422 protein-coding genes, 7 tRNA genes, 3 rRNA genes, 1 other RNA gene and 2 pseudogenes (2 of these 435 only partly in view) are annotated in these 461373 nt (G+C 61.4%); 171 read left to right on the plus strand and 264 right to left on the minus strand.

The window, feature by feature from the left end; genetic code table 11:
• Both J0W34_RS14415 and gpmA read right to left on the minus strand, forming a co-directional pair.
• Window positions 1-430: the 5' end (the start) of a murein hydrolase activator EnvC family protein gene (locus J0W34_RS14415; protein ID WP_230969251.1), read on the minus strand. The gene continues 800 nt to the left of window position 1, outside the view; only the first 430 of its 1230 coding nucleotides appear in the window; its start codon is at window positions 428-430; its stop codon lies off the left edge, out of view.
• Window positions 431-435: 5 nt separating this feature from the next.
• The gene (gene gpmA, locus J0W34_RS14420) at window positions 436-1185 is read right to left on the minus strand and encodes a 2,3-diphosphoglycerate-dependent phosphoglycerate mutase (RefSeq protein ID WP_227817174.1); all 750 of its coding nucleotides are present in this window, start codon (window positions 1183-1185) and stop codon (window positions 436-438) included.
• A 138-nt stretch (window positions 1186-1323) separates the two neighbouring features.
• On the opposite strand from gpmA, the gene J0W34_RS14425 reads away from it, so the two are divergent.
• The 6 genes from J0W34_RS14425 to J0W34_RS14450 are packed head-to-tail and all read left to right on the plus strand — an operon-like array spanning window position 1324 to window position 4330.
• Entirely contained in the window at window positions 1324-1635 is a 312-nt protein-coding gene (locus J0W34_RS14425; RefSeq protein ID WP_230971685.1) for an ArsR/SmtB family transcription factor, read from the plus strand.
• 22 nt (window positions 1636-1657) lie between these two features.
• Entirely contained in the window at window positions 1658-2077 is a 420-nt protein-coding gene (locus J0W34_RS14430) for a rhodanese-like domain-containing protein (RefSeq protein ID WP_227817175.1), read from the plus strand.
• Between the two features lie 2 nt (window positions 2078-2079).
• Window positions 2080-2352 carry a glutaredoxin 3 gene (grxC, locus tag J0W34_RS14435; RefSeq protein ID WP_230969252.1) on the plus strand — a complete coding sequence of 91 codons (273 nt, stop codon included), beginning with the start codon at window positions 2080-2082 and terminating at the stop codon, window positions 2350-2352.
• 39 nt (window positions 2353-2391) lie between these two features.
• A complete protein-coding gene (gene secB, locus J0W34_RS14440; protein WP_227817177.1) occupies window positions 2392-2850 on the plus strand; it encodes a protein-export chaperone SecB in 459 nt (152 codons plus the stop codon).
• Window positions 2850-3299 (plus strand): SH3 domain-containing protein, encoded by a 450-nt coding sequence (locus J0W34_RS14445; protein WP_227817178.1) that lies wholly within the window; start codon window positions 2850-2852, stop codon window positions 3297-3299. The genes secB and J0W34_RS14445 overlap by 1 nt, the downstream gene beginning before the upstream one ends.
• 47 nt (window positions 3300-3346) lie before the next feature.
• Window positions 3347-4330, plus strand: coding sequence for an NAD(P)H-dependent glycerol-3-phosphate dehydrogenase (locus J0W34_RS14450; RefSeq protein WP_230969253.1), 984 nt, complete (start codon window positions 3347-3349; stop codon window positions 4328-4330).
• A gap of 19 nt (window positions 4331-4349) precedes the next feature.
• On the opposite strand, the gene J0W34_RS14455 is transcribed toward J0W34_RS14450, so the two are convergent.
• The 3 genes and pseudogenes from J0W34_RS14455 to J0W34_RS22235 form a co-directional block, all read right to left on the minus strand.
• Window positions 4350-4814 (minus strand): tRNA (cytidine(34)-2'-O)-methyltransferase, encoded by a 465-nt coding sequence (locus tag J0W34_RS14455; RefSeq protein ID WP_230969254.1) that lies wholly within the window; start codon window positions 4812-4814, stop codon window positions 4350-4352.
• Between the two features lie 33 nt (window positions 4815-4847).
• Complete coding sequence (locus J0W34_RS14460; RefSeq protein WP_227817267.1) at window positions 4848-5321, minus strand: ComF family protein; 474 nt, start codon at window positions 5319-5321, stop codon at window positions 4848-4850.
• A gap of 45 nt (window positions 5322-5366) precedes the next feature.
• Window positions 5367-5585, minus strand: a pseudogene (locus J0W34_RS22235) (double zinc ribbon domain-containing protein); the annotation flags it as partial.
• 36 nt (window positions 5586-5621) lie between these two features.
• On the opposite strand from J0W34_RS22235, the gene bioB reads away from it, so the two are divergent.
• The 3 genes from bioB (at window position 5622) to J0W34_RS14480 (ending at window position 8246) form a co-directional block, all read left to right on the plus strand.
• Window positions 5622-6608: a biotin synthase BioB gene (bioB, locus tag J0W34_RS14470; RefSeq protein ID WP_407941174.1), complete on the plus strand. Its 987-nt coding sequence runs from the start codon at window positions 5622-5624 to the stop codon at window positions 6606-6608.
• A 103-nt stretch (window positions 6609-6711) separates the two neighbouring features.
• A complete protein-coding gene (gene bioC / locus J0W34_RS14475; protein WP_230969255.1) occupies window positions 6712-7596 on the plus strand; it encodes a malonyl-ACP O-methyltransferase BioC in 885 nt (294 codons plus the stop codon).
• On the plus strand, window positions 7596-8246 hold the full coding sequence (locus tag J0W34_RS14480; protein WP_407941098.1) for a pyrimidine 5'-nucleotidase: 651 nt from the start codon (window positions 7596-7598) through the stop codon (window positions 8244-8246). Before bioC ends, J0W34_RS14480 begins: the two co-directional genes overlap by 1 nt.
• 90 nt (window positions 8247-8336) lie before the next feature.
• Here the strand turns inward: J0W34_RS14480 and hemB are convergent, their stop codons facing one another.
• Window positions 8337-9338 carry a porphobilinogen synthase gene (hemB, locus tag J0W34_RS14485; protein WP_230969256.1) on the minus strand — a complete coding sequence of 334 codons (1002 nt, stop codon included), beginning with the start codon at window positions 9336-9338 and terminating at the stop codon, window positions 8337-8339.
• A gap of 205 nt (window positions 9339-9543) precedes the next feature.
• Window positions 9544-10176, minus strand: a complete 633-nt coding sequence (yihA, locus tag J0W34_RS14490; protein ID WP_230969257.1) for a ribosome biogenesis GTP-binding protein YihA/YsxC — start codon at window positions 10174-10176, stop codon at window positions 9544-9546.
• A gap of 122 nt (window positions 10177-10298) precedes the next feature.
• Between yihA and J0W34_RS14495 the strand changes: the two genes are divergently transcribed.
• A complete protein-coding gene (locus tag J0W34_RS14495; protein WP_227817185.1) occupies window positions 10299-10925 on the plus strand; it encodes a c-type cytochrome in 627 nt (208 codons plus the stop codon).
• Between the two features lie 79 nt (window positions 10926-11004).
• Window positions 11005-11460, plus strand: a complete 456-nt coding sequence (locus tag J0W34_RS14500; RefSeq protein WP_230969258.1) for a c-type cytochrome — start codon at window positions 11005-11007, stop codon at window positions 11458-11460.
• A 49-nt stretch (window positions 11461-11509) separates the two neighbouring features.
• Here the strand turns inward: J0W34_RS14500 and J0W34_RS14505 are convergent, their stop codons facing one another.
• On the minus strand, window positions 11510-12319 hold the full coding sequence (locus J0W34_RS14505; RefSeq protein ID WP_230969259.1) for a ferritin-like domain-containing protein: 810 nt from the start codon (window positions 12317-12319) through the stop codon (window positions 11510-11512).
• 13 nt (window positions 12320-12332) lie between these two features.
• Entirely contained in the window at window positions 12333-13691 is a 1359-nt protein-coding gene (gene ffh, locus J0W34_RS14510; RefSeq protein WP_227817188.1) for a signal recognition particle protein, read from the minus strand.
• A gap of 38 nt (window positions 13692-13729) precedes the next feature.
• Between ffh and J0W34_RS14515 the strand changes: the two genes are divergently transcribed.
• The 15 genes from J0W34_RS14515 to argB all read left to right on the plus strand — a co-directional run bounded on the left by J0W34_RS14515 (window position 13730) and on the right by argB (window position 28449).
• Window positions 13730-14557 carry a cytochrome C assembly family protein gene (locus J0W34_RS14515; protein ID WP_227817189.1) on the plus strand — a complete coding sequence of 276 codons (828 nt, stop codon included), beginning with the start codon at window positions 13730-13732 and terminating at the stop codon, window positions 14555-14557.
• Between the two features lie 64 nt (window positions 14558-14621).
• Complete coding sequence (locus J0W34_RS14520; RefSeq protein ID WP_227817190.1) at window positions 14622-15890, plus strand: HlyC/CorC family transporter; 1269 nt, start codon at window positions 14622-14624, stop codon at window positions 15888-15890.
• Window positions 15891-15988: 98 nt separating this feature from the next.
• Window positions 15989-17707 (plus strand): type IV-A pilus assembly ATPase PilB, encoded by a 1719-nt coding sequence (pilB, locus tag J0W34_RS14525; protein ID WP_230969260.1) that lies wholly within the window; start codon window positions 15989-15991, stop codon window positions 17705-17707.
• Window positions 17708-17723: 16 nt separating this feature from the next.
• Complete coding sequence (locus J0W34_RS14530; RefSeq protein WP_230969261.1) at window positions 17724-18959, plus strand: type II secretion system F family protein; 1236 nt, start codon at window positions 17724-17726, stop codon at window positions 18957-18959.
• Between the two features lie 16 nt (window positions 18960-18975).
• Complete coding sequence (locus J0W34_RS14535) at window positions 18976-19827, plus strand: prepilin peptidase (protein WP_230969262.1); 852 nt, start codon at window positions 18976-18978, stop codon at window positions 19825-19827.
• 101 nt (window positions 19828-19928) lie between these two features.
• A complete protein-coding gene (locus J0W34_RS14540; protein WP_227817194.1) occupies window positions 19929-20207 on the plus strand; it encodes an FmdB family zinc ribbon protein in 279 nt (92 codons plus the stop codon).
• 7 nt (window positions 20208-20214) lie between these two features.
• Window positions 20215-20847, plus strand: a complete 633-nt coding sequence (locus J0W34_RS14545) for a DUF502 domain-containing protein (RefSeq protein WP_227817195.1) — start codon at window positions 20215-20217, stop codon at window positions 20845-20847.
• A 50-nt stretch (window positions 20848-20897) separates the two neighbouring features.
• Window positions 20898-22694 (plus strand): aspartate--tRNA ligase, encoded by a 1797-nt coding sequence (gene aspS, locus J0W34_RS14550; protein ID WP_230969263.1) that lies wholly within the window; start codon window positions 20898-20900, stop codon window positions 22692-22694.
• Between the two features lie 121 nt (window positions 22695-22815).
• Window positions 22816-24441, plus strand: a complete 1626-nt coding sequence (locus J0W34_RS14555) for a response regulator (RefSeq protein WP_227817197.1) — start codon at window positions 22816-22818, stop codon at window positions 24439-24441.
• Between the two features lie 53 nt (window positions 24442-24494).
• The gene (locus tag J0W34_RS14560; RefSeq protein WP_227817198.1) at window positions 24495-24899 is read left to right on the plus strand and encodes a ribonuclease domain-containing protein; all 405 of its coding nucleotides are present in this window, start codon (window positions 24495-24497) and stop codon (window positions 24897-24899) included.
• Window positions 24896-25306, plus strand: a complete 411-nt coding sequence (locus J0W34_RS14565) for a barstar family protein (protein ID WP_230969264.1) — start codon at window positions 24896-24898, stop codon at window positions 25304-25306. The genes J0W34_RS14560 and J0W34_RS14565 overlap by 4 nt, the downstream gene beginning before the upstream one ends.
• Entirely contained in the window at window positions 25299-25742 is a 444-nt protein-coding gene (gene nudB / locus J0W34_RS14570) for a dihydroneopterin triphosphate diphosphatase (RefSeq protein ID WP_230969265.1), read from the plus strand. Before J0W34_RS14565 ends, nudB begins: the two co-directional genes overlap by 8 nt.
• A gap of 75 nt (window positions 25743-25817) precedes the next feature.
• Entirely contained in the window at window positions 25818-26231 is a 414-nt protein-coding gene (locus tag J0W34_RS14575; protein ID WP_227817201.1) for an Hsp20/alpha crystallin family protein, read from the plus strand.
• 83 nt (window positions 26232-26314) lie between these two features.
• Window positions 26315-27463, plus strand: coding sequence for a right-handed parallel beta-helix repeat-containing protein (locus J0W34_RS14580; protein ID WP_230969266.1), 1149 nt, complete (start codon window positions 26315-26317; stop codon window positions 27461-27463).
• A gap of 89 nt (window positions 27464-27552) precedes the next feature.
• Entirely contained in the window at window positions 27553-28449 is an 897-nt protein-coding gene (gene argB, locus J0W34_RS14585; protein WP_230969267.1) for an acetylglutamate kinase, read from the plus strand.
• A 64-nt stretch (window positions 28450-28513) separates the two neighbouring features.
• Here argB and cysN read toward each other — a convergent pair whose 3' ends face one another.
• Window positions 28514-30421 (minus strand): sulfate adenylyltransferase subunit CysN, encoded by a 1908-nt coding sequence (gene cysN, locus J0W34_RS14590; RefSeq protein ID WP_230969268.1) that lies wholly within the window; start codon window positions 30419-30421, stop codon window positions 28514-28516.
• A complete protein-coding gene (gene cysD / locus J0W34_RS14595) occupies window positions 30421-31320 on the minus strand; it encodes a sulfate adenylyltransferase subunit CysD (protein WP_227817205.1) in 900 nt (299 codons plus the stop codon). The genes cysN and cysD overlap by 1 nt, the downstream gene beginning before the upstream one ends.
• Window positions 31321-32269: 949 nt before the next feature.
• Between cysD and cysQ the strand changes: the two genes are divergently transcribed.
• Both cysQ and J0W34_RS14605 read left to right on the plus strand, forming a co-directional pair.
• Complete coding sequence (gene cysQ, locus J0W34_RS14600; protein ID WP_230969269.1) at window positions 32270-33031, plus strand: 3'(2'),5'-bisphosphate nucleotidase CysQ; 762 nt, start codon at window positions 32270-32272, stop codon at window positions 33029-33031.
• Window positions 33032-33064: 33 nt separating this feature from the next.
• Window positions 33065-34792: an SLC13 family permease gene (locus tag J0W34_RS14605; protein WP_230969270.1), complete on the plus strand. Its 1728-nt coding sequence runs from the start codon at window positions 33065-33067 to the stop codon at window positions 34790-34792.
• A gap of 55 nt (window positions 34793-34847) precedes the next feature.
• Here J0W34_RS14605 and J0W34_RS14610 read toward each other — a convergent pair whose 3' ends face one another.
• The 4 genes from J0W34_RS14610 to J0W34_RS14625 form a co-directional block, all read right to left on the minus strand.
• Entirely contained in the window at window positions 34848-36278 is a 1431-nt protein-coding gene (locus J0W34_RS14610) for a PEP-CTERM sorting domain-containing protein (RefSeq protein ID WP_230969271.1), read from the minus strand.
• Between the two features lie 102 nt (window positions 36279-36380).
• Window positions 36381-37241 (minus strand): hydrolase 1, exosortase A system-associated, encoded by an 861-nt coding sequence (locus J0W34_RS14615; RefSeq protein ID WP_230969272.1) that lies wholly within the window; start codon window positions 37239-37241, stop codon window positions 36381-36383.
• Window positions 37238-38056, minus strand: a complete 819-nt coding sequence (locus J0W34_RS14620) for a hydrolase 2, exosortase A system-associated (RefSeq protein ID WP_230969273.1) — start codon at window positions 38054-38056, stop codon at window positions 37238-37240. Before J0W34_RS14620 ends, J0W34_RS14615 begins: the two co-directional genes overlap by 4 nt.
• 10 nt (window positions 38057-38066) lie before the next feature.
• A complete protein-coding gene (locus J0W34_RS14625) occupies window positions 38067-38315 on the minus strand; it encodes an acyl carrier protein (protein WP_227817211.1) in 249 nt (82 codons plus the stop codon).
• A gap of 165 nt (window positions 38316-38480) precedes the next feature.
• Between J0W34_RS14625 and J0W34_RS14630 the strand changes: the two genes are divergently transcribed.
• The 6 genes from J0W34_RS14630 to J0W34_RS14655 all read left to right on the plus strand — a co-directional run bounded on the left by J0W34_RS14630 (window position 38481) and on the right by J0W34_RS14655 (window position 45952).
• Window positions 38481-39719, plus strand: a complete 1239-nt coding sequence (locus tag J0W34_RS14630; RefSeq protein WP_227817212.1) for a glycosyltransferase — start codon at window positions 38481-38483, stop codon at window positions 39717-39719.
• Window positions 39716-40411, plus strand: a complete 696-nt coding sequence (locus tag J0W34_RS14635; protein ID WP_227817213.1) for a GNAT family N-acetyltransferase — start codon at window positions 39716-39718, stop codon at window positions 40409-40411. Before J0W34_RS14630 ends, J0W34_RS14635 begins: the two co-directional genes overlap by 4 nt.
• Window positions 40412-40495: 84 nt before the next feature.
• Window positions 40496-42085 carry an acyl-CoA ligase (AMP-forming), exosortase A system-associated gene (locus J0W34_RS14640; RefSeq protein WP_230969274.1) on the plus strand — a complete coding sequence of 530 codons (1590 nt, stop codon included), beginning with the start codon at window positions 40496-40498 and terminating at the stop codon, window positions 42083-42085.
• A gap of 8 nt (window positions 42086-42093) precedes the next feature.
• Window positions 42094-43338, plus strand: a complete 1245-nt coding sequence (locus tag J0W34_RS14645) for a pyridoxal-dependent decarboxylase, exosortase A system-associated (RefSeq protein WP_230969275.1) — start codon at window positions 42094-42096, stop codon at window positions 43336-43338.
• Between the two features lie 35 nt (window positions 43339-43373).
• Window positions 43374-45176: an asparagine synthetase B family protein gene (locus J0W34_RS14650; protein ID WP_230969276.1), complete on the plus strand. Its 1803-nt coding sequence runs from the start codon at window positions 43374-43376 to the stop codon at window positions 45174-45176.
• Window positions 45177-45208: 32 nt separating this feature from the next.
• Complete coding sequence (locus J0W34_RS14655) at window positions 45209-45952, plus strand: tetratricopeptide repeat protein (RefSeq protein ID WP_230969277.1); 744 nt, start codon at window positions 45209-45211, stop codon at window positions 45950-45952.
• Here J0W34_RS14655 and J0W34_RS14660 read toward each other — a convergent pair.
• The 26 genes from J0W34_RS14660 to J0W34_RS14785 form a co-directional block, all read right to left on the minus strand.
• The gene (locus J0W34_RS14660) at window positions 45915-46739 is read right to left on the minus strand and encodes a sulfotransferase family protein (RefSeq protein WP_230969278.1); all 825 of its coding nucleotides are present in this window, start codon (window positions 46737-46739) and stop codon (window positions 45915-45917) included. The genes J0W34_RS14655 and J0W34_RS14660 overlap by 38 nt on opposite strands.
• A gap of 94 nt (window positions 46740-46833) precedes the next feature.
• A complete protein-coding gene (locus J0W34_RS14665) occupies window positions 46834-48306 on the minus strand; it encodes a lipopolysaccharide biosynthesis protein (protein ID WP_230969279.1) in 1473 nt (490 codons plus the stop codon).
• A 57-nt stretch (window positions 48307-48363) separates the two neighbouring features.
• A complete protein-coding gene (locus tag J0W34_RS14670; RefSeq protein ID WP_230969280.1) occupies window positions 48364-49839 on the minus strand; it encodes a sulfotransferase in 1476 nt (491 codons plus the stop codon).
• A 55-nt stretch (window positions 49840-49894) separates the two neighbouring features.
• Window positions 49895-50767, minus strand: coding sequence for a glycosyltransferase family A protein (locus J0W34_RS14675; protein ID WP_230969281.1), 873 nt, complete (start codon window positions 50765-50767; stop codon window positions 49895-49897).
• 136 nt (window positions 50768-50903) lie between these two features.
• Window positions 50904-52097 (minus strand): SMP-30/gluconolactonase/LRE family protein, encoded by a 1194-nt coding sequence (locus J0W34_RS14680; protein WP_230969282.1) that lies wholly within the window; start codon window positions 52095-52097, stop codon window positions 50904-50906.
• Window positions 52094-53554 carry a polysaccharide lyase gene (locus J0W34_RS14685; RefSeq protein WP_227817223.1) on the minus strand — a complete coding sequence of 487 codons (1461 nt, stop codon included), beginning with the start codon at window positions 53552-53554 and terminating at the stop codon, window positions 52094-52096. Before J0W34_RS14685 ends, J0W34_RS14680 begins: the two co-directional genes overlap by 4 nt.
• On the minus strand, window positions 53554-54516 hold the full coding sequence (locus tag J0W34_RS14690) for a polysaccharide deacetylase family protein (protein ID WP_230969283.1): 963 nt from the start codon (window positions 54514-54516) through the stop codon (window positions 53554-53556). Before J0W34_RS14690 ends, J0W34_RS14685 begins: the two co-directional genes overlap by 1 nt.
• Window positions 54513-55787: a putative O-glycosylation ligase, exosortase A system-associated gene (locus J0W34_RS14695; protein WP_230969284.1), complete on the minus strand. Its 1275-nt coding sequence runs from the start codon at window positions 55785-55787 to the stop codon at window positions 54513-54515. Before J0W34_RS14695 ends, J0W34_RS14690 begins: the two co-directional genes overlap by 4 nt.
• On the minus strand, window positions 55780-57162 hold the full coding sequence (locus J0W34_RS14700; protein WP_230969285.1) for a phenylacetate--CoA ligase family protein: 1383 nt from the start codon (window positions 57160-57162) through the stop codon (window positions 55780-55782). Before J0W34_RS14700 ends, J0W34_RS14695 begins: the two co-directional genes overlap by 8 nt.
• Window position 57163: 1 nt before the next feature.
• Window positions 57164-58426 carry a glycosyltransferase gene (locus tag J0W34_RS14705; protein ID WP_230969286.1) on the minus strand — a complete coding sequence of 421 codons (1263 nt, stop codon included), beginning with the start codon at window positions 58424-58426 and terminating at the stop codon, window positions 57164-57166.
• The gene (locus J0W34_RS14710; protein ID WP_230969287.1) at window positions 58423-59385 is read right to left on the minus strand and encodes a hypothetical protein; all 963 of its coding nucleotides are present in this window, start codon (window positions 59383-59385) and stop codon (window positions 58423-58425) included. The genes J0W34_RS14705 and J0W34_RS14710 overlap by 4 nt, the downstream gene beginning before the upstream one ends.
• 26 nt (window positions 59386-59411) lie before the next feature.
• Complete coding sequence (locus tag J0W34_RS14715; protein ID WP_230969288.1) at window positions 59412-60728, minus strand: nucleotide sugar dehydrogenase; 1317 nt, start codon at window positions 60726-60728, stop codon at window positions 59412-59414.
• A gap of 11 nt (window positions 60729-60739) precedes the next feature.
• A complete protein-coding gene (locus tag J0W34_RS14720) occupies window positions 60740-61936 on the minus strand; it encodes a TIGR03087 family PEP-CTERM/XrtA system glycosyltransferase (protein WP_230969289.1) in 1197 nt (398 codons plus the stop codon).
• Window positions 61936-63855, minus strand: coding sequence for an asparagine synthase (glutamine-hydrolyzing) (gene asnB / locus J0W34_RS14725; RefSeq protein ID WP_230969290.1), 1920 nt, complete (start codon window positions 63853-63855; stop codon window positions 61936-61938). The genes J0W34_RS14720 and asnB (J0W34_RS14725) overlap by 1 nt, the downstream gene beginning before the upstream one ends.
• Before the next feature lie 9 nt (window positions 63856-63864).
• Window positions 63865-65079 carry a TIGR04063 family PEP-CTERM/XrtA system glycosyltransferase gene (locus J0W34_RS14730; protein WP_230969291.1) on the minus strand — a complete coding sequence of 405 codons (1215 nt, stop codon included), beginning with the start codon at window positions 65077-65079 and terminating at the stop codon, window positions 63865-63867.
• Entirely contained in the window at window positions 65076-66989 is a 1914-nt protein-coding gene (locus J0W34_RS14735; RefSeq protein WP_230969292.1) for an XrtA/PEP-CTERM system amidotransferase, read from the minus strand. The genes J0W34_RS14730 and J0W34_RS14735 overlap by 4 nt, the downstream gene beginning before the upstream one ends.
• Window positions 66990-66993: 4 nt before the next feature.
• A complete protein-coding gene (locus tag J0W34_RS14740) occupies window positions 66994-68181 on the minus strand; it encodes a TIGR03088 family PEP-CTERM/XrtA system glycosyltransferase (protein WP_230969293.1) in 1188 nt (395 codons plus the stop codon).
• The gene (gene xrtA / locus J0W34_RS14745; RefSeq protein ID WP_230969294.1) at window positions 68178-69713 is read right to left on the minus strand and encodes an exosortase A; all 1536 of its coding nucleotides are present in this window, start codon (window positions 69711-69713) and stop codon (window positions 68178-68180) included. The genes J0W34_RS14740 and xrtA overlap by 4 nt, the downstream gene beginning before the upstream one ends.
• An 8-nt stretch (window positions 69714-69721) precedes the next feature.
• The gene (locus J0W34_RS14750) at window positions 69722-70759 is read right to left on the minus strand and encodes a FemAB family XrtA/PEP-CTERM system-associated protein (protein ID WP_227817269.1); all 1038 of its coding nucleotides are present in this window, start codon (window positions 70757-70759) and stop codon (window positions 69722-69724) included.
• 19 nt (window positions 70760-70778) lie between these two features.
• The gene (locus J0W34_RS14755; RefSeq protein WP_227817236.1) at window positions 70779-71612 is read right to left on the minus strand and encodes an XrtA system polysaccharide deacetylase; all 834 of its coding nucleotides are present in this window, start codon (window positions 71610-71612) and stop codon (window positions 70779-70781) included.
• Window positions 71609-72766, minus strand: a complete 1158-nt coding sequence (gene wecB, locus J0W34_RS14760) for a non-hydrolyzing UDP-N-acetylglucosamine 2-epimerase (protein ID WP_230969295.1) — start codon at window positions 72764-72766, stop codon at window positions 71609-71611. The genes J0W34_RS14755 and wecB overlap by 4 nt, the downstream gene beginning before the upstream one ends.
• The gene (locus J0W34_RS14765) at window positions 72763-73857 is read right to left on the minus strand and encodes an XrtA/PEP-CTERM system-associated ATPase (RefSeq protein ID WP_227817238.1); all 1095 of its coding nucleotides are present in this window, start codon (window positions 73855-73857) and stop codon (window positions 72763-72765) included. Before J0W34_RS14765 ends, wecB begins: the two co-directional genes overlap by 4 nt.
• A 3-nt stretch (window positions 73858-73860) precedes the next feature.
• On the minus strand, window positions 73861-75327 hold the full coding sequence (locus tag J0W34_RS14770; RefSeq protein WP_227817239.1) for a TIGR03016 family PEP-CTERM system-associated outer membrane protein: 1467 nt from the start codon (window positions 75325-75327) through the stop codon (window positions 73861-73863).
• 49 nt (window positions 75328-75376) lie between these two features.
• Complete coding sequence (locus tag J0W34_RS14775) at window positions 75377-76321, minus strand: XrtA-associated tyrosine autokinase (RefSeq protein WP_230969296.1); 945 nt, start codon at window positions 76319-76321, stop codon at window positions 75377-75379.
• Window positions 76322-76330: 9 nt separating this feature from the next.
• Complete coding sequence (locus tag J0W34_RS14780; RefSeq protein WP_227817241.1) at window positions 76331-77875, minus strand: XrtA system polysaccharide chain length determinant; 1545 nt, start codon at window positions 77873-77875, stop codon at window positions 76331-76333.
• A gap of 66 nt (window positions 77876-77941) precedes the next feature.
• Entirely contained in the window at window positions 77942-78565 is a 624-nt protein-coding gene (locus J0W34_RS14785; RefSeq protein ID WP_227817242.1) for an XrtA/PEP-CTERM system exopolysaccharide export protein, read from the minus strand.
• A 478-nt stretch (window positions 78566-79043) separates the two neighbouring features.
• On the opposite strand from J0W34_RS14785, the gene J0W34_RS14790 reads away from it, so the two are divergent.
• Window positions 79044-79637 (plus strand): N-acyl amino acid synthase FeeM domain-containing protein, encoded by a 594-nt coding sequence (locus tag J0W34_RS14790; RefSeq protein ID WP_227817243.1) that lies wholly within the window; start codon window positions 79044-79046, stop codon window positions 79635-79637.
• 15 nt (window positions 79638-79652) lie between these two features.
• Here J0W34_RS14790 and J0W34_RS14795 read toward each other — a convergent pair whose 3' ends face one another.
• Both J0W34_RS14795 and J0W34_RS14800 read right to left on the minus strand, forming a co-directional pair.
• Window positions 79653-80963 carry a DUF1302 domain-containing protein gene (locus J0W34_RS14795; protein WP_227817244.1) on the minus strand — a complete coding sequence of 437 codons (1311 nt, stop codon included), beginning with the start codon at window positions 80961-80963 and terminating at the stop codon, window positions 79653-79655.
• A gap of 10 nt (window positions 80964-80973) precedes the next feature.
• On the minus strand, window positions 80974-81723 hold the full coding sequence (locus tag J0W34_RS14800; protein WP_227817245.1) for an ABC transporter ATP-binding protein: 750 nt from the start codon (window positions 81721-81723) through the stop codon (window positions 80974-80976).
• A gap of 43 nt (window positions 81724-81766) precedes the next feature.
• On the opposite strand from J0W34_RS14800, the gene J0W34_RS14805 reads away from it, so the two are divergent.
• On the plus strand, window positions 81767-82537 hold the full coding sequence (locus J0W34_RS14805) for an outer membrane lipoprotein-sorting protein (protein WP_227817246.1): 771 nt from the start codon (window positions 81767-81769) through the stop codon (window positions 82535-82537).
• Window positions 82538-82608: 71 nt separating this feature from the next.
• On the opposite strand, the gene J0W34_RS14810 is transcribed toward J0W34_RS14805, so the two are convergent.
• From J0W34_RS14810 to J0W34_RS14825, 4 genes are all read right to left on the minus strand, one after another.
• Window positions 82609-83739 (minus strand): porin, encoded by a 1131-nt coding sequence (locus J0W34_RS14810; RefSeq protein WP_227817247.1) that lies wholly within the window; start codon window positions 83737-83739, stop codon window positions 82609-82611.
• Window positions 83740-83916: 177 nt separating this feature from the next.
• Window positions 83917-85593, minus strand: coding sequence for an autotransporter assembly complex protein TamA (locus J0W34_RS14815; protein WP_230969298.1), 1677 nt, complete (start codon window positions 85591-85593; stop codon window positions 83917-83919).
• A gap of 92 nt (window positions 85594-85685) precedes the next feature.
• Complete coding sequence (gene putA / locus J0W34_RS14820) at window positions 85686-89351, minus strand: bifunctional proline dehydrogenase/L-glutamate gamma-semialdehyde dehydrogenase PutA (protein ID WP_331001521.1); 3666 nt, start codon at window positions 89349-89351, stop codon at window positions 85686-85688.
• Between the two features lie 151 nt (window positions 89352-89502).
• Window positions 89503-90504, minus strand: coding sequence for a class 1 fructose-bisphosphatase (locus J0W34_RS14825; protein ID WP_230969300.1), 1002 nt, complete (start codon window positions 90502-90504; stop codon window positions 89503-89505).
• Window positions 90505-90629: 125 nt separating this feature from the next.
• On the opposite strand from J0W34_RS14825, the gene J0W34_RS14830 reads away from it, so the two are divergent.
• Window positions 90630-91901, plus strand: coding sequence for a D-amino acid dehydrogenase (locus tag J0W34_RS14830; RefSeq protein WP_227817251.1), 1272 nt, complete (start codon window positions 90630-90632; stop codon window positions 91899-91901).
• On the opposite strand, the gene J0W34_RS14835 is transcribed toward J0W34_RS14830, so the two are convergent.
• Window positions 91892-92374 carry a hemerythrin domain-containing protein gene (locus J0W34_RS14835; RefSeq protein ID WP_230969301.1) on the minus strand — a complete coding sequence of 161 codons (483 nt, stop codon included), beginning with the start codon at window positions 92372-92374 and terminating at the stop codon, window positions 91892-91894. The two genes, J0W34_RS14830 and J0W34_RS14835, sit on opposite strands and share 10 nt — an antisense overlap.
• A gap of 169 nt (window positions 92375-92543) precedes the next feature.
• Here J0W34_RS14835 and J0W34_RS14840 point away from each other — a divergent pair, with 169 nt between their 5' ends.
• Window positions 92544-93743, plus strand: coding sequence for a glycosyltransferase (locus tag J0W34_RS14840; RefSeq protein WP_230969302.1), 1200 nt, complete (start codon window positions 92544-92546; stop codon window positions 93741-93743).
• Between the two features lie 31 nt (window positions 93744-93774).
• Here the strand turns inward: J0W34_RS14840 and J0W34_RS14845 are convergent, their stop codons facing one another.
• The 9 genes from J0W34_RS14845 to dnaX all read right to left on the minus strand — a co-directional run bounded on the left by J0W34_RS14845 (window position 93775) and on the right by dnaX (window position 101986).
• Window positions 93775-94230 carry a ClpXP protease specificity-enhancing factor gene (locus J0W34_RS14845; RefSeq protein ID WP_230969303.1) on the minus strand — a complete coding sequence of 152 codons (456 nt, stop codon included), beginning with the start codon at window positions 94228-94230 and terminating at the stop codon, window positions 93775-93777.
• A gap of 48 nt (window positions 94231-94278) precedes the next feature.
• Entirely contained in the window at window positions 94279-94875 is a 597-nt protein-coding gene (locus tag J0W34_RS14850; RefSeq protein WP_227817255.1) for a glutathione S-transferase N-terminal domain-containing protein, read from the minus strand.
• A gap of 101 nt (window positions 94876-94976) precedes the next feature.
• Complete coding sequence (locus J0W34_RS14855) at window positions 94977-95702, minus strand: cytochrome c1 (protein ID WP_407941099.1); 726 nt, start codon at window positions 95700-95702, stop codon at window positions 94977-94979.
• Between the two features lie 11 nt (window positions 95703-95713).
• On the minus strand, window positions 95714-96988 hold the full coding sequence (locus J0W34_RS14860; protein WP_227817257.1) for a cytochrome b: 1275 nt from the start codon (window positions 96986-96988) through the stop codon (window positions 95714-95716).
• Between the two features lie 3 nt (window positions 96989-96991).
• Window positions 96992-97582: a ubiquinol-cytochrome c reductase iron-sulfur subunit gene (gene petA, locus J0W34_RS14865; RefSeq protein ID WP_230969305.1), complete on the minus strand. Its 591-nt coding sequence runs from the start codon at window positions 97580-97582 to the stop codon at window positions 96992-96994.
• Window positions 97583-97800: 218 nt separating this feature from the next.
• Window positions 97801-98994 (minus strand): CaiB/BaiF CoA transferase family protein, encoded by a 1194-nt coding sequence (locus tag J0W34_RS14870; protein ID WP_230969306.1) that lies wholly within the window; start codon window positions 98992-98994, stop codon window positions 97801-97803.
• Window positions 98995-99055: 61 nt separating this feature from the next.
• A complete protein-coding gene (recR, locus tag J0W34_RS14875; RefSeq protein ID WP_230969307.1) occupies window positions 99056-99658 on the minus strand; it encodes a recombination mediator RecR in 603 nt (200 codons plus the stop codon).
• 20 nt (window positions 99659-99678) lie between these two features.
• Complete coding sequence (locus J0W34_RS14880; RefSeq protein WP_227817261.1) at window positions 99679-100002, minus strand: YbaB/EbfC family nucleoid-associated protein; 324 nt, start codon at window positions 100000-100002, stop codon at window positions 99679-99681.
• A gap of 34 nt (window positions 100003-100036) precedes the next feature.
• Window positions 100037-101986 carry a DNA polymerase III subunit gamma/tau gene (gene dnaX / locus J0W34_RS14885; RefSeq protein ID WP_230969308.1) on the minus strand — a complete coding sequence of 650 codons (1950 nt, stop codon included), beginning with the start codon at window positions 101984-101986 and terminating at the stop codon, window positions 100037-100039.
• Window positions 101987-102347: 361 nt separating this feature from the next.
• Here dnaX and J0W34_RS14890 point away from each other — a divergent pair, with 361 nt between their 5' ends.
• A complete protein-coding gene (locus J0W34_RS14890; RefSeq protein WP_230969309.1) occupies window positions 102348-103262 on the plus strand; it encodes a ZIP family metal transporter in 915 nt (304 codons plus the stop codon).
• Window positions 103263-103329: 67 nt separating this feature from the next.
• Here J0W34_RS14890 and ffs read toward each other — a convergent pair.
• The 3 genes from ffs to rnr form a co-directional block, all read right to left on the minus strand.
• Window positions 103330-103428, minus strand: an RNA gene (gene ffs, locus J0W34_RS14895) — signal recognition particle sRNA small type.
• A gap of 44 nt (window positions 103429-103472) precedes the next feature.
• Complete coding sequence (gene rlmB, locus J0W34_RS14900; RefSeq protein ID WP_230969310.1) at window positions 103473-104234, minus strand: 23S rRNA (guanosine(2251)-2'-O)-methyltransferase RlmB; 762 nt, start codon at window positions 104232-104234, stop codon at window positions 103473-103475.
• Window positions 104227-106503 (minus strand): ribonuclease R, encoded by a 2277-nt coding sequence (gene rnr, locus J0W34_RS14905; protein ID WP_269144624.1) that lies wholly within the window; start codon window positions 106501-106503, stop codon window positions 104227-104229. Before rnr ends, rlmB begins: the two co-directional genes overlap by 8 nt.
• Window positions 106504-106510: 7 nt before the next feature.
• On the opposite strand from rnr, the gene J0W34_RS14910 reads away from it, so the two are divergent.
• The 3 genes from J0W34_RS14910 (at window position 106511) to J0W34_RS14920 (ending at window position 107121) form a co-directional block, all read left to right on the plus strand.
• Window positions 106511-106852, plus strand: a complete 342-nt coding sequence (locus tag J0W34_RS14910) for a hypothetical protein (protein WP_230969311.1) — start codon at window positions 106511-106513, stop codon at window positions 106850-106852.
• A tRNA-Leu gene (locus J0W34_RS14915) sits at window positions 106831-106917 on the plus strand. Before J0W34_RS14910 ends, J0W34_RS14915 begins: the two co-directional genes overlap by 22 nt.
• 117 nt (window positions 106918-107034) lie before the next feature.
• A tRNA-Leu gene (locus J0W34_RS14920) sits at window positions 107035-107121 on the plus strand.
• Window positions 107122-107235: 114 nt separating this feature from the next.
• Here J0W34_RS14920 and J0W34_RS14925 read toward each other — a convergent pair.
• From J0W34_RS14925 to J0W34_RS15005, 17 genes are all read right to left on the minus strand, one after another.
• On the minus strand, window positions 107236-108546 hold the full coding sequence (locus J0W34_RS14925) for an adenylosuccinate synthase (protein WP_230969312.1): 1311 nt from the start codon (window positions 108544-108546) through the stop codon (window positions 107236-107238).
• Window positions 108547-108553: 7 nt separating this feature from the next.
• The gene (locus tag J0W34_RS14930) at window positions 108554-109708 is read right to left on the minus strand and encodes an ATP phosphoribosyltransferase regulatory subunit (RefSeq protein ID WP_230969313.1); all 1155 of its coding nucleotides are present in this window, start codon (window positions 109706-109708) and stop codon (window positions 108554-108556) included.
• Window positions 109709-109716: 8 nt separating this feature from the next.
• Window positions 109717-109905 (minus strand): DUF2065 domain-containing protein, encoded by a 189-nt coding sequence (locus tag J0W34_RS14935; RefSeq protein WP_227817994.1) that lies wholly within the window; start codon window positions 109903-109905, stop codon window positions 109717-109719.
• A complete protein-coding gene (gene hflC / locus J0W34_RS14940; protein WP_230969314.1) occupies window positions 109902-110792 on the minus strand; it encodes a protease modulator HflC in 891 nt (296 codons plus the stop codon). The genes J0W34_RS14935 and hflC overlap by 4 nt, the downstream gene beginning before the upstream one ends.
• Window positions 110792-112051 carry an FtsH protease activity modulator HflK gene (gene hflK / locus J0W34_RS14945; protein ID WP_227817996.1) on the minus strand — a complete coding sequence of 420 codons (1260 nt, stop codon included), beginning with the start codon at window positions 112049-112051 and terminating at the stop codon, window positions 110792-110794. Before hflK ends, hflC begins: the two co-directional genes overlap by 1 nt.
• A gap of 11 nt (window positions 112052-112062) precedes the next feature.
• On the minus strand, window positions 112063-113217 hold the full coding sequence (hflX, locus tag J0W34_RS14950; RefSeq protein WP_230969315.1) for a ribosome rescue GTPase HflX: 1155 nt from the start codon (window positions 113215-113217) through the stop codon (window positions 112063-112065).
• Between the two features lie 41 nt (window positions 113218-113258).
• Window positions 113259-113504 carry an RNA chaperone Hfq gene (gene hfq, locus J0W34_RS14955; protein ID WP_227817998.1) on the minus strand — a complete coding sequence of 82 codons (246 nt, stop codon included), beginning with the start codon at window positions 113502-113504 and terminating at the stop codon, window positions 113259-113261.
• A gap of 86 nt (window positions 113505-113590) precedes the next feature.
• Window positions 113591-114919 (minus strand): ribosome biogenesis GTPase Der, encoded by a 1329-nt coding sequence (gene der, locus J0W34_RS14960; protein WP_230969316.1) that lies wholly within the window; start codon window positions 114917-114919, stop codon window positions 113591-113593.
• A 15-nt stretch (window positions 114920-114934) separates the two neighbouring features.
• Window positions 114935-116083 (minus strand): outer membrane protein assembly factor BamB, encoded by a 1149-nt coding sequence (gene bamB / locus J0W34_RS14965; protein WP_230969317.1) that lies wholly within the window; start codon window positions 116081-116083, stop codon window positions 114935-114937.
• The gene (locus tag J0W34_RS14970; protein ID WP_230969318.1) at window positions 116080-116733 is read right to left on the minus strand and encodes a YfgM family protein; all 654 of its coding nucleotides are present in this window, start codon (window positions 116731-116733) and stop codon (window positions 116080-116082) included. The genes bamB and J0W34_RS14970 overlap by 4 nt, the downstream gene beginning before the upstream one ends.
• A complete protein-coding gene (hisS, locus tag J0W34_RS14975; protein ID WP_230969319.1) occupies window positions 116720-118015 on the minus strand; it encodes a histidine--tRNA ligase in 1296 nt (431 codons plus the stop codon). Before hisS ends, J0W34_RS14970 begins: the two co-directional genes overlap by 14 nt.
• A 29-nt stretch (window positions 118016-118044) precedes the next feature.
• On the minus strand, window positions 118045-119289 hold the full coding sequence (gene ispG / locus J0W34_RS14980) for a flavodoxin-dependent (E)-4-hydroxy-3-methylbut-2-enyl-diphosphate synthase (RefSeq protein WP_227818003.1): 1245 nt from the start codon (window positions 119287-119289) through the stop codon (window positions 118045-118047).
• Between the two features lie 2 nt (window positions 119290-119291).
• Window positions 119292-120308: a RodZ domain-containing protein gene (locus tag J0W34_RS14985; protein ID WP_230969320.1), complete on the minus strand. Its 1017-nt coding sequence runs from the start codon at window positions 120306-120308 to the stop codon at window positions 119292-119294.
• Between the two features lie 5 nt (window positions 120309-120313).
• Window positions 120314-121126, minus strand: coding sequence for a type IV pilus biogenesis/stability protein PilW (gene pilW / locus J0W34_RS14990; protein ID WP_230969321.1), 813 nt, complete (start codon window positions 121124-121126; stop codon window positions 120314-120316).
• Window positions 121123-122220, minus strand: coding sequence for a 23S rRNA (adenine(2503)-C(2))-methyltransferase RlmN (gene rlmN / locus J0W34_RS14995; RefSeq protein ID WP_227818006.1), 1098 nt, complete (start codon window positions 122218-122220; stop codon window positions 121123-121125). Before rlmN ends, pilW begins: the two co-directional genes overlap by 4 nt.
• Window positions 122221-122297: 77 nt before the next feature.
• Window positions 122298-122723 carry a nucleoside-diphosphate kinase gene (gene ndk, locus J0W34_RS15000; RefSeq protein ID WP_227818007.1) on the minus strand — a complete coding sequence of 142 codons (426 nt, stop codon included), beginning with the start codon at window positions 122721-122723 and terminating at the stop codon, window positions 122298-122300.
• Window positions 122724-122830: 107 nt separating this feature from the next.
• The gene (locus J0W34_RS15005; RefSeq protein ID WP_227818008.1) at window positions 122831-123838 is read right to left on the minus strand and encodes a TRAP transporter substrate-binding protein; all 1008 of its coding nucleotides are present in this window, start codon (window positions 123836-123838) and stop codon (window positions 122831-122833) included.
• Between the two features lie 91 nt (window positions 123839-123929).
• On the opposite strand from J0W34_RS15005, the gene J0W34_RS15010 reads away from it, so the two are divergent.
• Together J0W34_RS15010 and J0W34_RS15015 are read left to right on the plus strand one after the other, a co-directional pair.
• Window positions 123930-125897 (plus strand): sensor histidine kinase, encoded by a 1968-nt coding sequence (locus J0W34_RS15010; RefSeq protein ID WP_227818009.1) that lies wholly within the window; start codon window positions 123930-123932, stop codon window positions 125895-125897.
• Window positions 125894-126547: a response regulator transcription factor gene (locus J0W34_RS15015; RefSeq protein ID WP_407941100.1), complete on the plus strand. Its 654-nt coding sequence runs from the start codon at window positions 125894-125896 to the stop codon at window positions 126545-126547. The genes J0W34_RS15010 and J0W34_RS15015 overlap by 4 nt, the downstream gene beginning before the upstream one ends.
• Window positions 126548-126620: 73 nt before the next feature.
• Here the strand turns inward: J0W34_RS15015 and J0W34_RS15020 are convergent, their stop codons facing one another.
• Window positions 126621-126989 carry a hypothetical protein gene (locus tag J0W34_RS15020; protein ID WP_227818010.1) on the minus strand — a complete coding sequence of 123 codons (369 nt, stop codon included), beginning with the start codon at window positions 126987-126989 and terminating at the stop codon, window positions 126621-126623.
• Window positions 126990-127225: 236 nt separating this feature from the next.
• Here J0W34_RS15020 and J0W34_RS15025 point away from each other — a divergent pair, with 236 nt between their 5' ends.
• The gene (locus tag J0W34_RS15025; protein WP_227818011.1) at window positions 127226-128152 is read left to right on the plus strand and encodes a hypothetical protein; all 927 of its coding nucleotides are present in this window, start codon (window positions 127226-127228) and stop codon (window positions 128150-128152) included.
• Here J0W34_RS15025 and tilS read toward each other — a convergent pair.
• The 26 genes from tilS to J0W34_RS15155 all read right to left on the minus strand — a co-directional run bounded on the left by tilS (window position 128131) and on the right by J0W34_RS15155 (window position 156189).
• Window positions 128131-129462, minus strand: a complete 1332-nt coding sequence (gene tilS / locus J0W34_RS15030; RefSeq protein ID WP_227818012.1) for a tRNA lysidine(34) synthetase TilS — start codon at window positions 129460-129462, stop codon at window positions 128131-128133. The genes J0W34_RS15025 and tilS overlap by 22 nt on opposite strands.
• A 4-nt stretch (window positions 129463-129466) precedes the next feature.
• Window positions 129467-130435, minus strand: a complete 969-nt coding sequence (locus J0W34_RS15035; RefSeq protein WP_227818013.1) for an acetyl-CoA carboxylase carboxyltransferase subunit alpha — start codon at window positions 130433-130435, stop codon at window positions 129467-129469.
• Between the two features lie 77 nt (window positions 130436-130512).
• Entirely contained in the window at window positions 130513-131679 is a 1167-nt protein-coding gene (locus tag J0W34_RS15040) for a glycosyltransferase family 4 protein (protein ID WP_227818014.1), read from the minus strand.
• On the minus strand, window positions 131676-133616 hold the full coding sequence (gene asnB, locus J0W34_RS15045; protein WP_230969322.1) for an asparagine synthase (glutamine-hydrolyzing): 1941 nt from the start codon (window positions 133614-133616) through the stop codon (window positions 131676-131678). Before asnB (J0W34_RS15045) ends, J0W34_RS15040 begins: the two co-directional genes overlap by 4 nt.
• Window positions 133617-133619: 3 nt before the next feature.
• Window positions 133620-134486, minus strand: a complete 867-nt coding sequence (locus J0W34_RS15050; RefSeq protein WP_230969323.1) for a glycosyltransferase — start codon at window positions 134484-134486, stop codon at window positions 133620-133622.
• A complete protein-coding gene (locus tag J0W34_RS15055) occupies window positions 134483-135274 on the minus strand; it encodes a class I SAM-dependent methyltransferase (RefSeq protein WP_227818017.1) in 792 nt (263 codons plus the stop codon). The genes J0W34_RS15050 and J0W34_RS15055 overlap by 4 nt, the downstream gene beginning before the upstream one ends.
• Window positions 135271-136221, minus strand: a complete 951-nt coding sequence (locus tag J0W34_RS15060; protein WP_230969324.1) for a glycosyltransferase family 4 protein — start codon at window positions 136219-136221, stop codon at window positions 135271-135273. Before J0W34_RS15060 ends, J0W34_RS15055 begins: the two co-directional genes overlap by 4 nt.
• Window positions 136222-136373: 152 nt before the next feature.
• Window positions 136374-137390, minus strand: coding sequence for a glycosyltransferase (locus J0W34_RS15065; RefSeq protein WP_230969325.1), 1017 nt, complete (start codon window positions 137388-137390; stop codon window positions 136374-136376).
• A 145-nt stretch (window positions 137391-137535) separates the two neighbouring features.
• Window positions 137536-138345, minus strand: coding sequence for a class I SAM-dependent methyltransferase (locus tag J0W34_RS15070; RefSeq protein ID WP_230969326.1), 810 nt, complete (start codon window positions 138343-138345; stop codon window positions 137536-137538).
• A gap of 3 nt (window positions 138346-138348) precedes the next feature.
• Window positions 138349-139368 (minus strand): glycosyltransferase family protein, encoded by a 1020-nt coding sequence (locus J0W34_RS15075; RefSeq protein ID WP_230969327.1) that lies wholly within the window; start codon window positions 139366-139368, stop codon window positions 138349-138351.
• A gap of 36 nt (window positions 139369-139404) precedes the next feature.
• Window positions 139405-140328: a hypothetical protein gene (locus J0W34_RS15080; RefSeq protein ID WP_230969328.1), complete on the minus strand. Its 924-nt coding sequence runs from the start codon at window positions 140326-140328 to the stop codon at window positions 139405-139407.
• Window positions 140329-140332: 4 nt separating this feature from the next.
• Window positions 140333-140965, minus strand: coding sequence for a class I SAM-dependent methyltransferase (locus tag J0W34_RS15085; protein ID WP_230969329.1), 633 nt, complete (start codon window positions 140963-140965; stop codon window positions 140333-140335).
• On the minus strand, window positions 140958-141863 hold the full coding sequence (locus J0W34_RS15090; protein ID WP_230969330.1) for a sugar nucleotide-binding protein: 906 nt from the start codon (window positions 141861-141863) through the stop codon (window positions 140958-140960). The genes J0W34_RS15085 and J0W34_RS15090 overlap by 8 nt, the downstream gene beginning before the upstream one ends.
• Window positions 141856-143616, minus strand: a complete 1761-nt coding sequence (locus J0W34_RS15095; protein ID WP_230969331.1) for an ATP-binding cassette domain-containing protein — start codon at window positions 143614-143616, stop codon at window positions 141856-141858. The genes J0W34_RS15090 and J0W34_RS15095 overlap by 8 nt, the downstream gene beginning before the upstream one ends.
• Complete coding sequence (locus tag J0W34_RS15100) at window positions 143613-144548, minus strand: hypothetical protein (RefSeq protein ID WP_230969332.1); 936 nt, start codon at window positions 144546-144548, stop codon at window positions 143613-143615. The genes J0W34_RS15095 and J0W34_RS15100 overlap by 4 nt, the downstream gene beginning before the upstream one ends.
• Window positions 144545-145423: a hypothetical protein gene (locus tag J0W34_RS15105; protein ID WP_227818025.1), complete on the minus strand. Its 879-nt coding sequence runs from the start codon at window positions 145421-145423 to the stop codon at window positions 144545-144547. The genes J0W34_RS15100 and J0W34_RS15105 overlap by 4 nt, the downstream gene beginning before the upstream one ends.
• Window positions 145420-145962: a GNAT family N-acetyltransferase gene (locus tag J0W34_RS15110; protein WP_227818026.1), complete on the minus strand. Its 543-nt coding sequence runs from the start codon at window positions 145960-145962 to the stop codon at window positions 145420-145422. Before J0W34_RS15110 ends, J0W34_RS15105 begins: the two co-directional genes overlap by 4 nt.
• Window positions 145962-146708 (minus strand): glycosyltransferase family protein, encoded by a 747-nt coding sequence (locus J0W34_RS15115; RefSeq protein WP_227818027.1) that lies wholly within the window; start codon window positions 146706-146708, stop codon window positions 145962-145964. Before J0W34_RS15115 ends, J0W34_RS15110 begins: the two co-directional genes overlap by 1 nt.
• A 10-nt stretch (window positions 146709-146718) precedes the next feature.
• Window positions 146719-147864: a DegT/DnrJ/EryC1/StrS family aminotransferase gene (locus tag J0W34_RS15120; RefSeq protein ID WP_227818028.1), complete on the minus strand. Its 1146-nt coding sequence runs from the start codon at window positions 147862-147864 to the stop codon at window positions 146719-146721.
• 9 nt (window positions 147865-147873) lie between these two features.
• Window positions 147874-148911 carry an SDR family NAD(P)-dependent oxidoreductase gene (locus J0W34_RS15125; protein ID WP_227818029.1) on the minus strand — a complete coding sequence of 346 codons (1038 nt, stop codon included), beginning with the start codon at window positions 148909-148911 and terminating at the stop codon, window positions 147874-147876.
• A 316-nt stretch (window positions 148912-149227) separates the two neighbouring features.
• On the minus strand, window positions 149228-150208 hold the full coding sequence (locus J0W34_RS15130) for an L-threonylcarbamoyladenylate synthase (RefSeq protein WP_230969333.1): 981 nt from the start codon (window positions 150206-150208) through the stop codon (window positions 149228-149230).
• Entirely contained in the window at window positions 150201-151367 is a 1167-nt protein-coding gene (locus tag J0W34_RS15135) for a 5-(carboxyamino)imidazole ribonucleotide synthase (RefSeq protein ID WP_230969334.1), read from the minus strand. Before J0W34_RS15135 ends, J0W34_RS15130 begins: the two co-directional genes overlap by 8 nt.
• A 4-nt stretch (window positions 151368-151371) precedes the next feature.
• The gene (gene purE / locus J0W34_RS15140; RefSeq protein ID WP_407941101.1) at window positions 151372-151875 is read right to left on the minus strand and encodes a 5-(carboxyamino)imidazole ribonucleotide mutase; all 504 of its coding nucleotides are present in this window, start codon (window positions 151873-151875) and stop codon (window positions 151372-151374) included.
• Window positions 151876-151877: 2 nt separating this feature from the next.
• Window positions 151878-152756: a bifunctional methylenetetrahydrofolate dehydrogenase/methenyltetrahydrofolate cyclohydrolase FolD gene (folD, locus tag J0W34_RS15145; protein WP_227818032.1), complete on the minus strand. Its 879-nt coding sequence runs from the start codon at window positions 152754-152756 to the stop codon at window positions 151878-151880.
• A 96-nt stretch (window positions 152757-152852) separates the two neighbouring features.
• Entirely contained in the window at window positions 152853-153500 is a 648-nt protein-coding gene (locus J0W34_RS15150) for a response regulator transcription factor (protein WP_227818033.1), read from the minus strand.
• Entirely contained in the window at window positions 153475-156189 is a 2715-nt protein-coding gene (locus J0W34_RS15155; protein ID WP_227818034.1) for a PAS domain-containing sensor histidine kinase, read from the minus strand. The genes J0W34_RS15150 and J0W34_RS15155 overlap by 26 nt, the downstream gene beginning before the upstream one ends.
• Before the next feature lie 199 nt (window positions 156190-156388).
• On the opposite strand from J0W34_RS15155, the gene J0W34_RS15160 reads away from it, so the two are divergent.
• From J0W34_RS15160 to lpdA, 4 genes are all read left to right on the plus strand, one after another.
• The gene (locus tag J0W34_RS15160) at window positions 156389-157570 is read left to right on the plus strand and encodes an ABC transporter substrate-binding protein (protein WP_230969335.1); all 1182 of its coding nucleotides are present in this window, start codon (window positions 156389-156391) and stop codon (window positions 157568-157570) included.
• A 426-nt stretch (window positions 157571-157996) separates the two neighbouring features.
• Complete coding sequence (gene aceE, locus J0W34_RS15165; protein ID WP_230969336.1) at window positions 157997-160678, plus strand: pyruvate dehydrogenase (acetyl-transferring), homodimeric type; 2682 nt, start codon at window positions 157997-157999, stop codon at window positions 160676-160678.
• A gap of 16 nt (window positions 160679-160694) precedes the next feature.
• A complete protein-coding gene (gene aceF / locus J0W34_RS15170) occupies window positions 160695-162317 on the plus strand; it encodes a dihydrolipoyllysine-residue acetyltransferase (protein WP_230969337.1) in 1623 nt (540 codons plus the stop codon).
• A 12-nt stretch (window positions 162318-162329) separates the two neighbouring features.
• Window positions 162330-164165 carry a dihydrolipoyl dehydrogenase gene (lpdA, locus tag J0W34_RS15175; RefSeq protein WP_230969338.1) on the plus strand — a complete coding sequence of 612 codons (1836 nt, stop codon included), beginning with the start codon at window positions 162330-162332 and terminating at the stop codon, window positions 164163-164165.
• Window positions 164166-164802: 637 nt separating this feature from the next.
• Here lpdA and J0W34_RS15180 read toward each other — a convergent pair.
• Both J0W34_RS15180 and J0W34_RS15185 read right to left on the minus strand, forming a co-directional pair.
• Window positions 164803-165258 (minus strand): SecDF P1 head subdomain-containing protein, encoded by a 456-nt coding sequence (locus tag J0W34_RS15180; protein ID WP_230969339.1) that lies wholly within the window; start codon window positions 165256-165258, stop codon window positions 164803-164805.
• Between the two features lie 836 nt (window positions 165259-166094).
• The gene (locus tag J0W34_RS15185; RefSeq protein WP_230969340.1) at window positions 166095-166805 is read right to left on the minus strand and encodes a hypothetical protein; all 711 of its coding nucleotides are present in this window, start codon (window positions 166803-166805) and stop codon (window positions 166095-166097) included.
• Window positions 166806-167164: 359 nt separating this feature from the next.
• On the opposite strand from J0W34_RS15185, the gene J0W34_RS15190 reads away from it, so the two are divergent.
• Window positions 167165-167641 (plus strand): RcnB family protein, encoded by a 477-nt coding sequence (locus J0W34_RS15190; protein WP_230969341.1) that lies wholly within the window; start codon window positions 167165-167167, stop codon window positions 167639-167641.
• Window positions 167642-168013: 372 nt separating this feature from the next.
• Here the strand turns inward: J0W34_RS15190 and J0W34_RS15195 are convergent, their stop codons facing one another.
• Window positions 168014-168505 (minus strand): hypothetical protein, encoded by a 492-nt coding sequence (locus J0W34_RS15195; RefSeq protein ID WP_227817575.1) that lies wholly within the window; start codon window positions 168503-168505, stop codon window positions 168014-168016.
• Entirely contained in the window at window positions 168489-168854 is a 366-nt protein-coding gene (locus J0W34_RS15200) for a tlde1 domain-containing protein (RefSeq protein ID WP_230969342.1), read from the minus strand. Before J0W34_RS15200 ends, J0W34_RS15195 begins: the two co-directional genes overlap by 17 nt.
• Window positions 168855-169006: 152 nt before the next feature.
• Here J0W34_RS15200 and J0W34_RS15205 point away from each other — a divergent pair, with 152 nt between their 5' ends.
• The 5 genes from J0W34_RS15205 (at window position 169007) to J0W34_RS15225 (ending at window position 174782) form a co-directional block, all read left to right on the plus strand.
• Entirely contained in the window at window positions 169007-170416 is a 1410-nt protein-coding gene (locus J0W34_RS15205; protein WP_230969343.1) for a TonB-dependent receptor, read from the plus strand.
• Between the two features lie 243 nt (window positions 170417-170659).
• Window positions 170660-171364: a PEP-CTERM sorting domain-containing protein gene (locus J0W34_RS15210; RefSeq protein ID WP_230969344.1), complete on the plus strand. Its 705-nt coding sequence runs from the start codon at window positions 170660-170662 to the stop codon at window positions 171362-171364.
• A gap of 167 nt (window positions 171365-171531) precedes the next feature.
• On the plus strand, window positions 171532-172923 hold the full coding sequence (locus J0W34_RS15215) for an ethanolamine ammonia-lyase subunit EutB (RefSeq protein ID WP_230969345.1): 1392 nt from the start codon (window positions 171532-171534) through the stop codon (window positions 172921-172923).
• Window positions 172920-173702 carry an ethanolamine ammonia-lyase subunit EutC gene (eutC, locus tag J0W34_RS15220; RefSeq protein WP_230969346.1) on the plus strand — a complete coding sequence of 261 codons (783 nt, stop codon included), beginning with the start codon at window positions 172920-172922 and terminating at the stop codon, window positions 173700-173702. Before J0W34_RS15215 ends, eutC begins: the two co-directional genes overlap by 4 nt.
• 138 nt (window positions 173703-173840) lie before the next feature.
• Window positions 173841-174782, plus strand: a complete 942-nt coding sequence (locus J0W34_RS15225) for a DUF533 domain-containing protein (RefSeq protein ID WP_230969347.1) — start codon at window positions 173841-173843, stop codon at window positions 174780-174782.
• Between the two features lie 51 nt (window positions 174783-174833).
• Here J0W34_RS15225 and J0W34_RS15230 read toward each other — a convergent pair whose 3' ends face one another.
• The 3 genes from J0W34_RS15230 to J0W34_RS15240 all read right to left on the minus strand — a co-directional run bounded on the left by J0W34_RS15230 (window position 174834) and on the right by J0W34_RS15240 (window position 178287).
• Complete coding sequence (locus J0W34_RS15230) at window positions 174834-175109, minus strand: hypothetical protein (protein ID WP_230969348.1); 276 nt, start codon at window positions 175107-175109, stop codon at window positions 174834-174836.
• Window positions 175110-175288: 179 nt separating this feature from the next.
• Window positions 175289-176518: an MFS transporter gene (locus J0W34_RS15235; RefSeq protein ID WP_230969349.1), complete on the minus strand. Its 1230-nt coding sequence runs from the start codon at window positions 176516-176518 to the stop codon at window positions 175289-175291.
• A gap of 44 nt (window positions 176519-176562) precedes the next feature.
• A complete protein-coding gene (locus J0W34_RS15240; RefSeq protein ID WP_227817585.1) occupies window positions 176563-178287 on the minus strand; it encodes a tetratricopeptide repeat protein in 1725 nt (574 codons plus the stop codon).
• A gap of 324 nt (window positions 178288-178611) precedes the next feature.
• On the opposite strand from J0W34_RS15240, the gene J0W34_RS15245 reads away from it, so the two are divergent.
• The 5 genes from J0W34_RS15245 to J0W34_RS15265 all read left to right on the plus strand — a co-directional run bounded on the left by J0W34_RS15245 (window position 178612) and on the right by J0W34_RS15265 (window position 185158).
• Complete coding sequence (locus J0W34_RS15245) at window positions 178612-179967, plus strand: NAD(P)/FAD-dependent oxidoreductase (protein ID WP_227817586.1); 1356 nt, start codon at window positions 178612-178614, stop codon at window positions 179965-179967.
• A gap of 92 nt (window positions 179968-180059) precedes the next feature.
• Window positions 180060-181769: an OPT family oligopeptide transporter gene (locus J0W34_RS15250; protein ID WP_230969350.1), complete on the plus strand. Its 1710-nt coding sequence runs from the start codon at window positions 180060-180062 to the stop codon at window positions 181767-181769.
• A 222-nt stretch (window positions 181770-181991) separates the two neighbouring features.
• Window positions 181992-182999 (plus strand): TRAP transporter substrate-binding protein, encoded by a 1008-nt coding sequence (locus J0W34_RS15255; protein WP_321573676.1) that lies wholly within the window; start codon window positions 181992-181994, stop codon window positions 182997-182999.
• Window positions 183000-183112: 113 nt separating this feature from the next.
• Window positions 183113-183793, plus strand: a complete 681-nt coding sequence (locus J0W34_RS15260) for a TRAP transporter small permease (RefSeq protein WP_227817588.1) — start codon at window positions 183113-183115, stop codon at window positions 183791-183793.
• A 3-nt stretch (window positions 183794-183796) separates the two neighbouring features.
• Window positions 183797-185158, plus strand: coding sequence for a TRAP transporter large permease (locus J0W34_RS15265; RefSeq protein ID WP_227817589.1), 1362 nt, complete (start codon window positions 183797-183799; stop codon window positions 185156-185158).
• Between the two features lie 129 nt (window positions 185159-185287).
• On the opposite strand, the gene J0W34_RS15270 is transcribed toward J0W34_RS15265, so the two are convergent.
• The 8 genes from J0W34_RS15270 to J0W34_RS15305 all read right to left on the minus strand — a co-directional run bounded on the left by J0W34_RS15270 (window position 185288) and on the right by J0W34_RS15305 (window position 191877).
• Window positions 185288-186106, minus strand: a complete 819-nt coding sequence (locus J0W34_RS15270) for a substrate-binding domain-containing protein (protein ID WP_230969351.1) — start codon at window positions 186104-186106, stop codon at window positions 185288-185290.
• A complete protein-coding gene (locus J0W34_RS15275; RefSeq protein WP_227817591.1) occupies window positions 186088-186807 on the minus strand; it encodes an ATP-binding cassette domain-containing protein in 720 nt (239 codons plus the stop codon). Before J0W34_RS15275 ends, J0W34_RS15270 begins: the two co-directional genes overlap by 19 nt.
• Window positions 186804-187508, minus strand: coding sequence for an ABC transporter permease (locus J0W34_RS15280; protein WP_227817592.1), 705 nt, complete (start codon window positions 187506-187508; stop codon window positions 186804-186806). The genes J0W34_RS15275 and J0W34_RS15280 overlap by 4 nt, the downstream gene beginning before the upstream one ends.
• Window positions 187509-187514: 6 nt before the next feature.
• Window positions 187515-187817 (minus strand): hypothetical protein, encoded by a 303-nt coding sequence (locus J0W34_RS15285; RefSeq protein ID WP_230969352.1) that lies wholly within the window; start codon window positions 187815-187817, stop codon window positions 187515-187517.
• 2 nt (window positions 187818-187819) lie between these two features.
• The gene (gene thiS, locus J0W34_RS15290; protein ID WP_230969353.1) at window positions 187820-188071 is read right to left on the minus strand and encodes a sulfur carrier protein ThiS; all 252 of its coding nucleotides are present in this window, start codon (window positions 188069-188071) and stop codon (window positions 187820-187822) included.
• Entirely contained in the window at window positions 188068-189438 is a 1371-nt protein-coding gene (locus J0W34_RS15295; protein ID WP_230969354.1) for an NAD(P)/FAD-dependent oxidoreductase, read from the minus strand. Before J0W34_RS15295 ends, thiS begins: the two co-directional genes overlap by 4 nt.
• 113 nt (window positions 189439-189551) lie before the next feature.
• Entirely contained in the window at window positions 189552-191399 is a 1848-nt protein-coding gene (locus J0W34_RS15300; RefSeq protein WP_230969355.1) for an aldehyde ferredoxin oxidoreductase family protein, read from the minus strand.
• A gap of 13 nt (window positions 191400-191412) precedes the next feature.
• Entirely contained in the window at window positions 191413-191877 is a 465-nt protein-coding gene (locus J0W34_RS15305; RefSeq protein WP_230969356.1) for a 4Fe-4S dicluster domain-containing protein, read from the minus strand.
• A 350-nt stretch (window positions 191878-192227) separates the two neighbouring features.
• On the opposite strand from J0W34_RS15305, the gene moeA reads away from it, so the two are divergent.
• On the plus strand, window positions 192228-193481 hold the full coding sequence (gene moeA / locus J0W34_RS15310; RefSeq protein ID WP_230969357.1) for a molybdopterin molybdotransferase MoeA: 1254 nt from the start codon (window positions 192228-192230) through the stop codon (window positions 193479-193481).
• Between the two features lie 64 nt (window positions 193482-193545).
• Here moeA and J0W34_RS22290 read toward each other — a convergent pair whose 3' ends face one another.
• From J0W34_RS22290 to J0W34_RS15325, 3 genes are all read right to left on the minus strand, one after another.
• Window positions 193546-194079, minus strand: coding sequence for an OmpA family protein (locus J0W34_RS22290; RefSeq protein WP_331001522.1), 534 nt, complete (start codon window positions 194077-194079; stop codon window positions 193546-193548).
• Between the two features lie 170 nt (window positions 194080-194249).
• A complete protein-coding gene (gene icd / locus J0W34_RS15320) occupies window positions 194250-195494 on the minus strand; it encodes an NADP-dependent isocitrate dehydrogenase (protein WP_230969358.1) in 1245 nt (414 codons plus the stop codon).
• A gap of 251 nt (window positions 195495-195745) precedes the next feature.
• Window positions 195746-197974, minus strand: coding sequence for an NADP-dependent isocitrate dehydrogenase (locus tag J0W34_RS15325; protein WP_230969359.1), 2229 nt, complete (start codon window positions 197972-197974; stop codon window positions 195746-195748).
• A gap of 434 nt (window positions 197975-198408) precedes the next feature.
• Here J0W34_RS15325 and aceK point away from each other — a divergent pair, with 434 nt between their 5' ends.
• From aceK to J0W34_RS15365, 8 genes are all read left to right on the plus strand, one after another.
• On the plus strand, window positions 198409-200196 hold the full coding sequence (gene aceK, locus J0W34_RS15330; protein ID WP_230969360.1) for a bifunctional isocitrate dehydrogenase kinase/phosphatase: 1788 nt from the start codon (window positions 198409-198411) through the stop codon (window positions 200194-200196).
• A complete protein-coding gene (locus tag J0W34_RS15335) occupies window positions 200193-201158 on the plus strand; it encodes an MBL fold metallo-hydrolase (RefSeq protein WP_230969361.1) in 966 nt (321 codons plus the stop codon). Before aceK ends, J0W34_RS15335 begins: the two co-directional genes overlap by 4 nt.
• A gap of 17 nt (window positions 201159-201175) precedes the next feature.
• Complete coding sequence (locus J0W34_RS15340; RefSeq protein WP_230969362.1) at window positions 201176-202279, plus strand: YeeE/YedE family protein; 1104 nt, start codon at window positions 201176-201178, stop codon at window positions 202277-202279.
• 133 nt (window positions 202280-202412) lie between these two features.
• On the plus strand, window positions 202413-202790 hold the full coding sequence (locus J0W34_RS15345; RefSeq protein WP_230969363.1) for a polyhydroxyalkanoate granule-associated phasin: 378 nt from the start codon (window positions 202413-202415) through the stop codon (window positions 202788-202790).
• Between the two features lie 171 nt (window positions 202791-202961).
• Window positions 202962-203270 (plus strand): hypothetical protein, encoded by a 309-nt coding sequence (locus tag J0W34_RS15350; RefSeq protein ID WP_230969364.1) that lies wholly within the window; start codon window positions 202962-202964, stop codon window positions 203268-203270.
• A gap of 54 nt (window positions 203271-203324) precedes the next feature.
• Complete coding sequence (locus tag J0W34_RS15355) at window positions 203325-204167, plus strand: M23 family metallopeptidase (RefSeq protein ID WP_230969365.1); 843 nt, start codon at window positions 203325-203327, stop codon at window positions 204165-204167.
• 12 nt (window positions 204168-204179) lie between these two features.
• Complete coding sequence (locus tag J0W34_RS15360) at window positions 204180-204617, plus strand: GNAT family N-acetyltransferase (RefSeq protein ID WP_230969366.1); 438 nt, start codon at window positions 204180-204182, stop codon at window positions 204615-204617.
• A gap of 9 nt (window positions 204618-204626) precedes the next feature.
• Window positions 204627-205217 carry a GNAT family N-acetyltransferase gene (locus J0W34_RS15365; protein ID WP_230969367.1) on the plus strand — a complete coding sequence of 197 codons (591 nt, stop codon included), beginning with the start codon at window positions 204627-204629 and terminating at the stop codon, window positions 205215-205217.
• Between the two features lie 18 nt (window positions 205218-205235).
• Here the strand turns inward: J0W34_RS15365 and J0W34_RS15370 are convergent, their stop codons facing one another.
• The 9 genes from J0W34_RS15370 to J0W34_RS15415 all read right to left on the minus strand — a co-directional run bounded on the left by J0W34_RS15370 (window position 205236) and on the right by J0W34_RS15415 (window position 213489).
• On the minus strand, window positions 205236-206405 hold the full coding sequence (locus J0W34_RS15370; protein WP_227817609.1) for a response regulator: 1170 nt from the start codon (window positions 206403-206405) through the stop codon (window positions 205236-205238).
• A 174-nt stretch (window positions 206406-206579) separates the two neighbouring features.
• Entirely contained in the window at window positions 206580-208304 is a 1725-nt protein-coding gene (gene soxB, locus J0W34_RS15375; protein ID WP_230969368.1) for a thiosulfohydrolase SoxB, read from the minus strand.
• Window positions 208305-208401: 97 nt separating this feature from the next.
• Window positions 208402-209010, minus strand: coding sequence for a sulfur oxidation c-type cytochrome SoxX (gene soxX, locus J0W34_RS15380; protein ID WP_227817611.1), 609 nt, complete (start codon window positions 209008-209010; stop codon window positions 208402-208404).
• 10 nt (window positions 209011-209020) lie between these two features.
• Window positions 209021-209821, minus strand: a complete 801-nt coding sequence (gene soxA, locus J0W34_RS15385) for a sulfur oxidation c-type cytochrome SoxA (protein ID WP_230969369.1) — start codon at window positions 209819-209821, stop codon at window positions 209021-209023.
• An 86-nt stretch (window positions 209822-209907) separates the two neighbouring features.
• Complete coding sequence (soxZ, locus tag J0W34_RS15390; protein ID WP_227817613.1) at window positions 209908-210219, minus strand: thiosulfate oxidation carrier complex protein SoxZ; 312 nt, start codon at window positions 210217-210219, stop codon at window positions 209908-209910.
• 29 nt (window positions 210220-210248) lie between these two features.
• Complete coding sequence (soxY, locus tag J0W34_RS15395) at window positions 210249-210716, minus strand: thiosulfate oxidation carrier protein SoxY (protein ID WP_227817614.1); 468 nt, start codon at window positions 210714-210716, stop codon at window positions 210249-210251.
• Between the two features lie 28 nt (window positions 210717-210744).
• Window positions 210745-211782: a c-type cytochrome gene (locus tag J0W34_RS22295; RefSeq protein WP_331001523.1), complete on the minus strand. Its 1038-nt coding sequence runs from the start codon at window positions 211780-211782 to the stop codon at window positions 210745-210747.
• Window positions 211766-213100: a sulfite dehydrogenase gene (soxC, locus tag J0W34_RS15410; RefSeq protein ID WP_230969370.1), complete on the minus strand. Its 1335-nt coding sequence runs from the start codon at window positions 213098-213100 to the stop codon at window positions 211766-211768. The genes J0W34_RS22295 and soxC overlap by 17 nt, the downstream gene beginning before the upstream one ends.
• 35 nt (window positions 213101-213135) lie before the next feature.
• The gene (locus J0W34_RS15415) at window positions 213136-213489 is read right to left on the minus strand and encodes an ArsR/SmtB family transcription factor (RefSeq protein ID WP_227817616.1); all 354 of its coding nucleotides are present in this window, start codon (window positions 213487-213489) and stop codon (window positions 213136-213138) included.
• 234 nt (window positions 213490-213723) lie between these two features.
• Here J0W34_RS15415 and J0W34_RS15420 point away from each other — a divergent pair, with 234 nt between their 5' ends.
• Both J0W34_RS15420 and J0W34_RS15425 read left to right on the plus strand, forming a co-directional pair.
• Window positions 213724-214023, plus strand: coding sequence for a c-type cytochrome (locus J0W34_RS15420; protein ID WP_407941102.1), 300 nt, complete (start codon window positions 213724-213726; stop codon window positions 214021-214023).
• 16 nt (window positions 214024-214039) lie between these two features.
• On the plus strand, window positions 214040-215320 hold the full coding sequence (locus tag J0W34_RS15425) for an NAD(P)/FAD-dependent oxidoreductase (protein ID WP_227817617.1): 1281 nt from the start codon (window positions 214040-214042) through the stop codon (window positions 215318-215320).
• 94 nt (window positions 215321-215414) lie between these two features.
• On the opposite strand, the gene J0W34_RS15430 is transcribed toward J0W34_RS15425, so the two are convergent.
• Genes J0W34_RS15430 through coaBC form a run of 4 tightly spaced genes read right to left on the minus strand, consistent with a single transcriptional unit; the run spans window position 215415 to window position 218208 of the window.
• The gene (locus J0W34_RS15430; RefSeq protein WP_230969371.1) at window positions 215415-216029 is read right to left on the minus strand and encodes a c-type cytochrome; all 615 of its coding nucleotides are present in this window, start codon (window positions 216027-216029) and stop codon (window positions 215415-215417) included.
• Between the two features lie 51 nt (window positions 216030-216080).
• The gene (locus J0W34_RS15435) at window positions 216081-216536 is read right to left on the minus strand and encodes an NUDIX hydrolase (protein WP_230969372.1); all 456 of its coding nucleotides are present in this window, start codon (window positions 216534-216536) and stop codon (window positions 216081-216083) included.
• Window positions 216537-216538: 2 nt separating this feature from the next.
• Window positions 216539-216988 carry a dUTP diphosphatase gene (dut, locus tag J0W34_RS15440; protein WP_230969373.1) on the minus strand — a complete coding sequence of 150 codons (450 nt, stop codon included), beginning with the start codon at window positions 216986-216988 and terminating at the stop codon, window positions 216539-216541.
• A 23-nt stretch (window positions 216989-217011) separates the two neighbouring features.
• Entirely contained in the window at window positions 217012-218208 is a 1197-nt protein-coding gene (coaBC, locus tag J0W34_RS15445; RefSeq protein WP_230969374.1) for a bifunctional phosphopantothenoylcysteine decarboxylase/phosphopantothenate--cysteine ligase CoaBC, read from the minus strand.
• 53 nt (window positions 218209-218261) lie between these two features.
• Between coaBC and radC the strand changes: the two genes are divergently transcribed.
• The 3 genes from radC (at window position 218262) to rpmG (ending at window position 219465) form a co-directional block, all read left to right on the plus strand.
• Complete coding sequence (gene radC, locus J0W34_RS15450) at window positions 218262-218936, plus strand: RadC family protein (protein WP_227817622.1); 675 nt, start codon at window positions 218262-218264, stop codon at window positions 218934-218936.
• Window positions 218937-219035: 99 nt separating this feature from the next.
• Window positions 219036-219272, plus strand: a complete 237-nt coding sequence (gene rpmB, locus J0W34_RS15455) for a 50S ribosomal protein L28 (RefSeq protein WP_227817623.1) — start codon at window positions 219036-219038, stop codon at window positions 219270-219272.
• Between the two features lie 25 nt (window positions 219273-219297).
• Entirely contained in the window at window positions 219298-219465 is a 168-nt protein-coding gene (rpmG, locus tag J0W34_RS15460) for a 50S ribosomal protein L33 (protein WP_227817624.1), read from the plus strand.
• 175 nt (window positions 219466-219640) lie between these two features.
• Here the strand turns inward: rpmG and J0W34_RS15465 are convergent, their stop codons facing one another.
• Window positions 219641-219844, minus strand: a complete 204-nt coding sequence (locus tag J0W34_RS15465) for a cold-shock protein (RefSeq protein ID WP_173766489.1) — start codon at window positions 219842-219844, stop codon at window positions 219641-219643.
• A 382-nt stretch (window positions 219845-220226) separates the two neighbouring features.
• Here J0W34_RS15465 and clpS point away from each other — a divergent pair, with 382 nt between their 5' ends.
• The 4 genes from clpS (at window position 220227) to aceA (ending at window position 225016) form a co-directional block, all read left to right on the plus strand.
• Window positions 220227-220535: an ATP-dependent Clp protease adapter ClpS gene (gene clpS, locus J0W34_RS15470; RefSeq protein ID WP_227817673.1), complete on the plus strand. Its 309-nt coding sequence runs from the start codon at window positions 220227-220229 to the stop codon at window positions 220533-220535.
• 2 nt (window positions 220536-220537) lie between these two features.
• Entirely contained in the window at window positions 220538-222820 is a 2283-nt protein-coding gene (clpA, locus tag J0W34_RS15475) for an ATP-dependent Clp protease ATP-binding subunit ClpA (RefSeq protein WP_227817625.1), read from the plus strand.
• Window positions 222821-222924: 104 nt separating this feature from the next.
• Entirely contained in the window at window positions 222925-223404 is a 480-nt protein-coding gene (rraA, locus tag J0W34_RS15480) for a ribonuclease E activity regulator RraA (RefSeq protein WP_227817626.1), read from the plus strand.
• 298 nt (window positions 223405-223702) lie between these two features.
• Window positions 223703-225016 carry an isocitrate lyase gene (gene aceA, locus J0W34_RS15485; RefSeq protein ID WP_227817627.1) on the plus strand — a complete coding sequence of 438 codons (1314 nt, stop codon included), beginning with the start codon at window positions 223703-223705 and terminating at the stop codon, window positions 225014-225016.
• Window positions 225017-225114: 98 nt separating this feature from the next.
• On the opposite strand, the gene J0W34_RS15490 is transcribed toward aceA, so the two are convergent.
• A complete protein-coding gene (locus J0W34_RS15490) occupies window positions 225115-226128 on the minus strand; it encodes a sensor domain-containing diguanylate cyclase (RefSeq protein ID WP_227817628.1) in 1014 nt (337 codons plus the stop codon).
• Between the two features lie 251 nt (window positions 226129-226379).
• Between J0W34_RS15490 and J0W34_RS15495 the strand changes: the two genes are divergently transcribed.
• Entirely contained in the window at window positions 226380-227489 is a 1110-nt protein-coding gene (locus J0W34_RS15495) for a methyl-accepting chemotaxis protein (RefSeq protein WP_230969375.1), read from the plus strand.
• A gap of 246 nt (window positions 227490-227735) precedes the next feature.
• On the opposite strand, the gene J0W34_RS15500 is transcribed toward J0W34_RS15495, so the two are convergent.
• From J0W34_RS15500 to alkA, 6 genes are all read right to left on the minus strand, one after another.
• Complete coding sequence (locus J0W34_RS15500; RefSeq protein WP_230969376.1) at window positions 227736-229265, minus strand: glycerol-3-phosphate dehydrogenase/oxidase; 1530 nt, start codon at window positions 229263-229265, stop codon at window positions 227736-227738.
• A complete protein-coding gene (gene glpK / locus J0W34_RS15505) occupies window positions 229255-230745 on the minus strand; it encodes a glycerol kinase GlpK (RefSeq protein WP_230969377.1) in 1491 nt (496 codons plus the stop codon). The genes J0W34_RS15500 and glpK overlap by 11 nt, the downstream gene beginning before the upstream one ends.
• 120 nt (window positions 230746-230865) lie before the next feature.
• Complete coding sequence (locus J0W34_RS15510) at window positions 230866-232080, minus strand: DnaJ C-terminal domain-containing protein (protein WP_230969378.1); 1215 nt, start codon at window positions 232078-232080, stop codon at window positions 230866-230868.
• A gap of 37 nt (window positions 232081-232117) precedes the next feature.
• Window positions 232118-233041 carry a DMT family transporter gene (locus tag J0W34_RS15515; protein WP_230969379.1) on the minus strand — a complete coding sequence of 308 codons (924 nt, stop codon included), beginning with the start codon at window positions 233039-233041 and terminating at the stop codon, window positions 232118-232120.
• Window positions 233028-233498, minus strand: a complete 471-nt coding sequence (locus tag J0W34_RS15520; protein ID WP_230969380.1) for a methylated-DNA--[protein]-cysteine S-methyltransferase — start codon at window positions 233496-233498, stop codon at window positions 233028-233030. The genes J0W34_RS15515 and J0W34_RS15520 overlap by 14 nt, the downstream gene beginning before the upstream one ends.
• Entirely contained in the window at window positions 233495-234925 is a 1431-nt protein-coding gene (gene alkA / locus J0W34_RS15525) for a DNA-3-methyladenine glycosylase 2 (protein WP_230969381.1), read from the minus strand. Before alkA ends, J0W34_RS15520 begins: the two co-directional genes overlap by 4 nt.
• 355 nt (window positions 234926-235280) lie before the next feature.
• Between alkA and J0W34_RS15530 the strand changes: the two genes are divergently transcribed.
• The 5 genes from J0W34_RS15530 to arsN2 all read left to right on the plus strand — a co-directional run bounded on the left by J0W34_RS15530 (window position 235281) and on the right by arsN2 (window position 237551).
• A complete protein-coding gene (locus tag J0W34_RS15530) occupies window positions 235281-235577 on the plus strand; it encodes a DUF3144 domain-containing protein (RefSeq protein WP_230969382.1) in 297 nt (98 codons plus the stop codon).
• 201 nt (window positions 235578-235778) lie between these two features.
• Window positions 235779-235979 (plus strand): hypothetical protein, encoded by a 201-nt coding sequence (locus tag J0W34_RS15535; RefSeq protein ID WP_230969383.1) that lies wholly within the window; start codon window positions 235779-235781, stop codon window positions 235977-235979.
• Window positions 235980-236112: 133 nt separating this feature from the next.
• Window positions 236113-236595, plus strand: a complete 483-nt coding sequence (locus J0W34_RS15540) for a DUF4124 domain-containing protein (protein WP_230969384.1) — start codon at window positions 236113-236115, stop codon at window positions 236593-236595.
• Window positions 236596-236640: 45 nt separating this feature from the next.
• Window positions 236641-237117 carry a GNAT family N-acetyltransferase gene (locus J0W34_RS15545; protein WP_230969385.1) on the plus strand — a complete coding sequence of 159 codons (477 nt, stop codon included), beginning with the start codon at window positions 236641-236643 and terminating at the stop codon, window positions 237115-237117.
• Window positions 237114-237551 (plus strand): arsenic resistance N-acetyltransferase ArsN2, encoded by a 438-nt coding sequence (arsN2, locus tag J0W34_RS15550; protein ID WP_230969386.1) that lies wholly within the window; start codon window positions 237114-237116, stop codon window positions 237549-237551. Before J0W34_RS15545 ends, arsN2 begins: the two co-directional genes overlap by 4 nt.
• Window positions 237552-237574: 23 nt before the next feature.
• Here arsN2 and msrA read toward each other — a convergent pair whose 3' ends face one another.
• The 5 genes from msrA to bufA2 all read right to left on the minus strand — a co-directional run bounded on the left by msrA (window position 237575) and on the right by bufA2 (window position 240575).
• Window positions 237575-238078, minus strand: coding sequence for a peptide-methionine (S)-S-oxide reductase MsrA (gene msrA / locus J0W34_RS15555; RefSeq protein ID WP_230969387.1), 504 nt, complete (start codon window positions 238076-238078; stop codon window positions 237575-237577).
• Window positions 238079-238525 carry a peptide-methionine (R)-S-oxide reductase MsrB gene (gene msrB, locus J0W34_RS15560; protein ID WP_227817642.1) on the minus strand — a complete coding sequence of 149 codons (447 nt, stop codon included), beginning with the start codon at window positions 238523-238525 and terminating at the stop codon, window positions 238079-238081.
• A gap of 117 nt (window positions 238526-238642) precedes the next feature.
• A complete protein-coding gene (locus tag J0W34_RS15565) occupies window positions 238643-239392 on the minus strand; it encodes an HvfC/BufC N-terminal domain-containing protein (RefSeq protein ID WP_230969388.1) in 750 nt (249 codons plus the stop codon).
• The gene (gene bufB, locus J0W34_RS15570) at window positions 239389-240243 is read right to left on the minus strand and encodes an MNIO family bufferin maturase (protein ID WP_230969389.1); all 855 of its coding nucleotides are present in this window, start codon (window positions 240241-240243) and stop codon (window positions 239389-239391) included. Before bufB ends, J0W34_RS15565 begins: the two co-directional genes overlap by 4 nt.
• Window positions 240244-240299: 56 nt before the next feature.
• Window positions 240300-240575, minus strand: coding sequence for a BufA2 family periplasmic bufferin-type metallophore (gene bufA2, locus J0W34_RS15575; protein WP_227817645.1), 276 nt, complete (start codon window positions 240573-240575; stop codon window positions 240300-240302).
• A 152-nt stretch (window positions 240576-240727) separates the two neighbouring features.
• Between bufA2 and J0W34_RS15580 the strand changes: the two genes are divergently transcribed.
• From J0W34_RS15580 to J0W34_RS15595, 4 genes are all read left to right on the plus strand, one after another.
• The gene (locus J0W34_RS15580) at window positions 240728-241588 is read left to right on the plus strand and encodes a DMT family transporter (protein ID WP_230969390.1); all 861 of its coding nucleotides are present in this window, start codon (window positions 240728-240730) and stop codon (window positions 241586-241588) included.
• An 85-nt stretch (window positions 241589-241673) separates the two neighbouring features.
• Window positions 241674-242030: a SpoIIAA family protein gene (locus J0W34_RS15585; RefSeq protein WP_227817647.1), complete on the plus strand. Its 357-nt coding sequence runs from the start codon at window positions 241674-241676 to the stop codon at window positions 242028-242030.
• Window positions 242031-242040: 10 nt separating this feature from the next.
• Window positions 242041-242889 (plus strand): sulfurtransferase, encoded by an 849-nt coding sequence (locus J0W34_RS15590; RefSeq protein WP_230969391.1) that lies wholly within the window; start codon window positions 242041-242043, stop codon window positions 242887-242889.
• 195 nt (window positions 242890-243084) lie between these two features.
• On the plus strand, window positions 243085-243414 hold the full coding sequence (locus J0W34_RS15595) for a hypothetical protein (protein ID WP_230969392.1): 330 nt from the start codon (window positions 243085-243087) through the stop codon (window positions 243412-243414).
• A 6-nt stretch (window positions 243415-243420) separates the two neighbouring features.
• Here the strand turns inward: J0W34_RS15595 and J0W34_RS15600 are convergent, their stop codons facing one another.
• Window positions 243421-243921, minus strand: a complete 501-nt coding sequence (locus J0W34_RS15600; protein ID WP_230969393.1) for a TspO/MBR family protein — start codon at window positions 243919-243921, stop codon at window positions 243421-243423.
• Window positions 243922-244091: 170 nt separating this feature from the next.
• On the opposite strand from J0W34_RS15600, the gene J0W34_RS15605 reads away from it, so the two are divergent.
• Both J0W34_RS15605 and J0W34_RS15610 read left to right on the plus strand, forming a co-directional pair.
• Complete coding sequence (locus J0W34_RS15605) at window positions 244092-244388, plus strand: hypothetical protein (protein WP_230969394.1); 297 nt, start codon at window positions 244092-244094, stop codon at window positions 244386-244388.
• A gap of 10 nt (window positions 244389-244398) precedes the next feature.
• The gene (locus tag J0W34_RS15610; RefSeq protein ID WP_230969395.1) at window positions 244399-244992 is read left to right on the plus strand and encodes a hypothetical protein; all 594 of its coding nucleotides are present in this window, start codon (window positions 244399-244401) and stop codon (window positions 244990-244992) included.
• On the opposite strand, the gene J0W34_RS15615 is transcribed toward J0W34_RS15610, so the two are convergent.
• The 3 genes from J0W34_RS15615 to queG all read right to left on the minus strand — a co-directional run bounded on the left by J0W34_RS15615 (window position 244981) and on the right by queG (window position 247479).
• Complete coding sequence (locus J0W34_RS15615) at window positions 244981-245403, minus strand: ABZJ_00895 family protein (RefSeq protein ID WP_230969396.1); 423 nt, start codon at window positions 245401-245403, stop codon at window positions 244981-244983. The two genes, J0W34_RS15610 and J0W34_RS15615, sit on opposite strands and share 12 nt — an antisense overlap.
• Before the next feature lie 120 nt (window positions 245404-245523).
• On the minus strand, window positions 245524-246333 hold the full coding sequence (gene murI, locus J0W34_RS15620) for a glutamate racemase (RefSeq protein WP_227817654.1): 810 nt from the start codon (window positions 246331-246333) through the stop codon (window positions 245524-245526).
• A gap of 48 nt (window positions 246334-246381) precedes the next feature.
• Window positions 246382-247479, minus strand: a complete 1098-nt coding sequence (queG, locus tag J0W34_RS15625) for a tRNA epoxyqueuosine(34) reductase QueG (protein ID WP_230969397.1) — start codon at window positions 247477-247479, stop codon at window positions 246382-246384.
• Here queG and tsaE point away from each other — a divergent pair.
• Both tsaE and J0W34_RS15635 read left to right on the plus strand, forming a co-directional pair.
• Window positions 247462-247971 (plus strand): tRNA (adenosine(37)-N6)-threonylcarbamoyltransferase complex ATPase subunit type 1 TsaE, encoded by a 510-nt coding sequence (gene tsaE, locus J0W34_RS15630; protein WP_227817656.1) that lies wholly within the window; start codon window positions 247462-247464, stop codon window positions 247969-247971. The genes queG and tsaE overlap by 18 nt on opposite strands.
• Complete coding sequence (locus tag J0W34_RS15635) at window positions 247932-249272, plus strand: N-acetylmuramoyl-L-alanine amidase (protein ID WP_227817657.1); 1341 nt, start codon at window positions 247932-247934, stop codon at window positions 249270-249272. The genes tsaE and J0W34_RS15635 overlap by 40 nt, the downstream gene beginning before the upstream one ends.
• A 66-nt stretch (window positions 249273-249338) precedes the next feature.
• Here the strand turns inward: J0W34_RS15635 and egtD are convergent, their stop codons facing one another.
• Complete coding sequence (gene egtD, locus J0W34_RS15640) at window positions 249339-250307, minus strand: L-histidine N(alpha)-methyltransferase (protein WP_230969398.1); 969 nt, start codon at window positions 250305-250307, stop codon at window positions 249339-249341.
• 5 nt (window positions 250308-250312) lie between these two features.
• Window positions 250313-251599 (minus strand): ergothioneine biosynthesis protein EgtB, encoded by a 1287-nt coding sequence (egtB, locus tag J0W34_RS15645; RefSeq protein WP_230969399.1) that lies wholly within the window; start codon window positions 251597-251599, stop codon window positions 250313-250315.
• 230 nt (window positions 251600-251829) lie between these two features.
• On the opposite strand from egtB, the gene J0W34_RS15650 reads away from it, so the two are divergent.
• Genes J0W34_RS15650 through ispH form a run of 5 tightly spaced genes read left to right on the plus strand, consistent with a single transcriptional unit; the run spans window position 251830 to window position 257510 of the window.
• Window positions 251830-252792 carry a bifunctional riboflavin kinase/FAD synthetase gene (locus J0W34_RS15650; protein WP_227817660.1) on the plus strand — a complete coding sequence of 321 codons (963 nt, stop codon included), beginning with the start codon at window positions 251830-251832 and terminating at the stop codon, window positions 252790-252792.
• Window positions 252785-255580 carry an isoleucine--tRNA ligase gene (ileS, locus tag J0W34_RS15655; RefSeq protein WP_230969400.1) on the plus strand — a complete coding sequence of 932 codons (2796 nt, stop codon included), beginning with the start codon at window positions 252785-252787 and terminating at the stop codon, window positions 255578-255580. The genes J0W34_RS15650 and ileS overlap by 8 nt, the downstream gene beginning before the upstream one ends.
• A gap of 45 nt (window positions 255581-255625) precedes the next feature.
• Window positions 255626-256123, plus strand: coding sequence for a signal peptidase II (gene lspA / locus J0W34_RS15660; protein WP_227817662.1), 498 nt, complete (start codon window positions 255626-255628; stop codon window positions 256121-256123).
• The gene (locus J0W34_RS15665) at window positions 256120-256548 is read left to right on the plus strand and encodes an FKBP-type peptidyl-prolyl cis-trans isomerase (RefSeq protein ID WP_227817663.1); all 429 of its coding nucleotides are present in this window, start codon (window positions 256120-256122) and stop codon (window positions 256546-256548) included. Before lspA ends, J0W34_RS15665 begins: the two co-directional genes overlap by 4 nt.
• A gap of 14 nt (window positions 256549-256562) precedes the next feature.
• Window positions 256563-257510: a 4-hydroxy-3-methylbut-2-enyl diphosphate reductase gene (ispH, locus tag J0W34_RS15670; protein WP_230969401.1), complete on the plus strand. Its 948-nt coding sequence runs from the start codon at window positions 256563-256565 to the stop codon at window positions 257508-257510.
• Window positions 257511-257575: 65 nt separating this feature from the next.
• On the opposite strand, the gene J0W34_RS15675 is transcribed toward ispH, so the two are convergent.
• Window positions 257576-258682 (minus strand): aromatic ring-hydroxylating oxygenase subunit alpha, encoded by a 1107-nt coding sequence (locus J0W34_RS15675; protein WP_227817665.1) that lies wholly within the window; start codon window positions 258680-258682, stop codon window positions 257576-257578.
• Window positions 258683-258816: 134 nt separating this feature from the next.
• Between J0W34_RS15675 and J0W34_RS15680 the strand changes: the two genes are divergently transcribed.
• Genes J0W34_RS15680 through folE2 form a run of 4 tightly spaced genes read left to right on the plus strand, consistent with a single transcriptional unit; the run spans window position 258817 to window position 262672 of the window.
• Window positions 258817-259044, plus strand: a complete 228-nt coding sequence (locus J0W34_RS15680; RefSeq protein WP_227817666.1) for an exodeoxyribonuclease VII small subunit — start codon at window positions 258817-258819, stop codon at window positions 259042-259044.
• A complete protein-coding gene (locus tag J0W34_RS15685) occupies window positions 259041-259937 on the plus strand; it encodes a polyprenyl synthetase family protein (RefSeq protein WP_230969402.1) in 897 nt (298 codons plus the stop codon). The genes J0W34_RS15680 and J0W34_RS15685 overlap by 4 nt, the downstream gene beginning before the upstream one ends.
• Window positions 259938-259944: 7 nt before the next feature.
• Window positions 259945-261816 carry a 1-deoxy-D-xylulose-5-phosphate synthase gene (gene dxs / locus J0W34_RS15690; protein WP_230969403.1) on the plus strand — a complete coding sequence of 624 codons (1872 nt, stop codon included), beginning with the start codon at window positions 259945-259947 and terminating at the stop codon, window positions 261814-261816.
• A gap of 58 nt (window positions 261817-261874) precedes the next feature.
• Window positions 261875-262672, plus strand: coding sequence for a GTP cyclohydrolase FolE2 (gene folE2 / locus J0W34_RS15695; protein ID WP_230969404.1), 798 nt, complete (start codon window positions 261875-261877; stop codon window positions 262670-262672).
• A gap of 277 nt (window positions 262673-262949) precedes the next feature.
• Here folE2 and rrf read toward each other — a convergent pair.
• The 6 genes from rrf to tyrS form a co-directional block, all read right to left on the minus strand.
• A 5S ribosomal RNA gene (rrf, locus tag J0W34_RS15700) occupies window positions 262950-263063 on the minus strand.
• A 116-nt stretch (window positions 263064-263179) separates the two neighbouring features.
• Window positions 263180-266069: ribosomal RNA gene (locus J0W34_RS15705) — 23S ribosomal RNA — on the minus strand.
• A 329-nt stretch (window positions 266070-266398) separates the two neighbouring features.
• Window positions 266399-266474, minus strand: a tRNA-Ala gene (locus J0W34_RS15710).
• Between the two features lie 12 nt (window positions 266475-266486).
• Window positions 266487-266563: transfer RNA gene (locus J0W34_RS15715), tRNA-Ile, on the minus strand.
• 77 nt (window positions 266564-266640) lie between these two features.
• A 16S ribosomal RNA gene (locus J0W34_RS15720) occupies window positions 266641-268180 on the minus strand.
• The 16S, 23S and 5S rRNA genes sit together here with 2 tRNA genes alongside, the layout of an rRNA operon.
• Before the next feature lie 327 nt (window positions 268181-268507).
• On the minus strand, window positions 268508-269707 hold the full coding sequence (gene tyrS / locus J0W34_RS15725; protein WP_230969405.1) for a tyrosine--tRNA ligase: 1200 nt from the start codon (window positions 269705-269707) through the stop codon (window positions 268508-268510).
• 82 nt (window positions 269708-269789) lie between these two features.
• Here tyrS and J0W34_RS15730 point away from each other — a divergent pair, with 82 nt between their 5' ends.
• Entirely contained in the window at window positions 269790-271121 is a 1332-nt protein-coding gene (locus J0W34_RS15730) for a M23 family metallopeptidase (protein WP_227816503.1), read from the plus strand.
• Between the two features lie 64 nt (window positions 271122-271185).
• Here the strand turns inward: J0W34_RS15730 and erpA are convergent, their stop codons facing one another.
• The 3 genes from erpA to rplM form a co-directional block, all read right to left on the minus strand.
• A complete protein-coding gene (gene erpA, locus J0W34_RS15735) occupies window positions 271186-271536 on the minus strand; it encodes an iron-sulfur cluster insertion protein ErpA (RefSeq protein WP_227816502.1) in 351 nt (116 codons plus the stop codon).
• A 195-nt stretch (window positions 271537-271731) separates the two neighbouring features.
• Window positions 271732-272124 (minus strand): 30S ribosomal protein S9, encoded by a 393-nt coding sequence (gene rpsI / locus J0W34_RS15740; RefSeq protein ID WP_227816501.1) that lies wholly within the window; start codon window positions 272122-272124, stop codon window positions 271732-271734.
• Between the two features lie 14 nt (window positions 272125-272138).
• On the minus strand, window positions 272139-272567 hold the full coding sequence (rplM, locus tag J0W34_RS15745; RefSeq protein ID WP_227816500.1) for a 50S ribosomal protein L13: 429 nt from the start codon (window positions 272565-272567) through the stop codon (window positions 272139-272141).
• A gap of 494 nt (window positions 272568-273061) precedes the next feature.
• Here rplM and J0W34_RS15750 point away from each other — a divergent pair, with 494 nt between their 5' ends.
• Entirely contained in the window at window positions 273062-273490 is a 429-nt protein-coding gene (locus J0W34_RS15750; protein ID WP_227816499.1) for an OsmC family protein, read from the plus strand.
• A 50-nt stretch (window positions 273491-273540) separates the two neighbouring features.
• On the opposite strand, the gene coq7 is transcribed toward J0W34_RS15750, so the two are convergent.
• From coq7 to J0W34_RS15765, 3 genes are read right to left on the minus strand one after another with little or no spacing between them, the layout of a single operon-like run.
• Complete coding sequence (coq7, locus tag J0W34_RS15755) at window positions 273541-274161, minus strand: 2-polyprenyl-3-methyl-6-methoxy-1,4-benzoquinone monooxygenase (protein WP_230969406.1); 621 nt, start codon at window positions 274159-274161, stop codon at window positions 273541-273543.
• Between the two features lie 32 nt (window positions 274162-274193).
• Window positions 274194-274733: a CNP1-like family protein gene (locus J0W34_RS15760; protein ID WP_230969407.1), complete on the minus strand. Its 540-nt coding sequence runs from the start codon at window positions 274731-274733 to the stop codon at window positions 274194-274196.
• A gap of 45 nt (window positions 274734-274778) precedes the next feature.
• Window positions 274779-275294 carry an RNA pyrophosphohydrolase gene (locus tag J0W34_RS15765; RefSeq protein WP_227816496.1) on the minus strand — a complete coding sequence of 172 codons (516 nt, stop codon included), beginning with the start codon at window positions 275292-275294 and terminating at the stop codon, window positions 274779-274781.
• 161 nt (window positions 275295-275455) lie between these two features.
• Here J0W34_RS15765 and J0W34_RS15770 point away from each other — a divergent pair, with 161 nt between their 5' ends.
• Genes J0W34_RS15770 through J0W34_RS15785 form a run of 4 tightly spaced genes read left to right on the plus strand, consistent with a single transcriptional unit; the run spans window position 275456 to window position 279660 of the window.
• Entirely contained in the window at window positions 275456-277165 is a 1710-nt protein-coding gene (locus tag J0W34_RS15770) for a proline--tRNA ligase (protein WP_230969408.1), read from the plus strand.
• Entirely contained in the window at window positions 277162-277803 is a 642-nt protein-coding gene (locus tag J0W34_RS15775; protein WP_230969409.1) for a lytic transglycosylase domain-containing protein, read from the plus strand. The genes J0W34_RS15770 and J0W34_RS15775 overlap by 4 nt, the downstream gene beginning before the upstream one ends.
• Window positions 277804-277805: 2 nt before the next feature.
• Complete coding sequence (locus J0W34_RS15780; RefSeq protein WP_230969410.1) at window positions 277806-278579, plus strand: hypothetical protein; 774 nt, start codon at window positions 277806-277808, stop codon at window positions 278577-278579.
• 7 nt (window positions 278580-278586) lie between these two features.
• A complete protein-coding gene (locus J0W34_RS15785) occupies window positions 278587-279660 on the plus strand; it encodes a PA0069 family radical SAM protein (RefSeq protein WP_230969411.1) in 1074 nt (357 codons plus the stop codon).
• On the opposite strand, the gene J0W34_RS15790 is transcribed toward J0W34_RS15785, so the two are convergent.
• The 5 genes from J0W34_RS15790 to J0W34_RS15810 all read right to left on the minus strand — a co-directional run bounded on the left by J0W34_RS15790 (window position 279655) and on the right by J0W34_RS15810 (window position 287607).
• Window positions 279655-280404: a type IV pili methyl-accepting chemotaxis transducer N-terminal domain-containing protein gene (locus J0W34_RS15790; protein WP_230969412.1), complete on the minus strand. Its 750-nt coding sequence runs from the start codon at window positions 280402-280404 to the stop codon at window positions 279655-279657. The genes J0W34_RS15785 and J0W34_RS15790 overlap by 6 nt on opposite strands.
• 180 nt (window positions 280405-280584) lie before the next feature.
• Window positions 280585-281397, minus strand: coding sequence for a type IV pili methyl-accepting chemotaxis transducer N-terminal domain-containing protein (locus J0W34_RS15795; protein ID WP_227816490.1), 813 nt, complete (start codon window positions 281395-281397; stop codon window positions 280585-280587).
• Between the two features lie 108 nt (window positions 281398-281505).
• Window positions 281506-282951 carry a metalloprotease TldD gene (gene tldD, locus J0W34_RS15800; RefSeq protein ID WP_230969413.1) on the minus strand — a complete coding sequence of 482 codons (1446 nt, stop codon included), beginning with the start codon at window positions 282949-282951 and terminating at the stop codon, window positions 281506-281508.
• A 39-nt stretch (window positions 282952-282990) separates the two neighbouring features.
• A complete protein-coding gene (locus J0W34_RS15805; RefSeq protein WP_230969414.1) occupies window positions 282991-283806 on the minus strand; it encodes a carbon-nitrogen hydrolase family protein in 816 nt (271 codons plus the stop codon).
• Between the two features lie 9 nt (window positions 283807-283815).
• Complete coding sequence (locus J0W34_RS15810) at window positions 283816-287607, minus strand: YhdP family protein (protein ID WP_230969415.1); 3792 nt, start codon at window positions 287605-287607, stop codon at window positions 283816-283818.
• Between the two features lie 258 nt (window positions 287608-287865).
• Here J0W34_RS15810 and glnE point away from each other — a divergent pair, with 258 nt between their 5' ends.
• A complete protein-coding gene (gene glnE / locus J0W34_RS15815) occupies window positions 287866-290565 on the plus strand; it encodes a bifunctional [glutamate--ammonia ligase]-adenylyl-L-tyrosine phosphorylase/[glutamate--ammonia-ligase] adenylyltransferase (RefSeq protein WP_230969416.1) in 2700 nt (899 codons plus the stop codon).
• A gap of 61 nt (window positions 290566-290626) precedes the next feature.
• Here the strand turns inward: glnE and J0W34_RS15820 are convergent.
• The 4 genes from J0W34_RS15820 to J0W34_RS15835 all read right to left on the minus strand — a co-directional run bounded on the left by J0W34_RS15820 (window position 290627) and on the right by J0W34_RS15835 (window position 293761).
• Window positions 290627-290703, minus strand: a tRNA-Pro gene (locus J0W34_RS15820).
• 28 nt (window positions 290704-290731) lie between these two features.
• The gene (locus J0W34_RS15825) at window positions 290732-291700 is read right to left on the minus strand and encodes a polyprenyl synthetase family protein (protein ID WP_227816485.1); all 969 of its coding nucleotides are present in this window, start codon (window positions 291698-291700) and stop codon (window positions 290732-290734) included.
• Between the two features lie 57 nt (window positions 291701-291757).
• On the minus strand, window positions 291758-292513 hold the full coding sequence (locus J0W34_RS15830; protein WP_230969417.1) for a glycerophosphodiester phosphodiesterase family protein: 756 nt from the start codon (window positions 292511-292513) through the stop codon (window positions 291758-291760).
• Between the two features lie 3 nt (window positions 292514-292516).
• A complete protein-coding gene (locus tag J0W34_RS15835) occupies window positions 292517-293761 on the minus strand; it encodes an extracellular solute-binding protein (RefSeq protein WP_230969418.1) in 1245 nt (414 codons plus the stop codon).
• Between the two features lie 122 nt (window positions 293762-293883).
• Between J0W34_RS15835 and J0W34_RS15840 the strand changes: the two genes are divergently transcribed.
• Window positions 293884-294267 carry a hypothetical protein gene (locus J0W34_RS15840; RefSeq protein WP_230969419.1) on the plus strand — a complete coding sequence of 128 codons (384 nt, stop codon included), beginning with the start codon at window positions 293884-293886 and terminating at the stop codon, window positions 294265-294267.
• A gap of 32 nt (window positions 294268-294299) precedes the next feature.
• Here the strand turns inward: J0W34_RS15840 and J0W34_RS15845 are convergent, their stop codons facing one another.
• From J0W34_RS15845 to J0W34_RS15855, 3 genes are read right to left on the minus strand one after another with little or no spacing between them, the layout of a single operon-like run.
• Window positions 294300-296111 (minus strand): GGDEF domain-containing phosphodiesterase, encoded by a 1812-nt coding sequence (locus J0W34_RS15845; protein ID WP_230969420.1) that lies wholly within the window; start codon window positions 296109-296111, stop codon window positions 294300-294302.
• Window positions 296108-297661 carry an HD-GYP domain-containing protein gene (locus J0W34_RS15850; protein WP_230969421.1) on the minus strand — a complete coding sequence of 518 codons (1554 nt, stop codon included), beginning with the start codon at window positions 297659-297661 and terminating at the stop codon, window positions 296108-296110. The genes J0W34_RS15845 and J0W34_RS15850 overlap by 4 nt, the downstream gene beginning before the upstream one ends.
• A 40-nt stretch (window positions 297662-297701) precedes the next feature.
• Window positions 297702-298739 (minus strand): NADP(H)-dependent aldo-keto reductase, encoded by a 1038-nt coding sequence (locus J0W34_RS15855; protein WP_230969422.1) that lies wholly within the window; start codon window positions 298737-298739, stop codon window positions 297702-297704.
• Between the two features lie 86 nt (window positions 298740-298825).
• Between J0W34_RS15855 and rlmM the strand changes: the two genes are divergently transcribed.
• The 3 genes from rlmM (at window position 298826) to J0W34_RS15870 (ending at window position 303390) form a co-directional block, all read left to right on the plus strand.
• Window positions 298826-299908 (plus strand): 23S rRNA (cytidine(2498)-2'-O)-methyltransferase RlmM, encoded by a 1083-nt coding sequence (rlmM, locus tag J0W34_RS15860; RefSeq protein WP_227816478.1) that lies wholly within the window; start codon window positions 298826-298828, stop codon window positions 299906-299908.
• A 198-nt stretch (window positions 299909-300106) separates the two neighbouring features.
• Window positions 300107-301525 (plus strand): DEAD/DEAH box helicase, encoded by a 1419-nt coding sequence (locus tag J0W34_RS15865; RefSeq protein WP_227816477.1) that lies wholly within the window; start codon window positions 300107-300109, stop codon window positions 301523-301525.
• A 200-nt stretch (window positions 301526-301725) separates the two neighbouring features.
• Window positions 301726-303390, plus strand: coding sequence for an EAL domain-containing protein (locus J0W34_RS15870; RefSeq protein ID WP_230969423.1), 1665 nt, complete (start codon window positions 301726-301728; stop codon window positions 303388-303390).
• Window positions 303391-303466: 76 nt separating this feature from the next.
• Here the strand turns inward: J0W34_RS15870 and J0W34_RS15875 are convergent, their stop codons facing one another.
• From J0W34_RS15875 to J0W34_RS15915, 10 genes are all read right to left on the minus strand, one after another.
• On the minus strand, window positions 303467-304840 hold the full coding sequence (locus J0W34_RS15875) for an NAD(P)(+) transhydrogenase (Re/Si-specific) subunit beta (RefSeq protein ID WP_227816475.1): 1374 nt from the start codon (window positions 304838-304840) through the stop codon (window positions 303467-303469).
• The gene (locus J0W34_RS15880; protein WP_230969424.1) at window positions 304841-305140 is read right to left on the minus strand and encodes an NAD(P) transhydrogenase subunit alpha; all 300 of its coding nucleotides are present in this window, start codon (window positions 305138-305140) and stop codon (window positions 304841-304843) included.
• Window positions 305141-305155: 15 nt separating this feature from the next.
• A complete protein-coding gene (locus J0W34_RS15885) occupies window positions 305156-306280 on the minus strand; it encodes an NAD(P) transhydrogenase subunit alpha (protein WP_230969425.1) in 1125 nt (374 codons plus the stop codon).
• 239 nt (window positions 306281-306519) lie between these two features.
• The gene (locus J0W34_RS15890) at window positions 306520-307326 is read right to left on the minus strand and encodes a PP2C family protein-serine/threonine phosphatase (protein ID WP_230969426.1); all 807 of its coding nucleotides are present in this window, start codon (window positions 307324-307326) and stop codon (window positions 306520-306522) included.
• 150 nt (window positions 307327-307476) lie between these two features.
• Complete coding sequence (locus J0W34_RS15895) at window positions 307477-308334, minus strand: HDOD domain-containing protein (protein ID WP_230969427.1); 858 nt, start codon at window positions 308332-308334, stop codon at window positions 307477-307479.
• Between the two features lie 101 nt (window positions 308335-308435).
• Window positions 308436-309668, minus strand: a complete 1233-nt coding sequence (gene glcF, locus J0W34_RS15900; RefSeq protein WP_230969428.1) for a glycolate oxidase subunit GlcF — start codon at window positions 309666-309668, stop codon at window positions 308436-308438.
• A gap of 3 nt (window positions 309669-309671) precedes the next feature.
• Window positions 309672-310736: a glycolate oxidase subunit GlcE gene (glcE, locus tag J0W34_RS15905; RefSeq protein WP_230969429.1), complete on the minus strand. Its 1065-nt coding sequence runs from the start codon at window positions 310734-310736 to the stop codon at window positions 309672-309674.
• Complete coding sequence (locus J0W34_RS22245; RefSeq protein ID WP_265332732.1) at window positions 310733-310858, minus strand: hypothetical protein; 126 nt, start codon at window positions 310856-310858, stop codon at window positions 310733-310735. Before J0W34_RS22245 ends, glcE begins: the two co-directional genes overlap by 4 nt.
• An 11-nt stretch (window positions 310859-310869) precedes the next feature.
• Window positions 310870-312381, minus strand: a complete 1512-nt coding sequence (locus tag J0W34_RS15910; RefSeq protein WP_230969430.1) for an FAD-linked oxidase C-terminal domain-containing protein — start codon at window positions 312379-312381, stop codon at window positions 310870-310872.
• Window positions 312378-313145: a FadR/GntR family transcriptional regulator gene (locus tag J0W34_RS15915; RefSeq protein WP_230969431.1), complete on the minus strand. Its 768-nt coding sequence runs from the start codon at window positions 313143-313145 to the stop codon at window positions 312378-312380. The genes J0W34_RS15910 and J0W34_RS15915 overlap by 4 nt, the downstream gene beginning before the upstream one ends.
• A gap of 143 nt (window positions 313146-313288) precedes the next feature.
• Here J0W34_RS15915 and J0W34_RS15920 point away from each other — a divergent pair, with 143 nt between their 5' ends.
• From J0W34_RS15920 to J0W34_RS15945, 6 genes are all read left to right on the plus strand, one after another.
• Window positions 313289-315019 (plus strand): SulP family inorganic anion transporter, encoded by a 1731-nt coding sequence (locus J0W34_RS15920; RefSeq protein ID WP_230969432.1) that lies wholly within the window; start codon window positions 313289-313291, stop codon window positions 315017-315019.
• Between the two features lie 42 nt (window positions 315020-315061).
• Window positions 315062-315373 (plus strand): 50S ribosomal protein L21, encoded by a 312-nt coding sequence (rplU, locus tag J0W34_RS15925; protein WP_227816465.1) that lies wholly within the window; start codon window positions 315062-315064, stop codon window positions 315371-315373.
• Between the two features lie 18 nt (window positions 315374-315391).
• On the plus strand, window positions 315392-315655 hold the full coding sequence (gene rpmA / locus J0W34_RS15930) for a 50S ribosomal protein L27 (protein ID WP_227816464.1): 264 nt from the start codon (window positions 315392-315394) through the stop codon (window positions 315653-315655).
• 73 nt (window positions 315656-315728) lie between these two features.
• On the plus strand, window positions 315729-316808 hold the full coding sequence (gene cgtA, locus J0W34_RS15935) for an Obg family GTPase CgtA (RefSeq protein WP_230969433.1): 1080 nt from the start codon (window positions 315729-315731) through the stop codon (window positions 316806-316808).
• Window positions 316805-317926: a glutamate 5-kinase gene (proB, locus tag J0W34_RS15940; protein ID WP_230969434.1), complete on the plus strand. Its 1122-nt coding sequence runs from the start codon at window positions 316805-316807 to the stop codon at window positions 317924-317926. Before cgtA ends, proB begins: the two co-directional genes overlap by 4 nt.
• A 186-nt stretch (window positions 317927-318112) precedes the next feature.
• Window positions 318113-318982, plus strand: a complete 870-nt coding sequence (locus J0W34_RS15945) for a class I SAM-dependent methyltransferase (protein WP_230969435.1) — start codon at window positions 318113-318115, stop codon at window positions 318980-318982.
• 65 nt (window positions 318983-319047) lie between these two features.
• Here J0W34_RS15945 and J0W34_RS15950 read toward each other — a convergent pair whose 3' ends face one another.
• The 5 genes from J0W34_RS15950 to J0W34_RS15970 form a co-directional block, all read right to left on the minus strand.
• A complete protein-coding gene (locus tag J0W34_RS15950; RefSeq protein ID WP_227816460.1) occupies window positions 319048-319992 on the minus strand; it encodes a PEP-CTERM sorting domain-containing protein in 945 nt (314 codons plus the stop codon).
• Between the two features lie 201 nt (window positions 319993-320193).
• On the minus strand, window positions 320194-321405 hold the full coding sequence (locus tag J0W34_RS15955; RefSeq protein WP_230969436.1) for an ABC transporter permease: 1212 nt from the start codon (window positions 321403-321405) through the stop codon (window positions 320194-320196).
• 2 nt (window positions 321406-321407) lie between these two features.
• On the minus strand, window positions 321408-322637 hold the full coding sequence (locus J0W34_RS15960) for an ABC transporter permease (protein ID WP_230969437.1): 1230 nt from the start codon (window positions 322635-322637) through the stop codon (window positions 321408-321410).
• Window positions 322634-324256, minus strand: a complete 1623-nt coding sequence (locus J0W34_RS15965) for an FAD-binding oxidoreductase (RefSeq protein WP_230969438.1) — start codon at window positions 324254-324256, stop codon at window positions 322634-322636. The genes J0W34_RS15960 and J0W34_RS15965 overlap by 4 nt, the downstream gene beginning before the upstream one ends.
• Window positions 324249-324926: a hypothetical protein gene (locus J0W34_RS15970; protein WP_230969439.1), complete on the minus strand. Its 678-nt coding sequence runs from the start codon at window positions 324924-324926 to the stop codon at window positions 324249-324251. The genes J0W34_RS15965 and J0W34_RS15970 overlap by 8 nt, the downstream gene beginning before the upstream one ends.
• Window positions 324927-325165: 239 nt before the next feature.
• Between J0W34_RS15970 and J0W34_RS15975 the strand changes: the two genes are divergently transcribed.
• The gene (locus J0W34_RS15975) at window positions 325166-325909 is read left to right on the plus strand and encodes a PEP-CTERM/exosortase system-associated acyltransferase (protein WP_227816455.1); all 744 of its coding nucleotides are present in this window, start codon (window positions 325166-325168) and stop codon (window positions 325907-325909) included.
• 65 nt (window positions 325910-325974) lie between these two features.
• Here the strand turns inward: J0W34_RS15975 and J0W34_RS15980 are convergent, their stop codons facing one another.
• Genes J0W34_RS15980 through J0W34_RS15990 form a run of 3 tightly spaced genes read right to left on the minus strand, consistent with a single transcriptional unit; the run spans window position 325975 to window position 330166 of the window.
• Entirely contained in the window at window positions 325975-327888 is a 1914-nt protein-coding gene (locus J0W34_RS15980) for a propionate--CoA ligase (protein ID WP_331001543.1), read from the minus strand.
• A gap of 58 nt (window positions 327889-327946) precedes the next feature.
• Window positions 327947-329149 carry a GGDEF domain-containing response regulator gene (locus tag J0W34_RS15985; RefSeq protein ID WP_227816454.1) on the minus strand — a complete coding sequence of 401 codons (1203 nt, stop codon included), beginning with the start codon at window positions 329147-329149 and terminating at the stop codon, window positions 327947-327949.
• A 21-nt stretch (window positions 329150-329170) separates the two neighbouring features.
• The gene (locus J0W34_RS15990) at window positions 329171-330166 is read right to left on the minus strand and encodes an oxidoreductase (protein WP_230971689.1); all 996 of its coding nucleotides are present in this window, start codon (window positions 330164-330166) and stop codon (window positions 329171-329173) included.
• A 139-nt stretch (window positions 330167-330305) separates the two neighbouring features.
• On the opposite strand from J0W34_RS15990, the gene J0W34_RS15995 reads away from it, so the two are divergent.
• The 3 genes from J0W34_RS15995 to J0W34_RS16005 all read left to right on the plus strand — a co-directional run bounded on the left by J0W34_RS15995 (window position 330306) and on the right by J0W34_RS16005 (window position 332717).
• Window positions 330306-331169 (plus strand): HDOD domain-containing protein, encoded by an 864-nt coding sequence (locus J0W34_RS15995; protein ID WP_230969441.1) that lies wholly within the window; start codon window positions 330306-330308, stop codon window positions 331167-331169.
• Window positions 331170-331246: 77 nt separating this feature from the next.
• Window positions 331247-331822, plus strand: a complete 576-nt coding sequence (locus J0W34_RS16000; RefSeq protein WP_230969442.1) for a LemA family protein — start codon at window positions 331247-331249, stop codon at window positions 331820-331822.
• A 7-nt stretch (window positions 331823-331829) separates the two neighbouring features.
• Window positions 331830-332717, plus strand: a complete 888-nt coding sequence (locus J0W34_RS16005) for an EF-hand domain-containing protein (protein WP_227816451.1) — start codon at window positions 331830-331832, stop codon at window positions 332715-332717.
• 9 nt (window positions 332718-332726) lie between these two features.
• Here the strand turns inward: J0W34_RS16005 and J0W34_RS16010 are convergent, their stop codons facing one another.
• Window positions 332727-334622, minus strand: coding sequence for an ATP-binding cassette domain-containing protein (locus J0W34_RS16010; protein WP_230969443.1), 1896 nt, complete (start codon window positions 334620-334622; stop codon window positions 332727-332729).
• Between the two features lie 110 nt (window positions 334623-334732).
• On the opposite strand from J0W34_RS16010, the gene J0W34_RS16015 reads away from it, so the two are divergent.
• The 6 genes and pseudogenes from J0W34_RS16015 to J0W34_RS16040 all read left to right on the plus strand — a co-directional run.
• Window positions 334733-334807, plus strand: a tRNA-Arg gene (locus tag J0W34_RS16015).
• A 204-nt stretch (window positions 334808-335011) separates the two neighbouring features.
• Entirely contained in the window at window positions 335012-336643 is a 1632-nt protein-coding gene (locus J0W34_RS16020) for a ShlB/FhaC/HecB family hemolysin secretion/activation protein (RefSeq protein ID WP_230969444.1), read from the plus strand.
• 17 nt (window positions 336644-336660) lie between these two features.
• Complete coding sequence (locus J0W34_RS16025) at window positions 336661-337473, plus strand: peptidyl-prolyl cis-trans isomerase (RefSeq protein ID WP_230969445.1); 813 nt, start codon at window positions 336661-336663, stop codon at window positions 337471-337473.
• A 12-nt stretch (window positions 337474-337485) separates the two neighbouring features.
• Window positions 337486-342345, plus strand: coding sequence for a two-partner secretion domain-containing protein (locus tag J0W34_RS16030; protein WP_230969446.1), 4860 nt, complete (start codon window positions 337486-337488; stop codon window positions 342343-342345).
• A 750-nt stretch (window positions 342346-343095) separates the two neighbouring features.
• A complete protein-coding gene (locus J0W34_RS22325; protein WP_227816512.1) occupies window positions 343096-343395 on the plus strand; it encodes a barstar family protein in 300 nt (99 codons plus the stop codon).
• Window positions 343396-343574: 179 nt separating this feature from the next.
• A pseudogene (locus J0W34_RS16040) lies at window positions 343575-343807 on the plus strand (helix-turn-helix domain-containing protein); the annotation flags it as partial.
• A 79-nt stretch (window positions 343808-343886) separates the two neighbouring features.
• Here J0W34_RS16040 and J0W34_RS16045 read toward each other — a convergent pair.
• From J0W34_RS16045 to J0W34_RS16075, 7 genes are read right to left on the minus strand one after another with little or no spacing between them, the layout of a single operon-like run.
• The gene (locus tag J0W34_RS16045) at window positions 343887-344654 is read right to left on the minus strand and encodes a S1 family peptidase (RefSeq protein ID WP_227816446.1); all 768 of its coding nucleotides are present in this window, start codon (window positions 344652-344654) and stop codon (window positions 343887-343889) included.
• A gap of 12 nt (window positions 344655-344666) precedes the next feature.
• Window positions 344667-345581 carry a transglycosylase SLT domain-containing protein gene (locus tag J0W34_RS16050; RefSeq protein ID WP_230969447.1) on the minus strand — a complete coding sequence of 305 codons (915 nt, stop codon included), beginning with the start codon at window positions 345579-345581 and terminating at the stop codon, window positions 344667-344669.
• Window positions 345582-345588: 7 nt separating this feature from the next.
• Window positions 345589-346872 carry a nucleotide sugar dehydrogenase gene (locus tag J0W34_RS16055; RefSeq protein WP_227816444.1) on the minus strand — a complete coding sequence of 428 codons (1284 nt, stop codon included), beginning with the start codon at window positions 346870-346872 and terminating at the stop codon, window positions 345589-345591.
• Window positions 346873-346926: 54 nt separating this feature from the next.
• Window positions 346927-349713 carry an XrtA/PEP-CTERM system TPR-repeat protein PrsT gene (prsT, locus tag J0W34_RS16060; protein ID WP_230969448.1) on the minus strand — a complete coding sequence of 929 codons (2787 nt, stop codon included), beginning with the start codon at window positions 349711-349713 and terminating at the stop codon, window positions 346927-346929.
• Between the two features lie 5 nt (window positions 349714-349718).
• A complete protein-coding gene (prsR, locus tag J0W34_RS16065) occupies window positions 349719-351080 on the minus strand; it encodes a PEP-CTERM-box response regulator transcription factor (protein ID WP_230969449.1) in 1362 nt (453 codons plus the stop codon).
• On the minus strand, window positions 351077-353152 hold the full coding sequence (gene prsK, locus J0W34_RS16070) for an XrtA/PEP-CTERM system histidine kinase PrsK (protein ID WP_230969450.1): 2076 nt from the start codon (window positions 353150-353152) through the stop codon (window positions 351077-351079). Before prsK ends, prsR begins: the two co-directional genes overlap by 4 nt.
• Before the next feature lie 44 nt (window positions 353153-353196).
• Window positions 353197-354579 carry a TIGR03013 family XrtA/PEP-CTERM system glycosyltransferase gene (locus J0W34_RS16075; protein ID WP_227816440.1) on the minus strand — a complete coding sequence of 461 codons (1383 nt, stop codon included), beginning with the start codon at window positions 354577-354579 and terminating at the stop codon, window positions 353197-353199.
• Between the two features lie 306 nt (window positions 354580-354885).
• Here J0W34_RS16075 and J0W34_RS16080 point away from each other — a divergent pair, with 306 nt between their 5' ends.
• Window positions 354886-356034: an HD-GYP domain-containing protein gene (locus tag J0W34_RS16080; protein WP_230969451.1), complete on the plus strand. Its 1149-nt coding sequence runs from the start codon at window positions 354886-354888 to the stop codon at window positions 356032-356034.
• A gap of 6 nt (window positions 356035-356040) precedes the next feature.
• Here J0W34_RS16080 and J0W34_RS16085 read toward each other — a convergent pair whose 3' ends face one another.
• Window positions 356041-356991 carry an alpha/beta hydrolase gene (locus tag J0W34_RS16085; RefSeq protein WP_230969452.1) on the minus strand — a complete coding sequence of 317 codons (951 nt, stop codon included), beginning with the start codon at window positions 356989-356991 and terminating at the stop codon, window positions 356041-356043.
• Window positions 356992-357355: 364 nt separating this feature from the next.
• Entirely contained in the window at window positions 357356-358543 is a 1188-nt protein-coding gene (gene pobA, locus J0W34_RS16090) for a 4-hydroxybenzoate 3-monooxygenase (RefSeq protein ID WP_230969453.1), read from the minus strand.
• A gap of 219 nt (window positions 358544-358762) precedes the next feature.
• Here pobA and J0W34_RS16095 point away from each other — a divergent pair, with 219 nt between their 5' ends.
• A complete protein-coding gene (locus tag J0W34_RS16095; protein WP_230969454.1) occupies window positions 358763-359566 on the plus strand; it encodes a helix-turn-helix domain-containing protein in 804 nt (267 codons plus the stop codon).
• 47 nt (window positions 359567-359613) lie between these two features.
• On the opposite strand, the gene J0W34_RS16100 is transcribed toward J0W34_RS16095, so the two are convergent.
• The 9 genes from J0W34_RS16100 to J0W34_RS16140 form a co-directional block, all read right to left on the minus strand.
• Window positions 359614-360609, minus strand: coding sequence for an aldo/keto reductase (locus J0W34_RS16100; RefSeq protein ID WP_230969455.1), 996 nt, complete (start codon window positions 360607-360609; stop codon window positions 359614-359616).
• Window positions 360610-360679: 70 nt separating this feature from the next.
• Window positions 360680-361636 (minus strand): Gfo/Idh/MocA family oxidoreductase, encoded by a 957-nt coding sequence (locus J0W34_RS16105; protein WP_230969456.1) that lies wholly within the window; start codon window positions 361634-361636, stop codon window positions 360680-360682.
• A 120-nt stretch (window positions 361637-361756) separates the two neighbouring features.
• Entirely contained in the window at window positions 361757-362611 is an 855-nt protein-coding gene (locus J0W34_RS16110; protein ID WP_230969457.1) for a class III extradiol dioxygenase subunit beta, read from the minus strand.
• Window positions 362612-362693: 82 nt separating this feature from the next.
• On the minus strand, window positions 362694-363134 hold the full coding sequence (gene ligA, locus J0W34_RS16115; protein ID WP_230969458.1) for a protocatechuate 4,5-dioxygenase subunit alpha: 441 nt from the start codon (window positions 363132-363134) through the stop codon (window positions 362694-362696).
• A gap of 15 nt (window positions 363135-363149) precedes the next feature.
• The gene (locus J0W34_RS16120; protein ID WP_230969459.1) at window positions 363150-364079 is read right to left on the minus strand and encodes an amidohydrolase family protein; all 930 of its coding nucleotides are present in this window, start codon (window positions 364077-364079) and stop codon (window positions 363150-363152) included.
• Window positions 364076-365017, minus strand: a complete 942-nt coding sequence (locus tag J0W34_RS16125) for an NAD(P)-dependent oxidoreductase (RefSeq protein ID WP_230969460.1) — start codon at window positions 365015-365017, stop codon at window positions 364076-364078. Before J0W34_RS16125 ends, J0W34_RS16120 begins: the two co-directional genes overlap by 4 nt.
• Window positions 365018-365190: 173 nt before the next feature.
• Complete coding sequence (gene ligK / locus J0W34_RS16130; RefSeq protein WP_230969461.1) at window positions 365191-365874, minus strand: 4-carboxy-4-hydroxy-2-oxoadipate aldolase/oxaloacetate decarboxylase; 684 nt, start codon at window positions 365872-365874, stop codon at window positions 365191-365193.
• A 16-nt stretch (window positions 365875-365890) separates the two neighbouring features.
• A complete protein-coding gene (locus J0W34_RS16135) occupies window positions 365891-366916 on the minus strand; it encodes an amidohydrolase family protein (RefSeq protein WP_230969462.1) in 1026 nt (341 codons plus the stop codon).
• Between the two features lie 33 nt (window positions 366917-366949).
• A complete protein-coding gene (locus J0W34_RS16140) occupies window positions 366950-367627 on the minus strand; it encodes a substrate-binding domain-containing protein (protein WP_230969463.1) in 678 nt (225 codons plus the stop codon).
• Window positions 367628-367904: 277 nt separating this feature from the next.
• Between J0W34_RS16140 and J0W34_RS16145 the strand changes: the two genes are divergently transcribed.
• Window positions 367905-368804, plus strand: coding sequence for a LysR substrate-binding domain-containing protein (locus J0W34_RS16145; RefSeq protein ID WP_230969464.1), 900 nt, complete (start codon window positions 367905-367907; stop codon window positions 368802-368804).
• Between the two features lie 5 nt (window positions 368805-368809).
• Here the strand turns inward: J0W34_RS16145 and J0W34_RS16150 are convergent, their stop codons facing one another.
• Window positions 368810-369973 (minus strand): ABC transporter substrate-binding protein, encoded by a 1164-nt coding sequence (locus J0W34_RS16150; RefSeq protein WP_230969465.1) that lies wholly within the window; start codon window positions 369971-369973, stop codon window positions 368810-368812.
• 471 nt (window positions 369974-370444) lie between these two features.
• Here J0W34_RS16150 and J0W34_RS16155 point away from each other — a divergent pair, with 471 nt between their 5' ends.
• Window positions 370445-372145 (plus strand): methyl-accepting chemotaxis protein, encoded by a 1701-nt coding sequence (locus tag J0W34_RS16155; RefSeq protein ID WP_230969466.1) that lies wholly within the window; start codon window positions 370445-370447, stop codon window positions 372143-372145.
• An 18-nt stretch (window positions 372146-372163) separates the two neighbouring features.
• Here J0W34_RS16155 and J0W34_RS16160 read toward each other — a convergent pair whose 3' ends face one another.
• From J0W34_RS16160 to J0W34_RS16175, 4 genes are all read right to left on the minus strand, one after another.
• Window positions 372164-373132, minus strand: coding sequence for a PDR/VanB family oxidoreductase (locus tag J0W34_RS16160; protein WP_230969467.1), 969 nt, complete (start codon window positions 373130-373132; stop codon window positions 372164-372166).
• The gene (locus J0W34_RS16165) at window positions 373129-374187 is read right to left on the minus strand and encodes an aromatic ring-hydroxylating dioxygenase subunit alpha (protein ID WP_230969468.1); all 1059 of its coding nucleotides are present in this window, start codon (window positions 374185-374187) and stop codon (window positions 373129-373131) included. The genes J0W34_RS16160 and J0W34_RS16165 overlap by 4 nt, the downstream gene beginning before the upstream one ends.
• Window positions 374188-374263: 76 nt before the next feature.
• Window positions 374264-375031: a GntR family transcriptional regulator gene (locus J0W34_RS16170; RefSeq protein WP_230969469.1), complete on the minus strand. Its 768-nt coding sequence runs from the start codon at window positions 375029-375031 to the stop codon at window positions 374264-374266.
• A gap of 251 nt (window positions 375032-375282) precedes the next feature.
• Window positions 375283-377094 carry a sigma-54-dependent Fis family transcriptional regulator gene (locus J0W34_RS16175; protein WP_230969470.1) on the minus strand — a complete coding sequence of 604 codons (1812 nt, stop codon included), beginning with the start codon at window positions 377092-377094 and terminating at the stop codon, window positions 375283-375285.
• 457 nt (window positions 377095-377551) lie between these two features.
• On the opposite strand from J0W34_RS16175, the gene J0W34_RS16180 reads away from it, so the two are divergent.
• The 8 genes from J0W34_RS16180 to J0W34_RS16215 all read left to right on the plus strand — a co-directional run bounded on the left by J0W34_RS16180 (window position 377552) and on the right by J0W34_RS16215 (window position 388962).
• Window positions 377552-379027, plus strand: coding sequence for a benzaldehyde dehydrogenase (locus J0W34_RS16180; RefSeq protein ID WP_230969471.1), 1476 nt, complete (start codon window positions 377552-377554; stop codon window positions 379025-379027).
• A gap of 74 nt (window positions 379028-379101) precedes the next feature.
• Window positions 379102-380736: a DUF1302 domain-containing protein gene (locus J0W34_RS16185; RefSeq protein ID WP_230969472.1), complete on the plus strand. Its 1635-nt coding sequence runs from the start codon at window positions 379102-379104 to the stop codon at window positions 380734-380736.
• Between the two features lie 21 nt (window positions 380737-380757).
• Window positions 380758-382101 carry a DUF1329 domain-containing protein gene (locus J0W34_RS16190; protein WP_230969473.1) on the plus strand — a complete coding sequence of 448 codons (1344 nt, stop codon included), beginning with the start codon at window positions 380758-380760 and terminating at the stop codon, window positions 382099-382101.
• Window positions 382102-382219: 118 nt separating this feature from the next.
• Window positions 382220-383320: a YCF48-related protein gene (locus J0W34_RS16195; RefSeq protein WP_230969474.1), complete on the plus strand. Its 1101-nt coding sequence runs from the start codon at window positions 382220-382222 to the stop codon at window positions 383318-383320.
• A gap of 44 nt (window positions 383321-383364) precedes the next feature.
• Entirely contained in the window at window positions 383365-385830 is a 2466-nt protein-coding gene (locus J0W34_RS16200) for an efflux RND transporter permease subunit (RefSeq protein ID WP_230971691.1), read from the plus strand.
• Entirely contained in the window at window positions 385799-386755 is a 957-nt protein-coding gene (locus J0W34_RS16205; protein WP_230969475.1) for an alpha/beta hydrolase, read from the plus strand. Before J0W34_RS16200 ends, J0W34_RS16205 begins: the two co-directional genes overlap by 32 nt.
• A gap of 68 nt (window positions 386756-386823) precedes the next feature.
• Window positions 386824-387933, plus strand: coding sequence for an NAD(P)-dependent alcohol dehydrogenase (locus tag J0W34_RS16210; protein ID WP_230969476.1), 1110 nt, complete (start codon window positions 386824-386826; stop codon window positions 387931-387933).
• Between the two features lie 21 nt (window positions 387934-387954).
• Window positions 387955-388962, plus strand: coding sequence for a zinc-dependent alcohol dehydrogenase family protein (locus J0W34_RS16215; protein ID WP_230969477.1), 1008 nt, complete (start codon window positions 387955-387957; stop codon window positions 388960-388962).
• A gap of 37 nt (window positions 388963-388999) precedes the next feature.
• Here the strand turns inward: J0W34_RS16215 and J0W34_RS16220 are convergent, their stop codons facing one another.
• Window positions 389000-389458 (minus strand): MarR family winged helix-turn-helix transcriptional regulator, encoded by a 459-nt coding sequence (locus J0W34_RS16220; RefSeq protein ID WP_227816412.1) that lies wholly within the window; start codon window positions 389456-389458, stop codon window positions 389000-389002.
• 78 nt (window positions 389459-389536) lie between these two features.
• Here J0W34_RS16220 and J0W34_RS16225 point away from each other — a divergent pair, with 78 nt between their 5' ends.
• From J0W34_RS16225 to J0W34_RS16240, 4 genes are all read left to right on the plus strand, one after another.
• Window positions 389537-390373: a p-hydroxycinnamoyl CoA hydratase/lyase gene (locus J0W34_RS16225; RefSeq protein WP_230969478.1), complete on the plus strand. Its 837-nt coding sequence runs from the start codon at window positions 389537-389539 to the stop codon at window positions 390371-390373.
• Between the two features lie 82 nt (window positions 390374-390455).
• The gene (locus J0W34_RS16230; RefSeq protein ID WP_230969479.1) at window positions 390456-390659 is read left to right on the plus strand and encodes a hypothetical protein; all 204 of its coding nucleotides are present in this window, start codon (window positions 390456-390458) and stop codon (window positions 390657-390659) included.
• A 14-nt stretch (window positions 390660-390673) separates the two neighbouring features.
• Window positions 390674-392542, plus strand: coding sequence for a feruloyl-CoA synthase (locus J0W34_RS16235; protein WP_230969480.1), 1869 nt, complete (start codon window positions 390674-390676; stop codon window positions 392540-392542).
• Window positions 392539-393405: an amidohydrolase family protein gene (locus tag J0W34_RS16240; RefSeq protein ID WP_230969481.1), complete on the plus strand. Its 867-nt coding sequence runs from the start codon at window positions 392539-392541 to the stop codon at window positions 393403-393405. Before J0W34_RS16235 ends, J0W34_RS16240 begins: the two co-directional genes overlap by 4 nt.
• A gap of 412 nt (window positions 393406-393817) precedes the next feature.
• On the opposite strand, the gene J0W34_RS16245 is transcribed toward J0W34_RS16240, so the two are convergent.
• Window positions 393818-393904: transfer RNA gene (locus J0W34_RS16245), tRNA-Leu, on the minus strand.
• Between the two features lie 47 nt (window positions 393905-393951).
• Here J0W34_RS16245 and queA point away from each other — a divergent pair.
• The 6 genes from queA (at window position 393952) to J0W34_RS16275 (ending at window position 399804) form a co-directional block, all read left to right on the plus strand.
• Complete coding sequence (gene queA, locus J0W34_RS16250) at window positions 393952-394983, plus strand: tRNA preQ1(34) S-adenosylmethionine ribosyltransferase-isomerase QueA (protein WP_230969482.1); 1032 nt, start codon at window positions 393952-393954, stop codon at window positions 394981-394983.
• Window positions 394984-394985: 2 nt separating this feature from the next.
• The gene (gene tgt / locus J0W34_RS16255) at window positions 394986-396101 is read left to right on the plus strand and encodes a tRNA guanosine(34) transglycosylase Tgt (RefSeq protein WP_230971692.1); all 1116 of its coding nucleotides are present in this window, start codon (window positions 394986-394988) and stop codon (window positions 396099-396101) included.
• A gap of 58 nt (window positions 396102-396159) precedes the next feature.
• A complete protein-coding gene (yajC, locus tag J0W34_RS16260; protein WP_227816406.1) occupies window positions 396160-396486 on the plus strand; it encodes a preprotein translocase subunit YajC in 327 nt (108 codons plus the stop codon).
• A gap of 82 nt (window positions 396487-396568) precedes the next feature.
• Window positions 396569-398416, plus strand: a complete 1848-nt coding sequence (secD, locus tag J0W34_RS16265; protein ID WP_230969483.1) for a protein translocase subunit SecD — start codon at window positions 396569-396571, stop codon at window positions 398414-398416.
• Between the two features lie 48 nt (window positions 398417-398464).
• On the plus strand, window positions 398465-399397 hold the full coding sequence (gene secF, locus J0W34_RS16270; protein ID WP_227816404.1) for a protein translocase subunit SecF: 933 nt from the start codon (window positions 398465-398467) through the stop codon (window positions 399395-399397).
• A gap of 35 nt (window positions 399398-399432) precedes the next feature.
• Entirely contained in the window at window positions 399433-399804 is a 372-nt protein-coding gene (locus J0W34_RS16275) for a hypothetical protein (RefSeq protein WP_230969484.1), read from the plus strand.
• A gap of 47 nt (window positions 399805-399851) precedes the next feature.
• On the opposite strand, the gene J0W34_RS16280 is transcribed toward J0W34_RS16275, so the two are convergent.
• The 10 genes from J0W34_RS16280 to J0W34_RS16325 all read right to left on the minus strand — a co-directional run bounded on the left by J0W34_RS16280 (window position 399852) and on the right by J0W34_RS16325 (window position 410473).
• Window positions 399852-400169 (minus strand): DUF2322 family protein, encoded by a 318-nt coding sequence (locus J0W34_RS16280; protein ID WP_227816402.1) that lies wholly within the window; start codon window positions 400167-400169, stop codon window positions 399852-399854.
• A gap of 61 nt (window positions 400170-400230) precedes the next feature.
• The gene (gene purB / locus J0W34_RS16285; RefSeq protein ID WP_230969485.1) at window positions 400231-401601 is read right to left on the minus strand and encodes an adenylosuccinate lyase; all 1371 of its coding nucleotides are present in this window, start codon (window positions 401599-401601) and stop codon (window positions 400231-400233) included.
• A gap of 120 nt (window positions 401602-401721) precedes the next feature.
• On the minus strand, window positions 401722-402102 hold the full coding sequence (locus J0W34_RS22300; protein ID WP_331001524.1) for a pilin: 381 nt from the start codon (window positions 402100-402102) through the stop codon (window positions 401722-401724).
• 204 nt (window positions 402103-402306) lie between these two features.
• Window positions 402307-404664 (minus strand): GspE/PulE family protein, encoded by a 2358-nt coding sequence (locus J0W34_RS16295; RefSeq protein ID WP_230969486.1) that lies wholly within the window; start codon window positions 404662-404664, stop codon window positions 402307-402309.
• Between the two features lie 156 nt (window positions 404665-404820).
• The gene (locus J0W34_RS16300; protein WP_227816399.1) at window positions 404821-405588 is read right to left on the minus strand and encodes a 3',5'-cyclic-nucleotide phosphodiesterase; all 768 of its coding nucleotides are present in this window, start codon (window positions 405586-405588) and stop codon (window positions 404821-404823) included.
• Window positions 405589-405691: 103 nt separating this feature from the next.
• Window positions 405692-406471: an FHA domain-containing protein gene (locus J0W34_RS16305; RefSeq protein WP_230969487.1), complete on the minus strand. Its 780-nt coding sequence runs from the start codon at window positions 406469-406471 to the stop codon at window positions 405692-405694.
• Window positions 406472-406497: 26 nt separating this feature from the next.
• Window positions 406498-407220, minus strand: coding sequence for a Stp1/IreP family PP2C-type Ser/Thr phosphatase (locus J0W34_RS16310; protein ID WP_230969488.1), 723 nt, complete (start codon window positions 407218-407220; stop codon window positions 406498-406500).
• Between the two features lie 302 nt (window positions 407221-407522).
• Window positions 407523-408416 (minus strand): succinate--CoA ligase subunit alpha, encoded by an 894-nt coding sequence (gene sucD, locus J0W34_RS16315; protein WP_227816396.1) that lies wholly within the window; start codon window positions 408414-408416, stop codon window positions 407523-407525.
• A 12-nt stretch (window positions 408417-408428) separates the two neighbouring features.
• Window positions 408429-409589, minus strand: coding sequence for an ADP-forming succinate--CoA ligase subunit beta (gene sucC / locus J0W34_RS16320; RefSeq protein WP_230969489.1), 1161 nt, complete (start codon window positions 409587-409589; stop codon window positions 408429-408431).
• A gap of 263 nt (window positions 409590-409852) precedes the next feature.
• Entirely contained in the window at window positions 409853-410473 is a 621-nt protein-coding gene (locus J0W34_RS16325) for a DUF2889 domain-containing protein (RefSeq protein ID WP_230969490.1), read from the minus strand.
• Between the two features lie 127 nt (window positions 410474-410600).
• On the opposite strand from J0W34_RS16325, the gene J0W34_RS16330 reads away from it, so the two are divergent.
• Window positions 410601-412868: a type IV pilus assembly protein FimV gene (locus tag J0W34_RS16330; protein ID WP_230969491.1), complete on the plus strand. Its 2268-nt coding sequence runs from the start codon at window positions 410601-410603 to the stop codon at window positions 412866-412868.
• Between the two features lie 20 nt (window positions 412869-412888).
• On the opposite strand, the gene J0W34_RS16335 is transcribed toward J0W34_RS16330, so the two are convergent.
• Window positions 412889-413638 (minus strand): Nif3-like dinuclear metal center hexameric protein, encoded by a 750-nt coding sequence (locus J0W34_RS16335; RefSeq protein WP_230969492.1) that lies wholly within the window; start codon window positions 413636-413638, stop codon window positions 412889-412891.
• A 62-nt stretch (window positions 413639-413700) separates the two neighbouring features.
• Here J0W34_RS16335 and J0W34_RS16340 point away from each other — a divergent pair, with 62 nt between their 5' ends.
• Entirely contained in the window at window positions 413701-414861 is a 1161-nt protein-coding gene (locus tag J0W34_RS16340) for a Do family serine endopeptidase (RefSeq protein ID WP_230971693.1), read from the plus strand.
• A 78-nt stretch (window positions 414862-414939) separates the two neighbouring features.
• Here the strand turns inward: J0W34_RS16340 and tatC are convergent, their stop codons facing one another.
• From tatC to hisB, 10 genes are all read right to left on the minus strand, one after another.
• Complete coding sequence (gene tatC, locus J0W34_RS16345) at window positions 414940-415704, minus strand: twin-arginine translocase subunit TatC (RefSeq protein ID WP_230969493.1); 765 nt, start codon at window positions 415702-415704, stop codon at window positions 414940-414942.
• Window positions 415701-416213: a Sec-independent protein translocase protein TatB gene (gene tatB / locus J0W34_RS16350; protein ID WP_230969494.1), complete on the minus strand. Its 513-nt coding sequence runs from the start codon at window positions 416211-416213 to the stop codon at window positions 415701-415703. The genes tatC and tatB overlap by 4 nt, the downstream gene beginning before the upstream one ends.
• An 82-nt stretch (window positions 416214-416295) precedes the next feature.
• The gene (tatA, locus tag J0W34_RS16355) at window positions 416296-416520 is read right to left on the minus strand and encodes a Sec-independent protein translocase subunit TatA (RefSeq protein ID WP_227816389.1); all 225 of its coding nucleotides are present in this window, start codon (window positions 416518-416520) and stop codon (window positions 416296-416298) included.
• Window positions 416521-416540: 20 nt separating this feature from the next.
• Window positions 416541-416888, minus strand: coding sequence for a histidine triad nucleotide-binding protein (locus J0W34_RS16360; protein WP_227816388.1), 348 nt, complete (start codon window positions 416886-416888; stop codon window positions 416541-416543).
• Between the two features lie 5 nt (window positions 416889-416893).
• The gene (locus tag J0W34_RS16365; protein WP_227816387.1) at window positions 416894-417220 is read right to left on the minus strand and encodes a phosphoribosyl-ATP diphosphatase; all 327 of its coding nucleotides are present in this window, start codon (window positions 417218-417220) and stop codon (window positions 416894-416896) included.
• Window positions 417217-417615, minus strand: coding sequence for a phosphoribosyl-AMP cyclohydrolase (gene hisI, locus J0W34_RS16370; protein ID WP_227816386.1), 399 nt, complete (start codon window positions 417613-417615; stop codon window positions 417217-417219). The genes J0W34_RS16365 and hisI overlap by 4 nt, the downstream gene beginning before the upstream one ends.
• Window positions 417612-418370, minus strand: a complete 759-nt coding sequence (gene hisF, locus J0W34_RS16375) for an imidazole glycerol phosphate synthase subunit HisF (protein ID WP_227816385.1) — start codon at window positions 418368-418370, stop codon at window positions 417612-417614. Before hisF ends, hisI begins: the two co-directional genes overlap by 4 nt.
• Before the next feature lie 4 nt (window positions 418371-418374).
• The gene (gene hisA / locus J0W34_RS16380) at window positions 418375-419118 is read right to left on the minus strand and encodes a 1-(5-phosphoribosyl)-5-[(5-phosphoribosylamino)methylideneamino]imidazole-4-carboxamide isomerase (RefSeq protein WP_227816384.1); all 744 of its coding nucleotides are present in this window, start codon (window positions 419116-419118) and stop codon (window positions 418375-418377) included.
• Between the two features lie 54 nt (window positions 419119-419172).
• Window positions 419173-419811, minus strand: coding sequence for an imidazole glycerol phosphate synthase subunit HisH (gene hisH / locus J0W34_RS16385; RefSeq protein ID WP_227816383.1), 639 nt, complete (start codon window positions 419809-419811; stop codon window positions 419173-419175).
• 44 nt (window positions 419812-419855) lie between these two features.
• On the minus strand, window positions 419856-420443 hold the full coding sequence (gene hisB / locus J0W34_RS16390) for an imidazoleglycerol-phosphate dehydratase HisB (protein ID WP_230971694.1): 588 nt from the start codon (window positions 420441-420443) through the stop codon (window positions 419856-419858).
• A 113-nt stretch (window positions 420444-420556) separates the two neighbouring features.
• Here hisB and hisC point away from each other — a divergent pair, with 113 nt between their 5' ends.
• A complete protein-coding gene (gene hisC / locus J0W34_RS16395; protein WP_230969495.1) occupies window positions 420557-421612 on the plus strand; it encodes a histidinol-phosphate transaminase in 1056 nt (351 codons plus the stop codon).
• Window positions 421613-421674: 62 nt separating this feature from the next.
• On the opposite strand, the gene hisD is transcribed toward hisC, so the two are convergent.
• The 12 genes from hisD to J0W34_RS16455 all read right to left on the minus strand — a co-directional run bounded on the left by hisD (window position 421675) and on the right by J0W34_RS16455 (window position 430707).
• Complete coding sequence (gene hisD / locus J0W34_RS16400; RefSeq protein ID WP_230969496.1) at window positions 421675-422976, minus strand: histidinol dehydrogenase; 1302 nt, start codon at window positions 422974-422976, stop codon at window positions 421675-421677.
• Window positions 422973-423617, minus strand: a complete 645-nt coding sequence (gene hisG, locus J0W34_RS16405; protein ID WP_227816380.1) for an ATP phosphoribosyltransferase — start codon at window positions 423615-423617, stop codon at window positions 422973-422975. The genes hisD and hisG overlap by 4 nt, the downstream gene beginning before the upstream one ends.
• A 39-nt stretch (window positions 423618-423656) precedes the next feature.
• Complete coding sequence (gene murA / locus J0W34_RS16410; protein ID WP_227816379.1) at window positions 423657-424913, minus strand: UDP-N-acetylglucosamine 1-carboxyvinyltransferase; 1257 nt, start codon at window positions 424911-424913, stop codon at window positions 423657-423659.
• A gap of 3 nt (window positions 424914-424916) precedes the next feature.
• A complete protein-coding gene (locus J0W34_RS16415) occupies window positions 424917-425174 on the minus strand; it encodes a BolA family protein (protein WP_227816378.1) in 258 nt (85 codons plus the stop codon).
• A gap of 53 nt (window positions 425175-425227) precedes the next feature.
• Window positions 425228-426001 (minus strand): ABC transporter permease, encoded by a 774-nt coding sequence (locus tag J0W34_RS16420; RefSeq protein ID WP_227816377.1) that lies wholly within the window; start codon window positions 425999-426001, stop codon window positions 425228-425230.
• Window positions 425994-426893: an ABC transporter ATP-binding protein gene (locus J0W34_RS16425; protein ID WP_230969497.1), complete on the minus strand. Its 900-nt coding sequence runs from the start codon at window positions 426891-426893 to the stop codon at window positions 425994-425996. The genes J0W34_RS16420 and J0W34_RS16425 overlap by 8 nt, the downstream gene beginning before the upstream one ends.
• The gene (locus J0W34_RS16430) at window positions 426890-427168 is read right to left on the minus strand and encodes an STAS domain-containing protein (RefSeq protein ID WP_230969498.1); all 279 of its coding nucleotides are present in this window, start codon (window positions 427166-427168) and stop codon (window positions 426890-426892) included. Before J0W34_RS16430 ends, J0W34_RS16425 begins: the two co-directional genes overlap by 4 nt.
• The gene (locus J0W34_RS16435) at window positions 427165-427755 is read right to left on the minus strand and encodes an MlaC/ttg2D family ABC transporter substrate-binding protein (protein ID WP_227816507.1); all 591 of its coding nucleotides are present in this window, start codon (window positions 427753-427755) and stop codon (window positions 427165-427167) included. The genes J0W34_RS16430 and J0W34_RS16435 overlap by 4 nt, the downstream gene beginning before the upstream one ends.
• Before the next feature lie 64 nt (window positions 427756-427819).
• Window positions 427820-428614: an MlaA family lipoprotein gene (locus tag J0W34_RS16440; RefSeq protein WP_230969499.1), complete on the minus strand. Its 795-nt coding sequence runs from the start codon at window positions 428612-428614 to the stop codon at window positions 427820-427822.
• 34 nt (window positions 428615-428648) lie between these two features.
• Entirely contained in the window at window positions 428649-429119 is a 471-nt protein-coding gene (mlaD, locus tag J0W34_RS16445) for an outer membrane lipid asymmetry maintenance protein MlaD (protein ID WP_227816373.1), read from the minus strand.
• On the minus strand, window positions 429119-429892 hold the full coding sequence (gene mlaE / locus J0W34_RS16450; RefSeq protein WP_230969500.1) for a lipid asymmetry maintenance ABC transporter permease subunit MlaE: 774 nt from the start codon (window positions 429890-429892) through the stop codon (window positions 429119-429121). Before mlaE ends, mlaD begins: the two co-directional genes overlap by 1 nt.
• A complete protein-coding gene (locus J0W34_RS16455; protein WP_230969501.1) occupies window positions 429889-430707 on the minus strand; it encodes an ABC transporter ATP-binding protein in 819 nt (272 codons plus the stop codon). The genes mlaE and J0W34_RS16455 overlap by 4 nt, the downstream gene beginning before the upstream one ends.
• Window positions 430708-430842: 135 nt before the next feature.
• On the opposite strand from J0W34_RS16455, the gene J0W34_RS16460 reads away from it, so the two are divergent.
• The 12 genes from J0W34_RS16460 to J0W34_RS16515 all read left to right on the plus strand — a co-directional run bounded on the left by J0W34_RS16460 (window position 430843) and on the right by J0W34_RS16515 (window position 445184).
• Entirely contained in the window at window positions 430843-432282 is a 1440-nt protein-coding gene (locus J0W34_RS16460; RefSeq protein ID WP_227816370.1) for a sigma-54-dependent transcriptional regulator, read from the plus strand.
• Complete coding sequence (locus J0W34_RS16465; protein ID WP_227816369.1) at window positions 432279-433775, plus strand: ExeA family protein; 1497 nt, start codon at window positions 432279-432281, stop codon at window positions 433773-433775. Before J0W34_RS16460 ends, J0W34_RS16465 begins: the two co-directional genes overlap by 4 nt.
• 115 nt (window positions 433776-433890) lie before the next feature.
• The gene (locus tag J0W34_RS16470; protein ID WP_230969502.1) at window positions 433891-435555 is read left to right on the plus strand and encodes a pilus (MSHA type) biogenesis protein MshL; all 1665 of its coding nucleotides are present in this window, start codon (window positions 433891-433893) and stop codon (window positions 435553-435555) included.
• Window positions 435552-436697, plus strand: coding sequence for a tetratricopeptide repeat protein (locus J0W34_RS16475; RefSeq protein ID WP_230969503.1), 1146 nt, complete (start codon window positions 435552-435554; stop codon window positions 436695-436697). The genes J0W34_RS16470 and J0W34_RS16475 overlap by 4 nt, the downstream gene beginning before the upstream one ends.
• Window positions 436694-438403, plus strand: a complete 1710-nt coding sequence (locus J0W34_RS16480; RefSeq protein WP_230969504.1) for a GspE/PulE family protein — start codon at window positions 436694-436696, stop codon at window positions 438401-438403. The genes J0W34_RS16475 and J0W34_RS16480 overlap by 4 nt, the downstream gene beginning before the upstream one ends.
• A 1-nt stretch (window position 438404) precedes the next feature.
• Window positions 438405-439607: a type II secretion system F family protein gene (locus J0W34_RS16485; RefSeq protein ID WP_230969505.1), complete on the plus strand. Its 1203-nt coding sequence runs from the start codon at window positions 438405-438407 to the stop codon at window positions 439605-439607.
• Complete coding sequence (locus tag J0W34_RS16490; RefSeq protein ID WP_230969506.1) at window positions 439607-441100, plus strand: hypothetical protein; 1494 nt, start codon at window positions 439607-439609, stop codon at window positions 441098-441100. Before J0W34_RS16485 ends, J0W34_RS16490 begins: the two co-directional genes overlap by 1 nt.
• Window positions 441097-441678, plus strand: coding sequence for a hypothetical protein (locus J0W34_RS16495; protein ID WP_230969507.1), 582 nt, complete (start codon window positions 441097-441099; stop codon window positions 441676-441678). Before J0W34_RS16490 ends, J0W34_RS16495 begins: the two co-directional genes overlap by 4 nt.
• Window positions 441675-441992 carry a hypothetical protein gene (locus J0W34_RS16500; RefSeq protein ID WP_230969508.1) on the plus strand — a complete coding sequence of 106 codons (318 nt, stop codon included), beginning with the start codon at window positions 441675-441677 and terminating at the stop codon, window positions 441990-441992. Before J0W34_RS16495 ends, J0W34_RS16500 begins: the two co-directional genes overlap by 4 nt.
• Window positions 441989-443179, plus strand: coding sequence for a hypothetical protein (locus J0W34_RS16505; protein WP_230969509.1), 1191 nt, complete (start codon window positions 441989-441991; stop codon window positions 443177-443179). The genes J0W34_RS16500 and J0W34_RS16505 overlap by 4 nt, the downstream gene beginning before the upstream one ends.
• 8 nt (window positions 443180-443187) lie before the next feature.
• Entirely contained in the window at window positions 443188-443829 is a 642-nt protein-coding gene (locus J0W34_RS16510; protein ID WP_230969510.1) for a type II secretion system protein, read from the plus strand.
• A 17-nt stretch (window positions 443830-443846) separates the two neighbouring features.
• Window positions 443847-445184: an adenylate/guanylate cyclase domain-containing protein gene (locus J0W34_RS16515; protein WP_227816359.1), complete on the plus strand. Its 1338-nt coding sequence runs from the start codon at window positions 443847-443849 to the stop codon at window positions 445182-445184.
• Here the strand turns inward: J0W34_RS16515 and J0W34_RS16520 are convergent.
• Window positions 445176-446882, minus strand: a complete 1707-nt coding sequence (locus J0W34_RS16520; protein ID WP_230969511.1) for an ATP-binding protein — start codon at window positions 446880-446882, stop codon at window positions 445176-445178. The genes J0W34_RS16515 and J0W34_RS16520 overlap by 9 nt on opposite strands.
• Before the next feature lie 207 nt (window positions 446883-447089).
• On the opposite strand from J0W34_RS16520, the gene J0W34_RS16525 reads away from it, so the two are divergent.
• Window positions 447090-447743, plus strand: a complete 654-nt coding sequence (locus tag J0W34_RS16525; protein ID WP_227816357.1) for a prepilin-type N-terminal cleavage/methylation domain-containing protein — start codon at window positions 447090-447092, stop codon at window positions 447741-447743.
• On the opposite strand, the gene J0W34_RS16530 is transcribed toward J0W34_RS16525, so the two are convergent.
• Window positions 447744-449714, minus strand: coding sequence for a monovalent cation:proton antiporter family protein (locus J0W34_RS16530; RefSeq protein WP_230969512.1), 1971 nt, complete (start codon window positions 449712-449714; stop codon window positions 447744-447746).
• Between the two features lie 105 nt (window positions 449715-449819).
• On the opposite strand from J0W34_RS16530, the gene J0W34_RS16535 reads away from it, so the two are divergent.
• The 5 genes from J0W34_RS16535 to J0W34_RS16555 all read left to right on the plus strand — a co-directional run bounded on the left by J0W34_RS16535 (window position 449820) and on the right by J0W34_RS16555 (window position 453771).
• Complete coding sequence (locus J0W34_RS16535) at window positions 449820-450809, plus strand: KpsF/GutQ family sugar-phosphate isomerase (protein WP_227816355.1); 990 nt, start codon at window positions 449820-449822, stop codon at window positions 450807-450809.
• Complete coding sequence (gene lptC, locus J0W34_RS16540) at window positions 450810-451379, plus strand: LPS export ABC transporter periplasmic protein LptC (protein ID WP_230969513.1); 570 nt, start codon at window positions 450810-450812, stop codon at window positions 451377-451379.
• Between the two features lie 2 nt (window positions 451380-451381).
• Window positions 451382-451978 carry a lipopolysaccharide transport periplasmic protein LptA gene (gene lptA / locus J0W34_RS16545; RefSeq protein WP_227816353.1) on the plus strand — a complete coding sequence of 199 codons (597 nt, stop codon included), beginning with the start codon at window positions 451382-451384 and terminating at the stop codon, window positions 451976-451978.
• Between the two features lie 20 nt (window positions 451979-451998).
• Window positions 451999-452775 (plus strand): enoyl-CoA hydratase, encoded by a 777-nt coding sequence (locus J0W34_RS16550; protein ID WP_230969514.1) that lies wholly within the window; start codon window positions 451999-452001, stop codon window positions 452773-452775.
• A gap of 423 nt (window positions 452776-453198) precedes the next feature.
• Entirely contained in the window at window positions 453199-453771 is a 573-nt protein-coding gene (locus J0W34_RS16555; RefSeq protein ID WP_227816351.1) for a phasin family protein, read from the plus strand.
• Between the two features lie 247 nt (window positions 453772-454018).
• Here J0W34_RS16555 and J0W34_RS16560 read toward each other — a convergent pair whose 3' ends face one another.
• The 6 genes from J0W34_RS16560 to lnt form a co-directional block, all read right to left on the minus strand.
• Window positions 454019-454756 carry a lysophospholipid acyltransferase family protein gene (locus tag J0W34_RS16560; RefSeq protein ID WP_230969515.1) on the minus strand — a complete coding sequence of 246 codons (738 nt, stop codon included), beginning with the start codon at window positions 454754-454756 and terminating at the stop codon, window positions 454019-454021.
• Window positions 454757-454762: 6 nt separating this feature from the next.
• Complete coding sequence (gene gmhB, locus J0W34_RS16565) at window positions 454763-455296, minus strand: D-glycero-beta-D-manno-heptose 1,7-bisphosphate 7-phosphatase (protein WP_227816349.1); 534 nt, start codon at window positions 455294-455296, stop codon at window positions 454763-454765.
• Window positions 455297-455315: 19 nt separating this feature from the next.
• Window positions 455316-457400, minus strand: coding sequence for a glycine--tRNA ligase subunit beta (glyS, locus tag J0W34_RS16570; protein ID WP_230969516.1), 2085 nt, complete (start codon window positions 457398-457400; stop codon window positions 455316-455318).
• The gene (glyQ, locus tag J0W34_RS16575) at window positions 457400-458332 is read right to left on the minus strand and encodes a glycine--tRNA ligase subunit alpha (RefSeq protein WP_230969517.1); all 933 of its coding nucleotides are present in this window, start codon (window positions 458330-458332) and stop codon (window positions 457400-457402) included. Before glyQ ends, glyS begins: the two co-directional genes overlap by 1 nt.
• A 93-nt stretch (window positions 458333-458425) precedes the next feature.
• The gene (locus J0W34_RS16580) at window positions 458426-461149 is read right to left on the minus strand and encodes a cation-translocating P-type ATPase (protein WP_230969518.1); all 2724 of its coding nucleotides are present in this window, start codon (window positions 461147-461149) and stop codon (window positions 458426-458428) included.
• Window positions 461150-461210: 61 nt separating this feature from the next.
• On the minus strand, window positions 461211-461373 hold the final stretch of the coding sequence (gene lnt, locus J0W34_RS16585; RefSeq protein ID WP_321573661.1) for an apolipoprotein N-acyltransferase. 1304 nt of this gene lie beyond the right edge of the window; only the last 163 of its 1467 coding nucleotides appear in the window; the start codon falls outside the window, past its right edge; its stop codon occupies window positions 461211-461213.

Raw genomic sequence — 461373 nt, forward strand, 5'->3', positions numbered from 1 at the left:
GCTGGTTGGGATCGCGCGCACTGAGCAAATGCCCCACCCCGGGCTCACCGCCGTGCTGGTAGTAACGCTTGAGCCACTGCCCCAGTGCCTCACGGCCAGCGTCGATCTCTGTCCGGGTTCGAGCCTGGTCCGCCCGCACCTCATCGAGCGCCGCCTTGACCTCGGCCTGCGCCTTGCGCAGCTCGCGCAACTTGCGCTTTGCGCGTGAGACAGCCTGATCGGCCGATTTGAGTGCCTTGTCGGCCTCGGCACGCAGCTTCTCCGTATCGGCGGCGGCGGCCTCGGCCTCCTTGCGACGTGCCTTGATGTCGTTCAGTTCGGCGCGCGACGATGCCGCATCATGCTGCGCATGCGCCGGCTGATGAAAAACGGCGCCGGCGATCACCCACAGGGTCGCCAGCGCCACCGGCGCCAGTAAGCGTCGGAACACGTCGATCAGGCCTTGGCCTTGCCCTGGCTGGCAACGGCCGCCTGCGCTGCCTTGATGGTGTCTTCGTCGGCAAGGTAGTAATGCTTGATCGGCTTGCAGTTTTCGTCCAGTTCATAGACCAGCGGCTGCGCCGTCGGGATGTTCAGCCCGACGATTTCCTGATCACTCACGCCATCGAGATACTTGATAAGGGCACGGATGCTGTTGCCGTGCGCTGCGATCAGGATGCGATCACCGGAGAGGATGCGCGGCACGATCACCGTTTCCCAGTAGGGCACCACTCGGGCCACCGTATCCTTGAGGCACTCGGTGCGCGGGAACTGACCAGCTGGCAACGAAGCATAGCGCGGATCTTCCGGCGTCAGGCGCTCGTCACCGTCTTCCAGCGCCGGTGGCGGCGTATCGTACGAACGGCGCCACACCAGGACCTGATCATCACCGTATTCGGCGGCGGTCTCGGCCTTGTTCAGCCCCTGAAGCGCGCCGTAGTGGCGCTCGTTGAGGCGCCAGGAATGCTCGACCGGCAGCCACAGGGCGTCGAGCTTTTCGAGCACGATGTTGAGCGTCTTGTTCGCACGCTTGAGCACGGACGTGAAGGCAACATCGAACGCGAAGCCTTCGCTGCGCAGCAGCTCGCCTGCTGCCTTGGCTTCTTCATTTCCCTTCTCGGTCAGGTCGACATCCGTCCATCCGGTGAAGCGATTTTCCTTGTTCCAGGTGGATTCGCCGTGTCTGAGCAATACGATCTTGTACATGAGAGACTTCTACTCGCTTTCGTGAAAAATTCGGTCGTTCCGGCACCATGCCCGTGCAGCGCTGCGCCGGCAAAAGGTGGTATTTTATAGCACTCAGTCAACTTCTATCGATCATCGATCGTGATTAGCCATCCCGCCATGGATCTGGTCGGCAAGACCGAACAGATTGAAACCGCCGCTCGTGCCCTCAAGGCCATCTCGCATCCGCTCCGCCTGTCCATTCTGTGCGTGGTTGGCGCTGGCGAGGTGTGCGTCCAGGATATTGTCGAAGCTGTCGGCACGTCCCAGAGCAACATTTCCCAACATCTGGCAATCTTGCGCGACAAGGGCGTCCTGCTCACACGCAAGGATGCCAACCGCGTCTATTACCGTGTCGGCGACCAACGCACACTTCAGCTCATTGCACTGATGAAGGAAGTGTTCTGCGACGAACCGCCGAACAAGGCGTAACACAACATCTAAGGAAGTATCCGTGGAGTTTTTGCAGGACAACTGGTACTGGGCAGCACTGGCGGCCTTCAGTGGCGGCTTTTTGCTGTTTGACAGCGCCCGCGCCCAAGGGGACAAGACGAGTCTTTCCCCGGTGCAAGCAACGCTCAAGATCAACCGCGAGGACGCAATCGTCGTCGACGTTCGCGAGCAGAAGGAATTCGCCCAGGGACACATTCCAAACGCGAAACACATTCCGCTCGCGGCCATTGAGCAGCGCGCCGGCGAACTCGATGGCCACAAGAACAAGCCGGTGATTCTCTGCTGCGCCATGGGCTCGCGCTCGTCAAGCGCAGCCCAGAGCCTGCGCAAGCTGGGTTTCGAACAGGTATTCAACCTGCAAGGTGGCATGTCAGCCTGGCAGCAGGCCGGCCAGCCCGTCAGCACCAAGCGGAAGAAGTAAGCATGAGCGCGCTCGTCAAGATGTACGCTACCCGGACCTGCCCCTACTGCATTCGTGCCGAAGCACTGCTTATTCATAAGGGTGTCACGAACATCGACAAGATTCTCGTCGACGCGGAACCGGCGCGTCGCGACGAAATGGAGGCCGCCAGCGGCGGCGGTCGCACCGTTCCGCAGATTTTCATCAATGGCTCACACGTAGGCGGCTGCGACGACCTGTACGCGCTTGAACATGCCGGCAAGCTCGACGCACTGCTGGCCGCTGGCGCCGACTGAACGGCCCTTCTCACAACATAGACTGACCAAGGTAAATTCATGACCGAGAACACCCAACCCGTCTTCACCATCGAAAAACTCTACATTCGCGACCTGTCCGTCGAAGTGCCCAATGCACCCAAGGTCTTCCTGGAACGCGAAAATCCGCAGATCAACGTGCAACTGCGCAACGATGGCAAACAGATCGACGATGGCGTGTACGAAGTCGTGCTGACCGTCACCGTGACGGCAAAGATCGGGGAAGACAAAACCGTTTTCCTGGTTGAAGCGGCCCAGGCCGGCATTTTCCAGATTCGCAACGTGCCTGAGACCGACATCGAGCCCATCATGATGATCGGCTGCGCCAACATCCTGTTTCCGTATGCCCGTGAAGCAGTCTCTGACGCCGTCACCCGTGCAGGCTTCCAGCCGGTCCTGCTGGCTCCGGTGAACTTCGAAGCCATGTACCAGGCCCGTCAGCAGGCTGGCGAAGGCGCCGCCGAAGCCACGGTTCAGTAATGGCTCGTCGCGTTCTGACGCGCCTGGCCCTGATCGCCATCCTGGGTGCGCTCAGCGCACCTTCGATGGCGCTCGACTATCGGGCCGCCGCCAAGACGAGCGTGCTGTATGACACGCCGTCTCCGGCGGGCAAAAAGCTCTACATCGTCAATGCAGACACACCACTTGAAGTCGTGGTGACACTGGAAAAATGGATCAAGGTGCGCGCACGCGACGGCAAGCTTGCGTGGATTGCGCGGAACGACCTGGCCGACTACCAGTCGGTCATGGTCACCACCGAGCAAGCGGCCGTCCGGAGCGAGGCTCGCGACGATGCACCGCCCAGTTTCATGGCCGCCAACAGTGTCCTCCTGCGCGTCACCGGCCCTGCCCAAGGCGCCTGGCTACCTGTCCGCCACGCAGATGGCCAGACCGGCTTCGTGCGCAAGGTTGACGTCTGGGGCTATTGAACGCGGCATGCGCAACCCAACGATTCTGCGGGTCTGGAAGTCCAAGCATGAAAATCACTGTCTATGGTGCCGGTGCCTGGGGAACAGCCCTGGCCATCGCCTACGCGCCCGACCACGATGTGGTCATGTGGGGTCGCGACGCGGATGCGCTTGCCCTGTGCGAGCGAAATCGCGTCAATCAAGCCCTGCTCCCTGACCGCCCTTTCCCGGCAGCACTTCGCCTTGAGGCTGACCTTGCCAAGGCCGCTGCGCACGCCGAGCTTCACCTGATCGTCACCCCGGTGGCGGGCTTGCGCGCCATCTGCGAACACCTGGCATCAACCGGCAACGCCATGCCCGTACTCTGGGCCTGCAAGGGCTTCGAGAGCGGGACCGGTCTGCTGCCACACGAGGTGGTTGCCGACACACTGGGTGAAACCCACCCGTGCGGCGCGCTGACCGGTCCAAGTTTCGCCGCAGAGGTCGCCGCCGGACAACCGACGGCCATTACGCTGGCGGCGCGCGACCTTGCCCAGGCAACCCTTTGGGCAGACGCCCTGCACCGCCCTCGCCTGCGCCTCTATGCCAACGACGATCTGATCGGGGCCGAAATTGGCGGCGCCATCAAGAACGTCATGGCAATCGCCGCAGGGGTATCCGACGGCCTCGGATTCGGCCTGAACAGTCGCGCTGCGCTCGTGACGCGGGGGCTGGCCGAAATTTCACGACTGGGCCTCGCCCTGGGGGCCCGCCAGGAAACCTTCATGGGACTGGCCGGTCTGGGCGATCTGGTTCTGACATGTACGGGTGACCTGTCACGGAATCGCCGTGTGGGGCTGATGCTCGCCGAGGGCAAACCGCTTGCCCAGATCCTCAAGGAGCTGGGCCACGTCGCCGAAGGCGTGCTGACCACACGAGAGACCGTCGCACGTGCTCAGCGCCATGCAGTTGACATGCCATTGGCGCAAGCCGTAGATGACCTGCTCTCTGGCCGCATGAGCGCGGCCGAGGCAGTGAATGATCTGCTCGCCCGTAGCCCGAAGATTGAATAATGGGTCCTTCGATCACCAGTCAGATGCCGCTCTCGAAATCGAGCTGACGCCAAGCCTCATACAGCACCACTGCGGTTGCGTTGGACAGGTTCATGCTCCGTGACTGGGCCACCATGGGGATACGAATACGCTGTGACTCAGGGATTTCCTCATGCAACCATGCAGGTAGTCCGCGCGTCTCGGCGCCGAACAGCAGGATATCGCCAGCCTCGTACCGTACTTCATCGTAGCGACCGCCCCCCCGGGTCGTCAGTGCAAACACTCTCGGCGACGGGCAAACCACCCTGAATGCAGCCCAGTCTTCGTGCACGGTCACATGGGCCATCTGGTGATAGTCCAGCCCCGCTCGCGCCACAGCCTTGTCGGACAGGACAAATCCCAAGGGCTTGATCAAATGCAGCCGCGCACCGGTGTTCGCCACCAGGCGGATGATATTGCCCGTGTTCGGCGGAATTTCAGGTTCGAAAAGTACGATATGAAACATGGAGCGGGATTGTGCCGTCGCCCCCCGCGCAGATCAACGCCCGGATGGCGTTCGCGCACACACCAGGTTGATGACGCGCGCAGCCCCCGCCTGCTTCAGGGTTTGCGCCAACCGGTCCAGAGTCGCCCCCGAGGTCATCACGTCATCGACCACAAGCACCCGCTGCCCGTCGAGGCGGCCTGAGACATCGAAGGCATGGCGCAGGTTTCGGCGTCGCTCCTTGAGGTTGAGACCCGCTTGTGGCGGTGTTTCGATGACTCTGCGGACACATCCTGCATTAATTCGACAACGATGCAGATGCGCCGTTTCACGCGCAAGCTCGATGGATTGATTGAAGCCACGCTCGGCCAACCGACGTCGGTGCAACGGAACCGGTATCATGCAGTCAAAACTCAGATATTGAGATCGCGTGGCCATGTGATGACCAAGGGCGCGCGCAACGGCGAGATCGTGGCCGTATTTCAACGCATGAATCAACCGGTCAACCGGGGCGCCATACCGAAACACGGCAACGGTGTCATCAAAGGCAGGGGCTCGAGTGAGACAAGCACCACATACGCCAGGACTGGGCAGTTCCGAAGCGCATATCCTGCACGCTGCGCCCAGCCGGGGTAGATCGCTGACACAGCCGTCACACAGGCCCGTTGGCCAGCCTTCGCGACGGCACAGGACGCAATGCATCGGCAAAAACCAGTCGAGCAGACGCGCAGGTAAGCCCCGCCGCCTGGCTGGCTGGTTTGACAAGGGCTTGAGCGATCTAGGATCATCCATAATTTTGTATTACAGCGCAAAAAGCACATCATGACAATGACATCTACCGCAGCGCCCACCACGGCGCAAACGACAGCACCCACCGCCCAGGCCACCCCTTGGCGCGTTGCCGATGTCGAAGCCCTTTTTGCCATGCCGTTCAACGACCTGTTGTTCAAGGCGCAACAGGTCCACCGCGAGCATTTCGATCCGAATGCCGTTCAGCGGTCAACACTGCTTTCGATCAAGACCGGTGGCTGTTCTGAAGACTGCGGCTATTGCTCCCAGTCGGCCCGCTACGACACCGGCCTCGAACGCGAGCGACTCATGCCACTGGACGAGGTGCTGGAGAATGCCCGCGCAGCCAAAGCCAAGGGCGCCAGCCGCTTCTGCATGGGCGCAGCCTGGCGCGGCCCCAAGGACAAGGACCTCGAGCCGGTGCTCGACATGGTCCGCGAGGTCAAGGCACTCGGCCTCGAAACCTGCGTGACCCTGGGTATGCTGAACGACGGCCAAGCCGAAAAACTCGCTGAAGCCGGCCTCGACTACTACAACCACAACATTGATACCTCACCCGAGTTCTACGGCCAGGTGATCACCACGCACACGTTGCAGGACCGGCTCGACACGCTCGGCCGAGTGCGCGATGCGGGCATCAACGTGTGCTGCGGCGGCATCGTCGGTCTGGGCGAAGGCCGCAAGAGCCGCGCCGCCCTGATTGCCCAGCTCGCCAACATGGACCCGCAGCCCGACTCCGTCCCCATCAACAATCTTGTGCGGATCGAAGGCACGCCCCTGGGTGAAAACGAAGCCGTGGACCCGATCGAGTTCGTTCGCACCATCGCCGCTGCTCGTATCACCATGCCCAAGGCCTATGTGCGCCTCTCTGCCGGCCGCCAGCAGATGAGCGACGAAATGCAGGCCCTGTGCTTCCTGGCAGGCGCCAACTCGATGTTCTACGGCGACCGTCTGCTGACCACCGACAACCCGGAAGCCGATCGGGACGAAACCCTCTTCGCAAAACTCGGACTCAACGCCGTTTGATCAGCGAGGGGGCTCAAAGCCCCCTCCAGTCATCAGTCGCCAAGTCAGCGGCGATTGTGTATCGTTCGGGCGGCCGCGCACTGATTTGCGGCACACATGAGCCATGCCTGAAAGTTTCCAGATCAATTCCCGCCATGTCCGGCGCCAGTTCGAACGTGCCGCAGCACGTTACGCCGAGGCCGACGTGCTGGCGCGCGTCACCGCCGAACAGATGCTAGAGCGCCTTGAGGGTATCAACCACACCCCTGCACGCATACTCGAGCTGGGATGCGGCCAGGGACGCGACATCGATGCCCTCGCCAAGCGCTATCCAGACGCGCGTATTCATGCCATGGACGTTGCGCATGCCATGGTCAGACAGATCGAGCCCACCAAAGGCCTGCTGACGCGCCTGTTACGCAAAACCCCCGTCATTGACCGCCTTGTTGGCACAGCGACAGCGTTGCCGCTGAAGGCAGGCAGCGTCGACATGGTGTGGTCCAACCTGATGCTCAATTGGCTGGACGACCCAGCCCCGGCATTACGGGAAGCTCACCGGATCATGCAAGTGGGGGGCATGCTGATGTTCTCAACGCTCGGCCCTGACACGCTCAAGGAACTGCGTGCAGCCCTCGGGGAGGCCGGCAGTGCTCATGTCCACCCCTTCATCGACATGCACGATCTGGGCGACGCGCTGATCAAGGCCGGCTTCGCCGATCCGGTGATGGATATGGACACCCTCACCCTCACCTACGCCGACTTCGACGGCTTGATGGCGGACCTGCGTCTGTCAGGCAGCACCAACGCATCCGAGCAGCGCGCACGAGGCCTTGGCCAGCGCACCGTATGGCTTACTGCCCGTGAGCGCTACGAGCAAGCGCGCCAGGACGGTCGCCTGCCCGCCACGTTCGAGGTGGTGTATGGGCACGCCTGGAAGCCCGAGCCCAAAACCATCGACGACGGGCGCGACATCATCCGTTTCCAGCCCTATCCGGGACGAGGCGCCTGATGAGTTCCCCCGTCTGGCTCTTCGATCTGGACAATACGCTGCACAACGCCAGCGCTCACATCTTTCCGCACATCAACGCGTCGATGACCGCCTACATCTGCGAACAGCTGAACGTGGATGAAACACAAGCCAACCATTTGCGCATGCAGTACTGGCAGCGTTACGGCGCCACCCTGCTGGGGCTTGTCCGCCATCACAACGTGGATCCGGCGCATTTTCTGGCGGAAACGCACCGCTTCGATCGACTGCACGACAAGGTCGTGTTCGATCGCGCGCTGCGCCACCGGCTCGAGCATCTTCCGGGGCGGAAAATTGTCTTTTCGAACGGCCCGTCAGCCTACGCACGATCCGTTTTGTCCATCATGGGCATTGCGCGATGCTTTGACGACGTGTTTGCAGTCGAGAACATGCGCCTGCAGCCCAAACCACAGACCGGTGCATTCCGCCGTCTGCTGCGCGCCCATCGGTTGCAGCCGAAGGCCTGCATCCTCATCGAGGACAGTCTGGAGAACCTGCGGGCCGCCAAGCGCCTGGGCATGAAAACCGTCTGGATTGACCGCAGCCATGGCAAGCCGGCGTATGTGGACATGAAGCTATCCAGCGTCCTTCAGTTACCACGAGCTGCGAGCAAATTGCGTTCGACATCATGAAAAAAAGCGCCATCAGAGGCGCTTCTTTCACTCGCTGGCTGCACGATCACCCGAGACGGGACCGCCCGGGGGCAAGTGCATGGGTTCGGCTTACGCCTTCAACCAGCGCGCAGCCTCGAGCGCGTAGTATGTCAGCACGCCATCAGCGCCGGCGCGCTTGAACGCCACCAGTGCTTCCAGCGCACACGCCTTTTCGTCCAGCCAACCATTGGCCGCAGCAGCCTTGAGCATGGCGAACTCTCCGCTCACCTGATAGACGAAGGTCGGCACCTGCAGCTCATTCTTGACGCGACGCACAATGTCGAGATACGGCATACCCGGCTTCACCATGAACATGTCGGCGCCCTCGGCAATGTCGAGGCTCACCTCGCGAATCGCCTCGTCACTGTTGGCGGGGTCCATCTGGTACGTGTACTTGTTTCCGCCCGCAAGGTTCCCGGCAGAACCCACCGCGTCACGGAACGGGCCGTAATAGCTCGACGCGTATTTCGCCGAATAGGCCAGGATGCGCGTGAGGATATGCCCGCCAGCGTCCAGCTCAGCGCGAATTCGCGCTACCCGACCGTCCATCATGTCCGACGGAGCCACGACATCGGCCCCTGCGTCAGCATGACTTCGAGCCTGTTTGGCCAGGGCTTCCAGCGTCTCGTCATTCATCACGTAGCCACTGGCATCGATCAGGCCGTCCTGACCATGACTGGTGTAGGGATCGAGCGCCACATCGGTGATGACGCCGAGTTCGGGAAAGCGGTCCTTGAGACCCGCTACCACGGTTGGCACGAGTCCCTCCGGGTTCCACGCCTCTTCGGCGCCTTCGCTCTTTTTGTTCGCTTCAATCACAGGAAACAGCGCCAGCGCCGGCACGCCGAGCGAGAGCGCCTCTTCCGCCACTCCATAGAGCAGGTCCAGCGAAACGCGCTCGACCCCGGGCATGGACGCAACCGTCTGGCGCTGCCCCTGGCCTGGCAGGACAAAAACGGGATAGATCAGATCATTGGCCGTCAGCACATGCTCGCGCATCAGGCGGCGGGAAAAGTCATCTCGACGCATGCGGCGCATGCGAGTGGCGGGAAAGACGGGAGTGCGGTTCATGGAAAATACGTCCTGAGAGATTCAGTCACAAAGTCAGGTTCATTGTGCCGGGAACTTTGGCTCCCTGCATTGATCTAGGAGAAAGACGGTGAGGATGTCTCCTCGCTGTTTAACCTCCCTGAGCGGGCGCCCTACCCCATGAAGTAGGGCCTTCAACCCCCGGCTTTCTCCCCTTTGGCCGGGGGCTTTCTTTTGTCTGCCCGCTTCACGCATCCGGTGCGGCGTCGGTGTATCCCCCGAGCGCCGACTCGAGCCAGGGCCCCACCGTCTTTTCGACTTCGTCCATACCGGTCTTCTTGAGACTGGAAAAGAGCTGCACCGACACCTGGTCGCCCCACTCGGCAGCGACCTGCTTGCGCGTGGCCGCCAGCGTTTTCGCCGCCTCACTGCGGGTGAGCTTGTCCGATTTGGTCAGCAGACAGTGCACCGGACGGCCGCTGGGCGCGAACCAGTCGAGCATCTGACGATCAAGCGGGGTCAGTGGCCGACGCGAATCCATGATGAGCACCAGCCCCACCAGATTCGGGCGTTCGGTCAGGTAGATCTCCAGCAGGCGCTGCCACTGCTTGCGGATCTTCTCCGGCACCTCGGCATAGCCGTAGCCGGGCAGATCAACCATCACGGCACCGTTACGCAGTCTGAAGAAGTTGATCAGTTGCGTCCGACCAGGGGTTTTGGAGACGAAGGCAAGTCGGGTGTGTGCAGCGAGCGTATTGATTGCGCTCGATTTACCGGCGTTGGATCGCCCCGCAAATGCCACCTCTGGCCCGTTGGGTGCCGGCAGCCCTTTGGGCTCGGCAATGGAGATTTCGAAAGTCGCGTGACGAAACAGGGACATTGGGTGGGACCGGACGCACAGATGAAAAATGGCCGGGTGTTGCGTCGCGCAAACCGGCCTTGGTGTTATAGAATAGCAGGATTCAAAAAATTTCGACCATTGCTTCCAAGGACTTTGTGATCATGCTGAAGCGTTCCCTGTTGATCTCACTCCTGCTCGTCGCAGGTTCCATCCAGGCTGAAGAAGCCGCTCCGAATACGGAGAAAGCCAAGCAGATCGCCACTACGCTCTGCGCCGGCTGCCACAACCCTGATGGCAACAGCCAGTTGGCCGCCAATCCGAAGCTGGCAGGCCAGATTCCGGAGTATCTGTACAAGCAGCTGAAGAACTTCAAGGGTGCTGAGGGCGCTACGCCGGAACGCGTGAATGCCACCATGAACGCCATGGTTGCCGGCCTGTCCGACGAAGACATGAAGGGTCTGGCACACTACTTTGCCGGACAGACACTCGAGCCGTCCGTGGCCACCAATGGTGCGCTCGTTGAGATGGGCCAGAAGATCTGGCGCGCTGGCGACGCCTCCAAGGGCCTGCCTGCCTGTGCCGCCTGTCATGGTCCGGCCGGCGCCGGCCTGCCGGCTCAGTTCCCGCGTATTGCGGGCCAGTTTGCCGAGTACACCGAAGCACAGCTGAAGGCCTTCCGCGCTGAAGAGCGTGCCAACGATCCGGCCAAGATGATGCGCATGATCGCGCTCAAGATGACCGACAAGGAAATCAAGGCAGTAGCCGATTACGCTGCCGGCCTGCGTTGATCGTCTGGTTGATTGCTTCACGAACGGGGTGGCTCAGGCCACCCCGTTTTTCTTTCTGCCACCAGATACAGAGACATTCATGAAAAAGCCGCTGCTCACCATACTCTCGTGCCTTGCGGTCACAACAGCACTCGCCCACCAGCAAACCGGCGATGACCGGGTGGACTACCGACAAGGCGCCTACAAGATCATGGGCTGGCACATGGGGATCCTCGGAGATATGGCACGCGGCGAAACTGCTTTTGACCTTGACCGTGCGCGCGAAGCGGCCCGCCACCTTCAATGGGCTGAGCGATTGACGGCTACCACCTACACCCCGGACACGAAACAGGCACACAAATCTCGCCTGCTGCCCAAGGCGTGGCGCGATATGGATGCCTTTGCCGACCGCGGCAAAGCGCTGAAAAACAAAATCGACGCCCTGGAAAGCGACCTTGAGGCGGGAAACGAAGGCGCCGCCCGGCAGCGCATCGGCGAGGTCGGCAAGGCTTGCAAGGCATGCCATGACGATTTTCGGGAAAAGATGAAGCACTGAGGGCCGTCGAGTGGCCAACACGACGGGGCGATTGATCGCCCCGTTTTTTTCATCGTCGGGGTCTTGGTTGTGCCAGCACCTCAAGCTCGGCCGGACTAAAGCCTGCCGCAAGGCGCGCCGGTCGATTCAAAGGCGGCCTGGGCCATGGCGCGTCAAACGCATCAATGAGCGAACGATAGTGCGCTTCGGGTTCCAGACCGCGCTCGCTGCAGAAATACCGAAACCAATGATCCCCGAGCGCGACATGCCCGATTTCGTCACGCAGAATGATGTCGAGAATCGACAAGGTTTTCTGGTCCCCGATGGCACGCAATTTCGCCATGATGGGTGGCGTCGCATCCAGCCCCCGGGCCTCCAGCACACGCGGCACCAGGGCCATGCGGGCGAGCGGATCATCTGCCGTCTTGACGGTCATCTGCCATAGCCCGTCGTGCGCGGGGAAATCACCATACTGGGCACCCAGTTCAAGCAGCCGCTCACGCACCAGTGTGAAATGGCAGGCCTCTTCGGCAGCCACATCGATCCAGCCACGATAGAAATCGTCTGGCAAGCAACGGAATCTGTAGGCGCAATCGAGCGCCAGATTGATGGCGTTGAACTCAATGTGCGCGATGGCATGCAGCAGCGCGGCATGGCCATCCTGCGCGCCCAGACGGCGATTTGGCACCCCGGCTGGCGCCACAAGTACCGGGCGTTCGGGGCGTCCGGGTTCCGTTACCGTCAGCACAGGGGCGTCAGTCGCCGACTTGAGCCGACCTTCGTCGCAGTCGCGCTTGAGCTGAACGACCGCTTCGCACTTTTCCTGCGGATCGCAAACAAGCAAGGCCGCAAGCGCGGCCTTGTGAAGAGAGTGACTCATTGTCAGCCGACGCTCAGCGCATCATCCCGGGCATCATGCCCTTCATGCCACGCATCATCTTGGCCATACCGCCTTTCGAGAACTGCTTCATGACCTTCTGGGTCTGTTCGAACTGTTTGAGCAGGCGGTTCACTTCCTGTACCGGCACCCCTGCACCTGCCGCAATGCGACGCTTGCGCGAGGCCTTGATGATGCCCGGATTTGCCCGCTCCTGAGGCGTCATGGAGTTGATGATGCCCTCCACGCGTCCGACCATCTTCTCTTCTGCACCGCCCTGAAGTTGCCCGGCCGCCTGCGCGAACTGGGCGGGCAGCTTGTCCATGAGCGCGCCAATGCCACCCATCTTCCGCATCTGGCCAATCTGGTCCTTGAAATCGTTCAGATCGAAGCCCTTGCCGCTCTTGAGCTTCTTGGCGAACGCCTTGGCCTGATCCTCGTCGACATTGCGCCGGGCTTCGTCCACGAGGCCCAGAATATCGCCCATGCCGAGAATACGGGACGCCATCCGGTCGGGATGGAACTCTTCCAGGCCTTCAAGCTTTTCAGCCACCCCCGCAAACTTGAGCGGCTTGCCCGTGACGTGGCGAACAGACAATGCTGCCCCCCCACGCGAATCGCCATCGAGCTTGGTCAGCACGATGCCGGTGAGCGGCAGTGCTTCATTGAAGGCCTGGGCCGTGTTGACCGCATCCTGACCAAGCATGGCATCGACCACAAACAACGTCTCGGACGGATTGACCGCCGCGTGCAGGTCCTTGATCTCGCCCATCATGGCTTCATCGATCGCCAGACGGCCCGCCGTATCGACCAGCAACACATCGATGAAGTGCTTGCGGGCATAATCGACCGCCGCACGCGCGATATCGACCGGTTTCTGAGTGGTTTCGGACGGGAAGAAATCGACACCCGCCTGGGCCGCTACCGTCTTGAGCTGTTCGATGGCCGCCGGGCGATAGATATCGGTGGAGACCACCAACACCTTTTTTTTCTGCCGCTCGCGCAGCATCTTCGCCAACTTGCCGGTGGTTGTGGTTTTACCTGCACCCTGCAGGCCCGCCATGAGCACGATGGCCGGCGCGGCAACTGCCAGATTGAGGCCTTCATGCTGGCCGCCCATGAGCGCCCGCAGTTCATCATGAACCACGCCCACCAGTGCCTGCCCCGGGGTCAGCGAGCCGATCACCTCCTGCCCCACGGCCTTTTCCCGCACCTTGGCCACAAAATCCTTCACCACCGGGAGGGCAACGTCGGCTTCAAGCAAGGCCATACGCACTTCGCGCATGGCATCCTTGATGTTGTCTTCGGTCAGTCGCGCCTGGCCGCGAATGGTCTTGACGACTTTAGTCAGTCGATTGGTCAGATTATCCAGCATGATTGGTTCGGCAAACGGCCTTGGAGTAAACTTGGGTAATGCCTTCAATTCTACTGCATCTGATCCCGGCCTCCATGTATGCCGCTCTCGGCGTGCATTTCTGGCGTTCTCGCTGGCACGCGGGCAACGCCGCACCACGCCGCGGGCTGTCCACGTGGGAGCGTGCCGCCTTGCTCATGGCCTTGCTTGCCCACGGGTCTGTGCTGCATCGGGAGCTGTTTCCGGGCGAAGGCATGCATTTCGGCTTCGGCACGGCGCTGTCGCTCATGGTCTGGCTGGCGGTGCTGTTTTACTGGATCGAGAATTTCTTTTCGCGCCTCGACGGCTTGCAGACCTTCGTGATGCCCGCAGCTGCCGTCTGCGCCTTCCTCCCCGCGCTGTTCCCTCCACCCCACATGCTGGAGCAAGCCAGTTCGCCCGCGTTCAGGGCACATTTCATCGTGGCCATGCTGGCTTACAGCCTGTTTACGCTGGCGACCTTGCATGCGGTCCTGATGTCCGTGGCCGAGAAACGCCTGCACCACGCCAGACTGTCAAGCGTCTTCGCAAGCCTGCCGCCGCTGCTCACCATGGAGAAGCTGCTGTTCCGTCTGATCCGGATTGCCTTCGTTCTGCTCACGCTCACGCTGCTGTCAGGCGTGCTGTTCTCCGAAGCCATGTTCGGGAAAGCGTTTCAGGTGGACCACAAGACGGTATTTGCCTTCATCTCCTGGATTCTGTTTGGCGCCCTACTCCTCGGTCGCCGTCTCTGGGGCTGGCGAGGCAAAATGGCGCAGCGCTGGACCATGGCAGGTTTTGCCGCCCTGATGCTGGCCTATGTGGGCAGCCGGTTTGTGCTTGAAGTGGTTCTGCACCGTGCGGCCTGAGTTTCATTGACAAGCGCATGGCCTGCCGGAATACTCGAACCACCTTATAAACCCCGCTCCCCACGTGCCTGAATCCCCCTTGGCCTTGCAGCTGGCCACCCTTGGATTGCTGCTGGTGTTCTCCGGACTGTTCTCCATGTCGGAAACCACCATGATGGCGGCCAACCGATATCGTCTTCGTTCCATGGCATCCAACGGTCACCGGGGTGCGACATTGGCCCTGGAGTTGCTGAACCAGACCGAAAAACTCCTCGGCGTCATCCTGCTGTTCAACAACCTCATCAATGCAGCCGCAGCCACGCTGGTGAGCGTGATTACCATCGAACTGTTTGGCGACGAGCGCTGGGCGCTTGGTGCGGGCACCTTGCTGGTCACCTTTCTCATTCTGGTATTTTCAGAGATCACGCCCAAGGTCGTGGGGGCTCGCTACGCCGACAAGCTGGCTGTCATGTTCGCCTTCCCGCTGGCCTTCCTGCTGCGGATCACCTACTTCATCATCTGGTTCATCAACCTTTTTGTCGAGTTAATCCTCCGTATCATTCGGCTTCACCCGAAGGATGGTGATCAGTCAGACGCGCTGTCGACCGAGGAACTTCGCACCATGGTGCTTGAAGCCGGTCATGTCATTCCCCACAAGCACCGCAGCATTCTGCTGAACATGTTCGAGCTCGAAGACATCACCGTGGAAGACGTGATGACCCCACGCGGCGCGATCGAAGGGATTGACCTGTCTGATCCGATCGAGGAAATCGCCCAACAGCTGGGCACCAGCTACCACACACGCCTCCTCGTTTTCGATGGGGAAAACGACGATGTAATCGGCATTCTTCATCTGCGACGGCTACTCGGCCATTCGCTCGATAGCGTGCTCGACCATGACACCCTGCGCACCATGGTTGCCAAGCCGTACTTTGTGCCGGCCGAAACCCCGGTGTATTCCCAGTTGCAGTTCTTTCAGGAGAACAAACAACGAATGGGGCTCGTGGTGGACGAATACGGTGAATTGCTGGGATTGGTCACCATTGATGACATCATTGAAGAGATGGTGGGCAAGTTCACCACCAGCTCACCCGACAGCGCCGACCGCCTTAAATGGAACGAGGATGGCAGCGTCCTGATCGATGGCGGACACAACCTTCGGGACATAAACCGCAAATTGGGGCTCAACCTTCCGGTTGACGGGCCGAAAACCTTAAATGGGTTGATCGTGGAATATCTGCAGGACATTCCCGAGACGGGATTGTCGATCCGGGTCGGTGACGTTCCCATCGAAGTGATCCAGACGCAGGATCGTCTGGTGAAGATGGCCCGAATTTTCAAACCCACGGAATAGTACAAACTTAACAGTCGCTTGCCGCGCTTGCTTTACAAGGCACTTCAAGCGATGCAACATGTCATGTCGGTTCAATATCGGACCCGAAAACTTGCTCTATGGCCGCTAATCCTCAAGTCGCACTGTCTGGGCTCGCCCGGGCCCTGATCCAGCAAAACCGCATTTCGGAAGCGGACGCTGTCGCGTGTACGACCGAGAGCAAGGACAAGGTGAACGGCTTTCTCCTCGAGGCGGCAAAACGCGGGATCATGAGCGAGCAGGAGGTCGCACGGTTTGCTGCAGACACCTTCGGCTATCCCTTACTCGACATCGGCGCACTGGACCCCCAAGCCATCCTGAAAGGCGCGATCGATCAGAAGCTCGTCATCAAACATCACGTGCTTCCCGTGGGCAAGCGAGGCAATCGAATCACGGTCGCGTTGGCCGACCCGACAAACCTGCGGGCGCTGGACGAAATTCGCTTCCAGAGCGGCTTGTCTGTCGATGCAGTGGTGGTTGAGGCCAGCAAACTCGAGGCTGCGGTTGGCAAACAGAATGAATCGACCGCCGACACACTTGAATCGCTCACCGGCGACGACTTCGACATGGACCTCCTCGACCAGGAGGGCGCAAACGAAAGCGAGAGTAATGACGATCTTCAGGGTGAAGTGGATGATGCACCGGTCGTGCGCTTCATTCAGAAGGTACTGGTCGATGCCATCAACGAAGGCGCGTCGGACATCCACTTCGAACCCTACGAAAAGTACTACCGCATCCGGTTCAGAACCGATGGCATTCTGCGTGAGATCGCCCAGCCCCCACTGATTCTCAGAGAAAAGATCGCCGCGCGGATCAAGGTCATTTCCCGTCTCGACATCTCGGAGAAACGCGTCCCCCAGGACGGCCGGATGAAACTGGTTCTGTCGAAGAACAAGGCCATTGATTTCCGGGTCTCCTCCCTGCCGACCCTGCATGGCGAAAAGATCGTCATGCGTATCCTGGATCCGTCGTCGGCCATGCTGGGTATTGACGCGCTCGGCTACGAGCCGGACCAGAAGAAGGCACTGCTCGAAGCCATCGAACGCCCCTACGGCATGATTCTGGTCACGGGCCCGACCGGGAGCGGTAAAACAGTCTCGCTCTACACCTGCCTGAATCTGCTGAACAAGGGTGACTCGAATATCTCGACAGCTGAAGATCCGGCCGAGATCAACTTGCCTGGGATCAATCAGGTCAATGTCAACGAAAAGGCGGGCCTCACCTTCTCTGCCGCACTCAAGGCGTTTCTGCGGCAGGATCCGGACATCATCATGGTGGGCGAGATCCGTGACATCGACACTGCAGAAATCTCCATCAAGGCAGCGCAGACCGGCCACCTGGTGTTATCGACCCTCCACACCAATGACGCCCCGACCACCCTTGAACGACTGCGCAATATGGGTGTCGCCCCGTTCAACATCGCCTCCTCCGTCATTCTCATCACGGCTCAGCGGCTTGCACGCCGGCTGTGCAAATGCAAAGAGCCCATGGACATCCCCCATGAAGCGCTCATTGATGCCGGCTTCACCGAGGACGAGCTGGACGGCAGCTGGAAACCGATGGGCCCCAAGGGCTGTGACGCATGCGGGGGCAGCGGATACAAGGGGCGCGTCGGCATCTACCAGGTCATGCCGGTTTCCGAAGAAATGCAGCGCATCATCATGAGTAACGGCAATTCAATGGATATCGCTGCACAGGCTGAACTCGAAGGGGTCTCCGATCTCCGACGCTCGGGACTGAGAAAGGTCAAAGCCGGCATGACGTCCTTGACCGAAGTCCTCGCAACCACCAACGAATAATCCAAGGCTGACGATCATGGCAACCGCGACCCGAACTGCACAAAGAACGGCAAAAGCCAAGGAAGAGGCCCTCTACGACTGGGAGGGCAAGGACAAGAAAGGCAAGATCATCCGCGGCGAAATGCGCGCGGGCGGTGAGGCGGTGGTGCAAGCCACGCTGCGTCGCCAGGGCGTGATGGTCTCCAAGATCAAGAAACGGAAGCTTGCCCGCGGAAAGAGAATCACCCAGAAGGACATCACGCTCTTCACTCGCCAGCTGGCGACCATGATGAAATCCGGCGTTCCCCTGCTGCAAGCATTCGACATCACCATCAAGGGCGCCAGCAACCCGTCTTTGGGGCGACTGCTGAACGATGTCCGCAATGACGTTGAGACCGGCAGCAATCTGTCCCAGGCATTCCGGAAGCACCCTGTTCATTTCGATCAGCTGTTCTGCAACCTCGTCGCGGCAGGCGAACAGGCCGGTATTCTGGACACGCTGCTGGATCGACTGGCGACATATAAAGAAAAGATGCTTGCGATCAAGAGCAAGATCAAGTCCGCGCTTTTCTATCCGGCATCCGTGATTGTTGTTGCAGGTATTGTGATCTCCGTCATGATGCTGTTCGTTATTCCAGAATTCAAAAACGTGTTCACCAGTTTTGGCGCTGACCTCCCAGGGCCAACACTTGTCGTGATCGCCATGTCCGATTTCATGGTGGCTAACTGGTACATCGTTTTCGGCGCCATTGGTGCGGCTGTCGTCGCGCTTTCCATGGCCTATAAACGCAGCGAGAAAGCCCAGAACACGATGGACAAACTGATTCTTCAGTTTCCCGTCATTGGCGACGTCGTGCGAAAAGCCACAATCGCACGCTGGACACGTACGCTGTCGACCATGTTCATGGCCGGCGTTCCACTTGTCGAAGCGCTCGATTCCGTGGGTGGCGCCTCGGGCAACCATGTCTATCGTCAGGCAACGAAGCAGATCCAGGCCGACGTAAGTACAGGAACAAGTCTCACGATTGCCATGCAGGGCGCCAAGGTTTTCCCAACTATGGTGGTACAGATGGTGTCGATCGGCGAAGAATCGGGACAGCTTGACGGCATGCTGAGCAAAGTGGCCGATTTCTTCGAACAGGAAGTCGATGATGCCGTGGCAGGTCTGTCGCAATTGCTTGAGCCCATGATCATGGTTTTCCTGGGGGTGGTGATCGGCGGCCTCATCGTTGCCATGTATCTTCCGATCTTCAAGATCGGCCAAGTCGTCTGAGACAGACTCTCGAAACGTGTCTTTTCTCGATATCGAACCGGTCGTACTGGCAGCGATCGCAGGCGTCCTCGGTCTGTTCGTCGGCAGTTTCCTCAATGTCGTTATCCACCGTCTTCCCATCATGCTCGAACATGAATGGGAGGACGAGGCGGCAGATCTCAAGGGCGAAGAACCTCAGACGAGACCTCGTTTCAATCTCGCGACACCACGCTCACGCTGTCCGCACTGCGGTACGCAGGTATCCGCGATCGACAACGTTCCGGTACTGAGCTTTCTGATTCTCAGAGGGAAGTGTCGCCACTGCTCGGCGACCATCAGTCACCGCTACCCCGCAGTGGAAGTGCTGACGGCCGCCCTGTCTGCCGCAGCCGCCTGGCACTTCGGTCCTACACTGGCGACAGCAGGGGCATTGGTCTTCATCTGGGCCCTGATTGCTTTGACCTTCATCGACCTGGACACCCAATTGCTGCCCGACAACATCACACTGCCTTTAGTGTGGCTCGGCCTGCTCTTCAACCTCGTCGGAACCTACGCCACGCTCAACGATGCAGTGGTCGGTGCGGTTGCCGGATACATGAGCCTCTGGCTCGTGTTCCAGCTTTTCCGTCTGGTCACGGGCAAGGAAGGGATGGGTTATGGCGACTTCAAACTACTGGCGGCCATCGGTGCCTGGCTGGGCTGGCAAATGTTACCGGTGACCATCTTGCTCTCATCGGTCGTTGGTGCCGTCGTCGGCATCAGTCTGATGGTGTTCACCAAGCACGGGCGAGACAACCCGATTCCTTTTGGTCCTTATCTGGCGGCCGCCGGTCTGCTCGCCCTGTTCTTCGGGCGTGAAATCAACACTCAATACCTCGGCCTCCTTTAAATTTCCGAAATTGCCCCAAATTCAACGACTGTGCGGTGTATCGGCTTCCGCCGGAAACGCCGATGCGCTAGACTTACGCGCTTGATTTTTGGGAGCTTGTCATGCCTATCTACGCTTATCGCTGCACCAGTTGCGGGTTCGAAAAGGAACATCTGCAGAAGATGAGTGATGCCCCGCTGACGGATTGTCCTGAGTGCGGCAAGGGCACCTACGCCAAGCAGCTGACCGCTGCCGGTTTTCAACTGAAAGGGTCGGGGTGGTACGCCACCGATTTCAAGGGCGGTAGCACCACCACCACTGCAGCCAAGAAAGCAGACAGCGCCGGTGGCAACAGCAGCGGCGGGGACGCGCCATGTGGTGGTGGCTGCGCCTGTCACTGACCCCTGAATGAAGAAGTATTTCATCACCGGTCTGCTGATCTGGATTCCGCTGGCCATCACCTTCATGGTGCTTGCCTGGATCGTCGGCACGCTGGACCGGATTCTCCTGCTCATTCCCGAAGTCTGGCAGCCACGCACCCTGCTGGGCGTGAACATTCCGGGTATCGGCGTCGCCGTCAGCCTGTTGATCGTGCTGCTGACCGGCGTGATCGGGGCCAACGTTCTGGGCCAGCGACTCGTTCAGATCTGGGAGGCGATGCTCGCGCGCATCCCAGTGGTGAAGTCCATCTACTATGGCGTCAAGCAGGTCTCTGATACCCTGTTTTCGAGTTCGAGTCAGGCCTTCCGCAAGGCCCTGCTCGTTCAGTACCCCCGTCAGGGTGTATGGACCATCGGTTTCCTCACCGGCAAACCGGGAGGCGATGCCGCCAACCATTTGCCCGGCGACTTTGTCAGCATTTACGTGCCGACAACCCCCAACCCCACGTCGGGGTTCTTTCTGATGCTACCCCGGGCCGACGTCATCGAACTTGACATGAGTGTGGACGAAGCGCTCAAGTACATCATTTCCATGGGCGTCGTCGCGCCGGTTAAACGGACCGGTAAAGCCACCGCCAGCGTACCGGCAACAGAACATTAATGCAGCGGCAGCCCGCAAGGCTGCTTGAAGAAGAAACGGAAAATCGACTTATGCGTACTCACTACTGCGGCCAGGTTACGGCGGCCGACCTCGACCAGATCGTCACCATCAGCGGCTGGGTCCATCGTCGTCGCGACCACGGAGGCGTGATCTTCATCGACCTTCGCGACCGGGAAGGCCTGGTCCAGGTGGTTTGCGATCCCGATCGCCCCGACATGTTCGCCATCGCCGAATCCGTGAGGAACGAGTTCGTACTCAAGATGACCGGCAAGGTGCGCCGCCGTCCGGAGGGTACCGAAAACGCCAATCTGACCTCAGGCGAGATCGAAGTACTGTGCCACGAAATCACGGTGCTCAACGCCTCCGCCACACCCCCGTTCCAGGTGGACGACGAAAATCTCTCCGAGACGACGCGTCTGGCCAACCGCGTCATCGATCTGCGCCGCCCCTACATGCAGCGCAACCTCATGCTCCGTTACAAGGTCAGCATGGCCTTCCGTCGCTTCCTGGACGCGAACGGCTTCATCGATGTCGAGACCCCCATGCTCACCAAGAGCACGCCAGAAGGCGCCCGCGACTACCTCGTGCCGTCGCGTGTCCATCCGGGCCAGTTCTTCGCCCTGCCCCAGTCTCCGCAGCTCTTCAAGCAATTGCTGATGGTTGCCGGGTTTGATCGGTACTATCAGATCACCAAGTGCTTCCGCGATGAAGACCTGCGAGCTGACCGCCAGCCCGAATTCACCCAGGTCGATATCGAGACCTCCTTCATGGAGGAAAACGACATCATGAACCTGATGGAATCGCTGATTCGCACCGTGTTCAGCGAGGCGCTGGATGTGGCACTGCCGAACCCGTTCCCGCGCATGCCCTACAGAGAGGCCATGGCCCGTTTCGGTTCAGACAAACCCGATCTGCGCGTCACGCTCGAGTTCACCGATCTGACCGACGTGATGAAGAACGTCGAGTTCAAGGTCTTTTCCGGACCGGCCAGCAGCGGCGGTCGCGTCGCGGGCCTGCTGATCCCGGGTGGCGCCGAGCTTTCACGCGGCGAAATCGACGAATACACCAAGTTCGTGGGCATTTACGGTGCGCGTGGACTGGCCTGGATCAAGTTCAATGAAGTGGCCAAAGGCCGCGAGGGCATGCAGTCGCCCATCGTCAAGAACCTGTCGGACGACGCCCTGGCCGCGATCGTTGAACGCTCAGGCGCCAAGGATGGCGACCTCATGTTCTTCGGTGCCGACAAGGAAAAGGTCGTCAACGATGCGCTCGGCGCTCTGCGCGTGAAGATCGGCCACGAAAAGAACCACCTGAATGGCGAGGCATGGATGCCGGTCTGGGTGACCGACTTCCCCATGTTCGAGTATGACGAAGACGACAATCGCTGGACGGCCTGCCACCATCCGTTTACGTCCCCCAAGGACGAGCATGTAGCGTTGCTGGAGACGGATCCGGGCAAGTGTCTCGCCAAAGCCTATGACATTGCGCTCAACGGCTGGGAGATCGGGGGTGGCTCGGTCCGTATTCACCGCGCAGACGTTCAGGAGAAGGTGTTCCGGGCCCTCAACATCGGTGACGATGAAGCCAAACTCAAGTTCGGCTTCCTGCTTGACGCCCTGAAGTTCGGTGCGCCTCCCCACGGTGGGCTGGCCTTTGGCCTGGACCGCGTGGTCACCTTGATGACCGGAGCGGATTCGATTCGTGACGTCATCGCCTTCCCGAAGACCCAGCGTGCCCAGTGCCTGCTTACCGATGCGCCCGGCGAAGTGGACGAGACCCAGTTGCGCGATCTGCATATCCGCCTGCGCAAAAAGGTGGAAACAGCGGTGGAAGTCGACAAGGCCTGACTTCAGGCGGCAAAGACAAAAGGCGGCCTTGGCCGCCTTTTTTCATACCAGATCGATTCAAGATCGGCTCATACTGGCCGAAATAGGAACAGATACCTACGCCCGGGCACCAAAACCTCTTATGGCAGATCTGTCATCACTCTCCGCCCTGCTGATCGAAGCACACCCGAACATGCGCACCCAGTTGCGCAACATGCTCGGCGAAGTTGGCATTCAGAAAGTCCACATGGCGGTCTCTGCCGGCGCCGCGGTGCGCAAACTGCGCGAAATCACCTTCGACCTCATCCTGTGCGAGTACCACATTGGTGACGGCCAGGACGGCCAGCACCTGCTCGAAGACCTTCGCCACAACAACATCATTCCACTGCGAACACTGTTCATGATGGTGACCGGGGAGCGTCAGTACGAAAAGGTGGTCTCGGCCGCCGAACTGGCACCCAACGATTACCTGCTCAAGCCGTTCGCGGCTGACTCGCTCTTCTCGCGCATCTCAAAGGCCGTCATCAAACGCGCTGCCTTTCTGCCCATCTATGCCTTGATCGAGGATGACGACACCCCCGCCGCAATTCGCGCGTGCAAGGAAGCCGAACAGATTTACCCCCAATACCAGATCGACTTCATGCGCCTGAGGGCCGAACTTCACATCGCAGCCGGCGAGGCAGAGGCGGCAGAAGCGCTCTACAAAGAAGTGCTGGAAATGCGCGCCGTGCCCTGGGCTCGCCTTGGTCTCGCCAAAGCCCTCTACATGAAAAAACAGTTTGGCGAAGCCGAAGACATTCTTGAAGGCCTGGTCGAGGAAAACGAGCAATTCATTGACGCCTACGATTGGCTCGCCCGCACCCGGGAAGCGGCAGGCCAACTCGAAGCGGCCAAGGATGTGCTGCTTCGCGCCACCGCGGTGTCGCCACATCGACTGAGCCGCCTGCGCCGTCTCGGCGGCATTGCGCTCGACATGGGCGACGCCAAAACGGCCGAATCGGTGCTCGCTGAGGTTGTACGCAAAGGCAAGTATTCCGACTTTCGCGATCCGGAAGATCATGTCTTTCTGGTTCAGGCCCAGATTGGCAGCGGTGATATCGAGGCCGCTGCCGCGACCTTGCGAGATCTCGACAAGACCATGAGTAGCACCGAAGCGGGCAAACTCTGCACATCGCTATCAGCCGCCATGCTTCACAACAAGGTGGGCGATAGCACCAAAGCAAGGGCCGCCGTCGAACGGGCGCTTGGCGAATCCCGACGACTGGGCAAGATGTCGCTTGGCATGAAACAGGAGCTGGCGCGCGCCTGCTTCGACAACGGGATGGAGGAAGAGGGCAAGGATGTGGTCCTCGATATCATGAGGACCGCCGAAAATCCTCGTGCCGTTGAAAAAACCCAGCAGATGCTGACGGAACGCGGTCACGGCGATCTGGCTCAGAATCTCGCGCGCCAGGTTCATACCGAAGTGCGAGCACTCGTTGCTGCCGGAGCACAGAAGGCCAAGGCCGGCGACTTCGACGGTGCTGTGACCGAGATGCTCAGTGCCGTCAACAAGATGCCGAATAACACCCACGTCCTGTTCAACGCCGCCCTCGCCCTGCTGCGCCACATCGAAAACTGTGGCTGGAACGACAAGTATTCAACGCAGGCACGCTCACTGATCGAGCGCGTGCGGCGTCTTGACCCCGGCAATCAGCGGCTTCCTGCCTTGACGGATCTGCACAAGAAACTGCAGGTCAAGTTCGGTATCGGCGAACTCCACGCCTGAGCTCGGCGCAATCCGTTGTTAAACTCGGGGCATTCACGCAACGAGTCGAATCGATGAAGGGTCTGAACCACGGTCTGCTGGCGCTATTGACCGCCTGCGCTGTTCTGGTCGGATGCAATGACGCCCCTGAAACACCCCGCCTTGCGTCCGCCCAGCAACACACAGCCAGTGCCCGACAACTGGACACCCGCGGACTGCCACCTGAGGCAATCGACGTTCTGACGACCATCGAACATGGCGGCCCTTTCCCCTACCGCAAGGACGGCACCACCTTTCAGAACCGTGAAAAGCGACTACCGGAACGCCCCCGTGGGTACTATCGCGAATACACCGTCCCCACCCCGAACGAGCGCACCCGGGGCGCGCGACGTATCGTCACCGGCGGCAAACCACCCGAGGTGTTTTACTACACGCCCGACCACTACCGCAGCTTCAAGAAAATTCCGGAGCAACAATGAGCCCTGAGACGCTCGACACGTTCCTGTCCGGCGAGAACGGGATGCACTTTATCGACGCCGACACCACCACCTGCAGCGACCTGCTGGCCGGGAAGCACGACGCACTTCTCGTTCACGCTCAACTCGGAGAGCACGCCAGCAGGGACACGGCGCTCACCGAGCTGGCCAGAGCGTTCGATATGCCCCGATGGTTCGGCCACAACTGGGATGCGCTTGAGGACTGCCTGACGGATCTCGAGTGGCTGCCCGAGCAGCCCATCGTCCTGTGCCTGATCGGCGCGCTGGAAGACGCAACCGATCGCGACACGCTGCTCGACATCCTTCAAAGCGCCTGCCAGTACTGGCAGGACGCGCAGCGCAAGTTTCACGTCCTCATGGACCTGCGACTCAAACACGACAATGACTGAGCCTCAGGTTTTCAAACGCCCGGAATCAGTCATCGTCGCCCTTTGCACGCACGGTGGCCAAACCCTCGTTCTTCACCGACAGGCCCCTGCCCGGTTCTGGCAGTCCATCACCGGCAGCCTGGAAATCGGCGAAACGCCCCTTGAGGCAGCCCTTCGTGAGATCCAAGAAGAAACCGGGCTAGTGATCGCCCGCGACGCCGTGCGTGATCACCGCATGACCAACCGCTACGCCATTCCCGAAAAATGGGCAGCACGGTATGCGCCGGGCGAACGCCACAATACAGAACACGTCTTCAGCGTCTGCCTCCCTGAGCCTGTCGATGTGCGTATCGACCCCTCTGAGCACAGTGACGCCCAATGGTGCAGTCTCGACGTTGCGATCGACCGGGTCTGGTCGTGGACGAACAAGGACTTGCTCACACTCCTGCTGACTTGACAGGGGGGACTTGAAATTTCCTCAGCTGTCCCGACATGGGTAACAGACGAGTCACTGTCCAACAAGGAGGATGTCATGAGCAATGTTGTTCGTCGTGATCCTTTTGAGGATCTGTTTCGAGGTTTTTTTGTTCGTCCGGTCGAGTTCGGTGCTCAGGGCGAAGCGCCTCAGTTGCGCGTGGAAGTGAAAGAGAATCCGGAAAACTACACGGTACATGCCGAATTGCCCGGCGTCGCCAAAGATGACATTCACGTGCACATTGATGGCCCTGTGGTGTCCATCAGCGCCGAACGCAAGGAAAACCGTGAGCAGAAGGAAGGCGAGCGTGTGCTGCGTAGCGAACGCTACTACGGCAAGGTGTCTCGTAGCTTCCAGCTCGGTCAGGACATTGACGAAGCGCAGTCGGTCGCGAAGTTCGTCGATGGGGTGCTTGAACTGACGCTGCCGAAAAAGGCCGAGGTCCAGGCCAAACGACTGAGTATTCAGTAATACCGGACACAGTCATGCGCTTCGTTTGAACGAATCCACCAATTGATCAAGAATGGCGGGCATCCAGGTGCTCGCCATTTTTCATGCTCAGACATCTTGTCGCCTTCGCTGCGGCGCTTCTTCTATCGACGCAGGCCACTGCTGCCTTGATCCGCGTCGGCCCGACCGAAGCGATCAAACGCGTTTCAGTCGCCGCACGCCTTGCCCAGAGCGGAGACGTCGTCGAGATCCAGCCCGGCACCTATGTCGGCGACGTTGCGGTATGGCGACAAAAGGAACTCACGATTGTCGGTCTGGGCAATGGCGCCATCCTGGTCGCCCATGGTCAGGCGGCCGAGGGCAAAGCCATCTGGGTGATTCCCGATGGCAAGTTCCATATATCCAACATCTCGTTCCAGGGCGCCAGAGCGCCCGACCGGAACGGTGCCGGCATTCGCTTTGAAAAAGGCCATCTCGAACTCGTCAATTGCCGCTTCAGGGATAACCAGATGGGTGTGTTGACGGCACACGACCCGAACGCCGTGCTGGTCATTCGCGACAGCCTGTTTGCCGAAGCGCCGCACCAGAAGGATGTACTCCCCCACTTGCTGTACATCGGCCGTATCGGTCGCGCAGAGATCTGGGGGAGCCGCTTCGAGCGCGGGTATGCGGGCCATCTGATCAAATCACGCGCCCGCGAAACTGGGCTCTACTACAACATGATCAATGACGGCCCGGACGGCAGCGCATCGTATGAAGTCGACCTGCCCAACGGCGGCGATGTCACCATGCTTGGCAACATCATCGTTCAGGGTGAGAACACGCAGAATCCGGTCGTCATTGCCTACGGGGCCGAACACGCCCAATGGAGCAAGAACCGGCTCCGTCTGTCGCACAACACGCTGGTCAATGCGCGCTGGACGGGTGCCTGGTTCCTGCGGGTCTGGAAAGAAAAACTGCCTGAAGCCCAGGTGCTGGCTGTCAATAACCTGACCGTCGGCGCGGGCATCCTGAGCATGACAAATGCCGGAGAATTTCAGGGAAACTATCCAGCGCTCCTGTCCATGCTCGATGATCCTTCTGAGATGAACTACAGACTGGCCACGCCGGGCATCTATGCAGGACTGATATCACCCGCTGCGGAATTGGGCGCCGATCTCGTGCCAGCCATGGAGTTTCAACCTCCAAGAGGCACGCGCCCCATATCCAAACCCGAGCGCTGGTCGCCCGGCGCTTTGCAGCCGGGAAATTGAATGAGCGCTAAAATAGTGCGGATTTGATCGAGCCCCAAGGCAGGTTGATCGCAGTTCATCGACACACGCTTTTGACTTTCAGGACCACCATGACTCAAACGCACGAATCCATCACGCCCGCACGCAAGGCCGAGATCCTCGCCGAAGCCCTGCCCTACATCAAGCGCTTCTTCGACAAGACGATCGTCATCAAATACGGCGGCAACGCCATGACCGACCCGAAGCTCAAGGATTGTTTCGCGCGCGACGTGGTGCTGCTCAAGCTGGTGGGCATGAACCCTGTGATCGTTCATGGTGGTGGCCCGCAGATCGAGAACCTCCTGAGCCGCGTTGGCAAGAAAGGGGAGTTCATTCAGGGCATGCGCGTGACCGATGCCGAGACCATGGAAGTGGTCGAGATGGTGCTCGGCGGTCAGGTGAACAAGGAAATCGTGAACCTGATCAATCAGCATGGCGGCAAGGCGGTTGGTCTCACGGGCAAGGATGCCCGCTTCATCCGTGCCAAGAAACTGCTGATGCAGAAGAAAGATGCGCCTCCGGGCGACGTGGTCGATGTCGGTCAGGTGGGCGAAATCACCCAGGTCGACCCCAGTCTGATCGCGTTTCTCGACCAGGGCGACTTCATCCCGGTCATTGCGCCGATTGGTGTCGGTGAAGAAGGGGAAACCTACAACATCAATGCTGACGTCGTGGCGGGCAAGCTGGCGGAAATTCTCAAGGCCGAGAAGCTGGTGCTGCTGACCAACACCCCCGGCGTACTGGACCAGGCGGGCAAGCTGCTGACCGGCCTGACCCCGAAGGACATCGACGATCTGGTCGCCGACGGCACGCTCTCGGGCGGCATGCTACCGAAGATCGCCTCTGCACTGGATGCGGCCCGTAGCGGCGTCAATTCCGTTCACATCATCGATGGGCGGGTCGAGCACTGCCTGCTGCTCGAGATCCTGACGGATCATGGCGTCGGCACCATGATCAAAAGCCGCTGAGTCCGCGGCAGCACGCAAAAAAAGCGCCGCATCGCGGCGCTTTTTTGTTTCATGGTCAGACGGTTCAAACGTCCAGCAGACCGCGCTCACTCAAGACTTCAATGATGTAGTCTGCCGCTTCCTCGGGGCTCATCTTCGCCGTGCTGACACGAATCTCCGGCTCTTCCGGCGGCTCGTACGGCGAATCGATCCCCGTGAAGTTCTTCAATTCACCACGACGCGCTTTCTTGTACAAACCCTTCGGGTCGCGCTCTTCCGCCACAGCCAGCGGCGTGTCGACGTGGATCTCGATGAATTCGCCCTCCTGAACCAGGGCCCGTGCCATGCGACGCTCGGACTTGAACGGCGAAATGAAGGCCGTGATCGCAATCAAGCCAGCATCCACCATCAGCTTGGCCACTTCGGCCACCCGCCGAATGTTCTCGACCCGATCGGCGTCGGTGAAACCGAGGTCCTTGTTCAGACCGTGGCGCACGTTGTCCCCATCGAGCAGGTAGGTGTGACGGCCCATCGCATGAAGCTTCTTCTCGACAATGTTCGCGATCGTCGACTTGCCGGCCCCCGAAAGACCCGTCAGCCACAGCAGGCACGGCTTCTGCCCCTTGATCGAACCACGCGCCGTCTTGTCCACATCCACGTGCTGCATATGGATGTTGTGGGCGCGTCGCAGGGCGAAATGAATCAGCCCAGCCCCCACCGTGTTGTTGCTCAGGCGATCGATGAGGATGAAGCCCCCCGTGTCCGGGTTGTTCTTGTACGCATCGAAAGCGATCTGACGATCCAGGCTCAGGTTGCAGACGCCGATGGCGTTCAACTCAAGCTTCTTCGCCGCCGTGTGATCGAGCGTATTCACGTTAACCTGGTGCTTGATCTCGGTCACCGTGGCCGTCACCGTCTTGGCACCAATCTTGAGCAGATAGGGGCGCCCGGGGAACATGGGCTCGTCGTGCATCCAGACCAGCGTCACTTCGAACTGATCGGCAGAACCACACGGCTCATCGACCGTCGAGATGACGTCGCCGCGGGAGATATCAATCTCGTCCGCCAGGGTCAGGGTGACGGACTGCCCCGCAATGGCTTCGGGCAGATCGCCGTCGTGCGTCACGATCCGCGCCACCGAGCTTTCCTTGCCCGAGGGCTGCACTCGCACCTTGTCGCCGACCTTCACCGCACCGGAAGCAACTGTACCGGCAAAGCCACGGAAGTCGAGATTGGGGCGGTTGACCCACTGAACCGGGAGTCGGAACGGCAGAGACTGCAGGCGCTGCTCGTCGATCTCCACCGTTTCCAGGTAAGCCATCAGTGTCGAACCGTGATACCACGGCATGCGATCACTGGGCTCGGTGATGTTGTCGCCCTTGAAGGCAGACATGGGGATGAAGGTCATCGACTCAAGGCCGATCTGCGCAGCAAATTGGCGGTAGTCCTCGACGATCTTGCGGAACACGCTCTCCTGATAGTCGACCAAGTCCATCTTGTTGATGGCCACCACGATGTGACGGATGCCGATCAGCGACACCAGATAACTGTGGCGCCGGGTCTGGGTCAGCACGCCCTTGCGCGCATCAACCATCAGCACGGCCACATCGGCAGTTGAAGCGCCGGTGACCATGTTGCGGGTGTATTGCTCATGCCCCGGCGTGTCGGCAACGATGAACTTGCGCCGGTCCGTGGAGAAGAAACGGTAGGCCACGTCAATGGTGATGCCCTGCTCGCGCTCTGCCGCCAGACCGTCGACCAGCAAGGCGAAATCCAGTTGCTCGCCCTGAGTACCGAATTTCTTCGAGTCGGACTCGACCGCAGCCAACTGATCTTCGAACAACATCTTGGATTCGTACAGCAGCCGGCCGATGAGCGTGCTCTTGCCGTCATCCACGCTGCCGCAGGTAATGAAGCGCAGCAGGCTCTTGTGCTCGTGGGCCTTGAGGTACTGCTCGATATCGCTGGCGATGAGATCGGATACGTGTGCCATCAGAAGTACCCCTCCTGCTTTTTCTTTTCCATGGATGCGGCAGAGTCGTGATCGATCACGCGTCCCTGGCGCTCGGAGGTTTTAGTGAGCAGCATTTCCTGGATGATGGCCGGCAAGGTGTCGGCCTCGGATTCGACTGCACCGGTCAGCGGATAGCAGCCCAGGGTGCGGAAGCGCACCTTGCGCATCATGGGCACTTCGCCCGGCTTCAGCGGCATGCGCTCGTCGTCCACCATGATCAGGGTGCCATCGCGCTCCACCACCGGGCGCTCCGCCGAGTAGTACAGCGGCACGATGGGGATGTTTTCCAGGTAGATGTATTGCCAGATGTCGAGCTCGGTCCAGTTCGACAGCGGGAACACCCGCATGGACTCGCCCTTGTGCTTGCGCGCGTTATAGAGCTTCCACAGCTCGGGGCGCTGGCTTTTCGGATCCCAGCGATGCTGGGCCGTGCGGAAGGAGAAAATACGCTCCTTCGCACGAGACTTTTCCTCGTCCCGGCGGGCACCACCGAAGGCCGCATCGAAGCCGAACTTGTCGAGCGCCTGCTTGAGGCCTTCGGTCTTCATGATGTCCGTGTGAATGGCCGAACCATGGGTAAAGGGGTTGATGCCCTTCTCCTTGCCCTCGGGGTTAATGTGAACCAGAAGATCCACACCCAGTTCCTTGGTGATCGTGTCGCGAAACTTGTACATCTCGCGAAACTTCCATTGCGTGTCTACATGCAGCAGCGGAAACGGCGGCTTGGCGGGGTAGAACGCCTTCATGGCCAGATGCAGCATGACCGCACTGTCCTTGCCAATGGAATAGAGCATGACCGGGTTGTCGGCTTCGGCGACGACCTCCCGCATGATATGAATGCTTTCGGCCTCGAGCCGTTGCAGATGGGTCAGCGTCATGGGCGTCCTCGTGACGTTTTCTGGGTTCTGATGCTTCACTGATTCGCGAGCGTTCAACTCACGAATCGCATGTTTTGTGGAAGTGCCCGCAGGAGGCACAAAATGCAGTTCCAAATTGTTCCGATGTTCGTTCAGCCAGCCTTGCACATCAGCGACTTGGCTCAGATCCGCCCCGCACCACAGCAGGTGGACCTTGCGTCCCGCCGTGGCATGCAAGCGCGACATGAAATCTTTTATGGCCTCACTGGTCACCGGGCTCGGCACGATCAACCAGTAAAACTTTCCACGCCGGGTCTGCGCGTAGATCAGCTCACATCCTTCACCGACCGAACTGACCGCGCCCCACATGAGCCGCGAACCTTCGCGGCGGGAATGCGATGCCAATGGCTCGAAGACAGCAGAGCGCCAGCCGAGACCGGATGCATCCTGACGCTCGCTCTGGGCTGCCTCCAAATCGGCCATCTGAAGCCCCCAGCGCACAGCCTGCCGGGTCAGTGTTCGCGGCGTCAGTGAAAGCCCGAATTTTTCTTCGATCCAGACGCTCAGCGCGGCGAAATTCCACAGGCAGCAGTCGATCGCACCCACTTCTGGTGATGTTTTCAGAATCGCATCGCGCACTTTTGCCGCCTGCTCCGCCGGAACGCTCGACCCGCTCCCCGCACGACGACCCCGCCGCGCAACGTCGACGGCAGCCCAGCCACCGTGCTCATAGGCTTTGCACGCAGCGATGATCGTCGGAATGGACAACCCGGTTGCCCGCGCTACGTTCTCGAGCGTACGCCCCTGCTGACGCAACTCGACCGAGCGGCGACGTGCAGCGTTAAGGCTGGAAACAGTCCTGGGCGTCAAATTCTTCGCATCCAATACATTGGCATGGTGTTATATTAAACCAACAATTTTGAATTGCATCCATTAAATATTTATCGGCTCATTTGCACGGAGACCCCTCATGACTGATCGCGCCGCGCTGCTCGACGCCCTCATCCCCGTCATTCGCCAAGCTGGCAACGTGATTCTGGACATTTACAAAACCGACTTCGACGTCCGTGGCAAAGACGATGCTTCGCCCGTGACCGAAGCCGACGAGAAGGCAGAAGCCCTCATCCTCCCCGCCCTGGAGGCCATTTTGCCGGGCGTGCCCATTGTTGCCGAGGAGGCCGTAGCCGCCGGCAACATTCCGGACGTGGGCGAGCGCTTCTGGCTCGTCGATCCGCTCGATGGCACCAAGGAGTTCATCAACCGTAATGGCGAGTTCACCGTCAACATCGCTTTGATCGAACATGGCGCACCGACGGTCGGCGTCGTGCTGGCGCCTGCACTCAACCGGCTGTTCTGCGGCGCGGTCGGCGTGGGTGCGTGGATCGAGGACGAATCCGGTCGGCGCGACATCGCTGTGCGCACACCACCGGAAGCCGGAGTCACCGTGGTAGCCAGCCGCTCCCATGGCGATGCCACCGCCCTCGACGCGTTCCTGGCACCCTACAAAGTGGCGGAGCTACGCAGCGCGGGTTCCTCACTCAAGATCTGCCTGGTGGCCACCGGCGAAGCCGACCTTTACCCTCGTCTGGGCCGCACGATGGAATGGGATATCGCGGCCGGACACGCCGTACTTTCCGCTGCAGGCGGAACGCTGACGACGATCGACGGCAACGTGCTGAGCTATGGCAAGCCCGGATTCGACAACCCGCATTTCGTTGCCAAGGCACAGTAAGACTCTCGACCAACTGCGCTACGACTCCCGCTCATGGCTATTGTTGTTCTGATCTCGCTGGGCCTCATGCTGGCCGTGCTGATACACGGCCGCATTCCGGCGATGGTGGTCTTCTCCGCCTGGGCCGGCGCATATCATGTGCTCGGATTCATCAGCCAGGACGACCTGCTGTCAAGCTACGCGAATCCCGGGCTGGCGGTTCTCGTCTTGCTGATGATTGTCTCGCTCGCCCTGGAGCGGGCGCCAATTCTTGATCTGGCGTTCAGGCATCTCATCAAGGGCCGCCCCCGAGGCGCCATCCTGCGCATGTCGGTCGTCACCGCTGCGGCCTCCGCGTTTCTGAACAACACGGCAGTGGTCAGTGCCCTGCTTGGAACCATCACCAACCAGAGCACGCACTCGCCGTCACGACTGCTGCTACCCCTGTCCTATGCTGCCTTGCTGGGCGGCATCACCACGCTCGTGGGCACGTCCACGAATCTGGTGGTCAATTCGTTTGCCGTTCGCGCAGGTCTCGAACCCATTTCCATGTTCCAGATGGCCTGGGTGGGCATTCCCGTGGCCTTGTCGTGCATCGTCGTCCTGGCCGTTGTGTCTCACTGGCTTCCGGATCGCGAGCCAAAACGAAACGGCAAGTCCGGGAACGGCTATTTCCTTGAGGCGCGCGTCGCAGCGGACTCTCCACTGATTGGCAGAAGCATCGAAGACAATGCACTGCGCAACCTCGAGGGGCTGTTCCTGGTCGAAATCGTCCGCAACAACCGCCTCATTTCCCCCGTCACTCCAACCGAGGTCCTCGAATCCGGCGACACGCTGATCTTCACCGGTGAAATGTCGAAGATGCACGTCCTTGAACGCTTTGCCGGGCTGCAGGTGTTTGGCAACCAGGCGGACACCTTGTTGCGATCCAATCTGGTCGAGGTCGTGATTTCCAATGAATCCGAACTGGCGAATCGCACCTTGCGGGATGTCGATTTCCGAACCATGTTCGACGCAGCAGTTGTCGGCATTCGCCGTGGAGAGAAACGCCTGACCGGACAACTGGGCCGTATCCCCCTGCGTATCGGTGACGCCCTCCTGCTCGCGGTCGGCAAGGATTTCACCCAGCATCGCAATCTGACACGCAATTTCCACGTGGTCGGGGGTGCGCCGCTTCACCCCAAACTATCGTCACTTCAAACCGTTCTGTCCCTGTCGGGTTTCGCTGCGGTGATCGGGCTCGCAGCCACTGGCGCACTGCCGCTACTGGCGGGCTTGCTGATCTTGCTCAGCGCATTTGTGGCGGGCCGACTGCTCAGCCCGGGTGAAATCCGCCGACGCTTCCCTTTCGAACTGGTCCTGACCGTCGGGGGCGCGCTTGCCGTCGCCCGCGCCCTGGACGCCTCTGGTGCGGCCACGCTGCTCACCGACGGGATTCGTTTCGCATTCAATGATCTCGGCGTCTGGGGTGCTTTCATCGGCATCTACATCATGACGGTGATCCTGACCGAATGCGTTACCAACAATGCGGCAGCGGCCCTGGCGTTTCCGATCGCGCTCAACACCGCACGGGCTTTTGGCGCTGATCCAACACCGTTCGTGATGATTGTGGCGTATGCCGCGAGTGCGGCCTTCCTGATACCAAGCGGCTATCAGACGCACCTCATGGTGTATTCGCCCGGACGATACCGGACGCTGGACTTCATTCGTATTGGCACGCCGGTGAGCCTCATCTACGGCATCGTCGCGGTTTCACTGACTCCTTACGTCTTTCCGTTCTGACAAAGAAACGCCCCGGCACAGCCGGGGCGTTTCTCTTGAGTGCGGCATCAGCAGGTCAGAGTCGGCGCCGAATGGTTCCACCCACAATGGCCAGACCGGCCAACAGCATGGCGTACGTGCTGGGCTCAGGCACCGCGGTCACCGCCTGCCAACCGGTTGGCTTGTACGCCCACACATTGCCGTCCACCGCATTCTCCAGCGCGATGAAGACGTCAAGATCCTCGGCGTAATGCCATTTCCCGAGCACACCGTTGAGGAAGGTTGCGTTCGGGCCACCCGTCGCGCCATCGAACAACTCGGTAATTACCCACGGCTGGCTGAGGTCATCAGGAATTTCCAGCGCCCAGACATCGCTCCCCCCCCAGATCAGAAACTGGTTACGCACAGGATCGAAATCGAGCCCCAGGTTGGGATTCATCTCGAAATCTTCAGGGGCAATGAAGCTGGCTCTCTGATTCTTGTTGCTGCTTGCCGTCGAACTCAGATCCCAGTAAATGAAATTCTGGACGGAAAGATTCCCCGTACGAACGTACAACTGACGTTCCGGGTCATAGCCGGCGGTCCCCTTGGTTGAAACGCCATTCCAGTCGACGCCAACGAGTTCCCAGCTATCGAGCGAGGCGTCCTCTGGGTCCACGACGGTGTAACGATACAAGTCCGAGCGGGTTCCCCCGCCGCTGCGTGCGGTCACATAAACCACGTCATACAGGCCCGTCGAATCGACAGCAGTCGTTCCATTGATGAAGCTGCGCCCCTGAGCAAAATCGCTGTCGCGATTCGACCACATGTAGCCGCCTTCCGCCGGACCACTGACACGCTGTACGTTCGAGCCGTCACTGCCCCCGACCTTGGTGCCGTCAGCCTTGTTCGGATCAAACAGATAGGGGCCGGTCGCTCGCACGGTTCCGTCTGACTGCAGCAGCCTGTAACCGCCCCCACCGTCAGCGGCCGCACCGCCGAAGGTCATCATCCGGTCAGCGTTCTTCAGAAACAACGAGTTATCGTAGGTGTGGGCCGACTGCGGCGCGTACTGCGCGCCATCGACGGGCAGATAGTTGCTGTTACCGACCTTCACGACCTCGCTGGGCAAGGACACGTTTTCCCAGGTCAGGGTCGTTCCACTGAATCGATAGACTTCATTTCCGGTGTAGTTCGCGTGCCCACCGCCATACAGCAGCAGATCGCTCCTGTTCGAATCCCAGCTGAACGAACTCCAGGCACTGATGAGCTTGGACGGTGGCGCGTTGGTCAGCCCGCGAAGCGGCCGGTCATCCGCATCAACCCAGGCGTCCGAATACGAGTTGAGATTCAACTGAATCCACGTGTTTTCGTTCGCTGCGGCAATCCGGTCATAAATCGCGCTGGCGCTAGCGAGGCCGGGCATGGCGATACAGGCAAACGCGACGTTGGCTGCGATTGCAGTCTTGATAAAAGGGGTTCGAGTCATGCTGGCTGCTCCATAAGGCTTACCCAACCCGATAAGCATGAAACATACCAGTCAAATAAGACGTTGTTTTTATACGGAGCAGGTTAAACCAAATGAAACAATGCGTCTCTAAATGTAAAACATCCCGACACTTCGGAGGCTTCACGCCTGCAATCGATCCGTCACCCACCGGGCTGTCAATGCAGCCACTTGATCACGCGCAATGGCATTTGAGAACGTGTGATCACACTCGGTCAATCGCTCAAACGTGCAGTTCGGGCGCTCGAAGCAACTGCGCCATCCACGATCAGACTGGAGGAGTTCATCGAATTCGTTGGCGACATAGTCCCTGCCGCTCAACACGATCAGGATCGGCATATCCGGCGCAGAGAGCGCTTCGCGCATGCGCTCCAGCCAGGGCTTTTGCGTATCGGGGCTATCCACCGGGCCTTCCGCACGCCGGGATTTGCGCGCCGTCCCCAGCAACTCCATCAATGACGCGAACGGATTGACTCGTGCGGAGAACAGTTTTCGCCAGAAAGCGGGCGACACCAGCCGTTGCAGATAGTAGTGCTTCAGCATGGTCTTCGCATGTCCCGCCTCGGAGCGCACCCAAGGATTGAGCAGGACAAGCCCCTTGATCCGGTCGTCGCGCGTCCCGTAGAGGCTGGCCGCTGTTGCGCCATCGCACAGCCCCCAGAGCACAACACCATCCAGTCCCGGTACTTGCGCCATGAAATGGTCAACGGCGGCCGCAATGTCGAAATCGGAGGCATCGAAACTTGACGGCGCGCCGGTGGCGTCCCCCATGCCGCGAAAATCGAAACGCATGCACGGGATGCCTTCAGTAGCCAGCGCCCTGGCCAGCAGGGCGAACTGCCGATGAGCACCCACCCGGTATTGAGGCCCCCCCACCACCACCAGCACACCAAGCTTGAGCGGCACTTCGCCCGGCCCTGGCACTGAAGTGATGGCGATCAGGGTTTCCCCCTCGCAGGAAAACGTCGATGCAATATCGGTCATGCTTGCTTCAGGCCGGCCAGTGCGTCGAGCGAGGCCAGCATCAGGTTCGGTGCAACTTCGATTTCGAGTGTCTGCCAGAAGGCAGGTCCGGCAACCACCGCCGTCTTGACAGACGCATCGCCCGCGGCGGTTTTTTCGACCAGTCTCGAGACCGCCGGACTCAAATTGAGTCGATCTTCACCGGCCAGTTCGATGACGTGAGCGCAATCCAGCGTTTCGAGTTTGGCGGCGTTCATCCCCGAGGCCAGAGCTGGATTCAGGGTATAGCCCGCCACTTCGACCGCCTCGCCAGCCGCCAGCGCTTCTGCCAGTTCGCGAGGCGTCGACTTCGCATCGCTTTCGCTCAGCATGTCTGCCGCGGATTTGAGCCTCAGAAACTGAGTCAGATGCTGTTTGCCATTGGTTACGGGTTGCCACATCAGACAGGGTCGCGCGATAGCGGCCCTGGCGTTCCACTCACCCGCAAGCAGGGCACCGGCGCGTAGAGCCCAGAGAATGACCGGCTGTTGCCCCCGGGTTTCGACCCAGCGAATCGTCGCATCAAGGTCTTCAATCCAGTGCGCCCAGGTGGCTTCCCCGAAATCACCCGGACTGTCTCCGGTGCCAAACAGATCAAGCTGCACCACCTGCCAACCGTCTCGAGCGAACGCATCGGCCGCCAGCGCACACATGCGGCGCGACTTGTTGAGCTCTTCGGCAAAAGGAGGAATGAAGACGATGGAACCCCGAATCGCGCCGGTGGGGCGCGTCACCAGGGTGAATCGCGCCCCACCGGGGGTATCGACAAAGAACGCATCGCGCTCGACAGCGGGCACGACGGCGGATTCAGGCGACTTTCGAGTCGACGAACTCGACCAGGGTGCCAACAGTCTCGAAGGTGGAACCGTCCACCTCATCGTCCTCGACAATGACACCGAAGCGTTCTTCGATCATGTTGATCAAACCGACGACCGCCATGGAATCGAGCTCAGGCACGGCGCCCAGCAGCGGCGTATCCATCTCGAATTCGGCGGAGCGTCCCTTCAGGCTCAGAACCTCGTCGAGGATCTCAAGCACTTCCTTTTTCGTATCCAAAAGCTGCAACTCCCGTGAGCAATTACCTGTATTTCGCGACCTATTCTATCGTGGGCGCCCAAACCGGTTGATATTATATGCGCCCGTCAGGCACGCAAGTGTGACCGAGTACAGACCTGACGCCAACCTCAGAACTCCGCCGTTCATGGGCCAATGACAGAATCATTGAAAAAATCCGTACTGATGATCGCCTACCACTTTCCGCCCATTCAGGGCAGCAGTGGCGTTCAGCGCACCCTGCGTTTTGCGCGCTACCTGCCTGAATTCGGGTGGCGACCGATCATACTCTCGGCCCATCCGCGCGCCTATGCGAGCACCACCAACGACCAGCTCGACGACATTTCGCCCGAGGCCGTCGTCATTCGCGCCCCCGCCTGGGACACCTCGCGACATCTTTCCATCGGCGGACGCTATCCCGGATTCCTGGCACGGCCGGATCGCTGGCTCAGCTGGTGGCTGGGCGCGGTCCCCTCTGGCCTCGCTGCAATCCGCAAGCATCGCCCGTCCGCCCTATGGTCGACCTACCCCATTGCGACCGCTCACATGATCGGTGCGACGCTCCAGTCCAGAAGCGGCCTCCCCTGGGTCGCCGATTTCCGTGACCCAATGGCGCAGGATGGCTACCCGACCGACCCGGCAACCTGGGAAAGTTTCTCCCGGATAGAACAACGCGTTGCCCGTCAGATGAACTTTGGCACGCTCACAACGCCCTCGGCCCTGGCCCTGTATCAGCAGCGCTTCCCGTCGGCGGCCGAGCGCTTCAAACTGATCGAAAACGGCTACGACGAAGAGACCTTTGCGGGTGCGCAAGGTGGTGAAGCACTCAATCCGGGTCTTGTCACCCTCGTCCACAGCGGCATCGTCTATCCAAGCGAGCGGGATCCGAGCGCCCTGATCGCCGCCTTGGCCCAGCTGCGCGACACTCACCCGGAGGCATACGCGCGCCTGCGAGTCCGGTTCCGCGCGCCCGTCCATGACACGTTACTCGATGAACTGGCCCGTGATGCCGGTGTGCGTGAAGCCATTGAGCTGTGTCCGCCGATTCCGTACCGCGAAGCACTCGCCGAAATGCTGCGCGCCGAGGGTTTGCTGATTCTCCAGGCTGCCAACTGCAATGCCCAGATCCCGGCCAAGCTCTACGAATACTTCCGCGCCGGGCGACCGATCATCGCCCTGACAGATCCTGCCGGCGATACGGCGGCAAGCTGCCGAAACGCCGGTGTCACGGCCATCGCCCCGCTGGACAGCGCGGCCAGCATCGCCGGGCTGCTTCAATCATTCCTGACCGATCCGGAATCCGGTACCCGACCGACGTCCCAGGCGGTCGAGCAAGCCTCCCGACGGGGGCGAACCCAGCAACTCGCGGCCCTGCTTGACCAAGCCGCACAGGGCCGCACGACATGAGCCTCGGTGGTGTGCGCAAGACTCTCAGCCAACTCGGACTGGGTAACGGGCTCGCTTACCTGTCGGGGCGGCTGCTCGCATCCGCCACAGGGGGACGCTGCAAGATCGTGCGCTACCGTTTTGTTGCGCAGCCCATCCCGGCAGACGTCACCCCCCTGCCTGAGGGTGCCACCGTCATCAAGTCCGTTGATGCAACCCACCCACTGGTGCCGACCTTCCCCCGCCCGGCCCACGTCATCGAGCGCCGGTTCCGGCAAGGCGACACCTGCTTTCTGGCCACCAGCAAAGGCGCATTTGCCGGATTCCTCTGGCTGGCGCACGGCGCCTATGACGAAGACGAGGTCCGGTGCCGCTATGAACTGACCGACACCACCCGGACGGTCTGGGACTACGACGTTTATATCGAGCCGAAATACCGTCTCGGCAGAATGTTCTCCCGACTGTGGCAGGCCGCCAACCATGCGCTGGCGAGTGAAGGGGTTCGATGGAGCATTTCGCGGATCTCGACCTTCAATCCGGATTCCATCGCGGCGCACTCGCGCCTGGGTGCGCAAACACTGAGCCATGCCACGTTTGTGGTCCTGGGGCCTGCTCAGTTGGCCCTCGTCTCGCAAGCGCCTTACCTGCATGTCTCGCTGAGAGCAGCGTCAGCGCCCACCGTGCGCCTCAAGCCCCCCGCGGGCAATGTGTAGGACAAGGGACTATGTCGCATTTGCGGCAGAACGAATCAGTTAGACTCTGCGGGCCAGATGGGCCGTGATCCACACCGAGACGATATGAACGCAACAACCCTGCTCCACGAACTCATATTTGCTTCCGCGCAATCCACGCCGGATGCGGGCGCCCTGACCGCGGGACAAGTCACGCTCAGCTACGCCGAACTCGGTCATCGTGTCCGGCAATTCGGCCAGGGCCTGGCTGCGCTCGGTCTTGATCGTTCCGAGCGCGTCGCCGTTTTCCTGGACAAGCGAATCGAAACCGTCGAGGCCATTTTCGGCGCCACCTGCGCCGGTGGCGTGTTCGTGCCGATCAACCCCATTCTCAAGCCCGAGCAGATTGCCTATATCCTGCGCGACTGCAATGTCCGGGTCCTGGTCACGTCAAAAAGCCGATTGACCCTGCTTGAGTCGGTGCTGCACGAATGTCACGACTTGCGCCACGTGGTGCTGATCGACGCGCTCGACGAAACGCCCACGGTCGAAGGCTGCACCGTCCTCACCCGCGAGGCTATGCTCGCCGCCCAGGCACCCACGCATCGGGTCATCGACGCCGACATGGCGGGCATTCTCTACACCTCCGGCAGCACCGGGCGCCCCAAGGGCGTGGTGCTGTCCCACCGCAACATGGTCGCCGGCGCGAAGAGCGTCGCCCAATACCTCGGCAATCATCGCGAAGACACCTTGCTGGCAGCACTTCCGCTGTCCTTCGATGCCGGCTTCTCGCAGCTGACCACGGCCTTTCATTCGGGCGCGCGCGTGGTGTTGCTCAACTACCTGATGCCGCGCGACGTCATCAAGGCCATGGAGCGCGAAGGCGTCACCGGGCTGACCGCCGTACCGCCGCTGTGGATTCAGCTGGCCCAGCTCGAGTGGCCCGAATCGGTGGCCCAGCGCCTGCGCTATATCGCCAACACCGGCGGACGCATGCCGCTCGAGACCCTTAACCGGCTCCGCTCGCACCTGCCTACGACGAAGCCCTTCCTGATGTACGGGCTCACCGAGGCGTTCCGGGCCACCTTCCTGCCGCCCGAACAGGCAGAGCAGCGCCCTGACTCCATCGGCAAGGCCATTCCCAACGCTGACGTGCTCGTCTTGCGCGAGGATGGTTCCGAATGCGCGCCGAACGAACCGGGCGAACTGGTTCAGCGTGGCGCCCTGGTCGCCATGGGCTACTGGAACGACCCGGAAAAGACCGCCGAGCGCTTCAAGCCCCTGCCCAATACAGCCCCCGGGCGCCAGCAGGGTTTGGTGCTCCCCGAGATCGCGGTATTCTCGGGCGACACCGTGCGACGCGACGAGGAAGGCTACCTGTACTTCATTGGCCGCCGTGACGAGATGATCAAGACATCGGGCTATCGGGTCAGCCCCACCGAAGTCGAAGAGATTCTGTACAGCACGCAGCTTGTGGGCGAGTGCGCCGCATTCGGCGTCGCCCACGAGAGTCTCGGTCAGGCCATTCACGTGATCGCGACCGGCCCCCAGGGCGGCGCCCTCGACGTGGATGCCGTGCTCGCTGCATGCCGCGCCAAAATGCCAGCGTACATGGTGCCTGGCACCATCCAGGCTCATGAGGGTGCCCTGCCCCGCAACCCCAACGGCAAGATAGATCGCAAGACCTTGTCGAATTCGATTCAGAACAAGGACTGAGAATACCGATGAGTGCCGAACGCACGCCCCCCGTTCACGCCCCCATGGACCAGTTTAAGGTCACCGATGGCCAGTTGGTGATTGGCGGCCAGCCCCTGTCACGCCTTGCGGCGCGCGTTGGCCAGACGCCGTTTTACGCATACGACCGTCAGCTGCTCACCGATCGCGTGGCCGCACTGCGCAGCGCCTTGCCGGCCGGCATCAAGCTGCATTTCGCCATGAAGGCCAACCCCATGCCTGCCCTGGTGCAGCACATGGCGGGTCTGGTCGACGGCATTGACGTCGCCTCAGCGGGTGAGTTGCTGGTCGCGCTGGACGCAGGCGCCAACCCTGAAGAAATCAGCTTCGCCGGTCCGGGCAAGCGCGACATCGAGCTTCGCCAGGCCGTCGCCTCGGGCATTCTGGTGAACGTCGAATCCTTCCGCGAACTGGCGCCGCTGGCCAAGGCCTCGCAAGAGCTCGGTCTTCCGGCGCGGATCGCCGTGCGCGTCAATCCCGACTTCGAACTCAAGGCGTCCGGCATGAAGATGAGCGGCGGCCCGAAACAGTTCGGTGTCGACGCCGAGCAGGTCCCCGAACTGCTCAAGCAGATCGGCCAGCACCCGGAACTGAGCTTCGAGGGCTTTCACCTCTTTGCCGGCTCGCAGAACCTCAAGCCCGAGGCGATCATCGAGGCTCAGCAAAAGAGTTTCGAGCTGGCGTGCGAGCTGGCCAGATCCGCGCCGGCGCCGGTGCGCTTCCTCAACCTGGGCGGCGGCTTCGGCATCCCCTATTTCCCGGGTGAGACGCGTCTCGACCTCGCCCCGATCGGCGACAACCTCGCCCGCATCCAGAACGAAGCAAAAACACGACTGCCCGAAGCCAGCATCGTGATCGAGCTGGGACGCTACCTGGTCGGCGAAGCCGGCATCTACGTCTCGGAAGTCATCGATATCAAGGTTTCCCGCGAACACACCTTCATCGTCACCAATGGCGGCCTGCATCACCATCTGGCAGCCTCCGGCAACTTCGGTCAGGTGATCCGCAAGAACTATCCAGTGGCCATCGGCAATCGCATGGATGAAGCGCCCGTCGCACCGGCAAGTGTCGTCGGACCGCTGTGCACACCGCTCGACATTCTGGGTGACAAGATGCGCCTGCCGGCCGTCCGTGAGGGCGATCTTGTCGTCGTTTTCCAGTCGGGGGCATACGGCCCCAGTGCCAGCCCCCAGCGTTTTCTCGGGCATCCGGAAACGCTCGAAGTGCTCGTATAACGCAAGCACGCTTTGACCCTATCCCTGCTCGAAAGATGACGCCTAACCACCAAAACAGCCACATTGCGGGGCAGACCGCCCACGTTTCATCGCGATCCGACGGCCGCGAGACGCCGGCCCGCCAGATTCGCCTGGCGTCAGGCGTCATTTCGCACTCGGACCAGTTCGCCGAAGCGCAGCGCGGCGATTGGCTCTGTCTCAGTACCGGCGCTCCCGTGTTTCCGGGAGACACACCTGCAGATCGCGCCGACGCCTCGCAGCGCTGGCTTGAGCTGTTCGAACAGTACGGCCCCTCTTGCGCCGCGCGGGTCAAAGGCCGCTTCGGTGTCGTCTTTTTCCATTGCAGCCGAGATGAGGTCGTGCTCGTCACCGATCGCTTCGCCACCTATCCCTGGGTCTGGCAATGTCAGGACGGCGGTTTCTCCTTTTCGGATCGTACCGAGCAGCTCCCGGGCACACCAGACATCGACCTCGATGCGATCTACAGCTATCTGTTCTTTCATGTCATTCCCTCGCCCCTGACCATCTTCAAAGGCGTCGAGCGACTCGAACCCGCCTGCGCCCTGCATTTCACCTCAGGCACGGTCGAGTGCAGCCGCTACTGGAGGCCGCGCTTCGACGAACAGCCCGTGCGCGACCGCAAGGCGGAAAAACAGCGCTTTCTGGACATCATCGAAAATGCCGTGGCGCGCGATGCCGTTGGCGCGCAAACCGGTACCTTTCTGTCAGGCGGCACCGACAGTTCGACCGTCACCGGCATGCTGTGCCGCATCCAGGGCCGCCCGGCCCGCGCGTTCTCGATCGGTTTCGACGCCGACGGTTACGACGAGATGGAATATGCCCGCATCGCGGCCACGCACTTCGGCGCGGACCACAAGGCCTATTACGTCACGCCCGACGATCTCGTCACCGCCATCCCGCTGGTCGCAACCCATTATGACCAGCCCTTCGGCAATTCGTCGGCCGTGCCGGCCTGGATCTGTGCGGCACGTGCGCGGGAAGACGGCATCGAACGTCTGCTTGCCGGCGACGGTGGCGATGAGCTGTTCGGCGGCAACACCCGCTACGCCAAACAGAAGGTTTTCGGCGCGTATGACGTGATTCCTTCGGCACTCCGCCAACGACTGATCGAACCCATGTGCCGCGCCCTGCCCCTTGATCGCATTCCGGTCGTCAAGAAAGGCGCAAGCTACGTCGAACAGGCATCCGTGCCCATGCCGGACCGGTTGCAGATGTACAACATGCTGATCCGGCTGGGACACGACAATGTGTTCGAGCGCGCCTTTCTCGATCGCGCCGACATGCAGCGCCCTTACGAACTGCAGCGCGACGTCTGGCAGCAGTCGGAGGGTGCATCGCTCGTCAATAGAATGCTTGCCTTCGACTGGAAGTTCACCCTCGCGGACAACGATTTGCCCAAGGTCGTGGGCACAACCGGCCTCGCCGGGCTGGATGTGGCCTTCCCGCTGATCGACGATGATCTGATGGATCTATCGCTTCATTTACCCACCGACGAGAAGCTTCACGGCCTCAAGCTGCGGTGGTTCTTCAAGGAAGCACTGACCGGTTTCCTGCCGGACGCGATCCTGACGAAGAAGAAGCACGGCTTCGGGCTGCCGTTCGGGGTGTGGGCAACCTCCCACGCGGGCCTCAAGAGCCTGGCCGACGACGCCCTCGGCTCATTTGGCGCGCGTGGTGTGGTCCGCAGCGACTTCATCCGTGACCTGATCGAACGCTGGTTGCCGGCATACCCCGGCTACTATGGCGAGATGGTATGGATCATCATGATGCTCGAGCACTGGTTGCGCGCCAACCGGCCCGACTGGAAAGCGCAGTAAACTTCCCCGTGCGCAGCAAGGCAGGACAAGACATGACGCAGCAGACAACTCGACGACTCACGACAGCCTCCGCCCTCATCGGATTGGCCGCCACCCTGGCATTGGGTGCAGCCCCCGCCGTGGCCCAAGTGGGCGCCTGCGGCTCGCTCGACAATGCGTACGGGCCTTACGACTATCGCCTCGAAGCCTACGGCAAGATTCAGGTGGTGGAGCGTTTTCACTTCACCCCCGACATCGAAGCCTTGCAGCGCCCCAAGAACGGCACGGTCGGCGGCAACCTGGATTACACCCTCAGGGCCTCACCCAATCACCCGCGCGCGCTCATGACCCTGGTCCGCGCCGCGATGCGCGAGAAGACCAGTCGCGTTTCGAACATGCCATTGCCCGTCGCATGCTATTTCGAGCGGGCACACCGCTTCACACCCGATGACCCGATGGTCTCGACCATCGAAGCCACCTACCTGCAGAAGATCGGGCAGTCCGCCGCCGCGCGCGAGGCACTTGTCAAAGCACGCGAACAGGCGCCGAACAACCCCAACATTTTCTACAACCTGGGTCTGGTGAGCTTCAAACTCGGCGACTACGACGACGCACTCGAATTCGCCCACAAGGCCTACAGCAAGGGTTTCCCACTGCCGGGTCTGCGCAACATGCTCAAACGTGCCGGCAAATGGACCGAGCCGCCCCCCGAGCCCGAGGCGACTGCGACCGAGGCCGAGCCCACAGAAGCGGCGGTGACTACCCCTGACGCGCCCGAGCCGCCTCAAGCCGACTGAACAGGTCGTCACACAGTTGCCGGGCGCACGCTGAAATATCGGACGGCGCCCTGGCCTTGCCGATCGAGGATGCGAACACCCGTTTGTGAGCCCATGGGGTGAAACGCACACCGGCGAAATCGAAAATGCGGCGAAACTGCTCGGCCGGTTCGCTGACGAGCGTTTCGTAGTTCACCAGCAGAACGTCTTCCTGATCCGCCAGCCCCAGCTCGAAGAACAGCTGGTTGCGGGCATACCAGAACAAGGCAATGGCACTGTTTGGACCATCCATGGGGTCGTGGCACGCCTGCAGCTGGGCGTGAATGGCGTCGGTAAGACCACGAACACGCCAGTCACCGTGATTCTGGCGATTCACCATGGACTGCACGGAGGCCGGCAGACTCGCAAACGACTTGCGGCCCGAATTGACCATGTCGCTGTAGTGCCGGTAAATCCAGACGATACGCGCAGGCGCCAGCAAGGCTTTGAGCTCATGGAGCCGATCGAGCTCGCAGAGCGTCTTGATCACGAACACCGGTGCTCTGGAGGCTGCCTTGAGCGCTCTGATCGTCTCATGGTCACGCATCAGGTAATCGTCGAAGGCGCGCGGGTCCGTCTCGTGAAAGACATCGGCGTCCGCACTGCGCTCCAGCACATCCATCAGCATGTTGGTGCCGGAACGTTGAACGCCTGCGACCAACACGCTCGGGCGCGATGCCGACGGACGCAGTCGCCACGCCAGATCCTTTCTCGCCAGCCAAGCCGCATCTTCGATTCGGTGGGTCAGTCTTTGAATGAGTTTGCTCATGTGATTACCAGGTTCAAACCATGAACTCGGGGGCTCGGACCTGCGCCCAAGTGTCCTTCGACAGCAGCCCTGCCGCCTTTGCGAACCCGAAGATTCATGACGTCTTCTTGCGCGCGCGCCGTAGCGAGCGCAGTTTGGAAAGGAGGTACGATTCGGCGCCCTGTGGCCGACCCGAGATCCACCACAGCGCCACCACACTCAGCACGTAGGCAAGCGCCCCGATCACGACCTTGGCAACGAGGCTCACGTACGGATTCGCTGGCAAGAGGGCCGCCACGTAATCGACGGCAAGCACGAGACACACCGCACCTGCGATGGGTCTAAACAGCACGCCCAGCAGCGAACTCCACCGCATCAGGGGGAGCGTTCGCACCAGCACGAACAACAGCCCGGCCAGCGTCACCAGCACGGTCGCCAGACGAATCTGGGCAATCTCCAACGCACCGGCGGTGGGCATGATCAGTACGGCAACCGAAACGAAGGCCACCAACTGACACCAGGCGACCACCGCATTGAGGCGAACGTAGCCCAGTGACATGAGGACATAGCTGGGCGTACTTGTGATCGACGGGACCAGGTACGCCAGCGTCAGAATTTCGATGAATGCGGTCGCCGACAGCCACTTTTCCCCCAGCAGCACCAGCACCGCCTCGTGGGCCACCGCGCCCAGGCCGACACAGGCAGGAATGGCCACCAGTGCCTGCACCCCCAGGGCGAGCAGCACCAGCCGATTGAGCTCTTCGGGGTCTTCCTTCGCGCGGACAAAGGCAGGGAACAGCACCCGGTTGAGCGGGCTGATGATTTCGGTCCCCGGCATCTGGGCCACATCGTTGGCAAGCGAATAGGCCCCCATCTGGGCCGTGCTGCCACGCCCCCCCACCAACAGGCGGTGGACGTTGTTGTTCAGATAATTCCCGATGTTTCTCACCAGCATCCACTGCGCGAAACCGAAGATGGAGCCGAATTCGGCAAGGCTGAACCGGGGTCGCATCGGATGCATGCGATAGCTGACGAGCACGCCCACCATGCGCCCCCCGATCGCGCCGGCAACCATGGCCCAGTAACTTTCCCAGAGAATCGCGAGCGTGACCGTGATGAGAAAACCACTGAGCCGCTTGGTGAACATGAAGCGGAAGTCGAGCCCGAAACGCATTTCCTTCTGGAAATTGACCACGCCAATGTTTTCGCACCCGGCAACGATCAAGCCGAGGCTCATCACCTGCAACACCGGCACGACGCGGGCATCGCCGAAATACTCACCGGCCGTCGGCGCAAGCAGGAGGATGGCCACTGACGCCAGCGAAAACTGAGCCAGGCGGATCGTCCACGCGGTGTCATAGTGCCGCTGCGTCGCGTTGGCATTCTGGATCAGGGCAGATGCGACGCCCATGTCGGTCAGCACATCGAGCAACCCCACCACCAGCGATGCCTGAGCCACCACACCAAAATCGTCGGGTACCAGCAGACGCGCCAGGATGAGCGTGCTGACCAGACCGATGAGCCGATGCGTCCAGCGCATGGCAATCACGAGCGCGGCCCCCTTGGCCACGGACACGGGTGCACTCATTTCAATCCGGCTTCCGTCTCAGGCCGGCGCGGCACAACACCGTCGACATCGATCGCTTCATAGACGGTAGCCGGGGTCGTACCAGCGCGTATCGTTGTGCGCGCACTGGCGCTCGAAGGCCGCCGTTTTCTCTGCATCCCAATCGTCGGCGGACATCAGCCGATGGCGGCTCTCGGCCACATTCTCGACCTTGACCACCTCACGCCCGAGCCGATCAACCCCCAGAAAGTCGAAAATGGTCTCGGTCTGGGCGCTCAGTTCCTCGAGCCGGACGAACAGTCGCCGGGATTCGGGCAGGTTTCTGAGCGATGCTTCGATCTGGCTGTTCCAGCGGTTCCAGTACCAGCAGTTGCGCTCGAAAGCGGTCATGCTTCGCCATGCGGCAGGATCAAGCTCGCCGGTCTTGTCAGCACGCACGCGATACTGGCTGAAAATGCCCCGGTACAGCGGCTCCGCGGCCAGATCATCCACGTCTTCGGGGAACATCTCGGCATCCGAGAACCATCCACGCGAACAGGTCGAGTTCACCGTGTCACGCGCGTTTCGCAACAGCCAGATGAATTTGGCCTGGGGAAACAGCTCGGCCAGCAGCGGCACCATGTTCGAGAACTTCTGGTCCGACTCCCCGTAGCAGCCGGGCGGCATGACGGAAGCCTCGACATACAGCTGGTGCAGTTCGGCCTTCACCTCATCGGCGCTCTTCTGGCCATGGGCAAACTCGGTGGACAGGCGCACAAGCTGCAACTTGGGCTCATGTCGGCAATCGACATCGGGATGCCGTGACAGCGCCCGCGCGATTGTCGTGCTACCGCTGCGGCCGGTGCCAAGCACGAAAAAGAGTTGCGCCCCTTTCTCGGCGGCGTTCTGATGGAAGCCCCGGACCGCGGAGACGGGCAAGGGCATACCGGACGAGCCGCCAAAGGCGGACAGCTCACGCAGCCGGTCGTAGTGCGGCATGTCGCGCGACTCGATCTGTTCAAAAGCACCGGCACCGATGACGGCGCCGGCCGGAATGTCGCCATGCACGACGGCCCCCATCCCGAGAATGGCGCCGTCCCCCACCGTGGTGCCCGGCGCGATGCTCACGTTCATGCCGATCCAGACGTTCTTGCCGATGACCACGGGCCGGTCGCGATACTGGTGATCGTAAGGCAGGGCCATGCCTACATATTCGTGATTGGCGGTGTAGATGGTGACATTGCGGCTGATGTGGGTGTTGTCGCCAATCGTGAGGCCGCCTCGCGTCATCAGATAGGCATTGTCCCCGATGTGCACGTTGTTACCCAGAACGAGACCTCGGGGGTCAGTGATGCACACTCGACCTCCGAAACACACCCCCGCGCCGAGATTGGGCAAACCCGCGATGAGTCGCTCGTTCGTGCTGCGCACATGCCGTTCGGAAAGGTAATCGAGAATCTCGGGCTTTTCATTGACCAGCTGCTCGAGCGCACGCACCACCAGCGATTTGATCGCGGTATCGCAGCCTGAACGGCGCAATGCCGTCTTGAGGAATTGTTTCAGCTTGGAACTCATGGATTTGACGGGTTCGTGCTCCGACCATCGGCGATGGCGATGCCTCTCGCGCGGCTCAGAAAAGCAGATGACGGGTGAATGGGGCGTAGCGCCATCCGTGGGGGTGCAGCAGACTCTTGAGATGGTGACGCCATGCCTGTTCCTTGCGGCCGGAGCGCAGATAATGCGAGGCAAGATAATGATGCGAATCCACCAGGCGACGCCGCAGAATCCGCGCCACGTCCTCACGGGGTCGAAGGGCAAGCATGCGTTCGACCAGAACAACACTTGTCGCCTTGTAACTGTCGGACTTGCTCTGCGATGTGGCAGAGTCGTGGATTCTGAAGCTGGGCCGGCGGTCGATCAACACCGGAATGCCCCGGTGACTGACGACGAAGGCAACCCAGGTCCAGTGAATGTGACGCGGCAGGTCTTCGAAGATATCGGCATCGACCAGGCGGGTCCGGTAGAGGCCGCCACATGAGGCGAGCCAGTTGCTGTCCATGAGCCCCAAGAGTGGATCGCTGTCCAGCAAGGGCGGCATATCGAGCGCGGGCTCGTCACCATCGCCCCGGTTTCGATGCCCGTTGGTCGCCACAACACCGATCGCCGGATTCGAGTCCATCCCCTCCAGGCGCATGTCCAACGCCCCCGGCAGGTATTCGTCGTCGTCGTCGAGGAAGGCAAAGAATTCCGTTTCGACCCGTTGGCGCCCGGCGCTGATACCGGCAATCGTGGCCCCGGTCTCCACCTGAGCGACCGTGATGTCAGGCTGAGCGTCCAGCCACGCGACCACGTCGGGATCGAAACGGTTGCCGTTGACCGCGGCAATGATCCGCACCGGCCGGGTGCTGGAGGCTCGAATCGATTGCACCGCACGCGCAAGGGATGCCTTGCGGCACGCATCGGCAAGTGTCGGGATGATCACACTGACTTGCTCAACTGCCATGTCGTTCTTTCAGTTTCCTTCGGCCTGATCGATGGATGCCACCTGCATCGAATGCCCAGCATTACCCCATATTGCTGGGAATTTGCATAGGCACTCTTTCATACTTGTCACCAATGCGCGCCTGAGCCGGGGTCCCTCAGTCGCCCGGGCGGTAGGCCCAGACGCGACGCCCATCAATCACGACCAGCACCTGGTCCCGATGATCGAAATAGGCCAGCATGCGTTCGCCATCCGGCATGGGCGGGCCGTCGGGATCGAGCGCCTTCCACTCGGAGCGATCCGGGTCGAACGCGTGAATTGATGGGTTCGACAGATCAACCAGCAGCCCCCTGCCCGTCGCGCTGTCGAATAAGAACACATTCCGCGCGTCATGCCCACCAGGCAGCGTCGGCGGACTCCCCTTTTCGTCTCGGACGGACGTCCAGACACGTGCCTTGGGATCAAAGCGGAAAGTACGCTTGCCAGCCCGACAGATCAGCAGTTCGCGTTGTGGATCGAAGTAACCGACCAGCTCCCGGCCGGGTGCATTTCGCGAAAACGTCCGGTCACCCTTCCTGGGCAGAAGCCTGAGCCAGGTATCGTTGGCGGAGTCCAGCCACCAGGTGCCACGGAGCTGCCAATCGTTGCCGTGATAGATGGCGCCCCCCCCTTCGGGATTGAATTCCAGAAGCGCGCCATAGGCCGGCGGCGGCTGTGGGGTGCCGGTTTTCAGATAGGCCCAGCGTTTCTGCTCCGGATCGAAGGTCCACATGGGCAAGGATGAATCGATCTCGTCTGCGGAGTGCTTCAGACGCGCCGCAATCTGATTTCGATTGGCCGGCCAGGCGTTCATGAACAGCACTTTGCGCCGTGCAGCATCGTAGGTGACCGACGACCATCCGTGTCCGATGATGGCCGGCCCACCGCGCCGGGTCATCAGAACGCCATCGTGCAGGACAACATCGCTGGCGTCATCGCCCAGACCCCGGTAGTCGCGTGGCAGATCAGGCGCATACAGCAAGGTCCATTCGAGCGCGCGCAGATCGAAGGACCACACATCGTTGAGTCGATGCGGCTTGCCATGGTTGGCCCCAAGGTAGATGGCCTGATGCCGCTCGGGTGCCCATACCATCTTGAGCGAGTAGTCCCGACGAAGGGGCCCGGTGTGATCCAGATCGAACCGCCGGGCCACCTCGTTGAAATCGCCCACGACCTCCGCATCGCCGAGGTACACCGCCTGATTCGGCGCAAGGCCGGCAAGCGCGGCGACCACCTCATCGGGCGCCCCGTGAGCTGCGCCGGCCAGGAGCAGCGCGCTCAGAATCAGGCCACGGAACCGCAACGCGCTCACTGCCCTCTCATGGGTCCGATGTAGCGATCGCTGATGACGACATTGTCGATGTACAGACTCATGTCCTTGGCCGGTTTGGCCAGACCGCCGTGATAGACGTTCATCCACACCGACTCGATATGCAACTGGTCGATGTCGCGGAAACGGTAGTCGTCGCGCCGGAAGACCAGTTGGCCGTCGATCCAGGCCTCTAGCACCCCATCGGCCAATCCCGGGGTGTTGAGCTTGACGTGCTGCTCGACCGAGTACCAGCGGTTCTTCTCCAGCGAGCCGGTCGGCCCCAAGGACCATCCGAGTGCATCCCCGGATGGCTGTTCCATACCTGCGTGATACACATAGGAACCGATCGAGCGGTTCGGGCCTGCTTCCGGCCCTCGCCACTGAAAGAACGCGCCACGCGCGGACCAGCCATTGAGGCCGTCGGATCGACGCATGCCCCATCCGGCGCGGTTGTAGGTACCTGAAATACCGGGCAACTTGCCGCCATCCACGGTCGGATCCCAGTTGTTGCCCAGGCGCAGGTAGTAGCGGAAATAGATTTCATCCGGCTCTTGCTGCCGCCCCTGGCGGGCAAAGCGGTAATGGGCATTGAGCCCCATGTTCCGGCCCCGCCTGAGCGTGACCTTGAGGGCGCGACCATCCAGCGGCACAAAGCCGGCTTCGTCGGGATCGGAGACCAGATCGAAGGACTCGTTGCCGCCGTGCTCCCAGCGCTCGAGCCAGTCTGTATCGTCGAAGCGCTCGACCATCCAGACATCGCGGCGCGACTCAAGCGCCTGCTCGGTGGCTGCCGTTGTGGCAACGCCGGACACAACCACGGTATTGCGATTCTCAACCAGCGGCACATCAAAGCTGCCGACCCCGGTCTGGCCGGAGTACTGCTTGTCGCTGACCATGATCAGACGGGCCGCAACGACCCTGACGGATTCTCGGGGTTTGAACGGAAACACCAGGATGGCACTGGAGTCGTTGCCCACCTTGAGAATCGGCAGATCGCCGCGCGTGCGACGTGCGGAACAGGAGATGTAGGTATCGGAGCTCGGACTCAGACGATCGACCCTGCCGTCGCTCCATTCGACGCGCAACGTCGGCCGGTCAACCGAGCGTTCGGCCTCAAGGCTGGCGAAGTTGACGATGCCGCTGACCCTGTCGTCCACGCGAAGCATCAGTGCGCCGCTATCGGAATCGCGATGACTCCAGGCATCCACGATACCCGTCACGTCCCACTGGACAATCTGGGGCGATTTGAGGCGCGGAATGGTCTCGGTCGAATAGGCCGCCGGGCCATGCCTGACGCCGTTTCGATCAACCCAGTCGCCGCCAGGTGCCTCCCACGACTGCCGTGCCGTCGACTGGCGATATTCGCAGGAGGCTTGATCCGCATCCAGCGCCTGCGCCGGACTGGCCAGCAGCATGCCAGCCAGGCACCACGAAGCGGGATGCAGGCGCACCGACATCAGACCCGCTCCCCGTCTCTGCGCAGGTTATGGGTCAGCCGTCCGAGGAAGCGCAGCTGAGTGCGATCCCAGGGTGTGAATCGTGGCAACTGGAACAGGTCGCTATCCGGGCGGGAAGCCCCGGCGGCGGTGGTGACCGCCGCGCCATACCCGGCCGCCTCCACCAGATCGCGGTCGCGCCGGGTGTAGTCGCGGACAGGTTTTCCGTTGGGATAGGCAAACAGGTTCATTGGCTTTCCGATGATCTCTTCCAGTGCGCGCTTGCCATCACCGATTTCGCTGGCGGCCTGCACCGAGGTCAGCGAAGCGAGAATCGGATGGCTGACGGTATGACCGCCAATGGTCATGCCGGCCTCGGACATCTGGCGAAGTTCGCTTGAGCTCATCATCAGGTCATTGGGCAACTCGACGTCGGCTGCTGCTGCCACATCGTCGACCGCGTTTGCACGTTCCACAGGGGGGAGATGCTTGATCCGGGTCAGAATGCTGTCGATGCAATGACGTCTCGCCGAAGCGGAGTCCAGCAAGAATTCACCCAGCCCGATCTTCTCCAGGTTCAGCGAATCCTGACGCGCGGCGCGTACGCTCTCGATGACCGTATCGTTCCACATCCGCCCGCCGTCGAGAAAACCCGACGCAACAAAAAATGTCGCGTGCAGCCCATGGCGCTGAAGTATCGGCATGGCAACACGGGCGTTGTCGGCATAGCCATCGTCGAAGGTGATGCTCAGGGCACGCGAGGGCAGTGACGCATGTTGAAGGCCGTGGACCGCTTCTTCAAGCGGGATGACACGGTAGGTCTGCTTGATCCAGCGCAGCAAGGTGTCAAAACGGGCAGCATCCGGCTCTTCCGGGAACAGCGGATCGGGCCGGGGCAAGACGCGGTGAAAGATGAGAATCGACAACTTGCCGGCTGCACCGGCAGGCGACATCATCGACGCGAGCATCCTGACCGGCATCATGCGAGCACTTCCCGGCCTGTCGGCACTGTTTCATTTGCTTTCTTCTTTTCGTTCTCGAGCCAGCGCCTCGTCACCACAAGCATCACCATCACGTTGTAGGGCAAATCGAAGTACGCGAGACTCAGGAACGCACCACCGACACCGAATCCGATCAGCACCACCTGGATCATCCCGGCCAGATGAAAGACCCACTCGTGCTCGGGATTGCCCCGGGACTGGCGCCTGAGCTTGACCGCTTCGCGCCAACTCAGCCAGCCCAGCAGAAGGTAGATGAACAGGCCGGGCCAGCCATGCTCGCCGAGCACCTGGAAGTAGATACTGTGAGCCGCACGCACGATACGCGGGTCGGGGGCGTATGACTGATAGACGATCGGGTCATACATCTCGAAACCGCCGCCCGTCACCCGGTCGTTCGCCAGATTGACGGCCGTCTGCCAGGCATTGATACGCCCCATCGCCGAACTGTCTTCTTCATAGGTTTCGATGGTGCTCATGCGGTCGTGCCAGCTTTGCGGCATGAACGCGAACAAGCCGGCCGCGGCAACCACGATGACGACACCGGAGACGATCTTGCCGCGGCTGCGTAGCCAGAGAATACCCCCCATGGCGACAATGGCCAGGAAGGCCCCGCGCGATTGCGTGCCGAGCACGGCCACGGTGGTCATGAGCATCATCACGAACAGGCCGCGCTTGATCCACTTGTTATCGTTCGTCAGCGTCAGGTAGTACATGAGCGGAATGGTGATGAGCATCGCCAGACCGATCTCGTTGTTGCCGCCGATGAATCCGCCCGGCCCCCAGACGCGACCACCGCCGCCCGTCATGATGGTGTAGACCCCACCCTTCAGGCCGAAGAAACCGATGGACAGGACGTTGATCCAGACGAACAGCTGGATGTGCTTCTTGTCCTGCAGGACGGCCAGCGCCAGCAGTGTCATCACCTGGATTTTCATCACTTTCTTCAACTGATCCAGAGACTCACCGGGGAAGAAGCCGAACGCGGTCGTCACGCACATCCACAGAATGAAGATGATGAGCACCGTCACGATGCCGGATCGCGGCATCGACACCTTGTCCTTCGTCGTCATGAGGGCGATGAACGTGGCGCCGGCCGCCGCGGCCGCAAACGGCAGATCGTAGGCAAAGCCCCAGGTGAGCCGGTGGGGGTTCATGACACTGATCCAGGTCCATAGCAGCACGCCGATATAGGCATGGCGAAAGACCTGCGGCAGGAAGAACAGGAACAGCCCGGTAATAGCCAGATCACGCATGAGCGGAAACCTCCTGGCGCATGCCCGGCTGCACCTTGCTCACGACATAGCGGAATTTGCCCGATTTTTCGGCGGGGATTTCGTCAACAAATGACACACCGATGGTGACGTGTTCGCCGAGGCGTCGTTTGAAGTCGGTGACGATGCGCTGCTCAGCGCCTTGCTCCCAGCGCGAATCGGCAACAATGAACACGTCGGTGTGATCCAGACTCTCCTGGGCGATCTTGAACTTGGCCACACCGGGCAGGTCGCGCACGGTGTAGATGAGCGCAAGCCCGTGCATGACGGTGCCATCGGCAGCCACGATGAAGTCAGTCGTGCGACCCTGGACATCGGCCAGGATCGGCAGGGTCCGTCCACAGGCGCACCCCGAGCCCCCAAGCACGCCCACATCCCCGGTGCGATAGCGGACAAACGGGAAATCGCGCGTGGCCAGATGGGTCACCACGATCTCACCTGCCTCGCCCGCGGCCACGGGCTGCCCGTCGGCACCGATGGTTTCGACGATGATGTCCTCTGCACTCAGATGCAGATTGCCGGACGGACACGCGTGCGCGATGAAACCCGCATCACGCGCACCGTAGCCATTGGCGACCGGCGCACCGAAGACCCCCTCGATGGTTTCCTTCTGATGATCGTAGAGTCGCTCCGAGGTCACGAACACCACCTTGATGCCAAGGCGGTCCATCGCCCGCCCCTGCGCCTTTGCATGGGCCGCGATCATGGAAAGGCTGGACGGATAGCCAAACAGCATCTTCGGCCTGACGCGCTCGATGGTCGCAACGAAACGATCAAGGTTTTCACGGGACATTTCAAAGGCTGGCAGCAACTCGCTGCGGAACAGGCCGTCCCGGATCTGTCGAACGCGATCCTGCGCCCCCAGTTCGACCGGCGACCCCCACACCACCAGTTCGGGGTCGCCGATATCCACGCCCCACCAGCGCGTGGCGCGCCACTTGGCGGCCACATCATGGCTCTTGCGTCCGAGCCCCGTGTAGAAGATGAGCGGCTCGCCCGACGAACCACCAGTGTTGTATCGCGTGATCGGACCGTGATCGGCCGCCTTCATGCGCTCGCCCTGAGCACGGATGACGGCCTTGTCCAGCAAGGGCAGGCGCTCGAGTGCGCGGACGCTGTCGACTACCTGCGGATCGAAACCCGATTCATCAAAGAGATCGCGGTAGTAAGGCACCTGTGTGCCGATGTCACAAAGAAAGGCCTTCAGGCGCTCGACACGAACCGCCTCGAGTTCATCGGCATTGGCATATTGGGTGGCTTCGAGCGATTTGAGTCGCGCCACGGAATCGTGCTTCTTGAGCCGTTCATGCAGCGGAAAGAGGACGCCGGAAACCAGGCGGGTATACAGAGAGCTCACGCTAGCGGTGCTCCACAATGGGTTTGCGCTTTGCGCGCATGGCGACAAATGCAGCAGTCAGTTGATCGATGCGATTGTCCCAGGTGTTGTCCCGGGCATAGGCCAGAATGGCCTCTCGGGACCACGGGCGATCGAGGCTATCGATGAGGGCATCCCTCAGCGCATCGTGGTCGCCGAATGGCACGATATGACCGAGTTCAGGGCGGCACACGACCTCAGCATTGCCCCCCACGTCGGTTGTCACGACCGGCAAACCGCAGGCCATGGCTTCAAGGAAGACGTTGGCCCAGCCTTCGTTTCGTGTCGACAGCACGAAGACGTCGGCCGCGCTCAGCTTCTCCGCCAGCTGTGCCGGCGCCACCGGGCCGGTGAAGAGCACCCGGGATTCCAGACCGAGCGTGCGGACCTGAGCCCTGAGCTGCTCGCTCATGTCCCCTTCCGGACTCCCGCCACCGATGATCACATAATGCACATCAACATCGTTCGCGATGATTTCGGGCAGGCAGTCGATGACACGATGAAAGCCTTTGCGCTCAACCAGCCCGCCCACGGTCACCAGTACCTTGGCATCGACTGGCAAGCCAAGACGACGACGCGCTTCAGCCTGCTCGATCGGCGAGAACTTCTCGACATCGACACCATTGCCGATCACCTGAATCTTGTCCGCCTCGCCACCTGCGTCGCGCACCAGTCGCTTGAGTGAATCAGCGACGCTGACGACCATGTCGGCGTCGCGTACCGCACGCAGCACCTGCTCGGCGAGCCCCGGGGTGCGCAGCTGGCGGGTCTCGGTGCCCCGTAACGTGATGCTCACTGGCAAACCGAGCCAGCGGCCCAGCAGGGTCGCCGCCTTGCCACAGGGGTAGGCGAAATGCGCATCGACGATGCCTTCGCCAAATCGACGCTTGAGCCGCCGCATGAGCGGCCAGGTGCACAGGGCCATCGACCAGCCGTCCAGCCCCCGCAGCACGCCGGGCAAGGCCAGAAATCGCGGGAAGAACACCTCGGTGCCGTCCTGAATCTCGTGATGGGCGGTTTTGACGCGGTAACCGGGTCTGAACTTCTGGATCAAGCCCTGAAACGGAAACCACGGCTGGGGCGACACGACCACCATCGGGCCGTGTGCGCGGACCCGAAACATGCGTTCGCGGATGAAGAGCCCTGCGTTGGGCTGTGCGGCATTGGGAAACAGCGATGAGTAGACAAACACGGGCCCAACCTCTCGGGTGCCCTGTGCCATCGCAGGCGCATCGGCAGGCTTCACGTCACACGCTCCCAGTGGGATGAAACCAGCGAAACAATGCCGATCAGGAGTACTGCAACGCCAAGCCATCCGAAGATCTTCAATCGCGTACGCAAGGCAGCCAGTGCGTCACGGGTGTCCGGGTCGGCGTCGGGCAACAGGCGCAATCGTGGATACTGCTGCCACAGGATGGCAGCGAGCTGCTCGACCGGGCGGCCAAAGCGACGCGCCGTTGTCACGACCGGGTGACTGTCAAGCGCCATCACTGCATTTCCCCACCACATGTACCACTGCGCGGCACCCCGCCGGTAATAGTCCAGCGCCTTCTCCGGGTAGACATATCCGGGCGGCGCATCGGGGTGAACGCGCTCGCCATGGAATGCTTCGCCTGAAATGAGGTGATGCCGGAACTCCATCGCAGAGAGCGGTTGACCGTCGGCCCCGAGAAAATACTGGTTGTTGTAAATATCGATGAGCCCCCAGCGCTTGCGCTGGCGATCCCAGACTTCGCTGAGAATGTGTCCATGCCCGCCGTAGCCATCGAATGAGAAGGCCCATGGGCGGGAGAATACCCCCGCCGCGTTGAGCAAGGCCGTGAAGACCTCCACTACGTCGCCACAATAGCCCTCACCGTGCTCACGGATGCGCGCATAGCTCTCCGCCAGCGAGGCTTTGATGGGATTGTTCGGGCGCATGTCATCCGGCAGGAGATGGCGCCCCACGCCGAGCGCGGCAGCCCAATCGTCGCCGGTGGTATGCAGCGCATGGTCTGCCACCACACGCGCAAACAGCGGATGCACGGGACCCGATTCGACTTTGAAGTCCGCGGGAACACTTTCAGGCGACCACTGATGACTGGCGGGCGCGTCTTCAAGAAGCAACGCATTGCGCAGTCGAACCAGCTCGGCTCCGTTGCTCAGGTGTCGCACAAACGACAGCCCGAGCGCCCCCCAGACGAGCAAGGCCAGCAGAAACAGCACGGTTCAGGCTCCCCGTGGGCCCGGGCTTACCAGCACAGACCGGTGATCTTCGCCTTGATACCTGAATCGGAACCCACACCCACCAGATCAAACAGGTGTTGATCGGGGCGGGCCCTGGCGACAACCGCCTCGCGGATGATGGGTGAGGCGGAACCGAGCACCAGCACTTCCGAGTCGGCAACAACCGCCTCGATATCGTCCTGGAGCATCTCGCCGATATGAGGCAGATGACGTTCGATGAAGCTCTTGTTGGCACCGAGCAGACGTGACAGATGCACTTCCGGGTCATACACGGACAACTGGACACCTTTGCCGATCAGTTGCTCGGCCAGCGTGACCAGCGGACTTTCCCGCAGGTCGTCGGTCCCGGTCTTGAACGACAGGCCGAGAAAGCCGATCTTGCGCTTGCCGGTGGCCAGAATCTGTTCGATCGCCAGATCCACATGGTTGCGGTTCGATGCCAGGATGTTGCTCAGCATCGGCAATTCCACATCGTGCATCTTGGCCAGGTAGCTGGTGGCGCGCAGGTCCTTGGGCAGGCACGAGCCGCCAAAGGCAAAACCCGGCTTCAGGTACGCCTTGGAGATGTTCAGCTGGGTGTCCTGGCAGACCAGGTCCATGACCTCGAAGGCATCCACGCCCAGTGCGTGACACAGACGCGCCGTCTCGTTGGCGAATGTGATCTTGAGCGCGTGGAAGTTGTTGCAGCAGTACTTCATCATCTCTGCGGCGCGCACCGAGGTGCGCAGGAAGCGGCACGGCAGATGACCAAACAGGCCTTCGAGTCGCGTGTAGGCGTCTTCGTGGTTGGCACCGACCACCGTGAACGGCGGCTTGTCATAGTCGCGAATGGAGGAACCTTCACGCAGGAATTCCGGCTGGAAGCACACATGGAAGCCCTCGCCATCCTTCTTGCCCGAGGCCCGCTCGATGATCGGTTTGAGTGTGTCTTCGACCGTCCCCGGCACCAGAGTGGAGCGAAACACGAACACATGTGCGTCTGATTTATCCTGGAGCGCGGCCCCTAGGTCTTCGGCGATCCGCAGGACGGCGCCCTGATCCTGGCTGCCGTTGGGGGCCGAGGGCGTGCCCACGCAGATGAGCGACATGTCCGAATCACGAACGGCCTGACGCACATCGTCGGTCACGGTCACCCGACCGCTGGCCACCACCTGCTGCATCAAATCGACCATACCCTCTTCCACGACCGGGGTCTTGCCCTCGCGAATCAGGTTGAGCTTGGTCGGATCGATATCGACACCAATGACGTCATGCCCATCACGCGCCAGGCAGGCGAGCGAGACCGCGCCAACGTATCCGAGACCGAAGATGCTGATTTTCACTGGTGAATTCCTTATTGCTTGGCAAATTCCGAGAGGCATCGCTCCACGATGCCGTCGAGGCGTTCCATCGATTTGGGCCAGTCGTGGTGCGACAACATACGCTCACGCCCAGCAATGGCAAGGCGTTCACGCTCGGCGGGATTTTCGACGATGCGCAGTATGGCGCAAGCGTACTCGTCTGGCGTATCAGCGACGAGGAAATGGTTCTCATCTTCTGCATCAACGCCGCCAGCCGCCACTTTGCTGGTGACCACGGGCACGCCCATGGCCATGGCTTCAAGAATCTTGTTCTGCGTCCCGCGAGCGATATTCAGCGGCGCCACCATCAAGGCAGAGCGCAGGATATACGGTCTGACATCCGGCACGGAACCGGTCACCGTCACACCGTCGAGTTCCTCAAGCTTGCGCACGGCCGGGATCGGGTCGGCGCCGACGATCACCAGCTTGAGCGACGGTCGTCGGGCCTTGAGCAGCGGCCAGATACGCTTGCAGAAGTCGAACATGCACTCCTGGTTCGGGTAGTAGTCCATGCGCCCGATGAAGGAAATCAGGTCCGGGTCGTAGCCTTCGCCGTCCGGCTTGAAGAAACCGGCATCGACGCCATTCGGAAACCAGCCCGTGGACACACCGGTTTCGTAGGATTCAAGCGTTTCCCACTCGGCCCGCGTCGTGGCGGTGCACATGTTGAAACGCGTGGCCAGACGGCGCTCGGCGCGCTCCATCTTGGTGCCCTCGAGCCAGTACCCCATGTTGAGCGGAAATGGCTTGAACTTGACGTATTCGAGCCATTTCTGCGAATCCATGTCGCCAAAATCGAGGATCTTGGGGATGCCCTCTATATCCTCAACGTACTGCGCCACGGATGAGCAATGAACGAATATGAGGTCGAACTTCTCTCTGGCCACCAGTGCCTTCACACGGCGGGCAAGATCGGGGCAGTAGAAAAACCCCATCGATGAGGGCGTAAGCGTCGGCAGGCGAGCCACCATCCGCAGGGTTTGCACCGGATTGGAGACCCGCCCCATTTCAAAGTGCGCGCAATGTGCCTCCAGGCCCTGCCCTTCAGCCGCCTCCTCGTCGGAGCGGACCAGCGAGCACACGGTCACTTCATGCTGCTGCGAGAAGTGACGGATCATGTTGAACGGGCGAATCTTCCCCCCCCGCTTGGGCGGGAACGGAAAGCGATGACAGACGTACAGGATTTTCATCAGACGTAACTCTTGAGTTCGGTGGCAACGTCATCGGGCGAACGACCGTCGAGGAACATGCGACTCCAGATCTCGAGGTTCATGAGTGCGATGAGCGCATCAGTGCCATCCATGCGATTCGACTCGTGATCCCGGATCAGCGCAGTCACCGCCCGGGCATCGAAGAGACCGCGCTCACCGACCACCTTGTCATTGAGCAACCCGTTGAGCAGCGGCGCCAGTTCGCGCTTGAGCCAGGCGCCCATGGGCGTGCCGAAGCCGCGCTTCTTGCGATTGAGGATGTCGTCGGGCAGCAGATCTGCCAGGGACTGCTTCATGACGTGCTTGAGCCGCCCGCCCTTGACCTTGATATGCGCCGGCATGGTGGCCGCCGACTCGGCCAACGTATGGTCGAGCAGAGGGACGCGACACTCGAGCGACACCGCCATGCTCATCTTGTCGGTGAGCAGCAGCAGATCGTCGGGCAGTTGAGTCGCCGCATCGACGGCAAACATGCGATTGAGTTCGTCGTCGTTTCCGGCCATTTCGAACGCGCCGTGCATGGGATCGAAGGCGCCCGCGTCGGGGCCCAGCATGGCCGTCACCCGCGCCGCATCCATGATGCGCAGGTAGTTTGCATAGCGCACGTCGGCCGGCAGGCCTTCGGACGCGAGAAAGCCCTTGGCGAGGCGCAACAGGTTGAGGACTTTCGAATGGCGGTCGGCCGGCAGATGGTCGGCGGCGAACCCCATGAGTCGCTTGGCAAAGCCGGGAATGCGGTCGAACTTGCGCTGGTAGTGCTGCCCCAGATAACGGCGATAACCGCCGTACAGCTCATCCCCCCCGACACCCGACAGAATCACGGTCACGTCCTGGCGGGCGAACTGGGAGACCAGATAGGTGGTGATGAAGGCGGTGTCCGCGAGCGGTTCGTCCATGTGCCAGAGCAGCTTCGGCAGCAAGGAAACCACGTCCGGTTTGACCACGATCTCTCGATGCTCCGTCCCGAACAGCTCGGCGACACGACGCGCGTACGGCAACTCGTTGTATAGCGTTTCTGCGGCGCCGCCATCGAATCCGATCGCATAGGTCTTGATGGGCTGGTCACTGTGCCGCGCCATGAAGCCCACGACAGCCGAGGAATCCACGCCACCGGACAGGAAAGCACCGATGGGCACATCACTGACCATCTGGCGGTGCACCGCCGCTTCCATTTCGACCCGGGTACGCTCGATCCAGTCGGCTTCGGTCAGCGTGTTGTCGACGGTAGCCGGCATCTTCCAGTACTGCCACTGGCGCACGCCGCTGGCGTCGATGGACATCATGGTCGCGGGGGGCAGTTTTTCGACGTGCTCGAACATCGAGTGAGGCGCAGCCACGTACCCCAGGGTCAGGTAGGAGGACAGGGCTTCCCGGTTGAGGGACGGCGAAATGCCCGGCACGGCAAAGAGCGCCTTGGCTTCGGTCGCGAACGCCAGGACCTTCGAATCGCGATACAGATAAAGCGGCTTGACGCCGAGACGGTCCCGACCAATCAGGAGACGGCGGCGCGGCGCATCCCAGAGGGCGAAATTGAACATGCCATTGAGGCGATGAATGAACTCATCACCTTCGGCCCGGTAGAGGTGCAACAACACCTCGCAATCTGAGCCCGTCTTGAACCGGTGCCCCGACGCTTCGAGTTCAGCCCGCAACTCCCGGAAATTGTAGATTTCGCCGTTGCACACCAGCCAGGTCTGCTCCGACATATCGGACAGGGGCTGGTGACCACCCGCCAGATCGATGATCGACAGACGGCGCATGCCGATGCCGCATTCGCCATCGATGTGCATGCCTTCGTCGTCGGGCCCGCGATGCTGCGTGATCTGCCCCATCGCCGAGAGCAGGGGCGCTTCGACCGTCTGACGGTCAAAGCGGTAGATACCGTGAATGCCACACATGTTGCGCCCTCAGCCGAGTGAGGCCTGGCGGCCGAACTTTGCCAGCGCCTGCTCGTAAACACCCACGTAGCGCGATACGCTATTGGCCCAGTTCCGTTCCTCTTCCACGTAGCGCCGCCCATTGCGCCGGATGACGTCCCACGCATCTCTATGGTCCAGCGCCTTGCGGATGCAAGCGGCCAACGCATCGACCTGCCCGGCCTTGAACAGGTAGCCCGTCTCGCCATCGCGGATCAGTTCCCGGTGACCACCTACGTCGGAAGCCACGAAGATACGACCCTGTGCCATCGCTTCGAGCGGTTTGAGCGGGGTGACCAGCTCGGTCAGGCGGATCGGCAGGCGCGGATAGGCCAGCACGTCGATCAATTCGTAGTAACGCTGGACTTCGGCATGAGGCACACGGCCAGTGAAGACCACCTTGTCCGCGAGACCCGCCTCGGCCACCTGGGCCTTGAGGCGTGCATCCTCCGGCCCACCCCCGACGAGAAGAACGCGAAGATCAGGCATGTCGGGGACCAGCCTTTCAACGGCACGGATCAAATCGGCAAGACCTTCGTACCCGTAGAACGAACCGGCAAAACCGAGCACGGTACAAGCATCCAGACCCAGCTTTCGTCGCAGCTCCGGGTCCGCTTCGGCGCCGAAGCGAAAGCCCTGGACATCGACGGCATTGGGAATGACCGTCACCTTGGTGGGGTCAACACCGCGCACCGTGATGTCCTTGCGCAGTCCTTCGCAGATGGTCGTGACCTGTGTCGCCCGGCGCAATGCGAAGCTCTCGAGGGCACGGGAAATCCTGTAGCGCAAGCTGCCTTCGGTCGTCGTGCCGTGATCAACCGCCGCGTCTTCCCAGGAGGCGCGCATCTCATAAACGACGGGGATCTTGTGCTTGCGCCCGACCCAAAGCGCAGGCAGGGCATTGAGCACCGGCGAATGCGCATGAATGATGTCGGGTCGAGTCTCGGTGACCAGCGCATCGAGTCGCGCTGCGGTGGCTTTCATCTGCGCCACCAGACCAAGTTCCGTGGCCGTGGGCGTTCGATGAAACGTCCAGCCATCGACCGTTTCGGATGCGACGTCGGTGACACCCTGCTTGGGGGTGGTCAGGTGCATCGTATCCCAACCCCGGGCGCGTTGTTCGCGCAGGATGGAGAGTGTCCGGAACGTGTAACCACTGTGCAGCGGGAGCGAGTGATCCAGCACATGCAGAATCTTGAGGCTCATGCCGCCTCCCGGCGCATTTCTCCCTGGCTGCGACGCAAGAAGGATTCAAACATCAGCAAGGTCCAGATCGGTGAGCTGTAGTCGCGACGACCGCTTTGGTGGTCCGCCACGATCCTGGCGAGCATCGGCATGTCGAACACGCCCGAATCGGCCATGATCGGGCTGGTCAGGGCCTGCTGCACGCGTTCGCGCAAGGGGCCGCGGAACCAGCGCGCCAGCGGCACGGAGAATCCCATCTTGGGCCGGTAGAGCACATCATTGGGCAGATGCGGCTCCATCGCCTTCTTGAACAGGAATTTGCCTTCCTGCCCGCGAATCTTCATATCATTGGGCAGCGTGGCCAGCCACTCGATCAGCGGATGATCCATCAGCGGCTCACGCACTTCGAGCGAGTGCGCCATGCTGGCGCGATCGACCTTGGTGTTGATGTCGCCCACCAGGTAGGTCTTGATGTCGAGATACTGAATCTGCGCCAGCGCATCATCGGTCTGCGCGTTGGCAGCGTGGCGCCGGAACACCTCCAGTGCGTTGTAGCCCCCGAGTTTCGCCTTGAATGCAGGTGAGAACACCTGTGCTCTCATATCATCGCGAAGGATCGACACCGAATGGAAATAGGCCTGCACCGAATCGCGGGCCAGCGCCTGGAAGGTCGTTTTGGCGCGGAAGACGCGAGGCGCCCAATCCGCTTTCGGATACAGCTGCCCGAGCATCCCGAACACAGGACGACGAATACCGATGGGCATTGCATCCCGCATGCGCTGCTCCATCATGTGCAAACGATACCGGCGGTAACCCCCGAAATTTTCATCGCCACCATCACCGGACAGGGCCACCGTCACATGTTTACGCGCCAGCTGACATACGCGATACGTCGGAATCGCCGAGCTATCGGCGTAGGGCTCGTCGTACAGCTCCGACAGGGAGTCGATCAGGTCGAAGTCGTCCGACTTGACGGTCTCGACGTGGTGATCGGTCTGGTAGCGTTCGGCCACCATGCGCGCAAACTCGGACTCGTTGAAGGCAGGATCGTCAAAAGCGATCGAGCAGGTATTCACTCGTCCCGACGAAAGCCCCGCCATTGTCGCCACGACCGCGCTGGAATCAACCCCTCCCGAGAGGAAGGCACCGAGCGGCACTTCAGAGATCATGCGCAACCGGATCGATTCCTTCAGGCGAGCATCAAGCTCTTCGAGCGCGTCGTCGAAACTCACCGGATTGTTCAGAGTGAATTGGACGTCCCAATACGCTTTGCTCTCGGGTACGGGCTGGCCACGACGCAGGCACAGGGTATGGCCCGGATCGAGCTTGCAGGCGCCCTTGTAGATCGTTCTCGGCTCTGCCACATAACCCAGCGCGAAATACTCTTCCACCGCGAGCGGATCGACCTCGCGGCTGAGCGCCGGGTGTGCCATCAGTACCTTGAGTTCCGACCCGAAGGCGAAACTGCCATCTTCGAGCATTGCGTAATAGAGCGGTTTGACGCCGAGACGGTCGCGCGCGAGAAAGAGAACACCCTGGTTCCGATCCCAGAGGGCAAAGGCGAACATGCCCCGGAAGCGCTTGACGCAATCTTCGCCCCACGCCTCCCAAGCATGGACGATCACTTCGGTGTCACTGTGCGTCCTGAACTGGTGGCCAAGTGCCTGGAGTTCAGGGACCAGTTCCTGGAAGTTGTAGATTTCCCCATTGAAGACCACGGATACCGAATGATCTTCGTTGAACAAGGGTTGCTGCCCGGTCGCCAGATCGATAATCGACAGGCGGCGATGGGCCAGCGCGACGCCCGGCTCGAAGTGAAAGCCGCCCTCGTCCGGCCCGCGATGGAACTGAACATCATTCATCCGCGCCACGAGATCTTTCGAAAATTCGCGACGTCCGTTCAGATCAAAAAGACCGGCGATACCGCACATTGATTCAGATTCCCTTGTTCACTGTTTCAACCGTGTCACGGCTCACGCCCAGCGCGTCGTCATACACAGCCATGTAATTCTTCACCATCGCATCGAGGCTGAAATGCGCCTCGACCCGTTGTCTGGCACTGACCGACATGACGGCACGTTGGCCCGGGTCGCCCGCCATCGCTTCAAGCACAGCTACCCATTGCTCCGGTGCGCCCGGCGCAACCAGATGCCCCGTGATCCCGTCGTCGACCAGTTCCGTATTGCCCCCAACCGCCGTGGCAATGACGGGTAGTCCAGTTGCCATCGCTTCGAGCAGGGTGTTCGAAATACCCTCGGCCAGAGAGGGCAACACAAACACATCCATGCTGCGCATCAACGCCGGCACATTGTCCCGCGCACCGGCAAACCATACGCACTGCGCGATATGTTGCTCACTTGCGTAGTCCTCAAGCGCCTTTCGCATCGGTCCGTCACCGACAATCACGATCCGCGCTGCATCTGCATGCTCGCTGCCAGTGGCTCTCCACTGAGCGACCGCTCGCAACAGCGCCATTTGATCCTTGACCGACTGCAAGCGTCCGACAGTACCGAAAACGACGCCGGTGGTGTCAAAGAAGCCTGCCGGTGCCTGGTCAGGCACAACCTTGGGGCCCGGAGAAAAGCGGCTCGCGTCCACACCGTTGCATATACGCGTGATACGCCGGCTCCGGATCCCCACGCCTTGGGTCAAATATCGCGAAATATGGGATGACAACGCGATGTAATGCGTCACGAACGGGGCATACATGCGCCGAATCAGGCGATATTTTCTCGATTGACCGTCCGGATCGGAATTATCCCAACCGTGCTCACCGTGAATGCGTGCCGAGACGCCTGCCAGCTTCGCCGGCACGGTCATTTCGAGCGCGGCCAGATTCCGGGTGTGCACGATCGCCGGACGCAGTCGCCGGAATTCTCTGAACAGCCGCCCGAATATCCTGAATCCGTTCCCGGGCGGCTTGTGGATCGAGATGAATTCGACATCCGGACGTGTGACCCGCTGGCAGAACGAGGGCTCGCACTGCGCAAGCGCAATCACGACGTGACGATAGCGGTCCGGCGGCATCTGATTGATCAGATTGACGACACCATTTTCCAGGCCACCAATATCAAAGTTGTAGAGTACGTGGGCCACAAGGGGCGTGGCATCGAGCTGCGTCACAGCAACCCGGCCTCAGCCTTGAGGACGAGGGTCCGCAGCGCCAGGCCATTGTCCGCCATGAAACGCTCGAACACGGCGTTAGCGGCATCGCCTTCGTCGGGTACCACAACAACGATCCGCGCGCCGGCATCGGAACCGGTGAGCACCCGGCGCTGCGCGGTCAGCAACTTGGCCATCACTTCTCCCGAGACGGCGCGATCCCCGATCTGGTACCAACTCCAGACCGTCAGACGACGCCGGGGGCTGTCGAAGAGCATGCGCTCGGCCTCGATCCCGTCAAGCCTGACACGCCGCTGGTCGATTACGCGCCACACGTCATCCTCTTTCGGCGTCAGACGATTGGACCAATGAACCAACTCCTTGCCGGGTACCTGGTGAGCATAGACCCCGACATGGATAGCGATGATGCCGGCCTCGGAAGCGTAAGTCCGTTCGGCATATGCTCGGTAACCATTGAGAGACGGTCGATAGTTCAGCCCTTGCGCTGGTTGCCATCCATTCAGGTCTGCCGGCAGTTCAAGCGACACGTCGAGCTGCCGGTCGATCGGGGTGCTCAAGGTCGCCAGCGCGGCAGACGCGACCAGGCACACGCAAGCGACCAGCGCTCCGGCGTAAGCCCCACGACGCTCACGCGCAACCGGCACGGCGAGACGGTCGCCAGAAGGCTCAGGCTCAGCCCAACGATTGCCCACCCAGAACATGAAGAGGATCACGAACCCGAAGAAAACCCAACCATAGATCAGGTGATCGACGCCCGCTGCGATCTTGTTGTCACTCAGGTAACCGAGCATCACGATCATGAAGGCACGCAGCCAGTTCGCGACGATCGGCAACAACAGCGAAAAAATGGCAAAGACGGTGCGGCGGACGGCAGAACGGTAGTTAAGGTACGCGAACAGTGTACCGACCATGAACGAGGCAATCAGGTAGCGAATCCCGCTGCAGGCTTCCACCACGGACCAGCGACCATTGGGTAAGACGAAATGGTTGCCCTCCTGGAAAACCGGTACGCCCACGGCCCTGAGCGCGCCGACGGTGAATTCGGCGGTGTAGTGCATCAGCGTCGGGACGAGGAAATCACCCGCCGGCGCCATGAACAGAAGGAAACACAGCGGAAAGAGCAGGCGCTTGAAGATCGCACGCCCCAGTGCCAGCCACATGGCACTGATCAGTGCAAACACGGCGAACACGTGCTCGACCACCGAAATGCTCAATGCGATTCCGGCCACCCAGACCGCCGTCGACAAGGCCAGTGGGAGCACCGCCAGCCAGTCGGGATCCGGCACCATCCGAGTCAGTTCGCCGCGCTTGAGCCACACCAGGTAAACGGCAATGGGCAGGACGACGAAACCATGGGCAAAAGTCGCGGACACACTCCAGATGTGCCACATCCCGGCGGCACTGCCCCAGAAGCCCACCAGCCACGCGACAAACACAGCTGCCATGGCGACAAATGCCGCAGGCGTGTGTTTCTGCGCCGCCTCAGGGGCTGTCGCCCCCTCGCGCTCGTCCGACGGAGGCGATACGGCCATGGCGCGGGTCACCCGAGATTCCTGACGATGTGCGGGCCGATCGCATTGGCAACCGGCAGCGGCAGGCGGCGCCACAGTGCGATGAACGCGCGATACTTCGGATTCATCGGATTGTTCTGGGGAACTTCGTCACGTTTGTACAGGCGGTACTCATAGGACAGAGGCTTCGGCTCGAAACCCCAGTTTTTCTTGAAACTGTAAGGGCCGGTGCCGATCTTGCTGCGACCGTAATCAAAGATGCGACAGCCACGCTCACACGCACGTCGCATCAGTTCCCAGTATTTGAAATCGTTGGCCGCCAGTCCGCGCGCGGCGAAATCGTCGCCTGCGTAGTACGGCAGCACTTCGTCCCGGAAGTAGAAGCTCAGGACACTCGACAATGGCTTGCCTTCGGCATCCGTCACCGTGAGAACTTCGCAATCCTTACCGAAGGTTTTCAACAACGTCTCGAAGAAACGCTTGGGCAGAGCCGGGGTCCCGTGACGCAGCACGTTGTCCGAATAGAGTGCAAAAAAGCGGTCGGCGTTGGCATCGACTTCACTCAGCAAGCCATTCTTGATGCCTTTGCGCACCATCGCCCGCTGTTTTCGGGGAATGGCCATCATGTTGGCCTCGACATCCGGGTCGATCGCCTTGCGAAAGGTGACGTAAAGATCCTGGCGGGGCCAGTCCGGATGGCGAGCCTCAAGCATCCGGTATTCGAGATGTTGAACGCCTGCCTGACGCGCAATTCGATCCGCTTCCGCCTCGAGTGCATCGACAGCCTCGGGCGTACCGACCGGACCGCCGTAAACGCAGAATGGCAGCGAGGTCATGGCGTGCCCGAACAGGCGACTTTTCACTTCCGCCAAAGGCAATACACCAATGACGCGACCGCCCTGCTCTGCCATCAGAAAATGCGTCTTGTGGCGAAACACGGACTCGATGATGCCCTTCCAGGCACCGCGATGAAAAAACGTCGCTTCCGGAGTTGCATAGACAAATGCATCCCAAGCCTCAAGCGCGTCGTCCGTTAGCGTTCGAACGGTAATTGAATCCGGAGTCATAGATAAGAAGCTGGCTGAGTCAGGCGGCGTCGAGAAAGACCTGGTCCATGCGGCCCCATGAAAAATCGTTCATGAGCCGGCGCAAACGATCCTCAGTGCGGGACAGATTCACATAGTGACGGAAGCGGGTCTTTGCTGTGGTGCCCTGAACGCGCGGTTGATCGGGATCGACTTCCCACGGGTGGAGATAGAACATGGCCGGCTTGCCGTCTCGCTCGTTGACCTGACGAATCAGCCAGCGGGATGCTGAATACGGCAGAAACCGGAAGTAGCCCCCGCCACCGGCAGGCAGGTTGCGTCCGAGATATCGCACCGTGGAAATCGGCATCTCAACGAGGCCTGAGTCCAATTGGTACGGAAAACGCGGCGCGTCCGGCAGGCCGTAATGGTCGTGTTTGACGGGATAGACGCTGGAGCTGTAGGCGTAACCCGCCTCCGCGATGCAGTCATGAGCCCAGGGGTTCGAGGTGCCGATCGAAAAACTCGGTGCTCGATAACCGCGGACTTCAACACCAGCGATATCCTCGAGCACGGTCTTGGCCAGCGAAATATCGGACAGGAACGCCTCGCGCGTCTGGTCGGTCGCGCGCTGATGCGCGTAGCCGTGGCTCGCGAGTTCATGCCCTTCCATGGCAATCAACCTCACCAGGTGCGGATAACGCTCGCCGATCCAGCCCAGCGTGAAGAAAGTGGCCTTCGCGCCATGCTCATGCAACAGGGAAAGCAGCACGTTCATGTTGCGTTCCACACGACAGGGTATGGCGTCCCAGGTCTTGGGCGGAAAATGCGGCGCCAATGCCGAGACCTGGAAATAGTCCTCGACATCGATGGTCAGGGCATTGACGATACTCATCGGGCTTCAGCCTCTTCCTTGCGCTCAAGCCATTCGTTCAAGTGCGCGGCAATACGCTCTGCGGCACAACCGTCCCAGAGTTCGGGCGCACGGCCACCTTTACCACCCGTTGCCAGCACATCGGCTGCCCCATCCAGAATCGCCTGCGCGCTCACGCCGACCATGGTGTTGGTGCCCTGCTCGACCGTGATCGGCCGCTCGGTATTCTCGCGCATGGTCAGACACGGTACGCCGAGTGCCGTCGTCTCTTCCTGCATGCCGCCAGAGTCCGTCAGCACGATACGGGCGCCAGACATGAGGCCGACCATCTCGAGATAACCCTGCGGTGGCAGCACGATGAAGCCGGGCGAATCGAGGAGGTGTGCAAGGCCGAAGGCCTCGATGTTCTTGCGGGTACGCGGATGCATGGCGAACACCAGCGGCAGATCCTGACTGACCTGGTGAAGCGCACCTATGAGACGAGTGAGGGTTTCAGGCACGTCCACATTCGACGGCCGGTGCATGGTCACGACACCGTAGCCGTTTTCAATGCGCGCCGGATCGTATCCCGCCTCGGCAAGGATCCTGTCGGCCGGCACTGCCTTGCGACGGTTCGCCACCAGCGTGTCGATCATGACATTGCCAACAAAATGCACGCGCTCGGCAGCAATCCCCTCACGCGTCAGGTTGTCCAGTGCGGAGCGCTCCGTCGTGTAGAGCAAATCGGAGATCTGATCGGTCAGCACCCGATTGACCTCTTCAGGCATGCGGCGATCACCGCTACGCAACCCCGATTCCACATGGACAACCGGGATGTGACGTTTTGCTGCCACCAGGGCACACGCCAGGGTCGAATTCACGTCGCCAACCACCAGCACTGCCCGAGCACCGTGCTCGTCAATCACCGGCTCGAAGCGCTTCATCACCTCGGCCGTCTGGACCGCGTGCGAACCGGATCCGACCTCAAGATTGATATCGGGGCGCGGAAGCTCCAGATCGCTGAAAAGACGGTCGTTCATGGCAGCGTCGTAGTGCTGCCCCGTATGCACGAGCAGCGTCGGAATCACCGGGGAGTGATTTGCAAACGCTCTCAGAATCGGCGCCATCTTCATGTAGTTCGGACGCGCACCGACCACGCAGATCACGGGAGCCGTCTTGGCAGGGGTGGAACTCATTGGGAAGCCTTGTCTTTATCCGGGTCTTCGATCGATTGGGTCGTCACGGCACCGTTGAGCATCTGCAGCAATGCAGAAACGGTCTGCTCAAGCTGCCCCAGGCGGAACTCGACACGGCTCGCGTCGAAATTCTCGGCCAGGGTTGCGATCTGCTCCGCCATTCGCGGATCAGACACGAGCTTTGCCAGTTCAGGAAGGGCATTGACCTCGCCCGACGCCCGCTGCGTGGGACGCCCGGCAGAAATCAGGCGCGCCGGACTGGCATTTCTGCCAATACGTTGCTCCTCCTTCATTTCCACCGACACTTCATTCACGTCCTTGGCCGTCAGCGCAAGCTTTTCTCCGAGGAAACCCGCCAGCAGGAGTCGGTCACAAAGCGTGTTGATTCGACGCGGAATGCCACCGGTCGTGCGATAGATGGCTTCGAACGCGTCCGCAGAGAAACTCGGGGAGTCGTGATGCCAGCCGACATGTTTCAGCCGGTGCTCGATGTAAGCCTTCGTCTCCTCGACGTCAAGCGGTCCGAGGTGGTACGACGCGATAACCCGCTGACGAAGCTGCTGCATCTCGGCGCTTTGCATGATGTCGCGGAACTCGGGCTGTCCGATCAGAAAGCTTTGGAGCAAGGCGTGATCTTCGAGCTGGAAGTTGGACAGCATGCGCAGTTCTTCAACAGCGCGCGGCGTAAGGTTCTGCGCTTCGTCTACGACCAGAAGCGCCCGCTTTCCAGCAGCCGTCAGAGAGACCAGGAAGGTCTCGATCGCGAGCAGCAGATCCGCCTTGTCCAGATTCTTGCTGGGCACGCCGAACGCCGCCGCTACCAGCCGGAGGATGTCATCGGCGTCGATCTGCGTACTGACCAGCTGAGCGGCGACCACCTTGGACGAATCGAGCTTCTGCATCAGGCTCCGGACAAGGGTTGTCTTGCCCGCGCCGATCTCACCCGTGATGACGATGAAGCCTTCATTCTGGTGAAGACCGTATTCCAGATAGGCCATCGCGCGCTTGTGTCCGCGGCTTCCAAAGAAAAAAGCCGGATCCGGGTTGAGCTGGAAGGGCTTTCCGGCGAGCTTGTAATACGTTTCGTACATGGCTTAGAACCTGATACCCAGCGTAGCGGTCAGCGTGTTGGTGTCACGGGCGAAGTCGCCCGTACGTTTGGTGTGGGTGTAGGTCAGCCCACCATTGGTTTTGGCACCGAGACGACGCGTCAGCCCGAGGCTGAAACCCGTGTTCTGCTGCTCACGTCCCGCTGATCCACTGCCCTCCGACCGCGTTCTGCTCAACGATGTGTTGAGAGAGGTAAAACCGGAAAGTCGGTGCGCCAGCGAGACAATCATCGATTTGGACTTGATCTGACGGCTGATGGCGAAATCGTCGAGCCCGGACAGAATCAGATCCGTGGACTGATTTTCCGACTCACGCTGGTCATACGATACGGTCAGCGTGTTACGAACACCTGTAATCGACCACCCGGCCCTGAACTGTCGAGTCAGCACCTGAGCATTGGAGACAAAACCGATTTGTCCACTCGCGCCGTCGAGTCCCAGTTGCACCAGCAAGATGCGCGTCAGCGCATCACGTTGGGCTTCGTCTTCGATTCCGGTCAGACTTGAATAGATCAGATCGTAGTAGTAGTCCTCAAGCGACTTCTGTACGACGTTGGTCGAGGACGAAAACGATCGGGAAAAACTGAGATTGAACTGGCTGCGGCGCATGCGGTGCTTGAATCGCACATCGTATCCACGGCCAAAGATGCGCTCTTCGGAAAACGCACTCAGACTGGTTCGAATCGTGGGCACCCAATCAAAGCCGAAGCCATAGGTGTTGTCGGACCTCGTACCACTCGATGCGTAGTCATTCGATTCACGGCCGACCGACGCCCTCAGGGTGAACTGTGGCGTCAATCGATAGGTAGGCCCGATGCGCGCAACTTCACGTGTGACGTCGCGAATATCACCGTCGTACTTGGTCGTCACCCGGTCGTACCCCGCGAACCAGCCCAGCGGCCCGGAGTTTCGGCGATTGTCCAGATTCAGGCTGAGCTGCCCGACGCGCTGTGCAGAAACTGCCTTCGATCCACCACTGTTCCAGGTTGACGAGTACTGCAGGCGCCCATCGGCAAAGTTGCCAAGGTGAAACTGCAGCCGGGGGGCAATCGAGAAGAAGCGGGTTTCGTTGCTGGCGCTGGTATTGAGCGAATCGGATTCCGAGCGGGAGGCAAAGGCCGAACGGTCATTCCTCGAGACGGAACCGCTGGCATCGATGAAGAAAACATCTTCAACGGCTTCGAAATGCCCCTCGCCACGAAAGGCGACAAAAGAAGTGCTTCGCGACGAATCGTTGAAGTACTTGATGTTCTTCAGCGACGCATCCATCGACCCCGTCAGGAAGCCCTGATTTTCCCGCAGGCTGATCCGCGGCGTGACCTCAACAAGGAACTCGCCATCCGAATTCGCCGACGTACTGCGTCCATCCGTGTATGTCGCTTTCGTACTGATCGAGGGTGTGACCACGACCTGCGCCAGAGCCTGGGACATGAGGCAGCATGAGAGGGCCATGAAAGACCATCCGCGAAAAGCACGTGCTGAGCCAATCCCACGCATCTCGCTACGCTTCATTCTCGTATCCGTAGCCGTAACCATAGCCATACCCGTAGTAGCCCGCAGTGCCGCGCTGAGAACACTTGTTCAGCAAAGTCATCTTGATCGGGCACGCGCTGATCATGGCGGCGGCCTGCTTGACTGCAGAATGCGTCGTCCGCTCGGACTCGACCACCAGCACGATCTGGCCCATGTGCGCCGCGAGCGCGCGCGCTTCGGTCGTGACCAGCAGCGGCGGCGAGTCAAAAATGATGATTCGATCCGAATAGCGACGAGCCATTTCGTCCAGCAGACGATTCATGCCGTCACTGGCCAGCACTTCCGTCGCCCGCTGCGTCGTATTTCCAGCAGGCAGAATGGACAGCTTGTCGATGTTTGTCTTCAGAAGAACGTCCGGGAGTGCAATGTCCTTGTTGGTCAGCACATCCATGAGCCCCTTCTCGGGTGGCAAACCCAGGGTTCGCAGTACGGAAGGCTTGGACACGTCAGCATCGACCAGCAACACCGTGTGATCGAGCTCAAGTGCCATGCTGATGGCAAGGTTCAGCGCGGTGAAGCTCTTGCCCTCACCTGGCAATGCGCTGGTGACCATGATCAGATTGCCATCTTCCACACTGACATCACCGTTGCTCACCGCATTCTTCAACAGCGGCCGCTTGACGACACGGTACTCTTCCGCGATCACCGTCCGCGGATGGTCCGGCGTAACAAAGCCGAGGGCATGCAAGCGCTCGAGATCGATCTCGATTTCCCGGCTGGAGACCGATCCCTGCTCGATCGAAGCACCTCGACCAACGGAGGGTTTGACCGTGACGACCGGCTCCGGCGTGCGTTGCACGGGTTCCGGTTTCAACTCAGGCGTTACGGCCTTCACTTCAGGTGACGAGGCTGGCTCCAGGCCCGCCTGCTTGAGCTGATCGAGCCGCTCAACCGCTTTCTCTATGAGGCTCATATCAACTCCTTAACCGTGACCCAGAACAACGATTGCCGCTGTAAGCAAACCGAATGCGCCAACGTATGACCCCAGCGTTCCCAGGAAGGCGAGGTTCAAACGACGCCTTTTACGCAAGCGCCCCGGATCGTCCGTCGCGCTGATTGCGCCCAGCAGCGGAAGTCCGGTGACCTCGCGCAGATCTCGACCGTCGAGGAATGTCGGACGCAACTGGCTCAGCAGGAATGTGACCGCCAATCCGAAACCCAGGGCAGCGAGCCCCGCCAAGGGCATCAGAACCACCCGATTGGGTGCAGAGGGCTTGAGTGGCACGCTGGGAGGATCAATCAGGCGAAATTCCGCCATACCCGAAGACGACTCCAGTTCGACCGACATGTTCGCCGACTCACGTCGTGCGACCAGTGTTTCGTAGTTCCGCTTGTTGACTTCGTAATCGCGGTTCAACTGAGCGAGCTCCGCCTCGATTTTCGGCAACAGTTCGGCCGACTCACGCAACTGTTTTTCGCGGCTGCGATATTCGCCCACACGAGCTCGCAGGGAAGCGACCCTGGCTTCAGATTCGGCCAATGCCAACTTCATCTGCTGGAATACGGGGTTGGCATTCACGTCGCCAAAACCGGCACTCGGCAAGGATGCCCTCGCAGCAACCTCCTCTGCCTTCTGCTTTTCGAGCTGCTCGATCACGCGCCGGGTACCTACGACATCCGGGTGCTGATCCGTATATCGCTGCAACAGGGCATCAAGATTCTGCTGTAGTGCCGTGATGCGAGCATCGATTTCTGGAATCGCCACGTTTCGAGCAGCACCGGCATTGGGCAACAAGACGGGCTCTTCGCCGACGAGTTGACGTTGCAGTGCCTCGCGCGAATTTTCGGCTTCACGCAGTTCCAACTCAGCCTGAGCCAGTTGCGCCGACACTTCAGCAACCTGGGAAACATAATCTTTTCCTCCGGTCATCAGGTGCATGTTCTTGATCTTGAAGTCCTTGAGGCGGCCCTCGGCTTCTTCAAGTCGCTGCTCATAACTGGCAATCTGCTCTTCGATGAAGCGACGGGCCGAGTCCGTATCCTTCCGTTTGTCTCCGAGCCCCGATTCAACAAAGATCGACACCAGGGACTGCACGACCCGTTTGGCACGCTGAGGCTCGGAGTCCTCGAATGACAAGGTGAACAAATTGTCTCGCCCTGCGCCACGGATCTTCAGCGTCTTGGTCAGTCGCGCAATCAAGGCTTCGCGCTCGGCTGCATTCTTGACCGACAAATCGAGATCCGCCATGCGAATCAGCTTCTCAACGTTAGGACGACTGATCAGCGTCCTCGACAGGATGGCAATTTGCTGGTTCGTATTCGGCTGGACGGCAAGCCCTGACATGAGCGGCTTCAGCACGGACTGGGTATCTACATAGATGCGTGCCGTCGACTCGTATCGATCGGGCATCGAATAGATCGCTCCGGCGGCAATGATCCCTACGATCCAGGCTGCCAGCAGGCCCCACCAACGGTAGAGCCACATGCCTTTCAGGTAACCGATCAGCTGTCTGAGAATATCTTCCATGTTACAACTCGAGTATTGCCGCTGAGAACGGCGATGGTGGCATCAGGGCCAGACGTTCGGACAGAATCAGAACCAGCTTTGGGGGATGATCAGCACATCACCGGGGCGCATTTCCGCGTTGGCGGAAACATCACCGTCTTCGAGCAGATCGGAGAGACGAACACTGTATTGCTTGTTGCCCTCGGCCGTGCGCAGGATGGTGGCACGGTTGCCCGCGGCGAACTCGGTAACACCGCCAACAGCGATCATCACGTCAAGCAGGGTCATTTTCTGGCGATACGGGAGAACCTTCGGTTCAGTTGCCTCTCCCACCACGCGGATCTGTTCGCTGTAAGGCCCAACGAAGCTTGTCACGATCACGGTCACAACCGGCTCGCGGATGTACTTCTCCAGCGCCTTTTCGATATCCCGTGCAAGCGTCGTTGCATCCTTGCCCATGGCAGGCAGGTCTTCAACCAGCGGCGTGGTGATCTTCCCATCCGGACGCACCGGGACAGACATGGAGAGTTCGGGGTTTCGCCACACGACGATATTGACCGAATCACCAGGACCGATCACGTAGTTGTACTCGGCGTCCGCCGCCACGGCCGGTGCTGACGGGTACTCCCCAGTGGCACACCCGGTCAGAAAAACAGTGATCGCGGCAACCACTGCACCGACTGCCCTGCACAAACCTACCTTGGCTTTCATCCTCTCATCCTCCCGAATTCATGACTGCCAGCACGCCAACCGTCCAATACCGCTGGAATCCTAACGATGGACGGCACCATCCCATAAGGAACAATTACACAAAATTACAGCCAGTCAAGCGGCTCCAAGCTAAAGTCCGACTCAGCTTTTGGCTTGGAGAACACCCCATGGCCTGAAGAAAAATGACATCCGCTTCAAGACGCCGCGCGGACTATACCGAACCTGCGCAAAAATGAGCACCACATTTCGCACACTGTCAGCACCAACGTGACACGAGCACGATGATGAAGAGCACTCAAAGATGACCGGAGCTTATCACGCCACGTCTCAGTCCAATGTGACCATATGCCGGCCTGTTGCCCATTACATATCAACGCCACCCGCTCGATCGCGTGAGCCCCGTGAGTTCGTTCTTTCACGAAGTGACTTCCAGATCCGCCTGGGCTCCAGCGAGACCGGCAAACGCAGCCGTGTAAGCATGTTGATTCAGCGTATGTATGCCTGGCGCGGGTTGTTGACTGAGGCGCCTGCACGCATTGACGACCACCCCAACCAGATCACGCTGGTCGCGTCTCGATCTTCCGATCTTTTCGGCACGCTGACACTTCGACTTGACGCCGGGAACGGAATCAATGCCGAAGAGCTGTATCCCGAAGCAATCGCGAGCTACCGCAACCAGGGGGCCCGGATTTGCGAGCTGACGCGTCTTGCGATTGACCCTGCGTTCAATTCCAAAGAGGTGCTCGCGTCGATTTTTCACCTCGCGTACATCTACGCGCGTCTGATCCACGGCATGAGCGATCTCTTCATAGAGGTACACCCGCGTCATGTCGCGTTCTACCGCCGAATGCTCGGCTTTGAAGTGGCTGGAGAGGAGCGCATCTGCCCACGAGTGGACGCCCCCGCCGTGCTGCTGCATCTCCGGCTGGACCACGTAGACGCTCAAATCAAGGCGCATGGCGGCACCGGCGGCGCCAGCGGCAAAGGTCTTTACGGACACTTCCTGTGCGAGCAGGAGCAAAACGGCCTGTTGCGACGACTCCGTTCAGAGCTAGCACAACAGGCCGCGTAATTCGGCTTCAGGAGCCTAGAAGCTCCGCCTCACTTCAGCGTAAACCCGGTCCTTGTCGTCGTAGCGGCCGAAAAAGCTCATTTCATCGCCACCAAATACATCCAGCCCGGTCGTCGCCTTCCATTCGGGTGAGACCTGCCAGACCAGCTTCGGTCGAACCATGTAGTCGCTGTGATTGAGCCCGGCCACTACCAGAACTTCGGCCTCAAGATCCGAACGAAGCGTGTGATTGACCAGTAGTGTCACGCCCTGTTCATGCTCGTCCCAGAACATACCGTCGTCGTGATCAAAGAACGTACGCCCAAAATACTGGGCATTGAAGCGCCACTGAGTGCCGACCGGCACGTCGACGCCAATCACGTACTCGGCGGTCCCGGACTCGACCAGTCCGTCCGATGCCAGCGGATCGTCGGAATTGAACTTCCTGCCGTGGGTATGAACCGCCTCTCCCTTGAGCACAAACTGTCCGAAATCCTTCGAGAACGTGGCGCCGATCTGTCGAATGCGTTCATGCTTTGGCGTGAACGTCAGCGGGCTTACGGAAGACCGGTAGAACGTTTGCTGGACATCAGTGCTGCGGTAATAGAATCCGGAAAAATCCCAGCCATTGACGAGAGCCGAGGCACGCAAGCCCCAGTTCATGTTGCCCAGACGGTTGGTCGGTTTTTCCTCGCCGTTGATACGCACCCCGTCCGCAACTGGAAACGGGTAGAACTCCGCGCCGGGACGGCCAATGTCGTCGTAACTCGGGAACGGAATCCAGAGCCCCTCAAGATGGAAATCCTCACCAAAATGTTCCGCACGAACCGCCCACTGAGGCGTGCGCATCTGATCGAACTCTGGAAGGATGAACTCACGCAAATCACGGGCTGACACAACGTCCGCAAAGAACAGCCCGACCATCTCGCCCCACACCACGTGCTGCCGCCCAACACGATAGTCGAGCCCACCTGCGGCGAAGTCGACATACGCCTCCCGGATCATGGCATCGAGACGTTGATCTCGCCTGACCGCCGATGGATAGATATCGTCTTCAAGATCGGGGGCCGCATCCACATCAAGCCGTCCGCTCACTTTCCATTTTGCGGCGTCGCCTAGCCGACCCGACGCACCGAGATTGGTGCGAGCGCGCAACTTGGACCAGTGCTCTGGATCTTCATAAGCCCGAGCCGCAGAGAACTCGACAAAGCCAAAGTAGGAAGCACCCTCCTGAGCCGCTGGTTTCGCTACGTCGAGCAGACCATCCAGATCACCCATCTCATCAGCCCAGCTGACCTGCATCGCACAAGCCGCCACAAAGCCAAGCCAGATTTGCTTGAATCGCATTCACATCTCCTCAGATTTCCGGATCGACTTCGTCCTGATCGCGGCGATCCTGAACGAACACCCAACCGTCTTCTTTTCTCATGCCCAGCGCCTTGATATCGCCATCTTCGATCCGCACGAGACGATCGGCCATGTTCATGACGCGACGGTCGTGCGTCGAAAAGACGAAGGTCGTCCCGGACTCACGATTGATTTTTTTCATCAGGCGAAGAATGTTTTCGCCCGTTTTCCTGTCCAGGTTCGCCGTCGGCTCATCGGCCAGGACAATTTTCGAGTGTGTCGCCAGCGCCCGGGCAATCGCCACCCGCTGGCGTTGCCCCCCTGACAGCTGATTCGGTCGATGCGTTGCGTATCGACGCAACCCGACCATGGACAGATATTGCTTGACCCGCTTTTGCCTCTCCGCTTTGGAGAGTTCGGGCATCTGAAGCAGGGGGTATTCTACGTTTTCCTCGGCAGACAGAACGGGCAAGAGATTGAACGTTTGAAAAATGAAACCGATCGTTCTTGCCCGCAGATCGGCCAACTCATCCGGGGTACGGCCGGAGACATCACTCCCGTTGATCAGCACCCGACCGGCCGATGGTGTGTCAATACAACCGATGATGTTCAATAGCGTAGACTTCCCGCTACCAGAAGGTCCGGCAATGGCCAGGAACACACCATCCTCGATGGAGAGGGTGACATCATGGAGTGCCGTCACCTGTTGTTCACCAAGCATGTACTGCTTGGATACGTTTTCAACCTGAACTATCGCCATTTTTTGCCGATTAAGCTTCAAGAATCAAAGAAGGATAGCATTCATGACAGAGCAATTATGTGGCTTCGGGCAGTTTTTTCGCGCAACCTCGCTGAGCCTGAGTCTATTCACGGCATTTGGCGCTCATGCTGAAACTCAACCCGACGCGGCAGCGATTGTGGCTGCCGCGGATGCCGCTCGATTTCCCCAGGAAAGCTTTCAGGTGGACATCGACATTGTCAGCACGACAGCCGAAAACCCCGAAGGTGAAAAATACCGGTATCGAGTTCTCTCCAAAGGCAATGACGACACAGTTGTCCTCACCATGGAACCGGTCAGTGAGCGCGGACAGATTCTGCTGATGAGTGGCAGAAATCTCTGGGTTTTCCTTCCCTCGGTCTCCCAGCCGGTTCGACTTTCCCTAGCGCAGCGGCTCACCGGTCAGGTTGCCAACGGCGATCTGGCCCGCGCCAATTTTCAGGGAGACTACACGCCAACCTACGTTGGCCTGGAAACGATCGACGGCGAAGAGGCCCACGTGCTTGATCTGAACGCGGTGGACGGAGGCGTCACCTATGCGCGCGTCAAATACTGGGTCCGTGTGAGCGACAACCGGCCGTTGAAAGCCGAGTTCTACGCGGTCTCGGGACGTCTGCTCAAAACCTGCAGCTATGAAGAAATCAAGGAACTGGCGGGCGTACCGCGCCCCACACGCCTGGTCATGCGAGATGCGCTCAAACAAGGCAGCGTTTCCGTGCTGACATACAGCGCCATGAATCCACGCCCGTTGCCTGACAAGCTCTTCACCAAGGAATATCTCAAGAAACTCAATTGAGCACTGATCAGCCCCAATAGAAAACGGCCACCCGAAGGTGGCCGTTTTCAGTTCAGATCGTTCGAGAACGATTAGAACTTGTGGGCGATACCCAGATCGAAACCACGCGTACCGTAGCCAGCACCCTGGCTGTTGGCAGCCGGGCTCAGCTCGTAGCCAGCATCGCTGTCGTTGCTGATGCTGCCGTAGGAAGCGTAGAAATTGGTGCGCTTGGACAGCAGGTAGTCCATGCCAATACCCCACTTCTTGGCATCGCACTTCTGACCGGGAACACACTGAGAGAAGATCGTGCCGGAGCCACCATCTTCTTTCTGCTTGGTCTTGCCATACACAGCTTTCAACACGATGTTGCTACCGATCGGAGCCTTGGCGCCGATAAGCCATGTGCGGATGTCATCAATATCATCGCCAGCCTGGTCTTGACCTTTCAGGATGTCATACAGGGCAGACAGCTTGACCACGCCGAAGTCGTAGGATGCGCCGAGGGTCATCACGACAGCTTCCAGATCGGTACTCTGCTGATAAACCTTTTCCCAGTCGATATCGGCCTTGATCGGGCCGTTAGCGTACTTCAGGTTCAGGGTGTTCAGGCGCCAGTCGCCATCGATCGCGGTCGGACGGTTGCCAGCGGCTTCGTCTGTGTTCGTAGCGGTGGAGTAAGCAACCACACCGGTAAAGCCGCCGAAGGTCGGGGAAACATAGGCGATAGCGTTGTTGGCACGATCAACCTGAGCGGTCATCTGGGTGAAGTTACCCACGTTACCGCCGCCGAACGGATCGTAGGTGTTGTAGATGCCGTAACGAACGCCGTCCAGACGACCACCGATCACGGTACCGAAGTCACCGGTCAGGCCGATCCAGGCGTGACGGTTAGTGCCCAGACCACCGTTGGTGTCCATGCTGATGGAACCGAACTCGAGTTCGAAGATGGCCTTCAGACCGTTACCCAGATCTTCAGCGCCCTTGAAACCCAGGCGGGAACCGCCCTGGATGCCGGATTCCATCTCGGATTTACCCTGGCGCTTCGCACCCTTGGAAACGAACGCACCAGTGTTATCACGGGTGAAACCAGCACCGCCGTCATCGCCAGAACGGTTCATGAAACCGTAGTCGATACGACCGTAGATGGTGACGTTGGACTGAGCAAAAGCCGGGGCGGCCATCAGGCCGGCAACGGCCAGAGCAATCAGTTTCTTCTGCATGGATTTCTCCTGTTTTTTCGAAGTAGGGACCGTTTGATTGGCCCGCTCGACCTCTCGAATTGAGAAGGTTGTTGCAATGATGCAAATCCACGCAGGGGCAAGCAAGCGAAAACAGAGGGTTTTACTTTGGGCCGGACCAGCCGTGTTGCTTTTGTGCAACAGCCGAGGCATCAGGCATCAGAAAGCGACGGCAATGGAGAAATGGAGGCGCACCCGGCGCTCTTCTTCTCCGTACCCGAGGTCCAGCGCGATCGGGCCGGCCGGGCTGCGCCAGCGCGCGCCGACGCCATAGCCGTTGTAGAGACGGAACGATTCGCGATCGTCCATGGCGTTGCCCGCGTCCCAGAACAGGGCGGCGCCCCAGTTGTTCTCCCACCAGCGGGTGTATTCGCCGCTGAGCAGCGCCATGTAACGCCCCCCGACCGTCGCGTCCCCTTCGGTGACACCCAGACTGTTGTACTGGTACCCGCGAACACTCTGTGCGCCCCCGGTGCGAAACAGGAAATCCTGCGGGATCCCTTCTCGACTGGGGGCCAGCGTGGCACCGCCTTCAGCGCGCAGCAAAAGAACATCACGATCGCCCACGGGCCGGTACCAGGCGGCCCGACCGAACAGACGCAGGAAGTTCTGATCCGAGAAGGCGGCTTTTGCGCCACCGCCAATCTGCGTCGACACCACGAAACCGTCCCGGGGGTTGAACAGATCGTCGATCTGACGCCACGTCCACGTCCAATTGACCGTCAGCGCTTTGTTTCGCTCGCGCTCCGCGCCATCAGGTGAGTAGATCTCGCGCTGGAGCTTGAACGCAAGGTGAGTTTCAATGTTGCCGCGTTGCACCTTGCGGGCGACACCGACGGCCGCGTTCTGGATGGTCAGCCCCTGAGAGCGGCTGCGTTCGATCTGCCCACCGAAACTGTCCTGATGCCCTTCGCGTGACGGCGGCAGGTAGACGTCCGAGAAAAATAGCTGATGCTTCTGTTCGAGCTGAATGCCCGTGCTCAGTTGCCACCCGCGACCGAGAAAGTCGGCATCCCGGTAACCCACCTGAGCACGGTAGCCATTGTTGCTGCTGACGCCCGCACCGAAGGTGAGCTTCTTGGGCTTGCCTTCCACGAGCACCACATCGATCGGCGCGCGTTCGGTAGGCCCATCCGTCGGCATATCCACGACAACCGAGGCGAAGTATGGCGTTGCCTGCAGCGCACGCTGAAGTTCGAGCAATCGAGGACGGTCGTACGGGTCGCCAGGCTCGATATCGTTGAATCGGCGGACCAGTTTCTCGTCATATTCCTCCAGACCATCAATGCGCAATGCACCCATGGTGTAGGCGGGGCCGGAATCGACAACCACACTTAATGTCGCCTGCCGCGTTTCAGGATTGACCCGAGCCTCGGTTTTGGCGAAACGCACTGCGGGAAAGTCTTTTTCGCCCACTTGTTCAAGCAACCACGCCTTTGCCGCATCCCAGTCGGCCTGGCGGAAAGGCTGGCCGGCCTTGTACGGCCATTCCGCTTCGATACGCCGTCGTCGTTCGGCGTACGGTTCTTCACTGATGGTGCCTTCAAAGCTCACAGCCACCGATTCAATCCTCGTGCGCGGCCCGGCATCGATCTTCAGCTGAATCGGCAACCCCTGCCCTGCCCGCGTCACCGTGGGTGAAAAGTAGCCTTCGGTGGCAAGCAAATCGATGATTTCGCCCCGAGCGCGCTGGACGATGGCCTGTTGCTCTCGAGGAGACGGGGATTCGGCGACCATGCCGTCACGCAGCACGCTGAGGTGCTTTTCAATCAACGGACGCAGCGCCTGATCCACATCGAGCGTCACGGGCGACTGAGCGAACAGCGGTTGGGACAAAAAACAGGCGCCGAGGCACAGCCAGCGGCGCACGCAAGGCGCAATCGAGATCATGGAAGCGATTGTAGGCAATTCCTGTTTCGAGTTAGGGCTCAATCGCCCATAGACATGAGGCTTGCGTTGACGCCAGCCGCGGTCGTATTGACCGTGACGGTGCGCTCGACCACCAGCCGCATCAGGTCGTAATGTGGCGATGGCGTGACAAGGGGCACAAGACCGCCCTTGCCCTCTGCAAGCTGCCGACGCATGGCATCAGCCGTCGCCACGGCGCCGTCGAACAACACAAGCTCGGGGGCGGCCTCGAGTACGTTCGGCACCCACACAAGACGTTGCGTCACTTGAGCCGGCGCCTGGGCAAACAGTGACCGCGCCATTGGGACATCGTTGAGCAAGAGACGGTTCCCGGTCGCCAGCGCTGCGGCAAGCTGATGCAGCACCCCCCGGGCGCACTCACTCACGCCGGCCACTCGGCGACGCGGCACCACTTTCCAGCAATTTTGCTCTCCCGTCGGGCCAGTGAGCATCCATTCGAGCCCGACCGGCGACTGGCTGGCGTAGCGAGCGGCGATGCCGATCAGCGCGCTTCGCACGCCGTCGGAAAGCCCGGGTACGTCTCCGTCCGACAGCCATGATTCGAACACGTCAAGCAACGGGTTGCCGACAGGTTCTGCCGAATTCAGCGGTGGTGCAGCATGGCGCGTGAGTCGACTCAGATAGAAAGGGCCTCCCGCCTTCGGGCCGGTCCCGGAGCACCCCTCGCCACCGAAAGGCTGCACGCCCACGACAGCGCCGATCATGTTGCGGTTCACGTAGATGTTGCCGGCGCGTGCTTCTTTGACCACGGCGTGAATGCGGGCATCGATGCGCGAGTAAATTCCCAGGGTCAGTCCATAGCCCGTCGCGTTGATCTTCGCCACCAGCGCGGCGAGTTCACTCGCCTTGTAGCGAAGCACGTGCAATACCGGGCCAAACACTTCACCATCGAGCCGCTCAAGCGAGTCGATCTCGATGAGGGTGGGCGACATGAAGTGCCCTTGGTGCAGCGCCTCTGAGAGCGGCGGCGCTTCAACCGGCATCCCGACAGCGCGCATCCCGGCCACATGAGACTGGAGCCGCACCAGGGCACCGGCGTCGATGACCGGCCCGATGTCGGTACGCACATCGGCCGGGTCACCGACACGCAGTTGGCGAACCGCACCGCGCAACATGTCCAGCATGGCGTCGGCGACGTCTTCCTGAAGACACAGTACGCGCAAGGCAGAGCAGCGCTGTCCGGCCGAGTCGAACGCCGAGCTCATCACATCGGCGATCACCTGCTCGGGCAGGGCGGACGAGTCGACGATCATGGCATTCTGCCCCCCTGTCTCGGCCACCAGCGGGATATCGCCTCCCCGAGCGGCGAGCGCCCGAGCAATCTGGCGCGCCGTGGCGGTCAAACCGGTAAAGATCACGCCTTTCACACGCTCGTCAGCCACCAGCGCCGCACCGACCCGCCGACCCGGTCCGGGAAGGCACTGCAGAACCGATGTCGGCACGCCAACCGCATGAAACAGGCCGACGGCACGGGCCGCGATCAGTGGCGTCTGCCCGGCTGGCTTGGCGATGACCGGATTGCCGGCAACCAGGGCGGCGGCCACCTGCCCGACAAATATCGCCAGGGGAAAATTCCACGGGCTGATGCAGACCACTGGACCCAACGGCCGTGTCTCGGCCGCCACGTGCGTCTGTCGGGCCTGGGCCGCGTAGTATCGACAGAAATCCACGGCCTCGCGCACCTCACCATGCGCGTTGCCCCAGGTCTTGCCCGCCTCGCGCACGGCGAGGGCCATGAACGGAAAAGGGTCACTCTCCAGGGCGTCAGCCATGCGATCGAGCAGATCGGCACGGGCCGAGACAGGCGTGAACGCCCAGCCCTCTGCCGCGCGCATGGCAATACAGAGCGCCTGTTCGACGGCACTGGAATCGGCAACGACGACATTTCCGACAATGTCCTGAGTATCTGCAGGATTTCGCACTGCCTCTGTCGATGAATGTGATGGGCACACTCCATCGACCATGGGAGCCACGGTCGGCATCTGGCCGTAGCTGTCCTGCAACGCGATACCGAAGGCCTCTCTCACCGGTTCGCTGGCCAGATCGAGTCCGAGACTGTTGCGACGCTGCTCACCGAAGAGCGAGGCCGGAGGTGGAATATTCGGATTCGACCCGTCGCCTGCGATCACGGCCGAGACGACCGGGTCGCTGATGAGGGCATCGACCGGAATGCGTTCGTCAACGATGCGATTGACGAAGCTCGAATTGGCCCCGTTCTCCAGCAGGCGTCTGACCAGATACGGCAACAGGGAGCGATGGTCCCCAATCGGCGCGTAGATCCGCACCTGGCGATCCAGTTGATCGGGGCCGACGACCTGGTCGTACAGGGACTCGCCCATGCCGAACAGGCACTGGAATTCGAAGTCCTCCGCCGTGGCTTGACCGCCAGCCATCTGCATGATGGCGGCCACGGAGTAGGCATTGTGCGTTGCAAACTGGGGATAGACCAGGTCGCGCGCTTCAAGCAGCTTGCGCGCACACGCAAGATACGAGACGTCGGTAAATACCTTGCGTGTGAATACCGGGTAGTCGCTGGCACCGGCCACCTGGGCATGCTTGATTTCGCTGTCCCAGTAGGCGCCCTTCACCAGGCGGACCATCAGCCGGTGACCGCTTCGCCGCGCGAGCCCGACGAGAAAGTCCAGCACATAAGGTGCCCGCTTCTGGTAGGCCTGCACCACGAAACCAAGCCCGTCCCAGCCGGCGAACACCGGATCCATGGCCAAGGCTTCGAACAGATCGAGCGACAGGTCGAGCCGGTCCGCTTCTTCTGCATCGATATTCACACCCAGCCCGTGCGCCCTGGCCTGCACCAACAGCGCCCGGACCCGGGGCAGCAGCTCCGCCATGACACGATCGCGCTGCGACCATTCGTAGCGCGGGTGAAGTGCCGAGAGCTTGATGGAAATGCCGTGACCTTCGATCACGCTCCGCCCCGCGTTGGCCTTGCCGATTACTTCGATGGCATCGCGATACCGCGCGTCATAGCAGTCGGCATCCGCCATGGTCATCGCCGCTTCGCCCAGCATGTCGAACGAATACCGATAGCCTTTGGCCTCGCCGGCGGGTGCAGCCAAGAGCGCCGCGTCGATGTCCTCGGCCATGACGAACTGCTCACCGAGCAGGTGCATGGCCATATCCATCCCTCGCCGGATCAGCGGCTCCCCGCCTTGCTGAACGAGCCGCCCCACGGCCGCTGCCAGCCCCGTCGCTTCGTGCGGCCTCACGACCCTGCCCGTCAGCAGCAATCCCCAGGCCGCTGCATTGACGAACATGGACGGGCTGTGCCCCAGATGCGCAGCCCAATCCTTTTCCGCCAGCTTGTCCCGAATGAGCTGATCCGCCGTTTCACGATCAGGAATACGCAACAGGGACTCGGCCAGGCACATGAGGGCAACCCCCTCCTGGCTGGAGAGCGAAAACTCCTTCATGAGTGTATCCACCCCCGGAGCACGCATGCGTTTCTCGCGAATGCCGGACACCAGCGCCCGGGCCAGCGATCGGGCCTGGCCTGCCTGCTCGTCGGTCAGGCGCGCCGCGAGCAGCAGCGGCGGCAGGCATTCGGCCTCCGGCAACCGCCAGGCCGCATCGATGGCACGTCGCAGCGGGCCACGGGGCCCTTCCGGCAGCGCCGCCGCGTCCCGAGCCATGGGCGTTGGCATCATGAGCATCTCCTCGCCCGGACACCAGGGTGCCCGGAGAATGACGGTGTTCGATCCATGTGACCGGCCCGGCCCGGCTTTCGTTCGCTCGGGCCGGGCAAACAAAAGCCGCCCGGTGGGCGGCTCGTCTTATGGTTCCGGCGAATCCGTTGTCTCAGGCGTCATTGTGATAGCCGGTGACGCGCTCGACCTCGTTCCTGGAGCCCATGATCACCGGAACGCGCTGATGCAGCTTTTCGGGTTTGAGCCCCATAATGCGCTCGCGTCCCGTAGTTGCCGCGCCGCCCGCCTGCTCCATGAGCATTGCCATGGGGTTGGCTTCATACATGAGGCGCAATTTGCCCCCCTTCGAGCGGGACTTCTCGTCCATCGGGTACATGAACACACCGCCACGCGTGAGGATGCGATGTACATCCGCCACCATGGAGGCAACCCAGCGCATGTTGAAGTCCTTCCCGCGCACGCCGGTCTTGCCCTCTTGCAGTTCGGCCACATAGCGCTGAACCGGGGCCTCCCAATGTCGCGCATTGGAACTGTTGATGGCGTATTCCTGGGTATCCTCGGGCACTTTCATGTCCGCGTGCGTGTAGATGAAACTGCCCATCTCGCGGTCCAGGGTAAAGCCGTGGACGCCACGGCCGACGGTCAGCACCAGCTGGGTCGACGGGCCATATACGGCGTAGCCGGCAGCCACCTGATCGTCGCCCGGCTGCAGAAAGGAGGCCTCGGTCGGCGTCTGGCAATCGCCCGGGCAACGCAAAACCGAGAAAATGGTACCCACCGACACATTGACGTCGATGTTGGACGAACCGTCGAGCGGATCGAAGAGCAGCAGATAGCCACCTTTGGGGTAATCGCGCGGAATGGCCTGAATGGTTTCGACTTCTTCCGAGGCCATGGCTGCCAGGTGCCCACCCCACTCATTCGCCTGAATGAGAATGTCATTGGCGATCACGTCGAGCTTCTTCTGGGCCTCACCCTGAATGTTGTCGGAACCGGCTTCACCAAGCACGCCGGCCAGCGCGCCCTTGGAGACATTCACACTGATGGCTTTCACGGCGCGAGCCACCACCTCGATCAACAGGCGCAAGTCAGCCGTCATGTCGCCGGCTCGCTGCTGCTCGATCAAAAACTGGGTCAGCGTCTTTCTCTGCATGGGGGTTGAACTCCAGGAGATTGAAAATTCTCTGTCAGGCGGGATTATCCCGTTTTCCGCAGCTGACTGCACGTTGGCGGTATGATCTTGGCTCCGTTTCCAGCCCCCTGATCTGACGCTCATCCATGCACGTGCTTGTGCTCGGCGCCGGCCTTGCCGGCGTCACCTCCGCCTGGTATCTGAAAAAAGCCGGTCTCGACGTCACCGTGGTGGACCGCCAGAGCGCGCCGGCCATGGAAACGAGCTTCGCCAATGGCGGCCAGATTTCAGTCAGCCATCCGGAGCCCTGGGCCAATCCTGGCGCACCTCTGACGGTCTTGCGCTGGCTGGGACGCGATGACGCGCCACTCAGATTCCGCCCGCGTGCCGATTGGCACCAGTGGCGATGGGCCGCCAGCTTTCTGCGTGAGTGTCTCCCCTGGCGCACGCACGCGAACACCCGCGCCATTGCCGAGCTCGCGCGCTACAGCCGCCAACGCCTGACTGAATTACGTGCCGAGACCGGGTTGCAGTACACCCATTCCGAGCGCGGCATCCTGCATGTGTTCTTCAATGCGCGAGAGGCCGGGCTGATTCCGGAGCGCGTCCGGACACTCGCGGCACATCACATCGGAGCGCAAGCCTGCGATGCCAACCGGTGCATCGAGATTGAACCGGCGCTTGCCCACATGAAGACGCCGCCACTGGGCGGCATCTACGCACCTGACGATGAGTCGGGCGACGCGCACGACTTCATCAACGCGCTCACCACGCGCCTCAGACAAGATGGGGTGCGTTTCATCTTCGACACGCGCATTGACGGGCTCGACCATACTGGCGGGCTGATCGACGGCGTGCGGGTCACCCATCAGGACGGTCGGAAGGCGCGCCTTGAGGCCAACAGCTACGTCCTGTGCCTGGGCAGCTACAGTCCGCTGCTGGTCGCGCCCCTGGGGGAGCGGCTGCCCATCTACCCGGTCAAGGGATATTCCATCAGCGTGCCTGTTGCTGACGCCTCACGCGCGCCCACCGTCAGCCTTACCGACGAGGCACGCCGGATCGTGTGCTCCCGGCTGGGTGACACCTTGCGTGTGGCCGGAACCGCCGAGCTCAATGGTTATGATCTCGATCTGGACGACAAGCGCGTCGCCTCACTCAAGGCCTGGGTCGCACGCAGCTTTCCGGGCGCGACCGATCTGGAACACGCGACGCCGTGGTGCGGTCTTCGGCCGACAACGCCCAGCAACATGCCGCTGATCGGCAAGAGCGGCCTGCTCAACCTCTACTACAACACAGGCCATGGCACCCTCGGGTGGACCATGGCCTGTGGTTCGTCCGCTGCACTGGCGGACCTGATGTCAGGACAGCGGCCGGAACCCGATTTCCCGTTTCTCGGCCGTCGCTTCGATCAGGACTGAGCTTCCGCCTCGGCGGGCGCAACGGCATCAGCCGTCGAGCAACTCACACCAGAGAGCAATTCGGGTTTGCCGATCGTGTTGGTGTCGGTATCGAAGCCGATGGTCTCGAGGTGGAACGCGAGCGCCGCATCCATCCCGGTGGCGTGATTCTCGAACCACGGCGGCAACTCCTCGACCAGACGGCGACCCAACGCCAGGTCACCCAGTTCCACCCGCTTGCGGATGTCAGTCATCACAGCCAGCACACGGTCGTGCTCCGCCTTGTGGCATCCGGGAAAGTTCACCGCTGCCATCCACTCGTTCTCCTGATCGAAGTGCGCAACGCAATGCGCCATGAAGTCGTCAAGGCGAGCAAGGAAGCTGGCCTCGTCAGCCGCTGCCAGGGCGTTGTAGGTGGCAATGAACTCCTGATGCGTGGCATCCATCGGCGCCAGGCCCAGTTCAAGATTCTCGTTCCATTCCATCGGATTCATAGCGGACTCCCAAACCACTCAAGCGACACCATCGTCGTCTTATTCGAGGCCGAAGGATAAGCGAAAGCCGCATGCTTTGGCGTGATTCAGGTCAATTGCCCGACGGGCGCTGCAAACAAACGGTCATGCACACCGGATAGATTGTCGGCATTACACCCGGAGATCGCCCATGAACGTGTTGATGCTGTCTGATGTCTTCTTCCCCCGAATCAACGGCGTCAGCACCTCGATCGACACCTTTCGTCGCAGCCTGCCCGAATTCGGCGTTGATTCGACCCTCATCGCACCGGCCTACCCGGCCAGCTGGCAGGACGACGAACGCACCCTGCGCATTCCCTCGCGCTATCTGCCGCTCGATCCGGAAGACCGCATCATGCAGCGGGGCCAGATCCGCAAGTTGCTGCCCCAACTGCGCGCGCTGGCCCCGGACGTCGTGCACATCCAGACCCCGTTCGTGGCCCACTACGCCGGGCTGGAGCTTGCTCAAGCGCTGGGGGTCCCCTGCGTTGCGACCTATCACACCTTCTTCGAAGAATACCTCTACCACTACGTGCCCTTCGCGCCCCGCGCCTGGATGAAAGCCGCGGCCCGCCGATTTTCGCGTACCCAGTGCAACGATCTGGATGCGATCATCGTGCCGTCCACGGCGATGCGAAATGCCCTGGAGCACTATGGTGTGACCAAGCCCATGCACATCCTCCCCACCGGCATCCCGTGCAGCGGTTTTCATGGCGGTGACGGGGCGTACTTTCGCGAGCGCTACGGCATCCCGATGGAACGCAAGGTCCTGCTGTTTGTGGGCCGGGTGGCGCACGAGAAAAACATCGGCCTGCTCATCGACATGATGAACACCTTGCGCCAACGCCATCCGGACACCGTCCTGGTGGTCACCGGAGAGGGGCCGGCCCTGTCCAGCCTGCGCGAGCGCTGCCGACGTCTGGGGCTGGAGGAATACGTCCGCTTCCTGGGGTATCTGGACCGCAGCCAGGCCCTGCATGATTGCTACCGGGCAGCGGACCTGTTCGTTTTCGCCTCGCGAACGGAAACGCAAGGCTTGGTGCTGCTCGAATCGATGGCACTTGGCACGCCCGTGGTCGCGGTGGCCGAAATGGGCACCCGGGACATTCTCGGCCCCGAGAAAGGCTGCCGGATCGCCCCATGCGATCCGGCTGGTTTCGCCGAGATCGTTGACGGCGTGCTGAATGACCCCGCCCTGCGCACCCGGCTGGCGCAGGAGGCCCACGACTACGCGCGCACCTGGTCAGCACAAGCCATGGCCGCGCGCATGGCAAAGATCTACCAGGAACTGGCTGGCGTCGATGCCGGCAAAGGCCCCGTGGCCCAGCGAACACTTCGCCCCGCAGCATGAAGAAAGCCCCGCTGGGCGGGGCTTTCTTCAGTTACTTGACAACCTTGAGGTGGTTTCGACCGCCACCCGTGGGTGGGGGCGAATCTTCCGGCGGGTGGTCCGGCGCCGACACGTCGACCAGCTCGATTTCCTCTTCGACGACCTCGTCATCCGCATCCATCCCGGATGCCTCCTCGGCCTCGACCTCAAATGCCATCCCGTGGCCATTTTCGCGCGCATAGATCGCGATCACGTTGCCCACGGGCACCCGAAGCATGTGTGCCACACCACCGAAACGGGCCTGAAACTCGATCAGATCGTTGCCCATGTCGAGTTGATGCGTGGCATCGGGGCTGAGATTGAGCACGATCTGCCCATCCTTGGCCGTTCCCGGCGGCACGCGCGTGTTCTCGTCCACCATGGCGGCGAGATACGGAGTGAAGCCTTGATCCACGCACCATTCGTAAATGGCACGAATCAGGTAGGGCTTGGTGGACACTGCAGACATGAGCACCTCTTGGTTCGACGGCCGGCCACAAGGGCCGGCCAGGACAGCTTAACGACGCATGACCTTTTCGGACGGCGTCAGGGCATCGATAAAGCCCTGACGGCTGAAGATACGCTCAGCATACTTCATCAACGGCGCAGCCGCCTTCGGCAGCTCGATGCCGTAATGCTCCAGGCGCCACAGCAACGGGGCGACTGCCACGTCAAGCATGGAAAACTCCTCACCCAGCATATAGGTCTGGCTGGCAAACATCGGTGCCAGCTGAGTGAGCTGGTCGCGCACATTGGCGCGCACCTTGTCGGCGCCCTTTTCATTCTTCTCAAGCAGATCGATGTCGGCAAACAGCTCCTGCTCGAACGTGTGCAGCAACTGGCGCGCACGCGCACGCATGATCGGGTCTGGCGGCATCAGTTGCGGATGGGGGAAGCGCTCATCGATGTACTCATTGATGATGTTGGCTTCGTGCAGGACGAGGTCACGATCAACGAGCACCGGCACCCGGTTGTACGGGTTGATGACGGCGATATCTTCGGGCTTGTGATCCAGGTCCACATCAATGACCTGGAAATCCATCCCTTTTTCGAAAAGCACAATCCGGCAACGGTGGCTGAAGGGGTCCGTCGTTCCGGAGTACAGATTCATCATGTCGGTATCAGCTCCATGAATGCTGAACGCCGCATGCCCGAAGGCATACGGCGCGGGTAACACGCTACAGGCCGCGTGACACGCGGCCTTTGCGACTTTTATTAGTGGATGTCGCGCCAGTAGTTCTTCTTGAGCGCGTAGCTCAGGACGAACATGCCAGCGAGGAAAATGAGCACCCACATGCCAATGGCCTTGCGCTTTTCGGCAACCGGTTCGCCCATCCACACCAGATAGGACACGAGATCGCCCACGGCTTTGTCGTATTCCTCGGTGGTCATGGTGCCCGGCTTGGCCAGTTCCAGCTCAACACCGTGCTCGCCTTCCTTGGCCATCTGATCACCCTGCAGCTGCCACAGGACATGCGGCATGCCCACGTTCGGGAACACGGTATTGTTCCAGCCGGTCGGACGTGTCTCATCGCGGTAGAAACCACGCAGGTAGGTGTAAAGCCAGTCCGCACCACTGCCGAACTCGGAAGCACGGGAGCGGGCAATCAGGCTCAGATCCGGGGGCGCCGCACCAAACCACTGATTGCCATCATCACGACGCATGGCGATCTTCATCTGTTCACCGATCTTGTCGGTGGTGAACATGAGGTTGTCCTTGATCATGGTCTCGGAAAGACCAATCTCTTCCAGACGGTTGTAGCGAAGATAGCTCGCACCATGGCAGTTCAGACAGTAGTTCACGAACAGCTTGGCACCGTGTTGCAGGGATGCGCCGTCCATGCTGACCGGCGCCTTGTCCAGATGCAGCTCCTCGCCCGACGCCATCGCCATCGCCGGCACGAACAGAATCGCGGCGGCCAGACGTTTCACGAATTTCATAGCACTTACTTTCATTTGAACGTCACCCTTTCCGGTTCGGCCTTGTAGCTGTCCATCTTGCTGTACCACGGCATCAGCAGGAAGAAGGCGAAGTACAGCACCGAGCAGATCTGGGCGGTGCGGTCCTTGATGCCACCGTTGTCAGGCGGCTGAACGCCCAGATAGCCGAGGATGAAGAAGCAGATCACGAAGATCACCAGCGCGGTCTTGAAGATCGGGCCCTTGTAGCGGATCGACTTCACCGGGCTACGATCGAGCCACGGCAGGAAGGCGAAGATCACGACCCCGGCGCCCATGGCGACCACACCCCAGAACTTGGCGTCGAGACCGAACAGCGGATAGGTCACGGCACGCAGCAGCGAATAGAACGGGGTGAAGTACCACACCGGCGCGATGTGCGGCGGCGTCTTGAGCGGATCGGCCGGGATGAAGTTGTTGTACTCCAGGAAGTAGCCGCCACCCTCAGGGGCAAAGAAGACGACCGCGGTGAACACGATCAGGAAGCCGACCACGCCGACAATGTCCTTCACCGTGTAATACGGGTGGAAGGGAATGCCGTCGAGCGGAATGCCGTTCGCGTCTTTCTTCTTCTTGATTTCCACACCGTCCGGGTTGTTGGAGCCGACTTCGTGCAGCGCCACGATGTGGGCTGCCACAAGGCCGATGAGCACCAGCGGCACGGCGATCACGTGGAAGGAGAAGAAGCGGTTCAGCGTTGCGTCGGAGACCACGAAGTCACCACGAATGACCACGGACAGATCCGGGCCGATCACAGGAATCGCGGAGAACAGGTTCACGATCACCTGTGCCCCCCAGAACGACATCTGTCCCCAGGGCAGCAGATAGCCCATGAAGGCTTCGGCCATGAGCGCCAGGAAGATGGCCACACCGAACAGCCAGATGAGCTCGCGGGGCTTGCGGTAGGAGCCGTAGAGCAGACCACGGAACATGTGCAGGTACACCACCACGAAGAAGGCGGAGGCGCCCGTGGAGTGCAGGTAACGGATCAGCCAGCCCCCCGGCACATCACGCATGATGTACTCGACCGAGGCAAACGCGGCCGGCACGCCTGCGGCGTTCAGGGCGGCGTCCGGCTTGTAGTGCATGACCAGGAAGATGCCGGTCACGATCTGGATCACCAGCACCAGCAGGGCCAGCGAGCCGAAGAAGTACCAGAAGTTGAAGTTTTTCGGCGCATAGTACTCGGACAGGTGCGCCTTCCAGGTCGACGTGAGCGGGAAGCGCGCGTCGATCCAGTTGAGCAATTCTTGTGATTTGGTCGTCATGACTTAGGCCGTCCCATCTTCGCCAATCAGGATTTTCGTCTCGGACAGATACTTGTGCGGCGGCACGTCCAGATTCGTCGGCGCCGGCTTGCTCTTGTAGACGCGGGCAGCCAGATCGAAGGTGGAGCCGTGGCAGGGGCACAGGAAACCGCCAACCCAGTCACCGCCCAGGCCACTGGCCTCACCGGTCTTGAACTTGGTGGACGGCGAACAGCCCAGATGGGTACAGATACCGACCGTCACCAGGAATTCCGGCTTGATGGACCGGTGCTGGTTCTTGGCGTATTCCGGCTGGACGGAATTATCGGACGCCGGATCGGCCAGTTCATCCTCGATTTTCGGCAGGGTCGCCAGCATTTCCTCGGTGCGACGCAGGATCCACACCGGCTTGCCACGCCACTCGACGGTCATCATCTCACCCGGCGCGAGCTTGCCGACATCGGCTTCGACGGGCGCACCCGCGGCCTTGGCACGCTCGGACGGCGTCAGACTGGCGACAAACGGCACCGCCGTGGCCACTGCTGCTGCACCGCCGGCAACCGAAGTTGCCACGAGCAGCTCGCGACGGCCACTGTCCATCTTCTCTTCACTCATGAGCCATTTCCCCAAAGATAGGAAGCAAAAATCTTGTACAAAAACCTGCTGAGTATAACGAATACGGCAGTGCAAAAAAAGTCCGATCTCAGTTATCCCTTTCAGATCATCGACTTACACCCAGAGCACGCCCACGGACCCGAAAAAACCACGCCACAATAAGGGCTTGGATGCTGCAAAACAGCAATTTTGCCCAAACCCGGTGGCAATTCCTTGCGCTAGATCACCCCGTCGGCTTTCAGTCGGGCGACATCGTCATCGGAATAGCCAAGCGCATGCAGAACGGCTTGAGTATGCTCACCAAGCGCCGGCCCGGGCCACTCGGTCCCGCCCGGCGTACCGGTCAATCGCGGCACGACGCCTGGCGCCTTGACGCTGGCACCACCCGGCAATGCAAGGGATTCGAACATCTCGCGAGCCTGGAACTGGGGATCGGCCATCATGTCGGCGATCGAGAAGATCGGTGAAGTGGGGACGTCTGCCGCCTTGAGGATATTGACGACGTCAACGGCGTCGTGGCACCGCACCCAGTCATCGATGGTGCCGTAGATTTCGGCGGCCCGTGCGTCGCGGCCGGCATTGTCCGCAAGGGCGGGGTCGTCTGCCAGATCCTGGCGCCCGATCGCGCTCATCAGGCGCTTGAAGATGGCATCACCATTGCCGCCGACGATGATGTGCTTCCCGTCTCTGGAGGTGTGAGTGTTGGACGGCGTGATGCCCGGCATCACGTTGCCGGTGCGCTCGCGGATGAATCCGAACATATCGAACTCGGGCACCATGGATTCCATCATGGCGAAGACAGCCTCGTACAGCGCCACATCCACCACCTGCCCCGCCCCGCCGTTGACCTCGCGGTGACGCAAGGCCATCAAGGCGCCCAGCGCAGCCCACAAGGCGGCAATGGAGTCACCGATGGAAATGCCGGTCTTCACCGGCGGGCGATCTGGATAACCCGTGATGTAGCGCAGCCCGCCCATCGACTCGCCAATCGCCCCGAATCCCGGCTGGTCCCGATACGGGCCTGTCTGCCCGAAGCCGGACAGACGCACCATCACCAGACCGGGGTTGTCCTCTTTGAGCGCCTCATAGCCCAGGCCGAGCTTTTCCATTACCCCCGGGCGGAAGTTCTCGACCACGATGTCGGCGCTCGCAATGAGCTTGCGCGCCACTTCCAGACCCGCTTCGGACTTGAGGTTGAGCGTGACCGACTGCTTGTTGCGCGCCTGAACGTACCACCACAGGGATGTGTCGCCGTGCAGCTTGCGCCATTTTCTCAGGGGGTCACCCGTGCCCGGAGTTTCGATCTTGATCACTTCAGCGCCGAACTCGGCCATGATCCGGGTGCAAAAAGGGCCGGCGATCAGGGTACCGAATTCGATCACCCTCACCCCGGCCAGCGGTTTCTGGTTCATGTTCGGGTCTCCGTCCCCTGGCATCAGCCGCTCAAGTGCGCATCGAGAATGCGACGTGTGTTCAGTCCTCTGCCACCGACCGGCGCTCGAGCAGCGCCTGCGCAATCGTGCCGATGTCGGTGTGTTCGAGTTCCCCCCCAACCGGCACGCCCCGGGCAATACGGCTGACTTTCAGCCCTCGCGCCCTGAGCAGCTCACTTACGGTGTGCGCCGTCACCTCACCTTCATTGGTGAAATTGGTCGCCAGAATCACTTCTTCGACGACACCGTCCGTTGCGCGCTCAACCAGCTTGTCGAGCTTGAGCTCACGCGGACCGAGTCCATCAAGGGGTGACATGCGTCCCATCAACACGTAGTACAACCCGGTGTAGATGTGAGTCTGCTCCATCATGGCCAGATCCGAGGGCATTTCGACCACACACAACTGGCGATGATCACGCTGGGGATTCGAACACCGCTGACAGACCTCGTGTTCGGTAAACGCGTTGCAGCGCGCGCAATGACGCAGGGTTTCAAGTGCGTGCCCCAGCGACGCCGCCAGACGGGCGGCACCCCGCTGGTCGCGCTGCAACAGGTGGTAAGCCATGCGCTGCGCCGACTTGGGGCCTACCCCCGGCAGGCAACGCAAGGCTTCGATCAGCGCATCAAGCGCGGAGGGCGTCATTCAGCGCCAGACGCCATCAATCAGAACGGCATCTTGAAGCCGGGTGGCAGGTTGAGCCCCTGCGAGAAGCCCGCCATCTTTTCCTGGGTCGTGGTTTCGATGCGACGGACGGCATCATTGACGGCGGCCGCAACGAGGTCTTCGAGCATTTCCTTGTCGTCCATCACCGATTCGTCGATCTCGACGCGACGCACATCGTGCTTGCAGGTCATGGTGATCTTGACCATGCCGGCGCCCGACTGCCCCTCCACCTCGATACTGGCCAGCTCCTCCTGGGCCTTGGCCAGCCCTTCCTGCATCTTCTGGGCCTGCTTCATCAGGCCTGCAATTCCGCCTTTCATCATGATTCTTTCTCCAATCCTGAAATCAATGAGCCCCTCACAGGGGGCGAACCGACGCCTCATGCAGCGTCGCATCAAATCGTTCGATCATCTCGCGCACGAAAGGATCCTGCTCCAGTGAGGCCACTGCCTCCCGATGACGCGCCTGTCGATCTGCAGCGTCCCGCTCCGCCGGCGTCTCGCCTTCGATAGCACCGACCTCGATCTGCACCCGCACGGGCTGATCGAAGTACTGGTTCAGTTCGTTCTGCAGTCGCTCCGGGTTGGAGGGCATGGTCATCAGGTGCTTGTGCGCCTCGCTCAGCGTCAGGGAAATCACGCCCTCGGACATGCCGTTCCAGATGCAGTGCTGGGCCAGTTCGCGGACCATCCCCTTCAGCCCGACCTCGCGGATGAGCCCATGCCAGTCGAAAGCGCCTTCACCCGAAACCGTCGCTGGGCGCGGTCGCGGCGCTTGAACTGCAGGCGCCTCAGCGGGCGCGGCAACCGGCGCATCACCCGACACATCCCGGTCGGCCGCCTCGTGTTGGCTGACCCGCTCCTCGTCAAACGCCTCTGCATGTCGACGATCATCATCCAGCATCCCATCCGGCGAATGATCCATCGCTTCGGGCGGCAGATCTTCCCACGGAGGAACGTCACCACTCGACCGGGTCGGCTTCGGCACGGTTTCAACCGCCGCCGGTTTAAGCTCGGGCGCCGGGACCGTCACGGGTGCAGGGGCCGGTGCGAGAACGGGCTCGACGACCGGCGCAGTCGCGACAGGCTTGTTGTCGAACGCAACGCCCGTGGGCTTCGGCAGGGGAGCGGCCGCTTGCACCGGCGTCACCTTGGCTGCCGGCGCGGCCACTCCCGGTGGCGTGGGTCGTGCCTGGGCACTACCCGATGGCCCGGCCCCGCCGCCCGACTCCGGCCGGAAGGCATGCAAGCGCAGCAGCGTCATCGTGAAACCGGCGTATTCATCCGGAGCCAACGGCAGTTCGTCGCGCCCGTGGATGGCAATCTGATAGGCCAGCTGAAGGAATTCCGGGTCGAAGGCATCGGCATAAGGCTGCAGCCGCTCGACCTCAAAACCATCGGTAACAGCCTCCGGCGCAAACTGATAGACGGCGATGCGCTGGATCAGCGACGCCAGCGACTGCAAGGCCGCCTCGAAGGACAGGCTGCGTGCGTCCATGGCTGCTGCCGTGTCGAGCATGGCCGCCACCTGTGCATCCTTGAGCGCGTCCAGCAACGCGAACAGGTGGTCGTCACCCACGGTACCGAGCATGGCCTGGACAGCCTCGTCTTCCACCTTGCCGGCGCCATGCGCAATGGCCTGATCAAGCAAGGACAAGGCGTCACGCATGGAGCCCGATGCCGCCTTGGCCAGATGCCTCAGTGCAGCCGGCTCGGTCGGCACCTGTTCCTGCTCCAGGATGCGCGTCAGGTGATCGACGATATGGCCCTGCGGCATCTGCTTGAGATTGAACTGCAGGCAACGCGACAGCACGGTCACCGGGATTTTCTGTGGATCGGTGGTCGCCAGAATGAACTTGATATGGGCCGGCGGCTCTTCGAGAGTCTTCAACATCGCGTTGAAGGCGGAATTCGAGAGCATGTGCACCTCGTCGATCACATACACCTTGAAGCGACCGCGAGTGGGCGCATAGGTGGCGTTCTCGAGCAACTGGCGCATCTCGTCGACGCGGGTGTTGGTCGCGGCATCGACTTCAAGCAGATCGACAAAACGACCCGCGTCAATCTCCTGACACGAAGCACACTGCCCACATGGCGTCGGCGTGATACCGGTCTCGCAATTGAGCGCCTTGGCCAGAATCCGTGCAATCGTGGTCTTGCCCACCCCGCGGGTGCCGGTGAACAGATAGGCGTGGTGAAGGCGCTGTGTTTCAAGCGCATGCGTCAGCGCGCGGACGACATGCTCCTGGCCAACCAGGGTGTCGAAACTCTTCGGGCGCCACTTGCGGGCCAGGACTTGATAGGACATGGCCGGAATTCTAGCAGGCACAGGCCAGCACTTCATCGCCATATGGACAGCACGATCAAAAATGCCAATGCGGCACATGCCAACAATCAATTGGTTCGCTCGCTCCCGCGCAGGCACCATGGGAGCAGGATCTCAGGGAGAACGACGATGAATTCAAACGACGACTGGAAAACACCGATTTTGAACTGGCTGGCGGCATTGGCGGAGGCGCACTGACCCGGACATCCTCAGCACGTATCCGTGCATCGGCTTCGACACAGCGCATCATATCCAGTAGATATTGAATTATTAGAATCAATTCATTGGATTTATTACCAACCAAGCATCAGACTGGAACCATCATTTGTTGGAGGTGGTCGGCATGTCTGCACAGGAAATCAAGCAACTGGTCATGGGAACCAGCGAGCGCAAACACCCGGTAGCCGAAGCCGTCGGTATGCTCGTGTTGCTTGTCGGCGTCATCGCCATGGCCCTCTGGGGCGTGCAGGCAAGCACGCAAGACCCGGTGGTCACTGCGGCCCTGCGCGGCGGTCTCATCGCTGCCATGGCAACGGCTGCCGGCGCCGTGCCGGTGCTGCTTGCACGCAGCATTGGCGCCAGAACGGTGGACACGCTGTTGGGTTTCGGCGCGGGCGTCATGCTGGCTGCCACCGCCTTTTCACTGGTGATGCCGGCGCTGGCTTCGGCCGCAGCACTCGGCATGAGCACCTGGAGCTCGGGCGGCGTCGTGGTGGCCGGCATCCTGCTTGGCGCAGGCGCCCTGCTGCTCACTGACCACTTCATGCCCCACGAGCACGTCGAAAATGCGCTCGTCGACAACCGAAGCCAGGCGGACATCGCCCGCGTGTGGCTGTTCGTTGCCGCCATTGCGCTTCACAACGTCCCCGAAGGACTCGCCATTGGCGTCGGTTTCGCGCAAGACGAAATCGGTAAAGGCGCCGCGCTGGCCGGCGGCATTGCCATTCAGGACATCCCGGAGGGACTGGTGGTGGCCGCAGCGTTGGTCAGTGCCGGCTATGGTCGTGTGTTCGCCTTCGTGGTCGCCGCGCTCACGGGCCTGGCAGAGCCGGTCGCGGCGGTGATGGGCGCCAGCGTCGTCGGCGTCTTCGTCAGCATTCTGCCCTGGGCGCTTGCTTTCGCGGCGGGCGCGATGCTGTTCGTGGTCAGCCATGAGATCATTCCCGAGTCGCAGCGTCGCGGCAACGCCTCGCTGGCCACCAGTGGTCTGACTGTGGGCTTCGCCCTGATGATGCTGCTGGACACCGCGCTGGCCTGAAAATCCGGCCGCGAAATACGGCACGAAAAGCAAAACGCCGACCTGAGGGTCGGCGTTTCTTTATTAGGGTGGCGAGCCAAACCCCCGGCACTTGCAGGGAACGGCTGTGGCTGCTGCGTTCCCGCCCTGACCAGGTTCACCGCGCTGCAATGCGGGGAGACCCGCCACGCGGCGAATTCTAACAGGTTTGAAAAATCGCGGGTCCCGAGTTTATCGCTTGCCCGCGACGCGCTGGCGAACGGCTTCGAACAGACACACACCCGTCGCCACCGACACATTGAGGCTATCGACCGAACCCTGCATGGGAATCTTCGCCAGCACATCGCAGGTGTCGCGGGTCAGGCGCCGCAGGCCGCTGCCTTCAGCCCCCAGTACCCAGGCCACCGGGCCGGTCTGATCCACGTCGTAGAGTGACTGGTCTGCCTCCCCTGCCGCGCCGATGATCCAGATGCCGGCGTCCTGCATCTGGCGCAAGGCGCGCGAAAGATTGGTCACGGTCACGTAAGGCACGGTGTCCGCTGCACCACTGGCCACCTTGATGGCCGTGGCGTTCAGGCTGGCCGAACGATCCTTCGGGGCGATGACCGCATGCGCGCCGGCGGCATCGGCCACGCGCAGGCAGGCCCCCAGATTGTGAGGGTCGGTCACCCCGTCAAGCACCAGCATGAGCGCGGTGCCGTTCATGGTCTCGAGCACGTCTTCGAGCTTGAGCACCTTGTGCTGGGCGTCGACACGGGCCACGACACCCTGGTGCCGGGCACCGCTGGCCATGCCATCAAGACGACCGTTATCGGTAGGAATGACCCGCACCCCGAGCGATTCGGCCAGCGCCACCAGATCGCGCGAGCGTGCGTCCTGACGGGCCTCGGCCACGTGAATCTCGTGAATGGATTCCGCATCGTTGCGCAGCCGCGACTGAATCGCGTGAAACCCGAAGATGAAACGCGTATCGCGCCCCTGTGACTTAGCCACGTGCCCTGCCCTTTCTTCTGCCACCGGGAGATCCACCCTTGGGTGAGGCACCCGCATCATTGACGTCTTTCACCAGCCGGAAATCGATCTTGGTCGTTTCCAGGTCGACGCGCATGAGCTGAACGGTGATGCGGTCAGACAGGCGGAATCGCTTGCCGGTACGTTCGCCATGCAGCTCGTGGCGAGCGTCGTCATACTGGAAATAGTCTTCGCCCAGCTCGGAGATGTGCAGCAGACCTTCCACGAACACATCGTCCAGCGCCACGAAGAGGCCGAAGGGTACCACCGAGGCAACCGAGCCGGTGAACACTTCTCCAATGCGATCCTGCATGTAGAAGCACTTGAGCCAGGACTCGACATCGCGGGTGGCCTCATCGGCACGGCGCTCGGTCTGAGAGCAGGCCAGACCGATCTCTTCCCAGTCGCCGGGTGTGTACTGCTGCCCCTGGAGCACGGCCTTGATGGCGCGGTGAATCAACAGATCGGGATAGCGCCGAATTGGCGACGTGAAATGGGTGTACGACTCGTAGGCAAGGCCGAAATGGCCGACGTTGTCGGGGCTGTAGATGGCCTGACGCAAGGAGCGCAACATCACCGTCTGCAGCAATTGTTCGTCCGGCCGGCCCTTCACCTTCTCCAGCAGCTTTGCGTAGTCACCCGCCTGAGGGTCATCGCCGCCAGTGAGCTGCAGACCGAATTCCCCCATGAAGCTGCGCAACTGCTTGAGCTTGTCGGCCGAGGGCCCCTCGTGAACCCGATACAGGGCCGGATGCTCGTGCTTGGCGAGAAACTCGGAAGCGCACACGTTAGCGGCCAGCATGCACTCTTCAATGATCCGGTGTGCGTCATTGCGCGATTCGGGCACGATGCGGTCGATCTTGCCGTTTTCATTGAAGATCATCCGCGTTTCGGTGGTTTCAAAGTCGATGGCGCCCCGTTTGGCGCGCGCCTTGAGCAGCACACGGAACAGCTTGTCCAGACTCTTGAGGTCATCAAGACGCTCACCAACGACATCCAGTGCCTCGGCGTCGTTATCGTAGAGAGCAGCTGCGACCTGGTTGTAGGTCAGGCGCGCATGGGAAAACATCACCCCCGGATAGAAGCGATACTGCTTGATCGCCCCGGTCGCGCTGATCGACATGTCACAGACCATGCACAGACGATCCACCTGCGGATTGAGCGAGCACAGCCCGTTCGAGAGCTTTTCCGGCAGCATGGGAATGACCCGGCGCGGGAAATAGACCGAATTGCCCCGCTCGCGCGCATCCTGATCCAGCGCCGAGTCGGGCGTCACGTAGTGAGAAACGTCGGCGATCGCCACCACGAGACGAAACCCCCGCCCCTCTCGGGCGCAGTAAACCGCATCGTCAAAATCCCGGGCCGTCTCACCGTCAATGGTGACCAGCGGCAGGTCGCGGATGTCTTCGCGATCCGCCATGTCCTTCTTGCGGACCTTGTCGGGAATCTTCCGCGCCTGAGCCTTGGCCTCGGGCGAGAACTCATGGGGCAACTCATGCTTGCGCAGGGCGATCTCTATTTCCATGCCCGGGTCGGCATACTGGCCAAGCAGTTCGACCACCTTGCCGATCGGCGCCTGATACTTGGACGGCTGCTCGACGAGCTCGACCACCACCACGTCGCCGGTTTTCACCTTCTTGCGCCCGCCGGGCGCCAGCAGGATGTCACGTGCGATGCGCTTGTTCTCCGCAGCCACGATCAGCACACCATGTTCTTCGATCACACGCCCCACAATCCGCGAATTGGCGCGCTCGAGCACTTCGACGATCTGGCCTTCCGGCCGACCGCGCCGATCGGTACCGGTGATGCGGACCATGGCTCGATCACCATGAAGCACATCGCGCATCTGGCGCGGACCCAGGAACACATCCTGATCACCCTCGTCGGGAATCAGAAAGCCGTAACCATCGGGGTGACCCTCAACGCGGCCACGAATCAACGAGACCTTGTCGGGGATGATGTAGGCGTCGCGCCGGTTGCGCACCAGATCGCCATCGCGTTCCATGGCGCGCAAACGACGCTCGAAAAAGGGCATCTCCGGTTCGAGAATATCCAGCGCGTCGGCCAGATGCTCCATGGTCATCGGACGCCCCTGCTCCGCCAGCATCTGAACCACGTACTCGCGGCTTGGCAGCGGGTTGTCATAGCGCTCACACTCGCGGGCGTAGAAAGGGTCAGCGCGCCGGACAGCGCTCGCCTTGACCGGCTTGGCTTTCGGGGGACGTGACTGGCTGATCTCTGTCTCAGGCACTGTCTTCGTGCGCGCAGCGCTCGCCGCTGGCGCGCGCAAAAGCGCCGGCACGCTCGTATCTGCGGCGCCACCGCGGCGCGTCCCGACAACTGGAGAAGACGAAGGCTTCTTGGCGCGGCTCTTTGACGCGGCCTTGGCGGCCGAGGGCTTGCCGGCTTTCTTGGCCGCAGTCTTGACCTGGCTGTTCTTGTCCGCTGATTTTGCTCTCGGCTTTGCAGCTGATTTTGCCGCCGGAGACTTGGATGTACTGGTTTTCTTGTTTGCGTTCTTTTTGTTTGGTCGATTCATTGACAATCTTCTAGGAGTCGATATAATGCGCGCCTTCTCGCCCAGATGGCGGAATTGGTAGACGCGCTAGCTTCAGGTGCTAGTGTACGCAAGTACGTGGAGGTTCGAGTCCTCTTCTGGGCACCAAATTCCAGATCAAGCCGGTCAGTTCGCTGACCGGCTTTTTCTTTGTCTGTCCGCTTGGACACACCCGCCCGAATTTCGTTTGCTTTTTCAAAAACAGAAGCTATAATTCGGCCTCTTGCCCAGGTGGCGGAATTGGTAGACGCGCTAGCTTCAGGTGCTAGTGTACGTAAGTACGTGGAGGTTCGAGTCCTCTCCTGGGCACCAGATTCCGAGAGCTGACCATTCGGTCGGCTCTTTTTCGTTGACCGGCAGTCTACTCCACCCGGCAAACCGTCACGAGTCAAAGTAAAACGCCCCGGTCTCCCGGGGCGTTTCGCATTACTTGAACGGATGGCGCAGAACAATCGTTTCGTCGCGATCCGGACCGGTGGAGATCATATCCACGGGCACCGCACACACTTCTTCGATGCGCTTCAGGTAAGCACGTGCAGCCGCCGGCAGATCTTCATAGTTCTTGACGCCAACGGTGCTTTCCTTCCAACCCGCCAGCGATTCATACACCGGCACGCAGCGCTCGGTCTCTTCTGCGCCCACGGGCAGGATGTCACACACTTTGCCGTCGAGTTCATAGCCGGTGCACAGCTTCACTTCTTCAACGCCGTCGAGCACATCCAGCTTGGTCACGCACAGACCGGACACGCCATTGATCTGGATGGAACGCTTGAGTGCAGCGGCATCGAACCAGCCACAGCGACGGGCACGACCCGTGGTCGAGCCGAATTCATTGCCCTTGGTGGCCAGATGTTTACCGATCGGATCCAGCTTGCTTTCTGCATCGTACAGCTCGGTCGGGAACGGGCCTGAACCCACCCGCGTCGTGTATGCCTTGGTGATGCCCAAAACGTAGTGCAGCATGCTGGGACCGACACCGGCACCCGGCGCCGCTGCCCCTGCGGTGCAGTTGCTGGAGGTGACGAACGGATAGGTCCCGTGGTCGATGTCGAGCAGCGTCCCCTGAGCACCTTCAAACAGCAGATTCGCGCCATCACGATGGGCTTCGTACAACGCACGCGGCACGTCGGCGACCAACTGCTCAAGGCGCGGCGCCATGGCCAGGGATTCGTCGAGTGTCTTCTGGAAATCGACCGGCTCGACCTGGTAATACTGGGTCAGCATGAAGTTGTAGTAGTCGAGCAACTCACCCAGTTGCTCGGCAAAACGCTTCGGACGCAGCAGATCCTGCACACGCAAGGCGCGACGGGCCACCTTATCTTCATACGCTGGCCCGATACCGCGCCCGGTGGTGCCGATCTTCTTGGCGCCTCGAGCGGCCTCGCGCGCCAGATCCATCGCCTTGTGATACGGCAGGATCAGCGGGCAGGCTTCGGAGATGCGCAGGCGCTCGGTCACGTTGACACCCGCTGCCTCGAGCTTGTCGATTTCTGCCAGCAGTGCCTCAGGGGAAACCACGACCCCGTTACCGATGTAACAGGCGACGCCTTCGCGCAGGATCCCGGATGGAATCAGGTGAAGCACGGTCTTCTGATCGCCGATGACCAGCGTATGCCCCGCATTGTGTCCGCCCTGGAAGCGCACCACACCCTGGGCATGGTCCGTCAGCCAGTCGACGATCTTGCCCTTGCCCTCATCGCCCCACTGGGTACCGATGACGATTACGTTCTTAGCCATTTATTACTCAATCTCCAACGAGCGGCACGACCGTCCATCGGTCGCCCTCTTTAACCAGCTGGCGGTCACACCCCGCCTCACGCCACGAGCCGTCATGACCCGGCAGCGCTTCCATGACAATTTCGCCCTGCTGACGCAACTGCGCCACTTGCGCCACGAGCGCTTCTTCGGTCAGTTTCGGCGCCAGAATCGCACCCGGCTGTTCCATGTCCGGCAATCCCCGGACCAGCTCACGCAGGTCGAGGCTGAATCCCGTCGCGGGACGTCCGCGCCCGAAAGCCTCGCCCACAGCGTCGTAGCGACCACCCAAAGCCAATGCGGCGGCAGAGTGGGCACCATAGGCCGCGAACACGACACCACTGTGGTAATGGTAGCCCCGGAGGTCTGCCAAATCGATGCTGATCGGCAAACCGTCCAGCTCAGCCGCGACGGCCTTGAGTTCGTCGAGCGCCGCGACCACCTCAGGCCAGTCCGGCAGTTCGCGGACAGCATCGTCGAGCACCTCGACACCACCATACAATCGCGGCAGCGCCAGCAAGGCACTCTTGACCGGCTCGGCGCAATCCGCAAGACGCTCCGACAAGCCCGGAATATCCTTTGTCTGCAACAGACCGAGCACGTCACGCACCGCCTCGTCGTCGAAACCACTGCGTTCGATCAAGGCACGGAACAGGCCCACGTGGCTGACATCGATGCGCGAGGTCTCGACGCGGGCAATCGTCATCACCTCATTGAGCAGCCGCATCACCTCGATGTCCGCTTCAATACCGGCGTGTCCGTAGATCTCGGCCCCCAACTGCATGGGCTCGCGAGAAGCGGTCAGCGTCGCCGGCATCGCGTGCGCCACCGCGCCGCAGTAACACAGCCGGGTAACGCCTTCGCGATTGAGCAGATGTGCATCGATCCGGGCCACCTGCGGCGTCATGTCGGCGCGAACGCCGAGCGTGCGACCGCTCAGTTGATCGACAGACTTGAAAGTTCGCAGCGTGAGGTCCTGCCCTGCACCGGTCAGCAGGGATTCGAGGTACTCGATGAGTGGCGGCACCACCATCTGGTACCCATGCGAGCGAAATGCATCGAGCAACCGGCGACGCAGCTGTTCGAGCTTGTCTGCCTCGGGCGGCAGCACATCCTGGAAGTATTCGGGCAGCACCCAGCGCATGAGTCTACTTATTCACTGAAGAAAAAAAGCAGAATGAGTCCGAGCAACATCGAACTCAGACCGATGAATCGAATCTGGCCATCCGCCATCTCGACGAGGCGGCGAAAGGTTTCCCGCCAGGTGGCGGGCGCAATAAACGGCAAAATGCCCTCGATGATCAACATGAGGGCAATGGCCGTCAATAAGGTGGACTTCATTCAGCTTTTGGCTTTGTGCGTCCGCTCCCTTGGCGCAGGTACTTGAAGAAGTCACTGTCAGGCTCAACCACGAGTACATCGCCCTTGTCCGAGAACGTCTCGCGATACGCCTGCAAGCTGCGGTAGAAACTGTAGAACTCGGAATCCTGACCAAACGCATCGGCATAAATCGCTGCGGCCTTGGCATCGCCCTCACCCTTGACGCTCTGCGCATCCCGGTAGGCTTCGGCCACGATGATTTCCCGCTGGCGATCCGCGTCAGCACGAATACGCTCCGCCTCGGCCGCACCTTCGGACCGCAACTCATTGGCCACGCGCTTGCGCTCGGCCTCCATGCGGCGATAGACCGATTCGGACACTTCCGTGGGCAGATCGACGCGCTTCAGACGCACATCGACAATCTCGACGCCAATCTTGCGCGCATCGGTATCTGCCTTGACCCGCATGCGCTCCATGATGTCGTCACGCTGACCTGACACGACTTCGTGCACCGTGCGCTTACCGAATTCCTCGCGCAACCCCGCATTGACGGTCTGCTCGATCCGGGTCAGGGCGCGGGACTCGATACCGCCCACTGAAACGAAATACAACTCCGGGTCGGCAACCCGCCACTTCACGAAAAGATCCACAAGCACGTTTTTCTTTTCGGACGTTATGAAGCGCTCTGGTTCGGGCGTATCCATGGTCAGGATACGTCGGTCGAAGTAGGTCACATTCTGAATGAGCGGCACCTTGAAGTTCAGGCCGGGCTCCTTGATGACCTTCTTGATCTGTCCAAACTGGCGAACAATCGCGAACTGGCGCTTATCGACGGTGAACATCGACATGGACACCACAGCGAGAGCAAACAGGACGACCCCGAGAATGATGGGAGTACGATCACGCATTATCGGCCTCCCTGATCGCGTGAGTTACGAAGGAAGTCGCGGCTACGATAGTCGTTTGCGCCGGAACCTTTTGTCGTCGACGGTGCGATGGATGCATTCGACGGCGTACTCGCCATGCTTGGCGAGCGTGCGCCTGATGAATTGCTCGCGGCATTAGCGCCGGCCGCCTGCATCAGCTTGTCGAGCGGCATGAAGAGCATATTGCCATTGCTTTGGGCATCAATCATGACCTTGGTCGTGTTGGTGTAAACATCCTGCATGGCATCGATGTACATGCGCTCGCGGGTGACCTTGGGTGCCTTTCGATACTCGGTGAGCACCTGCTCGAAACGGCTGGCCTCACCTTCGGCGTTGGCGACTACGCTGGCGTTGTACGCATCGGCCTCTTGCTTGAGTCGGGAAGCAGTACCACGTGCCTTCGGAATCACGTCATTGGCGTAAGCCTGACCTTCGTTCTTCTGGCGCTCCTTGTCCTGCCCGGCTTTGACTGCATCGTCGAACGCTGCCTGAACCTGCTCGGGTGGCTGCGCGTTACGCATGGTCAGCTGGCTGATTTCGATGCCGGTCTGGTAGCGGTCCAGAATCGTCTGCATCGTATCCTTCGCACGCTGAGCCACTTCTTCGCGCCCCTCGTACAGGACAAAGTTCATGCTGCTGCGTCCGACCACCTCACGCATTGCGGTTTCGGCAGCCTGTTTCACGGCCTCATCCGGCGTACGGTTGTTGAACAGATATTCTTCCGGGTTCTTGAGCACCCATTGCGCGGCAAACTGGATGTCGACGATATTTTCGTCATCCGTCAGCATGAGTGACTCACGCAGCACCTTGTTGCGTTCTGCGTTGCGATAGCCCACCTCGACGGTCCGCACGCCCGCCACGTCGACGAGCTCATGCGTTTCGATCGGGTAAGGCATGCGCCATTGCAGGCCGGGATCCGTGGTTTCGGCGTACTCACCGAAGCGCAGCACCACGCCGCGCTGGTTGGCATCTACGATGTAGAACCCGCTGGCAGCCCAGACGAGCAAGGCCAGCACGATCAAGGCGCCGAGGCCACCCGAAAACTGCTTGGGGCTCAGGCCACCACCGTTGCTCTGACCGCCGTCGTTGCCACCGCCACCGTTGCTGCGGCGCCCGAACAGGCCACCGAGCCGGCGATTGACATCGCGCCACAGGTCATCGAGATCGGGAGGCCCTTCCTTGGGCCCGCCCCGATCGTTGTCATTCCCCTGGTTACCCCAGCGAGGATCGTTAAGCGACATGAATTTTTCCGTCAGGAATGGAGTGGATCGTAACTGGAGGACGCCGGTGGCGTCTCGTCGCCGCGAATGCGCTCATGAAAGGCTTGCGCCGCTTCGGTCAACGCCGATCGCAGCAGGTCCAAGCCCTCACCTGTCCTGGCGCTCACAAAAACGCGCCTGATTCTATCACAGGCGTCCCGATCGGCCTGCGGGGCCAAGCGGGTCTTGTCGATCTTGTTCCACACCAGAATCTGGGGAATGTCCCCAGCTCCGATTTCGTTGAGCACTTCGTTCACGGCCTCGATCTGGGCGTCACGGTCTTCGCTGCTCGAATCTACGACATGAAGCAGCAGATCAGCCCCGACGGTCTCCTCCAGCGTTGCGTGGAACGCTGCCACCAGTGTGTGCGGCAGCTCCCGAATGAATCCGACCGTGTCAGACAGCACTATGTTCCCCACCTCGCCCAGATACAGGCGCCGGGAGGTCGTATCGAGGGTGGCGAACAGCTGATTGGCTGCGTAGGCATCTGCCTTGGTCATGGTATTGAACAAGGTGGATTTGCCCGCGTTGGTGTAGCCCACGATCGACACCGACAGCACGTCACGACGTGAGCGGGAGCGTCGGCGCACGCCACGCTGCTTCTCGAGCTTGGCGAGCTTTCCACGCAGGGTTTTGACGCGTTCTCCAAGAAGCCGGCGGTCGGTCTCGAGCTGCGTTTCACCCGGGCCACGCAGGCCGATACCCCCTTTCTGACGCTCCAGGTGGGTCCAGCCACGCACCAGGCGCGTGGCCAGATGCTCGAGCTGCGCAAGTTCGACCTGCAACTTGCCCTCGTGGCTCTGGGCTCGCAAGGCGAAGATATCGAGGATCAGCGAGGTGCGGTCAATGACGCGGCACTCAAGCTTACGCTCTAGGTTGCGCTGCTGACCCGGCGCGAGATCGTGGCTGAAGATCACCAGGTCAGCTTCACAATCACGCAAAGCCTCGCCGAGCTCCTCGGCCTTTCCCTTGCCGATATACAGGGCTGGATCTGGCGAACGTCGCTTGGCGCGCACGACGCCTGCTACGGAGGCGCCCGCGCTGCCAGCAAGCAACTCAAGTTCGCTCAGGCGCTCGTCAATGGCATCCTGACCGAAATCAACTTGAACGAGAACCGCCCGCTCACCCGATTTGGGGCGGTCAAACACGTGGCATGTCTCCCGGCATGCGTCCGTGCATCATGTGGAGATCAGTTTCCGTTTTCGCCATCCTGTTGCTGCTGGAAATTCACCGGACGAGCAGGCACCACCGTGGAAATGGCGTGCTTGTACACCATCTGCGTCACCGTGTTCTTGAGCAGCACGACATACTGGTCAAAAGACTCGATCTGACCTTGAAGCTTGATGCCGTTGACCAGGTAAATGGACACGGGCACGTGTTCACGCCGCAGTGCATTGAGGAAGGGATCTTGTAGCAGTTGGCCTTTATTGCTCATGTTTAGCCTCTATCGTTATGTTTTCGTAATTTATCGGATTTCGCACTGCAACACCAATTAACGGCATTGGAAGTCGGGGTGTGGACTCAATCCTTGTCGGCGAACGGATTGCTCGTGGATTTGAATTGTATCCGCAAAGGCGTTCCCTGCAGCCGGAACGCCTCCATGAAAGTCCGCGACAGATATCGGGTGTAGGTGTCGGAGACTTTTTCCAGACCGGTCCCGTGTATGACAATGACCGGTGGGTTGCTGCCGCCCTGGTGAGCGTAGCGCATTTTCGGGCGGAACCCACCGGACCTCGGCGGCGCCTGTTTCTCGACGGCTTCTTGCAGGGTGCGCGTCAGGCGCGGTGTCGAGAGCTTCGCCATGGCCGCCGCGTATGCGCCGTCCACGGACTTGAGCAGCCCGTTGATGCCGCGGGACTTGAGCGCGGAAATGTAATGTGTCCGCGCAAACCCGAGAAAGTGCAGCTTGTGCGCCATGGCTTCCTTGAGACGCTCCCGGCGGTAGTCGTCCACCGCGTCCCACTTGTTGATCGCCACCACCAGCGCGCGCCCAGCCTCCAGGACGAAGCCGGCAATGTGGGCATCCTGTTCGGAAATGTCCTGGCTGGCATCAAGCACCAGCACGGCCACATTTGCCTCTTCGATGGCTTTGAGCGTCTTGATGACCGAAAACTTTTCAACGGTTTCGAACACCTTGCCGCGACGGCGCAAACCGGCCGTATCAATCAGCGAGTATTGTTTGCCGTTGCGTTCAAAGGGAACGGTGATGGCATCCCGAGTCGTCCCGGGCATGTCGAAGGCAATCACCCGCTCCTCACCCAGAAGCGAATTGATCAGGGTCGACTTGCCGACATTGGGACGACCGACAATGGCAACCTTGGGGCCGTGATCTTCGGCCTTTTCGTCCGGCACATCTTCCGGAAACGCTTCGAGCACGACGTCGAGCAACGGTTTGACACCGTCGCCGTGGGCCGCTGAAATGACCAGCGGATCCCCCAGCCCGAGTGCGTGAAACTCAGCGCCGGCCATCGCACGGTCCATGCCCTCGCCCTTGTTCACCACAAGAAACACCGGGCGCTCCGCCTTGCGCAGGCGAATGGCGATCTGTTCGTCATGGGGCGTCAGACCGGTACGCCCGTCGACGAGGAACATCAGCACATCGGCTTCGACAATGGCCTGCTCGGCCTGTCGTGCCATTTCATGCATGATGCCGTCCTTGGCAACCGGATCGAAACCGGCGGTATCGACCACCAGATAGTCCCGATTGCCAAGTCGACCGATCCCGTAATGCCGATCGCGGGTCAGACCCGGCTGATCAGCCACCAGCGCATCGCGGGAGCGGGTCAGTCGATTGAAAAGAGTCGACTTGCCGACATTCGGACGGCCGACAAGAACAAGCGTGGGTTTCACAGTCTGGCGACCACCTTAGCGTACGTCAAAGACGTAGAGACGACCCTTCTGGGTCTGTACGACGGCCGAGTCACCCAGCGGCTGAGGCGCCGCCTTGATGGCACTGCCATCCGTCTGGGCGCGGCCGATGAAGGCTCCCGTCGATCGGTCCAGCACGTGAACGTAGCCCTCGGCGTCGCCCACCAGAATGCCACCACCGGTCAACACCGGAGCGCTCAGCTGACGATTGGTGAGATCTCCCTGGCGCCACATGCTGGCACCGCTGAAGGCATCCAGCGCAGCCACAGCACCGGCGGTCTCCGACACGTAGACCTGACGCGCATCACGAGCGATGCCGACGCTGGTCGATGCAGGTCGACTCCAGATGGTCTTGCCGTTGGTGATATCGAAGCACGATGCGCGCCCCTGGAACGTGGCAGCACACAGATTCTGGCGATACAGCACCGGGACACCGGTCACATCCGCCAAGCGCTCAATCTCAGTGGTCCCCTCGGGGTAGGCCACGGTCAGTTCCCAGATCAGCCCGCCGTTATTCAGATTCAGCGCGGCCAGCTTGCCTCCCGGGAAACCGGTCACGGCGACGTTCTTGTCGACCAGCATGCCCGATTGGGTGCGCAGCGTCAGAGGCGGCGTCACTCGTTTGTATGTCCACACGGTTTCACCGGTGCTGCGATCGAGCCCGAACAGCCGGTTGTCCGACGTGCGCACGACCACGTAGTCCTGGGCCACGGCAGGCTCGGCGAGCACCTCGGCATTGACGGGCTTGCGCCATTTTTCCTGACCGTTCGCCCCATCCAGGGCAATGATTTCGCCCTTCCCGTTGGCCACAACCACAAGCCCTTCGTCAGCGCCCACTCCGGCCGTCAGACCGCCTTCGAGCCTGGTTCGCCAACGCTCCTGCCCCGCCTCGGTGAAACGGGCAACCACGCCTTCCGCGCTGGCGGCGACGACATCGTTGCCCACCACGGCTGGGTTGAACCGGTAGATGCCCGCGTCACCCAGGCTGGCCGACCAACGCGGCGACACCGTCACTTTTGACTGAATGTCCCGCAATTCCGCCATTTTCGGACCATCGTCAGAAAACGGGTTGAGCGACGAACACGCCCCCAACGCAAGTGCCGCGACCACGGGAAGCAGACGGAACATGGAACGCGATTCGGTCATTGGGCACCTCCGGCAAGCGCGTCGCGCTTCAGGCGAATGATTTCGATACTGCGATCTCCCACCACGGGAGAGGCATTGAGCGACTCGATGGCAGCATCGTAGGCCGCGCGAGCCTCAGCCGGCTTGCCTGCTGCCACCAGCGCATCGCCACGCAAATCGTTGTAGCGCACCATCAGCGTTTCATCGACCGGATCGGTCAGAAGGTTCTCGGCTGCAGCGGCATCGCCAGCATTCAGGCGTACCGCGGCCAGACGCAACCGTGCAATGTCCCGAACGGCGGGCAGGTCACCGTGCTTCATGACCCACTCCAGCGGTAGTGCGGCATTGTCGGTTTCACCGGCATCCGCCTGGATCTTGGCCGAGCGCAAGGAGGCAAGCGTGGCGTAAGGGGTGCCACCATACTCGCCGACGATCTTGCCGGTGGCTTCACGAGCGGCGGCAGCGTCACCAGCGGCAGCGGCCTTCTCGACCACGGCGAACAGACCGGCGGCCTCGGCAGATTGCTGGCGTTGGTACCACTTCCAGCCCTGCCAGCCGACAGAGGCCACGGCACAGGCCACGGCAATCGAGGTAATCAGATTGCCCCATTTGTTCCACCAGGCCTTCAGTTCGTCAATCTGTTCCTGTTCTTCGAGGTCATACACTGCCATCGTCGTCTTCCACGGCAAATAGGAGGTCGGCCAGCACATCGGCCAGGGCATCGACGGCAACACGCTGTTGCTCGCCGCCATCGCGCATCGGTTTGAGGGTGACCTCACCCGCCTGCGCTTCATCATCACCAATGATCACGGCGCAGGGTGCGCCGGAGGCATCAGCCTTTTTCATCTGGTTCTTGAAACTACCGCCACCGCAATGGAGGATGGCCGAGAAACCCTGCGTGCGCAGGCCTTCGGCCACGCCAAACGCCATGCGATCGGCAAGCTCACCCTGATGGACGAGGTAGACGTCGGGCACTTCACGTTCCGGCTCGCCACCCGACTCCTGCCACAGGGCGAGAAGCCGCTCGACCCCCATGGCGAAGCCGGCGGCAGGCGTCGCCTTGCCGCCCATTTGCTCCACAAGGCCATCGTACCGGCCACCAGCGCAGACAGTGCCCTGGGAACCCAGCCGATCGGTCACCCACTCGAACACGGTCCGGTTGTAGTAATCGAGCCCGCGGACGAGACGAGGATTCACGGTGTAGGGAATCCCGGCGTCCTTGAGAATCTGCTGCACACCATCGAAGTGCGCTCGACTCTCTTCACCAAGATAGGCATCCAGCCGTGGTGCGGCCTCAACCAGCGCCTGCATGTCCGGGTTCTTGGTATCGAGGATACGCAATGGGTTGGTGTGCAGGCGCCGCGTGGCGTCCTCATCGAGCTGCTCGGCATGTGCCTCGAAATACTCAATGAGTGCGGCACGGTGCCCGGCTCGCTCTTCGGAAGAACCCAGTGAATTGAGCTCCAGACGAATATCTTCCAGCCCCAGGTCATCCCACAGGCGAGCGCACATCAGAATCAGTTCTGCATCGATGTCGGGCCCGTCAAAGCCGAGGGCTTCCGCACCGATCTGGTGGAACTGACGATAACGGCCTTTCTGCGGACGCTCATGGCGGAACATCGGGCCGTAGTAATACAGGCGCTTCGGCCCCGAATGGAGCAGGCTGTGCTGCATGACGGCACGAACACACGAGGCCGTGTTCTCGGGCCGTAGCGTCAGCCGGTCGCCGTTGAGGGCATCTTCGAAGGAGTACATCTCCTTCTCGACGATGTCGGTCACCTCGCCAATCGCCCGGGTGAACAGCGCAGTCGGTTCGACGATGGGCGTGCGGATGGGGCGATAACCGTAACTCTTCAGCCAGTCCCGGATCAGCGTTTCGAACTGTTCCCAGGTCTCCGCCTCGTCCAGAAAAATGTCATTCATGCCTTTGACGGCACGCAAACTTCGACTCATTGGTCTGTCTTTCTTATCTTTTATGCGGGTCAGCCCGCTTTCTTCGTGTATCTGGTTGCCACGTAGTTGTCCACGATGGCCTGAAACTCGGCGGCGATATTGTCGCCCCGCAGGGTAACGCTTTTTTCGCCGTCGACGAACACAGGCGCAGCCGGGGTCTCGCCGGTGCCAGGCAGTGAAATGCCGATATCGGCATGTTTGCTCTCCCCGGGCCCATTGACCACGCATCCCATGACGGCCAGCGTCATGTTCTCGACGCCATCGTATTGCTCTCGCCAGACAGGCATCTGATCCCGAACATGGGACTGGATCTTCGATGCCAACTCCTGGAAAAAGGTGCTGGTGGTACGCCCGCAGCCGGGACACGCGGTCACCATGGGCGTGAAGGCGCGCAGCCCCATGGTCTGCAGAATCTCCTGCGCCACAACCACTTCCTGAGTCCGGGCGCCACCCGGCTCCGGCGTGAGGGAAATGCGGATGGTATCGCCAATACCCTCCTGCAACAGCACCGACAGGGCTGCCGTGGACGCCACGATGCCTTTCGAGCCCATCCCGGCCTCGGTCAAACCCAGATGCAGCGGATAATCACAACGCCGAGCCATGTCGCGGTACACGGCGATCAGATCCTGGACACTCGACACTTTCGCGGACAGGATGATCCGGTCACCCGGCAGCCCGACCTTTTCGGCCAGTTGCGCCGATTCCAGGGCAGAGGTGACCAGTGCTTCGCGCATGACAGCGCCGGCATCCAGCGGCTCGACCCGCCTGGCGTTTTCATCCATGACGCGGGCCATGACCGACTGATCCAGGCTGCCCCAATTGACGCCGATACGCACCGGCTTGTCGTACTTGCAGGCGATTTCGACAATTTCCGCGAACTGCGTATCGCGCTTGGCGCCAGCACCGACGTTACCGGGATTGATCCGCAGCTTGGCCAGAATCTGGGCACATTCGGGCACCGCATTGAGCAAACGGTGGCCGTTGTAATGAAAGTCCCCGACCAGCGGCACAGAGACGCCCATGCGGTCGAGCTGAGCCTGGATATCGGGGACGGCCCGGGCAGCATCCTCGTTGTTCACCGTGATGCGAACCATCTCGGAGCCCGCACGCGCCAGTTCGGCCACCTGAATCGCGGTCGCGATCGGATCGGCGGTATCGGTATTCGTCATCGACTGGACCACGACCGGCCCATCGGAGCCGACCAGCACATTCCCGACCCGGACCTGACGCGTCTGCCGACGCTTCATCGCGCCTGCGTGAATCGTTTCCCGCATGATCATTCCACCGTCAGACGGGCCACACTGATCTTGGTATGCGGCGCCAGATCGACTGCCTTACCCTTGTATTCGAGTGCGACATCCTTTGCATTGCCCACCACCAGCCTGAAGGGTGGTTCGCCCTGGATCTCCTGAACAGAGCCCGGGCGATTGGTGCGCGCAAAAATGATCTTGTTGGAGGCGTCCCGCACTTCAACCCAGGACTCCCCACTGAACCGGAACACCAGTCTCTGCGTCGGCTCACCGGCCTCGGCCGTGGAGGTAACGCCAGCCGCTTCAGCGGCCGTCGACTGGGCCTCGGGGGCCGCCGTCGTCTCAGGGGCAGGCTGCGGCGCTTCTCCCGCGGGTGCGACAGCGTCGCCACCCACCCCCGGCGCAACGCCGTCGCCGGGCACGGCCTCGCCTGGCACGCCGACACCGTCACTCTCGACAGTCGAACTGTCGGGCATCCCCACAGGCGCATCGGCCGGCAAAGCCGGCGCGTCATCCGGAATCACCACCGGCGTCACGTCGATGCTCGGCGGTACGGGCGTCACCGGGGCCGGTGCCACGGGCGTTTCCATGGCATCCGCCGTATCACCGGTCTCTCGCGGCTGGGCAAACCAGTCGAAATACCAGCCCAGCGCGACGGCACCGAGGAGAATGATGGCCGCGAACGCCACCAGGGCACCGAACGGCCGAAAACCGTCGTTGCCCGCCGGCATGGTGCCCTCGGCATTGCATACGGGCGCCAGCTCCGGTGAGCCGACGCCATCGGTTCGTGCCAGCGACTGCAGCAAGGGCTCGGGATCAAGCCCGAGCAGCTTGGCATAGTTGCGCAAGAAACCCCGCGCAAAGGCAGCCCCCGGCAGCAACTCGAAGCGCTCGGATTCCAGCGCATCGACCTGGCGTTGGGTCAGCTTGAGCGCCTGCGCCACATCGGCCACCGTGTGGCCCTGGGCTTCGCGGGTCGAACGAAGGACATCACCGACGCCGGCAGCCGCCGGGATTGAAGCCTCGCCGGAATGATCAAGCATCTCGCTCACTCGTATTTCCCTTCAATCATCTGCTGATATTCCCGGGACGTCGGGAAACGGCTCTTGAGCTGGCTCGCATAGGTGGCCTCACTGTCCTTGTCGCCGCGCTTGTGCTCGATCCGGACGCCCAGCCACAGGGACTCGGCCGAGACCGCACCTTGCTGATGGGCCGAGTTGAGGTAGGCGTGGGCCGCCTCGTAGTTTTCGCGGAAGAAGGCAGCGGCAGCCAGATTGAGCAGCGCCTGCGTGTTGTTCGGGTCTGCCGCAACCGCCCTTTTAAGGAATGGCTCTGCCTCTGCATACTTTTGCTGCAGCATCAGACACAGACCAGAGTTCGTCAGGGGCCGCGTCACTGCATCGTAATACGGGTTCCTGGACGCCATGGCGAGGCGCTCCATGCCCTCGTTATAGCGCTTTTCGACGCACAGATACCAGCCGTAGCTGTTATTGATTTCAGGATCACCGGGCGCCAGGCGTATGGCCTGCTCGAAGGCTTGCTGAGCCGCCGCCTTGTCCCCCAGAGAGACCAGCAACAATGCATTGAGATGATGCGCCGGCGCGTAGTTGGGGTCGTAAGCCAGGGCGATACGGGCTTCGTCCAACCCGACACCAAAGCGTCCGGCCGAGTAGTAAGCCATTCCCAGATCCGTATGCACCTTGGCACTTCGCTGATTCCTGGTCGTGACCGGCCGCTCGGACGCGGGCCGCTGAAAATCGGCCGAGGAATTGGGGTTGGTGTTGCGGGCGGGATTGGTGTTACACCCGGCCAGCACCACGACCGGGAGGATCGCCATTAGCGCAGTTTTGCTGAACGTCATGAACGGAGCGTACTCGCAGGTTGAATGGTTTGGGTGCGGCGGGTCTTGTCGAGCACCTGGCCCGCCAGCTGGCCGCAAGCCGCATCCACGTCATCGCCGCGGGTCTTGCGGGTGGTCGCGACCAGTCCAGCGTCCTGAAGGATACCGGCAAAGCGTCGAATCCGCTCGGCAGGGGTTCGACGATAAGGCGAGTTCGGAAACGGATTGAACGGAATCAGGTTGTACTTGCAGGGCACTTCGCGCGCGATGGAGATCAACTCGCGGGCGTGGCTGTCGGCGTCGTTGATACCGTCGAGCATCACATACTCGAACGTCACGAAATCGCGCGGCGCTGCCGTCAGATAGCGATTGCAGGCCGCCAGCAATTCCTTGAGCGGGTACTTCTGGTTGATGGGGACGAGTTCGTCGCGCAGCTTGTCATTCGGTGCATGCAGGGAGACCGCCAAGGCCACCGGGCAGGCTTCGCGCAATCGATCCATCGCCGGGACAATGCCGGACGTGGACACCGTGACGCGGCGACGCGACAGGCCGTAGGCGTGGTCATCGAGCATCAGCTTGAGGGCCGTCACCACATTATCGAGGTTGGCCAGCGGTTCGCCCATGCCCATCATGACCACATTGCTGATCACACGCTCACCATCGGCCGTCGCGCCCAGCAGGCGATTGGCGAGCCACAGCTGACCAATGATCTCACCGGCGCTCAGGTTGCGATTGAAGCCCTGCTTGCCGGTGGAGCAAAACGAGCAGTCCAGCGCACAGCCGGCTTGCGAGGAAATGCACAGGGTGCCGCGATTGGATTCGGGAATGAAGACGCTTTCGACGGCGTTGCCGTTACCGACGTCGATCAGCCACTTGCGCGTGCCATCGGACGATTCGGCGTCTCGAATCGGTTGCGGGCAGCTCACGACCGCCTCTTCGGCGAGCGTGGCGCGCAGCTTTTTGGCGACATCGGTCATCTGATCGAAATCGCTGACACCGAAACGGTGAATCCAGCGCACGACCTGCTTTGCGCGAAACGGCTTTTCACCGCGCGCAGCCAACCAGTCGATGAGACCATCGACGTCGAAATCGAGCAAATTGACCTTGTCTGCCATGGTGTTTCTACTCCTCGCCTCAAATAGGAATCGGCCCGACGACCGGGCCGACCCTGTTGGCGAGCAAACCGCAGCGATCAGCGGCTGTAAACGTTCATGCCGGGGAAGAAGAAGGACACTTCAACCGCGGCGGTTTCCGGTGCGTCGGAACCGTGGACCGCATTGGCGTCGATGGATTCCGCGAAATCGGCACGGATGGTGCCCGGAGCGGCTTCTTTCGGGTTGGTGGCACCCATCAGCTCACGGTTCTTGGCGATGGCGCCTTCACCTTCCAGCACCTGGATCATCACCGGACCGGAGGTCATGAACTCGACCAGATCCTTGAAGAAGGGGCGCTCTTTGTGCACAGCGTAGAACTGACCTGCTTCCTGCTCGGACAGGTGAGCCATCTTCGACGCGATGATCTTCAGGCCAGCGTCTTCAAAACGCTGGTAGATCTTGCCGATCACGTTCTTGGCGACGGCGTCGGGTTTGATGATGGACAGGGTGCGTTCGATTGCCATGGATGTGCTCCAGTACGTCTAAGTGGTTCAAGAAAAAGCTTAACGGAGCATTCTAGCAATAAACGGCGACAACTCCCATCTTCACCCGTTACCGGAATTGACCACGCTCATTCGAGGGCGTCCGGGTCGAATCCCGTCTCATCGTAGATATCCTCGATCAGGCCCTCGCCAATCCAGCCCGCCATGGCTTTGTGCACAGGCAGCAGGGCACGTTTGAAGGCGATCCGTTCCTCCTCGGTCGGTTCGTGAATCTCGGTCGTGCCGGCTGAACGCACGGCTTCGAGCGCCTTTTCATTCTCGGCCCGGGCAATCGTGTTGGTGTATTCGGTGGCATCGCGCATGGCGCGCTCCAGGGCAGCCCGGATACTGCCAGGCAGGCCATTCCAGAACTTTGCATTGGTAATGACGGCGTAGCCCAGATAGCCATGATTGGTGAGCGTCATATGCGACTGCACCTCGTTCATTCGCTGGGTATAGAAGTTCGAGTGCGGGTTCTCGGTGCCATCGACCACATGCGCCGCCAGCGCCTGATAGACCTCGGAAAACGCAGTCACCCTCGGAGAAGCGCCCAGCGCGCGCATCTGTGCGTCGAGGACTTTCGACGACTGGATGCGCATCGACAGCCCACGCAAATCTTCCGGCCGGCGGATGGGGCGGTTGGCAGAGAAGGACTTGAATCCGTTGTCCCAGAACGCCAGTCCCTTGATGCCGCGAGGCTCAAGCAATGCGAGCATTTCCTGGCCCAACGGCCCGCGAGTCACTTTGTGCAGCGCCTCGGCGCTGTCAAAGATGTAAGGCAGATCGAACACTTCGAACGCACGCACGCCCAATGGGCCGAACTTGGCCAGCGACGGCGCAATGAATTCGACGGCGCCCAGTTGCAGCGCCTCCATTTCTTCCTTGTCCTTGTAGAGGGAACTGTTTGGATAGACCTCCACGCGAACGGCGCCTGCCGTGTATTGCGCCGCCAGTTCGGCGAATTTCTCTGCCCCCAGCCCCTTGGGCGTATTCGGCGCCACGACGTGACTGAATTTAAGCACCATCGGTTCGGCAGCGATGACCGGCAGGGCACTGCACCCGAGCACAAGCCCGAGGATCCATGTACGCAAACACACGGGTCCATCTCCTCCTGTTGTTGTTTTCCAGCATTTCTTAGACCGAACAAAGCGGGCATCATGCGCTGAACCACCGACTTTTTTCCGCGCCATGCCCCACACCGATCAACGCGCTTACGCTACCACACCCGCCTGGTACTGGCGCCTGCCCTCCATCACGCTCGGCCTGATGCTCATCGGGATCATCGCGCTGGTATGGATGACCCGGCACTTCGACGACGAGAAGCAGCGCGAGACCCTCATCAACGACGTGCTGTGGATGGAGCAGGACTTGCGCTTTCGCCTGGACCGGAACGAGGAATACCTCGCCGAGGCCGGACAATCCCTGCTCTCGGAGAACGAAGTCAGCGCCAAGACCGATGCCCGCATCGACCAGCTACTGAAGCCGGATACCGGCCTGGTCCAGATTCAGTGGCTGGACAGCGAAGGCAACACGCTCGGCGGGCGTCCCTACGCATCAGAAGATGTCAGCGTGGGTGAGACCCGCGGCGCCCTGCCCTCGACCGAAGACGCCCGGCTGGCACAGGCCGTCGGGCGCCCCGTCTACGGTGCCGCCTATCCGGTGCTTGGCGACAAATGGCGCTTCAACGTGCACGTGCCGGTCTTCACGGGCAGCCGTTACGTGGGCACGGTTGTGGGGGTCTACTCGATGCAGCACCTCGTGGTGCGGGAGCTGCCCTGGTGGTTCTCGGAGCGCTACCGGGTGAGCGTTCATGACGCCGATGGCCATGAGATCGCCGCCAAATCCAAGGTCGAAGCCCAGCCCGGCCACCAGCAATACGCCATCGCCTTCGACCCGCCCGGCTACGGGCTCACACTCAAGGTCACCGCCTACAAGGCCCCCACCCGCTGGGTGCCGGTCTTGCTCATCAGCGCGTTGGTGTTTCTCGGCGGCGTCATCGTCTGGAGCCTGTGGCAACTGCGCCAGCACACGATCGGCCGTCAACAGGCGGAAATGGCCCTGCGCGAGCAGATCTCCTATCGTCAGGCCATGGAAGGCTCACTGCTCACAGGACTTCGAGCGCGCGACATGGAGGGACGCATTACCTTTGTGAACCCGGCCTTCTGCCGGATGACCGGCTTTGCCGAGGACGAGCTCATCGGCGTCGCCCCCCCCATGCCGTACTGGGACCCGGACAATATCGAACGCACCCGGGCCATCCACGATGAGATCCTGGCCAGCGGTGCACCGCGTGAAGGGGTTGAAATCCGCTTCCGCCATAAAGACGGACACATGATCGACGCACTGATCTTCGAGGCACCCCTGATCGATGCCACCGGTACCCACGCCGGGTGGATGGGTTCATTCCTCGACATCACCAGCCAGAAACGGGCCGAGGCCATGACCCGCCAGCAAGAAGAGCGCCTGCAAGCCACCTCGCGCCTGATCACCATGGGCGAAATGGCATCGACGCTGGCCCATGAACTCAATCAGCCGCTGGCCGCCATTTCAAGCTACAGCTCCGGATGCATCAACCAGCTCGAAAAACCGCTGTCGGACACCGCTGAACTGCGCGACATTATCGGCAAGATCACCCGCCAGGCCCGCCGCGCCGGCGACATCATCCGGCGCGTGCACGACTTCGTCCGGCGCAGCGAACCCAAACGCGAATCCATCGACCTGAACAGCATCATCACCGAAGCGGTCGCCCTCGTTGAGGCCGATGCCCGTAAGCGGGTGGTCAACATCGACACCCAGTTCGCCCCCATGCCGCTGCCCGTCAACGCAGACCCGGTCATGCTCGAACAGGTGGCCATCAACCTGATCCGTAACGGGATGGACGCCATGCGCGATACCACGGACCGCCCACGCACCATCCGGGTCGAAACCTTCGGCGAGGATCGTCAGGTATACCTGCGTGTGACCGACGCCGGCCGCGGTATCGACCCCGAAGCCGCCAAGCGGATCTTCGAGCCCTTTTTCACCACCAAGGACGAAGGCATGGGCATGGGCCTGAATATCTGCCGCTCCATCGCCGAACTGCACAACGGCCGGCTCACCTTCGAAGACAACCCGCACGGTGGTACGATCTTCACGTTCTCACTCCCGCACGCATGATGAGCACACACGCCAAGCCGCTGACCCACATCGTTGACGACGACGAAGCCATTCGCGACGCCCTCGCCTGGCTGTTCAAGACCCGCGACGTGCCTTGCGAGACCTGGCGCTCGGCCGAGGACTTCCTCGACGCGTGGACCGCAGACCGTCGCGGCTGCATCGTCATGGATATCCGCATGGACGGCATGAGCGGGCTGGATTGCTCGAATGAATTGCGCCGGCGCGGCAACCTCATGCCGATCATTTTCATCACGGGCCATGGCGATGTCCCCATGGCTGTGGGCGCGCTCAAGCGGGGCGCCTTCGATTTCATCGAAAAACCCTTCGACGACAACGCCCTGGTCGACATCGTCCAGTCCGCGCTGGCAGAGGACGAACGCCTGGCTGAGCAGCGCGCCACCCAGGAGGATGTCGCCCACCGTATGGAGCAACTGACCACGCGCGAACGTGAGGTCATGGGGCTGATACTTGCCGGCAAGTTCAACAAGGTCATCGCCGACGAACTGAACATCTCGATGCGGACGGTCGAGGTTCATCGAGCACGCGTGTTCGACAAGATGGGCGTGCGCTCCGCGGTCGAACTGGCCCAGCAATTGACCCTGGCCGGCCTCTACGAAAGCATCACCCCTGAGGCAGATAGCGACGCCTGAAACCCCTGACATCAAAACGGCCGACTGCCCCTCAGGGACAGCCGGCCGCCGTGAAGTGCCTCAGGTGTTCCGGTCAGTCAGCGGTGAAGTGATCGCGATACACGAAGACGTTCGTGCTCGCATGGACACTCTTTTCCATGACCGGACCAGCAGCACCGCGCAGCCCGGCACCCAGCGCATCGCGAGAGGCGTAGCTCGGCCCTTCAGCGAAAAAGACGTGCTGCAGTGACGCGTGCGGGTCGGCACTGACAGCGCCATCATCCATCACCGGGCCGGCCGGACCGCGCAGGCCGGCAGCGGCGCTCTGAGTATAGCCGTAGCTCGGGCCGTCACCCCAGAGTGCAGACTGGACAACGAGATGCGGATCGGCCGAGGTAGCGCCGGCAAGCGGTGCGAGGGCGATGGCGGCAAGGGCGATAACGGTTTTGATTTGGGTCTTCATGATGTACTCCTGAACATTTGATAGCCGGCGTCAGGCCGGTGACTGTCTGGACATCGAGACAAGCGCGGAACCGTGATTTCAGATCATCGGCATATTCCGCACGGGTTTCTCGTGCCTGCACTGATGAGACAGACCCACCTCCGGATTTCTTACACCGCCCCCGACAATTCTTTTCCAATGCCGGATCGCGGCATACACTGGATGACCCGGTTCCTCCCTCGCTCGCCATGGAGAACATGCTCAAGAAGCTGACGAGACGCACGGCTCACGTCGCCACCCTGGCCCTCGGCCTGCTGGCGGCCAACGTCATGGCGAACCCGCACGCAAGCGGCGCTGACGCATTGCCAGTCGCCGGGTCTGCCAGCGAGGTTTTCATCGAGATCGAACCGTTCGGCTGGGGCGCGACCGACATCGACACGCTCCAAGGCCTGCTGCGCGAAGTCCACGCCATCTATGCCAATGCCCGCGTCAGCGCCGGCCCCGCCCGCTTTCATGTCGCACCCACCCATGACGGCCCGATCGTACTTCGGGATCGCGGGCCGGAAACGACATATCAGGTGCGCCTCTCGGCCAGAGACGGGCGCTGGTATCAGTTCGCGTACCAGTACGCCCATGAGCTGTGCCATGTGTATGCCAATTTTTCGCTCCGGCACATGTCACAGTCACGAACCAACAATGAACTGCAGTGGTTCGAAGAGAGTCTGTGTGAGGCCGCAAGCCTGTACTCACTCAGACGTCTCGCCGAGCGCTGGGCAGATCCGGGCCACCCCTGGCATCCCAGCGCAGCACTCTTCAAGCGATACGAACGACTGCTGCGCGAGGCGCCGCACCGGCAACTGCCTGACGGCGAGAGCCTGGCGCAATGGTATGAAGCGCACGCACACAGTCTGGGCACCGATCCGTACCAGCGTCAGAAGAACGAGGTCGTTGCCAACCACCTGCTCACCCTGTTCGAAGCCGCGCCCGGCAGCATTGCCTCCATGGCTTACCTCAGCCGGTGTGAAGGCGGCGCAACGGGGGATTTTGAAGCTCTGCTCAAAGCCTGGCACGCCGCCTGTCCTGACCAGCACCGCCAGATGATCGAGGAGACCATGGCCTTGTTCGGCATGACACCGCCCGCCGCCATTGAAACCTTGCCGGATCAGTCGATCACGTCGCAATAGATGTCGGGTCGCACCCATTCGAACACAACTCCCGCCTGCCCTGCGGGGCACAGGGCTTGCTGAGACTCACCGATCCGGGCGATCCAGATCGGCTGCCCATCGAGGCAAACCACCGGCAGCCGATCACGCTCCACCGGCGGCACCCCAGCCTCTTGGGCCAGTTGCTTGAAAGCTTTCAGCGGCCGGTTGCGCATGCGCATCGCGCATCCGGGCCAACGACGACGAACGCTCAACACACCCTGCTCGATCAGCGCGGCATCCAGCCCCATACCAACGACACGTTTCATGCACACCTCCCCCTCACCCCACGTCAACAGGGATTCGCCCGACCAACGTTCAACCGCATCCGGTACTGACGGAAGCGATGGTGTCAGCCAGAGGTGGTTGCGATAAGCGTGCAAGACCACATCGCCCAGGCGCAGGGTCAGTGATCTGTCGGCATGGGTATGGGTCACCTGCCTGAGCACCTCGGTCGTCATTGATTCATCCGGCATTCGGCTCGACATCTTCCGCAGCAGATGGCGCAGCAAGTTCGCCTTCCGTGACGGGCTGAGAGCCAGAAACACGGGCCGCGCTATCGGACGTTCGCCGCACTGTTCAAGATCAATCTGCGCGAGCTCATCGAGCATCTGCGCTGCCTCGGCAAAGTGCGATGCGGCCCGACCGAAGGCCGCATCCATGCCGGGAAAACGCGATCTCAAATGCGGCAAGATCTCCTGGCGAAGGAAATTCCGGCTGTAGCGGGTATCGGTGTTGCTCTCATCCTCGACCCAGCCCAGCCCGGACGCACGCGCCGCCTCTACGAGACAGGCCCGTGGCACGTCCAGGAGCGGTCGCAAGCGCCCCGGCTGACCCGGCACACACACCACCGGAGCCATGGCCGCGGCCCCGGCCACGCCCGCCCCGCGCAACAGCCGGAACAGAACGGTCTCGGTCTGATCGCCTTGATGGTGCGCGGTCACCCACCAGTTCGCTTCGCTGGCCGCCCACGCGCGATGACGAGCGGCTCGGGCCGCCGCCTCGAGGCCCTCCCCGGTGCGACTCAGTGCGACTCGGGTCACGGTGCACGGCACAGCGATCGCCCGGCAGGCGGCCTCGCAATGGGCCGACCAGGCATCCGCGTTGGGACTCAGCCCGTGATGAACATGATGCGCCAGCAGCTCAAACGAAAAACGCCCGCGCAATTGCGCGAGCGCATGGAGCAGTACCGTGGAATCGACCCCGCCGCTGTAACCCACCAGGAGCCGGTCGCCGGGCCCGATGCCGGCGCGGGCCAGGACATCGGCCACCGTCTCGATGACGATGGCCATGGGCTCAGCTGTTTGCCCCGTCCTTGAACTTGCCATAACTCATGAGCCGCTCGTAGCGCTGCTCGATCAGCTTGGTGGTCGGCATGTCGGAGAGCACGCGCAAGGCATCGGCCAAGGCCTTCTTGAGTGATTGGGCCATGGCAGCATGGTCGCGATGCGCACCACCGGTCGGCTCGCTGATCACCTTATCCACCAGCCCCAGCGACTTGAGGCGGGCCGCCGTGATGCCCATGGTTTCGGCGGCCACGCTCGCCTGATCCGCACTCTTCCACAGGATGGAGGCGCAGCCCTCAGGCGAAATCACCGAATAGGTCGAGTACTGAAGCATGAACAACTGGTCCGCCACGGCAATGGCCAGCGCACCGCCCGAGCCGCCTTCGCCGATGACCGTCGAAATGATGGGCACCTTAAGCTCGGCCATCACGAACAGGTTGTGCCCGATCGCTTCGGACTGCCCCCGCTCCTCGGCGCCGATGCCCGGATAGGCACCGGGCGTATCGACAAACGTAAACACCGGCAGGTTGAACTTCTCGGCCGTGCGCATCAGGCGCATCGCCTTGCGATAGCCCTCAGGCCGTGGCATGCCGAAATTGCGAAGGATCTTTTCCTTGGTGTCCCGCCCCTTCTGGTGGCCGATCACCACGCACGACTGCCCGTCGAAACGCGCCAGACCGCCCACAATGGCCTTGTCATCGGCAAAGGCCCGGTCGCCGTGCAGTTCCTGGAAATCGGTGAACATGTGCTTGACGTAGTCAAGCGTGTACGGCCGTTGCGGATGACGCGCCACCTGACTGATCTGCCACGGCGAGAGCTTGCCATACAGGTCTTTGGTCAGCGTCTGGCTCTTGCCTTCGAGGCGCTTGATCTCTTCCGAGATATCGACAGCCGAATCGTCCTGCGTATAGCGAAGCTGGTCGATCTTGCCTTCAAGTTCGGCGATGGGCTGTTCAAAATCGAGGAAAGTGATTTTCATCGAATCCGTATTCCGTCTGAAAAATGGCCTGTATTGTAACGCTTCATCTGTTAGTCAACCGAACAAAGATGGCCCGGTTACAGCACCTGCCGATTCAACCCCCTGACCTTAGACTCGTGACGAATCCGCTCGATCTGCAGCGCAACGACTTTCTGCTCGTCGTAAATGCTGAGTGCTCGCTCACGCCCGGCGAGTCCCAGCCCACGCCCCCATTGGGGGTCGGCAGCGAGGCGGCCAATTGCTGCCGCCAGATCAGTGGTCGATTTCAATGGCACGAGCAATCCGGTCTCTTCATGAACGACCTCCTCTCTTGAGCCACGAATACGGGTCGCAACGACCGGCTTGGCCATCATCATCGCCTCAATGATGGTACGGGGCATACCCTCCCGCCAGGATGGCAGGCAGAACACATCCATGGCACCGACCAGGTCAGGGATATCATTGCGCAGGCCGGGCGCCACAAGGCGCAAGCCCAGCACGCGCTTGGCATCGGCAAACTCCTCGTCGATACCGGCAGCGTGATCACTTGCCAGGCGCTCACCGATAAGCAAAACGTAGAGGTCCGGATATTCTGGCGCAAGCACGGTCGCAGCCTTCAGGAATTCGGCGACGCCTTTCTCGCGCACCAGTCGGCCAACGAGACCGACAACGTAGGCTTCCGAAGGGATGCCAAGCTCAGCGCGCACACTCAGCGCGTCTCGCACCCGTGCAGGATCGAATGCCGATACGTTTACTCCGTTACCAATTGCGACAGTGCGGTCAGCCGGACTTATACCTTCAACCACGGCATCGTCCGCGTCCTCATTACTCTGACAGAAGAGAAGGTCCGTAAAGCGGCCGCCGAAGCGTTCGAGCCCAACAAATACCCTGCGCTTCCACGGCGGCATTTCATCGTGAAAGTAGAAACCATGGGCTGTGTTGACCACGAGCGGAACGCCCGCAATGCGGGCGGCGAGACGACCGATCAGCGCCGCGACCGGCGTATGCGTGTGGACGACGTCGAATCTCTCGCGCTTGAAATAGCGCGCTAGCGCCCATACCGACCGCAAAGCCAACCATGGATTCATGCTTCTGGCGATCGGTACCGTATGGACACGATAGCCATCGGCCCGCATGCCCTGCACGTAATGTCCATCAGAACACACGGACGTGACTTCCCAACCTGCTTCCACCATCCCGTCGACCAACGGCAACAAGAATTTCTTCAGGAAGAAATCAACATTACACAACTGGCAGACTTTCACGTCCAACGCTCCCGCCACGCCTGAAACATCAAGATGTTCCAGAGCCAGTGCTGGCAGTTTTGGCGCCCCGACAGATGGTTAGCCCATGCCTTTCGGATCAGCTCTGGTTCGAGCCAGCCATCCTCGCGCATCCGTCGCTCGTCGAGAAGATGCTCAGCCCACTCTCTGAGCGGGCCTCGTAGCCAGGCATCAATCGGCACACCAAAGCCCTGCTTGGGTCGCTCAATCAGATGCCGGGGGACACGCTTGTAGAGCACCTGCCGGAGCAACCACTTGCCCTGCCCGTCGCGAATTTTGAAACGATGCGGCAGTGCTCCAGCAAATTCAACAACCCGGTGATCAAGCATGGGTATGCGAGTCTCCAGACTGACCGACATGGCGGCCCGGTCGACCTTGGTCAGAATGTCATCCGGCAGGTAGGAGAGCAGGTCTTCGATCATCATCTGCTGAGCAAACGAAGCCTCTGGGCATCGATCATCGAAATCCTTCCTCTGCGCCAACGCGAACAACGGTCGTGACGCAGGAGCAGCGCGTACGACCTTGTCTGCAGCGAGGTTTTGGGCGGTCAGCCGCTGGTAGAGTTCTTGAGGACTACCGGCATCGAGAAGACCGGCCAGCTTGTGGATGCGGTCCCCCATCATGGGCTGCATAAATCGCTGTGGAAGCGCACGCCCAAGAGCATCCCATGAGGCGGGCGAGATCGAGCTTAGGACACGGCGTAACAATGCCCGGACGGAGGTTGGGAGCGGAGCCATTCGCCTCCATATGCCGGGAGCAAAGAGATACCGGTTGTAGCCGCCAAATAGCTCATCGCCGCCATCGCCCGAGAGACATACCGTGACGTGCTGTCGAGCCATCAAGCACACCAGGGCCGTTGCCAACTGCGACGAATCTCCGAAAGGCTCATCGTAGATTTCGCTCAACCGTGGAATGACTTCCATCGCCTGACCGGCAGAAAGTATGAGTTCCGTGTGGTCGGTACCGAGGTGCTTGGCCACGGGTCTTGCGTATCTCGCCTCATCGTACGCTTCGTTGTCGAAACCGATCGTGTAGGTCTTGACCGGCTGTTGAGACACCTCCTGCATCAGCGCCACCACAGTCGACGAATCAACACCACCGGATAGGAATGCGCCGAGCGGCACATCCGCAATCATTTGACCAGATATCGACTCCTTGAGCCGGGACTCGAGCTCACCGACCGCCGCACCGTCATCGAGCAGCATTTTCTCGTTGCCCCAGTGATCCACCGCCCGCCAGTATGGGCGTGGCTTCCTAGCGGGCGACAGTTCAGCCACATCACCAATACGCAAAAAGTGTCCCGGCGGTAACTTGAATACGTTTTGCCAGATCGTTAGTGGCGTGGGCACGTACCCGAAACGAACAAGACGTTCGAGCGCAAATCGGTCTATTTCACCCCGCCAGCCAGGAAACTGGGCGAGCGCCTTGAGTTCCGACCCGAAGAACAGTGCCCCATCAGTGAAACCGTAATACAGCGGCTTCTCGCCAAGACGATCTCTCGCTAGCAAGAGCGAGCCCAGGTCGCGGTCCCATACGGCAATTGCAAACATGCCCGCCAGTCTTGGCAGCGTCGCTTCGACGCCCCAATGCGAGAACGCTGCGAGCAAGCTTTCAGTATCCGAATGGCCCCGCCATTCTTGCGCAGGGAGATCCTCGCGTAGCGCGAGATGATTGTAGATCTCCCCGTTGAAGGCGACGACCAGGCGTCCATCGCTCGAACACATCGGCTGGGCGCCCGCAGGCGACAGATCCACCACTGATAACCGCCGATGCCCCATGCCGAAACCCCGATGCGTTTCAACCCAAACGCCGCGTTCATCGGGGCCTCGATGCGTCAAAGCATCGGCCATTCTACCGGCAATGGCCTGCAGATCGAGGCCTGAAACGGTCCGGTGCCAGAATCCAGCAATGCCACACATGCCTCAGCCTCCGGCGGCCCTAGCGGTGACACGCTTGGAGTGAGACCGATCGCGCAACCAGCGAAACATGGCGCCAAACATGGCCTCGGGCAGTACCCGATGCGCCGCCAGCCATAGGAAGTACAAGCGCAGCGGATAGGTGGACGGCCGTCCGCGCCACAACCTCCACTGGCTGAAGATTGACGGCCAACGATACAAGCCCGGATGACGATCCTGAATCTCGCGCCACAGCGCACCGTGGAGTCTGTTTGACTGGGAAATCAGCATGCCTGAACTAGCCACGCGGTAATGAAATAGCGGACGTGGAACAACGGTGCCGAAATATCCGCGGGCACCGAGACGGATGTTGAATTCCCAATCCTCGTAGCCGCGACGCATCGAAGCGTCGTAGCCGCCGACTTCCTGCCAAACGGACTTGGGAATGAGCAGGCAATACGGCATCTGGTTCAGGAACAGCTGTTCGAAGAAATTGTACGACTTGCGTAGCACACCACTCGCCTCGCCTTCCATTTGCATGTGCGCGTAAGCGAAAGCGCAATCCTGCTGGGTCTGAAGCGCCCTCATGAGCGACTCGATAGCGTCGGGCTCAATCCAGTCATCGGCGTCCAGTGGTAGAACAAAGTGCCCGTTCGCGGCCTCAAAACCTCGATTCCTCGCCGCCGGCAAGCCACTGTTCTCCTGTCGAATCAGGCGGACACCCTGCAATCGCGACAGCACTTCGACCGTTTGCGGATCAGACGATCCGTCGTCGATGACGACCACTTCGACCTCTTCCCAACTCTGGCCACGCACCGACGCCACCGTCTGCTCGATCGTCGCGCCGCTGTTGTAGCAAGGGATCACGACGGAAACAAGCGTTCGCTGAGTCATCTCGCAATAACCTGTGGCGAGGCCAATGAACATTCAGCCCAGATTTCACCCCATAGGGTTGCCATGTGATCGATCACAAGACCTGCCTGTTCGGCCTCTGCCTGGAACTCTGCGAGCGTATGCTCAATCTTGTGGTCATCATCCGAGCGGAAATCAACGCCCAGTTCCCTACGCAGCGCCATTTGCCAATCCCTCTCGAACAGCGGAACACGGATCAGGTAGCGCGCGGCATGGGTGGACGTCTGAAGCGCGACCAAAAGGCCAACCCGGTCATGGATGTGTTCGAGCACATTGCTGAGGACAACAACGTCCCATGGCCCCTCCGGCACGGATTTGGTGGCATCCCCTTCATGGAAGCGCAGATTCTCGGGGTTCTCAGAAGAGCGTGCTTGAGTGAGGCGCGGAACATCCTGGTCGACGCCGACAACGACACTGTTCGAATGAGCCCGCGCGATACTGCGCGCCACAGCACCATAACCGCAACCGATATCCAGAACCCGCTCGCCATCCGTGATCCGATTGACAAAGAAATCGTGGTACCGGGTCAGTCGATGTTTCGGATGCTCGGCTTTGCCGTACGCCATCGCACGCTCATTGATCGTCAGATCGAGTTTATCCTTGATCTCCAGTAACCGTCTGAGCCCTTCGGCCGGATCACGCTGCCTCGATTCGAGCACGAACATCCCAAAAAAGACTTTCTTTCGCACCAATGCCGGAACGACTCTCCATAGCGTCGAAAACAACCCCGCCAAACCTAGGGCAAAGCGCTTGGTCGCCCCACGAATCATGATCTCTCCTTGACTAAACGATTGAAGACGACTGAATGGCGCTCAATCCAGTGCTCGATGTCGAAGCGGGCAACCGCCCTTTTCCGTGCGTGATCCGACATGACCGGCTGGCGTTCGGCCACCTGCAACATGGCATCTGCAAGCGCGGAGGACTCAGGCTCATGGTGTCTTTCGAAGTCTTCTTCAACCCAGACCCCGACGCCAGCATCCGGCCCGACGAGTTCCGGCACACCGCCCGAATGGGAGTAGACGATTGGGAGCCCGCTCGACATCGCTTCGAGTACGGTGTTTGGGCAAGGATCATTATGCTTGGTCATCAAGTAGGCGTCGGCCGATTGGTAGATCCCCGGTGCCTGCTCCTGTGTGTAGGCTCCGGTGAAACTCAAATTCTCTCCAATGCCGGCCTTTTCAGCCCGACGACACGCGTGACTGACAACTTCTGGATCAACCCACCCGGCAACCACCAGCTTCGCTTCGAGTCCTGCCCGCGTCACCTCGGCCAATGCGTCGACGCAGCCGTCGATACGGTAGGCCAGATGTCGGCCGATCTTGCCTGTCAGCAGAAATACGAAAGGGCCTTCGTGCTCATCGCCCCGACTGCGCGGCGTAAATCGGCCCGTGTCGATAGCATTGAACAGAATCTCGCCTTCCCCGTCGCGATCGCCCAGAAAGCGGTCAGCGCAGCGGCGACAGAACTCGCTCTGCCAGAAAATGTAATCCGCAGCGTGGTAGGAATCCGCCATCTTGCGATTTTCTCGCGCCCAGTCACCCTCGAACCAGCCCGGATAGAACACACCATTCTGGTTATGCACCATCGGAATCCCTCGGTGTTTGAGAACAGAGAGCGCGAATGGGGGCAGATAAGGCGCGTTACTCAGCAGATAGACCAGTGAGTAGCCCTGACGGTATTCCGGGAAAAACTCCTGCAGCCGCTTGACCTTGACCAATGGCCCGCCGACATCACCGCTACGGGCACCTCCATAAAAGACCCTAACGTCCTGCGGAGTCGGCCAGAGCGTATCCGACACGGTCTTGAGGCCGAGCGCGGTCCGGTAACCTGTTCGCGCCAAAGATTTGAGAAGTGGGTCATGTTGCCGAGTCACGCGCGCAAACCCATGTCCCTGAGCAAAGGTTCGTACACTTCCGAGAAATGCGCATCCCCCACCACCGACCAGTCATAGGCCGCGACTCGGTCACGCGCGACCGCCTTCAATTGGACTCGTTTCGCGACATCCGACAACAGGCTCGCTGCGGCGGCATGCGTTGCATCGATGTCTCCGACATCGGTGAGGCAGCCGGTCACGCCATCGTCAATCACATCAGGCGCCATGCCGACCCGTGATGAGACGACGGGCACACCCGAGGCCGCGCATTCTAGGAGCGACTTAGGCCCGCCCTCTTCGCGGCTGGTCATCAGATACAGGTCGAGCGCATGGTAAGCGTGAGGAACGTCGAAGTAATTCTCGAGGTAGTGGTGGGAATAAGGGATTCCCCGGGAGTCCAGCCCCTGTTTGACATAGCCGCGCGCCGGTCCGGTAAGCACGACGAAAACCGGGAAATCGCGGTTGAGCCTTTCGACAGTCTCTACGAAAAGGTCTGGGCCCTTGATCAACTTGGGCTCCATCCCATCACCCCAGCCGACACCGTCTTTCTGAAACGATCCGATCGCAACCATACCGTCAGGCACGCCGAAACGGCGCCGCGCCTCCATGCGTTCTGCATCCGTCGGAAGTCGAAAGCGGGTTGTGTCGACGCCGATCGGAATCAATGCCAACTGCTGAGCAGGCACACCCCACGAAAGCAATCGCTCATGGACTGATCTGTTTGCGACGATAACCCGATCAATGCGGTCTAGGTGCTTGAGAAAACAGTCAACATGCCGCGCCATCTCCGGGCCGTCTTCGGGCTTGCCATGGAAGTAGCTGATGACCACCTTGTTCGATGTTGACTGGTACGGATGCCACACTTGCCACAGGAACTGACTGCCGAAGTGCGCCACTGCCCCCGTCACCCGTTCAGGACTTGCGCAGATTCCAGCCACCCCAGGACTGCGCAGGTTGATTCGCTCGCAAATCTGTATGCCATCCCAGCGAATGGACCAGTTCTGGCGCTCCACGATGAATGAAACCGGCCTGTTTGCCACACGCCTGATTCCAATCGAGGCCAGCCCCCGCCAAGGCGCAGCCACGACCGCGCGAGCCAGATCTTTCGCTGCTACCAAGTTGCAGGCTCCCCGGTAGGATTCAAAAGGAAAGTCGGCATCACTTAAGCGCGCCTTCTTCGAACGAAGCGGGACGTCGGGCCACCGCCAGCGCCATATGGGCAAATACCCAGCTCGGCAGGACAGGCGCAAGCGCGACCGACATTGCGCGCGTCAGAAACCATTCGTATTTGAGGCCAAGCTCGTGATGCAACGAACGAAGCACCCCCTGGCGCTTATGAATCGGATGAATACTCTCGATTTCGAAGCCACCATTGATCAGCTCACGCGCGAGCTCCGCGCGCGTGAAGCGGTACTGGTAGAAACGCTCACTCTGAGGTGCGACCGCCGGCCTGGCCAGGCTTCCCCGCACGCTTTGCCTGACGTTATCAAGCGGCACTGAGATGAACAGATACGCCCCCGGCTTGAGCAAACGGTAGGCTTCTTCGATACATGCCTGAGGCCCTGCCTCGAAATGCTCGAAAACGCCCCACGAAAAATACGCGTCGAAGCTCTCGTCCGCGAATCCCGTCTTTCGAATATCGCCAGGAACAAACTCGACGCCTGGAAACCGCTCTCCCAGCTTTGCAATTGTCGCTCGACTAATGTCCATACCGACAGCGTCGTAGCCACTCTCACGCAAGTGAAGCACCCATTCGCCGACTCCGCACCCACCGTCCAGCACCCTGGCACCAGGCTCGAGCGCTTCGAGGTAAGGACGCATCAGTTTGTATTCGTCCTGCCGCTCGATTCGTTCGGTGTTGCCCTTGATACCACCGTTCTTTTCCCATACGTCGGTCCAATAGGATTCAACGAAATCGTCTTCCGACTCAATGTTGCCGTTCGAAGATTGGATGTAATCTTTTCTCATGGCTCACAGCGGTAATTGGTTTCTGAGAACAGCCCCCGGCTTTCTCCAGAGCTGACGTTTTTTTAACAAGCCTTCCCGGTCATCGAGCATGCGCTCAAACAGCGCAACGTAATTCTGAGTGGTGCGCGCGGAGGTGTGGGGATAGCTGGGCATCTGATCAGCCCAGTAATCATATTCATCAATGTATCGTGTCAGTGAATTTTCGAAATTGTCAGGCGTGAAGCACACACCAAAGCCGTCACAGTACTCCGGCATACAGCCACTGTCTCGGTACAGCAACGGTAGCCCGCACAGAGCCCCTTCGTTCTGGTGGTTCCCGCCCGGTTCGTTGATTGACGCGGTGAGGTAGCCATGGTGACGTCTCAGTTCGCCGGCTAGAGCTTCACCATCAAGAGGCGCAACGTGCTTCGCGGTCGTGAAGCGGAAGCCAGAGGGTAAATTACCGACGTAGGTAAATTCGATTCGATCTCTCCACTCCGGCTGGTCGAGCATTCTGTCAACGCGGGAATAAATGTCGAATCCCTTCATCCAGTTTCCGCCCCAATGATGGGTCACCAGCCGGAGCGGCCCGCGCCTCGCCCACCGAGACCACCCGAGAGGATTGAATGTCGCCGTATCGGCACCGTTGGTGATGACGCTTGACTGCGATGAGCACTGCCATAGATCCAGATCCTGCAGCCAGCGACCGACGAAGACGGTATGGTCTGCACAGTAATTGACCGTCTTCAGTTTGCCATTGATGCTCCGCGTGTTTTTTCGCTCATCACATTCATTAATGCGATGCACGACCAACGCGCGCGGATTCCTGAACAGAAGGTATCTCAACACCGCGCCTGACGAGAACGTCAGGTTTGGATGGCGCCATCTGGGATCGACCATCAGTATGATGTCGATATCAGCGTCGACTAGAGTGGTCACGGCGTGATGCCCACGGGCAAGCAATGCCTCGCTCAGTGACTTGACGAAGCGATTCCCGCCGCCCCATGGCCCATCCTGAATCTGAAATCCGATCGCAACCTTCATCTGAGTGCAGAGTCTGGCGTCAGACCGCCCGAGCAATCATGACTTGATTGCATCGCGCAGCGCGCGTATGGGCTGTTTGGCCAAATTGACGAGGTCCTGCCCTTTCGCTCGCAGCCTGTCTGCGGCGCCCGGATGCACCGCCCAGGACGGCTGTCCGAGATACGCATCGCAGGCGTTGTAAAAATCGACAGACAGCGGATCAATCCTGAAGCGATGCTTCATCGAGCCGCGCTGGTGGGCAAGAAACGGCTGACCGTTGAGCTGAAATTCGTCGTGGTACGGATTGCACCCTTTCAGCGCTTTGGCGTCTGCACTGGTGGGTTTGACAATATCAAGCGCGAGGTAGGGAATCTGGTGATTGTGCAGATAAGAGGGTACCTGCCACCCCGTGTCCTTGACGACGAAGAAACCGATGGGCAACTGGTAGAGGTCGGACAACTCCTGAGTAGTCACTTCGATGAAATTGTCTTTATCCGGCATGACAGTCAGACCGGAAAAATCGTAATCCGGCGACATGGCCATCCAGGTCGTAGACGGCTTGTTCTTGTACTGTTGATACTTGGTGTCGCCGGTACTGAATCCACCAATTCCCTCCAGCCGCGTCGCCACCACGCCAACTGCATTTTCGCCCGTGAGCAGGTCCACGATCACCCGATCCCAGTCCTGCATCAGAATCGTAATATCGGTGTCGGAAATAACGTTGATATCGCCCGGCACGAAACGCGAAATTGCTGTGTCGATAGACATCGCATGCCCCTTCGACCCACGACCGAATTTGAGCGCAATCGCTTCGTCGACGATACCGCTACCGTCCAGAGCCTTATGAGACGCACTGTCAAGGCAGTAAGCATAGTAGTGAACCGGGATCGACCCAGTGCTCAGCCCTTCGTAATTCGCTCGGACGTACTCGAAGTAGCGGACAGAGTTACTCGACACCGTGGCATGCACATGAATTTTCACTGACTCACGCCTCCTGCCACGACAATTGAGTGGTTCGACGACGACAGATCGTCAGACCCGGGTGCACCGGGATCGTCATCATTTCGAACGCGTCCGTCTGCCTTGACAACCGATCAATCGCAAGATACCCGTCGCCGCACCGCTCTTGAGAGGTCGCTGCCGTATCGATCGGGTGCGTGTCATGAAGCATCATGATTCCGTGCGGCGTCAGCAGTTCGAAATAGTGAGAGAAATCGGCATCGACTGCCTGTTCGGAATGGTCGGCATCAATGAAGATCATATCGAAGGTTTCGCCCTTCGCTTTGAGTTCAAGTGCGCAATCGACCGACTTCGAGCATATGAATCGCGTTTTGCTGGTGCGATTCATTGAAGCGCCTGCCTCTTCGGCAATGTCGACGCCCGTCAATTTACCGGCAAACGGAATCATCTGGTTGAAAAGCCCGCACCGAAAAATGCCGACTTCAAGGTAACGCTCGGGACGCACCACACTTGCCATGTGTAGGATGAAATCCTGATGCCACTTGTGATCCACACGCCCGTCATGTCGCAAGGGTACGGATCGCAAGCCGACGACTTTTTCGAACGCTTCGACAAGTTTACGCTTAATCCGGTAAGCGTGATCACCATCGTTATGCATATTCTGACAACTCCAAAACCATTTGCTCAATCGTGGGAGCGAGCTCGAAACCAGCTGCGCGCCAGAGGGAATCATTCACACTGGGGCGATTCGTAGCGAGGCGCCGGTCTACGGCGCAGTCAGCTTCCATGGGGATAATCGTGATGTCTTCGCGGTCGAAAGCGCGCGCGAAAGCGCACAGTAAATCGTGCTTGGTGACTGAATCGGCTGGCACAACGTGAGTATCGAATCCGGCACAAGCAGGGCTGCGCATCACTCCTTCACACAGGCGCGCGAAATGCATCGCGGTGACGCCGTTCCACCAGTGATTGGTGAATCCGCGAATCGTGGCGCCACGCTCTTGGTGAAGAAACCAATTGAGCAGCGAGAACGAACTTGCCAGTTCGAACCCGACGATGGAGCACCGCAGATTGATGGTGTGCGGACTGGTGACCTCACCCAGGCTCTTGCTCAAACCGTACAAATCAGTCGCATCGTGCCTGTCCGTCTCGACGTAAGCACCTTTTTCACCCGAATAGACGCAATCGGTTGCAATCTGAACGACGCGTGTTCCGCTTCGTTCGGCTGCCTGAGCCAAGGTGAGCGGGAACAAGGAATTTGCCCGGAGTGTATCTTCCTTGTCTGAAAGAGATCCTTCGCGAATACGTTGCTTGATTCGCCCGACCGCGTTGATGACGAGATCATAGCCTTCGATCAGCCGGGCAACCGAATCGATCGATGCCGAGTCTGCGTCGAGAACGCTCCACACCACATCGCGACTGAAACGCTCAAGGCCCTCGGGAATTGCGCCGGTGCGCGTCGTGACTGTTGTGTCAACATCTTCGACCCTGGCAAACCATTTCGTGAGGGAGGCACCCAGCATTCCACTGCCTCCCAACACCATAATTTTCTTATTCATGCCACTCCTTGACCGGCTCACCCCGCTCCACCAATGCCTCACCTGCAACCTGTGTCACTCGACCTTCGCTGTCAAACTGAACTATTGAATCTGCAATCGCTTGAACCGCATCCCGGTGGGTTACCGCGATGATCGTGACCTCGCCCTTCAATTGGCGCACTGTATCGATGATGGCCAGTTCCGAGTCAGCGTCCAGATTCGAGGTCGCTTCATCCAGAATCAGCAGGTGCGGCGAGCGCAGAAGTGCACGCGCAATCGAGAGCCGCTGTTTTTGACCCGCTGAAAGGCCACCTCCCTGCTCGGACAAACGGTGCTCTAGGCCCGCACCGGATTGAGAGATGAAACCGCAGTGGGCCTTGGCCAATGCCTGCCACATCTGCTCGTCAGTTTTCGACTCGGACTGACCGAAGGCGAGAAACTCACGCACGGTACCGTCGATCACGAATGGATCTGGGCCAACGTACGCTGCGGTAGCCAGCAGGCGATGTTTGACGTCGAAGGCCTCAAACGCCCCCTCGCGAGTGCTCACCGTGATTGAACCCTGATCAGGACGAATCAAGCTGGATATCAACAGTAGCAGCGTTGTCTTGCCAACGCCGGACGGCCCGACGATCACTGTCGCACTACCTGGACCGAATTCAAGATCGATCTTCTCGAGGCCACGGCACGCGCCCGGCCAGGCGTAGTCGACCTCCTTGAGCGTAAGGCCGACCCGATCAAAACCACTGACGGCCTGACGGGAATGGTGAAGCTCGCTCCGGATAGCTTCATCGACCGGCGCAAGGTCCATGCGACACCAATCGGATAGCACCTGTAGTCGTGGCCAGTTGCCACGAATATTGGCCGTGACACGCGCAACCTCTGCCAGAGTCTGGAAAAAACGCATCACCATGTAGAGATAGGCAATCAGGGTTGCGCTGTTGTCGGCGAACACCTGCGATCCCTGGAGCGCAATCAGAACAACTGCGCAGATGCCGACCACCTGAGGTATGACGCCTCTGGCTGACGCAAACGAGTAGTAACGAAGCGATGAGTTTTCAAAGCGCGAGATCAATGCGTGCTGATCTTCAACTTCGCGGCCAAGCCGGCCATGGATGTGGAGGAAGATCGCGTTCTTCACGCCGCGCATGAGGCGATCGTTTACCGAAGCCAGAGACTGCTGAATGTCGGCCGAGGCGCGGGTGATCACGCCATCAAGCAACCGATGGGCAGGGGTGAGGAAAATAAGCAACAGGAGAACGGCTGCCGTTGTTTCCAGCGAGTAAACCAGCAGGGTGACGAGCGTGGCACCCAGCATCAACAGGCGCCCCACAAAATAGTATGACGTGCTGACCGCGGCCGCACTGCAAAGTGTAATGTCACCAAAGAGAGTTGCAACACGACCCGAGGCCACTTTGCCGTCGGCGAGTGACCATTGCGCGATCAGACTTCTCACTCTGGCCTCGAACGCGACCTGAGTTGCCCCTGTCGAAACACTGTTGGCCCAGACCGTAAGGGATTTCAAAAGTCCGGCAGCAACGAACAGCATGGCCTCGGATGCAGGGGAGCCGGGGGCGCCCAGCAAGGGCATGTCTGCCGATCCGCTCACGAGACCAATCGACACAAAAAAGCGCTGCAAAGTCAGTGCGAAACAGAAGTCGAACACGAAGGCGAGCAATCCCGTCGCTGTCGAGACACTACCCCAGCGGCGGGATCGACTCCCGCCAAGCCGGAAGGCCGAACGCCAGACCATCATGCCATCCGACATGCTCATGCTTCGCTCTCGATTTCGCGAACGACGGTTTGCCAGTCGTCCCGTTGACGCACAATCTCAACTGCTCGACGCATTGCATCGTCGCGTGCGTGCGAATCCATGGACTGAATCTCGGATACGATTCCTGGCACTTCAGAGACATTTTTGAAGTGCCTGATGGTAGGCACTTCATCAATATCGTAGGCATCCGCGTCGACATCCCAATTCCGGATCGCAAAGCAACCTCTGGCGGCCACTTCGACATCTTTGATCCAAAGGGCATTTCTCGGAATCATCTGACCATCGACACACCATGGATCATCCTCGGTGTGAATGTAGATCTGGATGTCACCAAGGGATTCCAGATAGTCCGAGTAAGAGCGCGAGCCCATCACGTCCACATGCAGGCCGAGCGCGGACAACTCATCGAAAAACTTTCTGCGGTGAGGATGCAGCGACCCCTGAAACCCAAGGGCGACACGTCTATCGGCCCAAGCGCCTCCCATAACGCAGTACTCGGGGAGCATCCCCATACGCACAAAACGCGCCGGGACTCCCTTGCTCACGCAGAACTCGGTCCACCAGCGTGTCGTCATCAGGATCGCCCTGATGGTCAGGCGGTCGGCAAAGACGGGGTATGCGCCCCGGCTGGCGGAATCGTCGATGTACGCCTGCCACGGATCCTGATCGTAAACAAAAACCTCTCGACCACTCAGGCGCTTTGAAACAGCATCCACCTGGCGAAGCAAGGTACGCTGCTTCATCGCCAACAGCACCCGGTCAAACGAATTCGGCCAGATCAACGGATTGAGGAGGAACTCTCGCACACTGCAAATTTTCAGGTCGAACTTTGTTTTCAGCGCCGCCATGAGCTGATGCTGATAACAATTGCTCATGACGTATTCAGTCGAATCGACGATTGCGAGCAGACGAAGTCGGGCTTGGGGCTTCATGCGGGAGCCTTCCCCCGCCACGCAGAGGGGTGGGTCGAGATCCGGGCGGCGCCGTAATCATTGATTTTACTATGCCTGGTTGCTTGGTAGCCGGTCGTCTCAAGTTGCTTGGCGTTTCCATAGCTTCCAGACACCACACGATCGCGATCAGACCATGAAATCAATGACCAGAAGATTCCGCCGTCGAGCACTCCGATGAGTTCGTGGCGCTTCATCATCTCCGCGAAGAAGTCGCTTTCTGCAAACGCGTCGTAGGTCCGGAGCTGCTCAAATACAGTCCTCAGATCGCCGATCCGGTGTAGAGCGGGAAGCTTCGGGTGGAGATTGGAAATGAACAAGCCATTCTGATCTTTCACACGCTTGAACCAAGCCTTCTCGCCTGTGATCGCATTTTTCAGTGCGATGTGCGAACGCTCCTTGTGGAAAGGAAGAAACTTGAGCCGTTTATCATAGCGCCAGCGCTGACCAACCGAAAATTCCTGGGTACGAACCGACGAGAGCTCAGGATGCTGATCGAGCAATTGCTCGCACGAGTGGAGTGCGGAGAAATCGGAATGATAGAGGTCTGACTCAATCATGTAGATAAAGTCCATCCCCTCAAACGCAAACTGATCGAGGTGATCCAGCACCCACTGAATCGCCGTCCAATATCCCAGATTCGTATCACTCCGGCACACGTGTACCGCGTCGGGGAGGCCGTCCAGATGCTCCGGAAATGTTGACGCGTTGTCGAAGACAACCAGCCTGTCGAGCAGATCGAGCGCGCCCAACCGATCGACGAGGTTGTCGCACACCTGCAGCGCAAGGTCCCTGCGTGAAGCATCTCGCGAGCAGGTCACCAGCAAGAACAGCGTGCGATCAGGTGTCTGACTCACGCCTTTTGCCTCCACTCACTCGCGAGCAACCCCATCGATACGAGATCTTGAAACCGGCCATCGCGAAAAATGGCCTCACGCTCCCGTCCCTCTTCCACAAAACCAAGTTTCTCGTAAAGGCGCAATGCCGGCTCATTACTCTCAAGAGTGACCAATGCTAGCCGGTTCAGTCCGCATTGGTTGAACAGATACTCGAAGAAATAGCCGTACATCTCTGACGCGTAACCCTGACCTCGAGCGGCCGGAGCAACGTCGGCTCCAACAAATGCACTGCGATTCCAGTGATCGATACGATCAAGCCGGAAGACACCCACAAAATCGTTCGCTGCGCGCGTACGAGCCACATAGCGTTTGGAAGAGCAAGACTGGCTCACTGACCGAAACCAGGCAAGCTGAGACTCCTCAGAGACGTGGGCAACGTCGGACAGCCGCATCAACGTCGAATCCTCGTTGTGAAGCAGCCGAGCCTCTTCCGCGTCGCACTGCTCCATGATGCGGATGATCAATCGAGATGTTCCGTTATCCGGAAAAGGATTCATCAGGCTTCCACCCCAAGTTTTTTTCTAACGAATGCTTCGACTTCGATCACAAGACGCGCGGGATCGTCCTTTAATCGAAGAAAGGCCTTCTCGAATCGATCATTCGCGTAATCATGGCTGTTTCTCATTCGCCAACCAGCGCTCATCGCCCCTGCCAGCGCCCAAGCCCTCGCCTCATCGCGCTGCTGCAACCACACCTCCGCGCAACGACTGATGACTTCACGTTGCTTCTTGAGGGCTCGATGCAGTCCAAAATGAAACGCCTGACGCGAATGAGGAAACTTACAGTGCCATCCAATCGGAGCAAGGTGCGCAGTTGCATCACCCTTGAGCACCAGATCGTGATTCCGGTCTGCATGATCAGCAAATAGCCGACTCGACGCCTGTCGAAACTCGACACGCGGTGAAAACGCGTTCAGTCCCGCAATCAGGCGATCGGTGAAATAGTCATGCAATAGCATTTGAGCACCGGTGACTCGACGATCCGCAAATAGCGCGGCAATCCGTTCAAGAGCAGAATCGCCGTTCAGTATCGTGTCGGCATCGACTTTGACGAACAAATCGTGATCTGCCTTTGCATGACCCCAAGCAGCCCACAAAAGGTTGTGAGCCTCGAATTCCGGCTGGTCCGAGATTACACGGTGCGTCACCTGAACGCCGATTTGGGATGCGATTGCCGAGCAGCATACTTCGAGCTCAGCTTCACCGCACGCCAGTGTGCCAACAAATATCCGGGGAGCGGTCATCGAGGCCGAGTTATAAACCGGCGGCGATGCTCAGAACCCGGTCTGCGACAAGCCGACAGTCAGCCTCCGACATCCACCACCCACATGGAAGCGAAATTTGCCGGCGCCCGAATTCACGCGTACCAGGCAAGTCAGCCTCGAACGGCTGAAACGCCGTATAGATGTCGTTGGACAGGTGCACGAGACCCGCAGCGATGCCCTCGGCATTGAGTCGCTCGATCAGTGCATCACGCTGCGATTCAGTCCCGGAAAACAGGCAGGTATAGACCCAATAGCTTGAGATTGCATCCGCAGGCACCTTGATCGGCTCAATCAATGCCGTGGCGGCAAAAGCCTCGTTGTACACGGCACCGTTGGCACGATGTGCGCCAAGGAGGCCCTCAATATGCGGCATCTGCGCAAGACCAATAGCCGCTGACACATTATTCATGTTGAACTTGTATCCAACCTCTTCGGGGAGTATATCGGCACTCCAACGCTGGCCTTTCCATTCACCCTTTTCATCTTTTGCCGCTTCGCGGTCGTAGCCAAACCACTTCAGCTTGCGGGCGAGTACGTAATGTTCGTCGTCTCGGCATACGATCGCACCACCGTCGCCCGACGACAGATGCTTGATCGCCTGGAACGAGTAACAGGTGAAATCGGCGAAATGGCAGACGGATTTTCCTTTCCACTTTGCGCCGAAGGCGTGCGCTGCATCCTGAATCACCGGGATACCGTGACGCTGCCCGACCTCATAGATCGCCTCAAGGTCACACGGCGTCCCAGCCCAGTTTACGTAGGCAATAGCGCGCGTTCGATCCGTGATTTTGCGTTCGATGTCTGAGGGAATAATCGAACCACTCAACGGATCAATGTCTGCCCAAACAATATTTGCCCCCAGATTGACGATTGGCGTATTGGTTGCCACACACGTCATCGCTGTCGTCACGACTTCAGTCCCGGGCTCAACGCCTGCAAGCTTGTACGCAATCGTCAGTGCACTAGTACATGCATTGGTCAGGACGAGGTTTCGCGTGCCAAGAAAATCGGTCAGTGCCTTCTGAAACTCAGTGACCTGAACGCCCTCGTTAACGAAGCCTGATTCGAGTACCTCGCGCACACCCGCCAGCGCCTCTTCAACTGGCATGTGAACCTTGAACAGGGGGAAATTCATTCGCTCGTCCTAGCTGGAAGTTTTGATTTCTTCGATTTCCTTGCCCACGAACTCATTCATGGACCGGGTAAAGATACCCAGGGAGTCGAGATATGCTGCGAGTTCATCCTTTGGCATCACGTCCTGATCAGACGCATAGTCGAAAATCTGAGCATCCAGCGCGACCTCGCAGTGCGCGGGGATCATCTTGTAGTAACCATCCTCATCGCGCACACGAATGGATTCCGGCCGGCTAATCAAATCCTCGTGGAGCTTTTCCCCTGGACGGATGCCAATCGTGCGGATCGGTTTTCCGTACTTCTCCGAAAAGATTTCGGCAAGATCCTTGATTCGCATGGACTTAAGCTTGGGAAGCCACATCTCGCCCGACCTTGCGCCCAGAATCGTCGCCACGATCAAATCGATACTTTGATCAAGCGTCATGATGTAGCGCGTCATTTCAGGGTGAGTAATCGTGAAGCTCTCTGCGTGCTCGGCCTGGTGGCGGAACAGCGGGATGATCGAACCACGCGACTCAAGCACGTTTCCGTACCGCACACCGATGAACCGGGGGCGATCGAACGCAAGGGACGAACTCGTCACCAATCGCTCGGCGATGGCCTTGCACATTCCATAAACGTTTGCCGGCGCGCAGGCCTTGTCGGTGGAGACCATGAGCACGGCGTCAAGTTGAGAGAGGCGATCAACCTGACGCGTCACTGCTTCGACGACATTCCGGATACCGAGGATATTGGTCTGCACACTCTCGTAGGGCGACAATTCGCATGTATCAACCTGCTTTAGCGCTGAAGCGATGATGACAGCGTCCGGATTCACGCGTAGCAGCGCCTCCTCCACCCTGGCCTCATCTCTCATATCGCCCACAACAAAGCGCACATTCTGGTCAGCAGAAAGCTGGTTCTTGATCGTCCAGTGCTTGGCCTCGTCTCTCGAGAACAGAATGAGTTCGTTATCACGAGACAAGCGGCGCACAAGAGCCCGCCCCAGCGAACCGGTACCACCAAAAATCAGTACTTTCTTACACGAAAAATGCATCATTTTTCCCATTACACTTTTGCCGACGATTTCGGTTGAAGCTGCTTGGCAAGCAAATATTCTCTACAAATCGGAATATCTGATCAGGAGAACACCTGATCGCAATCCGCCAACGATTCGCAAACCGTCGCGTTCGGGGTCTGCGAGGAACCCTTAAGCTGCCGCATGAGAACGCCCAAAACCCTGAGGTTCACGCTTGAGCCCATGGCGCGAAGGCCAAGGCATAACAGTAGTTTCTTAAGCGCGATATTTTGCCACACATGACTACGTTTGGTTGGATTGATCCCGGTCGCCGGAGCCCACGGAGACATTATTGCTGCCTGCGAACTCAACCCGTGAAGACTGCTGCTCGGCTCAGGCGATCGTTAACGGCCCTCCACTCTGCGTGAGGTGGAGGCACTTCGATGAAGATTTTCGCAGTACCACACTGGTCTAGCCAGCGAAGACTGGCGTACAAGCGATGTGCGTAGGCCGCCGGATCGCTTGGCGCCATGCGCCAAACCGACCCTGGCGGCGGGGCGTCGTCGATCAGCGTGCGGGCAAGTACGGCGAAATTTTCGCCACTTGATCGCGCCTGAGTAACCGCTTTGAAGAGCTCAATCGCGCTTACCAAGGACACGGGCGTTACCGGCGCATAGTGCGACGCGAGAGTGCCGCTGGCACGCGGCGCCCCGGCAGTCATCTCGTTGGACTCCAGCACCACCTCGCCTGCCACGCGAGCTACTTCTTCCTTGGTGATTCGGCCCGGGCGGAGCAGCACAGGCGCGCCTCTTGAGACGTCAATAATGGTCGACTCGATACCTACTTCACACTCACCACCGTCGAGAACGACAGCCACGTGTTCGCCCAATTCTTCGGAGACATGCGCCGCCCGTGTCGGACTAATGCGACCGAACCGGTTCGCAGATGGCGCGGCAACTCCACCACCGAATGCTTTCAATAGGGCCAGCGCGATCGGATGAGAAGGTACTCTCAGACCGACAGTGTCCTGCCCGCCTGTTACTTCATCGGGCACGCTCGGCAGTCGCTTCAGGATCAGGGTCAACGGTCCAGGCCAGAAAGCTTTGGCGAGGCGTTTCGCAACAGGGGGTACATCGCTTGCCCAATCCTCGACTAGATTTGCAGAGGCAATGTGCACAATCAGCGGATGATCTGATGGTCGCCCCTTGGCGGCGAAGATTTTCAGGACGGCTTCGGGATTTCTTGCGTCGGCGGCAAGCCCGTAAACAGTTTCGGTCGGCATGCCGACCAGCTCGCCTCGCCTCAATGCCTCGACGGCGTTTTCCAGTTGTCGAGCGAGCTCAGTCATCAGTGATGCCGATCGCCTGCCGAGCCGCCATCGCAACCTTGAGCGCGTGTTCGACGGATGAGTCGATCACCGTGAAATGCCCCATCTTGCGCCCGGGCCGGGCGTGGTGCTTGCCGTAGAGGTGAAGACGCAGATTGGGGATGGCGTACAGCACCGACCAGTCGGGTTCGTGTGAGCGCTCGCTGTCCTGCAGATACCACAGATCACCGAGCAGATTCACCATGACCGCAGCGCTGTGCGCAGACGGGTCTGCCAGCGGCAAGGCACACAGGGCGCGCACTTGTTGCATGTATTGGTCGGCGATACTGGCGTCAATGGTGGCATGGCCGCTGTTGTGTGGCCGCGGTGCCATTTCATTCACGTACAGCTGACCACCGCTGACGAAGAATTCGACCGCCAGCGTACCCACGTAGCCGAGGCGCGTGGCGACGGTGTCCGCGACCTGACGAGCCTTTTCGGCGAGTGCATCACTGACTCGCGCCGGCGTGATCGACACGTCGAGAATGCCTTTTCGATGCTGGTTTTCCGCCACAGGGAAGACCTTGACAGCTCCGTTGACTTCGCGCGAGAGCACCACCGAGACTTCGCAATCGAGCGGCAGGCGCTTTTCGAGCATGCACGGCTCGGCACCGAAACCCTGCCAGGCCTGAACGGCTTCGTGTTCATCGTAGACCGTGGCCTGCCCCTTGCCGTCGTAACCGAAACGGGCCACCTTGAGAATTGCGGGGAACATGTCGGCCGGGACGACTTTGAGGTCATCCGCTGTTTTCACGGCGATGAACGGACCATGCGGCAAGCCGTTGTCCGCCAGGAAGCTCTTCTCGGCAATCCGGTTCTGGCACACGGCCACGGCGGACGCGCCCGGGCGCACCGGCACGAACTTGGCCAGGTACTCAAGTGTCGCGGCCGGCACGTTCTCGAATTCGGTGGTGACCGCCGCACAGACCTCGGCCATCTGGTCCAGGGCAGCGAAATCTTCGTAATCCGCCAGCAGGTGACGCTCGGCCACCTGGCCTGCCGGGCTGTTCGGATCCGGATCAAGCACCCAGACCTTGTAGCCCATTTCGTGGGCGGCATGGACAAAGAAGCGGCCCAGCTGACCGCCGCCAAGCATGCCGAGGGTGGCCGGCGGCAGGATGGAATCGGCGATCGGGTTCATGGCTTCAGTTCCGTTCGACGGGGGGCAGGTTCATGGCCAGAACGGTGTCGGTCTGTTGCTGGCGGAAGGCGACCAGTTTTTCAGCCAGATCGGCGTCTTCATTGGCCAGCAGGGACACGGCGAACAAGGCGGCGTTAGCTGCACCGGCCTCACCAATGGCGAAGGTGGCCACGGGCACGCCCTTGGGCATCTGCACGATCGAGAGCAAGGAGTCCTGACCGGACAGCGCGCGCGACTGCACCGGCACGCCCAGCACGGGCAAGGTGGTCTTGGCCGCGACCATGCCTGGCAGATGGGCCGCGCCGCCGGCACCGGCAATGATGGCCTTGAGTCCGCGCTCACGCGCGGTTTCGGCGTATTCGAACATGAGATCGGGCGTGCGGTGGGCCGATACCACACGGGCCTCGAAGGCGACCCCGAAGTCTTCAAGAATGCGGGCTGCTGCCTGCATGGTGGGCCAATCGGAGTTGGAACCCATGATGATGCCGACCTGAACCTTGATATCCACGTTCAGACTCCTTGTTGCGAGGCCTGGCGCTCGGCGGACTCGAGCGTGTTCGACAGCAGCATGGTGATGGTCATCGGTCCGACACCACCCGGCACCGGCGTAATGGCACCAGCCACCTCTTTGGCGGACTCGAATTCCACATCGCCGCACAGCTTGCCTTCGTTGGGCATGCCGGCCGGGATGCGATTCATGCCCACATCGATAACGGCCGCACCGGGTTTGATCATGTCACCGGTAACGAACATCGGACGGCCGATGGCCACGATGAGGATGTCGGCACGGCGGGTGTGACTGGCCAGATCGCGGGTCTTGGAATGGCACACGGTGACCGTCGCACCGGCTTGCGTCAGCAACATCGCCATGGGCTTGCCCACGATGTTGGAACGGCCGATCACCACCGCGTCGGCGCCGCTCACTTCAATCTGGCCGGCTTCGAGCAACTTCATGACGCCATGCGGTGTGCACGGGAAGAAGGCGCGCTGGCCTTGCGAGAGGCGACCGACGTTTTCGGCGTGAAAGCCGTCCACGTCCTTTTCCACGGCGATGGCTTCGAGAATTTCCTTTTCGTCGAACTGCGGCGGTAGCGGCAATTGCACGAGAATGCCGTGAACGCTGTCGTCGGCATTGAGCTCGGCAATCTTGTCGAGCACGATCTCGGGCGCGGTGTCGGCCGGGTAGTCGAACTTGAGCGAACGCATGCCCGCTTTCTCGCAACCGGCCACCTTGTTGCGCACATACACAGCGGAGGCCGGGTTGTCCCCGACAAGGATCACGGCCAGACAAGGCGTGATGCCGCGTTTCCTGATTTCGGCGACCTGTTCGGCCAGCTGGGCGCGAACATCGGCAGACAAGGCGTTACCGTCGAGAATGCGTGCGGACATGGAAAACTCGTCCTTGGAAAAAACCGGCGATTCTACCGCAGGATCATAGGCTTGTGCGAGACATCGCGCACGCCCATGCGCCCGTCGGTTTTGCCATCAAAGCGTCGAAAAACGTCCTCTGGCCGATTCGCAGGTCATGACGGATTGCACCAGCTCGGCCAGTGAATTGGCTTCCATCTTTTCCATCACGCGCGCCCGGTGTACTTCCACCGTCTTGATGCTGATGCCAAGGTCATCGGCAATCTGCTTGTTGAGTCGCCCGGCGATGATCAGTTCGAGCACCTCCATCTCCCGCCCGGTCAGCTGGTCGAGCCTGCGCGCCACCGCCGCGTCCTGGCGCAGACGCTCGCGGTTCTCGAGTTCGGTTGTCAGACACTGGTCGATGAGCTTGAGCATGTCGGTGTCCGAAAACGGCTTCTCGATGAAATCGACCGCCCCCTTCTTGAGCACCGAAACCGCCATGGGCACATCGCCATGGCCCGTAATGAACAGCACCGGCAAGGTCGCGTGTCGCTCGCGCAAGCGCTCGTAGAGTTCAAGCCCGCTCATGCCCGGCATGCGCACGTCCAGCACGAGGCAACCGGTCATCTCGGGCCGGTACGCTGCCAGAAAGGCCTCGGCGGAATCGAACTGCGCCACCTTGCGATTGTTCGATTCAAGCAGCCAAAGCAGTGAATCGCGCAGAGCTTCGTCGTCGTCAACGATGTAGACGGTCTGATCAGGCACGGCGGGCGTCACGTTCACTGGCGATCTCCACGGGCAGGGTAAAGCGGAATACGGTACCACCTTCCGGGTTCGGCTCGATCCACAAACGCCCGTCATGAAACTCGATGATGGAGCGACAGATGTTCAGGCCCATGCCCATACCCTCCGCCTTCGTGGTGTAGAACGGGGTGAACAGCCGCTCCACGTCTTCAGCATGAATACCGTGCCCTCGATCGGAGACGGCAATCTCGACCACCGCCTCGGTCTGGCGAGCCGAGATGCGCAGTTGGCGCTCGGCTTCGGGTACATCGCCCATGGCGTCGATGGCGTTTTTCACCAGATTGAGCACCACCTGCTCGATCATGATGCGGTCGGCGTACACCGGCGGCAGCGACTTGCTGATATCGCGCTCGATCACCACCCCCGATTTGCGGGCGTCGATTTCAGCGAAACCAACGGCGTCCTCGACGATATCCACGAGCGGCACCGCCGAGCGCCGCGGCTCGGCCTTGCGCACGAAATCGCGGATGCGGCGAATGATCTTGCCCGCGCGCTCGGCCTGGAAGCTGGCTTTCTGCATGGCGGCGAGCAGATCGGCCTCTTTGTACTCGCCACTCTCCAGACGCCGCACGCAGCCCATCGAATAGTTCGAGATGGCAGCCAGCGGCTGGTTGAGTTCATGGGCCAGCGTGGACGCCATCTCCCCCATGGTCACCAGGCGCGCCGTGCGTTGCAGGCGCTCTTCCTGCTGTCGTGCCATGGCCTGCATCTGGCGGCGATCGGTAATGTCGGTGGCAATAGCCATGCGCACCACCCGGCCATCGACCCAACGCGTGGCCTGCTCGCGCACGTGGTACCAGCGCCCGCTCAGGGCATGGCGCAATTCACCGTCAAACAACTCCACCGGCACGTCAGCCGGGCTCAGACGACGCGGATCGACCCGGTAGTCGCCCTGCTCCGGCTGCGGATCGCCCACCTTGCGCGCAGAGCGCCCGACCGCGTCGAAACCATGCAGAGCCATGAACGCACGGTTGGCGTACAGCACCTCATCCGTGTGCGGATCAGACACGAACACCGCCGAATCCAGCCCGTCGAGCACGGCCTCGAATCGCGCCTGGGCTGATTCAAGCGCTGCCCTCACCCGCTTGGGCTCGGTAATGTCGGTCACCGACGCCATCCAGCCGGTCTGCTTGCCGGAACTGTCGATCAGGGGCGACAGATAGAAGCGGGTGTCGATGCGCTCGCCGTTCTTGCGCACGATCTGCATTTCGAAACCCGTCGGAGGCGCCTGCCCGCTGAGTGTCATCTCCAGATTGGCCTGGCAGATGTCGAGCTTGTCTTCCGGCCAGTAAGGGAAAGGCGCCTGAACCCCCACCAGATCCTCCGCGCTGCTTCCCACGAGACGGCAGAAGGCGGGATTGACGTAGGTAATGCATCCGCTCATGTCGATGGCACGCAGGCCGGTGATCACCGACTCTTCCATCGCACGGCGAAAGGCGGACTCGGCACGCAAGGCCTCTTCAGTATCCTTGCGGCCGGTCACATCGTGCGCCACGGCATAGAGCAGACGCTCTTCGGGCACCGGGTTGATGCTCCACGCCAGCCATTTGTACTCGCCACTGTCGCAGCGCATCCGGTTTTCGAAGCTCACCGGCCGCCCCGACGCCAGTTGTCGCAGCTGTTCCACCGTGGCACCCAGGTCTTCTTCGTGGACGAACTCGAGCAGGGTGCGCCCCGGCATACCGGCCGCGGGATAGCCCATCAAACGTTCAAAAGCCGGGTTGCAGCGCCGGAACGTGCCATCGGCGTTGAAGATGCTGAGAATATCGAGCGACAGATTGAATAGTCGGTCGCGCTCCTTCTCGACCCGTACCCGCCCCACCGTGTGTCCGCGCAGCAGCCACAGACTCCACAACACGAAGAACGACAGTCCCACAATCAGCGCAACTGGCAACGCGCGCGGCACGTCCCCCAGTTCGCGAAAAGCGGTGGCGCGCAGATTCAGGCCATTGCCCGGCGGATCAAGTGCGATCGCGTAAGACACGTTCTCGTCGAGCGTATCAACCGAGGAATTGACGGCCAGCTGGTCACCTCGCGGCCCGATGAGCGCTATCCGGTACTTTTCGGCGAACCAGTCGGGCACCAGGTAACGCACCATGCGCTCGATCGAATAGACCCCCACCATGGCGCCCAGAAAGCGCCGGCCATGGCGCACTGGCATGTAGACCTCGAGCACCGCCTCGCCTCGCGGATTCACATAGGCCTCACCGTACACCACCCGGCTCACGTCACGAGCCCGAAAGTACGGCACGCTCTGGGTCGCGGTGAGTGGATCGCCGGTCAGCCAATCAGTCGTATCAAAGGGCGCACTCCAGCGAACGGTTTCGTTCTCTCCCACCCAGACCAGATTGATCAGTTGCGGGTTGTTGGCAATGTGCTGGTTGGCGCGCACCTGAAAATCATCGCGATCGAGCACCCCGGCGGCCAGATCACGGGCCATCTGCGTCAGAAACTCTTCCGTCCCCTGCATGTGCAGCCGCATCGTCTGCTCGGCCCATTGCACGTCGCGCGCAATGGCGTTCTGCTGGACAGCGTTTTCCTGGCGCTGGAGCATGAGCACCAGAATCAGCATGGTGACGGCGAACAGCACCACGGCCACATAGGGGGCCGCCCAGTAGAGCCGGTTGGTCAGGCCGGGCGTTCTCACACGCGCTGTCGTTTTTGCCATCGGGCACAGAAATCCGTTCGTTTGCAAAAAGGTCCGATGTTTCGGACATATGCATTGTCCAAGCCCCCGCCCCTGCTTGGCATCGGGTGATTCCCTAGCAGCCGGCTGCGTTGCGGTGCTGCGTTCGATAGGGTTTTCGCCAATTTTGCCTCACCCTTCAGCCCCTTACATTGGGCCGACCCAAAAAGAGGAGACACCCTTGCGCGCCTGCCTGCTCTGGCTGCTGTGCTGTTGGCTTGCCGCCACCGCCGGGGCGGCCGAACCCATTCGGGTCGGCGTCTCTGGACCATTCACCGGAGGCTCGTCTCCCATGGGGATCTCCATGCGCAATGGTATCCGGCTTGCGGCGGCGGATATCAATGCCAGCGGCGGGATTCTTGGCCGGCCGGTCAAACTCATCGAGCGCGACGATCAGGCGCGAAACGAGCTGGGCGCAAAGGTGGCACAGCAGCTCATCGAGGAAGATCGCATTGTCGCCGGCCTGGGCATCGTCAACACGGGCGTGGCCCTCGCCTCGCAGCAGCACTACCAGCGGGCCCGCGTCCCCATCATTACCAGCGTGGCCACCGGCTCTGTCGTCACCAAGCAGTTCCAGCCGCCGCGCTATCTCAATAACTATGTATTCCGCATGTCGGCCAATGACACCATCCAGGCCGGCATGATCGTCGAAGAGGCAGTGGACAACCGCGGTTTCACGAAAATCGCCATCTTCCACGACGCCACCAACTACGGCGAGCTGGGCAAGCTGGATCTGATCAAGGCGCTGGCCGAGCGCGGCATGGGCCCGGTGGTGGTCGAGCGCTTCAATCTGCGCGAGGTCGACATGACCCCCCTGCTCAGGCGCGCGCGCAACGCCGGCGCGCAGGTGATTCTCACCTACGGTATCGGCCCGGAACTGGCGCATATCGCCAATGCCATGGCGACGGTCGGATGGCGAGTACCACTCATCGGAAGCTGGACCCTCGCTATGTCGAATTTCATAGAGCAGGCAGGCCCCAATGCCGAGGGTGCGCGCATGCCGCAAACCTATATACAGCAAGGGGCTTCGACCCGACAGCAAGCCTTCGCGGACCGCTACAAACAAACGTTCGGATCGGACCGGATTCCAGTTCCCCCGGCGGCCGCACAAGGGTATGATTCGATGTTGGTACTGGCTGCGGCAATTCGCCAGGCAGGCGACACCGATAGTGACAAGATCCGAGAGGCGCTTGAGAACCTCCAGGAACGGATCGAAGGTGTCGTGATGACCTACGACAAGCCCTTTTCTGCCGATGACCACGAGGCAATCGACGATACCTCGATTCCGGTCATGGGCGAAGTCAAGAACGGCCGCGTGGTTTTCGCCTATCCGAAAGACCTCGTGCGTGCAGCCAACCGATGAGCTCCACACCTGAGCCCATTTCACGACCGGCCGGGGATTTTCTCCCTCCCTCCCTCATCCCTGGCCGGTCTTTTTCTCAGCAAGTCGTCGCGCTCTCAGACCGCCCTCGTGGCGGTCTTTGCGTTGACGGCCTGCGTCCATTGCTTCGCGCGGCGTGGTCTACGATCAAGAAACGACGCTGCTTTCAAGCATCCGGACACATGACAACCGAACCATGACGAGCGAAAGCCAACCAACCTTCAGGGAGGCACACGAAACGCCGGATTAGGGAAAATACGCACTGGTTCTTTATTGCGCATTCTGAAATGACGTTTTATAGTGTGCAACAACGGTCCTGGGCCGGGTAAGCTTGCGCCCACGCCGCTCCCGATCGCCGCCCACAAACGCGGCGATCGAAACAATTTGATGTGGAGAGGAGAGAGAAGCATGAGCACGACACAAAAAGTCGGCCTGCAGCCGGACACCGACGCGGAAGAAACCCGCGAATGGATGGACGCGCTCGAAGGCGTCATCGAACACGAGGGCGCTGACCGCGCTCACTACCTGCTCGAAAGACTCATCGAGCAAGGCCGGGAGGAAGGGATCGACATCCCCTTCTCCAACACCACGCAGTACATCAACACCATTCCGGCAGAACAGCAGCCCCGTTATCCGGGCGATGCAGACATGGAAATCCGTCTGCACTCCTACATCCGCTGGAACGCCATGGCCATGGTGGTGCGCGCCAACAAGCACACCAACGTGGGCGGTCACATCGCCTCGTTTGCCTCGGCCGCCGCGCTGTACGACGTGGGCTTCTCCCACTTCTGGCACGCCCCTTCGGAAGAACACGACGGGGACCTGATCTACTTCCAGGGTCATTCCGTGCCGGGCGTCTATTCGCGTGCCTACATGCTCGGCCGCCTCACCGACGAGCAGATGGACAACTTCCGCCAGGAAGTGGACGGCAAGGGCATCTCGTCCTACCCCCACCCGTGGCTGATGCCGGACTTCTGGCAGTTCCCGACCGTGTCCATGGGCCTCGGCCCCCTGTGCGCGATCTACTCAGCCCGGTTCATGAAGTACATGGCCAGCCGCGGCATGATCGATGCCAAGAAGGCTGAGCAACGCAAGGTCTGGGCCTTCCTGGGGGACGGCGAGACCGACGAGGTCGAGTCCCTGGGCGCCATCGGCATGGCCGCCCGCGAGAAGCTGGACAACCTGATCTTCGTCATCAACTGCAACCTGCAGCGCCTGGACGGCCCGGTGCGTGGCAACGGCAAGATCATCCAGGAGCTCGAATCCGAATTCCGTGGCGCCGGCTGGAATGTGATCAAGCTCATCTGGGGTACCCACTGGGACGCCCTGTTCGCCCGCGACAAGAAAGGCATCCTCAAGAAGCGCATGATGGAACTGTGCGACGGCGAGTACCAGACCTTCAAGGCCAAGGACGGCGCCTATGTGCGCGAGCACTTCTTCAACACGCCCGAACTGCGTGCCCTGGTCGAAGACTGGACCGACGACGACGTGTGGCAGCTCAACCGTGGCGGCCACGACATCTTCAAGATCTTTGCGGCCTACAACGCTGCAGTGAATCACAAGGGCGCCCCGACCCTGATCCTGGCCAAGACCATCAAGGGCTTCGGCATGGGCCAAGCCGGCGAAGCCATGAACACCTCCCACCAGCAGAAGAAGATGGACCCGGACGCCATCCGCCGCTTCCGCGACCGCTTCAACCTGCCGGTGCCGGACGACCAGATCGAGAAGCTGCCCTACCTCAAGCTGCCGGAAGACTCGCCCGAATACCAGTACATGCGCGAGCGCCGCATGGCGCTGGGCGGTTTCCTGCCCAGCCGCCGCACCAAGGCCGCTCCGCTTGAAGTCCCGGCGCTGGAGAAGTTCGACGCACTGCTCAAGGCCTCGGGTGAAGGGCGCGAGCTGTCCACCACCATGGCCATCGTGCGCATCATGAACACCCTGCTCAAGGACAAGCAGATCGGCTCGAACATCGTGCCCATCGTGCCCGACGAGTCGCGCACCTTCGGCATGGAAGGCATGTTCCGCCAGTACGGCATCTGGAACCAGGAAGGCCAGAAGTACGTGCCGGAAGACCATGACCAGCTCATGTTCTACAAGGAATCGGAAACCGGTCAGGTGCTGCAGGAAGGCATCAACGAAGCCGGCTCCATGGCCGACTGGATTGCCGCCGGCACCGCTTACTCGGTGCACGGCGTGCAGATGATTCCGTTCTACATCTTCTATTCCATGTTCGGCATGCAGCGGACCATGGACCTGTGCTGGGCCGCGGCTGACCAGCGCACCCGCGGCTTCCTTATCGGGGGCACCGCCGGTCGCACCACCCTCAACGGCGAAGGCCTGCAGCACGAAGACGGCCACAGCCTGCTGATGGCGCAGATGATCCCCAACTGCATCAGCTACGACCCCACCTTCCAGTACGAAGTGGCCGTGGTCGTGCAGGACGGCATGCGTCGCATGTTCGCCGAGCAGGAAGACGTCTACTACTACATCACCGTGATGAACGAAAACTACGAGCACCCGGCCATGCCGGCAGGCGCCGAGTCCGACATCATCAAGGGCATGTACGTGTTCCGTAAGGGCGAGACCGGCAGCGCACCGCGCGTGAAGCTGCTCGGCTCCGGCACCATCTTCCGCGAGGTGATCGCCGCCGCCGAACTGCTCAAGAGCGACTGGGGTGTCGAGTCCGACATCTTCGGCTGCCCGAGCTTCAACGAGCTGGCCCGCGACGGTCACGCCATCGAGCGCTGGAACCTGCTGCACCCGATGGAAGACCAGAAGCAGTCGCATGTGGAGCAGATGCTCGCCGGCATCGATGGCCCGACCATCGCCGCCACCGACTACATCCGCATGTTCTCCGAGCAGATCCGTCCGTACGTGAAGGGCACCTACTTCACCCTGGGCACCGACGGCTTCGGCCGTTCGGACACCCGCGAGAAGCTCCGCCACTTCTTCGAGGTGGACCGTTACTGGGTCACGCTGGCCGCGCTCAAGGCGCTGGCCGACGAGGGCAAGGTTGAACGCGAGAAAGTGGCCGCAGCCATGGCCAAGTACGCGCTCGACCCGAGCAAGCCCAACCCCGTCACCGTCTGAGCCGAGGGAGAGACCAATGAGCCAACTCATCGAAGTCAAGGTCCCGGACATCGGCGATTTCGACGCCGTGCCGGTCATCGAACTGTTCGTGAGCGTGGGCGACACCATTGCGGTGGACGACGCCATCTGCACGCTCGAATCCGACAAGGCCACCATGGACGTGCCCTCCCCGGCCGCCGGCGTGGTCAAGGAAGTGAAGGTCGCCGTCGGCGACAGCGTCTCGGAAGGCACCCTGCTGGTGCTGGTCGAGGCCGCCGGTGCCGCTGCGGCAGCACCCGCCCCTGCCAAGGAAGAAGCCGCACCCGCGCCGGCTGCCGCGCCAGCACCCGCTGCAGCCAGCGGTGGCGGCACGGTTGAAGTCAAGGTGCCGGACATCGGCGATTTCGACGCCGTGCCCATCATCGAGTTCTTCGTGAAGCCGGGCGACTCCATCAAGGTGGATGACGCCATCTGCACGCTCGAGTCCGACAAGGCCACCATGGACGTGCCCTCCTCGGCGGCCGGCACCGTCAAAGAAGTGAAGGTTGCTGTGGGTGACAGCGTGTCCGAAGGCACCGTGCTGATCACGGTCGAATCCGGCGCGGGTGCCGCTGCGGCCCCTGCCCCGGCGGCCGAGAGCACGCCCGCACCGGCCCCGGCCGCAACCCCTGCGCCGGCGGCAGCTCCCGCTAAGGCAGCCGCCCCTGCGGCAGCTGCCGCACCGTCAGCCGTGAAGCTGGGCGGCAAGGTGCACGCCAGCCCGTCGGTGCGCACCTTTGCCCGCGAGCTGGGCGTGGATCTGGCGCAGGTGAAAGCCACCGGCCCGAAAGGCCGCATCACCAAGGACGACGTCAAGGGTTTCGTCAAGGGCGCCATGAGCTCCGGCAGCGCACCGGGCAAGGCCGCTGCCGGCGGTTCCGGCGTGGGTCTGGACCTGCTGCCGTGGCCGAAGGTCGATTTCGCCAAGTTCGGCGAGATCGAGTCCAAGCCGCTGTCGCGCATCAAGAAGATCTCCGGCGCCAACCTCGCCCGTAACTGGGTGATGATCCCGGCCGTGACCTATCACGAGGATGCCGACATCACCAGCCTCGAGGACTTCCGCAAGCAGCTCAACAAGGAGAATGAGAAGTCGGGCAAGAAGCTCACCATGCTCGCCTTCCTGATGAAAGCCAGCGCCAAGGCGCTGGCCGAATTCCCCGAGTTCAACACCAGCCTCGACGGCGACAACCTGATCTACAAGAAGTACTTCCACATCGCCTTTGCGGCCGACACGCCCAATGGTCTGGTGGTGCCCGTGGTCCGGGATTGCGACAAGAAAGGCGTATTCGAGATCGCCGAGGAAACCGGTGCGCTGGCCAAGAAGGCCCGTGACGGCAAGCTCGGCCCGGCTGACATGTCCGGCGCCTGCTTCACCATCTCATCCCTGGGCGGCATCGGCGGCACCTACTTCGCGCCGATCGTCAATGCGCCGGAAGTGGCCATCCTTGGAGTGAACAAGAGCGAGATCAAACCCGTGTGGAACGGCAAGGAGTTCGCGCCCAGGCTGATCCTGCCGCTGTCGCTGACGGCCGACCACCGCGTCATCGACGGCGCGCTGGCCACCCGCTTCAACGTCTATCTCGCCCAAATGCTGGCCGACTTCCGTCGGGTCATGCTCTAAGGGAGGACCAAGATGAGTTCAATCATTGAAATCAAGGTCCCCGACATCGGCGATTTCGACGAAGTGCCGATCATCGAACTGTTCGTGAGCGTGGGCGACACCATCAAGGTGGATGACGCCATCTGCACGCTCGAGTCCGACAAGGCCACCATGGACGTGCCCGCTTCCGACGCGGGCGTGGTCAAGGAAGTGCTGGTCGCCGTGGGCGACAAGGTGGCCGAAGGCACCGTGCTGGTGAAGGTGGAAGCTGCCGCCGGCGCCGCGACCGATTCCCCTCCCCTTCAAGGGGAGGGCCAGGGTGGGGATGGGGTCAAAGCCGCTGGCAATAACCCACCCTCTCCCTCAGTCCCTCTCCCTGAGGGCGAGGGAAGCGCCGCGCCGGCCCCCGCGGGCGCGTGGACCGAAGAAGTCACGCTGGAGTGCGACATGCTCGTGCTCGGCGCCGGCCCCGGCGGTTACTCGGCGGCCTTCCGCGCCGCCGACCTCGGCCTCAAGACGGTCATCGTCGAGCGCTACGCCACCCTCGGCGGCGTGTGCCTCAACGTCGGCTGCATTCCTTCCAAGGCCCTGCTGCACGTGGCTGCGGTCATGGACGAAGCCGAACACATGAGCCACGCCGGCGTGAGCTTCGCCAAACCGAGCGTGGACATCGACGCCCTGCGCAAGCACAAGGACGGCGTGATCGGCAAACTCACCGGTGGCCTGGCCGGCATGGCCAAGGGCCGCAAGGTCGACATCGTGCGCGGCTACGGCCACTTCCTCGACCCCAACCATGTGGAAGTCGAGGAAACCACCGGCTCCGCCCAGGACAAGACCGGCGCCAAGAAGGTGATCAAGTTCAAGCAGTGCATCATCGCTGCCGGTTCGGCGGCCGTGCATCTGCCCTTCATCCCCCGCGACGATCGCATCGTCGACTCCACTGGCGCGCTGGAACTGCGTCAGGTGCCGGAGAAGATGCTCGTCATCGGCGGCGGCATCATCGGTCTGGAAATGGCCACGGTCTATTCCAGCCTGGGTGCCAAGGTGGATGTGGTCGAGATGATGGATGGCCTCATGCAGGGCCCGGATCGCGACGCGGTCAAGGTGTGGGAGAAGCAGAATGCCCACCGCTTCGACAAGATCATGCTCAAGACCAAGACCACCGCGGTCGAGGCCAGGGACGATGGTCTGTATGTCACGTTCGAAGGCGATGCCGCTCCCGAAGGCCCGCAGAAGTACGACCTGATCCTGCAGTCCGCCGGGCGCAGCCCCAACGGCAAGAAGATCGGTGCCGAGAAAGCTGGCGTCATCGTCTCCGATCGCGGCTTCATCCCGGTCGATGCGCAGATGCGCACCAACGTGCCGCACATCTTCGCCATCGGCGACATCGTCGGCCAGCCCATGCTCGCCCACAAGGCCGTGCATGAAGCCCACGTGGCCGCCGAAGTGGCTGCCGGTGAAAAGAGCGCCTTCGACGCCACCGTGATCCCGGGCGTGGCCTACACCCATCCGGAAGTGGCCTGGGTCGGCTACACCGAAGCCCAGGCCAAGGCCGAAGGCAAGAAGGTGGACACCGCCAAGTTCCCCTGGGCTGCCAGCGGCCGCGCCATCGCCAACGGCGCCGACTACGGCTTCACCAAGCTCATCTTCGACGCCGAAACGCATCGCGTCATCGGCGGCACCATCGTCGGCCCCAGCGCTGGCGACATGATCGGCGAGGTATGCCTGGCCATCGAGATGGGCGCCGACGCAGTCGACATCGGCAAAACCATCCACCCCCACCCGACCCTGGGTGAGACGGTGGGCATGGCCGCCGAAGTGGCGCATGGCAGTTGCACCGACATACCGCCGGTGCGCAAAAAGAAGTAATGCAGCAAGAACACCCGTGATGAGGTGGGAGAAAAGAGAAACGGCGACCGGGAGGTCGCCGTTTTTCGCTCGTGGGATCGGTTGATTGCGTAGCCAGGACGAGGGCTGCAGGCCCGACGGCGGGATTCACCGGCTGACCCACCGCCGCTTCAGGACTCCACTGCGCTGCATCCGGGCTGAGATGTCTCAATGTCACGAAGCAAAGTTACATCGAATATCTCGCGGACAGGCCACTCATTCATGGCCGCGCGTGCAACATCCGACTCGATAAACCTCTCAAGCGCCTTAAAGCTTGTCCACTGCAAAATTACGTAGCCAACATTCCTCTTCGCATCCTCAACTGAGACACAAAAATTGATCTCACCAAAGGTCCTTCTCCACGCGGCCTCATCGTGCAGCCGGGTAAGCAGTACAGAAGGCGATCTGACATCGACTTTAATAAGTGCTTTCGCCACAAATACCCCTTTCGCGAACGTACCCAAGGAGAAGGACGCAGACCCGACGCTTGGATTCTTAGGGTGACCCGCCTCGGAGCCGCTATTCCACGGCACTGGGGCTACTAATACTGAGCGTGGTCCTTCTATCGCAGCAACCAGTAGCACCACTGGACAGGCACGGTACATCTGGATCCGAAGACCTAGTTCGGCGCAATTCGTTTTGCAAGTGCATCCAATTCGGAAAACGTAAAGTCACCGGAAATCCTTAGACCGCCCCCGTCGATACGCTCTCGTACGATCGGGGCAGAAACAACGGTCCCGTCGACGAGGATGGCCAATGGCCTCCCGATATTGTTCTCAGTAGCGAAAGCTATCCGCTTGGCGCCTTCTTCTGTCAGCGTAAGATTCAGTCCTATCTGCCCCTCCGAAAGATAAACAACGTCAGCTGAAGTCACATGCCGAGCATCGATAATTTTTTCGGAGTCAAGATACAACTCGCGCTGGAGAGCCTCGGATTCAACCCTCTCCATGTTGGCGAGTGGCTCAAAACTGGCGGCCCGAATCTGGAACGTATCGTCAACACGGTGCTCGACGGGCGTCGTGCAACCCGCGGCACAGAGAAGAAAAAGTAAGGCAACAAGCAAATTGAGAGACATCTGAACTCACGCAAAACAAAATAATCAAACGTCATTCTAACCTCTCGTACAGGGCGCGGCATTCAGTTCCCTAATACACGCAGTCCAGCTCGGCTCCCGCGTCCCTCGCCGACAGACAAGCCCATCGAATATCCTGTCAAGGAGAAGAGGCCAAGACAAGACGGCGGAAACGTCATTTCTGTCAAATGAAGCTTTTCGCAGATATCGCCACACGGCATCCGGCGACAAAACAGACTCACATCATCAAATTTCGGTATTCATGATGCTCAGCCCCAGACTCTTCCTGTGCCTGATCTCGCTTATTGCAACCATCCTGACAGGCTGTTACCGGGAAACCGTCGAGAGCAGCTTTCCCACGGCAGCAGACGCCCTTGGTTCTCCAGCTGCGGCCAATGGATGGATCCCTCCGTGGCTACCCGAGGAAGCCGTGGATATCTACGAAGTTCACGACCTTGATTCAAACGAGGGTGCGCTCGTTGCCAAACTCCCGAATGAGTCAAAGTTCTCACCTGATGCGTGTCGGCACGCGAACGGCGGACAGTTCATGGCGCCTGCATTTTCACGCGAATGGTTGCCCAGTTCCCTTGACCACTTTGCTTTCTACGCTTGTGACGCGCCTGAAGCAGATACAAGCGTCGCGGTCCCGGGCAATCCCCCGATGATTCATGCCTTGGCAATCAGCCCGGGTAGAGATGTGCTCGTGTATTGGCGCAACTTATCAAAGTAGTCCGGCAGCCCGAACGAGAGCCGCAGGCGCGACTCCAGGGCCAGTGTTTTACGTGAGTGAGGCCGTATCGGGACTTCGTCGCCCTGCATCTGGGCGACTGAACCGCCAATCATTGCCCACTGCGCGCCTTGTCAATCTCGGCAAGCATGCCAGGGAGCATACTCATGCCCGCGTCGTATAGACCGCCGATCGCGAACGTCCGTCGACTCTTGAGGTCGCTAAGCTTCATGAAACTGTACTCGTCCGATGTTTCTTCAAACCGCCGCCAGCCCGACACGATCACGTCACCGGAGAGCCGATCGAAGAGAGCGTAATCCACAACCACGTCTCGCTTGTATGGGTAAACACTGCCGATGGCGAAATACCCGGCATGAATCCTCAAGAGCAGTACGGCATCAGTGTCGTCAGGAGCGTTTTGAAGAAACGGATACATCACCTCAGCCTTCACATATGCTCGAGATTCTCGCTTGATGATGGGTTTGAACTCGCTAACAGCGTATCCGCGCCCGGCCAACGCGTTTTCAAGCGAGACGGTAAAGTCTTTGTTCAGATCCTTTGACGTCGACATCCCCAGAGACTGAGGTCCCGATGGACCCGGCGTCAAACCGAGCAACGCGGGCAGAATGCCGATCATGACGGGTTCGTTCGCGCGGTTCACGACAGTCTGGTACTTCGTCGGCTCAGGCTTCGCGACGGCGATTCTCAACACATGCGCAAATTTTTCCGGTGTTTTGACGACATTCGGAGTTGTTGCACAGCCACTCACCAGTAGAAGCGTGAGCAAGCCGAGCATCAGAGAACGGGGCAGAATGTAAAACATGCGCACTTCACTCAATATGAATTATGAAGCATGAGTATCGGCGGTGCTTCTGGTTTCTTGAGACAGCGGAATCACACGCAGGGTGACCCGAGCTGAATCCTCTTTGCGGACAACAGCTCCATCCAGACTTGCGCGAACAGGGCCGCCGGCCTGAATCTGGGACCGATGTCCCTCGCAAGCAACAGCGGCCCTCGGATTGCGCTGCGGCGCACCGGGACTACGCCTCTGAGTCAGCCCGCCCCTCACAATCCGTAACCCCTCCTTGACGTTCGTTTGCATTTGCCGGTGATACAAATTACTGGCCGGCCGTGACGCTGATGCCCATGGCCGAGAATGACAACACCTCAAGGAGGTCAGACATGAACACCCGCTTTGCTTCTGCGCTGCTGCTGTCCCTGACGCTGGCAAGCACCAGTGTGCTGGCCGATGGCAGGCGACACGACCGGGGCGATGATCGCGGCGATTCGCATGGCCACAGCCATCGTGACGACCGGGGTCACTACGACAAGCGTGACCGGGGTGAACGCCGCAATGATCGTCGCGACGACCGTCGGGATGATCGACATACCGGGTACTACCGCGACGAGCGGCGAGACCGCCACGATGACCGACGCGATCGCCGCTACGATCGTCGTTACTACGAAGGCGCACGCCACTATCACCGGGGTGATCGAATCGACGTGCGTTATCGCGACCGGGTCTACTACGTCACCGATTGGGGTCATCATCATCTGCATCGCCCGCCGCGCGGCCATGTCTGGGTACAGGTGGGCGGCGACTACGTGCTCATGGCCGTTGCCACCGGCATCATCGCCTCGATCATCCTGAACCACTGATCCCGCGTCGTCCCCAACGCATCGGCGCGCGTCGGCCCAGCGCCGCGCGCCGATGTCGTTTCAGCTCACGCCTGTATGTGATGCTCGCGAAGGCAATCGACAAACAGTCGGTCTTGGGGGTTGGAGCATTTGAGAAACCAGGTGATGAGGCCATTGCCCCCGTCCTGAGGCGCTTCACCGGCATCCTGAAAAAGTGTGGGCATCCATGAAGCCAAACGGGTCGACCGGATAGTTGTGATGCTCTCGAAGCGCCTCATACCCGACGTAACCCGCGCGCAGCACCATGCTCTCTTCACCGAACAAGTCAGATTTGTATCACCCAACTCGGCAAACTAGAGCACAAAACGGTTGCCCCCTGGCAATACCACTCGATCAGGGCTTTCGGGGCGCGAAGAGACTATCCCCTACCGAAAGCACGTTGTAGCCCGGGACCATCAGGACCACGGTGGGCGCAGTCAGCGAGCACTCAACGGAACTGACTTCACTGATGGTCAACAATTCGAACACCGTGTTGTCGCGCGTCGCGACCTGAATCTTCTGCACCTGGCGGAACACGGTGACACCCTCACCGCCCGCCCCCGGCATGGGGCCGATGGGCGCTGCATCCAGCAAGGTCGTGGACAGGCCATAGGGCACCGTGTCGTCGTGATAGAGGTCGGTGGCGTCGGCCACGTTATTTGAATTCACGAGTGCCGTCAGTGCCGCCTGCGTGGCGTAGTTGTCGGGGCCGTAACACGGTGGCGCGTTGGCGGTGGCCGCATCTTGCGCCGACGCGACCGACGCACACATCAGGGTCAGCGCGAACCCGGCCAGACGCCTCGGGGCAATTGTGTCGAGTCTCGCCCGTTTATTCGACGACTTCAAGGTCATGGTCTCCGGAATTGATGATCGCAGTGCGCACACTGTAAGGCATGATGATGCATCCCTCCGATGCCGTGCCCGGGTTCTTGATGCTGTCCCCGTGAATCCGGAATGCAGTTCGCCCAAAAGTATTGGTACCGGCGTTTGGTGTCAGCGTGATGGTCAACGGTCCTTTGCTGTTGGTGTAGCCGCCAATCAACCATTGCCCCTTGGGAATGGGGCCGAGGTTCTTGAGATTTTCCGATGCGGGCCGGTTCTTGTGAGCCCCCTTGCCAGCGTAGCCGACCGCATTCGGTACCGGCTTGCCATCATGCAGCAAGGTTCCGTCGGATTGATCGTAGACCCAAGTCATTTTTTACTCCGCAAATAATGCCAATGGCATTATGGCATCAATCGGGGACACGAAACACCTGCACCAATGACGGGAACGCCCATTCGGTCGCGGTTTGCGCGCCGATCGGGGTTAAACTGAAGCCTCGCCCGCAACACCGCCGAGACCCCACCATGCGCAAACGCGACACCCAGCTCACGACCGATCAGAAAGCCCTTTCCATCAACCTCGACAAGCTCAAATACGGCTCCATCGTGGAAATCGGCGCGGGGCAGGAAGTGGCGAGGCGCTTTTTCTCGGTGGGCGCGGCAGCGGGCACCATCGCCAAGACCATGTCGGCCTACGACATGGCGGTGAGTGACGACATCTACGGTCACGCTGACCGCTATGTGAGCCGCTCACGCCTGCTGCAAATGCTCGACAAGGAGTTCTCGCTGGTGGTGCAGCGCCTCACCGACGTGCGCCCCAAGAACACCACCTTCTTCGCCTATGCGGCCACGGTGACCGCGCGCAGCTTCAAGCAGAAGAACGAGTGCCACGGCTGGGTGGGCATGCGGGTGCAACTGCATCCGGGCGCCGAACCGAGCGACGTGATCATGCATGTGCGCATGCTCGACAACGACAATGCCTTGCAGTCCGAAGCGCTGGGCATCCTGGGCGTGAATCTCATCCACGGCCTGTTCAACTACTTCCAGCATCCGGAATGGGTGGTCGAGAGTCTGGCGGACGGGCTGGAGCCGGAGCGGATCGAGGTGGACGTGATCCACTTCTCCGGCCCCTACTTCGAAGAGGTGGAAAACCGCCTCATGAACCTGCACCTGATCAGCAGCTGGCTGACCCGCGCGGTGATTTTCAACCCGAATGGCGAGGTGGTGGTGCCGGGCGAGCTGTTCTACCGCAAGCCGGTGATGGTCATGCGCGGCACCTTCAAACCGGTCAATTCGGTCAACGTCGACATGATGTGCGCCGGGCAGCGCCAGTTTGCCCAGCTCGAAGCGGTGGATGAAAAAGACGTGGTGTCGCTGGCCGAAATCACCATGAACTCGCTGGTGACCGGCGACAACATCGACGGCGCCGACTTCCTCGCCCGCATCGATCTGCTCGCCTCGCAGGGCTACACGGTGATGATCTCCGACTACCTGCGCTTCTTCCGCCTGCGCGCCTACCTGCGTCGCTACACCCAGAAGCCCATCGGCATCGTGCTGTCGGTACGCGACTTTGCGGTGCTGTTCGACGAGAAGTACTACGAAGGCATGGAGGGCGGCATTCTCGAGGCCTTCGGCAAGCTCTTCCCGGACAACACCCATGTGTATGTCTACCCTTCGCGGCCTCGCGGCACCGATAACCAGGTCACCCTGGACAACGTCGAAGTGCCGGAAAACCTGCGCTTCCTCCTCGCTCACCTGAAAGAGAACCGCAAACTGCTGCCCATCAAACCGCTGGACGACAGCAAGCTGCACATCGACGCGGCGGACGTGCTGGCCGGGCTCAAGCGGGGTCGGGGGGAATGGGAAGCCGACGTGCCCGAGAACGCGGTGAAGCTGATCATGGACGAGCGGCTGCTCGGGTTCGATACCGAGTAGCAGATTCCTCACCGGGATCCGAGGAGACCGGACTCTCGCACCCGATCCACACCCGGCGCCGATCGATCTCATTTGATGCCGCTGGCCGCGCAACGGACGACTCACGCGAGGGATCCACGAAGCCAGTGATCGCCACGACCATCCGAATCGCATGGACAAGAATGCCAATCGATTATATCGTCACGCTCTACCTTCGAGCCCGGCGTTTGGGCGCGAATTCAATAAGAGAGAAGGCCTGGAACCATGCAACAGCAACGACTGACCCGGAAACTCCCACTGCCGTCGAGCCTCGTCCTGATGACCGCACTATTCGGTGCGCCAGCACTCGCCGACAACGCACCTAGCGAGGTCGCCGCGATCTATACCGGCACTGTATCCTCGGATCGCGGACTCGGTTTCATCGGTGAACAGATGACGGTCGCCTTCAGATATAACGCGTCGGTGGCTCCCAGAGAGGGAATCCTAGGCCACAGTTTTCCCCATGCAATTACCTCGATGAGTGTCACACTCGGTTCCGAAAGCTGGACCTGGGTTGGTGGTCCGAATGAGGCGTATCTTTCGAACGATGAGATATATCGTCAGAGCCTAGGTGGGGCCATCGACCGAGTTAGCTTCTGGGCGAGCGATTTCTCCGGCCCTGAACTAACAACAGAGCCGGCACAAGACCTCAACGTTGAGGTCTATTTCTCCGATTTATCACCTGCGGGAATGCCGGACGCTCTTCAAGACGACATGCACTTACCGCGCTCGGCATTCGACCCGAGATCGTTCGACAATAGCTCCATGAGCTTTTCGTTCTCCACCTTCACGGCCGAATCCACCACTTACTACTACATTGGGGCCGTCGATTTACGTCTCGTCTCCGCAGTGCCCGAACCCAGCGACTACGCCATGTGGCTGACAGGTATTGGCTTGCTCGGAGCTTTTGCCCGCCGCGTAAATGGCTAGTTCCTCGACCAGACCACCAACTTTCACTGCTTGGCATTCGCCCCCTGACGACCCGGTTTGCCCGAGTCGCGTTCTTTCGACAGCAAGGTGAACTTCAACCTGAAGCAATTGCAATCTATCGTCCAGAAAGGGGTCATACCCTTGGAGCTGATCGACGAGGATGGCGCATGCCCTACCGACACACCATTGCCGGGCACACCTGGCAATTCGACGACCTGCGCACGGTACTGGCCAAGGCCAGCCCGCTGCGCTCGGGCGACGTACTGGCCGGAATCGCTGCCGGGTCGGCGGTCGAGCGCATGGCGGCGCGGCTGTGTCTAGCCGAAGTACCCTTGCAGCGTTTTCTCGATGAGGCGCTGATCCCCTACGAGCAGGATGAAGTCACCCGACTCATCATCGATACGCACGACGCCCGGGCATTCGCCCAGGTGGCCCACCTTGACGTGGGCAGCTTCCGTGACTGGCTGCTCTGTGCGCAGACCGCTCAACTCGATGCTGTTCGGCGCGGCCTGACCCCGGAAATGGTCGCCGCCGTCAGCAAACTGATGCGCAATCAGGACCTGATTGTGGTGGCACGCAAATGCCGTGTGATCACCCGCTTTCGCAATACCATCGGCCTGCCCGGCCATCTGGCGGTGCGACTACAACCCAACCACCCCACCGACGATCTGCGCGGCATCGCCGCCAGCATGGTCGATGGTCTGCTCTACGGCGCGGGCGATGCGGTCATTGGCATCAACCCGGCCAGCGACAGCCTGCCCCTGCTCGGCAAACTCAACCACATGCTCGACGAAGTGATTGACGGTCTCGGCGTACCGACCCAGGGCTGCGTGCTCACCCATGTCACCAACACCCTCAAGCTCATCGAGCAAGGCGTACCGGTGGACCTGGTCTTTCAGTCCATCGCAGGCACCGAGCGGGCCAACGCAGGCTTTGGCATCGACCTCGCCCTGCTCCACGAAGCGCGGGAGGCCGCGCTGAGCCTGGGGCGCGGCACCGTCGGCGACAACGTGATGTACTTCGAAACAGGCCAGGGCAGCGCCCTGTCGGCCGACGCCCACCACGGCGTCGACCAGCAAACCTGCGAAGCGCGCGCCTACGCCGTGGCCCGCGCATTCGACCCGCTGCTCACCAACACCGTCGTCGGCTTCATCGGGCCAGAGTACCTCTACGACGGCAAGCAGATCACCCGCGCCGGTCTGGAAGATCATTTTTGCGGCAAGCTGCTCGGCGTGCCCATGGGCTGCGACGTCTGCTACACCAATCACGCGGAAGCCGACCAGGACGACATGGACACCCTGTTGACCTTGCTGGGGGCAGCCGGCGTCAACTTCATCATGGGTGTGCCGGGTGCGGACGACATCATGCTCAACTATCAAAGCACGTCCTTTCACGATGCGCTGTACCTGCGTGAGGTTTTGGATCTCAAGCATGCGCCGGAGTTTGGCCAATGGCTGACCCGCATCGGCATCGCGGACGCGGACGGGCGCCTTCGGCCAACTCAGGCAGCGCCTGCCCTGCTCGGCCAGATCCAGCGCATGAAGCTGCTGCCCGCATGAAGACCCCCCCCCGACCCCATGCGAGTAAACAAGACGCCACGACGCGCGTTGACGCCTGGGCTGAGCTGCGGCAATACACGGCGGCAAGGCTGGCGCTTGGTCGCAGCGGCGTCAGCCTGCCCACGCGCGAAGTTCTCGGCTTCGGCCTCAGTCACGCCATGGCGCGTGATGCCGTCCACCTCCCGCTGGACATGCCCGCCATGGCCGCACAACTGCAGCAGCGGGGGCTCGACAGCATTGCAGTGAGCAGCCAGGCCGGCGACCGCGAAACCTATCTTTTGCGGCCCGATCTCGGGCGCAGGCTGGGCAGCGAAGATGAGAAGCGGCTCAAGCAACTGGCGCGCCCCTGCCACCTGTTGCTCGTGATCGGGGACGGCCTCTCTTCCATGGCGATTGAGCGCCATGCCGTACCGCTTGTCGATGCCATCGTCGCCCGGTGCCCCGCAGGCACCACGCTAGGCCCCGTCGTGCTGGCTCACCAGGCCCGGGTGGCGCTTGGCGATGTCATTGGCGAAGCCATGGGCGCTCCGATGGTCGCCATGCTCATCGGCGAGCGGCCGGGTCTGAGTGCCCCCGACAGCCTCGGGATCTACCTCACCCATGCCCCCCGTGCCGGTCGACTGGACGCCGAACGCAACTGCATCTCCAACGTCAGGCCAGAAGGACTGGGCTACGAGTCGGCGGCCCGGAAGCTCTGGTGGCTCATCGCCGCGGCGCGCCGGCTCGGCCAGACCGGCGTCGCGCTCAAGGACGACAGCACCGCCGCGCTCGACGAGTAGCCCCTCCCCCGGTTTGCATGCACCGGTTTTTGCGTTTCTTTACGCTGCGCGCGCTGAACAATGCAGCGACATCGCGGTCCATCAGGGCATGGAAGAAACCCGTTCCGCATCCCGTCAACACTGATCCAAGGACGCCTCATGACACCCCAAGCCCAACGTGCCCTGCTCGCACTCAGCCTGCATGCCGCCTTCGCCGACGGCGTCAAGGATGATCGGGAACGTGAGGCCGTGCGCGGCATTGCCGATTCAATCGGGAATGACGACACCCGGTTGAACCTGCCCCGCTTGTATCAGGACGTACTGCTCGGCCGTTTGAGCGTCGGCGCTGCGGCAGGCGAGCTGACCGAACTTGGCGAACGCCAGTACGCCTACGAGATGGCCGTCTGTGTTTGCGAGGCCGATGGCCGGATCTCGGCGTCTGAACGTCAGTTCCTCAACGAACTGCGCATGGCATTGGGCCTCGACACATCGCAGAGCACCGCGATCGAAGGCGATATCGGGCCTGTGGTCGAGGCCGCCGAAGCTGCTCCGATGCCCTCACCCACCCCGAGCATCGACGATGAGGCGCTGGACAGAAACATCCTCAACACTGCACTGCTCAATGGCGCACTCGAATTGCTGCCTCAGAGCTGGGCCTCGATGGCCATCATTCCCATGCAGATACGCATGGTGTATTCGATCGGCCAGGCCCATGGTGTCGAACTGGATCAAGGGCACATCAAGGAATTCATTGCCGCCGCGGGCGTCGGCCTGACCTCGCAATACCTGGAGCAATTCGGTCGCAAACTCATTGGCGGTCTGTTGGGCAAGGCCGCAGGCAAAACCTTTGGAAAACTTGGCGGTGCGGCCACCGGGATGGCGTTCTCGTTTGCCACCACCTATGCACTCGGCCAGGTGGCCAAGCGCTACTACGCCGGGGGCCGAAGCATGAGCACCGACATGCTGCGCGACGCCTTCCAGAATCTGCTCGGCCCCGCCAAGCAGATGCAGGCGCAGTACCTGCCGCAGATCGAGCAGAAAGCGAAATCCCTCGACATGAACCAGATCATGAGCCTGGTGCGCGGCCAGCAGGGCGTGTAGACAAGAAAACGGCGACCCGAGGGTCGCCGTTTCTGTCTGGCATGGCGCCAATTACATCTCGGCAGCAGCCAGCTGGGCGCTCTTCTCGGCCGCCAGTGCCTCGGCACTGACCTTGCGGGTGAAAGTCCAGCCATCGATGGTGTTTACGAAGGCAAAGCCGGTCGGCACGTCAATATACACTTCGTAGGAACCGGCCTTGGAGGCGGCAACCTGCTCGATGGCGCTCACACGCTTGCCGTAGTTCTCGCTCGACTCGGCAGACGCCGTCGTGGCACCGGCAGCAAGAAAAATGCTGGCAGCTGCAATTGCAGTCATAGTGGTTTTCATGGCTGTACTCCTGAATAAAAGATCCTGACTTCGTCCCGGCGGCGCCCTCTAAGGGCTGTTTTCGTGCCATTCACGAGACGAGAAAATTTTTGGTCAGGTTCATTCAAGCACAGCGTGCTGCGTCGCACCAAACGAATGTTCTGATTTGAGTATAAAGCCCTTTTCTAATGTGAAATGGGTCACGTTGCAGCGCGTCGCTCAAGCCGTGCGAGCCAGATCAGCGCGGCCAGACTGATCACGACCACAGGGAAAATCGTCCAGTTCACAGACCCCCAACCCCAGTGGTTAAGCATCTGGCCTGACATGAAAGACGCAAAGGCGACGGTCCCGAAGAGAATGAAGTCATTGGCCCCCTGAGCCTTGCCCTTCTCCTCTGCCCGATACGTCTCGGTCACCATGGCGGTTGCGCCGATGAAACCGAAGTTCCAGCCGATGCCCAGCAGGATCAGCGCCCCCCAGAAGTGCATGAGTTCCACACCTGCGAGTGCGAGGAGACCACACGCGACCAGGATCAGCAGACCGGTCGCCACAATGGGCGCCTTGCCGAAACGATTGATCAGATTGCCGGTGAAAAAGCTGGGCACGAACATGGCGAGAACATGCCACTGGATACCCAGTGTCGAGTCTTCCGCCGTGAAACCACAGCCGATCATCGCCAAGGGCGCAGCCGTCATGACCAGGCTCATGAGCGCATACGACGCCGTACCGCACAGGACAGCGACCATGAAACGCGGCTGGCGCATGATCTCCCCGAGGGGCCGGGCCGGACGGGTCGCCGCACTGCCCCCCGCACCGGATGGCGTCGACGGGGACAGGAACGCCAACACCACCAAAGTGACGGCAAGCAGCGCCGTTCCACTCAGGAAGGCACCGGCGAAGGGCGTCGGCAACAACAGATCCTTTGTCCAGATGACGGCCTGGGGGCCCAGAATCGCGGCAAACACCCCGCCCACCAGCACCCACGAAATCGCCTTCGCCTTGAAGCTGCTCGTGCCACGGTCGGCAGCGGCAAATCGATACTGCTGAACGAAAGAGCCGGAAACACCGCTGGCCAGCAGCGACAGGCCGAACAGCCAGAAGGCCTGTATCGACAATGACCAGGCGGCCATCAACAAGCCCAGAATCCCGACGACCGCCCCGGCCATGAACCCGGCCTTGCGACCGACGCGGCGCATGAGCGCGGCCGCCGGCAACGCACCCAGCGCAATCCCCAGGGTGTAGCCGCTGACCGGCAAGGTGGCCAGCGATTTGTCCACGCCAAGCAGGTAACTGCCCGCCAGACCCCCAAGCGCAATATTGATCGGCCCCACCGCGCCACCGAAGGCCTGGCAAGCGGCGTAGAGCACGGCATTACGGCGGGCAACCGCGTTTTCTTCGTCCGCGTCGATCTGGGGCAGGTCTTGCATCATGGTGTCCAGTCAGGACGGGCAAGCCCGCTCCGAGAGAAAGTGAATCAGTCCGTCGCCAGATCGAACCAGGGCGTCGCACGGTCATGTGCTGCAGACAGCCGCACCGTCTGTCCCGCTTCGAGAACCAGCGGTTCATCGAAGCGATAGAACATGTGCTGCCAGCCCGACACCGGGACCTTGTCCAATGGATGATTCTCGTAAGTGGTGCTGCCGTCCATGTCGAGCCGGATCCACTGAATCACGCCGTACGCCACACCGGCCTGCGTGGCCGTGACTTCAATCGTCTTGTGCTCGGCAGGCCACTGGCTGTCACGTACGAAGTCGAAGTGAAACGCTTCGACCGCGTCGCTGAGCAGCTGAGGATCGAGATCGGCGCGAAACACCGGCAACTTCTTCGGCGTGATTTCATTGAATGCACGTATGTCGAACCCGAAAGGCTCGCTCACATGAAAGTAGTTGGCCATCCCTTCGCCACCGACGAGCGCGACCATCAGGCTTGAGCGCGCAGGCACGATCGCCGCATCGGGCTTGAGCAAGCGGGCCTTGGCATCTTCGAGCGCGGGCAGGACATGCTCTTCGATCAGGCCACTGGAGAAGATCTCGTGCACCAGCACGTCGGCCTTCTCCGGAAGCTCCTCCGGCAGTTGAACCTCGAACGAAGGCTTGGACAGCACCGTCACCACATCGGCAAACCCATTGGTGGCAACGATTGACTTCGCCTTCTCAGCGATCATGGGGGCTCCTTCGCAAGTGACCACCCGTCGCGCGCCCAGCCGTGCGGCCATCATCGACAGCAGCCCGGAACCGGCGCCGATTTCAAAGACGAGCTTGCCGTCACTGACATGTGTCTTCATGCCCTCGAAGTAGGCATTGTTTCGCCGGTGCTCGTTCATCATCGGCACGTGCCAGTTAGGCACAACGCGGTCAATAACCCATGAAATGCCGAGCTTGGCGGTCAGGCTGTCGGGATTCTTCGTCAGCGCCTGGCGACACAGATCAATGGCCTCCTGCCCCCGACGCATGCCCACAAGCATTTCGGTGACGGATTTGAGCACTTCTTCATTGTCGGGCGCAGCGGCGAGATAAGCTTTGTAATCCGTGAGCGCCGCTTCCGTGCGGCCCAGCTTGGCGAACAGCTCTGCACGCTGCAAGCGGGCGGGATGAAAATCGGCATCCAGCTTGAGGGCCTTGCCCATCCGGTCGAGCGCCTGGTCGTGACGCCCCAGCCGGACCAGCGCCGTTGCCGTCTTGAGCATGATCGCCGCGCTCTGAACAATGGCCTTGGCCCGGTCAAAACTCTTGAGGGCGTCTTCGTTCTGGTTGAGCAGCAATTGCGCATCGCCCCGGGCGATCAGGGCTGGCACTGCTTTCGGATTCATCTTGAGGGCGTTGTCTGCCGAGGCCACGGCCGCTTTCGCCTCGCCAAGCTGCACCTGGCACTCTGCCAGATTGACCCACCCTTCCCATTCTTTAGGATGCCGTTGGGTGTAGCTCAGGTAGCAGGCCCTGGCCGCCTCGAAGTTGCGCATCTCGCGCTCGCATACGCCCAGATTGAAGAGCACCTCCGTGTCGTCAGGCGTCACGGCAAGCACATCCCGCATGCGCTGTGCGGAGGCTGCGTAGTCCCCCACCAGACCATACATGGTGGCCGCAAGTTTCCTGTTCGCCACATCGGCCGGGTTTGCCTGACATAGGGCATCACAGGCAGCAAGCGCCTCGCGTTGGCGGCCAGCGCGAAATGCGGCCTTGATCTCTTCGATGGTCTGCATGGCGTCTTCTGATGTGGTGGATGAGCCGGGTAGCAGGATCGCTCGGTGCGCGTCTCGCCTGCATGCGCCGGGGATGCTATCGAACCCTTACCCCTGGCGCAACGTCGCGGCTATAGTCGACGGCGGCAAGCGGTGTGTCGGTCACGATGCCGGCACCCTGCCCGTTCCTGCCAAGAGGGAGAAGCGCAGGAGGGTGAAACGACTGGGAAAGTGGGTGTAACGGCACGTGGTGCACTGCACAATTTTTCCTATACATCCGTTTTAATCCCTCGTAAGATGCGCACCAACATAAAAAATTATTAAACCTCTTCAGGGAGTTACAGCATGAGTAACGAAAATGGCATCCATGTGCCCGACGCGCGCTGCACCTCAGATCCGAATCTGCACCGGATCGTGATCGTGGGCGGCGGCGCCGGCGGTCTTGAACTGGCGACGCAACTCGGTGACAAGCTGGGTCGCAAGGGCCAGGCCAACATTACGCTGGTGGACCGCAACCGCACCCACATCTGGAAGCCGCTATTGCATCAGGTCGCCGCCGGCCGCCTCGACATGGACGACGACGAGCTGGAATACCTGGCCCAGGCCCGCTGGCATAATTTCCGCTACTTCAACGGGTCCATGGACGGGCTGGACCGCGAGAGCAAGCGCATCTTCATTGCGCCGACTCTCGACGAAGACGGCCACGAAATCACCCCACGCCGTGCCGTGCCCTACGACACCCTGGTGTTGGCGGTGGGCAGTACCGGCAACGACTTCGGCACGCCGGGCGTGGCCGAGAACGCCATTGCGCTGGATTCGGCTGAACAGGCCGTCAAGTTCAATCGCAAACTGATCAATGCCTGCCTGCGCGCCAACTCGCAGCACGGCGAGTTGCGCCCGGGGCAGCTGCATGTGGCCATCATTGGCGCTGGAGCCACCGGTGTGGAACTGGCGGCCGAGTTGCACAAGACAACCCGCGAAATCGCCTCGTTCGGCCTCGACAGTCTGGACTTCGACAAAACGGTCAAGCTCACCCTCATCGAAGCGGGCCCGCGCATCGTGCCGCAGTTGCCCGAGCCGCTCTCCGACGGCGTGGCCGACCTGCTTCGCGGGCTGGGCGTGGACGTCCTGACCGGCCGCAAGGTCACAGAGATCACGAAAGAAGGCGTGGTTTTCGAAGATGGCGAAGTCATCCCGAGCGAACTCAAGGTGTGGGCGGCGGGCGTAAAGGGCCCGGCCTTTCTAGCCAATCTCGGCCTGGAAACCAACCGCATCAACCAGATCGTCGTGCGCGACACCCTGCAGAGCACGACCGACGACAACATTTTTGCGCTCGGTGACTGCGCGGCCTGCGCCCGGCCCGAGGGCGGTTTCGTGCCGCCCCGCGCCCAGGCGGCACATCAGCAGGCGTCATTGCTCATCAAGAGCATGCGGGCTCGCCTGGATGGCCAGCCACTGCCAGCCTACAAGTACAAGGATTTCGGATCCCTGGTCTCTTTGGGCAAGTACAGCGCGGTGGGTAGCCTGATGGGCGGCATCATCGGTGGCAATGTGAAGATTCAGGGCCTGTTTGCCAAGGTCATGTACAAGTCGCTCTACAAGATGCACCTGATCGCCCTGCACGGCTACTTCAAGATGCTGCTCGACACCATTGGCCGCTTCGTGCTGCGCCGGACCGAGCCGCACGTGAAGCTGCACTGAACTGGCGGTGCTCCAACATGAACGGCGGCCTGCGGGTCGCCGTTTTTACGGATGCACCTTGATCGTTCAGCTCATGGCGGTATGCTGGACCAATGATTCAGGAACGCGAACTGACCCTGCGCGCCTTGCTCACCGGCTTGCTGCTGGGTGCCGCCCTCACCCCCTGCAACGTCTATGCGGGTCTCAAGATTGGCTGGTCGTTCAACATGTCGATCATCGCCCTGCTGGTGGGCTTCGGTTTCTGGCGCACCCTGAGCGCCACGCGCGGCGCCCCCGAGTGGACGCGCAAGGAAAGCAATATCAGCCAGACCACGGCCTCCTCCGCGGCTTCGATCATCTCGGGGGGGCTGGTGGCCCCCATTCCGGCCCATGCGCTGATCACGGGCGATCCGATGACCGTGGGCCCCATGATGGCCTGGGTGTTCGCCGTGAGCTTTCTCGGCATCTGGGTGGCCTGGTATCTGCGCCCCATGCTGGTCGTGCGCAGCGCACTGCGATTTCCTGCCGGCATGGCCACGCTCGAAACTCTCGACGACATCTTTGGCCATGGCAGGGAAGCCATCCGCCGCATTGTCGTGCTCGCCGCTGCAGGCGCCCTCTCGGCCAGCGCAAAGGCCATCAACGATTTTGTCGTCGCCCTGCCGCGCTGGTCCCCCTCGGCACTCTGGGCCAAGTTCACGTTCACCCTTGAGCCGTCGCTCCTGCTGGTCGGTTTCGGCGGCATCATCGGCCTTCGGGTCGGCCTCTCCTTGCTCGCGGGGGCCGTCGTTGCATGGGCGGGGCTGGCGCCATGGCTGCTTGAGGTCGGCTGGATCGTGGTGCCGGAGACTGACGCCGGCAGCCTGTTCGGCCCCCTGGTCGAGTGGCTGTTATGGCCCGGCGTGGCGCTCATGGTTGGCGCCAGCCTCACCAGCTTCGCCATTCAACTGGGTCGGGCACTCCAATCCAGGGCTGGATCTACCCGGACACCGGCGAGCGAAGCAACTCTCTCATGGCGATGGCCACCGGTCGCCGGCTTTGCGCTGGCGACGGTTCTCACCGTGATGCTGCAAGTTCTTCTGTTCGATATCTCGTTATGGCTGGCCATCCTGGCGGTGCCTTTCGCGGTTCTGCTGGCGACGGTGGCGGCCCGCGTCGTGGGCGACACCGGCATACCGCCGATCGGCGCTATCGGCAAGGTCTCGCAGTTAGGGTTCGGCGTACTCGCACCGGGGCAGGCGATTGCCAACCTCATGCCGGCCAACGTGGCTGGCGGTGCCGCGGGTCAATGCGCCGATCTGCTCAACGACTTTCGCACCGGCCACGGCATCGGCGCGAGTCCGGACCGACAGGTGATCGCTCAATGCCTGGGTGTCCTCACGGGCAGCGTGATTGGGGTGCTGGTGTATCTGGTGCTGATTCCCGACCCGGCCCTGCTGCTGACCGAAACCTGGCCGGCCCCGGCCGTCGCCACCTGGAAAGCCGTGGCCGAAACCCTCGCGGTCGGCTGGTCAGCGGTACCGCAAGGCGCCGGCCCGGCCATGCTCATCGGTACACTGACCGGCATGTTCATTGCCATCGCCGAGGGCGTTCTGCCACCGGCCCGCAGACGCTGCTTGCCCAGTGCGGTCGCCCTTGGGCTGGCCTTCGTGATCCCGGCATCGATCTCGATCATGATGTGCCTTGGGGCCGTGCTCGTGGCGTTGCTGGCGCGCTGGCGCCCCGCATGGGCGACGCGTTATGCGATCGCCGCTTCGGCAGGCCTGATTGCGGGCGAATCGCTCACCGGTGTTTTCTCTGCCCTGCTCTCGATGGTGCATTGAGGATCGGCCGCGGGTTTGCAGGACTGCGCGTATACCCGCGTGGCGGGCACGGGCCGGGTCTTCTATATCAGATAAGTGACATTACGTATTCACCCGCGCGGCCAAAAGGAAGACCATGCGCAGGCCTGATGGACAAGACCAACCAGGCGCCGTGTGAATACACGCGGCAGCGGCGTGCCCGAGCAGGGCAGAGCCAGTTCGCACCATTGAGGAGGAGTACTCATGCGCAAGCATATGATCGCAATTGCAGCAGCTGCCGTTCTGGCCGGCACCACCGGTGTCGCCCAAGCCGAGGGCGCCTGCGACCCCGGTGAAATCGTCATCAAGTTCAGCCATGTGACCAACACCGACAAGCATCCGAAAGGCATCGCCGCCTCCCTGCTCGAGAAGCGAGTGAACGAGGAGATGAACGGCAAGGCCTGCATGCAGGTGTATCCGAACTCCAGCCTGTACAACGACGACAAGGTGCTCGAAGCCATGCTCAACGGCGACGTTCAGCTGGCGGCCCCCTCCCTGTCCAAGTTCGAGAAATTCACCAAGAAGTTCCGCATCTTCGATCTGCCCTTCCTGTTCACCGATATCGACGCGGTCGACCGCTTCCAGAACTCCGAAGACGGCCAGAAGCTGAAGGACTCCATGAAGCGCCGTGGCCTGCAGGGTCTGGCCTTCTGGCACAACGGCATGAAGCAGCTGTCCGCCAACAAGCCGCTGATCAAACCGGAAGATGCCAAGGGCCTGAAGTTCCGCGTTCAGGCCTCTGACGTGCTCGTCGCCCAGTTCGAGCAACTCGGTGCCAACCCGCAGAAGATGGCCTTCAGCGAAGTGTATGGCGCGCTGCAGACCAAGACCATCGACGGTTGCGAAAACCCGTGGTCCAACATCTACGGTCAGAAGTTCTTCGAGGTGCAGGACGGCATCACCGAATCGAACCACGGCGTGCTCGACTACATGGTGGTCACTTCCACCAAGTGGCTCGACAGCCTGGAGCCGGCCACTCGCGACCAGCTGGTGAAGATCGTCAATGAAGTGACCGCCGAGCGTAACGCGGCCGTCAAGAAAGTCGACGAAGAAAACCGTGCCAAGGTGGCCGAGACCGGTACCGTGATCCGCACCCTGACGCCGGAACAGCGTCAAGCCTGGGTTGAGGCCATGAAGCCGGTGTGGAAGAAGTTCGAAGGCGACATCGGCGCCGACCTGATGGAAGCCGCGCAGAAAGCCAACAACGGCTGATCACGGTTGCGGGGGCCAGCCCCCCGCGCTGAAACATCTCGTGCGCGGCAGGCCACAAGCCTCCGCGCATATTTTTGGCCCGACACACCAAAACACAAACTTCGGAGAGGGAAATGACAGGAGCGCAAAGCCGTTTTTCCCGCGCGGTCGAAAGCATTGAAGAGACCTTCATTGCCGTCGCCCTGGGTCTGATGACCATCATCACGTTTGCCAACGTGGTGGCGCGATACGTATTCAACGACAACGTCCTCTGGGCCCTGGAAGTCACCGTGGTGCTCTTCGCCTGGCTGGTGCTGGTGGGCGCTTCCTATGGGGTGAAAAAAACCTTCCACATCGGCGTGGATGTGGTGGTCAACATCCTGCCGGCGCCGCTGAAAAAGATCGCCGCACTGGCAACCGTGGTGGCCTGTCTCGCCTTTTCGCTGATGTTGCTCAAAGGCGCCTGGGATTACTGGTACCCGTTCGCGACCGAGCGCGTCTGGATGGAGACCAACGACATTCCGATGCTCGACTTTCTGCGCTTCATCGAACCCTGGCTGAACGAGGGCGAGCACTACGAGAAGCTGCCGCGCTTCATCCCCTACTTCGCACTGCCGCTCGGCATGGCCTTGCTGGTCTACCGATTTCTGCAGGCCGGCTGGCAGGTGGTGACCAACCAGCGTGATTCGCTGATCGCCTCTCACGAAGTCGAAGAAATGCTTGAAGAAGCGGTCGATGCACACGCAGACGGCCATCATCACAATTCCGATCGTGCTCTGCAGAAGATGAGCGACGGTCAGAACAAGGGCGCCTGATCCATGGATATCCTGATTCTCTTCGGCATGGTGATCGGTTTCATGCTGATCGGTGTGCCCATTGCCATTTCGCTGGGTCTGTCGAGCATGCTGTTCCTGATGATGCATTCCGATGCATCGCTCGCCGGCGTCGCCCAGACTCTGTTCTCGGCCTTCGACGGCCACTACACGCTGCTGGCCATCCCGTTCTTCATTCTGGCCTCCAGCTTCATGTCCACCGGGGGCGTGGCGAACCGGATCATTCGTTTCGCCATTGCACTGGTCGGCTCCATCCGCGGCGGTCTGGGGATCGCGTCGGTGGTGGCCTGCATGATGTTCGCTGCCCTGTCCGGCTCGTCGCCGGCCACGGTGGTGGCCATTGGCTCCATTGTCATCGCAGGTATGGTGCAGGCAGGCTACAAGAAGGAATTCGCCGCCGGCCTGATCTGTAACGCCGGCACCTTGGGCATCCTGATTCCGCCCTCGATCGTGATGGTGGTGTATTCCGCTGCCACCGATGTCTCGGTGGGCCGGATGTTCCTGGGTGGCGTGATTCCGGGTTTGCTGGCCGGCGCCATGCTGATCACCGCCATCTACATCACCGCGCGGGTGAAGAACCTGCCCAAGCAGCCCTTCCCGGGTTGGGGTGAGGTCTTTGGTGCGGCGCGTGAGGCGGCCTGGGGCCTGTTCCTGATCATCATCATTCTGGGCGGTATTTACGGCGGCATCTTCACCCCGACCGAAGCCGCCGCAGTGGCGGCAGTCTATGCCTTCCTGATTGCCAACTACGTGTACCGCGACATGGGCCCGTTCGCCGACCCGGAGAACAAGCGCAATGTGGCCATCAAGGTGGTTGAAGTGTTCTGGCACCCAGACACCAAGCGCACCCTGTTCGAGGCCGGCAAGCTGACCATCATGCTGATGTTCGTGATCGCCAACGCCATCATCCTCAAGCATGTGCTGACCGAAGAGCGCGTCCCACAGGCCATCACCGAGGCCATGCTCTCGGCCGGTTTCGGTCCGATTGCTTTCCTGATCGTGGTGAACGTGCTGCTGCTCATCGGCGGCCAGTTCATGGAGCCGTCGGGCCTGCTCATCATCGTGGCGCCGCTGGTGTTCCCGATTGCGGTGCAGCTGGGTATCGACCCGATCCATCTGGGCATCATCATGGTGGTCAACATGGAGATCGGCATGATCACCCCACCGGTGGGTCTGAACCTGTTCGTGACGGCAGGCGTGGCCCAGATGTCGGTCATGAACGTGGTCAAGGCGGCCCTGCCGTGGGTGGCGATCATGTTCGTGTTCCTGATCATCGTGACTTACGTGCCGTGGGTGTCGACCTGGTTGCCGACCCTGATGATGGGCCCGGAAATCATCACCAACTGATTACACGATTTGTCTCATTCATCCTCTTTGATCCCCCGCTGTTGCGGGGGCTTTTTTTGTGAGCACGAAAAAAAGCCCGGCACGCGGCCGGGCACACACCATACGGCGAAAGGCTTCTGCCAGATTCGATCACTCCGCCTCGAGCGGGAAGAACAGCTGCTCACCGTTGAGCTTGTAGTCAGCGATGGCCTTGTGGCCTGCGTCGGAGGTGATCCAGTTGATGAACTTCTCAGCGGCCTCGACCTTCACGTGCGGATGCTTTGCCGGGTTCACCAGAATCACGCCGTACGGGTTGTAGAGCTTCTTGTCGCCTTCGACCAGGATGTCGAGGTTCTGGCGGTTCTTGAAGTTGGCCCAGGAGCCGCGGTCCGTGAGCGTATAGGCATCCATCCCTGCTGCCGTGTTCAGGGTCGCGCCCATGCCGGAGCCAGTCTCCTTGTACCAGTCCTTGCCCTCCGGCACGCCAGCGCCCGTGGCCACCCAGAAACGCTTCTCTGCGGCGTTGGTGCCACTCTTGTCGGCGCGGGACGCAAAGGCAGAACCGCTCTGCGCGATCTTGCCGAACGCCGCGGTCGCATCCTTCATGCCCTTGATGCCGGCCGGATCGCTCTTCGGCCCGACGATGACGAAATCGTTGTACATCACGTTCTTGCGGTAAGCGCCCGAACCTTCTGCCACGAAAGCGTCTTCCTTGACGCGGTCATGAACCAGCAACGCATCGGCATCGCCACGGCGACCGGTGTCCAGTGCCTTGCCGGTGCCCTGGGCGATCACCTTGACGCCAATGCCCGTCTCCTTCTCGAAGATCGGCAGAATGTAGTCGAACAGGCCTGAATTCTGGGTGGACGTGGTCGAGGCCAGGGTAATGCTCTCATCGGCGTGTGCCGTGAGTGCCGCCGCGCTTACCAACAGGCCAACCGCAAGGCGGCTCAGAAAGTGACGTGCCATGGAAGCTCTCCTTCAATGAATCGCTTGGCTTCTTCCGAAGCCGGATGGGTGAAAAACGTGCGGACGGCGGTGTGCTCGCGCACCCTGCCTTCGGCGAGAAAAACAATGTCATCGGCCAGACGCGTTGCCTGACCGAGGTTATGTGTGGTCATGACGATCTTGGCCCCTTCCGTGCGGATCTCGCGGACGATGCGCTCGACCGCCTCGACCGCCGAGGGATCAAGACTCGCGGTCGGCTCATCGAGCAGCAGCAAACGGGGCTGGGTCAGCCAGACACGCCCGAGGGCCAGTCGCTGCTGCTCGCCACCGGAAAGACGACGTGCATTGTCCTTCCAGCGATCCGCCAGGCCGATTCGTTCGAGCATGGCCATGCCCTGCCGCTCCCGGTCCGCCTTGCCGATCCCGCGAGGGCGCATGCCCAGGGTGAGGTTGTCCAGCACGGAACTGCGCAACATCATGGGGTGCTGAAACACCATGCCGATGTGCCTTCCATCAAAAGGGCAGCCGCCCCAGTCGATATGGCCACCGGTCGGCACAAGCAGCCCGCACAAGGTGCGCAGCAAGACGCTTTTACCTGCGCCGTTGGGGCCGAGAATGATGGTGATGCCTTCGTCCGAGAGTTCGAGATCGACACCATCGAGGACGGTGCGCCCGTTGGGCTGAAAGCGGACCTGATCGAGGCGCAAGGGAAAGAGGCTCATCCGAAACGCCTCATGACCCAGGTACGCAGAACAAATGCTGCGCCATTGATGAGCAGGATGACACTCATCAGCACGATGCCCAGCGCAATCGACAGAGGCAGATCGCCCTTGCTGGTTTCAAGGGCGATGGTGGTGGTCATGACACGGGTGAAGCGGTCGATGTTGCCGCCCACGATCATGACGGCGCCCACTTCGGACATGGCGCGCCCCAGTCCGGCAAGCACGGCCACCATAAGGGAGAAGCGACAGTCGTGAAGCAGCACCTTCACCATGCCCCACCAGCTGAAACGCAGGGCGGTGAGTTCTTCTTCGTAGGTACGCCACGCGTCTTCAATGGTCTGGCGCGAAATGGCCGCCATGAGCGGCACCACCAGCACAACCTGAGCGATGATCATGGCCTGCGGCGTGTAGAGCAGACCGAAAGACCCGAAGGGGCCTGAGCGAGACAGGGCGAGATAGACGACAACCCCGACAACGACCGGGGGCAAGCCCATGAAGCCGTTGATCAAGACGCCCGCTATCTCTTTGCCGCTATAACGCCCGACTGCCAGACAGGCACCCAGTGGTAGCCCGATTAGCGTACCGATCAAGACCGCCGTCGCGCTGACCTGAATGGACAGCCAGACGATCTGAGCAACCCGATAATCAAATCCACCTAACAGGGCGAACGCATCTATGAAAGCCTGCGTCAGTCCGTCCAAGCGGTCTTAGCCTCCCCCTCGTTGCATCGCTCTATCGAGATGGTCGAGCAGCGCCTTGCGCGCTTTCTCGTCGCCTCCCGAGAATTGATAGGACACCTTGAGCACCGGCAACACGAACAGGCCGATACGCCGGGGTGCCACCGGCTTCGCATCCATGCGAAGCGTGACATTATCGCAATCGACTTCAAAAACGCCAGCCCCGAGCACAGTGACGGCGCCCGGGGCGGCTTTTTCGAGACTGCGTTCGAACTCGGTCAGGGTCGCCCCGACTTCACGTTCGAATGACGCCAGGGATTCAGGCGTGAACACGATCAGCCGCCAGCGACTGGCGGCCAGATGGCCAGTTCGTCACTCTCCCGAAGCACATGCTTGGCCCGCTGCGAAGGGGCCACGAACACGCCGTTGACGAGCACAAGGTGGGCCAGACGTTCCGGTACGTTGTACCGGTCGATCATGTCCTGCACCGTCGTGCCTTCGTCAACGTCCAGCGACAACACGTTGCCCTTGCGATTTGGCGGAAGATAATCCGTCAGTGTCGCGAACAGCTTGAAGGCAATCTTCATGCAACGTTCCGGGCCAGTGCGGTCGGCTGGGTGACGGCAATGTAGGCTTCGTAGAATGCCGCCGGATTTTCCATCAGACGCTGCTTCCATTCACCCAGTTCCTGGCGCCCCTGAATGAGGCCACGCAACGCGCCGACGTGATCGGTACGGCCGATGGAGGTTGCCCCAATCAGCACGTCCCCCTTGAACTGAAGGCTGATGTAGCGATATTTGGACTCTTCAACCAGCTCCACGCTATCGCCATCTTCGTCGCCCCACCACTGTCCGAAGGACGTAGAAATCAGACCCAGGGTATCGAGCACGTTGATCGCCAGCACACCCGGCAACTCGGTGTTGCCACCGGTCATGTTGACCGCAGCGACGCGCGCCTGATCAGCCGCGTTCGGCTGAATGGCGGAGACCATCGGCTCGCCGGTGAAGAAATCTAGGCCAGCGGCCACGTCACCTGCGGCGTAGATATCGGCCACATTCGTGCGCATGCCGGCATCAACGATCACGCCGCCTTCGACCTTCACTCCGGTACCTTCCAGGAAGTCGATGTTCGGCTTGACGCCCGCGGCCACGATGACCACGTCCACCTCCAGCACTTCGCCCGTCGACAAGGTGACAGAAACCGGACCCTCGTGAGCGGCCGGTGCCGACGGGGTTTCCTTGCTGCCCCCGCCGGTCAGCGTGTTGACCAGCTTGCTGAAGAAACCGCTACTTTCCTGCTGTGCCGCAGGCGCGGCGCCCACCGGCTCGATCTTCTCGACCTTGGCCTCGGTGCGCACCCGAATGCCCTTCTCTTCCACCCATTGCTTGATCATGCCACCAGCTTTGGGCGTCATCATGCGGGGGACCATCCGGTCGCCCATTTCGACCACGGTCAGCTCAACGCCACGCTTGGCCAGGGCTTCCATGATGATGCAGCCGATAAAGCCGGCGCCGAGCTGGACCACACGGCTACCCGGTTTGGTCAGTTTGGCAATGGCGCGAGCGTCTTCAAGCGTCCAGCAGTTCTGCACTTGCGGGAGGTCCAGACCCGGAATGGGTGGACGCACCGGGTGAGAACCCGTCGCGATCAGCAGTCGATCGTAGGATTCGACGCTGTTGTCCGCAAAGTGCACCATTTTCTTCGTGGCATCGACCGAGGCGGCGCGGGCATTCTTCTGATCGATGCGCAGCGCTTCGAAATGCCCTTTCTTCTTACGCAGGTAGGTGCCGTGCTCGTCAATATTTTCTTCAAGCAGGTACGGAATCGCCATGCGGGAGTACGGCGGCAAACCTTCGCAGCCCACCATGAGGATTTCGCAATCCTTGTCCTGGGCGCGCAGAGCTTCCGCTGCGACGACACCCGCGGGGCCGTTCCCCAAAATTACGTGTTTCATGAGTGTTGTCCTCACTTGGAGTGGCGTGCTGGCAGTTTGACCCCCTGCCCGCGACGCGACAACCCCGGCGGCGACGAGGCGTCGCGGCCGGGGTTATTGAGCAGCCTGAAGGATTACAGCCCCAGACGGGAGAGCGTATCCTGAGTCGGAACGCCTTCTTCGGTCCAGCCGCGAATCGAGTAATACTCAGGCAGCATCTTGTCGAGGCCATTCACCAGGCCCTTGGCGGGACCCGCCTGTGCCGGCTCCGTGGTCAGGCGCGGCGGCAGGTTGTCGTCTGCCTTCGTGAAACCGGCCGCCAGGTTGTACTGACGCTCCATGTTCCAGATGCGCTCGCCCACTTCGTTGAGCTTCTCGAGGGACCAGTCGCCTTCGCATGCAGCTGCGACCTGCGGCTGAACGTCGGTCAGGGTCCAGGCGAAAGAGGTGAAGACACAGATGCCGGCCGCGTCGAATACCGCGGTGGCATCCTGAAACGCCTTGACCAGCTCAGGCTTGCCATCGGTGGTCAGCGGATCGGTCTTGACCGGGATGCCCAGCACTTCGGAAGCCACGGTGTAGCTGCGCAGGTGGCAGGCACCGCGGTTGGACGTTGCGTAAGTCAGACCCATGCCCTGGATGCCGCGGGAATCGTAGGCCGGGAACTCCTGGCCCTTGACGCTCATGGACAGCTCGGGGTGGCCATACTTCTTGCACAAACGCGCGGAACCCTGAGCGATTTCCTTGCCGAAACCTTCGCCCTGAGCCGTCATTTCCGCCATCTTGGCCAGCGCTTCGGCAGAACCGAAAGGCGCTTCGATGCCGATCTGATCCTTGGTCAGCACACCCATTTCGTACAGTTCCATGACTGCACCGATGGTCGCGCCGAAGGAGATCGGGTCCATGCCGTCTTCGTTACACAGCATGTTGGCGTACTGCAGGGTTTCCAGATCGCCCACACCGTTGGCGGCGCCCAGCGCCCAGGCCGCTTCGTACTCGAGGCCGCCTGAGGCACCCCAATACTTCGGGCTGTTCTTGACGGTGAAGTGATCCTTGTCCATCTGCGAGATACGACCGCAGGCGATCGTGCAGGCAAAACAGGCTGCATTGGTGATCAGCTGTGACTTGCCGTCGGATTCGCGCTTCTCGTGCATGGCTTCTGCCGAGATCTTGGAGGCGTCCTCGAACTGAATGTCCTTGTGGTTACGGGTCGGCAGCGCGCCGATCTCGTTGATCACGTTCATGAGGACCTGGGTACCGTAGGTCGGCAGACCTTCGCCGGTCACGGCGTTTTCGGACAACACTTTCTTGCCGTCTTCAGTTGCCTTGAAGAAGGCTTTCGGGTCCTTGATGCCACCGACCCCCTTGGTGCCGCGCAGTGCAACGGCCTTCAGATTCTTGGAGCCCATCACGGCACCCACGCCGGAACGGCCCGCTGCACGGTGAAGGTCGTTCACGATGCACGAATAAAGGACCAGGTTTTCACCGGCACGGCCGATCGAGCAGACACGCACCAGCGGATCCTGCAGGTGCTCCTTGATGGTCTCTTCGGTTTCCCAGCAGGTCTTGCCCCACAGGTGGGACGCATCGCGCAGTTCGGCCTTGTCGTTCTCGACATACAGGTAGACCGGCTTCGGAGACTTGCCCTCGAAGATGATCATGTCCCAGCCGGCGAACTTCATTTCGGCGCCGAAGAAGCCACCGGAGTTCGAACAGGCGATGGCGCCCGTCAACGGCCCCTTGGTGATCACGGTGTAGCGGCCACCGGTGGATGCCATGGTGCCGGTCAGCGGACCGGTCGCCATGATCATCTTGTTGTCCGGAGACAGAGGATCGACCTTCGGGTCGGTTTCTTCAACCAGATATTTGGTGCCCAGACCACGGGAGCCGAGGTACTGATCGGCCCACTCCATGTTCAGGGGTTCGGAGCTACAGGTGCCTTCGGTCAGGTTGACGCGGAGGACTTTGCGGTTCCATGCCATTTTTCAATCCTCCTTACGCGGTCTGGGACTTGGCAGCCCACTGACGCATCTTGTCCAGACCGGTCCAGCTCGAGTCGATGTAGGTGATCGCACCGGTCGGACAGGCGTTCGCACAGGCAGGATTGTCGTCGCACAGATCGCACTTCTGGACCTTGCCGGCGTCGGCCATGTAATTCACCGTACCGAACGGGCAGGCAATCGTGCACACCTTGCAACCCACGCAGATGTCTTCATGAACGATCTTGGCGCCCGTACTGGCGTCGAGCGTGATGGCATCGACCGGACAGGCCGTCATGCACCAGGCCTCGGCACACTGCGTACAGGTGTACGGCACCTTGCGGCCCTCGTCTTCGAAGTTGAAGACCTTGATCCGGGATTTGGAGGGATTAAACACCCCGTGGTGCTCAAGCGAGCATGCCATTTCGCATTGCAGGCAGCCTGTGCACTTGGCGGGGTCAATATGAAGTGATTTCTGCATCGACCGATTCCTCTTGGATATTCATATCGTCGGCGAGGTCTCTGTCGGACCGTTATCTCTCCAGCTGGATAGCGCTACCCGAAACGAAAAGCACCTCCGGTCTCTTCTGGACCGTTGTCTACTTTTCTGGATAGCGCCTCGCAAAAAAACTGGAGGGCGCCTCTCTCTCCCTCACGCGGTCTTTGGTTGCAGCACCGCGAACGTGGTGTCAGCATAACGTGAAACGCAACATTGTCAACGTCACAAAGCCTGTAACCACGGTGCTTTCAGGACAATCCATACGCTCATGATTCGACGCACCGCAGCACAAGCGATACCATCCAACCCTCGCCCATGAAAACGGAATCCGAATGAGTAACGACACATCCGCTCCGAGCACTGCGCCCCAGGCGCCTCTTTCTGTTGATCAAGCCCGTGAATCCATTGCGAAAGCAATCACGCCGATCCGAGGCTGGGAAACCGTCGCCATTCGTGATGCACTGGGACGAGTTCTGGCCAAAGATGTTATTGCACCGCACAATGTACCCGCGCATGACAATTCGGCAATGGATGGTTATGCGGTCAGCAGTGCCGATTGTTGCGGCAACAACGGCACCACGCTGAAAGTGGTCGGCACAGCCTTCGCGGGTAACGCGTTCTCGGGCATCGTGGGGAGCGGTCAGGCCGTGCGCATCATGACCGGCGCCATGGTGCCGCGCGGCGCGGATTGCATCATCCCGCAGGAGTTCACTGACGCGGACGGCGACACCGTGACGCTGAAGGAGCCGATCAAGGCCGGTGCCAACATCCGGCGCGCGGGCGAAGACCTCACCAAGGATGCACCCGCCCTCAGCGCCGGCACCCGGGTCGGCCCCGCAGAGCTCGGACTGATCGCCTCACTGGGGATCGCGGAGGTCAACGTGGTGCGTCGCCTGCGGGTGGCCTTCTTCTCGACTGGCGACGAGGTGGCCTCGATCGGAAAGCCGCTCGCACAGGGACAGATCTACGACAGCAATCGATACACGCTTTACGGGGTGCTCACGCGCCTGGGCTGCGACATCATCGACATGGGCGTCATTCCCGATCAGCCCGATGCGCTCGAGGCAGCCTTTGCCGACGCCTCGGCTTCTGCGGATGTCATCCTGACTTCCGGAGGCGTGTCGGTGGGCGAAGCCGATTTCATCAAGCAGATGATGAACCGCATGGGGCAGGTGGATTTCTGGAAGCTCAACATCAAGCCCGGCCGGCCGATGGCTTTCGGCCGTATTGGCGAGACCTGGCTCTTCGGACTACCGGGCAATCCCGTGGCCGTGATGGTGACCTTCTACCAGTTCGTCCAGGACGCCTTGCTTGCGTTGATGGGCGTCAGCCCTCTGCCCGCCCGCCCGACGCATCCCGCGCGCTGCCTGGCTGACATCCGGAAGGCGCCCAAGCGCATGGAGTTCATCCGCGCCATTTTCCGTCTCGAGAACGGCGAGGCCGTCGTCGAACCCACCGGCGCCCAGGGCTCTGGCGTATTGCGCTCGATGTCCGATGCCAACTGCTTCATCGTCCTGCCCGAAGGGCGCCTCAGCGTCTCCGCCGGCGAGACTGTCGATGTGCAGATGTTCGAAGGCCTGATCTGAATCCGCTTCATTCATGAAAAAAGCCGGATCGCTCCGGCCTTTTCTATGAACCAGTCGCGCTCGGTCAGTTGAGCGTCACGGAAATTTCAACGCGACGATTGGCGGCGCGGCCCTCGGCCGTGGCATTGTCGGCGATCGGTTCGGCTTCACCCTTGCCTGACGCACTCATGCGCGCCGTCTCGACCCCTTTGCCGGCAACATAGGCACGCACGGCTTCAGCACGATCTTCAGACAGGCGCTGGTTGTAGCTGGCGCGCCCTGCGCTGTCGGTGTGCCCCACGATGTCGGCCCGGGCTGCGGACAAGGCGGTCATCGCCGTGGCGACGCGGTCGAGGGCTTCGTATGCAGCCGGATCGATCTCGCTGCTACCCGAGGCAAAGGCCATTGCACCGGGCATGACGACGCGCATCCCGCTGTCCGTCTTTTCCACGGTCAGGCCCATCTGCTCCAGCGGTTCGAGCTGCGCCATGAGTTCATCCATGGGCAGGGTGACAACCGGCTCGGGCGCGGGTTGAGGATCGGCCTTGGGTGCCGGCTGAGTGGCGCAGGCAGAGACCAGCAACAAAGAGACAAGCGAAGCGACAACGGTGAGTTTCATCAGGGGGACCTCGTTATGATCGATATGAACAAGCAACTTGGCTCGGCGCCAACCGGGGCGCCGAAAAATCTGCATATCATATCTCAAACGTCATAGCTTTTCAGCCATATCAAATACCCCGGACAATAAAAAACCCCCGCCGGAACGGGGGCTTACGACCTTCATGGCGTTTACATGCGTGCGATCATTGCATCGCCGAATTCGGAGCAGGACACCTCGTCCGCACCGTCCATCAGTCGTGCAAAATCGTAGGTCACCTGCTTGTCGCCGATGGCCGCTTCCATGCCCTTGATGACCAGGTCGGCCGCCTCCGTCCAGCCCAGATGACGCAGCATCATCTCCGCAGAGAGGATGAGCGAGCCAGGGTTCACCTTGTCGAGACCGGCATACTTCGGCGCAGTCCCGTGCGTCGCCTCGAACACGGCGTACTTGTCCGAAATGTTGGCGCCCGGAGCAATACCGATACCACCGACCTGCGCCGCCAGCGCGTCGGACACATAATCCCCATTGAGGTTGAGGGTGGCGATCACGTCATATTCAGCGGGACGCAACAGAATCTGCTGCAAGAAGGCGTCAGCAATGACATCCTTGACGATGATTTCCTTGCCGGTCTTCGGATTGGTGAATTTGCACCACGGGCCACCATCCATCTCGACCGCCCCGAACTCGTTCTTGGCCAGAGCGTAGCCGAAGTCGCGGAAAGCGCCCTCGGTAAACTTCATGATGTTGCCCTTGTGCACCAGGGTCACGCTCGCGCGGTCATTGTCGATCGCATACTGCATGGCGGCACGGACCAGTCGCTCCGTACCCTCCTTCGACACCGGCTTGATGCCGATACCCGAAGTTTCGGGAAAGCGGATCTTTTTCACGCCCATCTCATTCTGCAAGAAGGCGATCACCTTCCCGGCCCCGTCGCTCATGGGCTCCCACTCGATGCCGGCGTAGATGTCTTCCGTGTTCTCACGGAAGATCACCATGTCCACTTTCGACGGATCCTTCAACGGAGACGGAACACCGGTGAAGTAGCGAACCGGGCGTACACACTGGTAGAGATCCAGCTCCTGGCGCAGAGCGACGTTCAGGGAACGGATGCCGCCGCCCACCGGCGTGGTCATCGGCCCCTTGATGGCCACGGCAAATTCTTTCAGGGCGTCGAAGGTTTCCTTGGGCAGCCACTCGTCAGGCCCGTAGATCTGGGTGGATTTTTCACCGGCATACACTTCCATCCAGTGGATCTGTTTCTCGCCGCCGTAGGCTTTGTTCACCGCGGCATCGATCACCTTGATCATGACCGGCGTGATATCCACACCGATGCCGTCACCCTCGATGTACGGAATGATCGGATTGTTCGGAATCGGCTGCCCCGGGACGATTTTCTGCCCTTCTGCGGGAACCTTGATATGACTATCGCTCATGCCTACTCCCTCACTGTTTCTGTGTAACTGACAGGACGCGCCAGCGCACATTCGGCAGCCAGACCGCCGACGCGCGAGAACCCTGAGGCTCTCGCCGCTGGACGCGGATGCACCGCACTCCGTGTGCATTCCGTCACACATTATCGCCCAAAAACCGGAATCGTTCTCCCGACCCGCCGATGCCCCCGGACAAAAAAACGCCCGACACTCGGTCGGGCGAAAACAGCATGAATGGGTAAGCGCGCTACATCTCAGGCCGCGAACAACGTATTGAGCGTCGGGCTCGGGCGCATGACCGCCTTGGTCTTCTCCGGATCGGCCATGTAATAGCCACCGATATCGACCGCCTTGCCCTGCACCGCTTCGAGTTCGGCCACGATCTTGGCTTCATTGGCAGCCAGTTCTTTGGCCAGGGGGGCGAAGTAGGCTTTCAGTTCCGCGTCATCCTCCTGGGCAGCCAAGGCTTCAGCCCAGTACATGGCCAGGTAGAAGTGGCTGCCGCGGTTGTCCAGCTCGCCAGTGCGGCGCGAGGGCGACTTGTTGGCATCGAGCAGTTTCCCGGTGGCGGCATCGAGAGTACTTGCCAGAATCTTGGCCTTGTCGTTGCCTTCCTTGATGCCCAGTTCTTCGAGCGACACGGCCAGCGCCAGGAATTCGCCCAGCGAATCCCAGCGCAGGTGGTTTTCTTCCACCAACTGCTGCACATGCTTGGGCGCGGAGCCACCAGCGCCGGTCTCGTACATGCCGCCACCGTTCATGAGCGGCACGATGGAGAGCATCTTGGCCGAGGTGCCCAGCTCCATGATCGGGAACAGATCGGTCAGATAGTCGCGCAGGATGTTGCCGGTCACCGAGATGGTGTCCAGGCCACGCACGACGCGTTCGAGGGTGTAGCGCATGGCTCGCACCTGCGACATGATCTGGATGTCCAGACCGGTGGTGTCGTGGTCCTTGAGGTACAGCTTCACTTTCTTGATCAGCTCGTTTTCGTGCGGGCGATACGGATCGAGCCAGAACACGGTCGGCGTATTGGAGTTGCGGGCACGATTGACGGCCAGCTTGACCCAGTCACGCACCGGCTCATCCTTGACCTGGCACATGCGCCAGATGTCGCCTTTTTCAACCGTCTGGGACAGCAATACCTCGCCCGTGGCCACGTCGGTGATATTGGCGACGCCCGCCTGAGCCATTTCGAAGGTCTTGTCGTGCGAGCCGTATTCTTCCGCCTTTTGCGCCATGAGGCCGACGTTCGGCACGGTCCCCATGGTAGCCGGGTCGAAATTGCCGTGCCATTTGCAGAAGTTGATCATCTCCTGATAGATACGGGCAAAGGTGGATTCGGGCATCACGGCCTTGCAGTCATACTGCTTGCCGTCCGAACCCCACATCTTGCCGCCGGAGCGGATCATCGCCGGCATGGAGGCGTCCACGATCACGTCGTTCGGCGAGTGGAAGTTGGTGATGCCCTTGGCCGAATCAACCATGGCCAGCTCAGGGCGGTGCTCCTGGCAGGCATGCAGATCGCGGATGACTTCATCGCGGATGGACTCAGGCAGGGTCTTGAGCTTGTCCCACAGATCCACCATGCCGTTGTTCACATTCACGCCGATCTTGTCGAACAGTTCGCCGTGCTTCTCGAAAGCATCCTTGTAGTAGATCTTGACGCAGTGGCCGAACACGATCGGGTGCGAGACCTTCATCATGGTGGCTTTCACGTGCAGGGAGAACAGGATGCCGGCCTCGCGGCAGTCCTCGATCTCCTTTTCGTAGAAATCGCACAGCGCCTTCTTGCTCATGAACATCGAATCGATGATCTCGCCGTCTAGCAAGGGCACGTTGTCCTTGAGCACGACTTTCTCGCCGCCCGTGGTGATGAGTTCCATGCGTACGGTGCGCGCCTTGTCGAGGGTCATCGACTTCTCGCCATGGTAGAAGTCGCCCTCGTGCATGTGAGACACATGGGTACGGGACCACTGCTTCCACTCGCCCATGGAATGCGGATTCTTGCGCGCGTAGTTCTTGACGGCGGCCGGGGCGCGGCGGTCGGAGTTGCCTTCACGCAGAACGGGGTTCACTGCGGAACCGAGACATTTACCGAAGCGGACGCGCAGCGCCTTCTCTTCGTCCGTCTTGGGGTCGTCCGGGAAATCCGGAATCGCGTAGCCCTTGTCCTGCAACTCCTTGACGCATGCCTTGAGCTGCGACACCGAGGCGCTGATGTTGGGCAGTTTGATGATGTTCGTGTCGGGCTCGAGAGTCAGGCGACCGAGCTCGGCGAGGTTGTCCGGCACTTTCTGATCGTCATTGAGGAACTCACCGAATTCGGCCAGCACGCGGGCGGCGACGGAAATGTCACTCTCGGCGACATTGATGCCGGCCGGCTGGGTGAACTTTCGAATGATGGGAAGCAGGGAATACGTGGCGAGCAGCGGAGCTTCGTCAGTAAGCGTGTAGATGATCGTGGGTTGACGCGACGTCATGGAAAACCTCCCTCAAGGTTGTGTCGGCCCGATGGTCTGACATTGGCTGCCCCGTGACGGACAGCGATACATCCGGTCCGGAAAGGCCGGTCGAGTCATGACGCCCTGGCTTGGTCTGACGCCTCGTCCAAAGGCAGAACCGGAGGCCTTCTCCTGAGTGGATTGACCTGGTTCTCCCCGCCGGCCCTGTGAATCATGCTGCTCCGCTGGCCAGTCGGGCTGTGTCATGCGCTCACGCACGCCTCCGGTGATCCCGGAAAGATCCGATTATAGCGTATACCGCTTAATGGAATCTCATTCCTCATTGTGAAATATCAGATATAAGACAGATCTCCCGCGGCTATGTTAGAGAATGCTAAAATGCGCTGATCTGGTTCAGGTTCGCCATACGCTGAGATAGCCTGATCGGCTCAGGACACATCACAGGAGATCGCATGGAGGTCGCTTCGGGAGAAACGCCGGTCGCCCAGGCCATCGCCCACGCACTGATCGAAGGCTTCAACAAGCATTACCGGATCTTTCGCGACACGAGCCGACGCGCCAAGGACCTTTTTGAATCCGCCGACTGGCAAGGTCAATTGACCGCCGTGCGCAACCGGGTTCAGTTCTACGACGACCGCGTGGAAGAGACGGTTGCCCGCCTGCGGCGCGAGTTCGACGCCGACTCGCTCGATGACGCCACCTGGCAGCAGGTCAAGCTCCACTTCATCGGCATGCTGATCAACCACAAGCAACCGGAGCTGGCCGAAACCTTCTTCAATTCGGTGTGCTGCAAGATCCTGCATCGCACCTATTTCAACAACGACTACATCTTCACCCGCCCGACCGTGTCGGTGGAGTACATCGAATCGTTCCCGCCGGTCTACACCAGCTATTACCTGCACAAGGACGGCTTCCGGGCCACCGTCAAACAGATCATCGAGGACTTTGACTGGCAGCGCCCCTTCGAAAACCTTGACCGGGACGTGCAACACGTCTCGATGGCAGTCGAGGCCTTTTTGAAGAGCGAACTGCCTGACCGTGAGGTCAACTTCCAGATCCAGGTGCTGTATTCGGCCTTCTATCGAAACAAGACCGCCTACATCATCGGCAAGGCCATCAACGGCTATCAGGAATACCCGTTCGCGCTCGCCGTTCGACACAACGAGCAAGGCAAGCTCTACATCGACACCATCCTGCTCGATGCCTGGCGGATTTCGGTCCTCTTCTCGCTCTCGCGCGCATACTTTCTGGTGGATATGGAAGTGCCCTCGGGCTATGTCCAGTTCCTGCGCTCGATCATGCCCAACAAGCCGCGCAGCGAGCTGTACACCATGCTGGGCCTGGGCAAGCAGGGCAAGACGATGTTCTTCCGCGACCTGATTGCCCACCTGCGCCACTCGAACGACCAGTTCATTGTCGCGCCGGGCATCCGCGGGCTGGTCATGCTGGTGTTCACGCTGCCCTCCTACCCCTACGTCTTCAAGATCATCAAGGACGTGTTCGGCAGTTCCAAGAACATGGACCGCGCCACGGTCAAGAAGAAATACCTGATGGTCAAGCATGTGGACCGGGTGGGCCGCATGGCCGATACGCTCGAATTCTCCAAGGTCGCCCTGCCCCTGTCGCGCTTTCATCCCGACCTGCTCAAGGAACTGACCGACCTCGCCCCCTCGGCCTTCGAACTGGACGGTGACTCGGTGGTGATCCGTCACCTCTATATCGAACGGCGCATGACCCCACTCAACATGTATCTCGAAGGCGCCGACGAAGTCGAAACCGAGCACGCGGTGCGCGAATACGGCAACGCGATTCGCGAGTTGGCCATCGCCAACATCTTCCCGGGCGACATGCTGTGGAAGAACTTCGGCGTCACCCGTTACGGTCGCGTCGTGTTCTACGACTACGACGAGATCGAGTACATGACCGACTGCAACTTCCGCCCCATTCCGCCCGCCCCCTACCCCGAGATGGAGATGTCGGGCGAAGCCTGGTACTCGGCGGGCCCGCGGGACATCTTCCCCGAAGAGTTCGCCACCTTCCTGCTCGGGCGCATGCCCATTCGAAAGGCCTTCATCAAGCATCACAAAGACCTGCTCACGCCCAAGTTCTGGAAGAGTGCGCAGGCCCAGATCGAAGCCGGTCACGTGGAAGACTTCTTTCCCTACCCGGAAGAACTCCGTTTCCGCAATCGTTTCCCCGAAGATGCCTCCACGGTCCAAACTGAGGTCACCGCATCATGAATTCACTGCGCGCCCTTCTCGGTCTTGTCACCATGCTCTTGGGCATCGCCTGTGCCCCCCTGGCGCAGGCAGACGACGCCATCACGCTCACCCCGATCCAGATCGGCGAGCACTCCTGGTATTTCCAGGGCGAATCGGGCGCGGCCTCGGCCGCCAACAAGGGCTTCATGTCCAACGCCGGCTTTGTCATCACCGATGACCAGGTGGTGATCTTCGACACCCTCGGCACACCGGCACTGGCGCAAGGCATGATCGAGGCGATCCGCAAGCTCACCGACAAGCCGATCAAGCTGGTGGTGGTGAGCCATTACCACGCCGACCACATCTACGGACTGCAGGCCTTCAAGGCTCTCGGCGCACAGGTGTGGGCGAACAAGCGCGCCGCCATCTACCTGGCCAGCGACATCGCCAGGCAACGACTCGCCCAGCGCCAGGAAGAGTTGTTCCCCTGGGTCAATGAAGACACCCATCTGGTCGCACCCGACCGCCCTCTGGACGCTGGAGAGGCGTTCGAGCGCGGGGGCGTGCGCTTTCGACTCATCGACGCCCATGGCGCCCACGCCCCGGACGACATGATGCTGCTGGTGGAAAACGACCGCGTCCTGTTCTCGGGTGACCTGTTCTTCGATGGCCGTGTCCCCTTCGTGGGCGATGCGAACACCCGGCAATGGCTCAAGGCCCTCGACAGCATGCTCGATACCCAGCCCAAGGTCGTCGTCCCCGGACATGGTCATGCCAGCAAGACGCCGCAGAACGGCATCACCCTGACCCGCGACTACCTGCTCGACCTGCGGCGTCAGATGGGCGATGCCGTCGCCGACCTGACCGATTTCGACACCGCTTACGAAGCTGCCGACTGGTCCCGATGGGCCAAGCTGCCCGCCTTCAAGGCGGCCAACCGCCTCAACGCCTATAACGTCTATATACAGATGGAACAGGAAGCGCTGAAAGGCGCGCAGTAATCACCAGGCTGCCATCCATGGATATCACCCCGCTTCTCGACACTTTCGGCGAACGCACGGTCGTCGCCGGATTCGGACTCACTGCCGGCCTGCTCTTCGGTGTCATGGCGCAACAGTCCCGCTTCTGCCTGCGCTCTGCGGTCATCGAGTTCTGGCGCGGCAGCTGGGGCGAAAAACTCTCCGTGTGGCTACTTGCCTTTGCCGCAGCGGTCGTGTGCACCCAACTGTTCGTTGCGCTCGGCTGGCTCGATACCAACACGGCCCGTCAGCTGTCTGCGCGCGGCAGCCTGTCAGGCGCGCTTTTCGGGGGCTTGCTGTTCGGCATCGGCATGATCCTCGCCCGTGGCTGCTCCAGCCGCATGCTCATTCTCGCCGCCAACGGCAATCTGCGCGCGCTGCTCACCGGCTTGATCTTTGCCGTCACGGCGCAAGCGGCCATGAGCGGCGCCCTCGCCCCCGTGCGCACCTGGATCTCCGGCCTGTGGACCATCGAGGGCGGTACCGCGCGCGACCTGCTGGCCGCCTTCCACCTCAATCATGTGGGGGGCATGGCCTTCGGTTTCGCGTGGCTGGCCGTCGGCATTCATCTGGTCCGCCGCCACAAACTGCCCCTGCGCTGGATCATCGGCGGACTCGGTGTGGGTCTGGCCGTCGCGCTTGCGTGGCTGGGCACATACTCGGTCGGGCGCCAGGCCTTCGACCCGGTGGCGACTCAGAGCCTTAGCTTCACCGGGCCATCGGCCGACATGTTGATGCTGGTACTCGTGCCGATAGGCAAATCCATCGATTTCGACACCGGGCTGCTCCCGGGGGTGGTGTTTGGTTCCTTCTTTGCAGGCCTTTTCGCACGGGAGCTGAAACTCGAAGGTTTCAAGGACGGCCCTTCGATGCGTCGCTACATTGCCGGCGGCATGCTCATGGGCTTTGGCGGCATGCTGGCGGGCGGTTGCGCCGTCGGCAACGGCGTCTCCGGCGCATCGATCTTTTCGCTCACTGCATGGATCGCCTTGCTGGGCATGTGGGTCGGTGCCGGACTGACCGACTGGTGGTTTGACCGCCGCGCAGACAATCGCGCCCGGCTGATGGTCGATACGGCGGACGCAGCGGCTGTCGCTCCCTGAGTCGCTTGTCGCACTTTAGTGCGGAAACTGCTTTCCCGATCAGACAAAGGTGGGTCACAATGCCCCCCTTAGCGCTTAAGTGATATCTGCCTCAAAGCAGTTTTCGCTGTATTGCGCACCACCAGAGAACCCCATGCCCCACACCAAGACCTTTCGCCAATTGGGCGATTTGAGCATCGATGCGCCTTTCGTGATCGGCCATCGTCTGACACGATTTGCACTTGCCGCCCATCAACCCAGCGAACAGGATCGAGAGGAATTTCTGGGCATGGTGCTGGAAAAACAGCTGGCAATGACCGAATCCTGGCTGGCCATGTGGGCAGAAATCGTCTCGGTACAACAGACCATGTGGCTGGCGTGGCTCGGTGGGTCCAGCTCGTGGTGGCATACCCTCGCCACGCCTCATCTGACCGCCAACCGCGTGCTCTATGAAGGGCTGGCGCCCTATCATCAGAAGGCCGGCGCCAATGCCCGCCGCCTGGCACGGACACCCCTGCTGGCGGAAAAATAACGCTCGATTCGAGACATAGTTATCACGCAATTGTCATTTTTGATTTCAGACCCGACGAGTGGGGCCAAAAGGCAAAGAATTTCACATCCGCGTAAGAGATAAAGGGTTACATTCCGGCTCAACACGCATCATGCGTAACGCTCAAACCCTCTCATGAGTGGAGACGAAAGAATGAGTCCTCGATTCCACGGTCTGATCAAGGTCGTTGGCGCCGGTGCCGCACTGGTGCTGGTCACCTTGGTCGCATCAACCCACAATGTGGGCGACGCCGGCCAGCAAGGGCCGCTGCGCCTGGCTGCCATGGCCGTTCCAGCCCTGTTTGCAATGATCGGCATCGCCGAACTGACGTTCGGCCCCCAGATTCACGCTCTCATCAACGGTGAGCACAAGAACGCCAACTGGCAACGTGGCGTCGGCGGCGCACTGGCGCTGATTCTCGCCATTGGCCTGGTCGGTGTCGGCATGGACATCCTCGGCTGAGACGCCAAGCGCCAAAACCGTTTAAGCTCGGGCTGAGCGACATCGACTCAGCCCATGACACCCAAGCAACGCCTCTTCTGTCTCAGTCCCCTGATCGCGCTTGGCGTGCTGTACGCCGGGCTGGCCAGTGCAGCCGCCGATCTCGTCAAGCTGGAACTCAAACAACAACCAGGTCAGGAATACCTTCTGCTCGCTCACAACGGCAGTGTCGCCCCCATTGCGCTCGACATCCAGTTGCAATTGAGCGGCGGCGCGAGCAGTGACCGCGGCCGCTTGCTCAAGACGGTCGCGCCCCCGAGAAGCACCACCACGCTGACGCGCATTCAGCTTGCGGATCGGCCCGGACGACAGGGCATTGGCTGGCGAGCCCGCCAGACGGTGGGTGACCCGCGTGCGGTGCACGATCCCGATGCGCGCTACCTTCTGCCCTTTCCGCCCGGTGCCTCGTACGTTGTAGGCCAGGCCCCCGGTGGCAAGCTCACCACACACGACACAGTTCAGGCAAAGGACGCCGTGGATATCACCCTGCCCCGCGGTACGCCAGTGCTTGCGGCCCGCGATGGCTGGGTCATCGATAACGTGCGTTATTTCGGCGAAGGCGCCCCGGCGGCAGACCAACTCATGCGCGCCAATTACGTGCGGATTCTCCATGACGATGGTACCTGGGCGGTGTATGCCCACCTGGACAGCTTTTCCAATACGCTGGCACCGGGCAAACGCATCAAGGCCGGTCAGGAAATCGGTCGATCGGGCAACAGTGGCTATTCGTCCGGACCGCATCTGCATTTTGTCGTGCAGAAGAACGGAGGTGCCCAACCGATCTCGCTTCCCTTCCGCTTCTGGACCGAATCCCGCGGCGCCTTTACGCCCGTCCAGGGAGAACGGCTGACTCACTGAAGAGAGACTGTGATGCAAGTTCATCAACTCGAACGCGATGCCTCCCTTGAACCGGTGGCGCGGATTCTCATTCAATTGCGCCCTCAGTTCACTGAATCCGGCTTGATCGAACAGCTTCGGCGCCAGATCGACACCATGGGATACCGAATCGCTGCGGCCTGCGACGATGACGGCAATGTGCTTTGCGTGGCGGGCTTTGTCATTCAGGAGAAGCTCGCGTGGGGCAAGAGCCTGTATGTGGACGACCTGGTGACTGACGCACGCGGGCGTTCGATCGGCGCCGGCACATGCATGATGTCTTGGCTCAAGGCGCACGCACGGTCACTCGGCTGTCGGCAACTGCATCTGGACTCCGGCGTACAACGATTCGATGCGCACCGTTTCTATCTTCGGGAAGGCTTCCGGATTGCGAGCCACCATTTCTCAATTGATCTCGACCACGATCACTGAGGACGACACATGTTGCGTATTGAACGGCACAGCGGCCCGCAACTGCTCACCTATACAGACGACCTGGCACGACTTCGCATCCGCGTGTTCCGGGATTGGCCGTATCTCTACGATGGCGACATGGCCTACGAGTCCCGCTATCTCAAGACCTATGTCGAAGCACCCGGCAGTGTCGTCGTGCTTGCGTGGGACGGAGACGCCATCGTGGGCGCGTCGACGGGCATACCACTGGTGGAAGAAACCGAAGAGGTGCGAGCACCTTTCGAGCGCGCGGGTCACACGCTTGAAGACATCTTCTATCTGGGGGAATCGGTTCTGCTGCCGCAGTACCGCGGCCAGGGCGCCGGGGTTGCCTTCTTCGAGCATCGCGAGGACCACGCCCGGTCACTTGGGGGATTCAAGGCTACCTGCTTCTGCGGGGTTCAACGTCCGGACGACCATCCTGCACGACCGGCCGACTATATGCCGCTCGACGCATTCTGGCAGCACCGGGGCTACCGGAAACAGCCGGTGCTCAGCACCTGCTTTTCCTGGAAGGAGATCGGTGAAAGCGCGGAATCGCCCAAACCAATGACCTTCTGGATGAAGTCACTCGACTGACCTCATCAGGCATTCGATTCAGAACAATTCCACATCGTCAGCCGGGCTGGCCTGCTTGAGCGCGTCAAGCACCTGCTCGAAGCGCTGGTCGAAATCACCGCCTTCGGCGAGCAAGCCCAGAATCGCCTGGATCGAATCATTGAGCTCATTGCTGATTTCGATTTCGCGCGGCTCACTTGCGCCCAGCCAGTGAAATCCGCGCTCCACCTTGCTGACCAGTTCATGCAGCAGGATTCGGGTATCGCCCAGCATCTTCAGGTAGTTCGTCCGCAATGACTCGACCGCGGCCACCGTGCCGCCCCAGGCCACCTGAAGCTGCTCGGTGCGCTGTACGGATTCTCGACGCATGTCCACGTTCTCGCACAGCGCTTCCGTGATTTCCGCCAGAATCGCCATGTTGTCGCGGATCCGGCCGGCCTCCTCGGCGTGTTCCTCCTCATCGGGCATGTTTGCCACGACGATGGAGACATGATCGTAGTTGACCGCCAGGCGACGCTTGAACTGGAACAAACGGCCGAGGGAGGCGGTTTGTTCGAGAATGCGCCGCTCGATGGGCGTCGCTTCACCGCCGGCAGAGGCATAGGTGGTCCCTTCGGTGTGTCGCAGCATCACGCTGCACTCAAGACCCAGCTCGGAGACCGCTTCGAACAGCTTGTTGGCCAGCTGCTCATGGGAACGACACCCGACGCTGGCGCGCATGAAGTTGAGCAGAGCCCCCTTCTGGCCAACGCTGGAAAGAAACTGCATGGCCATCTCGTGCAGCGTCTGCTTCTCTGCCTTGAGTGCCTTTGCCGACTGGTGCTGCCGGATGGCCAGCGCCACCTTGCGCATGAGAATCTGCTGCTTGACCGGTTTGACGATGATGTCACTGCCACCCGCGTCGTAGGCCCGCATCTGCTCTTCGAGGGTTTCGTAGCTTGTCGCGAAGATCACCGGCACGTCGGTCCATTCGCGCAGGCGCCGACAGGCCTCGACACCATCCATGCCGGGCATCGAGATGTCGAGCAGCACCAGATCGGGTCGGTGGCGCCGGCAGGTCTCCAGCGCCTCGGCACCGGAACTGGCCGTCAGGACGTCGAACTGGCGCGCGAGCAGCCCCCGATGCAGCGCCCTCGTGGTGGCCACATCGTCAACAACGAGCACCGTTCCGGTAATCTCGGCCGCGTCCGCGACCTCATCCATCAACATGCTCGCTCCCTTGGTGATGTGTTGAACACGTGTTGTCCGATCCTGATGATCAAAAGCCGTGGCTTCGCCCCTCATCAACGGCGTGCCTGCAGGCAAACTTGAATCACGGGTGGCCAACGCCCGCAAAAAAACGGCAGCCCGAAGGCTGCCGAATTCCAGAAGAATCTGCTGCAATCAGGCCATGCCGGGGTTCCCGTCAACGCCTTTGAGGGTGGGCAGATTGAGCTGGCGCGGCGCAATCGTTTTCTGAGCCCGCAGATATCGGGCGACCGTATCCCACACCGGCTCGCCACCCGCGTCGCGGGCCGCTTCGGCCACCGGCGCCCAGCCAGCCACCTTGTAGGTCTTGTCGGCGTCAATCGGCTTGCCGTTCAGACGCATGTCGAAGATCCGCTTGCCCATGTCGGCGCTCGGGTCGCAACCATATTGCAGCCCGCCCACGCGCACCATGTCACCCCCCTGCTGGTAGTACGGGTCGGGATTGAACAGGTTGTCGCAGACATCTTCGAGCACGGTCTTGATCATGCTGCCCTTCATCTCCGTCACGGTGGTGTACGGATAGGTGATGGCGGTCTGATCGAGCAGCTGTTCCATGGTGATGGTGTCACCCGGCAACAGCGTGGTGCCCCAGCGGAAGCCGGGCGAGAAGGCGATTTCGGCGTTCTTCTCGGCCATCAGGGCGTCGAGGATGAGCTGATCCCACGAACCATTGAAGTTCCCGCGGCGATACAGCAGCCCTTCGGTGACCGCGAGTTTCTCGCCGAGCTTGTCGAGGTAAGGCGCGCGCACCTTCTCGATGTACGCGGCCATGTCCGGATCGGCCGGCAGCAGGTTGGAGAACACCGGCATCAGGTGGTAACGGAAGTCCTGCACCTTGCCGTCACGCACGTCCAGATCCATCACACCGAGGAACTTGCCGTTGGAGCCGGCATTGGTCACCAGGGTCTTGCCCCCGGCGTTGGAAATGATGCTGGGCTTGGGCACACCGTCGTGGGTATGACCGCCGAAGATGACGTCAATGCCGGTCACCTGGCGGGCCATCTTCAGATCCACGTCCATACCGTTGTGGGACAGCACCACCACCACCTGGGCACCCTCGCTACGGGCCTGCTCGACAACATCCTGCATGTTGTCGTCACGGATACCGAAGCTCCAGTCGGGGGTGAAGTAACGCGGGTTGGCAATCGGCGTGTAGGGGAAGGCCTGACCAATGATGGCCACCGGCACACCGTTGATCTGCTTGATCACATAGGGTTTGAAGACCGGATCTTCGAAATCGGTGGTCTTCACGTTCTGGGCCACGATATCGATGGCCCCGGCAAAGTCCTTCTCCTCGATTTCCTTGACACGCTCGGCACCGTAGGTGGATTCCCAATGCAGGGTCATCACGTCCACGCCCAGCGCCTTGCAGGCATCGACCATGTCCTGCGCGTTGGTCCACAGGGCGGTGCCCGAGCCCTGCCAGGTGTCGCCACCATCGAGCAGCAGTGCCCCCGGACGGCTGGCCTTCATGCGCTTGACGAGGGTGGCCAGGTGCGCAAAGCCGCCCACCTTGCCGTAGGTGCGCGCCGCCGCCTCGAAGTCGATGTAGGTGAAGGCGTGGGATTCGATGCCGCCCTTGGGCATGCCGAAATGGTTCAGGAACGCATCGCCCACCAGGTGCGGTGCATTGCCACGCATATCGCCAATGCCCAGATTCACATCCGGCTCGCGGAAGTAGATGGGTAGCAACTGCGCGTGGCAGTCGGTCATGTGCAGCAGGCTGACGTTGCCGAACTTCGGCGCGTCGTAAAGCTTGTCAGCGGCCTTTTCGGCGCGCACGAAATCGCTGTGCAGGGTCATGCCACCGGCAGCGGCGATCGCCAGCATCTGCAGGAATTCTCTGCGGTTCATGCTCATGGGTAGAGTCCTTCAGGCAAAAAAAGTCCGGCCGTCCGGCCCGCCGCCAGAGGGAGACTGGGCGGCGGCAGGCCGGGGCCGGACCTGTGGGCCAAAGTCAGGGTTTCTTGTTGACCGGCGATTCCGGATCGAGCAGGAAGGCCATGACGTCCTGAATCTGCTTCTCGGTCAGCAGGCCGGAGTCCCCGTTACGCGGCATCAGGCTGCACGCGTTGAATGCCTTGGCGTTGTAGATCTTCGCCCAGGTGTACTTGAGGACGTCCTCTGAATTGCCGCGCAGCTTGCCGTAGTCCTTCAGGCTCGGGCCGATGGTGCCATGGGCGATTTCCGTGTGGCTCAACTCGTGGCAGTTGTAGCACCCCCCACCGTTGACCGCGTCGGCCTTGTCCTTCCAGGTCAGTCCCTTGCCACTGATGGCAACCTTTTCGCCCGCCTGCCAGTCACCCATGTACTTGCCATCGGATGGATACTTCACCGTCGCCAGTTGCGCCGCCTCGATCTGAGCCATGCGCTCTTTGCCCGGCATCTCGGTCCCGGAGCATTCCTTCTGGAAGTCGAGCTGGTACAACCGGTGCTTCTCGGCAATGCCCTTGCTCTTGAAGGAGTGATCCATCATCTGCTTGAAGTCGGCATAGTCGCCGTCACCCGCAAAAGCCACACCTGCCGCCAGCGCAAGCGGTGCGATCCACATCATCTTGGTTTTCATCGCAGTCTCCTCAGCGCTTGATGCCAGGGGTCGCCATCTTGGCGCCATTCGCTTTCGCAGCCATGTACACCGACAGGGCCTGGGTCACTTCAGAACCGTAGATCGGCTCGGGGAAGCGCTGCTGGCGGTAGCAATCATTCAGACGGTGCTGCATGGTCCAGAACTGACCGTTGGAGACACGGTAAGCCGGCCATGTGGTCCACCCGGCCGCGGCGCCCTCATGTTTGGTGAGGTTCGGCAGCCCCTGCATGCGGATACGCTTGCCGTCATCGCCATGACAGGTGGCGCAGGAGAAGTCCATGGGGCCGGCGCGATAGAAGAAAGCCTCTTCGCCCAGCTGGTACATGCGCTTCATTTCGGGGTGACTCATGTTCACCTTGACCTTGGCGCCGTTGGACTGACCGACCACGTAGGCGACAATCTGCTCCATCTTTTCCATTTCATCCTGGCCCCACTTGCCCTTGATGAAATTGTCCGGCGCGATGCCCTGCAGTGCGTCCATGCAGGTCATCAACCGGCTTTCCAGGTCCTGAACCTTGCCGGTGTCCTTGAAGTAACGCGGCATCTGGGCGTAAGCCCCCTTCACCACGCCCGGCCCCATGCCGAGGTCACACTTCTCGAGCGAAGCGTTCTTTGGCCCGCGTGCGGTGGTCCAAAGCTCTTCGCCACTCATTTCCCACAGTTCAGACGGGTTGCCGTCCGCGAGCATTTCACGGTATTCGTCCAGGCTGTCCTGGTTGGCATCCGCCCATGCACCGGTGGCTGCCAGGGCAAGCGCAGCGGCAACGGCACTCAGCAGTCGCTTCTTCATATCTCTCTCCTCCTCAATTGAGGTCAGGCGTTGGGCCATGCATTCGGGGCGACGCGACGTCTGCCGCGCCTCCCGACAGAGTCCACTTACTTGATGACGGTGGAGTCTTCGCGGCTGTCGCCCTTGTTGTCGACCCAGCTCACTGTCACCTTGTCGCCGGCCGCACCGCCCTTGAAGTCGAACTTCAGGTACGGATTCTTGGACACGGACGGGCCGAAGTTGGCCATCAGCACGGTGTTGTCGTTGTGCTTGGCAGTCAGTTCGGTAATGAAGTGAGCCGGAATCTTGTTACCGTCCGAGCCCTTGCGCTGACCGGTTTCCATCACGTGGTTCATCAGCACTTTTACAGTCGTCACGTCACCTTCCATGGTGGCGCGGATTCGCATCGGGTTACCCATGTTTCAAATCTCCTTGTCCGGTGTGCCGATCAGCCGCCGCAGCCGCCGAGAGTGACCTTGATTTCTTTCTTGGCCATGTAGAACTTGTCGCCCGCCTTGACCACGGCATACACGTCCGAGGTCTGGCCCATCTTCACGCGCGTGGAGATGTCAGCCACGGTCCCTGCGGGAATCGTGAAGGTGGCGGCCAGGGCAGCCGGGTTCTTTTCAACCAGGATGGCGATCTGCTGGGTGCCGTCCATCTTGCTGGTCACGCCCACCGGCACCACGGCGCCGTTTTCGGCAATGTCGGCAGCCGTGATGACCACGTCACCACTTTCGGCCGCGTCAGACGCGCCCATGGCCTTGAGCGCCTCTTCCAGGGTCTTGGCCTCGAAAGCGACCTTGTTCCATTCGGCGCGTGCAATTTCCGGCTTCATCAGGCCTGCGGCCACCAGCAGGCCGAACAGGCCCATGCCGGCGCCGGCCTTGAGCGCATCCCTACGTGATTGGTTCATTCCTCTCTCCTCTTCCGATGAGTTTGCTTTACTGCGCTTGCGCGCCATTCAGAATCCATCCGACGATGGCCTGTATCTCTTCATCTTTGACATGTGCCTGCGGTGGCATGGGAATGGTCCCCCACACGCCGGCACCCCCTTTCTTGACCTTGTCGGTGAGCACGGCTTCTGCGTCCGCCTGACCGGCGTACTTCTTCGCCACATCAGTATAAGCAGGCCCCACCAACTTCTTGTCAACCGCATGGCATGCCATGCACCCCTTGTCCTTGGCCAGCGACTCGGCCGAAGGTGCCTTGGATTCGCCCGCTGGCGCAGCCTCTTTCTGCTCACCGGTGACCTTGCCGCGCACACCACCGACCAGGCGGTTCTGCTCGGCCAGGTTGCCGTGGGCATCGTTGGCATAGTCCGGCAGGGTCGAACCGATCACCACTTCCTTCTTGCAGTTCTTCATGCAAGCGACGTTCTTGGTGTCCGGCTTGCCGCCGTTGCCCATGCCTTTGCCCGGCCACATGCCGTGGTCGGTGGTCATGCCGTTACGGTTGGGCATGAGCTTCTGCACCTCGGCGATGTTCTCGTCCGACAGTTCGAAGTCCGCCGGCACCACGTTGGACAGGTTCAGCAGGTAAGCGAGGATGGCATACACCTCGTCCGGCTTGAGCGACTTCGGCTCCGTCCAGGGCATGGCGCGCTGGATGTAGTCGAACAGGGTCGAGATGGTCGCCACCTTCATGAAGGTAGTGCGCTGGGGCGTCGAGCCGGTCTTGAGTGCAAGCACATGCCCGGACTGCACATCAGCCTCGGTCGTACCGCCTACGATCGGGGTAAACACCTCGTTGGATTCGCCGAAGGTGCCATGACAGACCTCGCAACGCTCTTCCCACACCGCCATGCCTTCATCGACATTGCCTTTGCCCTTGGGCAGGCCCTTGAAATCGGGGCGTACGTCGATGTCCCAGGCCTTCACCTCGTCAGGCGTGGCTTCCCGGCCAAGGCCTTCAAACGCCTGGACATTCATGGCGCCGGCAACGAGTGCGGCTGCCAGCAGTGTCTTAGAGAACCTGAACATTGCTGACCTCCCCGCTTTCGATGACCTTCCAGGACTGGATGGCATTGTTGTGATAGATCGATTTGGTGCCGCGCACCTCGCGCAACTGGCCGTAGCCCGGCTGCACGAAGCCGGTATCGTCAGTGGCGCGCGACTGCAAAATGCAGGGCTTGCCATCCCAGTTCCACTCGAAATTGAAGCGGGTCAATGCCTTGGACAGCACCGGCGTCTCGAGGCGTGCCGGCTGCCAGTTGATGCCGCCGTCGGTGGAGATATCCACCTTCTTGATCTTGCCCTTGCCCGACCAGGCCAGACCGGTCACGTTGTAGAAGCCCTTGGTCAGCAGGATCTGACCGCCCGAGGGGCTGGTGATCACCGACTTGGCTTCCTGGGTGGAGGTATATTGGCGATGCTGTCCGTCCGGCATCATGTCGATGTAGTGCACCGCTTCATCCTTCGCGGCGTAGGGCTGATCACCCACTTCGATCCGGCGCAACCACTTGACCCACGACACGCCCTGCACACCCGGCACCACGAGGCGCAACGGGTAGCCGTTTTCGGGGCGCAGCATTTCGCCGTTCTGACCGTAAGCCACGATCACTTCGCCCGACTCGACCAGCTCCATGGGGATGGTTCGGGTCATGGACGAGCCGTCCGCGCCTTCGGCGAGGATGTAACGCCCTTTCTTGAAGTCGGCGCCACAGTATTCGAGCAAGTCACGCAGCGGCACGCCCGTGAATTCAGAACAGGACAACATGCCGTGGGTGTATTGCACCGTCGGCACCGCCACGTTGCCCCACTCCATCCCGGTGTTGGCACCGCACTCGATGAAGTGGATACGCGACACGGACGGCAAACGCATGATGTCGTCCATGTTGAACACCATGTTCTTCTTCACCAGGCCATTGATCATCAGCCGGTGTTGCCCCGGGTCGATGTCATGCCAGCCCTGGTGGTGGCGTTCGAAATGCAGGCCCGAGGGCGTAATGATGCCGAACAGGCCCTGCAGCGGTGCAAAGGCGACGGAAGAACCGCCGACCCGCGTCAGCCCCGGCGATTCGCGACGCACCAGGTTGCTTTCGTACTGCGAGGGCACGCCGTACGGGTTCGCGGCCACCGGCTTGCCCAGGCTGGTGGACCAGGGCGGCAGGTTGAGGATGGCATCCTCGCCTTTTGCGGCCAGTGCCACACCAGGCGCAGCCACGGCTGCGCTGGCCGTCAGAAAGGCCTTGCGCAGAAAGTCTCTTCTTCCCTTGGTGACGTCGGCGATCTGCCCCTCGGTCAGGAAGTTTTCAGGCGCACGGCGAATCCGCCCCGCCCGCATATCATCATGCGACATTGTGTTTCTCTCCCCCATCTCCGGTGTATTCGGACTCAGGTCCTTTTCTCTTCATCAACCCAGCGCATCAACGCTTGGCGCTCTTCCTCCGGCAGATCCCCCCTCCCGGCAATGGCCAGACACACGGGCCGGCACATTCCCACGAGGTTGGGATCCACGATTCGGTAGAACACCTGAGCGCCGTCGCGGTCCCGGTCCACCACCCCCGCCCGGTAGAGCAGATTCAGGTGTCGCGAGGTGTTGGCCTGGGTCAGGCCCGTCGCTCCCGCCAGGTCGTTGACCGAGCAGGCGCCACCGCAAAGCCGGTGCAAAATTTTCAACCGGGTCGGCTCGGACAACAGACTGAAATAGCCCGCGACTTGCTCGAAGACTTTCCCCTGCGCGTCCATCGCTTTCTCCGACATTGATCCATGTCAATTTATGAGTAAATGCTTATATAGTCAATGGCTAATATTGTTGCGGCGCAAGATGCTTTTCCCTCCCAAGCCGGGTATTGGTTAAAAAAAGAGCGCATGGTCCAAGTCACCGCATGCCATCATGGAGAACCGCTGAAAGCGAGCAGGCACGCCGGTTTCGGTCATTTCACCGAGCCCGTCCACACCCAGAAGAAGAGGAGAGATTCCGTGAGACTCACACACATGCTGATCGCATCCGGACTGGCACTGAGCGCTATCAGCGCACAGGCGCAGGACCCGGATCTGGCGCGCAATCTTGCCGCCACCTGTGCTAACTGCCATGGTACGAACGGCCACAGCCAGGGGGGCACCGAGAGCCTTGCCGGCGAGTCCAAGGAGAAGTTGCTGCGCAAGCTTGACGAATATGCTTCGGGGGAGAAACCCGCCACGATCATGCACCAGATCGCCAAGGGCTACACCAAGGAACAACTCGACATGATTACCGAGTATTTCTCGGCCCAGAAGTGAGCGGGAGGCAAACCGAATGATGAATCGACGCAGTTTTCTCAAGACCGCAGGCCTGTCCGCAGCGGCGACAGCCACAGTGGCCACCCCCTTCTCCGCCATGGCTGAATCCGGCAAGAAACTCGGCCACGTGGTGGTCATCGGCGGCGGGTTTGGTGGCGCCACCGCCGCCAAATACCTCCGTATGTGGAGCGATGGCGGGGTTGATGTCACCCTGGTCGAACGCAACCCGCATTTCGTCTCCTGCCCCATGTCCAACTTGGTGATCGGCGGCGAGAAGCAGATGGAAGACATCACCGTCAGCTATGACGGCCTGGTCAAGAATCATGGCGTGAAGGTGATTCAGGCCTCGGCCACGGGCATCGATGCGGGCGCGAAGAAGGTCACGCTCGACAATGGCGAGACGCTCAGCTACGACCGCCTCGTGCTTTCACCGGGCATCGACTTCATGAGCAGCAAGATCGGCGGACTCGAAGGCAATGAAGACAAGATCCCGCACGCCTGGAAGGCCGGGGAGCAGACGGTGATTCTGCGCAAGCAGCTCGAAGACATGCCGGATGGCGGCGTCTTCGCCATGCACATCCCCAAGGCGCCCTACCGCTGCCCGCCGGGGCCCTACGAGCGCGCCTGCCTCGTTGCCAGCTACCTCAAACAGCACAAGCCCAAATCCAAGGTCATCGTGCTCGATGCCAATGAGGATATCCAGTCGAAGAAGGCCCTGTTCCGCAAGGCCTGGGAGACGCACTACAAAGACATCCTGGAATACCGACCCAACAACGCCCTGCTCGAGGTGGACGTGGCCACCAAGACCGCGGTCATGGACTTCGAAAGCGTCAAGGCCGATGTGCTCAACGTGATTCCGCCGCAACGCGCCGGCGCGGTCGCCGGCATGATCGGCTCGGACCTGATCAACGGCCTGTGGGTGAACGTGGACTGGCTGACCACCGAGGTCAAGGATGTCCCGGGCGTCCATGTGATTGGCGATGCGGCCTTCCCGGCACCGGGCATGCCCAAGTCCGGGCATATGGCCAACCAGCACGCGAAAGTGGCTGCGGCGGCGATCATTCGGCTGCTCGAAGGCAAGGACCCGAATCCGACCCCGGTGGTGATGAACACCTGCTACAGCTTCGTGGATCCGAAGAACGTGGTGCATGTCGCTTCCGTTCATCAGTTCAATGCCGAGAAGCACACCTTCCTCAAGGTGGACGGTTCGGGCGGCCTGTCGCCCGCGGCCAATCAGCTCGAAGCGAAAACCGCCATGTCCTGGGCCAAGAACATCTGGGCCGACATGCTTGCTTGAGCATCGTTCCGCGCGCCGTCCTCCAGGTGCGCGGGGCAACGCAAACGGGCCGCATCAGCGGCCCGTTTTTTACTGTTGTGACTGCCGGACCAGATCAATCCAGCGTACTGATGTAGTTCGCCACCGCATGCACTTCCAGCGGCGTCAGCTTTGAAGCGATCGAATGCATCACGGCATTATCGTTTGTCCGCTGGCGCTCGTTGAACGACTTGAGCTGCTTTTCGGTGTACTTGGCCACCTGCCCCGCCAGACGAGGCAACTGAGAGGTGCCGTAGCCTTTTTTACCATGACATGAAGCACAGGCCGCCACACCCGAGAACTCGTTCCCGCGCTCGAAGATGTACTGCCCGACGGCCAGCAGTTGCGCGTCTTCAACATCGTTCGACAGCGCGGGCTTCTTTTCAAAGTAGACACCAAGCGCGAGCATGTCTTCAGATGACAACTCCCTGGCCATGTCATTCATGGTGTCGCTGACCCGCTTGCCCGACTTGAAATCGGCCAACTGCTTCGCCACATATTGATAGTGCTGACCCGCCAGACGCGGATACAGCGACGTCGAACTCTCGCCCTCCATGCCATGACACAGAAAGCACTGGCCGCCGACAATTTCCTCGGCGCGCGCCAGATCGACCTTGGGAAGGGCGTCAGCCACTGCAACGCCGGTCATCAGACTGGACGCCACGCAAAGCGCCCGGGACACCAACCTCATGTCTCTCTCCTACGATTGTTATCGGTATGAGAAAGAGCGTATCAGAATTCGTTAATACACTAAATAATCAGGCGCGTCAGACCATCCAGCTTCAACAACCCAGGGTGAAGGCCGACTTTCCATGAGTGCCTGACACACGTAATCGACGGTATTGCCGGGCAAATCGCTCACCTCGGCCCACAGCAGGGCATCGCACTTCTGCGGCTCGGCGCGTTCAGGCTCTCCACGCCAGCGCATGGCACGAAGAAAGAAGTCAATGCGATTGGTATCCGAACGCCGATGAACCACCCCCACCAACTCAAGCGCATGGGCCGACAGATTCAATCCCAACTCTTCCCGCATTTCACGCACCGCAGTCTCCCGCACCGACTCACCCGGCTCGATATGACCACCGGGCAGGCTGAACAGGCCATCAAAGAAACCTGTATTGCAGCGGCGCATGAGGAGCACCTGCCCGGCCCGCTCAAAGATGACGTGCACCCCGGTCGGGATGCCCGGGGGGGCCATGGTCAGCGCGTTCCAGTGCTGCCGAACCCGCTCTCGCCCCGAGTCGAGGCCTCAAAACTGTCCACCACGTTGAAGCCCACCTGGAGCACCGGCACGACCACCAGTTGGGCAATACGCTCCATGGGTTCGATCTCGAACTTGGCGTGTCCACGGTTCCAGACGGAGACAAAAATCTGCCCCTGATAGTCGGAATCGATCAGACCGACGAGATTGCCCAGCACGATGCCATGTTTGTGCCCAAGCCCGGATCGCGGCAGGATCATGGCAGCCATGCCCGGGTCAGCCAGGTGGATCGCCATACCGGTGGGCACCAGATGCGTTTCACCCGGCTGCACGAGGATGGGTGAATCGATGCACGCGCGCAGATCCAGTCCCGCCGCCCCCGGCGTGGCATATTGAGGCGGCTGGGCCTTGAGTCGTTCGTCGAGCAGGATGACGTCAATGTGATGCATTCAAATAACTCCTGGAATTCGGGTCAGAGCGGATATTTGGCCAGCAGACCGGAGAGGTGCTCGACGATGCGCTGTGCCAGCCCCATCTTGCCGCCACGCGGCAGCGGATGCTTCCCGTGGTCATCGTAGATCACGACCAGATTCTCGTCGCTACCCAATCCGTCCTGTACCAGATTGCCCACCACCATGGGCACCGCTTTCTTCTGGCGCTTGCCCTCAGCGTAGGTGTCGAGCGACTGACTCTCGGCCGCAAAGCCCACACAGAAAGGCGGATTCGGGCGCGCCGCGACCTCGGCGAGAATGTCGGGGTTCGGCACCAGCGTGATGGTCATCGCCTCGCCCGATTTCTTGATCTTGTGTTGGGCGCTGGCCTCGGGACGATAGTCGGCCACGGCGGCAACGCCAATGAACACGTCGGCCTCATCAACATGCGCCATGACCGCGTCACGCATCTGCAATGCCGACGCCACATCGATACGCTCCACGCCAAATGGCGTCGGCTGACTCACCGGGCCACTGACCAGAACCACACGGGCACCGGCATGGGCACAAGCACGTGCAAGCGCGTACCCCATCTTGCCGGAACTGCTGTTGGTAATCCCGCGCACCGGATCGATGGACTCGAAGGTGGGGCCGGCCGTCATTACCACCGTCTTGCCGGCCAGCCACTTGGGCTGAAAATGGTCGCAGATGGCTTCGTAGAGGGTGTCAGGCTCGAGCATGCGGCCCTGCCCCACCTCGCCACAGGCCTGCTCTCCGGCGTCCGGTCCCAACAAGGTCACACCATCGGCGCAAAGCTGAGCCACGTTCCGGCGGGTGGCCGGGTGCTCCCACATCTGCCGGTTCATGGCCGGAGCGACCATGAGGGGGCAATCGCGAGCCAGACAGAGTGTGGAAAGAAGATCGTCGCACATGCCATTGGCCAGCTTGGCCATCACGTCCGCCGTGGCGGGCGCGATCACGATCAGATCGGCATCGCGCGACAGATCGATGTGCGCCATGTTGTTGTCCATGCGCGGATCCCACAGATCGGTCCACACGCGGTGGCCGCTCAGGGCCTGGAAGGTGACCGGCGTCACGAACCGCGCACCGCCTTCGGTCAGCACCACATGGACACTGGCACCTGCCTTCACCAGCAGGCGCGTTAACTCGGCCGACTTGTACGCCGCTACGCCACCTGTCACACCCAGGATGACTTTTTTTCCCTTCAGCTCGACCATGACATTCTCATAATCTCTGCGTCGGCACATACCGACCCGAAGGATTGTACTTCATGGCCATTACCGACTGGCCGGCCAGCGAACGGCCCAGAGAAAAGCTGATCAAGCACGGGCCACAGGCATTGAGCGACGCCGAACTGCTCGCCATCTTCCTGCGAGTGGGCATCGTCGGCAAAAGCGCTGTCGACCTGGCTCGCGACCTGCTGGTGCACTTCGGCAGCCTCAATGCCTTGTGTGCCGCGTCGTGCGACGATCTGTGCGCTGTCCCGGGCATGGGGATCGCCAAGTACAGCCAGCTGCAGGCCACCCTCGAAATGGCACGCCGAACGCTTTCGACCGAACTGATCGAACGAGATGTCTTCGACGCGCCCGAGAAGGTGCGCCATTGGCTGCGCCTGCGTCTGGGCGAACTCGGGCACGAGGAATTCCATATTCTCCTGCTTGACGCACAGAATCGTCTGATCCACGCCGAAGCGCTCTTTCGCGGCACGCTGACACAAACCAGCGTCTATCCGCGTGAAGTCGTCAAGCTGGCACTGCGGTACAATGCGGCGGCCTTGTTGCTGGCGCACAATCACCCGTCGGGTTGCGCCGAACCCAGCACGGCAGACCATGCGCTCACCCGCAGTTTGCGCGACGCACTGGCCCTGGTGGACGTCCGCGTACTCGACCATTTCGTCGTCACCCGAACCCACACGGTCTCTTTCGCCGAATCCGGCTGGATATGACCGGCCGGGCAATTATCGCCGGAAGGTGTTGATCTCTCATCGAAAGATGTTGTATGATCGGCGGCTTTCTCGAAAACCGAATTTATCTGGAGCACAGTCATGGCTCGCGTTTGCCAAGTGACCGGTAAGGCACCGATGGTGGGTAACAACGTTTCCCACGCCCAAAACAAGACCAAGCGTCGTTTCCTGCCCAACCTGCAGTACCGCAAGTTCTGGAGCGAAGCTGAAAACCGCTGGATTCGTCTGCGCGTTTCCAACGCCGGCCTGCGTACCATCGACAAGAAGGGTATCGATGTGGTCGTGTCCGAGCTGCGTGCTCGCGGCGACAAGATCTAACCCCAAGCTCTAGACGGAGACTGACATGGCCAAAGGCGCCCGCGAAAAAATCAAGCTCGAGTCCAGTGCTGGCACGGGTCACTTCTACACCACCAGCAAGAACAAGCGCACCACGCCGCAGAAGCTGGAGTTCATGAAGTTTGATCCAGTGGCACGCAAGCACGTGCTCTACAAGGAAACCAAGCTGAAGTAATCCCCTCCGGGGAAAACTCCAGAGCGTTTTCGAAGCACGAGGCCCGCATTGCGGGCCTCAGCTTTTTCGGCGTCGCGCTGATGCCGCACGCCGGAGCGAGCACAAAATAAAACGGCTGCCGTATGGCAGCCGTTTTTTGTTGTAATCCCGACAATGCGTCGGGAGACCTCCCAGATCAGGCGCGCTGAATGTTGGAAGCCTGCTTGCCCTTCGGGCCTTGCGTGACTTCGAAGCTCACCTTCTCACCTTCTTTGAGCGACTTGAAGCCGTTCATGTTAATTGCGGAAAAGTGGGCGAAGAGATCCTCGCTGCCATCATCCGGGGTGATAAAGCCAAAACCCTTGGCGTCGTTGAACCACTTCACAGTACCAGTTGCCATCTTGCCTTAGTCCTCACAAACATCTTTTTTCGTCTCGCCCGGAACCCCGGACAGTCCCCGGAGGTCACTGACTATGAATGGAACAGAGCCGCGATCCCCATGGGTACAAATCCGCTTTTACCCAGTTGTCCCAAAGGCGTCAACGGTTTTTTCTCCAAAAAAGATGTTGCAATACAGCAAATTAGCCCCATATGTGGAACTGATCTAACAGGTTTTCACCAAGGCGCATCCTGAAAACCAAAGCGGTCGCTGGACCAAAATCTGGCAGGCAAATTGCTCGCAGTGCAGCAAAGGCACTTTGAGCTTCAAGTGTGAATTAAGCACCGATTTGGTCCTTGTTCATCGCTTGCCAACCAACGACGCTTGATTAAGAATGAGTTTCATGGCCATTCGGAAACAAGATGATTCGCTACTGGAGGCCGAGAAGACCCGTGTGGGTCCTCCTCGGATGTTCAAGGTGCTTCTGCTCAACGATGACTACACCCCCATGGACTTCGTTGTCAGCGTGCTACAGAAGTTTTTTATCATGGACCGGGAGCGCGCTACCCGCGTGATGCTTCAGGTACATACCGAGGGTCGTGGTGAATGTGGTGTCTACCCCAAGGACATTGCCGCGACCAAAGTTGAGCAAGTCATCGCATACGCCAGGCAACACCAACATCCCCTGGCCTGTGTGATGGAGGAGAACTAAGCATGATTGCGCAAGAACTGGAAGTCAGCCTCCACATGGCCTTCGTCGAGGCCCGGCAAAAGCGGCATGAGTTCATCACGGTCGAGCACCTGCTTCTGGCCCTGCTGGACAATCCGTCCGCCGCGGAGGTTCTCCGTGCCTGCTCAGCCAACATCGACACGCTGCGCAAGGAGCTCAACGATTTCATCGATGAGCACACGCCGACGGTCGAAGGTGAAGACGAGATCGACACCCAGCCCACGCTGGGTTTCCAGCGCGTCATCCAGCGCGCGATCCTGCACGTCCAGTCGTCCGGCAAGAAGGAAGTGACTGGCGCGAATGTGCTGGTGGCGATCTTCGGCGAAAAAGAGTCCCACGCCGTGTATTTCCTTCAGCGGCAAGATATCTCCCGTCTGGACGTGGTGAATTTCATCTCGCACGGGATTGCCAAGGACAACGCGCCGAGCAATGCACCAGAGGCGCCGGCAGCCAGCAACGAATCGGAGTCGTCCGAGACCGAAGCTGATGCCCCGCAAGGTGGTGGAGCACTCGAGAATTTCACCCAGAACCTCAACCAGCAGGCACTGATGGGCAAGATCGATCCGCTCATTGGCCGCGACAAGGAGGTCGAGCGCGTCATCCAGACTCTCTGCCGTCGTCGCAAGAACAATCCGTTGCTGGTCGGAGAAGCCGGCGTCGGCAAGACCGCGATTGCCGAGGGTCTTGCACGCCGTGTGGTTGAAGGCCGCGTGCCTGAAGTGCTTGCCGATGCCCAGGTGTATTCGCTCGACATGGGCGCGCTGCTTGCCGGCACAAAGTATCGAGGCGACTTCGAGCAGCGTCTCAAGGCCGTGCTCAAACAGTTGCTGGATAACACCAATGCCATCCTGTTCATTGACGAGATCCACACGCTGATCGGCGCAGGCGCCGCATCGGGCGGGACGCTCGACGCCTCCAATCTGCTCAAGCCGGCCCTGTCTTCGGGCCAGCTCAAGTGCATCGGCGCCACGACCTACTCCGAGTTCCGGCAGATCTTCGAGAAAGACCACGCGCTTTCACGCCGTTTCCAGAAAATCGACGTGATGGAGCCTTCGGTGGCCGAAACCGTCGAGATCCTCAAAGGTCTCAAGAGCCGATTCGAGGAACACCACAGCGTGCGCTACTCGAAAGAAGCCATTGCTTCGGCGGCGGAACTGGCGGCCAAGTACATCAACGACCGCCATCTGCCCGACAAGGCCATCGACGTGATCGACGAAGCTGGTGCTGCTCAGCGCGTGCTGCCCAAGTCGAAGCAGCGCAAGACGATCGGCAAAGGTGAAATCGAAGAGATCGTGGCGAAGATTGCACGCATTCCGCCGCGCACGGTCTCCAACGACGATAAGGCTGCGCTCAAGACGCTCGACCGCGATCTGAAGAACGTGGTGTTCGGTCAGGACAATGCCATTGCCGCGCTGGCCAAAGCCATCAAGATGTCACGATCCGGCCTGGGCAACCCCGGCAAGCCGATCGGCAGCTTCCTGTTCAGCGGCCCCACGGGCGTTGGCAAGACCGAGGTCGCGCGTCAGCTGGCTTACACGCTGGGTATCGATCTGGAACGTTTCGACATGTCCGAATACATGGAGCGCCACGCGGTCAGTCGCCTGATCGGTGCGCCTCCGGGATACGTCGGTTTCGACCAGGGCGGTCTGCTGACCGAAGCGGTAAACAAGAAGCCGCACTGTGTGCTGTTGCTCGACGAAATCGAAAAGGCTCACCCGGATATCTACAACATCCTGCTGCAGGTCATGGACCATGGCACCCTGACGGACAACAACGGCCGTCAGACCGATTTCCGCAACGTGATCATCATCATGACCACCAACGCGGGCGCCGAGGCCATGCAGAAGCCGGTGATGGGGTTCTCTGCCAAGCGCGAGACGGGTGACGAGATGGGTGACATCAAGCGCATGTTCTCTCCCGAGTTCCGCAACCGCCTGGATGCCATCATCCCGTTCAAGGCGCTGGACAACGAGATCATCCTGCGGGTGGTGGACAAGTTCCTCACCCAGCTCGAAGCCCAGCTGCACGAGAAAAAGGTGGAGGCCACCTTTACCGACAAGCTGCGTACATGGCTGGCAGCCGAAGGCTTCGATCCGCTCATGGGTGCCCGCCCGATGGCTCGCCTCATCCAGGACTCGATCCGCTCGGCCCTGGCCGACGAGTTGCTCTTCGGCAAACTGGTCGATGGCGGCAAGGTGCTCATCGACATGGACGACGAAGAGAAGATCACCCTCACCTTCGACGAAGAACTCGCCACGACGTCCTGAGCGTCACGGTGATGAACAAGGCGGCCCTCCGGGGCCGCCATTTTTTTGCCAACTGGTAAACTTCTTTCAAGCTTCTCTCATCCATCGCTACAGGAAGAATCACAATGACTTTCCAGACTGCTGATCTGTGCGACACCCACGACAAGGCGGTGCGCGTCGTCGAGCCCATGTTCAACAGCTACGGCGGCAAATCGGTCTTTTGCGGCCCGATCACGACACTCAAGCTGTTCGAAGACAACACACTGGTGCGCTCCACCCTCGAAGGCCCGGGCGAAGGCCGCGTTCTCGTGGTCGATGGCGGTGGCTCCATGCGCTGCGCCATGGTCGGCGACCAGCTGGGTGTTCTGGCGGTGAAGAACGGCTGGGCTGGCATCGTCGTCTATGGCTGCATTCGCGACTCCAAGGCCATGGGTGAGATGGATGTCGGTGTCTTTGCCCTGGGCACCAACCCGCGCAAAAGCGTCAAGAAGGGCGTCGGCGATACGGATATTCCTGTCACCTTCGGCGGCGTCACCTTTACGCCGGGCGAGTACCTGTATGCCGATGAAGACGGCGTCATCGTGAGTGAAAATGCCCTGACCTGAACGTGCAATGCGGCAATCGAGGCGACCGATCGTCGCCTCGACCGGCGATTTCATTTCACAACGTGAATTACGTTTCATAATTCAAAACACGACGCATAATGCGTTGATTTTTTTGTGTTATTTTTTTTCTTATATCTTATATAAGACCTATTGCTGCTCTGCAAAATAACGCCTATACTTCCCCTCACTTGAACGATGGCCGTTGCCCTCTTCAAACGAAGTTGAATCGGGTGTCGAAGTCGCTTCGGCAAACGAGAACTATCTCCCTCCCTGATCACTGCAACACAAGGAATTGATCATGTCCCTGACTCGCGAACAGCAAATCGCCGCCCTGGAAAAAGACTGGGCAGAAAACCCCCGTTGGAAAGGCGTCAAGCGCGGCTACTCCGCAGCCGACGTCGTGCGCCTGCGCGGCAGCCTGCAGCCGGAATACACGCTGGCCAAGCGTGGTGCCGAGAAGCTGTGGGACAAGGTGAACGGTTCCGCCAAGAAAGGCTACGTGAATGCCTTCGGCGCCATCACCGCCGGTCAGGCCATGCAGCAGGCCAAGGCTGGTCTGGAAGCCGTGTATCTGTCCGGCTGGCAGGTCGCCGCCGACGGCAACACCTCCGAAACCATGTACCCGGATCAGTCCCTGTACGCCTACGACTCCGTGCCGACCATGGTGCGTCGTATCAACAACACCTTCAAGCGCGCTGACGAGATCCAGTGGGCCAAGGGCGTCAACGAGGGCGACGAAGCCTTCATCGACTACTTCCTGCCGATCGTTGCTGACGCTGAAGCCGGTTTCGGTGGCGTGCTGAACGCCTTCGAACTGATGAAGAACATGATCGCTGCTGGCGCATCCGGTGTTCACTTCGAAGACCAGCTGGCTGCCGTGAAGAAGTGCGGTCACATGGGTGGCAAGGTGCTGGTGCCGACCCGCGAAGCGTGCGAGAAGCTCATCGCTGCCCGTTTCGCCGCTGACGTCATGAACGTGCCGACCCTGATCCTGGCCCGTACCGACGCAGAAGCCGCCAACCTGCTGACCTCCGACTACGACGCCAACGACAAGCCGTTCCTGACCGGCGAGCGCACCCAGGAAGGTTTCTACCGCGTCAAGAACGGTCTGGAGCAGTCCATCTCCCGCGGTGTTGCCTATGCACCGTACGCCGACCTCGTGTGGTGCGAGACCGGCACGCCGGATCTGGGCTTCGCGCGCGAATTCGCCCAGGCCGTGCATGCCGAGTGCCCGGGCAAGCTGCTGTCCTACAACTGCTCGCCGTCCTTCAACTGGAAGAAGAACCTGGACGATGCCACCATCGCCAAGTTCCAGGACGAGCTGTCTGCACTGGGCTACAAGTTCCAGTTCATTACCCTCGCCGGTATCCACCTGATGTGGTACAACACCTTCCAGTTCGCATACAACTATGCGCGCGGCGAAGGCATGAAGCACTACACCGAGATGGTTCAGGAGCCGGAATTCGCTGCTCGCGACAAGGGCTACACCTTCGTGTCGCACCAGCAGGAAGTCGGTGCTGGCTACTTCGACGACGTGACCACCGTGATCCAGGGCGGTTCTTCCTCCGTGAAGGCCCTGACCGGTTCCACCGAAGAAGAGCAGTTCCACTAAGATTCGTGATCGCTGGCCTTGTGGCCGGCACACGAAGAAACAGCCGCCCTCGGGCGGCTGTTTTCATTTCAGGCAGTCTCGACCCGGGCCGATCGGAGTCAGGTCGCCGATGCCACGTCACAGTCTGCTTCATCACGGGCAACGCCCACCCGGTTGCGCCCGGCGTGCTTGGCCCGATAAAGCGCCTCGTCGGCGCGCTGCAGCAGAACCTCCTGTGTCACTGAGGACGGATCACCGGTCGCGACGCCAATACTTACGGTGAGCATGCCGTCGTGCTTTGACGCTTCGTTCGGGATACGCAAACCCGCCACCGCTGCCCGAATGCGCTCGGCGACCACCATCGCACCTTCTTCTGTCGTTCCCGGCAAGACGAGCACGAACTCCTCGCCCCCGTAACGTGACACCAGATCACCCGATCGTGCCGCGGCACCCGCAAGCACGGACGCTACGCTCTTGAGGCACGCATCGCCTTGCGGGTGACCGTAGGTATCGTTGAATTGCTTGAAATGATCGACGTCGAGCATCATCACCGAGACTAGGTGATCGCTCTGGCGCCCGCGTGTCCATTCGTTGCCGATGTGCTCGTCGAACGCCCGACGATTCGCCAGTCCGGTCAGGGAGTCGCGCGAGGCCAGCCGTTGCAGTTCCTCCTGCGCCTCTTTCTGCACCGTCATGTCTCGGAGGGTCTCGATCACGGCCAGCAATTTGCCGTCGGAATCGAAGATCGGCCCTGCATCGATGTGCAGGTATTGCCGCGTCCGAACTCGTGGCATCACGCACCAGTTCTCGGCGTGAAAACCGTGCTCGTTGTTCGAGGTCAGATCATAGTCAGCGTAAAGGCCTTCGGCTTCGTCGAAGCGCTGCTGCGCGATCAGGTCTGCCAGCGTGGGACGATCCTTGCCGTAGAAGGCGAGCCGATGTCGCGAGCTACCGACCACCTCATCGGCCTTTACGCCAGTCAGGCGTTCGCAGGCCTTGTTCCAGATGATGACCCGGCAGTTCGCGTCGAGCACAAAGGTCGGGACAACCAGGTGGCGCATCAGGCTGACAGCAAAGCCTCGATCAGGTGACAGGGCTTCGATCGTCTTGAGTTGTGTCTCCGGTGTGGTCATTGTTCTCCTCCAGGCTTGAACGCCTTGTTCTGTGGACTACGACCGCATACACCGAAAGTTGAATGGCTCACGTCATACACCCTTGTCATGAAAACGCTCCGACCATGGCGCCAGTTGAGACAATTGGCAGGCTTTTTCTCCTCTGTTCATGATCTTGAAAACTCAAGCCGAGGCAAAAATCTCCGATATTTCCTCCGAAGATGGCATACGCAGAACGTCGATAACGCCCTTTCGCAAGGAGAATTGCGGTCATGTTTTTCAAGAAGAATAATTCCACGCAGGACGTGCGCGTCACACAACTCGAGGCCGAACTGGCCGCCCGGGATCAGCGCATCGTTCAGCTAGAGGCAGACATCGAGCGAATCGAGGCCGATTCGCGGAAAGCGGGCGCCCAGTGCCGCAGGCTCCAGTCGCTGGTCGCTGAGCTGCAAAGTTTCGGCGACTCGATTGTCGAAGTGCAAAGTGGCGTCCATCAGATGGCAGAGACCATGCGTGGTGAACGCTCGCGCGCCCAGGAGGCACGGGACGTTTCCGAGAACGGACGCAACGCCGTCAGCGGTATCGCCGGGCGCCTGAACTCGTTGGCCGAAGCCTCGGCACGGGCTGCAGAGCAGGCAAGTCAGATGGACACACGGGCCACCGAGGTGAGCCGCTTCGTTGAACTGATTCGCGAAATCGCCGACCAGACCAACCTCCTCGCCCTGAACGCTGCCATCGAAGCAGCGCGTGCCGGCGAGCAGGGCCGTGGCTTCGCCGTCGTGGCCGACGAAGTGCGAAAGCTGGCCGAACGCACGGCAACCGCCACCACGGAAATTACCCATCTTGTCGAACAGATCCGCGAGGACAGCAGCTCAAGCAGCGCGCAAATGACCAAGCTGGCCGAGCAGTCTTCTCACTTCAGTTCCGACGGGCAGAAAGCCGCCAGCACAATGGACCAGCTCATGAGCATCTCGTCCGGCATGGGGCGCAGTGTTTCGATTGCCGCGCTGCGCGGATTCTGCGAGCTGGCGAAGATGGATCACCTGCTGTTCAAGTTCCGGGTGTACGAGCAGCTCTTCAACCTGCGACCCCAGGAAGCCGTTGTGGGCCACCACGATTGCCGACTCGGGAAATGGTATTACGAGGGTGAAGGCAAGTCCTGCTTCTCGACTCTGGCCGGCTTCAATCAGCTCGAGTCGCCCCATGCTCAGGTCCACAACGCCGCCAGCGCAGCCTTGCAGGCACATCAGGCATCGCGCGAGGATGAAGTCATCCGCCATGTCGAAGCCATGGAGAAAGCGAGCATGGAAGTGATTACCGTTCTGGAGCGCATGGCCACCGATGGGGCAACACGCGGCGATCTGGTGTGCGCCGTAACCTGAGAGACTTGCATGCGACGGCCCTCGGCCCCGTGACAACTGCGTCCGGGTGGCATCGGTACTGCCACCCCCACGCCGGACCACGCACTCGCTGACGGTCCACTAGCCGCGAGCACAGCAACCCGACACTTCCAGAAAGCAACGATGCTCAGGAACCGACGTATCGGGACGCGGTGCCCATGTAAGCCGGCGATTTCAACCTGACGGTTCTCGGCACCTATCGGCCGCCTGCATCCATTGATGCATCGATCATCGCTCAGTGACGGGAGCCGGGGCGCAGCGATAGCCTTCGGCCATGATGATGAATGCCTCCACCTGAGTCGCGATCCATAGCGCATCCCGGTCCAGTTCATCGGCCATGATGCGCGCGACTTCCGGTGCAATGGCAATGGCCGCCGCTGCATCGAGAAACAGAGCCCGATGGCGTCGGGCCAGCACATCCTCGACCGTCAGGGCGAACTGTTTGCGCACCGCGTGGCGCACCTGCCCTTCCGTCAGATCAAGCTCGGGATGGAGTCGTTCGCCGGCTTCGGGCAGCTCCGTATGCAGGGCGAGCGCCTGCGTCTTGCAACTGCGGGGCGCCAGACCACCCGCCTTGATGGCTTCATCCACCACTTCTTCGGCCATCTGCCGATAGGTCGTCCACTTGCCGCCGGCAATCGTGATGAGGCTCTGATGCTCGACGCGGATCACGTGCTCTCGCGACAACTCGCTGGTGCTGGCCTCGGGATCGGTCGAAATCAAGGGCCTGAGCCCGGCAAACACGCTCAGCACGTCGGCGCGCGTGGGCGCCTTTTCGAGACACTGGCCCGCCTCGCGCAGGATGAAGTCAATCTCGTCTTCATAGGCAATCGGCTCGATCGGCAATTGATCGAGCGGCGTATCGGTCGTACCCAGCAACACCCTGCCCAGCCAGGGAATCATGAACAGCACGCGGCCGTCCTCGGTCTCCGGCACCAGCATGGCCTGATCACCGGGCAACCATCTGGCATCGACCACCAGGTGGACGCCCTGGCTCGGCGACACCATGGGCGCCACGTCGGGCTGCGCCATGCGCCGGATGCTGTCCACCCAGACCCCGGCCGCATTGACGACCACCCTGGCCGTGAATTCAAGTTCCCGCCCGGTAATGAGGTCACGCGCACTGACACCGCTGACGCGCCCGTCGCTCATGGCAAGACCGGTGACCGGCACGTAGTTCAGCGCCAGCCCCCCCTGGTCATGGACGGTCTGCGCCAACGCGACGGCCAATGCGGCGTCGTCGAACTGAGCGTCCATGTAGGCCACGCCGCCGAGCAAACCCTCGCGCTTGACGGCGGGCAACGCCTCTACGGTTTCGTCGACCGACAGCACCCTCACAGGCCCGAGGCCGAAGCGGCCGGCGAGCAGGCTGTAGGCGGTGAGGCCGACACGTAACTTGAGCTTGTCCCAGACGGTATAGACTGGCACCACGAAGGACAATGGCTTGACCCACCGCGGCGCGTTGCGAACCATGCGCGAGCGTTCGACTAGGGCCTCTCGTACCAGGCCTATACGCCCCTGCTCCAGGTAGCGCACGCCCCCGTGCACCAGTTTGGTCGAGCGCGAACTGGTGCCCTTGGCAAAGTCATGTGCGTCGAGCAGCAGCGTCCTGTAGCCCCGGCTGGCCGCATCGACCGCTGTCCCGAGGCCGGTGGCTCCACCACCGATGATGATGATGTCCCAGTCAGTCTGTTCGGCTGCGCGGACCAGCAGCTCCGGTCGCGCCAAGGGAACGATCGCGGCTTTGTCAGGCGCCATCAGCCCACCCGCGGGCGCGCTCGACGGCCTTGCTCCAGCGCGCCCGCATAGCTTCTCGCCAGTCCGCCGAGGCTTGCGGTTCGAACACCCGGTCGGCCGACCAGTGCTCGATCAGGGCCTGATCGTCAGGCCAGACATCCACCGCACGTCCGGCCAGAAAGGCAGCACCCAATACGGTGGTCTCGGTCATTTCGGGGCGCACCACCGGCACCCCCGCCACGTCGGCCTGCAGCTGCATGAGCAGATCGTTTCGGGTCATGCCGCCATCCACGCGCAACTCTTTCACTGGCGCCCCGTCCGCGGCAATGGCCGTGAGCAGGTCGGCGGTCTGCAGTGCGACCGCCTCGAGCGAGGCCCGCGCAATGTGTGCGGCGGTCGAACCGCGGGTCAGGCCAATGAGCGTACCCCGCGCGTAGGCATCCCAATGGGGCGCGCCCATGCCAGCGAAGGCCGGCACCATGACCACTTCGCCGCTGTCGGGCACCTGGGCTGCCAGCGCTTCGACCTCGGGCGCCGAGCGAATGATGCCCAGCCCGTCGCGCAACCACTGGATGAGGGCTCCGGCCGTGAAGATGCTGCCCTCGAGCAGGTAGTCGGTCTGGCCATTGCGACGCCACGCCACGGTGCTGAGCAGTCGGTGTTGCGAAGGCACCGGGGCCTCGCCCGTGTGAACGGTCAGGAAGCAACCGGTGCCGTAGGTATTCTTCGCCATGCCCGGCTTCAGGCAGGCCTGACCGAAGGTAGCGGCCTGCTGATCGCCAGCGATGCCGGCAATCGCAATGGGCTCACCGAACAGCGTCGCATCGGTTTCGCCCACGACCGCGGACGAATCGACCACGTCGGGCAGCACGGCGACCGGGATGTCGAAGAGCGCGAGCAGCTCGGCGTCCCATTCGCCTCGATGGATATCGAAGAGCATGGTACGCGCAGCGTTGCTGATGTCGGTCACATGGCAAGCACCGCCGCTCAGATGCCAGATCAGCCAGCTGTCGATGGTGCCGAAGGCCAACTCGCCCCGGGCCGCCCGCGCACGCGCCCCCTCGACATGATCAAGCAGCCAGGCCAGTTTGGTCGCGGAAAAATAGGCATCAAGCTCAAGCCCGGTGCTCTTGCGGATGCGCTCCGCATGGCCCTGGGCACGAATGGCATCGCATTTGTCGGCGGTACGACGGTCCTGCCAGACAATGGCGTTGGCCAGTGGCACACCGGTCTTTCGATCCCACAGAACCGTGGTCTCACGTTGATTGGTGATGCCGAGTGCACGGACGTTGGCCACCGGCACGCCCGATTCATTGATGACCTGCCGCGCACAGGCAATCTGGGTGCGCCAGATTTCCTCGGCATCGTGCTCCACCCAGCCCGGTCGCGGAAAGATCTGGGGAAATTCCTGCTGCGCTGTCGCGATGACCCGCGCCGTCTCATCGAACAGCATGGCACGGGAACTCGTCGTGCCCTGATCCAGGGCCAACACGTAGTTCATGGGTCGCTCCGTTTCGCGTTCTCCGTTCGACGATAACGGATTTGCATGGTTCGATAAAGCATCGGCTGCGGCGCAACACGGTTGCGCGCGAGCTCGACCCGAACCCAGCCCCGGCAGCGATCAGCTTTTTTTGCGGCGCGATTTGGCGTCCGACGCTTTGGCCTTTTCTGCCGTGGCCTTGCGCTTGCCGGCTGTCTTCTTGCTTTTGGCCTTTCGCGCTTTGGGCTCGCGCTCAGGCTCGCCAGCCGCGTTCAGATCGCTGTCGTTATCCGTGTCGGCGGCCACATCAGGCTCCGCCACCGACGCGTCCAGCGAGCCGAGCCATTGGCGGCGCCACTGTGCCACGGCAGGCAGGGTGTCATCCAGACGCGCCTCAAGATGCGCACGCAAGGTCGCCAGTGCCGCCTGATCGGCCGTCTGACTCAGGTCGGGCCACATGGGCTCCAGAACGACTCTCATCGCCCCCCGGCCGCCGCTTCGTCTCGGCAAGCCATGGCCGTCGATTGACAGGATGGGCACTTCACCCGTGCTGGGCTCAATGATGAGCTGCGCGTCCCCGCCGGGCACGGGGACGCGCAAACGGCGACCGAACAGCAGGTCGAATCCGGACACCGGCATCTGCATGACCAGATCGTCATCCTCGATCCGATACAGCCCGTGGGGTTTGAATTGCGCCTCAAGAAGCAGATCGCCTGCGGCTCGACCCTCTTTCGGCTCGGCCTGGCCCGACAACCTCAGGCGGCGCCCTGCCCACATCAAGGGCGGGACGGTCACCCGCACCTTGCGCGAACTCTTGAGTTCGCCCGTGCCGTTGCAGTCCTCGCAAGGCACCACCGACACAAAACCCCGACCATTGCAGATACCGCACTTGTCGAGCCCCTTGCGCGTGCGAATGCGGCCACTCCCATGGCAGGCCTCGCACAGGCATGAACGCCCCAACTCGATCTTGCCGTCGCCATCACAGGTCTGGCACACAAGCACGTCGCCGAGTTCGAACGCGTGGGAAGTCCCGAAGATTGCCTCTTCAATCGTGAGCCACAGGGTTTCGTGTTGATCAGGGCCCGGCGTCGAGGATGGCTCGGGTGACGGCTCGGGCTGTGCTGCGGGCTCTTGGGATGCTGCGTCATCGGCCACCGCTTCACCGCCCGAGAGCACGAAATCGTAAGCCGCACGCACCTGCCGGAATCGCTCGGTCGCCTCGGGGGCCGGATTGCGGTCGGGGTGCCAGTGCATGGCAAGCTTGCGATAGGCGCGTTTGACCTCGTCGGGCAAGGCGCCCGGAGGGAGGCCCAGAACATCAAACGCCTGATTGAGGCTGGCAGGTCGGTGCGGCACGGCTGAAACCGGATCGGGTGGCTGAAAACAGGCGAGCTTACTCGCTTCTGCGCGCAGTGGCGAGGGCCGCCAGGCGAGCCCGCCAGCGTGTCAAACGCTCCCGCTCCAGCACGCCGGACGACATGGCGGTGCCGATCAGTACCACGACCGCGCCGACGAGCATCTGTACCGTCACGCTCTCATCGAGCACCAGGGCGCCCCACCCCATGCCGAAGGCGGGAATCAGGTAGGCCACCGCCGCGGCGCGCGAGGCCCCCACGTGGCTGATCAGCCGGAAATACAGGATGAATGCCAAGGCCGAGCACCCCACGCCAAGCGCCAGTGCGGCGCCCCAGGCCGTAGCGCCCGGCACCTGCGCCGGCCATGACACCCAGGCCAGTGGCGCGAGCAGAACGACCGCCACCAGTTGCGTGCCCAGCGAGATGCTCAGTGCCGGAACCCCTTGCAGATGCCGACGCACGATGTTGGCCGACATCCCGTACATCAACGTCGCCAGCAAGACAGCCATCACGGCCAACCCACCGTGGTCACCGTGAAAACCGGCGTCGTCCGCCGCAAGAATGGCCACGCCGACAAAACCCAGCATCAAGCCGGCAACGCGCACACCCGAGATCCGCTCGCCCAGCCACAACCACGCCACCAGCGGCGTCCACAGCGCGGCCGTGGCGTTGCCGATGGACGCGAATCCGGAGGTGATGGACAGCAGCGCCCAGGCAAAGAGTAGAAACGGGATCACGCAGTTGAAGATCCCCACCAGCGCGATCGCCCGCCAGTGTTTCATCATGGCGCCCCACTGCCGCTTCATGAACACCAGCGGCACAAGGAAAACCGCCGCCGACAGGGCACGGACGAAGACCAGCGCAAACGAACCGAACTCGGGCACCGAAACACGGGTAAACAGGAACGAGGCTCCCCAGATGGCGGCCAACACCACCAGATCCATCAGATCACGAGGGCGCATCGAATCCCTCCAGGGTCAGCAAGGCACGCTTGCGCTCCAGCCCCCAGGCAAAACCGGTCAGGCGATCATGGGCACCGAGCACCCGGTGACACGGGATGAACAGCGCGAGCGGATTGCGCCCCACGGCCCCGCCCACCGCCCGACTCGCGCGGGGGCGCCCGATCCGCGTCGCCAGATCGGCATAGGTCGTCCGGTGTCCCCATGGCACCTCAGCCAGCGCCTCCCAGACCTGCCGTTGAAATGCCGTACCGCTTGGCGCCAAGTGAAGATCAAAGCCCCTGAGCTCACCGGCGAAATAGGCGTTCAGCTGCGCCGCAGCCGCCTGACAGTGCTCATTCGACGGCAGCTCGACGGGCGACTGATCGAACGCCGCCGACACCAGCGCATGGTCGCTGGCCAGCACCTGCAGCAGGCCCAGCGGCGTTTCGATGGCCAGCGCTGCCTTGATCGTATTCATGCGTTTTCCCCTTCAGCCAGACCTGCCCATAGATGCATCACCGCATAGGCGCGCCACGGACGCCAGGTCTCGGCGTGCCGACGCGCCTGGGCGGCAGAACACATGCCCAGGGCGGCGCGAACGCCATAGTCGCCCTCGGGAAACGCGTCGGGCCAGGCCAGCGCGCGCATGGCGATGTACTGGGCCGTCCACGGGCCGATGCCCGGCACCGCCTCGAGCTGTGCGATGGTTTCTTCCACGGGCGCACCCGGCGCAAGTGTCAGTCGCCCGGCCGCCACCGCGTCCGCGAGTTGAATAATGGCCGTCGCGCGACGGGCAATCACTCCTTTTGACGCAATGTCGTCGACACTCATTCCGGCAATATGATCGGCACTGGGGAAAACACGGCACACCGCCGGCCACGGCGTCTCCACAGGCTCACCGAAAGCCGTGGCAAAGCGGCCGGCCAGCGTGCGCGCCGCCTTCACCGTGATCTGCTGACCGAGCACCGCACGCACCGTCATTTCCATGCCGTCGAAGGCACCGGGCAGTCGCAAGCCCGGCCGGGGCCCGGCAAGTGCCCCCAGCGACGCCTGCACCGCCTGCGGATCCGCATCGAGATCGAACAGCTGGCGCAAGCGCCCCAGCACGGCTGGCACCACCGGCGCCAGCGAGGGCGACAGCCTGACCGCCAGCGCTGCCACCTCGCAGCGCGCCGACAGCCAGCCCGTGGTTTGACCGATACGCACCGAACGCCGGTATTCGCCCGCCTCGACGGACTCGACACCATCGATGGTGCGCCCGGCGAGAAACGTCATCATGCGCGGGCCGTCATACGGTGGCCGCCACGGCAGCTCGAACCTCAACACGTCGTCCTCCACCCGCATGCGCCGGCCCAGGCGCAAAGACGACGGGCTCATGCGGTATTGGCGTGCAAACGCGGCCTGCAGCGCACGGGCACTGCCCAGCCCCACCGATTGGGCCACCACCTCGACGGGCAACGCCGTATCGGTGAGCAAGCGCTTGGCCGCCAGCAGCCGCCGGGTACGCAGGTAGTCCGCAGGTGAAACCCCGAAGCGCGCGAGAAACAGGCGCCGCAGATGGCGGTCCGTCACGCCGACGCGCTGCGCGATGTCGGCCACCGAGACCCCGTCGCTCATCCGACCGTCGATCAGCCGGGCCGCCGCTTCGGCCAGGGCCCCGCTGGAATCGACGGCAGACAGGCCCGGCGCCAGCTCGGGGCGGCAGCGCAGGCAGGGACGGAAACCCGCTGCCTCGGCTGCCGCCGCACTCGGGTGGAAAGAGCACATATCCCGTCGCGGCGTGCGCACCCGACACACCGGCCGACAGTAAATACCGGTGGAGCGGACACCCACGAACACCCGACCGTCAAAGCGGGCATCGTGGGTCACGAGGGCGTCATAGCAGGCATCGGCGTTCAGATCCATGAGCGGATTATGAGCGCTGCGCCATCGGCGCGCACGAACGGATCGGACATGGAAATCTGTGCGACGCTTCCGGCGACGACCCACATGGGCTAGGCTTGTTTTCATCACCAACGCGCACAATTCGCTGCACCGAGGCCAAAGACCAGAACGCCCTCGGGGGCGAGGACAGTGACCGACACCGGCATTGCGTCTGCGGCGCCATGCCTTTCCGGGTGATCGGTGACTACCGTGCCAATACGGCCGGCGCCTGGACGGAAATCGATTGTGCCGTCCTCGCCCGGATCGGCCTTTTCATGGACGCCAAGAGCATCCCGTGCGTCGAGCCAATGTCTGACCACCTGCGAGAACCCATGCCATGAGCAACACCGACGACGATTTCTTCAGCCGAGCCGATGCGCACATCCACCTGTCCAACGACCAGATGTCCGAGACCGCAACCCGTGGCAAGGTCAGCGCCTCGATGATGTACGCCACCGCCCGCTTCAATGCCTGGGTCACCGCCTGCGGCTGGAAAAACGCCGAAGAGATGGCGGCGGCCAAGGACGACACCGTGGCCTATTTCGTTGCCGAGTACCAGAAGATGCTCGAAGAGAATCTGAGCGACTACATCACCCACTTCGACGATTACATGCGCCCGCGCAGTCAGGGCTGATCCATGCACCATGGTCACGACCCCGATCTGGTCACGCCCATCCACTTGCACGCGCAGTTACGCACGCTGACACGGCTTTAACACCTCTACCATGCGGCGCATCCGGACGCCACGCTGGCCGATTTCGATCGACTGGTCGCACCTGAGTTCTGGGAGATCGGCGCCTCGGGCCGGCGCTACAGTCGCGCGTTTGCCCGCCAGGTGCTGGCCAATCGAACGACGGTGCCGCCCCCCGAGTCCTGGCATGACGATGCCCACGTGCTCACCCCGCTGGGTGACGCCCTGTACCAGCCCACCTACACGCTCATTCAGCCTGGGCGAACGACCCTCCGTGCCTCGCTATGGCGCGACACGCCCGACGGCTGGCAGGTCGTCTTTCATCATGGCACCGTCTGCAGGTGAGCCTGACCGGTGCAAGCCGGCGGCGCACCGACCATCGACACGCATTCAGTCCCCGGTCGGAAGGAACCTCGGCCGCCAAAACTGCACAAAGCCATTGAGCGCCATGCCAACGCAATGATCAGGAGGACGCACCATGATCACTTTCCGTGCCGGCCCCCAAGGGTTTGCCAGATCTGTCGGTCTGGCAGTTCTGCTCGCCCTCGGCCTGTCGAGCCTTCCGGCGCGCGCCGAAGTCGGTTACCGATGGACGGACTCGGCAGGCACCGTGCACATCTCGGACCGGGCCCCCGAGGGCATCAACGCCGAACGCATCGAACTACCCAAAGCGCCCACCGTCGCCCCCGTGACCGAGCCCGACCCGGCACCAACGTCCGGCAGCGACACGCAGGAGACGCGCGGCGGCATCGGTGGTGTCATCTCCGGATCCGTCCCAAGCGACAGCGAGAGTGAATGCGATCGCAAATGGCGTGAATACTTCGAGTCGCAGGAGTGCTTCGCACCCTATCAGCGCGTCGGCGCCGGCCCGCGGGAAGAAGCCTATGAGAAGTGCACCGAGGTCCCCAGCCCGGCCGTGGAATGCGGGCCGGCGCGCAACTTCCCCAAAGAGGACCAGTGAATCATGACCCCATGCGCCACGCCTCCCCCCGACACAAGGCGGCGCATGCAGACGCCACGAATCGAGCTTGTGCGCCTCGGTCAGGTGGCGCCCGAGGACATCGTCGCGCTCCACAACGACCCCCGCGTCCTCAAGCATATGCCGCTGGCCATCGGGCATTTCGGACTGGCCGAATGCGCCCGTTGGGTCGAAGACAAGGAACGACAATGGCGTGAAAACGGCTTCGGCCCCTGGGCCATCCTGGTCGACGGCGCCTTCGCGGGCTGGGGCGGTTTTCAGCGTGAGGCGGGCGACGCCGATCTGGCCCTCGTCCTGTTCCCGGCACACTGGGGCGCCGGCAGAATGATTTGCCGGCGCATGCTGGAACTCGGCTTCGGCCAACTGGGGCTGACCGAAGTGACGGCACTTTTGCCCCCGAGCAGAACCCGTCTCGGCGCGCTGGCCCGGTTCGGCTTTCAGCCAGCCGGCGAGCGCATCATCGACGGGCAACGCTTCATGCGCTTTACGCTCGCGCGCCCATGACGACGCGGCGCATCAGTGCCCTTGCCAACCTGGATGAGGCGTGCCGCATGCTTGCGGCCGAAGGACTGCCCACGGAGGACCTGACCGGCGCCAACCCGCCGGCGATGTTCGGGCTGTTCGAAGGCGAAGCGCTGGTGGGCGCGGTGGGGCTGGAAGCGCACCCGCCTTTCGGCCTGCTCAGATCGCTGGTGGTGGCGAGCGATCACCGCGGACGCGGGCTGGCCCAGGCGCTGATCCAGTTCATCGAGCGCGAGGCCGCGCAGGCGGGCATCCGCCGGATCTATCTGCTCACCACCTCGGCACAGGGCTTTTTCGAGTCGGTGGGCTACTGCGTCAGCCTGCGGGAAACAGCCCCTGCGGCCATCACGCGTACCGCGCAATTCGCCGGCCTGTGCCCGGCGAGCGCCACACTGATGATGCGCGCGGTCGACTGACTCGCCCGCGCCGACGCGGCCGCTCAGTCAGCCCGTTTGGGCAGCACCCAGTCCGGCCGCGGAAAGTGGCAGGTGTAGCCGTGGGGGTAATGCTGGAGATAGTCCTGATGCTCGGGTTCCGCTTCCCAGAACGGCCCGACCGGTTCGACCTCGGTCACCACCTTGCCGGGCCACAGACCGCTGGCGTCCACGTCGGCAATGGTGTCGAGCGCCATCTGCTTTTGCGCATCATTCACGTAGTAGATGGCAGACCGGTATGACGGCCCCCGATCATTGCCCTGCCGGTTCGGCGTGCTCGGATCGTGAATCTGGAAGAAAAACTCCAGCAGACGACGGTAGGAAATGCGCTCGGGATCGAACATGATTTCGATCCCTTCGGCGTGGCTCCCGTGGTTTCGATAGGTGGCATTGGGCACATCGCCCCCGGTGTAGCCCACCCGGGTGGAGATCACACCCGGCAGTTGCCGGATGAGCTCCTGCATGCCCCAGAAGCAGCCACCGGCCAGTACGGCACGTTCCTGAGCCATTCAGACGTCCTCCACTTGATCAAGGTAATCACCATAGCCTGCCTCGACCATGTCGTCGCGATGAATGAATCGCAAGGAAGCGGAATTGATGCAGTAACGCAAACCGCCCCGATCCTGCGGGCCATCCGGAAACACGTGGCCCAGGTGACTGTCGCCATGGGCGCTGCGCACTTCGGTACGAATCATGCCGTGGCTGGTATCGCGCAGTTCGTTGACGTTGGCCGGCTCGATGGGTTTGGTGAAGCTGGGCCAGCCACACCCGGATTCGTATTTGTCGGTCGATGCAAAGAGCGGCTCGCCTGACACGACGTCCACGTAAATGCCCGGCGCCTTGTTGGCCAGATATTCACCACTGCCGGGCATTTCCGTCCCGCTCTCCTGGGTGACGTGGAATTGCTCCGGGGTGAGCTGGGCAATCGCCTCCGCGGATTTTTCGTATTTCTTCATGTGCGTGTCCTTCTGTGGGGTTGGCCTCGTGTCGATACAAGCCGGACCGGATTCATCTGAATCCGCCCCGTTTCTACCCCTCAGACAGCGCCAACACCGATTTGCTCCGCAAATCGATCAGGTGGCAAGCAACTCGTCCACGACCCATTGCTGAAGGTGCCCCAAGACGGCTGCCGCAGCTTCGTCGCCGAGCGCCTCGACACCGCGCTCGCACAACTGGGCAAAATCCTCGCCATCCTCGACGGCGTGCAGCAGGTCAGCCTCAAAGGGTTCGACCGTGCGCCATACCGGACTCAGTTGCTGTCGCCAGATCAGCACGCTGTGAGCGTGCGCCTCGGGCACCGGAAGCTGTGCATTGGGATCATCGGTATTGACTGCCGCATGCCATATGGGCGCGACCGCCCAGGCCATGGGGATGAGCGCATATCCCGGCTGCAGCCGGAAGGTCATGTCGGGCCAAGCGTCAGGCGGCGTCGAGGCGAGAGCCTCGAAGCCCAGAGGGGCGAAATCGGCCGCATCGAAGGCCAGACAGATCGCCCACTCGAAGCGCACCAGATCGGCCACGGCCGGGTGCGGCAGCATCTCGGGATGTGCGGCAACGTAGCTGGGCAGACGATCGCCAAACCAGCGGATGGAGCGATTCTGGGAGGGGTGCGCACGCATGTACGCGTCGGCAAGTGCCTCGAAGGCTTCGTCACCCAGCACACGATGAACCACCGGGTAATTGGCACGCAAGGCCTCGATCAGCCGGGCCCGCCAGGCAATGCGATAGACCTCGAGACCGCGCGCGTTTCCGGTCAGCGCGGGGGGCGCCCCGCCCGCGGTGATCGCGCTTTGCATCTGTTGTTGAACCACGCAAATGCTCATGCGGCCTCCTCGTCGAACACGACGTCCGGCAACACAGCTGCGGCAGCGACGGCCCTAACGGTATCGAGTTCGGCCATCAGCTCAGACAGGGGCGGAATATGGTCATCGCGCTCGATCATGGTCGGCACCGGCCCCATGCGCTTGAGCGTGTAGGCGTAAAGATCGAGCACTTCCGGACGCACGGGATGGTCGTGCGTATCGATCAGGAGATCGCCGTGATCCTCGTGTCCGGCCAGATGAATCTGGACCACACGGTCCGGCGGGATCGCATCGATGAAGGTTCTTGCATCGAATCGATGATTCACGCTGCTGACGAATACATTGTTCACATCCAGCAGCAACTGGCAGCCGGTGCGACGGGTCAGCTCGGCGATGAAGTCCCATTCGGGCATCTCATCGGCCGCGTAGGTGATGTAACTCGAGACATTCTCGAGTACCAGCGGACGCCCCAGCACGTCCTGAACCTGCGCGATTCGCGGTTCGAGATGGCGCAGCACCGCTTCGGTGTAAGGCATGGGCAGCAGGTCGTGCAGGTTCTGGTGATCCACCCCGGTCCAGCACAGGTGGTCGGACACCCAACCGGGCTCGATGCGCTCGGCAAGTTGCCGCAACTGATCGAGGTAGGCGGCATCGAGCGGATCGGTACTGCCGATGGACAGCGAAACGCCATGCATCACCATCGGGTATCGCTCGCGGATACGTTCGAGGTAATGGAGCGGCTTGCCACCGGGGACCAGATAGTTCTCCGAAATCACCTCAAGCCAATCCACCGGCTGTGGCGGACCGTCGGCGAAATCGGTGTAGTGATCGACCCGCAGGCCAAGGCCGAAACCTTCGATAAGCGTCGTCATGGGCACGTCCTGGTGAGGGCGGCCCCAACCGGCGCCGCCCGTGTCGATCAGAAAGCTTACTTCTTCATCTCGACCTTGCCGCCGGCAGCTTCGCACTCTTCAGCCGACTTCTTGTACTCCCAGCCCTGGCCCTTGCAACCGTTCTGGCCCTTGCACTGGCTGGTGGCGGTCGCGCACTCGCTGGTGCCCTTGCAGCTGTTGACACCCATACACTTGACGCCTTCACCGGCATGGGCGACGGACGGCATCACCATGGCGCCGGCAGCAAACATGGTGGCGATGGTGGCGGCAACAGCAGCGCCGGTCTTCACGGATTTCTGAGTCAGTTTCATTTCACACTCTCCTTGGAATCGGGGGTGGCGGTCGGCGTTTCCGGCCCGCTCGCATGACAAGACCGGGACCCCATGCGCTTTCTTACAGATGCCGCCAAAATAATTTCCGGCCCATGTGGTTCAATGCACCCTACACCCAATCGACCTGCCCCATGTCTGCTCTGTGGATGATTCTCGCCAGCTTCTTCTTCGCCTGCATGGGCGTGTGCGTGAAGCTTGGGTCCGACGCATTCACCACCGCCGAGCTCACGTTCTATCGCGGCGCCATCGGGGTGGTGGTCATGGCGGCGCTCATGCGTGCCAGCGGTACCGCGTTCACAACGCCCCACTGGCGACGACAGGTCTCACGTGCCGTGGCCGGCACCCTGTCTCTGGCCTGCTACTTCTTCGCCATCTCGCAGCTGCCGCTGGCCACTGCGGTAACACTGAACTACACATCACCTCTGTTTGTGGCCGTGATACTCATGGTCTGGTTTCGTGAGCATCTCCCGGTGCTGGCCCTGGTCGCCCTGTCGATCGGCTTTGCCGGGGTGGTCGTGCTGCTGCAACCAACGTTCGCCTCGGCCCGGTGGCCTGGCGCGCTGGCCGGCCTGGGCACCGGCTTGATCGCCAGCCTGGCCTACATCCATGTACGCGAACTGGGTCGGCTCGGGGAACCGGAAAGCCGCACCGTGTTCTATTTTTCATGCCTCACGGCCCTTGCGCTACTGCCCTTCGTGGCCTTCGGCGGCGGCTTCACGCCACCCGACGCCCAGGGGCTGGCCGTGCTTGCGGGTGTGGGGCTGTTCGGTGCCGCCGCACAGCTGGCCATGACCCGCGCCTACCGGTATGGCACCACCATCGTCGCCGCCAATCTGGCGTACTCGACGGTGGTGTTTGCCAGCCTGTTCGGTTTATGGCTGTGGGATGAAACCCTCAGTGAGCTCACGGTGGCGGGCATGCTGCTGATCGTCACCAGCGGTGTGCTTGTCTCACGCGCGCGACACGCGGCGAACAAACCGCAACAAGGCTGACTCAGGTCATTTGTAGGCCGCCTGCGGCCTCGTTATAGTGGAATCATCCGGCGGGAGCGACCGCCTGCTTCAAAGGACAAGAAAAATGATTACCAAGGATCATCAACCGGGTCTGGTCGAGGTGGCTGTGTTCGGTGAATTCGAACTGGCCGATTACAAGGAATTCGAAGAACTGGTCAATTACAAGATCAAGTTCGAAGGCCCGCAGAATCTGTTCATGGACCTGCGCAAGATGACCGGTTTCACCGTCGACGTGGCCTGGGAAGAGATCAAGTACAGTCGCGAGCACAAGCGCGACTTCGGCAAGATCGCGATCATTACCGAAGACCAGTGGACCACCTGGAGCGCCTGGATCTCCCAGCTGTTCGTCGAAGCCGACGTTCAGGTCTTCCCCGAAGAGCCCGAAGCGCGCGCCTGGCTGGCGGGCGACCCGGTCGCCTGAGGCCCTCGCCGTGAGCACATGGACCACACTGATCAGCTGCGACCAGCTCGCCCAAGAACTCGACAACCCGGCCTGGGTGGTGGTCGATTGCCGGCATGATCTGGCCAACCCAGAATTCGGTCGCCGGGCCTATGCCGACGGTCACATCCCGGGCGCGGTGTTCATTCATATGGACGACGAACTCTCCGGTCCGAAGACGGGCCGGAATGGTCGCCACCCGTTGCCCGACCCCGCCCGCCTCGCCAGCCGACTGGGTGCCTTGGGCATCGACAGTTCGAAGCAAGTGGTGGCTTACGATGACGCAGGCGGCATGTACGCGGCGCGTTTGTGGTGGCTGTTGCGCTGGCTCGGTCATGACGCCGTGGCGGTGCTCAACGGTGGGTTGCAGGCGTGGCAGCAAACGGCGGGAGAACTGACCAAGCTGCCCACCACCCCGAAAGCGACCACCTTCACCCCCAAGGTCCGGGACATCAAGGTGGATGTGGACGCCGTCGTACGCGATCACGACTCCGAGCGCATGCACATCATCGATGCACGAAGCCCCGACCGCTTCCGTGGTGAGAACGAAACCATTGATCCGGTGGGCGGGCACATCCCCGGCGCCATCAACCGGTTCTTCAAGGACAATCTGGACGCTGACGGTTTCCTCAAACCAGCGGCACAACTCAAGGCGGAATTCACGACCCTGCTCGGCGATAGAGCGCTGGACCGCGTTGTCCATCAGTGCGGATCGGGCGTGACGGCGTGCCACAATCTGCTGGCAATGGAAGTGGCCGGCCTTGGCGGCACCCGGCTGTATCCGGGCTCATGGAGTGAATGGTGTGCCGATCCGGCACGAGCCGTCGCGAAGGGGACGTGACAGACGCAAGCGCAAGACAGCCGGGGGCCATGACCCGTATTCGGACGGCGAAACGGTCCGGGCCAACCGCGCCAAATCAAAACCCGGTAGCCTGTACTCAACCCCGTGTCACAAGGCCAGGAGAGACCCGGGTACCCTGCTGAGCGTCAGGCAGGAAGTTTGCAGTGCAAGCGGCACACGACGCTGGAGCCCACGATGACTGAAAAGAGCACCCCCACCGGTTACTCGGTTGCCCAACTCAACCAGATCATTGAACAAGCCATGGTCTATCAGTGCGCCTGCCCGGCTCAAGTGAGCAAACTGCTGATCGAATTGTCCCTGCTCACTCAGTACCAGCGTGACTGTCTGGAAGACACCTCGGCCAATGCTCAGGTCCATCAGCGAATTCGCGAGGCGATTGCCGCAGTCAGGCCCGAGGTCGAGGCCTGCCTCACGGACATCCTGACCCTCGAAGGCTGGGACATGGGCACCCTGGAGATGCCCGACGATCTGAAGAAACGCATGATCGACGACCTGTCCGGATAACACCCCTCAGACCCACCCGGCCCCCAGACGATCCGGATTCAGCTGCCACACCGCCGCATTGAGTGCGGCGGCGAAACCGACCCAGAGCAGATACGCCAGCATCAGGCCGGCAGCCCATCGGCTCACCGGCCAGAACGCGGCAATCATCGCCCCGATCAGCCCCACCAGCACCATCACATCGATGAGCGCCAGGCCCCCCAGGTGCCAGGCGAAGAACAGCCAGCTCCATGCCACGTTGACGACCAGCTGCCCACAGAACAGGGCCAATGCCCGTCGGCGGGCAGATGATGGGGGCTGACACCAGACCAGCCAGGCGGAGACGGCCATCAGGCCATAGAGCACACTCCAGACCGGACCGAAGACCCACGCCGGCGGCGCCCAGGCGGGTTGCCTGAGTTCCCCGTAGAAAGATGCCGCCGACGCCGATGCGACCGCACCAAGCCCGGCCGCAGCGAAACACAGCACCAGCCACCCGGCCAGCCCCCACCACACACGATTGCTCGACATCACCGGATCACGCTCCACGCTATTTCGTTACGGATGTTCAGAGTCACCCCGTGTCGATCGGTTCTGCCCCGCCGGGCGTGACAAGACAATATCCCTGATCAGCGCACGGTTTACATGATAATGATTCTTGTTTACATTAACCCCATCCATGATGCCACCGGAGCTACCGTATGGAAGCCGCCACCGACCTGCCGACCCGCCCCTGCCCGTTCAGTCTGCTCGCGGCCACGTTCGCCCTCATGACGCGCTATGCCTCGCCCATGCCCGACGCCCGCATCTGCGAACACAGGATGCGCTCCCTGCTGGCGCGCAAGATCGTCTCGAATCTGTTCTTCCTCAAACACCACCCGGACCTGCCCGTCGGGTTCGGCCAGGTGGTCACCAACGTGCACGCCCAATGGGAAGCCCTCGCACAGGGCACGGCCCTAGACACAGGCCACGCGCAGGTCGCGACAGTGCTTCACTGAAGGGGTGACCATGGAACCGAAACGACTTGATGAGCACCGCGTCCTGATACGGCATCTGGCTGCGCTGCAGGCCCGGTGCACCGACGCCATCGCCGAGCGCGATGCAACCATCAAACGACTCAAGGCCGACCTGATGCTCGCCCAGGCCGAACGTATTCGCCGGGATACGCTGATTGCGATCAAACAGGCCCAGTTGGAAGAAGCGCTCGCAGCCGCACCGGATCTGCCGCACCGGCTTGCCCTGACGCGACAGATCCGCCAGCTGCAGTCACGGATTGACGTGCTGACGCGAGAACTGAACGGCGCAACACACTTTACAGCCAGTATCGCCACCTCGACGGGTGCCAGCCGACCAGCCCGGAAGACGCTGAAACAGCGTCGCAGTTTCGACCAGGATGATCTGGACGCCGCTTTCACAGCGCGAGAGGTGATCTGCCAGACCGGGTGCATCAGTCATGGTCATTACTGGCTCAAGACAGAGGACTGCGCCCTGAGCGGACACCCCTGCAGCACGCCGCCAACGAGTGGCGAATCCGCATCTGACGAACGTCAGGCATCCGCATCGATCACGAGGGCGTTTGCCAGAATCACGTCAGAGGACTGACGCACGGTGTTGAGCGAACCAGTTGAACGCCCAGCGATTCCCTAAATAAAGGATCAGCGAAAACACGGCCGCCAGGACAATGACGAACACGAGATATGTCGGTTGAGTGAGAAGCGCGAAGATGCCGTGCCAGTCTGCAGGCGGCGTCAGGACAATGAAGGCCACGGCGGTCAGCAGGACAGAGCCTAACCAGACCAGGGCCAACGACAACAAGGCGTAGCGGCGTGATTCGCTGGGTTCGGGCGCTCGGCGATGATCACGCACGAACATGTGCCCGGCGATGAAGCCGGCCGCCAGAACTGACGGCGCGAGACTCGCGCCGTAGGAGACGCCGATCATCTCGAGCAGCGTGTTGAGTGCAAAGGAAACGACAACATTGACGACTGTGAAGATGGCGGCGTACTTGAACATGGGGCGACGTTGAGCGGGAAAGAACCTCAAGCGTAGCGCCGCACTGGATCAACCGATACGAACCATGTCACTCGCATAAGGGTGCGCGCTCGTCGGCCAAGACGCCCCTGGCGCGCGCCCTTACCACTCCACCCGCTCGATACTCCCCAGCGACCGGCCGAGAAAACGTTCGCCAATGGTCTGGAAGCGTAGCGGAATGTCCGTCACGTGATAACGCGCATTGGACAGATGCTCGCCGGTATTGGCCAGATCCATCTGCGCAAGCGCCTGCGCCGCTTGCTCGGCAACGGTGGTCGCAGAATCAACCAGCTGCACGCCACCGCCCGCCACGTCCATGAGCAGCGGCTTGAGCAGCGGATAGTGCGTACAGCCCAGCACCAGGCTGTCCACCTGCTCGGCCAGCACCGGTTTGAGGTACTCCTGCGCCGTCATGCGAGTGACCGGGTGATCCAGCCAGCCTTCTTCGACCAGTGGCACGAACAGCGGGCAGGCCTGCGAGTAGACGCGTACCCCCGGATCCATTGCATGCATCCGTCGCGCATAGGCGTTGGAATTGATGGTGGTGGGCGTGCCGATCACGCCAATGGCGCGAGAACGCGAACGGGCCACAGCAGCCCGGGCGCCGGCGTCGATGACGTCGAGCACCGGCATGTCGCCCGCCTTGCGCCGGACCACATCGCCCGCCACCGCGGCCATGGTGTTGCAAGCAACGATCAGCATCTTGACGCCGCGCTCGAGCAGGAAATCGGTGATCTGACCGGTGAAGTGCTCGATGGTCGCCACTGACTTGAGGCCGTAGGGCACCCGGGCGGTGTCACCAAAGTAGACAATGTTTTCCAGCGGCAGGCGCTCCATCAGCGCACGCACCACGGTCAGCCCGCCGACGCCGGAGTCGAAGACGCCAATGGGCAGGGAGCGGTCGTGGGGCATGAAGATCTCGGCTTTCAGGCAAAAGGAAGTGGCCGCTATTCTATGCGTTCACGCCTGATGTTGGGCGAGCGCCCACTGCACATGCTCGCGCACCAGCGGGTCGTCATGATCGGCTCGCGCCGCAAGCGCCGCCACCACCGATTCACTCGTGGCCGCATTGCCCAGCCCGACGGCAAGATTGCGCAGCCAGCGCGCGTGGCCGATGCGGTAGATGGGGCTTCCGGCCATGCGTTCGGCGAACGTTTCGGCTGACCAGCCGAACAACTCGACCAGCGTGGCAGCATCGAGCCCGTGGCGCGGCATGAAATCATCTTCTGCCGACGGGTGGGCGAAGCGATTCCACGGGCAACACAACTGGCAGTCATCACACCCGTAGACGCGATTGCCGATGAGTGGCCGTAGCGCTTCAGGAATGGTGCCGTGCAGTTCGATGGTCAGATAGGAGATGCACCGCCGGGCGTCCACCTGATACGGTGCGACGATGGCACCGGTCGGGCAGCTATCGAGACACGCGGTACATTGCCCGCAGTGGTCGGACAGCGCGTCGGTCAGTGGCAAATCCAGATCGGTGAAGATTTCGCCCAGAAAGAAATACGAGCCAGCCTCCCGGGACAACAGCAGGCTGTGCTTGCCACGCCACCCCAGCCCCGATCTGGTCGCCAGCTCCACTTCGGCCACCGGAGCAGAATCCGTGAATACCCGCCATTGATGCGGCACCTCCTGCCCGATCCGTTCCGCCAGCTTCTTGAGCCGCTGTCGAAGCACTTTGTGATAGTCACGGCCCAGGGCATAACGCGATACGTAGGCGCGCTGGGTGTCGCCCAACTGGCCCCGGGCATCCATCATCTGATCCTGACCGGGCCAGTAGTCGAGCCGTGCGGTAATCACGCGCCGTGTGCCGGGCACCAGCTCGGCGGGTCGGCATCGGCGCATCCCGTGTTTGGCCATATAATCCATCTGCCCGTGATATCCGGCATCCAGCCAGGCTTGCAGGCCTTGCTCCGCCTCGGGATGATGAATGTCGGCAATGCCAATGGCACCAAAACCCAGCTCGCGCGCCCATGCGCGGATCTTGTCGACGAGCGCGGCGCCGGTAGCGCCCCCACCCTGCCCCGCCGGGAGTTTCTGATGATCGAACTGAGCCATGGCCACGATGATAACGATGCGGCCTTGCATGCGCACCTCAAGGACGAGGACGACACCCTCGCCATGGGCGCGAAAATCGCGCCGGCATTGACACCTGGCCTGGTGATCTACCTGGTGGGCGACCTTGGTGCAGGTAAAACCACGCTGGTGCGCGGCCTGCTGCGTGCGCTTGGTCACACCGGCAGTGTAAAAAGTCCCACCTACACCTTGATTGAACCTTACGTAGTTTCTAGATTAAACTTATATCACTTTGATTTTTATCGGTTCACTTCACCCGACGAATATCTGGAAGCTGGCCTGGAAGAATATTTCACCAACGAGGGCGTCTGCCTGGTGGAATGGCCGGACAAGGCAGCCCCCTATGTGGCTGCACCAGATGTGGAAATCGGGCTGACGGTAGCCGGCGACGGGCGGGATATCACCCTCCGCCCCCTGACGGAGTCGGGAAGAGAATGCACAAAAACAATCGCAGCGCCTTCTCCCCCTCGCTGAAACAGCATGCGAGCGTTCCCGCTCGTCGGCACTTCCTGAAAGCCGCCGGCGCAGCCTTCGCCATGATGGTCAGCCCGGTCGGGCAGGCTGCCGCCTCCAGGATGGTGGCGGTTCGCGTCTGGCCTGCCGAGGACTACACCCGCATCACACTTGAATCCAAAGCGGAAATCGGCTTCAAGTATTTCACGCTTGACGGCCCGGACCGCCTGGTGGTCGACCTTGAAGGCGTCGAGTTCGACAGCGTCATCAAACATCTGCCCGATCGCATTACCGAGGCCGACCCTTTCATCAAGCTGGTTCGCGCCGGACGCAATCGCCCCGGCGTGGTTCGCGTGGTGGTCGAGCTCAAGCAGGCCATCAAGCCGCAACTGTTCACCCTGCAACCCGTGGGCGCCTATGGTCACCGCCTGGTGCTGGACCTTTACCCGACGATCGAAACCGACCCGCTGCTGGCGCTGATTGAGAAGGACAGCCCGGCCGATGCTGCCAGAGGTACCGACAGCGCCACCGAAGTCGCCCGGGCCAGCGAACGCGTCACGCCTGATCGACACGGACGCAATCCGGCGGCCGAGCGCAACGTGAATCGTCTGGTCACGGTTGCCATTGACGCCGGGCACGGTGGTGAAGATCCGGGCGCCGTCGGTCGTCGCGGCAGTTACGAAAAGAACGTGACGTTGATGATCGCGCGCCGGCTCAAGAAACAGATCGACGCCCAGCCCGGCATGCGCGCCGTGCTCACCCGCGACGGCGATTACTTCGTTCCGCTATACAAACGCGTCCAGAAAGCACGTGCCGTCCGGGCCGACCTGTTCGTGTCGATCCATGCGGACGCCTTCGTCAAGCCCGACGCCCACGGCAGTTCGGTGTTCGTGCTCTCCGAGCGCGGCGCCTCGAGTGCCGCCGCCCGCTGGCTGGCCAAGCGCGAAAACGATGCCGACCTGATCGGTGGCGTCAATATCGGCGGCCCCGACGGCCATCTGGCTCGCACCCTGCTCGATCTGTCGCAAACCGCCACCCGCAACGACAGCATGAAGGTGGGCAAGGCGGTGCTGCGCGAACTTGGCGGGGTCAATCGACTGCACAAGCGGGATGTGGAGCATGCCGGGTTTGCGGTGCTGAAGGCACCGGACATTCCATCCATCCTTGTCGAGACCGCATTCATCAGCAACCCGGAAGAAGAGCGCAAGCTGAACAACCGCAAGTATCAGGACCAGATGGCCGAGGCCATCATGAAAGGGCTCAAGCGCTACTTCGACGAGAACCCGCCACTATCGCGTATCCGCGTGGCGAGCATCGACTGAGTGGCTGATTGAAACAGAGAAGGGGCGCCGGTTCGGCGCCCCCTTTTCATTGGATTGCAGCGACGGTCAGCCGCGCACGTTGGCCCGCAGGCAATGCACGCTGAAGCGCTGCCGGTCGTCGCACCAGACACGCTCCGACGCAAATCCTGACAGTGCCGCCAGCGAGATGAACTCGTCCACACTGTATTTGTACGAGCACTCGGTGTGGATGCCTTCGCCCGTCTCGAACGCAAAGCAGTCGTTGTCGATGACGATCTGTGTGGGCCGATTGGCCAACAGATGCATTTCGATCCGCCCGCGCGCCTCGTTGTAAAAGGCCCGGTGATCAAAGGCCGACAAGGCCAGCTCGGCCCCTAGCTCTCTTTGCATGCGAACCAGCAGGTTCTGGTTGAAGGCAGCCGTCACCCCCTCCGGATCGTTGTAGGCGGCATTCAGGGTCGCCTCGTCTTTCTTGAGGTCAACGCCCACCAACAGGCGGCCGCCCACCCCCACCATGTGTGCGATCCAGCCGAGCAACTCCATGACCTGTCCCGGCTCGAAATTGCCGATGCTCGACCCCGGGTAGAACGCCAACCGATGCACGTCCGCCCCCATGCGAGGCAGATCGAACTGCCGGGTGTAATCGACACAGGTGGCACGCACCTGTATGTCCGGGTAATCCCGCGCAATGCCCATCGCCGCGTCTCGCAGATGCGAGCCCGAGATATCCAGCGGCAGGTACTCCGCCGGCGCCAGGGCATCGAGCACGGTGCGGATCTTCAGATCGCTCCCGCTCCCCAGTTCGATCAGCGCAGAACCGCGCCCCACCAGATCGCCCATGGCCTGTCCGTGCGCCTTGAGCAATGCGATCTCGGTGCGCGTCGGATAATAGGCCTCCAGTTGCGTGATCTGGTCGAAGAGCTTCGACCCCGCCGCATCGTAGAAAAATTTGGGGGCAATTCGCCGGGGCGAGGCCTTCAATCCGGCAACCACCTCGCGCCGGAAATCGGCGACGGCCGGTTTGAGATCGTGAAATTCGAAGTTCGGCAGTTGCATGCGCGTCAAAGGTCCCTGGCCAGTCGAAAGCCCTGGAATTGCCAGCGCTCGTGCGGATAGAAGAAATTGCGATAAGTCGCTCGAATGTGATCGGCTGGGCTAACGCAAGAGCCACCGCGCAACACCATCTGCCCCGACATGAATTTACCGTTGTACTCGCCGAGCGCTCCGGCCGCCTGACGGTAGCCCGGGTAGGCCAGATACGCCGAGGCTGTGTGTTCCCAGACATCACCGAACATCTGCACAAGCCCCTCCCCAGAGGTTGCTTGCGGCTGCAGTCGATCGCTGTCGACGAAATTGCCCTCGAGCACTAACGCCGAAGCGGCCACCTCCCATTCGAACTCGGTGGGCAATCTTGCCTCGGCCCAGGTGGCAAACGCATCGGCCTCGAAGTGGCTCACGTGACTGACGGGCGCAGCCAGATCGAGGGGGCGCAATCCGCCGAGCGTGAACTCCATCCAAGTCCCCTCGTGTCGTTCCCAGTAACGGGGCGACGTCCAGCCCAAGCGGTGCACGGCCGACCAACCGTCCGAAAGCCAGAGTGCCGGTTCCTTGTAACCACCGGCTTCCATGAATTCAAGATACTCACCATTCGTGACCGGCCGGTTCGCCAACGCGAATGCATTGAGGAACACCTGATGGCGCGGGCCCTCGTTGTCGTAGGCGAAGCTGTTCCCCTCATGCCCCGCCCTGACGAGACCGCCTTCATGAGGGAACCACTGCAACGGGATTGCCTGCCCTGTGCTCACCGGCGCGAGATCGGTTCGATACGCGGGCCGCAACGGATTCACGCTGAAATGCTGCTTGATGTCGGTCAGCAGCAACTCCTGGTGCTGCTGTTCATGATTCAGGCCGATCCGCGTGCGCTGGACCACGGCGGGCCAGCAGTCCTCCCCTGACCGGGCAAACAGGGCGCGCATGCCTTCATCGACGTGGGCGCGATAGGCATACACCTCTTCAACGGACGGCCGAGACAGAAAGCCGCGATCGGGGCGCGGATGATAGTGACCGACTTGCTCGTAGTAGGAATTGAACAGGCTCTTGAAGGCGGGGTGAAACACCGTGTAGCCCGGCAGAAATGGCTCAAGCAGGAAGGTTTCGAAAAACCAGCTCACATGGGCAAGATGCCATTTGGGCGGACTGGCAAATTCAGCCGTCTGAAGGCCGAAATCTTCCGTGATCAGCGGCCTGCACAAGGTTTCGCTGGCACCGCGGACGCGGGCATAATCGCGGGCGATCACGTCGGGCGCGGGCAACTGGGGGGCGGCCGGCGCTCGCAGGATGTCATTCATGCCGTGTTCCTTGCGTGTGGCTTCGGAATGCGGCGCGCTGCGCGGTTGGAGCCCTTGCGCCCCTGAGCAGCCCACTGCATCAGATGGTGGGCCAAGCAGACCAGATGCCGGCGCCATGGTCAAGAAGACCACAAACTTCGTGACAAGTGCCCGAAGCACGATCCGTGCAGCGCAACACGCGTCGAAAATCCGCTCGTTGCGGCTATAATTGCGGTTTTTTTCAGGCGTTTATGCTGGTTTCACGCGGCCACGCGGAACGCGCCTCAACCCCCTGCGTGCTGACCATCGGCAACTTCGATGGCATCCACCTCGGACATCAGGCGTTACTCCGTCTCTTGACGAACAAAGCTCAGGCTCTGGGACTACCCGCGGTCGTGCTCACTTTCGAGCCGCATCCGCGCGAGTACTTCACCCCGGCGCAGGCCCCTGCCCGCCTGGCCTCCCTGCGCGACAAGCTGCTGCTGCTCGATGCAGCCGGCGTCGACAACACCCGCATCATCCGCTTCGACAAGCGCTTCGCCTCCCTGACCGCCGAAGAATTCATCGACAAGGTGCTGGTCCGCAGCTTGCGCGTTCGGCACCTCATTATTGGCGACGACTTTCGATTCGGCGCCGGCCGCAAAGGCGATTTCGCCATGCTGCAGGTCGCGGGAGAACGACACGGATTCGTCGTCGAAGCCATGACCACCCACGCCCATGCGGGCGAGCGCGTGTCGAGTTCGGCGGTGCGCGATGCGCTCGCCAGGGGGCAGCTCGATCGCGCTGCCCGGCTGCTCGGTCGCCCCTACAGCATGGCCGGGCTGGTCATGCACGGCGACAAGATTGGCCGCACGCTCGGTTTTCCGACAGCCAACATCCAGCTCAAGGGGCGCCGGCCGCCACTGGCAGGCATCTACAACGTACTGGTCGAAGGCCTGGGGGGCACCCTGGTGCGCGGCGTGGCAAGTGTGGGCGTACGCCCGACCATCAACGATGCGGGTCGCCCAACGCTGGAAGTGCATCTTCTCGACTGGAACGCCGACTGTTACGGCGCGCACTTGCGCGTCCATTTCCTGCACAAGCAGCGGGATGAAGAAAAATACGACTCCCTCGAGGCGCTCACGGCCCAGATTGCCCTCGATGTAAGTCATGCTCGCGCGTGGTTCGATGACCACGCAGATCAAATCAACGAATTCCAAGACCACCATGGCTGATTACCGCGACACGCTCAACCTCACCGACACCCCGTTTCCCATGCGTGGAAACCTGCCCAAGCGCGAGCCGGGCTGGGTGCAGCAATGGCAGCAGAACAAGCTGTACGAGAAGATTCGCGAGGCATCCGCCGGACGGCCCAAATTCGTGCTGCATGATGGTCCCCCGTATGCCAACGGTGCGCTCCACCTGGGCCATGCACTGAACAAGATACTCAAGGACATCATCGTCCGCTCCAAGACCATGGCCGGGTTCGACGCCCCCTATGTGCCGGGTTGGGACTGCCACGGGCTACCGATCGAGCACAAGATCGAAGTCACCCACGGCAAGGGCCTGCCCCAGGACAAGGTACGCGAGCTGTGCCGGGCCTATGCAGCTGAACAGGTGGAATTGCAGAAGACCGACTTCATCCGCCTGGGCGTGCTGGGTGACTGGGACAATCCCTACCTGACCATGTCGTTTGCCAACGAGGCGAACGAGATCCGCGCCCTGGCGCGCATGGTCGAGGGCGGCTACGTCTTCAAGGGCCTCAAACCGGTGAACTGGTGCTTTGAATGCGGCTCAGCCCTGGCCGAAGCGGAAGTCGAATACGCTGACAAGCAGTCACCGCAGATCGACGTGGCCTTTCCCGCGGTCGATACCGACAAGCTGGCCACAGCCTTCGGCCTCGACAGCCTGCCCAAGCCGACCTTCGCGGTCATCTGGACCACCACCCCCTGGACGATTCCGGTCAACCAGGCGCTGAACATGCATCCCGAGTTCGACTACGCGCTCGTGGATGTCGGCGAGCGCTGCCTGATCCTTGCCAGCGAGCTGGTCGAAGGCTGCCTTGCGCGCTACCAGCTCGAGGGCAAGGTCATTGCCACCGCCAAGGGCGAAGCCTTTGATCGCGTCGAATTCCGCCACCCCTTCTACGAGCGTGTCTCGCCGGTCTACCTGGCCGATTATGTGGGCCTGGATGCCGGTACCGGCATCGTGCACTCGTCACCGGCCCATGGCGTGGATGACTTCAACGCCTGGAAGGCCTACGGCCGCACCAACGACGAGATTCTCACCCCGGTGATGGCCAACGGCCACTACGTGGATGATCTGCCCTTCTTCGGCGGCCAGCTGATCTGGAAGGCCAACCCCAACATCGTGGCCAAGATCGATGAAGTGGGCAGCCTGCTGGCCGAGAAGAAGATCACCCACAGCTACATGCATTGCTGGCGCCACAAGACACCGGTGATCTACCGCGCCACTGCCCAGTGGTTCGTGGGCATGGATGTGCACGCCAAAGACGGCTCCACCCTGCGCGAGCGCGCCCTCAAGGGCGTGGAAGATACCCGGTTCTTCCCAGCCTGGGGGCAATCCCGGCTGCACGCCATGATCGCCAACCGCCCGGACTGGTGCATCTCGCGCCAGCGGAACTGGGGTGTGCCGATCCCCTTCTTCCTGCACAAGGCCACCGGCGAGCTGCACCCGAAAACGGTCGAGCTCATGGAGCTGGTTGCCCAGCGCGTGGAGAAGGAAGGCATCGAGGCCTGGTTCAAACTCGATGCCGCCGAGTTGCTCGGCGCCGAGGCGGACCAGTACGACAAGATCAGCGACACCCTGGACGTCTGGTTCGACTCCGGCACGACCCACTGGCATGTGCTGCGCGGCTCCCACCCGGACGGGCATGCAAGCGGCCCGCGCGCCGATTTGTATCTGGAAGGCTCTGACCAGCATCGCGGCTGGTTCCATTCGTCCCTGCTCACCGGCTGCGCCATCGACGGCCATCCGCCCTACAAGGCCTTGCTCACCCACGGTTTCACGGTCGATGAAAACGGCCGCAAGATGAGCAAGTCGCTGGGCAACACCATCGTGCCGCAAGAAGTCTCGGAAAAGCTCGGCGCCGAGATCCTTCGCCTGTGGGTTGCGTCGACCGATTACTCCGGCGAGCTGTCCATCTCCAAACAGATTCTCGACCGCGTTGTGGAAACCTATCGTCGCGTACGCAACACCCTGCGCTTCCTGCTGGCCAACACCTCGGATTTCGATATCGAGAAAGACGGCTTGCCGGTCGAGGAGTGGCTCGACATCGATCGCTACGCCCTGGCCTTCACGCGTCAGCTGTCCGATCAGGCACAGGCGGATTTCGGCAAGTTCGAATTCCACCGGGTGGTCCAGGCCCTGCAGATCTTCTGCTCCGAAGAGCTCGGCTCGTTCTACCTGGACATCCTCAAGGATCGCCTCTACACCACGGCGCCGAACTCGAAGGCGCGTCGCGCGGCACAGACTGCGATCTGGCACATCACCCAGACGCTGCTGAAGCTGATGGCGCCCATCCTGTCCTTCACCGCTGAAGAAGCGTGGACCGTGCTGTACGGTGAGGACACATCGATCATGCTCGATACCTGGCACGAACTGCCTGCACAGGCAGGCGAAGCCGAGCTCGCCGCACGCTGGGAGACGATTCGCGAAGCACGTGCCGAAGTCATGAAGGTGCTCGAGAGCCTGCGCTCCGAGGGTACGATCGGCGCGGGCCTGCAGGCCGAAGTCGTGGTCAGGGCTGCGCCCGCCTGGCACGATGCGCTGACATCTCTGGGCGACGATCTGCGCTTCGTTCTGCAGACAAGTGACGCCAGACTCGAGCGGGTCGACGACGAAGCGGCTCAAGGCGTGGAGGCGACGGCCTCCGGCAACGAAAAGTGCGAGCGCTGCTGGCATTACCGCCCGGACGTTGGCAGCATCGAGAGTCACCCGACCCTGTGTGCCCGCTGCTACACGAACCTGGAAGGCAACGGTGAAGTGAGAACTCATGCCTGAGTCTGGGCGTCTCAGTTTTCACATCCGTGATTTCAAGGTTCGTGCATGATGCGCCCCCGCTTTAGCCTCTGGCTGCTCTTCGCTGCCGTGATTGCCATTCTCGACCAGATCACCAAGCAGTTGATGGTCGGCTGGCTGAGCGAAGGCGACCACGTGCGCGTCACCTCGTTCTTCGATTTGGTGCTGCTGTACAACCACGGTGCCGCGTTCAGCTTTCTGGCCGACCATTCCGGCTGGCAGCGCTGGTTCTTTGTGATTCTGGCCACGGTCATCTGTGGCTGGCTGTTGCGCCTGACCTGGCAGCACCAGCACGAGCGCCTTCAGCCCTTCGGCTTTGCCCTCATCATTGGCGGCGCCGTGGGCAATGTCATCGACCGGCTCTGGCATGGCGCCGTGGTCGACTTTCTGTATTTCCACGCAGGCCGCCACGGTTGGCCTGCGTTCAACCTGGCCGACTCGGCCATTACGCTGGGTGTGTGCCTGATGCTCTGGGCCCAGTTCCGCGAAGCGCGCCAGCAACCAGCGCAGGAGAACCATCAATGACCAAAGTCGTCGAAGCCAACAGCCTCGTGACCCTCAACTATCGTATCTCCATGGAGAACGGCCAGCCGCTGATCAGCACTTACGAGGGCCAGCCGGCCACGCTGCAGCTGGGCGCAGGTGAAATGCTGCCGACACTGGAGAACTGCTTTGTCGGTCTCGAAGAAGGCTCAGACCACAAATTCACCCTGACGCCCGACCAGGCCTTTGGCCCGCACCGGGACGATCTCATCGAAGTCGTTGCGCGCAAGCACATGCCGGAAGAGGACATCGAGCCCATGAGCGTCATGGAATTTACAGCCCCCGACGGATCCCGATACTCCGGCCTCGTTCGCGAGATCGATCAGGAAAAAGCGGTGATCGACTTCAACCACCCCCTCGCAGGCAAAACGATCCATCTGGAAGTTCAGATCATCGGGGTACTTTGAGCACGAGACAACACATGAGCGATTCGAACGCCAAGGAAATCCTGCTGGCCAACCCGCGCGGCTTCTGCGCCGGCGTGGAGCGCGCCATCGATATCGTCGAACAGGCATTGACGCGCTTCGGTGCGCCGATCTACGTCCGGCATGAAGTTGTTCACAATAAGTTTGTCGTGGACGACCTGCGTGCCAAGGGCGCCATCTTCGTCGAAGACCTGAGCGAAGTGCCGGACGATCAGACCGTGATATTCAGCGCCCACGGGGTTCCGCAGTCGGTTCGGACCGAAGCCGACAAGCGCGGTCTTCAAGTCTTCGATGCTACCTGCCCACTGGTCACCAAGGTCCATCTCGAGGTCGCCCGGCAGCGCAAGCTGGGGCGCGAAATCGTCATGATCGGCCACAAGGGCCACCCCGAGGTGGAGGGCACCATGGGGCAGGTTAGCGACGGCATCCACCTGGTGGAGTCCGCCGACGACGTGGCTGCTCTTCAGGTGGCCGATCCGGACAGCCTGGCCTACGTCACCCAGACGACCCTCTCCATGGACGATGCAGCAACCATCGTGGACACGCTGCGCAAACGCTTCCCGAACATCACGGGTCCGAAGAAGGACGACATCTGTTACGCCACCCAGAATCGGCAGGATGCCGTGAAGTTCATGGCGCCCAAGGTGGATCTGGTGCTGGTGGTCGGGTCGGTGAACAGCTCGAACTCCAACCGCTTGCGAGAAGTAGCCGCCCTGCGTGGCGTTCAAGCCCATCTGGTGGACAACGCCGCGGCCATTGATCCGGGCTGGATCGAAGGCAAGCAGCGCATTGGCATCACCGCTGGTGCCTCAGCACCTGAGGTGCTCGTCAATGAAGTGGTTGAGCGCATCCGGTCACTGGGCGCGAAAACCGTACGCACACTGGAAGGCGCAGAAGAAAACGTCTATTTTCCCCTGCCCAAGGCACTGCAGCCCGACACCTGAGCACGGCCCGTTGCTGCATGCAAAGTAAAACGGGGCTCTGAAGCCCCGTTTTACTTTGCTCTTGATCACCCGCCGATGTGGGGCGCCATGACCCTGCGATAGAACTCGTGGAAATGAACCATACCGTCCTCGTAGGGTGACTGGTAAGGCCCAACCTCACTGCGCCCCTGTTTCATGAGCGCAAGTCGCCCACGGTCCATGCGCTCCGCGATTTCATCGTCCTCGACCGCAGTTTCCATGTAGGCCGCCTGCTCCGCCTCAACGAAATCACGCTCGAACTCGATGATCTCCTCGGGGTAGTAGAACTCGACGACATTGGTGGTCTTATTCACGTCGGTCGGGATGAGGGTGCTCACCACGAGCACGTGGGGATACCACTCGACCATGATGTTGGGGTAATAGAGCAACCAGATCGCTCCGTGCGGTGGCATCCGCCCCTGATAGTACTCACTGACCGCCTTGTGCCAGCGCTCGTAAGTGGCGGTACCCGGCTTCTTGAGTGAGGTGACCCCGACCCGCTGCACTGAATACCAGTCATCGAATTGCCAGGTCAGTTCATCGCAATCGACGAAATTACCCAGGCCGGGATGAAACGGCACCACATGATAGTCCTCGAGGTACACCTCGACGAAGGTCTTCCAGTTGTAATTGCACTCGTGGATTTCGACGTGATCGAGCTTGTACTCGGAAAAATCAAAGTCGGGAGCCACCTGCATGCCCTTCAGGTCCGTGACCACATCACGCGGGCCGCGGAACAGCAAACCGTTCCAGTGCTGCAACGGCGTGCGCTTGAGGTTCAGACAGGGATTGTCCGGAAAATGGGGCGCGCCCAGCAAGGTCCCGCGGTTGTCGTAGGTCCAGCGATGAAGCGGGCACACGATGTGCTCGGCGTTACCCCGCCCTTCAAGCATGACCGCCTGTCGATGGCGACAGACATTGGACATTTCGTGAAAGCCGTCCGCTGAATGCACCAGCAGCTTGCCGTGATCCAGCCACTCCAGGGACCGATAGTCATTGACGTTCGGCACCATCAACTCATGCCCGACGTAGCCGGGCCCGGCATCGAAGATAAGACGTTGCTCCAATTCGAACATCTTTTCATCGAAATACCAGGAGACAGGAAATTGTGTTGCCGCCTGGGCCAGCTGAGTCTTTGATGCGATATCGGACATCAAGAACCTCCCGAAGAAATGCAAAAGGTCCGTAAAAACAAGGGGTAATCGGCGATTATAGCTAAAACGCAGTTTGACCGCACCCCCTCCAATCGGGTATTTTTCCGCCTTTGTACCATGCGCGTGTCAACCCAATGGCCAAGACGGCAAAACCTGCAAAAAGTTTCGAACACGCCATTGCCCAGCTCGAAGAAATCGTGTCGGCAATGGAGTCCAGCGAGTTGCCGCTCGAAGAAGCTCTGACACACTACCAGAACGGCATCGGACTCCTCCGGTACTGCCAGGAGACATTGTCCAGCGCCGAGGCTCGTATCGAAGCTCTGGAACGCACCAGCGACGACGAGGAAGACAGCGACGCATGAATTCAAGCAAGTTTCCCGACTGGATGCGCAGCGTTCAGCAGCGCACGGAAGTCGCACTGGGCCGGATTCTGCCTCCCTCGGCCGTCACGCCGGACCGACTCCATGAAGCGATGCGGTACGCCACGCTTGAGGGCGGAAAGCGTGTCCGGCCGCTCCTGGCGCATGCCGCGGGCGAAGTCACCGGCGCCCGTCCGGATGCGCTCGACCGCGTCGCCTGTGCCGTTGAACTGATACACGCCTACTCGCTGGTTCACGACGACATGCCTTGCATGGACGACGACTCGCTCCGCCGCGGCAAGCCCACGGTCCATGTCGAGTATGATGAATCGACTGCCTTGCTGGTTGGCGACGCGCTTCAGTCACTCGCCTTTCAACAACTGGCGGAACCCGGTCTGCTGACCGACGCAGGCCGTCAGATCGAGATGGTGCATCACTTGGCCATCGCGGCAGGATCCCGCGGCATGGCCGGCGGCCAGGCCATTGACCTTCAGTCCGTCGGGCAATCCCTGACCCGCGAAGCACTCGAAGTCATGCATGTGCACAAGACAGGCGCTCTGATTCGCGCGTCCGTGTGCCTTGGGGCACTGGCCGGTCACTACTGTTCAACCGACGTCTTCCAGCGTCTCGATCATTTTTCGCGTCGAATCGGCCTCCTCTTCCAGGTGGTGGACGACATCCTTGATACCGAGTCCGACACAGCCACTCTGGGTAAGACAGCAGGCAAAGACGCTGAAAACAATAAACCGACCTATGTGACCGTGCTCGGCATCGACGAAGCCAAACGACTGGCGCACGAGCTCGAATCCGAAGCGCTTGAGTTGCTCGAGCCGCTTGATGACAAAGCCGACGCCATGCGTGACCTCACACGCTATATCGTCCACCGACGATTCTGAAGATCTGATGAACGCACCCAGTTCTACCGCCTACCCCTTGCTCTCCGCCATCCAGTGCCCGGCCGATCTGCGCTCTCTGGACCGCCGGGAGCTGCCCGCCCTCGCCGACGAACTGCGCCAGTTCCTCCTTGAGTCTGTCTCCCGCACCGGCGGACATCTGTCGTCCAATCTCGGGACCGTGGAACTGACGATCGCCCTTCACTACATCTACAACACGCCGGACGATCGGATTGTCTGGGACGTTGGACATCAGACGTATGGCCACAAGATTCTGACGGGACGCCGCGAAGCAATGGATGGGCTCCGTCAGTACGGTGGCATTTCCGGCTTTCCCCGCCGCAGCGAGAGCGAATACGACACCTTTGGCACGGCACACTCGTCCACGTCGATTTCCGCCGCGCTCGGCATGGCGGTCGCCGCGCGCAACCGGAGAGAGGATCGACAAGCCATTGCGGTCATCGGTGATGGCGCCATGTCGGCGGGCATGGCGTTCGAAGCGCTCAACAATGCGGGCGACACCGAAGATCTGAATCTGCTCGTTGTCCTCAACGACAACGAGATGTCGATCTCGCCACCGGTTGGCGCACTGACCAAAATCCTGGCGCGTCTGATGCCGACCTATAATGCCGCGCGCAGCGCTGGCAAGAAGGTCCTCGGCGTCGCCCCGCCCATGCTGGACTTCGCCCGCCGTGTCGAAGAACACGTCAAGGGCATGGTCACGCCAGGCACGCTCTTTGAAGAGTTCGGCTTCAACTATGTCGGCCCGATCGATGGCCACGATCTCAATGCCCTGCTCCCCATGCTGCAGGCCCTCAAGAAGGAAAAGGGCCCGCAGTTCCTGCACGTCATCACGCGCAAAGGCCAAGGCTACAAGCTGGCCGAAGCAGACCCGATTCTTTATCACGGCGTTTCTCAATTCGATCACACGGAAGGCATCAAGGCAGGCAAAGGCGGCGGAAAGCTGACCTATACCCAAGTCTTCAGCGACTGGTTGTGCGACATCGCCGCGACGGACGAACGCGTTGTCGGCATTACCCCGGCCATGCGCGAAGGTTCCGGACTGGTCCGATTCGCGGAAACTTACCCCGACCGCTACTTTGATGTCGGCATCGCAGAACAACACGCGGTCACCTTCGCCGGCGGACTCGCCGCAGAGGGCTTCAAGCCGGTTGTCGCCATCTACTCGACCTTTCTCCAGCGCGGCTACGATCAACTGATTCACGATATCGCCCTGCAGAACCTGCCCGTCGTCTTTGCGATAGATCGCGCGGGTCTTGTGGGGGCGGATGGCGCAACCCACCACGGCGCCTATGACCTGTCCTATATGGCCTGCATACCCAACATGGTCATCATGGCACCCGCCGATGAGAATGAATGCCGCCAGATGCTTTACACGGCCTACAGGCATGAAGGACCAAGCGCAGTCCGCTATCCACGGGGTGGCGGGCTTGGCATAAAGCCGGCAGAAGAAATGGTTGAACTTCCCCTTGGCAAGGGTGAAGTACGGAGAAAAGGCAGTACGGTTGCATTGCTCGCCTTTGGTTCAATGCTCGAGCCGGCACTTGAGGTTGGCAAAAAACTCGATGCGACGGTCGTGAACATGCGTTTCATCAAACCACTCGATGAAGCCTTGATTCGTGAAATGGCCGCTGAACACGACTTGCTCGTGACCATTGAAGAGAATGCGGTGATCGGCGGAGCCGGCAGTGAGGTGAGTCGAGTCATTGAAGAGTCCGGCCTCCCTGCACGGTGCCTTCGCCTTGGGTTGCCCGATACCTTTATCGACCATGGTGACCAGAAACGCCTGCTTGCGGATGCAGGCCTCAGCCCTGAGGGCATCATCGCAAGAATCCAGCAAACACTCGATCGATTCAAATAATTGAGTGTTTTTGTCGGGAATGTTAGCCTTCAGTCTCAAACACGACTGATTCGGCATTATGAACACCGCCACCGATAACATTCCCGACATCCAGAGCAGCGCTGACAGCCGCCGCATCGCCATCGACAAGGTGGGCATTAAAGGCATCCGGCATCCGGTCCAGGTCAAGGACCGGACTTCCGGCGTCCAGCACACCATCGCCTACTTCAACATGTACGTCGGCCTGCCCCACGACTTCAAGGGCACACACATGTCGCGATTCGTTGAAATCCTCAACAGCCGTGAACGTGAAATCTCGGTGGAGTCGTTCGAGCCCATGCTCCGTGAGATGGTAAGCAAGCTCGAAGCCGAGACCGGTCATCTCGAAATGAGTTTCCCCTACTTCATCAACAAAGCTGCCCCTGTTTCCGGCGTCGAGAGTTTGATGGATTATGATGTCACGTTTCTCGGGGAAATCAGTAGCGACGGTCGATATGATTTCCGTATCCGGGTAGTCGTCCCGGCGACAAGTCTGTGCCCGTGCTCAAAACAGATCTCTGCCTATGGCGCACACAATCAACGCTCTCACGTCACAGTGACCGCCGCTCTCGAATCCCATGTCTGGATCGAGGAGCTGGTCACTTTGATTGAGCGCCAGGCCTCTTGCGAGCTGTTTGGCTTACTCAAGAGACCCGACGAAAAGTACGTGACAGAACGTGCCTACGATAATCCGAAGTTCGTGGAAGATATGGTCCGGGACGTCGCCAACGCCTTGAACCAGGACGAACGTGTGCGCGCCTATGTCGTCGAATGCGAGAACTTTGAATCAATTCACAACCACTCCGCCTATGCGCTCATCGAGAAGACCGTCGATTGACGTGTGTGGCAGTTGAAGATAGGCAAGATTCCGGTGGTTCCGGCCTGAGGGCACTGGATTTGGATAAAAAGAAGCCCGACCATCTGGTCGGGCTTTTTCGTGAGCGGAGAATGTCTGCGCAACTGCCAGTCAGTGGGAAGCGGGGCAATGTTCTGCGGCACGCTACGTATTGGAGATGCGTACGCGGTTGGCGGGGTGCGGAACATCCCGGCGTGTTTTCCATTTTTGCAATAAAAAACCCCTGCTACGGTTGTGTAGCAGGGGTTTTGAGTAGTTAGTCTGACGATGACCTACTTTCACACCCGCAATGGGCACTATCATCGGCGCGATTCCGTTTCACGGTCCTGTTCGGGATGGGAAGGGGTGGTTCCAGAATGCTATTGTCGTCAGACTTTGATCGTTGTCGGGATGGGATTAGTCCATCCTGACGAATTCGGAAGATCAAGTCGAAACACAGCGTGTTGTGTGTGATTGCGTCTTTGAGATATTTGTTGTTCTCAAGGTTATAGGATCAAGCCTCACGGGCAATTAGTATCGGTTAGCTTAACGCATTACTGCGCTTCCACACCCGACCTATCAACGTCCTGGTCTTGGACGACCCTTGAGCGTGATCGAGTCACGAGGGAAGTCTCATCTTGAGGCGAGTTTCCCGCTTAGATGCTTTCAGCGGTTATCTCTTCCGCACTTAGCTACCCGGCGATGCCACTGGCGTGACAACCGGTACACCAGAGGTGCGTCCACTCCGGTCCTCTCGTACTAGGAGCAGGCCCTCTCAAACTTCCAGCGCCCACGGCAGATAGGGACCAAACTGTCTCACGACGTTTTAAACCCAGCTCACGTACCACTTTAAATGGCGAACAGCCATACCCTTGGGACCGGCTACAGCCCCAGGATGTGATGAGCCGACATCGAGGTGCCAAACTCCGCCGTCGATGTGAACTCTTGGGCGGAATCAGCCTGTTATCCCCAGAGTACCTTTTATCCGTTGAGCGATGGCCCTTCCATACAGAACCACCGGATCACTATGACCTGCTTTCGCACCTGCTCGACTTGTGGGTCTCGCAGTCAAGCCTCCTTTTGCCATTGCACTATCAGTACGATGTCCGACCGTACCTAGGAGACCTTCGTACTCCTCCGTTACCCTTTAGGAGGAGACCGCCCCAGTCAAACTGCCCACCATGCACGGTCCCCGACCCGGATTCACGGGCCTAGGTTAGAACCTCAACGACACCAGGGTGGTATTTCAAGGTTGGCTCCACGATAACTGGCGTTACCGCTTCAAAGCCTCCCACCTATCCTACACAAGTGACGTCAAAGTCCAATGCAAAGCTACAGTAAAGGTTCATGGGGTCTTTCCGTCTAGCCGCGGGGAGATTGCATCTTCACAACCATTTCAACTTCGCTGAGTCTCAGGAGGAGACAGTGTGGCCATCGTTACGCCATTCGTGCAGGTCGGAACTTACCCGACAAGGAATTTCGCTACCTTAGGACCGTTATAGTTACGGCCGCCGTTTACCGGGGCTTCGATCAAGAGCTTGCACCCCATCACTTAACCTTCCGGCACCGGGCAGGCGTCACACCCTATACGTCCACTTTCGTGTTTGCAGAGTGCTGTGTTTTTAATAAACAGTCGCAGCCACCGATTCTCTGCGGCCTCCTTCTGCTCCACCCGCAGGGGCTTCACATACAAGAGGCACACCTTCTCCCGAAGTTACGGTGTCAATTTGCCGAGTTCCTTCTCCTGAGTTCTCTCAAGCGCCTTGGTATTTTCAACCTACCCACCTGTGTCGGTTTGCGGTACGGTCGATTTTGGACTGAAGCTTAGAGGCTTTTCCTGGAAGCTTGGTATCAACCACTTCAGAGTCAATGACTCCTCGTTATCACGCCTCATCTAAGCCTGGCGGATTTGCCTACCAGGCACGACTACACGCTTGAACCGGGACATCCAACACCCGGCTGGCCTAACCTTCTCCGTCCCCCCATCGCATCCAAAATCGGTACAGGAATATTGACCTGTTTCCCATCGACTACGCATTTCTGCCTCGCCTTAGGGGCCGACTCACCCTGCGCCGATGAACGTTGCGCAGGAAACCTTGGGTTTTCGGCGAGGGTGCTTTTCACACCCTTTATCGCTACTCATGTCAGCATTCGCACTTCTGATACCTCCAGCATCCCTTACGAGACACCTTCGCAGGCTTACAGAACGCTCCCCTACCATGCGTACAAGTACGCATCCGCAGCTTCGGTTATCAGTTTGAGCCCCGTTACATCTTCCGCGCAGGACGACTCGACTAGTGAGCTATTACGCTTTCTTTAAAGGGTGGCTGCTTCTAAGCCAACCTCCTAGCTGTCTGTGCCTTCCCACCTCGTTTACCACTTAACTGATCATTTGGGACCTTAGCTGGCGGTCTGGGTTGTTTCCCTCTTGACAACGGACGTTAGCACCCGCTGTCTGTCTGCCGTGTATCACTTTCCGGTATTCGGAGTTTGCTATCGCGGGGTAAATCGCAGTGACCCCCCCAACGATGACAGTGCTCTACCCCCGGAAGTGTCCGCACGACGCACTACCTAAATAGTTTTCGGGGAGAACCAGCTATTTCCAGATTTGTTTGGCCTTTCACCCCTATCCACAGCTCATCCCCTAATTTTTCAACATTAGTGGGTTCGGACCTCCAGTGCGTGTTACCGCACCTTCATCCTGGCCATGGATAGATCATCTGGTTTCGGGTCTACATCCAGCTACTAAAGCGCCCTTATCAGACTCGCTTTCGCTACGCCTCCCCTATTCGGTTAAGCTTGCAACTGAACGTAAGTCGCTGACCCATTATACAAAAGGTACGCAGTCACCCCTCAAAGGAGGCTCCCACTGTTTGTATGCATGCGGTTTCAGGTTCTATTTCACTCCCCTCCCGGGGTTCTTTTCGCCTTTCCCTCACGGTACTGGTTCACTATCGGTCGATCACGAGTATTTAGCCTTGGAGGATGGTCCCCCCATCTTCAGACAGGATTTCACGTGTCCCGCCCTACTTGTCGTACGCTTAGACCCGCCAGCGACCCTTCACATACAGGGCTATCACCTTCTATGGCCGGGCTTTCCATCCCGTTTTGTTGAATCACTGGTTTAGTCGTACAGGCTGGTCCCGGTTCGCTCGCCGCTACTTCGGGAATCTCGGTTGATTTCTTTTCCTACGGCTACTTAGATGTTTCAGTTCGCCGCGTTCGCCTCCACTGGCCTATGTATTCAGCCAGGGATACCTCATAAGAGGTGGGTTTCCCCATTCGGACATCTGCGGATCAAAGCTCTATTGCCAGCTCCCCGCAGCTTTTCGCAGGCTTACACGTCCTTCATCGCCTGTGATCGCCAAGGCATCCACCACATGCACTTAGTCGCTTGATCCTATAACCTTGAGCTCTGCCTTCCGACAAAGACTCCGCTACAGGAGAACTTCAAACGTCTCAAGTTGTTGTGCTTCCCACCTGCCGCTGGTTCGCAAGCAGACAGGAAACGATGCAATCACACACCATAAATAAATTTACTACTGTGTGACTCGCCAGTTCTTACGAACCGACGATCATTCGACTTTTCTTCCTAATTGTTAAAGAACGCACCTGATCCGAAGACCAGGGTAAAACGTCAGCACTATCGCCTCCAATCATTCACAGGCAACACTGCTGACGCTTCACCGCACACTCGAAGAGTTGAACAACCGAACAACACCAATTGAATGGTGGAGGATGACGGGATCGAACCGACGACCCCCTGCTTGCAAAGCAGGTGCTCTCCCAGCTGAGCTAATCCCCCAACTTGATGCTTTGGTGGGTCTGGTTGGGTTCGAACCAACGACCCCCGCCTTATCAAGACGGTGCTCTAACCGGCTGAGCTACAGACCCCACTTCTCGGGTGCGCGAGCTTACACATTGAACAACCGATAGGTTGTGGATACTTGGCCCCGAGGGGCTTTCTCTGGAAAGGAGGTGATCCAGCCGCAGGTTCCCCTACGGCTACCTTGTTACGACTTCACCCCAGTCATGAATCTCACCGTGGTAAGCGCCCTCCCGAAGGTTAAGCTACCTACTTCTGGTGAAACCCACTCCCATGGTGTGACGGGCGGTGTGTACAAGACCCGGGAACGTATTCACCGCGGCATTCTGATCCGCGATTACTAGCGATTCCGACTTCACGCAGTCGAGTTGCAGACTACGATCCGGACTACGATCGGCTTTCTGGGATTAGCTCCACCTCGCGGCTTGGCAACCCTCTGTACCGACCATTGTATGACGTGTGAAGCCCTACCCATAAGGGCCATGATGACTTGACGTCATCCCCACCTTCCTCCGGTTTGTCACCGGCAGTCTCATTAGAGTGCCCAACTTAATGATGGCAACTAATGACAAGGGTTGCGCTCGTTGCGGGACTTAACCCAACATCTCACGACACGAGCTGACGACAGCCATGCAGCACCTGTGTCCAGGTTCCCGAAGGCACCAATCCATCTCTGGAAAGTTCCTGGCATGTCAAGGGTAGGTAAGGTTTTTCGCGTTGCATCGAATTAATCCACATCATCCACCGCTTGTGCGGGTCCCCGTCAATTCCTTTGAGTTTTAATCTTGCGACCGTACTCCCCAGGCGGTCGACTTCACGCGTTAGCTGCGTTACTCAGAAAGTTTCCTCTCCGAACAACTAGTCGACATCGTTTAGGGCGTGGACTACCAGGGTATCTAATCCTGTTTGCTCCCCACGCTTTCGTGCATGAGCGTCAGTACAGGCCCAGGGGGCTGCCTTCGCCATCGGTGTTCCTCCACATCTCTACGCATTTCACTGCTACACGTGGAATTCCACCCCCCTCTACCGTACTCTAGCCGTGCAGTCACAAGCGCAGTTCCCAGGTTAAGCCCGGGGATTTCACACCTGTCTTACACAACCGCCTGCGCACGCTTTACGCCCAGTAATTCCGATTAACGCTCGCACCCTACGTATTACCGCGGCTGCTGGCACGTAGTTAGCCGGTGCTTCTTCTGGTGGTACCGTCATCGACGCCATGTATTAGACAGCGCCATTTCTTCTCACCTGAAAGAGCTTTACAACCCGAAGGCCTTCTTCACTCACGCGGCATGGCTGGATCAGGCTTTCGCCCATTGTCCAAAATTCCCCACTGCTGCCTCCCGTAGGAGTCTGGGCCGTGTCTCAGTCCCAGTGTGGCTGATCATCCTCTCAGACCAGCTACGGATCGTCGCCTAGGTGAGCCATTACCCCACCTACTAGCTAATCCGACATCGGCCGCTCCAATTGCGCGAGGTCCGAAGATCCCCCGCTTTCCCCCAAAGGGCGTATGCGGTATTAATCCGGCTTTCGCCGGGCTATCCCCCACAACTAGGTACGTTCCGATGCATTACTCACCCGTTCGCCACTCGTCGGCAGAGAGCAAGCTCTCCCCGCTACCGTTCGACTTGCATGTGTAAAGCATGCCGCCAGCGTTCAATCTGAGCCAGGATCAAACTCTTAAGTTCAATACCTGTTAGTACTCAAAGTCAAAAAACTGACATGAATACTCAATCTTTTTGAAACTCATGTAGCCGAAGCTACTGTGCCCAACAAGACCAAGCACCCACACCTATCGGTTGTCCAAATTTTTAAAGAGCCGCCGAACAACTTGTTGCCGTTCAGCGAAGAAGCGAGATTCTGTCAGAGCCACCTCACTTCGTCAACCCCCAGATCACTTAAATTTCAGCGCCCCGTTGGCCGTTACCCCCGCTCCGAAAACACCGCCGAAGCGCGAAGAGGGGCGAATTATAGACACTAATTCCACAGCGTCAACACCCTCGCCAAAAATAAGTTCAAACGATGGATACACGCGCAAATTTGCGCTTGCCCACTTGGAGAACAACAACATCCCCCGCCTCGAGCTCAAGCGATTTATCGGCCACCTTTTCTCCGTTGATGCGAACCGCCCCCTGAGCAATCATTCGCATGGCCTCTGACGTGCTTGCAGTCAAACCCGCGATCTTGAGCACCTGAACGAGCGGAACTCCGCCATTCTCAGACACGACTTCAACCTCAGGCATCTCGTCCGGCAACACCCCCCGCTGGAATCGCGCTTCAAACTCAGCAAGCGCCGCGTCAGCTGCAGCCTCATCGTGAAAGCGCGCCACAATCTCCTTGGCAAGCAGAACCTTCACATCCCGCGGGTTACGCCCGCCTTCGACATCACGCCTGAACCGCTCAATCTCAGAAACCGGACGGAAAGACAGTAACTCGAAGTAGCGCCACATGAGTTCGTCGGAGACGGACATCAGCTTTCCGAAGATTTCTCCGGCCGGTTCTGCAATTCCGACGTAGTTCCCCAGCGACTTCGACATCTTATTGACGCCATCGAGCCCCTCAAGCAAGGGCATCATCAGGACGCACTGCGGCGACTGCCCGAAATCTTTCTGCAACTCCCTACCCATGAGCAGATTGAATTTCTGGTCTGTTCCACCCAGCTCCACGTCCGCCCTCATGGCCACTGAGTCATAACCCTGGCACAAAGGGTAAAGAAACTCGTGCACGGCAATCGACTGCTGTGCGGCGTAGCGCTTTGAGAAGTCATCTCGCTCAAGCATCCGCGCCACCGTGTAATGTGACGCGAGCTTGAGCATGCCAGCAGCACCCAGCTCGCTCATCCACGCAGAATTGAGACAAACCTCGGTGCGATCCGGATCAAGCACCTTGAAGACCTGAGTCTCGTAGGTTTTCGCATTCTCCAGAATCTGCTCGCGAGACAGAGGTGGTCGCGTGGCATTCTTTCCAGTCGGATCGCCGATCATGCCTGTGAAGTCACCGATCAGAAACATCACATGGTGGCCGAGCTCCTGAAAGTGCCTGAGCTTGTTGAGCAACACGGTATGCCCCAGATGCAGGTCAGGTGCCGTTGGATCAAATCCGGCCTTGATTCGCAGCGGCCGACCTGACTTGAGCTTTTCGGCCAACTCGGACTCGACGAGCAACTCATCGGCACCGCGTTTGATCAGAGACAACGCGTCATTCACATCTGACATGCTTGGTTACACCTCAATTAATCTACTTTCGAGCCGACAAAAAGATTTGTTAGACTCATAAAAATTTAACGACGGAAAGCACATGGCCGGTCCGAAACCAGAAATTCTAGCCGATCAAGCAACAGATCGCCTGCATTCAACCCGGAAACATGCCTGGCTCACCGCAGGGGTTGTCGCCGCACTTTCCCTGACTGTCGTCGCTGCGACCGCAGTCGTACCGAACACAAAAAACTCGGCGGTTGAGAAACAATCCATCACCGAACTCCTTCAGACGCCGGTCGTCGCCGCTCTTACGCTCGACGACAACCCCTTCGTTCAGGAAGATCGGGTGAGACGAGGCGACACACTCGACGCCATTTTCAGCCGACTCGGCATCCACGACACAGAAGCATCTGCCTATATGCGCAAGACGGAAGAAGGCCGCAACGCCCTCTCCCGTCTAAGGGCAGGCAAGCAAGTGTTCGCCACCATCACCCCCTCAGGCGCCCTCTTGAGCCTCACCTTGCCGCAGACAGGCGGAGATACATTCAGCATCGAGCGCAGCGACAGTGGATTCGTAGTGGCCGACCACGACGACATGGCACTCGAAGCCGTCGTCGATATGCGCTCGGGCGTGATTCGCCACTCCCTGTTCGGCGCCACAGAACAGGCCGGGCTGCCGGATTCGGTAGCAACCCGACTCGCCGAAATGTTCGGTACCGAGATCGACTTCCACAAAGATTTGCGAAAAGGCGATCGCTTCAGCGTCGTATACGAAACCCTGGTAGACGAAACCGGTCGCCCCGCAGGCGTCGGTCGCATTCTTGCAGCTGAATTCGTCAACAAGGGTCGCCGCCACACCGTCGTACTTTATCGGGACGGTAACAAGCGGGAAGACTACTTCTCCGAAGACGGCCGCAGCCTGAAACAGGCCTTTCTCCGATACCCACTGGAGTTCACCCGAGTCACTTCCGGATTCTCTCGCCGCTTCCACCCCATCCTCAAGAAGTGGCGTGCACATAAGGGCGTCGACTTTGGCGCTCCGTCGGGTGCTGCCATCAAGGCCACATCCAATGGAACTGTCGAATTCATGGGTCAGAAGCGGGGCTACGGGAACGTCGTGATTTTGCGACATCGCGACAACGTCACGACGCTGTATGCGCACATGCGAGGCTTCGCGAAGGGTGTCAACCGAGGCGACGCCATCCTGCAAGGCGACGTCATTGGCTACGTCGGACAAACAGGCTGGGCAACAGGCCCTCACCTGCACTACGAATTCAGGGTCGCCAATACCCCGAAAGATCCGATGGCCATCACGCTACCAACAGTGCAGCCGCTGAACAAACAGGAACTGGTCCGCTTCATGAAGCAAACAGCACCGTTCCGGGACCGACTTGCTCTGCTCAACCACCGGCTTGCCTCAGCCGACGAGTAACTCCCCAGACAGCAACAAAAAAGCCTCGCAGTAGCGAGGCTTTTTTGTTGCTGTCTCAGCCAGATCAGACCGAGAAAGACGAACCGCAACCACAGGTGGTGGTCGCATTCGGATTGCGAATCACGAACTGAGCCCCTTCGAGTCCTTCCGTGTAGTCGATTTCGGCGCCAAGCAGATACTGATAACTCATGGCATCCACAAGAAGCGTCACGCCGTTCTTCTGCATGGCCGTGTCGTCATCAGCCACGTCTTCATCGAAAGTAAAACCGTACTGAAAACCCGAACACCCTCCCCCGGTCACGAAGACACGAAGCTTGAGTTCAGGATTACCTTCTTCTTCGATCAATTCCTTGACCTTGTTAGCCGCGCTGTCGGTAAAAACGAGCAGCTCGTCGAGTTGAGTCGTTGCTTCCATTACATCTCCTTGGCAGCCCCGCCTATCTTTGGCGAGGACACGGTGTTTGGCTATGACACGCCAGCCACATGGATTGTTCCCGGCGATATCAAAACACCGAGAATGCCTCTCGCTCGCATTGACGTCAATAGCTGGCGAGGAACCAAAGACAAAAGCCGCCCGAAGGCGGCTTTCTGACAGTACAACCCAGCGAAATTAACGCTTGGAGAACTGCTTGCGGCGACGCGCCTTGTGGAAGCCGACTTTCTTACGTTCGACCTCACGTGCATCACGCGTCACGAAGCCTGCACGACGCAGGTCACCCTTGAGCTCGGCATTGTAGTCGATCAGGGCACGGGTGATGCCGTGGCGAACAGCACCAGCCTGGCCAGACTCACCACCACCAACCACATTCACAAGAATGTCGAAAGTACCTTCGTTCTCGGTCAGCACGAGCGGCTGACGCACGATCATGCGGCCGGTTTCGCGAGAGAAAAACTCGTCAAGCGGCTTGCCATTGACGACGATATTGCCGGTACCCGGCTTGATGAAAACGCGAGCCACAGCACTCTTGCGGCGACCCGTTCCGTAGTTATAAGACACAGCCATGATAGGGCTCCTGCTCAGATCTCGAGAACTTGCGGCTGCTGAGCGGTGTGCGGGTGCTCGGCACCAGCGTAGCACTTCAGCTTCTTGAGCATTGCATAGCCCAGCGGACCCTTGGGCAGCATACCCTTGACGGCCAGCTCAAGCACGCGATTGGGCTTGCGCTGCTGCAGCTTTTCGAAGTTGGTTTCGCGAATACCACCCGGGAAACCCGTGTGGCGATAGTATTTCTTGTCGAGTGCCTTGGCACCGGTCACACGCAGCTTGTCAACGTTAACCACAACAATGTAGTCACCCGTGTCGACGTGCGGGGTGTAAATCGCCTTGTGCTTGCCGCGAAGACGACGCGCCACCTCAGCGGCAACCCGGCCAAGCACCTTATCCGTCGCATCAACGACGTACCAGTCCCGCTGAACTTCATGCGGCTTGGCTGAGAAGGTTTTCATGATCAATCCTCGATTTTTCGTACCGGCCTTCAGTCGCGACGGCCACCGAATAGAAAGCCGCTAACTCTAATTGATGAGCACGAATCGTGTCAATCACTTTATGGCTTACTTTCATCGGGGCAAAAAAAAACGCAGCCTGTCGGCTGCGTTAAATCCACACCAAAGGAGGAGGGTGGAGGAGACAATCCTGGAGCGGCTCAAACCCTGAAACCACTCGCTACGGTTTGAATTATGCTCACCCCCCTATCTGTTAGCAAGCTTTTTTTGTGCATTGCACAATAAATGTTTTGATCGAAAAATCAACTTTCTTTATAAAATATCAACACCTTGTTTTAATTTGATTTTTTTAGAAAACGTTACGAACGAACAGCACCCCAGAGCCACCTGAAGTACGCGCATATCATGCATTCTGTGCTGCGAGCAGTGCTCACTCGCGGGAATCCCTTGGATTGGTACAATGGCGCCCCAGGAAAGACATCCTCAGGAGAGAAAACATGGACTGCACCGTAAAGTGGGTCGACAATATGGGCTTCATTGCCGAGACCGGCAGCGGTCATACCGTGACCATGGACGGCGCACCCGAAGCAGGTGGACGCAATCTTGCGCCACGGCCGATGGAGATGATGCTTGCAGGCGCTGGCGGTTGCACTGCCTATGATGTTGTCTTGATCCTCAAGCGCGGTCGCCATGCGGTGACGGATTGCGAGGTCAAACTCTCCGCCGAACGTGCCGACACAGACCCGAAGGTCTTTACCAGACTGCACTACCACTACACCGTCAAAGGCGCCGGGCTGAAGGAGAGTGTGGTCGAACGTGCAGTCAAACTGTCAGCCGAAAAGTACTGCTCGGCATCCATCATGCTCGGTAAGACGGCGGAGGTAACTCACTCGTTCGAAGTTGTCGACACTTCAGGTCAGGTATGAAAGAGGCGCCAAAATAGCGCCTCGCGACAATCCAGGGGCTGACGCGAGACTCAGACCCAATATGCAACCGATGTCATGACCCGTGACGCCCCCTTCATCGCCGCCCTGGCCGCTTGAGGCAAGGGCTCGCCGCCAAGGCGCATCGCCAACTTGGCGTGCTCAATCTCATCGGTTGCCATTTGGTCGACGATCGCCCGCGAGCGCATGTCTTGCCCGGGCAGAGAGTTCAAGTGCGATTTAAGGTGCGCTTCAACCTGTTGCTCGGTCTCCGCCAGAAACCCCAGGTTCCATCGGTCGCCCAGTTTGCCGGCTAAAACACCAATGGCCAGCGCCCCGCCATACCAGAGCGGGTTGAGCAGACTCTTGCGGCCTCCCAACTCCCGGATGCGTGACTCTGTCCAGGCAAGGTGCTCAACCTCCTCGTCGGCGGCATGCGTGAGCGCCTTCTTGACTGACTGATCACGCGAGACGATCGCCTGCCCCTGGTACAAGGCCTGGGCACACACCTCCCCCACGTGATTGATCCTCATCAACGCCGCCGCGTGGCGACGTTCAGTCTCGTCAAGGTCGGATTCAGGGATGTCCGCGCCAGGCGTCGGTCTGACCGAGCGCGCCTGCCCAAAGACAGTGCGGAGCGCCCGATCGAATTCCAGAATCATCGAGTCGATCATGTCGCCAATCTCAAATAAGTTCTGCCTAGGATTTACCAGTTACGCTCGGTGGGCGGATAGCGAATATCCTTGATCACCTGATCAACCTTCTTGGGGAAGCCGTCCTTGCACAACACACGAGAATAGAGTTCTGATCTGAGCGTCTTGTACTGCCCCAAGGGAATGTCCCGCCAGACACTGGTTTTGGGTGCAATCCATTCGTCACCATTCTTGATGGCGTAGAGTCGGTACTGTGCGGTCGAACACCGAATCCCTTCACGAGTCACAGTCTCGGTGCCGCTACGATGCCGGCTGACGAGACTGACCCTTGCGATTCCGTCCTTGCCGACTTCGAGTGTTTTCCCGTCAATGAACTCTACATTCGTCGACGCGTTATTGAACTCGATCTTCAGCAGATCGCCTTCTTGAGGCAATGCCGGCAGGGCAAGGTCCAACTCCTTCCACTCGGGCCCTTCCTCAAAGTATTCGTTCGGTTCAACCGCTGTATTGTCGAAAAAAGCTGCCTGGGCGGACGCTGCCAGCAATGCGGCGGCAAAGACCGACGCCCTGACGCCTGAGAAATGTCGCTTCATGAAACTCCGGAGCGGGGTCAACGCCCGCCCTCCTCGTGTTGTTCGTCAAGCCGCCTCGCTGGCTGGCGGTGTTTTGCGCGGTCGTCGCGAACGGGGCAAGAAACCGGAGAGCTCCTTGAGCGCCTGTTGATAGACCCCGCGTTTAAAGTCGATGACGGTATCGAGTGGCACCCAATACTCGCTCCAGCGCCAGGCATCGAACTCGGGATGACTTGTGGCACGGAGGCAAACGTCGCAATCACGCCCCACCAGCTTCAACAGAAACCAGATCTGTTTCTGGCCACGATAGGTATCTCTCCACTGGCGCTTGATCCAGTGCTTCGGGACGTCGTATCTGAGCCAACTGCGCGTACGGCCGAGGATCTTCACATGTTCGGGACGCAGCCCGACTTCTTCGTGAAGCTCGCGATACATGGCCTGCTCCGGGCTTTCTCCATGCTTGATGCCGCCTTGCGGAAACTGCCAGGAATGTTCCCTGATTCGCTTGCCCCAAAAAACCTCGTTGCGCTGGTTGACCAGTATGATGCCGACGTTCGGGCGGTAGCCTTCACGATCGAGCATGATGGAACCTTTAATTGTCTGAACTGCTGTTGATTTTTCCACACTTCGTGTGGCTTGGAAAGTTGGCATGCACCGCCATGGCGCAATTTGACAGCAGGGTCATGTGGCTGCGATAGAATGTCGGGTTTGAACATCGATCGAACCGGACTGGACGCCACGCCATGCGCGCATCGCAATACTTCATCTCCACCCTCAAGGAAGCCCCTTCTGACGCCGAAGTAACCAGTCAGAAGCTCATGCTGCGGGCCGGCCTCATCAAAAAGGCGGCTGCCGGGATCTACACCTGGATGCCCATGGGCCTCAAGGCCCTTCGGAAAGTGGAAAACATCGTGCGCGAAGAAATGAACCGCGCCGGCGCCATCGAACTGCTGATGCCCGCGGTACAACCTGCCGAGCTGTGGGAGGAATCCGGCCGCTGGACCTTGTACGGTCCGGAGTTGCTGCGCTTCAAGGATCGGCATGATCGCGACTTCGTCATCGGCCCGACCCATGAAGAGGTGATCACCGACGTGGTGCGTCGCGAGGTCAAGAGCTACAAGCAGCTGCCCCGCCACTTCTATCAGATCCAGACGAAGTTCCGCGACGAGATCCGCCCCCGATTCGGCGTGATGCGCGGTCGCGAGTTCATCATGAAGGACGGTTACTCGTTCCACTCAAGCTTTGATGATCTGGTACGCGAGTACGGCAACATGTACGACACCTATACGCGCATCTTCACTCGCCTTGGCCTGCAGTTTCGCGCCGTGGCCGCCGACACCGGCTCGATCGGCGGCACAGGCTCTCACGAATTCCATGTCATTGCGGAAACCGGCGAGGACGATATCGCCTATTGCCCCGATTCGGACTATGCCGCCAATGTGGAGTTGGCCGAAGCCGTTTCGCCCACTGCCGAGCGCCCTGCCCCCGGCGCCGAACTGATCAAGGTCCAAACCCCGGCTGTCAAGACGATCGCCGATCTGGCCGGTTTTCTCTCGATTCCCGAGACGGCGACCGTCAAGGCCATCGTGGTCGAGTCCGACGATGGCGAGCCCGTCATGCTCCTGCTGCGTGGCGATCACAAACTGAACGAGATCAAGACGCAGAAAATCGCTGGCATCAAGGATCCGCTGACCTTTGCCACGCCGGAGTCGATCAAATCCGCTTTTGGCGCCGAACCGGGCTCACTCGGACCGGTCGGCTTCAATGGCCGCATCATCATGGATCGCACTGTGACCGCCATGAGCGACTTTGTCATTGGCGCCAACGAGGACGATTATCACTTTACCGGCGCGAATATCGGTCGCGACTTTCCGGAAGCCGAGGTGGCCGATCTGCGCAATGTCACCCCAGGGGACCCCTCGCCGGATGGCAAGGGAGAGCTCGCGATCTGCCGCGGCATCGAGGTTGGCCATATCTTCCAGTTACGCACCAAGTATGCTGAAGCATTGGGCGCCAAGTTCCTGGACGAAAACGGTCGCGAACAGGTCATGGAGATGGGCTGTTACGGCATCGGCGTATCACGCATCCTGGGCGCAGCCATCGAACAGAACAACGATGAGCGCGGCATCTTGTGGCCCACCGCCATCGCACCGTTCGAGGTTGTGGTGTGCCCGGTGGGCTGGGGCAAGTCGGAAGAAGTTCGCGAACAGGCAACGCGCCTGTACGAGTCGCTGCGCGACGCCGGTGTCGACGTCATTCTCGATGATCGCAACGAGCGACCGGGCGTCATGTTCGCGGACTGGGAGCTGATCGGAGTGCCTCACCGCGTCGTGATCGGCGATCGTGGCCTCAAGGAAGGCAACGCCGAGTACCAGGGCCGGGGCGATGCTGAAGCGAGCAAGGTACCGGTCGCCACACTTGAAAGCTTCATCATGGAGCAGCTTGCCCGATGATCCGCCTCGCCCCCCTTTTCTGCGGCCTCCTGCTGATCGGCTCCAGCTTGATCAGTCCGGCCGCGCGGGCGGGCAACCAGCAGTACGAACCCCTCTCGGCCAGCGTTCAGGCCGCGCTTCAGTCCGCAGTGAGCGACCAGGCGGCCCCACGACTGGTCTTTGCTTCCGATGCGCTCGCAGAGCACTGGCTGGAGACGATGGGTCAGCGACTGGCCAGACGGATTCCGGATGCCACCTATCGGCGCGATCTGCTCACCTCCATCCATTACGAGGCCTCGCGAGCGGGCCTCGACCCGCAACTCGTACTCGCGCTCATTCAGGTCGAGAGCAACTTCCGCAAGTACGCCATCTCAAGCGCAGGCGCGCGCGGCTACATGCAGATCATGCCGTTCTGGAACGATCTGCTCAGTGCTGGTCAGTCCAACCTCTTTCACATGCGAACCAATCTGCGCTTCGGTTGCACGATCCTCCGGCACTATCTGGATATCGAGAAAGGCAACCTCTTCCGCGCGCTGGGGCGCTACAACGGCAGCTTGGGGCAGGCGCGCTATCCGGATCTGGTTTTCAAGGCGCTGGCTCAGTGGCGCTACACTGCGCCCGACCTGAAGGTCGCGGAACTTGACCCCGCTTCACGCTGACGATGTGGCGGCTGCTGCGGATTTCGATCCTTGCTCTCATCCTGGCGACCGTCGCGCTCAGTAGCTGGCGCGCCAGCAGCCGGGCCAGCGCATGGGACGGGACACTCTACGTCGCGATCTACCCCATCAACGCCGACGGTCAGGCCAGGACAGGCGAGTACATCGCCACACTGGATCATGATGATTTCGACATCATGGAAACCTGGTTCGATGAACAGGCACGCACCTATGGCGTGGAACTCTTTCGACCGATCCAGGTGCGCCTGAGCGAACCGGTCGATTCACTGCCTCCATCGCCGCCGGAACAGGGTAACGCCATCGAAAATGCCCTCTGGAGCCTCAAGCTTCGTTACTGGGCCTGGCAGAATGGCGATACCGACGGCCCGGCACCGGACATTCGACTCTTCGCGCTCTATCACGCACCGGGCACCGAACGACTCGCTCACTCCATCGGCCTTCGCAAAGGCATGTTGGGCGTAACCAACCTGTTCGCGACTCGCCACGCCCATGGCAGTAACACCGTCGTCTTGATCCACGAGTTGATGCACACACTCGGCGCCACCGACAAATACGACCCGGGCACATTGCAACCGGTGTTTCCCGACGGCTTTGCGGCGCCCGAGTACAGACAGCGGTATCCTCAACGCCAGGCCGAGATCATGGGTGGGCGGATTCCGCTGACCGAATCGTCCTCCGATATTCCCAAGCACCTGATGCACACCATGGTTGGTCCGAAAACCGCCATGGAAATCGGTTGGCGTTCTGCCGTACCGTGACGGACGCATGGACACAGTGCCCCTGCACCCAGTGCCACCGGGTCGTGGAAGCGCGTCCAACCAGGCATCCCGTTACGTCGAGTGGGATCGAACCCCCGCCGACGACGGCTGGACGGACGAACCTCCCGAGCGCCGGAGAACGCTCGTGTCGCCCGATGCAGCGCGCGCAGTCATCACGCGAAATCAATCGCCCGACGTTCCGTTCGAGTGCTCAATCAATCCCTATCGAGGGTGCGAGCACGGGTGTGCCTACTGCTTTGCGCGCCCGACGCACGCATGGCTCGGGCTGTCGCCTGGACTGGATTTCGAGACCCGGTTAAGTGCGAAGTACGGCGCAGCCGACAGGCTCATAACCGAACTGCGTCACCCGGGCTACCGGTGTTCCGTTATTGCCCTGGGCGTCAATACCGACGCATATCAGCCGGTGGAGCGCAGCTTGCGAATCACTCGCGGGGTGCTTGAAGTGCTTGAGAGCAGCCACCATCCGGTGATCATCATCACCAAAGGGGCTTTGATCGAACGCGACATCGACCTGCTGGCGGCAATGGCACACGAGAATCTCGTCCAGGTGATGGTCTCTCTCACCACGCTGAACGCCCCGCTGGCCAGAGCACTCGAACCCCGGGCGGCATCACCCGTGCGCCGTCTGGAGATCATCAAGACGCTGTCAGGCGCGGGCGTACCGGTCGGGGCGCTGATTGCGCCCGTCATTCCCGGTTTGACCGATCACGAACTCGAATCACTCGTCGCGTCAGCTGCGGATGCCGGTGCTCGCAACGCGGGGTATTCGACCCTCCGGCTCCCGCTGGAGGTCGCGCCCCTGTTCCAGGCGTGGCTGGAAGCCCATCAGCCGGATCGCGCACAACGCGTGATGAGTCTGGTTCGCCAGCTGCGCGGCGGTCGAGAAAACGATGCTCGCTTCGGTCACCGCATGCGTGGCCAAGGCCCCATTGCCGATCTCTACCGCCAGCGATTTGCGCTTGCACTCAAGCGCCACAACATGGCCCCTCGTTCGCTCGACCTGGACACGGGGCGGTTTCGCCCCCCGCAACAGCCGGGCGATCAATTGACGCTGTTATGAGGTGTGGCTGAGCAACTGCTCGTAGAGGCCGACGACCAGATTCAGCTGCTGCAGCATGCGCTCGCTGGTGGTCGCGATGTCCTTCATGGCCCCTTTGCTCGATCGGTTCTGGAGCGCGGATTCGAAGAAAAACCATTGCTGCTCCACCAGACCGAGTTCGTCGTTGATACGAGGCGTGTTTTCCTGAGCGGATTTGAGTAGCGCGAGCGCATCAACGAAGTCACTCCGTGCGCCTTGAAACCCCTCGGCTACCGACGGTGCGTTGACGCCGAGCTCGGAGAAATACACGAATTTCGCCATGCGCTGAGACAACATGCGCTGACGACCGGATACGTTGATCAATCGCCCGAATCGCGTCCCCGACAGCTTCTCGTAGGCTTGTGTGGTGGCGTGTGCCGACTTGAGAACGATTTCGTTGCGCTCGAATACCGCGTCGGCATTGGCTCGGCTGGGGCTCTGAGCAAGCGCATCGCGATAACCCCGCCAGTCGGCGCTGAGCTGAACCAGCAAGCCTTCAAGCTCTGCTGACGGTTGCAGTGTCTGCAATTCTTTCAGCTGCGTATCGAACAAGGCCATGGAGGCCGACAGCCACTGCTCCCCCTGCCCCGGCATGACCCCGAGCGCCTGCATCAGCCACGCCTTGGCACAGCGTTGGGAGAGCATGCGCTGGCGGCCTGCCTTGTTGATGGCCTCAGCCACCGAAATTGTCGCGGCGGACTGGGCCAGCGCGACGGGTGAAATCATGGGGAGTGCCGAAGTGGCGGCCAAACCGAGAAGAAACTGTCTGCGATGCATGGAAAACTGCCGATCTGAATGGAGGTGTCATTCAGATCGGCAGTTTCACACGGACCTTCAGTCAACTTAGACCCAGATTTTCACAATTCCGACGATCGCACGAAGACGAACGATGATCGGCACTGGGCGTCATGCATCCTTCATCATCACATCTTCCCGAATGGGCAGATCCGCATAGAGTTCATCGAGCACGTTCAGCTGACGCAGCATCAACTCACTGGTCGTGGCGATGTCCTTGAGCGCCCTCGGAGAACTGGCATCGGACAGCGCCCCTTCAAAGAGAAACCACTGCTGCTCGGCCAATGCCAACTCCCGGGTGATCTTGTCGGTGTTCTCGGGGGCCTCCTTGAGTTCAGCAAGGCCCTCGGCAAAGTCGGCTCGCACACGCTCAAGCCCTTCGCGCGCCTCGCCCGAATTGATACCAAAGGCATTGAAGTAAACAAAGTCGGCCGCGCGTTGGGACAGCATGCTTTGCCGCCCGGACGTATTGATCAACCAGCCCACGCGCGTGCCCGACAGTTTTTCGAAGGCCCGCACCGCCATGTCCGCACTGGTCAGTACGGCATCAGAGCGCGTGAAAACGTCTTCAGCGGTCGCTTGGCTGGGCGCCGCGGCGAGCGCCTCCTTCAGGCTGCGCCAATCCGCATCGAGGCGCACCAGCAAGCCCAGCGCGGAGGTCGATCCGAGCCCTTCGAGCTCTTCGAGCTGCCGGTCGAACTGCGTGATTGATTCGGCCAGCCAGCGCCCGGCCTTCTCCGGCATGATGCCCAGGGCCTGCATCAACCAGGCCTTGGTTGAGCGCTGAGACAGCACACGCTGTTGCCCTGCCTTGACGATGGCCGTGGCCGAAGAGCCTGCCGCCGGGGCGGACATCGCCAGGCCCGGCATGGACAAGGCAAGAGCTGAAGCCGAGAAATGCGTGATGAATTGACGACGGTTCATTGGAAAATTCCACCAGTGATACATGAATCTGAATTGATGGAATTATCCCAACGTGCTTGGCCGCTGTCCGTGACCGGATCGACGTCAAACAATCATTTGATTGACCGTTCAGCCCGTGCCACCGACCGTCAGTCCGTCAAGGCGCAAAGTGGGTTGGCCGACACCGACCGGCACGCTCTGACCGTCCTTGCCACAGGTGCCTACGCCAGGGTCGAGCGACATGTCATTGCCGATCATGCTGACACGTGTCAGTGCGTCCGGACCGTTGCCGATGAGCGTGGCCCCCTTCACCGGCCGTGTCACCTTGCCGTTCTCGATCAGATAGGCCTCCGCCGTCGAGAACACGAACTTGCCCGATGTGATGTCGACCTGACCGCCACCGAAGTTCACCGCGTACAGACCCTTGTCGACCGACGCAATGATCTCTTGCGGATCATGCCGACCGGCGAGCATGTAGGTGTTGGTCATGCGCGGCAGGGGCAGGTGTGCGAAAGACTCGCGTCGGCCATTCCCGGTGGGCTTCATGCCCATAAGACGGGCGTTGAGCATGTCCTGCATGTAACCGGTGAGAATGCCGTCTTCGATGAGAGGAGTGCACTGGGTCGGATTGCCCTCGTCATCGATGGTGAGCGAGCCCCGGCGGTCGACCAGCGTACCGTCATCGACCACGGTAACGCCCTTGGCAGCGACCTGCTGCCCGATGCGCCCGGAAAAGGCCGAACTCCCCTTCCGGTTGAAGTCACCCTCCAGACCATGGCCGATGGCTTCATGCAACAGTATGCCGGGCCAGCCATTGCCCAGCACGACCGTCATGTTGCCTGCCGGCGCGGGGTCTGCCTTGAGATTGACGCTGGCCTGATGCACCGCCGCGTGCGCATATTTGCGCAGCTGCTCGTCTGTAAAGTAGGCGTAGTCGAAACGACCGCCACCGCCGGCGCTGCCCTGCTCACGACGACCGTCCTCCTCCATGATCACCGAGACCGACACGCGTACCAGCGGCCGAACATCGGCGGCCAGGTGACCGTCGTCGCGCGCGACGAGAATGGTTTCCCAGGAGCCCACCAGGTGCGCCATCACCTGTGAGACGCGCGGGTCCTCGGCGCGTGCGAATTTCTCGAGACGTTCGAGCAGTTGCACCTTTTCGGTGTCGCCAAGGGAGGCGAACGGATCGATCGATGCGTAACGAGAAGGCACCAGAGCGGCCGCCTTGACCGCGGTTTTCCCTTGACCGCCTGCATCAGCAATTGCACGCGTGGCGTCGGCCGCGCCGCTCAGGGCGTCGAGGCTGATTTCGTCGGAATAGGCAAACGCGGTCTTCTCACCGCTGATTGCCCGGACGCCAACCCCCTGGTCGATATTGAAGCTGCCCGATTTGACGATACCTTCTTCAAGACTCCACGCTTCGGTGCGGTGATACTGGAAATACAAGTCGGCGTAGTCGACCCGGTGTGCATTGAGGCGACCGAACACCGCGTCGAGCGAGGCCAGACTCAGGTTGTTGGGCGTCAGCAAATGTTGTTCGGCAATGTGAAGTGCGTTGGATTGACTGCTCATGGGTTTCCAGTGTGCGCCACCCAACGGTGGCCGTAGTGTTCAGACAAAGCGACGGTGTTTTAGTGCCGGCAATCGCGTGCGGATATCGGTTGCGCGTTCGTGATCCATGGGCGCTGACACCACACCCGGCCCTTGCGCCAGCCGGTTGAGTACCTCGCCCCACGGGTCGATGATCAGACTGTCGCCGTAAGTCCGCCGCCCCCAGGGATGGCGCCCCCCCTGAGCCGGTGCAAGCACGTGGCACTGATTCTCGATCGCGCGGGTACGCAGCATGATCTCCCAGTGCGCCTTGCCCGTCGTGTAGGTAAAAGCGGCGGGCAGCACGATCAGGTCCACCTCGCCCATGGCGCGAAACAGTTCGGGAAAGCGCAGATCGTAGCAGATGGAGAGACCCAGCCGTCCCAGATCAGTCTCGACCGTGACCACATCGTGACCAGGCTCGATCGTTTCCGACTCAGCATAGCGCTCGTCGCCGTTGTCGAACCCGAACAGGTGCACCTTGTCGTATCGCGCGGCGCGTGTGCCATCCGGGCCAAACACAAGGCTGGCGTTGCGTACCTTGCCGGGATCATCTGCCTCGAGTGGAACCGTGCCGCCCACCAGCCAGATGCCGAACTCACGCGCGGCATCTGCCAGAAACGACTGAATCGGACCATCGCCATCGGTTTCGCGCACGGCCACCTTGGCCCGCTCGTCGCCACTCATGATGGCGAAATACTCGGGCAAGGCCACGAGCCGCGCGCCCTGGCGGACGGCTTCACCGATGAGTGTGCGGGCCTGGGTCAGGTTCTGCGCCACATCGGGCACCGAAATCATCTGCACTGCCGCAATCATCGGCATGTCTGTCTGCCCCATCGTATCCCCCTAATTCAGTGGACCGATCTGACCGGCCGGCCCATCGGTTGGTGGGGTGGCGGATTCTTTCTTACCGAGCTTCTTGACCACCGGATCTTTCCACGTGCCCGTCACTTCATATTCGAAGGCGAAAAACTTCTCGACCGGGTCTTCGAGCGCCTTTTGCACGATGTAGGTCACCACGCCGGCAACCGGGTTGATGACGGCACCACCGAGCGCTGCGCCCACGGCGACCGATTCACTGAGGGTCGGTTGCACCGCCACGCGCAGATCCTGCGTTTCGTCCGGCACGCTCGCCTGTCCGCTGAGCACGATGCTGGCTGCCGGTCCGCGGATCTGCATGCTGTCGGTGCTCAACACGCCCCGGTTCATTTCGATGCTACCGGAAATGCGGTCGAAGGCGAATCCTTCGCTGAACACGTCCCTGAAATCCAGGGTGATGCGTCGCGGGAGGGATTGCAGGCTCAACACCCCGAGCAGGCGCCCGACCCCCGGATCGAGCTTGCGGAACTGGCCGGCCTCGGCGAGCAGTTCAAACGCCCCATCCATACTCGGGTAATCCAGTTCGGCCGGCCCGCCGCGCCAGGACAGTGTACCGGTCAGCGTCGCCGTGCCGCGCTGGACCGCATCGGGGTAATCGAGCCTGGCGAGCAGCTTGCCCACGTCTTCAGTGGTCAGTTTGAAATCCATCTGGGTGCGTCCATCACCGCTCGCCGCCCACAAACCACTCGCCGTCAGCTGACTCTGCCCCGCATCGATGCTCAAGGCATTCATGTGCCAGACGCCGCTCCGATTGAAGGCGTTGAGCTTGAGGCGTCCAAGATCGAGGCCATTGATCCCGAATTTTTCCGCTGTGACATCCAGCGCGGGGAACGACTCGGCCGACTTGCTTTGCACTTCGGCAGGGGTATCCGAAGCGGCTTTACCGAGGGTAAGCCGTAACAGCCGTGCAACGAGCCGCCCCTCCGCTTCAGGCAACCAGCTGATCGTGCCTTCGGCCTCGCGCGAACGCACCTCGGCCTGCCACTGGCCCGACTGGTTCTCGGCACGCAGACTCACGTCATGAAAATCGCGATTGCGTATACGCAGCACATCGGCAACTACCGACAGCCCGGCAATAGGCAAGGCAGAAGACGCCGTCGCCTCGCCATCGAGCAACTCGCGCCAACGGTCGAGATTGATCTCGTCCTGCTTCCAGGCGAGCATGACCCCTTCGGATGCGTTGCGGGCGGGGCCGCCGACGCCGACGCCCCCGCTGACAACACCCTGACCGCCGCGCGGAATTGAAAGTGTCGCCGAAGCACGGTCCGCCAGATGCGCCTCAAGCGACACCGGCTCACCCGGCACGAAGCGCAGCGCCACTGAAGTTGGCCAGGCATCGCGTGCGCTCTTGTTCAAGGGCGCCGGCAAGGATGAGCCCAAGCCTTCAAGCGTGGAGCTCACTTCCAGCGTGGAAGCCCCCTTGCCAACGCGGGCCTCCAGTGTCCACGGGGTCGCCCCGGACAGGAAGTTGAGCGCAGGAAAGGCATACAGATCCGCAATTGCACGCGCCTGCGCTTCGCCCGAGGCGGAGAACACGACCGTACCGTCCTGACCCGTTTTGGCCGAAACCTGCACCGGTCCGCCGAGTGCGCTTGCGCTCGCCTTCTCGATGGTGAGTGACTGTCCGGTAAAACCGACCGCTCCGGCCGCGTTTTCCATCCACGGCAGGCCATCGAGCAGGCGCAACCGGTTGTCCCGGAAGCTGAACTGCCCCCTGACGGCCGTATCTTTCACGTGACGCAAGGGCATATCGAGGCGCAGGTCGAGATGCCCCTGACCCTGTGCCTCGATACCATCGGTGAAACCATTGATACGCTGGCTGACCGGACTAGCCGCCACGAACGCCAGAAAATCCTGCGTAGCGCCGTCGGCCTTGCCGGTGATCGTCATGGCCTCGTCACCATTGGCCAGATCGGGGACATCTGCCACCACACCCGACAGGTTGACGCCCGAGATCACCCCCCGGCTCGCCGTAATCGTCATGCGTGGTCCATCGAAACGCAGCCCGCCCTCAATGGCGTCGATCTGCGGCCAGTCCGGTGCATAGTCGAGCAAAGCATCGGTTACCTGGGCCGTGATCAGGAAGATGCCCTCGTCCGGCTGACGGAAGGGGAACCGGGAAAGCGGCCCCTTCAGGCGCAGGCGCGCGTCGCGCGCCGTTCCGCGCACGATGCCACGCTTGAGCCACTGACGCGTATGGTCATTCACCACCAATGGCAGATACCGCCAAACGGCCGCGCCATTGGCTTCACTCAAGCGTGCCTGAAGATCGATCTCGCCGGCCTCGCCCGGCACCAGAAAGTAGTGCCCGGATGCTTCCCCCTTGAGATCAGCGTTGTCGAAACTGGCGTTGCTGATCGAGACGCGCAGCCGCTCCCCCTCCTGCCCCCAGCCGCCCTCGGCCATGAGGTGGTCGAAGCTCAATGCGTCCTGGAATACGCCGGGCAGCGCCAGCGCGACGTTTTCGCTACTGACGAAGTAGCGCCCCGAATGCTGATCACCGTCGATACGACCGCTGACACCGGCCAGCCCCGGCCAGCGGGGGGACGCCTCGACTGACAGGCCATCGAACGCACTGTTCACCTTCCAGCCCGTCGTGCGTCCGTCCTGTTGCGACCAGGCCGCCTCGAGATCCGCAAACCGCCCCGCGGGCGACATGGCCGCCAGCGCGCTGGCCTGATCCTCGGTCATGGGCAAGGTCTCGGCCAAAGCCGAAAGTACTCTCAGATCCAGCGCGTTGACCTTCAACTGCGCCGATTGCTCAGCCCCCGTCGCGCGCCAGACAAGGGAAGCATCCGTCGCTGGCATGACGACGCCAGCTGCCGTCTGCAGCGCCAGTGCCTCGGTCTCGATGGAAAACCCGTCGGATTTGCGCGTAATGGCGAGTGTGCCGCTTGCATTCACCAGCGAAAGCGCAGGGCGCGCCGGGTCGAACTGAATGCCGGCGTCCGCAAGCGAAAAACGGGTTCTCAGCCGCTCGGGCGTGCCCGCCTGCCAATCAAGCCAGAGCGCCACATCGCCACGCCCCCGAAGCGACATCGGCACGTCGACCCAAGGGGCGAGTGCCTCGATCGAAGCTGCCTCGATGCGGGCATAGCTCTGCCCTGTGACCTCAGCGAACCGGGCATTCGAGCCAAAATTGAGGTCTGCACGCAGATCGACGGACTCGAAAACACCACTTCCGGAGCGCGCAGTCACCCCCAGATGGTGGCCTCTGAAGTGCTGGGACAGCCGGATGTTGACCTGGTCGAGCACCAGCGCTGGTGCACTGCGCAAGGCATCTTCCCACGACAGGCGGGCATCGCGAACAACGATCTGCCGCTGGTGCAGCAACCACTCGAATCCATCGCCACCGCCCGAAGCGCCGCTGGCACGAATGCCGGCCACCGAAATCGAGCCGTCTGCGCCGCGGCTCAACGCCAGATCGGGCTGGAACAGCTCCAGTCGATCGAAATAGGGACGGAAACGAATCAGAGATGACCACGCAATGGTGGCATCGACCCGGTCCAGCCCCAACGCGACCTCGCCGTGGCCATCGAGCACGTCGACCTGGCGCAGGTGAAGACGCGGGCGAAACCCGTCCCAGTCGGCATGAATGGCGCCAATCCGGACAGGTGCCCCCACCGCTGAAGACGCCTGCTCTGCAATCGCCAAACGCCAGGCGCCCACATTGGGCAGCACCAGATAGCGCACCGAGACAAAGAGCAGCCCCGCCGCGAAATACAGCACCACCGCCAAGACGATCAGCCATCGGATCAAGCGCCTCGCGACGGAGGGGCCGGCCGTCGCTTCGGCGTCAGGTTCGGCAGGGGTGGAATCAGCAGACATAAGGGCCCGGGGCGAGTGCATCAGGAGCCAATCAGGCTCAGGGTAGGCGTTTCAGCACATGCGCGAGCGGCCTCGGCATGCGTATGATTGACCAAAATCAGCATGTTGAATCCACGCTGACGCGATGATGGAACATCGCGTCGACGCGTAAATTCGACGCGGGCACATTTTATCAAGCCGGACTGAACGATGACTGACAGCGACACGAAGGTTTTGAAGCAAGACATCTCCGCCGCCCTCCCCCATTCGCGGTATCTGGCACGCATGCTGACCTGCCGACCATGGCTGGGCGAGCAGATCGGTCAGTATATCGACGCACCGCTCGACATGGATGCCATGCGCCAGTTCGTCGATCCGCCTCGACTGGATCGCGATTGCCTGCGTGAGCGCCTGCGTCATCTGCGCTGCTGGGTGCTCGGCCATCTCATCGTCCGCGACATTGGCGGCAAGGCCGATCTGTGGGAAGTGGTCGAGACCATGTCGGCCTTTGCCGACCTGTCCGTCCAGGTAGCCCATGATGTGGAACGTGCCGCGCTGGTCGATCGCCACGGCGAGCCCAAATCCCGCGATGGCCAGGTTCAGCAGCTGCATATCATCGGCATGGGCAAGCTCGGCGGGCGTGAATTGAACGTTTCCTCCGACATCGACCTGATTTTCGCCTACCCGGACGACGGCGACACCGACGGCGAGAAGCAGATCAGCAACTTCGAGTTCTTCGAACGCCTTGGCAAGCGGATCATTCAGGCTCTCTCGGAGATCACCGAGCATGGTCAGGTCTTCCGTGTCGACATGCGCCTGCGACCGAATGGCGACTCCGGCCCGCTGGTGTGCAGCTTCGACATGCTGGAGAACTATTTCATCTCCCAGGGGCGTGAGTGGGAGCGTTACGCCTGGATCAAGGCACGGGTCATGGTGGGCGACCGTGGCGATGAGCTGATCAAGATCGCGCGCCCCTTCATCTACCGGAAGTACCTCGATTTCGGCGCCATCAATGCCATGCGCGATCTGCACGCACAGATCCGGCGCGAAGTGGCGCGAAAGGACCGCGCGGACAACATCAAGCTCGGACCGGGCGGCATTCGCGAAATCGAGTTCATCGCCCAGGTATTCCAGCTCATACGGGGTGGTCGCGACCCCATGCTCCAGATCAAGCCAACCGTCCAGGTCCTGAAACGCCTGGTACAGCAGGGTGTCCTGGAGACCAGTGCCGTCGACAGCCTGACCTGTGCCTACGCGTTCCTGAGACGTCTCGAACACCGGTTGCAATACCTCGACGACGCTCAAACTCACGACCTGCCGACCCGTCCCGAAGACCAGTCCAGTGTCGCCCGGGCCATGGGCTTCGCCGACTATCCTGCACTGCTCACTGAATTGGCCAAGCACCGTCGGGAGGTCAGTGCCCACTTCGATGATGTCTTTGCCGATCCGGCCGAAGACGGTCACGAACACGACGCGCTGTGGGAGAGTGCCGACGACGAAGACCAGTTGAGCGAGACACTCGAACGCCTCGGCTACCATGACCCACAAACGTGCGCGCGCCGCCTTGGCAGCCTCAAGCGCGGATCGCGCTATCAGTCGCGGCCGCCACAGATCAAAGCGCGCTTCGACGCGCTGATCCCGCGCGTCATCGAAGCCTCCGCGGGCATGGACAACCCGGACGACACGCTGGCGCGCAGCCTCGATTTCATCGACGCCATTGGCGGACGTGGCGCCTACCTGGCCATGCTTCAGCAATATCCGCAGGCACTCGACAAGGTCTGCGAGCTTGTCTCGGCGTCGAAATGGGCGGCCCAGTACCTTTCGCGCCACCCCATCTTGCTGGACGAATTGCTCGACTCGCGTGTTCTCGCCACCCTGCCCGACTGGCCCCAGTTCGCCCGCGACCTGATCGCGGAGCTGGACAGAGTCGAGCCGGATACCGAGCGCCAGATGGATATCTTGCGTGAGCAACACCACACGCAGGTCTTCCGGCTGCTGACACAGGATCTGGTCGGCAAACTCAGCGTCGAAACCCTGGCGGACAATCTGTCCGCACTGGCCGATCTGATGCTCGATGTCACGCTCACCGTCGCCTGGAGAAAACTCAACCGGCGCCACCGCGAGGGCCCACCGGCCTTCGCCGTGATTGCCTACGGAAAACTTGGTGGCAAGGAACTGGGATATGCCTCGGATCTGGATATCGTCTTTCTGTTCGACGACCCGGATCCGGACGCAGCCGAAATCTATGCGCGCCTCGCCCAGCGCATGAACACCTGGCTATCGAGCCAGACCGCAGCCGGCAGTCTGTTTGAAACCGACCTGCGCCTGCGGCCCAATGGGGACGCAGGCCTGATTGTCACCTCGGTCGAGGCCTTCCGGAAATACCAGATGGAGCACGCCTGGATCTGGGAGCACCAGGCACTGACCCGCGCGCGTTTCTCGGCTGGCGACATTCAGGTGGGTGACGCTTTCGAGGCCATCCGAATCGACGTTTTGAGAAAACAGCGCGACACTGCCACGTTGCTGGACGAAGTTCGCAAAATGCGCCAGAAGATGATGGACGCGCACGGCAACAAATCAGAGCGTTTCGACCTCAAGCATGACCGTGGCGGACTGGTGGACGCGGAATTCATTGTCCAGTATCTGGTCCTCGCCCATGCCCATGAACACGGCGTGCTGACCGGTAACCTGGGCAACATCGCCCTGCTACGCATCGCAGGTGAGCTGGGGTTGATTCCGATTGAACTGGCACTGAAGACGGGCGATGCCTACCGGGAATTTCGCCGGCTGCAGCATCGACAGCGACTGAACGGCCTCAAGTCGGGAGTCGATCCGGACAGCGTCCGTCCGCTGCGCGAAGCCGTATGTGCCCTGTGGTCACATGTCTTCGGCGACAACTGCGCCACCTGAACAAAGCAGACTCAAAAAAACAAAAAGCCGCGCATGAAGCGCGGCTTTTTGTTGAATTCTTTGGTCGGGGAAAGAGGATTCGAACCTCCGGCCCCTGCGTCCCGAACGCAGTGCTCTACCAGGCTGAGCTATTCCCCGACATTGAAAACTTGCTGCTGCCAAGAGATCAATGATCTCGCCCAACTGCAAAGTCCGACAATTCTAGCAGACGATCTTTGAAAAGTGAAGCAGGAAGTTCGCTCAGAGCCGCCTTTGCCAGGTCGATTTCCTGACGCGCAAACGCCCGCGTCGCCTCCAGCGCACCGGTGTCCAGGATCGCCTGATGCACCGCGGCAAAATCGTCTCGCCCGCCCTCTTCAATCGCCTTTCGGACCAGGGCCGCCTGAGCGTCACTACCGTGCTGCATCACATGGATGAGCGGCAAGGTCGGCTTGCCCTCGGCCAGATCATCGCCCAGGTGCTTGCCGGTGGCAACTTCAGCGCCGGAATAATCGAGCACGTCGTCAATCAGCTGAAACGCCGTCCCCAGATGCATCCCGAAGTCACCCATGCGCTCTTCCACGTCCCGCGGCACGCCGCCGAGAATGCCCCCCAGACGCGCTGCTGCTTCGAAAAGCTTGGCGGTCTTGTAGCGGATCACGCGCAGGTAGTCTTCGACGCCCACGTCGGCGTCGTGACAATTGAGCAACTGAAGCACCTCGCCTTCAGCAATCACGTTGGTGGCGTCTGCCAGGACTTCCATGATGCGCATGGAGCCGACGGAGACCATCATCTGGAACGCACGCGAGTAGAGGAAATCACCCACCAGCACCGACGCGGCATTGCCGAACATGGCGTTGGCTGTCTGCGCACCGCGTCGAAGTTCTGATTCATCCACCACGTCATCGTGCAGCAAAGTCGCGGTGTGAATGAATTCGACCACCGCAGCGAGCTCGTGATGGTGAGTTCCTTCGTAGCCTGCCGCACGGGCCGTCATGAGCACGAGGGCCGGGCGCAGACGCTTGCCACCACTGTTGATGATGTATTCCGCCACTTGGCGGATAAGCACCACGTCGGAGTAGAGCCGCTGGCGGATGACTGCATCCACTGCCTTCATGTCTTCGGCAATGGGCGCATAAAGATGCTGGACTGACAAGGCTGGACGGGGCTAACGACGAAAAGAAGCGATGGTATGGGGGCAGGTGGCAACGCGTCAAGCAAGCGACGTGTCGTAGCAAGCCGTCGCGAGTCCGTCGGGCACATCGGAGATCACGCCCGCGACACCCCATGACCACAAGTCGCGGGCCCTGGCGGCATCATTCACGGTATAGACCGCCACACCATACCCGCGGGTCATTGCGGTCTTGATACTCGATTCATCGACATGGGCGTCATTGAAAACGAGATGACTGCAGCCGGCCAGATCCCCGGCCGCCAGCGCAGCTGCGGCTTCACCATCGAACAGATGCCCGTAGTCGAGATCAGGCGCCACCGCCATTGCGGCATCCAGGGCCTGGCGCTCGAACGATGTCAGCAACACCGCCAGTGATGCATCGTTGAGCCACGTCTTCAGTCTTTCAGCCACGGCACGCCCGGTCTGAACGGCGCACCCCGTGGAAGGCTTGATTTCAAGGTTGGCGGCCAGACCGTGAAGCGCACATGCGTCCAGGACCTGCACCAGGCTCGGCAGGCGCGAGTCGGTCGGCGTACCATGCACATCGCGCAAACGCAGCGATTTGAGGGCCGACCAGGCAGTATCGGCGACACGACCTTCGCCACAGGTCGTGCGCTCGAGCGTCTCGTCGTGAATCACGACCGGCGTGCCGCACTGCGCGAGCATCACATCGAACTCGACGCACTGAAGTCCGGCCGCAGCCGCCCGTGCAAGCCCTTCGAGTGAGTTCTCCGGCGCCAGTCGCCCACCACAACGATGGGCGACCACGGGCGACCAGCGCCACGGCAGCTTCAAGGTTCAGCGCACGGCGCTTGCGCGCACCACGGCGGTATCAAGTGCCTGCTTGGCAGGCTTGAGGTCGGCCCACACGGCGGCAAGTTCCTCATCGAGAATGGCGCGCACCTTGGCCTTGCGCGGCAACTCCGACAGCCCGATGGGTTTGGCCTTCTTGTCAGCGAGCTGGAGTTGCTCGCTGGCCACCTGCAGGTTCGGCTGGTCCGCGGCGACGGCCTCGGCGGTCACCAGGCCCTTGGCGTCCAAAGGCAGGTAACCGGTGCCACGCTGCCAGGCGAGCTGGTTCTCGGGCTTGAGCATGAAGCGCACGAAGCTGGCCGCCGCACGATAGTCATTGCGCGAGCGCTTGCTGGCCGCCCACAGGCTGGGCCCGTCGGCGAGGGTGCCACCCACGTTGCCGTGATCGTCGTAATAGGGCAATTGACTCACGCCCACGCCGAAGCCTGCGCTCTGGTGAAGCGTCGGCCAACTCGCAGAAGATCCGGCGATGACCGCACATTCACCCCGGGCGAAACGCTTTTCTGCCTCCTGGTTCGAGTCGAAAACGTGGAGGTAGCGTGCGCGCACCCAGCTGGCCATGAGGGCCACGTGCCGGATTTGCAGCATTCCGTTGACGTTCAATTCTTCCGATCGACCTGCCCGGCGTGTCACCCCCTCGTTCTGACGGGCACTGACGTTGTCGAGCATGACCCAGCTCGGGCGCGCCACGGTATATGGGCATGCGTAGCCCGCATCGAACAACTTGCCGAGTGCCTCTTGCAGCGACTTCCAGGTACGGGGCGGGGCCGACGGGTCGAGGCCCACCGCACGAAAGGCGTCCTCGTTATAGAACAAGACCGGGGTGTGCATGCCGATCGGAAGCGCCAGACGGCGCCCACGCGAATCCACCGTCATCCCGATGCCCGCATCACGCTGCCCCGTTCGGGCCAGTGTCACACCCGAACTCGACATGACCTGGTACATGGGCTGAAATTGCTTGCTCTCGCGCAGCGCATCCTCCCCCTCGCCTTCCAGCACCATGAGCGTCGGCTTGTCTGCTGCCGCCGCGCTCGCGGGCTTGAGATCGATTTCGTAGCGCTTATCGCTTTCGTTGAAGCGCGCCACCAATTCAGCCAGCTTGCCTGCACGGGCATCGTCGAGCTGATGCGTCATCACCACGGTGTGACGCTTTTCCGCCGCCCACAGGGGCGAGGCGATCGCGAGCGTTGCCATGGCACCGACCATCAGTCGCGTGATGAACTGTTGCATGAAGCCATCTCCTCCGAAGAAAGTCATATGTATCGGAATTTCCAAGAATTGTATCGTCGGATCTCAAGGTTTCCTAAGGGGTGACGATGATTTTCATTGTGAGCATTTATGACAGACATCCCATGAACATACGACGCTTCCTTGCCTTCGCCGCGGTGCTGGTCCTGCTGACCGGCTGTGAGGAGCTGGGCATCCCGGATCCGAAGAAGGACGCCGAGCGAAAACAGGCCGAAGGCGAAGCCATTGGCAGTGCCTGCCGTCACGCGGGGCGCTCCCTCGAGGACTGCTACGCGCGCAACCCGAGGGCGCCCAAAGCAGCCATTTTTTCGGGATGGCGCAGCATGAACGACTACATGATCGAAAACAAGCTGGAGATCGTACCGCCCCCACCGGACACGATGCCCGAGTCACAGGCCCCGGGGGATTCCGAGACGCATTCCGCGCCTGCAGACAACCACGGTGACGGCCATACGCGGTTGAGTGCTCCGGCGCGCCGCCACACCTGACACTGGATCACGTGCTGGGCGTTTGCTGAAAATCAGGCCTTGGAAATCGCCAGGGTCTGCTGGCGGGCAAGCCACCAGGTCACAAACCTGGACAGCGGAATGGCCGAGGAAAACCACATGCCCTGAAGCCGGTCGACCCCGAGACGCGACAGGGCCTCGGCCTGCTCTTCGGTTTCGACGCCCTCGGCCACGGTTTCCAGATCCATCGCTTTTGCCAACGCGAGCACTGCGTCGATGATGGCGGCATCCTGGCGATCCGAATGCATCCCGTTAACGAACTGCCGGTCGATCTTGAGTTCATCCACGGGCAAGCGGCGCAGGTGAGCCAGTGAGGAATAGCCGGTTCCGAAGTCGTCGAGTGCGACGGTCATGCCGAGATCCCGCATGCGTTGCAACACGGTTTCGACCACAGGCTTGTCGGACAGCACCGCGCCTTCGGTCAGTTCGACGCCCAGACGCCCGATCGGCACGCGCCAGTTGGCCATCGATTGCTCGATCAGGTCGGGCAGTTCAGGATCGTGAACATCATCCGCGGTCAGGTTGAGTGCAATCTTGACCGGGACGCCCGAACGGGCGAGCTCGTCGGCCATGCGCGCGGCACGGGCGATGAGCAGGCGGGTCAAGCGCCCTTGCTGGTTCAGACGGCCCGCAATCTCGAAAATGGTCGGTGGCGGCACCCAGCGACCATCCGCGCGCTGCCATCGCAACAGGGCCTCTGCGCTGTCGCAATGACCGTCAGATGAACGAATCTGCGGCTGAAGATAAAGCTCGAAGCGCTGCAGGTGAATGGCACGCAGGAATTCGCGCTCCACCTCGTTTTCAGCCACGAGCGCCTGCTTGACCGAGTCTCCGTACATGGTGATGCCGTGGTGGGCCCGCGTGCCCGCGCTCATGGCGTCGCGGGCCGCCCGCTCGATCGTCTCGGCATCGGTACCATGATCAGGGGCACATGCGCCGCCGATCAGCAACTCCATCCCCTCATCGAGGCCAATGCGTGCAAGCGCACCTTGTGCCACCTCGCGCAGCTTGTTGGCGGCGAGCAACACCTGGGCTTTGGTACGCATGCCCGGCTGGAGTAGCGCCCACTCGTTTTCACCGACACAGCACAACACGTCTTCATAACGCAGCACGTGCCGCCAGCCTTCCTGGAGCACGCGGTGAATACGGTCGCGTTCGGTCGGCATCAGCACTTCACGGGCCGGTGCCGCATGCAGTCGAATGATCATCAAGCCGAGGCGTGAGTCTTCGTCGGCGATTTCGCACAGCTTGCCCAGCGTGTGGTTGAAGGTCGCGCGCCCCCCTACACCGGTGGTGTTCAAACCTTCACTTTCGATCATCGCGAGCGTTCGCTCGCGCAGGTGCGAGATCGCTGTCAGATGCGCGGACAGTGCCCACACCATTCGGACCAGTCCGGTCAGGAGGTCGAGCTCCAGCTGGAAGATCTCGGCCCGCCCGCCCACGAGCTTTTCCCGACAGGCAGAGAGCATCGCACCCGTGCAGATCCAGGCGAAGCGCTCGTCCACGCCGACGTCGCGGCACGCGCACCACAGGTTGGCGAGGCGATTGAACCAGTCAGGGCCGCCATCCCAGAGGCACACATTGAGCAATTCGTTGCAGAACTCGGCCTCGGCGGCAGCCGCAGCTGGCAGCGATGGCGCGGAATCGCGCATCAGAAAATCGCGCAGGAAGACATCTTCGAGTTCGGCACGCTGAATAACGCGGCCAAAGGCCCGGACCGCCGCACGGTCTTCGGACATGAATCCATGCATGGCCAGCACGTGTTCAAGCCCCTCCGTATCGAGCGGAGGCGCTTGAAATCCAGTGGTGACCGCGGGCAGATTCATTGCAGGTAGAACTCCTGCGGATCAATGCCGTAAGCACCCGGCGGCAGCGCCCGACGAATCACGTACAACTCACCGCTGGGTGTTAGCGGATCGTAAAGCATGTCGATCGTGCCGGGATGCTGATTGGGTGTCTTGTCCGGCGCCAGCAACATGAGCAGGCGCGGCTTGAGTCGACGTACCCGGTTCTGGCCGATGACCACGGCCACCTCATCGGTGTTCAATTCCACAAGCGTGCCCACGGGATAGAGGCCGACACACTGGATGAAGGCGTCCACGACAGACTCGGAGAACCAGGTCGCGCGCATGCGATTGATCTCTTCGAGCGCCTCTTGCGGACTGAGCGCATCACCCCACGGCCGATCGCGCGTCATCGCGCTATAGCAGTCGACGATGCCTGCCATCTGCCCGTATAAACCAATCGCGTCGCCTTTCATGCCTTCCGGATACCCCGTACCGTCGTAACGCTCGTGATGTCGAGCGATCACGCTCAACAGTGTCGGGTCATTCTCTTCGGACTCGCGCATGATCGCGAGTGAGTAATCCACATGTGTGCGGAAGATGTCGCGTTCGAGCTTGGTGATGGTCCCCGCCTTGCGCAGCAGGCGGGGTGGCAGCCGCACCTTGCCGATATCCTGCATCAGCCCGGCAACACCGAGCATGGTCATCTCTTCGGCCTCAAGCCCCATGGCGCGAGCAAAGATCATGAGAAACACACTGGAATCGAGCGCATGGTCATACGCGTACTGATCGGTTCGCTTCAGACGCGTCAGCCAGAGCAGCGCATCCGGATTGCGCACCACGCTGTGCATCATGTCTTCGACACTGTTGCGCACGCGCTCCATGTCCGGCTGCAGATTCTCGTGGACGTCGGTCACCAGCTGTTTGACCGAGGCCTGTGCCTCGGCATAGGCGGGCTCGGCGTCGACGAGTTCATCCTCGACGGCCACATACTCGCTCGCCTCCCACGCCGTGCCATCGTCGAATTCGAGTTCCTCTTCGCCAGCTTCGCCCCGCCGTGCCTTACCAGCGGCCGACTTCGACCGCCACGCCGGCTGCCCCCCGGGCCCGAACCAGCGCGAGAGCATGTTCTTGATGACGCCCTCGGACGCTTGCGACTCGTCTCCGGGTGATTGAGCGCCCGGCTTGCCGCGCTGCCTGTCGGGTACGACTTCCGAACGGAAGTAACTGCCCGGACGGCGCTCCTCGCTTGACTCGGGCGGTGTTCCGCCCGAACGAAGCCAGCGCAGCACATCGACGAAATCGCGTGTCGCGGCCGGCGGCAGTTCGTCACGACGCACCCGGATGGTCGACACTTCGCTGTGTTTCCGCTCAATGGCCACCGACTGTTTTTTTGCTGCTTTGTGGTGCATCCCCACGCTGCGCTGCCAGTCGACATAGACAAAGCGGCACAGATCCTTCACCTGCTGGAGCGTCTGTGAATCTTCAATCAGGAAACCCTGCATCAAAAACGGGGTTTCGAGCCAGGGACGGTCAAGCTCGACCACGAACATACCGACATGCAGGTCTGCGGTTGCGACGATTTCTTTCACCGGGAAAGCCTAATTGAGGTTGATCTCTGTGGGTCTGACTTCAGGGTGCAGGGTTGGTGTATCGCGCGTGCACGGTGTCGATAGCGCCTAAAAGTTCATCCGTCACTGTGATATCGGCTGCGCCGATGTTTTCCTGAAGTTGCTCGATCGAGGTGGCCCCCACGATGGTGCTACCGACGAACCAGCGACTCTTGACGAAGGCCACGGCCATCGCTGTCGGCGTCATCCCGTGCGCCCGCGCGAGGGCTGCATACTCGGTCACCGCGGCGAGGACGTTGGGCTTGTTGTAGCGTTGACCAAAGTTCGAAAACAGCGTAATCCGCCCCTCCGCCGCCGGGTCGTCGAGATACTTGCCGGTCAGATGGCCAAAGCCCAGGATCGAATACGGCAGCAAGGCCACGTTCTCGCGATAGCACACCTCCGCCAAGCCATACTCGAATACCCGATTGAGCAGGCTGTATGCATTCTGTATCGAGGCCACCACGGGCAGGTCGTGCTCTCGCGCCAGTTGCAGGAACTGCATCACGCCCCAGGGGTGCTCGTTCGACAGGCCAACGTAGCGCACCTTGCCCGCCTTGACGAGCTTGGCCAAGGCCTCGAGCTGCGCCCTGATCGGGGTGCATTCGCGCTCTTCCGTCGGGTCGAAGAAGGTCTGGCCAAACATCGGTTGATTGCGTCCTGGCCAGTGCAACTGGTACAGATCCACGTAATCGGTCTGCAAGCGCTTGAGCGAACCGTCGATCGCCTTGCTGATGTTGCGCTCGTCGAGCGCCTTGGGTCCGCCCCGGATCCAGCCCATGCGCCGGGCAGGCCCGGCGACCTTGGTGGCAACGATCACCTTGTCGCGCGCCTGATGCCTGAGCCAGGTGCCCACGATGCGCTCGGAGTCGCCCGTCGTCTCCGCGCGAGTGGGCACCGGATACATTTCTGCCACATCAATGAAATTGATACCGGCCGCCATGGCTGCATCGAGCTGGGCGTGCCCTTCGGCTTCGGTATTTTGCTGCCCGAACGTCATCGTGCCGAGACACAGGCTCGAGACCTCCAGGTCACTACTTCCCAGACGACGGTATTGCACAGCTTCTCTCCGTTTCCACGCGGGCGGTGACGCCCATCGACCGAACCAGTATTATCCAACGGACTCCACCACGGCGCCCCCACCAGATGTCACGCTTTGCAAGTTCTCAAGCCATCCTTGTCCAATGCCGTGCAGGCTTCGAACGCGAAGCAGCCGAAGAGCTGGAGAGGCGAGCAGCCCGCAACGACCTGGATGGCCGCGCACACGCCAAGGCAGGAGATGCGTTCGCCATCTTTGAATTTGACGATGGCATCAGCTGGCAGGATGCCCAGAAAGCGTACGCCAGTGCAAGCCTGTGCTTTGGCCGACAGAGCTGGCCGGTCATGGCCCGGATCGACGCGCTCCCCGACCGCGACCGGGTCACGCCCATCGTCGACGCCTTGAAGGCACTGCGCACTGCCGTCGGTGATGTCGTGCTCGAATACCCGGACACCAACGAAGGCAAGAAGCGCTCGGGCTTTTGCAAGCGCTTTGCCGAACCGCTCATCAATGGCCTTGAAGCCGCAGGTCTTTACAAGCCGGGCGTGCGCAAGACGCCGACGCTGTTTCTTTTCTTTCCCGACGCCAATGCGGTGCTCATCGGTCTGGGCGACCCGCGCCAGGCCAGCCCTTGGCCCATGGGAATCGCCCGGCTGCGCATGCCCCGAGAAGCCCCGAGCCGATCGACGCTCAAACTGGCGGAGGCTTTTCAGGTGCTGCTCAGTGCCGAAGAACGCGACCGCTGGCTACGTGCCGGCGGCAAGGCCGTCGATCTGGGCGCCGCCCCGGGCGGGTGGAGCTGGCAGCTGTCGCACCACGGCCTGCGCGTCATTGCCGTGGACAATGGCCCCATGGACAAGAAACTGCTCGACGAGGGCCTGGTCACACACCTGCGTGAAGACGGTTTCGTGTGGCGCCCCAAGGGCGCTGTGGACTGGCTGGTGTGCGACATGGTGGAGCAGCCCAGCCGCATCGCCACCTTGATGGCTGACTGGTTCCTCCAGAAGAAGTGCCGCCACGCGATGTTCAATCTGAAGCTGCCGATGAAGAAGCGCCTGGCCGCGCTCGATCAGTGCAAGGACATCATTCGCAGCCGCCTCAAGGACATCCCGATCAACCTTCGGTTCAAGCACCTCTATCACGACCGCGAAGAAGTCACCGCCTATCTCACGCGCCTCGATACCCGCTGAATTCAGACCGGGTATCGCGCTGTAGCAGCGACGGCCACTCCACGGGAAGCGCCCGTGGGTGTTGCATCCGCACATCCGGATGCGACAAATTCCGTTGACGAGGCGGCCCAAACCCCGAAAAGGGCGAGTCCCACGTTATAATCATTTGTTTTTTCGACAAATGAGGCGCTAGTTCGCCTTGATGAGGACCACAATTCCATGAGTTTTGCCGATCTCGGCCTGATGCCCGAACTGCTGCGCGCCGTTGAAGATGCCGGCTACACCCAGCCGACGCCAATTCAGGCCCAGTCAATTCCGGTGGTGCTGTCAGGCCGTGATGTCATGGGCGGTGCCCAAACCGGCACCGGCAAGACTGCCAGTTTCACGCTGCCCCTGCTGCAGCGCCTGGCGCCGCATGCGAACACCAGCACCTCGCCCGCCCGTCATCCGGTGCGCGCCCTTGTACTGGCCCCCACGCGCGAACTGGCCATGCAGGTGCACGAATCAGTGCTCACCTACGCCAAACATCTGCCCCTGCGCGCCACCTGCATCTATGGCGGCGTCGACATGAATGCCCAGATGCAGATCCTGCGCGGTGGCGTCGAGATCGTGGTCGCGACCCCAGGCCGCCTGCTCGACCATGTGCAGCAAAAAACCATCCAGCTGCGTGAAGTCCAGATGCTCGTCCTCGACGAGGCTGATCGCATGCTCGACATGGGCTTCATCCCCGACATTCGCCGCATCCTTGCGCTCTTGCCGGCACAGCGCCAGAGCCTGCTCTTTTCCGCCACCTTCTCGAACGAAATCAAGAAGCTGGCCGACCAGATGCTCAACGATCCGCAACTGATCGAGGTGGCCCGCCGCAACACGGTCAGCGAAACGATCGCACATCAGGTCTACCCGGTCAGCGAGGCACGCAAACGTGACCTGCTGGTGCATTTGCTCAAGCACGAGGTGACCAACCAGGTCCTGGTCTTCACCGACACCAAGTTCGGTTGCAGCCGTCTGACGCACTACCTGAACCGCAGCGACATCCCTGCCGACGCCATTCATGGCGACAAGAATCAGCAGCAGCGCACCGAAGCGCTCGAAAGCTTCAAGAACGGCACCACCCGCGTGCTGGTGGCCACCGACGTCGCGGCCCGGGGCATCGACATCGACGACCTGCCCTACGTGATCAATTACGTGCTGCCGAACACGGCCGAGGACTACGTGCACCGCATTGGCCGCACGGGCCGCGCGGGCAAACAAGGCAAGGCCATCTCGCTGGTCGCACCGGCGGAAAAAGGGCGTCTGGCGGACATTGAAAAGCTCATCAAGCTGCAGATTCCGAAGCAGACCATCGAGGGCTTTGGCACCAGCGAGGCGAGCGAGCACAGCGAAGACGCCGGTCGGGGCCGAGGCCGGGAGCGCGACCGGGATCGCGGTCGCGAGCGTTCCCGTGACGACAGTCGTGAGAGCAAGCGCGGTCGCAGCACGGGTCGCAAACCGTCAACGATTGCCCCCGATGGCTTCGATTATTCCAAACCCTACACCGCCAGCGACGCCGACGCGACAGCCGCGAGCAAGCCTGACGTGCGCAAGCGCAACGAGCGTCCGGTTGCCTTCTTGCTCGGCGGCCTGGGTCGCAAGGATTAACCAGCCCGCCCGGGCTGCACTGTCAAAAACGCCGACACCCCCGGCACCATGGCGTTTTGGTGGTGTATCAGCAACGCGTTTCAAAAGGTAATAAGGGGGCAAAACCGCCCCCTTTCGCCGTCAAGAAGCCGTCCGGCACGCCGATATGATTGAGACCAATCCAATCAGATACTGCGCGCCCGCCGATGGAACTGGCTCCTGTGCCCCGAGAACCCGACGAACCGTTCGTCCCGGACCTGTCCGAGGGCGCTGAAGCCGGCCTCTACCTCTCCCTGTTCGAACTCATGAACGAGGGCCTGATCATCACCAGTGATGAAACCATCCTGGAAGTGAACAGCGCCGTCTGTCGACTGATGGAGCGAAGCTACCGCGATCTGGCGGGACAACCACTCTCGACCCTGTTCCCCTCGGAACGTGCATTCCTACAGGCACGCGCCTCCCTGTTCATCCAGGGCGAGATGCGCGGTAGCCTGCGCGTGCGCCTGCCAAGAGGGCGCGAGCGCGATCTGGCCTATGTGGCCGCAGCGCGCATTCGCCCCGGGGTGCATGCAATCATTCTCAGTCCGGACCCGGTCACCGGCCTTGGAGAGACGCCGCCGCCACCGGCCGACGCTGTCTGGCCACGGCTGGCCGCTGCACTGGACCAGCCGGCCATGGTGATCGATGCCAAGGACCGCATCATGGCGGCAAACGCACCGGCACGCCGACGCTTCGCACACATTGACGACACGCTGACCGGCAAATCCCTCAAGCTCTTCTGCCAACTCTCGGAGCCCACGCGGGAGAGCGGACCGATTACGGTCATGCCCAGCGATGGTTCGCCAGACCTGCACGGCCGACTGCTCCCGGGCCCGGAAGCGGGATGGCGAATCCTGCTGCTCTCGGGCGCCACGCCATTGGCACCGGTCGACGCCCGTAGCGGGCGCATCTTCAAGCACGCCCCTGTGCCGATGCTGGTAGTACGCGCCTCGGACAGGCAGATTCTGGCCGCCAACGACGCCGCAGCGAACATGCTGGGCCACCCGCGTCCGAATCTGCTCCAACACAAGCTCGGCACGCTCGGCGCCCCGGTATCGGATGACCGGGAGCTAAGCTCGGGCGCGTGGCGTTGGCAAGGTAAAACCGGCTCCTTCGACATGGAAACGCACGCTCAGCCGCTCGACGGCAATCGCTTCGAATGGCTGCTGACCCTCTACGCGCCCATGCCTGTGGAGGGCGTCGGCGCTGCCGACGGCTTGCGATACAACCCGATCGTCGATGCACGCTCGGGCAAGGTCATCTCTGCCGATGTGGTCTTTCCCGATCACGAGAATCCGGATGAGCTCATCGCGCATCTCACCACCGCTGGCGAACAAGCGCAAAAATGGGCTCAGCACGGTATTTCATTGAACATTCCGACATCGCTTGAGCAGCTCTCAGCCCCTTCTTTCGCTGCCGCCCTGACAAGTGCAGCCGAGTCGGCGACACAAATCGGCGCCCAGCTGTCGATCAGCCTGCCCGAAGCGGACATCACTCGCCTGACTGACGGCCAACGAACGCAAATCAGCGCCTTGCAGGCGGCCGGAGTCACGCTCGGCGTCAGAGAGGTTGGCCTTCAGCCCTTGCCCATGGCCCAGCTCATGGAGTTTTCGGTACGCATCCTCACGCTGGCCCCTGCGCTCGTGCACGATTGTGTCTCCGGCCCCAAGGCCAATCTCGCGTGCGCGACCCTTGCGATTGCAGGTCCGCTGGGGCTGGTGATTCACGCCGCCGGCGTCGCCAATCACGCCCAGGCAGAGGCCCTGGTGAAGATGGGTTGCCACCTGATCCAGGGCGAGCATGTCGGCCCCACCATGACCGCAGAGGCCCTGACCCAGCGGATCTGATCCCTCCCCGCCCGCACGGCATACCCAAGAAAAAACCGCCCCGGAGGGCGGTTTTTTCATTCTGCGACGACTCTGATCAACCCATGGTCTTGATATGGGAAATGATCTCACCGACCACGTTCTGCGCCGAGCCATAGACCAGACCGCAGTTTTCCTTGTAGAACAGCGCGTTCTCGACACCGGAGTAACCCGTGCCCTTGCCTCGCTTGATGACGATGACGTTTTGCGCCATGTCGGCATTGAGGATGGGCATCCCGTAGATCGGGCTGGACTTGTCGGTCCGCGCAGTGGGGTTCACCACGTCGTTTGCGCCAATGACCAAGGCCACGTCGGCTTGCGGGAAGTCTTCGTTGATCTCTTCCAGGTCGAAGATCTTGTCGTACGGCACGCCAGCCTCGGCCAGCAGCACGTTCATGTGACCCGGCATCCGGCCCGCCACGGGGTGGATGGCGAAAGACACTTCCACGCCGGCCTCCTCGAGCAGTTCGGACATCTCCCACACCTTGTGCTGGGCACCCGCCACCGCCATGCCGTAACCCGGCACGATGATGACCTTGGAGCCGTAGCGCATGGTGGCAGCCGCGTCCATGGGACCGAGCTCGCGCATCGTGCCCTCAATCGCTTCACCTTCGGATGCCTCACCCGTGATCGGGCTGAAGATGATGTTCCTGATCGGACGGTTCATCGCCTTGGCCATCAACTGCGTGAGCAGCGTGCCCGAGGCACCGACCACGATGCCGGCCACGATCAGTGCCGGATTGTGGAGCACGTAGCCCTCGAAACCCACAGCCAGACCCGTGAAGGCGTTCAGCAACGAGATCACCACCGGCATGTCGGCACCACCAATCGGGGTGGTGATGATCAGGCCAAGGATCAGCGCCAAGATGAAGAAGGTGATGATCCAGCCCATGCCCGGGTGATCCGCGGCCACGATGGCCAGACCGAGAATGACCGTAATGGCTGCAACGATCATGTTGACCGCATCCTGCTTGGGCAGCCGGTAGGCCTTCTTCATGATGCCTTGGAGCTTGGCGTAGGCAATGCAGGAACCGGAGAAAGCCACCGCCCCGATGAGCGCACCGAGCACGGCCAGTGCCGTGGCGACCATGCCGTGGACCTCGCCCTTGGTGAACTCGAGCAGTGCAATGGCTGCTGCAGCGCCACCACCCATGCCGTTGTAGATGGCGACCATCTGCGGCATGTCGGTCATGGCCACTTTCTTGCCCGACCACCACGCGACGGAAGCGCCCGCCATCATGGCCACAATCATCAGGGCGAAGTTCTGCATGCCCGGATAGAACAGGGTGACCACCGTGGCGGCCACCATGGCCCAACCGGCCCAGACGATACCCTTGCGCGCCGTGACCGGCGAGCTCATGGCCTTCAGGCCAAGAATGAAGACGACGGCGACAATGACGTACGCCAGATCGATAATGGGATTGCTAGCCATTTACTCGCCCCCCTTCTTCTTGTCCGACTTGAACATGGCGAGCATGCGTTCGGTCACCACGTAACCGCCGGCCGCGTTGGCGGCGCCGAGGAACACGGCAAAGAAGCCGATGGCCAGCTGAATCGGGCTATCCGGATCAGCATGCCCCATCACCACCATGGCGCCCACCAGGACGACACCGTGAATGAAGTTGGAACCGGACATCAGGGGGGTGTGCAGGATGACCGGCACACGTGAAATCACTTCGTAGCCGGTGAAAGCCGCCAGCACGAAGACATACAGGTAGACGATACCTTCCATGGTCTTTCTCCTTTCTTACAGTCCGAGAACCTGCTTGACGCCTTCATGACGGATTTCCCCGTCGTGCGTCAGGCAGCTGCCCTTTACCACTTCATCTTCCCAGTCGAGCGCAAGCTCGCCTTCCTTGATGAACGGACTGATGAAATTGAACAGGTTCTTCGCAAACATCTCGGACGAATGAATCGGCATTCGACTGGTGATGTGCGTCGGACCCACGACCAGGACGTCACCGACCCAGGTTTTCTCCCCGGCGACGGTACCTTCCACGTTGCCACCGGACTCGGCGGCCATATCGACAACGACGGAACCGGGCTTCATGCGCGCGACCATGTCGGCGGTGACGATGACCGGCGCCTTCTTGCCCGGGATGGCGGCGGTGGTGATGAGGGCATCACAACCGGCCACGGCCTTGGCAAGCTTTTCGGCCTGCTGGGCTTTTTCCTCGTCGGTCAGTTCGCGTGCGTAACCACCGGTACCGGCAGCGGACACGCCCGTGTCGACGAATTTTGCCCCCAGGGATTCGATCTGTTCGCGCGTCTCCGGGCGAACATCGTAGGCTTCCACCATGGCACCGATACGGCGTGAGGTCGCTATGGCCTGCAGGCCGGCAACGCCAGCACCGATGACCAGCACCTTGGCCGGACGAATGGTGCCGGCCGCGTAGGTGAGCATGGGGAAGAATTTGGGCGAATGATCAGCGGCGATGAGTGCGCACTCGTAACCGGCAACTGCCGCCTGCGAAGAGAGCACATCCATGCTTTGCGAACGGGTGATACGCGGCAGCAGTTCAAGCGCGAAGGATGTGACCTTCTTCTTGTTCAGCTTTTCCACGCGTGCCTTGTCGGACCACGGCTGCGCCATGCCCAACCAGACAGCACCTTCCTTCATTTTGCCGATATGGGCCTGACTGGGCGGATTGACACCGAAAACGATGTCGGCCGAGGCAAACACCGCGTCGGCATCGTCAACCCACTTGACCCCTTCGAATGCGTCGTCCGGGAAATGCGCCCGGGCACCTGCGCCCTTCTGCATGACGACTTCAGCTCCAAGGCCGATATATTTCTTGACCACGTCCGGTACTACCGAAACTCGACGTTCTCCGGACACGGTCTCCGCTGGCACTCCAAGAACCAGTGGCATAGTCACCTCCAATGATGATGTGAAACCGTGAGGGGATGCGTCATCTTCTGCTGCGGCGAACTTCCCGATCCGTGCCGGCGATGCGAGCGACTGCATGAAACCCAACTCGCCGAATCATAACGAATCGCGGCGGGTGCGCAACCCCCCGGGTTTTCCCTAGGCGTGCGCCGGACGTAACACCCGTCGTAACACCGCCGCTCGAGACGGCAGGCACAGCCACCCGATTCGGCTATGCCGTTTCACTCATTGAGCGAAGGAAATCCGGCATCCGGCGGAGGCTCGGTTCGCGGCGCATCGGTGTTTTCGTCCACCAGACGTATCACCGCGATCGAGAGATTGTCGCCCTGTCCGCGCGCCCGTTCGCGCGCACGCGAAATCAGCGTCTGGCAGGCTGCACGGGCATTCTGGGTCGCAAGAACGGACCCCAGCTCATCATCGTCGAAGTACGCCCATACCCCGTCGGAGCACATGAGAAAACTGTCGCCACCGACCAGGGGCGATACGCCACCGAGCGAGACCCTGGGCTCGCGTTCATCGCCCAGACAGGAGAGCAGAACGTTCCGGTGCGGGTGCACCTCGGCCTCCGCCTTGGTCAAACGTCCCTTGCGCTCGAGTTCGGCCACCAGGGAGTGATCCGGACTCCGGTACACGAGCTGATCGCCCCGAAAGTGGTAGAAGCGCGAGTCACCGCAATGCCCCCAGTCGGCACGCTGCTTCTGCAGCATGAATACCACGGCCGTGCTGTGGGGGTCCTGCTCGGAGGTGAATCGCGACAGTTTGATGACCGTATGGGAGTCCTGGATGATGCTGGTGATCAGATGCTCGGGGGTCTCAGAGCCGTGCGAAAAATGTTCGAAATTCTGCTTTGCCTTGAACAGCACCTGCTCGGCCGCCATGGCGCCACCGGTATGCCCACCCATGCCATCGGCCAGTACCGCCATGAGCGCGCCGGGCTGGGCGGGATGGCCGAAAATCGCCACCCTGTCCTGCTGCTCGACCCGATCGCCCTGGTGTTTTGCTGCGCACGTCTCGACTTTGATCGCCATGTTTTCGTGTTGTCCGTATGTTGCTCAGGCCGGGCCGCCGAACGCGGCTCGCCCATCGTGCTCAGTCTCGTTCGCGCAGATCAGCCTCGGTGCATGCAAGCCTATCAGCCCCGGACACACTTTTCGACGATGCCCCGGCAATGCTCGTGATCAATGTGCCGCCACCTGTTCGCACAGGTCCTCGCAATACTCGGCAAAGCCTTCAGCGTAGATGCCCAACTCGTCGAGCACCTGGTCACGAATGACCAGCCAGTCGGGCCAATCGAGCCGGTTTTCGAGCGCGCTCAAATAGGTCGCGAGCTGCAGGATGGCCACCATGCTGCGTGAGGGATGGTCATCCAGTTCATCGAGTTCATGGTGATGCCTGATCGCCTGAACGACGAAATCGGGCAAACCCCAGTGACGGGCCACGAGTGCCCCGACCACGCTGTGGTCAAGCTTGAGGCGGCGATCTTCCTCCCGCACGCAGACCCACTGAGCCTTTTCGGCACAGCCCTCGACCAGCTCACAATAATCGGGGTAACGCTGCATCAGCAGCGGAATGCCACAGTCGTGGAAGATACCGGCGAGAAAAGCCTGGTCAGGGAAGATGTTGCAGACAGCCACCCGATCCGCTGCCACGACCGCCGCGAAGCTGGCCACATTGCTGGCACGGCTCCAGAAGCGCTGCATGGTCTTCGGGTCGCCCTCGATCGCCGACATGAGCGCAAAGCAGCGCGCCACATTGAGCGACTGCTTGGTCCCGAGCAACTGAATGACCTGCTCAAGACTCTGGGGCGGTGCGCTGCGGCCATATCTGGAGCTCTTTGCCACCTTGAACAGCATGGCGGTAAGGCCCGGATCGTCGCCCATCTCTCGCGTGAGCGCTCGCGTGTCGACCTCACCGGTCAGCACGAGATCTTCCAGACGCATCAACAGATCGGGGCGGGGCGGAAGGGAAAGACCGGACGGTAGCGCTGTCTCCAGGCCATTGCCGTCCGGTCGTGTTGCGGTTTGAGGCATTTCCATAAGCGGTTTATCGACCATAAACCGCCTGACTTGAGACGCAAATTAACGATCTGATGGGCTGCGCCGAGGTGCGCTCCGCTCGTTACGCCGGACCGCCATCTTCAGCCATTGAGGCGTTCATCGAGCCACTCGATCCAGTGCCTGACCGGCGTGTCTGTACCACCCGCCAGATGCGAAATACAGCCCACGTTGGCCGAGGCGATTGCCTTCGCCCCGCCCGCCGAAAGCGCGGCGAGCTTGCGCTCACGCAGCTGCATGCTCAGTTCCGGCTGCAGAATCGAGTAGGTGCCGGCCGAGCCACAGCACAGATGCGCATCGGGCACAGTGGTGAGCTCAAAACCGGCGGCCAGCAGCACCGCCTCCACCTGAGTCTTGAGCTTCTGTCCGTGTTGCAAGGTGCACGGTGCATGAAAAGCAATCTGACGGGGTGGCGCGTCCTTGGGCAGACGGGCCTGAATCGCCTGCAGTTCTGCGGCAATCACCTCGCCCACATCCTTGGTCATGGCAGAGACCCCGGCCGCTTTCTCGGCATACGCCACGTCGTCGCGCAGCAAGTGCGCATAGTCCTTGACCTGCAGGCCACAGGCCGACGCCGTCATCACCAGCGCCTCGACCTCGCTCCGCTCGATGAGCGGCCACCAGGCATCGATGTTGCGTTTGGCATCGGCCTGGCTCCCCGCGTGGTCGTCGAGGTGGTGACGCACGGCGCCGCAGCAACCGGCACCCGACGCCTCGACCAGCGAGATGCCAATGGTGTCGAGCACCCGGGCCGTGGCCGCATTGACCGACGGCATCATGGCCGGCTGCGCACAGCCGGCCAGCGCCAGCATGCGCCGCGAGTGCTTCGCCTGTGGCCAGAGGCCTGCCGCACGCTGGGGCGGCACCTTCTCCTTGAGTGCCGCCGGCAACAAAGGCCGGGCCATGCGCCCCATGGCCATGGCTGCGCCAAACACTTTCGGGCGTGACACCAGTTCGCGCAGCGCCCAACGCACCGTGCGTGTCGCGAGCGGCCGCTTGACCTTCTGATCGACCACCACCCGCCCCAGATCCACGAGGCGGCCGTAGGCCACACCCGACGGGCAGGTGGACTCGCAGGATCGACAGGTCAGACAGCGATCCAGATGCAGCTGAGTCTTTTCGGTCACCGGCGCACCTTCCAGCATCTGCTTGATGAGGTAGATACGACCGCGTGGACCATCGAGCTCATCGCCCAGCAGCTGGTAGGTCGGGCAGGTTGCCGTACAGAAACCACAGTGCACGCACTTGCGCAGGATGGCATCCGCCTCGCGACCGATGTCGGTGTCCTTGATGAATTCAGCCAGTTGCGTCTGCATGGATCAGGCTCCGTCGTAAAGGCGACCGGGATTGAAGATCCCTGCGGGGTCAAAGCTCTGGCGAAGTCGTGTCTGAAGCTTCGCCATCACCGGATCGAGCGGATGGAATACCCCGGCACGACGGTCTCCCCCGCGGAACAGGGTGGCATGTCCGCCCACAGCGGTGACCTGTTCGCGAATGTGGTTTGCATGCTCGTTGGTGCGGAACCAGCGCTGGGCGCCGCCCCATTCGATGAGGCGCTCCCCCATGAGCCCCAGCGGTGCTGCCACCGAAGGCACCGACAGACGCCACACGGGCATGTCGCCCTCGAAGAAGCCGTGCGTCTGCTCGCGCACGCTGCGCCAGAACGCGGCGGCGGCCTCGCCATCGACACGCTCTCCGCCCAAGCGCTTGCAGGCGGCGGCCACCGCCGCTTCGGCGCCGGAGAGCCGGACCCACGCGCGGCCTTCCACCCAGGCTGTCGCGGAAATAGGTAAGGGTTGACCGGCCCACGCGTTGAAGTTTTCGACGGCAACGCCGCTTTCCATGTCGAACACCAGCGTCGCTTCGGCTGCCGGCTTGGGCAGCACCTTGAACGACACTTCGGTGATGAGCGCAAGCGTGCCGAGCGAACCGGTCATCAGGCGCGAGACGTCATAGCCCGCGACGTTCTTCATCACTTCACCGCCGAAGTGCAGGTGCTGACCGCGCCCATCGATGATGCAGGTACCGAGCACAAAATCACGCACCGCCCCGGCCGTGGCACGGCGCGGGCCAGACAGGCCCGCCGCCACACACCCACCCACCGTGGCGCCTTCGCCGAAATGCGGCGGCTCGAAACCGAGCATCTGCCCTTGCGCGTCAAGCGCCTGTTCGAGCTCGGCAAGCGTCGTGCCGGCGCGAGCGGTGACCACCAGCTCGGTGGGTTCGTAGTTCACGATGCCGGTGTGCCCCCGGGTATCGAGTTCTGCGCCCTCAAGGCGCTGCCCGTAGAAATCCTTGGTGGCGCCACCGCGAATGCGGATCGCCTCACCATGGGCCGCGGCCGCCTGGATGCGTTCCATCCAGGCTTGCGACTGATCGCTCATGTCTCGTCCTTCTCGTCTTTGTTCTGCCGCTTGCCGGGCAGCGCCTTCAGGGCCAGCCAGGTGCCCACCAGGGACAACACCGGCACCGCCACCAGAAGAAACTGTGTCCAGCCCTTGTTCATCCGCGTGAGCCCTAGAACCGCTCGATGTTCGGGAACGGCACTTCGCCGTGATGCACATGCATGCGCCCGAATTCCGCGCAGCGATGCAGCGTCGGAATCGCCTTGCCCGGATTGAGCAGTCCCTGTTCGTCGAAGGCCGCCTTGATCCGGAAAAAGGTGTGGCGCTCGGCTTCGTCAAACTGCACACACATCTGGTTGATCTTTTCGATACCGACACCGTGCTCGCCGGTCACCGTGCCGCCCAGGGCCACGGACAATTCCAGAATCTCCCCGCCGAAATCCTCGGCGCGCTCGAGTTCGCCCGGCACGTTCGCATCGAAGAGAATGAGCGGATGCAGGTTGCCGTCGCCAGCATGGAACACGTTCATGCAACGCAGGCCGTATTTCTTTTCCATCTCGACGATGGCCTGCAGCATTTCGCCCAGGCGCTTGCGGGGGATGGTGCCGTCCATGCAGTAGTAGTCGGGCGAGATGCGTCCGGCCGCCGGGAAGGCCGCCTTGCGACCGGCCCAGAACTTGAGGCGTTCGACCTCGTCCCGGGAGACCTGGATCTGCGTCGCGCCCTGTCCTTCGAGTACCTGGCAGACTCGAGCCACCTCTTCGGCCACCTCTTCCGGCGTACCGTCGGACTCGCACAGGAGAATCGCCTTGGCGTCGAGGGGGTAGCCGGCACGTACGAACTCCTCGACCGCCGCGGTGGCGGGCTGGTCCATCATCTCCAGCCCCGCCGGAATGATGCCGGCCGCGATGATGGCAGCGACCGCATCACCCGCCTTCACCACGTCGTCGAAACTGGCCATCACGCACTGGGCCAGCAAGGGCTTGGGCGTGAGCTTGACGGTGATCTCGGTGATCACCGCGAGCATGCCCTCGGAACCATGCAGCAGCGCCAGCATGTCGTAGCCGGGCATGTCGAGGCCATGAGAGCCGAACTCGACCACCTCGCCTTCAATGGTGATCGCCCTCACGCGCAACACGTTGTGCACCGTCAGGCCGTACTTCAGGCAGTGCACGCCCCCGGCGTTTTCGGCCACGTTGCCACCGATGGAACAGGCGATCTGGGACGAGGGATCCGGTGCGTAGTAAAGGCCGTGCAGCGCAGCCGCTTCCGAGATGGCCAGATTGCGCACGCCGGGCTGGACGATGGCCGTTCGCGAACGCGCATCGACGGACAGAATGCGATTGAAGCGGGCCAGCGACAGCAAGACGCCATGTTCGTGTGGCAGCGCTCCGCCGGAGAGCCCGGTGCCCGAGCCGCGCGCCACCACCGGCACACCCCGACGCTGGCAGATGCGCAGCACCTCGATCACTTGAGCCTCGGTCTCAGGCAGCGCGACCGCGAGCGGCACCTTGCGGTACATGGACAAGCCATCGCATTCGTAGGGTCTGAGATCTTCAAGCTCGGTCATCAGACAGCGCCCGGGCAGCACGTCGGCCAGTTCGGCGACCAGCGAAGCGCGATCGACGGCGGAAAAATCCGTGTCCTTGGCTGCGTTGGCAGGCAGGTCATGTAACAGGGTCATTCGTCTCCTCCTGTGGGCACGAGCGTGTCAAGACCGACAGGCACTTCGTCCCAATGTGATGCATCCACGCCCAGGCGACTCGCCGCGCGGACCAGATGCGCCCGCGCCGCCGCGCGCGCCTCCTGGGCGTCCCTGGCGGCGATGGCGGCAAACAGCCGGTGATGCTCTTCCTGCGAGTCGCGCGCCCAGCCCTTGGCATGGCCGGTGCGTGCCCAGGTGGGCACACGTGACTCGAAAAACTGTCCGCCCATGAAGCGGATGAAACGCCCCACGGCACGGTTACCGGTCGCCGCAGCCACTGCGGTGTGAAAGGCGTCGTCGGCCTCGGTCGCGTCGGCCCAGTCCACGAGCGCCTCGTCCATGCGAGACAGGGCGGCCCGCATGACGGCAAGGTCGACATCTGAGCGACGCCGTGCTGCCATGGCCGCCGCCGCGCACTCCACGATGTAGCGCAGCTCGAAAATGTCGGCCAGCGCCTGGGCGGCGTCCACCTCAGGGGCGTCGAGCCTGAAGCTGCTGCCGGACGGACGGTCACTCACGAAGGCGCCCGCGCCTTGTCGCGTGGTCACCAGGCCATCGGCCTTCAAACGAGAAATCGCTTCACGAACGACAGCACGCGAAACGCCAAAATCGCTGGCGAGCATTTTCTCGGTCGGCAACCGGGCCCCGGCCGGCATTTGGCCCTCGCGGATCCAGGCCTCGATGGTCTGCGACACGGTTTCGCTGAGTTGAGAAGGGCGCGCCAAAGGCTCGATGCTTTGCATGCGATTGATCAGGTTGTCTGACAAATTTCTCGAAGTTTAGCCGCCCCCATTCAAAAAGTGAATCGCGGAAACCCTGAAACGCACCCAATCGCCTGCCCACCGAGCTCGCTTTGCTAACATGAGCCGTCACCACGAGAGACCTCATGCCACACCACAGCGCCCCGATCACGCGGTTTCTTCCCTTTCTCAAATGGCGGGCAACGCTCTCTGAAAAAGGCATCCATGGCGACCTCATCGCCGGTCTGAGTGTGGCACTGGTGATGATTCCCCAATCGCTTGCCTACGCGCAGCTCGCGGGCTTTCCGGCTCACTACGGCCTTTACGCCGCCATGCTGCCCACCTTGCTCGGTGCGCTTTTCGGCTCCAGCCCCTATCTGTCGACTGGCGCGGTGGCCCTGACCGGCATGCTCACCGCGGCCAGCATTGCGCCCCTTGCCACGAGCGGCTCCGCCGATCACATTGCGCTGGGGGTCACGCTTGCCTTGCTCGCCGGGCTGATTCAGCTCGCACTCGGCATACTGCGCCAGGGCTGGGCACTCAATCTGCTCTCCCGCCCGGTCTTCGCCGGTTTCATCAATGCCGCCGCGCTGCTGATCTGCTTTTCGCAATTACCGGTGTTACTGGGCGCGCAGGGCCCCCGTGCCCCCGACCTGGGCGGCGAACTCATCCGCATCGGCCATGCGCTGAGCTCGCCAGACATGGCCACGCTTGCCTTCGGGCTCCTCGCCTGGACCGGATTGAGAGGCCTGCAACGCTTCGCCCCCAAATGGCCCGGCGTGCTCGTTGTTGTCGTCCTCTCCATCGGCATCTCATCCACCACCGGCTATGGCACCAGCGGCGAGGTCGTGGGCAGCATTCCCTCGGCACTCCCCACGCTTTCCTTGCCACAGATACCCGGCTGGGATGCCCTGATCGGACTCCTCCCTGCAGCCTTCGTGATTGCCCTGGTGAGCTTTCTGGAAGCCGCCTCAAGTGCAAAGCGCCTGTCGGACCGCTCCCGGCATGCGTGGAACGAGAATCAGGAATTGATTGGGCAGGGGTTGGCCAAACTCGGCGCCGCTTTGAGCGGCACGCTCCCGACGAGCGCCTCTTTCTCGCGCTCGGCGCTCAGTTATCGGGTGGGTGCGAACACCGGATTGACCCAGGTGATCAGCGCCATTGTCGTGATCGCGGCGACCTTGAGTCTCGCCCACTGGCTCCACGATCTGCCCAAAGCCGTGCTCGCCGCGATCATCCTGCATGCCGTCGCCAACCTGATCGACTTTCCCGGCATGGTGCAGGTATGGCGGATAGACCGGGACGATGCCCTGGCGTGCTGGACCACCTTCGCCGCGACGCTGGCGTTCGCCCCGCAGATCCAGAACGGCATTCTCACCGGTCTGCTGCTCTCGCTCGCACTGGTGATCTGGCAAAGCATGAAACCGAGGGTCGCCTTGCTGGGCCTGCATGAAGACGACACCTATCGAGATCTCGAGCGTTTCGGGCTCGAGCACCCTCACCCGGCTCTGGTCATCCTGCGTTTCGACGGACGACTACAGTTCGTGAACGCCGCCCGTTTCAGTGAAGCCATGGAATGGGCGCGACACATCAAACCGGGCATCCGCTGTGTCTTGCTTTCGGGTGCCGGGATCAACGCCATCGACACCACCGGCCTGCATGCACTGACACAACTGGCCGAGCAGATGCGCGAAGATGGTCAGCTGCTGGCCATGTGCGGCCTGAAAAAACAGGTCATCGATGTTATCGAGCGCGACCCAGTGTGGGCCACGCTGGCCGAACATGCGCACTATCGCCACGAGCACGCCGCTGTGGAAGCCCTCAAGCCATTGCTCGAAAAAGAGAAAAGCGTTGACGGAGTACGCTCACAACTCTAGAATGCCGAGTTTCGCGTTTTTCCGATTAACGGAGTACATACCATGTATGCGGTCATAAAAACCGGTGGCAAGCAGTATCGCGTGTCGGCCGGCCAAAAGATCAAAGTAGAACAGATGCCGGCAGACGTGGGCTCGGAAATCACACTCGACCAGATTCTGATGGTCGGCGAAGGCGAGTCGGTCAAGATCGGCACGCCTGTGGTTGAAGGTGCCACGGTGAAAGCGACTGTGCTTTCACAAGGTCGTCACGACAAGGTCAAGATTTTCAAGATGCGCCGTCGCAAGCACTACATGAAGCGTCAGGGTCATCGTCAGAACTACACCGAAATTCGCATCGAGGCGATTTCGGCCTAACCGTCAAGGAGATACGTCATGGCACACAAAAAAGCCGGCGGTAGTTCCCGCAACGGTCGCGAATCAGAATCAAAACGCCTGGGCGTCAAGCGCTACGGTGGCCAGCTGGTTCCGGCAGGCAACATCCTGGTCCGCCAGCGTGGTACCGAGTACCACCCGGGTGAGAACGTGGGTATCGGCAAGGACCACACGCTTTTCGCCAAAACGGAAGGCACGGTTCAGTTCTCCGTTCGCGGCAAGAACAAGCGCCGTACCGTGTCCATCGTGCCGGTGACCGAATAACGCTCGGTCGCTCGCAGGACACGACAGAGCCCTATCCCGGTGATAGGGCTTTTTTTATTTTTGGGGCAGCACCATGAAATTCTTTGACGAAGCACGCATCGAAGCGGTGGCCGGAGACGGCGGCAACGGCGCGGCCTCGTTCCGCCGCGAGAAGTTCATTCCAAAGGGCGGCCCCGATGGCGGCGACGGCGGTAAGGGCGGCAGCGTCTGGGCCATCGCCGACCAGAACATCAATACGTTGGTCGATTACCGCTTCAAGCGCATCTTCCGCGCCCAGCGCGGCCAGAACGGCATGGGTCGCGACTGCTACGGCAAGGGCGGCGAAGATATCACCCTGCGCATGCCGGTCGGCACCGTCATCACCGACGCAGAAACAGGCGAACGCCTTGCCGACCTCGACGTGCACGACAAACGCGTCCTCATCGCCAAGGGCGGCAACGGTGGCTGGGGCAACCTGCACTTCAAGTCGTCCGTGAACCGCACCCCGCGCCAGCGCACGCTCGGTCAGCCGGGTGAACATCGCTATCTCCAGCTGGAACTCAAGGTGCTGGCCGATGTCGGCCTGCTAGGCATGCCCAACGCCGGCAAATCCACGCTGATCCGCTCGATTTCTGCCGCGAAGCCCAAGGTTGCCGACTACCCCTTCACCACGCTGCAACCGAATCTGGGCGTTGTCCGCAGCGACGAGAACCGTAGCTTTGTCGTGGCGGACATCCCGGGCTTGATCGAAGGCGCCGCTGAAGGCGCAGGCCTCGGCCACCGCTTCCTTAAACATCTGGCACGAACCCATCTGCTACTGCACCTCGTCGATATCGCCCCTTTCGACGAAGGCGTTGATCCGGTTCGCGAAGCTCAGGCCATCGTGGATGAACTGCGCCGATACGACGAGGACCTGCACCAGAAACCACGCTGGCTCGTACTCAACAAGCTCGACCTGATTCCCGAAGAGGAACGCGAAGAACGTATCGCCGGTTTTCTCGCCGCATACGACAAGGTCGACCGCCACTTCGTCATCAGCGCCATGAGCGGCGATGGCTGCAAGGAACTCGTCCGGGCCATCCAGGATCACATCGATGCCCACCGCCCGAAGAGCGTGCCGGATGAAGGCGGCGATGACGACACCCCTGACGTATACGACCCCCTTGCCTCATGAGAACCAAGCTCAAGAACGCGCGACGGCTGGTCGTGAAGGTTGGCAGCGCCCTGGTCACCAACAACGGCGCAGGGCTAGATAACAACGCGCTCACCGACTGGGCACGACAGATCGCCAACCTGCGCCTGCAGGGCCGTGAAATTGCACTGGTCTCCTCGGGGGCCATTGCCGCTGGCATCGTTCGACTGGGCTGGACCAAACGCCCACATGAGATGCACAAGCTACAGGCTGCGGCAGCCGTGGGTCAGGCCCATCTGGTCGAAGCCTACGAAGAAGCGTTTTCCGCACACGGCATCCACACCGCACAGATTCTGCTCACGCATGAAGATCTGGCAGACCGCAAACGCTACCTCAACGCCCGTTCCACCATTACTGCCCTGCTGAAGTTCGGCATTGTGCCCATCATCAACGAGAACGACACGGTGGTGACGGATGAAATCAAATTCGGTGACAACGACACCTTGGGTGCTCTGGTCGCCAACCTGATTGAAGCCGACGCATTGATCATCCTGACCGACCAGGACGGCCTGTATACAGCCGATCCACGAAGAGATCCCGCCGCGACACTGATCAACGAAGGGCGCGCTGACGATACGCAATACGAATCCATGGCAGGTGGCGCGGGCAGCGGCATCAGCAAAGGCGGGATGATCACCAAGATCAAGGCCGCGCAACGTGCAGCACGCAGCGGAGCACATACCCTGATCGCAGGAGGGCGCCAGCCCGACGCCTTGCTACGCGCCGCCAATGGCGTCGACCTCGGCACCCTGCTCTATGCCACCCAGACACCACTTCAGGCACGCAAGCAGTGGCTTGCCGATCACCTCAAGTCGATGGGCACGTTCATCATCGACGAGGGAGCGGCCAAGGCACTCACGGCAGGGAGCAGCCTGCTTCCGGTCGGGATCATCGACGTGATTGGCCAATTCGAGCGCGGAGCCGCTGTCGAATGCCGCCGCGAGAATGGAACCCTTGTCGCCCGCGGCCTCAGCAGCTACTCATCCAGTGAAGCACTCGTCGTCAAGCGCAAGAAGAGTCTTGAGATTCAGTCGCTTCTCGGCGAAACGACCGAAATCGAAGCAATACACCGGGACAATCTCACCCTGCTGCAACCCTGATCTGCCTGAGCTTCGGTTGGCGCAACGCCGACCAGACTCAACATTCTGATTCGCGGTGCCGTTAAAGTAGCAAGACTGGATCCAGGGCAGGCGCGATCACTCCGGCTTCGAACTCACGCAGCCAGTCCCGCCCCGTTGATCGGCAACCAAACCTGGACAACACATGCGAGACGAGGCAACGACATCATGAGCGCGTCGATTTCAGGATTAATCAGGCTGATTCTCTCCGAACAATTCGGAAAGCGGATTAGCACACGTATCCCCGAGCCGTGCCTCGAAATGACCGAGGAAGGGTCGGTGAGCGCCTTCCATGAACAAGGCAGTGAGCACGGCCCCCTGATCCCGGTATACCATTTCTGCGCAACACATATCTCCCGGCGTTGCCCGAAGGGTGGAACACTGCTCGACGTCGGGTCAGGCTCAGGGCAATTCCTGAAGTATCTCGCCAGACAACGCCCCGACATGCGGATTTACGGCGTCGACCTCTCGTCCGAGATGGTTGAACTGGGCAATGCCTCGCTCGAAGCCGAGGGTGTTTCAGATCGGGTCGCATTGCTTCATGGCGACATGTGCAAACTGCAAGACATTGAATCGGTTCGCACGACGCGCTTCTCCATGGTCTCGTCAGTCTTTGCCTTGCACCACCTGCCAGCGTTCGACGCCATGGTCACCTGCCTCACGGATTTGCGCGCCATCCTTGATCAGGCAGGCAAGAATCAATTCTTCTTCTTTGACCACGCCCGCCCGCGGGCATCAGGTACGCCAAAGATATTTCCCGAAGTTTTCACCCCCGATTCCGCCAAGGAATTCAAACTCGACTCCGAGAACTCGCTTCGAGCCTCCTTTTCACCGGCAGAATTCCTCGAAGCGATGAGGACGTCGGGTTTTGCGGACACCGGGCAGCATGTCGTGTCGCGCATCATTCCCTTTTATCAGGTCTTTGCGAGCGAGATTATCGGCTCAGACAGTCACATCAATAACCTGCCGTCTATTGAAGAGAAATCGTTGAAAAAGGACTTTGAAGGGCTCAACTGGCTGTTCAAAGCATTGCATTAAATCGGGCATACAGACGAAAAAAAGGCGCCCGAAGGCGCCTTTTTCTTGGTCAGCCTACCTGAAGATCAGGCAGACTTGCGGCGACGGGCGCCAGCCAGACCGAGGACACCCAGACCCAGCAGGGCCAGGGAACCCGGCTCCGGCACCACGAAGGCGCGGCCCGGATCGTTACTACGCAGAGCAACCGTGCCGTTGGCCGGATCGGCCCAGGCAGAGGTGTTCGGCAGCAGGTTGAAGAAGGTGGAGAAGCGCAGATCGCGGGTCTCACCATCTTCACCGAAGATGCCGTTGCCGTTGGTATCAACGAAGAACCAGTCGCTGTTCAGAACGCCAGCCCATTCACCGTCCAGGGAGTTGATCACGCCGTCGTTGTTGATATCAACAACGCTACCGAAAGAATCGGCCAGACCGCTACCGGTCAGCGTGGTCAGATCAACGTCGGACACGAGAGTCGTGGTGTTGTCGCCAGAGATGATACCGGTGTCGAACTTCAGACGCGCCAGGAAGGTGCCATCGGTGAAGATGCCAGCCTGGTTAGCAGCCGTACGGCCCGGGAAGTTGGCGCCGCTCAGGTCAGCGTTGGTGATGTCGTCATCAGCAGCATCTTCCCAGTACAGGTCGATCCAGCCACCGGTTGCAGTCGTACCGGAGGTCAGGGTCAGACCGTAGAAGATACCGGACACTTGGCCTTGACCGAAGATGTCCGACAGACCGTCATCAGCGAAGTAGGTCGAACCACCGGAGATGTCCTGGTTCGGGGTAGCAACAGCGCCAGACTGGATGGAGGAGATATTGAAGACACCCCAGTTACCTTCCGTGGCCGGCGTGTCGAGGATGCCATCGCCGTTCACGTCGATGGAACCACCCGGGACAACGATACCGTTGTTGGTGTTCAGTTGTTCAACGTTGTTGAACTGGAAGTACAGCGGACCCGGCTGGAGGGTCAGCGGTGCGGCGGAAACAACGCCAGAGACCAGAAGGCCGGCGGCGATTGCTGAGAGCTTTTTCATGGTGGGCTCCGTGATGAGTTATTCGAAACAGCTTGCCCAACAATAAGCACACGTCGTGCCAGATTTTTTTTCCTTTTATTTACATCAACTTATAATCACACCCGCCCACCTCAAAAATCTCACTGTAAATAATTTCGACAACCCTGACGGGGTTGGCAAACGCCGTCGCTCCATCCGGCGTAGCCGCCTGCCAACCTCACCTCATATGGCCTGTCTCAGCCCATCGGAAATATCGAGTTTGAGGATGCGCCTGAGCGCAGGCACGCTCGACAACGCGCCCGCACACAGGCCGATCAAAACCGCTTCAAAGCACAGTCGAAAAGACAGAATGATCTTGCCGGTATAACCCAGCGTTGAATTCGGCCCAGGCGGCATATCGATCCCGATCCACGAAATCAATTGCGCCAGCAATACGGCCAGTACGACGCCGACGATCGCGCCGACAAGCGCAAGCAGGATCACCTCAAGGAACACCTGCGCTGCGACACGTCTGCGACGCGTCCCAAGAGACATCATGGTGGCAAATTCGGGCGTGCGCTCGTACATCGACATACCGACCGCATTGGCCACGCTGAGAAACAGGAGCACGATCACAATGACTCGCAGGACGCGATACTGCCCGTCATAAAGCTCGACCGTCTTCTCGTAGAAGTCGGCCAGTTCGCGCCACGAGCGTCGCTCAAGACCCGCCTGCCGTAAATCGGAATCAACCGATTTCAGAAAAGTGCTCGTCTGGCCAGTTTGAACAAGTTCGACGACAACGCTGGTAGCCACGTCAGCGCCAAACAGTTGCTGCAGCACTTTAAGCGGGACCTTGACTGCACGGGCGTCGTAATCCTGCGAGTAGGTCTCGAAAATGCCGACAACGGTCACATCGATCGTGTTGATGGCGCCACCACCCGTCGACGCGAGCAAGGTCGTCCTCCGCCCCACGTCGAGCCTGAGCGATTCGGCGAGCCCGCGCCCTACGACCGCAGCAAAATCATCACCATCTTCCAGCGTTCGCCCTGCCCGCACGCGTACATAGCTCGACAGGCTTGCCTCCTTGCCTGGCTCGCCGCCTTCGATGACGACGGGCAAGTCGGCAGCTCCATTACTCATCAACCCCTGCAAAGAGAGCCGACTCATGACACTTGCTACCTCGGGGCGCGATTCGAGCGACTTCACCAATGCCGATGTATCACCCAGATTGAACCGATCCGGATGCCGGAACCCGCCCTCGTTATACCCCGAGCTGAAGATCTGCACATGCCCGGTCTGGCCGCGAATGATCGCTTCGGCAAAGCCCTCGTAAATATGCTGGAAGAAGCCGCCGATCAAGGCAACGCAAACGACACCGAACGCAATGGCGGCCACGGCCGTGGCAGTGCGCTTTCGATGCCTCAGAAGGTTTCTTGCTGCAAGTTTGATCATCCTCACCGCCCCTGCCGCAAGGCATCAACAATGTTGGAGCGTGCCGCCTTGATCGCTGGGAAAACCGCCCCTGCCAGCCCCACCAGAGTGACGAGCACAGCCGCATTCAGCATCTGAAGCCCATCAAGGCGAATCTCGCCGACATAACCTCTCGACATGCCCGGAGGCGGGGGCATGGGGATGCCGATACTCGACACGATGAGCGCCAGCACGATACCGGCGAGCACACCAATGACACTGCCCACGACGCCGAGCATGGCACCTTCAAGCAGAAACCCGATGAGCACCTGCCGGCGGGTTCTGCCGATCGCCATTGAGGTACCAATCTCGGAGGTCCGCTCCATCACACTCATGGCGACGGTGTTGGACACGCTCAGCAAAACCACCATCAGCACGATGATGGACACCACCGAAAGCTGCTTGCGTAACAAGGTTTCCGTTTTGGTGTAGTAATCAGCCAGGCGATACCAGGGGGTGACCTCCAGGCCGGCATTGTTCAGCGTCGGCGTGAGGCGGTCGATGGCTGCATCCGTATCGTCCGTGTCATTCAGATAGGCTACCCAGTAGCTATTGGCCGATTCACCCATCAGTTCCCGCGCCAGACCGATCGGCATGCGAATGGCATTATCGTCGTACGCCTTCGATATCGTCGAAAAAACGCCTGCAAAGCGTGCCTCGACCGCGCGCACCCCACCGCCAGCAGACTGCAGCACAAGAACCACGGGCTCTCCGATGGGAGCATCCAGCGCCTTCGCCAATCCGCGCCCCAGCCACACCCGCTCTTCGTCGCCGGGCGTCATTGCCTCCCCGGCTTCGATCACCATACCGAAAAGCTGGTCGGCCTCCTTATCGATATTCAAGGCCTCGCCGATGAAGGGAATGGTCTCCTCACCGTGGCTGATGAGGCCGGAAAGCACCAACCTAGGCGACAGGACCTTGACTGACCGATCGTTACTCACTGCCGCCGGAATTGCATCTTCCGGCAGAAGGAAGGCGCGCGGATCGGCCCGGCCTTCAATCTGGAAGCCTTGCTTGGCCACCTGCAAATGACTGACTTGCGAATGAATTGTCGACTCCCTCAGCGCCCAGATCATCCATTCGACGAATCCGCCCGTCATCATCATTGCAATGACGCCCGCGGCAATCGCGAGCAGGACCGCAAAGGTGCGCCGACGCTGGCGCCAGATATTGCGCCAAGCAATCATGGCATCGAGTGCCAAAGGGAAATTCATTGCTTGTGCGTCTCCATCGTCAGGGGAGCGTAACGCCCGGGGGCAAGTGTGCCTTCAGGGTCGATTGCGACTTTGAGCTTACCGATCAGTTGCATTGATTCGGGAATCCGCTCTTCGAGCCAACGCATGGAGTCAACGCCGACGCGATACGGGAAGAATCCCTGAAGCCTTCCTTGCTCCTGAAGTGCCCAGTAGCACTCATGCGCGCGCGCCTGTGCGCTCGGGTCATTGCGATCGAAAAGAATGGGTACCGTGCTGTCGACCACGCGATCCGACACCGTGGTCAACGTAATCAGCGGCTCGAAACCCCATTTCGTCATGACCTCCGTCACGAACGCCTGGTAGCGAATCACGGCCTCGGCCTTGAGCGGCACGAGCGGCGCATACCACAGTAGCCCGCAACCATCTTTGGCCGGATTGAGCTGTCCCTCATCAGTGCGCTTGACATGTTGCCGCCCCCAGTAGGCCAGCGGCAGGGCCGTCTCGTTGGGTACGCCGTTGACGAGTTCGAGCCCCGTTCGCAAGGTCTGGGCCGTTTTCGCGAGCTTGCTCCCCAGCCTGCCGGGCACAAAGCGCGTCAGAGTGCAGATGCGTTCTGCGTCGCGCGAGGAGACAAACAGGAGCCTGCTCGCCACGCCGCGAAGCGCTGATCTGATGTCACGACAGGTTGCACGCACAACGCGCTTGCTGCCATAGAGCGTACCGAACCCCGTCCAGGGGAGTATCTGGTATTCCGCCCCCAGTCGCCGCACCAGATCTGCCGGAAGCACGGATTCATCGCCTGGCACCTGCTCCGGGTAATCCACCGACATGGACAGAACCCGGCGCTGGTTCATCAGGTTGATACCGCCGACGACCCCTGCGTGTGTCTGCAGGATCGACCGGATTCTCGACACAGCCTCTCCAAGCAGCGCCTCGTTCTTGAGGCTGAAGAGAATGGCCTTGACGGACTCCGGCTTTCGCGCCAACGCGATATGCGCATCGGTCACGATACCGAAGTTGCCCTGCGTGAACAGCCCGTCCAGATAGGGACCGATTCCTGTCTTGAACAAGGGGCCGACACCCTCCCCGGAGGCCTGCATCAAGGGCGATGAGTATCGACTGCCGTCCGGCAGTATCGCGCCAAGGGCGATCAATGCGCCAAAATGGTCAGCATGCGGCGTAACGCCATATCCGCGCTCAAGTGCGTTGGCCAGAATGCTGCAGTTGGGGCCGGCGCCTGTGACAGGCACGAGATACGGCGCCCCGTTTTCAGCCAGGTAGCGCGCCAGCTGCCCCTGGGTGACACCGGGTTCGACACGCACAATGCCCATGTCCGCATCGAAGGACAGAATGCGGTTCAGGTCGGACAGATCAATCAGCAGGCAATCGTCGGATACGGGCAGCGAACTTCCGTAGCCCCAGTTCCTGCCTGTACTGATCGGATAGATGCTGCATCCAATTTCGCGCGCAATGGCAACGATGTCGGCAATCTGTTCGGTCTGGGACGGTCGAACGGCACCCAGTAATCGGCGCGCGTATCCAGCGCAGTTCGACCCGAACCGGGATCGCGCCGCTTCGGCATCGAGTACGCGATCCGAGCCGACGCATCGCTCGAGACGGGTCTGCAGTTCAGTCATGACCAGCTCCAGTGGGCGTGAATCGGATGCCTGTGTATGCACCCTTCCAGCCCCGCTCCATGATCGGAAGCACCAGCCGCCGCGCAAGCAAGCCAATGCCCGACCACATGGTGACAAACCAGAACGGAACACCGCCCGCGGGCGGATTCGAGTAACCCCACAACCCGACGCCCGTGCCCACGTATTCGATGGCTGCACCCAGTAACGCCATCACCCCGGCGCACATCAAGTCGTCACGTTCATGGAAAAGGATGAGCCCGACCAGCACGACAGAGCCACTGAGCACCAGGAGCAATACATGATCAGGGACCAGCATGAAGGGAAGACTGAAAACCACAGCCAATGCCAATGGAACCCGAATCGAACCGGCGGGCACGCCCGGCTGAACCGTGCGCAGCAGCCACAGCACGTAAAAGCCCCACATCACGAACTCGAACGCCGGCATCAGCAGCAGGTCCGGATCGGTGAAGAAAAAGACGCCCCGATCCAGCGCGCCGTAGTTCATCACGACAAAAAGAAGACTCATGGCAACGAAGAGAATTGCCTCTTTTCGTTGCAGCGGCCAGAAAAATACGCCCCATGCGCCAAGCAGGACGAGCGTCTTGAGCAGGTTCCCCGGAACGAAGGCGAGCACCACGAGCGTCACGCCCAACGCCGACAGCATCTTCAAACGATCGTTTGCAAATGTCATGAACAGACCCTTGGCGCCAAAGTGATGGGAACCCGCATTCTAGCAAGGCTTCAGGCCCCCAATCGTATTGTCAGGCGCGCGAAGCTCACTATTCCCATACGGCATTGTCGCGTCCGAATTGAGCGACTTCAGATCGATTCGCTCAATGCGTTAAATATTTCATCAGAATCTGACGTAAAGATAGCAGGACAACTTTTTTCCACTGGACAGGACCGGACATGTCCCTCTTCGACCGCTTCAATCTCGGGGCAGGATTTTCAAAGTACTTTCAGATCGAGGCCGGCGCCAAGGAGTCCGTGCGTGACGAGGTCTTTCGGGTACGGCACGAAGTCTATTGCGAAGAACTGAAGTTCGAACCGGAGCGACCCGACCGCCGGGAAACCGACGCTTTCGACCCACAAAGCGTCCACTGCCTGCTGCGCTCGGCCAGAGCCCCCAATCAACCCGTTGGCTGCACCCGCCTGATTCTCGCCAGGGAGGATGCCCCTGACACCCCCCTGCCTTTCGAACAGGCCTGCGAGGCCACGCTAGATCGATCAATCATCGACCCGGCAAGACTTGACCGACGCACCATCGGAGAAGTCTCGCGACTCGCCGTGCGTGCTGCTTACCGACGTCGTCGGGGCGAGCGAAACGTTGCCGTGGCGATCGCGGACGACGACTTCAGCGAGAACGAATCGCAGCCGCGCTTCCCGTATATCCCCATTGCCCTCTATCTGGGCGCGCTTGCGCTCGCTGAACGCAATGGCATCGAAACCATGTTCGTCCTCACAGAACCGCGCCTGGCCGCCCATTTCGGCAAGCTGGGCGTGGAGATCAAGCAGATCGGTGCACCTGTTGAACATCGCGGCATGCGTGTTCCGTCGATGATGAACGTGCCTGCCATTATCAAGAACATGCGATTCATGGTGAAACCGATCTGGCGTGTCGTCCGCGATGAGATCGAGGGCAGCTACCGATAAGCAGCCGCTGGAATGAAAAAACCCGCCACTGAGGCGGGTTTTTTCATTCCACGATTTTGCGGCAATCAGGCCTGCTTGAGGACCGCCTGAATCTGCTCGAGCGCCGTCGGATCCTCGATCGTGGTCAGATCACCCGGATCCCGCCCTTCGGCCAGCGCCTGAATGGACCGACGCAGCAGCTTGCCCGAACGGGTCTTGGGCAAACCGGCAATGAAGTGAACCCGTGCCGGACGCGCAATGGCGCCCAGCATGCCGTCAACCTTCTTCATCACCTCTTTTTCAAGAGCGGCCCGCTTCTCTTCGCTGTCGATCGACGCTGCGTCCTTGACCACGGCAAACGCCATCGGCATCTGACCCTTGAGCTGATCAGCCACACCCACCACAGCCACTTCTGCAATCGCCGGATGCGCCTGGACGGCTTCTTCAATCTCGCGGGTGCCCAGACGGTGGCCGGCCACGTTGATCACATCGTCCATACGGCCGAGGATCGTGTAGTAGCCGTTTTCGTCGTGGATACCCCAGTCGGAAGACGAATAGATGACCGGATCGCTGAAAGTGGAGAAGTAGGTCTGCACAAAGCGCTCGTCCTGCCCCCACACAGTGGACAGGCAACCCGGCGGCAGCGGCGGCACGATGCCGACGATGCCCTTCTCGTTGGCGCCGGCCTCGGAACCGTCCTCGCGGAACAGACGCAGGTCGTAACCATAGACCGGGAAGGCCGGCGAACCGAGCTTGATCTTGCTGTCTTCCACACCACGGCAGATGGCCAGGATCGGCCAGCCGGTTTCGGTCTGCCAGTAGTTGTCGATGACCGGAATGCCCAGCTCGGACATGATCCACTCGTGCGAGGTCTCGTCGAGCGGCTCGCCGGCCAGGAACAGATGCTTGAGCGACGACAGATCGTACTTCTTGAGGAAGGCCGGATCCTGTTTCTTGAGCACACGAACGGCCGTCGGTGCCGAGAACATGACGCTGACCTTGTACTTCTCGACGATGGACCACCACACACCGGCATCCGGACGCAGCGGCGTGCCTTCGTACATGATCGTGGCCATGCCAGCGAGCAGCGGACCATAGATGATGTAGGAGTGACCGACCACCCAGCCGATGTCGGAGGTCGAGAACATGGTCTCGCCCGCATCGCCGGTGAAGATGTGCTTCATCGAAGCGGCCAGCGCCACGGAGTAACCGCCGGTGTCACGCTGCACGCCCTTGGGCTTGCCGGTGGTCCCGGAGGTGTAAAGAATGTAGCTCGGCTCGGACGATTCAACCCAGACCACCGGCACCTTGGCATCCATGTGCTTGGCGCGCAGCTCGGCGTAATCGACGTCGCGGCCCTCCACGCGCGGGAAGCCCTTGTCCAGGCCCCGGTCGATGATCAGCACGTTCTTCGGCGGGAACTCGGCAATATTGCAGGCCTCGTCCACCAGATGCTTGTAGGGCACGGCCTTGCCATTACGCATGCCGGCATCGGAGCTGACCATCAGCACCGGTTTGGCATCATCGATGCGGGTCGCCAGCGACCCGGAGGCAAAGCCGCCGAACACCACCGAGTGGATGGCGCCGATGCGCGCGCATGCCAGCATGGCAAACGCCGCCTCGGCAATCATTGGCATGTAGATCAGGACACGGTCGCCTTTCTTGACGCCCAGATCCTGGTAGATCGCAGCCATGCGCTCCACTTCGCGCTGCAGCTCGGCGAAGCTGTAGACCTTTTCTTCGTTGGTCTCGGTGGAGATGTAGATCAGCGCGTTGGCATCCGGGCGCAGCGCGGCATGGCGATCGACCGCGTTGTGGCACAGGTTGGTCTCGCCCCCCTTGAACCACTTGACGAACGGCGGACGCGAATAATCGCAGATCTGCTCGGGCGCCTTGTGCCAGTCGATCAGTTCGGACTGCTCTTTCCAGAACCCGTCACGGTCCTCGATCGAGCGCTTGTGAAACTCCTTGTATGTCGTCATGACAATCCTCTCCCTTATTTCCCTATGATTGTGAGCGACGATGAGTCGAATGGTTTTTGATTGCTATTCTCGCTTTTTATAGCTTTGTGGCTGTTCCCTCGTGGGAATCTTGTTCTCCTTGTGTCTGCACCGGCAGCCGAGGATTTCTCAGCTCATGCAGGGGCAGACCACAACGAAGTTCCTGCTCGATCAACTCGAGCAAAGGCATGAGTGTACCAAGCACATCGGGTATGCGGCTGGTCACTTCATGTTCGGCTCCGGCACGCACCTGCATCAACACATGATCGATGCTCACCGGCAAACGGACAAAACGCTGCAACTGCGCCGGATCAATCTCGCCACTCTCCGAGATCACCCGGTTACCGCCAGCCTCAAGGCCGGATTTGACCCGATCGACTGCGAGGCCGATGAGCTCGCTGAGCGTCAGATGTTCGTTACTGCCCGAGCCTGCCGCAATGCCGACAGTAACGGTCATGCGAATCTGCCGGTCACGGTAGGTCATGACCAATTTGTCGATGGCACGCTGCAAGCGCAATGCAAAGGCCGAACAGCCGTCAATGTTGGTACTTGGACACAGAACCGCAAACTGCCCCGGCGCCATCTGCGACACAGTGTCTTCCTTGCGCACCTTGGACGAGAGGATCTTCGAGAGCTTGCGATTGATCAGCTCGGTGATATGAACGCCATATTCCGACAACAGCTTGTCGAATCCGTCGATCATGATCACCATTGCGGCCAGATCGCCGTTGCGACGCCGCGCCAGGGCCAACTCCTGGTTCCCGTGCCACTCCATGTAGGCCTTGGTGGCCAAACCCGAGTGCGGGTCCACGGGACTGCCCAGTGCCAGGGCCTCGCGGCTCTGTTCCAGTTCGCGGGTTGCCTGAGCGAGCCGGGTCAGCGCTTCGAGCCGGCTTGTCAGTTCGACGGTACCGATGCCCTTGGTAATGAAATCCGTCGCCCCCAGCTCACGCGCCTTCACCCGGGCATGGTCGTCTTCCTCGCCGGAGATGATGATCACCGGCAGTTCGGCAATGCGGGACAGCTTTGAAGCGCGGATGCGCTCCAGCAGACCGTAGCCATCGAGCTTGGGCATCCCCAGGTCGGAGATCACCACCTGGATGGACGGATCGACCAGCAGTGCCTGCCAGCCATCTTCGCCATCGGCCGCCTCGCGAACATCGAAACGGTCGCGGATGTGTTTGCTGATCGAGACGCGCACCATGCGCGAATCGTCAACGATCAACACACGGGGCAGCGGAATGTTTTCTTCGTCACTCAAACTGCTTGACTCCAGAACGGCTCAGGCGCCGATGCGAACCACGGTCCGCCCGCGAATGCGGCCCGCGATGAAATCGTCAAACGCAGCAGGCAGTTCATCGAATTCGATGAGTCGCGTGACCGCGCCAAGATGCTTCGGATGCAAATCACCCGCGAGGCGCTCCCAGACCTGCTGCCGAAGCGGGAAACCCATGTAACCCGAGTCGATGCCCAGCAAGCTGACACCGCGCAGAATGAAGGGGAACACCGTGGTGCTGATATCGAAGCTCGAGGCATTGCCGATGCTCGCTACCGTACCTGCCTGCTGCATGGTGGCCAACAACCAGTGAAGCACCTGTCCGCCGACATTGTCCACCGCGCCCGCCCAACGGCCCGTCTCGAGCGGTCGTGTGCGCTCGAAATCGATGCTATCGCGCAGCACGATGTCGGTCGCACCCAGTTCGGTGAGGTAGTCCCGTTCCTCGGCCTTGCCGGTCAGCGCCACCACCTCATAACCTGCCGCTGCAAGCATGTCGATGGCCAGGGAGCCCACGCCCCCCGTCGCGCCGGTCACGACAACCGGCCCGTTCGCTGGCACCAGTCCGTTGGCCTCCATGCGCACTACCCCCAGAGCCGCGGTGAAACCGGCCGTGCCGATCGCCATGGCATCGAACAGGTTCAGGCCCGTGGGCATGGGCACCACCCACTTCGCCGGGATTCGCGCCATCTGCGCAAAACCGCCATGGTGTGACACGCCGATATCGAAACTCGTGGCGATGACTTCGTCGCCGGGCTTGAATCGGGCGTCCTGGCTGTCAACAACCACCCCGGAAAGGTCGATGCCGCCGATGCACGGAAAGCGGCGAATGATCTTGCCCTTGCCGGTGGCCGCCAGCGCGTCCTTGTAGTTGATGCTTGAGTAGGCGACGCGAATGAGCACCTCACCAGCATCGAGATCATCAACGCTCAACTGGCGAAAACCCGCGGATACGGATTTGTCATTTTCCTGCTCGATCAGCAAGGCTGTGAAATCGCTCAACCGGTCCATGTGCTTTGTCAGAGGACTAATCCGAAAAGATTATAACGAATTGAGCGGCCCCGTCTGCCCCAGACGCCTGAAATTTAAGTTCTTTGCCCAAACTGACGTAAATCGGGATATCAGCTCTCAGGCCATGGTCATGCTGCGCTTCGATAAGCCACTTCAGTCTCTCGACGCCTACGTCAACTGCTTCTCTCAGGAGCCCATTCCGGTGCTCAAGCGCACCGTGCAGCAGCTCGCCGCCCTGCAGGAGAACGAAGACCGGATCGGCGGCAAGCAGCTCGCCTCGGTCGTACTGAGCGACCCACTGATGACACTCAAGCTGCTCAGCCACCTCGAGCAACACCGGCGCGCGTCTCAGAACCACGACATCACCACGATTGATCGCGCAGTCATGATGATCGGCATCACGCCTTTCTTTCGCATCTTTGCCGACATGCCCACGCTCGAATCGCGCCTTGCCGACGTACCGACAGCGCTCGTGGGAGCCCTCCGGGTGATTGCGCGCGCCCGGCGAGCGTCACACTACGCCCGGGACTGGGCCATTCTTCGCCACGATCTGGATGTTGAGGAAATCACCATTGCCGCGCTGCTGCACGACACGGCCGATGTGCTCTTCTGGTCTTTCGCACCACAACTGACGCAGCGCGTGTACGACATGCTGCGGCGCGACCGCGGCATGCGCAGCGCGCTGGCCCAACGCGAGGTCTTCGGCTTCAGCGCAAACGAAATCCAGCTGGCGCTGGCCAAGGCCTGGCGCATGCCGGATCTGCTGATCACACTCATGAACGGCGCAGACACCAACAATCCTCGCGTGCGCACGGTTCAACTGGCCAACGCCCTGGCACGACACAATGCCAAGGGCTGGCAGAATCCGGCCATTCCGGACGACCTCGAGGCCATTTCAGCCCTGCTGAAAGTCAATCGCAGCCAACTGGTCAAGCACCTGGCGATTCCGCAGGAAGATGCAGAACGGTTGCTTCCGCCTGACGCAGAAACATGACCGATCGTGTCGTGACACTGTCATCACGCCTGACACGCCGGTAAAATCCTGAAACCAACCACTGTCGGAACTCGCCCATGTCCGTGAGCCTGATCGTTTTCCTCGCCATCGCCATTGCCGTCCTTGCCTATGCGGTGGTGATCTACAACAACCTGGTTCGCCTCAAGCACAATATTGCCAAGGCATGGGCCAACATCGACGTACTGCTCAAACAGCGCCATGACGAGCTGCCCAAACTGGTCGAGGTGTGCCGCCAGTACAAGCAGTTTGAAGAAACCACCCTCTCCCGGGTCATCGAGGCGCGCAGCAAGGTCTCCGATGCACGCGCGCGGCGCGACGTCCCGGCGCTGGGCGAAGCTGAGGGCATGCTTCGCATGGGGCTGGGTCAGCTGTTCGCCGTCGCTGAGGCCTATCCCGAACTCAAGGCCAACGAACATTTCATGCAGCTGCAGACACGCATCAGCTCGCTGGAAAATGCCATCGCCGACCGTCGCGAGATGTATAACGAAAGCGTCAACGTGCACAACGTGCGCATCGAACAGTTCCCCGACGTCATCGTGGCCCGCATGTTCGGCTACAGCGAAAAACCCTTGCTCGAGTTTTCAACGGCAGAAAAGGCTGACGTGGATCTGAAGGCCCTGTTCAACGACTGAGGCCATCATGCTCGTCTCGTTGCGCCCCGATAACACCGGGGTGTTTCTCATCACAGCCGCCGGTGTCACCTTCCTCTTCGGGCTCAAGGTGTTTGACGGCCTGTCGATCTGGGCGCTCGGCCCCACCGCACTGATCGGGCTGGTCGGCTGGCTTCGGTCCATTCACCACTCCCGGCTCATACTGGACACCCCCACCTCGCGCGTGGCCTCGGCCGCGCAGGGCTACACCGAACTGTATGGCCACGGCGAACCACTCGACGGCACGCCGCTACTCTCACCACTCAATGGCCTGCCCCTGCTCTGGTATCGCCTCATTATCGAGGAGCGCGAAGGCGAAAAATGGGTTCAGAAAACCGACACCCAGAGTGACGCTTCTTTTTTGCTCCACGACGGCACCGGCACGTGTGCGGTGGACCCGACCGGCGCGGAAATGCTCGTCCACCGCAAAGATGTGGAGGTGCGCGGCGACACCCGATACACCCAGTGGTCGTTCATCAAGCACGATCCCATCTACGTCATTGGCGAATTCGGTACGTTGGGCAGCATCGACCCCACCCACGACACTGCAGCGCAAGTGCGCGAATTGCTTGCCTACTGGAAAGAGGATAAAGCCGCTTTGCTCGCGCGGTTCGACGCAAACGGCGACGGCGAAATCGATGTCGAAGAATGGGAGCAGGCCCGCGCTGAGGCCAAGCGCGAAGTAAGGCAACGACAAGCCGAACTGCATTCAGCGTCGGAAGCGCACATCATGCGCCACCCCGGCGACCGCCGACTCTATCTGATCTCGGACCTCGACCCGTCCCAACTGGGCAAACGCTACCAGATGTGGGGCTGGATCTTCCTCGCCGTCACCCTCGTGGCTTTCGCGCTGATCATCAAGCACGTTTCGCCCTGAGACCCCATCTCAGGTGCCGGCCTTGGTCTCCAGCTCTTCCCAACGCATCATGGCGGCGTCCATGGCCTCGGCCACTTCATCGAGCTTTGCCTTGAGTTCGGCCACCTGCTCCGGCGCAGCCTGATACAAGGCGGGGTCGGCCAGACGCGTCTGCAGGCTGGCTTCTTCTGCCTCAAGCGCACTGATCTTGTCCGGCAAGGCATTCAACTCGCGCTGCTCGTTGTATGACAACTTCTTGGCAGCGGGGGCGCTCTTGGGTTTTTCCTTGGGCGCAGAGGCCGGCTTCGGCTCCGGGCGCTTTTCCGGCGTACGCGAGCGCACGCGCAACCAGTCTTCATAGCCACCCGCGTACTCGCCCCAGCACCCGTCACCCTCAGCCGCAATCACTTGGGTCACCGTATTGTCGAGAAACGCCCGGTCGTGGCTGACCAGAAACAGCGTGCCCTCATACTCGTTCAGCAGGGCTTCGAGCAGATCAAGGGTTTCGATGTCCAGATCGTTGGTGGGCTCATCAAGCACCAGCAAGTTGGCCGGTTGCGCAAACAGCCGAGCCAGCAAGAGCCGGTTGCGCTCTCCACCGGAAAGCGATTTCACCGGCGAGCGCGCCCGCTGGGGCGCAAAGAGAAACTCGCCCAGATAGCCAATCACGTGCTTACGCTCGTTGCCAATCTGCACGAACTCGGACCCGGGGCTGATGACCTCGGCCAGGGTCGCCTCCGGATCGAGCTGTGCGCGCAACTGATCGAAATAGGCCACCTGCTGCCGCGTACCGCGACGCACCGTGCCGCTGTCGGGTTCGATTTCGCCCAGAATCAACTTGAGTAACGTCGTCTTGCCGGCCCCGTTCGGGCCGATGAATCCGATCCGGTCGCCACGCAGAATACGCGTTGAAAAATCGCGCACGACGGTCTTGCCGTCATAGGCCTTCGTGACATCGGTCAGCTCAGCCACCATCTTGCCCGACGCCTCACCCCGCTCGAGTGCCAAGGAGACATTTCCAAGCCGATCCCGACGGGCCGCCCGCTCGCGGCGCAGCGACTCGAGTCGCCTCACACGGCCTTCGTTGCGGGTGCGTCTCGCCTCGATGCCCTTGCGAATCCACACTTCTTCCTGCGCCAGCAACTTGTCGAAGCGCGCATTGGCTTTGGCCTCGGCCTCAAGCTGTTCCGCCTTCTTGCGCTGATAGTCGGTGAAATTTCCATCGAAGCTCGCCAGCTGGCCGCGATCGAGTTCCACGATGCGGGTTGCCACATGGTCGAGAAACACCCGGTCGTGGGTAATGAGTATCACCGCACCGTTAAAACCCTTGATGAGTTCTTCCAGCCACAGGATACCGTCCAGATCCAGGTGGTTGGTCGGCTCGTCGAGCAGCAGCAGCTCCGGCTCACCCACAATGGCGCGAGCCAGTGCCACCCGCTTGATGCCTCCGCCTGACAGGGCTTGCGTGGGCATATCGCCGTTCAGGCCAAGCTTGTCGAGCATGGCTTCGACCCGCTGGTTCAGACGCCAGGCATCGGCCGCTTCCACCTCGTGCTGCAAGCGCTCCAGCTCTGCCATGGCGGCGTCAGAGGCATCCGTCGCCACCCGGTGCAGCGCTTCGTGATAGGCCTTCAGCACAGCGGCCACATCGCCCAGTCCGTCTGCCACCACGTCGAACACAGAACGCGCCAGGTCGAAATCGGCCTCCTGAGGCACATAGGCGATGCGAATATCCGACGCCCGCCAGATCGTCCCGTCATCGAGCGCGGCCTGCCCGATGATCGCCTTGAGCAGGCTCGACTTGCCTGAACCATTACGCCCGATCAGCGCCACCCGCTCCCCTGGATCGAGTTGAAAGTCCGCGTGATCGAGCAAGGCCACGTGCCCGAAAGCCAGGCATGCGCTGTCGACAGAAATCAGGGGCATGAGAAAATCCGCAGAAGCAAAAGCCGAATTCTAACGCGCCACGTCCCACGCCACCCACTGGACAGCATTTCGCGGTAGACTCCTGCCTCGCCCGTGCAACGCGGGCCGGCCTCTCCGTAGTTCAATGGATAGAACGAGCGCCTCCTAAGCGCTAGATGCAGGTTCGATTCCTGCCGGGGAGACCAGCGCTTGCTGCTTACCCTGTCTCCATCCGTACCACGCTCGCTGAATGTCGCCATCCAGACCCTGCCGTCTCGCGCGACATTCATCACGGCTATCAGCGATTGATTTCCGTCACGCTCATACGCTCGTGTGAATTATTCCAATGTCGTTATTGGAACAACTGTTTAACATGCGCGCCTTGTTACTTTTTATTACAAGGCATCTCGATGCTGCAACACTGCGGTTCTTATCGACACCTCGCGCTCACGTGCCTGAGCTGCCTGGCGTTTCCCATTGCAGCATATGCCGCGACCGATCCGGCAAACCGTCTGCTCGATGAGCAACGCAACGCCGCGCGACTTGAGCAACTGAGTTCGCCTGCGCCCGCCTCCATTCCGGCGGCGCCTGCGCTTGATGCCGACCCTCAGAGCGTCCCGGAACTTGGCCCTGTCATACCGAACCCGACCGTGCGCGTCATCACAAACGACCTGATCCCCCAGGCCATCGTCGACGACACGCTCGCCCCATATGCCTCACTCGAGCTTGGCAAGGAACGTCTCACCTTATTGATTCGGCAACTCACGGCACGCCTGGTCGAGGCTGGCTGGGTGACCAGCCGGGCTGCGGTGACAGGTCTGAACCAGCGTGAAGGCACTGTCGACATCGAACTCATCCCGGGGCGCATCGAATCCATGCGTGCCGACGCGCTCTCCAAATCGGCGCTCGAACGCGCCATGCCCCTCTCCGAGGGCGACGTACTCTCGATTGAGGCACTTGAACAGGGTCTTCAACAGATCAACCGACTGCGCATGTTTGATGCGCGCATCAAGATCCTGCCCGGTAGCGCGGCCTTTTCCGATATCGTGGATCTGAACATGAATCCCGGCCGCAACTGGCGCGTGAGCGTCGGGATCGACAATCAGGGCCAACAGAGCACCGGCACCGGGCGGGCACGCATCCAGGCACACACCGAGAACACATTCGGCCTGCTCGAAGACATTCAACTGGCCTACTTGCGTAGCGAGCGCAGCGAGGTGCTGCTTGGTTCCATCGCTCTCCCCGACGGTTTCAACACCTGGTCAGCTACCGTCTCGGCCTCCCGCTCGTCCATCCCCTTGCACGGTTTCGAGTACGAGACCCATTCGAGCACCATCGCCCTGGGCTTCAATCGGGTACTCCGCCTCAACCGGGAGGGACGCGACGCTTTTGATCTGACTTTGCTTCGCGCACGCTCGGCACGGCGCTATGGGCCCATTGACCTGAAGACCGACCGAACGACCGTCATTCGTGCCGCCTGGACCCGTCTGACCCGCGGCGCACGTTCCCAGTTCTACGTCGAACCGGCCATCGCTGTAGGGCTCGCCGCCCTGGGCGCGATCAAAGACGAATCAGACCTCGACAAAACCGACACCCATCACCAGTTCATCAAGTACGGCATCAACGCAGGCGCAGTAGCCATCCTGAATGCTTCGACCGAGTATGCCGCTCAACTGCAGGCGCAGCGCTCTCACCTAAGTCTAGCCGGTCTGGAACAGATGTCGCTTGGCGGCTTGGCTTCAGTGCGTGGCTTCCGTGACGCGTCACTATCGGGCGATACCGGATACGCCTTGCGCCAGGAACTGCGCTTTACCGGCGCCATCAGCGCGGCATCCGCTCTCACGCCATACACCCATCTGGACGTCGGCACCGTATGGCTCACCGGCGCCACGCGCCGCAGCCTTTCCAGCCTTGGGGCTGGCGTGCGGTACAGCGCCGACGGCCTTATTGCCGAGGCAGTGATATCGGCACCGCTTCGCCGCACACCCCTGAACGACGACCACAGCTGGCGCCTCCATGCCCAGCTCGCCTACGAATTCTGATTGTCGAGAACCTCATCATGAAACGTCTCATCCTGCTGCTCACCACCATCTATTCCCTTTGTGCTCACGCATCACCGCCGGCCGCCACAGTCAACGGCGTCGAGATTCCTCAGTCGGCGATTGATGCAGCGCTCGCTCACGCCGTTCAGGAAGGCGCCGAGGCATCCAGTGCCCTGCGCAATCAGCTGCGCGATCAACTGATTGCCGAGGAACTGATGTGGCAAAAGGCCAAAGCCGCAGGGCTGGACAACACACTACCCACCCGGGAAGCGATTGAGCGTGCGCGCCGACAAGCAGCAATTGCCGCTCTGGTTGCGCAGCACATCAAACCACGCCCCCCTACCGAACAAGCCTTGCGCGCCCGGTATGCCGACATTGTCTCCCGTCTGGGTAAAGAAGAATTTCGTCTGAGCCTCATTCAAGCCACCGACGAGAAGGCGGTACATGACGCGGCCCGCCGTATTGCCAAGGGAGAAGAATTTGCGGCCCTCGCGCGCACTGTCTCCGAGGTGCCTTCGGCTGCACGTGGCGGCGAGCTTGACTGGGTGTCTTTCAAGCAACCCGCTCAGGCTGGCAACACCAACGGCCTGCCCATCGAACTGGCCCGTGCGGTCAGCACGATGCAGCCGGGCCAGGTCTCGGCCCCAATCGCCCTGGGCGATAGCTGGGCAATCATCCGCCTGGACAGCCGCCGCAACACCCTCGTGCCAGATTTCGACGCTGTACGCCAAACGCTGACTGACGCTTTCGTCGCCCAGTCCATACAGGCACAGACCAAGGACTTTGTCGTCCAGTTGATGCGCAATGCCAGCATCAAGGTCAATGACTGAGCGGAGTCCATCATGATCAAGCACCTTGCCATCAGGTCGCGCTCGCCGCTCACCTTTCTGCGGCGCATCCGTCGCCCCGTCGCCACCGCAGTCCTGACCACATTCGTACTTTCGCCTTACGGCGCGCTGGCCGGCGCCGTCCCCGACATCACAGCCCCAGCCCAGCATCAGGCGGATGTCAGCATCAACGCCGGTGTCGAGGTCGTCAATATTGCCGCTCCAGACGCGAACGGACTGTCACACAACAAGTGGCAGCAGTTCGATGTGCCGACTGCCGGCATGGTACTCAACAACGCCACTAGTGCCGCCGCAAGCCAGCTTGTGGGCAACATTCAAGCCAACCCGAACCTGGGCAATACCGCCGCCAGCACCATCCTCAACGAGGTCACCAGCAACAATCCGTCTTCACTGTTAGGCCCGCTTGAAGTGGCCGGCCAGTCAGCACGGCTCATCATTGCCAACCCCAATGGCATCACCTGTGACGGATGCGGGTTTATCAATACGCCGCATGTCACGCTCACGACCGGGACACCCACCCTTGAAAGTAACGGACTCCGCCATGCCGTCATCGGCGGCAAAGTCGCCTTCACCGGCACCGGTTTGCAGGACCTGGCTGCGCGGCTCGACGTGTTTTCCCGATACATCGACGTTGCGGCTCCGATCAGCATGGAGGGTGATCTTCACCTCGTCGGCGGCCGATTCGACATCTCCCAAAATTTTTCCGGATCCACAACGAGCACTTCAAGCCCCGCACCGGCCCCCGCCCTCCCCTCAGGGCCGAGCTTTGGCGGATTGGGCGCGCAGGAATCGCTGCCGCCCGATCTGACCCTGAGCGACATCGGCAAGCAAAGCGCCGGGCCGTGGAGCGACACACCGACGCTTGCCTCCATCGATATCGGGCAGAGCGTGGCGGCAGGGACGATCTCCCTTGTGTCGCGTGGCACCCGTGACCGGGGCCTCGTTGCCGGCGCAAACGTCTCCGCGACTGAGGATCTCAACATATACGCATCCAACTTCAGCCAGAGCGCGGGCACTTTGAATGCAGCCCGAGACATGCGTTTCCCGACGATGAGCACGGTCAGCCGCCTTGTGGTTGGCAGAAACCTCACCCTTGGCGGCACGGACGGACGCGTTGCCGCAGGCGGCTCCATTCAAGTCGGAGAAGACATCTTTGCCTTGTTCATGGGATACGAGTCCGGGTCACTGACCAATGAAGGCGTGATTCGCGCGGGCGGCAATGCCCACGTCTCGAGCACCATGATCACCAACCATGGCGTTATCGAGACGGGCGGAGATCTCAAGCTCGTCGGGCAGCTGGAAAACGATGGCCGGATCACAGCCGGAAACGATCTGAGCGTCAGAATCAAATCCAACACGGGCGAGATCTTCGCCACCAGAGATGCACTCGTCAGTGGCTTTGGCCCGGTCCGTGCCGGGCGAGACCTGATTCTCACGGGCACGCCGCTCCCCTACAACTTTGACTCCTCTCAAATCAGCGACTTCTTCGCCGGACAGGACATCTACCTGACACAAAGCCTGGTGGCCTCTGTTGCCTATGACGCAGCACCGTCGGTTTCCATCGAACTCATCAAAAGCAGTGTGCTCGAGGCAACGCCCTATCAGGCAGACATCTTCAATTTCAATCGACTCGTCGCCAACCGTGACATCGTTGTCCTGACAAACGGACAATTCACCAACGGAAACGCCCTCTTGGCAGGGCGCGACATCCGCATCAAGGCCACGGAAGTCGTTAACACCCCGAACATCACGACGAAGCACGAAGAACATCGCTACACCGGCGAACGGCTGTGCATCGACGGCATCACCACCAACTGTATCTCCCCGGTGCACGCGCCACCGTCCCCTGAACCCTACCGGGGCTGCATCACCAATTACCGCGGAGTTTGCACCGCCGATGTGGACCAACTGCGCACGCGCGCCGACATGGCAGCAGGACGCGACCTGATCGTCGACACCCAGGCCTTCAGCAACCGGGGCGCCAATGTCACGGCCGGGCGAAACATCGACATCGCCACGAACGAATTCACCAACAGTGATCGCAGCTACGGCATCGACTGGCAAGCGCAATGGTCTGACGCCCCCCTGATGCAACATTCGTCCGCCACCTGCACGTCTAACTGCTCGTCGGCCATCGACTGGTCTCGCTCGAGCAGCGGACACATTCACCTGGGCACACTCAGCAGTGCCATTCAGGCCGGCGGCACCTTCAGCGTCGACAGCTTCCCCCGCAGTGGTACCCCCACCACACAATCCAACGGGAGCACAGCCGCAGGCTTGCCTGCGTCACCCAATCCGGCGCCATCGAGTTTCATCAACACCGGCAGAATCAGTGCAGAAAACCTGCTGATCCGCGCGGACACCATCCGCAACGGTCTGGACGTGCGGCGCGACTACTACCGACGCATCGGCGCACCGAGCCTGCCACCGTCGGTCATATCCTTGTCACGCTATGCCAACGTCCCTAGCTTGAGCCCCAATCCGGCCGCCGCTTACCAGCCCGAACTGCTCATGCAGGTCGTGCCCCCAGCACTGGCCAGCTCGCAGCCCTTTGCACTCTCCGGCGCACAAGAACTGGCCGCCATCCGCAATGCCCTTCTCGCCACCACCGGACAAGCGTGGATTCTCCCCGGCCTCACCTGGGATCCGGTCACTGGCCAATCTCCGGAGCAGCAACAACAAGCCATTCTGGCCGCCAATGGCGCCTCTTTTGCCATCGAACACGGCATCGCCTACGGCACCCCGCTCAGTGCCAGCCAACAGGCCCAGCTCACAGCCCCCGTCCTCTGGTACACAACTGCTGGCGGCAGACTCACCCCAACCATCTACCTGCCCGAAATCTGGCAACAGCAGCTGATTCAATATGAAGGCGGCTCCCTGCAGGGCGAGGTCGCCATCGCCTTGCAAGCCGATCGCATCAACAACACCGGCTTCGTCATCTCCGACGGTCTCATCACGATTGATGCCAATCAACTCAGCAACCAGAAACGAAACGCCTACTACTACGAAAAGCGCAAGGTCAAGGGCGGCAAGCTCATCATCAAGGGCGACACCGTCCAGCCCGGCGGTTTCATGCAGGCCGCGCAGTGGGATCTGAACGCCGACCGCATCTACTCACGCTCGGGCGACTTTATCGTCACCGGCAGCACCGCAGCCGAAACCCGGCAGCTGACCAGCGCTTTCGAGGCGCAGATTCGCGCGGAGCTGGGTGACGCCTTCACATATGAAGTCGCCAAGGATCGGCTCAAGACAAAGTTCAAGGCAAAGGGTGGTGGGCTCAACATCGTTGCCATGGTCGCAGCCGTCGTTCTTTCGGTCGTGCTCACACCGGCGATTTCGGCCGCTATTGGCTCAATGGCAGGTGCGACGGCCGGCACCATGGCCGGCATGACAGGCGCCTCCCTGACCACCGCCGGCCTGGGTAATGCCGTACTCACCAGCGCGGTCACAGGCACCCTGAGCAGCGCGGTGGGCCAGAGCATTGCCACCGGTCGCGTAGACTGGGGCTCCGCCTTCAAGAGCGGCGCCGTCGCTGGCGTCACCTACGGGATCACCAACGCCCCCATCCTCGAAGGTGGCGCAACGATCAACAGCCTGGGGCAGGTCAGCACCGCCGTCTCGGGCAACGTGTCCGAAACCTTCGGGTTCGCCAACCCGACCGACCGCCTGATCGCCTCGAGTGCCCGCGCCGTCGTCAACGCTGGCGTCTCCTCCGCCATCAACGGCGGCAGCTTCATCGACGCGCTCAAGAGCAGCTTCATCAACGACATGTCGGCCTACGCCGCCAACGACATCGGCTCTGCCTTCATCGGCAAAGAAGGCTCCCTCGGCCACATGCTCACGCACGGCGTACTCGGCGCCATGTCGGAAGCCGCCCGCGGCGGCGACCCCACCGCCGGGGCCATCGGCGGCATCACCGCTGCCGCCCTAGCCCAACCCCTGGACGACGCGCTGGGTCTGCAAGGCGATGCACGCAACATCGCGCTCACGGCGATCACCATGCTGGCCGGCGGCTACGCGGCCGAAGCGCTCGGGCATGACGGGGTTGCGGCGGCGGGGGTTGCTCAAAATGCGACTGTGAATAATTACCTGAGCCATCGACAGCTTACTGAAGCAAAGGACGAAATGAAGGCGTGTGGGAGCGATGAGGACTGCATCGTCGGCGTCTTCGCAAAGTGGGCAGAAACTAGCGAAATTCAAGACAAGGAGGGCTATCTCGCGTGCATGTCTTCTGTTGAAGAGTGTCGAGCGTACTCTCTCGATCTCAACACCGGAGTCCACGCCCTTCAGGACGAATCGCTATTCGAGCTAGATGGCCCCGCATCCACCTACATGGCAAGACTCGTTCAAATGAACGTGATGGTGGAAGCAACCTGGGCAGAAGCGACCATGCAGCGCTACTTCTCGCAAGGGCTGGATCTGTCGCCGGAGGCGGCAGCGGCGCTTGCCGCGATTGCTTCGGGAGGTGTGCCGATTAAGGGGGCTGGCCGCGCGCAGGGGGCCACCAATTCCTCGTCGGACTACCAAGCCGAAAATATAAATGCAAAATTAGCGTTACGAGCCAAACTGGCCGGCCTCCAAAAAGCGCAATCGACAGCGGCTAGAACAAAATTGCTACCGGACGGCCGGGTTCGCTACTATTCTGAGGAGGTTCCAGCTCGAACAGAAGGACCTACGCGTGGAGCTTCGTTTGTAACGGAATACGATCCGGCCACTGGCGCCACTCGCCAATGGATGGAAAGTTACGATCACACGGGATCAATCATTCGAGTCCATCCCAAAAGCATCAATGGACAACCCGTAGAGTCTCAACATTTCCCGCCCACGGGAGCTGAATTGGAAAGCTGGAAATAGTGTTCACTAGAGCCCTTCTAGCCCACGAGCTAGAAAAATCAATTGCAGATGGCTACGATCCGATAAAGGTTGCAAAAGTTGCGTTCAAAATTTATCAGGATTACGGATTAGAGCTCTCCCCTGATATGGACCGAGCATTATTGACACTGATGGCTATGGAGGAAGGGAAGCAGTTCGAACTAGATGAGAACGAATTTCGGCTCTATATTCATGACTTAAGGAGACTCTGATTATTTATTTTGCATATCACATCTCAGATCAAGATCAATGGGGTCAGATACCGTCTTCTCCCCTACACCCAATGCCATTAAGTTAGCGCACAAAAACACATAAAAACAGTATGTTGCGTTAAAATTGCGGTGTTGCAATGACTCCTTGATGACGACCATGACATTGCAAACCCCGTGCCATATTTGATGCACTCGGCCAGATCAAAGGGGTCAGAGTCATTGATTTTGACCTGCTGGCGCAGCAGGGTTTCGGAGGCCACACTCATCTGACGCTCCAGCGATTCCGCATGCCACCGGGGTCAGATACCGTCTTTCATGCCAAGCGCCGGATGGCAGAAATCAATGACTCTGACCCTGTCGATTGCGCAAGTGGGCGTGTTTGGTACGAAGCAGACATTGGGATGAGCAACACTATGTCGAGAAGGAATCAATCAGGAACTCGGCTGCTGTACTCAAATGATGGATTGCTCTACATAACTACCGACCACTACAAGACGGTGACAAATATTGGTACGTGGAAGTGAGGCGCAAAATCAAAATCGAAATTCTTGGCGACCATATAACCTGCGAGCAGGATTTCCATGTGCAGCTTGCGCAAGCACTAGATGTCCAGAGGTTCTACGGTCACAATCTCGATGCACTATGGGACTTACTCAGTGCGAGTGTTGAACGCCCCATGAAGCTCGTCTGGACAAACTCTGCGATGTCTAAGGCAGTGCTGGGCGATATCTTTGAAAAGATAGTGTCCGTTTTGGAGCGAGTTCGGTTGCAAGACGAACGTTACGGATGGGAGGACAAATTCACATACGATCTCGATTAGCTGGCGCAAAAAATCCAAAAAATCAATGGGGTCAGCAAAAAATCAATGGGGTCAGAGTCATTGATTGTACTGATGCGGTAATCACCTGACAGTTGCCCACCTCGGGGGTGGTCATATGGTCACTGACTGGATTAATAGACGGGTACCCCTACCTGTCGATGACTCAGGAGCGAAACCGTATGACCGCGAACGAAAACGTAGCCCGTCGCAAGCTCAGCCTGCTGGAGCTTGCCCAGGACCTTCGGAACGTGTCGAAGGCATGCACAAACCGATGGGCTATCCGCGCCATCAGTTCTACGGGATCCGGCGCAACGACCAGACCTACGGCTCGGCCGGGCTGCTCGACAAGGTGTCGGGTTGCCGTGGGCCGCACCCGAACCGTATCGCTCAGGAAGTCGAAGACTCGTTTCTGACGAGCCCCCAGCCGGCATACCAGTCAACTGGAAGCCCCCCTTCGCTTGAGGCTGCAACCCATCCACTGTTCGCTATGCTTAGCGAGACTCCAGCAACGCCTTCAGGTACCGCACCGGGATGGCATAACTGATCGCGGATGGATTCGAAAGAATGTTCTCTTTCGTTTCCTTGACCAGTACGGAGTTGAGCACGCCAATTACGTGTCCGGTTTCCGGATCGTAGAGGGGACTGCCGCTGTTGCCTGGGTAGGCGGTCGCGTCGAGTTGATAGACTTCAAAGGTGTTGTTGGCCAGCGCTCGGATCTGCCGTGCATTGAGCTCTCGAACATTGCCACGCGGGATGCTGCTGGGGGTAAGCGCTGAGACGATGCCCCTGTGTGTCACCGGGCGGAACCCGAGGGTATTGCCGATGGGGAATCCGGTAAATGCAACCGACTCGCCCTCCATCGCCGGGCGATCGTCCAGTTCAAGTGCTGGCAACGGCGCTCCGCCCTGCAACTGGAGCACCGAAATATCGTGATCCGGGTCATTGCGCACGCGGACGACCGGTCGCGGAACATACCCGTCGCCCTCGTCCACCACGATGGCGAGCGTTTCCCGACGATCCAGATCAAGTGTCTTGGGCAAGACGTGGGCGTTGGTGGCAATGGTCATGCCATCGCCCACCGCAAATCCGGTCCCTCGGAATTCAAAAGCCGGGCTGCGCGTAGGCTGGTAGGTCCCGACCGCAACAATCGACGGTTTGATTTTCTTGATTGTTGCAGGCAAATCTGCAAGCGCTGGAACGGCCCAGACCAGGACGGCCAGGGCCAACATCAGGCGCCGGCGCCATCCCTGGAAGGGCATGTGTACGCTCCGCTACTGGCTGGCAAGGCGCGTCTGCGCCAGGATGGATGAAGATGGCACGACCCGACTATCGAAGGGATGTGTCTCCACCTGATAATAGCCGATAACCCGCTCCACATAGGCTTGGGTTTCAGCATAGGGCGGTACGCCCTGATAACGTTCGACCGCGCCCTCTCCCGCATTGTAGGCAGCAGCCACCAGGCGGACATCGCCCTCGAAATACGCCAGCAACCATCTCAGATACGCGAGGCCGCCGGCGATATTCTGTCGTGCGTCGAGGGCATTCTGCACATTGAAACGTGCCGCCGTTTCGGGAATCAGTTGCATGACCCCCTGGGCATTCTTGGGCGAAATTGCGGCCGGGTTGAACGCGGACTCGACAGCCGCGATGGCAAGCGCAAAACGCGGCTCGACGCCGAAGCGCGGCGCAAGCTCAATGACGGTGTTGACGACCTGACGCCGCTCGGGCGAAAGACGTGCCATCAACCGGGTCACGACGCCGTCATATCGCTCCCAATCCGGTGCCGTCAGGCAGGCGGGGACGCTACCTGTGTAGTCGCCCGTGTAGCGCTGCATTTTGCTGGCCTGCGGGTGATCGAGCATGGCCGCCATGGCAAACAGGGTGCCGGCATAGGCATCGTCTCGCGGAACGCCACGGGCGTTGGCATACATCCAACCAAGCGAAAACATGGCCTCAGGCGCGCCCAGCCGTGCGGCCTCGCAGTAGCACGCAGCCGCACGTTCCGGGTCGCGTGCCACGCCCTCGCCATGCTCAAAGGCCACACCGGCCGCCAGCAGGTATTGCGCGTGTTGAGCCATGGCCTCGTCAATCTGACGGGGCGTCAATGCGTCACGCGGTGCCGCAACCGCTCCTGCTGTGCCAAGGTGGCACAGCAGGAGCGCGGTGAAGGCATGACGCAATTTCATGGCGTCTTTACAGGCGCCAGACCCGTGCGCCGGTTTTCGCCAGCGCTTCGCGGTCATAGAACGACTTGACGTCGACAAACACACCGCCCGCTTCGAGCTTGCCGGTCAGTTCGTCCATCGACATCCGGGCATATTCGGTGTGCGCAACAGCTGCAACGATGGCGCCCGCCTTGGGCAGTGCGTCCCAATCGACCAGCGACACGCCATATTCGTGCTCGGCTTCGCCCGATTCGGCCACGGGGTCGTGAACAATGACGTTGCAGCCGTAGCTTTGCAGTTCGTGAATGACGTCGATCACCTTGCTGTTGCGCAGGTCGGGGCAGTTTTCCTTGAAGGTCAGGCCCAGCACGATCACGTTACAGCCCTTGATGTTCTGTCCGGCGTTGATCATCTGCTTGACCGTCTGCTCGGCCACGTACTTGCCCATGGTGTCATTGATACGACGGCCGGCGAGGATCACCTGAGGGTGATGGCCCAGCATTTCCGCCTTGTGCGTCAGATAGTAAGGGTCGACACCGATGCAGTGCCCGCCGACCAGACCCGGACGGAAGGGCAGGAAGTTCCACTTGGTACCGGCCGCTTCAAGCACGTCGACGGTGTCGATGCCCACCTTGTGGAAGATCACCGCCAACTCGTTCATGAGCGCAATGTTCAGGTCACGCTGAGTATTTTCAATCACCTTGGCCGCTTCAGCCACCTTGATGGTCGCCGCCGGATACACGCCTGCGGTGATTACTGCGCCGTACATTTCCTCAACCTTCTTCAGGGTCTCGGGCGTATCACCGGAGACCACCTTGACGATCTTGGTGACCGTACGCTCCTTGTCGCCCGGGTTGATGCGCTCCGGTGAATAGCCGACAAAGAAGTCTTTCTTCCAGGTCTTGCCAGACACTTTTTCAAGAATCGGGATACAGACTTCTTCCGTCGCTCCTGGGTAGACCGTGCTCTCATAGACCACGATGGCACCCTGCTTGAGATGCTTGCCAACGGTCTCGGAGGATTTTTCCAGCGGGGTCAGATCAGGTTGATGGGCCTCATCGACCGGGGTCGGCACGGCCACGACAATGAAATCGGCTTCGGCAATGCGGGCCGGGTCAGTCGAACAATCGAGCAGCGTCGCTGCGGCGAGGTCTTCTCGACTGACTTCGCCCGTCGGGTCGTAGCCATCACGGTAGGCGGCCACCTTGGCTTCAGAGAGGTCAAAGCCGACGGTTTTGTACTTCTTGCCAAATTCAACAGCCAGCGGAAGGCCAACGTAGCCCAGGCCAATGACAGCAACGGTAGTAGTCACGTTCTTCAATCCTATTGGAAAAATGCGTCGATTCTTATTGCAAATTCGAGTGCGTCACAAGGATGCACGAAGTTTAGTCGTCTCAGCCCGGACCGGGCTATCCGGCGGCAGTTCGCTTTCAAGCCTGTCGATCACGCGCTCGGCTTCTGCCTTCTTTGCAGCCTTGGCGTAGGCCTTGGCCAGATTGAGCCGAATGGCGGTCGCCTTTGGGTCGATATCGAGCGCTCGCAGCAGATTGCCTATACCCGCCTCGAAATCACCCTTCTCGACCTGGATCATCCCCAGTGTGTCGAGTACGGCGGGATTCGATGGCGCCAGGGCAAAGGCCTTTTGCGCATACTCGATCGCTTTCGGATCCTCGGTTTGCTGTGCAATCCAGGCCAGATTGTTGATGGCCGATACGTTTTCCGGTTTTTCTTCCAGCAGCGCTTCGTACAACTGGCGCGCTTCGGCGTAATCGTTTCGGCCAAGCGCCTGTTCGGCGGCGTAGGCCTTGACGATCAGATCCTTAGGGTGCTCTGCCATCCAGCTGCGCAAACCTTTATCAGCCTCGGCCGACTTGCCAGCAGCCCGCTGGAGCTTGTGCAGAGTGATCGCCGCGACCGTGTTAGGCTGAATCTCCAACGCCTTTCGCAATACGGCGATCCCCGGCTCAAGCTTGCCCTGCTTGCCCAGAACATCTGCCTCCAGAAGATAGGCGTACAGCGATTCGGCCTTTCCGTTCTGCTGCTTTCGCAACATCGGCAGCACTTCGCTGAAACGATCTTTCGAGATCAACAACTTGGCGTATTCGGAGTTGGCAGCCTGACTCTCCGGCTCGAGTTCAAGAGCACTCTTGAGCGCCCGCTCAGCGCCAACATCGTCTCCATTGCGCCGCATGGCGATGGCCAGATCAGTCAGCGCCTTGGGATCGTTTCGACGCTGGTCGACCCGCGCCTGAAGGACGGAAACGCCTTCCTCGAAATCACCGTTGGCGACCAGCATGCGGCCGAGCACAGCGAGCACGATCGGATTCTGGGGCGCAACGGTCTGGGCATCACGAACAACCGCCAGGGCACCACGCTTGTCGCCCTGCGCCAGCATCCACTGCGCAAAGGCCATGCGCGGCAGAATCGCTTCGGGCTCGACCCGCGTCACTTTGTCGTAATAGCGGCGAATAGCGTCAGGATCACCATCGTTGAGAATCTCGAAATCGAGCACGGTTGAAATGATATCCGCGCGTTCGGGCGCCTTTTCGTACAGGGTCTGATACACCTTGCGGGCGCCATCGACATCCTGATTCTTCAAATGAATGCGGACAAGGTTCTTGGCCGCCGGCAAGAAGGTTGGATCGACCTCAAGCGCGTCGTTGAATGCTTTTTCGGCAGCGGCATAGTCGCCAATCGCCAGCATCACACCGCCACGGAGGTTCCTCGTCAGCGCCGAATCGGGAAACTTCTTCTCAAGCACAGCCTGGGCGGCCACGGCATCGTCGAACCGCTGGGACCTGAGCAAGGTGGTCACCCGGGCGAAATCGGCATAGCCACGACCCTCATCCATGGCGCTGGCGGCTGCCAGATCCTCAAGCCCTTGGTCAAGCTCGCCAGCCGCGAGGCGAGTAATCCCCAGACGCGTCATGGCACCGGCATCCTCCGGGGCTTTTTCGACGACCTGCGAGAAGTATCCGGCAGCTTTGTCGAAATCACCTGAAAGCAGGGCCACCTGACCGGCAAGACGCAAAGTGTCGGGCGTCAGCGGCGCGGCACTGAGCACTTTAGACAATTCGTCGTTTGCACGCTTGGCATCGCGCTGGGCGATGTACGACATCACCAGAAGGCGGCGCGCCTGAAAGTTGTCCGGATTTGCCTCAAGCACCCGGTTCAGATTGGTCTGTGCCTGGAGCTGATCACCGAGGCGCAAGAAGATGGAACCGGCCAGCAGACGGCCTTGTGTGAAATCGGGAGCGACCCGCACCACTTCCTGAACCAGATCGCGCGCGGCTTCGGCATTACCGTCCAGCAATTCCAACGCAGCCATGAGATAGTTGCGTATTGGCGTTTTTCCGACGGCCGCTTCGAGCTTTGCAACGACTTTACGAGCCTCCTCGACCTTCCCCATCCGGACGAGATTCGTGGCCAGGGTGAGATAGGCGCCCTGATTCTTCGGGTCGATTTCGATGACCCGGCTCAGATCGGCCAACCCTGCATCACGTTCGCCTTTGGCCATCAACAACACCGAACGCATCGACAGTAGTGCCGCATTGTCAGGTGAAATTTCCAGCGCCTTGTTCACAGCCGCCATGGCTTCATCGGGCTTGCCCTGCAATCCGAGCACACGCACCGTCCCGACGAGGGCGTAGCTATTTTCAGGATCAAGGGCGAGTGCATTGCGGTAGCGCTGGTTGGCCAGATCGATGTCTTTGGTAAAGACGGCATCGCCCAAGGCAGCGAGCACCTGAGCCTGATCTTTCGGATCGGGCAGCTTTGTCTCGCCGAATTGCTCGACGACCTTGTCGTTCTCGCCGACGGAGACCAGCGCGCGAGCGTACATGGGGACAAGTCCGGCACTTTCGTAGCCCAACCGGCTCGCGATGCCCAACTCTTTCTCCGCGTTGACCATTTCGCCACGCTCGAAGTAGATCTTGCCCAGCAGGAAACGCGCCTCAGCGTGAGAGCCCTCTTCCTGCAACACGTTTTTCAACTGAATGACGGCCGCAGGGTAGTCGCCTTCGGCGATGAATCCACGCGCTGAGGCAATCATCTCATCGGGAGATGCGCCACATCCGGACAGCAACAGACCGGAGAGCAGAAACGGCAGGATTCGGCGCGAGAACACATGCTCGCGAGCATTCGAAAGCTTCATCAATTTCAGACTTCCTTTTTGATTCCGTATCGGTTCATGAGGTCATAAAGCGTGGGGCGACTGATACCCAACACCTCTGCAGCTCGAGCCACATTGCCATTGACGCGTGACATGGCCGCGGCGATGGCGGTACTTTCGGCTGCCTCCCGGACCTGTCTCAGATTCAGTGCGCCGAGGTTGTCCTCACCGGACTCCAGACCCAGATCATCTGCCGTAATGCGATTTCCATCAGCCATGATGACCGCGCGCTTGAGACTGTTTTCCAACTCACGCACGTTGCCAGGCCAGCGATGGGCCTCGATGGCAGAAACAGCATCGTCGGACAGGCGCATTGAGCCACGCCCGTTTTCTTCAGAGAATCTCTGCACGAAAGCATGCGCCAGCAATACCGCATCTCCGGGCCGGTCACGCAGCGGCGGAATCTCGATGACAATTTCCGCCAGGCGATAGTAAAGGTCTTCGCGGAACTGCCCGCTTTCGATCAAGCGCGGCAGATTCTGATGGGTTGCACACACCACCCGAACATCGACCGGGATCTCTTTCCGGCCGCCAATGCGTTCGATCACCCGCTCCTGCAAGAAGCGCAGTAGCTTGGCCTGCAACGGCATGGGCAGATCGCCGATTTCGTCCAGGAAAAGCGTGCCGGTGTCTGCTGTCTCGATCTTGCCCAGCGTCTGTTTCACCGCACCGGTGAACGCGCCTTTCTCGTAACCGAACAGTTCGGCTTCGAGCAGGGTGTCGGGAATTGCTGCACAGTTAATGGCCACGAACGGTGCCGAAGAACGGTTGGACAGCGAGTGCACGCCCCGGGCCAGCACTTCTTTCCCTGTGCCGCTCTCGCCGAGCAGCGCCACGGTCACGTTATTGGCTGAAGCGACCTTCTCCACCGTACGGCACACCTTGAGCATGCCGGCATCACGGGTCAGAACACCGTCAAGGGGCGAGCCGCTCTCGGTCTTCAGACGCTGGTTCTCACGCTGCAGATCGAACAACCGAAACGCCCGATCGATGGTCAGTGTCAGCAACTCGGGCTCAAACGGTTTGGCGTAGAAGTCATATGCCCCCATGCCGACGGCTCTGACCGCGTTTTCACGGTCGTGCTGCCCAGTAAGCACGATTACCTTCGTGTCCGGCGCCAGCGCGAGCATCTCCTGCAGAAGCGCAAAGCCTTCCGTGACGCCATCGGGATCCGGCGGTAGGCCGAGATCCATCGTCACCACAGGCGGTTCGTGGCGACGCAACTGCGCGATGGCGCTTTCGCGATCGCTCGCCAGCACCGTCTCGAAATCACCGAAGGCCCAGCGCATCTGCTTTTGCAGCGCGGGATCGTCTTCGACAACCATCAAGGTCCGTTGTTTTTCGCTCATTCTTCCATTTGCGGCTCCGCCGCAGGCGTTTGTGTGACCTCGGAAAACAGTAGTGTCATCGTGGTACCAACGCCAGGTGCGCTGTCGACCACAATCTCTCCCCCCAGTGACAGCAAATACTGCCGGGCCTCGAACACCCCGATGCCCATCCCGCTCGACTTGGTCGTCTGAAACGGTTTGAAGAGCTGATGCCGGACGAATTCCGGCGTCATCCCGCACCCTGTGTCGGTCACCCGGACCACTGCCTTGCCGGCGCTATCCTGCGCCAAGCATGCCACCACCATACCATCGTCGTCAGTGGCGTCGAGGGCATTTTGCACAACATGCCCTATGACCCTCTCAAGCCGCTCCGGATTGGCTTTGACCCATAGCGGCTCGCTCTCGATCTCGAGCGACAGAAGCGGCCGATCATGGGATTTCGACTTGCGAATCCGGCGCAGAATATCGCCCAGCTCCACCGGCTTATCCCGGTCAATGGCACTCTTTTTCTGCAGCTGCATCATCAGATGCCGCATCTTCTGCTCGACATGAGCCACGGTCTCGAGCATGTCCGCCTGAAACTCGGGATTATCCTTGTGACGTTCTGCGTTCTTCAGCATGAGCGACAGCTGGGCAACAAGGTTCTTGAGATCGTGAACCACAAAGGCGGACATGCGGTTGAATGCATCGAACTTTCGCGCCTCGATCAGCGCCTCTGCCACCTGCATCCGGGCCAGGTAACTGGCCGCCTGACGCTGGGCCGTCTTGAGCAGATCGAGCACCTCCCAGTTGATGTCGAAGGGTGTGCGCGGCGACAGAAGGACGACAAACCCGATCAGTGCATCGCCCGAAATCAGCGGCACAACGAGCCATGCGTCATCGATGCCGTACAGCCACGACGGCAACTTGAAACCTTCGTAGGTACGCGGGCGCATCCGGTATTCCTCCAGATTCAGCACCCAGCCATGCTTTTCCATGAAGACGCAGGCAGGATCGTCCGCAGGCACCGCGATGTCGCAATCGGGCATGTTGAGCCGCGCCTTGACTCGCATGGTGCCATCGCCATCGGCCAGCCAAAGAGCCCCGCCAGCACTTTCCACCAGATCGGCAAGCGCGGCGATGGTCACCTGACTCAGGTCGTGCTCTTCGCCTGCATCCAGCGCGTTGGTGAATTTGAGCCACTCGGCACGGTAGTCGTAGCGATAGGGAAAAAGATGCTTGTTGATGAAGACACGCAGCCGGGCGCGCTGCGCGCCTGAAAACACGACCACACCGAAAGCGAGCAGACCAAAGAACAGCAAGGCCAGCTGCAGGGCACGCCCCCACTCCCCCCCGAAGTAGCGGACGTAATATCCCGCGCCCGCCACCAGCAACAGATAGGCGCCAGAGGCGGCCAGCGCGGTGGTGTGAAACGCCAGTTCGCGGGAAACGGCCAGCCTGATCGACCAACCAGGGACCCGCGCCGCGCTCGCTGCAATCAGTGGCAGCACCAGCGCATGCGCACTCCCCCGGATCGCCCAGGCATCCGGGTCGATCTGACCGAAAAGAAAGGCATCGGCGAACAGGTAGATATCGAAAACGGCGCTTGCACCGAGCGCCAGACACAGCGGCTTGAGCCCCCATCGGGACTCGGCTGGCAGGGTGCGATAGAGGTGCTCGGCGAGCACCAGCATGTAGATGCCGGAGAGGAGCTGGAGAAGAATGCTGTTCTGCGCTCCGTTGCCCAGAATCCCGACGCCGCTCATGTCGATGAACACCGTGAGCATGCGCCCCCCGATCAGGGCGATCGTCATCAGTGCCGGCCAGCGCCTGTGCCGCACGTCAATCTGTCGGATCAGCTGGAGAACGAACCAGAACCAGGCGGCTTCACGGGCGATACCGGTCAGGACCGTCGCCAGTGAGGCATACGGCACGCCGCTGGCAAACAGGGCACTGGAGCCGCACCAGAACGCACTGGCCATGAGCGCCGCCAGCAGCGCGCCACCCGCACCACGCCCCCGCTGTGCAGCCAGGACATAAAGACCGAACAGGAAAAACGCAATGGCCGCCAGGGCGTATCCCCAGACGGCCAGCTGAGCGGTGTCAGATATCATCGTTCAACGAATGAGCGCAAACGCGAGGGCAAGCCACGTGGTGTTTACTGCGCACCCTCTCCCGTCAACACGACGCGAACCGTTTCAGCCAGGACCACCAGATCCAGCAGCAAGGTGTGATTCTTGACGTAGTACAGGTCGTACTGCAGTTTTTGCACCGCATCGTCCACCGACGCACCGTACTGGTAGCGAACCTGAGCCCAGCCCGTCACACCCGGCTTGACGCAGTGGCGAACCGCGTAGAACGGAATCTCGGCGGTCAGCTGATCCACAAAATACGGGCGCTCGGGGCGCGGGCCCACGAGACTCATGTCGCCGATGAGCACATTGAACAGCTGGGGCAATTCATCGATACGCAGCTTGCGGATCAGCCGGCCGATCCGCGTCGTGCGGTCGTCATTGGCCGAAGCCCACTTGGGCTTGCCGTCTTTTTCGGCGTCGGTGCGCATGCTGCGGAATTTGGTCACCTTGAACTGGCGGCCATTCTGGCCGACGCGGATCTGGCGATAGAACACCGGCCCGCGATCCTCGATCACGATCGCCAGCGCGGTAACAAGCATGACCGGCAGCGCAAGCACCAGCAAAATAAACGACGCCACCAGATCGAAGAAGCGCTTGACCACGGTTCTCATGAGCCCCTGGCGGAAGCCCTCTCCATAGATCAGCCAGCTGGCGCGCAGCGAATCGATCCGGACCTGGCCACGGGCACGCTCGTAAAACGATGACAGATCGAATACGCGAACACCGCGCATCTTGCAATCGAGCAATTCGCGCAGCGGCAGCACACCGCCACGACGCTCCCGAACCGCGACAATGATCTCGTTCACACTTTCTTCATCAACGAGATCAAGCAGTTGTCGCCCCTGAAAGACGGATTCATGGGCGACGGTGATCTGCTCGTCGTTGCCGGACGGCATGAAACCCACCAGTTGCATGCCACGCAGTGAAGGATCGCCCAGGGCGGACGCAACCGCTTTGGCTTCATCACCCGTGCCGAAAACGAGCACTCGGCGGCTGAGCATGGCGCTTCGCGGGCCGCGATTGGAAAACGCGCGCATCGCCAGCATGAGCCCCAGCACCATCAAGACAGACATCTCGACAGCCTCGGAAGCAAATTCGCCCCACGGCAGCACACTGAAGACAGCGTAGGCGACAGGAATGCTGACAAACACGCCGACGAGCACGCGTGCGATGACGTCCTTGAAACGCTGCCCCGCAACGGGTCGGTAAAAACCCGTCACCCCGTTGAGCACGACCATGGCCATGGCAAACAGCAGCGCGGACGGCAGCACCGTTCGCCAGGCATCGACCCCCGCCTCCGGTTGAAGTACCACCGCCAGCATGACGCCAACGAACAGGATGAGCACGTCGGAGGCGATCTGAACCAGGGTGTGCGTCGGGAAATAGTGACTGAATATTTTCAGCATCTTTGGACTCCGCGTGGAACCCGGCATTCTATCCGTTTGGCACGCATTAGTATCGTTTGGCATAACGATACCCGACGCATCCAAACGCTCTCGTGATCCACATCACACGGTGACAGCGAGACACCGCAGAAGCAATGGGATTGCCGCCGGAGCCTCCCAAAGAAGTCACAAACAAACGTTTGAGTACCTTGCGCGCATGACGCAGGCGGAACGCACGACTAGAATCGACGGAAAAACACCGTCGTCAGGCATGCTGGCCAGTCGCAACATGCAACGTCGAGACATCGAAACCCAACGTTACAGACAATGCATCAGCCCCCACCGGAAGTCGATACCCTGTCGCCGATTGACAACATCAATACGCGCCTGGTGGATTCCTTTGTCCAGCGCTCCTTGCCCGACATCCTCGCACCACTGCAAGCCACGCTGACACTGCGCATGACGCACCCGTGCCGACTCGCCCTGTTGTGGCTGGACGCGCAGAAAACCCGGATCGCTTCGCGCATCGACGCCAACGGGCATGAGCCCATCAGCGCTGAAAACACGCCCTGCCGCATCGATGAGAGCGTCACTCTGCGCGAATGCCTTGCCCAGGACCGTCCGGCACGGCAACCGAACCTGAAAGACCCGGTGATTGCCTGGCTGGCCAGCGACACCTGCCTGCCGCTCGTCTGCCTGCCCCTGCGCCGGGGCAAGTCGCCACTGGGGTTTCTGGTGATCATGCACCGCGCCAGTCACCCGCTGAATGAAGCCACCGAAAACGAACTGATGACCTGGCTGCCCATGGCAGCTTCGCTGGTGGTGCGGGAGATCGATGCCATCTTCGGCCTGTTCGGTGCGGTCCGCTTTGCGCGCGACTTCACGCTCATGCGTGACACCGAAACCGGTCAGCACCAGTTGCGCCTGGGGGGCTACGCGGGGCTACTTGCCGAGCGGCTGCAAAGCGCTCACGGCCTAGGCGACCGATTTGCCCCCGAAATCGCGCTCTACGCCCCGCTTCACGACATCGGCAAGATTGGCATCCCGGATGAGATTCTGCTCAAACCCGGGAGCTTCGATGCGTCGGAACGGGAAACCATGCAAGCGCATGTCACCAAGGGCTCGGCACTCATCGACCGGCTCATCGACGACTTCGGTCTGACCGAAAATCCACGCATTGACACTTTGCGCAGCATTGTCGCCTTCCATCACGAGTATCTCGACGGCAGCGGCTATCCCGAGGGCCGCATGGGTGACGACATTCCGCTGGCAACACGCATCATCACCGTGTCGGACATCTTCGACGCACTGACCAATGTGCGCGCCTACAAGAAACCCTGGTCAATCGACGAAGCGTTTGACCAGTTGCGCAAGATGGCAGGCAAACAGCTCGACAAGGAATGTGTCGACGCGTTCGTGAGCGAACGCAAGCAGCTCACCTCGTTGTGGAACCACTACGCCGCTCACGGCGTTTGAGGCGGCCTACCCCTGCGCGAGCCGTGCTTGCAGGTCGGTGCAGATGGCCGCAACCGCCTCCGTTGCCTGAGGGAAGAAACCACCCAGGATCGCGAAGCCATGAACCATGCCCGCAAATTCGCGATAGACCACGTCGCAACCTTCAGCGCGACAGCGCTCGGCAAAGGCCGCGACGTCATCCGTGAGCGGATCGCATTGAGCAGTCACAAAGCTCATCGGCGGCAATCCGGCGAGTGACTGGGCATTCATCGGCGAGGCACGCCAGTCTGCGGCCTCACCCCCGGGCAGATAGCGCTCGAAAAACCACTCAAGACTGTCCTTGTCGAGAAAATAGCCCTCGCCGTAGGTCTCGCGACTGGGGCGATCACTCAGTATCTGGGTGCACGGATAGATCAGCACCAGGTGTTTGAGCGCGGGCAGGACCTGCTCGTCGCGACGTTTGAGTGCAACGGCCAGCGTCAGGTTACCCCCCGCGCTATCACCGCCAAGGGCAACCGCGTCCGGCTCAATCTCGAGCAAATCCGCGTTTTCGATACTCCAGTCCACCGCCAGCGCAACATCGAGATAGCCCGCCGGGAACGGATGTTCAGGCGCGAGACGGTAATCTACGGACAGCACCGCAACCGCGGCACCGTTGGCAATCTGGCGACAGAAAACGTCGTAACTTTCCAGATCTCCGATACACCAACCGCCCCCATGGCAGAACACGAACAAGGGCAATCGCTCGCCTGCATGCGCCTGAATGGGGCGATACAGCCGTGCCATCAAGACGCTGCCGTCCGCACGCGGGATCGGCACCTCGGTCACCGACGTGACAGCGGGCGTCTCCGGGCGGAACGCGTAGGCCAGCTTCTGGAACGAGTGACGCGCCTGGCGCTCGTCGAGTTGGGCAAAGCGCGGCGCACCCACGCGGTAAACCATGTCAAGCAGACTTTGGGCTTTGGGGTCGAGCGGCACGCGAGTATCTCCGGGGGGCGGCAGGGGCCGTCAGCGAGCGACGCATCAGGGCCGGAGCGGCGAAACGTGCGCGACGGCGAATCGAGCGGACCGGTCCGGGCCCGCACGTTCGAATCATCAACTGAGCGCGGATTTTACAAGAAGACGGCCGACGTCGGCTTGGCCCCTCGTCGTCCCTTGGCCATGAAACGATCAGCCGATGTCTCGCGCTCCCCCTGATGCAGTCGTCGCGCGCTCCAGCGCGAAAACTCCCGAATGAGCACGAGCGCGAGTTAGCCGGCTGAAAACCGGCCGGATGGGCTCTGCCTCAGTCACCCCCAATTAGACGCGCCGATGGACGAGCGCGAGATCCAGTCGATGGAGATCAAACGAAACTCGCGTCAAACGGCAACCCGACGTAGTTCTCTGCGATGGTCGTCTGACCGGCCGTGGAGCTGAGGAGGTAATCCAGTTCAGCCAGCTGGATCTTGTGGGCAATCGGGTCCTCGCCGAAATCGTGCATCAACTGGGTGAACCACCACGAAAAACGCACGGCGGCCCACACACGACGCAAGGCGGTCTCTGAATATCGATCAAGGAGATCCTCACGGCCCTGCTCGTAGTAGGCAATCAGTGCCGTGGACAGGTAGTACATGTCCGATGCGGCCAGGTTGAGCCCCTTGGCGCCGGTGGGCGGAACGATATGACCGGCGTCCCCGACAAGGAACAGGTGGCCGAAGCGCAAGGGTTCAGCCACGAAGCTGCGCAGCGGGGCGATGCTTTTTTCAATCGAGGGCCCCGTCACCAGCTCGCTGTCCATGGTGGCAGGCAGACGCTTGCCCAACTCGTCCCAGAACCGATCATCCGACCAGTCCTCGACCTTCTCGTTCAGCCCCACTTGCAGGTAATAGCGACTGCGGCTTGTCGAGCGCATCGAACACAGTGCGAAGCCGCGCGGATGGTAGGTGTAGATGAGCTCTTCATGAACGGGCGGCGTGTCGGACAGCAAGCCCAGCCAGCCAAAGGGATACAGCCGCTCGTACTCGGTGATCATCTCGGGGGGCACGGCGGCGCGTGAGGCACCATGGTATCCGTCGCAACCGGCAATCCAGTCGCATTCGACGGTCACGGATTCGCCCTCCTTGTTGAAGGACAGCCGTGGGCTGCCTTCCAGGAACCCCGCCGGCGCCACGTCGGACGCCTCGAATACGATAGTGATATGAGGATCGGTCAGCACGGCGTCGTACAGGTCGCGGGTCAACTCGGTCTGTCCATAGACCATGACCTGTTTGCCGCCGGTCAAGGCCGCCATGTCGATACGTTCCAGGCGTCCATCGAAGGCCAGCACGATGCCATCGTGAAGCAGACCTTCCCGATCCATGCGCTCACCCACGCCGGCCTGGCGCATCAGATCGGCCATCCCCTGCTCGAGGATCCCGGCCCGGATGCGCCCCTCTACGTGCGCGCGTGTCTGTCGTTCGAGGATCACGCTGCGGATGCCGTGCTGGCTCAGCAGGCGCGCCAGACACAGTCCGGAGGGTCCGCCACCGATGATGCCGACTTGCGTTTTCATGTCTCTCTCCACAAAGGGCTGTTGTTTTGGTCAGTCCAGCGTAGCCATCCGAAGGCCTGGTCGCTTGCACTGAGGGGAGAGAACACTTGCACTTTTGAAAACACCGGACATTGCCTAAACTGATGAAAACCCCTTGTCCGAGAGGGCTTCATGCCAAGTCATGCCATTCCGAAATATCAGCTATACGGAGAAAAATCCCTGTGGGTAACCCCGGAGCCCATGCATTTCGAGACAATCCGGGCAAGAAGCGAATTGCATAATTGGGAAATTGACACCCACAGTCACGACGGATTGACCCAGATCTTGCATCTGGCCTCCGGACACGCGCACATGACGCTTGAAACCCGACAGATCGAGCTTTCGCCCCCCTGCCTTGTGCTCATCCCCGCCGGGTGTGTGCATGGCTTTCATTTTTCCCCGGATATCGACGGACACATCATCAGCATTCCGCTGGGCATCCTGAGGGACATGCTGGCCCTGTCGCCAGACCTGCACGCCGCACTGGAGAAGGCGGCGCACCATCCGCTGTCACCGCTGCCGGACGCCCGCGCCTGGCTGTCCCGCTGCATTCGCCAGTTCGGCGTCGAATACCGCAGTCGCGCCGCCGGTCGCCTGAACATGATGACCGCCCTGCTCACCGAAGTTCTCGTCTGGCTTGCCCGTGCCGAGCAGGCCAGCCAGCCCGCCGCTGACAACCGCCAGCACGGGCGTCTGGTCCGCTATCGCCGGCTTATCGACGAGCACTTCCGGGAGTGGCAGCCGGTCGGCTTCTATGCGCAACGTCTGGGGGTCAGCCCGGCACAGCTCAACAACACCTGCCGCTCGGAAACCGGGCAGAGCGCGAAGGCGCTCATCCATGAACGCCTCATGCTCGAAGCACGCCGGCTGCTGGTCTACACCGCCCAGGACATCACCAGCATCGCCCTGACGCTGGGTTTTGAGGATCCGGCCTATTTCACCCGGTTCTTCACTCGCCTGGCGGGGATGTCGCCATCGGCGTTCCGGCGCAGGCACGCGGCCTGAGTGCACCGACACCGGCCACGCTGGCGGCGCCGATGCCCCCTGCCCGATCAGAACTCTTCGGTATCGATCTCGGCCTGCGTGGCCGCGTTGTAGCGAGGCCCGTGGACGGTCTCGCCGTTGATCAACGATCCGGCACGTTCGAGCACCTCATCGGCCAGCGCGAGCTCAGCCGCCGCAATGTTTTCTTCCAGATGCGCGATCGAGGTGGTGCCGGGAATCGGCAGAATATGCGCCCCCTGCGCGAACAACCAGGCCAACGCAAGCTGGGCCGGAGTGCATCCGGCCTCGCGGGCCAGTGCGCAAAAGGCCGGCAGCAAGCTCAGATTGTCTGTCAGCGCCGCGGCCTGAAAACGTGGCATACCCCGGCGAATGTCCTTGGTATCGAGCGCATCGACATCGGAGGCGCTGTGCAGCGCGCCGGCGAGGAAGCCGCGCCCGAGCGGGCTGAACGCCACGAACGCAACCCCCAGGTCACGACAGGACTCAAGCACCGCGATCTCGGGGTTTCGCGTCCACAGCGAATACTCGGTCTGCAGCGCGGTCACCGGATGCACCGCATGCGCCTTGCGCAGGGTCTGCGCCGACACTTCGGACAGGCCGATCGCGCGGATCTTGCCTTCCGTCACCAGGTCAGCCAAGGCCCCCACGCTGTCTTCGATGGGTACCTGACGATCCCAACGGTGCAGGTAATAGAGGTCGATCACGTCGGTCCGCAAGCGCTGCAAGGACGCTTCGCAGGTACTTTTGAGCGTCTCGGGCCGACCGTCGATGACGCGCTTGCCCGCCACGCCGGTCATGCCGCATTTGCTCGCCAGCGTGAAACGGGATCGATGCTCCGCCAGGACCTGCCCGACCAAGGTCTCGTTGGCGCCAAACCCGTAGAGCGCCGCCGTATCGAAGTGGGTCACCCCCAGATCAAGTGCGCGCAGCAACAGCGCGCCCCCCTGTTCGGGCGGCGGGGGCGTCCCGTAGGCGTGACTCAGATTCATGCAGCCCAGCCCCATGGCCGAGACGCTGAACGGACCGAGTGTGCGTTGATGCATGCGCGTGTGCCTCAAGCAATGGAAACAGCGCCCGCCTCAGGCACGGCGCCGTCCGGAGAACCTAAACCGCTCACGCCTCCAGCTGCTGCTCGAGATCGTGAAGGACCCGGTAGCACGGTAGCACGCTGGCCACGCTGGCGTTGGGCTGACGCCCCTCGCGAATGGCCGCGAAAAACTCGCGATCCTGCAGTTCGATACCGTTCATGGAGACATCCACCTTCGACACATCGATCACCTCGTCGCGACCGGTGATCAGATCGTCGTAGCGCGCAATGTAGGTGGCCGTATCGCCGATGTAGCGGAAGAAGGTGCCCAACGGACCGTCATTGTTGAACGACAGGCTCAAGGTGCAGATGGCACCGTTGGCCGCCTTGAGCTGGATGCTCATGTCCATGGCGATGCCCAGTTCGGGATGTTTCGGCCCCTGCACGGCATTGGCCTGAACCACGGGGCTGCCGCACTGGTAGGCAAACAGGTCGACCGTGTGGGCGGCGTGATGCCACAACAGGTGATCGGTCCAGCTGCGCGGCTCGCCCAGGGCGTTCATGTTGGTGCGGCGGAAGAAGTAGGTCTGTACATCCATCTGCTGGATGTTGAATTCCCCGGCCTCGATGCGCTGGTGAACATACTGGTGGCTCGGGTTGAAGCGCCGGGTGTGACCGCACATGGCCACGAGACCGGTCTCCTGCTGCACACGCAGAACATCCTCGCCATCGGCGAGCACGTCGCACAAGGGAATTTCCACCTGAACATGCTTGCCTGCCTGCATGCAGGCGATCGCCTGACGGGCGTGCATCTGCGTCGGGGTGCACAGGATGACGGCGTCGATGTCATCGCGCGCCAGCACCTCATCCAGGTCCGTGGTGGCCTGTTCGATGCCGTACTGGTCAGCCACCGCGCGGGTCTTGTCCAGATCACGGCTGATCAACGCCACCACCTCGACGCCGTCGATATGTTTGATGCCGTCCAGGTGCTTGAGGCCGAAAGCGCCGGCACCGGCCAGCGCGACTCTGATCGTGTTGCTCATTCAGTATCTCCAATGTCGGCGTCACCCTGCGGGAAGCCGCAGGCCGGCATCCGGACGCGGTGACTGATCGACCGCCGATGCCCCGGACTCCGCTGCGCTGCCTTCGGGCGACGTTGCATGTCAGTTGTTCTCCAGAATCAGGTGCCCCACGGCCGTATTGGAGGCCGGCACATGATAGAAACGGTGCTTCACCGTCGGCGCCGGACCGCCGGCCACGTCGGCCATGGCGCCCCGCGCGATCAGCCACATCACCAGTTCGATCCCTTCCGAGCCGGCCTCGCGCACATAGTCGATGTGCGGCATGGCCGACAAAGCCGCCGGGTCAGCGATCAGGCGGTCGAGAAAGTCGTTGTCCCACTCGCGGTTGATGAGGCCGGCACGGGCGCCCTGCAGCTGGTGGCTCATGCCCCCGGTGCCCCAGATCTGCACCTTCAGATCTTCGTCGAACCGTTCCACCGCCTTGCGAATGGCCTTGCCCAGTTCGAAGCAGCGCCGGCCGGAGGGCACCGGGTACTGCACCACGTTGACCGCAAAGGGGATCACCTTGCACGGCCACTGCCCGGGTTGTCCGAACATCAGGGACAGCGGCACGGTCAGGCCGTGGTCCACCACCAGCTTGTTGACGATGGTCAGATCGAAATCATCCTGGATGACACTCTGGGCGATGTGCGCGGCCAGCTCGGGGTGGCCTTCGACATCGGGCACTGGTCGCGGCCCCCAGCCTTCATCCGCCACCGGGTAATGCACACCGGTGCCGATGGCGAAGGTGGGAATCAGATCGAGGCTGAAGGCCGTGGCGTGGTCGTTATAGACCAGAAAGATCACGTCCGGCGTGTTCTCTTCCATCCACTGTTTCGAGTAGTCATACCCGGCGAAGACGTTCTGCCAATAGGGTTCGTCCGCCTTGCCCTGGTCGAGCGCCGCGCCAATGGCCGGCACGTGGGAGGTGTAGACGCTAGCGGTAATGCGGGCCATCAGTGGGTCTCCTGCTGGGCAGCCCCAAGGGCAGCCTCCGCCCCCCGGGGCGGCAGTGAACAAAGTGAGTGCAGGGGCTGGTTCATTTTGCCCCCTTGCCGGCTCTGCCTTGCGGCTGGCGCTCTGGCTGGGCGTCGCCATCCTCACCGAGATAGCGGTTGCCCTCGGGCGAGCGACCGCCGCGCAGCATCATGTCGCGATATTCTTCTTCGCTCATGCCGGTCATCGAGCCGGCCATCTGCTGAAAGCTTGCGCCATCCGTCGCACCGATCTTGGCGAGGAAGTAGATGTTCCCCCCGGTGCGCATGCACCAGTTCAGATCGCGCGCGATCACCGCCTGCTTCTGCTCCTCGCTCAACGGCCATTCGTCGAGATAGGCGCGTTCGTCCGCCTTGAAGCGCTCGCGATTGGCGGCCTGCATCAGTGACATGCAGAACTGGTTGAGCCAGTAGCCCTTGCGCGACTGCTCGGCATCGAAAATGATCGTGCCGGGGATGTCCTTGTAGGGTTTGTCCAGAGCCATCTTTGTCTCCTGCGCTCAGGTTTCTTCGGGCCAGTACAGGCGCTTGGGGTTATCCACCAGCAGCTTGCGTTGCAGTTCGGATGTCGGCGCGATGTGGGGGATGAAATCCACCAGCAATCCGTCGTCCGGCATGTGATCCTTCAGGTTCGGGTGCGGCCAGTCGGTCCCCCACAGGACCCGGTCGGGAAAGGTTTCCACCACCTTGCGCGCGAACGGCACCACATCACGATAGGCCGCCTGCTCGCCGCCGAGCGCCTTCGGCCCGCTCACCGACAGTCGTTCCGGGCAACTGACTTTGCTCCACACGTTCGGGTGCTCGCGCATGAATCTGAGGAACAGCTCGAACTCCGGACCATCGACCGGCCGGGTCACATCCGGACGCCCCATGTGATCGACCACCACGGTGGTCGGCAAGGCAGTGAAGAAGTCCCACAGCTCGGGCAGATCCTGCGCTTCGAAATAGATCACCACATGCCACCCGAGCGTGTCGATACGTGCGGCGATCTCCATCAGTTCGTCCTTGGGGGTGAAGTCCACCAGGCGCTTGACGAAATTGAAGCGCACGCCGCGTACGCCCGCCTCGTGCAGCACTTGCAACTGCGCGTCGGTCACCGAACGCCGCACCGTCGCCACCCCGCGGGCCTTGCCGCCGGAGGACCGGCAGGCATCGATCATGGCACTGTTGTCCGCCCCGTGGCAGGTGGCCTGCACGATCACATTGCGGCTGAAACCGAGATGATCACGCAGCGCGAACAGCTGCGCCTTGCCCGCATCGCAGGGGGTGTATTTCCGCTCAGGCGCGAAGGGAAACGCCGCGCCCGGCCCGAACACGTGGCAGTGCGCATCCACCGCCCCCGGCGGCAGCTGAAAAACCGGCGTGCTCGGCCCGGCAAACCAGTCGAGCCATCCGGGCGTTTTCTCGAAAGTCGAAGCGGCAACGCTCATGCAGGTTCCTTCGTCAGGAGGGGTCGGTGGGCAAGGATGCGATCGGCCGCCTGGCTCCAGTGACCGAAGCGTCCGAACCTCGGGTCCGCGCGTTCGCCGAACACGCCGGCGTCGGCCAGATCGGCCATCCACGCCTGGCGTTCGGCAGTCCCCCAGGCGGAAAAAGGGTCCAGCCCGGCCTCGCGAACGGTTTTGGCCACTTCATACATCTCCTCGCTGCGGCGCCGGCCGTGCTGGACCACGCGCTGAAAAAAGTAGCTCGCCTGCGCCTCCCAGTCGATGCCGGGAAAGGTCTCCTGCAGAGAGGCGAGCACCGCATCCTCGACGCCGTAATGGCGCGCCGCGGTCAGGCTTTCGATGACCATGGCTTCGAGCCCCTTGATCATCACACTACGACACATCTTGGTGGCCGATGCGATGCCCAGGCGGGTGTCGGCCACGGACGGCGCAAAACCCAGCGTCTTCAGGGGCGCGAGCAAAGCGGCTGCGTGCGGCCCACCCAACAGCAGTGGAACACCGCTGCGATACGGCGGCACCGAGGTCATCACCGCGCCTTCCACATACCGGCTGCCCGCGCGGTCGATGCACGCGGCGGCTTCGCACTTGGCACCCGGGGACGCGCTGTTCATATCCAGGAAAAAAGCATGGGCCTGCACACCGGGGGCGCAGGCCCTTGCAACGATCACGGTTTGGGATGCCGTGACGGAGGAAATGACGAGATCGGCGCTTCGTGCCAGGCCGGCATGCGAATCGGTCAGCCCGACCCGGTGGCGCGCGGCATGGGCGATCAGCGCGGCTTCTTCCGGGGTGCCCAGCTTGAGGTCACACGCGCTCACACTGACTCCCTGTGCGCGCAGATCCTCGGCCAGAATGCGTCCGACCTCGCCATACCCGACGATGCCGACATGCCACTCTGTTGGCTTGGGGGGCATGTTCATGGGGCCCCCTTCGCGCCGGGCCGCCCCAAGCGGAGGGTCGCCCCCTCGGGGGGCAGCGCAGCCGCATCGCGGCGAGCGTGGGGGCCGTTTACCTCGCCGCCGGGCCGCTCCAAGCGGAGGGCCGCCCCCTCGGGGGGCAGCGAACGCAGAGAGCGTGGGGGCTGTCTCATGACTCAGTCGATGTACTTGAGGCCGGCTTGCTCGAGTGCCGGCCGCATGTTGTACATATCGAGACCCAGCACACCGCTGGCGAGTTTCTGGCGCTTGGCCTCTTCGTTGGCCTCGCGCGCACGGGCGGCATCCAGCGCCGCGGCCGCCATGGCCTTGGGCACGCACACCACACCGTCGTCGTCGGCAACGATCACGTCACCCGGCGTCACCCACATGCCGGCACACACCACGGGGATGTTCACCGACCCGAGCGTGGCCTTGATGGTGCCCTTGCTCGACACGCACTTGCTCCATACCGGGAAGTCCATGGCCTGGAGGGTCTTCACGTCGCGCACGCCCGCATCGATGATCAGCGCGCGGGCACCGCGCGCCTGAAAACTGGTGGCCAGCAGATCGCCGAAGTAACCGTCGGTGCATTCGGCGGTCACGGCGGCGACCACCACGTCGCCCGGCTGAATCTGCTCGGCGGCCACGTGCATCATCCAGTTGTCCCCCGGCTGCAGCAGCACGGTGACTGCCGTACCCGAGATCTGCGCCCCGGGATAGATCGGCCGCATATAGGGCTTCATCAGCCCGACCCGGCCCATGGCCTCATGGACCGTGGCGGAGCCGAGCACGGCGAGTGCATCGGCGATCTCGCGTTCGGCACGGGTGATGTTGCGATAGACAACGCCCAGTTCGTACATGTTTGTTCTCCCTTCCTCAGCGGCCCTGCGATTTCAGGGCGGCGTCCAGGCGCGGATAGACGCGCCGGGCATTGCCCTCGTAGATCTTGTGGCGATCCTCGTCGCTCAGATCGGCCCCTTCGATATAGCGCCGGGTGTCGTCGAAATGATGGCCGGTCTGCGGGTCGATACCGCGCACCGCGCCAATCATTTCCGAGGCGAACAACACGTTGTCCACCGGAATCACCTTGGTCAGCAGGTCGATCCCCGGCTGGTGATACACGCAGGTGTCGAAGAACACGTTCCTGAGCAGATGCTCGTCGAGCAACGGTTTCTCCAGCGCCTGGGCAAGACCGCGATAGCGGCCCCAGTGATAGGGCGCGGCGCCGCCGCCATGGGGAATCACGAAACGCAGGGCCGGAAAGTCCTTGAACAGGTCCCCCTGGATGAGCTGCATGACCGCCGTGGTATCGGCGTTGATGTAGTGCGCGCCCGTGGTATGGAAGCAGTCATTGCAGCTGGTGCTCACGTGCACCATGGCCGGGATGTCGTACTCCACCATCTTTTCGTAGATCGGGTACCAGTGGCGGTCGGTCAGCGGCGGGCTGGTCCAGTGACCGCCGGACGGATCCGGATTCAGGTTGATGGCCACGAAGCCATAGTCCTTGACGCACCTTTCCAGCTCCGCAATGCAGGTGGCCGGATCGACGCCCGGGCTTTGCGGCAGCATGGCGGCGCCGATGAAGTGCTCGGGAAAGAGCTGGCTGACCCGGTAGCACAACTCGTTGCAGATCGCGGCCCAGGTGGACGACACCTGGAAATCACCGATGTGATGCGCCATGAAGCTGGCCCGCGGGCTAAAGATGGTCAGGTCCGAGCCACGCTCGCGCATCTGACGCAACTGGTTGCGCTCGATGGTCTCGCGCAGTTCGTCGTCGCTGATCTTCAAGTCGCCGACCCGCGGCATCGAGGACGGATCCTCAAGACCGGCAATCTGTCTTTTGCGCCACTGCTCAAGCGCCCCGGGCGCTGTTGTGTAATGACCGTGAATATCGATGATCACGAAACGAATCTCCTCAATGGACCATCCCTGCCCTCAGGCCGGGCTCATGCCTTCACGACGCTTGGCGTCGTCAGCCTGCGGGGATGTCATGAACGCCAGCAAACGCCGCACCTCCGGCACCTGGACAGAACCGGCACCAATGCCGGCGGAAAACACCGTATCGACCTGAATCTCCGGCGGCAGGGAGCCGACGACGTCGATCCCCGCGACATGGATCAATTCCGATCGCTGCTGAAACCCCAAGCTCGCCCGCCCTTCGGCCACCCAGGCGCCCACGGGCACACCGGGCGGCGGGCAGATCACCCGTTCGGCAATCTGCCGGGCAATGCCCCAGCGCTCGAACAGGTCGGTCAGCGCTCGACCGCTCGGGCCGCTCGAAACGGCCACCGCCTCGGCAGTGAGAACCGCATCACGCACCGCGGCTTCGGTCGCGATGTCGGGTGGCATCGCCCCGCATGGCACCGCCACGGCAATCCCCGAGCGCGCCAGGTCGACCCGGCTGCCTTCGAGCAAGCAACCGTCAGCGATCAGGCCCTTGATGACATCAGCCGCCAGCACCACCACGTCGAACGCCTCGCCCGCACGCAACCGGCTCGCCACATCCAGCCCGCCGGCCGCCTCGAAGCTCACCGGATGCCCGGCGTACGTGGCGGCCAGTTCGGCAAGCATCTGCCGCGGCGCCATGGACGAAATACCACGGAGCGGCTTCACGGCTGCGCCGCCCGATCAGAATCGGAGTCGCGACCGGCCTGGGCACGGCCCGGAGCAGCCATCGACAGGAACAGGGTCGGTTTCATCATGGACTGGATTGTGACCACCGCGCCGCCGACGGGACACCGGCCATGTTCACTACCAGATATAAAAAAAAGGCATGGCTCATAAACAAACCATCATTTTTTAAATACCTTACCCCATTCGCAGTCAGGCTCGGCTAACATCAACATCTGCTATACAACACCTGAAGATATTCATTTAATGGATAACGCGAATGGACCTGAAACAGATCGAATACTTCGTGCGCGTGGCCGAGTTGGGCAGTTTCACCAACGCCTCCATCGCTCTGGACATCGCCCAGCCCGCGCTCAGCCGACAGGTCCGGCGGCTGGAGGTTGAGTTGCGCCAGCCCCTGCTACTGCGCAACGGCCGGGGCGTCACGCTCACCGAGGCGGGCAAGATCATGCTCGAGCACGGTCGCGGGGTGCTCCACCAGATCGAACGTGTCCGGGAAGAACTCTCGCGGGCGCGTGGCGGCTATGTCGGTCGCGTGGCCGTGGGCTTGCCGCCCAGTCTGGCGCGCGTGCTGACCGTGCCGATGACACGCGCCTTTCAGGCCTCGATGCCCGATGCCATCCTGACCATCAGCGAGGGGCTGTCGGTCACCATGCAGGAATCCATTGCCCAGGGCCGGCTGGACATGGCCCTGCTCTACGACAGCCGCCCCTCGGCGGAAGTCGAGATTCATCCGCTCGCCCACCAGCCCCTGAACCTGCTGCAATCCAACCAGCAGTCGAACGACACGACACCCGTCACCGTCGACGCGTTGTCGCGCCTGCCGCTGATCATGCCGAGCCGCCCCAACGCCATCCGCATGCTCGTCGAGCACGAACTCGCCGTGCGCGGCCGACAACCCCGCATCGTCATCGAAGCCGATGCCATTCCGGCCATTCTCGATCTGGTCGCCGACGGTCTGGGGGCCGCCATTCTTCCGGCCAGCGCCCTGAGCTCTTTCGGCCACGGCGACGCCCTCAACATGCGGCCCATCCAGAACCCCCCGCTGGTGGCGAAACTGGCCTGGGCCGTCAGTGCGCGACGCCCCATGACCCAGGTGCAACGCAATGTGGTCTCGATCATCGAAGCGCAGGTGAAGGACTACCTGGGCACCCTCTGAGCCGACTACTCCAGCACGATGCCACGGGCCGAGATCACGCCAAGCCCCACACGGGCCGGCGCGCCGCGCCCCTGCCCGACCGGCGACACCGCCAGTTCGCCGATCGTCATCGAGGGCGACGCGCGCAGCACGTTGAGCAGGGTGCTGCGGGTCGGCACCTTGTCGATCGAGCGCAGTGCCTCGATCACGACACGCAGATTCAGATACGCCTCAAGCCCGGCGTAGGAGATGCCGAACGGGGCGTTGACGAGGTCTTGCCGAAAGGCAGTCGCCAGGGCCGAGGTCTGCGACTCGGGATTGGGCACCACCGACGTGAATCCGTACGTCCTGCCGCGGAAGATGCCGATGCTCAAGGTCAGTTCCGGATCTGCCAACGAGGCGATCACCGCAGGCAACTCGGGCGCCTTCTCCTGCAGCAGCTCGCCAGTCACTGCCAAGGACGCGGCCCCCAGGTCGAGCATCAGGGCATTGATCGGGGGCGTCATCAAATGATCCAGCGCACGGCCGATGGACGTCTTGTCCGCCTTCACCTCGACCATGGTGGTCGCGATGCCGGCGGACTTCATGGCCTCGGCAAGCGCATCGCGTTTGATCGGTAGACTGTGCCCGTCGGTCAGCACCGTGGCGGTCGCCACGCCGATGGTCGCCAGTTGCCGCGCGAGCGCCTTCGCTTCGGCCGGGTAGTCGGCACGTACCGGGAACACATGCCCGTCCGACACATGAAGTGCCGGCACGCCCGACATGGCGCCCACCAGCGCCGCGTCATGCTCGCGGACCAGCCGCTGGCCCTCCAGGCAGCGGGCGTCTCCGGTGCAGTTGACGACGGCGAGCACCTGCTCGTCCTCAAGCAAGCGCGTCACATTGCGGGCATATCCGGAGGCGGTGCCATCGTCCTTCAAGGTCACCAGTTCGATCATGCGCCCGTCGATGCCCCCCAGTGCATTGACGGACTCGACCAGAGCGTTCGTCGCGTAGCCGATGGAGGTCGAAATCTTGTAGCTTTCGGGCGAATCGGGTAGTGACTGACCGATGCGGATCACCCCGGCCGCCGGCGCATCCACCCAGGGTGCGGTGAGCGCCGCGCCCGCCGCCAGACATCGAAACCACGCGCCCCACCCGACGAACCGACACGGCCAGTGGGGGCGAAGCCGGGCTGGAGTGATCTCCATGGTGTTCTCCTCTTCATCCTGTTTCCGGCGCCGCATCCTGCGTGTTGCGGGCGGCGCTCGCTCGGGTCGGTACCGCGCAGCCATGGGCATCAACCTCGACACCAGAGTAGAGCGGTGACGCGCGCCGGATTCATACCTTGCGGGACATAGCAGCTAGAACCCGGCGGCATTCCGTTCTCCCCGGGGGACACCGTTCACGGCCCTGCCATCATGTCGTCGGCCCACAATGAAGATGACTCAAGAATATCCACCGAACAGACAAACATTTTTTATATCAACAACTTGAAATAACAGTCATCGTAATCAACCCCCGCTCCGACGCCAAGCCCCACCATTCGAATCCACCTGTCGCGACACCCCGCTTCGGCTTCGTTCGTCGCCGCCTGTGCGCATGGAGCACGTTCAAGAACCCCGGTCGATCCCCGTAACCCACCACAACAACACCCCATCCAGGTTCAGGAGATCACCGGCATGACCCGACTTTCCGTTCGACTCAAACTTCATCTGCTGGTCGTGACGGCCATCGCAGCCCTGGCATCGGTCGGGCTCGGGGGCTGGATGAGTATCGATCGCCTGGGTGCGGCCCTGAGTGCGATCAGCGATCGCAGCCTGCCGGCGGTCAGCGCCCTGGGTGCGCTGCGCACCGCCCGACTGGAGGCCGCCAAGGCCATGCAGGACGGGCTCGGCTGGCGCCCGCAGCAGTTCGGGAACGAGGCCGACATGAGCGACTACCTCGACGAGGGGAAGTCGATTTTCTCCGACCTGATGACCATGACCCGCGAGGCCAATCAGGACGCCGACCGGGCCTTTGCCATCTACGACGCCTTGCCGAAAACGGACGCTGAATCGGAACAGTGGGAGACCTTCCGGTCGGTGTGGGCGGACTTCAAGGTCACCGACAAACGCCAGATGGAAGTCGCCCGGGCCGTGGCGGAGGCAGGGGACTGGAACACCATCTCGCGCCGTTACGAGGTGTTTGCGTCTCAGACTGCGCAGTGGACGCGCACCCTCGACCTGCTGCTGCCCATTCTCAAGAAGCTGATTGCGCTGAACGTCACCGCGGCCGACCAGGCGCGCGCAGACGCCGAAGCCACGGTCCGCGACGCCCGCACCCTGATGCTGGTCATCGTCGCCATCGCCGTCATCGTGCTGTCCGGCCTCGGGGTGACGATCGCGCGCAGCGTCATCAATGCCCTCAATGTCATCCGCGCCACCATCACGGCAGTGGCGCAGAGCAACGATTTCACTCGTCGTGCCGAGGTCCGGGGCAATAACGAGGCGGCACAGACCACGCGAGCCTTCAACCAGCTGCTCGACCGCATCCAGCAGTCGCTGCGCGAGGTGACCAGCAGCACGCACACCGTCGGCGAAGCGGCCACACAGGCGCTCGACGTGTCGCGGCAAGTCCTCGATGCCGCGGGCGGCCAGCGTGAAGCAGCCACCGAAATGACCCGAACGGTCGAGCGCATGATCACCAGCATCAGCGAGATCAACGCCAGCACGCGCGACGCGCTGAACCGCGCCGAGCAAGCCAGGGAAGCGGCCAGTGCCGGTGCCGAGCGCATCGGTCAGACCACCCGGGAAATGGGGCGGGTGGCCGAGGACATCGCCCTGGCAGGCCAGACCGTGGGCAAACTGGGTCAGGAGGCCGAAAGCGTGTCGGACGTGATCCGCGTCATCAAGGAAGTGGCCGACCAGACCAACCTGCTGGCACTCAACGCGTCCATCGAGGCCGCACGCGCCGGCGAGCACGGGCGCGGCTTCGCCGTGGTGGCCGACGAAGTGCGCAGCCTCGCCGAGCGCACGTCCACCTCCGCCGAACGCATCAGCGAAATCATCGTCTCCATGCAGCGCGTGGCCCGCGAGGCCGTGGGCCATGTCGAGGCGGTGGTCGGCCGGGCCCTGGACAGCCGGACGCTCTCCGAAGCGGCCGCCGCGCAGATCGTGCAGATCCGTGACAGCGCCCATCAGGTCAGCGCAGCCGTCGATGAAGTGGCTGCCGCACTGGCCACGCAGGACCAGGCCGCCAGCGGCATCTCGGCGCGCGTCGAGGCCATCGCACGCATGAGCGAAGACAACTGCGCGGCCGGCTCGCGCACGGCGAGCGTCTCGGAAAGCCTCAACCAGGCCGCCCTGACCTTACGCCAGAACGTCGCCCGCTTCAGGATCTGACGCCCGCACCGGACGGGCTCAGAGATCGATCACCAGCGTCTGGGTCCGCGCGCGCGAGCAGCACGGCAGAAACTGGTCATTCGCGGCGCGCTCCTCGTCGGTCAGGTAGGCGTCGCGGTGATCCGGCTCACCGGCCAGCACGCGTGTCAGGCAGGTGCCGCACACGCCCTGCTCGCACGAGACCGGCACCTCCACCCCCGCCGCCTGCAACGCAGCAACCGCGCTTTGCCCTGCACCGACGCGCACCGTCTGCCCGCTTCGCGCCAGCTGCAGATCGAAGGCGCCCGCTTCACCCTCAGCCGCGTCCACGGGCGCGGCGAAAAACTCTCGATGCACCCGGTGCGCGTCCCACCCCTGGGCGTGCGCCGCCGCCAGCACCGCTTCGATGAAGCCGGCGGGCCCGCACACATAGAGATGGGACTTCGGCGGCGCGGCGCGAAGCGTGGCGGCGATGTCGAGCTTTTGCGCTGCATCCCCATCGTCCAGGTGCATCCTCACCTTGTCGGCAAAGGCAGATGCCGCCAGCCGGGTGCGGAAGGCCATCCGCTCGGCGCTGCGCGCGCAGTAATGCAGGGAGAAGCCGGCCCCCTGCGCGGCAAGCGTCTCGGCCATGCTCAGGATGGGCGTCACGCCGATACCGCCGGCCAGCAGCAGGCTGTGGGGGGACTGCTCCGCCAGTGCAAAGTGGTTGCGCGGCACGCTGATCTGCAACAGATCGCCCGGTGTCACCGCCTCGTGCATGGCCACCGAGCCCCCGCGCGAGTCGGGGTCGCGCAGCACGCCGATCTGGTAGCGATGGGTTTCGCCCGGCGCGTTGCACAGCGAGTATTGCCGCAGCAGCCCGCCCGGCACATGGACGTCGATATGCGCCCCGGCCGCAAACGCCGGCAAGGCTGCGCCGCTGGCCTCTTCGAGCTCGAACACGCGGATGTCGCCGGTTTCGTCATGCAGGGCCGCCACACGCACGGTCAACAGATCGGGACTCATGCGCTGGCCACCTGATCCGCAACGCCTGCTTCTTCGGCAATTAACCGCTCGATCATCCGTCGCGCCTGCACGCCCCCGGTGTCGATGTTGAGCTTGAGCAGATTGCGCTGCGGCCACTGGAGCAGGTTCTGCTGCTGACGTTCCAGCATGGCCACATCCTCCAGAAACACCTTGCCCTGGCCGTCACGAATGGTCTCGGTCAGGGCCGCGTCGTCGGCCTTGAAATTGCGGGCGAAGCCCCAGAAGTACCACATGGAGGTTTCGGTTTCCGGCGTGATCATGTCGGTCACGATCGCCGAGGCTTTCTTGTCTGCCGGTGCGTCGTAGCCCCCATGGCCCGCCAGGGCCACCCCCACTTCGATCATGACGTGGGACGGCGCCGTGAAGTGACAGATCTGCCAGCGGTCCACCCTGGCCTCTTCGGGCAACCCAGCCGCGCGCATGTTCATGCGCCAGAACGGCGGCGCCGGAATATCTTCCATGAACCGGCGGGTGATCACTTCATCCCCCACGGTGCGCGTCTCGCACGGCGTCTCGTCGATCTCGGGCTGGCCGATGCTGGTCGAGTGCACATAGGTCTCGTGGGTCAGATCCATCAGGTTGTCGATCATCAGCAGATAGTCGGCCTTGACGTTATAGACCCCGCCCCCGTGCGCCCAATCGGGATGGTCGGCCCAGAAGGCATCGTGGATCAAGGCCGGATCGGCCTTGTCCGGGTCACCCGGCCACAGCCAGATGAAGCCGTGGCGCTCGACCACCGGATAGGTCCGGTTGGCCGGGAAACCCCGGGTGCGCTGCATGGGCATCGAGCGGGTCTTGCCGTCGCAGCCCATGGCCAGCCCATGGTAGCCGCACACCAGCTGGCCATCGATCACCCGCCCGAGCGACATGGGCGCTCCCCGATGCGGACACCAGTCCTCCACCGCAGCCACCTGCCCTGCCTCGTCGCGAAAAAAAGCGACCGGCTCACCACAGATGCGCCGCCCCAGGGGCGTGTCGGCGCCAATCTCGCTGGCCATCGCGGCCACGTACCATGCGTTCTTCTGAAATTTCATTGTCTCTTCCTCTTCAGGTGCTTCGTCCGCGCGTTTCAAGGGCATCCCGTAGACGCGCCGACACTTCATCAGGCTGTCATGAGGCCTCTGCCGGCGCCCCTTCGATCAGACAGCCGCCGGGGACCAGATCGATCACGTTCGGGTGTTCGAGTACCCGCTCCAGGTTGTGATGCGACATGCGCGCATGCTCACGCATCAGCGCTTCGGCCCGGGCGCCCTCGCGCTGGCTGATCGCCTCGACCACGGCCGCATGCTGGGCATTGGCGATCATCAGGGTGCTGGCCGCATCGGGCTGCACGCTCTGGACCTGCACGAAGCCATTGGCCGAAGCAAATGGCAGGGTGTTGGCGCGCTCGACCTGGCGCTGGATCAGGTCGCTGCCGGCTGCCATCGCCAGTGCGTCATGAAAGCGCGCATTGGCATCGACGTAGCCGGCAAAGCGCGCGCCATCGAGTGGGCCGGGCGCCAGCAAATCGTCGATCTGGCAGACGCAGGTCCGCATGCGCTCGAGCAGCGCACGAGTGATCCCGCGTTCCGCCGCCCGACGCGCGGCCAGCCCTTCGAGTACGCCGCGCACCTCGATCGCATCGCGGATGTCCGCCACCGAGAAGGCCCGCACCCGGTACCCGCCGGACGGAATCGGCTCGATGAGCCCTTCCTCCTGCAGGCGGATCAGGGCCGCCCGGATGGGCGTGCGGGAGATGCCCGTCACGTCGGCCACGGCCGGTTCGGCGATACGCTTGCCCGCCGGCAGGACGCCGGCCAGGATCATTTCGCGCAGTTGAAGCAGGGCACGAACGGTTTGCGAGCCCCCTTCGTCTTCCTTGCGCATGGTCGCTTGCATTTACAGCCCCCCCCGATGCCTGCGGTGGGCACAACGCTCACCGCCAGTGATGTATACAATTAATGGATAAGTCACTGTAAATAAAGCGAAACAGCCATCAGTTTCGCGATAGCTGTATACACATTTGCGGCATATCTGACCGTGAGCGCTGCGCTCGCGGGCCCGGAAGACGGGCGAAGGCAGCGTGTCGCCCCCGGCATTGCGCCGGGGGAAATGCACGCGTGGGCGGGAATTCGCGGCGCCTGGCGCGCCTAGGCCTGAAGCTTGCGGATACGGTAGGCCATGCGGGAGCGCGTCAGGCCCAGCAAGCGTGCTGCGGCCGATACGTTGCCGTCCGCCTTGTCGAGCGCCGCGCGCACCAGCTGGGACTCCAGCGCATCCAGCGAGGGGCCGTCGCCGGCATCGGACGCAAACTCGCGGAAGCGGTCCAGCAGATGGTCACCGCCGGACTGACCGTCCGGCGACATCTGGTCGAGCCGGCCCTTGTCCCCCACCGAGTACAGCATCTCCCGGGCGGCCTCCTCATCGCGCAGAATGTGGGGCAGATCGATCACCCCCTCGTCGTCGGCAACAATCACCCCGCGCTCGACCAGGTTCTGCAGTTCGCGCACGTTGCCCGGGAAGCGATAGTTGAGCAGGGCGCGCACCACCCGGGTGGTGAACCCCCGAACCTTGCGCCCGTGCATTTCGTTGTAGTGACGCAGAAAGTGGTTGAGCAGCAGCGGAATGTCTTCGCGCCGCTCGCGCAGCGGCGGCAGCTTGACCGGAAACACGTTCAACCGATAGAACAAGTCCTCGCGAAAGCGCCCCTCGGCCACGGCCTTGCGCAGATCCTCATTGGTCGCGGCCACCACGCGCACATTCACCCGCATGCTGCGCGTGCCCCCGACCCGCTCGATCACCCCCTCCTGCAGCGCGCGCAACAACTTGCCCTGGGAGGTCAGGCTCAAACAGCCGATCTCGTCGAGAAACAGGGTGCCCCGGTCAGCCCGTTCGAAACGTCCGGGGCGCGAGCTGACCGCGCCGGTGTAGGCGCCGCGCTCCACGCCGAACAGTTCGGACTCGACCAGATTTTCGGGAATAGCGGCGCAATTGACCGACACGAACGGGGACTGCGCACGCGGGCTGATGGTGTGCAGCATCTGTGCAAACAACTCTTTCCCGACCCCGGATTCGCCCACGAACAGGACGGTCGCCCGTGTGGGCGCCACCCGACGCAACATCTGGGCCGCCGCATTGAAGGCGGACGACACCCCCACCAGCCGGCGATCGGCCAAGGGCGGCAATTCACACGCCACGGACGGCAAGACCGCCGCCGTGGGCGCCGAGGCCGGATCGTGAGCCACGCCGGCAAAGCCCTCGGCGTTCAGATAGTGCAGATCCTCGCTCACATCGCCCCATTCGTCGGCGGTGCGACCGATCACCCGGCACACGTCATGCCCCATGGATCGGCACTCGACCTCGCGGAAGATGGTGAGCTTGCCCAGCAAGGTGGTCACATAACCCATCGCATAGCCCAGCTGGTTCCAGCACGCCGGTTCGCTGCCGACGCCGTAGGCGGCGATGTGTTGATCGTCCTCGCTGGAGTGATGCCAGAGAAACTCACCATCGTAGGTCCCCCGGGGCGGGTCGAACTCCAGCCGGACCACGTCGACCTTCACCACCCCCTCGAGCGAGTGCAGTCGCGTCCCGGCCACGAAAATGGCCGCCGGGTCGGCATCGACCCACCGCTCGCGCACCAGCTGCGCATCGTGCACGCCGGACACGAAGCCGGCCCGGGTCAGCAGCCCGCGGGCCCGCGCAATGCCCAGACGCTCGATCAGTTCGCGCCGCAAGGCACCGAGACTGGTGTTGTGAACCAGCACCATGCGCTGATCCTCCAGCCAGATCCGCCCGTCACCGGGAGAAAAGAACAGGCACTCGGTCAGGTCGCGCAAGGTCGGGCCGTCGTCCTCGCCCACCGTCCGCCCGTCGCCGGGCGGCAGCGTCTCTTCACGCGCTCGCGTCACCTCGGCCAGGGAAATACGCGGCTGGCCCTGCCCTTGACTCCGCCTTTGGCTCATACCCACCTCCTGACGACTTAATAAAATCAACCACCAAGACTCCCGGTATTCACAAATTTGTCAATACCACGCAGCGCGGTTCGGTTATTGCAGCGCGGCCCATCCAGCGCATGTCGTTTTCATGACGATTCAGCGAACGGCCCTTTGATGGACTGTGGCAATGCAGCAAAGACCGCGCAGGAAAGGGTGGCACACGGATTGCCATGTTTTCAGTGACGGAAGGCCGGAAGCACAGCCGAGACTCATCCCCCCGACTTCCGTCGAATGGCCCGTGGCGCGCACACGGCATCAATGACTGGCATCCAGACATTGAGCTATGCCGAATTGAGATAGGTGCTAGCCCATCAACCAACTATTGAACACTCTTGGTCGTGCACACAATGCGATCACCAAGAACAAAAGTCCGCAGCCCGCATTGCGTCGCTGACAGACACGACAACAGACAAGGAGACAATCAGTGTCGAACACAAGCACAGCCGGGCTGCTTTCCGGCGCCCCTTGGACCGGTCGAATCTTCAACGGCGACTGGGCGGTACCGACCGGCGGCAAGCACACGGTGATCGAGCCGGCCACCGGCACCACGATGACCGAAGTCGGCATGGCCAACGCGGCGGACATTGCCATGGCCTGCCGCAGCGCCAAGGACGCGCAAGCGGCCTGGGCGGCGACCGACCCACGCGAGAAATCCCGCATCTTTCTGGATGCTGCCAGTGCGATCGACGCCGACGCAGCGGCGCTGGCCCGGTACGTGGCCCGCGAGACCGGCGGCATCCTGCCCAAGGCCCAGCATGAGGTGCGCGAGGCGGCCTTCATTCTCCGTCGCGCCGCTGCCATGGCGGTGGACAGCCAGGGCCTGGTGCTGCCCTCCACCCCGGGGCGCCTCTCCTATGCCCGCCGTGTGCCGCACGGGGTTGTCGGGGTCATCTCGCCCTTCAACTTCCCGCTGATCCTGTCCATCCGTGCGGTCGCCCCTGCGCTCGCCGCCGGCAACACCGTGGTCCTCAAACCGGACCCCCGCACCCCGGTCACCGGCGGGTTCATCACCGCACTGGCCCTGCGCCAGGCGGGTCTGCCCGCCGGCGTGCTGCATGTGCTGGCCGGCGGTGGCGATGCGGGCGAGGCCTTGTGCACCGACCCCCATGTGCGCATGGTCGCCTTCACCGGCTCGACCACGGTCGGTCGCCGGGTGGGTGAGCTGGCGGGCAAGCATCTGAAGAAAGTGGCACTGGAACTGGGCGGCAAGAATGCCCTGATCGTGCTCGAAGACGCGGACCTGGATCTGGCCGCCAGCAATGCCGCCTGGGGCGCCTGGCTGCACCAGGGCCAGATCTGCATGGCCTCGGGCAGGATCCTGGCCCACCGCTCCATTGCCCCTGCCTTGGTCGAAAAGCTGGCGGAAAAAGCCCGCCATCTGCCGGTGGGCAATCCGGCCACCGACGAGGTGGCACTGGGCCCCCTGATCAATGAACAGCAATGCCAGCGTGTCGCCCGAATCGTGGAAGACAGCGTCGCGCAGGGCGCCACGCTGGTGGCCGGTGGCAAGGCCGACGGCGCGTTCTATTCGCCGACCGTGCTGTCCGGCGTGACACCGAAGATGCGTGCCTTCCGCGAAGAGTTCTTCGGCCCGGTGGCCAGCGTGATCGCGTTCGACACCGACGAGGAGGCCATCGCCCTGGCCAATGACACCGAATACGGCCTCTCGGCCGCCGTGATTTCGGCGGACGTGGGCCGCGCCATGGCCCTTGGCGAGCAGCTCAACACCGGCCTGCTCCATATCAACGACCAGACCGTGGCCGACGAATGCGTCAACCCGTTTGGCGGATGTGGCGACTCGGGCAACGGCGGCGCCGTCGGCGGCCCGGCCGACTGGGACGAGTTCGCCCATTGGCAGTGGGTCACGATCAAGCGCGAGCCCCCCCGATACCCGTTCTGATTTCACCGACGCAACACATGACATCGGCCAGGCACCCACGCCCAGTCCGAGGCACTCGTAGAAGAGGAGGCACCATGAAACAACCTCAGTGGAGAAGTTCGACACTCGCCGCCGCCATCGCCACCAGCGCAACAGCGCTGTGCATGGCCCCCCCGGCCCACGCATTCAAGCTCCAGACCGACAACCCCGATCTGAAGGTGCGCTGGGACAACACCTTCAAGTACAGCGCGGCGTTCCGCCTCAAGGAACGTTCTTCGCTACTGGTCAACGACGTCAATTACGACGACGGGGACCGTAACTTCGACAAGGGGTTGATTTCCAATCGCCTCGACTGGCTGACCGAATTCGATGTGCGTTACAAGAACATCGGCGCCCGTCTGTCCGGTGCGGCCTGGTACGACTCGATCTACAACCAGTCCAACGACAACGACTCGCCGTTCACCAACAACGGCACCCGTCAGGCCTATGACGAGTTTCCGGACGAAACCCGCAGCCTGCACGGTCGGCGCGCCGAACTGCTCGACGCCTTTGCGTTCGGCAACTTCAATCTGGGCGACATGCGCGCCAACGTCCGCTTCGGCCAGCACTCGCTGGTGTATGGGGAAACCCTGTTCTTCGGCGCCAACGGTATCGCCGACGCCCAGGGGCCGATCGATCTGGTGAAGCTGCTGACAGTACCCAGCTCCCAGTTCAAGGAAGTGCTGCGCCCCGTGCCCCAGATGTCCGGCACCCTGCAGATCCGCCCGGGTCTGTCGCTCGGTGCCTACTACCAGTTCCGCTGGGAAAAGACGCTGATTCCGGGGGTGGGCAGCTACCTGTCGAACATCGACTGGGCCGGGGACGGCACCCAGTCCCTGCTCGCCGGTCCGGGTGTTCGCTGGAACAAGGCCCATGACGTCAATCCGAAGGATTCCGGCCAGGGCGGCGTACAGCTGCGCTGGACCCCCGAGGACAGTGACTGGGAATACGGCCTCTACTTCGCCCGCTATCACGCCAAGACACCGTCGAGCTTCTATTTCGATCCGGTCGGCCAGTCGATCCGCACCGTGTATGGCCAGGGCATCCGCACCTTCGGCGCGAGCGCGACAACCTCGATCGGCCAGCTCAACCTGGCCGGAGAGGTGTCGGTCCGGCACAACGCACCGCTCAATGGTGACCCCCAGATCGTGCTCTATGCCCTCGGCGGCACGGGCGACAACGAGAAGGACATCCGCTACCCGGTCGGCAAGACCGCGCACGCCAACCTGTCGGGCATCTACGTGCTGCAGCCCAACGCCGTGTGGGATGGCGGTGCCTTCCTGTTCGAAGTGGCGTGGAACCGCGTGCTCTCGGTGTCCAAGAACAAGGCCGCGCTGGACCCGAACACGACGCGTGATGCCTGGGCGACCCGCATGATCTTTTCGCCAGCCTACTTCCAGGTGCTGCCGGGCCTCGATCTCGAGGTACCGATCGGGCTGGGCTACAACTTCGCCGGCCGCTCCGGCGCCGTGGCCAACCTCAACGGCGGCGCCTCCTACGGGGGTGACTTCAGCCTGGGGGTGAACGGCACCTACCAGAACGTCTGGAAGTTCGGCGTCAACTACGTGCGTTTCCTGGGGGACGAGTACAGCTTCGTGACCCCGCAGAACTCGGCCGGACCAGCGCTCTCGTTCATGCAGACGCGCAAGGACCGCGACTTCATCAGCTTCAACATCCAACGCACTTTCTAAACGAATACGGAGACATCACTCATGAAGATCGCATTGCGAACGATCACCGCCTCCATGGCGCTTGCGTTCTGCGCCCAGGCGGCGCTGGCAGGCGTGTCCGCCGAAGAGGCCGCCAAGCTCGGCACCAGCCTCACGCCGATGGGTGCGGAAATGGCCGGCAACGCCGATGGCAGCATCCCGGCCTGGAAGGGCGCCTACACCAAGGTCGCGCCCGGCTACGCCAACGGCACGCCGCGTCCCGACCCCTTTGCCGGCGAGAAGCCGACGTTTTCCATCACTTCGAAGAACATGGCCGAACACGCCGGCAAGCTCAGCGATGGCGTCAAGGCCCTGTTTGCCCGGAATCCCGACTTCCGCCTCGATGTGTATCCGACCCACCGGACCGGAGGCGCCCCCCAGTGGGTCTATGACAACACCCGGAAGAACGCCACCTCGGCCACGCTCGAAGACGAAAACAGCGTCTCGGGTGCCGTCGGCGGTATCCCCTTCCCCATCCCCAAGGACGGACTGGAAGTGATGATGAATCACCGGCTGTCCTGGTACGGCCAGTCGGTGGACTATGCCCTGCGCACCTTCATCGTCACCGCAGACGGCCGGCGTGCGCTGGCCAGTGAGGGGGATGAACTTCTCCAGTACCCCTACTACATCACCGATAGCTACAAGGGCATCTTCCAGCTCGGCCGCTTCATCGTTTCGGGCCCGGCCTCCAAGGCCGGCGAAGCCATCCTGGTGCACTTCTCCGCCGACAAGGACGTCCCTCGCGGTGTGTGGCAATACCTGGTGGGCCAGCGCCGGGTGCGCAAGGCGCCGTCCGTCTCATACGACACGCCCGACTTCGTCACGTCCGGGGTCGGCCTGTTCGACGAGGCCTTCATGATGTTCGGCCCCATCGACCGCCACGAGTACAAGCTGGTGGGCAAGAAGGAGATGTACATCCCCTACAACAACAACCGGTCGGCGCTGGCCACCATCGACGAGCTGGTCGGGCCCAAGTTCCTCAATCCGGATCATGTGCGCTGGGAGCTGCACCGGGTGTGGGAAGTGGAAGCGGCCCTCAAGGCGGGCAAACGCCACACGGTGCCCAAGCGCAAGTACTACATCGACGAGGACACCTGGCAGATCGTGCTGTTCGACGGCTGGGACGCCAAGGGCGACCTGTGGCGCATGAACTACGCGCTGGGCTACCTGGTGCCGGAACTGCCGGCCCATGTCACCAACGTGATGTGGGGTGGCTACGACCTGCAGACCGGCGCCTATTACTTCAATGCCGCCATGAACGGAGGCTCGCCGCACTACAAGGTCAGCGAACCGCGATCCGAAATCCTGTGGAGCCCGGAAGAGTTGGCCAACCAGGGCGCACGTTGACCGTAGGGCGGGTTCTCCGACCCGCCAAGCCCCCCTCTCCCCATTGACGGTTCGGGGGACCCGCCCTACACCTTTTGAGTGGACGCCGGCAACGGCGACCCACCAGGACGCGAATGCTATGAAACACCTTCTCCTCGCAGCCGCCTGCGTGCTTGCGGCCGGTGCCGCAGGCGCCGCGGACGCCCCCGCCCGCCCCGCGGTGCTCGAACGCCCGGCGATGAAAACCTCGCGTGCCACCCAGATGGCCGCACTGGCCATCACCCGCGCCGGCGACCGCCTTGTCAGTGTGGGCGAAGCGGGCGTGGTGCTGCTCTCCGACGACAATGGCCACCACTGGCGCCAGGCGGACGTGCCGGTCACCGTGTCGCTCACCGACGTTCAGTTTACGGACGCCCGGACCGGTTACGCCACCGGCCACATGGGCGTCGTGCTCAAGACCACCGACGGTGGCGAACACTGGACGCGCATCATGGACGGCGTGATGGCGGCGGAGCTGTCGCTCCAGCGCGCCGAGGCCGTCCGCGCGGCACTGCCGGCAGACGACACCCCGGACGCCGACCCCCAGGCCATCAAACGTGCAGACAAGGGGCTGCGCGACGCGCGGCTGCTGGTTGCCGACGGACCGGACAAGCCCTTTCTGGGCCTGCATTTCATCGACGCCGACAACGGTTTCGTGTTCGGCGCCTACAACCTCATTTTGCGCACCCGCGACGGCGGCACGACCTGGACGTCCTGGTCGGATCGCGTGACCAACCCGCGCGGGCTGCACCTTTACGCCATGGCCGGCACCGCCGACCACCTCTTCCTCGCCGGCGAACAGGGGCTGCTGCTGCGCGCCGACCGCCATGGCGACCGGTTCGAGCCCATCGACTCCCCCTACAAGGGCAGCTACTTCGGCCTGGCATCGACCGCACGCAGTGACATCGTCGCCTTCGGTTTGCGCGGCAATGCCTTTCGCTCGAGCAACGACGGCGATGACTGGCAGAAGATCGACACCGGGGTGAACGCCTCGCTGTCGAGCGCCGCGCATCTGCCTGACGGCGGCCTGTTGCTGGTGAGCCAGCGCGGCGACCTGCTCAAGGGCGCACCCGCCCAGTCCACCTTCAAGCTGGAACGCGCCAGTCCCCCGCGACCGATCGCGGGCCTGGTCCTCGCCCCTGACGGCACACCGGTCGCAGCCAGTCTGGCCGGCGTTCAGCGTCTCGACGCCAAACCATAAGAAAAAACACGCACCAAGGAGACACAGACGTGCATTCCGACACCATGGCCACCCATCCGGTGATACCGCGCATCGAAGACTTCGACACGCGCTCGGGCACCCTGGCTGAGCGCCTGCTATTCAACAACCGCCTGATCGTCGTCGTGCTGTGCCTGGTGGCGACCGTGGTTCTCGGTCTGCAGGCCACCCGGATCGAGCTCAACGCGAGCTTCGAGAAGATGATCCCCACCAGCCACCCCTTCATCGCCAACTTCCTGGAGCACCGCTCCGAGCTGGCGGGTCTGGGCAACGCCCTGCGCATTGCGGTCGAAGCGCGGGACGGCACGATCTTCGACAAGACCTATCTGGACACCCTCGCCAAGATCAACGACGAAGTCTATCTGCTGCCCGGCGTCGATCGCCCCTACATGAAATCCCTGTGGACCCCCGCCACACGTTGGATTGCGGTGACCGAAGAGGGGCTCGACGGCGGCACCGTGATCCCGGAAGACTACGACGGCTCGGACGACAGCCTGCGCCAGGTGCAGGCCAACGTGCAGCGCTCCGGCGAGATCGGCCAGCTGGTGGCGGGCAACTTCAAGTCATCGATCATCTTCGTGCCCCTGCTCGACAAGGACCCCAAGACCGGTGACGACCTGGACTACGCCGACTTCGCCCGCCAGCTGGAGAACATCCGCAGCAAATACCAGAACGAGCACATCGCCATTCACATCACCGGCTTCGCCAAGATCGTGGGCGACCTCATCGACGGGCTCAAGCAGGTGCTGTGGTTCTTCGTGCTCGCCGTGGGCATCGTCACCGCGGTGCTCTACTTCTACACCCGCTGCGTGCGCAGCACCCTGCTGGTGATGGGCTGCTCGCTGGTGGCGGTGTTGTGGCAGTTCGGCCTGTTGCACCTGTTCGGCTACGCGCTCGACCCCTACTCCATCCTGGTGCCCTTCCTGGTCTTCGCCATCGGCGTCTCCCACGGCGCGCAGAAGATGAACGGCATCATGCAGGACATCGGCCGCGGCACCCACCGCGCGGTCGCCGCGCGCTACACCTTCCGCCGCCTGTTCCTGGCCGGGCTCACCGCCTTGCTGGCCGACGCCGTCGGCTTTGCGGTGCTGACCATCATCGACATCCAGGTCATCCAGGATCTGGCCGCCATTGCCAGCATCGGGGTCGCGGTGCTGATCTTCACCAACCTGCTGTTGCTCCCCATCCTGCTCTCCTACACCGGCGTATCGCCAGTGGCAGCGCAGCGCAGCCTGCGGGCCGAGAAAGCAGGCATCGAGTCGACGTCGAAACTGTGGGCCTTCTTCGGCCTGTTCACCCAGCGTCGCTGGGCAGTGATCGCCATCTGCACCGGCCTGGCCATGGGCGTGGGCGGCTACCTGACCAGTCTCAGGCTTCAGGTGGGCGATCTCGACCCTGGGGCGCCCGAACTGCGGCCGGACTCGCGCTACAACAAGGATTCGGCCTTTATGGTGAACAACTACGCCGCCAGCGCCGACATCTTCGTGGTCATGGTGAAAACCCCTGAAGACCAATGCACCCGCTACGACGTGCTGTCGTCGGTGCGCGATCTGGGTCGCCAGCTGGAGCAGCTGCCGGGCGTCGAGTCGGTCAACTCCATGGCCAACCTGTCGCGCTTCGCCATGGTCGGCTACAACGAGGGCAACTTCAAATGGCTGGAGCTGATCCCCAACAACGCCGCCCTGGGCGCGGTGCAGACCCGCGCGCCGCGCGAGCTGTTCAACCAGGGCTGCTCACTGCTGTCGCTGTACGTGTATCTGAAGGATCACAAGGCGGATACCCTGACTGGCGTGGTCGAGGTTGCCCAGGCCTATGCACAGACCCACAGCACCGCGCAGGCGCAGTTCATGCTCGCGGCGGGCAGCGCGGGGATCGAGGCGGCCACCAATATCGTGGTGAAGAAAGCCATGCACGACATGCTCTACTGGGTGTATGGCGCGGTGATCATCCTGTGTTTCGTGACCTTCCGTTCCTGGCGCGCCGTGGTGGCGGCCATCCTGCCGCTGGTACTCACCTCCGTGCTGTGCGAAGCGCTGATGGTCTGGCTGGGCATGGGCGTGAAAGTCGCCACCCTGCCGGTGATCGCGCTGGGTGTCGGCATCGGCGTGGATTACGCGCTGTATGTGCTGTCGGTACTGCTCGCCGGCCAGCGCAACGGCCTGCCCCTCAACGAGGCCTACCACCGCGCGCTGACCTTCACCGGCCGCGTGGTGTTGCTCACCGGCGTGACGCTGGCGGCCGCAGTCGCCACCTGGGCCTTCTCGCCCATCAAGTTCCAGGCCGACATGGGCATTCTGCTGGCCTTCATGTTCGTGTGGAACATGTTCGGCGCGCTCATCTTCCTGCCCGCGCTCGCCCACTTCCTGCTCAAGCACAAGGCCGCCGCGCCCGAGGCCGCGCAGGAAGCCCCCGCCGACATGCATCCGGACACCATCACCCAAGACAAGCCAGGGAGCCACCATGCTCGATATTCAGCTCCGGAAACTGCTTGAACATGGCCGCGAGAGCGGCGTGCCCGACATGGCCGATGTCCCCATGCCGGCCGCGCGCGAGATCTACACGGCGCTGCTCACCGCCACGGATCTTCCGGTTGCCGATGTGGACATCGACGACCACCGCATCGACGGCCCCGGCGGCGCCCTGCCCCTGCGCCTCTACCGTCCGCGTGGCCGGTCCGGCCGCCGAGGGGCCGCCCTGTATCTGCATGGGGGCGGATTCTGTGTCGGTCGCCCGCAGGACTATGACGGCCTGTGCAGCCAGCTGTGCCTGGAGGCTGACTGCATCGTCGTGCAGGTGGACTATCGCCTCGCCCCCGAGCACCCCTTTCCCGCCGCGATCGACGACGCCTGGGCGGCGCTCCAGTGGCTGAGCCAGCACGCTGAGAGCATCGGTGCCGATACCGGGCGGCTGATCGTCGCCGGCGACAGCGCCGGGGCCAATCTGGCCGCCGTCATGGCCCTGATGGCCCGCGACCGGGGCGGCCCGGCCCTGCGTCAGCAGACACTCGTGTATCCGGTGGTCACCGCGGCGCCGGGTCAGTTCGACTCCTACCGCACCCACGGCGAGGGCTACACGCTGACCACCCGGCTCATGGCCCGGTTCAACGACGCGTATCTGGGCGACGCCCAGGTGCCGGCCGATTGGCGCGCCGCCCCGCTGATGGCCGACACGCACAGCGGCTTGCCACCGGCGCTCGTCCAGGTCGCGGGCTTTGACCCGCTGCATGACGAAGGCCTTGCCTACGCCGAGGCGCTGGCCGATGCGGGCACGCCGGTCTCGCTGGTCACCTATCCCGGTCTGGCCCACGGCTTCATCAGCATGGGCGGCGCCGTCACCGCGGCGCGACTGGCCGTGAGTCAGGTCGCCAGCGCGTGGCGCGAAGCATTCGCCGCGCCACCCGATCCGACGCCGGCATAAGCCCGGACATTCGCGCCCTGCACGCCGCTGGCGTGCCCACTCAACAGACAGAAAGAAGAAGGAACGCCATGGTCAAGGTCCTCGCTGCGGTTGCCCGCGAACATCACGCCCCGCTGCGTCTCGAGTCCCTTCAGCTCGACGCGCCGCGCGAATCCGAAATTCTCGTGCGGGTGGTGGCCACTGGCGTGTGCCACACCGACATCGTCGTGCGTGACGGCATGCTGCCCACCCCACTGCCTGCCGTGCTCGGACACGAAGGCGCCGGCATCGTCGAGCAGGTGGGCAGCAAGGTCACCAAGGTCGCGGTGGGCGATCACGTGGTGATGAGCTTCAATTCCTGCGGCCAGTGCCCCAGTTGCGAGGACGATGCGCCCAGCTACTGCCACGAGTTCTTCCCGCGCAATTTCCTCGCGGACAGGCCGGACGGCACCTCCGCATTGCGTGGCGACGACGGTCTCGTCCACAGCAATTTCTTCGGTCAGTCGTCCTTTGCCACCCATGCCGTGTGTCACCATGCCAATGTGGTCAAGGTGCCCAAGGATGCGCCGCTCACGCTGCTCGGGCCCCTGGCCTGTGGCGTCCAGACGGGCGCAGGCGCAGTATTCGACACACTCAAGGTGCAGGCCGGCCAGACCATTGCCGTGTTCGGCTGCGGTTCGGTCGGCCTGTCGGCGGTGATGGCGGCCAAGGTGGCCGGCGCCCGGCAGATCATCGCCGTGGACACCAATGATGCGCGTCTGGATTTTGCCCGGAGCGTCGGTGCCACGCTCACGATCAACCCCGCGAACACACCAGCGACCAACGCCATTCTTGCCGAGACCGGCTATGGCGTCGATCACGCCCTCGACACCACCGGAATTGCCGCAGTGATCCGCAATGCCGTTGAAAGCCTTGCCCCGCGCGGCACCTGCGGCATGATCGGTGCCGCCGGCCCGGGCGCCGAAGTCGTGCTCGACGAGGTGCACTTCCTCAGCGGCGGGCGTCGCCTGGTGGGCATTGTCGAGGGCGGGTCGATTCCCGATCAGCTCATTCCCAAGCTCATCGCCTTGAACGCTGAAGGCCGGTTTCCCTTCGAGCGCATGGTGACCTTCTATCCCTTCGCCGACATCAATACCGCCATCAGCGACTCGGAAACCGGCGTGTGCATCAAACCGGTGCTGCTCATGCCTGAGCGCTGATCCCGGCGCCCGGAGTCCGTCATGCCCCGTCAAACCCGTGTCGTTCGCTTCTCCCGGATCGGGGGTCCCGAGGTGCTGAGCTTCGTGCGCGAAACGCTCGCCCCGCCGGCGTCGGGCGACGTCCAGTTGCGCATCGAAGCGATCGGCCTGAACCGCGCAGAAGCGGCGTTTCGCGCGGATCAGTACATCGAATCACCCTCACTGCCCGCCCGTATCGGCTACGAAGCGACCGGTATCATCGAAGCGGTCGGCCCTGGCGTCGGCGACTTCAGGGCCGGCGATGCCGTCTGTGTGCTACCGATGTTCTCCATGAACCGCTACGGGGTGTACGCGCAGCACGCCAACGTGCCGGCAGCCGCGCTTGTTCACCGTCCCGACGGTCTTGATGCGCTGGACGCGGCGGCACTCTGGATGGCCCACATGACGGCCTGGGGCGCACTGGTCGACATTGCCGGCCTCTGCGCGGGCGACACCGTGCTGATCACGGCAGCCTCGAGCAGCGTGGGCCTTGCCGCCATCCAGATCGCACGCGCGGTGGGCGCCCGCCCGGTTGCCATGACCCGCGATGCGGGCAAGCGCGAAGCGCTGCTCGCGCATGGCGCGGAAACGGTGGTGATCAGCGGCGCGGCGGACTGCGCACAGGCTCTTCGAGCCGCCACCGGCGACGGCGTCCGACTGGTCTTCGACCCGGTCGCCGGTCCGGCCATCACGCCCCTGGCCGACGCGCTTGCGCCGGGTGGCCTGCTGCTGGTGTACGGCAATCTCGGCGGACAGGCCGAGCACACGCCCTTCCCGTTCTACGCCGCGGTCGGCAAAGGGTTGTCCATGCGCGGCTATCTGGTCTTCGAAATCCTGCGCGACCCCGAGCGTTGTGCACGCGGGCGCAGGTTCATCGAGCACCAACTGCGCACCGGTACCCTGTCGCCGGTCATCGACCGGGTGTTCGACTTCGATGACATCGTGAACGCCCACCGCTACCTGGAATCCAATCAGCAGATTGGCAAGGTCGTCGTCCGTGTCAATGGCTGAGCGCTCCCGACAGCGCCCACGGCGGGTGGGCTGCGTCTCAGACGTCCGGGGCGAGCAGCACCCGCAGCATGGCACGCAAGTCTTCGCGCAGTGCCGCTGCGCGATCGGCGGAACAGGCGGACAGCATCTGCGATTCGATGGTCGACACACAGCGATTGCCGGCGTCGAGCATGGCCTCGCCCTCGGCGGTCAGACCGATGCGGATGATGCGCCCATGCGTGGGGTCCGGGTCGCGGGTCATCCAGCCCCGGGCGGTCATGGCCTTCACCATCTCGTTGGCCGCCTGCGGCGAGATCATGGCGCGCTCCGCCAGCTGGGCGTTGGACAGGCTCTCGCGTTTCAGGAAGGACAAGGCCGTGTATTGCGCAACGCTCAGCCCGACCTCGGCCAGGGCGTCGCGCATGCGCCGCGTCATGGCGTGATGGGTCCGTCCCAACAGGTAGGCCAGACCGGTGGGCGACTGCTCGTTGACCGTCTCGTTTTTTTTCGTGTTCATGGATTGATCGATCGTTCGGTTTCGTCTAATCTTATATCAAGTTACTTGATACTACCCTGACAATTAGGAGACAAGCACATGTCGCATTATGAAGGCCGTTGGCAAACCGTGAAGGTCGCGGTCGAAGACAACATTGCCTGGGTGACGCTCAATCGCCCGGAGAAGCGCAACGCCATGAGTCCGACGCTCAATCGGGAAATGATCGATGTGCTCGAAACGCTCGAGCTCGACGATGAGGCGGGCGTGCTCGTCCTGACCGGCGCTGGCGAGGCCTGGACCGCCGGCATGGACCTCAAGGAATACTTCCGCGAGACCGACGGCAAATCGGAAATCATGCAGGAGCGCATGCGCCGCGATTGCTCCCAGTGGCAGTGGCGCCTGTTGCGCTTCTACTCGAAACCCACCATCGCCATGGTCAATGGCTGGTGCTTCGGCGGCGCGTTCTCCCCGCTGGTGGCCTGCGATCTGGCCATCTGTGCCGACGAGGCCGTGTTCGGTCTGTCCGAGATCAACTGGGGTATCCCGCCGGGCAACCTGGTCAGCAAGGCCGTGGCTGACACCATGGGCCACCGCCAGGCGCTGTACTACGTGATGACCGGAGACACCTGGACCGGCACCGAAGCCGCCCGGATGGGGCTGGTCAACAAGAGCGTGCCGCTGGCCGAGCTGCGCAATGAAGTCGAGGCACTCGCCCGCAAGCTGCTCGAAAAGAACCCCGTGGTGCTGCGCTTCGCCAAGCACGGCTTCAAGCGCTGTCGCGAACTGACCTGGGAGCAGAACGAGGACTATCTGTACGCCAAGGTCGATCAGTCCAACGGCCGCGATCCGGAGCAGGGCCGCGCCCAGGGGCTCAAGCAGTTCCTCGACGACAAGACCATCAAGCCGGGTCTGCAGACCTACAAACGCAATACGTGAATAGACCGGGCCGGGCGGATGACGGTCCGCCCCGGCGCGCAACCGCCACAGAGCGGCGCGCCCCCCCCAAGGAGGAGACAAGATGTTCGACACCCCGCGACTGATCAACGGCCGGACACGGTCCGCCATCGACAACGGCGCTTTCGACCGCCAACACCCTGTCGGCAACGACATCGCCATCCGCGCCGCCGTGGCCCGTGGAGGCGCGGAGCCCGTCGCGGTCGACGCCTTTACCGAATCGCGCCGGGCGAGCGTCCGGCGCGGACCGCGTCACCACCGGATCTGAGGCGGAGAGGAACCATGCAGCTTGCAAGCATCGATGCCGAAGGCGTGCGTTATCGTGCCGTCGCCATTGGCAACCCCCGTGTCGACATCTCGCGCTGCGCCGACGGCGCCTGGCTTCTGCAGCCGGGAGAAGCGCTGGAGGCCTACCCGACCCGACTCACCGACCGTCTCGTCGAAGGTGCCGGGAAACACCCCGACCGCACGCTGGTCGCGCAGCGCGGGCCCGACGGCGAATGGGTGCGCATCAGCTACGCACAGATGCTCGAGCGTGCCCGCGCCGTCGGCCAGGCGTTGCTGCAGCGGGGCTTGAGCGTCGAGCGTCCGGTGATGATTCTGTCGGGCAACGACCTTGATCATCTGACCCTGGCCCTGGCGGCGCTCCATGTGGGCATCCCCCACTGTTCGGTGAGCCCCGGCGCATCCCTGCTCTCCAGGGATTTCAACAAGCTGCGCCACATGGTCGACCTGCTCACACCGGGGCTGGTGTACGCCACCGAGGGCGACCTGTATGCCCCGGCCATCGCCGCCACCGTGCCCGCGGACGTGGAAGTGGTCACCGGCAACGGGCAACTCGGCGGGCGCACGGTGACCGCCTTCGCCCAACTGCTCGACACCACCCCGACGCACGTGGATGCCGCCCACGAGGCGGTCGGGCCCGACGCGATCGCCAAGTTCCTGTTCACCTCGGGGTCGACGAGCATGCCCAAGGCGGTGATCACCACCGAGCGGATGCTGTGCGCCAACCAGCAGATGCTGCTGCAGACCTTTCCGTGTTTCGCCGACACGCCGCCGGTGCTGCTCGACTGGCTGCCGTGGAATCACACCTTCGGCGGCAGTCACAACGTGGGCATCGTGCTCTACAACGGCGGCACCCTGTACATCAATGACGGCAAGCCGACCCCGGCCGGGTTCGTGAACACCCTGCGCAACCTGCGCGAGATCGCGCCCACGGTGTATCTGGACGTCCCCAAGGGCTGGGAGATGCTGGGGGATGCGCTGGAAGCCGACCCGGCGCTGCGCGAGATCTTCTACTCTAAGATGCAGCTGTTCTTCTTTGCCGGCGCAGGACTGTCGCAGGCGGCCTGGGACAAGCTCGACCGGGTGTCCGAAGCCCATTGCGGCGAGCGCATCCGGGTGATGACCGGCCTGGGCATGACCGAGACCTCCCCCTCGTCCATGTTCTCCACCGGCCCGCTCATCGGCGCGGGCTATGTGGGGTTGCCGGCGCCCGGCTGTATCGCGCGTATGGTGCCGGTGAACGGCAAGCTCGAAGCACGCTTTGCCGGGCCCCATGTCACCCCCGGCTACTGGCGCCAACCCGAAGTCACCCGCGCGGCCTTCGACGACGAAGGCTATTACTGCACGGGTGACGCGCTGGCCTTTGCCGACCCGGATCGCCCGGACCTAGGCATGATCTTCGATGGACGCATCGCCGAGAACTTCAAGCTCAGCTCGGGCACCTTCGTGCACGTCGGCCCGCTGCGCGCGCGCATCATCGCCGCCGGGGCCCCCTGCGTGCAGGACGCGGTCATCACCGGCATCAACCGCGACGAGATCGGCGCGCTGATCTTTCCCCGACTGGAACACTGCGCCGCCCTGGCCGGCTTGCCGGACGATGCGCCCATCAGCGACGTGCTGGCCACGCCCGCCGTACGGGCCTTCTTCCAGCACCTGCTCGATCGCATCAATGCCGATGCCACCGGGTCGGCCAGCCGCATTGAATACATGCTGGTGCTCGACACCCCGCCTTCGGTGGACCGCCACGAAGTCACCGACAAGGGCTCGATCAACCAGCGGGCCGTGCTGGCCAACCGCGCCGCGCTGATCGAAGCCATGTATGCCGGCGAGGCGGCGGGCATGCTCACGCGCAAACCCAGAGCATGAATCTCGACCAACTCGTCGCCATCGACGTTCACACCCATGCCGAAGTCTCGTGCCGATGCGAGCCCGACGACTATGGAAAGGCCTTCGACGAGGCCGCTGAACGCTACTTCAAGTTTGCTCACCGGCCGACGATTCCCGAGACCATCGCGTACTACCGCGAACGCCGGATCGGGCTGGTCATGTTCACCGTCGACGCCGAATTCGAAACCGGCCGTCGGCGCATTCCGAACGAAGAGGTCGCCGAGGCCGCGCTGGAGAACAGCGACATGATGATCGCCTTCGCCAGCATCGACCCCCACAAGGGCAAGATGGGGCTGCGCGAGGCACGGCACCTGATCGAGTCGTACAAGGTCGGTGGCTTCAAGTTTCACCCCACGCTTCAGGGCTTCTACCCCAACGACCCGATGGCCTATCCCCTGTATGAACTGATCGCCGAGTACAAGCTGCCGGCCATCTTCCACAGCGGCCATTCGGGCATCGGCACGGGCATGCGAGGCGGTGGCGGGCTGCGGCTGAAGTACTCCAACCCCATCCACCTGGACGACGTGGCCGCCGACTTTCCGGACATGAAGGTGATCATCGCCCATCCCTCCTGGCCCTGGCAGGACGAAGCCCTGTCGGTGTGCCTGCACAAGCCCAATGTGTACATCGACCTGTCTGGCTGGTCGCCGAAGTACTTCCCGCCCCAACTGGTCCGCTACGCCAACACGCAGCTCCAGCACAAGATGCTCTTCGGTTCGGACTTTCCCCTGATCACGCCCGAGCGCTGGATGACGGATTTCGAGCAGGCGGGCTTCCGCTCCGAAATGAAGCCGCTGATCTTCAAGGACAACGCCGCCCGCATGCTCGGCCTGACCGGCTGAGCCAGGCAGCACATTGCGCTTGATTGGATGAACTCGCCGGGCGCTTGCACTTGGCGACGGTCTGGACAGTCACGCAGAATTGGCATCACCCAAATTCCATTTCAGACGTGCGGCCGTATCCGACATGTTCGGCGATGCGTTGTATGGGCGATGCGGCCAGGAGAGGTTTTGTGATTCGCCTTGACGTGCATGCAAGGATTTGCGCGCTCGGCGAGCGTCAATCGCTCAAGCGGCTGGAGAGACTGTGATGGGAGATTTCGCGTCGCAGGCGGCCTCACGACCACAAGGACTGCAATTACTGGCACAATCCGGAACCCGACATCCGCCGCACCTGCTGGAATGCCAGGATCGCGAAAGCGGGTCAACTCGTCAGGACTTGGGGAACCCCAAGCGCATCGGGTCCAGCTGGCGCTGGTGCCGGGAGAGGGACTCGAACCCTCACGTCCTTTCGAACGGCGGATTTTGAATCCGCTGCGTCTACCGATTCCGCCACCCCGGCTGGCGTAGCCGCGCATTATCGCCAAAACACGACTGCACTTCAAGCGCATGACACTGACCCTCGACGAATTCGACTACACATTGCCCGAGCGCCTGATCGCGCAAGCGCCCCTGCCCGAACGCAGCGCCAGCCGCATGCTGGTGGTCGACGGCGCCCGCTTGCGTGATGAACACATCACCGACCTGCCCTCACACCTGAGCGACAAGGATCTGCTGGTGCTCAACGACACCCGCGTGATCCACGCCCGCCTGTTCGGCCAGAAGGCCACCGGTGGGCAGGTCGAGGTCCTGATCGAACGCCCGGTGGGCGAGCACGAGGCCATCGCCCAGGTGCGCGCCAGCAAGTCCCCCAAGCCGGGGATGACGCTGCGCCTGGCAGAGGCCTTCGAGGTGGAAGTGCTGGGCCGCGAAGGCGATTTCTTTCACCTGCGCTTCCCCGCTGACCGCAGCGTGGTCGACTATGCCGAAACCTACGGCGCCCTGCCCCTGCCCCCATACATCGACCGGAGCGCGGCCGAGGCGGACGAAACCCGTTACCAGACCGTATTTGCCCAACACCCAGGGTCCGTCGCTGCCCCCACGGCCGGCTTGCACTTTGACGATGCCCTGCTCGATCGTCTGCGCGCACAGGGCGTCCAGACGGCCACCGTGACCCTGCACGTGGGCGCCGGTACATACCAGCCCGTTCGCGTGCAGAACCTGGCAGAACACAGGATGCACCGGGAGCGTTATCTCATACCGCCTGAAACCGTCGAGGCCATCAACGCCACCCGCGCCCGCGGTGGTCGCGTGGTGGCGGTGGGCACGACCAGCCTGCGCGCACTTGAATCTGCTGCGGCAGACGGCACCCTCAGGGCCGGCGCGGCAGAGACGGAACTGTTCATCACCCCGGGGTATGCGTTCCACGTGGTTGACGCCTTACTGACCAACTTTCACCTTCCGAAGTCCACCCTGTTGATGCTGGTGTCGGCATTCGCCGGCATGGCGCCGATTCGCGCGGCCTACCAGCATGCCGTCGCGCAGGAGTACCGCTTCTTCAGCTATGGCGACGCGATGTTCCTTGCACGGAGAGCCTCATGAGCCTGAACTTTGAACTGCTGGGCACCGATGGCGCCGCCCGTCGGGGCCGCATGACCCTCAACCACGGCGTCGTCGAGACGCCGGTCTTCATGCCGGTCGGCACCTACGGCACGGTCAAGGCCATGACGCCTCAGGCCTTGCGCGACATCGGCGCCCAGATCTGCCTGGGCAACACCTTTCACCTGTGGTTGCGCCCCGGGCTGGATGTGATCGAGAAATTCGGCGGGCTGCATCGCTTCATGGCCTGGGACAAACCCATTCTGACCGACTCGGGCGGCTTCCAGGTCTTCAGCTTGGGCGCCTTGCGCAAGATCTCGGAAGAAGGCGCCAAGTTCGCTTCCCCGATCGACGGCTCGAAGCTCTTCCTGACGCCGGAAGAATCCATGCGCATCCAGCGCGTGCTCAATTCCGACATCGCCATGATTTTCGACGAGTGCACGCCCTACCCGGCCACCGTCGACGAGGCTGCAGCGTCGATGAAGTTGTCGCTGCGCTGGGCGAAGCGCTCGCGAGACGCCTTCGACACACAGGAAAATCCGAACGCCCTGTTCGGTATCGTTCAGGGCGGCATGTACGAAAACCTGCGCGACGAATCGCTGGCCGGGCTACTCGATATCGGCTTTCACGGCTACGCCATTGGCGGGTTGTCGGTCGGCGAGCCGAAAGACGACATGCGCCGCATCCTGGCGCACACCGCACCTCGACTGCCGCAAGACAAGCCCCGCTACCTCATGGGCGTGGGCACGCCGGAAGATCTGGTGGCCTCGGTGAGCGCCGGCATCGACATGTTCGACTGCGTCATGCCCACCCGCAACGCCCGCAACGGCTGGCTGTTCACCCGTTTTGGCGATCTCAAGATCAAGAACGCAGTCCATCGCCACGACGAATCGCCGCTTGATGAGCGCTGCACCTGCTACACCTGCCAGCATTTTTCCCGCGCCTATCTGCACCACCTGCATCGGGCGGGCGAAATTCTCGGCCCCATGCTCAATACGGTTCATAACCTGCACTACTACCAGGTCTTGATGGCCGAGATGCGCGAGGCGATTGCATCCGGCCAGTTCGACAGTTTCCGCCAACGCTTCGCCGACGATCGGGCACGCGGCGCGAACGTGTGATTTTCAGGCAACTGATATACTCACGGCCTTTCAAAGACAACCAGAACCGGAGTCCAACGTGCTGATTTCGAACGCCTATGCTCAGGCCGCCGACGCGGCTGCCGATCCCACCGGCGGCTTCCTGGGCCTGCTGCCCATGATCCTGATGTTTGCGGTGCTGTACTTCATCATGATTCGCCCGCAAATGAAGCGTGCCAAAGAGCACAAGTCGATGGTCGAGGCGCTCTCGAAGGGCGACGAGGTGATCTTTGCAGGCGTGATCGGCCGCGTGGTCTCGGTGGGTGACACCTATGCCGAGGTCGAAGTGGCTGACAACACGGTGCTCAAGATCCAGAAGCAGGCCGTCGCCAACGTCCTGCCCAAGGGCACCATCAAGAGCATCTAAAACAACAAGACATATTCGCGGGCGGCCTGGCCGCCCGTGCCATATCTGACGTTCTCAGAACGCCCGCTCAGGCGCATCCGACATGAACCGCTACCCCCTCTGGAAAAACCTGATGATCATCGTCGTACTGATCATCGGCTTTCTTTACACCCTGCCAAACTTCTTCGGTGAGGTGCCGGCCGTCCAGGTCTCGAGTGCCAAAACCACCATCAAGATCGACGGCAGCACAAAAGCACGCATCGAGCGCATCCTGGCTGACGCTGGCATCGCCAGCACCGGCGTCTTCAGCGACCCGAACAGCATACGCGTCCGCTTCCAGAATCCGGACATCCAGCTCAAAGCCAAGGACGCCATCGAACAGGCGCTGAACCCGGACCCGGAAAACGCGGGCTACGTGGTGGCGCTGAACCTGGTGTCCGCTTCGCCGGCGTGGCTCACCTCCATCAACGCGCTGCCCATGTATCTGGGTCTCGACCTGCGCGGTGGCGTGCACTTCCTGCTCGAAGTCGATATGGACGCCGCGCTGACCAAGCGGATGGACGCCGTCGCGGGCGACATGCGCACGCTCATGCGTGACGAGCGCATCCGTCACCGCGGCATCCGCCGGGTGGGCAACACGGTTGAAGTGCGCTTCCAGGACGCCGAGCAGCGCGCGGCGGCACGCGAGGTCATCGCCGCCAACCTGCGCGATCTGCAACTCGACGATCGCGACGACAGTGACACCCCGCGCCTGATCGGCTCGCTCACCATTCAGGCCGCTCAGGAACTGCAGAAAACGGCGGTTCAGCAAAACATCATCACCCTCAACAACCGGGTCAATGAACTGGGCGTCGCTGAACCGGTGATCCAGCAGCAAGGCATCGACCGCATCGTGGTGCAACTGCCCGGTGTGCAGGATGTGGCCAAGGCCAAGGAACTGATCGGGCGCACCGCCACGCTCGAGATCCGGATGGTCGATCAGGACGCCAACGCCTCTGGCGTGGCCGGCTTCGGCACCGAATCCTTCCCCGAGCGCCAGGACGATGGCTCAACGACCCCGGTGATCGTCAAGAAAGACGTCGTGCTCACGGGTGACCGCATCACCAGCGCCAGTGCCGGTTTTGACCAGAACCAGCGTCCCTCGGTGTCGGTGAACCTCGACGCCGCAGGCGGCCGGATCATGAAGTACGTGACGCGCGAGAACCTCGGCAAGCCGATGGCCATCATCCTGTTCGAAAAGGGCAAGGGTGAAGCAATCTCCGTCGCCACAATTCAGGGCGAGTTCTCAGACCGCTTCCAGATCACCGGCAACTTCACGCCGACCGAAACCAACGACCTGGCCATCCTGCTGCGCTCGGGCGCGCTGGCCGCGCCGATGGAAATCATCGAAGAGCGCACCGTCGGCCCCAGCCTGGGTGCCGAGAACATCGAAAAAGGCTTCAATTCCACCCTGTGGGGCTTCGTGGCCATTGCCGTGTTCATGATCGCCTACTACATGATCTTCGGTCTGGTGTCGGTGCTGGCCCTGTCGGCCAACCTGCTGCTGCTCGTGGCCCTGCTCTCGGTACTGCAGGCCACGCTCACACTGCCGGGCATTGCGGCCATCGCGCTGACCCTCGGTATGGCGATCGACGCCAACGTGCTGATCAATGAGCGGATTCGCGAAGAGCTGCGCAATGGTTCATCGCCCCAGGCGGCGATCTCCGCAGGCTACGACCGCGCGTTCGACACCATTCTCGATTCCAACATCACCACGTTGATCGCGGGTGTGGCATTGCTGGTGTTCGGCTCCGGTCCGGTGCGCGGCTTCGCCGTGGTGCATTGCCTGGGCATTCTGACCTCCATGTTCAGTGCGATTTTGGTTTCGCGCATGCTGACCAACTTCATCTACGGTCGCCGCCGCAAGATCGACGCCCTGTCCATTGGCCAGGTCTGGAAACCGAACAACTAAGATCACGTGCCGGTCGCCCCACGCGACCGGCCTCAAGGAAAACGCATCATGGAATTTTTCCGAATCAAGAACGACATCCCGTTCATGAAGCACGCGTTGATCTTCAACGTGATTTCGTTCCTCACTTTCGTCCTTGCCGTCGTCTTCCTGGTCACGCGCGGGCTGAACCTCAGCGTGGAGTTCACCGGCGGCACGCTGATGGAACTCAACTACACGCAGTCGGCCCCTTTGCAACAGATTCGCGAGACGCTGGCCAAGGACGGCTACGCGGACGCCCAGGTACAGAACTTTGGCAGCTCGCGCGACGTGCTCATCCGCCTGCCGAGCAAGGAAGGCGCCGACACCAACCAGATCTCCAGCGTTGTCCTGACCTCGCTCAAGGCCATCGAGGGTGATGAGCCGAGCCTGCGCCGGGTCGAATTCGTCGGCCCTCAGGTCGGCGACGAACTGGCCGCCGACGGTGGCATGGCACTGTTGCTGGTGATCATCGGCATCATGATCTACCTGGCCTTGCGCTTCGAATGGCGCTTTTCGGTCGCCGCGATCATCGCCAACCTGCACGACGTGATCATCATCCTGGGCTTTTTCGCCTTCTTCCAGTGGGAGTTCTCACTGGCCGTGCTGGCGGCCGTGCTGGCCGTGCTCGGCTACTCGGTGAACGAATCGGTGGTGGTGTTCGACCGGGTTCGCGAAACCTTCAAGAAAAAACGCGGCATGGATACCCCCTCGGTGCTGAACCACGCCATCACCAGCACCATCTCACGGACGGTCATCACCCATGGCAGTACTCAGGTGATGGTGCTCTCCATGCTCATCTTCGGTGGTGAAACGCTGTACTACTTCTCCCTGGCACTGACCATCGGCATCTGCTTCGGCATTTACTCATCAGTCCTGGTGGCCAGCCCGATCGTGATGTGGCTGGGCGTATCACGCGAACAGTTCATACAGCCGCCCAAGCAGAAAGAAGAAGCTGTCGTCTGAACGACGCCACATCACTACAGGGGGAGAGGGAACACATGCAGATCAATTTTTATGGTCTTACCTTTTATCTTGGCCTGATCGGCCTGTCGATCTGGATGCTGTCCCGTGCCTGGCGCATCGGCAAGCGCAACCGTCTTGATCTGGTGGCCAACTGGAGCGGCAAGCAACTGCACGACCCGGAACGCTACAAGCCGCTGCTGGTGACCGTGAACCTGATTGGTGGCATCGCGGCCCTGGCCATTGCCGCACTGGTGCTGGTGGTCGGTCTGCCCTTCAAGATCTGGGCATCACTGGCCGCCCTCATCTTCTGGACCTATCTCTTCGCTTACATGTTCATCGGCTTCTCGAGCAAGAAAGCCGCACTACTGGAGGAAAAAGAACGAGAGGCTGCCAAGCAGGCCAAATAGAAAAGCCGGCACCAGCCGGCTTTTTTCATGCTGGGCACGATTCGCTGTCAGACAGCAAACACCTGCTTCACCCGAAGCGTCTCGCCGCGCTCGGCCAGCCCCACCAGGCGATCGATATTCGGGTGCTTGCCCGGGTTCTGCAAAGCATCCTCCGTATGCTCGGCATACAGGTCCAGCCCCTTCTTCGCCGCGTCCGGCGAAATTGCGCCGAAAATCTGGGCGAGGTGGTTGTAGACCGCGAGCGACCCCGCCTGCCCCGGCTTGTTTTCGATGCGGGCCACTTCATTACCCTCGGCGTCCAGCAACTGGATGGCTTCCAGATGCGAGACCTTGGGCAGGTCCTTGAGGTTGTCGGCAAACGCCATGCTGCTTCTCCAAATCAAATGCAAAGGGCGCCCGAAGGCGCCCTGATCAAACCTTACCGCTTCAAATCGCCTTGGCGAGTTCTTCTGCGATACCGATGTAGTTGGCCGGCGTCATCGCCATCAGGCGCGTCTTTTCAGCCTCCGGGATCGCCAGCGTCTGAATGAACGCCTGCAGGGCTTCCTTGGTGATGCCCTTGCCCCGGGTCAGCGCCTTGAGCTGCTCGTACGGATTCTCAACCCCGTACCGGCGCATCACGGTCTGCACGGGCTCGGCCAGCACTTCCCACGCTTCGTTCACATCTGCAGCCAGCGCGTCGCGATTGACCTGCAACTTGCCCAACCCCTTGAGCAGAGAATCGTAGGCCAGCAGCGTGTGCCCGAAAGCCACGCCCATATTGCGTAACACGGTCGAATCGGTCAGGTCACGCTGCATGCGCGAAATCGGCAGCTTCTCACTGAAATGACGCAGCAACGAATTGGCGATGCCCAGATTGCCTTCAGCGTTTTCGAAATCAATCGGGTTGACCTTGTGCGGCATCGTCGAGGAACCCACCTCGCCTTCCTTGAGCTTCTGCTTGAAGAAACCCAGGGAAATGTAGCTCCAGATATCACGACAGGCATCGATGAGCATGGTGTTGCAACGAGCCATGGCATCGAACAGTTCCGCCATGGAGTCGTGTGGCTCGATCTGGATGGTGTACGGATTGAACACCAGCCCCAGCGACTCTTCGACAAACTTCTTGTTGAACGCCGCCCAGTCCACGTCCGGATACGCAGACAGGTGCGCGTTGTAGTTGCCCACCGCACCATTGAACTTGGCCGTCATCTCCACCGCGGCAATCGCCTTGCGGGCACGCTGGAGTCTATAGGCGATGTTCGCCATCTCCTTGCCCATGGTCGTCGGGCTCGCCGGCTGACCGTGCGTGCGCGACAACATCGGCGCATCCGCCAGATCGTGAGCCAGTTCAACGAAACGCGCGATCACGCGATCAAGCGTCGGCAGCATCACGTCCTTGCGCGCATCGTTGAGCATGAGCGCATGTGCGGTGTTGTTGATGTCTTCCGAAGTGCACGCAAAGTGCACAAATTCAGAGACCTTCATCACCTCGGGATTATTCGCGAAGTGCTGCTTGATCCAGTACTCGACCGCCTTGACGTCGTGGTTCGTGGTCGCTTCGATGGCCTTGACGGCTTCGGCGTCTGCGGGGAGAAAACTCTCAGCCACGCCGGTGAGCGCGGCTTTCGATGAGTTTGAGAAAGGTGCAACCTCGGGAATGGCATCAGAAGCGGCGAGAGCCAACAGCCAGAGCACCTCGACTTTGACTCGGTTTCGAATCAGTCCGTACTCGGAAAAATGGCTCTGGAGGCTTTCGACTTTGGCACGGTAACGCCCATCAAGAGGCGAAATGGAAATATTAGAATGTGACGGCATAAGACTTTTCAACGTTGGCTTAATGCCCAATTCTACCGCGAACAGCCGCTACCCTTCTCACGAATGCAAAGCCCCAGCGCGACCGCTGGGGCTTTAAACCTTCAGGGCACTATGCCCACGTTACTGGTGATTGCAGTTACCAGTGTCCATGGAACATGTGACGGTGCCAGTCCCTGGAGCCGTCGGAGTCGCCGTAAAGTTGTCGCCTTGCGCAACTGCAGCCAAAGTCGCTGCATCATTGGGGACACCTGCATATGCGGAGCAGGCACCGTTTGCCGGAATGCCTGGAAGAAGGTTAACGTCATTTTGGTTCGCGATTGCAGCAACGACACCGTTAGCGATTGCTTTTGCTTCACCCAAGCACGCGTTATTGGCAGAACGCTGGGTATAGGAGCGGTACTGCGGCAGTGCGATTGCAGCCAGGATACCGATGATGGCGACCACGATCATCAGTTCGATCAGGGTAAAACCGGCTTGCGAACGCTTCATTGTCTTTTTCATGAGATTTCTCCAGAAAGAATTTGTTTGGCCACGGACTGCGTCCGCTCGTCGTTTCTAAGGCAGAGTGCGTGCCAGTTTTACAGAGAAAACTTAAACCATTGAATTTATATAAAAAAGAAAAGGCGCCTCATTTTCAGTAGCCCTCTTTACGCGAGTTAAGCCCTTCAAACTGACGATTTGCGTCACCCCACCTGACGCGTCGCGTCACCGTACGCAGACTTTCCGCACCTGCGCCATGTCGGTAATACCCGCCAACACCTTTTCAATCCCGTCCTGCCGGAGCGTCCGCATCCCCTCCTCCAGCGCGACGGCAAGCAGCTTCGCGACACGCGCACGTTCCTGAATCTGGCGCTTGGCGTCATCCGAGCCCAGCATCAGTTCATGCAGGCCGACACGCCCTTTGTAGCCGTGAGTGCATTCAGAGCAGCCCTTGGGTCGATACAAGGTCAGCTTTCCGGACTTGTCCCCGAAGCCCACACGCCATTCCTTCTCCACCGTATCGCGCGCAGCGACCGCATCGTCCTTGAACGGTTGGGTCATTTGCAGATCGAGACAGTACTCGTCCAGCAGCGCATTCAATTCGGCCTCATCCGGGTGGTAGGCCTCCTTGCACTTCGAGCACAGCCGCTTTGCCAGACGCTGCGCCAGGATGCCCAGCAGTGCATCCGCAAAGTTGAATGGGTCCATGCCCATGTCGAGCAGGCGCACGATGGATTCGGGTGCGCTGTTGGTGTGAAGCGTCGAAAACACAAGGTGGCCGGTCAGCGAGGCTTCGATACCGACTGAGACGGTTTCGTGATCACGCATCTCCCCCACCATGATCACATCCGGGTCGGCGCGCAGGAAGGCGCGCATCATGGTGGCGAAGTCGAGGCCTGCCTTGCGATTGACCTGAACCTGGCGCAAGCCCTTCTGGGTGATCTCAACCGGATCTTCGGCCGTCCAGATCTTGGTCTCGGGCGTGTTGATGTAACCCAGAATCGAATGCAACGTCGTCGTCTTGCCGGACCCGGTGGGGCCACAGACGAAGAAGATGCCGTAGGGCTTTTCGATGGCGGATTTCAGCCGCCGGAGGTTCCGCTCGGAGAGGCCCAGCTTGTCCAGCTTGATGGGCTCGCTGTTGCCCAGCAGGCGCATGACGACGTCTTCCATGCCGCCAGCAGTCGGCACGGTCGCCACGCGCAACTCGATATCGAGTGGGGCATAGCGGCGGAATTTGATCTTGCCGTCCTGCGGCTTGCGTCGCTCGGATATATCCAGATCGCACATGATCTTGATCCGTGTCACCAGCGGATTGCGATAGCTGGCCGGCACCTCGATATAGGGCACGAGCGTTCCGTCCTTGCGGAAACGGATTTGCGTCTTCTCCTTGCCCGGGCGCGGTTCGATGTGAACATCGGACGCCCCCTGCTTGTATGCATCGACGATGATCTTGTTCACCAGCTTGACGAGCTCGTTGTCTGCGGCGGCGGACAGCTCATCCGCCATCGACGTTTCGTGTTCGTCTTCGCCGAGGTCGGACAGCAAGTCATCGACCGAGGTCAGGTCGAGGCTCGCCTCGAAGAATTGATCCACTGTCTTCGAGAATTCTTGCGCTGTGGTCGCGCGAATGACGATCTTCTTGTTCGGGAAGACGTTGTGAGCGACTCTCGACGCCCGGATCTGCTCCGGGTCGGTGGCCATGATGACCACGCCTTCTTCGGTTTCTTCGAGCGGAATCCAGTGACTCTGCTCGACAAATTCCCGTTTGATATTGCGCAACAGGTCAACCGGCTTGATGCGGTCCTGATTGAACTGCTCATAGGAGACATTGAAGAATGTCGCAACGGCATGACCCACTTCCGCCAAGGACAGCCCCATGGCCGTCACCAGCACCTCTTCGGTCGAGATGCCCTGATCGCGCGCTGCCCGGGTGGCCTCGTCGAGCTCCTCTGGCGTGATCTTGGCTTCGAGCACCAGCAAATCGTACCTGGACCGCGGTGCGCTTGCCGTTTTCGTTCGATGCGAGAAGGCCACACCCAGTGTCTGCGCAAGCCCCATCAGCCCTTCTTCGGCGATCGGCGAAAAAGGCTGGTTGTCGCGCGTGTTGATGAGTTGGAGCACCCCTTCAAGTTCATCCTTTTCTGGCGACACGATCGGCGCCACCAGCATCTGGCGGCTGTGGAAGCCGGTGACATCATCCACTTCCTTGCGGAATTCCAGCTCCGGGCTGATCGCCTTCAGTGCGGCTTGGTCATAGACATCAGGCAGGTTGAGCATTTCGCGTGTGAGCGCCACAAACCCGGCAATACTGTTTTCGGAAATGGGTAGCCGGATGCTGTTGACCTTGTTCAGGCCCATCTTCACTTTGGAGACGATCGCACCACCGGTCTCATCAACGGTATAGATGGTCAGGCGCTCTGCCTCGAAGAGATCGCACAAGTCGTTCGACAACTCGAAGATGATTTCATCGATGTTGTGCGTGGCGTGAATTCGTGTCGTGACCGACTGCAATCCCTTGAAGAATGCCAGCCGCCCGGCGACCCCCTTGTTGGACTGAGCGCTACCTTTTGCAAGGTTCATGAATGGGCTTCCCACTGTTTCTGATGGCGAATCCGGCCTCGGCGAGATCGGGAGTCATCATTCTACGTCCCGGAGCGGCCGACGAACGAACGAAGCAGATTGCCTCAGACAGCATTCTGAGGTCAGAAGGCAAGCATCAAAGCAGGAATAAGCCCGTCAAAACTCGAGCACTTGCCCGTTTTGCAGCCGCTTGGGCTGAAGCCGCCCACCATACGCTGCGATTTCAGCCATGGTCCGCTCCCCCTGGCCGGGCTTGAGATGGCTGATGAACACCTCGGGCGACACGGTCAGTGCATCTAGGAATTGGGCAAGCAAGGTGGGACACAGATGCCGGGATGCCAGCGCGAGTGCGTGCTGGGCGTCGGAGAAGGCGGTTTCAATCGCGAGATAACGCAGTGCCGGAAGCGCATTGATGGCATCGATGAGTTCGCGTGTGTACGTTGTATCACCCGAAAACACCAGCTGCCCCCGACCACTGTCGAGCGCATAGGCCACAGCCGGTACCGTGTGATACGCGGGCAGCGCCTTGATCTTGCGACCATCCAGCGAGACTTCTTCGCCTTTGCGCAAAACCTGAAAGCGCATGAACGGTCGATGACGATCCGGGATCGCGCTGAAATCAGGCCAGACCAGCCAATTGAAAATGTGGGAGCGCAATATGCGCAGCGTCTCGTCGGTGGCATACACTGTCACCGGCGCTCCCCGCGCATCACCGACAGTGTCGATCAGCAATGGCAGGAATGCGATGTGATCCAGATGGGCGTGCGTGATGAAAATGTGATTGATGCGCAAGAGCGCATCGAAGTCGAGCTCGCCGACCCCCGTACCGCAATCGATCAGGATATCGTCGTCAACGAGGAAAGCTGTGGTGCGCGCATCACGCCCCCCGATGCCCCCGCTGCAGCCAAGCACCCTGAATTTCATTTGCATCGCCAGGATAGTAAAACCAGCTGGGAGACTAGCATCGCCACCGAGGCGTGAATTGCGAAAAAAGTCACACCGAGCTCAGGCGGCAGACAATCGGGCATTAATCCCGGAGAAAGAACTCCATCTTGACCCCGGCGATCTCGATGATGTCATGGTCAGCAAGGTGTCGCGCCTGCGCGTCGAGCGTCTGGCCATTGACGACAGGGAAGGTCGATCCTTCCACATGCGTGATGAAGTAACCATGAGGACGACGGGTAATGACGGCCACCTGCGTTCCCGGTTTGCCCAGCGTGGTCAGGGATTTCTTCAGTTCCAGCTCGCGGCCGGCGTTCTGGCCGGACAGCACCTGGATGATCCCAAGTTGCCCTTCGACCGGTTTTGACTGAACACCCCCGGTGGAAGTCACCGACGAAGAGCGGCTGAAAATCTGTGTTGCGTCCGTTACCGACTCGGAGAGTCGGTCGGCTGCTGCGACCACGGTGTCGGTTTGGGCCGACTCCCCATCGACCGTGACGGCCACTTCAGGGTCTGCCGTCACCGGCTTGAGCGACGCGGTGTCGATGAAATCTGACGGCGAGGTCCCCGGCTGGTTGGCATCCACTATGAACTTGATGCGGTACTTACCCAGTTCGACAACATCGTTGTTCTGCAACGCACACTTCTTGACCGGCTGGCCGTTCACATAGGTGCCGTTGGTGCTGTTCTGATCTTCCAGAAAGGCGTCGTCGAGAATGGCCGTGATTACAGCGTGTTCGCCACTGATCGCGAGATTGTCGATCTGGATGTCATTATGGGGTTTGCGCCCGATCGTCGTCCGCTCCTTCGACAGAGGGATCTCCTTGAGCACCAAGCCATCCATACTGAGAATCAGTTTCGGCATCTCGTGTTTCTTCCTGTTCCTTGCGCCTATTTAGCTCTCGCCGACGCTGGCAATCCGATTTTGATCAAAACAACCGTTATGTTGTCACGCCCGCCCCGGTCATTGGCAAGCTGCACGAGATGATCGGCAGCGAGGGGTAGATTGGCGGACAGGGTTTCGCACACAAGTGCAATGTCTTCATCATAAAGCATGTCGGTCAGCCCATCGGAGCACATCAGATAAATGTCTCCGGGGCGAGCCTCATGCAGTGCCACATCGGGTACCACCGAGGGTTCGACACCCAGCGCACGGGTCAGCAAGCTTCTGCCAGGAGAGGTGCGCGCCGCGTCGGCGCTCATCATGCCTCCATCAACCTGCTCCTGCAACAGGGAATGATCCCGAGTCATCTGAACAAGATGGTCTGGCCGATAGCGATAGAGGCGCGAGTCCCCGACGTGCGCCACGGCAATCATGTCTTCGAAGCATCGAACGGTCACCAGCGTCGAACCCATGCCATAAAGCTCTCGGTCGCTATGGGAGACACGAAAGATTCGATCGTTTGCTTCAATCGTGGCGTTCCTCAGGCCGGCGAGGGCTTCGGAGGCCGACCCGATCATGGCATTGCCAAGGCTTTCTCGGACACACTCAACCGCCATCGCCGAGGCCACATCGCCACCGCGATACCCGCCCATGCCGTCAGCCAGCACAGCCCAGCCCTGGTCCACATCGAAGTGGCAAGCGTCTTCATTACGCTCGCGGAGTCGCCCCACGTCTGTTCGGGACGCCATTTCGAAAGCGCCCAGCGTTTCAGGCCCTCCCACTGGACGCCTTTCCATTCGCGACTCCCTTCACCACACGCTGCGTTCTGCTCATGCGCTCTAGCTGTTCCCTTAGGCGATTTCTGCCTAGCCCAGAAGTTTTGACGGCCGTGCTGCAGAATTCTTTTGTTTTGCTCGCGAGGTCCATTGTGCCATTCGCGATTCCTCTTCAGGAACATACAACGAAACCAGCCTGCCGACGCATAAAAAAACGCCCGCAAAAGCGGGCGTTTTCTTTGCTTGCGCGGCTGAAATCAGAGCATTGCCTTGAGCAGCTTACCCATTTCAGACGGGTTGCGCGTTACCTTGAAGCCACACTCTTCCATGATGGCGAGCTTGGCGTCAGCGGTGTCTTCACCACCGGAGATCAACGCACCAGCATGGCCCATGCGCTTGCCTGCGGGCGCGGTCACGCCAGCGATGAAGCCCACGACCGGCTTGGTCATGTTGTCCTTGCACCAGCGCGCAGCTTCAGCTTCGTCCGGACCACCGATCTCGCCGATCATGATGACGGCGTCGGTATCCGGGTCTTCGTTGAACATGCGCATCACGTCAATGTGCTTCAGGCCATTGATGGGATCACCACCGATACCCACGGCAGACGACTGGCCCAGACCGATTTCGGTCAGCTGTGCCACAGCTTCGTACGTGAGGGTACCGGAGCGGGAGACCACACCGATACGGCCTTTCTTGTGGATGTGACCCGGCATGATGCCGATCTTGATCTCATCCGGCGTGATCAGGCCCGGGCAGTTGGGGCCCAGCAGCAGGGTTTCCTTGCCGCCGGCCTTCACTTTCTGGGTCATCTTGTTGCGCACTTCGAGCATGTCACGAACCGGAATGCCCTCGGTAATGCAGATCGCCAGGTCAATGTCGGCCTCGCAGGCTTCCCAGATAGCCGCCGCGGCACCCGCAGGCGGCACGTAGATGACCGACACGGTAGCACCGGTCTCGGCAGCCGCTTCCTTCACGGAGGCGTAGATGGGCACATCGAAGATGGACTCACCGGCTTTCTTCGGATTCACACCAGCCACGAAGCAGTTCTTGCCATTCGCGTACTCGATGCACTTCTCAGTATGGAACTGACCGGTCTTGCCCGTGATGCCCTGGGTGATGACCTTGGTGTCTTTGTTGATCAGGATAGACATTCGAAACTCTCCTTACTTGACCGCTTCGACGACTTTGGTCGCGGCTTCGGCCATGCTGTCGGCGGAAATGATGGGCAGACCGGACTCGGCGAGAATCTTCTTGCCGATATCTTCATTGGTCCCCTTCATGCGCACCACCAGCGGTACGGAGAGATTCACTTCCTTGGCAGCCGCGACCACGCCGGTGGCGATGGTGTCGCAACGCATGATGCCGCCAAAGATGTTCACGAGAATGCCCTTCACCTTGGGGTTCTTGAGCATGATCTTGAAGGCTTCGGTCACCTTCTCGGTCGTGGCGCCACCGCCAACGTCGAGGAAGTTGGCCGGCTCGGCACCGAACAACTTGATGGTGTCCATGGTGGCCATGGCCAGACCGGCGCCGTTCACCAGGCAACCGATGTTGCCGTCGAGGCTGATGTAGGCCAGATCGTATTTGGAGGCTTCGATCTCGTCAGCGTCCTCTTCGTCCAGATCGCGGTACTCGACGATTTCAGGATGACGGTACAGGGCGTTGGAATCGAAGTTGAACTTGGCGTCCAGGGCCTTGATGTTGCCGTTGCCTTCGTGGATCAGCGGGTTGATTTCCGCCAGCGAAGCATCGGTTTCCATGTAGCACGTGTAGAGTTTCTTGAAGGCGTCGATCGCCTGGGCCATCGAACCGTCCGGAATGCCGATGCCCTTGGCCAGCTCGGTAGCCTGTGCGTCGGTCAGGCCGACGAGCGGATCGACAAACACCTTGATGATTTTTTCCGGCGTGTTGGCGGCAACTTCTTCGATGTCCATGCCGCCTTCGGAAGAGGCCATCATGGCAATCTTCTGGGTCGCGCGATCAGTCAGCGCGGCCACATAGTATTCATGCTGGATGTCAGCACCTTCTTCGACAAGCAGACGGCGCACTTTCTGGCCTTCCGGGCCGGTCTGATGCGTGATCAGCTGCATGCCCAGAATGTCGTTGGCGACCGCCTTCACTTCGTCCAGGGACTTGGCCAGCTTCACGCCGCCGCCCTTGCCGCGGCCACCCGCGTGGATCTGAGCCTTCACCACCCAGATCGGTCCGCCCAGCTCTTCGGCCGCTTTGACCGCCTCGTCTACCGAGAAGCACGGGATGCCACGCGGGGTGACGACGCCATACTTTCTCAGCAGTTCCTTTGCTTGATACTCATGAATCTTCATGGTTGCCCTTCGATGGAAGCCGTGGCCCCGGCCAGGAGGCACACGGACATTTAAGTTGAATGGGTCTGTTCGGGGCCCTCACCCCGCGAGCTTCGCCAATCTCCCTCGGCCGACGACGCCCGCCCACAGCGCGCCGTTGCGCTGCAGCACCCCCAGCCGGCAGACGAACCACCGGGCGAAAGCTCCATAATTATAAACACAAACGAAGCTCAGGAAGTCCGTTTTGGCGCATTGCAGCGACGCTGTAAGCCTCCCCGCCCGCTTCAATCCGCTACGTACCACTTAGCGTAGTAGTTCCGCACGGTTTCGCCACGCGAATCAAGCGCATGGCAACGATCCAGCTGAAACGGTTTTTGCGCCGCATCCTCGTTGTCCCTGAAGAAGCTGGCAAACGTCTGCACGGCGGCCGTAGGCACTGCCAACAGAAGCTCTGTCAGATGGCTGCATCCCTGAATTCCACCTAATTGCGACCTGACCGCTTCGCGAAACCCCGCCATGAGATTCAACCCGGCGAGGGATGCGTAGGCCGGAGCGATCTCCTCGCATGCACCGGGGTATGGGACCGCCTGACTCTTTGCTGCGACGGACACGACGTCCATCCGGGCGTCAACCACCACCAGAATCACCATCTCGTGAATCGGCTCACCCGCCTTGCGGATACCACTCGAAATGGCATAGTCCACTGCCTTTGTATCGCTCAAACGCGCTTCGATTTCCAGCAGACCGTCCGAGCGCAAATAGCCATCCAGCTGAATGCGGCGCGAGTGAATCAAGCGCCGCCCGCTTTCTGGTGCGTGTGCGACAAGTTTTGACATCAGTTTCAGCGTTTTCGTCCGTTGTTGTTGCACGATGCTAGCGTGCCACGCATCTTTCGCACCGAACAAGTCCGTCACATGGCAGGCCAGCACCAGAACAAACCGCCAACAAGCAGCAAAAGCCGGCCAAGTTCATTACAATACGCTTCAAACAGACGCCGGATCATCCGGATATGCAAGGAAAACCTCGCGTCGAATGACGAGACTGCCCCGCCCGATTCTGTCGAGCCTGATCACGCTGGCTCTGGCGCCCCTCACCGCCCACGCGGCCGGCTTCGGCGACCTTGTCCGTCAAAGCGCAATCGGCGAGCCTTTTCGCGCCGAATTCAAGTTGCTGGGCAGTAGCGATGCAGACTGCATCCGCCTTGTCCCCAGCGGGATCGAAGACGGCGTGCCGGACCTGCGAGGTGGCGCCGTCAAGGTCATTGGCACAGGCACAAACACACGCCTTGTGGTGACGCGGGCGCAGCCGGTTTCTGATCCGATTCTGCGTGTCACGCTCGAAGAGGTCTGCAACGCCCGGCTGCTGCGAACCTACACACTCCTGCTACCCATGACGGTTGCAGCGAACTCAGCTCCGCAGGTTGAATCTGCCGACGCGCCCAAGACCAAGGCGTCCAGCGCCCTGATCAACCCATCCGATCTTGGGCAGCAATTTACCTTGTCATCGGGTGCCTCACTGAATCAACTGGCGCGGTCACTCTACCCTTCAAGTCGCAGCAGCCGCCGGGCGTTCATTGCAGCGGTCAGAGCGCTCAACGCTGATGACCGTCGTCTGCGCTCGTCTCGGCAAACCATCCCTGCAGGTACGCGCTTACGCCTTCCGACACCGGATGAGATCGCCAGCGCGCGGGATGCGCAGCGCGTGCGGGCGCAAGGCAACCCGGCGGCCACGGTTGCAAAGTCTTCACAACCGAAAGCCCAGGCGGTCAAACCCACCGAGGCCCCCGCGCCTTCGGTCTCCGAGACCACACCACCGGCCTCGGCGCCAGAAGTTCGCACTGACCGACTGATGTTGATGGGGGCTTCGCCGGACGTCTCCGGATTCAAGCTGTCAACCCGCCTGGGCGATCCCACCCTCGTCGAGCGCACGACCGAGGCCGAGCGCGACGTGCTTCGCCGCGAACAAGCGCTGATCATGGCACTGGACAGCCAGATCGTTGCCCGCCTTGAACTGTCTGACCGTATTGAGCGCCTTGAGGCATTGCAGGATGTACTGCGTGCCGAAATGGCGACCCAGGAAGGTGCACAGAACGCGGGGAACATGGCGCGTGAGAGCGATACGGCACCGCCTGCCGGTACACCAGCCGTCGACGCCACACCACCGGTCATTTCAGAAGCACCGCCACCCGTGGCATCACCTGCACCCGCGGAGCCTCCGGCAGACGACTTGCCGTGGTGGCCGTTTGGCCTGGGGCTGATCGCACTCCTGCTGATCTACGCCTGGCGGAAGCGCAACACCGACAAGGAGACGCTGGAGTTTTCACCGGCGCCAGGTGACGAACCTCAAGACACCCCGCCCGGTGCCTCAATCAACTCAGCTGTCGCAGCCACCCTTGCCCCGGAACAGAACAATGGCGGTGGTGGCGGTTCGTTCGACTTCTCGCCCGTCGAATGGGAGGCACCCCCACCGGCCGAACTGGACCACTCGATTTCACCGATCGTGATCGAGGAAGAAGAACTGGTCGAAGAGCACGAATCGGCAGTCGAGCTGGCCGACATCATGATGTCCTTCGGTCGGGTGCAGGGCGCTGCGGAAACGCTCGCAGACTTCATTCGCGGCAACCCCAAAAAGGCGGTCCAGCCCTGGATCAAGCTGCTCGAGGTGTACAAGACCGCCAACATGCGCGGAGAGTTCGACGCCTTGTCGGACAAACTCAACAAGACGTTCAACGTCAAGGCCGTCACCTGGGAGAGCTTCGACCAGGTCAAACGTGCCACCGAAAGCGTCGAGCAGTTGCCCCACATCCTCAGGGCAATACAGAACCAGTGGATGACGCAGGACTGTCAGATCTACCTGCAAAAACTGTTGCGGGACAATCGTGGCGGCACCCGGGAAGGCTTTCCGCTCGGCATCGTCGATGATCTGCTCACCCTTCAGGCGATTCTGGAGGACCAGCTCGGCGCCTACCGGATCAGTGACGAAGAAATCGAATCGATGATTGCCGCCAGTGCAGCGGCGCAAGCTGCTCCGGCGCCAACAAACGAAGCACAACAGAAGGTCGAACACGCTGCCAGCGCGCCCGATCGCGACAGTTTGGCACCTGAGCTGGACTTCAACGAGCTTCCCTCAGGAAACTCGCAGGATGATGATTTCAAGGACATCTTCGATTCTCAGTCGTCGACAACGCTCGAACTGCCGGACCTCGACTTCAAACTGGATTCCGACGAAAACACCGACACCGACAACGCCATCGACTTCGAGCACACGCGAATCTTTCGCCGTGACGAGAAAGACGACTGAGTCGTCAGATCACCCCGGCCTCAGACCGGATTATCAATATCGATGAAGCAATGGCGCAGGCCGAACTGCTCGGCTAGGTGCTCGCCCAGCGCCTGGACGCCATACCGCTCGGTGGCGTGATGACCGGCGCTGATATAAGCCACGCCAGCCTCTCGTGCCAGATGCACCGTGGGCTCTGATATTTCACCCGAAATGAACACGTCGCAACCCGCATCAATTGCCGACGCCAGATAGGATTGCGCGGCACCTGTGCACCAGGCCACTCGTCGAACGGGTTGCGCCAGATCTCCGATCACCAGTGGTTTCCGTCCCAGAACCCGTTCGAGGTTCGCAGCGATACCGGCAACATCACTCGCGTCAGCATCGACCCGACCCATCAGACCAATATCTCCCTCACCGAACATCCCCTCCTGCACCCACCCCATCCGCTGTGCCAACTGGGCGTTGTTGCCCAGTTGAGGATGGACATCGAGCGGCAGGTGATAAGCCAGCAGACTGATGTCCGCCTTGATCAGCGCACGGATACGACGCCCTTTGATGCCTACGATGGGCGCCGGCTCACCCTTCCAGAAATAGCCGTGGTGAACAAGGATGGCGTCGGCCTCGGCACTCAGGGCCGCCTCGATCAGTGCCTGACTTGCGGTCACGCCAGTGACGATGGAACGCACTTCGGCCCTGCCTTCCACTTGCAGGCCGTTTGGGCAATAATCGCGAATCGCGGCCACATTGAGCAGATCATCCAGATAACGCGTCAGCGCGGTCAGTTTCATGATGCCTTCCTTGTCTCACCTTAATCAATCGGGAGCCGGCCAGATCCGGATGCTATAGCGTGATGCGACGCTTGTGGCTCATCTTCGCGCAGGCTGTCACCGTGGCAGTGGCGCTCCTGTTCGTCGTCAGCACATTTCGCCCCGAGTGGCTTCCCGGCGAGCATCCTACCGTGATCCAGGTCCAGGGCGACAGCCAGACGCCCCCGGCGGTAGCATCCACCAACTCAACGGCCAGCTATGCTCAGGCAGCCGAGCGCGCCCTGCCCGCCGTGGTCCACATCTTCACCAGCAAGGAGATGGCGACCCAGCGCAATCCGTTTCTGGATGACCCGATTTTCCGGCACTTCTTCGGAGATCGTCTGGGCAAGCCTCAGCAACGGACCTCGGGCCTCGGCTCGGGCGTGATTGCCACGCCGGACGGTTACATTCTCACCAACAACCATGTGATCGAAGCCGCGGACGAAATCGAAGTGGCTTTGAATGACGGCCGGAAATTCCCGGCGCGGTTGGTGGGGCGCGATCCTGAAACGGATCTGGCGGTATTGCAGATCCAGGTCGACACGCCTTTACCGGCCATTACGTTTGCGTCCGAAAGCAGTCTCCACGTCGGTGATGTCGTCCTCGCCATCGGCAACCCCTTTGGCGTCGGCCAGACCGTCACCATGGGCATCGTCTCGGCGCTCCAGCGGAATCACCTGGGCATCAGCACGTTCGAAAACTTCATACAGACCGATGCCGCCATCAATCCGGGAAATTCGGGCGGAGCACTGGTCAATGGCGAAGGCGCACTGATTGGGATCAACGCGGCCATTTATTCACGCTCCGGTGGATCGCTCGGCATCGGGTTTGCCATTCCGGTCGGTTTCGCCAAGGACGTCATGGAGCAAATCATCCGATCCGGCCGTGTGACACGCGGCTGGATTGGCGTCGAGATTCAGGACCTGACGCCGGAGTTGGCAAACTCGTTTGGTCTTGCGTCCACCAACGGCGCACTGATCGCGGGTGTCATGCGCGGTGGACCGGCGGAGGCTGCCGGCATTCGCCCGGGCGATGTGCTGACAAACATCGGCAAGCAACCCATTGAAGACCCGCAGCGAATGCTCGAATCCATTGCCGCGCTGGCGCCCGGCGAACACGCCCGCTTCACTCTCGTGCGCGGTGGGAAGCGCTATCAGGCGGATGTGCAGATCGGGAGACGTCCGATGATTCCACGACCGGAGTAGTCGGCACGAATGGCGGCATGACAAGAAAAAGCCCGCTGAAGAGCGGGCTTTTTCCTGTCTGCGACACCGGTCAGCTCATCAGGTGGTGGTCACATCGGAACGGGCCTCTTCGTCGTCGTCCGATTCCCTGCCACCCACATATTTGGCGAGCAGCAGCCCGACTTCGAAAAGGATCCACATCGGCACCGCCAGCATGAACTGGGAGATGACGTCAGGCGGCGTCACAACGGCGGCAATGACGAAAGCACCAACAATCACATAGGGGCGAGCCTCTTTAAGCTTCTCCCGACTCACGACGCCGAACTTCGACAACAGAATCACCGCAATCGGCACCTCAAAGGTAAGACCGAAAGCCAGGAACATGGTCATCACGAAGGACAGATACTGCTCAATATCCGGCGCAGGCGTGATGCTCTTCGGCGCGAACTCGCCGATAAATTTGAACACCATGTTGAACACAAAGAAATAACAGAAAGCCATGCCGAGCAGGAACAGAAAGGTGCTGCCCGCCACCAGAGGCACTGCCATACGCTTCTCATGAGCGTAGAGCCCCGGCGCAATGAATGCCCATGCCTGATAGAGCACCACGGGCAGCGCCAGCACGAAGGCCACCATGAGCGTGACCTTGACCGGCACGAAGAATGGCGTCACCACCCCCGTGGCAATCATGTTCGTCCCTTCAGGCAGGGCGTGCATCATCGGCTGGGCGAGCAGGTCATAAACATCGCCCGCCCACGGCATCAGGCAGACAAACACGAGAATCACCGCACCGACGGCGCGAATCAGACGATCGCGCAGCTCGACCAGGTGGGCAATGAATGTCTCCTGCACACCTTCACTCATGCTTTCTTCTCTTGCTTCGTACCACTGCCGTCACTGTCGAGCCCGAGCGCCATCTGGCCTTCGCTCGGGTCCGGGCGTGTTTCGCCCTCGGACACGGCGGCCTGGATCTGCCGCTCGGCGTTGGCGAGAGCTTCGGCATCCGGTTGAGCAGTCGTTTCCGCCGCCCCCTGGGTGACCTTCTTTTCTCCGGCAGCGTCAGTCGTCAGCTCATTGACGGTGTCGTTGAGCTGTCCTGCCGTGTCGTCCATGTCTATTTTCAGATCATTGGCCTGACTGCGGATATTGTTTTCGAGGTCGCGGGCCTGTTCGGCCACTTCCTGCTGCAGCTTCTTGAGATCCTCTAGCTGCATCTCGCGCTGGATGTCTGACTTCACATCCCCCACGTAGCGCTGGAGTCGACCGAGCAAATGCCCGGCCGTACGTGCGACACGCGGCAGCCGTTCGGGACCGATCACGACCAGGCCCACGACGCCGATGATCATCAGCTCGGTAAATCCGATATCGAACATGTCTCAACCGATGGAAATGAAGGCTCGGAACGTAAAACGAGGGGCGAAAACGGTTTCGCCCCCCGATGAATCTCGGCGCCGATCAGGAATTGTTGACCTTTTCCTTGGCTTCGGCGTTGATGGTCTTGCCATCGAGCTGTTCCGGCTTGCCGGCATCAGCATCGCTGTTGGCTTCCTTCATGCCGTCTTTGAAGCCTTTGACGGCACCGCCCAGATCCTGTCCGACATTACGCAGTTTCTTGGTACCGAAGACCAGCATGACGATGACCAGAACGATCAGCCAGTGCCAGATGCTAAAAGAACCCATGTATCACTCCCTGGCGTATCTCAACGCTTCAACATTGGCGGCAGCACTTCCGGACCGCCGACGAAATGGACATGCAGATGATACACCTCTTGGCGACCAACCCGCCCCGTGTTGATCAGCGTGCGGAAGCCGTCCGTGCAACCTTGCTCGATCGCCATCTGCGATCCCACCTGAAGAAGCTTGCCCATCACCGCGTTGTCTTCGGGGGTGGCCTCCGCCAGTGAGGCAATGTGTTTCTTGGGGATAGCCAGCAAATGCACCGGCGCCACCGGATTGATGTCCTTGAACACCAGAATGTCGTCGTCTTCAAATACCTTGCTGGACGGGATGTCGCCGTTCACGATCTTGCAGAAGATACAGTCGCTCATGCCAATTACCCCTGAGTACGCGATTTTTTCTCGTCGATGCCCGACACGCCTTCGCGACGGCGGAATTCGGCGAGCACATCATCGACGGTGAGACCAAAATGGGCCAGCAGAACCATGGTATGAAACCACACGTCGGTCACTTCCCACACCAGATGCAGCCGGTCGCCATCCTTGGCAGCCATGATGGTCTCTGCAGCCTCTTCGGCCACTTTCTTGCAGATCGCGTCAGTACCCTTGGCGTACAGACTTGAAACATAAGAAGCGTCCGGATCGGCCGCCTTGCGTTCGGCCAGGGTCTGGGCCACTCGATGCAGTACTTCGATATCGATCACTTATAGATCTCCTTCGGGTCCTTGATGACCGGATCGGCCGCTTCCCATTCTCCCTCCGCCGTGTGACGGAAATAGAAGCAACTGCGACGACCGGTGTGACAGGCCATACCGCCCACCTGCTCGATCTTGAGCAGTACGACGTCCTTGTCGCAATCGACGCGGATGTCGAGCACTTTCTGGAAGTGGCCCGACTCCTCGCCCTTGTGCCAGAGCTTGCGTCGGGAACGCGACCAGTAGACGGCTTCACCTTTCTCTGCTGTCAGGGTCAAGGCTTCCCGGTTCATCCAGGCAAACATCAGTACCTCACCGGTGTTGGCATCTTGCGCAATCACCGGCACGAGGCCTTGTTCGTCCCACTGGATGTCGTTGAGCCAGCGATTGGAAGGCGTACTCACAGGCGCACCTCGATGCCACGGTCTCTCATGTAGGTCTTGGCCTCTTCAACCGTGTGCTGACCGAAATGGAAAATACTGGCGGCCAACACGGCATCGGCACGGCCTTCGGTGACACCATCGGCGAGATGTTCAAGCGTGCCAACACCACCAGAGGCGATCACCGGAATGCGAATCGCGTCGGAAATCGCCCGTGTCAGCCCCAGGTCGAAGCCGTTCTTCGTCCCGTCACGATCCATGCTGGTCAGCAGAATCTCACCCGCACCGAGCGACTCGACCTTTCTGGCCCATTCGATGGCATCGAGGCCGGTGTTATTGCGCCCACCATGAGTGAACACTTCCCACTTGCCCGGCCCCGTCTGTTTCGCATCGATGGCCACGACGATACATTGGCTCCCGACCTTGGCGCTGGCGTCAGCAACGATGTCGGGATTATTGACCGCGGCCGTGTTGATGCTGACCTTGTCGGCGCCCGCATTGAGCAGTCGACGCACATCGGCGACCGTGCGAACACCACCGCCCACGGTCAGCGGGATGAAGACCTGTTCGGCGACGTGCTCGACCACATGCAGGATGATGTCGCGCGCATCGGAACTGGCCGTGATGTCGAGAAAGGTGATTTCGTCAGCGCCCTGCTCATCGTAGCGACGGGCCACCTCGACCGGGTCGCCCGCGTCGCGCAATTCGACAAAGTTCACGCCCTTGACCACACGACCGGCGCTCACATCAAGACAGGGAATGATTCGCTTGGCAAGCATCGCGTCAGCCTGCTGCAAGCTCGTCAGCGCGCGCCTGGGCGGCTTCGAAGTCCAGCGTACCTTCGTAGATGGCGCGGCCAGTGATCGCCCCCATGACGCCCTCTTCTTCAACCTTGCACAGGGCGTCGATGTCTCTCAGATCGGTCACGCCACCGGATGCGATCACAGGAATGAACAAGGACTGCGCCAAGCGAACGGTCGCCTCGATGTTCACACCGGAGAGCATGCCATCACGGCCGATGTCGGTATAGATCACGCCTTCAACGCCGTAATCCTGAAACTTCTGCGCCAGGTCGATGACATCGTGCCCGGTGAGTTTGGACCAACCGTCGACAGCCACCTTGCCATCCTTGGCGTCGAGGCCAACGATGATGTGCCCTGGGAAGGCGCTGCAGGCATCCTGCAGAAAACCCGGGTTCTTCACGGCGGCCGTCCCGATGATGACGTAATCGATGCCGTCATCCAGATAGCGTTCGATGGTATCGAGATCGCGAATCCCTCCACCGAGCTGGATCGGGATGTCGTCACCGAGCTCGTCCACGATGGCCTTGATGGCCTCTTCGTTCACGGGCTTGCCGGCAAAGGCGCCGTTCAGGTCGACAAGGTGCATGCGTCGCGCACCCTTGTCGAGCCAATGCCGGGCCATGGCAGCAGGATTTTCGGAAAATACCGTGGCATCTTCCATCTCGCCCTGTTTGAGTCGGACACAATGACCGTCCTTGAGGTCGATGGCGGGAATGAGCAACATACGCGTGGATCGCTATAGCGTCGGGGGAAAGAAACGTCGCGGCAGCCGGACCGTTTAAGGATTCCAGCTGATGAAATTGGTCAGCAACTGCAGACCGGCCCGGGCACTTTTCTCCGGGTGGAACTGCACGGCAAAAATGTTATCCCGTGACACGGCGCTGGTAAACCGGAAGCCGTAATCGGAATGTGCCGCAGCCAGCGACTCTTCGGCCGGCTGGACATAGTAACTGTGAACGAAATAGAAGCGGTCACCGTCCGGGATGTTGTCCCACATCGGGTGCGCGCCATCGTGCCAGACTTCATTCCAGCCCATGTGCGGCACCTTGAGCCGGGCCCCATCGGCCGCCACCATTTTCTCGTCGGCAAAGCGGCGAACATCGCCCTTGAACACACCCAGCCCGGGTACATTGCCTTCTTCACTGCGTTCGAACAGCATTTGAAGGCCGATGCAGATACCCAGAAACGGTTTTTCCGCGGCGGCCTTCATGACGGCGGCGTGAAGGCCCCGCGCTTCGAGCTCGGCCATGCAATCGGGCATGGCGCCTTGCCCCGGGAAGACCACGCGGCGCGCATCTGCGACCACGGACGGATCGTCCGTCACCTTGACGCTGGCACCGCCGGCCACATGTTCGATGGCTTTTTCAACCGACCGCAGGTTGCCCATGCCATAGTCGATCACTGCGACATCAATCATCAATGAATCACTCGAATACGGTTTGAATCGGTTTGTCGTGCGGCTTACAGCGCGCCCTTCGTGGACGGCACCACCCCGGCAGCGCGCGGGTCAAGCTCGGCAGCCATGCGCAACGCACGGCCAAACGCCTTGAAGATGGTTTCGCACTGGTGGTGCGCGTTCTCGCCCCGCAGGTTATCGATATGCAGACTCACGCCGGCATGATTCACGAAACCCTGGAAGAATTCACGCGCCAGATCGACATCGAACTTGCCGATGCGGGCACGCGTGTACTCAACGAAATAGTACAGGCCCGGCCGACCGGAAAAATCGACCACCACCCGGGACAGCGCCTCGTCGAGAGGCACATACGCATGGCCGTAGCGACGAATGCCCTTCTTGTCCCCCACGGCCTTCGCGAAGGCCTGCCCCAGCGTGATACCGACATCCTCGACCGTGTGATGGTCATCAATGTGGGTATCGCCGTTGCACAGGACGTTCAGATCCATCATCCCGTGGCGGGCAATCTGATCGAGCATGTGGTCGAGGAACGGGACCCCGGTTTCGAGCCGGGCTGCACCCGTACCGTCGAGATTGAGACCAACGGTAATCTGTGTTTCCAGGGTGTCGCGCTTAACTTCCGCCTGACGCATGATGATGGTGTGCCGATCGCCCCGAGGCCCGGCAAATACTGGTGATAAGGGGCTCATGATACCATCGCCCAATCATTCCATGTCTCCCTTTCGCCAAGGAAAAACAGGCCATCATGAGTCGATTCTGGAGCGATGTGGTTCATACGCTGACGCCCTACGTACCCGGCGAACAGCCCAAGATGGACCGACTCGTCAAACTCAACACCAACGAGAGTCCTTACGGCCCCTCGCCGCGCGTGATCGACGCCGTTCGCGACGCTGCCAGCGAAGATCTGCGCCGCTATCCGGATCCGAACGCCGACGCACTCAAGCAGTGCCTGGCCACCTATCACGGCCTCGAGCCGGCGCAGGTCTTCGTCGGCAATGGCTCGGACGAAGTGCTGGCCCATGCCTTCATGGGCCTGCTCAAGCATGACAAGCCCCTGCTGTTTCCCGATATCACCTACAGCTTCTACCCGGTGTATTGCGGCCTGTACGACATCGCCCATCGGCTGGTGCCACTGAACGAGCACTTCGAGATCGACCCCGCCGACTACACGGGCGAAGCCGGTGCGGTGATCTTCCCCAACCCGAACGCCCCCACGGGCCGGCTGATGCCGCTCGAGGCCGTCGAACAGATTCTCAAGGCGCAACCGGACGTCGTGGTGCTGGTGGACGAGGCCTACATCGACTACGGCGGTCAGTCCGCCGTCGGCCTGCTGGCCGAGCATCCCAACCTGCTGATTACGCGCACCTTCTCCAAGTCGCGGGCACTGGCGGGTCTGCGGGTGGGCTACGCCCTGGGCAGCGCGGAACTTGTCGAGGGGCTCGAACGGGTCAAGAACAGCTTCAACTCCTACCCGCTGGGCCGCCCGGCCCAGGCCGGCGCCATCGCTTCGGTGGAAGACGAGCCGTGGTTCCGCGACAGCTGCCAGCGAGTCATCGACAGCCGTGAGCATCTCACCGGCGCACTGGAGCGCATGGGCTTCGAGGTGCTCCCCTCTGCAGCCAACTTCATTTTCGCGCGCCACCCGGCGCATCCGGGCGCGGATCTGGCGGCAGCACTGCGAGAGCGTGCCATCATCGTGCGTCACTTCAAGTTGCCGCGCATCGACGCCTTCCTGCGCATCACGGTCGGCACCGACGATGAGTGCGACGCCCTCATCCAGGCGCTCGGAGACATTCTCTGAAGCGGTGATGTCTCAACAAAAAAACGCGGCCTCGGCCGCGTTTTTCTATCCCGGAGCCGAACTCACTTGACCCGATAGGCTGCCGAGCGCGCATGGGCCTGCAGCCCCTCGCCCTCGGCAAGCAGCGCCGCGACCGGCCCGAGCGTCTGCGCCCCAGCCTCCGAGACATGAATCAGGCTCGAGCGCTTCTGGAAATCGTACACCCCCAGAGGCGACGAGAAACGCGCGCTGCGCATGGTCGGCAAGACATGGTTCGGACCGGCACAGTAATCGCCCAGCGCCTCGACCGACCAGTGACCAACGAAGATCGCACCTGCGTGGCGAATCTTGCTCACCCACTGCTCGGCGCCCTCCAGCGACAGCTCGAGGTGTTCAGGGGCAATGCGATTGGCAATCGTGCACGCCTCATCCAGATCCGCCACCTTGATCAGCGCCCCGCGATTTCGCAGGGACGCATCGATGGTTTCCTGCCGCGGCATGGTGGGCAGCAGATTTTCGATCGACGCGTAGACTCGATCGATAAATTCGGCATCCGTGCACAACAGAATGGACTGGGCGAGTTCGTCATGCTCGGCCTGGGCGAACAAATCCATCGCCACCCAGTCGGGATCGCCCGAACCGTCGGAGATGACCAGCACCTCCGAGGGGCCGGCGACCATGTCGATGCCGACGGTACCGAACACGCGCCGCTTGGCCGAAGCCACATAGGCATTGCCCGGCCCGACAATCTTGTCCACCTGCGGAACGGTCTGCGTGCCATAGGCCAGCGCGGCCACCGCCTGCGCACCGCCAATGGTGAAGACGCGGTCCACGCCGGTAATGGCTGCCGCGGCCAGCACCAGCTTGTTGCGCTCGCCACCGGGCGTCGGCACCACCATGATGAGTTCCTTGACCCCGGCGACCTTGGCTGGAATGGCATTCATCAGCACCGAACTCGGATAGGCGGCACGCCCACCCGGCACATACAGCCCCACGCGATCGAGCGGTGTCACGATCTGCCCCAGGCGCGTGCCGTCCGCCTCGGTGTATTCCCAGGATTCGGCGACCTGACGGCGGTGATACGCCTCGACCCGATCCGCTGCGATCTGCAATGCCGCGCGTTGGGCGTCACTCAGCGAGGCCAGCGCCTCTTCCAGAACGGTGCGCGGCAACTCCAGCTCGGCCATCTGTCTTGCTTCGAGCCGGTCGAAACGGTTGGTGTACTCGATCACCGCCACGTCGCCCGTGGTCCGGACTGCCTTGAGAATATCGGTCACCGCGTTCTCGATTTTCTCGTCAGTGCCGCTCTCGAAGGCCAGCAGGGCATCGAGCGTCGGATAGAAGTCGCCATCACGCGAATCGAGGCGTCGAATCTGCTCACTCATGGCTTGATCGCTCCAGCAAAAGCATCAATGACCGGTTGGATCAGATCGCGCTTGACCTTGAGCGCGGCCTGATTGACCACCAGTCGTGAACTGATGTCCATGATGTCCTCGACCGCCTCAAGGTTGTTTGCCTTGAGCGTGCCACCGGTGGACACCAGATCCACGATGGCTTCGGACAACCCGACCAGAGGCGCCAGCTCCATGGACCCATAGAGCTTGATCAGGTCCACATGCATGCCCTTGGCTGCAAAATGCTCACGCGCCGCGCTCACATACTTGGTGGCCACGCGGATGCGTCCACCGGGTCGCGACGCCGCCGCGTAGTCGAATCCCTTGGGCACGGCCACGCACAGGCGGCAACGTGCGATGTTCAGATCGAGCGGCTGATAGAGTCCAGCGCCGCCATGTTCGATCAGCACGTCCTTGCCGGCAATCCCGAGATCGGCAGCGCCGTACTGGACATAGGTCGGCGTATCTGTCGCGCGGACGATCACCAGACGCACATCCTCCCGGTTGGTACCGATGATGAGTTTGCGCGACTTTTCCGGGTCGTCGGTCGGCACGATGCCGGCCGCAGCCAGCAGCGGCAGGGTTTCTTCAAAGATGCGGCCCTTGGACAGGGCGATCGTGATGCCGGACACAGCAGATTCCTTGGCTTCAGTCTTGTTCGGGAGGTGATTTTACCGGAGGCGCTCGACGCGGGCACCGAGGTCAGCAAGTTTCTGCTCGAGGTGCTCATAGCCGCGGTCCAGATGGTAGATCCGCTCGATGGTCGTTTCGCCTTCGGCGACCAGGCCTGCAATGATCAACCCGGCCGAAGCGCGCAGATCGGTGGCCATCACGGTCGCGCCCTCGAGATGCTCGACCCCGGTGACCACCGCCGTGTTGCCGTCGATGCGAATATCGGCACCAAGACGCTGCAGTTCGACCGCGTGCATGAAACGGTTTTCGAAAATCGTCTCGCGGATCACGGCCGTACCATTGGCGATGCAGTTGATCGCCATGAACTGTGCCTGCATGTCCGTGGGAAAAGCCGGATACGGCGCGGTGCGGATACTCACGGCGTTGAGGCGCGCCGGCGCCTTGAGGCGGATTGCGTCGCGCTCGGTCTCGATCTCGCAACCGGCATCGAGCAGCTTGTCGATCACGGCATCCAGATACGCGGACGATGTTTCTGTCAGGCGAATATCGCCCCCTGCCGCCGCCGCGGCACACAGATAGGTGCCGGTCTCGATACGGTCGGGCATGATCCGGTGGGTCGCGCCATGCAGGGCATCAACACCCTGAATGCGGATCACATCGGTACCGGCGCCTGAAATTCGTGCCCCCATGGCGACGAGACAGTTGGCCAGATCGACCACTTCGGGCTCACGCGCCGCATTCTCGATCACGGTCTCGCCGTCCGCCAGGCAGGCCGCCATCATGAGATTTTCGGTGCCGGTGACGGTCACCATGTCGGTGAACATCCGGGCGCCTCTGAGTCGCGGCGACTCGGCATGGATATAGCCATGCTCGACATTGATGCTCGCCCCCATGGCCTGCAGCCCCTTGATGTGCTGGTCAACCGGCCGGGCGCCAATGGCGCAGCCGCCCGGCAGACTCACCCGGGCTTCGCCGCATCGCGCGACCAACGGGCCCAGCACGAGGATGGAGGCTCGCATGGTCTTGACCCGTTCATAGGGCGCCACCGGGTTGTTCAGGCCTGAGGCGTCGAGCGTCACCACGCCTGCGGCTTCGTCACGCTCCACCGCCACACCCATCTGCTCGATCAGCGCCAGCAGGGTACGAATATCCTGCAATTGCGGCACGTTAGTGAAGGTTACGGGTTCGCGTGTGAGCAAAGCGCTGCACAGAATCGGCAGAGCCGCATTCTTGGCGCCGGAAATGCGCGTCTCACCGGTCAGGCGTGCGCCCCCGGTTATCAACAGCTTATCCATGGATCAGAGGTCCAGGTCCTGACGCACTTCTTCCCACTTTTCGGGCGTGTAGGTCTGCAGCTGCAGCGCGTGGATTTCGTTCCCCATCAGGGCGCCAAGCGTGGCATAGACAGCCTGGTGCTGCCGCACTCGAGGCTTGCCCGCAAACTCGTTGCTGACCACGATGCCCGTGAAGTGGACACCATCATCGCCTTCGATGTGGACGAAATCGCAGGGCATGCCCTGCTCGATCAGACGCTGGACCTCGGATGCTTCAAACATGTTCTTCTACCTACCGCGTCGGTGCACGCACCGCGCACGTCAATGACAAGGGATCAGGCGCGCAGCTTGTATCCACGCGCCAGCAGATTCAGGGTCAGGCCGGCAAGGAGAACCAGACACACGACGACGACACCCAGACTCATCCAGGGTGAGACGTCCGACTGACCGAAGAAGCCGTAGCGAAAACCGTCAATCATGTAGAAAAACGGGTTCAGGTGCGACACCTTCTGCCAGACGGCCGGCAGCGAATGGATCGAGTAGAACACGCCGGAGAGCATGGTCAGCGGCATGATCAGGAAGTTCTGAAACGCCGAGAGTTGGTCAAACTTGTCTGCCCAGATGCCCGCAATGATACCGAAAGATCCGAGAATCGCCCCACCGGCGACGGCAAAGATCAGGACCCACAGGGGAGAGGCCACCGGCAGCGAAACGAAATACAGCGAGGCAAGCGCAACGCCACCGCCCACGAAGAGACCACGAACGATGGCCGCCAGTACGTAGGCCACGTAGAACTCGCGATAGCTGATCGGCGGCAGCAGGATGAAGACGATATTGCCCGTGATCTTGCTCTGGATGAGCGACGACGACGTATTCGCAAAGGCGTTCTGCAACACCGACATCATCACCAGACCGGGCACGAGGAAGCTGGTATAGGGAATGTCGCCATACACCGTCACGTGCCGGTCAAGCACATGAGAAAAGATCATGAGGTAGAGCACCGCCGTCAGGACAGGCGCTCCCACGGTCTGGAAGCCCACTCGCCAGAAGCGCAGGATTTCCTTGTACAGCAGCGTGCGGAAGCCGGTGAAACGCGCGCTTTCAGGCATCCTGCATCACTCCCACGAAAACCTTCTCCAGATCAGGCGCCCCCAACTCCATTTCTTCGATGCAACCGCCACTCAGACGGATGCGCGAGAGCATGTCCTCGACCTCGCCGAAACGTTCGAAAGGCACCTCGACCCATCCACTGTCCTCTTCGATCGCGCCAGGCAGGAAATCGAGCCCGATCGGCTCGGCCAGTCGAATGCGCATGGTCCGCGTGGCGAATCGCTTGAGCAGATTGGCTGTGGTATCGAGTGCCACGACCTTGCCGGCCTTGAGCATGGCAATGCGATGGCAGAGCGTTTCGGCTTCTTCCAGATAGTGGGTCGTCAGCACGATGGTGTGCCCGTCCGTATTGAGCTTGCGGATGAAGCCCCACAAACCCTGACGCAGCTCGACATCAACGCCTGCCGTCGGCTCGTCGAGCACGATCACCGGCGGACGGTGAACAAGCGCCTGCGCCACCAGCACCCGGCGCTTCATGCCGCCGGACAGCATGCGCATGTTCGCATCGGCCTTGGCCGTCAGATCCAGATGCGCGAGGATTTCATCGATCCAGGCGTCATTGCGCGTCAGCCCGAAGTAGCCCGACTGGAGCCGAAGCGCTTCACGAACCGTGAAGAACGGATCGAACACCAGCTCCTGGGGCACAACCCCCAACGCGCGTCGCGCCTGACGGTAGTCAGTGACCACGTCATGCCCCATGACCTCGATGGCGCCTTCGTCAAGGCGCCCCAGCCCCGCCAGGGCGGATATCAGCGTGGTCTTGCCCGCGCCGTTCGGGCCGAGCAGCCCGAAGAATTCACCTTGCTCGACGCGCAGGTCGACGCCGCCGAGTGCTTGCAACTGGCCGTAACGCTTCACCGCGCCACGTACCGAAATCGCCGGTGTCGTCATTCGTCTGAAGCGGAAATATCGAACAGGTCCGCGACCCCGTAGAGATCGGCCAGCGCGGCCATGCCTTCGGGCATCGCCTTGATGGACAGCCGCCGGTCGCGTCCTGCCTGCTCGCGCGCCAGCGCGACGAGCAGGGCCAACGCCGTTGAATCGGCCTCGGACACGCCCGTCAGGTCAACACACGTGGGCCGCACCGCCCTGGCCTGATCAAGGGATGACGTAGCCGTTTCAAAGGTAAGGGCGCCTTGCGGCGCCCAGACAGCAAGCTCGCTCACTGGACCTTGCTACCGAGTTCCGCGTTCTTCGCTTCCAGGGATGAGATCAGTCCGTCGATACCGCCCTGGCGAATCTGGTTGGCAAACGAGCTGCGGTAGTTGGTCACCAGACTCACGCCGGCCACGGCCACGTCATAGACTTTCCAGGCGTCGCCCTGCATCTCGAGCGCATAGTCGATATCGACTGGCTTGGCGCCAGGCTGACGCACTTCGGAGCGAACCGTGACGTCCTTGTCCTCTGGACGAGCCCGCAGCGGCTTGAAGTCAATGACCTGGTCGCGATACTCGGTCAGCGCATTGGAATAGGTGCGCACCAGCAATGTCCGGAAGGCACTCACAAGTTTCTCGCGCTGCTCCGGCGTGGCCTGTCGCCAGTCACGACCGACGGCAAGCGACGTCATCAGCCGAAAATCGAAGTGCGGCAACACCTTCTCTTCGACCAGCGCCACAGCCTTGCTGGTATCTCCCCGCTGAATGGCCTGATCCTTGCGCACAATTTCCAGCACTTCATTCGACACGGATTTGACGAGTTCATCCGGCGCCTGGGCGGCAAAGCCGTTCAGGCTGACCATCGCCACAAGGGCCATGAGCCCCTTGCGAAACCACGCTTTCATTTTGTTCTTTCCTTCTTTTTGCTGTTCTCTGGATGGTTCAGCGTACAGGCTGGACCAGCGCAAACTTGAGGCTGTTGGAGGCCATCTCGTCCGCTTCGACCATCGCCAGACCGTTCGGTTGCAGATCGAACATGGCTCCATCGTCGAAACGCTCGCGCGGCGGGTTGCCGTCGTAAATTTCATATCGACGACGCTGCAGGTAGAAGTCACGCGTGTAGGCGTATTTGTCGAGACTGCCCTGCTCGACCGCACGCTCCGCCCCGAGCAGTCGATAACGCTGATCGACGAGCTTGAGACCGGTGGTGGCATTGCGGGCAGCCACATCGGACAACTGAGCGAAGGACGAACCCACCCAGTCGACGGGCAAGGCGCCGGCTCCACGCAGGGTACGAGGCCCGAAGAACGGCACCACGAAGTAAGGCCCCTGCGGCACACCCCACACCGCAAGGGTCTGACCGAAGTCTTCGTCGTGCTTCTCGATGCCCATCTCGGTGGCGATATCGAACACACCGAAGATGCCCAGTGTGGAGTTGATCAGCACACGCCCCAGGTCGGAGAAGCCGTCGCGGCCCTTGCCCTGCATGAGGTTGTTTGCGCCAATCCAGACATCGCCCAGATTGCCGAAGAAATTGCTCACGCCGGTCTTCACCGGCAGCGGCGCGACCACGTTGTAAGACTTGGCCAGGGGTTTCATCACCGCCTTGTCCACGCTCTCGTTGATCGAGAACATGGTGCGGTTATACGACTCCCAGGGATCATCCGGATTTTCATAGGGCACTGAGGCGCACCCCGCCACCACCCCGACAACAGCCAGGACGGCAACATGTTTCATTTTCGGTAACAGCTTCATACGCAGGCCCAGCAAATCAGTTAGTCGGCGGCGCTTCGGCAGCCTTGTCAAAGAGGAATTGACCAATCAGTTTCTCTAGAACGACCGCAGACTGGGTCAGCTTGAGCCGATCTCCGTCTTCCAGGTTGCGTGTATCGCCGCCCGGCTCAAGGCCAACATACTGTTCGCCCAGCAGCCCGGAGGTCAGAATCTCGCCACTCGTGTCCTTCGGAAAGGTGAACCGGGCATCAATGGCCATGCTTACAACGGCTTCGAAACGCTCGTTGTCATAACGCACGTCAGTCACCCGCCCGACCACCACACCAGCCACCTTGACCGGCGCGCGCACCTTGAGACCGCCGATATTGGTAAAGCTCGCCTCGATACGGTAGTTGTCGGCAAAGCTGGCCGCGGACAGATTGCCCACCTTGAGCGCCAGAAAGATCAGCGCGGCACAGCCGGCCAGCACGAAAATACCCACCCAGAAATCAAGTACAGTGCGGTTCATCACTGGCCCCGGAACATGAAAGAAGTCAAAACAAAATCAAGCGCAAGAATGGCCAAGGCCGAGGTCACGACGGTGCGCGTGATGGCACGGGAGACCCCTTCGGCAGTCGGCACGCAGTCGTAGCCTTCGAACACCGCAATCAATGACACGGCGATACCAAAGACAACGCTCTTGATCACGCCGTTCATGACATCGAAGCGCCAATCCACCGCCGCCTGCATCTGCGACCAGAAGGCACCATCGTCGACACCGATGAAGGGCACCCCGATGAGCCAGCCACCGAAAATCCCCATGGCAGAGAACATGGCCGCCAGCAGGGGCATGGAAATCACGCCGCCCCAGAATCTCGGGGCCGCCACACGGGCAATCGGATTGACCGCCATCATGTCCATGGCCTTGAGTTGCTCGGTGGTCTTCATCAGGCCGATTTCGGCAGTGACCGCGGAGCCGGCACGACTGGCGAAGAGCAGCGCCGCGACCACCGGGCCCAGTTCCCGCGTCAGGGACAAGGCCACCAGCACCCCCAGGGCCTCGCTCGACCCATAGCGCTGCAGGGTTTCGTAACCCTGCAAGCCCAGGACCAGCCCCACGAAAAGCCCGGACACCAGAATGATCAGCAGCGAAAGCACGCCACTGAAATAGATTTCCCGAATCGTCAGATGCAGCCGGGCCAGCGACTGGCCGGAGTTCTTCAGCAGCAGCCACATGAAGCGTGTCGCAAAACCGAGCCGCCAGATGCCGTTGATCGTCATGGCGCCAATCTGGCGAATCATGCGGCACCTCCTTTCATCAGATCCTCTGCAATGGGTTTCGCGTCGACATGGAACGGTACCGGCCCATCCGCCTCGGCGTGAATGAATTGGTGCACAAAAGGATCCTTCGTGGCGCGAATCTCGTCGGGCGTACCCTGCGCGACGATGCCCCCGTCGGAGACGAAGTACACGTAGTCCACGATGTCGAGTGATTCGCTCACGTCGTGAGTCACCATCACCGAGGCAGCGCCCAGCGCATCGTTGAGCCTGCGGATCAGTTGCCCGATCACCCCCAGGGAAATCGGATCCAGCCCGGCAAACGGCTCGTCATACATGATCAGCATCGGATCCAGGGCAATCGCCCGGGCCAGTGCCACACGACGCGCCATGCCGCCGGACAGTTCGGAAGGCATGAGGCCGTGAGCGCCGCGCAGGCCGACCGCCTGAAGCTTCATGAGCACGAGGTCGCGAATCATCGACTCGGGCAGGTCGGTATGCTCGCGCATGGGGAACGCCACATTGTCGAAAACCGACATGTCGGTAAAAAGCGCCCCGAACTGAAACAGCATGCCCATGCGGCGGCGCAACGCGTACAGACCGGACGTATTGAGCCCGGCCAAGGACTGCCCGGCCACCCGGACCTCGCCCGAAGAAGCCAGAACCTGTCCGCCCATCAGGCGCAGCAGCGTGGTCTTTCCGCAACCACTGCCGCCCATGATGGCCACCAGTTGGCCACGGTGAATCTTCAGGTCGATGCCGCGCAGCACCTCCCGCTCGCCATAGGCGAAGCGGACGTCCTTGAGCTCGACGAGAACATTACCTTCAAAATCAGCCAACTGGCGCCTCCTTGAATTCGAACCGGCGATCTTACCAGAGCCGTGATGCAGTGCCGATATTTTGCCGCACTGCATCACCCCCGAATCGTGAGCGATTCCGCTAAACTGGTCAGGCTTTGACTGCCCGAACGGCCCATGACTCAAAAGCCTTCCCTGCTGATCGTCGATGATGACGCGTTGATCGTCGAGACGCTGGGCATGTTGCTCGGCGACGATTTCAAGATCAGCTCGGCGCCGACCCGGCAAGCCGCGATCGAGGTCGTGCGCGCCCTGCCGGACCCACCCGAACTCGCCCTGGTCGATCTGGGCCTTCCCCCCGCCCCCCACCGCCCGGAAGAAGGCTTTGCCCTGATCGCCGACCTGCTGGCCCACGCCCCGGAAATGCGCATCATCGTACTGTCGGGTCAGAGTGACGTGAGCAGCGCACGACGCGCACGCACGCTCGGCGCGCTCGAATTTGTTGCCAAACCGGCCGAACCTGCTCTGCTCAAACGTATCCTGACGCAAGCACTGCGCACCGAGTCGCACGGGCGCATGCAATCCATCGTCGGCGACAGCCCGGTCATTGCCGGCCTGCGTTCCCGCATCCTGCAATACGCCGACACGCCGTTTCCGGTGCTGATCCAGGGCGAATCAGGCGCGGGCAAGGAACGCGTGGCCGAACAACTGCATGCCACCAGCCGACGCCGCAAGGAGCCGTTTCTCACGATCAATTGCGCTGCCATCGCCCCCACACTGATCGAAGCCGCCCTCTTCGGTCACACCCGCGGGGCGTTCACCGGAGCCGCAGCCCCCCGAAGCGGCTACTTCGAAGAGGCCAGCGAAGGCAGCCTGCTCCTCGATGAGATCGGCGAACTGCCCCTGGACTTACAACCGAAGTTGCTGCGCGTGCTTGAGAACGGTGAATTCCAGCGCGTGGGCGAGACCCGGCCCCAGTTCAGCAACACGCGCGTGCTGGCCGCCACCAACCGCGATCTGGCCGCCGAAGTGCGGGCCGGGCGCTTCCGGGCCGACCTCTACCACCGCCTCAGTGTGTTTACCCTGCATGTGCCGCCACTGCGCGACATGGGGAACGACCGCCTCGTGCTGCTTCAGCATTTTCGCGATCACTTCTCGCGCCAGACCGGCAATCCCCCCTTTGAGATGACCGACGCCGCGACTGCGCGCTGGCTCAGTTACGACTTTCCTGGCAATGTGCGCGAGTTGAAGAACATCTGCATCCGCCTTCAGACCAAGTTTCCCGGTGGCGTGGTCACCGATATTCTGCTCGAAGACGAACTCGATCGTCGCAACCCGAATATCGCGTCACAGCCTAGGGAAGAGCGGCGGGGCCTTGCCGACCAGAAAGGCGGGGTCACCCAAGCCATGCGCCAACTGGAGCAGTCCCCCGATTTCAGCCTCGATGCTGCCTTGCGAGAGCAAGAGCGGATGTTCATCGAAGCCGCACTGCGGCTGGCCAACGGCAATATAAGTCAGGCGGCAAGGCATCTGGGCATCAATCGCACCACGCTCTACAACCGGATGGACACGCTCGGGCTGCCCCGCAGTGCCCAGTCCTCGACACTCGACTCATGATGTATCTGGACCACTTCGGCCTGCGCGAACTGCCCTTCCGGCTCACCCCCCTGACCGAGTTCTTTTTTTCGGGCGCCAAGCGCGGCGCCACGGTCGATGCGCTGATCTATGCCATTCTTCAGGACGAAGGCATCGTCAAGGTCAGTGGCGAGGTCGGCTCGGGCAAGACCATGCTCTGCCGCGTTCTCATCGAGCGCCTGCCCGACACGGTCGACACGGTCTATTTCGCCAACCCCAGCCTCGACCCCGAGGATCTGCTACGCACCATCGCCAGCGAACTCGACCTGAGCGTCAGCGGCGGCAGCCTCGGGTCTCTGATCACCACCATCCAGGACGAACTGATCCGCCGGCACGGTCTTGGTCGCCGGGTGGTCGCCCTTATCGACGAAGCCCACGCGATGCCGGCTCAGTCGCTTGAGCAAATCCGCCTGCTGTCCAACCTCGAGACCGGGCGCCACAAGTTGCTGCAACTGGTGCTCTTCGGGCAGCCGGAACTGGATGCCCTGCTCGAGACCCGTGCCATGCGCCCGCTGAAAGACCGGATCACGCACCATTTCAGCCTCGATCCGTTCTCGGCCGAAGAGGTCGCGGATTACCTCGAATTCCGCATGCGCGCCGCAGGCTACCGCGGCCCGAGCGTCTTCAGCCCGGCATCGACTCGCAAGATTGCCCACTACGCCTGTGGCCTGTCGCGACGCGTGAACGTCCTGGCCGACAAATCGCTACTTGCGGCCTACGCCCAGAACCTGTTTGCGGTCAATCCGGTCCACGTCAAAACGGCCGCCCGCGACGCACAATACCTGCCGCAAGGCATGCGCCGGCCGGGCTGGCTGACCATCCCCGTGATTCTGGCCGTGAGTGTCGTGCTTGCCTGGCAAGCATACGCCCGTCTGGCAGCTGACGACGTCGTGGCGCGATCCGCGACCCACACGGGCGACCCGGTGGCACCACCAGCAACATCGCAGCCCCCCGAATCCAGGGTGCATGACGGCTCGACACCGACGGCCGCGCAGGCCGCCACCACAAAACGTCGCGAAGAAACACCTCATGACGGCTTGCCGCCGGGCGAAGCAGCCGCCCCTGCAGCCGCCGCCCCGACGACCGGGAGCGCGAGCCCTCGCCAGCAGGATGCCGACACCGCCACAGCTCAACGCGTCGACAACGAGGGCGCGTCCGATGACATTCTCGCGCACGCCGAGGCCGCGCTGGCCGACTGGCTACCCACGACCGATGAGCGCACCTGGTTCATTCAGCTGCACACCAACACCGACATCCCGGACGCCCAGTTGGCAGCTCAAGTGGCTCGGGCGCGCAGCCTCATGCCCGAGCAGGACATCCGGGTCTATCGCGCTTCGCTTGGTAACAGCGAGCGCACCGGCGTCATCACCGGCAGCTTCCAGAACGAGCGTGACGCGATGCGCGCCCTCGACGGCCTGCCCCCTGCCTACCGCGCCGCGGGGGCCTACGTCCGGCGAGCGGAGCATCTCAAGTAGCACACCGATGCCCAAAGCATCGACTCCACGTGCACTATTGCCCGCATCCTCATGAAAATATTGATGTTCATGAATAAACGTTTAACATTGACCCATCGATTCAACCGTTGAACGCATGAACCCTCGCCTCGCGCCGCTCATGGCCACCTGTATCGCGCTGACAGCCTGCTCAACCGTGCCAACAGCCGTCGCGCCGGATGGTCATCTCAAATCTGCCGATGTGGCCAAGGCTGCGGGCATGCGCGCCGCCAACATTCCGCCCCCGGTGACCCGGACCTTTGCGTTGCCGCCCCCCAAGGCCGTCCCGAAAGCCGAGACCTATTCCGTGGTGGTCAACGATGTCGATGTGCGCGAGCTGCTGTTCGCCCTCGCCCGCGACGCGCGCATCAACGTGGATGTCCATCCGGGCCTGAGCGGCCGCGTCACCCTCAACGCCATCAACCAGACACTGCCCCAGCTGCTTGACCGCATCGGCGAACAGGTCGACATGCGCTACGAGCAGAGCGGCCCCAATCTGGTGGTCAAGCCCGACACCCCGTATCTGCACACCTATCGCATCAACTACGTGAATGTCAGCCGGACCGCCTCTGGCACGGTGTCGACCAATACACAGATTGCCACCAACGGCGGTGCCGCCGGCAGCAACTCGGGCTCGGGAGGCAACGTCTCGAGCACCCGCATTGAAAACGCGTCGACGAACGCGTTCTGGGCATCGATCGAAACCAACATCAAGGATCTGCTCAAGGAAACCGACAAGATCATTCCGGCAGGCACCGACGTCGCCGAAGGGGAAACGCCCCGCTTCCGCGAAGCGGCCTCGGTGATCGTCAACCGCGAAACCGGCATCGTGAATGTACGGGCGACCGCCAGGCAGCACACCAAGGTGCGCGAGTTCATCGACCGCGTCTCGGCCGCCGCGCGCCGACAGGTGATGATCGAAGCGACCATCGTCGAAGTATCGCTCAGCGACAACTACCAGCAAGGTATCGACTGGTCGCACCTCGGCGGCACCACCTTCGGCATCGCCAGCCCGCAGCTCGGCGCCAACGTCGGCAGCTCGCGCATTCCCTTTGCCGTCACCTACGAATCAGCCAACCTGGCCATCGATATCGAACTGCTTGAAGCTTTCGGCACGGTCAAGGTGCTCTCGAGTCCTCGCCTTGCCGTGCTGAACAACCAGACCGCCATGCTCAAGGTCGTGGACGAGTTCGTCTATTTCGAAGTCAAGGCCGAGACGGTATCCACCGCCAACGTAGACAGCCGCACCACCTTCACCACCACGCCACGCTCCGTGTCGGTCGGCATGGTCATGTCGATCACGCCGCAGATTGCCGAATCAGGCGAAGTCACACTCAACGTCCGGCCCACCATCTCGAGCATTTCCGACCTCAAGGAAGACCCCAACCCGAACCTCGCGGCGGCCAACATCCGCAATCTTGTCCCGCAGATCCGCACGCGCGAAATCGAATCCATGTTGCGCCTGCGCAGCGGGCAGATTGCCGTGCTCGGGGGGCTTATGGAAGACAAGATCGACTACAAGACCGGGCGCATCCCCGCCGTCGGTGCCGTGCCCCTGTTCGGGGAGTTGTTCACCAAGCGCGACAACGCCGTCGAGAAGACGGAGCTGGTCATCTTCCTGCGGCCGGTGGTCTCCGACGACGGTTACATGAGCGCGGACATGGCCCGGCGCCTGCCGGACGATAACTTCTTCTCCCAGCCCGTACCGGGCCGTCGGAATTTTGATGCCGAGTATCCTGCGCTCGGCACGCCTGCGCCATGAGCCTGCTGATCGACGCGCTTCGAAAAGCGGAAAAGGATCGGGAACAGTCCTCGCCCGCACGAGATGATCTCGAGGGGCTCACCCTCGAACCCATCTCGCCGGCAAGCGATGCGCCAATGACCCTGCCGCCGGAGTTGACCAGCGACCAGCGTGCCGCGGCCAACCTGTTCGACGTCAATCGGCAGAGTTCGCCACCCAGCCCTCTGGTCTGGTTTGCCATTGCGGGCGTCGTCGGCGGCCTCGCCATTGGTGCTTACGTCTGGTGGCAGATGCAACCTGCCAACACCTTGTTGATCACCCGCGGCGAACCGGCACCGATCGAGGTTCAAGTGGCCCCGACGCCCTCGCCCAGGGTGGACGTCACGCCACCGCCCGCCTCAACCGAGACGGCACCCACGGCCGCCAGCGCCATCCAGCGTATCGCCCCTGCCGCGCCGACCCGGCCTGCCAGTTCGGCGCTGCCTCCGCCCGATATCGGCAACCTCGGCGACGCCGAACCCCCGACACCTGCCGCGCCGCCTGCTGAGGCGCCAGTGCGCCTGGCCCGCACGCAGAGCGCACCCAGCGCAGTACCGCCGCAGCTGGCGGCGGGATACGCGGCCTATCAGGCCGGCGATCTGGCCACCGCACAGCGCCATTACGCCATGCACCTGCGACGCGACCCGAACAACGTGGACGCGCTCAACGGCATGGGCGCCATCGCCATGCGCGACGGGCGACCGGAAGACGCCATCCGCTGGTTCCGGCGATCGCTTGAGGCTGTGCCCGGCGACTCCGTCGCCACCGTCGGCCTGGCCAGCCTGCTGCCAACGGACGACATCGTGGCGCAGGAAAGCCGGCTGCGCTCGCAATTCGAAAGCTCGCCCGACGATGGCACCACCCCGTTCGCGCTCGGCAACGCCCTGGCGCGTCAGGGTCGATGGAGCGAAGCTCAATCGGCGTACTTCGACGCCCACACGGCCGATCCGGGCAATCCGGACTACCTCTTCAACCTGGCGGTCAGCCTCGACCAGCTCGGCCAGCCGGCACTGGCGCAGACCTACTATCGACGCGCACTCGACGCGGCTCGGTCACGCCCGGCTGCATTCGATTCGATCAGCGCCCAGACACGACTCGCAGAACTGGACGGAGGCACGCGGTGAATGCGCCGTCGCAGGGCCGTGCCCCGCTGGGCCAGACGCTCATTGCCACGGGCGTCATCACCGAAGATCAGCTCCGCATCGCCCTGCTCGAGCAAACGCGCGTTGACCGCCCCATTGGCCGGCTGCTGATCGACCTGGGCTTCGTCACTGAAGCCGCGCTGCGCGACGCGCTCTCGGCCAGCCTGGGCAAGCAGAGCGTCGACCTGGCGAACACCATCGCCGACCCCGAGGCCTTGAGTCTGGTCCCGCAGGAAGTGGCGAAACGCCACCGCTTGCTGCCCCTGAGCTTCGACGCGGAGCGCAACCGGCTGACCATTGCCATTGCCGACATCAACGACGTGGTGGCACTCGACAAACTGCGAGGGCTGGTCGCCGAAGACATCGCCATCGAAACGCTGCTGGCGGGCGACTCTGAAATCGCGCGGGCCATCGACCAGTATTACGGCTACAAGCTGTCGATCGACGGCATCCTGCACGAGATCGAAACCGGCGAGATCGACTTCCGCTCGCTGGCGAGTACCACCGACGAGTACAGCCAGCCGGTCGTCCGGCTGATCGATGCCCTGCTCTCCAACGCGGTGAAACGCGACGCATCAGACGTCCACTTCGAGCCCGAGGCCGCCTTCCTTCGCATCCGCTATCGCATCGATGGCATGCTTCGCCAGGTGCGCGCACTGCACAAGAGTTACTGGCCCGCCATGGCGGTGCGCATCAAGGTCATGGCCGGCCTGAACATCGCCGAGACGCGCGCGCCGCAGGATGGCCGCATCACGCTCAACATCAGCGGCCGGCAGGTGGATTTTCGCGTCTCTTCGCAGCCGACAATCCATGGCGAAAACATCGTCCTGCGTGTGCTGGACCGCCAGAAGGGCATTGTCGAACTCGACCAGCTCGGGCTCGGCGAAGCGCAGCTCGATCTGCTCAAGCTCATGATCGCCAGGCCGGAAGGCCTCATCCTTGTGACCGGCCCGACCGGCAGCGGCAAGACCACCACGCTGTATTCCATCCTCAATCACATCAACGATGAGGGGCTGAACATCATGACGCTGGAGGATCCGGTCGAGTACCCCATGACCATGATCCGTCAGACGGCCGTTTCCGACACCGCCAAGCTCGATTTCGCCAATGGCGTGCGCGCCATGCTGCGCCAGGATCCGGACATCATCCTGGTAGGTGAAGTCCGCGATCCGGACACCGCGAACATGGCCTTCCGCGCGGCCATGACCGGCCACCAGGTGTATTCGACCCTGCACACCAACACCGCCATCGGCGCGATTCCCCGCCTGCTCGACCTGGGCATCACCCCGGAGGTCATGACCGGCAACCTGATCGGCATCGTCGCCCAGCGACTGATCCGCAAGCTGTGCCCTCATTGCCGGGAAAGCTATGTTCCCGAACCGTGGGAGCTCAAGCTGCTGGGCCAATCGACCGAGCGCGGCCCCGAATCGCTGCATCGCGCGGTCGGCTGCAAGCACTGCGACTTCCAGGGCTATCGCGGGCGCACCGCCATCATGGAACTGGTGCGCATGGACGCCGACATGGACGAGCTGATCGCCCGCCGGGCCAGCCAGCGAGACGTGCGCAATGCTGCCCGCGCCAAGGGATACCGCTCGCTCGCCGAGGACGGCGTGCGACGCGTGCTCGATGGCACCACGTCGCTGGACGAACTGACCCGCGTGGTGGACCTCACCGACCGGATGGCGTGACATGGTCATGTTCGCGTACAAGGCAGTCACCACCGATGGCCGGCATGTGCGTGGAGAGATGGACGCCGTCAACATGGTCGATCTGGAAATGCGCCTCAAGCGCATGGAGATGGATTTCGTCAACGGCTACCCGGTCAAGGGTCGGGGCCACCTCGGTCAGCACGCCATCCCGCGCCGGGAGCTGATCAACTTCTGCTTTCATCTGGAACAACTCACCCGCGCGGGCGTACCGATACTGTCGGGTCTCACGGACCTTCGGGATTCGACGGAGCATGCGCGTTTCCGGGAGGTGGTCGCGGGGCTGGTCGAGAGCATCGAAGGCGGCCGAAACCTCTCCGAGGCGGTTGCGGAGTATCCGGCCGTGTTCAACAACGTCTTCTGCGCACTGCTCAGGGCCGGTGAGACCTCGGGCAACCTGCCCCACGTGCTTCGCGACATCAGCGAAAACCTGAAACGCGATGACGAACTCGCCTCCTTCGGCCGCAAGGTCATCCTCTACCCGATCATCGTGCTCGCCTGTGTCGCTGCCGCCACGTCCGTCGCCCTGCTGGTGCTGGTGCCACAACTGAGCACCCTGTTCAGGATGACCGGCAACGAGCTACCGCTCTCGACCCGCGTGCTGATCGGCGCGTCGGATCTACTGGTCGGCTATTGGTGGCTGCTGTTGGGCCTGGTCATCATCACAGGGCTGTCGATCAAACTGGCGCTCAATACGTCCCTGCGCGCCCGTCACCTGTGGGACGGCATGTTGCTGCGCCTGCCCCTGCTGGGCGAAATACGTCGCAAGATCATGCTGGCGCGTTTCTCAGGTCTGTTCTCCATGATGTACGGCGCCGGCATCCCCATCGTGGACGCGCTCAAGAGCGCCGAGGCCGCGGCCGGGAACAGCGTCATCGCCGAAGGCCTGCGCGAGGTTGGCGAGCGCATCGGCGAAGGGCGAAACGTGTCAGGCGCCTTCGCCTCCGTCCCCCTCTTTCCGCCCCTGGTCGTGCGCATGCTGCGGGTGGGCGAGAACACCGGCGCACTCGACGAGGCGCTTGGCAATGTCGCCTACTTCTATGATCGGGACGTGCGCGAATCGGTCGAGCGCCTGCAGGCAGTGACCGAACCCCTGCTCACCTTGCTGATCGGCGCCCTGCTGCTCGGGATCATCCTCGCCGTACTCGGTCCCATCTACGACATCATCACCCAGCTGCCCACCTGATGCCGCAACGTCACCTGCTCTATCTCGACGCCAGTGCCATGCACTGCTTCTACTGGAAGCAGGGACACCTGCGCCTGATCGAGCGCTTCCCGGTGACCGAACCCGGTATCGACGGTTTCGTCCGCCATGTGCAGACCTACCGAAAGGCCATTTTTTCGCTGCTTGTCGACGTCATGGAAGAGGGCTTCCAGTTCGAAGTGCTTCCACACGTTTCGGGGCAAGATCGCACGGCGATGCTCAAGCGCAAGACCGATCAGGCCTTTTTCGGATCGCCTCTGAGCGCCGCGATTTCGCTCGGCCGGGAGCGCACAGGCCGGCGTGACGAGCGCTTCCTGTTTGTCGCGCTGACACGCCAGGCGGCCATCGATCCGTGGCTGGATGTGCTGCGTGCCAACGAGGTGGCACTGAGCGGTATCCACACGCCACCGCTGGTGCTCGACACCATCTTCAAGCGCCTGCGAGGGGTCTCGGACAATCGCCTGCTGGTCAATTTCACGCCGGGCGGCATGCGCCAGACCTTTTTCGAGCACGGCCGTGTGCGCTTCAGCCGCCTTGCGCAAAGTCTCGACGACATTCCGATCGGGCTGGAAGACCAGTGCGCCGCAGAGATCCTCAAAACCCATTCCTACCTGGCCGGCCAGCGCCTCATCCCGCGCAACGTTCCGCTGACCGTCCAGCTCATGGTGGACGATGCCGACTACAAGCGCCTGCGCCCGGCGCTTCGCGAAAGTGCCGAGCTCCACTTCGAGCACCTGCCGGTCAATCTGGTTGCCTCGAAGCTCGGGCTTGCACAGGAACCGCGCGGTTCCAGCGCCCTGCCCGTGCTACTGCAGTGTCTGGCCCGGGAAACCGGCATTGCTCAACTGGCAACGCCCACGGACACCCGATTTTTCGGCATCTGGCGAATGCGCCAGGGGCTCGTCGGAGCGGCGGTGGCCATCTTCTTCGCGGCCATGCTCTATGCGGGGAAAGTCTGGTTCGATGGCCAGCAGATGCTCGAAGCAGCCGTGGCCGTGCGTCAGTCGGCGCAGATCAAGGAAGCTCAACTGCAGCGACTCGAGACCGAGCGTCCTCAACTCGACATTCCAGCAACCGAATTGCGTGACGCCATCAAGACACTGCACGAACTCGAGCAGGCCCAGATAGCACCGGAATCCTGGTTTCTTCATCTGTCGCGCGCCCTTGACCAACATCCGGACGTACAACTTGAGCGCATCGACTGGCAAATCCGCACGGATGCCTCCACAGGCCTCAGCGCCGGCGTCGCCGCCCTGTCTCTCCCCGAATCCTCGGCCAATGACCGTCGTGGCATGCTCGATGAGGTCGGCCGCTTTCTGGACGATCTTGGCGCCGGCACGTCCAACGGCGCCAAACTGCTGCGCTCGCCCGTCAATCTGGCATCGAGCCAGACTTTTTCGGCCAGCAGTGATGCGCCCGCAACGCTGAAGCGCCCCGAGTTCGAGGTTGAATTTTCGGTGGGGGGGCGCCCATGACGCTCAATCAGGTGCTGCGCGTACTTCGCTGGCAGATCGCGTTTGCGGTCGTACTGGTCGCACTGGGTGCCGCCGCCCTCTACGCCGCCGACAAGGCATGCGCCGATGCCGAAGCCCGGCTCGCCGATGCGGAACGCATCCAGCGCAGTGCATCGGCACGACTGCTAACCGCGCAGACCCAGGAGACCGAGGTCCGCGAGGCCATCGACGTTTATGGCCGCCTCAACGAAGCCGGCCTTGTGGGCCCTGAGCAACGGCTGCTTTGGGTCGAAACCCTCGACATGACCCGCAAGCGCCTCGGCATCGAGAATATCCGCTACGAAATCCTGCCTCAGCGCCCACTGACCACGGAACAGGCCCGGCAGCTCAGCTGGATGGAATCCCGAATGCGCATCAGTATGGAGCTTCCCCATGGACAGGCCCTGCTCGATCTGATGGCAGCGCTCATGGCCACCCCGACGGCGGTCGTTCAACCCCGTCAGTGCGAACTTGAACGCCAGGCCCGCACGACTGACCGACTGCGCGCCACCTGTGAGTTACGATGGCTCACCCTGCAACGGCTGGAGCCCGCATCGTGAAACGGTTGGTCTTCTCGCTGTCTGTGCTGTTGGTCGGCTCCAGCGTCGCAGCGCCGATGGGCCGGTTGTTCTTCACCCCTGAAGAACGCGCACGCATCGACCTCGGACAAGGCAGCGCTGCGCCGGCTGCCAAGGCCACCACCGAGCCCACGATCAATGGTTTCGTCCGACGTGGCAACGGCACGGCCACCGTCTGGATCGACGGAAAAGCCCGGCAGGAATCGGCACAGCAACTCGAGGGCATCGCACCCCGGGTGGCGGCACCGGCCGGCGAGCAGGAACCGCGCATCGAGATCCGCATTCACCGACGATGAGAGCGAGACGCCAGCGCGGCCTTCTCCTGCCGGCCTTTGCCCTGTTGCTGATGCTCGGCGCCATCGGTTTGGGGGTCAGTCTTTACCACCGCGCGTCCAGCACTCAAATCCAGACACGGGCCGAAACTGCCCAGAGCCTGGCAAAAGCCAAAGCACTCCTGCGCAAATACGCCCAGAGCTACCAATACACACACACGGATAATCCGATCCCCGGCTATATGCTGTGTCCCGACCAGGACGGTGACGGTTCAGCCGAACTGAGTTGCGATGGTGCCGGGGGGCTGTCCGTCGGGCTGTTTCCCTACCGGACCATGGGCACGCCACCGCTCCGGGATGGCAGCGGAGAGTGTTTGTGGTACGCCGTGTCGGGCGCATACAAGAACAGCCCGACCCCGACAGGCGGCCGCATGAACTGGGATGCCCTCGGGCAGTTCTCCGTGCAGACGCCGGACGGGCGTTTGACGTTCCCCATCAACCGCCCCCTTGACCGTGCCGTGGCGGTGGTCATTGCCGCCGGCCCTGCGCTCCCGGGTCAGACGCGGCCGGCTCGAAACGGCGCGCCCTGCATCGGCCCCGGCGCCAGCAGCAGCGTTGTGGCCGCTTACCTCGAGTCGGACTTTTCAACGCCGAATTCAGTACAGGTGACGGTCCTGGACGCACGAGCGAGCGACACTTCCTTCAACGATCAGACCGCCTGGCTGACACCCGCCGAGATTTTCGATGGTGCCTTCTTGCGGCGCAGCGATTTCGCCACCGGCGTGATTGGCACCGTCCTCAACGTCAGCGTCCTCAACCTGTCGGCCCCACCCACCACCATGCTGCCGCCGCCCGATGATCCCGTTCAGATCGGCAATGTGGAAATCGGCGCCATCCCGCTGACACTCGTGCCCAATCCCGCCAGCCGCGAGGCGAAGTTGCTGAAGCACTGGCACAGCCAGTTCGTGTATCTGCGCTGCATCGAAAGCGCCTCATCCACCTGCCTCAGAACGGTGCGTGGCGACGTCTGCCGAGGCATGCTCCTGTTCTCAGGTCAGGCATCCACAGCGCAAGACCGGACCAGCGGGCTGGCCGGCGAGTTCTTCGAGTCGAACACCCAGGCCCTGACCGATCCGGAAGATCAGATGTTTGCCGGCAATGCGGCCTTCGACCCCGCGCGTCCGTACGAGGATCTTGCGATATGTCTCTGAGGAATGCCATGCGTTCACCGCAGCGAGGCTTTACCCTCGCCGAGATCGCGATCGTGCTGCTCATCATCACCATTCTCGCCAGCATGTTCTTGCTGCCGCTGGGCGGACAGATCGAAGCACGCCAGCGGGCCGAAGCACGCGATGCGCTCAGCAACATCGAAACCGCGCTGGTGGGCTACGCCATCATCCATGGACGGCTCCCCTGCCCAACACTGACCGTCGACCTGACCGACCCCATGCATGGCCTTGAGCCAAGTGCCAGTCCCCCATGCACCATGGGAACGAGCGATGGATTCCTGCCCTGGCGGCAACTGGGCGTTTCGGCCCGTGACCCCTGGGGCAACGTATGGCGGTATCGCGTCGACGGCAATTTCGCCGAGGCGATCAGCAGCACCACGTCCAATGGACAGAACATCGTTGTCCGCGACCACGATGGTGCCGATGTGACGCTCACCTCTGACAACACGGCCGTGTTTATTGTGTACAGTGTCGCCTCGAATCAGACGGCGGACGGATTGAATGCGGCCTTCGAATCGGGCGGCAACCCGGATTACGAAGCGGGCGAGCCGACCACGAGCTTCGATGACATGTTGATCTGGATGGGCCGCCCCATGCTGATCGCCCGCCTTGCCGAAGCGGGCACCTTCTGAGAGCGCCCCAGAGGACCATGCAGCCAGAGCGCGACTTCGACCACGAGCTGAGTTACTACGCACAGCCCTTCATGACGCGTTTGCGTCAGGCCGGCGCGTTGCCAAGCGATGACGAGGAAACGCGTCAGGCCAAGTCGCTGCTGGTGTTCGCCACCGGCCTGATGAGCATCGCCACGGGCCTGTGGCTGCTGCTGTACTGGCTGACCGGCCCCAAGCTGTCGTCCACGCTGCCCTTTCTCTTTCAGGTGCTGCTGGCGGCCAACCTCGCCTACTACATTCACAGCGGCAACTTTCAGTGGTTCCGCTTCAGCCAGCTCGGCCTGATCCTGTTCTTTCCCTTCGTCGCCCAATGGAGCATGGGGAACTTCATATCCGGTTCGGGCGTGATTCTGTGGGCGCTCATGGCCCCCATCGGCGCCGTCTTCGTGCTTGGCTTGCGCGAGTCCCTGCCCTGGTTCTTTGCCTACATTTTCTTTACCGCACTGACGGGCGTCTTCGACTTTCTGCTGGTCGACGTCGCCCCCACCCTGGACACCACGGCCGATGTGTCCCTGCGGACCTCCGTCATCTTCTTTGCCCTCAACTTCATCGCCATCTCCGGGCTGGTATACGCCCTGCTCCGCTTTGCCTTCGAGCAGAAACAGCGCGTGCGTGACCAGCTGGGCGAAACCATGGACATGCTCACGCAGGAGCAGATTCGCTCCGAAAGCCTGCTGTTGAACGTACTGCCTGACTCGGTGGCGGCACGGCTTAAGATCGAAGGCCAGCGCGTGGCCGACGATTTCTACAGCGCAACGGTGATGTTTGCGGACATCGTCGGCTTTACCAAGATTGCCGGCGGATTGAGCGCCCAGGACGTCTTCAACATGCTCAACACCGTCTTCAGTCACTTCGACGATCTGGTCGAGAAACACGGGCTGGAGAAGATCAAGACGATCGGCGACGCATACATGGTGGCGGGCGGACTGGACAACCGGTGCAAAGACCCGTGTTCGGCCATGGCAGACCTAGCGCTCGATATGCAGGCCGCACTCCCCCGCCTGAGTGACGAAGTGAACATTCCCCTTGCGCTGCGTATCGGCATCAGTACCGGCCCGGTGGTCGCAGGCGTCGTCGGCAAGCACAAGTTCATTTACGACCTGTGGGGCGACACCGTCAATATGGCGAGCCGTCTGTCGAGTGAGGGCTGCCAGGGTGTCATTCAATGCGACCGGCGCACCCACATGCACCTGGAGTCACGCTACCGCTTTGGCGAACGCGCCAGCGTCCGCCTCAAGGGCAAGGGCGACATGATCGTGTATCAGCTCGAAGCGAAGCTGGCCAAACGGAAAAGGGACTCCGCCGAGTCAGCCTGAGGCAAGCCTGAAGCACACTGAGCCGGCCTCGGCATTGACCAGCTCGACCCGGTAACCCAGCGCCTCGGCCTGGCGTGCCAGCTGATACAAGCCCATGCCAAGCCCGTTGTCAGAGGGCACGCGTTGCAAGAACAGCCGGCTTCGCAAACGCGGATCGAGCGCATGTCCGCTGTCCGTGACTTCAAGCCAGGGGCGCCCGTCCGTCAGCCCCGATACCACCTGTATGACAACCTCGGGATTGTGCGCCCGCTTGTCGAGCGCGTTTTGCACGAGATTATCTAGCGCGGTATCGAACAGGGTCGTCGGGACCTCGACGCCGGCAGGATCACCCTCGAATCGCACGGGCGATCCCGCATGACGCTCCTTGGCCTGCCGCCACCACGTTTCCACCGGGACGAACGGCGACTCCACCTGCGAGGGAACACGCAGCTTCTCCATGGTCGCGGCCAGGCGACTGGTGATCACCGGAAGTTGCCGCCCCACCAGCGCCTTGAGTGTTGTGGCGTCGGTCTGTGGTTGCGTCGCGGTGAAACACAGGGTATTGAGCGACTGGAGGAGATTCTTCACGTCATGCGTCAGGCGCGCGCCCGTCTCGTGGACAGCGCGCACGTAGGACAGGGACTCCAGCTCGCGTGCGTGACGTTTCTCCAGATAGAACTGCCCCAGAAGCCGTACGGTCAGGTCTAGATGCCAATCCATCGCCGCACTCGGGGCGCGCGCCAGAAAGAGATTCAACTGAAGCGGCGCCGATCGCTTGATGCGCTCCACCCCCTCCAGGCGACCGAAGCTGCCCTCGCCTTCAGGCACCTGCCAGCGCCCGCCACGGACACCCGGCAGCTGCAGCATCTGACGACAGGCCGCCTCAAGAAACGCTTCGGGGTCATCATTCGCCACCGCCAACGAGGCCACTTCGTGCAGCCACTCTTCAAACGACATCCCCGCCGACAATAAACGTCGCGCGAACTGTGCACCGAGCTGCGGTCCCCCCAGATGAGGATCCCACGCCCACGCCATGACCACCAGCGAACCGGCCGTGGCAAACAGGGCGAACACGATCGCCACCAGGTAGGGCAAGGCCATCAACCACATGGCGACCAGCGCGCCCAGCACCATGACCGTCAACACCAGAAACAACAAGGCGGCCGAGACAAAATCGATCCCCCGGGTCCGCGCGTGAGAACTGCCCGGACGCCCGAGCGCCACGCCGGCGAGCAAGGCAGGCAACAGCAAGAGAGACAACCAGTCGAACAGCGCGGACACGTCTCTCGCCACAGGCACGAGATGCGGCACCACGACAATCAACAGGCTCGCGACGAGGTAGGCGAGTGCAAACCGGTATGGCAAGCGCGGGCGTCCGGGCTCCGACACGAAAGCCGCACCGCTCACGGCGCTGGCGAGCGTGATCAGCCATACCGCCAGCAGCCCCCAGGACAAGGACAGGAACATGGCGGCAATGCCGCCAATCATGGCCAGGGAATTGACCCAGCCCAAACGATACGCACCGCGCACGACCGGCTGCCAGAGCAGGAAAAACCCGAGGTGCACCAGCATCAGCAAGCGCCCGACCACATCCTCCGGCCCCTGCACCATCACCACGTGCAAAGCCACCAGGCAAAGCGCGAGGACTCGGAACTCGGCAGCGGGCCTGCCAAGCAGCTGGCCTACCCGATCTGCAAATGAACGTTGAATGAGCGACATGCCGACATTGTAGCGACTGAGCCCGGAGCCAAACACGGCGTTCGCATCAGCGAGGTGTCAAAAATCGGGCAGCATGTCGAATATTCGACACACAGTGTCAGCGCATGAACATCTGTGTCGCTTTTTCGTGACGCATATCACGAAATCCGGCAAAGGCGCCCGGGCACGGGAATTGCTCGGCATAGCATGAAAAATGTGGAGAGATTGATGTCCCTGTCAAAAAGAAAAACACAACGCGGCTTCACCCTGATCGAAATCGCGGTTGTTCTTGTCATCATCGGCTTGCTGCTGGGCGGCGTGCTGCGTGGACAGGAACTGATCAACAGCGCGCGGGCCAAGAATCTCGTGCAGGAGATCAAGGGCGTGGCCACGATGGTATATAGCTACCAGGACCGCTTTCAGCGTCTTCCGGGAGACGACCCGGCAGCAGACGACCACGTGGGCGGCGCGAATGCGACCACGCCGGCGGACGCTGTGCAAGGCAACGGCCGTATCGAAGGGAGCTGGGACTCACGCGAGCCCACGGACGAATCGGTGCTGTTCTGGCAGCACGTGCGCATGGCCAACCTGGCCAACGGCACGACCGATCCGAACGCAGGTGATTTTCTTCCCGCCAATGCGCTGGGCGGCATCCTCGGTGTCACCAGCAACTCACCCAATGGCATGGCCGGCGCGTTCTTTGTGTGCTCGGGCGGAATGTCTGGACGGTTTGCCCGCCAGATCGAAGCCACGCTGGACAACGGCGATGGTTCGACCGGTTCCACCCGGATCTATCCGAACGGCGACACGACACAGGCTTCGCGCAATCTCACCGCCGCCGACGACGACACCGCCAACTTCGTGGTCTGCGTCGCCAACTGATCATCCCCCCTGTAGCAAGCGCTTCTCGGCCAGCTGCAGACTCGCGGGCTCTCCCAGCAGAACGATCACGTCACCGGCAAGAATCTGAGTCTCCGGTCCGGGGCTGAGGCCCCGGATGTTCCTCCGACGCACCGCGGACACACTCACGTTGAGTAACGGAAAGTCCATCTCCCCGATGGTCTGACCCACGGCACGTGCACCATTGGGCACGGTCACCGAGTGCAAGCGCAGTTGCGTATTGTCGAAATCCTCCGGCGCATCGCTGGCACCGTGAAAGACACCGCGCATGAGCGCATAGCGCTCGCTTCGGATGCTGCGGATGCGGCGCACCACACGATTGATGGGCACACCGATGAGCGCGAGCGCATGGGAGGCGAGCATGATGCTCCCCTCGAAGGCCTCGGTCACCACTTCAGCCGCCCCGGCCTCCGACAGCTTGGCCATCTCGGCTTCATCCGTGGCACGCGCAATCACCGGAAGGTCAGGCCGGATCGCATGCACGTGGTGGATGACGCGCAAGGCGGCATCCACGCCTGAAAACGAGATCACCAGCGCACTCGCGCGAGACACCCCCGCCGCTTGCAGCGTCTCCTTGCGGGCGGCATCACCATAGACCACCGTATCGCCCGCAGCTGCCGCCTCGCGGACACGCTCGGGATCGAGATCCAGCGCCACATAGCCCACCTCTTCCTGCTCGAGAAAGCGCGCCAGATGCTGGCCACTGCGACCATAGCCGCAGATCACGATATGGCCCTGGGTGTTCATCGACTGCGCTGCCACGCGGGTCAGCTCCATCGAGCGCAACAACCACTCCGACGCGACAAAGCGCATCACCAGCTTGTCCGACACCTGAACGATCAGAGGCGCCAGCAGCATCGAGAGCACCAGCGCGGCCACCGTCACCTGCATCAGCACCGGTGAGAGCATGCTCCGATCCGCAATCTGCGAGATGAGCACGAAACCGAACTCGCCGCCGGCACACAGCCACAAGCCGGTGCGCATGGCGGTGCCCGGTGTCGAACCGAACAGGCGTGAAGCGCCCGCGGCCACGGCAAACTTCAACACCAGCAACACCAGCACCATGCCGATCACGGCCGGCAGGTTCCCCGCAATCTCACCCACATCAAGGAACATGCCCACGGTCACGAAGAACAAACCGAGCAGCACGTCGCGGAACGGCTTGATGTCCTCCTCCACCTGATAGCGGTACTCGGTCTCGGAGATCAGCATGCCGGCGAGAAAGGCGCCCAGTGCAAGCGACAGCCCAGCCAGCTCGCTCAACCACGCCAACCCAAGGGTGATGAGGAGCACGTTGAGCATGAACAGCTCGCCGGAGCGGCGCTTGGCCACCAGGGTGAACCAGGCGCGCATCAGGCGCTGACCGAAGAACAACACCAGGGCCAGCATGACCGCCGCCTTGAGTGCCGCGATGCTCAATGTGGTCATCAGCGCCTCGGCCGGTTCCGAGAGGGCCGGCAGCAGAATCAGCAGCGGCACCACCGCAATGTCCTGGAACAACAGGACGCCGATGGTCTCTTGCCCGTGCTTTGACTCCAGTTCGAGTCGGTCTGCCAGCAGCTTGGAAAGAATGGCCGTGGAAGACGTGGCCACGATCGCGCCCAGCGTGAAGCTCTCGACCGTCCCCCAACCCAGCGCAAGCCCGATGACTGTCGCCAATATGATGGTGCCGACGACCTGAACACTGCCAAGGCCGAACACGATGCGCTTCATCGCGTAAAGACGTGGCAGGGAAAACTCGAGTCCGATCGAGAACATCAGGAAAACGACACCGAACTCGGCCAGATGGCGCGCGCTCGACTCGTCCTTCATCAGATCGAGCGCATGCGGCCCGATGACTGCACCGACCAGCAGGTAGCCCAGCACCGGCGGCAGATTGACACTGCGAAACACCGCGACCACACAAACAGAGGCGGCCAGCAACAACAGCACAAGTTCCAGCGTATTGACCATACGGCTGCGCTCATTTCCCCGAGGTGACGCCCCGTCTTCGGGCGGGGCCGAAAGGCCCTTCTGATATACTTTTGCGTCCAGTTTAACCGATTGCTTTCCGAGTCAATGCCCCGAAATGACGCCCTTTTGCCGAGCGAATGCCTTGCGCAGGCCCGTCGGGTCCTGAGCATCGAAGCTGCGGCAGTCTCCGCACTCGCGGACCGGCTCGACGGACAGTTCGTCAGCGCTGTCGAGCTCATCCTCGGCGCCAGCGGACGCGTCATCGTCACCGGCATTGGTAAAACCGGTCATATCGGTCGCAAACTCGCGGCCACGCTGGCCAGCACCGGCACCCCGGCCTATTTCGTCCACGCCGCCGAGGCGGCGCACGGCGACCTTGGCATGATCACACCGGCAGACGTCGTGATCGCAGTATCCAATTCAGGCAAGAGCGAAGAGTTGCTCACGATCGTCCCCTTGGTCAAACGTCAGGGCGCGCGGCTCATTTCCATGACAGGCAACCCGGACTCTCCACTGGCACGTGACGCCGACGTGCACCTGGACGCCGGCGTCAGCGAAGAAGCCTGCCCGCTCAATCTGGCACCAACGGCCAGTACCACCGCCGCACTTGCGCTGGGCGATGCGCTGGCCGTGGCCCTGCTCGAGGCGCGCGGATTCGGCGAAGACGACTTCGCCCGCAGCCATCCGGGGGGCGCATTGGGGCGACGGCTGCTCACGCATGTCCGCGACGTCATGCGGACCGGTGAGGCATTGCCCACGGTGTCAGCAGATACAAGTTTTGCCGACGCGCTCGTCAGAATGTCGCAGGGCGGCATGGGCATGGTCATCATCGTTGATGAGGCCGGTCGCCCCCTGGGGATCTTCACGGACGGCGACCTGCGCCGTGCCCTCTCGCGCGAAGGCGACATCCGGAAGAGTTGCCTTGCGGAACTCATGACCCGTGACCCGCGCCAGATCGACCCTGACGCACTGGCTGCCGAGGCAGCCCAGCTGATGGAGACGCACCGCATCAACCAGCTGCTCGTGACCACTCGCGATGGCACCCTGGCAGGCGCCCTCAACATGCACGACCTGATGCAGGCGAAGGTGATCTGAATGCAGGTGCGCTTTCATCACGTCTTCCCCATCATCGTGCTCACCCTCCTGGCGGGTGGCAGCTTCTGGCTCGAGCGCGCCACCCGGGTGGCTGACGTCGCCAACAGCCCCGATGTCCTCGAAGGACCAGATGTCATCGTCGAACAGATGTCGATCACCCGTTTCGACATCAATGGCAACCCGCACTACTATCTCGATGCACGCGAAATGAAGCATCTGCCCGGCGAACAACACGCCCGCCTTGATGGGCCGGTTGTTCACCTCGTTCGCGATGCGCTCGACATGCGCTGGTCGTCGGACACAGCTGAAGTGCGTGATGATAGCCAACGTGTCGACATGGCGGGCAACGTGGAAGGCGAACGAACCATCCCCGGTGAAGCGCCCGCCCATTTCAGTTCAGCCACACTGACGGTCTGGCCCGAGGTGGAGTCGGCCAAGAGCACGACCCCGGTCACGCTGACGCAAAACGGCTCTGTTGCCACGGGGGACCGCATGGACGCGGACAACATCTTCGGGGTCGTCACCCTCACCGGCCGGGTGAAAGTACACATGCCTAACACGCGGAAATAACAATGAAAGCAAACATCCCCTCCCTGGCAACATTGGGCCTGTTCTTCGTGATGCTCACCCCGGTCGCTCATGCCGAGCGCGCGGATCGGGGCAAGCCGGTCAATATCGAGGCCGACAAGGTCACCGTGAACGAGCAGCAGAAGAAACATGTTTTCGAAGGCCGGGTAGTGCTCACCCAAGGCACGCTCCAGATACGCGGCGATCAACTGACCGTGACCCAGGACGGGGAAGGCTTCCAGAAAGGCGTGGCCACAAGCGACCAGGGGCTGGCCTCCTTCCGGCAAAAACGCGACGGCAGCGGTGAAATCGTCACCGGAGAGGCCAAGCGCATCGAATACGATGGCCGCACCCAGAAGACCTTCCTGTACACCAATGCCTATGTGATCAGTGGCAAGGACGAAGTGCGCGGCCAGTACATCGAGTACGACGGTTACACCGGCCAGTACATCGTCACCAACAGTGGTTCGACACGTGCATCAAGCGGGGGTGGGCGCGTTCGGGCCGTCATCCAGCCCAAGACCTCAGGAACGGATACGACTTCCACCCCGGCAGCGCCGGCCAGCGAAGCACCTGCGGATGAGGGCGCAGCAACGCAGTAAATCCGGAGGGAATGCTCCCCATGAGTTTTGAAAACATCCTCGTCGAAACCCGCGACCGGGTCGGCCTGATCACACTCAATCGCCCCAAGGCACTCAACGCGCTCAACGACGCGCTGGTGGACGAAATGGGTATCGCACTCGATCAGTTCGAGGCGGACGAGAACATTGGCGCCATCGTCATCACCGGTTCTGACAAGGCATTCGCGGCAGGTGCCGATATTGGCGCCATGGCCAACTTTTCCTATATGGACGCCTATCTGGGCGATTACATCACCCGCAACTGGGAGCGCATCAAGACCTGCCGCAAACCGGTCATCGCCGCGGTGGCCGGCTTCGCCCTCGGCGGCGGGTGCGAGATGGCCATGGCCTGCGACATCATCATCGCAGCCGACACGGCCATGTTCGGGCAGCCGGAGGTCAAGCTTGGCATTCTCCCGGGCGCCGGGGGCACGCAGCGCCTGCCCCGCGCCGTTGGCAAGGCCAAGGCCATGGACATGTGCCTGACCGGTCGCATGATGAACGCTGAAGAGGCAGAGCGCGCGGGCCTGGTCTCCCGGATCGTTCCCGCCGACACCCTGCTCGACGAAGCCCTCAAGGCAGCTGGCAGCATTGCCGGTTACTCGCTGCCTGTTGTCATGATGATCAAGGAATCGGTCAACCGGGCCTTCGAATCCGGCCTTTCGGAAGGGCTTCTCTTCGAACGACGCCTCTTTCACTCCGCCTTTGCGCTGGAAGACCAGAAAGAAGGCATGGCCGCCTTCGTGGAGAAGCGTAAGGCGGACTTCAAGCACCGCTAAACGCCCGCCGTTCGTCGGCAAGTTCTACTCGCGAACTTGCCGACCCGTCCTTGAGGCGAATTCCCTCTCGATCAGCATTGTCCTCAGTGATTCCTTCGGCGCGCGAAATTGCCTCGGGAAAACACACCCGGAAAGACCCTCTCCCTGCGTGAAATACCCGCTCGCTCCGGGCAAATTATGCTGCAAGAGCAAACACTTAGCAGACGCCCCTCGGCTTAGCCCGTTGTGCCTTTGCACATACGTGACATTTCCGCGAAACCCCATCGATTTAAGTCTTTGCTTTTTAACAACTAAACTCAAACGGTCGTTTATTGTGCAGCGCACAAAAAAGTTGACTTCGGGAATCGAGCCCCTATAATGAGGGTCATGTTGCAACGCAATATTCATTTATCGCAACACACCAAACTGATAGGAGATTCCTAAATGTTCGCTACCCCCGAGCAGTTCGCAGCTACCAACAAGGCCAACATCGAAACCATGCTGACGATGGCAAATGCCGCTTTCGCCAGTGCCGAGCGTCTTGCTGCCCTGAACCTGAACACCGCCCGTTCCTTCATGGAAGACGGCGTGAGCAACACCAAGGCCCTGATGGGTGCCAAGGACGTTCAGGAATTCGTGAGCCTGCAGACCGCTATGGCCCAGCCGACTGTCGAGAAGATGGTTGCCTACGCTCGCAGCGTTTATGAAATCGCCACCCAGAATCAGGACGAAGTGTCCAAGCTGATGGAAGGCCAGATGGCTGAAGTCAACAAGGGTGTCGCCGCTGCTCTGGACAAGGCTGCCAAGTCTGCTCCGGCCGGTTCTGACGTGGCTGTTGCCGCTGTCAAGTCTGCCATCGCTGCTGCCAACTCCGCTTACGACAGCATGAGCAAGGCTGCCAAGCAGGTTGCCGAGATCGCTGAAGCCAACGTGGCTGCCGCGACCAGCGCTACTGTGAAAGCTGTCGGTACCGCTCAGAAAGCTGCCCCGAAAGCACCGGCCAAGAAAGCTGCCTGATCAGTTTTCCGGTCGTGAAAAAGCCCCGCTTCGGCGGGGCTTTTTTTGTCTACTCGACAGACGAAGAAGTGCTTCGTCGGGATCGGCGGTACCGCGTGGCGCCCCTGGCCGCTGGCGTGCCATCACTGCCTGCTGCTGCCAGATCACGTAACGCGAGCCCGGGCCCAAGCCATCAGTCGATAGACAAAGGGCAGTTCAAGGATGAACCGCCCCTCCACGGCTTGAGTCCGTCCCTTCGGCAAGCGTTTCAGCCTTCGGCAGCCGACTCCGGGTAATGGTGCGGAAACAGGCGGCGCATCTCAGCCTCAATCCAGGCTTCGGCGCGCTTGTTGATCTCCTCGGTACTGAGTCCTTCGCTGTCGATCGCCGGGCCAATCGAAACGATGATTTCACCTGGCTGTTTGACGAAGGCGTTCTTGCGCCAGAACTCCCCCGCGTTGTGGGCGATCGGAACCGTCGGCGCGCCGGTGTGCGATGCCAGCCAGGCGCCGCCCGGTTTGTATCGTCTTGTCGTCCCGGGTGCCACGCGCGTCCCTTCCGGAAACACCACGATCCAGAAGCCCTGATCCAGAAGTTTCGACCCCTGCTCGACGACCTGGCTCAAGGCGTCCTTGCCCGCCGCACGATCAATCGCGATCACCGGCATGCGCGCCAGCCCCCAGCCGAAGAACGGCAAGCGAAGCAACTCGCGCTTGAGCACAAAGGCGATGGGCGGCAGGATACGCTGCAGCGCAATCGTCTCCCAGGCTGACTGATGCTTGCACAAGGCAACCGCCGAACGCTGCGGCAGATTCTCCTGTCCGATGACCTTGTGGCGAATGCCAAGCAAGTGCCGGATGAACCACATGGCAATGGTCGTCCAGCCACCGATGAGACGATATCGCCGATGCGGAGAGAACGGCGTCACCAGCAGCGCGACCAGCGCAAACACCGGGGTGATCACAATGAGAACAAGCGCGAACAGCGCGGATCGGATGAAGTGCATCTGGGTTCAGTCCAGGAGGGCGTCGACCACGGCGGCGAGGTCGGGAAAGATTCGGGTATCGGCGGGCAGATCAGGGTCATCCTGCGTCTTGTGCCCTTTGCCGGTCAGGACAAGATACGGCTGACATCCCACGGCCATGCCGGCCTGCAGGTCGCGCAGACTGTCGCCCACCATCGGGGCGCCGGTCAGGTCTACGTTGAAGCGTTCCTGAATCTGTTCGAGCAGGCCGGGCTTGGGTTTGCGGCACTCACAGGTCGAGTCGGCCGCATGGGGGCAAAAGAAGATCGCATCGATGCGTCCGCCCACCTGGGCGAGCGCTTCATTCATGCGGCCATTGATGGCATTGAGCATGTCCATGCCGAACAGCCCACGACCGACACCCGACTGGTTGGAAGCCACGACGACGCGCCAACCTGCCTGATTGAGTTTGGCGATGGCCTCAAGCGATCCGGGAATTGCCTCCCATTCGTCAGGCGACTTGATGAATTGATCGGAGTCCTTGTTGATGACCCCGTCGCGATCAAGCACGATTAATTTCATGGCAATTCCCGTGTCGCGTTCAGACGGACAGGCGTGACAGATCCGCCACCCGGTTCATCTGCGTGGCCAACGCGCCAAGCAAGGCGAGCCGGTTGGCACGCACCAGGGGCTCTTCGGCCATGACCATGACTTCGTCAAAGAAGCGGTCGACCGAAGTGCGCAAACCGGCAAGCACCCGCAAGGACTCGGTGTAGTCGCCATTGTCGAAATGGGAACGCACCTGAGGCGCGACGGCATTGAGCTGATCGAACAAGGCCTTTTCGGCGTCTTCTTCCAGCAGTGCAACATCCGGCTCGCCGGGCGCGGTTTCCGCTTTCTTGAGAATGTTGGTGATGCGTTTGTTGGCCGCAGCCAGCGCCGCCGCCTCCGGCAAGGCCTGGAAGGCCTGGACAGCGGCGAGCTTGGCCGGCACCAGATCCATCCGGGTCGGGTCAAGCGCCAGCACGGCATCCACGCTTTCCACGGAATGTCCGGCATCGCGCAACAGGTTGCGCAACCGTTCCTGGAAGAAGCCCAGCAAAGGTTGCTTGAAGTCTTCCGTCAGCAATCCGCCGCCAAACCCGGTGGCGGCATCATCGATCAGGGCAGCCAGGTCCAGCGGCAACGGCGTTTCCATCAGGATACGCAGCACACCAAGTGCAGCACGGCGCAGGCCGAACGGATCCTTGTCACCCGTGGGGAGCTGACCAATGCCGAAGAAGCCGACCAGTGCATCGAGCTTCTCTGCCAGCGCCACGGCGGCAGCTACGTTGCCTTCGGGCAGCTTGTCGCCAGCGAAGCGCGGCAGGTAATGCGCCTCGACGGCGTTGGCCACCACCTCGCCCTCCCCATCGTGCAGCGCGTAGTAGCGGCCCATGGTGCCTTGCAGTTCGGGGAACTCACCAACCATCTCGGTCACGAGATCCGCCTTGGCCAGACGTGCAGCACGCTTTGCCGCCGCCTGATCGGCGCCGAGTCGGTGGGCAATCGCGCCGGCGAGCTGTTCGAGGCGCTCGACGCGATCAAGCAAGGAGCCGAGCTTATTGTGATACACGACATTGCCCAGTCGCTCGACGCGGCTGGCCAGGGGCTGCTTGCGATCCGTATCGAAGAAGAAGCGCGCATCCGCCAGGCGCGGGCGGACCACCCGCTGGTTCCCTTGAACGATGTTGCCCGGGTCCTGCACATCCATGTTCGACACGATCAGGAAACGGTTGAGCAGCTTGCCCGATGAATCGAACAGCGGGAAATATTTCTGGTTCGCCCGCATGGTGAGGATCAGACACTCCTGCGGCACTGCGAGAAACTCCGCCTCGAACTCGCCCACATAGACTGTGGGGTGTTCGACCAGCGCACTCACTTCGTCGAGCAGGTCGGCGTAGTCGCCGAGCCGGGCCTGCTGTCGAGCCGCCTCTTCGGTCAGCTGCTTGTCGATCTGCGCGCGGCGCTCGTTGAAGCAGGGCACAACCTTGCCTTCGGCCAGCAGCGTGGCTTCATAGGCATCGGCGTTGGCCAGTTCAATCTCGCCGCGGCTCATGAAACGGTGACCGCGGGTGACCTTTCCGGACACCAGGTCGAGCACCGAGCCCGGAACCACACGATCACCATGAAGAATCACCAGCTTGTGCACAGGGCGCACGAACAGGGCCTCGCCGGCCCCCCAGCGCATCACCTTGGGAATCGGCAGCGCCTTGATGGCGGCGTTGATCACCTCGGAAACGACTTCCTCAAGCTTCGCACCGGGCACATTGCTCGTATAGAACAAGGCTTCGGCCTTACCGTCCATACGGCGTTCGAACCGGGCGATTTCGGATTCCGGAATGCCTTTGGCGGCGAGTTTCTTGAGCAGAGGCGCCTTGGGCGTACCATCCTCTTCAAGCGCCACCGCCACCGGCATGATCTTCTCGGTTACTTCCTTGCCCGCCCCTTCGGCCAACACCTTGCCGATGGTGACGGCAAGGCGACGCGGCGACGCGAAAGCGCGCACCTTGGCCCCCTGGTCCGCCAAGCCGCGTGCGACCAACTCATTGTGGATTGTATTGGCGAAAGTCTCACCCAGGCGCGGCAGCGCCTTGGGGGGCAGTTCTTCGGTCAGCAGTTCGACCAGCAGGGTCGCGTCGGACATCACGCGGCCTCCTTGTTATCGGGTTTGTCAGCCTGATCGCCGCACATGGGAAAGCCCAGGGCTTCGCGAGAGGCGTAGTAAGCGGCCGCGACGCTGCGCGACAGATTGCGGATACGGCCGATGTAGGCGGCACGCTCGGTCACCGAAATGGCGCCGCGCGCATCGAGCATGTTGAAGGAATGACCCGCCTTGAGCACCATCTCGTAGGCGGGCAGCGCCAGGTTCAACTCGATCAGCCGCTTGGCTTCTGCCTCGTAGTTGCTGAACAACGAGAACAGGAAGTCGACGTTGGCATACTCGAAGTTGAAGGTGGATTGCTCAACCTCGTTCTGGTGGAACACGTCGCCGTAAGTCACCTCGCGGCCGTCGGGGCCGACCGACCAGATCAGGTCGTAGACGTTTTCAACCCCCTGCAGATACATGGCCAAACGCTCAAGGCCATACGTGATCTCACCGAGCACCGGCTTGCAATCGATGCCACCGACCTGCTGGAAGTAGGTGAACTGGGTCACCTCCATGCCGTCGAGCCAGATCTCCCAGCCCAGACCCCAGGCGCCCAGGGTCGGGTTTTCCCAATCGTCTTCCACGAATCGGATGTCGTGCACCATCGGATCGATCCCGAGCGCGCGCAGGGAATCCAGATACAGCTCCTGGAAATTGAGCGGCGAGGGCTTGAGCACCACCTGGTACTGGTAGTAGTGCTGCAACCGGTTGGGGTTCTCGCCGTAACGACCATCTTTCGGGCGGCGCGAGGGCTGCACATAGGCCGCGTTCCACGGCTCGGGGCCTATGGCGCGCAGGAAGGTGGCGGTATGCGAGGTGCCAGCCCCGACCTCGAGGTCGTAGGGCTGAAGCAGCACGCAGCCATGCTCGCCCCAGAACTTCTGCAGGCGGAGAATGACTTCTTGAAACGTCGGCTTGTTATCGGTCATGAGCGTGGCGACCCTCGATTCGGTCGCGACAAAGGCAAAAGGTCGATTTTACTGGCTAATTGCCTTTGAACGAAGCCCGCGCCCCTGCGAATTTCACTTTTCCGCCACGCGGGCCAGACTGACACTGTCATGCGGGCGCCGGATCACCTTTTCTGCTTCCACCAGAATCAGCGCAATCAGTGCAACGACGGCAATTTCGCGCCACGCGCCCAAGGGCACCGCCGCCGTCCCGAACACCGACTGCATGGGGGGCCAATAGGTGAATGCCGCCTGAAGCAGCACCTGCAGCGCCACACCGCCCCAGACCCATGGATTGCTGAAGGGCGCGAGACGCCAGAGCGGGCGCCGCTGACTGCGGCAGGCGAACAGGAAGACGATCTCGACCGCGACGAACACGTTGACCGACACGCTCCGGGCGAGCGCCACATCGCCCGTAAGGTCGAACCAGCGGACGAACAGGCCGAACGCCCCGGCGAGCATGATGATACCCACCAGAACAATGCGCCCCATCAGCACACGATCAAGGATCGGACGACCGGGCGGACGCGGCGGCCGATGCATGACATCGGACTCGATGGGCTCGAACGCCAGACTCATGCCCAGCAATACCGCTGTGGTCATGTTGATCCACAGGATCTGCAGCGGCGTGATCGGCAGGGTCGCCCCGGCGAAGATCGCCGCCAGAATCACCAGCCCTTCGCCGAAGTTGGTGGGCAGTGTCCACGTGATGAATTTGACCAGATTGTCGTAGACGCCCCGCCCTGCCTCGACCGCCGCTTCAATGGTCGCGAAGTTGTCATCGGTCAGCACCATGTCGGCCGCCTCCTTGGCCACATCGGTGCCGACGCCCCCCATGGCCACGCCGATGTCGGCGGCCTTGAGCGCCGGCGCATCATTGACGCCGTCACCGGTCATGGCCACCACGTCGCCATGCGCCTGAATCGCTTTCACAAGCCTCAGCTTTTCCGCCGGCTCCACCCGCGCAAAGACGCGAACCTGACGCACCGTCGCGGCCAACTGCTCGTCGCTCTGCCGGGCCAGCTCGCGCCCAGTCAGCGCCACGTCACTTTCATCGGCGATCCCCATCTGGCGCGCAATGGCCAGTGCCGTTGCCGCGTGATCGCCGGTGATCATCTTGACCTCGATGCCCGCACGGTGACACGCCTTGACCGCCGCCGTGGCACGCCCCCGGGGCGGGTCGATCATGCCCTGCAGCCCCAGAAACGTCAGGTCGCCAGCGACATCATCATCACCATCGAGCTGGTGCGCTGGCGCCATGCGGGCAAAGGCAAGTACTCGCAGGCCCCGCCCGGCCATCGCGTGCGCTGCGGCGTCAATGGCTGCGGCATCGAGCGGCGCCACCTGCCCGTCGGCGTCGAGCATGCGTGCACAGCGCGGGATGATGCGTTCAAGCGCCCCCTTGACGAACACAACGCCCTGCCCCTCGATCCGGTGCAAGGTCGCCATGGTCTGACGCCCAGCGTCGAACGGCAGTTCGGCCTCGCGCGGGCACAGGGCCTGCACACTGCCTTCGTCCAGACCGGCCTTACGGGCCACGACGATGAGCGCCACTTCGGTCGGATCGCCATCCACATCCCACTCGCCCTCGCGTTTGATAAGCGCCGAATCGTTGCAGAGCAGCCCGGCCACCAGGCATTCGCGCAATGCGCCACCGAGCGCCGCCGGCTGTCCGTCCACCGTCAGCTGCCCGTTGGGTGCATAGCCACGACCGCTGACCTCAATCACGCCGCCCCCGGCGTAGATCACTTCAACCGTCATCTGGTTCTCGGTCAGCGTGCCGGTCTTGTCGGAACAGATCACCGTTGTGCTCCCCAGCGTTTCAACCGCCGGGAGGCGCCGGATGATGGCGCGCCGCTTCGCCATTCGAGCCACACCGATGGCCAGCGTCACCGTCAGGGCAGCGGGAAGACCTTCGGGGATCGCGCCCACCGCCAGCGCCACCGCCGCCATCAGCATGTCGACGGGCGTTTCGCCACGCGCCAGTCCGATCACGAAAGTGAGCAGCGCCAGTGACAGGATGACCACCAGCAGCAGGTTCGAGAACTTGCCCATCGCGCGCGTCAGGGGCGTTTCCAGTGACTGCGTCGCCGACAACAGGCGGGCAATGCGCCCTGTTTCCGTGTGGTCGCCGGTAGCGACCACGAGCCCCTTGCCTTGCCCGGCCACCACCAGCGTGCCGGCAAACGCCATGTTGGCGCGCTCGGCCACACGGGTTTCCTCCGGCAACGCAGTATTGTGTTTGGCAACGGCCGCCGATTCGCCGGTCAGCGAGGCCTCCGTAGCCTGCAGCCCGACGGCATGCATCACGCGCACATCGGCCGGGACGCGATCCCCAGCGCTCAAATGAACCACGTCCCCCGGAACAAGGTGCTCGGCGTTGAGCCGGTGACGCCCGCCCCCACGCTGCACGCTCACTTCGGACGCCACGGTGCGCGCCAAGGCGGCCAGGGCCTGCTCGGCCCGCCCCTCCTGGATGAAGCCCACGGCGGCGTTCAGCAGCACGACCCCGAAGATCACGGAGGCATCGACCCATTCCCCCAGTGCCGCGGCCGCAAGCCCGGAAGCCATCAGGATGTAGATCAGGGGCTGATGAAACTGAAGCAGCAGTCGCTTGATCGGGCTTCGCCCGGCCTGCTGTGTAAGTCGGTTGTGGCCATGTGTATCGAGGCGCCGTCCGGCCTCTTCATGACTCAATCCGAGTTCGGGATCGACCTCGAGATGATCGGTGACCGCGGCCACCTCATGGGCGTGCCAAGGGTGACGGGGATCGTAGGGGGGTTTGGGCGTTTCAGACATGCACTTATCGTACTGCGCCCACGTGACACCCGATTTGACTTAAGACGAAAAGCGCCCGGATTTAACGCCGCCGACGACGGAGCAGGACGGGGAACACCATCAGCCCTGCCAGCAACAGCGCCGCGCGATCGCCCCAACGCATGTAGGGTGTCTCGCCCTGCATGCCCTGGACGGACACTTCAAGCACGCCACGCGTGAACGCCGGCAGTACATCCGTCACCCGG

It is taken from the genome of Nitrogeniibacter aestuarii, assembly GCF_017309585.1.
Classification (GTDB): Bacteria; Pseudomonadota; Gammaproteobacteria; order Burkholderiales; family Rhodocyclaceae; genus Nitrogeniibacter; species Nitrogeniibacter aestuarii.

What these genes read in the sequence shown, in the direction of transcription:
- cysQ (WP_230969269.1), top strand. Translation starts at nt 32,270, where the DNA reads ATGACTGATCGCGCCGCGCTGCTCGACGCCCTCATCCCCGTCATTCGC.
- J0W34_RS16050 (WP_230969447.1), bottom strand. Translation starts at nt 345,581, where the DNA reads ATGAAATTGCGTCATGCCTTCACCGCGCTCCTGCTGTGCCACCTTGGC.
- rraA (WP_227817626.1), top strand. Translation starts at nt 222,925, where the DNA reads ATGACTTTCCAGACTGCTGATCTGTGCGACACCCACGACAAGGCGGTG.
- soxC (WP_230969370.1), bottom strand. Translation starts at nt 213,100, where the DNA reads ATGTCGCATGATGATATGCGGGCGGGGCGGATTCGCCGTGCGCCTGAA.
- prsR (WP_230969449.1), bottom strand. Translation starts at nt 351,080, where the DNA reads ATGAGCGAAAAACAACGGACCTTGATGGTTGTCGAAGACGATCCCGCG.
- glyQ (WP_230969517.1), bottom strand. Translation starts at nt 458,332, where the DNA reads ATGACCGATAACAAGCCGACGTTTCAAGAAGTCATTCTCCGCCTGCAG.
- J0W34_RS15465 (WP_173766489.1), bottom strand. Translation starts at nt 219,844, where the DNA reads ATGGCAACTGGTACTGTGAAGTGGTTCAACGACGCCAAGGGTTTTGGC.
- gmhB (WP_227816349.1), bottom strand. Translation starts at nt 455,296, where the DNA reads ATGAAATTAATCGTGCTTGATCGCGACGGGGTCATCAACAAGGACTCC.
- J0W34_RS15845 (WP_230969420.1), bottom strand. Translation starts at nt 296,111, where the DNA reads ATGAATCTGCCCGCGGTCACCACTGGATTTCAAGCGCCTCCGCTCGAT.
- J0W34_RS16215 (WP_230969477.1), top strand. Translation starts at nt 387,955, where the DNA reads ATGCCCCGTCAAACCCGTGTCGTTCGCTTCTCCCGGATCGGGGGTCCC.
- J0W34_RS14640 (WP_230969274.1), top strand. Translation starts at nt 40,496, where the DNA reads ATGAACGCAACAACCCTGCTCCACGAACTCATATTTGCTTCCGCGCAA.
- glyS (WP_230969516.1), bottom strand. Translation starts at nt 457,400, where the DNA reads ATGTCCGACGCGACCCTGCTGGTCGAACTGCTGACCGAAGAACTGCCC.
- hisA (WP_227816384.1), bottom strand. Translation starts at nt 419,118, where the DNA reads ATGTTGCTCATTCCCGCCATCGACCTCAAGGACGGTCATTGTGTCCGA.
- J0W34_RS14605 (WP_230969270.1), top strand. Translation starts at nt 33,065, where the DNA reads ATGGCTATTGTTGTTCTGATCTCGCTGGGCCTCATGCTGGCCGTGCTG.
- bufA2 (WP_227817645.1), bottom strand. Translation starts at nt 240,575, where the DNA reads ATGAAACTGACTCAGAAATCCGTGAAGACCGGCGCTGCTGTTGCCGCC.
- prsK (WP_230969450.1), bottom strand. Translation starts at nt 353,152, where the DNA reads ATGATATCTGACACCGCTCAGCTGGCCGTCTGGGGATACGCCCTGGCG.
- J0W34_RS14890 (WP_230969309.1), top strand. Translation starts at nt 102,348, where the DNA reads ATGTCTGCACAGGAAATCAAGCAACTGGTCATGGGAACCAGCGAGCGC.
- J0W34_RS15680 (WP_227817666.1), top strand. Translation starts at nt 258,817, where the DNA reads ATGGCCAAGACGGCAAAACCTGCAAAAAGTTTCGAACACGCCATTGCC.
- erpA (WP_227816502.1), bottom strand. Translation starts at nt 271,536, where the DNA reads ATGGAAGCAACGACTCAACTCGACGAGCTGCTCGTTTTTACCGACAGC.
- J0W34_RS16435 (WP_227816507.1), bottom strand. Translation starts at nt 427,755, where the DNA reads ATGGCCCTTGTGGCGATGGTCAGCCTGAACGGCTTTGCCGCCCAGGCG.
- J0W34_RS15685 (WP_230969402.1), top strand. Translation starts at nt 259,041, where the DNA reads ATGAATTCAAGCAAGTTTCCCGACTGGATGCGCAGCGTTCAGCAGCGC.
- J0W34_RS15155 (WP_227818034.1), bottom strand. Translation starts at nt 156,189, where the DNA reads ATGGCAAAAACGACAGCGCGTGTGAGAACGCCCGGCCTGACCAACCGG.
- dut (WP_230969373.1), bottom strand. Translation starts at nt 216,988, where the DNA reads ATGCATCACATTGACGTCATCCTGCTCGACGAACGACTCAAGGCCCAG.
- hisD (WP_230969496.1), bottom strand. Translation starts at nt 422,976, where the DNA reads ATGAGTGAGCAGATTCGACGCCTCGATTCGCGTGATGGCGACTTCTAT.
- J0W34_RS15885 (WP_230969425.1), bottom strand. Translation starts at nt 306,280, where the DNA reads ATGCCACTGGTTCTTGGAGTGCCAGCGGAGACCGTGTCCGGAGAACGT.
- J0W34_RS15115 (WP_227818027.1), bottom strand. Translation starts at nt 146,708, where the DNA reads ATGACCGCTCCCCGGATATTTGTTGGCACACTGGCGTGCGGTGAAGCT.
- grxC (WP_230969252.1), top strand. Translation starts at nt 2,080, where the DNA reads ATGAGCGCGCTCGTCAAGATGTACGCTACCCGGACCTGCCCCTACTGC.
- J0W34_RS16095 (WP_230969454.1), top strand. Translation starts at nt 358,763, where the DNA reads ATGCATTTCGAGACAATCCGGGCAAGAAGCGAATTGCATAATTGGGAA.
- rlmN (WP_227818006.1), bottom strand. Translation starts at nt 122,220, where the DNA reads ATGGCAGACAAGGTCAATTTGCTCGATTTCGACGTCGATGGTCTCATC.
- queA (WP_230969482.1), top strand. Translation starts at nt 393,952, where the DNA reads ATGACACTGACCCTCGACGAATTCGACTACACATTGCCCGAGCGCCTG.
- J0W34_RS15875 (WP_227816475.1), bottom strand. Translation starts at nt 304,840, where the DNA reads ATGGCTAGCAATCCCATTATCGATCTGGCGTACGTCATTGTCGCCGTC.
- clpA (WP_227817625.1), top strand. Translation starts at nt 220,538, where the DNA reads ATGATTGCGCAAGAACTGGAAGTCAGCCTCCACATGGCCTTCGTCGAG.
- J0W34_RS15500 (WP_230969376.1), bottom strand. Translation starts at nt 229,265, where the DNA reads ATGGCGCCTGACAAAGCCGCGATCGTTCCCTTGGCGCGACCGGAGCTG.
- J0W34_RS14810 (WP_227817247.1), bottom strand. Translation starts at nt 83,739, where the DNA reads ATGCAGAAGAAACTGATTGCTCTGGCCGTTGCCGGCCTGATGGCCGCC.
- mlaD (WP_227816373.1), bottom strand. Translation starts at nt 429,119, where the DNA reads ATGAACCGCACTGTACTTGATTTCTGGGTGGGTATTTTCGTGCTGGCC.
- J0W34_RS14580 (WP_230969266.1), top strand. Translation starts at nt 26,315, where the DNA reads ATGCTCAGACATCTTGTCGCCTTCGCTGCGGCGCTTCTTCTATCGACG.
- J0W34_RS14925 (WP_230969312.1), bottom strand. Translation starts at nt 108,546, where the DNA reads ATGGCTAAGAACGTAATCGTCATCGGTACCCAGTGGGGCGATGAGGGC.
- arsN2 (WP_230969386.1), top strand. Translation starts at nt 237,114, where the DNA reads ATGACGACGCGGCGCATCAGTGCCCTTGCCAACCTGGATGAGGCGTGC.
- J0W34_RS14770 (WP_227817239.1), bottom strand. Translation starts at nt 75,327, where the DNA reads ATGGCCCTCTCATGCTGCCTCATGTCCCAGGCTCTGGCGCAGGTCGTG.
- J0W34_RS15415 (WP_227817616.1), bottom strand. Translation starts at nt 213,489, where the DNA reads ATGGACGCGCAGGGGAAAGTCTTCGAGCAAGTCGCGGGCTATTTCAGT.
- glpK (WP_230969377.1), bottom strand. Translation starts at nt 230,745, where the DNA reads ATGAACTACGTGTTGGCCCTGGATCAGGGCACGACGAGTTCCCGTGCC.
- cgtA (WP_230969433.1), top strand. Translation starts at nt 315,729, where the DNA reads ATGAAATTCTTTGACGAAGCACGCATCGAAGCGGTGGCCGGAGACGGC.
- J0W34_RS14835 (WP_230969301.1), bottom strand. Translation starts at nt 92,374, where the DNA reads ATGAATCCGATGGAATGGAACGAGAATCTTGAACTGGGCCTGGCGCCG.
- nudB (WP_230969265.1), top strand. Translation starts at nt 25,299, where the DNA reads ATGACTGAGCCTCAGGTTTTCAAACGCCCGGAATCAGTCATCGTCGCC.
- J0W34_RS15435 (WP_230969372.1), bottom strand. Translation starts at nt 216,536, where the DNA reads ATGGCCCCCCCGGGCATCCCGACCGGGGTGCACGTCATCTTTGAGCGG.
- J0W34_RS15835 (WP_230969418.1), bottom strand. Translation starts at nt 293,761, where the DNA reads ATGCAACAGTTCATCACGCGACTGATGGTCGGTGCCATGGCAACGCTC.
- ndk (WP_227818007.1), bottom strand. Translation starts at nt 122,723, where the DNA reads ATGGCAATCGAACGCACCCTGTCCATCATCAAACCCGACGCCGTCGCC.
- bamB (WP_230969317.1), bottom strand. Translation starts at nt 116,083, where the DNA reads ATGACCGAATCGCGTTCCATGTTCCGTCTGCTTCCCGTGGTCGCGGCA.
- folD (WP_227818032.1), bottom strand. Translation starts at nt 152,756, where the DNA reads ATGTCCGCACGCATTCTCGACGGTAACGCCTTGTCTGCCGATGTTCGC.
- J0W34_RS14555 (WP_227817197.1), top strand. Translation starts at nt 22,816, where the DNA reads ATGGCAGATCTGTCATCACTCTCCGCCCTGCTGATCGAAGCACACCCG.
- J0W34_RS15975 (WP_227816455.1), top strand. Translation starts at nt 325,166, where the DNA reads ATGTCCCTCTTCGACCGCTTCAATCTCGGGGCAGGATTTTCAAAGTAC.
- hflC (WP_230969314.1), bottom strand. Translation starts at nt 110,792, where the DNA reads ATGCGTGATCGTACTCCCATCATTCTCGGGGTCGTCCTGTTTGCTCTC.
- glnE (WP_230969416.1), top strand. Translation starts at nt 287,866, where the DNA reads ATGACTGACAGCGACACGAAGGTTTTGAAGCAAGACATCTCCGCCGCC.
- J0W34_RS16550 (WP_230969514.1), top strand. Translation starts at nt 451,999, where the DNA reads ATGAGTTTTGAAAACATCCTCGTCGAAACCCGCGACCGGGTCGGCCTG.
- soxX (WP_227817611.1), bottom strand. Translation starts at nt 209,010, where the DNA reads ATGAAAACCAAGATGATGTGGATCGCACCGCTTGCGCTGGCGGCAGGT.
- rlmM (WP_227816478.1), top strand. Translation starts at nt 298,826, where the DNA reads ATGTCACGCTTTGCAAGTTCTCAAGCCATCCTTGTCCAATGCCGTGCA.
- J0W34_RS14930 (WP_230969313.1), bottom strand. Translation starts at nt 109,708, where the DNA reads ATGCGCTGGGTGCTGCCCGAATACTTCCAGGATGTGCTGCCGCCCGAG.
- J0W34_RS14455 (WP_230969254.1), bottom strand. Translation starts at nt 4,814, where the DNA reads ATGTTTCATATCGTACTTTTCGAACCTGAAATTCCGCCGAACACGGGC.
- J0W34_RS15895 (WP_230969427.1), bottom strand. Translation starts at nt 308,334, where the DNA reads ATGGAAATGCCTCAAACCGCAACACGACCGGACGGCAATGGCCTGGAG.
- J0W34_RS14785 (WP_227817242.1), bottom strand. Translation starts at nt 78,565, where the DNA reads ATGAAAGCCAAGGTAGGTTTGTGCAGGGCAGTCGGTGCAGTGGTTGCC.
- J0W34_RS14660 (WP_230969278.1), bottom strand. Translation starts at nt 46,739, where the DNA reads ATGAGCAAACTCATTCAAAGACTGACCCACCGAATCGAAGATGCGGCT.
- J0W34_RS14845 (WP_230969303.1), bottom strand. Translation starts at nt 94,230, where the DNA reads ATGTCTGCAGTGTCCACCAAGCCCTACCTGATTCGTGCCATTTACGAA.
- J0W34_RS14765 (WP_227817238.1), bottom strand. Translation starts at nt 73,857, where the DNA reads ATGTACGAAACGTATTACAAGCTCGCCGGAAAGCCCTTCCAGCTCAAC.
- tatB (WP_230969494.1), bottom strand. Translation starts at nt 416,213, where the DNA reads ATGTTCGATATCGGATTTACCGAGCTGATGATCATCGGCGTCGTGGGC.
- purB (WP_230969485.1), bottom strand. Translation starts at nt 401,601, where the DNA reads ATGCCGTCACATTCTAATATTTCCATTTCGCCTCTTGATGGGCGTTAC.
- ligK (WP_230969461.1), bottom strand. Translation starts at nt 365,874, where the DNA reads ATGTACGAACTGGGCGTTGTCTATCGCAACATCACCCGTGCCGAACGC.
- J0W34_RS14985 (WP_230969320.1), bottom strand. Translation starts at nt 120,308, where the DNA reads ATGCTTGATCATTCCGGCGAGGCTTCAATCCCGGCGGCTGCCGGCGTC.
- J0W34_RS16530 (WP_230969512.1), bottom strand. Translation starts at nt 449,714, where the DNA reads ATGGTCAATACGCTGGAACTTGTGCTGTTGTTGCTGGCCGCCTCTGTT.
- J0W34_RS16415 (WP_227816378.1), bottom strand. Translation starts at nt 425,174, where the DNA reads ATGTTTGAAGCATCCGAGGTCCAGCGTCTGATCGAGCAGGGCATGCCC.
- ileS (WP_230969400.1), top strand. Translation starts at nt 252,785, where the DNA reads ATGGCTGATTACCGCGACACGCTCAACCTCACCGACACCCCGTTTCCC.
- J0W34_RS16220 (WP_227816412.1), bottom strand. Translation starts at nt 389,458, where the DNA reads ATGAACACGAAAAAAAACGAGACGGTCAACGAGCAGTCGCCCACCGGT.
- J0W34_RS22300 (WP_331001524.1), bottom strand. Translation starts at nt 402,102, where the DNA reads ATGAAAAAGACAATGAAGCGTTCGCAAGCCGGTTTTACCCTGATCGAA.
- J0W34_RS16520 (WP_230969511.1), bottom strand. Translation starts at nt 446,882, where the DNA reads ATGTCGCTCATTCAACGTTCATTTGCAGATCGGGTAGGCCAGCTGCTT.
- J0W34_RS16010 (WP_230969443.1), bottom strand. Translation starts at nt 334,622, where the DNA reads ATGCCCCTGATTTCTGTCGACAGCGCATGCCTGGCTTTCGGGCACGTG.
- eutC (WP_230969346.1), top strand. Translation starts at nt 172,920, where the DNA reads ATGAAGACCCCCCCCCGACCCCATGCGAGTAAACAAGACGCCACGACG.
- J0W34_RS14445 (WP_227817178.1), top strand. Translation starts at nt 2,850, where the DNA reads ATGGCTCGTCGCGTTCTGACGCGCCTGGCCCTGATCGCCATCCTGGGT.
- clpS (WP_227817673.1), top strand. Translation starts at nt 220,227, where the DNA reads ATGGCCATTCGGAAACAAGATGATTCGCTACTGGAGGCCGAGAAGACC.
- J0W34_RS16470 (WP_230969502.1), top strand. Translation starts at nt 433,891, where the DNA reads ATGAACCCTCGCCTCGCGCCGCTCATGGCCACCTGTATCGCGCTGACA.
- J0W34_RS16105 (WP_230969456.1), bottom strand. Translation starts at nt 361,636, where the DNA reads ATGAGCAACACGATCAGAGTCGCGCTGGCCGGTGCCGGCGCTTTCGGC.
- J0W34_RS14830 (WP_227817251.1), top strand. Translation starts at nt 90,630, where the DNA reads ATGCACGTGCTTGTGCTCGGCGCCGGCCTTGCCGGCGTCACCTCCGCC.
- J0W34_RS16275 (WP_230969484.1), top strand. Translation starts at nt 399,433, where the DNA reads ATGCAGATCAATTTTTATGGTCTTACCTTTTATCTTGGCCTGATCGGC.
- prsT (WP_230969448.1), bottom strand. Translation starts at nt 349,713, where the DNA reads ATGAAGCTTTCGAATGCTCGCGAGCATGTGTTCTCGCGCCGAATCCTG.
- J0W34_RS15185 (WP_230969340.1), bottom strand. Translation starts at nt 166,805, where the DNA reads ATGTTTTACATTCTGCCCCGTTCTCTGATGCTCGGCTTGCTCACGCTT.
- lptA (WP_227816353.1), top strand. Translation starts at nt 451,382, where the DNA reads ATGAAAGCAAACATCCCCTCCCTGGCAACATTGGGCCTGTTCTTCGTG.
- J0W34_RS14685 (WP_227817223.1), bottom strand. Translation starts at nt 53,554, where the DNA reads ATGTCGGTGCGCCTGCATCCCGCTTCGTGGTGCCTGGCTGGCATGCTG.
- J0W34_RS14610 (WP_230969271.1), bottom strand. Translation starts at nt 36,278, where the DNA reads ATGCTTATCGGGTTGGGTAAGCCTTATGGAGCAGCCAGCATGACTCGA.
- secB (WP_227817177.1), top strand. Translation starts at nt 2,392, where the DNA reads ATGACCGAGAACACCCAACCCGTCTTCACCATCGAAAAACTCTACATT.
- rplM (WP_227816500.1), bottom strand. Translation starts at nt 272,567, where the DNA reads ATGAAAACCTTCTCAGCCAAGCCGCATGAAGTTCAGCGGGACTGGTAC.
- glcE (WP_230969429.1), bottom strand. Translation starts at nt 310,736, where the DNA reads ATGAGCGATCAGTCGCAAGCCTGGATGGAACGCATCCAGGCGGCCGCG.
- secD (WP_230969483.1), top strand. Translation starts at nt 396,569, where the DNA reads ATGAACCGCTACCCCCTCTGGAAAAACCTGATGATCATCGTCGTACTG.
- J0W34_RS16210 (WP_230969476.1), top strand. Translation starts at nt 386,824, where the DNA reads ATGGTCAAGGTCCTCGCTGCGGTTGCCCGCGAACATCACGCCCCGCTG.
- J0W34_RS14495 (WP_227817185.1), top strand. Translation starts at nt 10,299, where the DNA reads ATGCTGAAGCGTTCCCTGTTGATCTCACTCCTGCTCGTCGCAGGTTCC.
- J0W34_RS15530 (WP_230969382.1), top strand. Translation starts at nt 235,281, where the DNA reads ATGAGCAACACCGACGACGATTTCTTCAGCCGAGCCGATGCGCACATC.
- J0W34_RS16295 (WP_230969486.1), bottom strand. Translation starts at nt 404,664, where the DNA reads ATGAACCTTGCAAAAGGTAGCGCTCAGTCCAACAAGGGGGTCGCCGGG.
- tsaE (WP_227817656.1), top strand. Translation starts at nt 247,462, where the DNA reads ATGATCGAACTGAGCCATGGCCACGATGATAACGATGCGGCCTTGCAT.
- J0W34_RS22245 (WP_265332732.1), bottom strand. Translation starts at nt 310,858, where the DNA reads ATGAACAAGGGCTGGACACAGTTTCTTCTGGTGGCGGTGCCGGTGTTG.
- J0W34_RS15805 (WP_230969414.1), bottom strand. Translation starts at nt 283,806, where the DNA reads ATGGGGCAGACAGACATGCCGATGATTGCGGCAGTGCAGATGATTTCG.
- J0W34_RS15545 (WP_230969385.1), top strand. Translation starts at nt 236,641, where the DNA reads ATGCAGACGCCACGAATCGAGCTTGTGCGCCTCGGTCAGGTGGCGCCC.
- hfq (WP_227817998.1), bottom strand. Translation starts at nt 113,504, where the DNA reads ATGAGCAATAAAGGCCAACTGCTACAAGATCCCTTCCTCAATGCACTG.
- J0W34_RS15235 (WP_230969349.1), bottom strand. Translation starts at nt 176,518, where the DNA reads ATGATGCAAGACCTGCCCCAGATCGACGCGGACGAAGAAAACGCGGTT.
- J0W34_RS15950 (WP_227816460.1), bottom strand. Translation starts at nt 319,992, where the DNA reads ATGAAAAAGCTCTCAGCAATCGCCGCCGGCCTTCTGGTCTCTGGCGTT.
- J0W34_RS15750 (WP_227816499.1), top strand. Translation starts at nt 273,062, where the DNA reads ATGGACTGCACCGTAAAGTGGGTCGACAATATGGGCTTCATTGCCGAG.
- tyrS (WP_230969405.1), bottom strand. Translation starts at nt 269,707, where the DNA reads ATGTCAGATGTGAATGACGCGTTGTCTCTGATCAAACGCGGTGCCGAT.
- proB (WP_230969434.1), top strand. Translation starts at nt 316,805, where the DNA reads ATGAGAACCAAGCTCAAGAACGCGCGACGGCTGGTCGTGAAGGTTGGC.
- J0W34_RS14730 (WP_230969291.1), bottom strand. Translation starts at nt 65,079, where the DNA reads ATGAGCCTCAAGATTCTGCATGTGCTGGATCACTCGCTCCCGCTGCAC.
- J0W34_RS15125 (WP_227818029.1), bottom strand. Translation starts at nt 148,911, where the DNA reads ATGGGAAAAATGATGCATTTTTCGTGTAAGAAAGTACTGATTTTTGGT.
- asnB (WP_230969322.1), bottom strand. Translation starts at nt 133,616, where the DNA reads ATGTGTGGCATTGCTGGATTCTGGCACCGGACCGTTTCAGGCCTCGAT.
- J0W34_RS16335 (WP_230969492.1), bottom strand. Translation starts at nt 413,638, where the DNA reads ATGAAACTGACCGCGCTGACGCGTTATCTGGATGATCTGCTCAATGTG.
- aceK (WP_230969360.1), top strand. Translation starts at nt 198,409, where the DNA reads ATGGAGGTCGCTTCGGGAGAAACGCCGGTCGCCCAGGCCATCGCCCAC.
- J0W34_RS15795 (WP_227816490.1), bottom strand. Translation starts at nt 281,397, where the DNA reads ATGAACCGTCGTCAATTCATCACGCATTTCTCGGCTTCAGCTCTTGCC.
- J0W34_RS16185 (WP_230969472.1), top strand. Translation starts at nt 379,102, where the DNA reads ATGAAACAACCTCAGTGGAGAAGTTCGACACTCGCCGCCGCCATCGCC.
- cysN (WP_230969268.1), bottom strand. Translation starts at nt 30,421, where the DNA reads ATGGCACACGTATCCGATCTCATCGCCAGCGATATCGAGCAGTACCTC.
- J0W34_RS15770 (WP_230969408.1), top strand. Translation starts at nt 275,456, where the DNA reads ATGCGCGCATCGCAATACTTCATCTCCACCCTCAAGGAAGCCCCTTCT.
- secF (WP_227816404.1), top strand. Translation starts at nt 398,465, where the DNA reads ATGGAATTTTTCCGAATCAAGAACGACATCCCGTTCATGAAGCACGCG.
- J0W34_RS16000 (WP_230969442.1), top strand. Translation starts at nt 331,247, where the DNA reads ATGTCCGTGAGCCTGATCGTTTTCCTCGCCATCGCCATTGCCGTCCTT.
- J0W34_RS15325 (WP_230969359.1), bottom strand. Translation starts at nt 197,974, where the DNA reads ATGACGTCGCGTCAACCCACGATCATCTACACGCTTACTGACGAAGCT.
- J0W34_RS15425 (WP_227817617.1), top strand. Translation starts at nt 214,040, where the DNA reads ATGATGAATCGACGCAGTTTTCTCAAGACCGCAGGCCTGTCCGCAGCG.
- J0W34_RS16560 (WP_230969515.1), bottom strand. Translation starts at nt 454,756, where the DNA reads ATGCACTTCATCCGATCCGCGCTGTTCGCGCTTGTTCTCATTGTGATC.
- J0W34_RS14670 (WP_230969280.1), bottom strand. Translation starts at nt 49,839, where the DNA reads ATGAGTTCCAAGCTGAAACAATTCCTCAAGACGGCATTGCGCCGTTCA.
- J0W34_RS15010 (WP_227818009.1), top strand. Translation starts at nt 123,930, where the DNA reads ATGCCCCACACCGATCAACGCGCTTACGCTACCACACCCGCCTGGTAC.
- J0W34_RS14755 (WP_227817236.1), bottom strand. Translation starts at nt 71,612, where the DNA reads ATGAGTATCGTCAATGCCCTGACCATCGATGTCGAGGACTATTTCCAG.
- J0W34_RS15095 (WP_230969331.1), bottom strand. Translation starts at nt 143,616, where the DNA reads ATGAGCATGTCGGATGGCATGATGGTCTGGCGTTCGGCCTTCCGGCTT.
- J0W34_RS16420 (WP_227816377.1), bottom strand. Translation starts at nt 426,001, where the DNA reads ATGCCTGAAAGCGCGCGTTTCACCGGCTTCCGCACGCTGCTGTACAAG.
- J0W34_RS16525 (WP_227816357.1), top strand. Translation starts at nt 447,090, where the DNA reads ATGTCCCTGTCAAAAAGAAAAACACAACGCGGCTTCACCCTGATCGAA.
- rplU (WP_227816465.1), top strand. Translation starts at nt 315,062, where the DNA reads ATGTATGCGGTCATAAAAACCGGTGGCAAGCAGTATCGCGTGTCGGCC.
- tatC (WP_230969493.1), bottom strand. Translation starts at nt 415,704, where the DNA reads ATGAGTGAAGGTGTGCAGGAGACATTCATTGCCCACCTGGTCGAGCTG.
- pilB (WP_230969260.1), top strand. Translation starts at nt 15,989, where the DNA reads ATGGCCGCTAATCCTCAAGTCGCACTGTCTGGGCTCGCCCGGGCCCTG.
- J0W34_RS15580 (WP_230969390.1), top strand. Translation starts at nt 240,728, where the DNA reads ATGTCTGCTCTGTGGATGATTCTCGCCAGCTTCTTCTTCGCCTGCATG.
- J0W34_RS15760 (WP_230969407.1), bottom strand. Translation starts at nt 274,733, where the DNA reads ATGAAGCGACATTTCTCAGGCGTCAGGGCGTCGGTCTTTGCCGCCGCA.
- ligA (WP_230969458.1), bottom strand. Translation starts at nt 363,134, where the DNA reads ATGGCTCTGGACAAACCCTACAAGGACATCCCCGGCACGATCATTTTC.
- hisB (WP_230971694.1), bottom strand. Translation starts at nt 420,443, where the DNA reads ATGCGTCAGGCGGAAGTTAAGCGCGACACCCTGGAAACACAGATTACC.
- J0W34_RS15585 (WP_227817647.1), top strand. Translation starts at nt 241,674, where the DNA reads ATGATTACCAAGGATCATCAACCGGGTCTGGTCGAGGTGGCTGTGTTC.
- J0W34_RS14540 (WP_227817194.1), top strand. Translation starts at nt 19,929, where the DNA reads ATGCCTATCTACGCTTATCGCTGCACCAGTTGCGGGTTCGAAAAGGAA.
- asnB (WP_230969290.1), bottom strand. Translation starts at nt 63,855, where the DNA reads ATGTGTGGCATTCACGGTATCTACCGCTTTGACCGTCAGACGGTCGAA.
- J0W34_RS15025 (WP_227818011.1), top strand. Translation starts at nt 127,226, where the DNA reads ATGCTCAAGAAGCTGACGAGACGCACGGCTCACGTCGCCACCCTGGCC.
- J0W34_RS15945 (WP_230969435.1), top strand. Translation starts at nt 318,113, where the DNA reads ATGAGCGCGTCGATTTCAGGATTAATCAGGCTGATTCTCTCCGAACAA.
- J0W34_RS14450 (WP_230969253.1), top strand. Translation starts at nt 3,347, where the DNA reads ATGAAAATCACTGTCTATGGTGCCGGTGCCTGGGGAACAGCCCTGGCC.
- soxY (WP_227817614.1), bottom strand. Translation starts at nt 210,716, where the DNA reads ATGAACCAATCACGTAGGGATGCGCTCAAGGCCGGCGCCGGCATGGGC.
- coaBC (WP_230969374.1), bottom strand. Translation starts at nt 218,208, where the DNA reads ATGGTCGAGCTGAAGGGAAAAAAAGTCATCCTGGGTGTGACAGGTGGC.
- J0W34_RS15785 (WP_230969411.1), top strand. Translation starts at nt 278,587, where the DNA reads ATGGACACAGTGCCCCTGCACCCAGTGCCACCGGGTCGTGGAAGCGCG.
- J0W34_RS14560 (WP_227817198.1), top strand. Translation starts at nt 24,495, where the DNA reads ATGAAGGGTCTGAACCACGGTCTGCTGGCGCTATTGACCGCCTGCGCT.
- J0W34_RS15070 (WP_230969326.1), bottom strand. Translation starts at nt 138,345, where the DNA reads ATGAGAAAAGATTACATCCAATCTTCGAACGGCAACATTGAGTCGGAA.
- ispG (WP_227818003.1), bottom strand. Translation starts at nt 119,289, where the DNA reads ATGCGGGAAACGATTCACGCAGGCGCGATGAAGCGTCGGCAGACGCGT.
- J0W34_RS15250 (WP_230969350.1), top strand. Translation starts at nt 180,060, where the DNA reads ATGATTCAGGAACGCGAACTGACCCTGCGCGCCTTGCTCACCGGCTTG.
- J0W34_RS15090 (WP_230969330.1), bottom strand. Translation starts at nt 141,863, where the DNA reads ATGAATAAGAAAATTATGGTGTTGGGAGGCAGTGGAATGCTGGGTGCC.
- J0W34_RS15775 (WP_230969409.1), top strand. Translation starts at nt 277,162, where the DNA reads ATGATCCGCCTCGCCCCCCTTTTCTGCGGCCTCCTGCTGATCGGCTCC.
- rpmG (WP_227817624.1), top strand. Translation starts at nt 219,298, where the DNA reads ATGGCCAAAGGCGCCCGCGAAAAAATCAAGCTCGAGTCCAGTGCTGGC.
- lspA (WP_227817662.1), top strand. Translation starts at nt 255,626, where the DNA reads ATGATGCGCCCCCGCTTTAGCCTCTGGCTGCTCTTCGCTGCCGTGATT.
- J0W34_RS16075 (WP_227816440.1), bottom strand. Translation starts at nt 354,579, where the DNA reads ATGCTGAAAATATTCAGTCACTATTTCCCGACGCACACCCTGGTTCAG.
- rpmB (WP_227817623.1), top strand. Translation starts at nt 219,036, where the DNA reads ATGGCTCGCGTTTGCCAAGTGACCGGTAAGGCACCGATGGTGGGTAAC.
- coq7 (WP_230969406.1), bottom strand. Translation starts at nt 274,161, where the DNA reads ATGATCGACTCGATGATTCTGGAATTCGATCGGGCGCTCCGCACTGTC.
- J0W34_RS16155 (WP_230969466.1), top strand. Translation starts at nt 370,445, where the DNA reads ATGACCCGACTTTCCGTTCGACTCAAACTTCATCTGCTGGTCGTGACG.
- J0W34_RS15610 (WP_230969395.1), top strand. Translation starts at nt 244,399, where the DNA reads ATGGAACCGAAACGACTTGATGAGCACCGCGTCCTGATACGGCATCTG.
- J0W34_RS16045 (WP_227816446.1), bottom strand. Translation starts at nt 344,654, where the DNA reads ATGCCCTTCCAGGGATGGCGCCGGCGCCTGATGTTGGCCCTGGCCGTC.
- mlaE (WP_230969500.1), bottom strand. Translation starts at nt 429,892, where the DNA reads ATGATTCGCCAGATTGGCGCCATGACGATCAACGGCATCTGGCGGCTC.
- J0W34_RS15085 (WP_230969329.1), bottom strand. Translation starts at nt 140,965, where the DNA reads ATGCATAACGATGGTGATCACGCTTACCGGATTAAGCGTAAACTTGTC.
- J0W34_RS15520 (WP_230969380.1), bottom strand. Translation starts at nt 233,498, where the DNA reads ATGAATACGATCAAGGCAGCGCTGGCCATCGAAACGCCGCTGGGCCTG.
- J0W34_RS15275 (WP_227817591.1), bottom strand. Translation starts at nt 186,807, where the DNA reads ATGAGCCTCTTTCCCTTGCGCCTCGATCAGGTCCGCTTTCAGCCCAAC.
- gpmA (WP_227817174.1), bottom strand. Translation starts at nt 1,185, where the DNA reads ATGTACAAGATCGTATTGCTCAGACACGGCGAATCCACCTGGAACAAG.
- J0W34_RS14545 (WP_227817195.1), top strand. Translation starts at nt 20,215, where the DNA reads ATGAAGAAGTATTTCATCACCGGTCTGCTGATCTGGATTCCGCTGGCC.
- tilS (WP_227818012.1), bottom strand. Translation starts at nt 129,462, where the DNA reads ATGGCCATCGTCATCGAGACGGTGGCCGATGTCCTGGCCCGCGCCGGC.
- ffh (WP_227817188.1), bottom strand. Translation starts at nt 13,691, where the DNA reads ATGCTGGATAATCTGACCAATCGACTGACTAAAGTCGTCAAGACCATT.
- bioC (WP_230969255.1), top strand. Translation starts at nt 6,712, where the DNA reads ATGCCTGAAAGTTTCCAGATCAATTCCCGCCATGTCCGGCGCCAGTTC.
- J0W34_RS16360 (WP_227816388.1), bottom strand. Translation starts at nt 416,888, where the DNA reads ATGAGCGACTGTATCTTCTGCAAGATCGTGAACGGCGACATCCCGTCC.
- J0W34_RS15340 (WP_230969362.1), top strand. Translation starts at nt 201,176, where the DNA reads ATGGATATCACCCCGCTTCTCGACACTTTCGGCGAACGCACGGTCGTC.
- hflK (WP_227817996.1), bottom strand. Translation starts at nt 112,051, where the DNA reads ATGTCGCTTAACGATCCTCGCTGGGGTAACCAGGGGAATGACAACGAT.
- thiS (WP_230969353.1), bottom strand. Translation starts at nt 188,071, where the DNA reads ATGAAGATTGCCTTCAAGCTGTTCGCGACACTGACGGATTATCTTCCG.
- yihA (WP_230969257.1), bottom strand. Translation starts at nt 10,176, where the DNA reads ATGTCCCTGTTTCGTCACGCGACTTTCGAAATCTCCATTGCCGAGCCC.
- J0W34_RS15300 (WP_230969355.1), bottom strand. Translation starts at nt 191,399, where the DNA reads ATGGCATGGAACCGCAAAGTCCTCCGCGTCAACCTGACCGAAGGCACC.
- J0W34_RS15880 (WP_230969424.1), bottom strand. Translation starts at nt 305,140, where the DNA reads ATGGAAGGTATCGTCTACCTGTATGTCTTCGTGCTGGCGGCTTTCACC.
- folE2 (WP_230969404.1), top strand. Translation starts at nt 261,875, where the DNA reads ATGAACACCGCCACCGATAACATTCCCGACATCCAGAGCAGCGCTGAC.
- J0W34_RS15840 (WP_230969419.1), top strand. Translation starts at nt 293,884, where the DNA reads ATGAACATACGACGCTTCCTTGCCTTCGCCGCGGTGCTGGTCCTGCTG.
- aspS (WP_230969263.1), top strand. Translation starts at nt 20,898, where the DNA reads ATGCGTACTCACTACTGCGGCCAGGTTACGGCGGCCGACCTCGACCAG.
- soxZ (WP_227817613.1), bottom strand. Translation starts at nt 210,219, where the DNA reads ATGGGTAACCCGATGCGAATCCGCGCCACCATGGAAGGTGACGTGACG.
- J0W34_RS14970 (WP_230969318.1), bottom strand. Translation starts at nt 116,733, where the DNA reads ATGGCAGTGTATGACCTCGAAGAACAGGAACAGATTGACGAACTGAAG.
- J0W34_RS16100 (WP_230969455.1), bottom strand. Translation starts at nt 360,609, where the DNA reads ATGCATCAACGCACACTCGGTCCGTTCAGCGTCTCGGCCATGGGGCTG.
- J0W34_RS15595 (WP_230969392.1), top strand. Translation starts at nt 243,085, where the DNA reads ATGACTGAAAAGAGCACCCCCACCGGTTACTCGGTTGCCCAACTCAAC.
- J0W34_RS14780 (WP_227817241.1), bottom strand. Translation starts at nt 77,875, where the DNA reads ATGGAAGATATTCTCAGACAGCTGATCGGTTACCTGAAAGGCATGTGG.
- J0W34_RS16465 (WP_227816369.1), top strand. Translation starts at nt 432,279, where the DNA reads ATGATGTATCTGGACCACTTCGGCCTGCGCGAACTGCCCTTCCGGCTC.
- lpdA (WP_230969338.1), top strand. Translation starts at nt 162,330, where the DNA reads ATGAGTTCAATCATTGAAATCAAGGTCCCCGACATCGGCGATTTCGAC.
- murA (WP_227816379.1), bottom strand. Translation starts at nt 424,913, where the DNA reads ATGGATAAGCTGTTGATAACCGGGGGCGCACGCCTGACCGGTGAGACG.
- J0W34_RS14800 (WP_227817245.1), bottom strand. Translation starts at nt 81,723, where the DNA reads ATGGCGATAGTTCAGGTTGAAAACGTATCCAAGCAGTACATGCTTGGT.
- J0W34_RS14860 (WP_227817257.1), bottom strand. Translation starts at nt 96,988, where the DNA reads ATGACGACCAAATCACAAGAATTGCTCAACTGGATCGACGCGCGCTTC.
- J0W34_RS16305 (WP_230969487.1), bottom strand. Translation starts at nt 406,471, where the DNA reads ATGCCGAAACTGATTCTCAGTATGGATGGCTTGGTGCTCAAGGAGATC.
- J0W34_RS15055 (WP_227818017.1), bottom strand. Translation starts at nt 135,274, where the DNA reads ATGATTCGTGGGGCGACCAAGCGCTTTGCCCTAGGTTTGGCGGGGTTG.
- J0W34_RS15650 (WP_227817660.1), top strand. Translation starts at nt 251,830, where the DNA reads ATGCTGGTTTCACGCGGCCACGCGGAACGCGCCTCAACCCCCTGCGTG.
- J0W34_RS15225 (WP_230969347.1), top strand. Translation starts at nt 173,841, where the DNA reads ATGACACCCCAAGCCCAACGTGCCCTGCTCGCACTCAGCCTGCATGCC.
- J0W34_RS14650 (WP_230969276.1), top strand. Translation starts at nt 43,374, where the DNA reads ATGACGCCTAACCACCAAAACAGCCACATTGCGGGGCAGACCGCCCAC.
- J0W34_RS14720 (WP_230969289.1), bottom strand. Translation starts at nt 61,936, where the DNA reads ATGAAAATCCTGTACGTCTGTCATCGCTTTCCGTTCCCGCCCAAGCGG.
- J0W34_RS14665 (WP_230969279.1), bottom strand. Translation starts at nt 48,306, where the DNA reads ATGAGTGCACCCGTGTCCGTGGCCAAGGGGGCCGCGCTCGTGATTGCC.
- J0W34_RS14850 (WP_227817255.1), bottom strand. Translation starts at nt 94,875, where the DNA reads ATGATGAATCTGTACTCCGGAACGACGGACCCCTTCAGCCACCGTTGC.
- J0W34_RS16330 (WP_230969491.1), top strand. Translation starts at nt 410,601, where the DNA reads ATGACGAGACTGCCCCGCCCGATTCTGTCGAGCCTGATCACGCTGGCT.
- J0W34_RS14515 (WP_227817189.1), top strand. Translation starts at nt 13,730, where the DNA reads ATGCCTTCAATTCTACTGCATCTGATCCCGGCCTCCATGTATGCCGCT.
- egtD (WP_230969398.1), bottom strand. Translation starts at nt 250,307, where the DNA reads ATGCAACTGCCGAACTTCGAATTTCACGATCTCAAACCGGCCGTCGCC.
- J0W34_RS15365 (WP_230969367.1), top strand. Translation starts at nt 204,627, where the DNA reads ATGTTGCGTATTGAACGGCACAGCGGCCCGCAACTGCTCACCTATACA.
- J0W34_RS15255 (WP_321573676.1), top strand. Translation starts at nt 181,992, where the DNA reads ATGCGCAAGCATATGATCGCAATTGCAGCAGCTGCCGTTCTGGCCGGC.
- J0W34_RS14675 (WP_230969281.1), bottom strand. Translation starts at nt 50,767, where the DNA reads ATGGCAGTTGAGCAAGTCAGTGTGATCATCCCGACACTTGCCGATGCG.
- J0W34_RS14735 (WP_230969292.1), bottom strand. Translation starts at nt 66,989, where the DNA reads ATGTGCGGTATCGCCGGTCTTTTTGATCTGAACGGACGTCGCGAATTT.
- J0W34_RS16555 (WP_227816351.1), top strand. Translation starts at nt 453,199, where the DNA reads ATGTTCGCTACCCCCGAGCAGTTCGCAGCTACCAACAAGGCCAACATC.
- J0W34_RS14645 (WP_230969275.1), top strand. Translation starts at nt 42,094, where the DNA reads ATGAGTGCCGAACGCACGCCCCCCGTTCACGCCCCCATGGACCAGTTT.
- J0W34_RS15180 (WP_230969339.1), bottom strand. Translation starts at nt 165,258, where the DNA reads ATGTCTCTCAATTTGCTTGTTGCCTTACTTTTTCTTCTCTGTGCCGCG.
- J0W34_RS15635 (WP_227817657.1), top strand. Translation starts at nt 247,932, where the DNA reads ATGCACAAAAACAATCGCAGCGCCTTCTCCCCCTCGCTGAAACAGCAT.
- J0W34_RS15190 (WP_230969341.1), top strand. Translation starts at nt 167,165, where the DNA reads ATGAACACCCGCTTTGCTTCTGCGCTGCTGCTGTCCCTGACGCTGGCA.
- tatA (WP_227816389.1), bottom strand. Translation starts at nt 416,520, where the DNA reads ATGGGTTCTTTTAGCATCTGGCACTGGCTGATCGTTCTGGTCATCGTC.
- sucC (WP_230969489.1), bottom strand. Translation starts at nt 409,589, where the DNA reads ATGAAGATTCATGAGTATCAAGCAAAGGAACTGCTGAGAAAGTATGGC.
- J0W34_RS14775 (WP_230969296.1), bottom strand. Translation starts at nt 76,321, where the DNA reads ATGAGCCTCATAGAGAAAGCGGTTGAGCGGCTCGATCAGCTCAAGCAG.
- aceA (WP_227817627.1), top strand. Translation starts at nt 223,703, where the DNA reads ATGTCCCTGACTCGCGAACAGCAAATCGCCGCCCTGGAAAAAGACTGG.
- bioB (WP_407941174.1), top strand. Translation starts at nt 5,622, where the DNA reads ATGACATCTACCGCAGCGCCCACCACGGCGCAAACGACAGCACCCACC.
- J0W34_RS16120 (WP_230969459.1), bottom strand. Translation starts at nt 364,079, where the DNA reads ATGAGCGTTGCCGCTTCGACTTTCGAGAAAACGCCCGGATGGCTCGAC.
- J0W34_RS15780 (WP_230969410.1), top strand. Translation starts at nt 277,806, where the DNA reads ATGTGGCGGCTGCTGCGGATTTCGATCCTTGCTCTCATCCTGGCGACC.
- J0W34_RS14575 (WP_227817201.1), top strand. Translation starts at nt 25,818, where the DNA reads ATGAGCAATGTTGTTCGTCGTGATCCTTTTGAGGATCTGTTTCGAGGT.
- putA (WP_331001521.1), bottom strand. Translation starts at nt 89,351, where the DNA reads ATGATGCCAACGCCCATGGCTCGGGACGCGGCGGCGCTGCCGGAAGGG.
- J0W34_RS14480 (WP_407941098.1), top strand. Translation starts at nt 7,596, where the DNA reads ATGAGTTCCCCCGTCTGGCTCTTCGATCTGGACAATACGCTGCACAAC.
- J0W34_RS15110 (WP_227818026.1), bottom strand. Translation starts at nt 145,962, where the DNA reads ATGAATCCTTTTCCGGATAACGGAACATCTCGATTGATCATCCGCATC.
- J0W34_RS16150 (WP_230969465.1), bottom strand. Translation starts at nt 369,973, where the DNA reads ATGGAGATCACTCCAGCCCGGCTTCGCCCCCACTGGCCGTGTCGGTTC.
- msrA (WP_230969387.1), bottom strand. Translation starts at nt 238,078, where the DNA reads ATGGCTCAGGAACGTGCCGTACTGGCCGGTGGCTGCTTCTGGGGCATG.
- J0W34_RS16165 (WP_230969468.1), bottom strand. Translation starts at nt 374,187, where the DNA reads ATGAAATTTCAGAAGAACGCATGGTACGTGGCCGCGATGGCCAGCGAG.
- wecB (WP_230969295.1), bottom strand. Translation starts at nt 72,766, where the DNA reads ATGAGTTCCACCCCTGCCAAGACGGCTCCCGTGATCTGCGTGGTCGGT.
- J0W34_RS15120 (WP_227818028.1), bottom strand. Translation starts at nt 147,864, where the DNA reads ATGAATTTCCCCCTGTTCAAGGTTCACATGCCAGTTGAAGAGGCGCTG.
- J0W34_RS14695 (WP_230969284.1), bottom strand. Translation starts at nt 55,787, where the DNA reads ATGCGTGATCTGGCTATTACCGGGCTGTTCCTGTTCTTCCTGCCGCAG.
- J0W34_RS15360 (WP_230969366.1), top strand. Translation starts at nt 204,180, where the DNA reads ATGCAAGTTCATCAACTCGAACGCGATGCCTCCCTTGAACCGGTGGCG.
- J0W34_RS14840 (WP_230969302.1), top strand. Translation starts at nt 92,544, where the DNA reads ATGAACGTGTTGATGCTGTCTGATGTCTTCTTCCCCCGAATCAACGGC.
- J0W34_RS14500 (WP_230969258.1), top strand. Translation starts at nt 11,005, where the DNA reads ATGAAAAAGCCGCTGCTCACCATACTCTCGTGCCTTGCGGTCACAACA.
- J0W34_RS15515 (WP_230969379.1), bottom strand. Translation starts at nt 233,041, where the DNA reads ATGCGCCCTCGTGATCTGATGGATCTGGTGGTGTTGGCCGCCATCTGG.
- petA (WP_230969305.1), bottom strand. Translation starts at nt 97,582, where the DNA reads ATGAGTGAAGAGAAGATGGACAGTGGCCGTCGCGAGCTGCTCGTGGCA.
- J0W34_RS16110 (WP_230969457.1), bottom strand. Translation starts at nt 362,611, where the DNA reads ATGGCCCGCATTACCGCTAGCGTCTACACCTCCCACGTGCCGGCCATT.
- rpsI (WP_227816501.1), bottom strand. Translation starts at nt 272,124, where the DNA reads ATGGCTGTGTCTTATAACTACGGAACGGGTCGCCGCAAGAGTGCTGTG.
- J0W34_RS15790 (WP_230969412.1), bottom strand. Translation starts at nt 280,404, where the DNA reads ATGATTTCACCCGTCGCGCTGGCCCAGTCCGCCGCGACAATTTCGGTG.
- J0W34_RS16230 (WP_230969479.1), top strand. Translation starts at nt 390,456, where the DNA reads ATGTTCGACACCCCGCGACTGATCAACGGCCGGACACGGTCCGCCATC.
- J0W34_RS16240 (WP_230969481.1), top strand. Translation starts at nt 392,539, where the DNA reads ATGAATCTCGACCAACTCGTCGCCATCGACGTTCACACCCATGCCGAA.
- J0W34_RS14505 (WP_230969259.1), bottom strand. Translation starts at nt 12,319, where the DNA reads ATGAGTCACTCTCTTCACAAGGCCGCGCTTGCGGCCTTGCTTGTTTGC.
- J0W34_RS15540 (WP_230969384.1), top strand. Translation starts at nt 236,113, where the DNA reads ATGATCACTTTCCGTGCCGGCCCCCAAGGGTTTGCCAGATCTGTCGGT.
- egtB (WP_230969399.1), bottom strand. Translation starts at nt 251,599, where the DNA reads ATGAATGACATCCTGCGAGCGCCGGCCGCCCCCCAGTTGCCCGCGCCC.
- J0W34_RS14790 (WP_227817243.1), top strand. Translation starts at nt 79,044, where the DNA reads ATGTTGATTCAGCGTATGTATGCCTGGCGCGGGTTGTTGACTGAGGCG.
- J0W34_RS14530 (WP_230969261.1), top strand. Translation starts at nt 17,724, where the DNA reads ATGGCAACCGCGACCCGAACTGCACAAAGAACGGCAAAAGCCAAGGAA.
- J0W34_RS14690 (WP_230969283.1), bottom strand. Translation starts at nt 54,516, where the DNA reads ATGATGCCGGTCAGGATGCTCGCGTCGATGATGTCGCCTGCCGGTGCA.
- J0W34_RS15050 (WP_230969323.1), bottom strand. Translation starts at nt 134,486, where the DNA reads ATGACTCAGCGAACGCTTGTTTCCGTCGTGATCCCTTGCTACAACAGC.
- J0W34_RS15995 (WP_230969441.1), top strand. Translation starts at nt 330,306, where the DNA reads ATGCTGCGCTTCGATAAGCCACTTCAGTCTCTCGACGCCTACGTCAAC.
- soxA (WP_230969369.1), bottom strand. Translation starts at nt 209,821, where the DNA reads ATGAAGAAGCGACTGCTGAGTGCCGTTGCCGCTGCGCTTGCCCTGGCA.
- J0W34_RS16460 (WP_227816370.1), top strand. Translation starts at nt 430,843, where the DNA reads ATGACTCAAAAGCCTTCCCTGCTGATCGTCGATGATGACGCGTTGATC.
- hemB (WP_230969256.1), bottom strand. Translation starts at nt 9,338, where the DNA reads ATGAACCGCACTCCCGTCTTTCCCGCCACTCGCATGCGCCGCATGCGT.
- J0W34_RS15920 (WP_230969432.1), top strand. Translation starts at nt 313,289, where the DNA reads ATGCCACACCACAGCGCCCCGATCACGCGGTTTCTTCCCTTTCTCAAA.
- argB (WP_230969267.1), top strand. Translation starts at nt 27,553, where the DNA reads ATGACTCAAACGCACGAATCCATCACGCCCGCACGCAAGGCCGAGATC.
- msrB (WP_227817642.1), bottom strand. Translation starts at nt 238,525, where the DNA reads ATGAAGAAATACGAAAAATCCGCGGAGGCGATTGCCCAGCTCACCCCG.
- J0W34_RS22295 (WP_331001523.1), bottom strand. Translation starts at nt 211,782, where the DNA reads ATGTTCAGGTTCTCTAAGACACTGCTGGCAGCCGCACTCGTTGCCGGC.
- radC (WP_227817622.1), top strand. Translation starts at nt 218,262, where the DNA reads ATGGCCATTACCGACTGGCCGGCCAGCGAACGGCCCAGAGAAAAGCTG.
- J0W34_RS16190 (WP_230969473.1), top strand. Translation starts at nt 380,758, where the DNA reads ATGAAGATCGCATTGCGAACGATCACCGCCTCCATGGCGCTTGCGTTC.
- J0W34_RS16225 (WP_230969478.1), top strand. Translation starts at nt 389,537, where the DNA reads ATGTCGCATTATGAAGGCCGTTGGCAAACCGTGAAGGTCGCGGTCGAA.
- J0W34_RS15565 (WP_230969388.1), bottom strand. Translation starts at nt 239,392, where the DNA reads ATGAGCATTTGCGTGGTTCAACAACAGATGCAAAGCGCGATCACCGCG.
- J0W34_RS15015 (WP_407941100.1), top strand. Translation starts at nt 125,894, where the DNA reads ATGATGAGCACACACGCCAAGCCGCTGACCCACATCGTTGACGACGAC.
- J0W34_RS16425 (WP_230969497.1), bottom strand. Translation starts at nt 426,893, where the DNA reads ATGACGACACCGGCGATTTCGGTACGTGGCGCGGTGAAGCGTTACGGC.
- J0W34_RS14425 (WP_230971685.1), top strand. Translation starts at nt 1,324, where the DNA reads ATGGATCTGGTCGGCAAGACCGAACAGATTGAAACCGCCGCTCGTGCC.
- J0W34_RS15605 (WP_230969394.1), top strand. Translation starts at nt 244,092, where the DNA reads ATGGAAGCCGCCACCGACCTGCCGACCCGCCCCTGCCCGTTCAGTCTG.
- J0W34_RS15020 (WP_227818010.1), bottom strand. Translation starts at nt 126,989, where the DNA reads ATGAAGACCCAAATCAAAACCGTTATCGCCCTTGCCGCCATCGCCCTC.
- J0W34_RS15245 (WP_227817586.1), top strand. Translation starts at nt 178,612, where the DNA reads ATGAGTAACGAAAATGGCATCCATGTGCCCGACGCGCGCTGCACCTCA.
- J0W34_RS16490 (WP_230969506.1), top strand. Translation starts at nt 439,607, where the DNA reads ATGCCGCAACGTCACCTGCTCTATCTCGACGCCAGTGCCATGCACTGC.
- soxB (WP_230969368.1), bottom strand. Translation starts at nt 208,304, where the DNA reads ATGAGCATGAACCGCAGAGAATTCCTGCAGATGCTGGCGATCGCCGCT.
- J0W34_RS14655 (WP_230969277.1), top strand. Translation starts at nt 45,209, where the DNA reads ATGACGCAGCAGACAACTCGACGACTCACGACAGCCTCCGCCCTCATC.
- alkA (WP_230969381.1), bottom strand. Translation starts at nt 234,925, where the DNA reads ATGGATCTGAACGCCGATGCCTGCTATGACGCCCTCGTGACCCACGAT.
- J0W34_RS14935 (WP_227817994.1), bottom strand. Translation starts at nt 109,905, where the DNA reads ATGAAGTCCACCTTATTGACGGCCATTGCCCTCATGTTGATCATCGAG.
- J0W34_RS15490 (WP_227817628.1), bottom strand. Translation starts at nt 226,128, where the DNA reads ATGACCACACCGGAGACACAACTCAAGACGATCGAAGCCCTGTCACCT.
- queG (WP_230969397.1), bottom strand. Translation starts at nt 247,479, where the DNA reads ATGGCTCAGTTCGATCATCAGAAACTCCCGGCGGGGCAGGGTGGGGGC.
- J0W34_RS14805 (WP_227817246.1), top strand. Translation starts at nt 81,767, where the DNA reads ATGACAGAGCAATTATGTGGCTTCGGGCAGTTTTTTCGCGCAACCTCG.
- J0W34_RS15135 (WP_230969334.1), bottom strand. Translation starts at nt 151,367, where the DNA reads ATGAACCCGATCGCCGATTCCATCCTGCCGCCGGCCACCCTCGGCATG.
- J0W34_RS16475 (WP_230969503.1), top strand. Translation starts at nt 435,552, where the DNA reads ATGAGCCTGCTGATCGACGCGCTTCGAAAAGCGGAAAAGGATCGGGAA.
- J0W34_RS15960 (WP_230969437.1), bottom strand. Translation starts at nt 322,637, where the DNA reads ATGAATTTCCCTTTGGCACTCGATGCCATGATTGCTTGGCGCAATATC.
- J0W34_RS16515 (WP_227816359.1), top strand. Translation starts at nt 443,847, where the DNA reads ATGCAGCCAGAGCGCGACTTCGACCACGAGCTGAGTTACTACGCACAG.
- J0W34_RS22290 (WP_331001522.1), bottom strand. Translation starts at nt 194,079, where the DNA reads ATGAAACTCACCGTTGTCGCTTCGCTTGTCTCTTTGTTGCTGGTCTCT.
- pilW (WP_230969321.1), bottom strand. Translation starts at nt 121,126, where the DNA reads ATGACGTTCAGCAAAACTGCGCTAATGGCGATCCTCCCGGTCGTGGTG.
- J0W34_RS16145 (WP_230969464.1), top strand. Translation starts at nt 367,905, where the DNA reads ATGGACCTGAAACAGATCGAATACTTCGTGCGCGTGGCCGAGTTGGGC.
- J0W34_RS16235 (WP_230969480.1), top strand. Translation starts at nt 390,674, where the DNA reads ATGCAGCTTGCAAGCATCGATGCCGAAGGCGTGCGTTATCGTGCCGTC.
- J0W34_RS14635 (WP_227817213.1), top strand. Translation starts at nt 39,716, where the DNA reads ATGAGCCTCGGTGGTGTGCGCAAGACTCTCAGCCAACTCGGACTGGGT.
- J0W34_RS15615 (WP_230969396.1), bottom strand. Translation starts at nt 245,403, where the DNA reads ATGTTCAAGTACGCCGCCATCTTCACAGTCGTCAATGTTGTCGTTTCC.
- J0W34_RS15765 (WP_227816496.1), bottom strand. Translation starts at nt 275,294, where the DNA reads ATGCTCGATCGTGAAGGCTACCGCCCGAACGTCGGCATCATACTGGTC.
- J0W34_RS16510 (WP_230969510.1), top strand. Translation starts at nt 443,188, where the DNA reads ATGCGTTCACCGCAGCGAGGCTTTACCCTCGCCGAGATCGCGATCGTG.
- J0W34_RS16495 (WP_230969507.1), top strand. Translation starts at nt 441,097, where the DNA reads ATGACGCTCAATCAGGTGCTGCGCGTACTTCGCTGGCAGATCGCGTTT.
- dxs (WP_230969403.1), top strand. Translation starts at nt 259,945, where the DNA reads ATGAACGCACCCAGTTCTACCGCCTACCCCTTGCTCTCCGCCATCCAG.
- J0W34_RS15355 (WP_230969365.1), top strand. Translation starts at nt 203,325, where the DNA reads ATGACACCCAAGCAACGCCTCTTCTGTCTCAGTCCCCTGATCGCGCTT.
- J0W34_RS16300 (WP_227816399.1), bottom strand. Translation starts at nt 405,588, where the DNA reads ATGAAATTCAGGGTGCTTGGCTGCAGCGGGGGCATCGGGGGGCGTGAT.
- J0W34_RS15430 (WP_230969371.1), bottom strand. Translation starts at nt 216,029, where the DNA reads ATGAGGTTGGTGTCCCGGGCGCTTTGCGTGGCGTCCAGTCTGATGACC.
- J0W34_RS15295 (WP_230969354.1), bottom strand. Translation starts at nt 189,438, where the DNA reads ATGAAACACGTAATTTTGGGGAACGGCCCCGCGGGTGTCGTCGCAGCG.
- J0W34_RS16160 (WP_230969467.1), bottom strand. Translation starts at nt 373,132, where the DNA reads ATGAGTCCCGATCTGTTGACCGTGCGTGTGGCGGCCCTGCATGACGAA.
- J0W34_RS15350 (WP_230969364.1), top strand. Translation starts at nt 202,962, where the DNA reads ATGAGTCCTCGATTCCACGGTCTGATCAAGGTCGTTGGCGCCGGTGCC.
- J0W34_RS14825 (WP_230969300.1), bottom strand. Translation starts at nt 90,504, where the DNA reads ATGCAGAGAAAGACGCTGACCCAGTTTTTGATCGAGCAGCAGCGAGCC.
- J0W34_RS16535 (WP_227816355.1), top strand. Translation starts at nt 449,820, where the DNA reads ATGCCCCGAAATGACGCCCTTTTGCCGAGCGAATGCCTTGCGCAGGCC.
- J0W34_RS15260 (WP_227817588.1), top strand. Translation starts at nt 183,113, where the DNA reads ATGACAGGAGCGCAAAGCCGTTTTTCCCGCGCGGTCGAAAGCATTGAA.
- J0W34_RS15215 (WP_230969345.1), top strand. Translation starts at nt 171,532, where the DNA reads ATGCCCTACCGACACACCATTGCCGGGCACACCTGGCAATTCGACGAC.
- J0W34_RS15205 (WP_230969343.1), top strand. Translation starts at nt 169,007, where the DNA reads ATGCGCAAACGCGACACCCAGCTCACGACCGATCAGAAAGCCCTTTCC.
- J0W34_RS14795 (WP_227817244.1), bottom strand. Translation starts at nt 80,963, where the DNA reads ATGCGATTCAAGCAAATCTGGCTTGGCTTTGTGGCGGCTTGTGCGATG.
- J0W34_RS15130 (WP_230969333.1), bottom strand. Translation starts at nt 150,208, where the DNA reads ATGACTGAGCTCGCTCGACAACTGGAAAACGCCGTCGAGGCATTGAGG.
- J0W34_RS15035 (WP_227818013.1), bottom strand. Translation starts at nt 130,435, where the DNA reads ATGAAAATCACTTTCCTCGATTTTGAACAGCCCATCGCCGAACTTGAA.
- J0W34_RS16175 (WP_230969470.1), bottom strand. Translation starts at nt 377,094, where the DNA reads ATGAGCCAAAGGCGGAGTCAAGGGCAGGGCCAGCCGCGTATTTCCCTG.
- hisH (WP_227816383.1), bottom strand. Translation starts at nt 419,811, where the DNA reads ATGATTGATGTCGCAGTGATCGACTATGGCATGGGCAACCTGCGGTCG.
- J0W34_RS14855 (WP_407941099.1), bottom strand. Translation starts at nt 95,702, where the DNA reads ATGAAATTCGTGAAACGTCTGGCCGCCGCGATTCTGTTCGTGCCGGCG.
- J0W34_RS16580 (WP_230969518.1), bottom strand. Translation starts at nt 461,149, where the DNA reads ATGTCTGAAACGCCCAAACCCCCCTACGATCCCCGTCACCCTTGGCAC.
- tldD (WP_230969413.1), bottom strand. Translation starts at nt 282,951, where the DNA reads ATGAGCAGTCAATCCAACGCACTTCACATTGCCGAACAACATTTGCTG.
- J0W34_RS14750 (WP_227817269.1), bottom strand. Translation starts at nt 70,759, where the DNA reads ATGACTCCGGATTCAATTACCGTTCGAACGCTAACGGACGACGCGCTT.
- bufB (WP_230969389.1), bottom strand. Translation starts at nt 240,243, where the DNA reads ATGACGACGCTTATCGAAGGTTTCGGCCTTGGCCTGCGGGTCGATCAC.
- J0W34_RS16025 (WP_230969445.1), top strand. Translation starts at nt 336,661, where the DNA reads ATGAAACGTCTCATCCTGCTGCTCACCACCATCTATTCCCTTTGTGCT.
- glcF (WP_230969428.1), bottom strand. Translation starts at nt 309,668, where the DNA reads ATGCAGACGCAACTGGCTGAATTCATCAAGGACACCGACATCGGTCGC.
- murI (WP_227817654.1), bottom strand. Translation starts at nt 246,333, where the DNA reads ATGCCCCACGACCGCTCCCTGCCCATTGGCGTCTTCGACTCCGGCGTC.
- cysD (WP_227817205.1), bottom strand. Translation starts at nt 31,320, where the DNA reads ATGACGCTGACCCATCTGCAACGGCTCGAGGCCGAAAGCATTCATATC.
- aceF (WP_230969337.1), top strand. Translation starts at nt 160,695, where the DNA reads ATGAGCCAACTCATCGAAGTCAAGGTCCCGGACATCGGCGATTTCGAC.
- pobA (WP_230969453.1), bottom strand. Translation starts at nt 358,543, where the DNA reads ATGAAAACGCAAGTCGGCATCATCGGTGGCGGACCCTCCGGACTGTGT.
- ispH (WP_230969401.1), top strand. Translation starts at nt 256,563, where the DNA reads ATGAGCGATTCGAACGCCAAGGAAATCCTGCTGGCCAACCCGCGCGGC.
- sucD (WP_227816396.1), bottom strand. Translation starts at nt 408,416, where the DNA reads ATGTCTATCCTGATCAACAAAGACACCAAGGTCATCACCCAGGGCATC.
- J0W34_RS16280 (WP_227816402.1), bottom strand. Translation starts at nt 400,169, where the DNA reads ATGGCGTTTGCCGACAACCTCAAGGACCTGCCCAAGGTCTCGCATCTG.
- J0W34_RS15345 (WP_230969363.1), top strand. Translation starts at nt 202,413, where the DNA reads ATGCCCCACACCAAGACCTTTCGCCAATTGGGCGATTTGAGCATCGAT.
- J0W34_RS16020 (WP_230969444.1), top strand. Translation starts at nt 335,012, where the DNA reads ATGCTGCAACACTGCGGTTCTTATCGACACCTCGCGCTCACGTGCCTG.
- J0W34_RS15210 (WP_230969344.1), top strand. Translation starts at nt 170,660, where the DNA reads ATGCAACAGCAACGACTGACCCGGAAACTCCCACTGCCGTCGAGCCTC.
- icd (WP_230969358.1), bottom strand. Translation starts at nt 195,494, where the DNA reads ATGAGCGATAGTCATATCAAGGTTCCCGCAGAAGGGCAGAAAATCGTC.
- J0W34_RS15495 (WP_230969375.1), top strand. Translation starts at nt 226,380, where the DNA reads ATGTTTTTCAAGAAGAATAATTCCACGCAGGACGTGCGCGTCACACAA.
- hisS (WP_230969319.1), bottom strand. Translation starts at nt 118,015, where the DNA reads ATGAGTCGAAGTTTGCGTGCCGTCAAAGGCATGAATGACATTTTTCTG.
- J0W34_RS16505 (WP_230969509.1), top strand. Translation starts at nt 441,989, where the DNA reads ATGAGAGCGAGACGCCAGCGCGGCCTTCTCCTGCCGGCCTTTGCCCTG.
- J0W34_RS15865 (WP_227816477.1), top strand. Translation starts at nt 300,107, where the DNA reads ATGAGTTTTGCCGATCTCGGCCTGATGCCCGAACTGCTGCGCGCCGTT.
- J0W34_RS16170 (WP_230969469.1), bottom strand. Translation starts at nt 375,031, where the DNA reads ATGCAAGCGACCATGCGCAAGGAAGACGAAGGGGGCTCGCAAACCGTT.
- dnaX (WP_230969308.1), bottom strand. Translation starts at nt 101,986, where the DNA reads ATGTCCTATCAAGTCCTGGCCCGCAAGTGGCGCCCGAAGAGTTTCGAC.
- J0W34_RS15665 (WP_227817663.1), top strand. Translation starts at nt 256,120, where the DNA reads ATGACCAAAGTCGTCGAAGCCAACAGCCTCGTGACCCTCAACTATCGT.
- J0W34_RS15230 (WP_230969348.1), bottom strand. Translation starts at nt 175,109, where the DNA reads ATGAAAACCACTATGACTGCAATTGCAGCTGCCAGCATTTTTCTTGCT.
- lptC (WP_230969513.1), top strand. Translation starts at nt 450,810, where the DNA reads ATGCAGGTGCGCTTTCATCACGTCTTCCCCATCATCGTGCTCACCCTC.
- J0W34_RS16485 (WP_230969505.1), top strand. Translation starts at nt 438,405, where the DNA reads ATGGTCATGTTCGCGTACAAGGCAGTCACCACCGATGGCCGGCATGTG.
- J0W34_RS15335 (WP_230969361.1), top strand. Translation starts at nt 200,193, where the DNA reads ATGAATTCACTGCGCGCCCTTCTCGGTCTTGTCACCATGCTCTTGGGC.
- J0W34_RS15730 (WP_227816503.1), top strand. Translation starts at nt 269,790, where the DNA reads ATGGCCGGTCCGAAACCAGAAATTCTAGCCGATCAAGCAACAGATCGC.
- J0W34_RS16340 (WP_230971693.1), top strand. Translation starts at nt 413,701, where the DNA reads ATGCGACGCTTGTGGCTCATCTTCGCGCAGGCTGTCACCGTGGCAGTG.
- J0W34_RS15910 (WP_230969430.1), bottom strand. Translation starts at nt 312,381, where the DNA reads ATGACCCTGTTACATGACCTGCCTGCCAACGCAGCCAAGGACACGGAT.
- rpmA (WP_227816464.1), top strand. Translation starts at nt 315,392, where the DNA reads ATGGCACACAAAAAAGCCGGCGGTAGTTCCCGCAACGGTCGCGAATCA.
- J0W34_RS15270 (WP_230969351.1), bottom strand. Translation starts at nt 186,106, where the DNA reads ATGGCACGTCACTTTCTGAGCCGCCTTGCGGTTGGCCTGTTGGTAAGC.
- J0W34_RS16125 (WP_230969460.1), bottom strand. Translation starts at nt 365,017, where the DNA reads ATGAACATGCCCCCCAAGCCAACAGAGTGGCATGTCGGCATCGTCGGG.
- J0W34_RS15075 (WP_230969327.1), bottom strand. Translation starts at nt 139,368, where the DNA reads ATGAAGGTTGCGATCGGATTTCAGATTCAGGATGGGCCATGGGGCGGC.
- J0W34_RS14615 (WP_230969272.1), bottom strand. Translation starts at nt 37,241, where the DNA reads ATGACCGATATTGCATCGACGTTTTCCTGCGAGGGGGAAACCCTGATC.
- J0W34_RS16005 (WP_227816451.1), top strand. Translation starts at nt 331,830, where the DNA reads ATGCTCGTCTCGTTGCGCCCCGATAACACCGGGGTGTTTCTCATCACA.
- J0W34_RS16200 (WP_230971691.1), top strand. Translation starts at nt 383,365, where the DNA reads ATGGCCACCCATCCGGTGATACCGCGCATCGAAGACTTCGACACGCGC.
- xrtA (WP_230969294.1), bottom strand. Translation starts at nt 69,713, where the DNA reads ATGGCCGTATCGCCTCCGTCGGACGAGCGCGAGGGGGCGACAGCCCCT.
- J0W34_RS15890 (WP_230969426.1), bottom strand. Translation starts at nt 307,326, where the DNA reads ATGGCGATCAAAGTCGAGACGTGCGCAGCAAAACACCAGGGCGATCGG.
- recR (WP_230969307.1), bottom strand. Translation starts at nt 99,658, where the DNA reads ATGACGCCCTCCGCGCTTGATGCGCTGATCGAAGCCTTGCGTTGCCTG.
- J0W34_RS15305 (WP_230969356.1), bottom strand. Translation starts at nt 191,877, where the DNA reads ATGCAGAAATCACTTCATATTGACCCCGCCAAGTGCACAGGCTGCCTG.
- hisF (WP_227816385.1), bottom strand. Translation starts at nt 418,370, where the DNA reads ATGCTTGCCAAGCGAATCATTCCCTGTCTTGATGTGAGCGCCGGTCGT.
- J0W34_RS16030 (WP_230969446.1), top strand. Translation starts at nt 337,486, where the DNA reads ATGATCAAGCACCTTGCCATCAGGTCGCGCTCGCCGCTCACCTTTCTG.
- J0W34_RS16080 (WP_230969451.1), top strand. Translation starts at nt 354,886, where the DNA reads ATGCATCAGCCCCCACCGGAAGTCGATACCCTGTCGCCGATTGACAAC.
- J0W34_RS16205 (WP_230969475.1), top strand. Translation starts at nt 385,799, where the DNA reads ATGCTCGATATTCAGCTCCGGAAACTGCTTGAACATGGCCGCGAGAGC.
- J0W34_RS16195 (WP_230969474.1), top strand. Translation starts at nt 382,220, where the DNA reads ATGAAACACCTTCTCCTCGCAGCCGCCTGCGTGCTTGCGGCCGGTGCC.
- J0W34_RS15240 (WP_227817585.1), bottom strand. Translation starts at nt 178,287, where the DNA reads ATGCAGACCATCGAAGAGATCAAGGCCGCATTTCGCGCTGGCCGCCAA.
- J0W34_RS16440 (WP_230969499.1), bottom strand. Translation starts at nt 428,614, where the DNA reads ATGAAACATGTTGCCGTCCTGGCTGTTGTCGGGGTGGTGGCGGGGTGC.
- J0W34_RS15265 (WP_227817589.1), top strand. Translation starts at nt 183,797, where the DNA reads ATGGATATCCTGATTCTCTTCGGCATGGTGATCGGTTTCATGCTGATC.
- J0W34_RS15370 (WP_227817609.1), bottom strand. Translation starts at nt 206,405, where the DNA reads ATGTTGATGGATGAGGTCGCGGACGCGGCCGAGATTACCGGAACGGTG.
- J0W34_RS15600 (WP_230969393.1), bottom strand. Translation starts at nt 243,921, where the DNA reads ATGTCGAGCAATCGTGTGTGGTGGGGGCTGGCCGGGTGGCTGGTGCTG.
- J0W34_RS15915 (WP_230969431.1), bottom strand. Translation starts at nt 313,145, where the DNA reads ATGCAAAGCATCGAGCCTTTGGCGCGCCCTTCTCAACTCAGCGAAACC.
- J0W34_RS15200 (WP_230969342.1), bottom strand. Translation starts at nt 168,854, where the DNA reads ATGACTTGGGTCTACGATCAATCCGACGGAACCTTGCTGCATGATGGC.
- J0W34_RS14565 (WP_230969264.1), top strand. Translation starts at nt 24,896, where the DNA reads ATGAGCCCTGAGACGCTCGACACGTTCCTGTCCGGCGAGAACGGGATG.
- J0W34_RS15675 (WP_227817665.1), bottom strand. Translation starts at nt 258,682, where the DNA reads ATGTCCGATATCGCATCAAAGACTCAGCTGGCCCAGGCGGCAACACAA.
- aceE (WP_230969336.1), top strand. Translation starts at nt 157,997, where the DNA reads ATGAGCACGACACAAAAAGTCGGCCTGCAGCCGGACACCGACGCGGAA.
- J0W34_RS15955 (WP_230969436.1), bottom strand. Translation starts at nt 321,405, where the DNA reads ATGATCAAACTTGCAGCAAGAAACCTTCTGAGGCATCGAAAGCGCACT.
- J0W34_RS14880 (WP_227817261.1), bottom strand. Translation starts at nt 100,002, where the DNA reads ATGATGAAAGGCGGAATTGCAGGCCTGATGAAGCAGGCCCAGAAGATG.
- J0W34_RS14870 (WP_230969306.1), bottom strand. Translation starts at nt 98,994, where the DNA reads ATGAACCAGAAACCGCTGGCCGGGGTGAGGGTGATCGAATTCGGTACC.
- J0W34_RS15100 (WP_230969332.1), bottom strand. Translation starts at nt 144,548, where the DNA reads ATGAAGCCCCAAGCCCGACTTCGTCTGCTCGCAATCGTCGATTCGACT.
- J0W34_RS15965 (WP_230969438.1), bottom strand. Translation starts at nt 324,256, where the DNA reads ATGACTGAACTGCAGACCCGTCTCGAGCGATGCGTCGGCTCGGATCGC.
- hisC (WP_230969495.1), top strand. Translation starts at nt 420,557, where the DNA reads ATGAGTCGATTCTGGAGCGATGTGGTTCATACGCTGACGCCCTACGTA.
- moeA (WP_230969357.1), top strand. Translation starts at nt 192,228, where the DNA reads ATGAGTAACGACACATCCGCTCCGAGCACTGCGCCCCAGGCGCCTCTT.